The organism is Nocardioides solisilvae (assembly GCF_003194625.1).
In the GTDB taxonomy this organism is placed as follows: Bacteria; Actinomycetota; Actinomycetes; order Propionibacteriales; family Nocardioidaceae; genus Nocardioides; species Nocardioides solisilvae.
This window is the reverse complement of record NZ_QHKX01000003.1, coordinates 392,804-806,538: the sequence shown is the minus strand read 5'-3', so window position 1 is coordinate 806,538 and position 413,735 is coordinate 392,804. Positions and strand designations below refer to the sequence as shown.

At 73.3% G+C, this 413,735-nt stretch carries 394 protein-coding genes, 3 tRNA genes, 5 pseudogenes and 2 riboswitches (1 of these 404 cut by a window edge); of the genes and pseudogenes, 244 read left to right on the top strand and 158 right to left on the bottom strand.

The features are described from left to right. The coding region (locus DNK53_RS18205) for a hypothetical protein (protein ID WP_239456572.1) at positions 1–203 on the bottom strand (203 nt) is incomplete at its 3' end. Here DNK53_RS18205 and DNK53_RS15220 point away from each other — a divergent pair. Then, positions 118–672: a methyl-accepting chemotaxis protein gene (locus DNK53_RS15220; protein ID WP_239456569.1), complete on the top strand. Its 555-nt coding sequence runs from the start codon at positions 118–120 to the stop codon at positions 670–672. The two genes, DNK53_RS18205 and DNK53_RS15220, sit on opposite strands and share 86 nt — an antisense overlap. A 76-nt stretch (positions 673–748) precedes the next feature. Beyond that, the gene (locus DNK53_RS15215; protein WP_239456556.1) at positions 749–3,133 is read left to right on the top strand and encodes a methyl-accepting chemotaxis protein; all 2,385 of its coding nucleotides are present in this window, start codon (positions 749–751) and stop codon (positions 3,131–3,133) included. Positions 3,134–3,210: 77 nt separating this feature from the next. Here DNK53_RS15215 and DNK53_RS15210 read toward each other — a convergent pair whose 3' ends face one another. Then, complete coding sequence (locus DNK53_RS15210; RefSeq protein WP_110183114.1) at positions 3,211–3,852, bottom strand: response regulator; 642 nt, start codon at positions 3,850–3,852, stop codon at positions 3,211–3,213. A 158-nt stretch (positions 3,853–4,010) separates the two neighbouring features. Here DNK53_RS15210 and DNK53_RS15205 point away from each other — a divergent pair, with 158 nt between their 5' ends. Together DNK53_RS15205 and DNK53_RS15200 are read left to right on the top strand one after the other, a co-directional pair. Beyond that, complete coding sequence (locus tag DNK53_RS15205; RefSeq protein WP_239456555.1) at positions 4,011–5,624, top strand: MDR family MFS transporter; 1,614 nt, start codon at positions 4,011–4,013, stop codon at positions 5,622–5,624. Next, positions 5,621–6,082 (top strand): MarR family winged helix-turn-helix transcriptional regulator, encoded by a 462-nt coding sequence (locus DNK53_RS15200; RefSeq protein WP_110183113.1) that lies wholly within the window; start codon positions 5,621–5,623, stop codon positions 6,080–6,082. Before DNK53_RS15205 ends, DNK53_RS15200 begins: the two co-directional genes overlap by 4 nt. Before the next feature lie 18 nt (positions 6,083–6,100). Here the strand turns inward: DNK53_RS15200 and DNK53_RS15195 are convergent, their stop codons facing one another. Together DNK53_RS15195 and DNK53_RS15190 are read right to left on the bottom strand one after the other, a co-directional pair. Continuing rightward, positions 6,101–7,732 carry a glycoside hydrolase family 13 protein gene (locus tag DNK53_RS15195; RefSeq protein WP_110183112.1) on the bottom strand — a complete coding sequence of 544 codons (1,632 nt, stop codon included), beginning with the start codon at positions 7,730–7,732 and terminating at the stop codon, positions 6,101–6,103. Further along, positions 7,729–8,553, bottom strand: a complete 825-nt coding sequence (locus DNK53_RS15190; protein WP_204163944.1) for a hypothetical protein — start codon at positions 8,551–8,553, stop codon at positions 7,729–7,731. The genes DNK53_RS15195 and DNK53_RS15190 overlap by 4 nt, the downstream gene beginning before the upstream one ends. A gap of 46 nt (positions 8,554–8,599) precedes the next feature. Here DNK53_RS15190 and DNK53_RS15185 point away from each other — a divergent pair, with 46 nt between their 5' ends. Together DNK53_RS15185 and DNK53_RS15180 are read left to right on the top strand one after the other, a co-directional pair. Then, a complete protein-coding gene (locus tag DNK53_RS15185) occupies positions 8,600–9,313 on the top strand; it encodes an iron-dependent transcriptional repressor DtxR (protein WP_110183111.1) in 714 nt (237 codons plus the stop codon). Between the two features lie 17 nt (positions 9,314–9,330). Continuing rightward, positions 9,331–9,804 carry a GyrI-like domain-containing protein gene (locus tag DNK53_RS15180; protein ID WP_162599973.1) on the top strand — a complete coding sequence of 158 codons (474 nt, stop codon included), beginning with the start codon at positions 9,331–9,333 and terminating at the stop codon, positions 9,802–9,804. Here DNK53_RS15180 and DNK53_RS15175 read toward each other — a convergent pair. Together DNK53_RS15175 and DNK53_RS15170 are read right to left on the bottom strand one after the other, a co-directional pair. Continuing rightward, complete coding sequence (locus tag DNK53_RS15175) at positions 9,782–10,618, bottom strand: NAD-dependent protein deacetylase (protein WP_110183110.1); 837 nt, start codon at positions 10,616–10,618, stop codon at positions 9,782–9,784. The two genes, DNK53_RS15180 and DNK53_RS15175, sit on opposite strands and share 23 nt — an antisense overlap. Beyond that, the gene (locus tag DNK53_RS15170; protein WP_110183109.1) at positions 10,615–10,884 is read right to left on the bottom strand and encodes a DUF2277 domain-containing protein; all 270 of its coding nucleotides are present in this window, start codon (positions 10,882–10,884) and stop codon (positions 10,615–10,617) included. The genes DNK53_RS15175 and DNK53_RS15170 overlap by 4 nt, the downstream gene beginning before the upstream one ends. Before the next feature lie 69 nt (positions 10,885–10,953). Here DNK53_RS15170 and DNK53_RS15165 point away from each other — a divergent pair. Continuing rightward, a tRNA-Arg gene (locus DNK53_RS15165) sits at positions 10,954–11,029 on the top strand. A 32-nt stretch (positions 11,030–11,061) separates the two neighbouring features. Here the strand turns inward: DNK53_RS15165 and DNK53_RS15160 are convergent. After that, positions 11,062–11,340, bottom strand: coding sequence for a MerR family transcriptional regulator (locus tag DNK53_RS15160; protein WP_110183108.1), 279 nt, complete (start codon positions 11,338–11,340; stop codon positions 11,062–11,064). Positions 11,341–11,451: 111 nt separating this feature from the next. Here DNK53_RS15160 and DNK53_RS15155 point away from each other — a divergent pair, with 111 nt between their 5' ends. Together DNK53_RS15155 and DNK53_RS15150 are read left to right on the top strand one after the other, a co-directional pair. Continuing rightward, complete coding sequence (locus DNK53_RS15155; protein WP_110183107.1) at positions 11,452–11,880, top strand: Hsp20/alpha crystallin family protein; 429 nt, start codon at positions 11,452–11,454, stop codon at positions 11,878–11,880. A gap of 127 nt (positions 11,881–12,007) precedes the next feature. Next, entirely contained in the window at positions 12,008–12,397 is a 390-nt protein-coding gene (locus tag DNK53_RS15150) for a YbaB/EbfC family nucleoid-associated protein (protein WP_110183106.1), read from the top strand. Here the strand turns inward: DNK53_RS15150 and DNK53_RS15145 are convergent. Next, positions 12,387–13,607 (bottom strand): saccharopine dehydrogenase family protein, encoded by a 1,221-nt coding sequence (locus tag DNK53_RS15145; protein WP_110183105.1) that lies wholly within the window; start codon positions 13,605–13,607, stop codon positions 12,387–12,389. The two genes, DNK53_RS15150 and DNK53_RS15145, sit on opposite strands and share 11 nt — an antisense overlap. Positions 13,608–13,809: 202 nt before the next feature. On the opposite strand from DNK53_RS15145, the gene DNK53_RS15140 reads away from it, so the two are divergent. Both DNK53_RS15140 and DNK53_RS15135 read left to right on the top strand, forming a co-directional pair. Then, positions 13,810–15,132 carry an LCP family protein gene (locus DNK53_RS15140; protein ID WP_162599972.1) on the top strand — a complete coding sequence of 441 codons (1,323 nt, stop codon included), beginning with the start codon at positions 13,810–13,812 and terminating at the stop codon, positions 15,130–15,132. Then, positions 15,129–15,389, top strand: coding sequence for a hypothetical protein (locus DNK53_RS15135; protein ID WP_110183103.1), 261 nt, complete (start codon positions 15,129–15,131; stop codon positions 15,387–15,389). The genes DNK53_RS15140 and DNK53_RS15135 overlap by 4 nt, the downstream gene beginning before the upstream one ends. 98 nt (positions 15,390–15,487) lie before the next feature. Here the strand turns inward: DNK53_RS15135 and DNK53_RS15130 are convergent, their stop codons facing one another. The 3 genes from DNK53_RS15130 to DNK53_RS18455 all read right to left on the bottom strand — a co-directional run bounded on the left by DNK53_RS15130 (position 15,488) and on the right by DNK53_RS18455 (position 17,050). Beyond that, positions 15,488–15,859, bottom strand: coding sequence for an MscL family protein (locus DNK53_RS15130; protein WP_110183102.1), 372 nt, complete (start codon positions 15,857–15,859; stop codon positions 15,488–15,490). Positions 15,860–15,929: 70 nt separating this feature from the next. Beyond that, complete coding sequence (cpaB, locus tag DNK53_RS15125; RefSeq protein ID WP_110183101.1) at positions 15,930–16,589, bottom strand: Flp pilus assembly protein CpaB; 660 nt, start codon at positions 16,587–16,589, stop codon at positions 15,930–15,932. Between the two features lie 101 nt (positions 16,590–16,690). Continuing rightward, positions 16,691–17,050, bottom strand: coding sequence for an FmdB family zinc ribbon protein (locus DNK53_RS18455; protein ID WP_110183100.1), 360 nt, complete (start codon positions 17,048–17,050; stop codon positions 16,691–16,693). Positions 17,051–17,105: 55 nt separating this feature from the next. On the opposite strand from DNK53_RS18455, the gene DNK53_RS15115 reads away from it, so the two are divergent. Beyond that, positions 17,106–19,772: a penicillin acylase family protein gene (locus tag DNK53_RS15115; protein ID WP_110183099.1), complete on the top strand. Its 2,667-nt coding sequence runs from the start codon at positions 17,106–17,108 to the stop codon at positions 19,770–19,772. Here DNK53_RS15115 and DNK53_RS15110 read toward each other — a convergent pair. Beyond that, on the bottom strand, positions 19,738–20,385 hold the full coding sequence (locus tag DNK53_RS15110; protein WP_239456554.1) for a 5-formyltetrahydrofolate cyclo-ligase: 648 nt from the start codon (positions 20,383–20,385) through the stop codon (positions 19,738–19,740). The two genes, DNK53_RS15115 and DNK53_RS15110, sit on opposite strands and share 35 nt — an antisense overlap. Before the next feature lie 23 nt (positions 20,386–20,408). Between DNK53_RS15110 and DNK53_RS15105 the strand changes: the two genes are divergently transcribed. The 9 genes from DNK53_RS15105 to DNK53_RS17620 all read left to right on the top strand — a co-directional run bounded on the left by DNK53_RS15105 (position 20,409) and on the right by DNK53_RS17620 (position 26,729). Next, positions 20,409–21,827: a UTP--glucose-1-phosphate uridylyltransferase gene (locus DNK53_RS15105; protein WP_110183097.1), complete on the top strand. Its 1,419-nt coding sequence runs from the start codon at positions 20,409–20,411 to the stop codon at positions 21,825–21,827. Then, a complete protein-coding gene (glp, locus tag DNK53_RS15100; RefSeq protein ID WP_110183096.1) occupies positions 21,820–23,067 on the top strand; it encodes a molybdotransferase-like divisome protein Glp in 1,248 nt (415 codons plus the stop codon). Before DNK53_RS15105 ends, glp begins: the two co-directional genes overlap by 8 nt. A gap of 10 nt (positions 23,068–23,077) precedes the next feature. Further along, positions 23,078–23,545, top strand: a complete 468-nt coding sequence (moaC, locus tag DNK53_RS15095) for a cyclic pyranopterin monophosphate synthase MoaC (RefSeq protein ID WP_275425761.1) — start codon at positions 23,078–23,080, stop codon at positions 23,543–23,545. Then, the gene (locus tag DNK53_RS15090; RefSeq protein WP_110183202.1) at positions 23,542–24,033 is read left to right on the top strand and encodes a MogA/MoaB family molybdenum cofactor biosynthesis protein; all 492 of its coding nucleotides are present in this window, start codon (positions 23,542–23,544) and stop codon (positions 24,031–24,033) included. Before moaC ends, DNK53_RS15090 begins: the two co-directional genes overlap by 4 nt. Further along, the gene (locus tag DNK53_RS15085; RefSeq protein WP_204163943.1) at positions 24,030–24,674 is read left to right on the top strand and encodes a GNAT family N-acetyltransferase; all 645 of its coding nucleotides are present in this window, start codon (positions 24,030–24,032) and stop codon (positions 24,672–24,674) included. Before DNK53_RS15090 ends, DNK53_RS15085 begins: the two co-directional genes overlap by 4 nt. Before the next feature lie 167 nt (positions 24,675–24,841). Further along, on the top strand, positions 24,842–25,681 hold the full coding sequence (sepX, locus tag DNK53_RS15080; RefSeq protein ID WP_110183095.1) for a divisome protein SepX/GlpR: 840 nt from the start codon (positions 24,842–24,844) through the stop codon (positions 25,679–25,681). Between the two features lie 50 nt (positions 25,682–25,731). Then, positions 25,732–25,807: transfer RNA gene (locus tag DNK53_RS15075), tRNA-Ala, on the top strand. Between the two features lie 62 nt (positions 25,808–25,869). Beyond that, positions 25,870–26,463 carry a CueP family metal-binding protein gene (locus DNK53_RS15070; protein WP_110183094.1) on the top strand — a complete coding sequence of 198 codons (594 nt, stop codon included), beginning with the start codon at positions 25,870–25,872 and terminating at the stop codon, positions 26,461–26,463. A gap of 110 nt (positions 26,464–26,573) precedes the next feature. Next, positions 26,574–26,729, top strand: a complete 156-nt coding sequence (locus DNK53_RS17620; RefSeq protein ID WP_162599971.1) for a hypothetical protein — start codon at positions 26,574–26,576, stop codon at positions 26,727–26,729. A gap of 39 nt (positions 26,730–26,768) precedes the next feature. Here the strand turns inward: DNK53_RS17620 and DNK53_RS15065 are convergent, their stop codons facing one another. Together DNK53_RS15065 and DNK53_RS15060 are read right to left on the bottom strand one after the other, a co-directional pair. After that, positions 26,769–27,305 (bottom strand): hypothetical protein, encoded by a 537-nt coding sequence (locus DNK53_RS15065; RefSeq protein ID WP_110183093.1) that lies wholly within the window; start codon positions 27,303–27,305, stop codon positions 26,769–26,771. An 81-nt stretch (positions 27,306–27,386) separates the two neighbouring features. Continuing rightward, entirely contained in the window at positions 27,387–27,701 is a 315-nt protein-coding gene (locus tag DNK53_RS15060) for an ankyrin repeat domain-containing protein (RefSeq protein WP_162599970.1), read from the bottom strand. 137 nt (positions 27,702–27,838) lie between these two features. Here DNK53_RS15060 and DNK53_RS15055 point away from each other — a divergent pair, with 137 nt between their 5' ends. After that, positions 27,839–28,477 (top strand): hypothetical protein, encoded by a 639-nt coding sequence (locus DNK53_RS15055; protein WP_162599969.1) that lies wholly within the window; start codon positions 27,839–27,841, stop codon positions 28,475–28,477. Positions 28,478–28,499: 22 nt separating this feature from the next. Here the strand turns inward: DNK53_RS15055 and DNK53_RS15050 are convergent, their stop codons facing one another. After that, complete coding sequence (locus DNK53_RS15050; protein ID WP_110183090.1) at positions 28,500–30,335, bottom strand: ABC transporter ATP-binding protein; 1,836 nt, start codon at positions 30,333–30,335, stop codon at positions 28,500–28,502. Positions 30,336–30,430: 95 nt separating this feature from the next. Here DNK53_RS15050 and DNK53_RS15045 point away from each other — a divergent pair, with 95 nt between their 5' ends. From DNK53_RS15045 to DNK53_RS15025, 5 genes are all read left to right on the top strand, one after another. Continuing rightward, the gene (locus DNK53_RS15045; RefSeq protein ID WP_110183089.1) at positions 30,431–32,053 is read left to right on the top strand and encodes a glycoside hydrolase family 16 protein; all 1,623 of its coding nucleotides are present in this window, start codon (positions 30,431–30,433) and stop codon (positions 32,051–32,053) included. A gap of 140 nt (positions 32,054–32,193) precedes the next feature. Beyond that, complete coding sequence (locus tag DNK53_RS15040) at positions 32,194–33,297, top strand: glycosyltransferase (RefSeq protein ID WP_204163942.1); 1,104 nt, start codon at positions 32,194–32,196, stop codon at positions 33,295–33,297. Between the two features lie 26 nt (positions 33,298–33,323). After that, a complete protein-coding gene (locus tag DNK53_RS15035) occupies positions 33,324–34,370 on the top strand; it encodes a glycosyltransferase (protein ID WP_204163941.1) in 1,047 nt (348 codons plus the stop codon). Further along, positions 34,367–35,353, top strand: coding sequence for a glycosyltransferase (locus DNK53_RS15030; RefSeq protein WP_110183087.1), 987 nt, complete (start codon positions 34,367–34,369; stop codon positions 35,351–35,353). The genes DNK53_RS15035 and DNK53_RS15030 overlap by 4 nt, the downstream gene beginning before the upstream one ends. Continuing rightward, positions 35,350–36,183 (top strand): glycosyltransferase family 2 protein, encoded by an 834-nt coding sequence (locus tag DNK53_RS15025; protein ID WP_110183086.1) that lies wholly within the window; start codon positions 35,350–35,352, stop codon positions 36,181–36,183. The genes DNK53_RS15030 and DNK53_RS15025 overlap by 4 nt, the downstream gene beginning before the upstream one ends. Before the next feature lie 51 nt (positions 36,184–36,234). Here the strand turns inward: DNK53_RS15025 and DNK53_RS15020 are convergent, their stop codons facing one another. The 3 genes from DNK53_RS15020 to DNK53_RS15010 all read right to left on the bottom strand — a co-directional run bounded on the left by DNK53_RS15020 (position 36,235) and on the right by DNK53_RS15010 (position 38,198). Further along, positions 36,235–36,408, bottom strand: a complete 174-nt coding sequence (locus tag DNK53_RS15020; protein WP_110183085.1) for a CsbD family protein — start codon at positions 36,406–36,408, stop codon at positions 36,235–36,237. Positions 36,409–36,505: 97 nt separating this feature from the next. After that, positions 36,506–37,312, bottom strand: coding sequence for a SigB/SigF/SigG family RNA polymerase sigma factor (locus DNK53_RS15015; RefSeq protein WP_239456553.1), 807 nt, complete (start codon positions 37,310–37,312; stop codon positions 36,506–36,508). Positions 37,313–37,460: 148 nt separating this feature from the next. After that, a complete protein-coding gene (locus DNK53_RS15010; RefSeq protein ID WP_110183084.1) occupies positions 37,461–38,198 on the bottom strand; it encodes an ANTAR domain-containing protein in 738 nt (245 codons plus the stop codon). 152 nt (positions 38,199–38,350) lie between these two features. Here DNK53_RS15010 and DNK53_RS15005 point away from each other — a divergent pair, with 152 nt between their 5' ends. Then, a complete protein-coding gene (locus DNK53_RS15005) occupies positions 38,351–39,895 on the top strand; it encodes an FAD-dependent oxidoreductase (protein WP_110183083.1) in 1,545 nt (514 codons plus the stop codon). A 61-nt stretch (positions 39,896–39,956) separates the two neighbouring features. Here the strand turns inward: DNK53_RS15005 and DNK53_RS15000 are convergent, their stop codons facing one another. Genes DNK53_RS15000 through DNK53_RS14990 form a run of 3 tightly spaced genes read right to left on the bottom strand, consistent with a single transcriptional unit; the run spans position 39,957 to position 42,752 of the window. Then, entirely contained in the window at positions 39,957–40,181 is a 225-nt protein-coding gene (locus tag DNK53_RS15000) for a CDGSH iron-sulfur domain-containing protein (RefSeq protein ID WP_110183197.1), read from the bottom strand. Further along, positions 40,178–41,131 (bottom strand): iron-containing redox enzyme family protein, encoded by a 954-nt coding sequence (locus tag DNK53_RS14995; RefSeq protein WP_110183196.1) that lies wholly within the window; start codon positions 41,129–41,131, stop codon positions 40,178–40,180. Before DNK53_RS14995 ends, DNK53_RS15000 begins: the two co-directional genes overlap by 4 nt. Before the next feature lie 37 nt (positions 41,132–41,168). Beyond that, positions 41,169–42,752, bottom strand: coding sequence for a dolichyl-phosphate-mannose--protein mannosyltransferase (locus DNK53_RS14990; RefSeq protein ID WP_239456552.1), 1,584 nt, complete (start codon positions 42,750–42,752; stop codon positions 41,169–41,171). Positions 42,753–42,904: 152 nt separating this feature from the next. On the opposite strand from DNK53_RS14990, the gene rsmI reads away from it, so the two are divergent. From rsmI to DNK53_RS14955, 7 genes are all read left to right on the top strand, one after another. Next, complete coding sequence (gene rsmI, locus DNK53_RS14985; RefSeq protein ID WP_239456568.1) at positions 42,905–43,729, top strand: 16S rRNA (cytidine(1402)-2'-O)-methyltransferase; 825 nt, start codon at positions 42,905–42,907, stop codon at positions 43,727–43,729. Next, complete coding sequence (locus DNK53_RS14980) at positions 43,726–44,586, top strand: alpha/beta fold hydrolase (protein ID WP_110183080.1); 861 nt, start codon at positions 43,726–43,728, stop codon at positions 44,584–44,586. The genes rsmI and DNK53_RS14980 overlap by 4 nt, the downstream gene beginning before the upstream one ends. Then, complete coding sequence (locus DNK53_RS14975) at positions 44,583–45,470, top strand: TatD family hydrolase (RefSeq protein WP_239456551.1); 888 nt, start codon at positions 44,583–44,585, stop codon at positions 45,468–45,470. The genes DNK53_RS14980 and DNK53_RS14975 overlap by 4 nt, the downstream gene beginning before the upstream one ends. A gap of 259 nt (positions 45,471–45,729) precedes the next feature. Next, the gene (locus DNK53_RS18420; RefSeq protein WP_110183079.1) at positions 45,730–46,851 is read left to right on the top strand and encodes a resuscitation-promoting factor; all 1,122 of its coding nucleotides are present in this window, start codon (positions 45,730–45,732) and stop codon (positions 46,849–46,851) included. A gap of 112 nt (positions 46,852–46,963) precedes the next feature. Beyond that, entirely contained in the window at positions 46,964–47,839 is an 876-nt protein-coding gene (rsmA, locus tag DNK53_RS14965) for a 16S rRNA (adenine(1518)-N(6)/adenine(1519)-N(6))-dimethyltransferase RsmA (RefSeq protein WP_204163940.1), read from the top strand. Next, positions 47,836–48,759, top strand: coding sequence for a 4-(cytidine 5'-diphospho)-2-C-methyl-D-erythritol kinase (locus DNK53_RS14960; RefSeq protein ID WP_239456550.1), 924 nt, complete (start codon positions 47,836–47,838; stop codon positions 48,757–48,759). Before rsmA ends, DNK53_RS14960 begins: the two co-directional genes overlap by 4 nt. Beyond that, on the top strand, positions 48,760–50,619 hold the full coding sequence (locus tag DNK53_RS14955) for an ABC-F family ATP-binding cassette domain-containing protein (RefSeq protein ID WP_110183077.1): 1,860 nt from the start codon (positions 48,760–48,762) through the stop codon (positions 50,617–50,619). It abuts the gene before it with no gap. A 12-nt stretch (positions 50,620–50,631) separates the two neighbouring features. On the opposite strand, the gene DNK53_RS14950 is transcribed toward DNK53_RS14955, so the two are convergent. Beyond that, complete coding sequence (locus DNK53_RS14950; RefSeq protein ID WP_110183076.1) at positions 50,632–51,117, bottom strand: MarR family winged helix-turn-helix transcriptional regulator; 486 nt, start codon at positions 51,115–51,117, stop codon at positions 50,632–50,634. Between the two features lie 64 nt (positions 51,118–51,181). Between DNK53_RS14950 and DNK53_RS14945 the strand changes: the two genes are divergently transcribed. After that, positions 51,182–51,580 (top strand): VOC family protein, encoded by a 399-nt coding sequence (locus DNK53_RS14945; RefSeq protein ID WP_110183075.1) that lies wholly within the window; start codon positions 51,182–51,184, stop codon positions 51,578–51,580. 73 nt (positions 51,581–51,653) lie between these two features. Here the strand turns inward: DNK53_RS14945 and DNK53_RS14940 are convergent, their stop codons facing one another. Continuing rightward, entirely contained in the window at positions 51,654–52,295 is a 642-nt protein-coding gene (locus tag DNK53_RS14940; protein ID WP_110183074.1) for a TetR/AcrR family transcriptional regulator, read from the bottom strand. A 60-nt stretch (positions 52,296–52,355) separates the two neighbouring features. Between DNK53_RS14940 and DNK53_RS14935 the strand changes: the two genes are divergently transcribed. Further along, positions 52,356–53,234, top strand: coding sequence for an aldo/keto reductase (locus DNK53_RS14935; RefSeq protein ID WP_110183073.1), 879 nt, complete (start codon positions 52,356–52,358; stop codon positions 53,232–53,234). 25 nt (positions 53,235–53,259) lie between these two features. Here the strand turns inward: DNK53_RS14935 and DNK53_RS14930 are convergent, their stop codons facing one another. From DNK53_RS14930 to DNK53_RS14915, 4 genes are all read right to left on the bottom strand, one after another. Then, a complete protein-coding gene (locus DNK53_RS14930) occupies positions 53,260–54,114 on the bottom strand; it encodes an amino acid ABC transporter permease (RefSeq protein ID WP_110183072.1) in 855 nt (284 codons plus the stop codon). After that, complete coding sequence (locus DNK53_RS14925) at positions 54,114–54,797, bottom strand: amino acid ABC transporter permease (protein WP_110183071.1); 684 nt, start codon at positions 54,795–54,797, stop codon at positions 54,114–54,116. Before DNK53_RS14925 ends, DNK53_RS14930 begins: the two co-directional genes overlap by 1 nt. A gap of 95 nt (positions 54,798–54,892) precedes the next feature. Beyond that, positions 54,893–55,777 carry a glutamate ABC transporter substrate-binding protein gene (locus tag DNK53_RS14920; RefSeq protein WP_110183070.1) on the bottom strand — a complete coding sequence of 295 codons (885 nt, stop codon included), beginning with the start codon at positions 55,775–55,777 and terminating at the stop codon, positions 54,893–54,895. Positions 55,778–55,850: 73 nt separating this feature from the next. After that, positions 55,851–56,603 carry an amino acid ABC transporter ATP-binding protein gene (locus DNK53_RS14915; RefSeq protein ID WP_110183193.1) on the bottom strand — a complete coding sequence of 251 codons (753 nt, stop codon included), beginning with the start codon at positions 56,601–56,603 and terminating at the stop codon, positions 55,851–55,853. A 164-nt stretch (positions 56,604–56,767) separates the two neighbouring features. Here DNK53_RS14915 and miaB point away from each other — a divergent pair, with 164 nt between their 5' ends. Continuing rightward, positions 56,768–58,294, top strand: coding sequence for a tRNA (N6-isopentenyl adenosine(37)-C2)-methylthiotransferase MiaB (gene miaB / locus DNK53_RS14910; RefSeq protein ID WP_110183069.1), 1,527 nt, complete (start codon positions 56,768–56,770; stop codon positions 58,292–58,294). A 76-nt stretch (positions 58,295–58,370) separates the two neighbouring features. On the opposite strand, the gene DNK53_RS14905 is transcribed toward miaB, so the two are convergent. From DNK53_RS14905 to DNK53_RS17615, 5 genes are all read right to left on the bottom strand, one after another. Continuing rightward, positions 58,371–59,219 (bottom strand): hypothetical protein, encoded by an 849-nt coding sequence (locus DNK53_RS14905; RefSeq protein WP_110183068.1) that lies wholly within the window; start codon positions 59,217–59,219, stop codon positions 58,371–58,373. Between the two features lie 137 nt (positions 59,220–59,356). After that, the gene (locus DNK53_RS14900; protein WP_110183067.1) at positions 59,357–59,695 is read right to left on the bottom strand and encodes a hypothetical protein; all 339 of its coding nucleotides are present in this window, start codon (positions 59,693–59,695) and stop codon (positions 59,357–59,359) included. Then, positions 59,692–59,943, bottom strand: a complete 252-nt coding sequence (locus tag DNK53_RS14895; RefSeq protein ID WP_110183066.1) for a hypothetical protein — start codon at positions 59,941–59,943, stop codon at positions 59,692–59,694. Before DNK53_RS14895 ends, DNK53_RS14900 begins: the two co-directional genes overlap by 4 nt. Positions 59,944–59,958: 15 nt before the next feature. Further along, complete coding sequence (locus tag DNK53_RS14890) at positions 59,959–60,408, bottom strand: NUDIX domain-containing protein (RefSeq protein ID WP_110183065.1); 450 nt, start codon at positions 60,406–60,408, stop codon at positions 59,959–59,961. A gap of 1 nt (position 60,409) precedes the next feature. Next, positions 60,410–60,577: a hypothetical protein gene (locus DNK53_RS17615; RefSeq protein ID WP_162599968.1), complete on the bottom strand. Its 168-nt coding sequence runs from the start codon at positions 60,575–60,577 to the stop codon at positions 60,410–60,412. A gap of 50 nt (positions 60,578–60,627) precedes the next feature. Here DNK53_RS17615 and miaA point away from each other — a divergent pair, with 50 nt between their 5' ends. Beyond that, a complete protein-coding gene (gene miaA, locus DNK53_RS14885) occupies positions 60,628–61,557 on the top strand; it encodes a tRNA (adenosine(37)-N6)-dimethylallyltransferase MiaA (protein ID WP_110183064.1) in 930 nt (309 codons plus the stop codon). On the opposite strand, the gene DNK53_RS14880 is transcribed toward miaA, so the two are convergent. Further along, positions 61,550–62,218 carry a hypothetical protein gene (locus DNK53_RS14880; protein WP_110183063.1) on the bottom strand — a complete coding sequence of 223 codons (669 nt, stop codon included), beginning with the start codon at positions 62,216–62,218 and terminating at the stop codon, positions 61,550–61,552. The genes miaA and DNK53_RS14880 overlap by 8 nt on opposite strands. Positions 62,219–62,389: 171 nt before the next feature. Between DNK53_RS14880 and dapF the strand changes: the two genes are divergently transcribed. The 3 genes from dapF to DNK53_RS14865 all read left to right on the top strand — a co-directional run bounded on the left by dapF (position 62,390) and on the right by DNK53_RS14865 (position 65,870). Beyond that, positions 62,390–63,199: a diaminopimelate epimerase gene (dapF, locus tag DNK53_RS14875; RefSeq protein WP_110183062.1), complete on the top strand. Its 810-nt coding sequence runs from the start codon at positions 62,390–62,392 to the stop codon at positions 63,197–63,199. A gap of 91 nt (positions 63,200–63,290) precedes the next feature. Then, positions 63,291–64,805 (top strand): GTPase HflX, encoded by a 1,515-nt coding sequence (gene hflX / locus DNK53_RS14870; protein WP_110183061.1) that lies wholly within the window; start codon positions 63,291–63,293, stop codon positions 64,803–64,805. Positions 64,806–64,946: 141 nt separating this feature from the next. After that, complete coding sequence (locus DNK53_RS14865) at positions 64,947–65,870, top strand: DUF559 domain-containing protein (RefSeq protein WP_162599967.1); 924 nt, start codon at positions 64,947–64,949, stop codon at positions 65,868–65,870. Between the two features lie 81 nt (positions 65,871–65,951). Here DNK53_RS14865 and DNK53_RS18180 read toward each other — a convergent pair whose 3' ends face one another. Continuing rightward, a complete protein-coding gene (locus tag DNK53_RS18180; protein WP_239456549.1) occupies positions 65,952–66,083 on the bottom strand; it encodes a putative transporter small subunit in 132 nt (43 codons plus the stop codon). 23 nt (positions 66,084–66,106) lie between these two features. Beyond that, a complete protein-coding gene (locus tag DNK53_RS14860; protein WP_204163939.1) occupies positions 66,107–67,807 on the bottom strand; it encodes a sodium:solute symporter family protein in 1,701 nt (566 codons plus the stop codon). 303 nt (positions 67,808–68,110) lie between these two features. Between DNK53_RS14860 and secD the strand changes: the two genes are divergently transcribed. Further along, positions 68,111–70,381: a protein translocase subunit SecD gene (secD, locus tag DNK53_RS14855; RefSeq protein ID WP_110183059.1), complete on the top strand. Its 2,271-nt coding sequence runs from the start codon at positions 68,111–68,113 to the stop codon at positions 70,379–70,381. Positions 70,382–70,456: 75 nt separating this feature from the next. After that, entirely contained in the window at positions 70,457–72,475 is a 2,019-nt protein-coding gene (locus DNK53_RS14850) for an ATP-dependent DNA helicase (protein ID WP_162599966.1), read from the top strand. A gap of 11 nt (positions 72,476–72,486) precedes the next feature. Here the strand turns inward: DNK53_RS14850 and DNK53_RS14845 are convergent, their stop codons facing one another. From DNK53_RS14845 to DNK53_RS14825, 5 genes are all read right to left on the bottom strand, one after another. Continuing rightward, positions 72,487–73,236 (bottom strand): sulfotransferase family protein, encoded by a 750-nt coding sequence (locus DNK53_RS14845; protein ID WP_110183058.1) that lies wholly within the window; start codon positions 73,234–73,236, stop codon positions 72,487–72,489. Between the two features lie 50 nt (positions 73,237–73,286). After that, on the bottom strand, positions 73,287–74,015 hold the full coding sequence (gene lexA, locus DNK53_RS14840) for a transcriptional repressor LexA (protein WP_110183057.1): 729 nt from the start codon (positions 74,013–74,015) through the stop codon (positions 73,287–73,289). A 116-nt stretch (positions 74,016–74,131) separates the two neighbouring features. Further along, positions 74,132–74,926 carry a DEAD/DEAH box helicase family protein gene (locus tag DNK53_RS14835; protein WP_162599965.1) on the bottom strand — a complete coding sequence of 265 codons (795 nt, stop codon included), beginning with the start codon at positions 74,924–74,926 and terminating at the stop codon, positions 74,132–74,134. Between the two features lie 98 nt (positions 74,927–75,024). Further along, entirely contained in the window at positions 75,025–75,561 is a 537-nt protein-coding gene (locus tag DNK53_RS14830; RefSeq protein WP_162599964.1) for a hypothetical protein, read from the bottom strand. Between the two features lie 182 nt (positions 75,562–75,743). Next, positions 75,744–76,316, bottom strand: coding sequence for a DUF6318 family protein (locus DNK53_RS14825; RefSeq protein ID WP_162599963.1), 573 nt, complete (start codon positions 76,314–76,316; stop codon positions 75,744–75,746). Between the two features lie 301 nt (positions 76,317–76,617). Here DNK53_RS14825 and DNK53_RS14820 point away from each other — a divergent pair, with 301 nt between their 5' ends. Further along, a complete protein-coding gene (locus DNK53_RS14820) occupies positions 76,618–77,025 on the top strand; it encodes a LysM peptidoglycan-binding domain-containing protein (RefSeq protein ID WP_204163938.1) in 408 nt (135 codons plus the stop codon). Between the two features lie 234 nt (positions 77,026–77,259). Here DNK53_RS14820 and DNK53_RS18415 read toward each other — a convergent pair whose 3' ends face one another. Next, a complete protein-coding gene (locus tag DNK53_RS18415) occupies positions 77,260–78,078 on the bottom strand; it encodes a phage tail protein (RefSeq protein ID WP_275425760.1) in 819 nt (272 codons plus the stop codon). Positions 78,079–78,135: 57 nt separating this feature from the next. Continuing rightward, positions 78,136–78,579 carry a hypothetical protein gene (locus tag DNK53_RS17610; RefSeq protein ID WP_162599962.1) on the bottom strand — a complete coding sequence of 148 codons (444 nt, stop codon included), beginning with the start codon at positions 78,577–78,579 and terminating at the stop codon, positions 78,136–78,138. 382 nt (positions 78,580–78,961) lie between these two features. Here DNK53_RS17610 and nrdR point away from each other — a divergent pair, with 382 nt between their 5' ends. Together nrdR and DNK53_RS14805 are read left to right on the top strand one after the other, a co-directional pair. Further along, positions 78,962–79,459 (top strand): transcriptional regulator NrdR, encoded by a 498-nt coding sequence (nrdR, locus tag DNK53_RS14810; RefSeq protein ID WP_110183052.1) that lies wholly within the window; start codon positions 78,962–78,964, stop codon positions 79,457–79,459. A gap of 185 nt (positions 79,460–79,644) precedes the next feature. Continuing rightward, positions 79,645–82,545, top strand: coding sequence for a vitamin B12-dependent ribonucleotide reductase (locus tag DNK53_RS14805; RefSeq protein ID WP_110183051.1), 2,901 nt, complete (start codon positions 79,645–79,647; stop codon positions 82,543–82,545). A 129-nt stretch (positions 82,546–82,674) separates the two neighbouring features. Here the strand turns inward: DNK53_RS14805 and DNK53_RS14800 are convergent, their stop codons facing one another. The 5 genes and pseudogenes from DNK53_RS14800 to DNK53_RS14780 form a co-directional block, all read right to left on the bottom strand. Beyond that, positions 82,675–83,280 carry a hypothetical protein gene (locus DNK53_RS14800; protein ID WP_110183050.1) on the bottom strand — a complete coding sequence of 202 codons (606 nt, stop codon included), beginning with the start codon at positions 83,278–83,280 and terminating at the stop codon, positions 82,675–82,677. A gap of 205 nt (positions 83,281–83,485) precedes the next feature. Further along, positions 83,486–86,581, bottom strand: a complete 3,096-nt coding sequence (locus tag DNK53_RS14795; RefSeq protein WP_239456548.1) for a DEAD/DEAH box helicase — start codon at positions 86,579–86,581, stop codon at positions 83,486–83,488. 55 nt (positions 86,582–86,636) lie between these two features. Then, positions 86,637–87,032 carry a (deoxy)nucleoside triphosphate pyrophosphohydrolase gene (locus DNK53_RS14790; RefSeq protein WP_110183049.1) on the bottom strand — a complete coding sequence of 132 codons (396 nt, stop codon included), beginning with the start codon at positions 87,030–87,032 and terminating at the stop codon, positions 86,637–86,639. A 29-nt stretch (positions 87,033–87,061) separates the two neighbouring features. Then, positions 87,062–87,438: pseudogene (locus tag DNK53_RS14785) on the bottom strand (PH domain-containing protein). A 32-nt stretch (positions 87,439–87,470) separates the two neighbouring features. After that, a complete protein-coding gene (locus DNK53_RS14780) occupies positions 87,471–88,796 on the bottom strand; it encodes a hypothetical protein (protein WP_162599961.1) in 1,326 nt (441 codons plus the stop codon). Between the two features lie 85 nt (positions 88,797–88,881). Here DNK53_RS14780 and DNK53_RS14775 point away from each other — a divergent pair, with 85 nt between their 5' ends. From DNK53_RS14775 to DNK53_RS14740, 8 genes are all read left to right on the top strand, one after another. Further along, a complete protein-coding gene (locus tag DNK53_RS14775) occupies positions 88,882–89,592 on the top strand; it encodes a hypothetical protein (RefSeq protein WP_162599960.1) in 711 nt (236 codons plus the stop codon). A gap of 72 nt (positions 89,593–89,664) precedes the next feature. After that, positions 89,665–90,510, top strand: a complete 846-nt coding sequence (locus DNK53_RS14770; protein ID WP_110183046.1) for an ARPP-1 family domain-containing protein — start codon at positions 89,665–89,667, stop codon at positions 90,508–90,510. 11 nt (positions 90,511–90,521) lie between these two features. Then, positions 90,522–90,806 carry a hypothetical protein gene (locus DNK53_RS14765; RefSeq protein WP_110183045.1) on the top strand — a complete coding sequence of 95 codons (285 nt, stop codon included), beginning with the start codon at positions 90,522–90,524 and terminating at the stop codon, positions 90,804–90,806. Further along, positions 90,803–92,314: an ADP-ribosylglycohydrolase family protein gene (locus DNK53_RS14760; protein ID WP_110183044.1), complete on the top strand. Its 1,512-nt coding sequence runs from the start codon at positions 90,803–90,805 to the stop codon at positions 92,312–92,314. Before DNK53_RS14765 ends, DNK53_RS14760 begins: the two co-directional genes overlap by 4 nt. Then, positions 92,289–92,831, top strand: a complete 543-nt coding sequence (locus tag DNK53_RS14755) for a hypothetical protein (RefSeq protein ID WP_110183043.1) — start codon at positions 92,289–92,291, stop codon at positions 92,829–92,831. The genes DNK53_RS14760 and DNK53_RS14755 overlap by 26 nt, the downstream gene beginning before the upstream one ends. 89 nt (positions 92,832–92,920) lie before the next feature. Next, entirely contained in the window at positions 92,921–94,255 is a 1,335-nt protein-coding gene (locus DNK53_RS14750; RefSeq protein ID WP_110183042.1) for a type III secretion system chaperone, read from the top strand. 58 nt (positions 94,256–94,313) lie between these two features. Continuing rightward, positions 94,314–96,002, top strand: a complete 1,689-nt coding sequence (locus DNK53_RS14745) for a nuclease-related domain-containing DEAD/DEAH box helicase (protein WP_110183041.1) — start codon at positions 94,314–94,316, stop codon at positions 96,000–96,002. 105 nt (positions 96,003–96,107) lie between these two features. Then, positions 96,108–96,923 carry a hypothetical protein gene (locus DNK53_RS14740; protein WP_162599959.1) on the top strand — a complete coding sequence of 272 codons (816 nt, stop codon included), beginning with the start codon at positions 96,108–96,110 and terminating at the stop codon, positions 96,921–96,923. A gap of 7 nt (positions 96,924–96,930) precedes the next feature. Here DNK53_RS14740 and DNK53_RS14735 read toward each other — a convergent pair whose 3' ends face one another. Together DNK53_RS14735 and DNK53_RS14730 are read right to left on the bottom strand one after the other, a co-directional pair. Then, positions 96,931–97,893, bottom strand: a complete 963-nt coding sequence (locus tag DNK53_RS14735) for an endonuclease/exonuclease/phosphatase family protein (RefSeq protein ID WP_110183039.1) — start codon at positions 97,891–97,893, stop codon at positions 96,931–96,933. Positions 97,894–97,986: 93 nt separating this feature from the next. Further along, entirely contained in the window at positions 97,987–98,835 is an 849-nt protein-coding gene (locus tag DNK53_RS14730; protein ID WP_110183038.1) for a DICT sensory domain-containing protein, read from the bottom strand. A gap of 99 nt (positions 98,836–98,934) precedes the next feature. On the opposite strand from DNK53_RS14730, the gene DNK53_RS14725 reads away from it, so the two are divergent. Next, complete coding sequence (locus DNK53_RS14725) at positions 98,935–99,135, top strand: hypothetical protein (RefSeq protein WP_110183037.1); 201 nt, start codon at positions 98,935–98,937, stop codon at positions 99,133–99,135. Between the two features lie 13 nt (positions 99,136–99,148). Here the strand turns inward: DNK53_RS14725 and DNK53_RS14720 are convergent, their stop codons facing one another. Then, positions 99,149–99,529 (bottom strand): DUF3054 domain-containing protein, encoded by a 381-nt coding sequence (locus tag DNK53_RS14720; protein WP_204163936.1) that lies wholly within the window; start codon positions 99,527–99,529, stop codon positions 99,149–99,151. A 60-nt stretch (positions 99,530–99,589) separates the two neighbouring features. Here DNK53_RS14720 and DNK53_RS14715 point away from each other — a divergent pair, with 60 nt between their 5' ends. The 3 genes from DNK53_RS14715 to DNK53_RS14705 all read left to right on the top strand — a co-directional run bounded on the left by DNK53_RS14715 (position 99,590) and on the right by DNK53_RS14705 (position 101,735). Then, complete coding sequence (locus DNK53_RS14715) at positions 99,590–100,384, top strand: MBL fold metallo-hydrolase (protein ID WP_110183036.1); 795 nt, start codon at positions 99,590–99,592, stop codon at positions 100,382–100,384. 131 nt (positions 100,385–100,515) lie between these two features. Further along, on the top strand, positions 100,516–101,175 hold the full coding sequence (locus DNK53_RS14710) for a collagen-like protein (RefSeq protein WP_204163935.1): 660 nt from the start codon (positions 100,516–100,518) through the stop codon (positions 101,173–101,175). A 29-nt stretch (positions 101,176–101,204) separates the two neighbouring features. Beyond that, positions 101,205–101,735 carry a hypothetical protein gene (locus tag DNK53_RS14705; RefSeq protein WP_110183035.1) on the top strand — a complete coding sequence of 177 codons (531 nt, stop codon included), beginning with the start codon at positions 101,205–101,207 and terminating at the stop codon, positions 101,733–101,735. A 24-nt stretch (positions 101,736–101,759) separates the two neighbouring features. Here DNK53_RS14705 and DNK53_RS14700 read toward each other — a convergent pair whose 3' ends face one another. Beyond that, on the bottom strand, positions 101,760–103,358 hold the full coding sequence (locus DNK53_RS14700) for a bifunctional NAD(P)/FAD-dependent oxidoreductase/class I SAM-dependent methyltransferase (protein ID WP_110183034.1): 1,599 nt from the start codon (positions 103,356–103,358) through the stop codon (positions 101,760–101,762). Positions 103,359–103,426: 68 nt separating this feature from the next. Between DNK53_RS14700 and DNK53_RS14695 the strand changes: the two genes are divergently transcribed. From DNK53_RS14695 to DNK53_RS18520, 3 genes are all read left to right on the top strand, one after another. Further along, positions 103,427–103,990: a helix-turn-helix domain-containing protein gene (locus DNK53_RS14695; protein ID WP_110183033.1), complete on the top strand. Its 564-nt coding sequence runs from the start codon at positions 103,427–103,429 to the stop codon at positions 103,988–103,990. Positions 103,991–104,113: 123 nt separating this feature from the next. Next, positions 104,114–104,614 carry a Dps family protein gene (locus DNK53_RS14690; protein ID WP_110183032.1) on the top strand — a complete coding sequence of 167 codons (501 nt, stop codon included), beginning with the start codon at positions 104,114–104,116 and terminating at the stop codon, positions 104,612–104,614. Then, a complete protein-coding gene (locus DNK53_RS18520) occupies positions 104,572–104,817 on the top strand; it encodes an HVA1 family protein (protein ID WP_204163967.1) in 246 nt (81 codons plus the stop codon). The genes DNK53_RS14690 and DNK53_RS18520 overlap by 43 nt, the downstream gene beginning before the upstream one ends. Here the strand turns inward: DNK53_RS18520 and DNK53_RS14680 are convergent. Next, positions 104,780–105,826 carry a beta propeller repeat protein gene (locus DNK53_RS14680; protein WP_162599958.1) on the bottom strand — a complete coding sequence of 349 codons (1,047 nt, stop codon included), beginning with the start codon at positions 105,824–105,826 and terminating at the stop codon, positions 104,780–104,782. The two genes, DNK53_RS18520 and DNK53_RS14680, sit on opposite strands and share 38 nt — an antisense overlap. A gap of 136 nt (positions 105,827–105,962) precedes the next feature. Between DNK53_RS14680 and DNK53_RS14675 the strand changes: the two genes are divergently transcribed. The 6 genes from DNK53_RS14675 to DNK53_RS18165 all read left to right on the top strand — a co-directional run bounded on the left by DNK53_RS14675 (position 105,963) and on the right by DNK53_RS18165 (position 114,462). Beyond that, entirely contained in the window at positions 105,963–110,177 is a 4,215-nt protein-coding gene (locus tag DNK53_RS14675) for a lamin tail domain-containing protein (protein ID WP_110183030.1), read from the top strand. A gap of 127 nt (positions 110,178–110,304) precedes the next feature. After that, complete coding sequence (locus DNK53_RS14670; protein WP_204163934.1) at positions 110,305–111,261, top strand: ABC transporter ATP-binding protein; 957 nt, start codon at positions 110,305–110,307, stop codon at positions 111,259–111,261. A 17-nt stretch (positions 111,262–111,278) separates the two neighbouring features. Continuing rightward, positions 111,279–112,454: an ABC transporter permease gene (locus tag DNK53_RS14665; RefSeq protein ID WP_110183029.1), complete on the top strand. Its 1,176-nt coding sequence runs from the start codon at positions 111,279–111,281 to the stop codon at positions 112,452–112,454. Beyond that, positions 112,451–113,638, top strand: coding sequence for an ABC transporter permease (locus DNK53_RS14660; protein ID WP_204163933.1), 1,188 nt, complete (start codon positions 112,451–112,453; stop codon positions 113,636–113,638). The genes DNK53_RS14665 and DNK53_RS14660 overlap by 4 nt, the downstream gene beginning before the upstream one ends. 30 nt (positions 113,639–113,668) lie before the next feature. Further along, positions 113,669–114,145, top strand: coding sequence for a DUF4442 domain-containing protein (locus tag DNK53_RS14655; RefSeq protein WP_162599957.1), 477 nt, complete (start codon positions 113,669–113,671; stop codon positions 114,143–114,145). Beyond that, entirely contained in the window at positions 114,142–114,462 is a 321-nt protein-coding gene (locus tag DNK53_RS18165) for a DUF2804 family protein (protein WP_110183184.1), read from the top strand. Before DNK53_RS14655 ends, DNK53_RS18165 begins: the two co-directional genes overlap by 4 nt. A 7-nt stretch (positions 114,463–114,469) precedes the next feature. On the opposite strand, the gene DNK53_RS14645 is transcribed toward DNK53_RS18165, so the two are convergent. Then, positions 114,470–115,540, bottom strand: coding sequence for a cytochrome P450 (locus tag DNK53_RS14645; protein WP_204163932.1), 1,071 nt, complete (start codon positions 115,538–115,540; stop codon positions 114,470–114,472). Positions 115,541–115,702: 162 nt separating this feature from the next. Between DNK53_RS14645 and DNK53_RS14640 the strand changes: the two genes are divergently transcribed. Beyond that, positions 115,703–118,519, top strand: coding sequence for an ExeM/NucH family extracellular endonuclease (locus DNK53_RS14640; RefSeq protein WP_110183026.1), 2,817 nt, complete (start codon positions 115,703–115,705; stop codon positions 118,517–118,519). A gap of 174 nt (positions 118,520–118,693) precedes the next feature. Here DNK53_RS14640 and DNK53_RS14635 read toward each other — a convergent pair whose 3' ends face one another. Next, a complete protein-coding gene (locus DNK53_RS14635) occupies positions 118,694–119,482 on the bottom strand; it encodes a matrixin family metalloprotease (protein WP_110183025.1) in 789 nt (262 codons plus the stop codon). A 15-nt stretch (positions 119,483–119,497) separates the two neighbouring features. Further along, a complete protein-coding gene (locus DNK53_RS14630; protein WP_110183024.1) occupies positions 119,498–120,268 on the bottom strand; it encodes an endonuclease/exonuclease/phosphatase family protein in 771 nt (256 codons plus the stop codon). 61 nt (positions 120,269–120,329) lie between these two features. On the opposite strand from DNK53_RS14630, the gene DNK53_RS14625 reads away from it, so the two are divergent. Then, positions 120,330–120,887 (top strand): nucleotidyltransferase, encoded by a 558-nt coding sequence (locus DNK53_RS14625; RefSeq protein ID WP_110183183.1) that lies wholly within the window; start codon positions 120,330–120,332, stop codon positions 120,885–120,887. A 110-nt stretch (positions 120,888–120,997) separates the two neighbouring features. After that, positions 120,998–122,335 carry a fibronectin type III domain-containing protein gene (locus DNK53_RS17600; protein WP_162599955.1) on the top strand — a complete coding sequence of 446 codons (1,338 nt, stop codon included), beginning with the start codon at positions 120,998–121,000 and terminating at the stop codon, positions 122,333–122,335. A 31-nt stretch (positions 122,336–122,366) separates the two neighbouring features. Here the strand turns inward: DNK53_RS17600 and DNK53_RS14610 are convergent, their stop codons facing one another. Beyond that, positions 122,367–124,622: an MMPL family transporter gene (locus DNK53_RS14610; protein ID WP_110183023.1), complete on the bottom strand. Its 2,256-nt coding sequence runs from the start codon at positions 124,620–124,622 to the stop codon at positions 122,367–122,369. Between the two features lie 89 nt (positions 124,623–124,711). Between DNK53_RS14610 and DNK53_RS14605 the strand changes: the two genes are divergently transcribed. Then, the gene (locus DNK53_RS14605; RefSeq protein WP_110183022.1) at positions 124,712–126,169 is read left to right on the top strand and encodes a GntP family permease; all 1,458 of its coding nucleotides are present in this window, start codon (positions 124,712–124,714) and stop codon (positions 126,167–126,169) included. Next, on the top strand, positions 126,166–126,684 hold the full coding sequence (locus tag DNK53_RS14600; protein WP_110183021.1) for a gluconokinase: 519 nt from the start codon (positions 126,166–126,168) through the stop codon (positions 126,682–126,684). Before DNK53_RS14605 ends, DNK53_RS14600 begins: the two co-directional genes overlap by 4 nt. 14 nt (positions 126,685–126,698) lie before the next feature. Here DNK53_RS14600 and DNK53_RS14595 read toward each other — a convergent pair whose 3' ends face one another. Then, entirely contained in the window at positions 126,699–127,910 is a 1,212-nt protein-coding gene (locus DNK53_RS14595; RefSeq protein ID WP_110183020.1) for a DUF4032 domain-containing protein, read from the bottom strand. A gap of 69 nt (positions 127,911–127,979) precedes the next feature. Next, positions 127,980–129,812, bottom strand: coding sequence for a glycoside hydrolase family 13 protein (locus DNK53_RS14590; RefSeq protein WP_110183019.1), 1,833 nt, complete (start codon positions 129,810–129,812; stop codon positions 127,980–127,982). 44 nt (positions 129,813–129,856) lie between these two features. Between DNK53_RS14590 and DNK53_RS14585 the strand changes: the two genes are divergently transcribed. After that, a complete protein-coding gene (locus DNK53_RS14585) occupies positions 129,857–131,224 on the top strand; it encodes a TrkH family potassium uptake protein (RefSeq protein ID WP_239456547.1) in 1,368 nt (455 codons plus the stop codon). Then, on the top strand, positions 131,217–131,879 hold the full coding sequence (locus tag DNK53_RS14580) for a potassium channel family protein (RefSeq protein WP_110183018.1): 663 nt from the start codon (positions 131,217–131,219) through the stop codon (positions 131,877–131,879). The genes DNK53_RS14585 and DNK53_RS14580 overlap by 8 nt, the downstream gene beginning before the upstream one ends. A gap of 18 nt (positions 131,880–131,897) precedes the next feature. Here DNK53_RS14580 and DNK53_RS14575 read toward each other — a convergent pair. From DNK53_RS14575 to DNK53_RS14540, 7 genes are all read right to left on the bottom strand, one after another. After that, positions 131,898–131,970 (bottom strand) — tRNA-Thr (locus tag DNK53_RS14575). A gap of 572 nt (positions 131,971–132,542) precedes the next feature. Next, positions 132,543–133,394 (bottom strand): pyridoxal kinase PdxY, encoded by an 852-nt coding sequence (gene pdxY, locus DNK53_RS14565; RefSeq protein WP_110183017.1) that lies wholly within the window; start codon positions 133,392–133,394, stop codon positions 132,543–132,545. A 61-nt stretch (positions 133,395–133,455) separates the two neighbouring features. Then, a complete protein-coding gene (locus DNK53_RS14560; RefSeq protein ID WP_110183016.1) occupies positions 133,456–134,226 on the bottom strand; it encodes a dioxygenase family protein in 771 nt (256 codons plus the stop codon). A gap of 63 nt (positions 134,227–134,289) precedes the next feature. After that, entirely contained in the window at positions 134,290–135,006 is a 717-nt protein-coding gene (locus DNK53_RS14555) for a uracil-DNA glycosylase (protein ID WP_239456546.1), read from the bottom strand. 11 nt (positions 135,007–135,017) lie between these two features. Further along, on the bottom strand, positions 135,018–136,469 hold the full coding sequence (locus DNK53_RS14550) for a pyridoxal phosphate-dependent decarboxylase family protein (RefSeq protein ID WP_110183014.1): 1,452 nt from the start codon (positions 136,467–136,469) through the stop codon (positions 135,018–135,020). Beyond that, positions 136,462–137,847, bottom strand: a complete 1,386-nt coding sequence (locus tag DNK53_RS14545) for an MFS transporter (protein ID WP_110183013.1) — start codon at positions 137,845–137,847, stop codon at positions 136,462–136,464. The genes DNK53_RS14550 and DNK53_RS14545 overlap by 8 nt, the downstream gene beginning before the upstream one ends. Positions 137,848–137,894: 47 nt before the next feature. Then, the gene (locus tag DNK53_RS14540) at positions 137,895–139,040 is read right to left on the bottom strand and encodes an alpha/beta hydrolase (protein WP_204163930.1); all 1,146 of its coding nucleotides are present in this window, start codon (positions 139,038–139,040) and stop codon (positions 137,895–137,897) included. 58 nt (positions 139,041–139,098) lie between these two features. On the opposite strand from DNK53_RS14540, the gene DNK53_RS14535 reads away from it, so the two are divergent. Next, complete coding sequence (locus tag DNK53_RS14535; RefSeq protein ID WP_110183012.1) at positions 139,099–140,643, top strand: FMN-binding glutamate synthase family protein; 1,545 nt, start codon at positions 139,099–139,101, stop codon at positions 140,641–140,643. 46 nt (positions 140,644–140,689) lie between these two features. On the opposite strand, the gene DNK53_RS14530 is transcribed toward DNK53_RS14535, so the two are convergent. Further along, positions 140,690–142,129: an alpha,alpha-trehalose-phosphate synthase (UDP-forming) gene (locus DNK53_RS14530; RefSeq protein WP_110183011.1), complete on the bottom strand. Its 1,440-nt coding sequence runs from the start codon at positions 142,127–142,129 to the stop codon at positions 140,690–140,692. A 110-nt stretch (positions 142,130–142,239) separates the two neighbouring features. On the opposite strand from DNK53_RS14530, the gene DNK53_RS14525 reads away from it, so the two are divergent. The 7 genes from DNK53_RS14525 (at position 142,240) to DNK53_RS14480 (ending at position 148,786) form a co-directional block, all read left to right on the top strand. Beyond that, positions 142,240–142,536: a DUF3263 domain-containing protein gene (locus DNK53_RS14525; RefSeq protein WP_110183010.1), complete on the top strand. Its 297-nt coding sequence runs from the start codon at positions 142,240–142,242 to the stop codon at positions 142,534–142,536. 1 nt (position 142,537) lies between these two features. Next, positions 142,538–143,047: a LytR C-terminal domain-containing protein gene (locus DNK53_RS14520; protein WP_239456545.1), complete on the top strand. Its 510-nt coding sequence runs from the start codon at positions 142,538–142,540 to the stop codon at positions 143,045–143,047. Between the two features lie 72 nt (positions 143,048–143,119). Then, a complete protein-coding gene (otsB, locus tag DNK53_RS14515; RefSeq protein ID WP_110183009.1) occupies positions 143,120–143,977 on the top strand; it encodes a trehalose-phosphatase in 858 nt (285 codons plus the stop codon). A 98-nt stretch (positions 143,978–144,075) separates the two neighbouring features. Then, positions 144,076–144,213: riboswitch (SAM riboswitch) on the top strand. Between the two features lie 12 nt (positions 144,214–144,225). Then, on the top strand, positions 144,226–145,515 hold the full coding sequence (gene thrC, locus DNK53_RS14510) for a threonine synthase (protein WP_110183008.1): 1,290 nt from the start codon (positions 144,226–144,228) through the stop codon (positions 145,513–145,515). Between the two features lie 30 nt (positions 145,516–145,545). Next, complete coding sequence (locus DNK53_RS14505; protein WP_110183007.1) at positions 145,546–145,824, top strand: MoaD/ThiS family protein; 279 nt, start codon at positions 145,546–145,548, stop codon at positions 145,822–145,824. 129 nt (positions 145,825–145,953) lie between these two features. Next, on the top strand, positions 145,954–148,242 hold the full coding sequence (locus DNK53_RS17595; RefSeq protein ID WP_162599954.1) for a hypothetical protein: 2,289 nt from the start codon (positions 145,954–145,956) through the stop codon (positions 148,240–148,242). Between the two features lie 67 nt (positions 148,243–148,309). Next, entirely contained in the window at positions 148,310–148,786 is a 477-nt protein-coding gene (locus DNK53_RS14480) for an OsmC family protein (protein WP_110183002.1), read from the top strand. 72 nt (positions 148,787–148,858) lie between these two features. Here DNK53_RS14480 and DNK53_RS14475 read toward each other — a convergent pair whose 3' ends face one another. Continuing rightward, positions 148,859–149,365, bottom strand: a complete 507-nt coding sequence (locus tag DNK53_RS14475; protein ID WP_110183001.1) for a GDYXXLXY domain-containing protein — start codon at positions 149,363–149,365, stop codon at positions 148,859–148,861. Further along, positions 149,362–150,567, bottom strand: a complete 1,206-nt coding sequence (locus tag DNK53_RS14470; protein WP_110183000.1) for a DUF2157 domain-containing protein — start codon at positions 150,565–150,567, stop codon at positions 149,362–149,364. Before DNK53_RS14470 ends, DNK53_RS14475 begins: the two co-directional genes overlap by 4 nt. A gap of 77 nt (positions 150,568–150,644) precedes the next feature. Between DNK53_RS14470 and DNK53_RS14465 the strand changes: the two genes are divergently transcribed. From DNK53_RS14465 to DNK53_RS14440, 6 genes are all read left to right on the top strand, one after another. Continuing rightward, positions 150,645–151,403 (top strand): class I SAM-dependent methyltransferase, encoded by a 759-nt coding sequence (locus DNK53_RS14465; RefSeq protein ID WP_162599953.1) that lies wholly within the window; start codon positions 150,645–150,647, stop codon positions 151,401–151,403. A gap of 130 nt (positions 151,404–151,533) precedes the next feature. Further along, complete coding sequence (locus DNK53_RS14460) at positions 151,534–151,980, top strand: TadE/TadG family type IV pilus assembly protein (RefSeq protein ID WP_110182998.1); 447 nt, start codon at positions 151,534–151,536, stop codon at positions 151,978–151,980. Continuing rightward, positions 151,977–153,569, top strand: a complete 1,593-nt coding sequence (locus tag DNK53_RS14455) for a pilus assembly protein (RefSeq protein ID WP_110182997.1) — start codon at positions 151,977–151,979, stop codon at positions 153,567–153,569. Before DNK53_RS14460 ends, DNK53_RS14455 begins: the two co-directional genes overlap by 4 nt. Positions 153,570–153,805: 236 nt before the next feature. Continuing rightward, the gene (gene groL / locus DNK53_RS14450) at positions 153,806–155,434 is read left to right on the top strand and encodes a chaperonin GroEL (RefSeq protein WP_110182996.1); all 1,629 of its coding nucleotides are present in this window, start codon (positions 153,806–153,808) and stop codon (positions 155,432–155,434) included. A gap of 217 nt (positions 155,435–155,651) precedes the next feature. After that, entirely contained in the window at positions 155,652–156,890 is a 1,239-nt protein-coding gene (locus DNK53_RS14445; RefSeq protein WP_110182995.1) for an NAD(P)/FAD-dependent oxidoreductase, read from the top strand. 58 nt (positions 156,891–156,948) lie between these two features. Then, positions 156,949–158,040, top strand: a complete 1,092-nt coding sequence (locus tag DNK53_RS14440; RefSeq protein WP_110182994.1) for an alpha/beta hydrolase family protein — start codon at positions 156,949–156,951, stop codon at positions 158,038–158,040. Positions 158,041–158,065: 25 nt separating this feature from the next. Here the strand turns inward: DNK53_RS14440 and DNK53_RS14435 are convergent, their stop codons facing one another. Genes DNK53_RS14435 through DNK53_RS14425 form a run of 3 tightly spaced genes read right to left on the bottom strand, consistent with a single transcriptional unit; the run spans position 158,066 to position 162,643 of the window. Then, positions 158,066–160,738 carry a multicopper oxidase domain-containing protein gene (locus DNK53_RS14435; RefSeq protein ID WP_239456544.1) on the bottom strand — a complete coding sequence of 891 codons (2,673 nt, stop codon included), beginning with the start codon at positions 160,736–160,738 and terminating at the stop codon, positions 158,066–158,068. Beyond that, positions 160,735–161,883 carry a hypothetical protein gene (locus tag DNK53_RS14430; protein ID WP_110182993.1) on the bottom strand — a complete coding sequence of 383 codons (1,149 nt, stop codon included), beginning with the start codon at positions 161,881–161,883 and terminating at the stop codon, positions 160,735–160,737. The genes DNK53_RS14435 and DNK53_RS14430 overlap by 4 nt, the downstream gene beginning before the upstream one ends. 55 nt (positions 161,884–161,938) lie before the next feature. Further along, on the bottom strand, positions 161,939–162,643 hold the full coding sequence (locus DNK53_RS14425; RefSeq protein ID WP_110182992.1) for a helix-turn-helix transcriptional regulator: 705 nt from the start codon (positions 162,641–162,643) through the stop codon (positions 161,939–161,941). Between the two features lie 81 nt (positions 162,644–162,724). Here DNK53_RS14425 and DNK53_RS14420 point away from each other — a divergent pair, with 81 nt between their 5' ends. Further along, positions 162,725–163,498 (top strand): DUF2249 domain-containing protein, encoded by a 774-nt coding sequence (locus DNK53_RS14420; RefSeq protein WP_110183178.1) that lies wholly within the window; start codon positions 162,725–162,727, stop codon positions 163,496–163,498. Between the two features lie 73 nt (positions 163,499–163,571). Here DNK53_RS14420 and DNK53_RS14415 read toward each other — a convergent pair whose 3' ends face one another. Both DNK53_RS14415 and DNK53_RS14410 read right to left on the bottom strand, forming a co-directional pair. Beyond that, positions 163,572–164,972: an MFS transporter gene (locus DNK53_RS14415; protein WP_110182991.1), complete on the bottom strand. Its 1,401-nt coding sequence runs from the start codon at positions 164,970–164,972 to the stop codon at positions 163,572–163,574. Next, a complete protein-coding gene (locus tag DNK53_RS14410; RefSeq protein ID WP_110182990.1) occupies positions 164,969–166,354 on the bottom strand; it encodes an MFS transporter in 1,386 nt (461 codons plus the stop codon). The genes DNK53_RS14415 and DNK53_RS14410 overlap by 4 nt, the downstream gene beginning before the upstream one ends. A 238-nt stretch (positions 166,355–166,592) precedes the next feature. Between DNK53_RS14410 and DNK53_RS17590 the strand changes: the two genes are divergently transcribed. Genes DNK53_RS17590 through narI form a run of 5 tightly spaced genes read left to right on the top strand, consistent with a single transcriptional unit; the run spans position 166,593 to position 174,405 of the window. Continuing rightward, a complete protein-coding gene (locus tag DNK53_RS17590) occupies positions 166,593–167,471 on the top strand; it encodes a helix-turn-helix transcriptional regulator (protein ID WP_162599952.1) in 879 nt (292 codons plus the stop codon). Beyond that, positions 167,468–171,160, top strand: a complete 3,693-nt coding sequence (locus tag DNK53_RS14395) for a nitrate reductase subunit alpha (protein WP_110182988.1) — start codon at positions 167,468–167,470, stop codon at positions 171,158–171,160. The genes DNK53_RS17590 and DNK53_RS14395 overlap by 4 nt, the downstream gene beginning before the upstream one ends. Positions 171,161–171,186: 26 nt before the next feature. Further along, positions 171,187–172,902 (top strand): nitrate reductase subunit beta, encoded by a 1,716-nt coding sequence (gene narH, locus DNK53_RS14390; protein ID WP_110182987.1) that lies wholly within the window; start codon positions 171,187–171,189, stop codon positions 172,900–172,902. After that, positions 172,899–173,672, top strand: coding sequence for a nitrate reductase molybdenum cofactor assembly chaperone (gene narJ, locus DNK53_RS14385; RefSeq protein ID WP_110182986.1), 774 nt, complete (start codon positions 172,899–172,901; stop codon positions 173,670–173,672). The genes narH and narJ overlap by 4 nt, the downstream gene beginning before the upstream one ends. A 1-nt stretch (position 173,673) precedes the next feature. Further along, the gene (narI, locus tag DNK53_RS14380) at positions 173,674–174,405 is read left to right on the top strand and encodes a respiratory nitrate reductase subunit gamma (protein ID WP_110182985.1); all 732 of its coding nucleotides are present in this window, start codon (positions 173,674–173,676) and stop codon (positions 174,403–174,405) included. A gap of 35 nt (positions 174,406–174,440) precedes the next feature. Here narI and DNK53_RS14375 read toward each other — a convergent pair whose 3' ends face one another. Continuing rightward, on the bottom strand, positions 174,441–175,052 hold the full coding sequence (locus tag DNK53_RS14375) for an alpha-ketoglutarate-dependent dioxygenase AlkB (protein ID WP_110182984.1): 612 nt from the start codon (positions 175,050–175,052) through the stop codon (positions 174,441–174,443). Positions 175,053–175,146: 94 nt separating this feature from the next. On the opposite strand from DNK53_RS14375, the gene DNK53_RS14370 reads away from it, so the two are divergent. The 3 genes from DNK53_RS14370 to DNK53_RS14360 all read left to right on the top strand — a co-directional run bounded on the left by DNK53_RS14370 (position 175,147) and on the right by DNK53_RS14360 (position 179,300). Next, positions 175,147–175,935 (top strand): ABC transporter ATP-binding protein, encoded by a 789-nt coding sequence (locus DNK53_RS14370; protein WP_110182983.1) that lies wholly within the window; start codon positions 175,147–175,149, stop codon positions 175,933–175,935. Between the two features lie 15 nt (positions 175,936–175,950). Next, entirely contained in the window at positions 175,951–178,488 is a 2,538-nt protein-coding gene (locus tag DNK53_RS14365) for an ABC transporter permease (protein ID WP_110182982.1), read from the top strand. A gap of 89 nt (positions 178,489–178,577) precedes the next feature. Then, positions 178,578–179,300 carry a GntR family transcriptional regulator gene (locus DNK53_RS14360; protein ID WP_239456543.1) on the top strand — a complete coding sequence of 241 codons (723 nt, stop codon included), beginning with the start codon at positions 178,578–178,580 and terminating at the stop codon, positions 179,298–179,300. Between the two features lie 13 nt (positions 179,301–179,313). Here the strand turns inward: DNK53_RS14360 and DNK53_RS14355 are convergent, their stop codons facing one another. From DNK53_RS14355 to DNK53_RS14345, 3 genes are read right to left on the bottom strand one after another with little or no spacing between them, the layout of a single operon-like run. Next, positions 179,314–180,963 (bottom strand): DNA repair helicase XPB, encoded by a 1,650-nt coding sequence (locus DNK53_RS14355; protein WP_110182981.1) that lies wholly within the window; start codon positions 180,961–180,963, stop codon positions 179,314–179,316. Continuing rightward, complete coding sequence (locus DNK53_RS18155) at positions 180,960–181,490, bottom strand: CGNR zinc finger domain-containing protein (RefSeq protein ID WP_110182980.1); 531 nt, start codon at positions 181,488–181,490, stop codon at positions 180,960–180,962. The genes DNK53_RS14355 and DNK53_RS18155 overlap by 4 nt, the downstream gene beginning before the upstream one ends. Before the next feature lie 10 nt (positions 181,491–181,500). Then, the gene (locus tag DNK53_RS14345; RefSeq protein ID WP_110182979.1) at positions 181,501–183,810 is read right to left on the bottom strand and encodes a helicase C-terminal domain-containing protein; all 2,310 of its coding nucleotides are present in this window, start codon (positions 183,808–183,810) and stop codon (positions 181,501–181,503) included. 82 nt (positions 183,811–183,892) lie between these two features. On the opposite strand from DNK53_RS14345, the gene DNK53_RS14340 reads away from it, so the two are divergent. The 5 genes from DNK53_RS14340 to DNK53_RS18410 are packed head-to-tail and all read left to right on the top strand — an operon-like array spanning position 183,893 to position 189,375. After that, positions 183,893–184,711: a PP2C family protein-serine/threonine phosphatase gene (locus DNK53_RS14340; RefSeq protein WP_110182978.1), complete on the top strand. Its 819-nt coding sequence runs from the start codon at positions 183,893–183,895 to the stop codon at positions 184,709–184,711. Continuing rightward, on the top strand, positions 184,708–186,072 hold the full coding sequence (locus DNK53_RS14335) for an FHA domain-containing protein (RefSeq protein WP_110182977.1): 1,365 nt from the start codon (positions 184,708–184,710) through the stop codon (positions 186,070–186,072). The genes DNK53_RS14340 and DNK53_RS14335 overlap by 4 nt, the downstream gene beginning before the upstream one ends. After that, a complete protein-coding gene (locus DNK53_RS14330; protein ID WP_110182976.1) occupies positions 186,069–187,406 on the top strand; it encodes an RDD family protein in 1,338 nt (445 codons plus the stop codon). Before DNK53_RS14335 ends, DNK53_RS14330 begins: the two co-directional genes overlap by 4 nt. 44 nt (positions 187,407–187,450) lie before the next feature. After that, positions 187,451–188,974, top strand: a complete 1,524-nt coding sequence (gene larE / locus DNK53_RS14325) for an ATP-dependent sacrificial sulfur transferase LarE (RefSeq protein ID WP_204163928.1) — start codon at positions 187,451–187,453, stop codon at positions 188,972–188,974. Positions 188,975–188,979: 5 nt separating this feature from the next. Continuing rightward, positions 188,980–189,375 (top strand): cold-shock protein, encoded by a 396-nt coding sequence (locus DNK53_RS18410; protein ID WP_110182975.1) that lies wholly within the window; start codon positions 188,980–188,982, stop codon positions 189,373–189,375. An 83-nt stretch (positions 189,376–189,458) separates the two neighbouring features. Here DNK53_RS18410 and DNK53_RS14315 read toward each other — a convergent pair whose 3' ends face one another. Next, positions 189,459–190,961 carry an MFS transporter gene (locus DNK53_RS14315; RefSeq protein WP_239456542.1) on the bottom strand — a complete coding sequence of 501 codons (1,503 nt, stop codon included), beginning with the start codon at positions 190,959–190,961 and terminating at the stop codon, positions 189,459–189,461. Positions 190,962–191,054: 93 nt separating this feature from the next. Between DNK53_RS14315 and DNK53_RS14310 the strand changes: the two genes are divergently transcribed. Continuing rightward, complete coding sequence (locus DNK53_RS14310; RefSeq protein WP_239456541.1) at positions 191,055–191,828, top strand: DUF3027 domain-containing protein; 774 nt, start codon at positions 191,055–191,057, stop codon at positions 191,826–191,828. Positions 191,829–191,902: 74 nt separating this feature from the next. Here DNK53_RS14310 and DNK53_RS14305 read toward each other — a convergent pair whose 3' ends face one another. Next, on the bottom strand, positions 191,903–192,217 hold the full coding sequence (locus DNK53_RS14305; RefSeq protein ID WP_239456540.1) for a DUF2530 domain-containing protein: 315 nt from the start codon (positions 192,215–192,217) through the stop codon (positions 191,903–191,905). Positions 192,218–192,295: 78 nt separating this feature from the next. On the opposite strand from DNK53_RS14305, the gene DNK53_RS14300 reads away from it, so the two are divergent. The 8 genes from DNK53_RS14300 to ilvA all read left to right on the top strand — a co-directional run bounded on the left by DNK53_RS14300 (position 192,296) and on the right by ilvA (position 201,501). Continuing rightward, on the top strand, positions 192,296–193,795 hold the full coding sequence (locus tag DNK53_RS14300; RefSeq protein ID WP_239456539.1) for an NCS2 family permease: 1,500 nt from the start codon (positions 192,296–192,298) through the stop codon (positions 193,793–193,795). A gap of 170 nt (positions 193,796–193,965) precedes the next feature. Next, the gene (locus DNK53_RS14295; protein WP_110182972.1) at positions 193,966–194,415 is read left to right on the top strand and encodes a MarR family winged helix-turn-helix transcriptional regulator; all 450 of its coding nucleotides are present in this window, start codon (positions 193,966–193,968) and stop codon (positions 194,413–194,415) included. A gap of 10 nt (positions 194,416–194,425) precedes the next feature. Then, the gene (locus tag DNK53_RS14290) at positions 194,426–195,688 is read left to right on the top strand and encodes an MFS transporter (RefSeq protein WP_110182971.1); all 1,263 of its coding nucleotides are present in this window, start codon (positions 194,426–194,428) and stop codon (positions 195,686–195,688) included. A 161-nt stretch (positions 195,689–195,849) separates the two neighbouring features. Further along, positions 195,850–196,224: a 30S ribosomal protein S12 gene (rpsL, locus tag DNK53_RS14285; RefSeq protein ID WP_011757353.1), complete on the top strand. Its 375-nt coding sequence runs from the start codon at positions 195,850–195,852 to the stop codon at positions 196,222–196,224. Between the two features lies 1 nt (position 196,225). After that, positions 196,226–196,696: a 30S ribosomal protein S7 gene (gene rpsG, locus DNK53_RS14280; protein WP_110182970.1), complete on the top strand. Its 471-nt coding sequence runs from the start codon at positions 196,226–196,228 to the stop codon at positions 196,694–196,696. A gap of 81 nt (positions 196,697–196,777) precedes the next feature. Beyond that, complete coding sequence (gene fusA / locus DNK53_RS14275) at positions 196,778–198,892, top strand: elongation factor G (protein ID WP_110182969.1); 2,115 nt, start codon at positions 196,778–196,780, stop codon at positions 198,890–198,892. 69 nt (positions 198,893–198,961) lie between these two features. Continuing rightward, a complete protein-coding gene (gene tuf, locus DNK53_RS14270) occupies positions 198,962–200,155 on the top strand; it encodes an elongation factor Tu (RefSeq protein WP_110182968.1) in 1,194 nt (397 codons plus the stop codon). 89 nt (positions 200,156–200,244) lie between these two features. Next, positions 200,245–201,501, top strand: coding sequence for a threonine ammonia-lyase IlvA (gene ilvA / locus DNK53_RS14265; RefSeq protein ID WP_110182967.1), 1,257 nt, complete (start codon positions 200,245–200,247; stop codon positions 201,499–201,501). Between the two features lie 33 nt (positions 201,502–201,534). Here ilvA and DNK53_RS14260 read toward each other — a convergent pair whose 3' ends face one another. Beyond that, positions 201,535–201,987 (bottom strand): VOC family protein, encoded by a 453-nt coding sequence (locus tag DNK53_RS14260; protein ID WP_110182966.1) that lies wholly within the window; start codon positions 201,985–201,987, stop codon positions 201,535–201,537. Between the two features lie 9 nt (positions 201,988–201,996). Next, complete coding sequence (locus DNK53_RS14255; protein WP_110182965.1) at positions 201,997–202,452, bottom strand: helix-turn-helix transcriptional regulator; 456 nt, start codon at positions 202,450–202,452, stop codon at positions 201,997–201,999. 36 nt (positions 202,453–202,488) lie between these two features. Here DNK53_RS14255 and trmB point away from each other — a divergent pair, with 36 nt between their 5' ends. The 25 genes and pseudogenes from trmB to map all read left to right on the top strand — a co-directional run bounded on the left by trmB (position 202,489) and on the right by map (position 216,257). After that, positions 202,489–203,241, top strand: coding sequence for a tRNA (guanosine(46)-N7)-methyltransferase TrmB (gene trmB, locus DNK53_RS14250; RefSeq protein WP_239456538.1), 753 nt, complete (start codon positions 202,489–202,491; stop codon positions 203,239–203,241). A 435-nt stretch (positions 203,242–203,676) separates the two neighbouring features. Then, on the top strand, positions 203,677–203,985 hold the full coding sequence (rpsJ, locus tag DNK53_RS14245; protein WP_008360994.1) for a 30S ribosomal protein S10: 309 nt from the start codon (positions 203,677–203,679) through the stop codon (positions 203,983–203,985). An 11-nt stretch (positions 203,986–203,996) separates the two neighbouring features. Further along, positions 203,997–204,668, top strand: coding sequence for a 50S ribosomal protein L3 (gene rplC / locus DNK53_RS14240; protein WP_110182964.1), 672 nt, complete (start codon positions 203,997–203,999; stop codon positions 204,666–204,668). A 5-nt stretch (positions 204,669–204,673) separates the two neighbouring features. Next, positions 204,674–205,285 (top strand): annotated as a pseudogene (gene rplD / locus DNK53_RS14235) (50S ribosomal protein L4); the annotation flags it as partial. Positions 205,286–205,299: 14 nt separating this feature from the next. After that, positions 205,300–205,605: a 50S ribosomal protein L23 gene (rplW, locus tag DNK53_RS14230; RefSeq protein ID WP_110182962.1), complete on the top strand. Its 306-nt coding sequence runs from the start codon at positions 205,300–205,302 to the stop codon at positions 205,603–205,605. A 34-nt stretch (positions 205,606–205,639) separates the two neighbouring features. Then, the gene (rplB, locus tag DNK53_RS14225) at positions 205,640–206,476 is read left to right on the top strand and encodes a 50S ribosomal protein L2 (RefSeq protein ID WP_110182961.1); all 837 of its coding nucleotides are present in this window, start codon (positions 205,640–205,642) and stop codon (positions 206,474–206,476) included. 18 nt (positions 206,477–206,494) lie between these two features. After that, on the top strand, positions 206,495–206,776 hold the full coding sequence (rpsS, locus tag DNK53_RS14220; protein WP_110182960.1) for a 30S ribosomal protein S19: 282 nt from the start codon (positions 206,495–206,497) through the stop codon (positions 206,774–206,776). A 30-nt stretch (positions 206,777–206,806) separates the two neighbouring features. Beyond that, on the top strand, positions 206,807–207,238 hold the full coding sequence (gene rplV / locus DNK53_RS14215) for a 50S ribosomal protein L22 (RefSeq protein ID WP_110182959.1): 432 nt from the start codon (positions 206,807–206,809) through the stop codon (positions 207,236–207,238). After that, on the top strand, positions 207,238–208,068 hold the full coding sequence (gene rpsC, locus DNK53_RS14210; RefSeq protein WP_110182958.1) for a 30S ribosomal protein S3: 831 nt from the start codon (positions 207,238–207,240) through the stop codon (positions 208,066–208,068). Before rplV ends, rpsC begins: the two co-directional genes overlap by 1 nt. A 5-nt stretch (positions 208,069–208,073) precedes the next feature. After that, positions 208,074–208,493 carry a 50S ribosomal protein L16 gene (rplP, locus tag DNK53_RS14205; protein ID WP_110182957.1) on the top strand — a complete coding sequence of 140 codons (420 nt, stop codon included), beginning with the start codon at positions 208,074–208,076 and terminating at the stop codon, positions 208,491–208,493. After that, on the top strand, positions 208,493–208,741 hold the full coding sequence (gene rpmC, locus DNK53_RS14200) for a 50S ribosomal protein L29 (protein ID WP_110182956.1): 249 nt from the start codon (positions 208,493–208,495) through the stop codon (positions 208,739–208,741). Before rplP ends, rpmC begins: the two co-directional genes overlap by 1 nt. Next, positions 208,738–209,019, top strand: coding sequence for a 30S ribosomal protein S17 (gene rpsQ / locus DNK53_RS14195; RefSeq protein WP_110182955.1), 282 nt, complete (start codon positions 208,738–208,740; stop codon positions 209,017–209,019). The genes rpmC and rpsQ overlap by 4 nt, the downstream gene beginning before the upstream one ends. A gap of 97 nt (positions 209,020–209,116) precedes the next feature. Next, a complete protein-coding gene (gene rplN / locus DNK53_RS14190) occupies positions 209,117–209,485 on the top strand; it encodes a 50S ribosomal protein L14 (RefSeq protein WP_110182954.1) in 369 nt (122 codons plus the stop codon). Continuing rightward, entirely contained in the window at positions 209,485–209,850 is a 366-nt protein-coding gene (gene rplX / locus DNK53_RS14185; RefSeq protein ID WP_110182953.1) for a 50S ribosomal protein L24, read from the top strand. Before rplN ends, rplX begins: the two co-directional genes overlap by 1 nt. A 1-nt stretch (position 209,851) precedes the next feature. Then, positions 209,852–210,421 carry a 50S ribosomal protein L5 gene (rplE, locus tag DNK53_RS14180; protein ID WP_110182952.1) on the top strand — a complete coding sequence of 190 codons (570 nt, stop codon included), beginning with the start codon at positions 209,852–209,854 and terminating at the stop codon, positions 210,419–210,421. 1 nt (position 210,422) lies between these two features. Next, positions 210,423–210,608, top strand: coding sequence for a type Z 30S ribosomal protein S14 (locus tag DNK53_RS14175; RefSeq protein WP_011757321.1), 186 nt, complete (start codon positions 210,423–210,425; stop codon positions 210,606–210,608). Positions 210,609–210,702: 94 nt separating this feature from the next. Continuing rightward, positions 210,703–211,110: a 30S ribosomal protein S8 gene (gene rpsH / locus DNK53_RS14170; RefSeq protein ID WP_110182951.1), complete on the top strand. Its 408-nt coding sequence runs from the start codon at positions 210,703–210,705 to the stop codon at positions 211,108–211,110. A 27-nt stretch (positions 211,111–211,137) separates the two neighbouring features. Continuing rightward, positions 211,138–211,680: a 50S ribosomal protein L6 gene (rplF, locus tag DNK53_RS14165; RefSeq protein ID WP_110182950.1), complete on the top strand. Its 543-nt coding sequence runs from the start codon at positions 211,138–211,140 to the stop codon at positions 211,678–211,680. 3 nt (positions 211,681–211,683) lie between these two features. Further along, entirely contained in the window at positions 211,684–212,067 is a 384-nt protein-coding gene (gene rplR / locus DNK53_RS14160; protein WP_110182949.1) for a 50S ribosomal protein L18, read from the top strand. Positions 212,068–212,104: 37 nt separating this feature from the next. Then, the gene (gene rpsE / locus DNK53_RS14155) at positions 212,105–212,707 is read left to right on the top strand and encodes a 30S ribosomal protein S5 (RefSeq protein ID WP_110182948.1); all 603 of its coding nucleotides are present in this window, start codon (positions 212,105–212,107) and stop codon (positions 212,705–212,707) included. Then, on the top strand, positions 212,707–212,889 hold the full coding sequence (rpmD, locus tag DNK53_RS14150) for a 50S ribosomal protein L30 (RefSeq protein WP_101525234.1): 183 nt from the start codon (positions 212,707–212,709) through the stop codon (positions 212,887–212,889). Before rpsE ends, rpmD begins: the two co-directional genes overlap by 1 nt. 1 nt (position 212,890) lies before the next feature. Beyond that, on the top strand, positions 212,891–213,331 hold the full coding sequence (rplO, locus tag DNK53_RS14145) for a 50S ribosomal protein L15 (protein ID WP_110182947.1): 441 nt from the start codon (positions 212,891–212,893) through the stop codon (positions 213,329–213,331). A gap of 213 nt (positions 213,332–213,544) precedes the next feature. Beyond that, positions 213,545–214,840 (top strand): preprotein translocase subunit SecY, encoded by a 1,296-nt coding sequence (gene secY, locus DNK53_RS14140; RefSeq protein ID WP_110182946.1) that lies wholly within the window; start codon positions 213,545–213,547, stop codon positions 214,838–214,840. Further along, positions 214,840–215,415: an adenylate kinase gene (locus tag DNK53_RS14135; RefSeq protein WP_110182945.1), complete on the top strand. Its 576-nt coding sequence runs from the start codon at positions 214,840–214,842 to the stop codon at positions 215,413–215,415. The genes secY and DNK53_RS14135 overlap by 1 nt, the downstream gene beginning before the upstream one ends. A gap of 11 nt (positions 215,416–215,426) precedes the next feature. Next, complete coding sequence (gene map, locus DNK53_RS14130; protein WP_110182944.1) at positions 215,427–216,257, top strand: type I methionyl aminopeptidase; 831 nt, start codon at positions 215,427–215,429, stop codon at positions 216,255–216,257. A 24-nt stretch (positions 216,258–216,281) separates the two neighbouring features. Here the strand turns inward: map and DNK53_RS14125 are convergent, their stop codons facing one another. Together DNK53_RS14125 and DNK53_RS14120 are read right to left on the bottom strand one after the other, a co-directional pair. Continuing rightward, a complete protein-coding gene (locus tag DNK53_RS14125) occupies positions 216,282–217,724 on the bottom strand; it encodes a serine/threonine-protein kinase (protein WP_110182943.1) in 1,443 nt (480 codons plus the stop codon). After that, a complete protein-coding gene (locus DNK53_RS14120; protein WP_110182942.1) occupies positions 217,721–219,055 on the bottom strand; it encodes an FHA domain-containing protein in 1,335 nt (444 codons plus the stop codon). The genes DNK53_RS14125 and DNK53_RS14120 overlap by 4 nt, the downstream gene beginning before the upstream one ends. A 151-nt stretch (positions 219,056–219,206) precedes the next feature. On the opposite strand from DNK53_RS14120, the gene DNK53_RS14115 reads away from it, so the two are divergent. From DNK53_RS14115 to rplQ, 11 genes are all read left to right on the top strand, one after another. After that, positions 219,207–225,470 (top strand): Ig-like domain-containing protein, encoded by a 6,264-nt coding sequence (locus tag DNK53_RS14115; RefSeq protein WP_110182941.1) that lies wholly within the window; start codon positions 219,207–219,209, stop codon positions 225,468–225,470. 79 nt (positions 225,471–225,549) lie between these two features. Next, positions 225,550–226,518: an AAA family ATPase gene (locus DNK53_RS14110; protein ID WP_110182940.1), complete on the top strand. Its 969-nt coding sequence runs from the start codon at positions 225,550–225,552 to the stop codon at positions 226,516–226,518. A 7-nt stretch (positions 226,519–226,525) separates the two neighbouring features. After that, positions 226,526–227,716: a DUF58 domain-containing protein gene (locus tag DNK53_RS14105; protein WP_110182939.1), complete on the top strand. Its 1,191-nt coding sequence runs from the start codon at positions 226,526–226,528 to the stop codon at positions 227,714–227,716. Continuing rightward, positions 227,713–230,199 carry a transglutaminase domain-containing protein gene (locus DNK53_RS14100; RefSeq protein WP_110182938.1) on the top strand — a complete coding sequence of 829 codons (2,487 nt, stop codon included), beginning with the start codon at positions 227,713–227,715 and terminating at the stop codon, positions 230,197–230,199. Before DNK53_RS14105 ends, DNK53_RS14100 begins: the two co-directional genes overlap by 4 nt. A gap of 265 nt (positions 230,200–230,464) precedes the next feature. Further along, a complete protein-coding gene (infA, locus tag DNK53_RS14095) occupies positions 230,465–230,686 on the top strand; it encodes a translation initiation factor IF-1 (RefSeq protein WP_026145687.1) in 222 nt (73 codons plus the stop codon). 28 nt (positions 230,687–230,714) lie between these two features. Then, positions 230,715–230,828 (top strand): 50S ribosomal protein L36, encoded by a 114-nt coding sequence (gene rpmJ, locus DNK53_RS14090; RefSeq protein WP_004008316.1) that lies wholly within the window; start codon positions 230,715–230,717, stop codon positions 230,826–230,828. 224 nt (positions 230,829–231,052) lie between these two features. After that, positions 231,053–231,427 carry a 30S ribosomal protein S13 gene (rpsM, locus tag DNK53_RS14085; protein WP_101525223.1) on the top strand — a complete coding sequence of 125 codons (375 nt, stop codon included), beginning with the start codon at positions 231,053–231,055 and terminating at the stop codon, positions 231,425–231,427. Positions 231,428–231,500: 73 nt separating this feature from the next. Then, positions 231,501–231,896, top strand: a complete 396-nt coding sequence (gene rpsK / locus DNK53_RS14080; RefSeq protein ID WP_110182937.1) for a 30S ribosomal protein S11 — start codon at positions 231,501–231,503, stop codon at positions 231,894–231,896. Between the two features lie 30 nt (positions 231,897–231,926). Beyond that, positions 231,927–232,535 carry a 30S ribosomal protein S4 gene (rpsD, locus tag DNK53_RS14075; RefSeq protein ID WP_110182936.1) on the top strand — a complete coding sequence of 203 codons (609 nt, stop codon included), beginning with the start codon at positions 231,927–231,929 and terminating at the stop codon, positions 232,533–232,535. Positions 232,536–232,676: 141 nt separating this feature from the next. Continuing rightward, on the top strand, positions 232,677–233,693 hold the full coding sequence (locus DNK53_RS14070) for a DNA-directed RNA polymerase subunit alpha (RefSeq protein ID WP_110182935.1): 1,017 nt from the start codon (positions 232,677–232,679) through the stop codon (positions 233,691–233,693). 166 nt (positions 233,694–233,859) lie between these two features. After that, complete coding sequence (gene rplQ, locus DNK53_RS14065; RefSeq protein ID WP_110182934.1) at positions 233,860–234,459, top strand: 50S ribosomal protein L17; 600 nt, start codon at positions 233,860–233,862, stop codon at positions 234,457–234,459. 137 nt (positions 234,460–234,596) lie between these two features. On the opposite strand, the gene DNK53_RS14060 is transcribed toward rplQ, so the two are convergent. After that, positions 234,597–234,977 carry a GntR family transcriptional regulator gene (locus tag DNK53_RS14060; RefSeq protein ID WP_110182933.1) on the bottom strand — a complete coding sequence of 127 codons (381 nt, stop codon included), beginning with the start codon at positions 234,975–234,977 and terminating at the stop codon, positions 234,597–234,599. 55 nt (positions 234,978–235,032) lie between these two features. Here DNK53_RS14060 and DNK53_RS14055 point away from each other — a divergent pair, with 55 nt between their 5' ends. Then, a complete protein-coding gene (locus DNK53_RS14055) occupies positions 235,033–236,037 on the top strand; it encodes a PfkB family carbohydrate kinase (protein ID WP_110182932.1) in 1,005 nt (334 codons plus the stop codon). Between the two features lie 51 nt (positions 236,038–236,088). On the opposite strand, the gene DNK53_RS14050 is transcribed toward DNK53_RS14055, so the two are convergent. The 4 genes from DNK53_RS14050 to DNK53_RS14035 form a co-directional block, all read right to left on the bottom strand. Next, a complete protein-coding gene (locus DNK53_RS14050; RefSeq protein ID WP_204163927.1) occupies positions 236,089–236,844 on the bottom strand; it encodes a DUF2786 domain-containing protein in 756 nt (251 codons plus the stop codon). Positions 236,845–237,041: 197 nt separating this feature from the next. Continuing rightward, positions 237,042–237,620, bottom strand: a complete 579-nt coding sequence (locus DNK53_RS14045) for a maleylpyruvate isomerase family mycothiol-dependent enzyme (RefSeq protein ID WP_110182931.1) — start codon at positions 237,618–237,620, stop codon at positions 237,042–237,044. 1 nt (position 237,621) lies between these two features. After that, entirely contained in the window at positions 237,622–238,146 is a 525-nt protein-coding gene (locus tag DNK53_RS14040) for an SRPBCC family protein (RefSeq protein ID WP_110182930.1), read from the bottom strand. Then, positions 238,143–238,505: an ArsR/SmtB family transcription factor gene (locus DNK53_RS14035; protein ID WP_110182929.1), complete on the bottom strand. Its 363-nt coding sequence runs from the start codon at positions 238,503–238,505 to the stop codon at positions 238,143–238,145. The genes DNK53_RS14040 and DNK53_RS14035 overlap by 4 nt, the downstream gene beginning before the upstream one ends. A gap of 111 nt (positions 238,506–238,616) precedes the next feature. Here DNK53_RS14035 and truA point away from each other — a divergent pair, with 111 nt between their 5' ends. Both truA and DNK53_RS14025 read left to right on the top strand, forming a co-directional pair. Beyond that, positions 238,617–239,447 (top strand): tRNA pseudouridine(38-40) synthase TruA, encoded by an 831-nt coding sequence (gene truA / locus DNK53_RS14030; protein WP_110182928.1) that lies wholly within the window; start codon positions 238,617–238,619, stop codon positions 239,445–239,447. Beyond that, positions 239,444–240,091, top strand: a complete 648-nt coding sequence (locus DNK53_RS14025) for a class I SAM-dependent methyltransferase (protein WP_110182927.1) — start codon at positions 239,444–239,446, stop codon at positions 240,089–240,091. Before truA ends, DNK53_RS14025 begins: the two co-directional genes overlap by 4 nt. A 63-nt stretch (positions 240,092–240,154) precedes the next feature. Here DNK53_RS14025 and DNK53_RS14020 read toward each other — a convergent pair whose 3' ends face one another. Then, positions 240,155–240,880: a class E sortase gene (locus DNK53_RS14020; protein ID WP_110182926.1), complete on the bottom strand. Its 726-nt coding sequence runs from the start codon at positions 240,878–240,880 to the stop codon at positions 240,155–240,157. A gap of 67 nt (positions 240,881–240,947) precedes the next feature. On the opposite strand from DNK53_RS14020, the gene DNK53_RS14015 reads away from it, so the two are divergent. Beyond that, positions 240,948–242,318, top strand: coding sequence for an FAD-dependent oxidoreductase (locus DNK53_RS14015; RefSeq protein ID WP_110182925.1), 1,371 nt, complete (start codon positions 240,948–240,950; stop codon positions 242,316–242,318). A gap of 45 nt (positions 242,319–242,363) precedes the next feature. On the opposite strand, the gene DNK53_RS14010 is transcribed toward DNK53_RS14015, so the two are convergent. Genes DNK53_RS14010 through DNK53_RS13990 form a run of 5 tightly spaced genes read right to left on the bottom strand, consistent with a single transcriptional unit; the run spans position 242,364 to position 247,327 of the window. Continuing rightward, a complete protein-coding gene (locus DNK53_RS14010; protein ID WP_110182924.1) occupies positions 242,364–243,719 on the bottom strand; it encodes an ABC transporter substrate-binding protein in 1,356 nt (451 codons plus the stop codon). After that, positions 243,716–244,906 (bottom strand): branched-chain amino acid ABC transporter permease, encoded by a 1,191-nt coding sequence (locus tag DNK53_RS14005; protein WP_110182923.1) that lies wholly within the window; start codon positions 244,904–244,906, stop codon positions 243,716–243,718. Before DNK53_RS14005 ends, DNK53_RS14010 begins: the two co-directional genes overlap by 4 nt. Further along, positions 244,906–245,784 carry a branched-chain amino acid ABC transporter permease gene (locus DNK53_RS14000; RefSeq protein WP_110182922.1) on the bottom strand — a complete coding sequence of 293 codons (879 nt, stop codon included), beginning with the start codon at positions 245,782–245,784 and terminating at the stop codon, positions 244,906–244,908. The genes DNK53_RS14005 and DNK53_RS14000 overlap by 1 nt, the downstream gene beginning before the upstream one ends. A 29-nt stretch (positions 245,785–245,813) precedes the next feature. Beyond that, positions 245,814–246,524 carry an ABC transporter ATP-binding protein gene (locus DNK53_RS13995; protein WP_110182921.1) on the bottom strand — a complete coding sequence of 237 codons (711 nt, stop codon included), beginning with the start codon at positions 246,522–246,524 and terminating at the stop codon, positions 245,814–245,816. Next, positions 246,524–247,327, bottom strand: coding sequence for an ABC transporter ATP-binding protein (locus DNK53_RS13990; protein ID WP_110182920.1), 804 nt, complete (start codon positions 247,325–247,327; stop codon positions 246,524–246,526). The genes DNK53_RS13995 and DNK53_RS13990 overlap by 1 nt, the downstream gene beginning before the upstream one ends. Before the next feature lie 170 nt (positions 247,328–247,497). Between DNK53_RS13990 and DNK53_RS13985 the strand changes: the two genes are divergently transcribed. Then, positions 247,498–248,730 (top strand): PucR family transcriptional regulator, encoded by a 1,233-nt coding sequence (locus DNK53_RS13985; RefSeq protein ID WP_110182919.1) that lies wholly within the window; start codon positions 247,498–247,500, stop codon positions 248,728–248,730. A 128-nt stretch (positions 248,731–248,858) separates the two neighbouring features. Here DNK53_RS13985 and DNK53_RS13980 read toward each other — a convergent pair whose 3' ends face one another. Continuing rightward, on the bottom strand, positions 248,859–250,187 hold the full coding sequence (locus DNK53_RS13980) for an HNH endonuclease signature motif containing protein (RefSeq protein WP_162599951.1): 1,329 nt from the start codon (positions 250,185–250,187) through the stop codon (positions 248,859–248,861). Positions 250,188–250,412: 225 nt separating this feature from the next. On the opposite strand from DNK53_RS13980, the gene DNK53_RS13975 reads away from it, so the two are divergent. Next, positions 250,413–250,934, top strand: a complete 522-nt coding sequence (locus DNK53_RS13975; protein ID WP_110182917.1) for a VanZ family protein — start codon at positions 250,413–250,415, stop codon at positions 250,932–250,934. Then, positions 250,931–252,586 (top strand): ABC-F family ATP-binding cassette domain-containing protein, encoded by a 1,656-nt coding sequence (locus DNK53_RS13970; protein ID WP_110182916.1) that lies wholly within the window; start codon positions 250,931–250,933, stop codon positions 252,584–252,586. Before DNK53_RS13975 ends, DNK53_RS13970 begins: the two co-directional genes overlap by 4 nt. Positions 252,587–252,612: 26 nt before the next feature. Here the strand turns inward: DNK53_RS13970 and DNK53_RS13965 are convergent, their stop codons facing one another. Beyond that, positions 252,613–252,909 carry a DUF1905 domain-containing protein gene (locus DNK53_RS13965; protein WP_110182915.1) on the bottom strand — a complete coding sequence of 99 codons (297 nt, stop codon included), beginning with the start codon at positions 252,907–252,909 and terminating at the stop codon, positions 252,613–252,615. Between the two features lie 32 nt (positions 252,910–252,941). Further along, complete coding sequence (locus DNK53_RS13960; protein ID WP_110182914.1) at positions 252,942–253,175, bottom strand: hypothetical protein; 234 nt, start codon at positions 253,173–253,175, stop codon at positions 252,942–252,944. 254 nt (positions 253,176–253,429) lie between these two features. On the opposite strand from DNK53_RS13960, the gene DNK53_RS13955 reads away from it, so the two are divergent. The 9 genes from DNK53_RS13955 to DNK53_RS18405 all read left to right on the top strand — a co-directional run bounded on the left by DNK53_RS13955 (position 253,430) and on the right by DNK53_RS18405 (position 262,353). Then, complete coding sequence (locus DNK53_RS13955; protein WP_110182913.1) at positions 253,430–253,633, top strand: cold-shock protein; 204 nt, start codon at positions 253,430–253,432, stop codon at positions 253,631–253,633. 124 nt (positions 253,634–253,757) lie between these two features. Beyond that, complete coding sequence (locus DNK53_RS13950) at positions 253,758–255,077, top strand: glycoside hydrolase family 6 protein (RefSeq protein ID WP_162599950.1); 1,320 nt, start codon at positions 253,758–253,760, stop codon at positions 255,075–255,077. Between the two features lie 85 nt (positions 255,078–255,162). Then, entirely contained in the window at positions 255,163–256,086 is a 924-nt protein-coding gene (locus DNK53_RS13945; protein WP_110182911.1) for an ABC transporter substrate-binding protein, read from the top strand. Next, on the top strand, positions 256,083–256,991 hold the full coding sequence (locus DNK53_RS13940; RefSeq protein ID WP_239456537.1) for an amino acid ABC transporter permease: 909 nt from the start codon (positions 256,083–256,085) through the stop codon (positions 256,989–256,991). The genes DNK53_RS13945 and DNK53_RS13940 overlap by 4 nt, the downstream gene beginning before the upstream one ends. Then, positions 256,988–257,755 (top strand): amino acid ABC transporter ATP-binding protein, encoded by a 768-nt coding sequence (locus DNK53_RS13935; protein ID WP_110182910.1) that lies wholly within the window; start codon positions 256,988–256,990, stop codon positions 257,753–257,755. The genes DNK53_RS13940 and DNK53_RS13935 overlap by 4 nt, the downstream gene beginning before the upstream one ends. A gap of 57 nt (positions 257,756–257,812) precedes the next feature. Further along, positions 257,813–258,184, top strand: a complete 372-nt coding sequence (locus DNK53_RS13930) for a TfoX/Sxy family protein (protein WP_110182909.1) — start codon at positions 257,813–257,815, stop codon at positions 258,182–258,184. After that, the gene (locus DNK53_RS13925) at positions 258,181–259,272 is read left to right on the top strand and encodes a tocopherol cyclase family protein (protein ID WP_204163926.1); all 1,092 of its coding nucleotides are present in this window, start codon (positions 258,181–258,183) and stop codon (positions 259,270–259,272) included. The genes DNK53_RS13930 and DNK53_RS13925 overlap by 4 nt, the downstream gene beginning before the upstream one ends. Before the next feature lie 114 nt (positions 259,273–259,386). Next, complete coding sequence (locus DNK53_RS13920; RefSeq protein WP_110182908.1) at positions 259,387–260,622, top strand: NAD(P)/FAD-dependent oxidoreductase; 1,236 nt, start codon at positions 259,387–259,389, stop codon at positions 260,620–260,622. A 180-nt stretch (positions 260,623–260,802) separates the two neighbouring features. Continuing rightward, the gene (locus tag DNK53_RS18405) at positions 260,803–262,353 is read left to right on the top strand and encodes a collagen-like domain-containing protein (RefSeq protein WP_275425759.1); all 1,551 of its coding nucleotides are present in this window, start codon (positions 260,803–260,805) and stop codon (positions 262,351–262,353) included. 88 nt (positions 262,354–262,441) lie between these two features. On the opposite strand, the gene DNK53_RS13910 is transcribed toward DNK53_RS18405, so the two are convergent. The 4 genes from DNK53_RS13910 to DNK53_RS13895 form a co-directional block, all read right to left on the bottom strand. Next, positions 262,442–262,954: a flavodoxin family protein gene (locus DNK53_RS13910; protein ID WP_110182906.1), complete on the bottom strand. Its 513-nt coding sequence runs from the start codon at positions 262,952–262,954 to the stop codon at positions 262,442–262,444. Next, positions 262,951–264,456 (bottom strand): DUF4389 domain-containing protein, encoded by a 1,506-nt coding sequence (locus tag DNK53_RS13905; RefSeq protein ID WP_110182905.1) that lies wholly within the window; start codon positions 264,454–264,456, stop codon positions 262,951–262,953. Before DNK53_RS13905 ends, DNK53_RS13910 begins: the two co-directional genes overlap by 4 nt. 272 nt (positions 264,457–264,728) lie before the next feature. Further along, a complete protein-coding gene (locus DNK53_RS13900; protein ID WP_110182904.1) occupies positions 264,729–265,412 on the bottom strand; it encodes an alpha/beta hydrolase in 684 nt (227 codons plus the stop codon). Further along, the gene (locus DNK53_RS13895; RefSeq protein WP_110182903.1) at positions 265,412–266,710 is read right to left on the bottom strand and encodes an oxygenase MpaB family protein; all 1,299 of its coding nucleotides are present in this window, start codon (positions 266,708–266,710) and stop codon (positions 265,412–265,414) included. The genes DNK53_RS13900 and DNK53_RS13895 overlap by 1 nt, the downstream gene beginning before the upstream one ends. 163 nt (positions 266,711–266,873) lie before the next feature. Here DNK53_RS13895 and DNK53_RS13890 point away from each other — a divergent pair, with 163 nt between their 5' ends. After that, positions 266,874–267,245 carry a hypothetical protein gene (locus DNK53_RS13890; RefSeq protein ID WP_110182902.1) on the top strand — a complete coding sequence of 124 codons (372 nt, stop codon included), beginning with the start codon at positions 266,874–266,876 and terminating at the stop codon, positions 267,243–267,245. Between the two features lies 1 nt (position 267,246). Here the strand turns inward: DNK53_RS13890 and DNK53_RS17855 are convergent, their stop codons facing one another. Both DNK53_RS17855 and DNK53_RS13880 read right to left on the bottom strand, forming a co-directional pair. After that, positions 267,247–268,071 (bottom strand): DUF2510 domain-containing protein, encoded by an 825-nt coding sequence (locus DNK53_RS17855; protein ID WP_204163925.1) that lies wholly within the window; start codon positions 268,069–268,071, stop codon positions 267,247–267,249. A 117-nt stretch (positions 268,072–268,188) separates the two neighbouring features. Continuing rightward, entirely contained in the window at positions 268,189–269,418 is a 1,230-nt protein-coding gene (locus tag DNK53_RS13880; RefSeq protein ID WP_239456563.1) for a protein NO VEIN domain-containing protein, read from the bottom strand. A 200-nt stretch (positions 269,419–269,618) separates the two neighbouring features. Here DNK53_RS13880 and DNK53_RS13875 point away from each other — a divergent pair, with 200 nt between their 5' ends. The 6 genes and pseudogenes from DNK53_RS13875 (at position 269,619) to DNK53_RS13855 (ending at position 273,768) form a co-directional block, all read left to right on the top strand. Further along, positions 269,619–270,707, top strand: coding sequence for a ScyD/ScyE family protein (locus DNK53_RS13875; RefSeq protein WP_162599949.1), 1,089 nt, complete (start codon positions 269,619–269,621; stop codon positions 270,705–270,707). A 190-nt stretch (positions 270,708–270,897) separates the two neighbouring features. Then, a complete protein-coding gene (locus DNK53_RS13870) occupies positions 270,898–271,371 on the top strand; it encodes an Ltp family lipoprotein (RefSeq protein WP_110182900.1) in 474 nt (157 codons plus the stop codon). A 124-nt stretch (positions 271,372–271,495) separates the two neighbouring features. Continuing rightward, positions 271,496–272,491 (top strand): hypothetical protein, encoded by a 996-nt coding sequence (locus tag DNK53_RS13865; protein ID WP_110182899.1) that lies wholly within the window; start codon positions 271,496–271,498, stop codon positions 272,489–272,491. A 52-nt stretch (positions 272,492–272,543) separates the two neighbouring features. Next, positions 272,544–272,612 (top strand): annotated as a pseudogene (locus DNK53_RS18510) (hypothetical protein); the annotation flags it as partial. Positions 272,613–272,812: 200 nt separating this feature from the next. Beyond that, positions 272,813–273,292: a DinB family protein gene (locus DNK53_RS18505; RefSeq protein ID WP_420846505.1), complete on the top strand. Its 480-nt coding sequence runs from the start codon at positions 272,813–272,815 to the stop codon at positions 273,290–273,292. Positions 273,293–273,342: 50 nt separating this feature from the next. Next, positions 273,343–273,768, top strand: a complete 426-nt coding sequence (locus tag DNK53_RS13855) for a hypothetical protein (protein WP_110182898.1) — start codon at positions 273,343–273,345, stop codon at positions 273,766–273,768. 29 nt (positions 273,769–273,797) lie between these two features. Here DNK53_RS13855 and DNK53_RS13850 read toward each other — a convergent pair whose 3' ends face one another. Then, positions 273,798–274,622 (bottom strand): hypothetical protein, encoded by an 825-nt coding sequence (locus tag DNK53_RS13850; protein WP_162599948.1) that lies wholly within the window; start codon positions 274,620–274,622, stop codon positions 273,798–273,800. A 475-nt stretch (positions 274,623–275,097) separates the two neighbouring features. On the opposite strand from DNK53_RS13850, the gene DNK53_RS13845 reads away from it, so the two are divergent. Beyond that, positions 275,098–275,589, top strand: a complete 492-nt coding sequence (locus DNK53_RS13845; protein ID WP_110182896.1) for a DUF427 domain-containing protein — start codon at positions 275,098–275,100, stop codon at positions 275,587–275,589. Between the two features lie 24 nt (positions 275,590–275,613). Here the strand turns inward: DNK53_RS13845 and DNK53_RS13840 are convergent, their stop codons facing one another. Then, positions 275,614–275,982, bottom strand: a complete 369-nt coding sequence (locus DNK53_RS13840) for an OpgC domain-containing protein (protein WP_110182895.1) — start codon at positions 275,980–275,982, stop codon at positions 275,614–275,616. 155 nt (positions 275,983–276,137) lie between these two features. Here DNK53_RS13840 and DNK53_RS13835 point away from each other — a divergent pair, with 155 nt between their 5' ends. Next, positions 276,138–276,536, top strand: a complete 399-nt coding sequence (locus DNK53_RS13835) for a sigma factor (protein WP_110182894.1) — start codon at positions 276,138–276,140, stop codon at positions 276,534–276,536. Between the two features lie 185 nt (positions 276,537–276,721). After that, on the top strand, positions 276,722–277,729 hold the full coding sequence (locus DNK53_RS13830) for a hypothetical protein (protein ID WP_110182893.1): 1,008 nt from the start codon (positions 276,722–276,724) through the stop codon (positions 277,727–277,729). A 263-nt stretch (positions 277,730–277,992) separates the two neighbouring features. Here the strand turns inward: DNK53_RS13830 and DNK53_RS13825 are convergent, their stop codons facing one another. Genes DNK53_RS13825 through DNK53_RS13800 form a run of 6 tightly spaced genes read right to left on the bottom strand, consistent with a single transcriptional unit; the run spans position 277,993 to position 284,125 of the window. Then, positions 277,993–278,952: an alpha/beta hydrolase gene (locus DNK53_RS13825; RefSeq protein WP_239456536.1), complete on the bottom strand. Its 960-nt coding sequence runs from the start codon at positions 278,950–278,952 to the stop codon at positions 277,993–277,995. Positions 278,953–278,961: 9 nt separating this feature from the next. Then, entirely contained in the window at positions 278,962–280,113 is a 1,152-nt protein-coding gene (locus DNK53_RS13820; RefSeq protein WP_110182892.1) for an acyl-CoA dehydrogenase family protein, read from the bottom strand. Between the two features lie 40 nt (positions 280,114–280,153). After that, positions 280,154–281,422: an acyl-CoA dehydrogenase family protein gene (locus DNK53_RS13815; protein ID WP_110182891.1), complete on the bottom strand. Its 1,269-nt coding sequence runs from the start codon at positions 281,420–281,422 to the stop codon at positions 280,154–280,156. 35 nt (positions 281,423–281,457) lie between these two features. Beyond that, a complete protein-coding gene (locus tag DNK53_RS13810; RefSeq protein WP_239456535.1) occupies positions 281,458–282,546 on the bottom strand; it encodes a phosphotransferase family protein in 1,089 nt (362 codons plus the stop codon). Then, positions 282,543–283,373, bottom strand: a complete 831-nt coding sequence (locus tag DNK53_RS13805; RefSeq protein ID WP_110182890.1) for an SDR family oxidoreductase — start codon at positions 283,371–283,373, stop codon at positions 282,543–282,545. The genes DNK53_RS13810 and DNK53_RS13805 overlap by 4 nt, the downstream gene beginning before the upstream one ends. After that, positions 283,373–284,125 (bottom strand): SDR family oxidoreductase, encoded by a 753-nt coding sequence (locus DNK53_RS13800; protein WP_110182889.1) that lies wholly within the window; start codon positions 284,123–284,125, stop codon positions 283,373–283,375. Before DNK53_RS13800 ends, DNK53_RS13805 begins: the two co-directional genes overlap by 1 nt. A gap of 68 nt (positions 284,126–284,193) precedes the next feature. Between DNK53_RS13800 and DNK53_RS13795 the strand changes: the two genes are divergently transcribed. Continuing rightward, positions 284,194–284,838, top strand: coding sequence for a TetR/AcrR family transcriptional regulator (locus tag DNK53_RS13795; protein ID WP_110182888.1), 645 nt, complete (start codon positions 284,194–284,196; stop codon positions 284,836–284,838). Here DNK53_RS13795 and DNK53_RS13790 read toward each other — a convergent pair. From DNK53_RS13790 to DNK53_RS13780, 3 genes are all read right to left on the bottom strand, one after another. Beyond that, complete coding sequence (locus tag DNK53_RS13790; protein WP_110182887.1) at positions 284,784–285,926, bottom strand: acyl-CoA dehydrogenase family protein; 1,143 nt, start codon at positions 285,924–285,926, stop codon at positions 284,784–284,786. The two genes, DNK53_RS13795 and DNK53_RS13790, sit on opposite strands and share 55 nt — an antisense overlap. A gap of 10 nt (positions 285,927–285,936) precedes the next feature. After that, positions 285,937–287,088: an acyl-CoA dehydrogenase family protein gene (locus DNK53_RS13785; protein ID WP_110182886.1), complete on the bottom strand. Its 1,152-nt coding sequence runs from the start codon at positions 287,086–287,088 to the stop codon at positions 285,937–285,939. Between the two features lie 87 nt (positions 287,089–287,175). Then, positions 287,176–288,462, bottom strand: coding sequence for a cytochrome P450 (locus DNK53_RS13780; RefSeq protein ID WP_239456534.1), 1,287 nt, complete (start codon positions 288,460–288,462; stop codon positions 287,176–287,178). A 156-nt stretch (positions 288,463–288,618) separates the two neighbouring features. Here DNK53_RS13780 and DNK53_RS13775 point away from each other — a divergent pair, with 156 nt between their 5' ends. Then, a complete protein-coding gene (locus tag DNK53_RS13775; RefSeq protein ID WP_110183165.1) occupies positions 288,619–290,316 on the top strand; it encodes an ABC-F family ATP-binding cassette domain-containing protein in 1,698 nt (565 codons plus the stop codon). 64 nt (positions 290,317–290,380) lie between these two features. Here DNK53_RS13775 and DNK53_RS13770 read toward each other — a convergent pair whose 3' ends face one another. Beyond that, positions 290,381–291,724 carry a S1C family serine protease gene (locus DNK53_RS13770; RefSeq protein WP_239456533.1) on the bottom strand — a complete coding sequence of 448 codons (1,344 nt, stop codon included), beginning with the start codon at positions 291,722–291,724 and terminating at the stop codon, positions 290,381–290,383. 137 nt (positions 291,725–291,861) lie between these two features. Continuing rightward, complete coding sequence (locus DNK53_RS13765; protein ID WP_239456532.1) at positions 291,862–293,196, bottom strand: citrate synthase; 1,335 nt, start codon at positions 293,194–293,196, stop codon at positions 291,862–291,864. A 358-nt stretch (positions 293,197–293,554) separates the two neighbouring features. Between DNK53_RS13765 and rplM the strand changes: the two genes are divergently transcribed. The 3 genes from rplM to glmM are packed head-to-tail and all read left to right on the top strand — an operon-like array spanning position 293,555 to position 295,911. Beyond that, a complete protein-coding gene (gene rplM, locus DNK53_RS13760; protein WP_110182885.1) occupies positions 293,555–293,998 on the top strand; it encodes a 50S ribosomal protein L13 in 444 nt (147 codons plus the stop codon). Between the two features lie 26 nt (positions 293,999–294,024). Beyond that, positions 294,025–294,537, top strand: coding sequence for a 30S ribosomal protein S9 (rpsI, locus tag DNK53_RS13755; RefSeq protein ID WP_110182884.1), 513 nt, complete (start codon positions 294,025–294,027; stop codon positions 294,535–294,537). 9 nt (positions 294,538–294,546) lie between these two features. Then, positions 294,547–295,911, top strand: coding sequence for a phosphoglucosamine mutase (gene glmM / locus DNK53_RS13750; RefSeq protein ID WP_110182883.1), 1,365 nt, complete (start codon positions 294,547–294,549; stop codon positions 295,909–295,911). Between the two features lie 106 nt (positions 295,912–296,017). On the opposite strand, the gene DNK53_RS17575 is transcribed toward glmM, so the two are convergent. Next, positions 296,018–296,179 (bottom strand): hypothetical protein, encoded by a 162-nt coding sequence (locus tag DNK53_RS17575; RefSeq protein ID WP_162599947.1) that lies wholly within the window; start codon positions 296,177–296,179, stop codon positions 296,018–296,020. A gap of 175 nt (positions 296,180–296,354) precedes the next feature. Between DNK53_RS17575 and DNK53_RS13745 the strand changes: the two genes are divergently transcribed. Continuing rightward, positions 296,355–296,897 (top strand): hypothetical protein, encoded by a 543-nt coding sequence (locus tag DNK53_RS13745; RefSeq protein WP_110182882.1) that lies wholly within the window; start codon positions 296,355–296,357, stop codon positions 296,895–296,897. On the opposite strand, the gene coaA is transcribed toward DNK53_RS13745, so the two are convergent. After that, positions 296,873–297,826 (bottom strand): type I pantothenate kinase, encoded by a 954-nt coding sequence (gene coaA, locus DNK53_RS13740; protein ID WP_239456531.1) that lies wholly within the window; start codon positions 297,824–297,826, stop codon positions 296,873–296,875. The genes DNK53_RS13745 and coaA overlap by 25 nt on opposite strands. A gap of 44 nt (positions 297,827–297,870) precedes the next feature. Here coaA and glmS point away from each other — a divergent pair, with 44 nt between their 5' ends. From glmS to tsaD, 9 genes are read left to right on the top strand one after another with little or no spacing between them, the layout of a single operon-like run. Then, positions 297,871–299,715: a glutamine--fructose-6-phosphate transaminase (isomerizing) gene (gene glmS / locus DNK53_RS13735; protein WP_110182880.1), complete on the top strand. Its 1,845-nt coding sequence runs from the start codon at positions 297,871–297,873 to the stop codon at positions 299,713–299,715. A 10-nt stretch (positions 299,716–299,725) separates the two neighbouring features. Continuing rightward, positions 299,726–300,079 (top strand): holo-ACP synthase, encoded by a 354-nt coding sequence (locus tag DNK53_RS13730; protein ID WP_110182879.1) that lies wholly within the window; start codon positions 299,726–299,728, stop codon positions 300,077–300,079. A 1-nt stretch (position 300,080) separates the two neighbouring features. Beyond that, complete coding sequence (locus DNK53_RS13725; RefSeq protein WP_204163921.1) at positions 300,081–301,607, top strand: NAD(P)H-hydrate dehydratase; 1,527 nt, start codon at positions 300,081–300,083, stop codon at positions 301,605–301,607. Continuing rightward, on the top strand, positions 301,600–302,772 hold the full coding sequence (gene alr, locus DNK53_RS13720; RefSeq protein WP_110182878.1) for an alanine racemase: 1,173 nt from the start codon (positions 301,600–301,602) through the stop codon (positions 302,770–302,772). The genes DNK53_RS13725 and alr overlap by 8 nt, the downstream gene beginning before the upstream one ends. Further along, positions 302,769–303,842 carry an alpha/beta fold hydrolase gene (locus tag DNK53_RS13715; protein WP_110182877.1) on the top strand — a complete coding sequence of 358 codons (1,074 nt, stop codon included), beginning with the start codon at positions 302,769–302,771 and terminating at the stop codon, positions 303,840–303,842. Before alr ends, DNK53_RS13715 begins: the two co-directional genes overlap by 4 nt. After that, entirely contained in the window at positions 303,839–304,744 is a 906-nt protein-coding gene (gene tsaE / locus DNK53_RS13710; RefSeq protein ID WP_110182876.1) for a tRNA (adenosine(37)-N6)-threonylcarbamoyltransferase complex ATPase subunit type 1 TsaE, read from the top strand. The genes DNK53_RS13715 and tsaE overlap by 4 nt, the downstream gene beginning before the upstream one ends. Positions 304,745–304,753: 9 nt before the next feature. Beyond that, complete coding sequence (tsaB, locus tag DNK53_RS13705) at positions 304,754–305,413, top strand: tRNA (adenosine(37)-N6)-threonylcarbamoyltransferase complex dimerization subunit type 1 TsaB (protein ID WP_338041043.1); 660 nt, start codon at positions 304,754–304,756, stop codon at positions 305,411–305,413. Further along, positions 305,410–305,871, top strand: a complete 462-nt coding sequence (locus tag DNK53_RS13700) for a GNAT family N-acetyltransferase (RefSeq protein WP_162599946.1) — start codon at positions 305,410–305,412, stop codon at positions 305,869–305,871. The genes tsaB and DNK53_RS13700 overlap by 4 nt, the downstream gene beginning before the upstream one ends. Before the next feature lie 14 nt (positions 305,872–305,885). Then, complete coding sequence (gene tsaD / locus DNK53_RS13695; RefSeq protein ID WP_110182873.1) at positions 305,886–306,932, top strand: tRNA (adenosine(37)-N6)-threonylcarbamoyltransferase complex transferase subunit TsaD; 1,047 nt, start codon at positions 305,886–305,888, stop codon at positions 306,930–306,932. 127 nt (positions 306,933–307,059) lie between these two features. On the opposite strand, the gene DNK53_RS13690 is transcribed toward tsaD, so the two are convergent. Together DNK53_RS13690 and DNK53_RS13685 are read right to left on the bottom strand one after the other, a co-directional pair. Beyond that, complete coding sequence (locus DNK53_RS13690) at positions 307,060–308,805, bottom strand: hypothetical protein (RefSeq protein WP_110182872.1); 1,746 nt, start codon at positions 308,803–308,805, stop codon at positions 307,060–307,062. Beyond that, positions 308,805–309,263: a hypothetical protein gene (locus DNK53_RS13685; RefSeq protein WP_110182871.1), complete on the bottom strand. Its 459-nt coding sequence runs from the start codon at positions 309,261–309,263 to the stop codon at positions 308,805–308,807. The genes DNK53_RS13690 and DNK53_RS13685 overlap by 1 nt, the downstream gene beginning before the upstream one ends. Positions 309,264–309,529: 266 nt before the next feature. Here DNK53_RS13685 and DNK53_RS13680 point away from each other — a divergent pair, with 266 nt between their 5' ends. Beyond that, entirely contained in the window at positions 309,530–310,195 is a 666-nt protein-coding gene (locus tag DNK53_RS13680) for a hypothetical protein (protein ID WP_110182870.1), read from the top strand. Between the two features lie 91 nt (positions 310,196–310,286). Here DNK53_RS13680 and DNK53_RS13675 read toward each other — a convergent pair whose 3' ends face one another. Together DNK53_RS13675 and DNK53_RS13670 are read right to left on the bottom strand one after the other, a co-directional pair. Beyond that, complete coding sequence (locus tag DNK53_RS13675) at positions 310,287–311,252, bottom strand: permease prefix domain 1-containing protein (RefSeq protein ID WP_110182869.1); 966 nt, start codon at positions 311,250–311,252, stop codon at positions 310,287–310,289. A 4-nt stretch (positions 311,253–311,256) separates the two neighbouring features. Then, entirely contained in the window at positions 311,257–311,580 is a 324-nt protein-coding gene (locus tag DNK53_RS13670; RefSeq protein ID WP_110182868.1) for a PadR family transcriptional regulator, read from the bottom strand. Positions 311,581–311,777: 197 nt separating this feature from the next. Here DNK53_RS13670 and DNK53_RS13665 point away from each other — a divergent pair, with 197 nt between their 5' ends. Continuing rightward, a complete protein-coding gene (locus DNK53_RS13665; protein ID WP_110182867.1) occupies positions 311,778–312,401 on the top strand; it encodes a hypothetical protein in 624 nt (207 codons plus the stop codon). A gap of 99 nt (positions 312,402–312,500) precedes the next feature. Further along, positions 312,501–314,123, top strand: a complete 1,623-nt coding sequence (locus tag DNK53_RS13660; protein ID WP_110182866.1) for a glycoside hydrolase family 3 N-terminal domain-containing protein — start codon at positions 312,501–312,503, stop codon at positions 314,121–314,123. 22 nt (positions 314,124–314,145) lie between these two features. On the opposite strand, the gene DNK53_RS13655 is transcribed toward DNK53_RS13660, so the two are convergent. Beyond that, the gene (locus DNK53_RS13655) at positions 314,146–315,342 is read right to left on the bottom strand and encodes a class I SAM-dependent methyltransferase (RefSeq protein ID WP_110182865.1); all 1,197 of its coding nucleotides are present in this window, start codon (positions 315,340–315,342) and stop codon (positions 314,146–314,148) included. 202 nt (positions 315,343–315,544) lie between these two features. Between DNK53_RS13655 and groES the strand changes: the two genes are divergently transcribed. From groES to DNK53_RS13640, 3 genes are all read left to right on the top strand, one after another. Continuing rightward, positions 315,545–315,841 (top strand): co-chaperone GroES, encoded by a 297-nt coding sequence (groES, locus tag DNK53_RS13650; RefSeq protein ID WP_110183161.1) that lies wholly within the window; start codon positions 315,545–315,547, stop codon positions 315,839–315,841. A gap of 100 nt (positions 315,842–315,941) precedes the next feature. After that, positions 315,942–317,564 (top strand): chaperonin GroEL, encoded by a 1,623-nt coding sequence (groL, locus tag DNK53_RS13645; protein ID WP_110182864.1) that lies wholly within the window; start codon positions 315,942–315,944, stop codon positions 317,562–317,564. A gap of 98 nt (positions 317,565–317,662) precedes the next feature. Further along, complete coding sequence (locus DNK53_RS13640) at positions 317,663–318,181, top strand: phosphatase domain-containing protein (protein WP_110182863.1); 519 nt, start codon at positions 317,663–317,665, stop codon at positions 318,179–318,181. A gap of 49 nt (positions 318,182–318,230) precedes the next feature. On the opposite strand, the gene DNK53_RS13635 is transcribed toward DNK53_RS13640, so the two are convergent. Then, the gene (locus tag DNK53_RS13635) at positions 318,231–319,724 is read right to left on the bottom strand and encodes a hypothetical protein (RefSeq protein WP_162599945.1); all 1,494 of its coding nucleotides are present in this window, start codon (positions 319,722–319,724) and stop codon (positions 318,231–318,233) included. Positions 319,725–319,799: 75 nt separating this feature from the next. On the opposite strand from DNK53_RS13635, the gene guaB reads away from it, so the two are divergent. The 9 genes from guaB to DNK53_RS13590 all read left to right on the top strand — a co-directional run bounded on the left by guaB (position 319,800) and on the right by DNK53_RS13590 (position 332,986). Then, a complete protein-coding gene (gene guaB, locus DNK53_RS13630) occupies positions 319,800–321,302 on the top strand; it encodes an IMP dehydrogenase (protein ID WP_110182861.1) in 1,503 nt (500 codons plus the stop codon). Between the two features lie 12 nt (positions 321,303–321,314). Next, positions 321,315–322,421: a GuaB3 family IMP dehydrogenase-related protein gene (locus tag DNK53_RS13625; RefSeq protein ID WP_110182860.1), complete on the top strand. Its 1,107-nt coding sequence runs from the start codon at positions 321,315–321,317 to the stop codon at positions 322,419–322,421. A 51-nt stretch (positions 322,422–322,472) separates the two neighbouring features. Then, complete coding sequence (locus tag DNK53_RS13620) at positions 322,473–324,218, top strand: DUF4304 domain-containing protein (RefSeq protein WP_110182859.1); 1,746 nt, start codon at positions 322,473–322,475, stop codon at positions 324,216–324,218. Positions 324,219–324,327: 109 nt separating this feature from the next. Then, entirely contained in the window at positions 324,328–326,025 is a 1,698-nt protein-coding gene (locus DNK53_RS13615; protein ID WP_110183160.1) for a glycerol-3-phosphate dehydrogenase/oxidase, read from the top strand. 115 nt (positions 326,026–326,140) lie between these two features. After that, positions 326,141–327,760 carry a succinic semialdehyde dehydrogenase gene (locus DNK53_RS13610; protein ID WP_110182858.1) on the top strand — a complete coding sequence of 540 codons (1,620 nt, stop codon included), beginning with the start codon at positions 326,141–326,143 and terminating at the stop codon, positions 327,758–327,760. Then, complete coding sequence (locus DNK53_RS13605; RefSeq protein WP_239456529.1) at positions 327,760–329,565, top strand: GMC oxidoreductase; 1,806 nt, start codon at positions 327,760–327,762, stop codon at positions 329,563–329,565. The genes DNK53_RS13610 and DNK53_RS13605 overlap by 1 nt, the downstream gene beginning before the upstream one ends. A gap of 191 nt (positions 329,566–329,756) precedes the next feature. Beyond that, positions 329,757–331,343 carry a glutamine-hydrolyzing GMP synthase gene (guaA, locus tag DNK53_RS13600; RefSeq protein WP_110182857.1) on the top strand — a complete coding sequence of 529 codons (1,587 nt, stop codon included), beginning with the start codon at positions 329,757–329,759 and terminating at the stop codon, positions 331,341–331,343. Beyond that, positions 331,340–331,882 carry a hypothetical protein gene (locus tag DNK53_RS13595; protein ID WP_110182856.1) on the top strand — a complete coding sequence of 181 codons (543 nt, stop codon included), beginning with the start codon at positions 331,340–331,342 and terminating at the stop codon, positions 331,880–331,882. Before guaA ends, DNK53_RS13595 begins: the two co-directional genes overlap by 4 nt. Before the next feature lie 78 nt (positions 331,883–331,960). After that, a complete protein-coding gene (locus DNK53_RS13590) occupies positions 331,961–332,986 on the top strand; it encodes a substrate-binding domain-containing protein (RefSeq protein WP_162599944.1) in 1,026 nt (341 codons plus the stop codon). On the opposite strand, the gene DNK53_RS18140 is transcribed toward DNK53_RS13590, so the two are convergent. The 4 genes and pseudogenes from DNK53_RS18140 to DNK53_RS13580 form a co-directional block, all read right to left on the bottom strand. Beyond that, positions 332,920–333,450, bottom strand: a complete 531-nt coding sequence (locus DNK53_RS18140) for an MMPL family transporter (RefSeq protein ID WP_476739104.1) — start codon at positions 333,448–333,450, stop codon at positions 332,920–332,922. The two genes, DNK53_RS13590 and DNK53_RS18140, sit on opposite strands and share 67 nt — an antisense overlap. 110 nt (positions 333,451–333,560) lie before the next feature. Further along, a pseudogene (locus DNK53_RS18400) lies at positions 333,561–333,725 on the bottom strand (hypothetical protein); the annotation flags it as partial. A 160-nt stretch (positions 333,726–333,885) separates the two neighbouring features. Beyond that, positions 333,886–334,860 (bottom strand): annotated as a pseudogene (locus DNK53_RS18135) (MMPL family transporter); the annotation flags it as partial. Between the two features lie 367 nt (positions 334,861–335,227). After that, on the bottom strand, positions 335,228–337,072 hold the full coding sequence (locus DNK53_RS13580) for an AMP-dependent synthetase/ligase (RefSeq protein ID WP_110182854.1): 1,845 nt from the start codon (positions 337,070–337,072) through the stop codon (positions 335,228–335,230). Between the two features lie 118 nt (positions 337,073–337,190). On the opposite strand from DNK53_RS13580, the gene DNK53_RS13575 reads away from it, so the two are divergent. After that, a complete protein-coding gene (locus DNK53_RS13575; protein ID WP_239456528.1) occupies positions 337,191–337,484 on the top strand; it encodes a hypothetical protein in 294 nt (97 codons plus the stop codon). Between the two features lie 61 nt (positions 337,485–337,545). Here the strand turns inward: DNK53_RS13575 and DNK53_RS13570 are convergent, their stop codons facing one another. The 3 genes from DNK53_RS13570 to DNK53_RS13560 form a co-directional block, all read right to left on the bottom strand. Continuing rightward, positions 337,546–337,932, bottom strand: coding sequence for a hypothetical protein (locus DNK53_RS13570; RefSeq protein ID WP_110182853.1), 387 nt, complete (start codon positions 337,930–337,932; stop codon positions 337,546–337,548). Positions 337,933–338,149: 217 nt separating this feature from the next. Beyond that, on the bottom strand, positions 338,150–339,298 hold the full coding sequence (locus tag DNK53_RS13565; RefSeq protein WP_110182852.1) for an acyl-CoA dehydrogenase family protein: 1,149 nt from the start codon (positions 339,296–339,298) through the stop codon (positions 338,150–338,152). Continuing rightward, positions 339,298–340,338 (bottom strand): LLM class F420-dependent oxidoreductase, encoded by a 1,041-nt coding sequence (locus DNK53_RS13560; protein ID WP_110182851.1) that lies wholly within the window; start codon positions 340,336–340,338, stop codon positions 339,298–339,300. Before DNK53_RS13560 ends, DNK53_RS13565 begins: the two co-directional genes overlap by 1 nt. Before the next feature lie 197 nt (positions 340,339–340,535). On the opposite strand from DNK53_RS13560, the gene DNK53_RS13555 reads away from it, so the two are divergent. From DNK53_RS13555 to DNK53_RS17845, 3 genes are all read left to right on the top strand, one after another. Next, positions 340,536–341,048: a Gmad2 immunoglobulin-like domain-containing protein gene (locus DNK53_RS13555; RefSeq protein WP_162599943.1), complete on the top strand. Its 513-nt coding sequence runs from the start codon at positions 340,536–340,538 to the stop codon at positions 341,046–341,048. Continuing rightward, positions 341,045–341,485 carry an Imm63 family immunity protein gene (locus DNK53_RS13550; protein WP_162599942.1) on the top strand — a complete coding sequence of 147 codons (441 nt, stop codon included), beginning with the start codon at positions 341,045–341,047 and terminating at the stop codon, positions 341,483–341,485. The genes DNK53_RS13555 and DNK53_RS13550 overlap by 4 nt, the downstream gene beginning before the upstream one ends. 173 nt (positions 341,486–341,658) lie before the next feature. Continuing rightward, positions 341,659–341,820 carry a hypothetical protein gene (locus tag DNK53_RS17845; protein ID WP_204163920.1) on the top strand — a complete coding sequence of 54 codons (162 nt, stop codon included), beginning with the start codon at positions 341,659–341,661 and terminating at the stop codon, positions 341,818–341,820. Between the two features lie 25 nt (positions 341,821–341,845). On the opposite strand, the gene DNK53_RS13535 is transcribed toward DNK53_RS17845, so the two are convergent. The 3 genes from DNK53_RS13535 to DNK53_RS13525 are packed head-to-tail and all read right to left on the bottom strand — an operon-like array spanning position 341,846 to position 345,877. After that, complete coding sequence (locus DNK53_RS13535) at positions 341,846–343,603, bottom strand: ABC transporter ATP-binding protein (protein ID WP_110182848.1); 1,758 nt, start codon at positions 343,601–343,603, stop codon at positions 341,846–341,848. After that, entirely contained in the window at positions 343,600–345,330 is a 1,731-nt protein-coding gene (locus tag DNK53_RS13530; RefSeq protein WP_204163919.1) for an ABC transporter ATP-binding protein, read from the bottom strand. Before DNK53_RS13530 ends, DNK53_RS13535 begins: the two co-directional genes overlap by 4 nt. A 37-nt stretch (positions 345,331–345,367) precedes the next feature. Continuing rightward, a complete protein-coding gene (locus tag DNK53_RS13525) occupies positions 345,368–345,877 on the bottom strand; it encodes a DUF6328 family protein (protein ID WP_110183156.1) in 510 nt (169 codons plus the stop codon). Positions 345,878–345,987: 110 nt separating this feature from the next. Between DNK53_RS13525 and DNK53_RS13520 the strand changes: the two genes are divergently transcribed. After that, entirely contained in the window at positions 345,988–347,004 is a 1,017-nt protein-coding gene (locus DNK53_RS13520; RefSeq protein ID WP_110182847.1) for a glycerophosphodiester phosphodiesterase family protein, read from the top strand. A 14-nt stretch (positions 347,005–347,018) separates the two neighbouring features. Here DNK53_RS13520 and DNK53_RS13515 read toward each other — a convergent pair whose 3' ends face one another. After that, positions 347,019–347,258 (bottom strand): hypothetical protein, encoded by a 240-nt coding sequence (locus tag DNK53_RS13515; protein ID WP_110182846.1) that lies wholly within the window; start codon positions 347,256–347,258, stop codon positions 347,019–347,021. Further along, complete coding sequence (locus DNK53_RS13510; protein ID WP_162599941.1) at positions 347,255–348,520, bottom strand: PspC domain-containing protein; 1,266 nt, start codon at positions 348,518–348,520, stop codon at positions 347,255–347,257. Before DNK53_RS13510 ends, DNK53_RS13515 begins: the two co-directional genes overlap by 4 nt. A gap of 123 nt (positions 348,521–348,643) precedes the next feature. On the opposite strand from DNK53_RS13510, the gene DNK53_RS13505 reads away from it, so the two are divergent. From DNK53_RS13505 to pcrA, 6 genes are all read left to right on the top strand, one after another. After that, positions 348,644–349,921 (top strand): ATP-binding protein, encoded by a 1,278-nt coding sequence (locus tag DNK53_RS13505; protein WP_110182844.1) that lies wholly within the window; start codon positions 348,644–348,646, stop codon positions 349,919–349,921. 17 nt (positions 349,922–349,938) lie between these two features. Continuing rightward, positions 349,939–350,604, top strand: a complete 666-nt coding sequence (locus DNK53_RS13500; RefSeq protein ID WP_110182843.1) for a response regulator — start codon at positions 349,939–349,941, stop codon at positions 350,602–350,604. A 55-nt stretch (positions 350,605–350,659) separates the two neighbouring features. Beyond that, positions 350,660–352,069: an APC family permease gene (locus tag DNK53_RS13495; protein ID WP_110182842.1), complete on the top strand. Its 1,410-nt coding sequence runs from the start codon at positions 350,660–350,662 to the stop codon at positions 352,067–352,069. Between the two features lies 1 nt (position 352,070). Further along, positions 352,071–352,541, top strand: a complete 471-nt coding sequence (locus DNK53_RS13490) for a universal stress protein (protein WP_110182841.1) — start codon at positions 352,071–352,073, stop codon at positions 352,539–352,541. Positions 352,542–352,622: 81 nt separating this feature from the next. Beyond that, a complete protein-coding gene (locus DNK53_RS13485) occupies positions 352,623–352,979 on the top strand; it encodes a hypothetical protein (RefSeq protein WP_110182840.1) in 357 nt (118 codons plus the stop codon). A 34-nt stretch (positions 352,980–353,013) separates the two neighbouring features. Then, a complete protein-coding gene (pcrA, locus tag DNK53_RS13480; protein WP_110182839.1) occupies positions 353,014–355,464 on the top strand; it encodes a DNA helicase PcrA in 2,451 nt (816 codons plus the stop codon). A gap of 62 nt (positions 355,465–355,526) precedes the next feature. Here the strand turns inward: pcrA and DNK53_RS17840 are convergent, their stop codons facing one another. After that, positions 355,527–356,624 carry a M23 family metallopeptidase gene (locus DNK53_RS17840; RefSeq protein WP_204163918.1) on the bottom strand — a complete coding sequence of 366 codons (1,098 nt, stop codon included), beginning with the start codon at positions 356,622–356,624 and terminating at the stop codon, positions 355,527–355,529. 302 nt (positions 356,625–356,926) lie between these two features. Beyond that, positions 356,927–358,282 carry a cryptochrome/photolyase family protein gene (locus DNK53_RS13470; RefSeq protein WP_110182838.1) on the bottom strand — a complete coding sequence of 452 codons (1,356 nt, stop codon included), beginning with the start codon at positions 358,280–358,282 and terminating at the stop codon, positions 356,927–356,929. Positions 358,283–358,417: 135 nt separating this feature from the next. On the opposite strand from DNK53_RS13470, the gene sucC reads away from it, so the two are divergent. Both sucC and sucD read left to right on the top strand, forming a co-directional pair. Further along, positions 358,418–359,584: an ADP-forming succinate--CoA ligase subunit beta gene (gene sucC, locus DNK53_RS13465; RefSeq protein WP_110182837.1), complete on the top strand. Its 1,167-nt coding sequence runs from the start codon at positions 358,418–358,420 to the stop codon at positions 359,582–359,584. Positions 359,585–359,602: 18 nt separating this feature from the next. Further along, a complete protein-coding gene (sucD, locus tag DNK53_RS13460; protein WP_110182836.1) occupies positions 359,603–360,484 on the top strand; it encodes a succinate--CoA ligase subunit alpha in 882 nt (293 codons plus the stop codon). 96 nt (positions 360,485–360,580) lie between these two features. Here the strand turns inward: sucD and DNK53_RS13455 are convergent, their stop codons facing one another. Next, the gene (locus tag DNK53_RS13455) at positions 360,581–362,479 is read right to left on the bottom strand and encodes a SigE family RNA polymerase sigma factor (RefSeq protein ID WP_110182835.1); all 1,899 of its coding nucleotides are present in this window, start codon (positions 362,477–362,479) and stop codon (positions 360,581–360,583) included. A 126-nt stretch (positions 362,480–362,605) separates the two neighbouring features. Here DNK53_RS13455 and DNK53_RS13450 point away from each other — a divergent pair, with 126 nt between their 5' ends. From DNK53_RS13450 to DNK53_RS13430, 5 genes are all read left to right on the top strand, one after another. Further along, positions 362,606–363,928: a cell division protein PerM gene (locus DNK53_RS13450; RefSeq protein ID WP_204163917.1), complete on the top strand. Its 1,323-nt coding sequence runs from the start codon at positions 362,606–362,608 to the stop codon at positions 363,926–363,928. A 10-nt stretch (positions 363,929–363,938) separates the two neighbouring features. Beyond that, on the top strand, positions 363,939–364,571 hold the full coding sequence (purN, locus tag DNK53_RS13445) for a phosphoribosylglycinamide formyltransferase (protein WP_110182834.1): 633 nt from the start codon (positions 363,939–363,941) through the stop codon (positions 364,569–364,571). A 2-nt stretch (positions 364,572–364,573) separates the two neighbouring features. Continuing rightward, a riboswitch (ZMP/ZTP riboswitch) is annotated at positions 364,574–364,651 on the top strand. Positions 364,652–364,700: 49 nt separating this feature from the next. Next, positions 364,701–366,308, top strand: a complete 1,608-nt coding sequence (gene purH / locus DNK53_RS13440) for a bifunctional phosphoribosylaminoimidazolecarboxamide formyltransferase/IMP cyclohydrolase (protein ID WP_110182833.1) — start codon at positions 364,701–364,703, stop codon at positions 366,306–366,308. A gap of 50 nt (positions 366,309–366,358) precedes the next feature. Further along, on the top strand, positions 366,359–367,216 hold the full coding sequence (locus DNK53_RS13435) for a bifunctional methylenetetrahydrofolate dehydrogenase/methenyltetrahydrofolate cyclohydrolase (protein ID WP_110182832.1): 858 nt from the start codon (positions 366,359–366,361) through the stop codon (positions 367,214–367,216). Then, the gene (locus tag DNK53_RS13430; RefSeq protein ID WP_162599940.1) at positions 367,213–367,587 is read left to right on the top strand and encodes a DUF3017 domain-containing protein; all 375 of its coding nucleotides are present in this window, start codon (positions 367,213–367,215) and stop codon (positions 367,585–367,587) included. The genes DNK53_RS13435 and DNK53_RS13430 overlap by 4 nt, the downstream gene beginning before the upstream one ends. Positions 367,588–368,296: 709 nt before the next feature. Here the strand turns inward: DNK53_RS13430 and DNK53_RS13425 are convergent. Continuing rightward, complete coding sequence (locus DNK53_RS13425; protein ID WP_110182830.1) at positions 368,297–369,289, bottom strand: malate dehydrogenase; 993 nt, start codon at positions 369,287–369,289, stop codon at positions 368,297–368,299. Positions 369,290–369,395: 106 nt separating this feature from the next. Here DNK53_RS13425 and DNK53_RS13420 point away from each other — a divergent pair, with 106 nt between their 5' ends. Further along, entirely contained in the window at positions 369,396–370,112 is a 717-nt protein-coding gene (locus DNK53_RS13420; protein ID WP_110182829.1) for a hypothetical protein, read from the top strand. A gap of 30 nt (positions 370,113–370,142) precedes the next feature. Here the strand turns inward: DNK53_RS13420 and DNK53_RS18130 are convergent, their stop codons facing one another. Further along, positions 370,143–371,282 (bottom strand): aquaporin, encoded by a 1,140-nt coding sequence (locus DNK53_RS18130; protein WP_162599939.1) that lies wholly within the window; start codon positions 371,280–371,282, stop codon positions 370,143–370,145. A 111-nt stretch (positions 371,283–371,393) separates the two neighbouring features. Here DNK53_RS18130 and DNK53_RS13410 point away from each other — a divergent pair, with 111 nt between their 5' ends. From DNK53_RS13410 to DNK53_RS13400, 3 genes are all read left to right on the top strand, one after another. Next, the gene (locus DNK53_RS13410; protein WP_110182828.1) at positions 371,394–373,607 is read left to right on the top strand and encodes an NADP-dependent isocitrate dehydrogenase; all 2,214 of its coding nucleotides are present in this window, start codon (positions 371,394–371,396) and stop codon (positions 373,605–373,607) included. A 76-nt stretch (positions 373,608–373,683) separates the two neighbouring features. Beyond that, positions 373,684–374,334 (top strand): DUF6498-containing protein, encoded by a 651-nt coding sequence (locus tag DNK53_RS13405; RefSeq protein WP_110182827.1) that lies wholly within the window; start codon positions 373,684–373,686, stop codon positions 374,332–374,334. Between the two features lie 27 nt (positions 374,335–374,361). Next, the gene (locus DNK53_RS13400) at positions 374,362–375,612 is read left to right on the top strand and encodes an MFS transporter (protein ID WP_239456527.1); all 1,251 of its coding nucleotides are present in this window, start codon (positions 374,362–374,364) and stop codon (positions 375,610–375,612) included. On the opposite strand, the gene DNK53_RS13395 is transcribed toward DNK53_RS13400, so the two are convergent. Further along, positions 375,551–376,249: a DUF6498-containing protein gene (locus DNK53_RS13395; RefSeq protein WP_162599937.1), complete on the bottom strand. Its 699-nt coding sequence runs from the start codon at positions 376,247–376,249 to the stop codon at positions 375,551–375,553. The two genes, DNK53_RS13400 and DNK53_RS13395, sit on opposite strands and share 62 nt — an antisense overlap. Further along, a complete protein-coding gene (locus tag DNK53_RS13390; RefSeq protein WP_110182825.1) occupies positions 376,246–376,599 on the bottom strand; it encodes a hypothetical protein in 354 nt (117 codons plus the stop codon). The genes DNK53_RS13395 and DNK53_RS13390 overlap by 4 nt, the downstream gene beginning before the upstream one ends. 100 nt (positions 376,600–376,699) lie before the next feature. Between DNK53_RS13390 and trpS the strand changes: the two genes are divergently transcribed. Then, complete coding sequence (gene trpS / locus DNK53_RS13385) at positions 376,700–377,731, top strand: tryptophan--tRNA ligase (protein WP_110182824.1); 1,032 nt, start codon at positions 376,700–376,702, stop codon at positions 377,729–377,731. 11 nt (positions 377,732–377,742) lie between these two features. Then, positions 377,743–378,258, top strand: a complete 516-nt coding sequence (locus tag DNK53_RS13380) for a 2'-5' RNA ligase family protein (RefSeq protein WP_110182823.1) — start codon at positions 377,743–377,745, stop codon at positions 378,256–378,258. 56 nt (positions 378,259–378,314) lie between these two features. On the opposite strand, the gene DNK53_RS13375 is transcribed toward DNK53_RS13380, so the two are convergent. From DNK53_RS13375 to DNK53_RS13365, 3 genes are read right to left on the bottom strand one after another with little or no spacing between them, the layout of a single operon-like run. Next, on the bottom strand, positions 378,315–379,058 hold the full coding sequence (locus tag DNK53_RS13375; RefSeq protein ID WP_110182822.1) for a succinate dehydrogenase/fumarate reductase iron-sulfur subunit: 744 nt from the start codon (positions 379,056–379,058) through the stop codon (positions 378,315–378,317). Between the two features lie 2 nt (positions 379,059–379,060). Further along, positions 379,061–381,103: a fumarate reductase/succinate dehydrogenase flavoprotein subunit gene (locus DNK53_RS13370; protein ID WP_110182821.1), complete on the bottom strand. Its 2,043-nt coding sequence runs from the start codon at positions 381,101–381,103 to the stop codon at positions 379,061–379,063. Positions 381,104–381,117: 14 nt separating this feature from the next. Continuing rightward, positions 381,118–381,759, bottom strand: a complete 642-nt coding sequence (locus DNK53_RS13365; protein WP_110182820.1) for a succinate dehydrogenase cytochrome b subunit — start codon at positions 381,757–381,759, stop codon at positions 381,118–381,120. Between the two features lie 302 nt (positions 381,760–382,061). On the opposite strand from DNK53_RS13365, the gene DNK53_RS13360 reads away from it, so the two are divergent. The 10 genes from DNK53_RS13360 to DNK53_RS13315 all read left to right on the top strand — a co-directional run bounded on the left by DNK53_RS13360 (position 382,062) and on the right by DNK53_RS13315 (position 395,462). After that, entirely contained in the window at positions 382,062–383,846 is a 1,785-nt protein-coding gene (locus DNK53_RS13360; protein ID WP_110182819.1) for a methylmalonyl-CoA mutase family protein, read from the top strand. Next, positions 383,843–386,020: a methylmalonyl-CoA mutase gene (scpA, locus tag DNK53_RS13355; RefSeq protein WP_110182818.1), complete on the top strand. Its 2,178-nt coding sequence runs from the start codon at positions 383,843–383,845 to the stop codon at positions 386,018–386,020. The genes DNK53_RS13360 and scpA overlap by 4 nt, the downstream gene beginning before the upstream one ends. Continuing rightward, on the top strand, positions 386,017–387,012 hold the full coding sequence (gene meaB, locus DNK53_RS13350) for a methylmalonyl Co-A mutase-associated GTPase MeaB (RefSeq protein WP_110182817.1): 996 nt from the start codon (positions 386,017–386,019) through the stop codon (positions 387,010–387,012). Before scpA ends, meaB begins: the two co-directional genes overlap by 4 nt. 28 nt (positions 387,013–387,040) lie before the next feature. Next, on the top strand, positions 387,041–388,300 hold the full coding sequence (locus tag DNK53_RS13345) for an amidohydrolase (RefSeq protein WP_110182816.1): 1,260 nt from the start codon (positions 387,041–387,043) through the stop codon (positions 388,298–388,300). 110 nt (positions 388,301–388,410) lie between these two features. Then, positions 388,411–389,481, top strand: a complete 1,071-nt coding sequence (locus DNK53_RS13340) for a BMP family lipoprotein (RefSeq protein WP_110182815.1) — start codon at positions 388,411–388,413, stop codon at positions 389,479–389,481. Positions 389,482–389,633: 152 nt separating this feature from the next. Then, positions 389,634–391,175 (top strand): ABC transporter ATP-binding protein, encoded by a 1,542-nt coding sequence (locus tag DNK53_RS13335; RefSeq protein WP_110182814.1) that lies wholly within the window; start codon positions 389,634–389,636, stop codon positions 391,173–391,175. Then, the gene (locus DNK53_RS13330; protein WP_110182813.1) at positions 391,172–392,401 is read left to right on the top strand and encodes an ABC transporter permease; all 1,230 of its coding nucleotides are present in this window, start codon (positions 391,172–391,174) and stop codon (positions 392,399–392,401) included. Before DNK53_RS13335 ends, DNK53_RS13330 begins: the two co-directional genes overlap by 4 nt. Beyond that, positions 392,398–393,699, top strand: a complete 1,302-nt coding sequence (locus DNK53_RS13325) for an ABC transporter permease (protein WP_110183153.1) — start codon at positions 392,398–392,400, stop codon at positions 393,697–393,699. The genes DNK53_RS13330 and DNK53_RS13325 overlap by 4 nt, the downstream gene beginning before the upstream one ends. A gap of 1 nt (position 393,700) precedes the next feature. Then, the gene (locus DNK53_RS13320; protein ID WP_110182812.1) at positions 393,701–394,126 is read left to right on the top strand and encodes a cytidine deaminase; all 426 of its coding nucleotides are present in this window, start codon (positions 393,701–393,703) and stop codon (positions 394,124–394,126) included. Positions 394,127–394,169: 43 nt separating this feature from the next. After that, a complete protein-coding gene (locus DNK53_RS13315) occupies positions 394,170–395,462 on the top strand; it encodes a thymidine phosphorylase (protein WP_204163955.1) in 1,293 nt (430 codons plus the stop codon). A gap of 66 nt (positions 395,463–395,528) precedes the next feature. Here DNK53_RS13315 and DNK53_RS13310 read toward each other — a convergent pair whose 3' ends face one another. Beyond that, the gene (locus DNK53_RS13310; protein WP_110182811.1) at positions 395,529–395,981 is read right to left on the bottom strand and encodes a MaoC family dehydratase; all 453 of its coding nucleotides are present in this window, start codon (positions 395,979–395,981) and stop codon (positions 395,529–395,531) included. A gap of 19 nt (positions 395,982–396,000) precedes the next feature. Here DNK53_RS13310 and DNK53_RS13305 point away from each other — a divergent pair, with 19 nt between their 5' ends. Further along, positions 396,001–397,098 carry an adenosine deaminase gene (locus DNK53_RS13305; RefSeq protein WP_239456526.1) on the top strand — a complete coding sequence of 366 codons (1,098 nt, stop codon included), beginning with the start codon at positions 396,001–396,003 and terminating at the stop codon, positions 397,096–397,098. Here the strand turns inward: DNK53_RS13305 and DNK53_RS13300 are convergent. Both DNK53_RS13300 and DNK53_RS13295 read right to left on the bottom strand, forming a co-directional pair. Further along, a complete protein-coding gene (locus DNK53_RS13300) occupies positions 397,084–397,746 on the bottom strand; it encodes a hypothetical protein (RefSeq protein WP_110182809.1) in 663 nt (220 codons plus the stop codon). The genes DNK53_RS13305 and DNK53_RS13300 overlap by 15 nt on opposite strands. Then, a complete protein-coding gene (locus tag DNK53_RS13295; RefSeq protein WP_239456525.1) occupies positions 397,746–398,405 on the bottom strand; it encodes an ATP-binding protein in 660 nt (219 codons plus the stop codon). Before DNK53_RS13295 ends, DNK53_RS13300 begins: the two co-directional genes overlap by 1 nt. Before the next feature lie 136 nt (positions 398,406–398,541). Here DNK53_RS13295 and DNK53_RS13290 point away from each other — a divergent pair, with 136 nt between their 5' ends. After that, positions 398,542–400,155, top strand: coding sequence for a substrate-binding domain-containing protein (locus DNK53_RS13290; protein WP_162599936.1), 1,614 nt, complete (start codon positions 398,542–398,544; stop codon positions 400,153–400,155). A gap of 163 nt (positions 400,156–400,318) precedes the next feature. On the opposite strand, the gene DNK53_RS13285 is transcribed toward DNK53_RS13290, so the two are convergent. The 4 genes from DNK53_RS13285 to DNK53_RS13270 form a co-directional block, all read right to left on the bottom strand. After that, positions 400,319–401,203, bottom strand: a complete 885-nt coding sequence (locus DNK53_RS13285; RefSeq protein ID WP_110182807.1) for an aldehyde dehydrogenase family protein — start codon at positions 401,201–401,203, stop codon at positions 400,319–400,321. Next, positions 401,200–402,678, bottom strand: a complete 1,479-nt coding sequence (locus DNK53_RS13280; protein WP_110182806.1) for an aldehyde dehydrogenase family protein — start codon at positions 402,676–402,678, stop codon at positions 401,200–401,202. Before DNK53_RS13280 ends, DNK53_RS13285 begins: the two co-directional genes overlap by 4 nt. An 11-nt stretch (positions 402,679–402,689) precedes the next feature. After that, complete coding sequence (gene deoC, locus DNK53_RS13275; protein WP_110182805.1) at positions 402,690–403,691, bottom strand: deoxyribose-phosphate aldolase; 1,002 nt, start codon at positions 403,689–403,691, stop codon at positions 402,690–402,692. A 98-nt stretch (positions 403,692–403,789) separates the two neighbouring features. Continuing rightward, positions 403,790–405,448, bottom strand: coding sequence for a phospho-sugar mutase (locus tag DNK53_RS13270; protein WP_110183150.1), 1,659 nt, complete (start codon positions 405,446–405,448; stop codon positions 403,790–403,792). 31 nt (positions 405,449–405,479) lie between these two features. Between DNK53_RS13270 and DNK53_RS13265 the strand changes: the two genes are divergently transcribed. Then, positions 405,480–405,953: an SRPBCC family protein gene (locus tag DNK53_RS13265; RefSeq protein WP_110182804.1), complete on the top strand. Its 474-nt coding sequence runs from the start codon at positions 405,480–405,482 to the stop codon at positions 405,951–405,953. Here DNK53_RS13265 and tpx read toward each other — a convergent pair. The 3 genes from tpx to DNK53_RS13250 form a co-directional block, all read right to left on the bottom strand. Next, positions 405,923–406,420 (bottom strand): thiol peroxidase, encoded by a 498-nt coding sequence (gene tpx / locus DNK53_RS13260; protein WP_110182803.1) that lies wholly within the window; start codon positions 406,418–406,420, stop codon positions 405,923–405,925. The genes DNK53_RS13265 and tpx overlap by 31 nt on opposite strands. A gap of 231 nt (positions 406,421–406,651) precedes the next feature. Beyond that, the gene (locus DNK53_RS13255; RefSeq protein WP_110182802.1) at positions 406,652–407,449 is read right to left on the bottom strand and encodes an NAD-dependent epimerase/dehydratase family protein; all 798 of its coding nucleotides are present in this window, start codon (positions 407,447–407,449) and stop codon (positions 406,652–406,654) included. Then, positions 407,449–408,261: a purine-nucleoside phosphorylase gene (locus tag DNK53_RS13250; RefSeq protein WP_110182801.1), complete on the bottom strand. Its 813-nt coding sequence runs from the start codon at positions 408,259–408,261 to the stop codon at positions 407,449–407,451. The genes DNK53_RS13255 and DNK53_RS13250 overlap by 1 nt, the downstream gene beginning before the upstream one ends. A gap of 53 nt (positions 408,262–408,314) precedes the next feature. Here DNK53_RS13250 and DNK53_RS13245 point away from each other — a divergent pair, with 53 nt between their 5' ends. Further along, entirely contained in the window at positions 408,315–409,433 is a 1,119-nt protein-coding gene (locus DNK53_RS13245) for an FUSC family protein (RefSeq protein WP_110182800.1), read from the top strand. A gap of 6 nt (positions 409,434–409,439) precedes the next feature. On the opposite strand, the gene DNK53_RS13240 is transcribed toward DNK53_RS13245, so the two are convergent. Beyond that, positions 409,440–409,892: a gamma-glutamylcyclotransferase gene (locus DNK53_RS13240; RefSeq protein ID WP_110182799.1), complete on the bottom strand. Its 453-nt coding sequence runs from the start codon at positions 409,890–409,892 to the stop codon at positions 409,440–409,442. A gap of 68 nt (positions 409,893–409,960) precedes the next feature. On the opposite strand from DNK53_RS13240, the gene lpdA reads away from it, so the two are divergent. Beyond that, on the top strand, positions 409,961–411,367 hold the full coding sequence (gene lpdA / locus DNK53_RS13235) for a dihydrolipoyl dehydrogenase (RefSeq protein ID WP_110183149.1): 1,407 nt from the start codon (positions 409,961–409,963) through the stop codon (positions 411,365–411,367). A 4-nt stretch (positions 411,368–411,371) separates the two neighbouring features. Next, positions 411,372–412,784 carry an NAD(P)H-quinone dehydrogenase gene (locus tag DNK53_RS13230; protein WP_110182798.1) on the top strand — a complete coding sequence of 471 codons (1,413 nt, stop codon included), beginning with the start codon at positions 411,372–411,374 and terminating at the stop codon, positions 412,782–412,784. A gap of 20 nt (positions 412,785–412,804) precedes the next feature. Here the strand turns inward: DNK53_RS13230 and serA are convergent, their stop codons facing one another. Then, positions 412,805–413,735 carry the 3' portion of a phosphoglycerate dehydrogenase gene (serA, locus tag DNK53_RS13225; RefSeq protein WP_110182797.1) on the bottom strand. It continues 260 nt past the right edge of the window, so only the last 931 of its 1,191 coding nucleotides appear in the window; its start codon lies off the right edge, out of view; it ends in the stop codon at positions 412,805–412,807.

Genomic DNA, 413,735 nt, shown 5'->3' with positions numbered 1-413,735 from the left:
TCGGTGCAGGTGTCGGCGTCGATCCAGACGGTGGCGACGGCTGCGGAGGAGATGACGGCGAGCATCCGGGAGATCGCGAAGAATGCGACGGAGGCGGCGACGGTGGCCACGACGGCGGTGGGGGTGGCCTCGTCGGCGCGGGGGACGGTGGCGTCGTTGGGTGAGTCGTCGGCGGAGATCGGGAAGGTGATCAAGGTGATCACCTCGATCGCCCAGCAGACGAACCTGTTGGCGTTGAACGCCACGATCGAGGCGGCTCGGGCCGGTGATGCCGGGAAGGGTTTCGCGGTGGTGGCCAACGAGGTCAAGGAGCTGGCGAAGGAGACGGCGCGGGCCACGGAGGACATCGGTCAGAAGATCGAGGCGATCCAGTCCGACACGCGGGGTGCGGTGACGGCGATCGCGGAGATCACCGACGTGATCAGTCGGATCAACGACATCCAGACCACGATCGCCTCGGCGGTGGAGGAGCAGACCGCCACCACCAACGCCATCGGCCGGAGCGTCGGCGACGCCGCTGCCGGTGCCACCGCCATCTCGGCCGACGTGACCCAGGTCGCGACCGCCGCCGAGGAGACCCGTCAGGGGGCGAGCAACACCATGGCATCGGCCACCGACCTGGCCGCGATCGCCGGCCAGCTGCGCGCCCTCGTCGGGCGCTTCACGGTCTGAGTCCGTTGATGACGGTCGGGACCCCCACGACGCCGCACGCGGCCACGCACACCAGCAGTACTCACGGAGGAACCCGATGACCGACCTTGCCCACCCCGTGCAGCTCAACGGGCACGCCGACCGCGAGCGTGTGCCGGCTGCCGTGCCCGGCTCGACGACCGACGTCACCTCGACGGCCGACCCCGTCGAGGGCGAGGGGCTCGCGCGCGAGCTCGTGGTCCAGGGGACGACGCCAGAGGAGCGCGAGCTCCTCGACGCCATGCCGGCCCGGGTCTTCCTCACCGACCGCAACCGCAGGATCCGGTATGCCAACAAGCTGGCGGTCGACGAGCTCCGTCCGGTCGAGGCATTCATGCCCTACAAGGTCGACGAGCTGATCGGCTCCGACGTGAAGCCGCTCTTCACCTTCATCGGCGATGTCGACGAGGTGGAGTACTACTGGGACAACCCCGAAGAGCTCCCCTTCACCAACCAGCTGATGATCGGCAACGAGTACGCCGAGATGACGGTCAGCGCGACCTATCGCGAGGACGGCGAGTTCAACGGGGTCATGGTGGCCTGGGTCTACATCTCCGACCGGGTCCGCGCCGAGCGCCGGCTGCACCGCGCCAACGCCATGATGGAGAGCTCGCCCCTGCCGCTGATGTATGCCGACCGCAACCGCGTCATCACCTACATGAACCCGGCGGCGTTCGAGACGATGCGCCGGCTCGAGCCCTACATCCCGATCACCGCCGAGGAGATGCTCGGCCTGAGCGTGGACCTGCTCAACACGGGCACCGAGGAGACGCAGAGCGCCGAGGGGCAGGCGCAGGTCGACCAGCTGCTGCCCGAGAACCTGCCGCTGCGCGCCGAGCGCCGGGTCGGCCCGGAGACCCTGGACATCCTCTTCTCCGCCATCCACAACAGCGACGGCGAGTACATCGGGATGATGGTCAACTGCGAGGTCGTCACCGAGAAGCTGCAGGTCGAGAAGGAGGCGCTGCAGGCCGCCTCCGACACCGCCGCGGTCAACCGCGTCCTCGGCGCCCTGGGCGCCGCCGGTTCGTTCGACGACGCGCTGCGGCGCACCCAGCGGGTGGTCTGCGAGGAGTTCGACTGGCAGTACTCCTCGGCCTGGAAGGTCGACGAGGAGGCGCAGCAGCTGCGCTTCGTCAGCGTCACCGGCGAGGTCGGCGAGCGGGTCGAGGCGATCCTGCGCCAGGCCGTCTTCCCGCGCGGTCGTGGGATCCAGGGCCGCACCTGGGCTCGCGAGGACGTCCTGCAGGTCGACTCCTCCGACCTGCCCGAGAGCTTCGTGCAGGAGATGCGGGAGCACGGTGTCCACGTGACCCAGGGGGTCAGCCTGCCCGTGCGCGGCTCGCATGGGGTGGTGGCCACCCTCGACTTCTTCAGCGACGAGCCGACGGACCTCACCCCCCAGCGGGTCGAGACGCTGCGCAACATCGGTGACCTGGTGTCGCAGGCGGTGGCGCGGATCAAGCGGGACGAGGCGGAGCGGGCTGCGGCTGCGGAGCTGGCCTCGAAGGTGGACCTGGTGCTGGGGGTGGTGCGGGCTGCTGGTGAGGGTGACCTGACGCGGGAGATGCCGGTGACCGGTGATGACGCGATCGGTCAGCTGGCGCAGGGTCTGGGTGAGGTGCTGCGGACGTTGCGTGGGTCGTTGGGTGACATCGGGGGGACGGCCGACTCGTTGGCGGTGGCGGCTGAGCAGCTGTCGGCGTTGTCTCAGGGGATGGGTGAGGGTGCGTTGCTGACCTCGGAGCGTGCGGGGTCGGCGTCGGGGGCCTCGGTGCAGGTGTCGGCGTCGATCCAGACGGTGGCGACGGCTGCGGAGGAGATGACGGCGAGCATCCGGGAGATCGCGAAGAATGCGACGGAGGCGGCGACGGTGGCCACGACGGCGGTGGGGGTGGCCTCGTCGGCGCGGGGGACGGTGGCGTCGTTGGGTGAGTCGTCGGCGGAGATCGGGAAGGTGATCAAGGTGATCACCTCGATCGCCCAGCAGACGAACCTGTTGGCGTTGAACGCCACGATCGAGGCGGCTCGGGCCGGTGATGCCGGGAAGGGTTTCGCGGTGGTGGCCAACGAGGTCAAGGAGCTGGCGAAGGAGACGGCGCGGGCCACGGAGGACATCGGTCAGAAGATCGAGGCGATCCAGTCCGACACGCGGGGTGCGGTGACGGCGATCGCGGAGATCACCGACGTGATCAGCCGGATCAACGACATCCAGACCACGATCGCCTCGGCGGTGGAGGAGCAGACCGCCACCACCAACGAGATTGCGCGGAGCGTGACGGACGCGGCCTCGGGGGCGAGCGGCATCTCGGCCGACGTCTCCCAGGTCGCCGCCGCGGCCGAGGACACCCGCCAGGGCGTGGAGGACACGATGCAGGCCGCCCGCGACCTGGCCGCGATGGCCAGCCAGCTCAAGGCCCGGGTGACCACCTTCACGCTGTAGGCGACGGCGGACCGGCCCGCCCCGAGGGGGACGGGCCGGTCGCTGCGTCGGTGGCCGGGCGGCGCCGGCCCGGGTGGTCAGCCGCGGAGGCGGGTGGCCAGCACGGCCGCCTGGGTCCGGCGCTGCACGCCCAGCTTGGCCAGCACGGAGGTGACGTTGTTCTTGATCGTCTTCTCCGACAGGAAGAGGCGCTCGCCGATCTGGCGGTTGGTCAGCCCCTCGCCGATCAGCTGCAGGATCCGCTGCTCCTGCGGGGTGAGCTTGTCGAGGCCGTCGGCCGGCTGGGGGGCGCGCTGCTGGCGCATCCGCTCCATCATCCGCGAGGCCACGGCGGGCGCCACGAGCGACTGACCGGCGGCGACCTTGCGGATCCCCTCCAGCAACGAGTCCGCGGCGATCTCCTTGAGCACGTAGCCCGCGACCCCGGCGGAGAAGGCGCCCGTGAGGGTCTCGTCGTCGTCGTAGCTGCTGAGCATGAGGGTCCGCACCTGCGGGGCCCGGTCGCGCAGGTCCCGGGCGACGTCGACGCCCGAGCGGTCGGGGAGCCGGGCGTCGAGCAGGGCCACGTCGGGCGGCGTGGCGAGCATGCCGGCCAGGCCCTCGCGCGCGGTCCCGGCCTCGCCCACCACGGCGATGTCCTCCTCCGCGGAGAGCAGGTCGCGGAGTCCCCGCCGCACGATCTCGTGGTCGTCGAGCAGGAACACCCGGATCTTCTGCATGCGCCCTTGATACCCGACCGTAGGTCCGCGTGGGGCGGAAGTGCCCAGAACGCGTCGTGACGTCGTCGATTCGGGCGCCGACCGGGGCCGGGAATAAGGTTGACATCGGCAACCTTCTAACGCACGCCCCTCCCGGCAGACCAGAAGCGAGTGATGCAGTGACCGAGTCCCCCCAGATGACGCACCGCCAGGTGCTGGAGGCCCTCACCGGCCTCCTCCTGGCGATGTTCGTCGCCATGCTCTCCAGCACCGTCGTCTCCAACGCCCTCCCGGTGATCGTCGCCGATCTCGAGGGCAGCCAGACGGGCTACACCTGGGTGGTGGTGGCGACCCTGCTGACCATGACGGCGACCACGCCGATCTGGGGCAAGCTGGCCGACCTCTTCGACCAGAAGGTGCTGGTCCAGGTCGCGCTCGTCATCTTCTCGATCGGGTCGCTCGCCGCGGGCCTCGCGCCCTCGATGGAGGTCCTCATCGGGGCGCGCGCCTTCCAGGGCCTCGGCGTCGGCGGCCTCACCGCGCTGGTCCAGGTGGTCATCGCCAGCATGGTGAGTCCCCGGGAGCGGGGCCGGTACGCCGGCTACATCGGCTCGGTCTTCGCCCTCTCGACCGTGAGCGGGCCGCTGATCGGCGGGCTGCTCGTCGACACGCTCGGCTGGCGCTGGTGCTTCTTCGTCGGCCTGCCGGTCGCCCTGGTCGCGTTCGTCGTGCTCCAGAAGACGCTCAGGCTGCCCGCCGTCGTCCGCCGAGAGGTGCACATCGACTACCTGGGCGCCACCCTCATCATGGCCGGCGTCTCGCTCCTGCTCGTCTGGGTCTCCCTCGCGGGCAACCAGTTCGAGTGGGTCTCCGGCGCGACCGCCGGCCTCGTCGGTGCGGGCCTGCTGCTCGTCGCCGCGGCCGTCTGGGTCGAGGTCCGGGTGGCCGAGGAGCCGATCATCCCGATGCGCCTCTTCCGCGACCGCACCACCGCGCTGGCCACCGCCGCCTCCGTCCTGATCGGCGTGGCGATGTTCGGCTCGACCGTCTACCTCAGCCAGTACTTCCAGCTCGCCCGCGGCATGTCCCCGACCCGCGCCGGACTGATGTCCATCGCGATGGTCGGCGGGCTCCTCGTCTCGAGCATCGTCTCCGGCCGGATCATCAGCGACACCGGCCGGTGGAAGAAGTTCCTCGTCGGCGGCATGGTCGGAGTGATCGCCGGCCTCGCGCTGCTCTCCACGATCGACAAGGACACCTCCCTGGTCCTCGTCGGCCTCTACATGGCCGTCCTGGGCGTCGGCCTGGGCGCCACGATGCAGAACCTCGTCCTCTCGGTGCAGAACAACACCGCCATGGCCGACATGGGCGCCGCCTCCTCGCTGGTCGCGTTCTTCCGCTCGATCGGGGGCTCGGCGGGCGTCTCGGCGCTCGGTGCCGTGCTCGCCCACCAGGTGGCCGACGAGGTCGGTGCCGGCCTGGCCCGGCTCGGGGTGCAGGGCGGGGAGGAGTCCAGCCACTCCATCCCCGACCTCGACACCCTGCCCGGCCCCGTCCGGGAGGTCTTCCAGACGGCCTTCGGCGAGGCGTCCGCCCACCTCTTCCTCGTCGCCGTCCCCTTCGCCGTGGTCGCGCTGCTCTGCGTGCTGGCGATCAGGGAGGTCCCGCTGCGCGAGACCGTCCTGCGCGACGACGAGCTGGCGCCGGAGCTGCGCGCCGAGCTCGACGCCGCCGGTGCCCTCTCGGACGAGCCCCTCGAGGGGGCCCCGGAGGCGGAGGGCAGCCGGCGGTGACCGGGCAGCGGCACCCCGTCCGGGACCAGACCCTCGACGGCCTCGAGCGCGAGGTCGCCCGGCTGGTCCGCCGGACCCGCCGGGCGATCGGCGCGCGGGCCCGGCTGGTCCACCCCGACCTGCACCCCGCGGCGTACCTCATGCTGGCGCTCGTCGCCGACCGCGGCCCGCTGCGCCCCTCGGTGATCTCCGAGCTCTTCGAGCTCGACAAGGGGGCGGTGAGCCGCCAGGTGCAGCAGCTCGTCGACCTCGGGCTGGTCCGGCGCGACCCCGATCCCGACGACCGCCGGGCCAGCATCCTCACCGCCACCGAGGCGGCGGTGCAGGGCATGGCGCAGGTGCACGCCAGCCGGCGGGCGCTCCTGCGGGAGCGGCTGGGGGAGTGGGACGACGCGGCGCTGGCCGACTTCGTCGCGCGCCTCGAGAGCTACAACGAGGCGCTCGAGCCCGGCCTCTGACCCGCCCCTGCCGCGGGGTCAGCGCAGCCAGACGGCGGTGTCGGGCGGCAGCAGCCCGGCCTCGAGCGGGCCGGAGGCGACCACCGGCTCCCCGGCGGGCACGGCGACCGGCCCGTCGCCGCAGTTGAGGACCACGGTCAGCGGCCCCCGTCGCAGCGCCAGGACGTCCTCGCCCCACCCGTCGAGCGGGTCGAGCAGCGCGACCTCGTCGCCGGCGTCGAGCGCGTGCTCGCGCCGGACGGCCAGGGCGCGGCGGTAGAACTCCAGCGTCGAGGCCGGGTCGCCCTGCTGCGCCTGCGCCGTCAGGGCGGCCCACCCGGCCGGCTGCGGGATCCACGGGGTGCTGCCGTCGGGGCCGAAGCCGAACGGCGGCTCCGCGCCCGACCACGGCACAGGCACCCGGCAGCCGTCGCGACCGGGCTCCCCGGTGCGGAACCAGGACGGGTCCTGCCGGTGCTCCGGGGCGACGTCGACCTGCTCCAGCCCCAGCTCCTCGCCCTGGTAGAGGTACGACGACCCGGGCAGCGCCAGCATGGTGAGGGTGGCGGCCCGGGCGCGGGCCAGGCCGCGCTCCCCGCCGCCGTACCGGGTGGGGTGGCGGACGACGTCGTGGTTGCTGAGCACCCAGGTCGGGGCGGCGCCGACGGGGGCCACGGCCTCCAGCGTCCCGGTGACCACCTCGGCGAACGCCTTCGCCGACCACGGGGCGAGCAGCCAGGAGAAGTTGAAGGCCTGGTCGAGCTCGTCGGGGCGGACGAACCGGGCCATCGACTCCGGCGTCTGGGTCCAGGCCTCGGCGACGGCCATCCGGTCCTCGCCGTACTCGTCGAGCACCTTCGCCCAGCGGCGGTAGACCTCGTGCACCTCGGGCTGGTCCCACATCGGCTCGTCGGCCAGCGTCAGCTCGACCATCTCGTGCGGGCCTGCCTGCTCCAGCTCCTCGGCGGACCGCTCCTGGTCGCGCAGCGACTCCTCCTTGAAGAGGCCGTGCGCCACGTCGACCCGGAAGCCGTCGACGCCGCGGTCGAGCCAGAACCGCAGCACGTCCTCGAACATGTCGCCCACCTCGGGGTTGCGCCAGTCGAGGTCGGGCTGGGTGGAGTCGAAGAGGTGCAGGTACCACTGGTCGGTCGGGCCGTCGGGGCCCTCGACCCGGGTCCAGGCGGGGCCGCCGAAGACCGACTCCCAGTTGTTGGGCGGCTCGCTCGCGTCCGCCCCGCGGCCGGTGCGGAAGACGTAGCGGGCGCGCTCGGGGGAGCCGGGCGCCGCGGCCAGCGCCTCGACGAACCAGGGGTGCGCGTCGGAGGTGTGGTTGGGGACCAGGTCGACGATCACCCGCAGCCCCAGCGCGTGGGCGCGCGCCAGCAGCGCGTCGGCGTCCTCGAGCCGGCCGAAGAGCGGGTCGACGTCGCGGTAGTCGGAGACGTCGTACCCGTGGTCGCGCTGCGGGGAGCGGTAGAACGGCGTGATCCACACGGCGTCCACGCCCAGGTCGCGCAGGTGCGGCAGGCGCGAGGTGATCCCCGGCAGGTCGCCGACCCCGTCGCCGTCGCTGTCGGCGAAGCTGCGGACGTAGACCTGGTAGACGACCGCCTGCCGCCACCAGGCGGCGTCCGCGGGACGGGCGTCGGGAGTGACGGGCGTGCTCATGCGAAGACCTCCGGGTCGACGGTGACCCAGACGTGCTCGGCCACGGCGACCACCCGCCCGTCGGGGTCGTAGAGGGTGGAGGCCGTCCAGGTCCGGCGGCCCTCGGTGCGGCGGCCCTCGCCGACCACGACGTGCTCCTCGCCGACCACCGGCAGGGCGTCGACCCGCGCGGTCATGGTGCCGAGCACCATCGAGCGGCCCTCCATGCCGGCCCCCCAGGCGCCCGGGCAGTCGAGCGCGGCCCAGGTCGCGGCGAGCCCGGTCCGCTGCGCGCCGTCGACGTAGGCGTGCCAGTCCTCGGCGAGGCTGGGGTGCGGCGTCCAGGTCGCCGCCACCCGGCGGCCCGGGCCCTGGGCGGGGTCGTCGCCGCCCGCCACCGGGCCGGGGAAGATCCGCAGCCCGTCGCCGGGCTCCCGGTCGGGTCCGCAGGTGAAGCAGCGGGGGAACGGATGGTCCGTCAGGCCCTCGTACGCCGTCTCCGCGGCGCGGGCGACCTCCGGCGCGACGGGCGCCACGGCGACGAGCGCGTGGTCGGGCTCGGCCTCGTCGACCAGCACGGCGTCCGCCACCAGCGCGCCCGCGGGGTCGAGCAGCCGGGTGACGAGGACGCCGCCGGCGCCCGCGTCGGCCTCCTCGACGACGGTGAGGACCTGGTCGAGGGGTGGGGGCATCCGCAGCCGGACCCGGATCGGCGGCCAGGCCTCGCTCCGGTCCTCGGGGCAGCCGTGCTCGACGTGGGCCGCCAGCTCTCCGGCGGTCCAGCCGCCGTTGCCGGACCGGGCGGGGCCGCAGAAGCGGTGCGGGACGATCAGCTCGCTCACGGCGCCACCCTGCCACCTCTGGGTGCGATGGGACAGAATGGGGCGGGTGAGCGACCTCATCGACACCACCGAGATGTACCTCCGCACGATCTACGAGCTCGTGGAGGAGGGGATCGTCCCGCTCCGGGCCCGGATCGCGGAGCGGCTGCACCAGAGCGGCCCGACCGTCTCGCAGACGGTGGCCCGGATGGAGCGCGACGGGCTGCTCACCGTCGAGGGCGACCGGCACCTCGAGCTGACCGAGCAGGGGCTGCGGCTCGCGACCCGGGTGATGCGCAAGCACCGCCTCGCGGAGCGGCTGCTGACCGACGTGATCGGCCTCGACTGGGAGCTGGTCCACGCCGAGGCGTGCCGCTGGGAGCACGTGATGTCGGAGACCGTCGAGCGCCGCCTCCTGGAGCTGCTCGACCACCCCACGGAGTCGCCGTACGGCAACCCGATCCCCGGGCTCGAGGAGCTGGGCCAGGAGACCGCGCCCGAGGAGTTCCGCGAGGGCGTGGTGCCGCTGGCCAGGGCCGCCGGGTCGGAGGAGGGCCGGGTGCACGTGCGCCGGATCTCCGAGGAGCTGCAGAAGGACGAGGCGCTGATGAGCGCGCTGCGCCGGGTCGGGGCGCTGCCCGACCGGTCCATCGTGGTGGTCGCGACCACCGAGGGCGTCCTGGTCGGCTCGGGCGGCGAGACCGCCGAGGTCGACCTCGAGGCCGCGGACCACATCTTCGTGACGCCCGTGGAGCGGGCGGCCGACGCACGACCGGTCTGAGCCGGGGAGGGGGAGTCGTGGTCGAGGTGGACGGGGAGCCCGAGATCGTCCTGGTCGAGCCCGTGCCGGTGGCGGTGCTCCGGGAGAGCGTGGCCGTCGAGGAGCTCACGAGCTTCTACGACCGCGCGTTCGACGCGGTCGCCGACGAGCTGGAGCGCCAGCAGGTGGGCCGGGTCGGCCCGGCGCTGGCGGTCTACCGCGGGACGCCCGGGGCGACGGTCGACGTGGCGGCCGGCTTCCCGGTCCAGCGGCCGGTCGACACGGCGGCGGGGATCACCGGGACCGAGCTGCCCGGGGGCATGGTCGTCCAGGCGCTCCACGTCGGCGCCTACGACCGGCTGGGGGAGACCTACGAGCGGCTGCGGGCCTTCGCGGCCGACCAGGGGGTCGAGCTCGCCGACGTGATGTGGGAGAGCTACCTGACCGAGCCCACCCCCGAGGCCGACCCGGCCTCCATGCGCACCCGGGTCAGCTGGCTGCTGCGGGGCTGAGCCGGGCCGCCGCCAGGGCGGTGAGGAAGTCGCTGCACCCGGCGTCCACCGTGAGCGTGGCGAGCGGGTCGCCGCGGGTGGCGCCCCGGTTGACGATCACCACGGGGACGCCGTCGCGCGCCGCCCGCTTGACGAAGCGCAGGCCGCTCATCACCGTGAGCGAGGAGCCGGCGACCAGCAGCGCCCCGCCGGCCGCGGCGAGCGCCTCGACCGCCGCGTAGCAGCGGGCCACGCGGGGCGCGGGGACGTTCTCCCCGAAGAAGACCACGTCGGGCTTGAGCCGCCCGCCGCAGCCGGTGCAGCCGGGGACGACGAACCCCTCGGTGTCGTCGAGCTCCACGTCGCCGTCGGGGTTGTCGGCGACGTCGGCGTGCCGGGCTGCCCAGCCCGGGTTGGCCGCCTCCGTCCGCTCCTGCAGGGCGCTCCGCGAGGAGGTCGCCCGGCAGTCCAGGCAGACCACGTCGGCGATCCGTCCGTGCAGGGCCACCAGCCGTCGTGAGCCGGCCGCCTCGTGGAGCCCGTCGACGTTCTGGGTGATCAGCAGCCCGGGGTCCAGCGCGGCCAGGGCCCGGTGCCCGGCGTTGGGCTCGGCCCCTCGCATCCGGGACCAGCCGAGGTGGCTGCGCGCCCAGTAGCGCCGCCGGGCCTGCGGCGTGGCGACGAACTCCTGGTAGGTCATCGGGGCGCGCGGCCGGGAGCCCGGGCCGCGGTAGTCGGGGATGCCGGAGTCGGTCGAGAGCCCCGCCCCGGTCAGCACGACCAGCGGACGGTCGGCCAGCAGGGCGAGCGCCTCGTCCGTCGTCCGGCCGGTCATCGGGCGTAGCGCAGCTCGGCCCGGGCCCGGGCCTTCGCCGCCTCGGCCTCGCGGTCCTTCGGCGGGGCGCTGGTCACGAGACCGTCGACCAGCTCGCGGGTGATCCGCGCGACCTCGGCGACGGCCCGGTCGAAGACCTCCTGGTTGGCCGCCGACGGGCGGGCCGTCCCGCTGACCTTGCGGACGTACTGCAGCGCAGCCGCGGCCACCTCGTCGTCGGTGGCCGGCGGCGCGAAGTTGTTGAGCGGGCGGATGTTGCGGCACATGCCCTCGAGGGTACGCCGCGCGGGCTCCCCGCGGTCGTGCCAAGATGTTCCCCGGCCCGCGAGGGCCACGCCCCAGTAGCTCAGTGGATAGAGCAGCCGCCTCCTAAGCGAAAGGTCGCAAGTTCGACTCTTGCCTGGGGCACCACCACCGCCACCACCGCGACCGGAGCGGTCGGCTCAGTCGTCCTCGGCCAGCCGGCGGCGGAGGCGGCGTACCTCGGCCTCGAGCTCGAGGACGCGGGCGATGCCGACGAGGTTGAGCCCCTCGGCCAGCAGCTCGCGGATCCGGTGCAGCGTCTCGATGTCCTGCGACGAGTAGAGCCGGGTGCCCCCGGCCGTGCGGCCCGGCGCGACCAGGCCCCGGCGCTCGTAGACCCGCAGGTTCTGGATCTCCATCGAGACCATCGAGGCCGCGACGGAGATGGCGTAGACGCCCGTGGTCGACGACGAGCCCATCGCTCCTCCTGCCGGTCGGGCCGGGTGCTCCCGGCGACTTGAACGACTGTATCGGACGTGCTACAAAATCTATATCCGTTGTTACAGATCCGTGAGGAGGAGGAACCCGCCATGCTGCTCCGCAACACCGACCCCTTCCGTGACTTCGACCGCCTCGCCCAGCAGCTGATGGGCACCACCAACCGGCCGGCCGTCATGCCGATGGACGCCTGGCGCGAGGGCGAGCGGTTCGTCATCGAGTTCGACCTGCCGGGCGTCGCGAAGGACTCGATCGACCTCGACATCGAGCGCAACGTCCTGACCGTCCGGGCCGAGCGCGTCGCCCGCAACGGCGACTGGGAGATGCTCGCCTCCGAGCGGCCGCGCGGCGTCTTCAGCCGGCAGCTCGTGCTCGGCGACAACCTCGACCTCGACCGCATCGAGGCCTCGTACGCCGACGGCGTCCTGCGGCTGCTCGTCCCGGTGGCCGAGCGGGCCAAGCCGCGCAAGATCGAGATCGGCGGCGTGGCCGGCGACAAGCCCGCCGAGCTCGCGGGCTGAGCCCCGACCGGCGCTCCGGCGCTCCCGCGGTGTCCGGACGGTGGGCCCGGTCACCCGTGACCGGGCCCACCGCCGCTTTCCGGCGAAACCGCTCCGCGAGGGGGGTCGAGTGCGTCAGGCTTGGCCCATGACGACCAGGGGGACCCGGGCGGCCGACGTGATCGCCACCATCGAGGCCCAGACCGAGGCCGCGATCGCCCGGCTGCGCCAGGCCTCCGCGCTGCGCGAGGAGCTCGGCGCCGTCCGGGGCACCGGCAGCTGCGAGGGCGTCACCGTCACCGTCAGCTCGACCGGGGTCCTGCTCGACGTCGACCTCGGCCCCGGCCTGGTCGGCGGGGTCGACCTGCGCCGTCGCCTGCTGACCGCGCACCGCGCCGCGCAGCGCGACGTCGCCGACCGCGTCGGCGACCGGACCCGGGCCACGTGGGGGGCCGACGACCCCGTGGTGCTGCGGACGGAGCACGAGACCGCCCGTCGCACCGGCCCCCGCCTGGTCCGCGACGACGTCAGCCGCTGACCACCTCGAACCTGATCCCGACGTCCTGCAGGCGCCGGGTGAGGTGCTCGCCCATCGCCTGGGCGGTGGTGACCTGCCCGCTGGTGGGCGGGTTGTCGTCGAGCAGCAGGGAGAGCGCTGCCTCGGCGAGCATCTTGGCGGTCTCGGTGTAGCCGGGGTCGCCGCCGCTCACCCGGGTGTGCACCCGCTGCGGCTCCGAGCCGTCGACCGGCACCGTCTCGCCGACGAAGTCGACCGTGAACCACGCGCGGTCGCGCCGGGCCGGGTCGGGCCCCACGCCCTGCGGCACGCGGGCCAGCAGCTGGCGGCGCAGCAGCGGGAGCTGGGCCACCGCGGCCAGCGCGCCGACCGCGACGGCCCCGCCGGCGGCGTACCGCAGGGTCTTCGTCCCGGCGAAGTGGGCGTAGCGGAACTTCGGCCCGTACGTCGGCAGCGCGGCGCCGCTGCGCGCCACCACCGCCGCGTCGAGCGTCGGCAGGGGGAGCAGCCAGTAGCCGAGCACGGGGTCCCGGCGCGGGGTGCCGGCGACCGCCCGCGACGTGCGGCCCTCGGGGCGCCGCTCCTGCCGGTGCCGGGCGCTGGCGGCCTGCTTCGACTCCTTGAGCCGGGACATCGCGTTGACCGCCGAGTGGAAGGTGCCGCCGGAGAACGTGCCGCTCGAGCGGACCACGCCGCGCAGCTCGATCGGGACGTCGTCGGGCAGCTGCTGCACCGTGAAGAGCGCGCCCAGGTCGTGCGGCACCGAGTCGAAGCCGCAGGCGTGCACCAGCCGGGCTCCCGAGGCCTCCGCCGTCGCGTGGTGGTCGAGCCAGGTGCGGTCGACGAACTCCGGCTCGCCCGTGAGGTCGACGTAGTCGGTGCCGGCGGCCGCGCACGCGGCGACCAGAGCCTCGCCGTGGTGCAGGTAGGGGCCGACCGTGGTGACGACCAGCCGGGTGGAGGCGGCGAGCCGCGCCATGTCGGCCTCGTCGCCCGAGTCGGCCACCACCAGCGGGAGGTCGACCAGGTGGGGGTGCTCGGCGGCCAGCCGGGCGCGCACGGCCTCCAGCCGCTCGGCGGAGCGCCCCGCCAGCGCCCACCGCAGGTCGCGCGGGGCGTGGGCGGCGAGGTGCTCGGCGGTCAGCCCGCCGGTGAAGCCGGTGGCGCCCATCAGGACGAGGTCCAGGTCGCGGTCGTGGTCGCGGTCGAGGTCGGCGGGGGAAACGTTCATCGCCCCATCGTGGCAGGGCGGACGTGACGCCCGCGACGTGCCGCACCGGCGCGGGGCGGGCCGGGCCGGGAGAGGGCGCGGGTCATTTGCCCCGAGGCACCCGCCCGGGGACACTTGGCAGGCTGAGCAGTGCGCTCTCCTGTAGATTTCGCCGCGCCGACCCGTCCGGTCGGCGCGTCCCCGAGCCCAAGACGAGGTGACCGTGTCCGACGAGAAGTCTCCCGAGGACCCGGTCGGCACCCCTGACGGTCTCGGCGCGCACGCCCCCGGCGACGGGGTGGCCGAGGAGACCGACGAGGGCGGCAAGCGCAAGGGCAAGGTGAAGAAGAAGCACACCGTCGGGACGGTGCTGCTCGCCTCGCTCGTCGTGCTGGGCCTCGTCACCGGCCTGGGCACCGCGTTCGTCTACCGCTCGCTCAACGGCAACATCACCGTCTCCGACGCCTTCGACGAGGTCGACGACCGCCCCGAGGACCTCGGCCCCAAGGGCGCGCTCAACATCCTGGTGCTGGGCTCCGACACCCGGTCGGGCGAGGGCAACAAGCTCGACGAGGAGGCAGGCGGCGGCGTCTCCGACGTGACGATCCTGCTCCACATCTCGGAGGACCGCGAGCGCGCCTACGGCGTCTCGATCCCGCGCGACTCGCTGGTGACCCGTCCCGACTGCGGGGAGGACAACGAGATCCCGGGTGGCGAGGACCAGATGTGGAACGCCGCCTACGCCCTCGGCGGCGAGGCGTGCACGGTCGAGCAGTTCGAGCAGAACACCGGCATCGCCCTCGACGACTTCGTGGTCGTCGACTTCGCGGGCTTCAAGGACATGGTCGACGCCGTGGACGGCGTCCCGGTGTGCATCCCCGAGGACATCAACGACACCGAGCACAACATCTTCATCAAGGGCGGGAAGGACCGCGTCCTCAAGGGCGACGAGGCGCTCGGCTACGTCCGGGTCCGGGCGACGCTGGGCGACGGCTCCGACATCGGCCGGATCAAGCGCCAGCAGAACTTCGTCGCCTCGATGGTCAAGAAGGTCGTCTCCAAGGGCACCCTGGCCCGCCCCGACCGGCTCTACGGCTTCCTGGACGCGGCGACGGAGTCGCTGACGGTCTCGCCCGGCCTCCGCAACCTCACCAAGCTCGGCGGCCTGGGCCTCAGCCTGCAGGACGTCGGCCTCGACCAGGTCCAGTTCCTCACCGTGCCGTGGGAGTACGACCAGCGCGAGGAGTTCCGCGGTCGGGTCGCCTGGAAGGAGCAGGAGGCCAAGAAGCTCTGGAAGAAGATCGGCAAGGACAAGCCGCTCTCGCGCACCCAGCGCGAGGGGGCGATCAGCGCCGCGGCCCCGCCCGGCCAGACCCCGACGGCCACCCCCACGCAGGAGGCCACGCCGACCGAGGAGCCGTCCCCGACCGAGACGCCCACCGAGGAGCCCTCGCCGTCCGTCACGCAGACCCCGTCGCCCAGCGCGACCCAGGGGCCGACCGAGGAAGAGGTCGAGGCCGCCCGCAAGGAAGGCCTCTGCGCGTGACCGGCCCCCAGGAGCCCGGCCCCCAGGAGCCCGACCCCCGGGAGTCCGGCCCGCAGGACGCAGCCACGCGGGAGTCCGGCCCGCAGGACGCAGCCACGCGGGAGTCCGACTGGGAGCGGCAGCGACGCCTCGCGCGCGTCTTCGGCGACGTGCTGCCCGAGACGACCTCCGACGAACGGGACCCGGAGCCGGGCGGTCTGGAGTCCTCCTCCGACGCCTGGCTCCGGGCCCAGGTCCCGCCCCACCACGGCGGCTGACGCCCCACGGCCGACCGAAGACCCGTCGGCGGTGCGCGCCGCCGCCGCGGGGGCGGGGCGGCGGACCGGGGTCGTGCCCCGGTCCGGTGCGGCAGTGGTCAGACGTTGCCCTGGCGCGCCCGCAGCAGGTCGCGGATCTCCTCCAGCAGCGCGACGTCGGCCGGGGTGCCCTCCTCCTCGGGCTTCTTCGGGAAGAAGCGCTCCTGCGCCTTGGTGTACGGCGTCACGATGAGGAAGTAGACGACCGCCGCGAGGATGAGGAACGAGATCAGGGCGGTGAGCCAGGCGCCCACCGAGACGCCGCCCGGGGTCCAGCTGGAGAAGTCGGGCGTGCCCCCGACCTTGCCGATGAGGTCCATGATCAGGGCGACCGTGGCCGTCACGACCGCCGCGAAGGCGGTGGCCATGATGAAGGCGACCGCCAGCTCGACGAGGTTGCCCTTCATGATGAAGTTCTTGAAGCCGGTCATGCGTACTCCTCGGGTCCGAGCTCCCCAGAGGGGAGACAGGTGGGTGTCCGGAGGACCGGACCTCGGCACGCTAGCGCGCGAACGCGGGGGTGAGGAACTCACGCGCCGCCGCTGCGCTGACGGTCCGCACCTGCGCCGGGGTCAGACCCAGCACGACGAGCCGGCCCCCGGTCGGCTGCCCGGCGGCCACCGCGCCCCCGGCGTCGTCGAGCGGGAGCGCGAGGACGGGGGAGCCGCTGGCCACCACCTCCGCCGTCCCGGCCTCGGGGTCGCTGGCCACGAGGTCGATCTCGTCGCCCACCCGGAGCAGCCCGACCGCGGCGGCGTCGGGCAGCCGGACGGGCAGGGCCACGAGGCCCGGGTAGCCGTCGACCAGGGAGGGGGCGGTCAGCCGCACGTCGGTGAGGGGCTCCCCGCGACGCAGCGGCGCTGCCAGGGTGCGCCCCGCCCAGCGCGCCGCCGCCCCGTCGGGCCGGGAGCCGGCGGGCCACCGCGCCCGGACGAGGTCGTCGGAGGTCAGCACCGTGCCGGAGGGGAGGTCCCGGGCGGCGACGAGGACCGGCTCGGTCGCCGGCGGCGGGGGAGCGACGGCCCGCACGCCCGCGGCCACCGCGACGCCGAGGCAGGCGGCGACGAGCAGCCGGCGGTGTGCGAGCACCCGGGTGCGCCAGAACCGCCGCGCCCGGGAGCGGGCGCGGTCGACGGACGAGGGGAGGAGGTCCTCAGGCATGCCGCGACGCTAGGCGCGTCGCGACGCTCCCGACCGCGTCTCCTCCCCAGCCCGGAGGGCGGCCGGCTCATCCACAGGGAGGGGCGCACGAGGAGGCCCGTTCAGCTGGCGGTGGTGGCCTTCGGGGTGCTCGAGGAGCCGGACGACGACGAGCCGGACGTGCTGCTCGAGCCGGAGGACGACGAGTCCGACGAGGACGAGTCCGACGAGGACGAGCCCGACGAGGACGAGCCGGACGTGCTGCCGGACGTGGAGCCCGACGACGAGCCGGACGAGGAGGAGCCGGAGCGGCTGTCGGTCCGGTAGAAGCCGGAGCCCTTGAAGACCACGCCCACCGCGTTGAACACCTTGCGCAGGCGTCCGTCACACTGCGGGCAGTGGGTCAGCGCGTCGTCGCTGAAGCTCTGGAACTGCTCGAAGGCGTGCCCGCACTCGGTGCAGGCGTACTGGTAGGTCGGCACGCCGCACAGTTTACGTCACGGGAAGTGGACCCCGAGGCGGCACAATGGGCGCGCGATGAGCGACGAGAGCACGGCCACCCCCGACCCCGCGGACGACCACGACCACGACGACGACCACCGGACTCCCTGGTGGCGGACCTTCCTCCACTGGCCCCGCTGGGCCCGGGTGACGACCTACACGGCGGTCGCCCTGGTGCTGGTCCTGCTCGCGGGCGTCGCGACGGCGGTGGTGATGGTGCGCCGCCCGCTGCCGCAGACCGACGGCGAGCTGGTCCTGCCCGGCCTGGCCGCCGACGTCGAGGTGCTTCGCGACGAGCACGGCATCCCGCAGCTCTACGCCGACACCGACGAGGACCTGCTCCGGGCCCAGGGCTACGTCCACGCCCAGGAGCGGTTCTTCGAGATGGACGTGCGCCGCCACGTCACCGCCGGCCGCCTGTCGGAGCTCTTCGGCGAGACCGCGCTCGAGACCGACAAGTACATCCGCACGATGGGCTGGCGTCGGGTCGCCGAGCAGGAGCTGACGCTCGTCTCCCCCGAGACACGCGGCGCGCTGGAGGCCTACGCCGCCGGGGTCAACGCCTACCTCGACGAGCACTCGCCCTCCCAGATCGCGGTGGAGTACACGCTGCTGGGCCTCACCGGCCTCAGCTACGCCCCGCAGGACTGGACGGCGGTGGACTCGCTGGCCTGGCTCAAGGCGATGGCGTGGGACCTGCGCGGCAACATGCAGGAGGAGATCGACCGTGTCGTCGCCTCGCTGGACAACGACGCGGAGACCGTCGACCTGCTCCACCCGCCGTACGACGCCGCGCGGCACGCGCCGATCGTCACTGGCGGGGCGGTGGTCGACGGCCGCTTCACCCAGGAGGGCTCGGTCCCGCCCGTGCTCGCCCCGGTGCCCGCCGAACCGGCCGCCGTGGCCGTCCTGGAGGAGGTCGGCAAGGGGCTGGCGGCGCTGCCGCCGATCCTGGGCCGCGGCGACGGCCTCGGCTCCAACTCGTGGGTCGTGTCGGGGGAGCGGTCGGCGACCGGGATGCCGCTGCTCGCCAACGACCCACACCTGGGGGTGAGCCTGCCCGGGATCTGGATGCAGATGGGGCTGCACTGCCGCGAGCGGACCCCTGACTGCACGCTCGACGTCTCGGGCTTCACGTTCTCCGGGCTGCCGGGCGTCGTGATCGGGCACAACGCCGACATCGCGTGGGGCTTCACCAACCTCGGCCCCGACGTCAGCGACCTCTACCTCGAGAAGGTCCGGGGCGACACCTGGACGCGCGCCGGCCGCCAGCTGCCGCTCGAGGTCCGCGAGGAGACGATCCGGGTCCGCGACGGCAAGGACTTCACGCTGCGGGTGCGCCGCACCAAGCACGGGCCGCTCATCTCCGACGTCTCCCAGGAGGCCAGCTCGGTGGGTGCCAACGCGGCGGCGGCCGACCGCCGGTCGGGGCGGGCGACGCCCGCCGAGGGGTACGCCGTGGCGCTGGCCTGGACCGCGCTCGAGCCCAGCACCACCGCCGACGCGATCCTCGAGCTCAACCGGGCCTCGGGCTGGGAGGAGTTCCGCGGGGCCGCCGCGAAGTTCGCCGTCCCCGCGCAGAACCTCGTCTACGCCGACACGCAGGGCAACATCGGCTACCAGGCGCCGGGCCTCGTGCCGGTCCGCCGGCCCGGCCACGACGGCCGGGTCCCCGCGCAGGGGTGGCTGCCCCGCAACGACTGGACCGGCGACCACGTCCCGTTCGACGCGCTGCCGTCGGTGCTCAACCCCGCGGAGGGCTTCGTCGTCACGGCCAACCAGGCCGTCGTGGGGGAGGAGTACCCCTACCGCCTCACCGACGACTGGGACCACGGCTTCCGCTCCGAGCGGATCCGCACCCTCCTGGAGGCCGAGCAGGACGTCACGCTCGAGGAGATGCTCGACATCCAGACCGACGAGCTCAACCCGATGGCCGAGGTGCTCGTGCCCTACCTGCTCGACCTCGACGAGCTGGAGACCCAGTACCAGCGCGACGGGCTCGACCTGCTGGCCGGGTGGGACGGCCAGGACGAGGCCGGCAGCGCGGCGGCGGCGTACTTCAACGTCGTCTGGTCCAACCTGCTCCGGCTGGCCTTCCACGACGACCTGCCCGACCGCATCCACCCGACGGGCGGCGACCGCTGGTTCACCGTGGTGGACCGGCTGCTCGACGAGCCCGCCCACCCGCTGTGGGACGACCGGGAGACCGAGGACGTCCGGGAGGTGCGTGACGACGTGCTGCGGCAGGCGGTGGTCGACGCCCGCGACGAGATGACCCGGCTGAGGTCGGTGCGGCCCTTCGAGTGGACCTGGGGCGACCTGCACCAGCTGGACCTGGAGAACCAGACGCTCGGCACCTCCGGGGTCGGGATCGTCGAGCGGCTCCTCAACCGGACCGGCTACGAGGTCGGCGGCGGCTCGTCGGTGGTCAACGCGACCGGGTGGGACGCCTCCGAGGGCTACACGGTGACCTCGGCGCCGTCGATGCGGATGGTGGTCTCCCTCGCCGACCTCGACCGCTCGCGGTGGATCAACCTCACCGGCGTCTCGGGCCACCCGGCCAGCGGCCACTACGTCGACCAGACCGAGCTCTTCGTCGAGGGCGGGACGCTGCCGTGGCCGTCGAGCCGCGAGGCCGTCGAGGAGGCGGCCGAGGACCGGCTGCTGCTCAGGCCGGACCGCCCGGACGGTGGGGAGGACTGACGCCCAGCAGCCGCACGCCGTCCGGGGTCGCGGCCGCCCGCACGGGGCGGTCGTGAGGCTCGGCCGGCACGGCGAGCCCCACCTCCTCGGCGTGCAGCAGGACGCAGGTCGCGACCCCGAGCGGGACCCGAGCCAGCGCGCGGTCGTAGGAGCCGCCGCCGCGGCCCAGCCGCACCCCCTCCGGCGAGACCGCGAGCCCCGGGACCAGCACCACGTCGGCCCGCGCGACGGCGTCGACGCCGAGCCGCGGCCCGACCGGCTCGAGCAGGCCGAGCCGGGCCGGGGCGAGCGAGGCCGGGCCGGCGTACGCCGCCCAGTCGAGGTCGCCGTCGGCGAGCAGCACCGGCAGCAGCACCCGGGTGCCGGAGGCGGCCAGCGCGTCGAGGAGGGGGCCCGTGCCGGGCTCGCCGCGGGTCGGGACGTACGCCGCCACGACGGCCGCGCGGCGTACCGGCGGCCACGCCGCGAGGTGGGCCCCCAGCCGCTCCCCGTCGCGCGCCGCGTCGGCGGGCGAGCGGCGGCGCCGGGCCGCCAGCACCCGGTCGCGCAGGGCGCCCTTGGCGGCGCGCACGGCGCTCGGGTCCGGAGTTCGGGGGACCTGCTTCTCGCTCACGCACCCCAGCCTACGATCGACCCATGGCTAGCAACCCACAGTCCGAGGGCCTCGTCCTGGCCACCGCGAAGATGCGGGAGGCGGGCGTCGACCAGGTCGCGATCGACACGTTCGCGCACTACCACCGGCTCCTCGAGCACGGTGAGACCGGGATGATCCCGGAGTCGACGATCGAGCCGCTGGAGATGGAGTCGCTGGCCGACGTCGAGGTCGACGAGGAGGCCGCGCGCGAGGCGGTCCGGGCGACGGTCTCGATCAAGCTCAACGGCGGGCTCGGCACCTCGATGGGGATGGACCGCGCCAAGTCGCTGCTCTGCGTGCGGCGCGGGCTGTCGTTCCTCGACATCATCTGCCGCCAGGTCCTCCACCTGCGCGAGCAGCACGACGCGCCGCTGCCTCTCGTCTTCATGAACAGCTTCCGGACCTCCGAGGACACGATGGCGGCGATCGCCCGCTACGACGCCCTCCCGGTCGAGGGGCTCCCCCTGGAGTTCCTGCAGAACAAGGAGCCCAAGCTGCTGGTCGACTCCCTCAAGCCGGTCACCTGGCCGCGGGAGCCCGACCTCGAGTGGTGCCCGCCCGGCCACGGCGACATCTACACCGCGCTGCGCGGCACGGGCCTGCTCCACCAGCTGATCGAGGCGGGCTACCGCTACGCCTTCGTCTCCAACTCCGACAACCTCGGCGCGACCCCCGACCCGCGGGTGGCCGGATGGTTCGCCGGCACCGGCGCGCCCTTCGCCATCGAGGCGGTCCGGCGCACCCCCTCGGACCGCAAGGGCGGCCACTTCGCGCGGCGCCGGTCCGACGGGCGGATCGTGCTGCGCGAGTCGGCGCAGACCCTCCCGGAGGACAAGGACGCGCTGGCCGACCTCGACCGGCACCGCTACACCTCCACCAACAACCTGTGGTTCGACCTGCGGGCGATGCAGGAGGCGTTGGACGCCCGCGACGGGATCCTCGGCCTGCCGCTGATCCGCAACGTCAAGACGGTGGACCCGGCCGACCCGTCCTCGCCCGAGGTGGTGCAGATCGAGACCGCGATGGGGGCCGCCATCGAGGTCTTCGCCGACGCCCGCACGATCGAGGTCGGTCGCGACCGGTTCGTCCCGGTCAAGACGACCAACGACCTGCTGGTGCTCCGCTCCGACATCTACGACCTGGGCGGCGACTTCGCCCTCGACCAGAGCGCCGACCAGGTGCCGTTCGTCGACCTCGACGCCTCCTACTACAAGCTGGTCGACGACTTCGACCGCCGGTTCCCCGAGGGTGCCCCGTCGCTGCGGGGCGCCTCGAGCCTGCGGGTCAACGGCGACTGGACCTTCGGCAAGGGGGTCACCCTGCGCGGCGAGGTCGAGCTCGACGCCGACTCGGCGCAGCGGGTGGAGCCCGGCGCGGTGATCGGCGGCGGGACCGACGAGGGCGCCCGGTCCGATGGCTGAGCCGGGCGGCGCCGGCTCGCTGACCGGGGTGCACGACCTCGTGCAGCGGGTGCTGGCCGGCGTCTCGCCCCTGCCCGACTTCCCGCAGCCGCTGATGGACGCGCTCGGGATGGCGGTCGCCGAGGACGTGCACGCCGAGGTGGCGCTGCCGAGCTTCGACAACTCCGCGATGGACGGGTACGCCGTTCGGCAGGCCGACGTCGCCGGCGCCACCCCCGAGGCCCCGGTGCGGCTGCCCGTGGTGGGCGAGATCGGCGCCGGACAGGCCCGGCTGCTCGCCCTCTCGCCCGGCACTGCGGCCAAGATCATGACCGGCGCCCCCATGCCCGCGGGCGCCGACTCGGTGGTGCCCTACGAGTGGACCGACCGGGGCGTGGCCGAGGTGGTCGTGGAGCGCGAGCCCCAGCTCGGCCAGCACGTGCGGCGGACCGGGGAGGACGTCTCGGTCGGCGACCTCCTGCTGGACCACGGCACGGTGATCGGCCCCCGTCACCTCGGGCTGCTGGCCTCCGTCGGGCGGGCCACGGTCCGCTGCCGGCCGCGGCCCCGGGTGGTGGTGATCTCCACGGGCTCGGAGCTGCGCGACCCCGGCACCGCGCTGGGCCACGACTCCATCTACGACGGCAACTCCTACCTGCTGGCCGCCGCCGCGCGCGCGGCGGGCGCGCTGGCCTACCGGGTCGGGATCGTGCCCGACGACCCCCGCACCTTCACCGACGCGCTGGGCGACCAGCTCGTCCGCGCCGACCTGGTGGTGACCAGCGGCGGCGTCAGCGAGGGCGACTACGACGTGGTCAAGGAGGCGCTTTCCGAGCTGGGCACGGTCTGGTTCGGCAAGGTGGCGATGCAGCCCGGCAAGCCCCAGGGCTTCGGCCACGTCGGGGAGGACCGGATCCCGGTGTTCACCCTGCCGGGCAACCCGGTCTCGGCCTACGTCTCCTTCCAGGTCTTCGTGCTCCCCGCGCTGCGCCGGATGATGGGCCGGCTGCCCTACGAGCGCCCCACCCGCCGCGCCCGCCTGACCCACCCGATCTCGTCGGCCCCGGGTCGGCGCCAGTTCGTCCGCGCGTCGTACGGCACCGACCGCGGCGGCGCCTTCGTCCAGCCCGTCGGCGGCCACGGCTCCCACCTGGTCGGCGACCTCGCGGCGTCCAACGCGCTCGTCGTCGTGCCCGAGGAGGCCACCGCGCTCTCCGCGGGGGAGATGGTCCAGGTGCTGTGCCTGGACGAGGACTTCTGAAGGAGGACCGGTGGACCGGCTGACCCACGTGGACGAGGCGGGCGCCGCCCGGATGGTCGACGTCTCCGCCAAGGAGGTGACCGCGCGCACCGCCGTCGCCTCCGGCCGGGTGCTGGTCAGCCCCGAGGTGGTGGCGCTGCTCCGCGGCGAGGGGGTGCCCAAGGGCGACGCCCTCGCGGTGGCCCGGATCGCCGGGATCATGGGGGCCAAGCAGACCCCCTCGCTGGTCCCGCTGTGCCACCCGCTGCAGGTCTCCTCGGTCACGGTCGACCTCGAGGTCGCCGACGACGCCGTCGAGATCGTGGCGACCGTCTCGACGAACGACCGGACGGGCGTGGAGATGGAGGCGCTGACCTCGGTCTCGGTCGCCGCGCTCACGGTCGTCGACATGGTCAAGGCGGTCGACAAGGGGGCCACCATCACCGACGTGCGCGTGGAGTCCAAGACCGGCGGCAAGTCGGGGGAGTGGCGGCGATGAGCCTGCCCGCCGGCGTCGTGGTCGCCTCCAACCGGGCGGCGGCCGGGGTCTACGCCGACGAGACCGGCCCGGTGATCGTCGACTTCCTGCGCGAGCAGGGGTTCGTCGTCGACGCCCCGGTCGTGGTCCCCGACGGTGAACCGGTCGCCGAGGCGCTCCGTGCGGCCGTCGCGGCCGGCGCCCGGGTGGTGCTCACCACCGGCGGGACGGGGCTGACCCCCACCGACCGCACCCCCGAGGCGACCCGCTCGGTCCTCGACCGCGAGGTCCCCGGGATCGCGGAGGCGATCCGAGCCCACGGCCTGGCCCAGGGGCAGCCCATGGCGATGCTCTCCCGCGGGTTGGCCGGGGTCGCCGGCGACTGCCTGGTGGTCAACCTCCCCGGGTCGCGCGGCGGGGTCCGTGACGGCCTCGCGGTCCTCGGGCCGGTCCTGCGCCACGCGGTGGAGCAGGTCGTCGGCTCCGACCACGACCGCGGCGCCTCGTGAGGCTCCCGGGGCGGCTCGGCTGGCCGACGTGGGTCACCGCCCCGCCGGCTCCCGGATGGCCCGCGCGCCTGCGCGACGGCGACCTCGTCGTGCGCCCCCTGGCGCTGGCCGACGAGCACGACTGGACCCGGGCCCGGCAGCGCAACGCCGACTGGCTGCGCCCGTGGGAGGCCACGGTGCCGCCGCGCGGCGACGTCCGCCCCACGACGTACCGCCAGCTCGTCCAGCGCCTGCACCGCGCCGCCCGGGAGGGCACCTCGATGCCGTTCGCCATCGAGGTCGAGGGCAGGCTGGTGGGCCAGGTGACGGTCAACAACATCGTCCGCGGCTCGGCACTCTTCGCCTCGGTCGGGTACTGGCTCGACCAGGCGGTGGCGGGGCGCGGGATCGTGCCCCGGGCGGTGGCGCTGGTCGTCGACCACTGCTTCGGCGCCGGTGGACTGCACCGGATCGAGGTCTGCGTGCGGCCGGAGAACAGCAACTCGCTGCGGGTGGTGGAGAAGCTGGAGCTGCGGGAGGTGGGCTACGCCCCCCGCTACCTGCACATCGACGGCGACTGGCGCGACCACCGCATCTTCGCCGTCACCGCCGAGGAGGTCCCGCTCGGCCTCCTCGCGCGGCTCCGCGCCTCCGGTGGTTGAGGAGCGAGCGCAGCGAGCGTCTCGAAACCACTTCGCTCGGCTCCGCGCCTCCGGTGGTTGAGGAGCGAGCGCAGCGAGCGTCTCGAAACCACCAGTCACAGGAGTTGTTCTGCGACACACCCTTGACATCCGCCCCAACTCCGGTCGTCGAACCTAACCTCGGACTCGTGGACCTGAGCGCACTCATCTTCGTCGCCCTCGCCGTGGCGTGGGCCGCCTACCTCGTGCCCAAGGCGATCAAGCACCACGACGAGGTGCAGCGGACGCGTTCGGTCGAGCGGTTCTCGCGCACCATGCGGGTGCTCGCGCGCCGCGAGCCGGTCAGCTCCCGCGACTCGCGGCTCGTGGTCACGCCCGGGCGTGCGCCGTCGGTGCCCGTCATCGAGACCAAGGGGCCGGCCCCCACGGTCGTGGTCGTGGCCGCGCGTCGGGCCGCCGCCAACCGCGCCGCCCGGCGCCGCCGCAACGTCCTCAGCGTGATCCTGCTCGGCCTGGTCGTCGTCACCGCGCTCGCCGCGGCGAGCGTCTTCTCGTGGTGGTACGTCGCCGTCCCCGGCGCCGTCCTCGTCGCCTGGCTGGTCGCCTGCCGGCTGATGGTCCGCCAGGAGCGGGGTCTGCCGCTCGCGAAGCCCTCCCGACCGGCCCGGACGACCCCCGCCGCCCCCGGCCGCGTGGTCGCCGTCGAGGACGCCCCGACCACCGACGTCCCCGTGGTGCCGGCCGCCCTCCCCCAGGACGACGAGCACGCGCCCGTCGCCGCCGCCCCCGACGTGGTGGTCCAGGACCCGTCGATGTGGGACATGGTGCCGGTCACCCTCCCGACGTACGTCTCCAAGCCGGCGGCCGCCCGCCGGACCGTGCAGACCATCGACCTCGACTCCACCGGCGTCTGGACCTCGGGCCGCACCGACGAGGACGCGGCGATCGCGCGGGCCGCCGACGAGTCCGCCCGCGAGGAGCAGGGGCGCGGCGACAACGGCGAGCAGCGCCGGGCCGTCGGCTCCTGAAACCCGATTGGAACGCGGCCCGACGCGGGTGCTAACGTTCCGTCTCGCTTGGGGCTGTGGCGCAGTTGGTAGCGCGTCTCGTTCGCAATGAGAAGGTCAGGGGTTCGAATCCCCTCAGCTCCACCAGCACCAGGAACCGCCTCCCCGCCCCGGCGGGGAGGCGGTTCCTTCTTTTCCCGGGAGGATCTGTGACCAGGCTGCTCGCCCTGATGCTTCTCGTCGCCGCCCTGCTCGCGGGCTGCGGCACCGACGAGCCGCAGGACCGGGCCGCCGGCTCGGCCCAGTCCCCGCCCGGCGCCGCGGCCGACGCCCTGCTGGCCGAGCACGGCCTCGACGGCATGGAGGCCGTCGAGATCGTCGACCACCTGGACCGGATGCCGGTGGCAGCACGGCCGACCGACCTGATGGCCTCGGTCCGGCCGGACGTCCTGGTGCTCAGCGCCGACGGCACGGAGGTCGGCATGGAGCTGCCGGAGGACGAGTTCTACCTCTCCTTCGCCCCGTGGGTCGAGGAGACGCACGACTGCTTCCACCACTCGCTCACCACCTGCCGCGGCGAGCTCCGGTCGGAGCAGCTGGAGGTGCGGATCGTCGACGAGACGCACGACGAGGTCCTGGTCGACGAGGTGCTGACCTCGTTCGACAACGGCTTCGTCGGGGTCTGGCTGCCTCGCGACATCGAGGCCACGCTGCGGGTCGACCACGACGGCCGGGTGGGGGAGACGCGGATCTCGACCGACGTCGAGGCGCCCACCTGCCTCACGACGCTGCGGCTGGCCTGAGCCGCCGAGGCGGCTGAGCCTCGGGGCCGCCGGACAGGGTGCCACGCGCGCTGGCGCGACCCCTGGCGCGACCCCTGGCGCGACCCCTGGCGCGCTGGCATGCTGCCGGGATGAGTCAGACGCCGCGGGACTACACCCGGATGCCCCCGTTCCCCCCGCCGGAGGAGCGGGTGGCGCTCCAGCTCGAGGACGACACCGAGCGCTACGGCGGTCCCGGTGGAGGTGGCGTCGAGTCGCCCGGGATCGTCGACGGGGACGGCGACTGAGCGTCCGCGTCCCGCGGGCCTCGCGCGTCCCGGTCGCCCTCAGCCGGCGCTGGGCAGCGGGGGGCTGACGGTGTAGCTGACCATGCTCGTGCCGTCGTCGTTGCCGACGGCCTGGAACGAGACCCGGTGGGCGGGGGTCGAGAGGTCGACGACGACCCGCTCGTCCGTCTCCTCCCGGTCGTCCTCGACGAAGCCGTCGTCGAGCAGCTGGGCGACGGCCGTGCTGACCGTCGCGTCCCGCTCCGCCTCCGACCGGGCGAGCACCAGCCACGTGCCGGCGTCCTGCGTCACCGACATGATCTCGCCGTCGATGACCGAGACCTCGGCGGGGAACTCCTTCGGCAGCCCGGTCGAGGACTGCCCGCCCTTGCCGCCGCCCTTGCCGCCGCCCTTGCCGGCGCCCTTGCCCTTGCCGGCGCCCTTCCCCTGGCCCGTGCCCCCGGCCGGGGTCTCCGCGTCCGTGGCCGCGGGGGTCTCCGCCGTGCCGGTCTCGTCGTCGTCGTCGCTGGAGCAGCCGCCCAGGGCGAGTGCCGCCACCGCGGTCCCGGTCGCGATCGCGCGTGCCAGAGTCCTCATGTCCCCACCTCCCGTGTCCGGCCCGCCCTCCACGGGCCGGGGCAAGGATGGCAGTCCGGCCAGGCCCGGGACGGGGGCGTCTCAGGAGAGGGTCGCGCCCGCCGCCCGCAGGCGGGTGGCGACCTCCGCCATCCCGGGGTCGCCGCTGCGCTGGAGCGCGGCCTCGAGGGGCGTGCACTCGTCGAAGACGGAGCGGAGCACGGGCGAGGCGCCGGAGTCCAGCAGCAGGGTCGCAACGTCGGCGTGCCCGGCGAGGAGGGCGGTGACGAGGGCGGTGGACTGGAACTCCGGGTGCGCGAAGTCGACGTCCACGCCCTGTCCCACGTGGAAGCGGACCAGCTCGAGGTCGCCACGGCGGGCCGCGGCGTACATGTCCTTCCAGTCACCACCCGACACGCGGAGGAGCCTGCCACAGGCGCCCGGTCGCGCGCAGCCGGTCGGCGTACCGAAGAAGGGGGGTGGCGCCCCGGGCGACCGCTCGCCATGCTGGCCGGGACGGTCCGCGGGGGACCGCGGGACGTGAGGGGACGACGATGCGCCTGAGGACTGGACTGGCGGGTGCGGTAGCCCTCGCGGCGGCGCTGGCGACGGTGACGGGCACGCCGGCGGGGGCGGTCCTCGCCCCCGGGGCGGCCGGGGCGGCCGGCCAGCCGCCCTCCCGGGTCGTGGTGGTCGACGGGACCGGGGACGTCTGGCGCGCCGACCGGCGCACCGACGAGTGGTGGGAGGTCGGCGACGTGCCGGAGATCGACCTGCGCCGGACGGTGGTGCGCCACACCGCCGACCGGGTGGTCGTCCAGAGCCGCTTCGTCGACCTCCAGCCGGGGAACCGCACGACCTTCTGGGTCGGGTTCGCCCTCCCGGGGCGGACCTTCGCCTTCTCGCGCATCGTCGCCCGCCGCGGGCAGGCCAGGGGCGGGCACAACCTGCTGCGCGAGCCGGGCGGGGCCAAGATCGACTGCGACGGGCTGGGTCACTTCGTCGACCGCGACCTGGACCTCGTGACGATCGAGGTGCCGCGCTCCTGCCTGGGGGAGCCGGCGTGGGTGCGGGCCAACGTGAGCGCCCAGCTCGTGCGCCGGGGGGCGCCCAACTTCCCCTACGCCGACACCGTCCACAGCGACCGGGCGACCAGCAACCGCGCCACCCCGCGGGTCTGGGCGCCCCGCTGACCCGTCGGCACCCCGGACGTCATCAGGCGGGGTCGTCCGCGCGACCGCCCGTGACGACGTCCTCGAGGGGGGAGCCCGAGGCCTGGTCGCCGGTCTGCACCGCCCACAGCTGCGCGTAGGCGCCCCCGGAGACGACCAGCTCGTCGTGGGTGCCGTGCTCGACCACCCGGCCGGCGTCGAGCACCCAGATGCGGTCGGCGTGCCGGACGGTCGAGAGGCGGTGCGCCACCACCAGCGCCGTGCAGTCGGCCGTGGCCACCCGCAGGGAGCGCTGGATCGCCGCCTCGGTCTCGTTGTCCACGGCGCTGGTCGCCTCGTCGAGCACCAGCACGGCGGGCCGGCGGAGCAGCGCCCGGGCCAGGGCGAGCCGCTGCCGCTGGCCGCCCGAGAGGGTGACGCCGCGCTCGCCGACAGGGGCGTCCAGGCCGCCCGGCAGCGCCTCGACGAACTCCCACGCGGCGGCGGCCTCGGCGGCGGCCCGGACCTCCTCGCGGGTGGCGTCGGGGCGGCCGTAGGCGATGTTCTCCGCGATGGTCCCGGCGAAGAGGTAGACGTCCTGGGCGACGTAGCCGGTGGAGCCGCGCAGCGACTCCCAGTCGAGGTCGCGCACGTCCTGGCCGTCGAGCAGCACGGCGCCGGCCCGCGGGTCGTCGAACCGCATCACGAGGCGCAGCAGGGAGGACTTGCCGGCGCCGGTCGGCCCGACCACGGCGTGGGTCTCCCCGGCGGGGACCACCAGGTCGATCCCGTGCAGCACGTCGGGCCCCTCGCCGTACCCGGCCCGGACGCCGCGCAGCTCGAGGCGGCCGCGGACCGGCTGGGGCAGGGAGGAGCCGCCCGCCGGCACCTGGCTGGTCTCCTCGAGGAGCGCGAGGATCCGCACGGTGGAGGCGCGGCCGCGCTGGTAGAGGTCGAGGACCTCCGCCACCCGGGTCAGCGGCCAGAGCAGGCGCTGCGTCATGAAGACGAGCACCGAGTAGACGCCCAGCTCGAGCCGGCCGTCCAGGGTGGCCCAGCCGCCGAGCAGCAGGGTGGCGGTGAAGCCCGCGAGGATGGCCAGCCGGACCAGCGGCACGAACGCCGCCGAGGAGCGGATGGCGTCCGTGTTGGCGTCGCGGTAGGCGGCCGAGACCGCGCGCACCCGCTCGCGCTCGCGGTCCTCCGCGGTGAACGCCTTGATGGTGGTGATGCCCGCCAGGTTGGCGCTCAGCGTCCCGGAGAGGTCGGCGACCGCCTCGCGGACCCGGGCGTAGAGCGGCTCGAGGCGGCGCTGGAAGACCAGCGAGCCGAGCACGATGAGCGGGATGGGCAGGAACGCCAGCAGCATGAGCTGCCAGGAGGCCGCGGCGAAGATGGCGCCGACGAGGACGACGTTCAGCGCGGTCTGCAGGATCTGCGGCGCCCCGACGTCGAGGAACCGCTCGAGCTGGTTGACGTCGTCGTTGAGGGTGGCCAGCGTCGTCCCCTGCGGCCGGCCCTCGTGCCAGCCGACGTCGAGGTGCTGGGCGTGGTCGTAGGCCTCGACCCGCAGGTCGTGCTCGACCCCCTGGGCCAGACCGCGCCACAGCACGTCGGCGACGTACTGGCTGAGCGACTCCACCAGCCACACCGCCACGTTGACCGCGGCGATCCAGCCGAGCTGGGCGTGCCGGGACTCCACCCCCAGCAGCGTGGCGACGAACGAGGCGTCGCCGCGCACGACGACGTCGACCGCCGCGCCGATGAGGATCTCGGGCATCACGTCGGCGACCTTGTTGACCGTCGAGGTCGCGACCGCGGCGACGAAGCGGCCCCGGTAGGCGCGGTGGCGCTGCCAGAGCGCGCGCAGGGGCCGGTCCTGCGGGGTGGGGGAGGGCATGCGGACGATCCTAGGAAGGGGGTCCTGCGCGTTTGCCTCCCGGGCGCCCAGCCGGTTCAATCGACGACCGACCGCCCTCCACCCCGACAGGACCCATGCTCGACTTCCTCTGGCTCCGCGAGCTCCTGGCCGTGGTGACGACCGTGCTGGGCGGCGCGCTGCCGTCGGCGCCCGTCGTGCCCGCGACGCCGGTGGTGGCGCCGGTCGCGCAGGCCCCGCAGGGGGAGGTCTTCTTCGACGACTTCGCGCCCACGGAGACCGGAGCCCCCGCGGAGCACTGGGAGCACCTCGCCAGCTCGACGCCGGAGCGCACCCCGCTGACCGTGGAGGACGGGCGCACCGTCGTCCGGGTGCGCCCCGAGGGCAACCTGATCAGCCGGGAGCCGGTCCCGCTCACCGTCGGCACCACCTACCGGGTGACCGCCGCCGTGAAGATGCCGCGCCGGACCGGCACGCACCCCGCCTTCTGGCTCCGCGGCCTGCACGCAGACCGGGTCGGCGAGATCGACGTGGTGGAGAGCTGGGGCGGCGAGGGGCGCTGCCGCGTCCAGGTCGCCTTCTACTGGCGCTACTTCCCGCGGACCGGCCCGATGGAGTGCGTCGGCGACCGCTACCCGGCCGACATGTCGGGCTGGCACGAGTACGCCGCCGAGTTCACCTACGCGGGCCCGGGGCTGGACCCCGCGACGGCGGCGGCGACCCCGACCCGCCTCTTCGTCGACGGCCGGGAGACCTGGTCGGCGCCGCACTCCCCGGTGGCGCCGGAGCACCTGCGGCTGCAGCACAAGCGCAACTGCGACGACGCCCTCCAGCCCTCCTGCGGGGTGCCGGAGGGCGACCTCTCGGGTTCGTCGATGTACGTCGACTGGGTCCGGGTCGAGGTGGTGGGGCGCGGCCAGGCGGCCTTCCAGCCCTCCGGCGTCCACGCGGTCCGCCCGGGCGCCACGGGCGCGATGGAGCTGCACGCCCTGGACGCGGAGCAGGGCTTCGGGGGCTTCGCCGCCCAGACCGCGATCCCGCTCTTCGTCCGCGACTGGCGGCTGACCCGCGGCGACCACGACGGCGACCGGGTGGAGGACCTCTACGCCGTGGACCCCTCCGGCACGGTGCACGTCCTGGACGGCGCATCCGGCTTCCAGGGCTTCCTCGCCCACGACGTCGTGGTCGGCGCCGTGGACCTCTCCGCCGCGGCCGGGGCGCGGGTCGCCGCCGGGGACGCCGACGGCGACGGCCGCGCCGACCTCCACGTGCTGACCCGCGACGGCGCCGGCCGGACGGTCGTCACGGTGCTGGGCGCCGCCTCGGGGTTCCACGAGGTGCTGGCCACCCACACCACCCCGCTCGCCGGCCTCGACGACCCGCGCTGGGTCACCGCCCTGGGCGACCACGACGGGGACGGCGTCGCCGACCTGCACGTCGTGGACCTCGCCGGGCCCAGCGGCCAGGTCGAGGTGCACGTGCTGGGCGGGGCCACCGGCTTCGCGACCTACCTGACCCAGACCGCCACCGTCCTGCCCGCGGTGGACCCCGCCACCTGGACCGCCACCCTCGCCGACCACGACGGCGACGGCCGGGTCGACCTGCAGCTCGTCGACCGCGACGACCAGGGCCGCACCGCGGTCCACGTGCTCGGTGCCGCCTCGGGGTTCCAGCAGCTCCTCACCCAGCAGCTCAGCGCGCTGGAGGCGACCCCCGAGGGCGACTGGCTGCTCTTCTGAGCGCCGCGTCACCGCCCCCGCGGGGTCGGTGCGGACCCGTGCGGGCCGGTGCGGGTCCGTTTGCCGGCCCGCCCCCGGGGGTACGTCCGCTGGGCCGCTCAGGAAGTCGGGCGGCGAGGCACCACGTCCAGGAGAGCTGCATGTCGCTGCGCGTGCTGTCGGTCCCGTCGGGTCATGTCTACGTGCGCCACCTGGCGCCGCCGGCGCGAGCCACGGATGCCGGGGCAGGTCCACGTCCGGGCCCGGAGGGCGCGTCGGACGACGTCGTCCGCCTGCCCGACCCACCGGTCCCCGGCGACGTCCCGTCGGCCCAGTGGTGGCCCCCGCCCTCCCTGGACCCCGACTGGGTGCGGGAGCACCGGGACTCCTTCGACCTGGCCCACCTGCACTTCGGCTTCGACGCGCGCTCGCCCGAGGACCTGCGCGCCTGGGTCGAGGCGCTGCGCGAGTGCGGCAAGCCCTTGGTCTACACGGTCCACGACCTGCACAACCCCCACCACCGCGACAGCGCCCTGCACGACGCCCAGCTCGACGTGCTGGTGCCGGCCGCCGACGCCCTGGTCACCCTGACCCGAGGGGCGGCCGCGGAGGTGGCGCGCCGCTGGGGCCGCGAGCCGCTGGTGCTGCCGCACCCTCACGTCGTCCCCGAGGAGATGCTGGGCGCCCCGCGGCCCGAGCACGACGGCTTCGTGGTCGGCGTGCACCTCAAGAGCCTGCGCGCCGGGATGGAGCCGGTGCCGGTCGTCGACACCCTCGTCAAGGTGCTGGCGCCGCTGCCCGACGCGACGCTGCGCGTCGACGTCCACACCGACGTGATGACGCCCGGCTCCCGCAACCACGACCCCGAGGTCGCGGGCCTGCTGACCGCGCTCGCGGCCGACGGGCTGGTCGAGCTGTCGGTGCACGACTTCTACTCCGACGACGAGCTGTGGGACTACCTGCGCGGGCTGGACCTCTCGGTGCTGCCGTACCGCTTCGGCACCCACTCCGGGTGGCTCGAGGCCTGCCACGACCTCGGCACCGCGGTCGCCGCGTCGACCTGCGGGTACTACGCCGACCAGCGCCCCTGCCTCTCCTACCGCCTCGACCGCGACGGCCTCGACGTCGCGAGCCTCGAGACGGCCGTGCTGACGGCGTACGCCGACCGCCCGCGCTGGCAGGCCGACCCGGCGGAGCGTCGTGCGGAGCGGGAGCGGATCGCCGCGGAGCACCACCACCTCTACGCCTCGGTGCTGGGCCGGTGAGGCGCCACGGCCTCACCGTCGCGATCGTGGCGGACTCCCGCTACCCGATCGCCGAGCCCTTCGCCGGCGGCCTGCAGGCGATGACCTGGCACCTCGCGCGGGGACTGGCGGCCCGCGGGGTGGGCGTCCGGGTCTGCGCGGCGCCCGGCAGCGACCCCCAGCTGGGCGTGGAGGAGCTGGCCGTGCGGCCGGCGCGGGTCAGCGCGCTGGCGCGCGCCGACGTCTCGATGCCGCCGGAGGAGTGGCTGGAGCAGCACCACGCCTACCTCCGCCTCATGCTCGACCTCTCACGGCGCGGCGACGTGGGGCTGGTGCACAACAACTCGCTGCACCACCTCCCGGTGGCGATGGCCGACGCCCTGCCGATGCCCATGCTCACGACGCTGCACACCCCGCCCACGCCGTGGCTGGAGCCCGCGATCGACCAGTCGCAGGCGGCGCACAGCCACTTCGTGGCGGTCAGCGACTTCACTGCCCACCAGTGGTCCCACGTGACGCGGGCCGGCGTGGTGCCCAACGGGATCGACACCCGGCTCTGGCCCGAGGGTCCCGGCGGCGACGACCTGGTCTGGTTCGGCCGGGTCGTCCCCGAGAAGGGGCTGCACCTGGCCCTGGACGTGGCCCGGCGCGCGGGACGCCGCCTCGTCGTGGCCGGACCGGTGGTCGACCACGCCTACTGGCGCGACCACGTCGAGCCCCACCTGGGCCGCGACGTGCACTACGCCGGTCACCTGCGCCAGGCCGCGCTGGCCGAGCTGGTGGGACGCAGCGCGGTGGCGCTGGTGACGCCCGACTGGGACGAGCCCTACGGCCTCGTCGCGGCCGAGGCGCTCTCCTGCGGCACGCCCGTGGTCGGCTTCGCCCGGGGCGGGCTCCCCGAGGTGGTGGACGCCGCGAGCGCCCGGCTGGTCGCGGCCGGCGACGTCGAGGCGGCAGCCGCCGCCGTGCCCGAGGCGGCACGGCTCGACCGGGCCGCGGCGCGCCGTCGGGCGGTCACGGCCTGCTCGGTGGAGGCGATGGTCGACCGCTACCTGCGGCTCTACGCCCGGCTGGGGGCGGAGGAGGCGGCGTGATCGGCTGGTACGTCCACCACCACGGCGCCGGCCACCTGCACCGAATGCTCGCCGTCACCGCCCACCTCGACGAGGAGGTCACGGTGCTGAGCTCGCTGCCGCGCCCCGACGACTGGGACGGCGGCTGGGTGCGGCTCGAGCGCGACGACGCCCTCGGGCCGCAGGGGCGCGACGTGACGGCCCGCGGGGCCCTGCACTGGGTGCCCCGCCACGACGCGGGCCTCGCCGCCCGCTCCGCCCAGCTCGCCGCCTGGGTCGCCGAGGCCCGCCCGAGGCTCGTGGTCGTCGACGTCTCGGTCGAGGTGACCCTCCTGGCCCGGCTCTGCGGCGCCCCGGTGGTGGTCGTCGCGATGCCCGGGGACCGGGGCGACCGGCCCCACCGGCTCGGGTACGACGTCGCGGAGCTGCGGGTGGGTGCCTGGCCCCCCGAGGCGACCGAGCTCGTGCCGGGGCCCGTGGAGGGGTCCCGCGCCGCCCCGCTGCACGCCGTGGGGGCGATCAGCCGCTTCGACGGGCGCCCGCCGGCCGGCCCGCGGCGCCCGGGCACGGCGTACCTGCTGTGGGGTAGCGGCGGGGCCCACGACCGCGAGGAGCTGCTGGCCCGCCTGCGGCGCGCCGACCCGCGACGCGAGTGGATCGGGCAGGCCAGCACCGCCGACCCCGACGAGGTCTGGCGTCACCTGTGCACCGCCGAGGTCGTCGTCACGCACGCGGGCCAGAACGCCGTCGCCGAGGTGGCCGCGGCGGCGGCGCCCGCGGTGGTCGTCGCCGACCCCCGCCCCTTCGACGAGCAGGAGCACACGGTGGCCCGGCTGGAGCGGCTCGGGATCGGCGTCCCCCTCGTGGGCTGGCCGGACGACGCGCGGCTGCCCGGGCTGCTGGACCGGGCGGCGGCGGCCGGGGGAGCCGCCTGGGGCCGCTGGCACGACGGCAAGGGCGCCCGGCGCTTCGCCGACCTCCTGGCGGGCTGGACCCCGGCGTGAGGGTCTCCGTCGCGACCGTGGTGGCGGGGCGCCACGAGCACCTGGCCCGGCAGCACGGGTCGCTGCGCCGGGGCGAGCGGGTCCCCGACGAGGTCGTCGTGGTCTCGATGGGCGACCCCGGCGTGGCCGACGTCGTGGCCGACGGCCCGCTCGCCGCGCGCAGCCGGGTGCTCGAGGTGGCGACCGAGGACGGCCGGCTCCCGCTGGCGCGGGCGCGCAACCTCGCGGTCGACGAGGCGTGGCGCCGGGGCGCCGACCTGGTCGTGCTGCTCGACGTCGACTGCCTGGCCGCCCCCCGGATGCTCTCCCGCTACGCCGAGGCCGCGGTCCGGCACGCCGACGCCCCGGCCGTGCTGTGCGGCCCCGTCGCCTACCTCCCGCCGGCGCGCGACCCGGGGGAGGGGTACGCCGCCGACGAGCTCGCCGCGGCCCGGCCGCACGCCGCACGGCCCGCCCCCGCCGAGGGGGAGCTGCTGCCGGTCGAGGACTGGCGGCTCTTCTGGTCGCTCTCCTTCGCCGTCGGACCGGCCGCCTGGCGGGCGCTGGGCGGCTTCGACGAGGCGTACCGGGGCTACGGGGGCGAGGACACCGACCTGGGCCAGCGGGCGCGCGCCGCGGGGCTGCCGGGCTGGTGGGTGGGCGGGGCGCTCGCCCTGCACCAGTGGCACCCCGTCGAGGACCCGCCCGTGCGCCACCTCGACGACATCCTGCGCAACGGCGCCCTCTTCGCCGACCGATGGGGCTGGTGGCCGATGGAGGGCTGGCTCACGGCGTTCGAGGAGCGCGGCCTGGTGCGCCGCACGCAGACGGGCTGGGAGGGCGTGACCTGAGGGTCACGCGCTCCCAGCCCGTGGTCGGACGTCGCCCCGCGGGGCGACGGCTCACTTCTTGAAGGCGTCCTTGACCTTCTCGCCGGCCTGCTTGAGGTCGGCCACCGACTGGTCCGCCTTGCCCTCGGCCTGGAGGTCGCGGTCGTTGGTCGCGTCGCCCGCCGCCTCCTTGCCCTTGCCGGAGAGCTTGTCGGTGGCGTTGGAGATCTTGTCGTCGAGACCCATGGGTCTTCCTCCTCGTGTTGGGGACACCCTGGACGTACCCGAAGGGGCCCGGACCATGCGGTCCGGGCCCCTTCGGGTCACGTCGTGGGCGACGCGGTCAGGCCGCGGAGGCCTCCATCGCCGTCCTGAGCTTCGTCAGGGTGGCGCTGAGGAGCCGGGAGACCTGCATCTGGGTGACGCCGATCTCGGCACCGATCTCTGCCTGGGTCTTGCCGCCGGCGAAGCGCAGCTCGAGGATCCGGCGCTCACGCTCGGTCAGGGTGGCCAGCACCGGCTCGAGGGCGGCACGGGCCTCAGCGGCGTCGAAGCCGAACTCGTCCTCGCCGAGGGAGTTGCCGAGCTCGTTGGCCTCGCCCGGCGTCAGCGGGGCGTCGAGGGAGCTGGGCACGAAGCAGCCGCTCGCCCCCAGGGCCTCCAGCACCAGGTCGAGCTCGACGCCCAGGTGGGCCGCGATCTCGCGGGGACGCGGCGAGCGGCCCAGCTCCTGGACCAGCGCCTCCTCGGCCCCGTTGATGGCCGCCTGCATCTCCTGGATGGAGCGCGGGGGGCGGACCATCCAGCCGCGGTCCCGGAAGTGCCGGCGCAGCTCACCACGGATGGTGGGCACGGCGAAGCTCAGGAAGTCCCGACCCTTGTCGGCCTGGAAGCGGCGCACGGCCTTGACCAGCCCGAGGCAGGCGACCTGCTCGAGGTCGTCGAGGTCGATGCCGCGGTTGCGGTAGCGCCGGGCGACGTCCCGCGCCACCTCGACGTTGAGCTCGACGACGAGCTCCTCGATCTCACGACGCTCGTCGCCCTCCTTGGTGGCCGCCTTCTCGAGCAGCTGCGCGGTGGCAGCACGACGGTCGGCGGGGTCGGGCCAGATGTTCTCGACGCCAGCCTTGCTGGCAAGCTTCTGCAACACGGGTAACCTCCCAGAATTGGGGGTTGACGTGGCAACGACTTCTCGACCACTCGCCCTAGGTAAGCACGCGAAATCCCGCTGTGCAAGGCGAGAAAAGAAGAATAAAAAACTTCTTTCGAAGAGGTTTCAGACCCCCTGGATGGGGGCATCAAACCATGAGGTTCTGGGCCTTGTAGACGAGGGCACGGGCCACCTCGGCGACCCGGACGTTGGTGTCGTTCGACAGCTTGACGAGGACCTTGAAGGCCTCGTCGGGGGTGCAGCCGCGGTCGGCCATCACGAGGCCCTTGGCCTGCTCGATGGTGGCGCGCGAGGTGAGCGCCTCCCGCAGCTGGGAGACCTCCCGCCCGAGGTTGGCGATCCGCTCGACCGCGCGGCCGAAGGCCTCGATCCGCGCCTCGTCGGCGGGCTCGTCGAGGAAGAGGCCTCCACCGGTGGCCTCCCGCACCGCCTGGATGGCGGACAGGGCCTCCGGGGTGGGCGGCTCGACGGGGCGGACCCGGTTGATCACGCCGCGCACGCCCGAGCCGTGGAGCAGGGGCCGGTTCATCGGCAGCCAGTAGCGGGTGAGGAAGCGGCCGCCCTCGCGCGCCCGGTCGGGGATGTCGTAGCGCTGCACGAGCATGTGGTGCAGCCGGCCCTCGCGCAGCACGCGCTCGGCCGAGGCGCGGAGCTCGACGTGGCCGTCGCTCTCCGGCTCCTCGGGGTTGGCCGGGAAGACGTCGAAGAGGCCGAACGAGAGCAGCTCGTCCTCGACCATCCCCGAGAGGGTGAGGTACGCCGGGTTGACGGCGCGGACGACGAGGTCCTCGTCCAGGACGCACAGGGCGTCGGGTGAGGTGAGGAACGCCTCGTCCTTGCGGACTGTCTCGAGCTCGATGGTCATGCCGATTCTCCGTACAGCAGTGGTACCAGAAGCTCGCGGCAGAACCTCTTCTCGCTCATTCAACCACCCGGGCACACATTCGCGCAGCCACGGCAGCCGGGGGAGGGAGCGCCCCGGGTTTCCGGCCCGGCGCCCCGGGGTACGCCGCGCGGGTGAGCGACCCGATCTGGCTCGACGGCCGACGCGCCGTCGCGCACCCTCCGCTGGCCGCCGACACCGAGGCCGACGTGCTGGTGGTGGGGGCCGGGATCACGGGCCTCAGCACCGCCTGGGAGCTCTCCCGGGCCGGCAGCCGCGTGGTGCTGCTGGAGGCGCGCGAGATCGGGACCAGCACCACCGGCGGCTCGACCGCCAAGGTCAGCGCGCTGCAGGGCACGACGTACTCGCAGATCGCCGACCGCGCCGACCTCGCGTCGGCCCGCGCGTACGCCGAGTCCCAGCGGATGGCCGTCGAGCACCTGGCGGGCGTCGTCGCGCGGATCGGGGCCGACGTGGGGCTGCAGCGCCGCACCAGCTGGCTCTTCGCCGAGGACGAGCAGGAGGCGGCCGCGCTGCGGCGCGAGGCCGAGGTCCTGGCCGGGTGCGGGCTCCCGGTGCGCACCGGGAGCGACCCGGGGCTGCCCTTCGACGTCACCGAGACCCTCCGGCTCGAGCACCAGCTGCTCGTCGACCCCGTCGCCTACCTCGACGCGCTGGCCGCCGACTTCGTCCGCGCCGGCGGGGTCCTGCACGAGCAGAGCCGGGTCGTCGAGCTCGACACCGGCGACCCGCACCGGGCCGTCACCCAGCAGGGCTTCACGGTGCGCGCCCCCCACGTGGTGGTGGCCACCCACTTCCCGGCGTTCTCCGAGGGAGTGCTCTTCGCCCGGCTCAAGACCCACCGCGAGCACGTGCTCAGCGGCCCGCTGCCCGCGGGGGCCCAGCTGGGGGACATGTACGTCGGGGTCGGTCCCGACTCGCCCGCGCTGCGCCCCGCCACCGGGTCGGACGGGCCCGAGCTCCTGGTCTCGGGCGCGCCGCACATGCCCGGCAAGGAGAGCGCCGCCGTCCGGCTCAGCGACCTCATGGGGTGGGCCCGCGACCGCCTGCCGGGCTACCGGGTGACGCGGCAGTGGTCGGCGCAGGACCACGACTCGCCCGACCGCATCCCGTTCATCGGCGAGCTGCGACCGGTCACCCGGCCCGGCTCCGGCGTCTGGGGCGCCACCGGGTTCGGCGGCTGGGGGATCGCCAACGGCGTGCTGGCCGGTGTCCTGCTGAGCGACCTCGTGCTCGACCCCGAGCTCTCCCGGGCCGGGGGCCGCGAGCTGGGCTGGCGCGACCTCTTCACCGTCGGCCGGGCCCGCTGGGCGGCCGAGAGCCGGCACCTGGCCCAGCAGGGCGCCGCCTTCGTCGGGCACGCGGTGACCGGACGCCTGGTCGCCGCGGGGAGCAGCGTGCTCCCCGGCTCGGCCGAGGACCTGGCGCCCGGCACCGCCGGACGCTTCCAGCGCGGGGTCGACGTGGTCGCCGCCTACCGGGACCGCGACGGCGTGCTCCACCAGGTCTCGGCCGCGTGCACCCACATGGGCTGCCTGGTCTCCCTCGACGAGACGGCCGAGAAATGGCAGTGCCCCTGCCACGGCTCGCGGTTCGAGCTCGACGGGCAGGTCCTCGAGGGGCCGGCCACCACGCCCCTGCGGCGGATCGAGGGCTGAGCGCCGCCGAGCGGGTCGGGCTGAACGCCCCGGCCGGATCGAGGGCTGAGCGCCCTAGCGGTCAGGGGCGCAGCTTGGGCGGCAGCACCTTGTGGGTGCCGTCGCACCACGGCGCGGTCTCGGTCTTGCCGCACCGGCAGACCGCGCTGACCGGGCGCTGGGTGCGGACCAGGTTGCCCTGGCCGTCGTCGACGAGGTGGTCGCCGCGCAGCAGCATCGGCCCGCCGGGGCAGATGACGACGTCGGCGTGCGCGATCCCCGCGGGCGGTTCCACGGACCGGCTCATGCCGCCGCCTCCCACCGGTCGAGGAAGTGCCGGGCGATCCGCTCCTCCTGGTCGAGGCAGGCGAACGCGCCGAGCACCACGTCGTCGAGCAGCTCGGGCGACTCGGCGACCAGCGCCCCGCAGATGGTCCGCACGGCCAGCTGCTCGTGGACCGCGTCGGCCTCCACGTGCTCGCGGTAGTAGTGCTGCATCGCGTCGGCCAGGTCGAGGCGGTCGAGCCCCTGGGCGATCCGGCGGCTGGGCAGCGAGCTGGTCACCTCGAAGGCGGCCAGGTGGCCGAGCGCGGCGCCGCGGAGCCGGCGGTGCAGCCCGAAGAGGCTCATCACGTTGTTCTGCTCCAGCACCTCGGTGGGCGCCTGCGCCACGTAGGCGCCGTACGTCGGGTCCAGGCCGCAGGCCGCCATCCCCCGGGCGAAGAGGTGGGCGTGCAGCCGGTTGGGGTCGCCGCCGCCGTACTCGTCGTACTGCAGCTCCACGAGCGCGGCCTTGGCGGCGGTGCCCAGCCGCGGGATCGCCCAGGAGACCGGGTCGGACTCCTTGAGGTGGTAGACCGAGCGCGCCCGCAGCAGCTCGAGGAACTGCTCGCGGGTGGCGTGGCGGTGCAGGTACGGCGAGAGCGCGGCGCCCTCGTGCTCGTCGCAGATCCGGAAGATCTCCTCCACCGACTCCGCGGAGGTGCCCGACTTGGCGAAGCGGGTGCGCAGGTCCTGCTCGAGGTCGTCCTCCAGGTGGCGGCGCAGCCCGAGCAGCGTGGCGTCCCACTCCATCCGGTCGTCGACGCCGTCGAAGCCGCGGTAGTGCAGCTCGTAGAGCATCCACAGCGCCAGCGCGGCGTCGTGGTGGTCGTCGGCGACGGGGGAGGGCCGCGAGGCCAGGGGCCGGGTGCTCGACCCGGCGAGGGCGTCTCGGACGCGGTGGCTCAGGGTCCCGCGCGGAGGAGGCAGCTGCATGGTCGCGCCGTACCCCGCGCCCCCCGCGCCCATGCCGTTAGATCCAGCGCTTGAACCACATGCGCTGGAGCCACTCGGCGTGGGTGACCAGCTCGTTGGTCCAGATCGGCCAGAACCACCAGAACGCCACCGCGGCCAGGACGGCGTAGGAGCCGGCCACGACCGCGCCCAGCGTGCGCCGCCGGCTCGGCCGCAGGTCGGGGCCGACCAGACGGGCCAGCCCGAGGACCGTGGCCAGCACCATGAACGGCAGCGTCGCGATCGCGTAGAAGAGGAAGATCGTGCGGTCGTCGTACTGGAACCACGGCAGCCAGGTGGACGCCGCGCCGGCGACCGGGACGCCGAAGCGCCAGTCGCGGGCGCCCACCCACAGCACCAGCGCCGCGACGAGCGCCAGCGTGCCGCCCCACCAGACCACCGGGTTGCCCAGCAGCAGCACCTGGCGCAGGCAGGTGGAGCCAGCCGGGGCGTCGCAGCCCTGCTCGCCGGGCTGGATGTCGAGCTCGGTGGCCACGCCGACGGGGCGGTTGAGCAGCAGCCACCCGCCCGGCTTGGAGGCGTAGGTGTGGGTGGCGTCGTTGAGGAAGGCGGTGTGGAAGGTGTAGACGTCGCGGTGGTAGTAGGCCAGGGAGACCAGCGACTGCTTCACCTCGGCGAGGCCCTCGGCGTCGGGCTCCTCGCGGGTCGGCCACGCCTTGCCGCCGTCGTGGGTGGAGTACTGCGTGTTGGAGAGGGTCCGCTCGTACTCCTCGGCGTGCGCGAGCCAGCCGGTCCAGGAGGCGACGTAGACGACGAAGCCGACCAGCACGAGGTGCGCGAAGGCGGGGACGCCGTCGAGCAGCGCCGAGCGGAGGACCGGCCAGCGCACCCCGCGGGCGCGCCGGGCCCCGGCGCTCCAGCCCCAGACCAGCAGGCCGAAGACGGCCAGGGGGTAGAGGGCGGTCCACTTGGTGCCGATCGCGAGGCCGAAGACGACGCCACCGGCGAGCAGCCACGGCCGGAACCAGACCCGCGGGCCCCAGCCCTTCGTCACCCCGTCGGGGGTCCGCTCCGCGAGCCGGCGGTGGAACCACTGCCGGTCCGCGACCAGGCAGTGCACGGCCAGCAGCAGGAAGAACGCGAGGAAGATGTCGAGCAGCGCGAGCCGCGACAGGACCAGGTGGAGGCCGTCGAGGGCGAGCAGCAGGCCCGCCAGCAGGCCCCAGAGGACCGAGCCGGTCAGCCGCAGCGCGAGCCGGCACATCACCAGCACCATGAGGGAGCCGACCACGGCCGAGGCGATCCGCCAGCCGAAGGGGTCCATCCCGAAGGCCTGCTCGCCGAGCGCGATCAGCCACTTGCCGACCTCGGGGTGGACCACCATCGAGGGGTCGCCGAGCCAGACGTCGTCGGTGCTGCCCGACAGGATCGTCTCGTTGGCCCCCTCGACGTAGCCGCGCGCGTAGCCGTGGTGCAGCAGCGACCAGGCGTCCTTGGCGTAGTAGGTCTCGTCGAAGGAGAACTGGTGGGGCGAGCCGAGGCGGACGACCCGCAGCAGGAAGGTGACGCCCGTGAGCAGCAGGGCCGCGGACCACGCGACGACCGGGTCCTGGAGCCGGGGCCGGCGGCGCGTGGGGATCACGATCGGACACTGTAGACGGACCGCGGGGCAGGATGGGGGCCATGGACCAGGCGCGGGACGACCGGTACGACGGGCTCGACGAGCAGGGCGGTGACGGGGGCGACGACGAGGGCGGTGACCGGACCGGCGGCGGGCGCGGCGACGGCGACGGGGTGCTGGTGCTGGCCGCCACCCCGATCGGGCGGGTCGGCGACGCCCCGCCCCGGCTCGCCCACGAGCTCGCCACCGCCGACGTCGTGGCCGCCGAGGACACCCGGCGGCTGCGTCGGCTCACCTCCGACCTCGGGATCGAGGTCGGAGGGCGGGTGGTCTCCTACTTCGAGGGCAACGAGCAGGCCCGGACCCCGGCGCTGCTCGAGGCGCTGCTGGCCGGTGACCGGGTCGTGCTGGTCACCGACGCGGGGATGCCGAGCGTCTCCGACCCCGGCTACCGCCTGGTCGCCGCCGCGGTGGAGCACGACCTGCGGGTGACCGCCGTGCCCGGGCCCAGCGCCGTCCTCACCGCGCTGGCGGTCTCGGGGCTGCCGGTCGACAGGTTCTGCTTCGAGGGTTTCCTTCCCCGCAAGGCCGGCGAGCGGGCGCGGCGCCTGGACCGGCTCCGCGACGAGGAGCGGACGATGGTCTTCTTCGAGGCGCCCCACCGCACCGCCGCCCTGCTCTCGGCGATGGCCGACGCGCTCGGCGACGACCGGCCGGGCGCCGTCTGCCGCGAGCTCACCAAGACCTACGAGGAGGTGCGCCGCGGCGGGCTCCGGGAGCTGGCTGCCTGGGCGGCCGACGGGGTACGGGGCGAGGTGACGGTGGTGGTCGCCGGAGCCGAGGCCGCGCCGGAGGTGGGCGACGACCCCGAGAGCCTCGCCGCCGCCGTCGCCGACGCGGAGGAGGACGGGATGACGCGCAAGGAGGCGATCGCAGCGGTCGCGAAGCGGGCCGGCGTGCCCAAGCGGGTGGTCTACGACGTGGTGCACGTCCGGTGACGGCCGCGGGAGCGCCGTACGCCGGGGCGCGGGTCGGCGAGTACCGCCGGGGCTCCCTCGTCTTCGACGTCGTCGACGGCGGGCCGCTCGACGGCGAGCGGGTGGTGCTGCTGCACGGCTTTCCCGAGCGGGCGAGCTCGTGGGAGGCGGTCGCGGCGCTGCTGCAGGCCGAGGGGCTGCGGACCCTGGCCCCCGACCAGCGCGGCTACTCCCCGCGCGCCCGGCCGGCGACGCGGTGGTCCTACCGCTTCCCCGAGCTGGTGGCCGACGTCGCCGCCCTCGTCGAACAGGTCGGCGGCCCGGTCCACGTCGTCGGCCACGACTGGGGCGCCGCGGTCGCCTGGGGCCTGGCCGACCGGCGTCCCGACCTGGTCCGCACCCTGACCGCGGTCTCGGTGCCGCACCCCCGCGCGATGCTCCGCGCCAGCCTCCACGGGCCCCAGCTGGCGCGCTCCTGGTACGTGCTGCCGTTCAACGTGCCGGGCCTGCTCGAGACCCTGACCCGGGCGCGGCCCGACTTCTTCGACGTCCCGCTGCGCAAGGGCGGGATGCGCGCCGAGGACGTCGAGCGGGTGCACCGCGAGATCCTGGAGGACGGGGCGCTGCCCGGGGCGCTGGGCTGGTACCGGGGCGCCTTCCTGTCGCCGCCGAGGGTCGGCCGGATCCGGGTGCCGACGACCTACGTCTGGAGCGACCGGGACGTCGCGCTCAGTCGCGAGGCGGCGGAGGCGTGCGGCGACTTCGTGGACGCCGACTACGAGCTGGTGGTGCTGGAGGGGATGAACCACTGGATCCCGCGCCAGGCGCCGGAGGCGCTGACGGCCGCGGTGCTGGCCCGGATACGGTCGGTCGGGTGAGCGAACCGATCCGCACCCGTGCCGCGACCGAGGAGCGGTCCGGCGCCGCCCGCGACCGGGCCCGGCCGCCCGCCCCGGAGCCGCTGCCCCACCCCGTGGTCGACAACCACTGCCACCTCGACATCGCGGACGGCGACTGGCTGGCCACCGCCGACGCGGTCGCCGCGGCCGCCGCGGTCGGCGTCCCCCGGATCGTGCAGATCGGCTGCGACCTGCCGGGCGCGCGCTGGGCGGTGGAGGCGGCCGCCGAGCACGACGCGCTGGTGGCCGGGGTCGCGCTGCACCCCAACGAGGCGCCCCGGCTCGCGGCCGAGGGGCGGCTGGAGGAGGCGCTGGCCGAGATCGAGGCGCTGGCGCAGGCCCACGACAAGGTGCGGGCGGTGGGGGAGACCGGCCTCGACCACTTCCGCACCGGCGAGGAGGGGCGGGCCGCGCAGGAGGAGAGCTTCCGCCGCCACGTCGACCTCGCGAAGCGGCTGGGGAGGACCCTGGTGATCCACGACCGGGACGCCCACGACGACGTGCTGCGGGTGCTGGACTCCGAGGGCGTCCCCGACCGCTGGGTGATGCACTGCTTCTCCGGCGACGCCGCCTTCGCACGGGTGTGCCTGGACCGCGGCGCCCACCTCAGCTTCGCCGGGACCGTGACGTTCAAGAACGCCGGCCCGCTGCGCGAGGCGCTGACCGTCGCCCCCCGGGACCGGGTCCTCGTCGAGACGGACGCGCCGTACCTCACCCCGATGCCCTACCGGGGCCGGCCCAACGCCTCCTACCTCGTCCCGCACACGGTCCGGGCGATGGCCGAGGTCCGCGGCGACGACCTCGGCGAGCTCTGCGCCGCGATCGACGCCAACACCGAGGTGGCGTTCGGCGGGGCCTGGTAGCGCGTCGTGCGCAGGGCCTGGTGGCCCTGTGACGTCAGGCCCCTCGTGGGGCTGGTGGGACGAGAGGCTGGTCACCTCGTCCCCCAGATGAGGCAGTTCGAGTTTGGCCCGTACCCAATTTTCGTTATCGTCCCGTGATTGTTGGCCGGGATCGGAACGATGTTCGACCAGCGCGGAGCCCGTGCCACCGCACCCACCCGGTGCCGGCCGCGTCCCGCGCCGGTCACCGAGGCCCGGGAAGCACGACGCTTGGAGAAGTGTGCGCGACAAGATCGCACAGCTCAGCCGCAGCACCCCGCTGCTCGCCTCGCTGGTGGCCCTCGTGGCCGTGGCCCTCGTGGGCACCACGCTCGGATACTCCGCCCTCACCAAGTCGGTGACCCTGACGCTGGACGGCGAGACCCGCGAGGTCACCGCGATGGGCGACACCGTGGCCGACGTCCTCGCCGCCGAGGGCATCGAAGTGGGTGCGCGCGACGAGGTCGCGCCGTCCCTCGACGCCGAGGTCCGCGACGGCAGCGAGGTCACCGTGGCCTTCGGCCGCCCCCTCGAGCTGGTGGTCGACGGCGAGTCGGAGACCCACTGGGTCACGGCCGCCGACGTGGACGGCGCCCTGGCCCAGATCGGCGCGCGGTTCCGCGGCGCCGACCTCTCGGCCAGCCGCAGCGCCTCGATCCGGCGCGACGGCATGGAGCTGGAGGTCGTCACCCCCAAGCGCGTCGCCGTGGCCGTCGCCGGCCGCAAGGCGAAGCGCCACCAGGTGCCCGCGCTCACCGTGGCCGAGGTGCTCGACGAGCTCGGCATCCGGGTCGACGCCGACGACGTGGTGAAGCCCGCCCCGCGCCGCGCGGTCGAGCCCGGCGACCGGATCACCGTGACCCGCGTGAAGGTCCTCCGCAAGCAGGTCAAGGGCGAGGAGATCGCCTTCCGCACCGTCGAGCGCGAGGACGCCGACCTGTTCGAGGGCGAGGAGGAGACCGTCCGCGAGGGCCGCACCGGCCTGCGCGACGTCACCTACCGCCTGCGCTACGAGAACGGCGAGCTGGTGGACCGCACCGCCGTCGACACCACCGTGCGCCGCAAGCCGGTCGACGCGACCGTCCGGGTGGGCACGAAGTCCTCGGGCGCCAACTTCGCCGACGGCGGCACCGTGTGGGACCGGCTCGCGCAGTGCGAGTCGGGCGGCAACTGGGCGATCAACACCGGCAACGGCTACTACGGGGGCGTGCAGTTCAGCGCCGCCACGTGGCGGTCGGTGGGCGGCAGCGGCCTCCCGCACCAGCACAGCCGCGAGGAGCAGATCAAGCGCGCCTCGATCCTCCAGGCCCGTGCCGGCTGGGGCCAGTGGCCGCACTGCTCGGCGCAGCTGGGCCTGCGCTGACGCGCTCCCGCTCCCTCCCGCCCCTCCCGCTCCCGGGACGTCATACGCCGCGTGCCCACGCTCCTGCGGCTCGTGTGACGTCCCGCGGGGGCGAGGTCATAGGGTGGCGGCCATGACGTCCCGACCGCCGAGCCTGCTGGGACCGGCGGAGGTGCGCCAGCTGGCCGCCGAGCTCGACCTGCGCCCCACCAAGCAGCGGGGCCAGAACTTCGTCATCGACGCCAACACGGTCCGGCGGATCGTCCGCGACGCCGGGCTCACCGCCGACGACGTGGTGGTCGAGGTCGGCCCCGGCCTCGGCTCGCTCACCCTGGCGCTGCTCGAGGCGGCCGGTCGTGTGGTCGCCGTCGAGGTCGACCCGCTGCTCGCCGGACGGCTGCCGCGCACCGTCGCCGAGCGGGCCCCCGACCAGGCCGACCGCTTCGAGGTCGTGCTGGCCGACGCCCTGCGGATCGCCGAGGTCCCCGGCCCGGCGCCCACCGCGCTGGTCGCCAACCTGCCCTACAACGTCTCCGTCCCGGTGCTCCTGCACCTGCTGGCGCTGCTGCCCTCGCTGGAGAAGGGGCTGGTGATGGTGCAGTCCGAGGTCGCCGACCGGCTCGCCGCCGGCCCGGGCTCCAAGGTCTACGGCGTGCCCTCGGTCAAGGCGGCCTGGTACGCCGACGTGCGTCGCGCCGGCGCGGTCGGCCGCAACGTCTTCTGGCCGGCGCCCAACGTCGACTCCGGGCTGGTCGCCTGGACCCGGCGCGAGCCGCCGGCCACCAGCGCCACGCGCGAGCAGGTCTTCGCCGTCGTCGACGCCGCCTTCGCGCAGCGCCGCAAGACCCTGCGCGCCACCCTGCGCCCGATGGCCGGCTCCGCCGAGGCGGCCGAGGCCGCGCTCGTCGCCGCCGGCGTCGACCCGCAGGCCCGCGGCGAGCGGCTGGGGATCGAGGAGTTCGCGCGGATCGCCGAGCAGCTCGCGGCCCGGGCCGAGGTGGCCTCGTGATCCGCCGCCTGGAGGACTCCGAGGCCGGCGTGCTCACCGTGCGCGCCTCGGCCAAGGTCAACCTGCACCTCGGCGTGGGCGCGCCCCGCGAGGACGGCTTCCACCCGCTCGACACCGTCTACCAGGCGGTCAGCCTCTACGACGACGTCTCCGTGGCGGAGTCCTCGGAGTGGGCCGTCGAGACCGTGCTGTCGCCGTACCTCGCCGGCACCGCGCTGCCCGGGCCGGGCGAGAACATCGTCGACCGGGTGGGCGAGCTGCTGGGCGGCGGTGAGCGCGGCGCGTCCGTGCGGATCGGCAAGTCGATCCCGGTGGCCGGCGGCATGGCCGGCGGCTCGGCCGACGCTGCGGCCGCGCTGGTCGCCCTCGACCGGCTCTGGGACCTCGGCACCCCCGACGAGGAGCTGCTCGCCCTCGCGGCCCGGCTGGGCAGCGACGTGCCGTTCGCGCTGATCGGCGGGACCGCGCGCGGGCTGGGCCGCGGCGAGCAGGTGGTGCCGGTGGCCGACCACGGCGACTACGCCTGGGTGGTCGTGCCCGACCCGCGCGGCCTCTCCACACCCGCGGTCTACCGCCGCTACGACGAGCTCTTCCCCGACGCGCCCGCCGAGCCGGCCTCGGCGAGCCGGGTGCTGGAGGCGCTCTCGTACGGCGACCCCGGCCGCCTGGCGCTCGCGCTCCACAACGACCTCGAGCCCGCCGCGATCGACCTGCTCCCCGACCTCGAGGCGCTCCTCGAGCGCGGCGAGGCCGAGGGCGCGCTGCGCGGGATCGTCTCCGGCTCCGGCCCCACCTGCGTCTTCCTCTGCGAGTCGACCGAGGCGGCGCAGGCGGTCGCGGACGGCCTCGGCGCCGTACGCCCCCTGACCCTGCTCGCCGTCGGCCCGGTGGCCGGCGCCCACGTCGTCGAGGTGCTCTGAGTGGCCGTCCGTCCCAACCTGCTCAACCTCGAGCGGGTCTCGAAGTCCTACGGCGTCCGCCCGCTGCTCGACGACGTCTCGCTCGGCATCGGCGCGGGGGAGCGGATCGGCATCGTCGGCCGCAACGGCGACGGCAAGACCACCCTGCTCGAGGTGATGACGGGGATCGAGGAGCCCGACTCCGGCCGGGTCTCGCGCACCGGCGGCCTCGACGTCGGCTACCTGCACCAGGGCGACGAGCTCGTCGACTCCCACACCGTCCGCGAGTCGGTCCTGAGGGGCAAGGCGGACCACGAGTGGGCCGCCGACCCGACCGCGCGGGGCGTCGTGCGCGAGCTGCTCACCGGCATCGACCTCGACCGGTCGGTCGCCGGGCTCTCGGGCGGGGAGCGCCGGCGCTGCGCGCTGGCCGCGCTGCTGCTCGAGCCGCACGACCTCGTCGTCCTCGACGAGCCGACCAACCACCTCGACGTGGAGGCCGTCGCCTGGCTGGCGCGGCACCTGGTCGGCCTGCCGTCGGCGCTGGTCGTGGTGACGCACGACCGGTGGTTCCTCGACGAGGTCTGCCACACCACGTGGGAGGTCCACGACGGCCAGGTCGACTCCTACGAGGGCGGGTACGCCGCCTTCGTGCTGGCCAAGGCCGAGCGGCAGCGGCAGGCCGCGGCCAGCGAGAGCCGGCGGCAGAACCTGGTCCGCAAGGAGCTCGCCTGGCTGCGCCGCGGGGCGCCCGCCCGGACGTCGAAGCCGAAGTTCCGCATCGACGCGGCCAACCAGCTGATCGAGGACGTCCCGCCACCGCGCGACCGGCTCGAGCTGGAGCGGTTCGCCACCCAGCGGCTCGGCAAGGACGTCATCGACGTCGAGGACGTCGACCTCTTCCGCGGGGAGCGCCAGCTGCTCTCGCACGCCACGTGGCGGCTCGGCCCGGGCGACCGGGTGGGCGTCGTCGGCGTCAACGGCGCGGGCAAGACGTCGGTGCTCTCCATGCTCTCGGGCGAGCTGCCTCCCTCCGCCGGGCGGGTCAAGCAGGGGCGGACCGTGGCCCTGCAGCACCTGGGCCAGCAGCTCGACGACCTCGACCCCGAGGCTCGGGTGCTGCCCACGGTCGAGTCGATCCGGAGGGTGACGAAGACCCTCTCGGGGCAGGAGCTGACCGCCACCTCGATGCTGGAGCGGTTCGGCTTCACCGGCGACCGGCTCACCGCGCGGATCGGCGACCTCTCCGGCGGGGAGCGGCGCCGCTTCCAGCTGCTCCGGCTGCTGCTCACCGAGCCCAACGTGCTGCTGCTCGACGAGCCGACCAACGACCTCGACATCGAGACCCTCAACGTGCTCGAGGACTTCCTCGACGGCTGGCCCGGCACGCTCGTGGTGGTCTCCCACGACCGGTACTTCCTCGAGCGGGTCACCGACTCGGTGTGGGCGCTGCTCGGCGACGGCCAGATCTCGATGCTGCCGCGCGGGGTCGACGAGTACCTCGAGCGCCGCGAGGCCATGCTCGCCGCCGCCGGCCCTGCTGCCGCCTCCTCCCCGCGGACGTCATCAGGGGCGGCTGCCGGGGCGACCGCGCGTGACGACGTCCCGGGGCCCGCCGGCGTCGGGACCGGTACGTCGACGGGCGCGCCGAAGGCACGGTCCGGCAGTGCGGAGGAGCGGGCCGCCCGCAAGACGATGGCGCGGATCGACAAGCGGCTCGCCCGGATCGCCGAGCAGGAGGAGGAGCTCAACGCGCAGATCCTCGCCGCGGGCCAGGACTACGAGCGGATGGGGACGCTCAGCGCCTTGCTGCAGGAGCTCGCGGCCGAGCGCGACGACCTCGAGCTGGAGTGGCTGGAGGCCGCCGAGCAGGTCGAGTGACCTCGCGCCGGCTCAGCTGAAGGGCCGGAGCAGCCGGCGCAGCAGCGCGGCGAGCTGTTCGCGGTCGTCGTCGGGAAGGTCGCTCATCAGCCGTCCCTCCGCCTCGAGCAGCGCCTCGAAGGCGCCGTCGACGGCGACCTTGCCCTCGGGGGTGAGCCGGACCAGGACCCCGCGCCGGTCGTGCGGGTCGGGGAGCCGCTCGACCAGGCCGCGCGCGGTGAGCCGGTCGACGCGGTTGGTCATCGTGCCGCTGGTCACGAGGGTCTCGCGGAGCAGGCGGCCGGGGGAGAGCTCGTAGGGCTCGCCGGCCCGGCGCAGCGCCGCCAGCACGTCGAACTCCCACGACTCGATGCCGTGGGAGGTGAAGGCGGAGCGGCGAGCGAGGTCGAGGTGCCGGGCCAGCCGCCCGATCCGGCTGAACACCTCGACGGGGGCGAGGTCGAGGTCGGCGCGCTCCCGCGCCCACGCCTCCACCAGCTCGTCCACCTCGTCGCGCATGGGCCCACACTAACCCACGTCGAGAATCTTGACATCGAGAGAATCGGGCGGCAGGGTGACGCGCATGAGGCTCCACCACGTCCAGGTCTGCTGCCCGCGCGGCGGCGAGGAGACGGCCCGCGCGTTCTGGCGCGACGGCCTCGGCATGGCCGAGGTCGAGAAGCCCGAGGCGCTGCGCGGCCGCGGCGGCGCCTGGTTCCGGGCGTACGACGGCTCCGGCGCCGTCACCTGCGAGGTGCACGTCGGCGTCGAGGAGCCGTTCGCGCCAGCCCGGAAGGCGCACCCCGCCCTCGTGCTCGACTCGGTCGAGGCCCTGGACGCGGCGGGGGAGCGGCTCGCCGCCCTCGGCTTCGACGTCGACCACACCGAGCGGACGACCTTCCCCGGCCACGCCCGGCTGCACGCCTTCGACGGCCACGGCAACCGGGTCGAGCTCCTCGCCGCCCTGCTGCCTCCTCGATAGTCCCCCGCAAGGTGACCACGACACGCCGGGCGGGCGTGGTCAGAACGTGGGGGACTATCGAAAAAGGGGCAGGTCAGGGGGTGGCGGGGGCGTCCCCGGAACCCGGGAGGACGGGGCTGCGCTCCATCCCCGAGAGGCCGTTCCAGGCGAGGTTGACCAGGTGGGCGGCGACGATCTCCTTGGCCGGCCGCCGGGTGTCGAGCCACCACTGGCCGACCATCGCGACCATCCCGACGAGCATCTGGGCATACATCGGGGCGACCTTGGGGTCGAGCTCCTTCTCGGTGAACTTCTGCACGAGGATCCCCTCGACCCGGCTCGCCACGTCGCCGATGATCGACTTGAAGGTCGAGGTCGAGGCGCCCACCGGGCTGTCGCGGACCAGGATGCGGAAGCCGTCGGGGTTGGACTCGATGAAGTCGAGCAGGGCCACCGCCGAGTCGGCGAGCAGCTCGTGGCTGTGGACCGAGGTGAGCGACCCGCGCATCATCGTGAGCAGCTGGGTGACCTCGCGGTCGACCACGACGGCGTACAGCCCCTCCTTGCCGCCGAAGTGCTCGTAGACGACCGGCTTCGAGACGCCCGCCCGGGCCGCGACCTCCTCGACCGCGGTGCCGTCGAAGCCGCGCTCGGCGAAGAGGCTGCGCGCGACCTCGATGAGCTGCTCGCGCCGCTCGGCGCCCGTCATCCGGCTGCGGGGCTTCTTCGTGGCCATGGGAGGAGGGTAGGCGCTCGGGGCCGCTCCCGTCGGGACCCCGTGCCTAGGCTGGCGGGCATGAGCCTTCCGCAGCGACGCCTCGGCGACCTGTCCGTCAGCGCGATCGGGCTCGGCGCGATGCCGCTGTCGGTCCGCGGCGAGGAGGCCGCCGCCCGGGCCACGGCCACCATCCACGCGGCCCTCGACGCCGGCGTGACGCTCATCGACACCGCCGACTGCTACGCCCCCGACGGCACCGGGCTGGGTCACAACGAGCGGCTCGTCGCCGAGGCGCTGGCGACCTGGGACGGCGACTCCGACGCCGTGCTCGTCGCCACCAAGGGCGGCATCCGGCGCGAGGGTGCCGACTGGCCGGTCGACGGGCGTCCGGAGTGGGTCCGCGAGGCCGTCGAGGGGTCGCTGCAGCGGCTGGGCGTCGAGCGGATCGGCCTCTACCAGCACCACCGCCCCGACCCCGCGGTCCCGTACGCCGACACGATCGGCGCCTTCGCCGAGCTCGTGGTGCAGGGCAAGGTCGCCCGGGTCGGCCTCTCCAACGCCGACCCCGCCCAGATCCGGGAGGCCCACGGCATCCTCGGCGACGCGCTGGTCTCGGTGCAGAACCGCTTCTCCCCGAGCTTCCGCAGCTCCCGGCCCGAGCTCGAGCTGTGCGCCGAGCTCGGCCTGGTCTTCCTGCCGTGGAGCCCGCTCGGCGGCATCTCGCACGCCGGCGACCTCGGGGCGTCGTACGCCGACTTCGACGCCGTCGCGCGCAAGCACGACGCCTCCCCGCAGCAGGTCGCCCTGGCCTGGGAGCTCGCGCAGGACGACTGCGTCGTGCCGATCCCGGGGGCGAGCCGCCCGGAGACGATCCTCGCCTCGCTCGAGGCGCTCCGGCTCACCCTGGACGCCGACGACGTCGCCCGGCTCGACGCCTCCTCGGAGGAGTGGGCGTGAGCGAGGCGTCCCGGGGGGAGGGGCGTCAGGCCGTCTTGGTGTCGTCGGGAGCGCCGCCGACCATCGAGACCTGGAGGACCTTCTTCTCCCCGACGAACCGCTTCTGCACCAGCGTGGCCAGCCAGGTGAGGATCAGGTTGATCACGATGTAGAGCATCGCGGTGACGAACATCGTCGGCACCCGGTTGTCGAACTCGAGGTAGATCGAGCGCGAGATGGCGGTGAGACCGGGAGCGGCCACGTACAGGCCGAGGGCGGTGTCCTTGAGCGCGACGACGCACTGGCTGATGATCGCCGGCAGCATGATCTTGACCGCCTGCGGCATCAGGATGATGTTCATGACCTGGGTCTTGCGCATGCCGATCGCGTACGCCGCCTCGGCCTGGCCCTTGGGCACGGCATTGACGCCGGCGCGGAGCACCTCGGCCAGCACCGCGCCGTTGTAGAGCGTCAGCGCGACGACCACGGCCCAGTAGGAGGAGCTGTCGTCGGCGATGCCGAGCGCGTACCAGGTGAAGACCATGAGCAGCAGCACCGGCACGGCGCGGAAGAACTCCACGACCGCCCAGGCGGGCCAGCGCAGCCAGCCGTGGTCGGACATCTTGCCGACGCCCAGGACGAACCCGAGGACGACCGCGCCGGCGACCGCGGTGGCCGCCATCTTGACGGTCTCGAGGACGCCGTCGACGAGGAGGGCCTCGAGGAACCGGGGGGTCACGAAGACCTCCCACTTGTCGCCCTCGAGGTGGCCGGCGTCGTAGAAGCGCTTCACCGCCCAGACCAGGAAGGCCAGGAGGACGACGGCGGCGACGACGCTGTAGACCCGGTGCCGCGCGACGGTGCGGGGGCCCGGGGCGTCGAACAGGACGCTGGCGCTCATCAGGCGATCCTCCAGTGGCGCTCGAGCCGGTTGGCGGCGAAGGAGAAGAGCTCGACGAGCACGATGTAGCCGATCGCGAAGGCGACGAAGATGGCGGTGCGCTCGGAGCTGAAGCTGTTGGTCAGGGTGCGCATCTGGGACACCGCCTCGGCGACGCCGAAGACGGCGGCCACCGAGGTGTTCTTGATCAGCGCGATCTGGACGCTGGCCAGCGGCGGCACCGAGGCCCGGAAGGCCTGGGGCAGCACGACCTGGGTCATCACGCCCGAGAAGGGGAGCCCGATCGCGCGGGCGGCCTCGGCCTGGCCCAGCGGCACGGCGTTGACGCCGGAGCGCAGCGCCTCGCAGACGAAGGCGGAGGTGTAGAGCGAGAGGGAGACGACCGCGGCGCCGAAGAAGGCGGTGAGGTCGAAGTCGCCGAACCGCACCTGCAGCCAGTTGAACTTGATGTCCAGCACCGGCGCGGCGAAGGAGAAGAAGGCGAAGACGATGACCAGGGGCGTGTTGCGCACCATCGTGACGTAGAAGGCGGCCGCCTTGCTGAGCACGGCGATCGGCCCGACCCGGAAGGCGACGAGCAGCGTCCCGAGGACCATCGACAGCACGCCCGAGGCCAGGAAGAGGAAGAGCGTGTAGCCGAAGCCCCTGAAGTAGAGGTCGAGGTTGTCCAGGACTGCGTTCAAGCCCGCTTCCCTTCTCGGTTCTGGCTGGGGCCCGGGGCGGCGCGGGAGGCGCCGCCCCGGGTCATGGGTTCATGCGTGAGGCGTGACCGGGAGGGTCAGACGCACTCGTCCAGCGTGGGCGGCTCGGGGGTCTCGACGCCCGAGGGGCCGAGGGTGGACTCGAAGGCCTCCGCCCACGTGCCGTCCTCGAACGCCTCGGTCAGCGTCTCGTTGATCCACTCGCACATCTCGGGGCTGTCCTGCGAGTAGCCGACGCCGATGTTCTCCTCGGAGAACTCCTCGCCGACGACCTTGAGCTGGCCCTCGTTCTGGGCGGCGAAGCCGGCCAGGATGCTGCCGTCGGTCGACATGCCCTCGACGGTCCCGTCGAGCACCTTCTGGACGCACTCGGAGTAGGAGTCGAAGCCGACGCCCTTGGCGCCCTGCTCGTTGATCCGGTCGATCGAGGTCGAGCCGGTCACGGAGCAGACCTCCTTGCCCTTGAGGTCGTCGATGCTCTCGATGTCGCTGTCGGCCGGGACCAGCAGCTGCTGGCCGGTGACCATGTAGGGACCCGCCTGGCCGACCACCTTGCGGCGGTCCTCGGTGATCGAGTACGACGCCAGCACGAGGTCGACGCGACCCTCCTGGAGGAAGGGCTCGCGGTTGTCGGAGATCGTCTCGACCCAGATGTCGGGGTCGTTGGGGTCGATGCCGAGGTCGGCGACGAGGATCTTGGCGATCTCCACGTCGAAGCCCTTCGGGATGTCGTCGGTCGCGCCCTTGAAGCCGAGGCCGGGTTGGTCGAACTTCACGCCGACGGAGATCTTGCCCGACTCGGCGATCTCCTTCATGCGGGTGCCGTCCTCGAAGTCCTCCGCAGCGTTCTCCGCCACCTCGACGTCCTCGCCCGCGTCGTCCTCGCCCGCGTCGCCGCAGGCGGCGAGGCTCAGCGCCAGCGCGGCGCCCACGGCGAGCGCCTTGCTCCTGGTGAATCGCATGCTCTCTCCCTCGTTCTTCTTCGGTTGATGAGTGGTGCGTCCGGTGTCGTCCGCCCGAGCGGCGCGACGGGGGTCAGTGCTTGAGGATCTTGCCGAGGAAGTCCTTGGCCCGGTCGGAGGTCGGGTTCGTGAAGAACTCCTCGGGGGTGTTCTGCTCGACGATCGCGCCGTCGGCCATGAAGACCACCCGGTCGCCTGCCGTCCGGGCGAAGCCCATCTCGTGGGTCACCACGACCATGGTCATCCCGCGGCGCGCGAGGTCGACCATGACGTCGAGGACCTCCTTGATCATCTCGGGGTCCAGGGCCGAGGTGGGCTCGTCGAACAGCATCACCTTGGGCTCCATCGCCAGCGCCCGGGCGATCGCCACGCGCTGCTGCTGGCCGCCGGAGAGCTGAGCCGGGTACTTCTGCGCCTGGTGGGCGACGCCGACCCGCTCGAGCAGCTCCATGGCCCGCTTCTCGGCCTCGGCCTTGTCCTTGCCGCGGACCTTGACCGGGCCGAGCATGACGTTCTCGAGGATCGTCTTGTGGGCGAAGAGGTTGAAGGACTGGAAGACCATCCCGACCTCGGCGCGCAGGTTGGCGAGCGCCTTCCCCTCCTGGGGGAGCGGCTGCCCGTCGAGCGTGATCGTGCCCTTGTCGATCGTCTCGAGCCGGTTGATCGCCCGGCACAGCGTCGACTTGCCGGAGCCCGAGGGCCCGATCACCACGACGACCTCGCCGCGGTGGATGGTCAGGTCGATGTCCTGCAGCACGTGCAGCTGCCCGAACCACTTGTTCACGCCCTCGAGGACGACGAGCGGCTCGTCGGTCGGCTTCGGCATCGGGGCGTCGGCGGCCGGGGATCCCGCGGGAGTCTCGGTCATAGGGGGCAACCTATCCACCTGCTGTGACACAGGGCACCCCCCGACCCGGCGGGTTGGCCGAATCGTGACCTCGGCCGGAACGATTCGAGCGACCCAGCGCGTCGCCGTACCCTTGACCTGCCATGACTGCCACGCCCAGCACCGACCCGCGCCCGCTCGGCACCGAGACGCACGCCCGCACCTACGAGGTCCGCACCTACGGCTGCCAGATGAACGTCCACGACTCCGAGCGGCTCACGGGCCTGCTGGAGGACGCGGGGTACGCCGCCGCGCCGGCCGGCGAGCAGGCCGACGTGGTCGTCTTCAACACCTGCGCGGTCCGCGAGAACGCCGACAACCGGCTCTACGGCAACCTCGGCCACCTCGCGCCGGTCAAGGCGAAGAAGCCCGGCATGCAGATCGCCGTCGGCGGCTGCATGGCGCAGAAGGACCGCGACACGATCGTCAAGCGGGCCCCGTGGGTCGACGTCGTCTTCGGCACCCACAACATCGGCTCGCTGCCCGCCCTGCTCGACCGCGCCCGGTCGCAGGAGGAGGCGCAGGTCGAGATCCTCGAGTCGCTCTCGGTCTTCCCGTCCACGCTGCCCACCAAGCGCGACTCCGCCTACGCCGCGTGGGTCTCGATCTCGGTCGGCTGCAACAACACCTGCACCTTCTGCATTGTGCCGTCGCTGCGCGGCAAGGAGCAGGACCGGCGCCCCGGCGACATCCTCGCCGAGGTCCGCGCCCTGGTCGCCGAGGGCGTCACCGAGGTGACCCTGCTGGGCCAGAACGTCAACGCCTACGGCGTCGAGTTCGGCGACCGCCAGGCCTTCTCCAAGCTGCTGCGCGCCTGCGGCGAGATCGAGGGCCTGGAGCGGGTTCGCTTCACCTCGCCCCACCCGGCGGAGTTCTCCGACGACGTGATCGAGGCGATGGCCCAGACCCCGAACGTGATGCCCCAGCTGCACATGCCGCTGCAGTCGGGTTCCGACGCGGTGCTGCGGGCGATGCGTCGCTCCTACCGGCAGGCGAAGTTCCTCGGCATCCTCGACCGGGTCCGCGCCGCCATGCCCGACGCCGCGATCTCGACCGACATCATCGTCGGCTTCCCCGGCGAGACGGAGGAGGACTTCCGGGCCACCCTGGAGGTGGTCCGTCGCGCCAGGTTCGCGCAGGCCTACACGTTCCAGTACTCCATCCGCCCCGGCACGCCGGCCGCGACGATGCCCGACCAGGTGCCGCCCGACGTGGTGAAGGACCGCTACCAGCGGCTCGTCGCCCTCGTCGAGGAGGTCGCCTGGGAGGAGAACAAGAAGCGCGTCGGCCAGGTCGTCGAGCTGATGGTGTCGGAGGGGGAGGGGCGCAAGGACGCCGCCACCGCGCGCCTCTCGGGCCGCGGGCCCGACAACCGGCTCGTCCACTTCGAGGCCGACTTCTCCGGCGTCGGCGGCCAGGCCCCCCGCCCCGGCGACATGGTCACGGTCAAGGTCACCTACGCCGCGCCGCACCACCTCGTCGCCGACGGACCCGTGCTCGCGGTGCGCCGGACCCGCGCCGGCGACGCGTGGGAGCGGCGTACGGCGGCCCCCGCGCCCGCCGGCGTCGGGCTCGGCATGCCGTCGGTCGGCGTCCCCGCCCCCCTGCCCCCGGCGCCCGCCTGCGGCTGACCCGCCCTCGCTCGGTTTGTGCTCCCGATGGGTCACTCGGTGGCACATCCGGAGCACAAAGAGCGCTCGAAGGGGCTCAGCAGTCCGGACAGGAGCGGGGCGTCCCCGTCCACCCGCGCGCCGTGAGGAGGGCCGCGACCCGGTCGGCCGTGCGGCAGGGGGTCCCGAAGACCTGGCCCCAGCCGAGGCGGACCGTGACCCGGCCCGTCACGGCGGCGTCGAGGTCGCGTTCGAGGTCGCGGTGCCGGGCTGCTGCGGAGTCGTGGAAGAGGCGTCCGTCGATCTCCACCAGCACGCCCTGGGCCCGGTACTCCACGTCCCGGTAGACCGGCCCGCGCAGCGACTCCCGCACCTGGCGTCCCGCCGACGGCAGGCCGTGCGGCCGCTCGACCCGGTGGACGTAGCCGTGCTCCAGCACCGAGCAGGCCCCGTCGGCCACGTCGTCGAGCACCTGCGCGATGAACCGCCTCCTCGGCAGTCGGTCCAGGTCGGCCCAGCCCGCCCGCAGCACGGCGTACTCGGTGCGCATCCGGGGCGGCGCGAGGTTCCACTGCACCTTCGGCGTCAGGTCGGCCACCCGGTGGAGGCGGAGGCCCGGCGGCAGGTCGAGGTCCCGCTCACGCTCGACGGCGACGTGGATGACGGCCGGGTCGTGCGTGCGTCGACCCGGGCCGTCGGGCACGCGCAGTGCCGAGCCGTCGCAGAGCGCGCCGGGCCACGCGAAGAGGACCCCCGCCCAGGCTCGCTGCACCCAGGTCGGCTCCCCGGTGTGGGCGACGTAGACCCGTGGCAGGAGGCAGGTCAGCTCCCGTCGACGCTCGAGCCTCCGCAGGTCGTGCGGCTGGAGCCCGGCCTCGAGGGCCTGGCGGCGGGAGACGACGCCGCACTGGAGGGCAAGAAGCTCGGCGAAGTGGTCCGTGGGCACGGCCTGAGCCTCGCCGAGACCGGTCGGCCACGCTCGGCGCCCTTGCCGGGGCTGTGGACCAGCACGTCATCCCCAGGGTTTGTGCTCCCGATGGGTCACCTGGTGGCACATCCGGAGCACAAACCCCTGAGTCAGGGTCAGCGGCCCACGTCGTCCGCGTCGGGGGCCTGCTTCGGCGGGATTCCGACCGGCTTCGGCTCCTCGCCCCCTGCGGACTGCTCGGGCGGGGCGTCGGCGGGGTCGACCGGGTGGGGCGCGACGTCGCGCAGGCCGTCGGTCGCCTCCTGGCCGGGGCCGGCGTGCCCGACCCGCTCGCTGCTCAGGCCCATGCCGCCGGCCAGCCGGTCGTCGCCGCCGGCCGAGGGGTTGGAGCCCTGCAGGACCTCCGCGACGTCGGGGTCGACGGCCCCGGGGTCGCGGCCGGGGTTCAGGTCGTCGCCGGGGGGCCGGTCGCCGGTGCGCTCGTCCCCGCTCATGCCGGGGGCTCGTCCTCGGTGGTGTCCTCGCCCGAGACCTTGCCGTCGTCGGGCGCCTGCTCCTTCTCGTCGTCGGGCTCGGAGATCTCGTCGGGGAGCACGTCCTCGACGGCCGCGTTGTCGTCGGGGTCCAGGTCGTGGGGGACCGGGCCGCCCGGCTCGTCGGGGATCACCGCGTCGACGCCGCCCGGGTGGAGCTCGGGCTCCTCCGTCGTGGGTTCGGGTTGCTTGCCGATCTGGGCGTCCATGGGGGTGCTCCTGGTTCAGAATCCGAAGGTCAGGTACTTCACACCCGTTCCCAGATTCGCCAGCGCCAATCGTTCGTGCGGCACCACCGGGTCGGGCAGCGCGTCGACCCGGAACCACTCGAGCCCGGCGCACTTCTCCGGCTCCACGATCCGTGGCTCGCCCGTCCACGACCGGGCGCTGAAGAAGAAGTCGACCCGCTCGTCGATCGGCAGGTCGTGCCGGGTCCGCTGCATCGTGAGCTCCATCCGCAGGTCGACGTCGGTGACGCCGAGCTCCTCGAGCGCCTCGCGGTGCGCCGCGTCGTACGCCGTCTCCCCGCGCTCCACGTGCCCGGCCGCGGCGGCGGCCCAGTGGTCGTCCATGTAGCCGGTCCCGGTCCGCAGCTGGAGGAGGACCTCGGTCGCGCCGTCCCGCTCGCGGAGCAGGAAGATGTAAGACGCGGGGACGACGACGAAGCGGTCCACGTCAGCCGGTGGGGTGCTGGGGATCGGTCGGCGGGCCGGGCTGGGCGAGGCCCTGCCGCTGCACCTGGTCGGGGTCCTGCTCCGGCGTCGTCGCCGGCCGGTCCTGCGTCTGCTCCTCGCCCGCCTGCTCGGGCTGCTGAGCGTCGTCGCGGTCGTCCACGGAACCCATCGTTCCTCCTCGTCCTCGTCGCCTCCGGTCGGGTTGGCACACTAGCCCCCATGCCCAGCGAGGTCCTGCCCGTCGTCGCCGTGGTGGGCGCGACGGCAGCCGGCAAGACCGGCCTCTCCCTCGACCTCGCCGAGCGGCTCGGCGGCGAGGTCGTCAACACCGACGCCATGCAGGTCTACCGGGGCATGGACGTCGGCACGGCCAAGCTGCCGCCCGCCGAGCGGCGCGGGATCCCGCACCACCTGCTCGACCTCATGGGGGTGCGTGAGCGGGCCGACGTGGCGACCTTCCAGGCGCTGGCCCGCCGGACCGTCGCCGAGGTGCGCGCGCGTGGCCGGGTGCCGGTGCTGGTGGGCGGCTCGGCGCTCTACACCCGCGCGGTGCTGGACCGGTTCGAGTTCCCCGGCACCGACGAGGCCGTACGACGCCGGCTCGAGGCCGAGCTCGCCGAGGTCGGGCCGGCGGTGCTGCACGCCCGGCTGGCCGACGTGGACCCGCAGGCGGCGGCCGGGATCCTGGTGGACAACGGGCGCCGCGTCGTCCGGGCGCTGGAGGTCGTGGAGATCACCGGGCGCCCGTTCAGCGCGACCCTGCCGCGGCTGGAGTACGCCGACCCGGCGACCGTGCAGGTGGGCGTCGACATCGACCGGCCCGCCCTGGACGCCAGGATCGCGCAGCGGGTGGCGCAGATGTTCGACGACGGCCTCGTCGAGGAGGTCGAGCGGCTGCTGGTCGAGGGCCTGGAGGAGGGGCTGACCGCCTCCCGCGCGATCGGCTACCGCGAGGTGGCGGCGTACCTGCGGGGCGAACTGACCCGCGACGAGGCGCTCGGGCGCACGGTCGTGGCCACCCGGCGCTTCGCGCGGCGCCAGGAGTCGTGGTTCCGCAAGGACCCGCGGATCCGGTGGGTCGCCTTCGACGACCCCGACCGGGTGGAGCGGGCGGTGGCGGCGGTCCGGGCGGCGGCCGCCGTCAGCTGAGCGGGCCGACGGTGAGCGACAGGGTGTTGTCGCTGCCCGAGAGCAGGTCGGTCATGAGCAGGTCGCGGAAGCCCGGGAGCCCCAGGACGGAGCGGCCGCAGCCGCGGAACGACGGCAGCGCGAAGGTGCCCTCGAGGGTGAACGACTCGAAGAGGTCGAACCGGTCGCCGTGCAGGGCGACGGTGAGGGGCGCGGTGCGGCAGGTCTCGTTGACCACGCTGGTGCCGGAGGCGTCGGGGACGAACGCGGGGACCTCGAGCCGGAAGGTGTGCCGGACGGTCACGGAGCCGTCGTCGGCGAAGACGGTCTCGGTCGGCGCGGTGGCCACCACGCGCACCTCGGCGGTGGCGTCACCGTGGTGGGGGGTGCCGGCGAGACGGACGGGCACGGTCGTCGGGGGGACCAGGAGGTCGCCCGAGAGCGTGAAGTCGGGGTTGAGCTCGCCGTGCAGCCGGGAGCCGGTCGGCAGCGGGACGGAGGCCTCGGCGCGGGCCAGCGAGACCTGCCCGGAGACCGGCAGCGAGAGCGTGTCCTCGCTCGCCAGCGTGTCGAGCGTCGGGGGAGCGGCGGCCGTCGGGGGAGCGCCCCCCGCGAGGAGCGCGCCGACGACGGCGGTCGTGACGGTCGTGACGAGCCGACGGCCCAGGCGTGAGAACGCCATGCTGATGCTCCTCCCACACGAGGCTCGGGTTGTCCTCCCAGACACCGAACCTACGGAGCAGGAACCTACTGAGAGGTAGTTCACAATGCAAGGGGTTTGGTCCATGGGTCCAGACGCCTTGACAGCGGCCGGGGGCCGCGCGGGCGGGTGCTCGGGTGCGAGACTGGACCGGTGACCTATCCGTTCCTCAAGGGCCACGGGACCGAGAACGACTTCGTGCTCCTGCCCGACCACGACGGTACCGTCCACGGCGACCTCAGCCCCGACCGGGTCCGGGCGCTCTGCGACCGGCGGGCCGGCCTCGGCGCCGACGGCGTGCTGCGGGTGCTGCGCACGACCGCGGTCGGTGCGGGCGACCCGGAGTGGTTCATGGACTACCGCAACGCCGACGGGTCGGTCAGCGAGATGTGCGGCAACGGGCTGCGGGTCTTCGTGCGCCACCTGGTCGACGAGGGGCTGGTGCCGGCGGGCGAGCCGGTGCCGGTGGCGACCCGCGACGGGATCAAGGTCTGCACGGTCGACGGCGACCTCGTCACCCTCGACATGGGGGTGCCCGAGGTGCTGGGGGAGACCTGGGTGCAGGTGGGGGACCGGTCGTGGTCGGCGCTGCACGTCGACATGGGCAACCCGCACGCCGTGGCCTTCGTCGACGACCTCGACGACGCCGGCCCGCTGCTGGTCCCGCCGTCCCACGACGGCGCGGTCTACCCGTACGGCGTCAACGTGGAGTTCGTGGTCCGGCGCGAGGGGGCGCACGTGGCGATGCGGGTCCACGAGCGCGGCTCGGGGGAGACCCGCAGCTGCGGCACGGGGGCCTGTGCGGTGATGGTCGCGGCGGCGCGGCAGGACGGCGTCCCGCGCCCCACGACGTACCGGGTGGACGTGCCGGGCGGCACCCTGCACGTCACGTGGACCGAGGACGACCACGTCCTGCTCACCGGCCCCGCGGTGGTCGTCGCGCGCGGCGAGACCGACCTGTGACCCCTCGGGACTAACCGGTGCCGCGCGGGTGTTGTGGGTACGGACAAAACGGGTCGCCACCGGGTCGGCCCGGACCTACCCTGAAGGGCATATGACGAACGCACGCGACTTCTCCCTGGCCGACGAGCTGGCCGCCACCCGCGCCTGGGACGGCGACGACTTCGAGTCGGGCTACGCCGACGACGAGCCCGACGACCAGGCCGGCTACGACGAGCCCGACCTGAGCGGGCCCGACCCCGAGGAGACCACCGGGGCGATGGACCTCGCCGAGCGGCACGCCCTGAAGCGCGTCGCCGGCCTCTCCACCGAGCTCGAGGACATCTCGGAGGTCGAGTACCGTCAGCTGCGCCTCGAGCGCGTCGTGCTGGTCGGGGTCTGGACCGAGGGCTCGGTCGAGGACGCCGAGAACTCGCTCGCCGAGCTCGCGCTGCTCGCCGAGACGGCGGGCGCCGAGGTGCTCGACGCGATCTACCAGCGGCGGCAGAAGCCCGACCCGGCGACGTACGTCGGTCGCGGCAAGGTCGACGGGCTGCGCGAGATCGTGGCGGCCACCGGCGCCGACACGGTGATCTGCGACGGCGAGCTCGCCCCGAGCCAGCTGAGGAACCTCGAGGACCGGCTCAAGGTCAAGGTCGTCGACCGGACCGCGCTGATCCTCGACATCTTCGCCCAGCACGCGAAGTCGCGGGAGGGCAAGGCGCAGGTCGAGCTGGCCCAGCTCACCTACATGAAGCAGCGGCTCCGCGGCTGGGGCGGCAACCTCTCCCGCCAGGCGGGCGGTCGGGTCTCGGGCGGTGAGGGCATCGGCGGCCGTGGCCCCGGTGAGACCAAGATCGAGACCGACCGGCGCCGGATCAACGACAAGATCGCCAAGCTGCGCCGCGACCTCAAGGCGATGAAGGGCACCCGCGAGACCAAGCGGTCCCAGCGGCAGCGCAACCAGATCCCGTCGGTGGCGATCGCGGGCTACACCAACGCCGGCAAGTCGTCGCTGCTCAACCGGCTCACCGACGCCGGGGTGCTGGTCGAGGACGCGCTCTTCGCCACCCTCGACCCGACCACCCGGCGGACGACGACCGCCGACGGCCGCGTCTACACGATGAGCGACACGGTGGGCTTCGTGCGGCACCTGCCCCACCAGCTGGTCGAGGCGTTCCGCTCGACCCTGGAGGAGGTCGCCGACGCCGACCTGATCCTGCACGTGGTCGACGGGTCGCACCCCGACCCCGAGGGCCAGCTCGCCGCGGTGCGCGAGGTCTTCGCCGAGATCAAGGCCGACAAGGTCCCCGAGCTCGTGGTGATCAACAAGGCCGACGCCGCCGACCCGATGGTGGTCGCCCGCCTGCGCCAGCGCGAGCCGCACAGCGTGGTGGTGAGCGCCCGGACGGGCGAGGGGATCGCGGAGGCGCTCGCCACCGTCGAGGCCGAGCTGCCGCGCCCGGCGGTGGAGTTCGAGGCGCTGCTGCCCTACGAGCGGGGCGACCTGCTCAACAAGCTGCACCAGCACGGCGAGATCGACGAGCTGGAGCACACCGGCGACGGCACCCGGGTCCGGGGCCGCGCCCACGAGGAGCTCGCGGGCGAGCTGGCGTCGTACGCCGTCTGAGCGCCGACGCGGGGTCGAAACCGTCCCACGTGCACCCGTGTTGCTGCTGATCGGGAAGAACCGCAGCAACACGGGTGCACGTGCAGGGTTCCTGTGGATGGGTGGCTCGGGAGTGCGTGGCGGGTGGGCAGGCTGGGACCCGTGCACCCGCTCGACGTCCGCCGTCCGTTCACGCGCGCTGAGGCGCTGGCAGCCGGGCTCACCGACGCCCAGTTGCGGGGCCCGCGGTTCCAGCGCCTCTTCACCGGCGTGCACCTGTGCGCCGCGGTGGTGGTCACACCGCGGCTCCGGATCGAGGCGGCTCTGAGGCTCCACCCGCCGGGGTCCTTCGTCAGCCACGCGTCCGCGGCGCGGATCCACGGGCTCGCGGTGCCTGACGACGCGGAGGAGCACGTGACCGTCCGCCAGCGGGGGCATCGACGGCGCACCGCCGGGGTCCGGTGCCACCTCTCGAGCGCCGAGGTGGAGACGGTGACGGTGGGTGGGCTGCTCGTCTCGACCCCGGCCCAGGCGTTCGTCGAGCTCGCCTCGAGCCTGGGACTCGTCGACCTGGTCGTCGTCGGTGACCAGATGGCCCGCCGCGGGCTGCTCTGCCCGGACGGGCTGCGTGCTGCCTGCGCGCGCAGCACCCTGCGCGGTGCCGTCAGCGCGCGCCGGGCGGCGGCGTTCGTGCGCGACCGCGTGGACTCACCGATGGAGTCGCGGCTGCGGATGCTGCTCGTCCTCGCCGGGCTCCCGGAACCCGAGGTGAACGTCGTGGTCCGCGACGTCGACGGCACGCCCCTGCGGCGCTACGACCTCAGCTTCCCGGCAGCCCGGGTCGCCGTGGAGTACGACGGTCGCCACCACGTCGAGCGGATCGAGCAGTGGGAGCGCGACCTCGACCGCCGGGAGGCGCTCGAGGACGACGGCTGGCGGCTGCTGGTGGTCACCTCGTCCGGCGTGTTCCGGCGTCCCGGCGAGACCGTACGCCGGGTCCACCGACTCCTGCGCGCCCGCGGCGTGCCCGGGGTGCCGGTGCGGAGCGGCGACGCGTGGCGTCAGCACTTCCGCGGCCAGGAGTAGGCGCACGTGCACCCGCATGGCTGTCGATCCGGGGCGACCGGCAGCGATTCGGGTGCACGTGCACACGCGGAGTCGGGGGGACTAGATCAGGTCGCGTCCCTCGCGCCGCGCCTCGAGCCACTCGGCGACGAAGGCCCGGCTGAGGACCAGCAGGACCACGCCGACGACGACGGGCCAGACGAGGACGTAGAGGGTCAGTGCGGTGGTGCTCATGGTGGTGCTCCTTCGGTCCGCGCTCAGCGGACCGGGTCGAGGTCGTCGTCGTCGCGGTCGGCCGGCGCCGCCGACGTCACCGGGATCTCCCCGGTGTCGTAGTCGCCGACCCGCTTCTTGACGCTGTCGAAGTCGAACGTCGCCCCGCTGGTCGTCGACATGACCCAGCAGACGAGCGTGCTCACGGCGTACGCGACGAGCGAGCCGCTGAGGGTGGCGTACTCGTGCACCGCGCCCAGGGCGAACGGCGCGGCCACCACGGCCGCGAGGACGGCGACCACCTGGGCGACGCGGAGCCCGAAGAACCCGAAGGCCATGAGGCCCAGCACGACCCCGACCCCGACGATCGCGAGCACGTCCACGACGAGGCCGGTGACGCCGTTCAGGGGCACGAGCGAGAACCGCACGGGCAGGAAGACCGCGAGCGCCGCCAGCACCGAGACGGTGAAGGCCCGGTTGGTGACCTTCTCCCAGTAGAAGCTGGCGATCACGGGGAAGACCAGTGCGCCCCACAGGGCGCCGACGAAGACGAGCAGGTCGAGGATGTCGAGCCGCAGGCTGGCGAAGGCGATGGCGACAGCCGTGGCCACGACCATGGTGGCCCGACCGATCAGCAGCATGGTCCGCGGGTCGGCGCCGTCGCGCCCGGCGACGTTCTGGCCGTAGACGTCGGCCATCACGATCGAGGACAGGGCCGAGAGGTCGGAGTCGGCGGTCGAGGAGAGCGCACCGATGATCATGACGAAGAAGAGCGCCACGAGGAGACCCGGCAGGTAGGAGGTCGCCATCTGCGGGACGATGTTGTTGACGTCGCCGTCCGCGGGCTCGATCCCCAGGTAGAGCGCAAGGACGCCGAGCATGCCGACGCCGATCACCATCGCGCCGTAGCCGACCGTCGCAGTGACGAAGGTCGGCTTGATCAGGTCCTCCCGGACGGCGAAGAGCCGCTGGGCGATCGTCTGGTTGCCGATGGCGTAGGCCAGGACGGCGGCGATGTACGGCGCGCCCTGCTCGAGGAAGGCGGTGCTGGAGAAGAAGCTGCCCTGCTGGGAGGTCAGGTTGCCGGCGCCCGTCTCGAACGCCGCCGGGAAGCCCGCCGCGAAGAAGATGACGGGGACGATCACCGCCACGGCCCCGAGCATCGCGACCACCTGCACGAAGTCGGTCAGCACCGAGGCGCGGAAGCCCGACCAGAGCGTGTAGAGCAGCACGCCGCCGGCGACCATGAAGACGCCCTGGACGAAGGTGAAGGGGGAGAGCAGCGAGATCAGCACGCCGCCGGCGATGAAGTTGGACATCAGGCTGATCAGGCTGCCCACGATGTTGGAGCCGGCGAGCAGCAGCTGGCTGGAGCGGCCGTGGCGCACGTGGAGCACCTCGGCGAGGGTGTGCGCCCTGGGGGCGACGGCCCGGATCCGCTTGCCGAAGGGGTAGATGAACAGGATCATCAGCGCCCCCCACAGCCCGTAGTGGATCGGGCCGGAGATGCCGTAGGTGTAGCCCGAGGTGGCCGAGGCGTACATCGACGACGCCCAGATCCACGTGGCGGTCATGCTGGCCGCGGAGATCCCGAAGCCGATGTCGTGACCGGCGGTCATGTAGCCGTCGGCGCTCTCCTGCTTCTTGCCGATCCTGGCGGAGAGCCAGAAGGTGCCGCCGTAGAAGACGAGCAGCAGGAGCAGCACGGTTCCAGCCCCGAAGGTCACGGTCTCGATCTGGTTCAACTCATCACTCCTCCGCGCCGGAACGCGAGGCTGCGCCCCGCCGCGGGACCAGCCTGGGGAGGTCCGCACGCGGCGGCGTCCGTCCGGCCGGGGGAGGCCGGGACGTCGGGGTGGGTCCCCGGTTGGCGCGCCTCGAGAGCCCGCCCAGGGAAGGTCAGTCCCGGGGGCTCGGCGCCCGGCCAACCGTAACAACCGTCGCGGATCTGTCACCGACCCGGGGGGAACGACGGGTCCCGGGCGCTCGTTGGACCACCGGTCGACCCGAATTGGGCGGCCCTCGTCGGCTAGGGAAAGATGCCTCGCATGTCACGTGGTGCCTGGATCCGCTTCGTCCTCGTGCTCGGCCTGCTGGCCGGGTGCGCTGCGCTCGCGCTCAACAAGGAGCCGAGGCTCGGTCTCGACCTGAGCGGCGGCACCTCGATCACGCTGGAGACCAGCGACTCGCCGTCGGGGGTGAAGGCCAACGCGGAGAACACCGACCGCGCGGTCGAGGTCCTCCGCGGCCGCGTCGACGCGCTCGGCGTCGCGGAGCCGACCCTGGTCCGCTCCGGCGAGAACCGGATCCTTGTGGAGCTGCCCGACGTGCGGGACTCCGAGAAGGCGGTCGAGACGATCGGGCGTACGGCGCAGCTCACCGTCCACCCCGTGGTGGCGGGCAGCCTCCCCTCGGCCGACGGCGAGCCGTCTGAGGAGGGCAACCAGCTCCTCCCGAGCGACCAGGGCGACGTCATCGAGGTCGGCCCGCAGGTGATGGAGGGCAACGACATCACTGGCGCCGACCCGGTGCAGCCGGAGAACCGCACCGACTGGGCGGTCGCCGTCGACTTCTCCGGCACGGGCTCCGACGCCTTCGAGAAGCTCTCGGCCGACGCGGCGTGCGCCCAGGGCGACCAGCGCCGGATCGCGATCGTGCTCGACGGCGAGGTCATCTCCTCCCCGACGGTGCAGGTCAACTGCGGCAGCGCGATCATCGGCAGCACCCAGATCACCGGCGACTTCTCGGCGACCGAGGCCCGCGACCTGGCGATCCTCATCGAGGGCGGCGCGCTGCCGCTGCCCGTCGAGGTCATCTCGGTCAGCGAGGTCGGCCCGTCGCTGGGTGACGCGGCGATCGACGCCTCCTGGAAGGCCGGCGTGATCGGGCTGATCCTCACCGGCCTCTTCATCATCGCCGTCTACCGCTTCGTCGGCTTCCTCGCCACGATCGCGCTCACGTCGTACGCCCTGCTCGCCTACGCGATGCTCGTCGGGCTCGGCTCCACCCTGACCCTGCCCGGCCTCGCCGGCTTCGTGCTCGCCATCGGCATGGCCATCGACGCCAACGTGCTGGTCTTCGAGCGCGCCCGCGAGGAGTACGAGGCCAACCCCGGTGCCGGGCTGCGGCGCGCGCTGATGATCGGCTTCAACAAGGCGTGGAGCGCGATCATCGACTCCAACGTGACCACCTTGCTGGCCGCGGGTCTGCTCTTCTTCCTCGGCTCGGGTCCGATCAAGGGCTTCGGTGTCACCCTGTCGATCGGTGTCGTGGCGTCGATGATCTCGGCGCTGATCATCGCCCGCGTGCTCACCGAGCTGGGCGTGGCCAACCGGTGGGTGTCGAAGCGGCCGAGGTTCACCGGCATCGGCGACATCGGGCGGGTCCGTCGCTGGCTGGAGGAGAAGGACCCCCAGCTCATGGCCCGGCGCGGGCTGTGGCTCGTCATCTCCGGCGTCGTGACCGTCGTGGCTCTCGCCGGCATCGTGGTCAACGGCCTCAACCTCGGCGTCGAGTTCAGCGGCGGCCGGGTCATCCAGTACTCGACGACCGAGACCGTCACCGCCGACGAGGCGCGCGACGCGGTCGAGGAGGCGGGCTTCCCCGAGGCGACCGTGCAGACGGCGGACACCGCCGACATCTCGGTGCGCACCGGCGAGATCACCAACGACGAGGCGCAGTCCATCCAGGACGCGCTCGCGGCCATCGGCGGCGGCGCCGAGGAGGTCTCCGACGAGCGGATCAGCGCCTCGTTCGGCGACGAGCTGCGCAACAAGGCGTTCATCGCCTTCGGCGTCGCCTTCCTCGCCCAGCTGCTCTACCTGGCGATCCGGTTCAAGTGGACGTTCGGCCTCTCGGCGGTCGTCGCGATGTTCCACGACGTCGTCATCGTGGTCGGCCTCTTCGCCTGGCTGGAGAAGCCGATCGACGGCATCTTCCTTGCAGCGGCGATGACGATCATCGGTCTGTCGGTCAACGACACCGTCGTGGTCTTCGACCGCATCAGGGAGCGCTGGCAGGGGTCGAGGCCCGACGACAGCTTCGCCTCGATGGCCAACAAGGCGGCCGTCGAGACGATCCCGCGGACGGTCAACACCGGCCTCGGCACCATGTTCATCCTCGCCGCGCTCGCCGTCCTGGGTGGCGACTCGCTGCAGGACTTCTCCATCGCGCTGCTCGTCGGCCTCGCGGTCGGCACCTACAGCTCGGTCTTCACCGCCACCCCGCTGGTCACCTACCTGCAGGAGAAGTGGCCGATGCCGAAGGAGAAGAAGGTCCGGGTCGAGCGGGCGCCCGACGACTCGGGCGCGGTCGTCTGACCGTCGCGGGCGTGGTCGACGGGTCGCGACGAGGACGACTCGGCCGCTGTCGGCGGTCGGGCTTAGGGTTCTCGAGTGCCTGAGACCGACGTCGCCCCCGCCGCCACCGCCTCGGTGACCGAGGTCCTGGCCGGAGCCGTGGGGGCGCTGGGCGGCCAGGAGCGACCCGGCCAGGTGCAGATGGCCGAGGCGGTCGCCCGGGCGATGACCGACGGCGAGCACCTGCTCGTCCAGGCCGGCACCGGCACGGGCAAGTCGCTGGCCTACCTCGTGCCCAGCCTGCTCCACCGCGAGCGCGTGGTGGTGGCCACGGCCACGCTGGCCCTGCAGCACCAGCTGGTCGAGCGCGACATCCCGCGGCTCGTCGAGGCGGTCGGCGACCGGCTCGACACGTCGTACGCCGTCCTGAAGGGGCGCTCCAACTACGCGTGCCTGCACCGCGTCCGCGAGGGGGTGCCCGACGACCAGGGCGTCCTGGTCGACGTGCCGGCCGGCTCGATGGGGTCGGAGGTGCTCGAGCTGCGCAGCTGGGCCGAGGCGCAGGCCGAGTCGGGCGGCACAGGCGAGCGGGACAACGCCCCGCGCCACACCGACCGCACGTGGCGGCAGGTCAGCGTCAACCACCGCGAGTGCCTGGGCGCTGCTCGCTGCGCCTTCGCGGAGGAGTGCTTCGCCGAGCGGGCCAAGGAGAAGGCCCACCAGTCGCACCTGATCGTCACCAACCACTCGCTGCTCGCGATCGACGCGGTCGAGGGGGTCCCGATGATCCCCGACTACGACGTGGTCGTGATCGACGAGGCCCACGAGCTGGCGGCGCGGGTGACCCAGGCCGCCACCGACGAGCTCTCGGTGGCCGACGTGGAGCGGGCCTCCCGGCGCGCCCAGCGGCACGTCACCGAGTCGACCGGCGCGTCCAACCCGGCCGACGACCTCGCCGACGCCGCCGACGCGCTCGCCGACGCGCTCGCCATGACGCCCGGCGGCCGGATCGACCAGGTGGGGGAGCAGCTGGGCGACGCGCTGGTCCTGGTCCGCGACGCCGCCCGCTCGGTGGTCTCGGCCTTCGGCAAGGAGGAGAAGGGCGGGGATGCCGACGCGGCGCGGACCCAGGCGAAGGGCCTCGCCCAGGAGGTCTTCGTCACCGCGGAGCGGATGGCGGCCGGCAGCGACGCCGACGTGCTCTGGGTCAACGAGGCGCGCGAGCGGATGCCGGCCCGGCTCGCCGTCGCCCCGCTGCAGGTCTGGGCCCAGATGCGGGAGCGGCTGCTCACCGACAAGACCGTGGTCTTCACCTCGGCGACGCTGATGCTCGGCGGCGACTTCAGCGCGGTCGCCGGGAGCCTGGGGCTCAAGCCGTCGGAGCGGATCGACACCGGCGCGCCCGCCGTGACGGCCGAGGGGGCGCTGCCGTGGCGCGGGCTCGACGTGGGCTCGCCGTTCGACTACGGGCGCCAGGGGATCCTCTACCTGGCCCGCCACCTGCCGCCGCCGGGGCGCGACGGGCTGGGCCAGGCCCAGCTCGACGAGATCGTGGAGCTGGTGGACGCCGCCGACGGGCGGGCGCTCGGGCTCTTCTCGTCGCGGCGGGCCGCGGAGGCCGCTGCCGAGGTGGTCCGCGAGCGCCTGCCCCACCTCACCACCCTGGCCCAGGGTGAGGCGCAGCTGCCCGAGCTGGCCAAGCAGTTCGTCGCCGACCCGCACACCTGCCTCTTCGGCACCCTGAGCCTGTGGCAGGGGCTCGACGTGCCCGGGGAGACGTGCCAGCTGGTGCTCATCGACCGGATCCCGTTCCCGCGGCCCGACGACCCGCTGATGTCGGCGCGACAGCGGGCGGCCGACCGCGCGGGCGGCAACGGCTTCATGCAGGTGGCGGCCACCCACGCGGCGCTGCTGCTCGCCCAAGGAGCGGGCCGGCTGATCCGGACCACCTCCGACCGCGGTGTCGTGGCGGTGCTCGACCCGCGGCTGGCCACGGCGCGGTACGGCGGGTTCCTCAAGGCGAGCCTGCCGCCGATGTGGACGACCCACGACCCGCAGGTGGTGCGCAAGGCGCTGGCCCGGCTGGCGGCCGCGGCGGGCGAGGACGGGGCCTGACCCGCCCCGGGTCAGTAGCCGAAGATCTGGTAGTCCCGGCGGTACATCCCCGCCACCAGCTCGCGGAGCTCGTCGGAGACGTCGTCCCGCCGGCCGCCGGGAGCGGTCTGGTTCTGGGGGCGGGTCGGGACGGCGGGGGCACCCACGCGGTCGCACACCTCGGCGAAGTCGCGGTCGAAGCTCTCGAGGCGGCCGACGAAGTCGACGGAGCTGAGGTCGATCAACCGGCTCTGCAGCGCGAGGTGCTGGTCGGTGCCCGGCACCCGGCCGAGGTCGTGCTCGGCGGTCCAGCGCGCGAACTCCTCGACCACCTGCATCCGGGCGTGGGTGGTCTCGTCGAACTTGAAGTAGTTCATGTTGACGACCTTGTCCTGCCACGCGCTGACGAACCGCTCCAGCGGGTCACGGACGAAGGCGAACTTGAGGTAGTCGGAGAAGGCGGCCGTCGGGTAGCGGACCCGCATCGCGTGGTCGGCGTCGAGGGAGACGCCATGGCTGGCGAAGTGGTGCCGGATCGTCCGGGTGGCGACCTTGGCCACCCTGTACCAGACGAAACGGTGGCTGTGGCTGACCGTGAGGTTGTAGCCGAGCGGGGAGACCCATCCGCCGGCGGACGCCTGCTCGGCCAGGAGGCCCAGGGTCTCCTGGGCCTCGACGGTCAGCTTGAACCGGTCGCCCTCGCGGGTGCGGAAGCCCTCGGGGAAGAGGGTCTCGGCGGTCGCCGCGGTCCGCGGGGACGGGGACTCTCGGGACCGGCGCATCGGCCGCGAGTCTACAGACCGCTCGCGGTCGGACGCCGGTCGCCGGCCGCTCACATGCGGCGCAGGACCGCAGTGACCTTGCCGAGGATCGTGGCGTGCGTGCCGTCGATCGGCTCGTAGGCGTCGTTGTGGGGGAGCAGCCAGACCTTGCCGTCCTTGCGCTGGAAGGTCTTGACCGTCGCCTCGCCGTCGATCATCGCTGCCACGATCTCGCCGTTCGAGGCGTCGGGCTGCTGCCGGATGACGACGTAGTCGCCGTTGCAGATCGCGGCGTCGATCATCGAGTCGCCCGAGACCTCGAGCAGGAAGAGGGTGCCGTCGCCGACCAGCTGCTTGGGGAGCGGAAAGACGTCCTCGACGCGCTCCTCGGCCAGGATCGGGCCGCCGGCCGCGATCCGGCCGACGACCGGCACGTACTGGGCCGCGGGGGCCGCGTCGCCCACGTCGGTGGGGTCGAAGGTGGACTCGTCGGCGCTGCTCATCGCGCGCCGGGCGGCCATCACCTCGGGCAGGAAGACCTCGAGGGCGCGGGGCCGGTTGGGGTCGCGCTTGAGGTAGCCCTTCTCCTCGAGCACCTTGAGCTGGTGGGCCACGCTGCTGGAGCTGGTCAGGCCGACCTCTCGGCCGATCTCCCGCATGCTCGGCGGGTAGCCGCGCTGCTCGAACGAGTCCTTGATGGTGGAGAGGATCCGCTGCTGCCGAGGCGTGAGGCCGGTCGCGTCGGGGGGACCGTCGGGCATCGGCACGACCTTGCCGCTCGTCTCGCGCGTGTTGGCCATGCGGTGCCTCCTGGGGTGGTGCGGACTTCGACGTCCCCACCGTAGTGGGCCCCGGGGGTGGAGTTCAAACAGGTGTTCGAACGGGCGTGTCGCGGCGACGGCGCCCACGGCGCGGCTCAGGCCGGCGGCGGCGCCCAGTGCCAGCTGACCAGGTTGAAGCCCGTGCGGAAGCCGAGGTCGACCAGCGCGGCGTAGGTCTCCTCGGTGGAGATCGCCGTGGCGGTGGTGGCGCCGGTCTCGCGGGCGCGGTTCATCATCGTGCCGGTGAGCGCCCGGTCGATGCCGTGCCCGCGGGCGCCCGGGAGCGTGACGATGTTGCCGAACATCACGCTGCTGCCGCGGCGGTGGGCGGTGCTGGCGCCCTGCGGGTCGCCGGTGAAGGAGCTGCGGGCGATGAAGAACTGGTGGTCGGCGGGGTCCATCGTGTCGAGGAAGTCCATGTGCTCCGCGCTGGTCGCGACCGACAGCCCCAGCCCGGCGAAGATGGTCGAGGCGACCGGCTCGGTGTGGTCGGGCCAGGCGACGTCGACGAAGACGTCGTCGGGCGTCTCGGGATCGATGGGCTGGTCGAGCTGGACGTGCATGGCGGCGGCCTCGTGGGCCACGAGCCCGGCCTGGGCGAGCGCCGCCTCGAGGGCCGGCGTCGTCGTGGCGGGGGTGGTCAGCCACTGGAAGGGGAGCCCGCGCTCCAGGTAGGGGGCGAGCAGCTCGGGGACGCGCTGGGCGACGTCGACCGAGGCGATCCGGGCGTTGGCGATCACGTTGCAGACGGCGAGCGGGAGGTGCGACCAGTAGACGGTCGCGTCGGGCTCGTCGCTGGTCTGGAAGACCGGGGACTTCGCCATGGTGACCTGGAGCGCCTCGAAGTCGGCCTCGATGGTCTCCACGGGAGTCGTCAGGAGATCACGCATAGCCGTCACGCTATTGCGGCGGGAATCGCCCCCGCATGCCTAAGACTGATGACAAATCCTTGTGATCGGGCGCACGGGCCCGTCGGCCGTGGCACGCGTCAGGGGACGAGCACCGGTCTGGCCTCCAGGACCGTGAGCCGGGCGGGGGGACCGCTGCGGGTGACCGACCCCGGCACGGTGCCCTGGGAGACCCCGTCGAGGTCCCACGTCGCGGTCCAGGTGGTGTCGACGGAGACCCGGAGGTCGGCCGCTGCCCGGGTGTAGACGTGCCGGACCAAGGCGTCCGCCGGTGCCGTCCGCGACCACACCTGGCCCGGGTGGGTCGTCGTCTGCGTCGTGCCGTCGCCGTGCCGCCAGGTGAAGGAGGACGGGGAGACGTGGAGCGTCACCTGGCGTCCCAGGATCGTGACGGTCCGGTTGAAGGCGGTGGACGGGGTCGAGTAGACGGTGTCCAGGTCGACCAGCGTCTCGCCGCCCGGCGGCTGCACGACCACCTCGGAGGCCGGGAGCGGGATCTCGCGGAACGCCTGTGCCGCCTCGCCCGGGCCAGGTGTGCGCGGCTCGCCCGGCGGCTCCGTGCCGCAGGCGGCGATCCACTGGCGGAGGATCTCGCCCTCCGCATCCCATTCACGCACGAGCATCTTGAGGGAGCCGTCTGGGCAGACCTCCTCCCTCCGGCACAGGGTCGCCGTACCGAACCCGCCAGACGTGGACCTGGTGTCGATCCGGGGGTCCTCGCTCCCCGCGTGGGCCGCTCCCGACAGTGCGACTCCCCCCAGCAGGAGGCATAGCGCTGCGGCCAGCCTGAAGTGCGCCCTCACGAGGAGGTCCACCAGTCGAGCATCATCCAGGTGCCACGTTCGTTGACGACGTCGAAGATCATCACGACGGGACCTCCGGGGACGCTTCCGTCCCAGTTCGTGCCGGTGCCGTCGACCTGCTGGACACTCGACCTCATGCGAGCTCTGACCCGGGTGTCGTAGCCCGGGGGCCCTGCGAGCTGATCGGCGGACAAGCGCAGATCCGAATAGTGGCCTCCCTCGAGGGTGCCGCCCTTCTTGCGGACCCGGTCCACGAAGTCCGCGCCCCCGTCGCAGGAGAGACAGAGACGATGCGCGACGTCGCGGAGTGGACCTGTGTCGAGGGTGTCAAAGGAGTAGTTGATGAGATCGACGTAGTGGCGGACGAACGCCTCGGCGGCCCGCGGTCCTGTGCCTTCCACGTCCGCCGGCAAGGTCGGAGCCTCCATGGGGGGCACACCGGCCGACGCGCTCGGCGACGGGTCGGCGATCCTCACCTCCGGCTCGGCGTCGGCCGAGCAGCCGGTCAGTGAGACGGCCAACGAGACGGCGACCAGCGCGGTCGCCAGAGATGTGTGCGGTGTCCTCACAGACACGACCCCCCGAGTCGGGCGGCGTCCCTCCACGCCGCTGCCGGAAACCCTAGGGGTCCGGGAGGTGGGCGGCAGTGGTCGTCCACAGGAAGGGGGTGCCGCGACACGCGCTCGAACATTTGTTCGCTCAGGTCCTTGATTCGTTCGAACACCTGCTCTAACGTCGCACATGTGTTCGATCGAACGTCTGATCGAGACCCCGCCCGGCCAGTGGCCGATCAGAACTGTCGGAGGTCGCGACTAGACATCAGGTCGACAGAGACCAACAGGCTGACCGCCACTTCCCCAGGAGGTCCCGATGAGCACGATGACCCTCAACCCCCCGCACGACTTCGACACCCGGCGCATCGCCACGGTGCACGAGCTCCGTCCCGCCCCGGCGCGGCGTGAGGTGACGGGTGCGCCCCGGGGAAGCGTGCGCCTGACGCGGCGCGGTCGTGTCGTCGTCCTCGCCGTCGCCCTGCTCTTCGTGCTGGTCGCGGGCATCTTCCTGGGGGGCGGTTCCTTCGCCACGCAGGAGTCGGGCACCCCGGCTCCCACCGAGATCGTGATGGTGCAGGAGGGGGACACGCTCTGGGGCATCGCCGCTGCGATCGCCGAGGACGGTGACGTCCGCGCGGTGATGTCGGAGATCGAGCGTCTCAACGCCTTGGACTCCAGCGTGGTGGAGCTCGGGCAGAAGCTGCGGGTCCCGCTCGCCGAGTGAGGCATCCCGGGTCCGCCCGACGCTGGCCCGACGTGGTTGCCAGCGACGCGATCCCCCAAGACTCCGCCGGTCGACTCGACCCCGGCCGGCGGATCACAACTGAATAGATGTCCGCCGGTCGACTCGACCCCGGTCGGCGGATGGGGAAGAAGAGAGGCAGGGCCCGTGCGGGCCCTGCCTCTCACTCATGAGGGGGGCGTCTTTCGTGCCAAGGCTCCTCGGGCCATGTCGTGATCAGCTCGACGCGGGGTAGATCCCCTCCGTGCAGATCGTGTAGGTCGTGCCGTGGGGGGCGGCCGCCTGGAGGTCCGGAAGGGCGAACGTCGTCCTCCCGTCGCCACCGTGAGTCGTACCGAGCAGGCTGAACAGGGCGGTGTTCTGCGCGATCGAGAGGATCTGCCCCTTGGCCGGGACGCCGTCTCCGCGGGCACCGGCGGTGAGCATCACCGTGCCCATGACGCAGTCAGACCCCCGACCGCTCTGAGCCCATCCCGTGCCCTCGCCGAGCAGGTTGGCTCCCGGACCGGGGGGCCCGGGCGGCCCGGCGGGCCCGGTGGGGCCGGAGGGGCCACGCTCGCCCTGGAGTCCTTGCGGTCCTGCGGGTCCGGGCTCGCCGGTGTCACCCTTGAGACCCGGGTCGCCCTTCTCGCCGGGTGGTCCGGGGACACCCTGCTCGCCCGGGGCGCCGGCGGCGCCTGCCGGACCCTGCTCGCCCGAGGCGCCGGCGGGGCCTGCCGGACCCTGCTCGCCCGCGGCGCCGGCGGGGCCTGCCAGACCCTGCTCGCCGGCCGCTCCGGTGGGGCCGGCCGCGCCCGCCGGACCAGCGGGGCCCTGCTCTCCGACGACGCCGGTGGTGGAGATCCGCGCCAGCTTGGTCCCCTTCGGGCACTTGCCCTTCTTGGCGGCCGAGACGACGACGTCCTTGACGGTCGTGCAGACCTTCACCTGGGCGGGCGAGCTGGCGGAGACGGCGGCGGCGAGGCCGTAGCCGCCGCCGACGAGGACGAGGGACGCGAGGACCGTGGCGGTCGCCCGACTCTTCATGGGGGTCATGGGTCCCAAGCCAACTGAACCAGTCGGGTGGTGCGCCATGGCCTCTTCGGGCCAGATCTAGCGGCGCGCGATGCGTCGACCGCCGGGCTGGCGGGTGGCCCGGGTGGAGGGAGTGGGCGACGGGGGAGGCTGTGACGACTCCGAGGAGGAGGGGGAGGGGGAGGCGCCGGGCGGCTCCGCGGGCGCGGCGACGGTCTCCTCGAGCGCCGTGGCGGCGGCCTCTCGGGAGAGCCCGAGCGCCGCCGTGAGCCGGGAGGCGAGCATGAGTCCGACGAAGAGGCAGGCCATCGCGCCGAAGGCGGCCAGCGCCAGCATCCCCCAGCCTCCGCCGCTGCCCGCGCGGGCCGCGGCGCCGAAGTCGATGGCGGCGTACACGAGGTAGCCCCAGGCGATCACGCAGAGCGTGATGCCGGCGGCGAGCCCCAGGATCGCGGGATTGACCGGCGGCGCCGGACGCGACGGGGCCGCACGCCTCGCACCCGCCCGTTTTCCCGTCGCCACCCGGCCATTGTGTCAGGCCGAGCCAGCCCCGGTACGGCGGTCGCGACACGCCGCAGCGTCGTGCCGGTGGCCGCCACGGAGGGCTCTGACCTGCGGCTTTACCTGACCGTGACCGACTGGTCCGGACGACTTCGAGCAGTTCTCCGGATCGGCTTGCGCGGCTGGGGGACGCGACGTACGGTTACCACTACATCTAGTAGTTACACCGTTGTGGTTTTCCACATGTAGTTCACAAGGGCCGCTCCCCAGCCCACAGCGAAACCCGATTCATCCACAGGAAACAGCCGCTCATCCACAGGCGTTGACCCCTTGAGAGGGGTCTGTCAGTCGCGCCCCGACGGCGGCTGGTCCGACCATGCCACGACCCAGGAGAGGAGACCCCATGCACTGCCCGCACTGCCGGCACACCGACACCCGGGTCCTCGACTCCCGGGTCTCCGAAGACGGCGGCCAGATCCGTCGCCGGCGGACGTGCCAGAGCTGCGGCAAGCGGTTCAGCACCGTCGAGCAGATGCAGCTCCTCGTGCTCAAGCGCTCCGGCGCGACCGAGCCGTTCACCCGCGAGAAGGCGATCCACGGCGTCCGCAAGGCCTGCAAGGGGCGCCCGGTCTCCGAGGACCAGCTCGCCTGCCTCGGCCAGGCCGTCGAGGACGCCCTGCGCAGCGAGGGCGTCGCCGAGGTGCCGGCCCACGAGGTCGGGCTCGCGATCCTGGCCCCGCTGCGCGAGCTCGACGAGGTCGCCTACCTGCGCTTCGCCTCGGTCTACCGCGCGTTCGAGAGCGCGGAGGACTTCGAGGCGGAGATCGCCATGCTGCGCGCCGAGCGGGCCGCGCAGCCCCGGGAGGTCGACGTACCTCCTTCTCCCGTCCCGACGGGATGACCACGATCCGCCCGGCACGTAGTGGGGAAGCTGCGTGCCGGGCGCTCCACCCCAGGAGCAGGAAGCACCCCCTCCCCACCGCACGAGCCGCCGCCAGGTGGCAGCACGACCAGACGCACGACCAGACGCACGACCCACGGCCACAGCCGGACCGACGCAACGACGCCAGGGACTGAGGAGATCCAATGACGAAGACGGTGAACAAGGGGGGCCTGAAGATGCAGCGCATCTTCAGCACCGAAGGCACCCACCCCTACGACGCGATCAACTGGGAGCGCCGCGACGTCGTCCAGACCAACTGGAAGACCGGAGAGGCCGTCTTCGAGCAGCGCGGCGTGGAGTTCCCCGACTTCTGGAGCGTCAACGCCTCCACGATCGTCACCACCAAGTACTTCCGCGGCGCCGTCGGCACCGACGCCCGCGAGTGGAGCCTCAAGCAGCTCATCGACCGGGTCGTGAAGACCTACACCAAGGCCGGCGTCGACCACGGCTACTTCGCGACCGACAAGGACGCGGAGATCTTCGAGCACGAGCTCACCTGGCTGCTGGTCAACCAGTACTTCTCCTTCAACTCGCCCGTCTGGTTCAACGTCGGCACCGCGTCGCCGCAGCAGGTGTCGGCCTGCTTCATCCTCAGCGTCGACGACTCCATGGACTCGATCCTCAACTGGTACAAGGAGGAGGGGTTCATCTTCAAGGGCGGCTCCGGCGCCGGCCTCAACCTCTCCCGCATCCGCTCCTCCAAGGAGCTGCTCAGCAGCGGCGGTACGGCGTCCGGCCCGGTCTCCTTCATGCGCGGCGCCGACGCCTCCGCGGGCACCATCAAGTCGGGCGGCGCCACGCGCCGTGCGGCCAAGATGGTCGTGCTCGACGTCGACCACCCCGACATCGAGGAGTTCGTGCAGACCAAGGCGCGCGAGGAGGACAAGATCCGCGCCCTGCGCGACGCCGGCTTCGACATGGACCTCGGCGGCAAGGACATCACCTCCGTCCAGTACCAGAACGCCAACAACTCCGTCCGCGTCAGCGACGAGTTCATGCGGGCGGTCGAGGAGGGCAAGGAGTTCGGGCTGCGTGCCCGCGACACCGGCGAGGTCATCGAGACCGTCGACGCCCGCGACCTGTTCCGCAAGATCAGCGTCGCCGCGTGGGAGTGCGCCGACCCGGGTCTGCAGTACGACGACACCATCAACGACTGGCACACCAACCCCGAGACCGGCCGGATCACCGCGTCCAACCCGTGCTCGGAGTACATGTCGCTCGACAACTCCTCGTGCAACCTGGCGTCGCTCAACCTGCTGAAGTTCCTCAAGGACGACGACACCTTCGACGCCGACCTCTTCGCCAAGGCGGTCGAGTTCATCATCACCGCGATGGACATCTCGATCTGCTTCGCCGACTTCCCGACCGAGTCGATCGGCCAGACCACGATCGACTACCGCCAGCTCGGCATCGGCTACGCCAACCTCGGCGCCCTGCTGATGGCGATGGGCCTGGGCTACGACTCCGAGGGTGGCCGCAGCATGGCCGCCGCGATCACCAGCCTCATGACCGGCACGTCGTACCGCCGCTCCGCCGAGCTGGCGAAGGTCGTCGGCCCCTACAACGGCTACGCCCGCAACGCCGACGCCCACAAGCGCGTCATGCGCAAGCACCAGGCCGCCAACGACCAGGTGCGCGTGCTGCACACCGAGGACGGCCGCGTGCACAAGCTGGCCACCAAGGCGTGGGCCGACGTGATCAAGCTGGGCGAGAGCAACGGCTTCCGCAACGCGCAGGCCTCCGTGCTCGCGCCGACCGGGACCATCGGCTTCATGATGGACTGCGACACCACCGGCATCGAGCCCGACTTCTCCTTGGTGAAGTTCAAGAAGCTCGTCGGCGGCGGCTCGATGCAGATCGTCAACCAGACCATCCCGCGGTCGCTCAAGAAGCTCGGCTACCAGCCGGAGCAGATCGAGGCGATCGTCGCCTACATCGGCGAGCACGGCCACGTGATCGACGCGCCCGGCCTCAAGCCCGAGCACTACGAGGTCTACGACACCGCGATGGGCGCCCGCGCGCTCGCCCCCATGGGCCACGTGCGGATGATGGCGGCCTGCCAGCCGTTCCTCTCCGGCGCCATCTCCAAGACGGTCAACCTCCCCGAGAGCGCGACGGTCGAGGAGATCGAGGACGTCTATATGCAGTCCTGGAAGCTGGGGCTCAAGGCGACCGCGATCTACCGCGACAACTGCAAGGTCGGCCAGCCGCTCTCCGACGGTGGCGGCAAGGCCAAGAAGGACGCCGCCGACGCGGCGGCCGCCAAGGCCGAGGTCGAGACCAAGGTCGTCGAGAAGGTCGTCTACGCCCCGACCCGCAAGCGGCTCCCCAAGTCGCGCATCTCCCGGACCACGTCGTTCACCGTGGGCGGTGCCGAGGGCTACATGACCTCCGGCGCCCACGACGACGGCGAGCTCGGCGAGGTCTTCCTCAAGCTCGGCAAGCAGGGCTCGACCCTGGCCGGCGTGATGGACGCCTTCTCGATCGCGGTCTCCATCGGCCTGCAGTACGGCGTCCCGCTGGAGACCTACGTCTCGAAGTTCACCAACCTGCGCTTCGAGCCCGCCGGCCTCACCGACGACCCCGACGTCCGGATGGCGCAGTCGATCATGGACTACATCTTCCGCCGCCTCGCCCTGGACTACATGTCCTTCGACGACCGGTCGATGCTCGGCATCTACTCTGCCGAGGAGCGCCAGCGCCACCTCGAGACCGGCTCCTACGAGCCGATCGTCGAGATCAGCGAGGCTGAGTCCCTCAAGACCCACGACGCCGCGTCGGTGGTTGAGGAGGGCGACGCAGGAGCCCGTCTCGAAACCACCTCGCTGGCGGACGTCGAGACCAAGGACACCCACGGCGCCGAGGCGCGCGAGGTGCCCGCGAAGCCGACCACCGGCGAGGCGCACACCTCCGCCGAGCTGTTCGAGAAGCTCACCGGTACGGCGGTCGACTCGCCGCTGTGCATGACCTGCGGGACCAAGATGCGTCCGGCTGGCTCGTGCTACGTGTGCGAGGGGTGTGGCAGCACCTCGGGTTGCAGCTGATCTTCAGCCATCAGTCCGGCCCGGTCTCCCGCGAGGGAGGCCGGGCCGGCCTGCTTTCTGGAGATGACGCTCCAGGGGCGGCGCATCGCGCGGTGAGACGGCGAGTCCCAGGTGGGAGCGCCACTGGTGTCAGCGCAACGGTTGGCCCTTCGTGTAGATGTCGTCCCCGGCGATCTGGGGGTAGGAAGTGCCGCCCCACGTGTACTGACCGTGGACGTTGGCGCCGAAGTTGACGACCTTCGTCCCCTTGGTCAGCGACCCCATGCAGTCCCACGGGATGGTGATCGTGGTCTTGCTGGGTGCGTACTTCACGACGCCGCGGCCGCACTTGGGCTTCTTGCGGCCGGTCTCGAAAGCAGAGAAGAAGACGCCGTCCTTGTAGTTGCTCCAGGTCAGAGCGACGCCGGTGTAGCCGTAGTCCTTGATCTTGCTGGAGAAGGACGCGCGGAAGTCCTGCCTGACGGCGTTCTCCGCGTTGCCGTCGGCGTAGACGCCGCCGGTGCGAATCGTGATCTTCACCGTCTTCTTCGACACCTCGACGACGGCCTTGCGGATGTCGACGGCCTGCGTCAGCTCGGAGCTCAACACGAACTCCGGGGTGTTGGGGGAGGAGGCGGGCACGTCCCCGACCTCGTCGGTGTAGGTGGTGGTGCCCGCGTGCGCGGGGGCGACGGTCAGGGCGAGGGTCGCCACGGCCATGAGGGTCACGGCGCGGGTGTGGAGCGGGATCTTCACGAAGCCTCCGGGTGCAAAGGGTGCGGACGTGCGTCTCGTCGCGCGGTACCTCGCGCACGATAAACGGCGGAGGGGCGTTTGGTCGGTGAAATGCACACGACGCAGATGTGACGGGGTGACGGTTCGCGGCCCTGACCCTGTGACCTCGGACAACCCGCCGCCATTGAGGCCACGTCGCACGTGCCGCTCGCGGACCGGGGAGTGACTACGGGGCCACCGCGGAGGCGTGGTTGTAGAAGTCCATGGGCATCGGAGTCTTGAGTCGCCAGGTGATCGCGATGGGGCGGTCGCCGGTATGGCTGACATAGGTCGCGGGCCCGAGGAACAGGTACGGCGCAGTGCCGAACTCGTCCTTCGGCTCCTGGCGGGCGAAGAGCAGCACGGTGCTCGAGCCGCTGAGGTAGCGCTGCCCCGTCTTCGACTTCACCGACGTCGTGGACTGCGACTCCCAGTGGAACAGGTCCCTTGAGATCGGATAGTCGGCGTACATGGTCGTGGGGGAGTAGTCGGCCTCGGACTTCTTCAAGGTGATGAAGAAGGCGTCCACGTTGAGGTCGGGGAGGTAGAGCACTCCTTCGCGGAAGCTGTTCGGCAGGCGCGGGAAGTCCAGGGCCGCCAGGATCTCTTCCCGCTGGTAGCGAGCGTGCACGTGCAGCGGGACCCTAGCGAGGGCGCCCTCGAGGGGAAGGGGCACGTGCCGCGCCGCCTGGAAACTCAGGTCGACGACCGTCGAGATCTCGGCGCGCGTGGCGACCTCGCGGCGTACGGCGTCGAAGCCTGACTCGACGCTGTCGAAGCCCCCGCCGTCGGACCAGAGCGAGTAGTAGAGCATCCGTGCCAGACGCTGCTCCTTGGGCGAGAGGTCGGCGTACCGGTCGTCGTCCTCGGCGAGGAAGCGGCGGTAGAACGACGCCCGAACCGGGTCGTCGACGTGGGCGAAGGCACGGACGCGTTTGAGCAGCCGCTCCTCCAAAACCGAGCCAGGGAGGCTGGGCAAGCCGGCGTCCTTGCGGAGCTTGGTCCAGGAGTGACTGCCGCGTCGAAGGACGTCGCTGAGGTCGAGCCCCGATCCCTCAAGGAACGCTCCCAGGTTGTCGTCCTTGCGGTGCCGCAGTTGCGAGACGATCTGCGTCCAGCGGTAACCGAGCTGCGACTTGAGGTTCTCCAGCACGACCTGTTGGGTCTGCCGGTCCAGCCGGACCTGGCATCCCGAGGGCAGGAACGGGAAGTCCTCGCGGACTGCGCGTTCGAGTTCCTTGCCGTGCAGACCAGTGAGCGCTGCGAAACGGCTGCCGAAGTCGAACTCCTTGCGGTGATATCCGACGAAGTCGAGCACGGTGAGCACGGCCTTGTCGTGGGTGCGGCGGAGTCCGCGCCCGAGCTGCTGCATGAAGATCGTCGAGCTCTGGGTCGGCCGGAGGAACAGCACCGTGTCGACGTCCGGGATATCGAGGCCCTCGTTGAAGACTTCCACGGTGAAGAGCACGTTGACCCGAGCGTGGCGCAGGTCCTGGAGTGCCTGCGCCCGCTGATCCGACGGAGTCTCCCCGGTCACCGTCCTGGCGGGGATACCCGCGTCGTTGAAGACGCGGGTCATGTACTCCGCGTGTGCGACGCTGACGCAGAAGCCCAGGGCCTTCATGTGCCCGACGTCGCTGATCTTGTCCCGCACGGCGGCGAGGACGATGCGGGCGCGGGCGTCGTTACCGGTGAAGACGTTGTCGAGTTGAGACTCGTCGTACTTGCCCCGAGACCAGGTGATCGCGCGCAGGTCGGTGCCGTCGGCCACGGCGAAGTAGTGGAACGGGCACAGCAGGTCGGCGCCCAACGCGTCCCACAGCCGCAGTTCCGCGGCGGTCCTCCCCTCGAAGAAGGAACGCACGTCGACACCGTCGGCGCGCTCGGGGGTGGCGGTCAGGCCGAGCAGTTCGCGCGGCTCGAGGTGTTCGAGGAGCCGGCGGTAGGTGCGTGCTTCGGCATGGTGGAACTCGTCGATGACGACGACGTCGAAGGCATCCGCGGGGATGTTGGCGACGCCGTACGAGGTGAGGGACTGGACGCTCGCGAAGACGTGCTTCCAGCGCTCGGGTCGTTGCCCTCCGACGTACAGCTCGCCGAAGCTACCGTCGCCCAGGACCTCGCGATAGGTCCGCAGGGACTGCTCCAGGATCTCTCGCCGGTGGGCGACGAAGAGCAGGCTGGGCTGTGTGCCCGCAGCCCGGGCGAGGTTCCGGTAGTCCAACGCCGCGATCACGGTCTTGCCCGTTCCCGTGGCCGCCACGACCAGATTGCGATGACGGTCGTGCAGGACCCGCTCCACTTCGAGGGCGTCGAGCATCTCCTGCTGGTAGGGGTAGGGGCGCACGTCGAGATTGGTGAGCGTGATCGTGACCCGGTCCGACGCCTTGATGCCCTTGGCTTCCAGGAGGGCGTCGTCCAGCCGGTCCCCATCGACGTCGGGGTCGTACGACTCGAACTCGGGACTGTTCCAGTACGAGTCGAACGTCGCCTTGAACTTGGTGAGCAGGCTGGGAGTGGCGGCCGTGCTGAGCCGGACGTTCCACTCGACTCCTTCGAGCATGGCGGAGGTGGTGAGGTTGGACGACCCGACATAGGCGGTGTCGAAGCCGGTACGACGGCCGAACAGCCACGCCTTCGCGTGCAAGCGCGTGCGTCGCGCGTCGTACTGGATCTTCACCTCGGCGCCGAAGTCACGGACGAGACGATCGAGGGCCCGTCGCTCGGTTCCGCCGATGTAGGTGGTGGTGATGACGCGGATGGGGACGCCCGACTGATGGGCCAGCTCAAGCTCCTTCTCGATGAGGCGGAGCCCGTGCCACATGACGAACGCGCACAGCAGGTCGATGGAGTCGGCTGAGCCGATCTCGGCCCGCAGTTCGGACGCAAGGCTCGGTTCGCCGTGCGCGTTGGTGAGGAGAGCCGCGTCGTTCAGCGGAGTCTTGGGGCGCTGCTGCGCGCGAGGCTCGATGCCGGGACCGGCAGGCGGAAGCACGGCGTGCAACTCCTGCACGGGGGCGAGCACCGGATCGGTCTGGATCTCACCGATCGATCGGAGGATCGCGTTGGCGGTGGACAACCGGGCGGTCGGGTCCTTCACCGACGCCAGCTTGCGCAGCAGTGCCGTCGAGACGTGACGAGCCAGGACGTGCGCCTGGTCCCCCTCGTCGACCTTTGCGAGCTCGACGTGCGCGGGCGTGCCGGGCAACCGCGCCTCAAGCTGTTCGGTGAGCAGCGCTTCGTAGAGCCCTGCTGGCAGAGCGTCGTCGGTGTCGTGCGGCACGGCTCAGGAGCTTGCCAGGCACACGTGCTGAGGGTGGTCGAAAGTGCAGAACCTTCTACGCCTGGTGAGACGCGAGCAGGTCCACGGCCGGGATGTCCGCGGGTGCCCAGTCGAGCTGCGCAAGCTCTCCAGTGGGCAGCCACTTCATCGCTGTGTGTTCACTCAGCGTGGGCGTCCCGGAGAGAAGGTCGCAGTGAAACGTCGTGAGGCTGATGGTCGCGAACTCGTAGGGATAGACGGTCGTCGTGACTTTGGCTCGGGCCGCGATGTCACACGACAACTCTTCCCGGATCTCGCGGATCAGAGCGTCGATCGGCTCCTCACCGGGCTCGACCTTCCCGCCGGGAAACTCCCACATGCCGGCCAGAGCGCCGCCAGGACCACGTTGGACGCACAGGATCCTTCCCCCGGACGTGATGACGGCTCCCACCACGTTGATCTGCTTGGCCACGTCTCCCTTTCCTTGCGGCGCTTGATATCTCATCCATTCAGTACGGCGTGGGAGATCAGGTGATCCAGCTTGCGGATGTCGACGCCCTTGTTGAGCTTGATCTTGATGTGCCCTGCGCGGGTCCACAACTCCATCTCGGCGTTGAAGTCCAGCAACTTGCCGGCGTTCTCGGACGACCACATGTTGATCGCGGAGTAGGGCAGCGAGTAGATCTCGACCTTCTTGCCGGTAAGCCCCTGGGCATCGCGGACGATCAGGCGTTGTTCGTGAAGACCGCGGAGTCGCGAAAGGTCTTGTACGCCGCCCATGCCTGTTCCCCGTCAACGAGGATCGGTCCGATGTCCTCGGGAATGGGGCACTCGGAGACGAAGGTCCAAGCGGTGATGGTGGCGGTCGACGAGTCCATGTGTTCCCCCTAGTAGTCATGGATGAACGACGTTATCGCTGCTCCCCCGGATCAGGGGCTGTTCGCGAAAAGCGCCACGCGGTGCGTGGAACTGCGTCTGTCGGCGGTGACACGGGGTCGGCTACGCAGTCGGCCGGCTTGGGGTGAGTCGAGGCCGGGACGACCCGCCCGAGCGGCGCGCCGTCGCCCTCCACCGTGGGCACGACGGCGCGCAGCAGTGTGGACTGCGCGAGGTCGAGGTCTGCCCGCAGCAGGGGGCGCCCCGCCATGAGCACGGGCACCCGGAAGCCCGACGCGCCGACGTACGCCGCGGGGTGGGGGACGTGCTCACCGTTCTCCATGACCACGCGTCCCTCCTCGAGGAGGACGAGGTGGTACCTCCCGACGCTGCGGCCCTCGACGCGGTCCAGCTCGTGCAGTTCGGCGCCGTCGACCATCATCATCACGGCCTCCTCGACGTGGCCGGGGGCGGCGACGAGGGTGACGGGGGTGTGTCCCGCCCTGGTCTCCCCGGTGCACCAGGCTGACGCCAGGTCCGTCATCGTGGCGGCGAGGTGGACCGCCGGCAGGGGCGTGCCGTTCCGCAACACCTTGCCGGGGCAGGCGTTGGACCCGTAGCCGAGCAGGGGCACGCGCTCCGACAGCGGAGTGGCCTCCCGCTCGGCGAGCCAGGCGTCCAGGCAGCGCGCACCGGCGTCGTCCTCGACGCACCACCCGCTCGGCTGTGAGTCGTCGGGCCGCACCGGCCAGCAGAGGCCGTCGGTGTCGATGACGAACGAGCCCGCCGGCCGCTCGCCGGGGTAGGGGGAGGGCGCGTAGCTCGCGGCGGGCTCGCCGGGCACGAGGCGGCGCACCGGGTCGTGCTCGCCGACTGCGGGCGTCCACCCGAGGTGGGACTCCATGAGGTCCTGCACGAGGCCGCGTTCATGCAGCCCCACGGCGAGGGCCAGTCCGTGGTCAGCCCGGTGCCAAGTGGCGGGCCGCTCGGGGGCGCCGTCCCCGTCGGGGCGGAAAAGCAGGGTGCCGTCGACGTCGCGGACGCCGTACTCCCACACTCCCGGTCCGTCGGGGCCCTCCGACGGGGGCTCGGCGTTCGGGTCCCAGCTGACGAGCGGGGCGATGACCAGCCACCGTCCGTCGGTGCCCCGGACCTCGGCGGTCGCGAGCCCGTCACGGTCGCCCAGCTCGGCGGTCGCGCCGTCGGCGCGCACCGCCTGCACGACGGCGACCGCGGCGAGGCGCTGGGCCTCCGCGAGGTCGTGCTCGGCGGTCGCGCGGACCAGCTCGGCCATGCGCTCGAGGTGGGCGTGCTGCATCGTGGCTCCTCTGGCCCGGGGGTGGTCGAAGGGGTCGCTCATGAACCTCTCATCCACGACAAGGGACGCACGACCGGTTCGGGCGAACCCGCCCGTCCTGTCGGCGTCCGCCCCTAACGTCAGCGGCATGGATGAACGTCTCTTCGGCGGCCGGGTGAGCCTCAAGGTCGGTGACACGGTGCGGGGTCAGTGGGCCCTGCCGTCGTGGGAGCCCGTCTCGGCGGGTCGACTGCCCTACGCCGGCCTGCACGTCCCGGAGTCGTGGGTGCCGAGCCGGTTGTGCCGGTTCATCCCCTACGACCGGGGGTGGGTCGTGCAGCTGGGCCGGCCACGGGCCACGGTGGCCAGCCGCTACATCGGCCAGCACACCTTCGGCAGTCGGGCGATGGTGGCGCTGCAGCCGGGGCGGGCGCTGATGACGTTCCCCGAGCTCGACGACCACCTCTACCTCCAGGTCGTGATCGGCGCGGGGGAGGGCGAGGGGTTGCAGGTCCTGCAGGACCAGCCCGAGGTGCGCGGGGAGGAGCCGCGGACGGCGTACGCCGTCGGCCTGGTCGACATCCCCGAGGCGCACCGTCGCATCCTGGCCGTCGCCTACCTGCACCTGCTCACCCGCCAGGCCAAGCCGAAGAACGTCGCTCTGACAGCGGGGCAGCGGCTCGGCAAGAGCGAGCAGGCCGTCAAGAACGTGCTCACCAAGACCCGCGACCACGTCAACCGCGAGCGGTGGCTCGACCTGCGCGACACCGACCACCTCGGGCACTACCTCGTGCGGCTGACCCGCACCATCACGCTCGCCGACCTGCCGCCCGAGGTCCTCGAGGGGTTACCCGGGTAAGCGGGCGAAATCGGCCCTCTTCGGCACAGTCCTCCACGTCGGCCCCACCGGGCCGGGGAGAAGGAGGACGACATGACTCTGCACATCGGCCGCGGTACCACCCGCGGCGCCATGACGGTGTTCCCGCTGTGGAGCGCCGAGGGCGGTCCCGACCGCTACACGCTCGACCCGCGCCACCTGGTGGTCAGCGAGATGCACGACGGCCCCGACGTCGGTCGGCTGATGGTGGGCAACGCCGGCGACAAGGCGGTCCTGGTGCTGGAGGGCCAGCTCTTCGAGGGCGGCTGGCAGCACCGGATGGCGACCCGGCCCGTCATGGTCGGGGCGGGCCAGCGCATCGCCGTCGAGGTCGCCTGCGTGGAGCAGGGTCGCTGGGGCGGCGGGCGCGCGCAGCGCACCGTCGGGCGTCGTGCGACGCCCTACATCCGCGAGGCGGTGCGCGGCCACGCGGACGTCCAGGGTGAGGTGTGGGAGCGCGTCGCCCGGCACACCGCCGGCACCGACAACCCGACCACCTCGTTCGTGCGCCACCTCGACGAGCGGACGGCCAGCGTGGACTGGTCGGACTACCGGCTCCTGCCCGGACAGTCCGGCGTGCTCATCGGTGTCGGCGGTCAGCCCTACGTTGGCGAGGTGTTCTCCAGCCAGCGGCGGCTCCGCGTCCAGCTCGACGCGATCCTGCGCGCCGCGGCCCTCGACGCGTGGCACGCCCCGGGGGTGCCGACGCCGGGTCGCCGCGCGCGCCGCTTCGTCGACCGCTTCGAGGCGGCGGCCCTCGGCGACCGCCGTCCCGCCGGCGAGGCGGAAGAGATCGCCGGACGCACGCCGTACGTCGACGCCTCCACGCTGCGCTGGCAGGGGCGTGACGTGCACAGCCGGATGACCAACGTCCGCCACCCGATGCTGGTGGCGGGATGAGAGGGGGAGCGATGAGCACGGTGCGCGAGCTGCTGCGGCAGGTCAGAGACGGAGAGACGACGGCCGAGGAGGTGGCGCCCCAGATCGCGCGGATCATCCGCGAGGGCAGTGCCCGGCGGGCTGCCGAGACCGAGGGGCTGACCCACGTCGAGGTCATCCACATGAAGATGGAGGGGATGCTCGACGACGACCCCTCCGACACGTTCGTCCCGGTGCAGGCGGCGTACTTCGCCGACGAGCTCACCGACGAGCAGTACGCCGTCATCACCGCCGCCGTCGTGGGGGAGGAGCGTTGAGGTGGGCGTCTGCCCAGGTCGACCGCGGCGTCGGCGCCCTGCTCGCCTCGGCGGCGGGTGACGCGCTGGGAGCCGGCTACGAGTTCGGCTCCGCCGCGTACGACGGGTGGCCCGCGATGATCGGCGGCGGCCTCGGGGGTTTCGCGCCCGGCGAGTGGACCGACGACACCGCGCAGGCCGTGGCGATCGCCCGGGTCGCCGCCACCGGCGCCGACCTGCGCTCCGAGCAGGCGCTCGACGCGATCGCGCAGGGCTTCGCTGACTGGTACGCCGAGGGCCCGCCCGACGTGGGCATCCAGACCGCCCAGGTGCTGCGGGCCGCCGGACGCACCCCCACCGGCGCACAGATGACGGCCGCCGCGCGGGAGCTGCACGAGCGGTCGGGGCGCAGCGCCGGCAACGGGTCCTTGATGCGGACCGCGCCGGTGGCGCTCGCCCACCTCGACGACCCCGTGGCCCTCGTCGAGGCCGCGATGGCGGTCTCGGCGCTGACCCACCACGACCCGCTCGCGGGGCAGGGCGCGGCGCTGTGGTGCCTGATGATCCGCCACGCCGTCCTCACCGGGGAGCTGCCCACGGCCGACGACGTCCTGCCGCACGTGCCCGACCGCGAGCGGTGGGCCGAGGTGCTCGGTGAGGCCGAGGAGCGCGACCCCTCCCACTTCGCGCAGAACGCGTGGGTGGTCGGTGCGCTCCAGGCCGCGTGGTCGGCGATCGTCCACACGCCCGTGCCCGAGGCGATGCCGTGCCGGCACCTCCAGGAGTCGCTCGCCACGGCGATCGGGATCGGCCACGACACCGACACCGTCGCCGCCATCGCCGGTGCCCTCCTCGGAGCCCGCTGGGGAGCCAGCGCGCTGCCGCAGGAGTGGCAGGCGCCGCTGCACGGCTGGGGGGTCCAGGGCCGACGCGGCGCCGCCGAGCTGGTCTCGATGGCGACGCTCACCCTCCACGGTGGGCAGCCGCCGCCGGGGAGCCGGTGGCCGTTGGCCGAGCGGGTGGAGTACGCCGGCTACGTGGGCGCGGACACCTTCGTCCCGCATCCGCTGGTCGACGGGATGTGGATCGGCGGCGCCCTGGCGCTGGACGACCTCCCCGACGAGATCGACGCCGTCGTGAGCCTCTGCCGGGTCGGCACCGCGCAGGTCCCCGACCACGTCGACGGCCACGCCGTCCGCCTGCTCGACACCGTCGCCGACGACAACCCCAACCTCGAGTTCGTCATCGACGACGCCGCCCGCACCGCCCTGCGACTGCGGGACGCCGGGCGCCAGGTCTACCTGCACTGCGTCGCCAGCCACAGCCGCACGCCGACGGTCGCCGCGTGGGTGGGCGTGCTGGCCGGTCACTCGCTGGAGGAGTCCCTCGACGCGGTGCTGGGCGTGTTGCCCGCCGCTCGGCCGCAGGGGTTCCTGGTGGACGCGTTGCGCGCGCTCGACGGTTCGGCTGCGGCGGAGGGTCGCCCCGGCCGACACTCGACGGATGGACGACACGATGAGCACGGGTGAGCTCGTCCCGCCGCGGGAGTGGCGCGGGGCACCGGACGACCTGGTCAGGACCGAAGGAGGCCAACGGCTCCACGTCCCTGCCTGCCCCCATCTGGCGAGCGACGTGCGGACGGCCACCGAGGACGAGCGGGCGGAGATGCCGGTCTGCACGTGGTGCCGGGCCGAGCTGGACGGCAACGGGAGGACCTACCTCAAGGACCTGGCGGACGCGGTGCAGCGGTTCGGTGTGCCGGTGGCCAACCAGGAACGGGTGATGGCTGCGATGCGCGGGGTCGAGCACGACTCCCTGTGGATGCCCAACAGCCGGTCCTACGTGGCTCTCGGCAGGGACGGGCAGGCTCGCGCCTGGTTCGGCAAGACCTACGCGCAGCCGTCCCGGGACGAGGTCGTCGGGTTCCCCGACTACGTGGCTGGAGGTCGGGACGGAAGCCGAGGGGGCGACGCGCTCCGGGGCGACGTCTGCCCGGAGCACTTCATCGAGCGGCCCGTCACCGGGTCCTGCGAGCAGTGTGACTAGCTGACTCCCGGTCCAGACCGGTCCTGCGAGACGCCGAGAATTGTCGGTGGTCGTTCCTACTGTCGGAGGTGAGGGGAAGGGGGTCGGGGATGGGCGAGGAGCTGGTGCGTCGCTGGGACGACGCGGTGGAGACGGCGTGGCGGGAGCTCCGGCAGCGGGTGGCCGACCGACTCGCCGGGATGGACGAGGACATGATCGTCGGGCTCGCGACGTGGGAGGAGCCGGGCGTGGCGACCGGCGAGATCGTGCCGCTCTGCGACGCGACTCTGGCCGGCGACGTGCTGCGCGTCGAGGTCAACAGCAACCACTACCTGCCCGACGACCGACAGCTCGACGACGCCCAGCAGCGGGCCCTGATAGCGCTGGGCTACCACCCGCCGGCGGCCACCGACCCGGCGGAGGGCGAGACCTGCTTCTGGGTCGACCTGGAGCGGCGCGAGGCCGACCGGGCGGCCGTGATGCTCGTCCGGGCGGTGCGCGAGGTCCACGGCCTCCCGCACCCCGTCTACCTCGAGACCATGGGGCTCGAGGAGGACGAGGCCGTGTCCGTGAGCCGCGGTCGGGGCGGCGACGAGGGCCCCGACCTGCACCGGCCGATCTTCCCGCGCGACGTCGACGAGCTGCGCGCCGGCGTCGAGCTGGCGGTGGGGGAGCTCTACGCCGTGATGCCCGACTGGGACGAGGACGGCGACCTCCCGCTCGCCACGGCCCACGGCCGGGTCTGGGTCTTCGTCTCCCCGCAGCGGCCGCGGGTGCTGCTGCACTGCTGGTTGGTCGACGAGGTCGAGGACACGACCCGTGCGCTGCTCGAGGTCAACATGCTCAACGCCCGCGAGGCCGGGCTGACCTTCGCCTTCCGCGAGGGCGGGATCGCGGTCTCCCGCGAGCTGGACCTCACGGCGCTGGTGCCGGCGGTGCTGAAGCAGGAGCTGGAGCGGCTCTTGAGCCAGGTCGACCAGTGGGGCAGCGACCTCGTCGCTCGGCTCGGCGGCCGACGTCTCGACGACGACGTGGTGCAGCCCGCCCCCGCCGGGCCGTCTCGGAGGATCCCTCCCCGGCCGCCGGCGCAGACGTCCCAGTACCGCACGGCGTACGGCGTGATGCTCGAGCTCGAGAAGCAGGAGCGCGGCTCGGTCAGCCCCACGACGATCCTCAGGATCTTCGGGCGGGACCAGGAGATGCTGCTCGAGGCGACCCGGGAGGTCGACGCCCAGGTGCGTCGCTGGAAGCGGCGAAAGCGGACGGCGGTGGAGAAGGGCGACACCGCGGGGGAGTCGCTGGCGGGTGCGCGGATCGCGATGTTCCGCGACCTGCGGCACCGCCTGCGGCAGGCCCTGCGACTGACGGTCGAGACGCCGCAGCGCAAGGTTCCCCACGACCAGCTGGCCCTCTTCGACGAGGACGAGTGCGACCACCCGCGGTGACCCGACGGATTCCGGCGAACCGCCCCCGCCACCTCCCGGTCGCTGGGAGGGTCGAGACATGGTGCGTCTGATTCCCGAGTCACCGACCTTCCAGACCCCGTCGGAGGAGCGGGTCTGGGAACGGCTGCGTGACGTGCTCGGCCCCGACGACGTGCTGCTCGCCAACCTCCGGCTCACCGACGCCGACAAGGACGTCGAGGCCGACCTGGTCGTCCTGATGCCCGGGGTGGGCGTCCTCGTCCTCGAGGTGAAGGGCGGCAGCGTGCAGGTGGAGCCCGACGACGCGGTGGGCCACACGTGGTGGATCCAGCGCCAGGGCCAGCGACGCCGGATCGACCCGGTCGAGCAGGTGCGCGTCGCCAAGCACGCGCTGAAGCGGTACGTCGAGCAGCACCCGCGTGGGGGAGCGCCGCGGCGGGTGACGTGGGGGCACGGCGTCGTCACGCCGTACACGGTCTTCGACCCGGACTTCACGGTCCCCGAGCTGCCGCGCTGGGCGCTGCACGACAAGGACGACCTCGCCGACCTCGGCGACCGGGTCCGCAACAATGCGTGGTGGATGGCGCACGGTCAGCGGCCGCCCACCCACGACGACGTCGAGGTGATCACCGACGTGCTCGCCGGGAGGTTCCCGACGCCCTACGACGTCAACGCGGAGTCCGACGACCGGGCCGACACCTTCGACCGCCTCACCATGGAGCAGTCCACGATCCTGCGTGTCACGCGGCTGCTCCACCGGGTCGAGGTCCGCGGTGGCGCCGGCAGCGGCAAGACGGTGCTCGCCCTGCAGCAGGCCAAGGACCTCACCCGGGGCGGCCATGGCCTGCCCCGCCAACGGGTGGCCCTGCTCTGCTACTCCATCGGCCTCGCCGAGCACCTCAAGCGGCAGGTCGCCTCGTGGGACCGCCGGCACCGCCCGGCTTTCGTCGGCACCTTCCACGAGTTCGGCCGTCAGTGGGGCGCTGACGAGGGGGACCGGACCGACAGCGAGTTCTGGGAGGAACGGCTCCCGGCCCAGATGGCCGAGCTCGCCGCCGCGCTCCCCGACGGCAAGAAGTACGACGCCGTCATCGTCGACGAGGCGCAGGACTTCGCCGACTCCTGGTGGACGCCGGTGCTGGGCTCGCTGCGCGACGAGGAGGAGGGCGGCCTCTTCGTGTACTCCGACGAGAACCAGCGGATCTTCGCCCGTTTCGGCCGGCCGCCGGTCGCGCTGGTCCCACTCGTCCTCGACCACAACCTGCGCAACACCCGGCAGATCCACGAGTCCTTCGGTCCGCTGGCGCCGAGCCGGATGTACTCCCGCGGCGGCGACGGCCCGGCCGTGCGGTTCGTCGAGAGCACCCGCGAGGAGGCGACGAGCGCGGCCGACGACGAGGTGGAGCGGCTGCTCGACGAGGGCTGGGAGCCGCGGCACGTCGCCCTGCTGACCACCGGCCACCGCCACCCCATCCAGGTCGAGCGGACGGCGTTCCACGACCAGGAGGGTTACTGGAGGACCTACTGGGACGACGACGTCTTCTACGGCCACGTCCTCGGCTGCAAGGGGCTCGAGCGTCGCGCGGTCGTGCTCTGCCTCAACGAGGACGGCGCCCGCGACCGCGCCCGGGAGCGCCTCTACGTCGGGATGTCGCGGGCCACAGACGTCCTCGTGGTCGTCGGCGACCCCGAGGTCGTGCGGCGCGTCGGCGGGGAGGACGTCGCCAAGCGGCTCGGCGTCCCGACCGGCCCACCCCCACCCCGTTGACCGCTGCGCGGCCACGGTCCAGAGATTTCGTGGAACCACGGGCGGCCACCGTCCAGCGCTGGGAGGCTCGTGGCCCCGCGTACGCGCACGCACCAGGGGGATCCCTTGCCCGTCATTCGTCCCACCCTCGCGGCGGCGAGCATGCTGCTCGCCCCGTTCCTGCTCGCCTGCGGCGCCGAGGACCCTGCGGGGCAGCCGCTGGCCGAGCCCGCAGGGGGCGAGTCCGCTGCCGGCAGCCCTGCCGCCGGCTCGACCCCCGATCCGACCTCCGGTTCGACCACCGACGCACCCCCCGGCGACCCCGCCGAGAGCGAGGACGGCACCGTCGCGCAGGCCTCCCTCACCGACGAGCAGGCGCAGCTGCACGCCGACGTCCTGCTGTTCGAGGAGGTCGCCGTGGCCGAGGCGGGTGAGGGGTTCGGCGGCAGGTTCGGGAGTCTCACCGACGGCACGGCCGACCACTTCGAGGTGGCGGCTCCCCGGGTCGCCGTCGCCGACCAGTTCGCGATCGAGTGGGCCAACGGCAAGGTCACGACGTACACCCTGTCCACCGACTCGGGCGAGCAGATGACCTGGGAGGGCGGGTCGGTCTTCCTGGAGGTGCCCGTCGACCAGCCGGAGGACGCCGACCTCACCGCGGGGGCGGAGAAGCTCAGGGCGGCGATCGAGGAGTGGATCGCGACCTACGACGAGATCCCGTCCGTGGACTCCGGCTTCGGCGACCTCACCCTGGCACCGGGCATGTTCGACGAGTACGACGCCGAGGAGGTCGAGCTCGAGCTCCCCGACGGCCTCGAGCCGGGCGGCTGGTCCCGGGTGAACGACTCCTACGAGGTCGGGCTCGAGTCGGAGGCCACCGACGAGAGCGCGGTCGTCGACCAGGACGGCGTCCGCTTCTTCCGCACGCACCGGGTCGTCTGACTCCGCCTCACACCGCGAACTCGACCCACAGCGGGTAGTGGTCGCTGATCCGCCAGGAGACCTGCGCCCGGGTCAGGTCGCGCAGGGCGTGCGGCACGAAGTCGAAGCTGCCGCCGTGCCGCGTGTAGCGCAGCCCCTCCAGCAGCGAGGGCAGGTCGGGGTCGGTCGGGTCGCTGAACCACGCGACCTGGTCGTAGAAGTGCTGTCCGGCGTCCTCGGCGAAGATCGTCCGCGGGACGTGGTTGAGCTCGGCCGGCGGCCAGAGCCCGGTGGAGACGAAGGCGTCGAAGAGGGGGTCGTCGATCCGGTCGAGGTTGAAGTCGCCCAGGACGAGGAGGTTGCGGTTCCAGTCCTGCGGCCGCTCGGCCCAGCGGCGCATCCAGCGCGCGAACGCCGTCAGCTCGGCGATCCGGTCGCCCGGCGACTCGCCCCACACCACGTGGACCGTCGTGAGGATGAACTCCGTCTCCCCGCGCACGAACCCCGCGGCGTACGGCGTCCGCGCGAACTGGTCGCTCGGCCCGTCGGCACCGGGCGGCAGGACGATCTCCCCGACCAGCCCCGACGGGGTCACCCGGTCGGCGTCGTAGACGAAGGCGAGCCGCTCCCCGTTGCCGGCGTCGCCCTCCGTGACGTCGGAGGCGATCACCCGGTAGCGCGGCCCGAGCTGGGTGAGCAGCGAGAACAGGGCCCGGGCGTTGCGCCGCGTCTCCTGGACGGCGGTGACGTCGAACCGCTCCACCACGGCCGCGATGCACGTCAGGGCGTGCCAGTCCCGCTTGGGGCTGTCGCGCTCCCCGGCGCGCCACTTGGGGGTCAGGTCGCTGAAGGCCCGCAGGTTCCACGTCCCGATCAGCAGGTTGGCGTCGTCCTTGCCCGGGACCTGCTCGTCGAGGGCTGAGTGCAACCTGTCCAGGTCGTCCGCGAGCTCGGGCGGCGCGGGGGCGGACGGTGGCGCGTAGTGGCTCATCCGGCCCCCTGGGAAGTCGACCGACCAACCCTCACCACGGTAGTCCGCGCCGTGCTTGCCGGACAGCCCTGCGCACGGGCCAAGCCGGGGGAGTCAGCGCTGCGCGTCCACCCGCTCCAGCACCCGCAGCAGCACCCGGTCGGCGTCGACGACCGGCGTCTCGACGGCCACGGACGAACCGAGGAGCTCGTCGACCGCCGGGGGAGGAGTGGCGCCCGCGGACCGGGCCGCCCCGACCAGCACCCGCGCCGCGGCGAGCGCCGGGCCCCGCCGCATCGTGACGACCGACTCGTAGGTCGCCGGCTCGCCGGGTCGCGAGGGCACCTCCCAGGCGGCCAGCACCGCGGCGAAGGTGGGGCTCAGGGCGACGACGGTCCACTCCCGCCGCAGGGCGGAGTCGTCGGCGAGGTGGCAGCGGGCGGGCCGCCCGGCGGGGTCGGCGACCAGGTCGCCGTCGAAGCCGGCCAGCACCGCGGCCCAGGTGGCGGTCCGGGCCAGCTCGTCCCAGCGGTGCTCCGACCGGGCGAACTCGGAGCCGCGCTGGAAGGTCCCGAGCACCAGCGACCGGTCGGCGCGGGCGAGCACCTCGTCCTCGATGGCGTGCGAGGCGGCGATCAGCGTCCCCCGCGACAACCGCCGGGGTCGCAGGTCGGGGAACTCCCGCACCAGTACCGCGTGCACCGACTCCTCCGAGGCCTGCCGCGTGCGTTGCACGACACCCTCGACCGCGAGCTGCAGCGGCACGCCCCGCTCGCGGGCCTCCAGCACCTCGGCGACCAGCGCGGCGTCGGCGTCGGTGAAGCGGCGGTGCCCCGACGCCGTACGCCGCCCGGCGGGGAAGCCGAAGCGGTGCTCCCAGGTGCGCAGCACGTTGGTCGTCACGCCCGTGCGCTGCGCGAGGGTGCCGATGCTGAAGTCGTCGGTCACGCGGGTCTCCGTCATCCGTCGAGAAATCCCTTCGAAGGGTCTGGTCAAGATCGCTACAAAGAGTTATACATGTTTGTAGAGGTTTTGTCCCGGTCCACTCCAAGGAGCACTGTCATGATCACCATGGTTCTCATCAGCTCGGTCGCCATGCTCGTGGGCATCGTCGGCAGCGTCGTCATCTGGCGCTTCGACGCGATGCGCGCCGAGGAGATCGCCCACACCCCGGCGATCATCCCGCTCCCGCTGCGCCAGGTCTCGGCGTCGGCCCCCGCCGCCGCGATCGGCGGCAGCGACGAGCTCCCGCCCGCCGCCTGAGACCGGGGGCCGGTCACTCCTGGGCGCCACGGCGGACCAGCGCGAGCACCGTCCGCCACCCCACCAGCAGGGCGCCCAGCACCCCGGTCGCGACCAGCACGAAGGACCACGCGGTCCCGTCGCCGGTCGCCTGGCGCAGCAGCATCCCGAGGGTCACGGTGACCGGCCAGACGACGACTCCCGCGAGCACGCGGGCGGGCGACTGGTCCCTCAGTGGCGGCGCGAGGGCGAGGAGCAGGTGACCCGCCAGTGCGCCGACCGCGAAGGGCCAGGCGATGTCGAGGACGGCGCTCAGCCCGTCGCCGCTGTCGTGCGAACGGCGACCCGCGGCCGCGAAGGCGAGCACGGCGACGAGGTCGAGCAGCAGGGCGGGCAGCCGGGCGGGGAGTCGCACCCGTTCAGGTTAGGCGCCCGGCCCTCGACGCTGAGGCCGCAGGTCCGACATACTCGCCGGATGCGCGTCCACCACCTCAACTGCGGCTCGATGCGAGCCGGGCGACATCCCCTCGTCGCCCACGTGCTCCTGCTCGAGACGGACGCCGCCGGGCTGGTGCTGGTCGACACGGGCTTCGGGCTCGCCGACGTCGCCGACCCCGCGCGCCGGCTCGGGGCGACCCGGCACCTCCTGCGCCCGGCCCTGGACCCGCAGGAGACGGCGTACCGGCAGGTCGAGGCGCTCGGTCTCGACCCCGCCGACGTCCGGCACGTCGTGCTCACCCACTTCGACCTCGACCACGTCGGCGGGATCAGCGACTTCCCCGACGCCCGCGTGCACGTCACCGCGGAGGAGGCGCAGGGTGCGGTCCATGACCCGAGGGGCCGGGAGCGGACCCGCTACCGCCCGGCGCAGTGGGCCCACGGCCCCCACCTGGTCGAGCACCCCCGGACGGGGGAGGGATGGCGCGGGTTCGAGGCCGCCCGCGAGCTGACCGAGATCGCCTCCGGCGTGGTGCTCGTCCCGATGCCGGGCCACAGCCGGGGCCACGCGGCCGTGGCCGTCGAGACCGACGAGGGGTGGCTGCTGCACGCGGGCGACGCGTTCTTCCACCGCGGCACCCTCGACGGCTCCCGCGTGCCGCGGACGCTCTCCGTCGCCGAGGTCGCGCTGGCCTGGGACCGGCCGCAGGTGCGCGCCAACCACGCTCGCCTCGCCGAGCTCGCGGCGGGCGGGGAGCCGGACCTCGAGATCGTCTGCGCCCACGACCCGGTGCTGCTCGAGCGGCTGCGCCGGGGGTCGTCGATGCCCTAGCCTCCGGAGACCTGTCGTCCCGACCCAGGAGTCCGCATGAAGAAGCCCTCAGCCCGTACGGCGGCCGTGGTCGCCGCGATCGCCCTCGCGCTGGGCTTCGCCGGGCCACCGGTGCGGTCGCAGCTCGGCTGGTGACGACGAAGGACATCAGGGACGGCACGATCAAGAAGGTCGACCTGTCGAAGCCTGTGAAGCGCGCGCTGGACGGGGCCGCAGCGGCCGGTCCCGCCGGACCGCCCGGGCCGGGAGGGCCCGCCGGCGCCGCGGGTGCCGAGGGCGAGACTGGCGCGCCCGGTGCGGCCGGTGTGACCGGTCCCCGGGGCGAGGCCGGCCCAGCGGGGCCGCGCGGTCCCCAGGGCGAGCCCGGGGCAGACGGCAGCCCGTTCGCCGAGGTCCACTCCTGGCAGACGTCCTTCGCCGGCGACGGGGTCAACAACGGCCGAGGCCCCGGAGGTGGCTACGTCCCCCTGCTCACCTCCTCCACGGCGTTCGGGACCCGGACCCTGCTCACCGGGGTCGACGTGCGGGTGTCGGGTGCGATCGAAGGGTGCGAGATCTGGGCTGTCGTGCTCACGCCGACCAAGGACGGCGTGCGGGGAGAGAACGTGCTCCTCGCCTCCAGCACGGGCTCGCAGGCCTTCACTCGGGTCGTGCCGGCCGGCACCCGGCTGGAGGCGACCGGCCACTGTTACGGCTTCCGCGACACCACGATGCAGCCCATCCCGTCCTTCGCCTTGGACGCGACCTTCGCGAGCACGCCCGTGCCCGCGCCGACAGCGACGTTCCGCTGACGTCGGCGGGGTAGGCCAGACTGACGCCCATGACGCAGCCAGCACCCACCGCCAGCTACGCCCAGACCTACCGCATCCTCACCGGCTCCCTGCTGGGTGCCCCGGTGCTCATCGGCCTCGTGCTCCTCTTCGTGGGCGGGACCGACCCCGGCGAGGAGGGGAGCTGGCTGACCGCCACCCCCGACCCGCTCTTCGCCGGGGTCCTCGTGGTCGGTGGCGCGGCGCTCTTCGCCCTGCTGCCGGTCATGGGCTACCGGCTCCAGCCGCTGGAGCCCGGCACCGAGCCGGAGGCCGCGCGCCGCGCCGCGCAGGGCCGCTTCCAGGCGGCCAGCATGCTGCGCTTCGCGCTCGCCGAGGCGCCTGTCCTGGTGGGCATCGCCCTTGCCTTCGTCGACGGCACCTACCTGCTCTTCCTGCTCGGTGCGGTGATCGGCCTGGCGCTGATGGTGCTCCACGTCTGGCCCTCGCGGCGGGTGGTCGAGCGCTCCGCCGAGCCCCTCGAGGCCCGCGGCGTGGACTCCGGGCTGCGCGCCGAGTTCGGGTACGCCGGGCATCCCTGACGCCCTCGTCCGGGTGAGCCTGCCTCACCTGATCCGTCGCGCCCGCAGCACCGCGTCGACGGTCTCCATCTCCTCGCCGGTCTGGGGGTGCGTCTGGGTCCGCGGGCGGGCGTCGCAGGCCTCGACCTCCCACGCGTCGGGTCCGTCGGCCTCGAGCGCCGGCAGCAGCGACTCGGCCGTGTGCAGCGACATGTGGTGGCCGTGCCGCAGCCCGCGCTCGAGGTCGTGCGGGTGGTGGCCGACGACCAGCAGCGTGCCGCCGGGCGCGACGGCCGCGGCGAGCCGGCGTACGACGTCGACCATGCCGCCGTCGGGCAGGTGCACGAACTGCGAGCTGACCAGGTCCCACCGCTCGTCGCCGGCGTCCCACTCCCGGACGTCGACCAGCCGCGTCGCCACGAGGTCGCCCACCCCGGCGTCGGCGGCGTGCTGCTCGGTGCGCCGCAGCGCGGCCTCGGCGAAGTCCGTCGCCGTCACCTGCCAGCCCTGCTGGGTCAGCCAGATCGCGTCCCCGCCCTCGCCGCAGCCCACGTCGAGCGCGCGCCCCGGCGACAGGGTCGCCGCCTCGGCGGCGAGCACCGGGTTGACCCGGCCGCTCCAGACCTTGTCGCTGGAGTAGCGCTCCTCCCATGCGGGCCGCTCGAAGAAGTCGGCGCGGCGCTGGGCGACCGCCCTCGCGGCGTCGGCCGCGGCCAGGTCGGCGTTGACGAAGGCGCCCACCCGGTTGCCGTGGGCCGCGGAGGCCATCAGCGTCATGGAGACGTCGGTGGCGTTGCCGGCCGCGAAGACGCCGGGCACCGCCGTGGCCCCGGTCATCGGATCGACTCTGAGCACCGAGCCCAGCAGGGCCCCGCCCATCTCCACCGGCTCGGGAGCGAGCCCTAGGGGGCTCAGGAAGTCGGCCCGCACCTGCACCCGCGGCGCCACCACGACGGCGTCCCGGGCGAGGAGGGAGCCGTCGGCGAGCCGCAACCCGACCAGGCGGTCGTCCTCGACGACGAGCTCGCGCGGGGTCCCGGGCTCGAACCGCACGCCCATCGCGGCCAACCGCTCGACGTCGTCGCCCGGCAGCTCCACGCCGTCGGCGACGACGACCACCACGTCGTCGGAGAGCTGTCGGAAGAGCAGGCCGTGGTGGCCGGCGACGGGACTGGTCGCGAGGACGGCAATGGCGCGGTCCCGGACCTCCCAGCCGTGGCAGTAGGGGCAGTGCAGCACGTCGGTGCCCCACCGCTCCGCGAGGCCGGGGACGGCGGGGAGCTCGTCGACCACCCCGCCCGTGGCGAGCACGCGCCGCGCCCGCACCTCGCGACCGCCGGCGGTCGTCACCACGAACGCGTCGGTCTCGCCCGTGACCGCGGTGACGCGGTCGTCGAGCAGCTCGACGCCGTACGCCGCCACCTCGGCACGGCCGTCGGCCAGCAGGCGGCGGGGGTCCACGGCCTCGCGGCCCAGGTAGTTGTGCGCGTGTCCGGCCGGGGAGTTGCGCGGCTCGCCTGCGTCGACCACCAGCACCGAGCGGCGCGAGCGCCCCAGCGCCATGGCCGCCCCGAGGCCGGCGGCCCCGCCGCCGACCACCACCACGTCCCACGTGTCGTTGTCGATCTCGTCTGTCGTCGTCATGGCATCGAGCATCTCTCTGCGCCTGCGATGTTGACAAGGCTTGTTGCCAATATGGCAAAGTCGGCGTCATGGGTGACGACGACGAGATCCTGCGGGGAGTCGGGCCGCGGCTGCGGCAGCTGAGGCTCGAACGGGAGGCGACCCTCACCGACCTGGCCGAGGAGACGGGCATCTCGGTCAGCACGCTGTCGCGCCTGGAGTCGGGGCAGCGGAAGCCGACGCTCGAGCTGCTCCTGCCCCTGGCCCGTGCCCACCGCGTCGCGCTCGACGAGCTCGTCGACGCCCCTGAGGCCGGCGACCCGCGTATCAGGCCCAGGCCCGTGGTGCGGCATGGGCGCACCTTCCTCCAGCTGACCCGGCGGCCGGGTGGCCTGCAGTCGTTCAAGATCGTCCTGCCCCCCGAGCCGGGGGTGCGGCCGACGCTGCAGACCCACGAGGGCTACGAGTGGCTCTACGTGCTGAGCGGCCGGGTGCGTCTGCTCCTCGGCACCCGCGACCTCGTCCTCGAGCCGGGTGAGGTGGTCGAGTTCGACACCCGCACACCGCACTGGGTGGGCAATCCCGGGCCGACCGCGGCCGAGGCCTTGGCCGTCTTCGGGCCGCAGGGGGAGCGGATGCACGTGCGCTCCTAGCCCGCGCGTCGCAGGGCAGGCCAGCCTGCCCTTACTGGAATCGTTCCAGAAAAGCAGTCATGATGAGTGGGTACGTGAGCCCCGAGCTCCGCCACCCCCGACTCCACGAGAGAGGACGTCACCATGACGCAGACCCTCGACGCCCGCCAGCCCATCCGCACCTCGTTCCGCGGTTCCGAGCGGCTCGGCCGCCACCTGCAGCAGATGCTGGTCGACCTCACCGACCTGCACCTCCAGGGCAAGCAGCTCCACTGGAACGTGGTCGGCAAGAACTTCCGCGACACCCACCTCGTCCTCGACGAGGTCGTCGACGCCGCGCGGGAGTTCTCCGACACCGTCGCCGAGCGCATGCGCGCCCTCGACCTGCTTCCCGATGCCCGGGTCAGGACCGTCGCGGCCGCCACCACCCTCCCCGAGATCACCTCCGAGGAGATCGACACCGCCGACACGGTGGACGCCATCGTGGCCGCGCTCGACGCGACCGCGGCGACCGCCCGCCGGATCCACGACGAGGTGGACGAGGAGGACCCGACCACCGCCGACATCCTGCACACCGTGCTCGAGCGCCTCGAGCAGCTCGCCTGGATGATCGACGCCGAGAACCGGGTCGCCGGTCGCCGCTGACGGCGCGCGCCCCACGACGGGCCCGGTGGAGCACTCGCTCCGCCGGGCCCGTCCTGCTCTGCCACGGCGACGTCTCGCGGACCACGAAGGGCGAGCAGGTCACCCGTCACGGCAGCGACGACGACCCGGCCTACGTGATCGAGCAGGAGGAGGGCACCGTCGTGCTCAAGCTGGCGAGCGAGGTCTCACGGGCAGCAGGGTGAAGGTCGCGGCGTCGTCGGTCGAGACGTAGACCTGGTCGTCGCGCGTCCGCACCCAGATGACGGGGTCCGGCTCCGCCGAGGCCGCGAGCTGCTGGAACGGCGAATACCCGTCGGTCGCGGCCGGGAGCGGAGGGGTGAAGACGGGTTCGTGCGGCTGGTAGGCGCCCCAGTCGGCCGCGCTGAGCCACAGTCCGTGGTGCCGCGCGCTCGGCCGCCCGGCCCGGTCGTCGCTCCAGGCGTCGAGCAGCGCGAGGAACCGGCCGTCGGAGAGCACGACCTGCCCGGTCGTGTAGGCCGCGAGCTCGCCGCCCCCGCCGAACTCCGCGACCACGGGGTCCCGCCGGTCCTCCAGCCGGGCGACCTGGTCGAACGGGAAGAGGGTCGCGCCGTCCCCGCCTCCGACGAGCGCCTGGACGCCGGGTCGCAGGGAGACGACCGGTTGGATCATCAGCGGGCGGTCGAAGGGGTCGGCGAGCGGCGTCCACGTCGTCCCGCCGTCCGCGGTCCGGGTGATGCCGCCCACCCCCGCGCACAGCGTCACGCCGTCCACGCTCGTGGAGCACCCGGCGAGCCGCGGTGCGCCCGGCGGGCGCGGGGGTGCGAGCTCGCGCGACAGCTGCCCGTAGCCGCCGACCCGATAGGTCGCGGTCTCGAAGCCGTCGTCGCTGCGGGCCAGCACGGTCGGCTCGCAGCCGGAGTGGTCGCAGGAGACGCCCCACAGCGAGGTGACGTCGTACGTCGCCCCCGCGCGCGTGACGCGCACGTCCCGCAGGGCGTCGGCGCCGGCGACCATCGTGGCCGCGTCCTGCGGCGTGGCGGGTGCCGACGAGGCCGGCTCTTCCGTGGTCGTGGCCGAGGGCGTGGGTGTGGGCTCGCCCGGCCGGGACGAGGCCGACGTCCCGGCAGCCGGCGAATCCTGCTCCTCCGCTCCCGTGTAGGCGCCGCACGCGGCCAAGGCGAGCGCGACCGCGAGGGCGGCGGAGGCAGGAGCCAGGCGTGGGGGACGCATGGTCGGAGGCTAGGGCACCGAGCGTTCATCCCGGAGCGGTCCGACCGTCGCCGAGCGGTGGGAACACGTTCCGTCTGCCCTCAGAGGGTCGTCGCAGCCCCGCGCTCCGAGCGGGACACGTCGAAAGGCCCCACCCGTGAGAACGAAGCACCCGACGGCCGCGCTCGCGGCCGCCACCTCGGCCGCCGTGCTGGGCGGACTCCTCGTCGGCGCCGCCCCGGCCGGTGCCGTGTCGTACCCCAACGTCGAGCCCGTCACCGGCGGTCCCGTCCTGATCAGCGAGATCGCCAACGGCGGACCCGGGGCGAGCCCGAACGCCAACCGGGTCAGCAACGACGACTTCATCGAGATCGGCAACTTCGGCAGCACCGCCGTCGACATCTCGGGCTACCGGGTGCTGCGCTGCGGCCAGACCGGTGACCTCTACGGCCCGCAGAAGGTCGTCCCCGCGGGGACCGTGCTCGCCCCCGGCGACACCTACACCGTCGGCTCGGCGACCAGCACGAACAAGGCCGTGGTCAAGCGCGACGCCGACTACGACGACACCGGCGCGACGCTGCACGAGTTCGGCTTCGGGGCCCTGCTCGAGACCCCCGGCAACGAGGTGCTCGACCGGGTCGGGTTCTACCACCCGTCGGTGCTCTCCGACTGCGGGATGAGCGACCGGGCCCTGGCCCGCCCGCTCGACCACCGCCTCGGCCAGAGCCACCAGCGGGTCGCCACCACCGGCGACGTCGCCCGCGACTTCGTGGTCGCCGGCCGCACCCCCGACGCGCCCAACGCCACCGAGCCGGCCCCGACCCCGGTCGTCGACAACGGCGTGCGGATCACCGAGGTCGCCAACGAGTCCTCGACCGCCACGGCCGACCAGTACGTCGAGCTGACGAACACCACAGAGGACCCGGTCGACGTGACGGGCTGGAAGCTCTACCGGTGCGGCGAGAACGGCACGACGTACCTGCAGAACGGCAACCTCGCCGGCACGATCGAGCCCGGCGGCTCCTACCTGGTCGCGCACGCCGGCGGCCGGTACGCCACCGAGGCCGACGCGACCTACCCCAGCGGCATGCACTGGCGCGACTTCGGCGCGATGGTGACGCTGCCGACCGACGAGGTCGTCGACCGCGTCGGCCTCTACGCCAACCGCAACTCGGTCTGCACCTCCGGCTCACCTCAGGACGTCGACGCGAACAGCCTCCAGGACGAGGCCTACCACCGCGTCGCCGACACGGGCGACAACGCGCGTGACTTCCTGCTCGCGACCGAGCGCACACCGCTCGTCGCCTCGACCCGGCAGCAGCTCACGCCCGTCGACCGCTCGGGCTTCGAGCACGGCCCCGTGCGGTTCTCCGAGATCGCCGGCTCCGGTCCGGCGGGCGGCAACGACGAGTTCGTCGAGCTGGCCAACTACGGCGGCCAGCCGGTCAACCTGCAGGGCTGGTCGCTAACCCGCTGCGAGGGCACGGGTCGCGGCAACGCGGGCACCCAGGTCGCCGACCTCGGCGACGTGACCCTGGCCCCGGGCGACGTCTACGTCGCCGCCGACGACAACGCCCCGGCCGCCCTCCGGGAGGCCGCTGACGCGCTGTGGTCCACCGGCCTGGCCGACTACACCCACGGCATGTACCTGCGCGACCCTGAGGGCCGGATGGTCGACGCCGTCGGCGTCTACGAGACCGTCACCTACAGCCCCTGCGTGATCGGCTCGGAGCTGCGCGGCTACGCCAAGCAGGACCTCGGGGAGTCCTACCAGCGGGCGCGCACCACTGGTGACAACGAGGAGGACTTCGTCGTCGCCGAGCGCACGCCGGGCACCCTGGCCGACGTCGCGTACGTCGACCCGACCGTGCCGCTGCCGGGCGAGACCGACGCGGTCGAGCTCGACACGGCGACCAGCCCGGGCACGCCCCGGGCCAGCGCGCGGGTCCGTGGGGGCGCCTACACCGCCTCGGTCGAGGTGACCGACGCCGACGGCGGCGAGCTCGACGTCGTCGTGCGGCGGGCCGCGGCCGCGCCGCTCGACCTCGCGCGGGCGAGGGTCTGGGGCGGCGCGACCACCCGCAAGGTGCCGGCGCGGCTCAGCGTCGCGGGGGAGCGGCGGCTCCGCGACCTCGGCTCGCTCTCGGTGCGGGCCGAGGGGTACGGCTACCCGTTCCTGCGGTTCGCCGTGCCGACGGAGTCGGTGCCGGCAGAGGGGTACGAGTTCACCTTCTCCACCACCACCCGGGCCCGCAACGACGTCCAGCTGCTCGCGTGGGACGGGGCGGCCTGGCAGGTGCTCACGCACGCCGAGGCCGACGCCGACGGCGGCCTGACCCTGGTCGGCGAGCTGGGGGCCGAGCACCTGGTCGCCGGCGAGCTGCACGTGCTCGTGATCGACGGCCCGCGGGTCGCCGGCGGCCTCGTCGACGAGATCGGCGTGACCGACCGGGCGTTCGCCGACCCGGCCGACTACGACTGGGCGTTCAACCACATGACCGACACCCAGTTCCTCTCCGAGGGCTTCCGCGACGTCTTCCGCAAGATGGTCACCTGGGTGGTCGCCAACGCCGACGCCCGCAAGATCGGCTACTCGACCAACACCGGCGACATCATCGAGAACTGGATCAGCGCCAACTCCGACCCGGTCCGCGCCCACAAGGAGTTCACGGCCGCCCGGCGGATCCACGACCTCCTCAACGAGGCGAAGGTCCCCAACGGGGTGCTCCCCGGCAACCACGACAACTTCTGGGGCCGCGACAACACGTTGTACAACGAGTACTTCGGGCCCGAGGTCTACCGCGACGAGGAGTGGTACGGCGCTGCGTGGCGGCCCGGTGACAACTCGGCGCACTACGACTTCGTGACCGAGAGCGGCGTCGACTACCTGATGCTCTCCCTGCCCTACCGGCCCACCCGGGCCCAGCTGGACTGGGCGCGCGAGGTCGCGGCGGCGTACCCGCAGCACAACGTCGTGCTGCTCACCCACAGCTACCTCGACACCCAGGGCGAGATCGAGGACCTGGACAACCGGGTCACGGCCCGGGGCGACCGGGTGTGGTCGGAGGTGGTCGCGCCGAGCGACAACGTCTTCCTCGTGCTCGGCGGCCACTACCACGGGGTCGCCACGAAGTACGGCGACCCGGTGACCGGGGAGCAGTCCGACGCGATCGAGATCGCCGCTGACACGGTGGCGGTCCGCAACGTCGGCGAGACCCACCGCACGGTCGTGCAGATGCTCGCCGACTACCAGGGCTACCGCTCCACCCAGCCGGCGCCGCGCGGAGACACGCTCGACCGCGACACCGGCTTTCAGCGGTTGCTGCAGTTCGACGTGGACGCAGAGCTGATGGCGGCCAACGCCTACTCCCCGCACCTGGACTCGTTCGACGCCTACACCTACGACGAGCCCGGCATGCGCGACCCGTACCGCTACGGGCCGGAGGACGACGAGTTCGTCGCCAAGGTCGACCTGCTGGTCGGCAAGCAGCTCACCGCGACCGACTGGGCCCTGACCGCGGCGTCGTCGGAGGTGTCGTCGGGCCGGGTCGCCGCTGGCACCACGATGCCGGTGACGCTCGAGACCCCGGCCGCCGGCGAGCGCTGGTACGCCCGGGTCGCCGACGGCACGGGTCGCACCGCCACCTCGGTGCCGGTCGAGGTCTCCCTCGACGCGGCACCCGTGGTCGCGACGACCACCACCCTCTCCTCGACCCGGACCAGCCAGGTCTTGGGCGCCGAGGAGCAGGACCGGGCGCTGCTCACCGCGGAGGTCTCGGCCACCGCTCCCGTCTCCGGGACCGTCGAGATGGTCGTGGGCGGCACGGTGCTCGGCACCGTGCCTGTGGTCGACGGGGAGGCCGCGCTGCGGCTCGCGCCCGATCTCGCACCGGGCGTCCACCCGGTGGTGGCCCGGTTCGTCCCTGCCGACGCCGAGGTCCTGGCGCCGTCGGAGTCGCAGCCCGTCACGGTGACGGTGGTCGCCGCCGGCCAGCCCGGGCAGCCGACCACCACGCCGCCGGCCACGCAGCCGACGCCGCCGGTCACGCCGCCCGCCACGACCCCGGCGACGCCGGGGGCCAAGGCGGACGCGCGGGCCCGGGCGGTCCTGGTCAAGCGGCAGGTGCGGGCCGCCCAGCGGGCGCGGCTGCGGGTCCGGGTCGCTGCCGACGTCGCCGCCGACGGCGAGGTCCGGGTGGTCCTCCGCTCGAAGGGCAGGACGCGGCGCGTCTCCGCCGTCCTGGTCGACGGCCGGGCGGTGCTCCGCCTGCCGCGCCTCGCACGGGGCACGTGGCGGGTGCAGGCCACCTACCGCGGCTCCGACACCGTGGCCCGGGCGAAGGCCCGGACGGTGAGGCTGCGGGTGCGCTGACGCGGTCCCCACGACGTCGGGCCCGGTGGAGCACGCCTCCGCCGGGCCCGGCTCGTGCGCCGGCCTGCCGGGACGCGGCGTCGGGAGTGCTGGCACCGCGGCGTCGCGCCCCCCTAGGGTCGTGGACGTGACCACCGTCCCGAGCGCCCACGACGTCCTCGTCGTCGACTCCCTGGTCCGCCGGTTCGGGGACCTCACCGCGGTCGACGGCGTCTCCTTCCGGATCGCCCCGGGGGAGACCTACGGGCTGCTCGGACCCAACGGCGCGGGGAAGACGACGACGATCTCGATGATCGCCGGACTCATCGCGGCGGACTCAGGGACGGTCAAGGTGGCGGGCCAACGGATGACCCCCGCGACCACGGAGCCGAGGCGTCACCTTGGCCTCGTCCCGCAGGAGCTCGCGATCTATCCGGAGCTCTCGGCGCGGGAGAACCTCACCCTCTTCGGCCGGTTGCAGGGGCTCTCCGGGAAGGCGCTCTCGGCCCGCGTCGAGGAGGTGCTGGAGCTGATCGGCCTCGCCGACCGGGCCAAGAGCCTGAGCAAGGAGTACTCCGGCGGGATGAAGCGCCGGCTCAACATCGGGATCGGCCTGCTCCACCAGCCCACCCTGCTGATCCTCGACGAGCCGACCGTCGGGGTCGACCCGCAGTCCCGCAACCAGATCCTGGAGTCGGTCGAGGCGTTGTCGGCCGACGGGATGGCGGTGCTCTACACCACGCACTACATGGAGGAGGCCGAGCGGCTCTGCGACCGGATCGGGATCATCGACACCGGCCGGCTGCAGGCCGAGGGCACCCGCGACGAGCTGATCCGCCTGACCGGCGGCGTGGACACGATCCGGCTGAGCGGCAGCGGTGACCTGGCCGCCGCGGCCGAGCGGCTGCGCGCCCTCGAGGGGGTGGAGCGAGTCGAGGCCGACCGGCGCACCGCGACCCTCACGGTGCGGGACGCGCCGGTCCTGGTGGCGAGCGTGGTCGGCACCGTCGCGGGCTCGGGGGTCACCCTGGCCGACGTCGAGATCTCCCGTCCCGACCTGGAGTCGGTCTTCCTGCACCTGACCGGCAAGGCGCTGAGGGACTGAGGGGGAGGGGACCGACCGTGCGACAGCTCCTCGCCCTCGCCGCCAGCGACCTGCGGATGCGGATCCGCGACCGGTCGGTCCTCATCTTCGCCCTCGTGGTGCCGCTGGCCCTGATGTTCGTCTTCAACCTGGTCTTCGGCAACACCGACGACATCGAGATCGAGCCGGTCACCGTGGCCGTCAGCGCCCCGGCCGGCGACGACCTGGCCGCCGTGGTCGGCGAGGTGCTCCGGAGCCTCGACGGGATGGACGGCCTCGACGTCACGGTGCGCGAGACCACCGCCGACGACGGTCGCCGCCAGGTGGAGGACGGCGACGCGGCCCTGGCCGTGCTCGTCCCCGAGGGCTTCGGCGAAGCCGCCCGGACCGGCGACGCCGTCACCGTGGAGGCCGTCCGGGGCGACGAGGCGGGCCTGGAGGCCGACGTGGTGCTCTCGGCCGTCGACGGGGTTCTCGACCAGCTCGGCACGGGGGCGGTGACGGCCCGCGCCGGGCTGGCGGAGGGGATCCCGCCCGACCAGCTCGCGGCCCTGGCCGAGCAGGCGACGGCCGGCGGGCCGGCGTACGAGCTCCGGCAGGGCGAGGCCTCCGACGAGCAGCTCGACGCCGGGGCCTCGCTCGTGGCCGGTCAGGCGGGGCTCTTCCTGCTCTTCACCGTCAGCTTCGGGGTCACCTCGCTGCTGGTCGACCGGGAGACGGGCACCCTGGCGCGCCTGCGCTCGATGCCGATCCCGGCGTGGACGATCGTGGGCTCCAAGGCGCTGGTCAGCTTCGTGCTGGGCGTGGTCTCGACGAGCGTGCTGCTCCTCGCCGGCAGCTTCTTCTTCGACGCCGACTTCGGCTCGCCGCCCGCGGTGGCGCTCCTGGTGGTGTGCGTCGTCGCCGCCGCCACCTCGGTGATGTTCCTGATCGCCCGCGTGGCCCGCACCAGCGAGCAGGCGGGCATCGCCACCTCGATCGTCGCCGTCGTGCTCGGGATCGGTGGCGGGGCGTTCTTCCCCGTCAGCGCCACGGGGCGGTTCGCGCCGCTCCTCGACCTCAACCCGGTGGCGGCCCTGCTCCGCGGGCTGGGGACGACGTCGGGCGGCGGCGGGGTGGCCGACCTCGGCGTCCCCATCGCGATCATGCTCGGCTTCGCCGCCACGACGTGGGTGCTGTCGCGCCTCGTCCCCGACCGGGGAGCGCTGGCGTGAACGGCGGGGCGGCGGGCGGCCTGCGCAACGCGCTCACCGTCGCGGGCGTGGAGCTGCGGCTCTTCCTCCGCGACCGCTCCAACATCTTCTTCGTCTTCGTCTTCCCGTTGCTGCTGGTGCTGATGATCGGCGCGCAGTTCGGCGACTCCGCCACCGCGGGACGGGTCGCGGTGGCCGGCGCCGACGGGGGCCTGCGGACCCAGCTCGTGGCCGAGCTCGAGGACGAGGACGTGGTCGTGAGCGACCCCGAGTGGGACGCGGCCCTCGAGCTGCTCGCCCGCGGCCGACTCGACGTCGCCGTCCGGGTCTCCGAGGCCGCCAGCGCCGCCCACGACGCCGGCGAGCCCGTCGTCCTGGAGGTGGTGCGCGGCTCCGCGGCCACCGCCCAGGTCGTCGAGCAGCAGGTCCGCACCGCGACCGAGGCGGTCCGCAGCTCCCGCGGGCAGGTCCTCGCCCTCACCGACCGGGGCGTGCCGGCCGACCGGGCGGCGGCCGCGCTGGACACCGCCCGCGAGGGGGTCGAGCCACCCGACCTGGAGGTCACGAACGTCGACGAGCTCAGCCAGCAGTTCGAGGGGCTGGGCCAGTTCGACCTCGGCGCGTCCGGGCAGCTGCTCCTCTTCACCTTCCTCGCCTGCCTCTCCGGCTCCGCGACCCTGATCCAGGCGCGCCGGCTCGGGGTGGTCGCCCGGATGCTCGCCGGGCCCGTCTCGACCGCCCAGCTGATCGCCGGCCAGACGCTCGGCCGGTGGGCCATCGGCCTCTTCCAGGGCGCCTACATCATGGTCGCCACCTCGGTGCTCTTCGGCGTCTCGTGGGGCAACCTGGCGCCGTCGCTGCTCGTGCTCGCCGTCTTCTCGCTCGTCGCTGCCGGGGCCGCGATCCTGCTGGGGACGCTCCTGGGCAACGAGGGCGCCGCCTCGGGAGCGGGGGTCGGGCTGGGACTGGTGCTGGCGGCCCTGGGCGGCTCGATGCTGCCGCGCGAGCTCTTCCCCGACACGATGCGCACGGTCTCGAACGTGACCCCGCACGCCTGGGCCTACGAGGCGTTCGCCGAGATCCAGCGCCGCGGCGGTGGTCTGGTCGACGTGCTGCCCCAGCTGGGCGTGCTCGCCGGGATGGCGACGGTCCTGCTCCTGCTCGGGGCGTGGTCGCTGCGTCGGAGCCTGGCCCGCGCGATGTGACCGCGGGCACCGGGTGGCAGGATCGGCCCGGTGGACGATCCCCGTGACCTGACCCCGGACCAGCTGCGCGAGCACCTCAACCGCTGGCCGACCTTCGCGGCCCAGCGGATCACCGTGGAGGAGATCGCGCCCGACTGGACCCGCGCGGTCGTCCGCGCGGACCTCACGCCCGAGAACGCCAACTTCTTCGGCACCGCCTTCGGCGGCACGCTCTTCTCGATGATCGACCCCTTCGTCGTGATCCTCGCCGCCCAGCAGCTGGGCCCGGCGTACGTCGTGTGGGACAAGGCCGTGGAGATCGACTTCCTGCGCCCCGGCACGGGCCCGGTGACCGCCCGGGTCGAGATGCCGGTCGAGCAGGTCGAGCGGCTGCGGGAGGAGACGGCCGAGGGCAAGCGCGTGCTGCGCGTCTTCCCGGTCGACCTCGTCGCCGACGACGGCACCGTGGTGGCTCGCCAGGAGCGCACCCTCTACGTGCGGCGGCTCGACCCCGGCGCGGAGGCCTGAGGCGTGCCCGCCCGCCCGGTCGTCGAGCGCGAGCTCACCGCGCCCGTCCCGCTCACCTGTCCAAGATCAGCGAGGAGCTGGTCCGGCAGTACGACCGCGACGACCGGTTCGCGCCCTGGCGGGTGCACGGGACGGACGTCGACCTCACGTTCACGCCGTTCCACCTCAAGCGCTCCGTCATCGACCTCAAGGTCTTCGCCTCGCGCACCCACCAGTGCTTCGGGCACTGGTCGGGCAGGGTCCGTGACGACGCGGGCGTCTGGGTGCGGGTGGCGGACGTCGTCGGCTGGGCGGAGGACGTGCACAACCGCTGGTGAGGCCGGCTCAGGGGTGCAGCACCACGCACTCGAGGTCGTCGGGGGTCGGCGCCTGCTCGACCCGGGCGGTGGCGTCGAGGAGCTCCTCGAGCACGACCCGCAGCTCGAGCGCGGCCAGGGGCCGGCCGGGGCACACGTGGGGACCGGTGCCGTAGACCAGGTTGTGTGGGGCGTTCTCGTCGGGCCTGAAGGCGTCGGGGTCGCCGAAGCGGTCGGGGTCCCGGTTGGCGCTCGGCCAGGCGAGCAGCACGCGTTCCCCCGCGGCGATCCGGGCACCGCCGATCGTGGTGTCGCGGGTGGCGACGCGGCGGTTGAAGAGGAAGGGGTCCTCGATCCGCAGCAGCTCGTCGACGGCGCGGTCCAGCGCGGCCGCGTCGTCCCGGTGGGTCCGCAGGTGCCGCTGCACCTCGGGACGCGCGGCGAGGTGGCGCACGACCACGCCGGCGCAGAGCGCCACCGAGGAGATGTCGCCGGCCGTCCAGTTGCGCAGGACCGAGACGACCTCCTCGTCGGTCAGGGCGCGACCCTCCACCCGGGCGCGGACCAGCTCGGAGGTGACGTCGTCGGGCGCGTCGTCGCCGGCCGCGCGACGCGGCTCGGTCAGGGAGCGGATGATCTCGTCGAAGCGCGCGGCCACCGCCGCCGTGCGGCCCGGGTCGCCCGACGCGGTCGCCGCGTGGTTCTCCGCCATCCAGGCCAGCAGGGTGGGCTCGAGTGCGTCGGGCCAGCCGAGCCACGTGCAGGTGGCGCGGACGGCGTAGGGCCGACCGAGGTCCTCGACCGCGTCGACGGGGACGCCGACGGGCAGCGCCGCGACGGCGGCGGCGGCGACCGGGCGCAGCAGCGGCTCGAGCGCCGCCATCCGGTCGGCGGCGAAGAACGAGTCGACCAGGGGGCGGAAGCGGGCGTGCTCCTCGCCGTCCAGCCCGTTGGGGACCTGCAGGTGGCGGGAGACGGCGCTGGAGAAGGTGACCGGGTCCGACGCCGCGGCCACGACGTCGGCGTGCCGGGTCAGGAGCCACCCCGGGTCACCGGTGGGGCCGACGGGGCAGCGGGCTGGAGGTCCGGGCTGGGTCACGAGCCCCATGGTGGCAGCCCGTCACCACCTGACGTCCGCCCCACGGCCACCCGCGCGTCCCGCGGCGGCCACCTCCCGGTCGACCGCGGCCTGTTCCCTTCTGTCGGTGCCCGGGCTTAGGGTCGGGCGCACCATCGACTTCGGGGTCCTGGAGGGTCACCAATGCGTCTGCGTCCGTCCCACTCACGTCCGGCGGCCTGTGCGGTCGCCGCGCTCCTGGCGGCGGCGGTGCTGCCCGCCACGTCCGGCTCCGCCGGGGCGGCGGAGCCCACGGCGCTGCTCCTCACGGAGTACGTCGAGGGATCTTCCAACAACAAGGCGCTGGAGATCTGGAACGGCACCGCTGCGCCGGTCGACCTCGGCGCCGCGGGCTACGACGTCCAGGTCTCCTCCAACGGGGCGGCGACCGCGGGGACGACGGTGGCCCTGAGCGGGACCGTGGCCCCCGGCGACGTCTTCGTGCTGGCGCACTCGTCCGCGGCCGCCGAGGTGCTGGCCGTCGCCGACCAGACCAGCGGCGCGGGCCTGTGGAACGGCGACGACGCGATCACCCTGCGCCGGGGCGGCGCGGTGGTCGACTCCCTCGGCCAGGTCGGCGTCGACCCGGGCTCCGAGTGGGGGAGCGGCGCGACCTCCACCGCCGACAACACGCTGCGCCGCAAGGCGGGCGTGACGGTCGGCGACGTGGACCCGACCGACGCCTTCGACCCCGCCGTGGAGTGGGACGGCTTCGACCGGGACACGTTCTCCGGCCTGGGCGCCCACCCCGGCGAGCCCACCGGTCCTGAGGACCCGGAGGACCCGCCGGTCGACGCGCCGTCGCCGGAGTGCGACGCCGCCTTCACCCGTGTCGGCGCCATCCAGGGGAGCGGCGGGGCGGCGGCGGTGACCGGCCTCGTCGCGACCGAGGGCGTCGTGGTCGGCGACCACGAGGGCCCCTCGCCCCGGCTGCGCGGCTTCTACCTGCAGGACCCCGAGGGTGACGGCGACGCCGCCACCTCCGACGGCATCTTCGTCTTCCACGGCAACGCCGACGAGGTGGCCCTGGGCGACCGTGTCCGGGTCGTCGGGACGGCCGAGGAGTACCAGGGCCAGACCCAGGTCTCCCAGGTCACCAGCGTCGAGGTCTGCGCCTCGGGCCTGACGGTCGCGCCCACCCCGCTCACCTTCCCGCTCGACCAGGCCGACCTCGAGCGCGTCGAGGGCATGCTGGTCAGCGTGCCGGAGACCATGACGGTCACCGAGCACTTCCAGCTGGGCCGGTTCGGGCAGGTCGTGGTCTCCTCGGGCGGCCGGCTGCTCCAGCCCACCGACGTGGTGGCCCCGGGCGACCCCGCCCGCGCGCTGCAGCAGGCCAACGACCGGCGACGGCTCGTGATCGACGACTCCAGCCAGGCGCAGAACCCCGACCCGATCGTGTGGGGCCGCGACGGCCAGCCGCTCTCGGCGACCAACACGCTGCGCGGCGGCGACACCGTCACCGGGGCGGTCGGGGTGCTCACCTACACGTGGGGCGGCAACGCAGCCAGCCCCAACGCCTACCGGCTGCGGCCGCTGGGTGCCCTCGGCGGGCAGGCCCGCTTCGAGGCGGCCAACCCGCGCCCCGAGTCCGCGCCGGCGGTGGGCGGCAGCCTGCGCGTCGCCGGGATGAACGTCCTCAACTACTTCAACACCTTCACCGGGTGCACCCTCGGCGTCGCCGGGGGTGCGACCGACTGCCGGGGTGCCGACGACGCCACCGAGCTCGAGCGCCAGGCGGCGAAGACCGTCGCGGCGCTCAGCGAGATGGACGCCGACGTGGTCGGTGTCGTCGAGATCGAGAACGACGGCTACGGGCCCGGCAGCGCCCTCGCCGACCTCGTCGACCGGCTCGACGCGGTCGAGGGGGAGGGCTCCTGGGCCTACGTCGACGCGGACGCGGGCACGGGTCAGGTCGACGCCCTCGGCACCGACGCGATCAAGGTCGGGCTGCTCTACCGCCCCGCCGCGGTGAGCCCGGTGGGCGAGACCGCGGCGCTGAACACCACGAGCTTCGTCACGGGCGGCGAGGGCGGCGAGGCCCGCAACCGGCCGGCCCTGGCGCAGGCGTTCCGCGAGAAGGCGACGGGCGAGACGTTCACGGCCGTCGTCAACCACCTCAAGAGCAAGGGCAGCGCCTGCGACGTCCCCGACGCGGGTGACGGGCAGGGCAACTGCAACGAGGTGCGGCGCGCCGCCGCGGCCGAGCTCGCCGACTGGCTCGCCGGAGATCCGACGGGCACCGGCGACCCCGACGTCCTCGTCCTCGGCGACCTCAACGCCTACGCCCAGGAGGACCCGGTGCGGGTGCTCGAGGAGGCGGGGTACGTCGACCTGGTCGGTCGGGAGCAGGGCGAGGAGGAGTACAGCTACGTCTTCGACGGCCAGTGGGGCTCCCTCGACCACGCCCTCGGGTCCGCGTCGCTGGCGTCCCAGGTCGCCGGGGCCGCCCCGTGGCACGTCAACGCCGACGAGCCGAGCGTGCTGGACTACAACACCGACTTCAAGACCCCCGCCCAGGTGGAGTCGCTCTTCGCCCCCGACGAGTTCCGCAACTCCGACCACGACCCGGTCGTGGTGGGGCTCGACCTGGCCGGACCGGTGGACGCCGGGTCGGTGCTCGGTGGCGGCTTCGTGACGGGGCCCGACGGCAAGGGTGTCTTCGCCCTCGCTGTCCACGCCCGCGACGGCCAGGCCCGCGGAGTCGTCTCCTACCTGAGCCGGACGGTGCGCCTCTCGAGCGCCGCGGTCGACAGCGTCGCCCTGGCCGACGGACGGGCCCGGATCGCCGGCCGGGCCACGGTGGCCGGGGGTGCCGGGCGCTACGAGGTGGTCGCGACCGACGGCGGCCGACGGGGCGAGGACACGCTGCGCGTCGTCCTGTGGGACGCCACCGGTCGTCAGGTCGCCGACACGGGGGAGCGGGTCGTCACCGGGCAGGTGAACATCAAGGAGAGGTGACCGGTCGGCGGGGTGTGCGGGCGAGTCTCTCAGGCCGATGAGATCCGCATCACATTCCGTCAGCAACCGGTGCGGAAGAGGTGGTTGACGATCTAATCTCTTCCCAGACCCCGCTGGTGACCCGAGACATCAGCGGGGTCCTCCAATTTCTCGGGAAGACTGCCGGTCCCCCGCTCAGCAGGAGACGCCGCCGAGGCGGGCCAGGCCCTCCAGGTCGCCGGGGCCGAAGCGCCCTTGCGTCGCCCCTCGCGGGTGCATGAGCTCGCCGCGGTCGTCGACGTGGTCCAGACCGACGAGGTGCCCCAGCTCGTGGTCCATGATCGCGGCGGCGTGGGCTCGCCCCGAGGGGGAGCCCATGAGCTCGTGGAACGTGTCGCGGTCCAGCGCGACCATCCCGGTGACGAACTCGCGCCGACCCGCGCCACGGGAGACCATCGTGCTTCCCGCGACCCCGGCGACGTCGCCGGCCAGGTCGGGCAGCTCCTCGGGCGTGGCCCACCCGACCAGCACCGGGTCGCTGCGGTCCAGCGCCCGCGCGAGGAAGTTGCGCGACGTCGTCTCGCCGGCGTACTCGAAGACCAGCCCGGTGGCCTCCTCGATCCGCCGCACCGACCCCTGCACCAGCTCGAGGTGGTCGCGCGGCGCGCCCTCGGGGTTCACCACGTAGCGCACCGGACGGCAGGGGCTGTAGGAGACCGGCTCGTCGGAGCCGCGCTGGGTGTGCAGGAACTTGAACGTGCCGGAGCCCGAGCGCACCGGCAGCGGCGCGCTGAGCCGGTCCTGCTCCATCCCGAGGAGCCGACGGAGGTCGTCCCGGTCGGCCCCGGGCGCGAGCAGGAAGACACCGCCGAGCAGCATCGTCACGACCAGCAGACCGCCGAGCAGCGCGCTGCCGGGACGGCGCTCGCCGCCCCTGCGGTGCCCGCCCGGCTCCGGGGCGGGCTGCTCCTCGCCCACGTCCACGGGGTCCAGCCTGCCTCAGGTCCGGTCGAGGAGGTCGACGTGGAGCGCGCGGTGGTCGGAGAGGGCCAGCCGGGTGGCACCCCCGCCGGAGACCCGCCCGACGAGGTCGGGGCTGCCGAGCACGTGGTCGAGCTGCTCGCCGGGCGCGTCGGCCGGGAAGGTGTCGGCGGTGACCAGGGAGCTCAGGCCGGTCAGCCGCTGGGCCCGTTCGGCCCCCATGTTGAGGTCCCCCAGGAGGAGCAACGGCCCCTCGGTCCCGGAGAGGGCGGTGCGCAGGGTGCGCAGCTGGCGGCGCTGCCACCACTCGATGAACGTGAGGTGGGTGTTGGCGACCGTCACGGGCCCGCCGGGCGCCTCGACCGTCGCGACCACGGCCACTCGGGCCTCGTCGCGCACCAGCTCGGGGCGCGGGCTGCCGTCGAAGCGCATCGGCACCCGGAAGGGCACCGGCGCGAGCCGGACCGACTCCCACGACGCGACGGGGTGCCGCGAGAGCAGCGCGACGCCGTACGCCGCCGCGTCGGGCGCGAGGTCGCCGTCGGCGGCCATCCACACGCCCGGGCTGCCGTGCAGCGCCGCGACGAAGAGGTGCTCGCGGGCGCCCATCGCGTCGGCGGCCAGCGCGGTGAGGTCGGCGCCGGCGGAGCGGGCCTGGTGGCGGTCGACCTCCTGCAGCGCCAGCACGTCGGCGTCCAGGCTCGCGATCGCCTCGCCGAACCGGTCGAGGTCGACCTGGTCGTCCTCGAGCGACCTGCCGTGCAGGATGTTGAAGGTGGCCACGCGCATGGCCGCCCCGTGCCCGCTGGCCCCGATGGACAATCGCCCGGCTGGGTACCGTGGCGCCGTGATGCTGGACGAGGAACAGGCCAACCTGCGCGAGGCGCTCAAGCGCGTCGCCGTCGCGCTCAAGCAGAGCGGGCTGCCGTTCGCGCTCGCCGGGGGCTACGCCGTCTGGGCGCGGGGCGGGCCGGAGCCGAGCCACGACGTCGACTTCCTCGTCGCCGAGTCAGACGCCCCCGCGGCGGCCACCGCGCTCGCCGAGCAGGGCATGCAGGTGGTGCAGCCGCCCGAGGACTGGCTCTTCAAGGTCTTCACCGACGACGTGATGGTCGACGTCTTCCACCGCGACGCCACGATCCCGGCGGAGCGCGAGATGCTGGCGGACGCCGACGAGATCGAGGTGATCTCGGTGGTCATGCCGGTGCTCTCGGCGACCCGGCTCATGGTGCACAAGCTGCACGCGATGGACGAGCGGTACTGCGACTTCGGCAAGCTGCTGCCCGTCGCCCGCGCCCTGCGCGAGCAGGTGGACTGGGCCCAGGTGCGCAAGGAGACCGACGACAACGAGTTCGCGGTGGCCTTCCTCTTCCTCCTCGAGCGGCTCCGCATCGTCGAGACGGCCTGACCGTCCGGGAAATCGCGCGATTCGGGTCCGGGGAGCCGCGGCCGCGCCTACGGTACGAGCGCCCCACCCTGCCCTGGGCCGGGGCTGGCCCAGATCCGAAGGGACGTTCCTTGCCTCTCCGCTCGTCCAGGCGTCGCCGCCTGCTGACCTCCGCCCTCCTCGCCCCGCTCCTCGCCGCCCCGCTGGCCGCTGCCCCGTCCTGGGCAGGTCCGGCCGCCGACGGACTGCCGACGGCCCTGGCCCCCGAGGCCGGTGACACGGCGCCTCGCACGGTGGTGGCCACCGCCGGGCTGGAACAGGCGCACGTGACCTGGCAGCCGCCCACCGGCCTGGAGCCCGCCGAGATCGGCGCCTACGTGGTCACGGTGACGCCCGGGCGCAGCCACACCGCACCGAGGAACGCGACCGAGCTCACCCTCCACGGGCTGACGCCGGGCCAGGAGTACCAGGTCACCGTGAGGGCCAGCAGCCAGGCCGGGCTGATGGAGGAGTCGGCGCCGGTGACGGTCACGCCGTACACGACGCCGACCATCGCGCCGACCCTCAGCCTCGTCCAGTCCGACGTCGACACCAGCGTCGTGGTCGGGTGGCAGGCGGCGAACCCGGGCGGCTCGCGGGTGGTCTCCTACGCCGTGATGCACGCGAGCGGCGCGACGATCGCGACCGTCGGACCCGACGCGACGTCCACCCGGCTGACCGGGCTGCCAGTGGGCGACCTCCTCCAGCTGAAGGTGCGCGCCACCATGGCGAGCGGGCTGACCGCCGAGACCTCCGCCTCGGCCCCCTTCGCCGTCGTCGCCGCCCCGACCGCTCCCCAGCACCTGGTCGCCGTCCCGGGTGACGGCTCGGTGCACCTCGGGTGGGGGGACCCGGCTCGCTACAACGGCTCCTACCTGACCGGGTGGCGGGTCACCGTGTCGCCCGGCGGCGCGGTCCACGACGTCGCGGCGGGGACGGCGGAGCTCACCCTGACCGGGCTGGCCAACGGCACCCGGTACGACTTCGCCGTGGCCGCGCGCAACGCGCGCGGCTGGTCCCCGGAGGCCACGGTGTCCGCGACGCCGGCCGCAGCCGTGCAGCCGACGCCGCCGCCCACGGCCACGCCCACCCCGACCCCGACGGGTGGTACGACGCCCACGGACGGCACGACGCCCGAGCCCACGCCGGTGCCTGCGGCGGTCCCCGGCAAGCCGGGCAAGCCGGCGGCGAAGGTGGTGGGGGCGAAGGTCACGCTGACGTGGAAGGCGCCCGCCACCTCGGGGGCGGACCGGGCGACCCGCTACAAGGTGGTCCTCCGCGGTCCCGGGGGCAGGAAGGTCGTCAGGACCTCCACCCGACCTCGTCTGGGCGTCAAGGGCCTGCGTCCGGGCCGCTACCGGGTCACCGTGTCGGCCGGCAACGCCTCGGGCTGGTCGAAGGCGAGCCGGGCGGGCTCGTTCACCCGGTGACCTCCCGCGCCGCCCGACCCGTCCCGACGGGTCAGGCGGCGCGCACGGGGGAGCCGTGCTCGCTGACCCCGAACCGGGCGTGCACGCGCTTCAGCCAGCGCGGGGCCCACCAGTTCCACCGGCCCAGCATGGTCATGGTGGCGGGCACGATGACCATCCGGACGATCGTGGCGTCGATCAGCACGGCGACCGCGAGCGCGAAGCCCGTCTGCTTGATGATGAGCATCTCGCCGGCGGCGAAGCCGGAGAAGACGATCACCATGATGGCGGCGGCGGAGGTGATGATCCGGCCCGAGCGCTGCAGGCCCACCCGCACGGCGGTGTCGTCGTCGTGGCCCTCCTCGTGCAGCTCGATCACCCGCGCCAGCAGGAAGACCTCGTAGTCCATCGAGAGGCCGAACCCGAAGGCCAGCACCATCAACGGGATCACCGACTCGATCCCGCCGACCGACTCGAACCCGAGGGCGCCCTCGAGCGCGCCGTCCTGGAAGGCCCAGACGAGGATGCCGAGGCTGGCTCCCAGCGAGACGACGTTGAGCAGCAGCGCCTTGACGGGGATGACCACGCTGCCGGTCAGCAGGAAGAGCAGGACGAACGTCGCGCCCGCGATCCACAGCGCCGCCCACGGGGCGCGGTCGACCACCGAGTCGCTGAAGTCCTGGAGCGAGGCGGCCTGCCCGGCCGCCCAGGTCGGCACGGGGAAGTCGGCGTCGCGCAGCTCGGCCGCGACGTCGCGGGCCGGCTGGTCCATCGCGCTGCCCTCGGTGTGCACCCCGATCGAGACGAGCTCCTCACCCCCCGGCTCCGCGCCGGGGGCCTCCACGCCCCCGGGCAGCGGCCCGAGCACCCGCGGCTCGTCGACCCGGGTCACCTGCTCGCGCTGCTCCAGGTCGGCGACCAGGGCGGCGGCCTGCTCCGGCGAGGCCTGCGCCACCAGCACGACGGTGGGGCTCGCCGCGACCGGGTAGTCCTCGCCGAGCTCCTCGAAGAAGACGCGCTGCTCGGCGTCGGGCGGGAGCAGCTCGACGCCCGAGGCGGTCAGCCGCAGACCGAGGGCCGGCAGGGCGAGCAGCAGCAGCACGGCCACGCTGGCCAGCGTGGTGAGCACCGGGAAGCGCTGCACCACGCGGGCGAGCCGGCTGAAGACGCCGTGCTCGGGCGCGGCCTCGGCGCCGCGACGCCGTACCAGCCGGGCCGCGCCCCACGAGCAGAGCGCCGGCACGAGCGTGAGCGCGACGAGCAGGGCGACGAGGACGACGGCCACGCCGGCCGCGCCGATCGCGCGCATCACCGGGGCCTCGAAGAGCAGCAGCCCCGACAGCGAGATGCCGACGATGAGGGCGGAGAAGAGCACCGTGCGGCCGGCGGTGGCCACCGCGGCGCCGACGGCCTCCTCCACCTGGGCGCGCGAGGCGCTGCCGCGGTCGGGCCCGACGAGGTGGCCCAGCTCCTCGCGGAACCGGCTCACCAGCAGCAGGCCGTAGTCGATGCAGAGCGCCAGCCCCATGACCGTGACGATGTTGACCACCGTCGCGTCCAGCTCGATGGCGTAGGAGAAGCCGAAGAGGATGGCGAGGGCCCCGGCGATCGAGGCGACCGCCCCCGCGATGGGGAGCCCCGCGGCGACGAAGCCGCCGAAGACGAAGACCATGAGCAGCAGCGAGAGGGGCAGGGCGATGCCCTCGCCGCGGGTCAGGTCCGCCTTGATCTGGTCGATGACGTCGTCGACGAGCAGGCCGGTGCCGCCGACGGTGACCTCGGCCCCGTGCGGCGCGAGCAGCAGGCGGCTGTCGGTCCGCAGCACCCGCAGGACGGCGTCCTGGACCGGCCCGCCGACCTCGCTGCCGACCTCGACGACGACGAGGAACGACGTCGCCTCCGGGTCGTTGTCCTGCACCAGTGCCCAGCCCTCCCGGGCGCGCGGCCAGCCGGGTGTGCTCATCGGGCTGCTCACCCGGCCCACCCCGTCGACCGCCTCGAGGCGGCGGACCAGCTCGCGGACGTCGCGGGTGAGCGTCGGGCTGAGCAGGTCGACGCCGTCCACGCGGGCCGTGACGTTGAGGGCGCCCTCGTCGGTGCTGGTGATGAGGTCGCGGGCGGTCTGGGCCTGCCCCGGGGCGACGATGTCGCCGGTCTCGAGGCGGTCGAAGAGCGAGGCGCCGCCGAGCAGGCCGAGGCTGGTCACGAAGCCGAGGACGACGAGCACGACCCAGGAGACGACGGTGGCCGCCCAGTGCCGCGCGGTGCCGCGCCCGAGCCGGAGCAGGAACGGGTCGGACTTCTTCACGGGGCAGAGCCTCCCACCCGGCTGGTCGACCCGTCCCGTCGGTCCAGGGGGATACGGTGTGACCCACGCCTCTCGGGAGGGAGATCCAGATGGATCCCATGGAACCGGCCTACGGCTCCGCGGCGCTGCTGCTGATCGCGGCCGCCGCGATCGCCGTCCTGCTCGTCCTCATCATCGGCGCGCGGATGCACGCGTTCGTCGCGCTCGTCCTCGTCAGCTTCGGCACCGCGATCGCCGCGGGGGTCCCGATGGCCGACGTGGCGGGGGTCGCGGTGGGGGCCTTCGGGTCCACCCTCGGCACCGTCGCCCTGCTGGTCGGCCTGGGCGCCATGATCGGCCGCCTGCTCGAGGTGACGGGCGGCGCGCAGGTGCTGGCCGACACCCTGATCAACCGGTTCGGGGAGAAACGGGCCCCGTTCGCGCTCGGCGTCGCGGCGCTCCTCTTCGGCCTGCCGATCTTCTTCGACGCCGGCCTCGTGGTCTTCCTGCCGATCATCTTCTCCGTGGCGACCCGGTTCGGCGGCTCGGTCCTGCTCTACGCCCTGCCCGCCGCCGGCGCCTTCGCGGCGATGCACGCGATCGTGCCGCCGCACCCGGGGCCGGTCACCGCCGCCACCGAGATCGGCGCGAGCATCGGGCTCACCACGCTGATCGGCGTGCCGGTGGCGGTGCTGGCGTGGTACGTGGGCGTCCACCTCTTCACGATCGCCTACGCCGGCAAGGTGATGGTCCCGATCGACGACAGCGTCCTCACCGGGCACCGCTCCGGCGGTCACGGGGCGGGTCCCGGTGCTGCCGGCGCGGGCGACGACGGTGCCGACGGTGGCGCCGCTGGCGACGGGGCGGGTACGGCGTCGTCGCGCGCGCCGTCGTTCGGCCACGTCCTCGGGATCCTGCTGCTGCCCCTGGTCCTGATCGGCGCCAACACCGTGCTGACCACGCTGCGCACCTCGGGCTCCCTCGACGAGGAGGGCACGCTGGTCGACGCGGTGATCTTCGTGGGGCAGACCCCGGTGGCCCTGCTGATCACGCTGCTGGTCGCCAGCTACACCCTCGGCACCCGGGGCCGCTCGCGCGCCGACCTGGAGACGATCCTCAACGACGCGCTCGGCCCGATCTGCGCGATCATCCTCATCACCGGCGCGGGCGGCATGTTCGGCGGAGTGCTCCGCTACAGCGGCATCGGCAGCGCCCTGTCGGAGTCGCTGGAGGATCTCGGGCTCCCGCTGATCCTGTCGGCGTTCGTGATCGCCACGATCCTGCGCGTCGCCCAGGGCTCGGCGACCGTCGCCCTGACCACGACCGCGGGCCTGATCTCGGCCGCCGTGGTGGCCGAGGACCCGTCCTCGGTGCAGCTGGTCGCCCTCGTCCTGGCGATCGCGGCGGGCGCCACCGTCCTCTCCCACGTCAACGACTCCGGCTTCTGGCTGGTGAGCCGCTTCTTCGGGATGGACGTGAAGACGACGCTGAAGACCTGGACGGTCATGGAGACGACCCTGGGGCTCTCGATCTTCGTGCTGGCCTGCGGCTTGTGGCTGGTCGGATGAGCCCCGGGGACCGCCCCTGGCACCTGGTCTTCATGGGGGTCTCGGGCTCGGGGAAGAGCACCGCCGCCGAGGCGGTGCGCGAGCGGCTCGGCTGGGAGATGGCCGAGGGGGACGACTTCCACCCGCCGGAGAACATCGCGAAGATGCAGTCGGGTCGGCCGCTCACCGACGACGACCGGTGGGGCTGGCTGGGGACGCTCGCCGACTGGACGCGCGAGCGGGACGAACGGGGGGAGCCCACCCTGGTCAGCTGCTCCGCGCTGCGCCGCGCCTACCGCGACGTGCTGCGCGGGGGCGGGGAGCGCACGTTCTTCGTGCACATGGTCGGCGACAAGGGCCTGCTGCTGCAGCGGATGTCCGACCGTGCCCACTTCATGCCGCCCACCCTGCTGGAGTCCCAGCTCGACACGCTCGAGCCGCTGCAGCCCGACGAGGCCGGGATGACGGTCGACGTGGCCCACCCGCCGGAGCGGATCGCGGCGATGGTGCTGGCCCGGCTCGACCTGGCGGGCTGACCGCCGCGCGCGGCTCAGGCTTCGGCGTCGGCGGCGATCGCCTCCTCGGGCTTCTGCGGCAGGAACTTGTCGATGTAGTCCCGCGCGGTCTCGAAGATGTCGACCTCGTGGCCGGCCTGCTCCGAGAGGTACCAGCGGTGCTCGAGGATCTCGTGGAAGACCTCGGCCGGCTCCAGCTTGCCCCGGGCGTGGGCCGGGATCATCGCCACGATCGGCTCGTAGACGGTGGTCAGCCAGCGGTTGGCCACGGCGTCGCGGTCCTCGCGCCCCAGGTCGTGGTGGGCGGTGTAGGCGGCGAGGTCGTTGAGGAGCCGGCGGGCCTGGTTCTCCTCCACGTTCATCCCGGTGAGCGAGGCGAGCTCGCGGGCGTGGTGGCCCAGGTCGACCACCTTGGGCTGGATGCGCACCCGGTCGCCGTCGTAGTCGGTGATGATGTCGAGCTCGTCGACGTCGAAGCCGAGCTCGTTGAGCCGCTCGATCCGCTGCTCGATCCGCCACATCTCGGTGGTGGAGAACTCCTCCTCGCGGGTCAGCTCGGCCCACAGGGCGGCGTACCGTTCGCGCAGCATCGTGATGATCGCGTGCGGCTCCAGGTCGCCGGCGACCGCGCCGCTGGCCTGCAGGTCGAGCAGCTCGGCGAAGACGTTCTCGCAGCCGATGGTGACGTCGTGCTCGCGCATCCTCCGCCCCACGACGTCGTGCAGCTCCCCGGTCTCGGCGTCGACCAGGTAGGCGGAGAACTCGCCCGCGTTGCGCCGGAAGAGCACGTTGGAGAGCGAGACGTCGCCCCAGAAGAAGCCGGCGAGGTGGAGCCGTACCAGCAGCACGACGAGCGCGTCGATGAGCAGCGGCACGTGCGCCGCGGTGGCGCCGTGCTGGAAGAGGCTGCGGTAGGGCAGCGAGAAGCGCAGGTGCTCGGTGACCAGGGCGGCGGGCAGCTCGCCGTCGGCACCGGTGCGCCCGGCGACCACGCCCTGGGGCACGACGGTCGGCAGGTCGAGCCGGCGCAGGTCGCGCAGGGTCCGGTACTCGCGGAAGGCGATCGGCTCCTGGGTCTCCTTGACGGCGTAGGTGCGCTGCCCGAGGCGGACGATCCGCACGACGTGCCGGGACAGGCCTCGGGGGAGGGGGACGACGAACTCGTCGGTCCACTCCTCCAGCGGCAGGTGCCAGGGCAGCCGGACGATGGCAGGGTCCGGCCGGTTGGCCACGATCCGCAGCGCCATGCGAGGCAGCCTAACCCCTCGGCCGGGCGCCGCAGGGCGCCCGCGGGGCCGCGGCAGGGCCGCCGCGGTTCAGGCGAGGGCGTGGACGGTCAGGACCGGCCCGGCGTGGGCGGCGCCGACCGCCGGGTCGACCGCGTCCTCGGTGGTCAGCAGCAGCGTGCCGTCGGGGAGCCCCTCGCGCAGCGCGTCCAGGACCGGGCCGCCGGCCCGGCGGGCGGTGACCAGCAGGGTGCCGTCGGGGTGCTCGCGCAGGTAGGCGACCTCGTCGACGCCGACGTGGGCCCACCGCAGGCCGCCGCGGCGCAGCGCCGGGTGCTCGCGGCGGAGCCCGGCCAGGGCGGCGTACGTCGCCAGCGTGGCGTGGTCCCACGAGTCGCGGCGGTGCCACGGCATCGGGCGGCGGGCGTCCTCGCCCAGCACCCCCTCGAGACCGATCTCGTCGCCGGCGAAGACCATCGGGACGCCGGGCATCGTGAACTGCAGGCCGGCCGCCACCCGGTGCACCTCGGCCGACCCCACGACGGTGCGGATCCGGGCGCTGTCGTGGGAGCCGAGGATGTTCCAGCCGGCCGCGGTGGCGCGCCAGCCGAGCGAGCCCTGCCAGTCGCGCAGCGCCCGGACGAAGGCGTGGCCGTCGCGACGCGGCACCGGCACCGGCCGGCCGAACGCCCGCGCCGGGGAGGCCGGGTCGCGCAGCCACGACCACAGGGGCCAGGAGAAGCCGGAGTAGTTCATCGCCCCGTGCCAGCCGTCGCCGTCCACGTCGCCCGTGGCGTCGTGGTTGTGCTCGCCGATCACCCACGCGTCCGCGCGCTCGGCGGTGGCCGTGCGGCGTACCGCCCGGGCCACGTCGTGGGCGACGTCGACCGCCCCCAGGCGCCCGGTCATGTTGGCCACGTCGATCCGCCAGCCGTCGAGCTCGAAGGGCGGGCGCATCCAGCGGGCCACCACCGAGTCGGGGCCCTCGACCATCCGGGCGCGCAGGGCGGGGCTGGTGTGGTCGACCTTCGGCAGCGTGTGGTGGCCCATCCAGCACTCGTAGCTGCCGTCGTCGCGGAAGTGGTAGTAGTCGCGCTCCGGCGCCTCGGGGTCGCTCACCGCGGTGCGGAACCACTCGTGGGTGTCGCCGGTGTGGTTGGTGGTGAGGTCGCCGACGAGCCGCCACCCGCGGTCGTGCACGGCGCGGCTGAGCCGGGTGTAGGCCTCGTCGCCGCCGAGCAGGGGGTCGACCCGGTCGAAGGTGGAGGCGTTGTAGCGGTGGTTGCTCTCCCCGGGGAAGACCGGGGTGGTGTAGACGATGTCGGCGCCGACCTCGGCCACGTGGTCGAGGTGGTCGGTCAGGCCGTCCAGGTCGCCGCCGAAGAGCTGGAGCGGGGTGCGCGGGTCGTGGCCCTCGAAGACCACCTCGTCGTCCCACCCCGCCGGCACCGCCCACGCCGGGACGGGCCGCCCGTCGGCCGCCGCGGAGCGGGCGAAGCGGTCGGGGAAGACCTGGTAGACGACTCCGTCACGGGCCCAGTCGGGGGCCTCGGGGTGGGCGGCGACCATGAAGTCGGAGGCGTCGGGGACGTCGTGGTCGACCAGGCCGGAGCCCGTCAGCCACTGCTGCTCGTCGCCGCGGGCCAGCAGGAACCGGTAGTGGGTCACCGGGTTGTGCACCGGGAGGGCGCCGTGCCACCAGCGGGCGTCCTCGCCCTCGCCCAGCGGGCGGGCGACCATCAGGTGGTAGACCGGCTCCGCGTCGTACGTCGTGCGCACCCACATCGCCGTCACCGGGTCGGTCGCGGCGGTCCGGACCCGGACCGTGACCAGGTCGCCCAGGCGGGGCGGCGCGTCAGAGCCGCGGCCCGTGTCGAGGTAGACGCTCGATCCGTCGTGGTGCGGCTGGTCGAGGCACGTCATGCGTCCGACCGTATACGGCGCCCGCGTGGCGTAGCCTCACCCGGGTGAGGGTGCTGCCGCCACGGGCGGATGCCGCGGACCGGCGTCCGCTGCTCCGGCACCCCGCCCAGGTCGTGGTGGCCGCCTTCGCCGTGGCGGTCGCGGTCGGCACGGCGCTGCTGGCGCTACCGATCTCCCGGGCCGGGGAGGGCGGCGCGCCCCTCGTCGTCGCGCTCTTCACCGCCACCAGCGCCACGTGCGTCACCGGGCTCGCCGTGGTGGACACCCCGTCGTACTGGTCGGCGTTCGGGGAGGCCGTGATCCTGGGGCTGATCCAGGTCGGCGGGCTCGGCATCATGACGCTCGCCTCGCTGCTCGGACTCGCGATCTTCCGTCGGCTCGGCCTCCGCTCGCGCCTCACGGCCGCCGCCGAGACGAAGGCGTCCGGCCCGGGGGACGTGCGCTCCGTGGTGACCGGGGTGCTGGCCTTCAGCCTGCTCTTCGAGGCGGTCACGGCCGTGCTGCTCACGCTGCGCTTCGCGTGGGGGTACGGCGAGGAGTGGCCGCGGGCGGCGTACCTCGGGGTCTTCCACGCCGTCTCCGCCTTCAACAACGCCGGCTTCGCGCTCTACCGCGACAACCTGATGGGCTTCGTCTCGGACCCATGGATCTGCCTGCCGATCGCGGGCGCGGTGATCGCGGGCGGCCTCGGGTTCCCGGTCTGGCTCGAGCTGCGCCGGCAGACCGGCCCGTGGCGCCTGCTGAGCGTGCACACGCGGATGACCCTGAGCGCGACGCTGGTGCTGCTCGTGCTCGGCACCGTCTTCGTCACCGCCAACGAGTGGCGCAACCCGGGCACGCTGGGCGCGCTGCCGCCGGCCGACCGCCTGCTGGCCGGCTTCTTCCAGGCGGTGATGCCGCGCACGGCGGGCTTCAACAGCCTCGACTACGGCCAGATGCGCGAGGGGACGCTGCTCGGCACCGAGATCCTCATGTTCATCGGCGGCGGCTCGGGGGGCACGGCGGGCGGCATCAAGGTGACCACCTTCGTCCTCCTCCTCTTCGTGATCGTCGCGGAGGTCCGCGGCGAGGCGGACGTCGAGGCGTTCGGCCGCCGGCTCGACCCCCGCGTCGTCCGGCAGGCGCTGACGGTGGCGCTGCTCTCGGTCGGCGCCGTCGTCGTCTCGACGCTGGTGCTGCTCGAGGTCAGCACGATCGACACCGAGGACGCCCTCTTCGAGGTGGTCTCCGCGCTCGCCACGGTGGGGTTGTCGACGGGCATCACCCCCGACCTCCCCAGCCCCGCCCAGCTCGTCCTCACCGCCCTCATGTTCATCGGCCGGCTCGGCCCGATCACGGTTGCCGCCGCCCTGGCGCTGCGTGAGAAGCCGCACCTGCGCCGTCTCCCGGAAGGAAGGCCTCTCATTGGCTAGGCAGACCCACCACGGCGTCGTCGTCATCGGCCTCGGCCGCTTCGGCCGCTCGCTGGCCCTCGAGCTGGTGAAGGAGGGTGTCGAGGTGCTCGGCATCGACTCCGACCCGATGATCGTGCAGTCCCTCGCGGGTCGGCTCACCCACGTGGTGCAGGCCGACTCGACCAACGCCGACGCCCTCCGCGAGCTCTCCGTGGGCGAGTTCGAACGGGCGGTCGTGGGCATCGGGACCGACCTCGAGGCCAGCATCCTGACCGCCTCGATCGTGCTGGACCTCGGCGTCCCGCTCGTGTGGGCCAAGGCGATCAGCCAGTCGCACGGTCGCATCCTCGAGAAGATCGGGGTCGACCACGTCGTGCGCCCCGAGCACGACACCGGCAAGCGGGTGGCCCACCTCGTGACGGGGCGGATGATCGAGTACATCGAGTTCGACGACGGCTACGCCTTCGCCAAGACCCGCCCGCCGACGTGGATGCTCGGTCGCTCGCTCGGCGGCTACGGCGTCCGCGAGGAGTACGGCATCACCGTGGTCGGGGTGAAGCCGCCCGGGGAGGCGTTCACCTATGCCACCGCCCAGACGGTCCTGCGGGAGGGCTGCGAGATCATCGTCTCCGGACCGAAGGGGAAGGTCGAGCGGTTCAGCGCGCTGACGTGACCTCGCTCGTGGACCCGGAGCCGGTGACAGGATTCGAACCCGCGACATCTTCTTTACAAGAGAAGCGCTCTACCAACTGAGCTACACCGGCGCGCGGCGGCCCACATCGGCCGGCGCCCGCACATCGTAGTCAGCGAGCCGGCGGTGTCGGCGAGGCCGTCTGGTTTCCTCCCATGCTCTTCACGTGCCGTGGTTGTGGTTTGCAGGCGGAGGGTCGGCCGAACAGAGTCTTCTGCAGCAATCGGTGCCAGCGGGCGGTTGAGCGTCGCGAACGTGTCGCCGGGTGGCTCGAGACCGGCGACGCCCCACACGCTGGAACGGCCAAGGGGCACGACATCAGACGTCACATCGGCGAGGAGCAGCAAGGACTGTGTGCCCTCTGCGCTCGTCCAGGGGTGTGGAACGGTCGCCCTCTGGTGCTGGTTCTTGACCACATCGACGGCGACTCCGAAAACAACCGTCTTGAGAACCTACGTCTGGTCTGTCCCCACTGCGACAGCCAGCTCGACACCTTCAAGGCACGCAACCCAGGTCGCGGACGCCATGTCGTCCCGGGAGCGCTACACGCGCGGCGAGTCGTACTGAGGCGCGAGCAAGTGCGGGTCACAGACGTCGGCCGTTGAGTCAGCTCTCGGACTCATCGCCGGACGATTGACCAACCGGTCATCGGACCTGGCGCACCTCGAACTGCATCCGCGGGTGGGCGTAGATCTCCTGGGACTGCACCAGCCGCAGCTCGCGCTCGCCGGAGTCGAGGGTGTTCTGCAGGAGGTCGAAGACGCTGGAGGTGGTGGCGGCGAGCGCCTCGGCGGCCGAGCCCGTCTCGTGCAGGTGGGCGGTGAAGAGCGCCGCGGTGACGTCGCCCGAGCCGTTGGCCTTGAACGGCAGGTGCGGGGTCTGCACGATCCAGGCTCCCTCACGGGTCACGGCGAGCATCTCGATCGTCCCCTCGGGTCGGTCGGGGCGCTCGACGCTGGTGACGAGGACGGTGCTCGGACCCATCGCCATCGCGGCGTCGGCGGAGGCCAGCGTCGACTCCAGGGTGTCGGGCTCGGTGTGGGTGAGGAAACCCAGCTCGAACTGGTTGGGCGTGATGATGTCGGCCACCGGCACGACCCGCTCCCGGATGATCGGGGGGATGTCGGGGTGGACGAAGCAGCCCGACTTCGCGTTGCCCATCACCGGGTCGCAGGTGTAGGTGGCGGCCGGGTTGGCGGCCTTGACCCGCGTGACCGCCGAGACGATCACGTCGGCGATCCCCGCCCCGCCCTGGTAGCCCGACAGGACGGCGTCGACCTGGCCGAGCACGCCGCGGTCCTCGATGCCGGTGATCACGGCGTCGACGTCGGCCGGTGCGATCAGCGGACCGCCCCAGGCGCCGTACCCGGTGTGGTTGGAGAAGTTGACCGTGTGGACGGGCCACACCTCGTGACCCCGGCGCTGGAGCGGGAAGACGGCGGCTGAGTTGCCGACGTGTCCGTAGGCGACGTGGGACTGGACGGAGAGGATCTTCACCCGGCCAGTCTTGCACCCACGGTGGGGCGGTGAGTCCTCACGTCTCCACCGGGGAGGTGGGTCAGGCGACCTGGAGCGAGCGCTTGGAGAGGCCCATCCAGAAGCCGTCGACCCGCTGGTCGCCGGGGGCGTCGGCCTGGGTGGCTGCGCCGAGGGTGACGAAGAGGGGGGTGTAGTGCTCGACGGTGGGGTGCGCGTAGGGCATCCCCGGCGCGTTCGAGCGGTACGACGCGAGCTCGTCGACGTCGCCCCGCGCGAGGGCCTCGGCGGCCCAGGCGTCGAACTCCTTCGACCACCCTGGGGCGGCGGCCTCGATCCGGAACTCCTTGAGGAACGGCAGCCCGTGGGTGAGGAAGCCGGACCCGATGATCAGCACGCCCTCGTCCCGGAGCGGGCGCAGGCGGGCGCCGAGCTGCATGAGGGTGCCGGGGTCGGAGGTCGGGAGCGACATCTGCACGACGGGGATGTCCGCCTCGGGGTACATGATCTTCAGCGGCACCCAGGCGCCGTGGTCGAGACCCCGGGAGACGTGCTGGTGCACCGGCTGGGTGTCGGGCATCATCGCGGCGATCCGGGCGGCGAGCGCGGTGGAGTCGGGGGTGTCGTAGCGCATGTTGTAGTACTTCGGCGCGAAGCCGCCGAAGTCGTAGACCAGCTCGGCGCCGCTCGCCGTGAGGCTCACGGGCGCGGACTCCCAGTGGGCGCTGACGATCAGGATCGCCTTCGGCCGGGGCAGGTCGCGGGACCAGGCCGCCAGCTCGCCGGACCAGACGGGGTCGTCGAGGAGCGGCGGGGCTCCGTGGCCGATGTAGAGGGCAGGCATCCGGTTCATGCCCACCATAATAGTTCAACGTTCAACTTTATTCCAGGGGTCTGGGGAGAGCAGGGCGGAGGGTCAGGCGCGCGGGGCGTCCGGCAGCCGCCAGTCCAGTCTCGTCCCGCCCTGCTCCTCGAGCAACCGGTCGACCCGGCTGAACGGGCGAGACCCGAAGAACCCCCGCGAGGCGGAGAGCGGGGAGGGGTGGACCGACTCCACCCACGGGATGCCGCCCAGCAGCGGCTTGAGCGACTGCGCGTCCCGGCCCCAGAGGATCGCCGCGCAGGGACCGCCCCGCTCCGCGAGGACCCGGATCGCGTGCTCGGTCACCGCCTCCCAGCCCTTGCCCCGGTGGGATCCGGAGTCGCCCGGCCGCACGGTGAGCACCCGGTTGAGCAGCATCACCCCCTGGTCGGCCCACGAGGTGAGGTCGCCGTGCGGGACGGGCGGGTGGCCGAGGTCGTCGTGGAGCTCGCGGTAGATGTTGGCCAGGCTGCGGGGGACCGGCCGGACGTGGGGCGCCACCGCGAAGCTGAGCCCGATCGGGTGACCCGGGGTCGGGTAGGGGTCCTGCCCCACGACGAGCACGCGGACGTCGGCCAGCGGCCGCTGGAAGGCCCGGAAGACCGCCTCCCCCGCGGGCAGGTAGGGGCGGCCCGCCCCGACCTCCTCGCGCAGGAACTGCCCCAGGGCGGTGACCTGCTCCTCGACCGGGGCCATCGCCTCCGCCCAGTCAGGGGCCATGAGCCCTCGCTCGACGAGTGCGGCGAGACCCCGCTCCGTGGCTGCTCCCATGGCCGCTGAACCTAGCGGGGCTCCCGCACCGGCCGCGCGAGCCGGTCGAGGAAGGCCACCAGGAGCGCCTCCCGCATCGCCGGCGCGGCGACGTCGAGCAGGGCGTTGACCTCGGCCATCCGCTCCGGCAGCGCGAGGCCGCCGGAGACACCCTCGGCCGCGGGTCCGACCAGGCCGGAGGCGGCGAGCAGCCCGTCGAAGTCTGCGTCGGTCAGCGCCGCGGGGTCGAGTGCCTCCACGAAGGCGACCACGTCGGGGTCGACGCGCACGGGTCCCGCCGCGACGGCGGCGGCCACGGAGCTGGTCAGCGCCTCCAGCAGCTCGTCGACCAGCGGCAGCGTCGCGGCGCTGACCGACAGGTGCAGGGTCGGCGCGTTCCCGCCCCACGACATCTGCGGCTGGACGTACCAGCCGCGGGCGACCAGCTCGTCGGTGAGCGTGAAGACGTCGCAGCTCTCGTCGGTGGCCAGCGCGAGCAGGGTCGAGTCGGGTGCGACCACGAGCCGTAGCTGCGGGATCGCCCCGACGCCGGCGACGACCCGGTCGACCGCCTCGAGCGCGTCGGCGGCGAGGCGGAGGTACCCCTGGTCGCCAAGGGCGGTCACCACCGCCCACGTCCCGGCGAGCGGCCCGCCCGACTTCGTGGACTGCAGCGTCGAGTTGAGCATCGTGTAGCCGGGCCACGCCGCCGACGCGAAGAGCTGGGGGCGGCGCAGCGCGCTGCTCCGGTGCAGCAGCACCGAGGTCCCCTTGGGGGCGTAGGCGTACTTGTGGGTGTCGACCGAGATCGAGGTGACCCCCTCGACCGCGAAGGTCCACGGCGTCACCGGCCGCCCCAGCCGGGCGGCGTACGGCAGCACCCACCCGCCGATGCAGGCGTCGACGTGGCAGCGGACGCCGCGCGCCGCGGCGGCGGCGGCGATCGCGGGCACGGGGTCGACCACCCCGTGGGCGTAGGAGGGGGCGGAGGCCACGACGAGGACGGTCGTGTCGTCGATCGCGTCGGCGACGGCCGCGGGGTCGGGCCGGAAGTCGGCGCCGACCGGGACCGTGACGGGGCGGACGCCGAAGTAGTGGGCCGCCTTGTGGAACGCCGCGTGCGCCGTCTCGGGGAGCACCATCGAGGGCCGCGCCACGTCGGGACGGGAGTCGCGGGCGCCCTGGACCGCGAGCAGCACCGACTCGGTGCCGCCGGAGGTGACGGTCCCGACCGCGCCCTGGGGGGCGTCGAGCAGGTCCGCGGCGAAGCCGACCAGCTCGTTCTCCATCTGCAGGAGGCTGGGGAAGGCGGTCGGGTCGAGGCCGTTGGAGCCGGCGTACGCCGCCACCGCCTCGCGCCCGAGCCGGTCGACCTCGGCCAGGCCGGAGTCGTAGACGTAGGCCAGCGTGCGCCCGCCGTGGACGGGCAGGTCGGCCTCCTGCCGCTCGCGGAGGAGGGCGAGGACGTCGGGGGTCTCAGGCACGGCTCTCCTCGAGGTCGGGGTCGGAGTCGGGCCCGGGGCCGGGGCCGGGCTCCAGGTCGGCGGCGGTGAGTCGGTAGGCCCGCAGCCACCACAGGCTCAGCAGCACGAGGGCGGCCGGGAGCAGGCTGAAGCCGAGGGTGATGGCCGTCAGGGCCGAGTCGGGCTGGACGGCGGAGCCGTCGGTGGAGGACCGGTAGTCGCCGAGCGCCAGCACGAGGGCGAAGACGCCGGGCCCCAGCGCCAGCCCCAGGGTCTCGCCGGCCGTCCAGACACCGGTGTAGACGCCGACCCGGTTCTCGCCGGTGCGTCGGGTGTCGACCGCCGCGGCGTCGGGCATCATCGCCATCGGGAAGACCTGGCAGCCCGCGTAGCCGACCCCCACCAGCGCGGTCGCCGCGTAGACGACCCCGGCGGGGGCGACCTGCGCCGTCGCGGCCAGCGCGGCGCCCGTGGCCAGCACCAGCGACGAGGCGACGTACCCCTGCTTCTTGCCGACCCGCGCCCCCACCCGCGCCCAGACGGGGGTGAGCACCAGCGCGGGCCCGACGAAGCAGACGAAGAGCAGCGTGGCGGCGCCGGCGTTGCCGAGCACCTCGCCGGCGAGGTAGTCGACACCGGCGAGCATGCTGCCGGTCGCGAGGGCCTGGACGACGAAGGTGGTGAGCAGCAGCCGGAAGTCGCGGGCCCGGGCGACCACGCGGAGCTGGTCGCGGAACGTCCCGGAACCCGCCGCCACGGCTCCGACCGGCGCGCGCCGGGTGCCGACGTAGGAGCAGACCACCCCGACCGCGATCACCAGCGCCATCACCACGCCCATCACGCGGTAGCCGTCGCGGCCGCCCACCCCGTCGCGGATCAGCGGCGCGGTCGCGCCCGCGAGCATGATCGTGAGCGCCAGGATGGCCACCCGCCACGTCATCAACCGGGTGCGCTCGTCGTAGGAGCCGGTGATCTCGGCGGGCATGGAGACGTAGGGGACCTGGAAGAACGCGTACGCCGTCGCGGCGGCCAGGAAGAAGACCAGCACCCACGCGGCCTCGGCCACCCGGGAGCCCATCTCGGGGGCGGCGAAGATGAGGGCGAAGCAGGCCGCCAGCGCGAGGCCGGCCCGCAGCAGCCACGGCCGCCGCGGCCCGCGCGGGTCGGTGGTGCGGTCGCTGACCCGGCCGGCCACCGGGTTGAGCAGCACGTCCCAGGCCTTGGGCAGGAAGACGATCAGCCCCGCCCACAGCGCGGCGATGCCCAGGCTGTCGGTGAGGAACGGCAGGAGCATGAGGCCCGGGACCGTGCCGAACGCCCCGGTCGCCACCGACCCGGAGCCGTAGCCGACCCTGACCCCGGTGGGCAGGGGCGCGGAACCGCTCGGGGGCGTCGTCATGGCGGCACCCTAGTGGTGACCGGCGACACACCCCCCGGACCGTGGGCTCAGCGCGACAGCGAGCGCGAGGCCGCGGAGCGGTGCCGGCGACGGGGGCTGGCGCCGATGGTCGGGGGAGCGGCCTCGCCGCCCGACCACTGGTCGAGCCACTCGTCGAGCACCCGCCACGTCGTGCCCCGGGCCCGGCGCCCGGCGAGCATGCCCAGGTGGCCGCCGGGGACCATCTCGAAGCGCACCTCGGGGGAGCCGCCGAGCAGCGGCACGCCGGCGCGGACCGAGGCCACGGGGGCGATGCCGTCGGTCATGCCGGCGAAGAGCAGCACCGGCGCGGTGACCCGGGCCAGCTCCACGACCCGGCCGCCGACCTCCATGGTCCCGCCGACGAGCCCGTTGGCCCGGATGAACCGGTGGTAGAGCTGGCCGAAGGTCCGGCCCGGGTAGGCGGTCATGTTGCGGGTGAACCGGTCGACCGCCTCGAGCTGGGCGAGGTAGTCCCGGTCGTCGAGGTTGACCGCCATCGCCAGCGGCCGCGTGACGAGCTTCTGCACGCTGGTCAGCTGGAACGCCCAGCGCACCAGCGGCTGCGGGGCGCCGCCGAAGGCCTGGTAGAGGCGGTTGACCGGCCCGCCGCCTTCGGTGAGGTTGAGCAGGGGGCGCACCGGCGCCACGATCGGCACCTTGCGCACGTCGAAGGGGGTCCCGAGCACGGTGAGGGAGGCGATCGGGAGGTCGGGACGGTCGGCGGCGGCCAGCAGCGAGAAGATCCCGCCGAGGCTCCAGCCGACCACGTGGACGGGCCGACCGCCCGCGTCCTGCGAGACCGCCGCGAGCGCCGCGGGCAGCACCTCGGAGACCCAGTGCTCGAGGCCCAGCGCCCGGTCGCGGAAGGCGACGGAGCCGTACTCGACGAGGTACGTCGGCCGGCCGCCGTCGACCAGGTGCTCGACGAGCGAGCAGCCGCGGCGCAGGTCGTAGCAGAGCGCGGGCGCCGCGAGCGGGGTGACCAGCAGGACCGGGTCGCCCTCCTCCGCCCCGTGGGGGCGGGCGCGGTACCGGTACACCTCGCGCAGCTCCCCCTCGTCGATCAACGTCCGGGGCATCGGCCGCAGGTCGGCCAGGCCGCCGTACAGCGCCATGTGCGCGACGTTGCCGGCCGCGGAGACCACCTGACCGGGCTTCGGCACGAGATCCATGCGGTCGAATCTAGCCGCGTCCTCGACAAGGCTTGGGCGACCGGGCTAGACACGGACCATGGGATGGAAGAGCGCGACCGGCATGGCGGCCACGGCGCTGGGCGGGGTCGTGGCCTACGACCTGACCCAGAGGAAGCACGCGATCCTGCGCAACTTCCCGGTGATCGGCCACTTCCGCTACTGGGCGGAGACGGTCGGCCCGGAGCTGCGTCAGTACATCGTCACCAGCAACGACGAGGAGCGCCCCTTCAGCCGGGACCAGCGGCGCTGGATCTACGCCAGCTCCAAGCTGGAGAACAACTACTTCGGCTTCGGCACCGACAACGACGTCGAGCGGGTGCCCGGCTACCCGATCATCAAGCACCGCACCTTCATGGGCGAGGGGGCCGCCACCGCCCCGCACGGCGACGAGGGGGTGCCGATCCCGTCGGCGAAGGTGATGGGCGGGCCGCGGGGCCGGCGGCTGGCCTTCCGCCCCCGCTCGGTGGTCAACATCTCGGGCATGAGCTTCGGCTCGCTCTCGGGTGCCGCGATCGAGGCGCTCAACCGGGGCGCCGCTCGGGCCGGGTGCCTGCAGAACACCGGCGAGGGCGCCCTGTCGCCGCACCACCGCCACGGCGGGGAGATCGTCTTCCAGATCGGCACCGCCTACTTCGGCTGCCGCGACGAGCACGGCCGGTTCGACCTGGGGCGGCTCAAGGACCTCGTCCAGTCCGCGCCCGTCCGCGCGCTGGAGATCAAGCTCTCGCAGGGGGCGAAGCCGGGGCTCGGCGGCATGCTGCCGGGGGAGAAGGTCAGCCCCGAGATCGCCGAGATCCGCGGGATCCCGGTCGGCAAGGACTGCGCCTCGCCGAGCCGGCACTCGGTCTTCGGCGACGTCGACTCCATGCTCGACTTCGTCGAGATGCTCGCCGACGAGACCGGGCTGCCGGTCGGGATCAAGTCGGCGGTCGGCAACCTCGAGTTCTGGGACCAGCTGGTCGAGCAGATGGCGGGGCGCACCCGCGGCGTCGACTTCGTCAACGTCGACGGCGGCGAGGGCGGCACGGGCGCGGCGCCGATGATCTTCGCCGACTCCGTGGCCTACCCGTTCCGGATCGCCTTCAGCGAGGTCTACCGCCGGTTCGCCGGGGCCGGCCTGGCCGACGACGTCACCTTCATCGGGGCGGGCAAGCTGGGCCTGGCCGAGAACGCCCTGGTCGCCTTCGCCCTCGGCGCCGACATGGTCAACGTCGGGCGCGAGGCGATGATGGCGATCGGCTGCATCCAGGCGCAGAAGTGCCACACCGACCACTGCCCGGTGGGGGTGGCCACCCAGAACCCGCGCTACACCCGCGGGCTCGACGTGGGGCTGAAGCAGGAGCGGGCGGCCAACTACGTCGTGTCGCTGCGCCGCGACCTGCTCAAGGTCGCGGAGGCGGTCGGGGTGCCCCACCCCGCCTTCCTCACCCCCGACGACATCGACATCCTCGACGGGCAGCGCAGCGCGGTCCCGCTGCGCGAGCTCTACGGCTACGAGGCCGGCTGGGCGCACCTCCCCCCGGAGCTCGCCGGCCCGCTGCTGGAGGAGATGCACGCCCGGGTCAACGGCGACACCGCCTGACCCGGCGGGCGGGTGCGGGGGCGGGGACCCGCCGTACGCCGGGGCGTCAGGACGGGTGGGCCGGCCGCACGGTCTTGCCGTGGTCGGCGCGGACCTGGCCGAGCTCGTCGAGGAACTCGGCCGCCCAGGTCGTCACGTCGTGGTCGACCACCGTGCGGCGCATCGCCTTCATCCGCCGGGTGCGCTCCTTGTCGCTGGCCCGGTAGGCCTCCAGCAGCGCGCTCTTCATCCCGTTGATGTCGTAGGGGTTGATCAGCCACGCCTGGCGCAGCTCGGCGGCGGCCCCCGCGAACTCGGAGAGGACCAGGGCGCCGTCGGCGTCGTAGCGGCACGCGACGTACTCCTTGGCGACGAGGTTCATCCCGTCGCGCAGCGGCGTCACCACCATGATGTCGGCCGCGCGGTAGAGCGCGGCCATCTCCTCGCGCGGGAAGGAGGAGTGCATGTAGGAGATCGCCGGACGGCCGATCTTGCCGAGGTCGCCGTTGATCCGGCCGACCAGCCGGTCGATCTCGTCGCGCAGGATCCGGTACTGCTCGACGCGCTCCCGCGAGGGGGTGGCGACCTGGACGAAGACGGCGTCCTCGACGTCGAAGTGGCCGTCCTCGAGCAGCTCGCTGTAGGCGCGCAGCCGGGCGTAGATGCCCTTGGTGTAGTCGAGGCGGTCGATGCCCAGGAAGACCTTGCGCGGGTTGCCCAGCGCCTCCCTGATCTCGGCAGCGCGCGCCCGGACCGGCTCCGAGCGGGCGAGCTCCTCGAAGTCGGCGGCGTCGATGGAGATGGGGAAGGCCGCCGCCCGCACGGTGCGACCGTCGGGCAGGTAGACGAGGTCGCGGTGCGTCTTGTGGCCGACCCGCTGCCGGACGAGGCGGATGAAGTTCTGCGCGCCGCCGGGCAGCTGGAAGCCGATGAGGTCGGCCCCCAGCAGGCCCTCGAGGACCTGGCGCCGCCACGGCAGCTGCTGGAAGAGCTCCGTGGGCGGGAAGGGGATGTGCAGGTAGAAGCCGATGCGCAGGTCGGGCCGGAGCTCGCGCAGCATCTGGGGCACCAGCTGCAGCTGGTAGTCGTGCACCCACACGGTCGCGCCGTCGGCGGCGACCTCGGCCGCCTTCTCGGCGAAGCGCCGGTTGACGGTGACGTAGGAGTCCCACCACTCGCGGTGGAACTCCGGCTTGGCCACCACGTCGTGGTAGAGCGGCCAGAGGGTGGCGTTGGAGAAGCCCTCGTAGAACTCCTCGACCTCCTGCGCGCTGAGGTGGACCGGCACCAGGTCGAGGCCGTCCTCGACGAACGGCTCCAGCTCCTCGTCGGTGCCGCCCGGCCAGCCGATCCACGCGCCCTCGTTGGCCCGCAGGACGGGCTCCAGGGCGCTCACCAGGCCTCCGGGCGAGCGACGCCAGCCGAGCGTGCCGTCAGGGAGGGTGTGCCGGTCCACCGGCAGCCGGTTGGCCACGATCACGAGTTCTGCCGAGCCTGGAGTGGTCACGCCGCCCACCCTAGTGGGCCCGCGGGCGACGACTCGCGCGAGTGAATGACATCGTTGTGGTTCGTCACCTACAGTGGACGCCAGCACCGCTACCTGCAGGGGAGACACACATGGACGCCGCGAACGCCCTCCCGGGCCAGGAGCCCGCGCCCGGCGGGAGTCTGAGCGACCGCGACCGCGAGATCCTCGAGTTCGAGCGCCACTGGTGGAAGTACGCCGGTGCCAAGGAGCAGGCGGTGCGGGAGAAGTTCGACATGAGCTCCACCCGCTACTACCAGGTCCTCAACGCCCTCATCGACCGCCAGGAGGCGCTCGAGGAGGACCCGCTGCTGGTCCGTCGGCTGCGTCGCCTGCGCTCGCAGCGCCAGCGCCAGCGCTCGGCCCGGCGGCTCGGGTTCGAGGTCTGACGTGAGCGACCGGGTGCGGCACGGCCGCGACGAGCGCGGGGTGGCCTACCCCTCCCCGCTGGTCATGCTCAGCGTCATCGCGATCGCGATGGCGGGCATCGCCTTCTTCGCGACCAAGGACCAGCCGGAGCAGGAGCGGCGCGTCGAGACGGTCTCCTCCACCGCCGAGGAGACCCCCGCCCCCGCGCCCGAGCCCGAACCGGCCCCCGAGACCGCGCCCCCCACCCCCGAGAAGCCGGCGGTCGAGCGCGGCCAGGTCTACGTCGAGGTCTACAACAACACCGGCATCCGGGGGCTCGCCGCCGAGACGGCCGAGAAGGTCAGCGGCGCCGGCTGGCAGGTCGTCGGGACCGACAACTGGGTCGGCACCATCCCCGCGCCCACGGTCTACTTCCCGGCCCGGCTCAAGCCGGCGGCCGAGCTGCTCGCCCTCGACCTGGGCATCCAGCGCGTCCAGCCCGCCGTCGCGCCGATGAAGCAGGACCGCCTCACCCTCATCCTCACCGGCTGAGGTTCCCGCGCAGCGTCCTCACCAGCCGACACCCCGGCGGACGCCGTCGCAGGGTCTGACAGAGTGGGCCCCATGGAGTTCCCCACCCCCGAGGTGGCCGCCCAGTACGCCGACCTCGTCGCCGCCGCGCCCGACCTCGTGGTCGGCCTCGACTTCGACGGCACCCTCGCGCCGATCGTCGAGGACCCCACGCAGGCTCACATCCACCCCGACGCCCCCGAGCTGCTGCTCGAGCTGGCGCCGCTCGTCCGGGGGATCGCCGTGGTGACCGGGCGGCCGGCCCGACAGGCGCTCGCCCTGGGCGACCTGGACGTCCTGGGCGCGCAGGTGGCCGAGCTCGGCAGGGAGCTGACGGTGCTCGGCCAGTACGGCAACGAGCGCTGGACCTCCACCGAACGCCGGGTCGTCTCGCCGCGCCCGCCGCACGGGCTCGCCTCCTTCGTCCGCGAGGTGCCCACCCTGCTGCGCCGCGCCGGGGCCGCCGACGCCTACGTCGAGCTCAAGGGGCTCGCGGTCGCGCTGCACACGCGACGGCTGGAGGACCCCCGGGGCTCGTTCGCCCGGATGCTCCCGCTGCTCGAGGACGCCGCGCAGCGGCACGGCCTGTCGGTGGAGCCCGGCCGCCTGGTGGTCGAGGTCCGGGCGCCCGGCATGCACAAGGGGCTGGCGGTCCGGGGCCTCGCCGAGCGGCTCGACGCGGGTGCCTTCCTCTTCGCCGGTGACGACCTGGGCGACGTCGAGGCCTTCAACGAGCTGCACGCCATGCGGGAGGAGGGGACCCCGACGCTGGTGGTCTGCTCCGACGGCGGCGACGGTCCAGAGGTGCTGACCGAGCTCGCCGACCTCGTCGTGGAGGGCCCCGACGGGGTCCTGGGCCTGTTGCGCGGCCTCGTCGAGGACATCAAGGCCGGGCCCTCGACCCTCGCCTGAACCGCCCTCCTGCGTCCAGGAACGGCCTCCGCTGAGCGTGCGACGCCAACATGTGGGACGCGTGTGCACATCTTGAGACAGCCGTCGTAGGCTTGCCGCGCTCATCCAGAGGGACTGAGGGAACGGCCCTACGAAGTCCCGGCAACCGCCGCGTGCCTCCTGTCGACGACGTCGACAGTCGCGGAAAAGGTGCTAATTCCGGCCCGCGACGAGGTACGCCGCGGGGCAGATGAGAGAAGGAGACCTTCATGAGCGCCGTCACCACCCTCGAGACCACCGACGTCCGCACGCCCGGACAGCTGCGCCCGGGAGCCTTCGGCCACGCCACCGGCCTCTCCTGTCGCGAGTGCGGCCACGCCATCGACCTCGGCCCCCACTACGCGTGTCCGGAGTGCTTCGGCCCCCTGGAGATCGCCTACGACTTCCCGCAGGTCACCCGCGAGGAGATCGAGGCCGGCCCGTCCAACATCTGGCGCTACAAGGCGCTCCTGCCCGTGCCCTCCGACATCGAGCAGAGCCCCAACATGGAGCCCGGCTTCACCCGGCTCCTCGAGGCCGGCAACCTGGCCCGCGAGCTGGGGCTGCAGAAGCTCTGGGTCAAGGACGACTCGACCAACCCGACCAACTCCTTCAAGGACCGCGTGGTCGCCTGCGCGCTCAGCGCCGCGCGCGAGTTCGGCAGCAAGGTCTTCGCCTGCCCCTCCACCGGCAACCTGGCCAACGCCGTCGCCGCCGCGGGTGCCCGCGCCGGGATCAAGACGGTCGTCTTCATCCCGAGCAACCTCGAGAAGCCCAAGCAGGTCAACTCGGCGGTCTACACCGACTCGCTGGTCGCGGTCGAGGGCAACTACGACGACGTCAACAAGCTCGCCTCCGAGATCGCCGGCGAGGAGGAGGGCTGGGCGTTCGTCAACGTCAACGTCCGCCCCTACTACGCCGAGGGCTCCAAGACGCTCGGCTACGAGATCGCCGAGCAGCTGGGCTGGCGGCTGCCCGACCAGGTCGTCATCCCCGTGGCCTCCGGGTCGCAGCTGACCAAGGTCGACAAGGCGTTCCAGGAGCTGATCCGGCTCGGTCTCGTGGAGGAGAAGCCCTACAAGGTGTACGGCGCCCAGGCCACCGGCTGCTCGCCGGTCAGCGTGGCCTACAAGGCCGGCACCGACGCGATCCGGCCCGTGCGGCCCGACACGATCGCCAAGAGCCTCGCGATCGGCAACCCGGCCGACGGGATCTACGTGCTCGACATCTGCCGCCGCACGGGCGGGGCCGTCGAGGACATCACCGACGAGCAGGTCCGCGAGGGCATCCTGCTGCTCGCCCGGACCGAGGGCATCTTCACCGAGACCGCGGGCGGCACGACCGTCGGCGTCCTGAAGAAGCTCGTCGAGACGGGTCAGCTCGACACCACGCTGGAGACCGTCGTGATCAACACCGGCATGGGGCTCAAGACCCTCGACGCCGTGGCCGACGAGGTGGGTCCCGCGGCGACGATCCCTCCGACGTACTCAGCCTTCGCGGCCACCGGCCTGACCGACTGACGACCCGCCCTCCTCGAGAAAGCCGACACCATGAGCGTCTCCGTCCGCATCCCCACCATCCTGCGCACCTACACCGGCGGCGACTCCGAGGTCACCGCGGAGGGCGCCGACCTGGCCGCCGTGCTCGACGACCTGGACGCCCGCTACGCCGGGATCAAGGGGCGGATCCTGGACGAGGCCGGCCAGCTGCGGCGCTTCGTCAACGTCTACGTCGACAACGACGACGTGCGGTTCCTCGACCACCTGCAGACGCCCACCCCCGACGGCACCCAGGTCTCCGTCATCCCCGCCGTCGCCGGGGGTTGCTGACCCTGTAGTAGAGATCACCTCCCAAAGCAACCCCCAATATTGGGGAAAGGGAGATTTCTCGTCCTCGTTCACGGACCATGAGGAGGACGGGCACGACCAGGGGGCCCGAGGTCGTGGAGAGGTCCACCCGTGCGCGTTCTCGGGTCCGTCGTCGCAGCCGCGCTGCTGGCTGCCTCCACGGTGGTCGTGACGGCCGGCCCGGGCGTCGCCACCGCGACGACCGGCACGAGCCACCTCGCTGACGTCGCGTGGTCCACGGTCGACCACCGCGACGCGTTCCGCGTGGAGCACGCGCGGTTCGACCACAGGATGGACCTGGTGGGCCACCCGCTGGACACCACCTTCGACCGGACGGGGGCGGTCTGGACCCTGGGCGAGTTCACCATGCAGGTCGGTCGCTACGCCCGGGGCGAGGTGCGGCGGCACGCCGTGCCGCTCAAGACCTACCGGGAGGACGGGCGGCTGCTCGGCTGGACCGAGCCCTTCGGCTCCTCCTGGGGCGGGCACGTGCCGGCCAGCGAGCTGGGCGAGGCGGCGGTCGACACCCCCGACGGCGTCTGGGTCAGCCTCGGGGGCCAGCAGGGCGGTGGCCGCTTCAACCACTCCATGCTGGTCCGCTACTCGGTGAGCACCCCGGTGCGGGCGTGCGCGGTCCCGCTGCCCGGGGACAACAACCAGGTGATCGGCCTGACCTACGACAGCCGCCGGGACCGGGTCTGGTTCGCGGCCTCCGAGGGCGACCACACCCGCGACGGCAAGTACTCGACCATCGGGTGGGTCAAGGCGTCGGGCCTGGGGGATCGCTGCCAGAACACGCTCGACTTCGGCGGCGACCCCCGCCTGTCCGCGGAGGAGGACCTCGCGCGGAGGGCCGAGGCCCAGGCGGAGGTGGACGCCCTGGCCTGCACCCCGGAGCAGGAGGGGGACGAGCTCGCCGACTGCGTCCACCACGGCAGCAGCGACCTCCCGCCCGGCGCGACCCACCTCGCCTACGACGCGGACCTCGACACGCTGTGGTTCACCAACTGGGCGTCGTCCCGGCTGAGCCGGTACGACCCCGAGGGCAACCGCCTCGTGGCCACCCACACCCCGCCGCCGTCGGCGTTGGGGAGCTTCGTGGCGGTGGCGTGGCAGATCGCCGTCGACGCCGACGCCGTCTACTTCAACGAGTACGGCGGCAACCGCGTCCTGCGCTTCGACAAGGTCCGCCAGGACTGGTCCGTCGTCGCGATCCCCGTCGGACGGGACCTGCAGACCCACAGCATCGCCGTCGAGGGGCGGACCCTGTGGTTCACCCTGTCGGACGAGGACCACGACTCCGAGGCGCGGATCGGCAGCATCGACCTGGCCGCCTGGGCCGCGGGCGAGGTCGTGCCGGCGGTGCTCTACGACGGCTGGGACGAGCTGCCCCTGGCGGCCGACGCGCCGGCCCGCAACACCCACTCGTTCCGGGGCATCGACGTGCGGAACGGGCGGATCGCCGTGACCGACCACGGGGACATGCAGACCCTCGTGCTGACGCCCCGCGGCGCCGAGCCCGAGCCCACCCCGGAGCCGAGCCCCGAGCCCACCCCCGAGCCCACCCCCGAGCCCAGTCTCGAGCCCAGCCTCGAGCCCACGCCGGAGACCGAGTCGACCGAGGAGCCGAACCCGGAGCTGCCGTTCCCCACCGACGGGGCGACGCCGCCCGTGCTGCCCCCGCTGGACGACTCCGTCGAGCCGGAGACCCAGCAGCAGGAGCCGACTGCCGAGCCGACCGTCGAGCCGACGTCCCAGCCGACACCGGACCCGGGGGAGGGGGAGCCCCCGGTCGTGCCGCTGGTGCCGTTCCCCACGGGGGGTCCCTCGGACGAGCCGGTTCTGCTCCCGTCCGCCCCGCCCCAGCCGGCTCCGACGCCTGCGGGCCCCACCGGTCCGTCGGCCCCCGAGCCGTCCACCGACCCGGCGACCACGGGCGGCGGACAGGCGGCCGAGCAGCCGTCGACGCAGCACGCAGCCCAGGAGACGGCCCAGGAGACGGCTCAGGAGACGGCTCAGAAGACGACTCAGAAGACGACGCCGAAGGACGCGCGCAAGGCAGCCAGGAAGGCGGCCAGGAAGGCCGCCCGCAAGGCGGCCACGAAGGCCGCCGCGAAGGCGGCGGCGAGGGCCGAGCGCCGGGGCGCCGGCCCGGCGGAGGTACGACGGATCGCCAGGGCGGTGGCCAAGCGCGTGGCCCAGCGCGTGACCCGGCGAGTGACCAAGCGCGTGCTCGCACGGCTCGCCCGCGACCAGCACGCGGGCGGCGACCAGGCGCCGCTGCGGCCCGCGCAGCAGGAAGTGGCCCGGCTCCTCGGGACGCAGCTGGGCGCGGGGGTGGCCGAGGTGGCCGGCTCGGCGGTGGACCAGCTCCTGCGCTCCCGGCCTGCCGCGCCCTGAGCCCGCGCCCAGCCCGGGCGGGCGACGTACCCACCCCTGGGGCCCTCCGGCTGGCAGACTCCCGGACATGGGCACGCACACCTACGAGCTCTCGCTGCGCTGGACCGGCAACCGCGGGCCGGGGACCTCGGGCTACCGGGACTACGGCCGCGACGTGGAGGCCCGCTCCCACGCGGGGGAGAAGCCCGCGCTGCTGCTCTCCGCCGACAAGCCGTTCCGGGGCGACCCCGACCGCTGGAACCCCGAGGAGCTGCTGGTCGCGGCGCTCAGCGAGTGCCACCTGCTGTCGTTCCTGCACGTGGCGGTGACCCACGGGGTCACGGTGACGGCGTACGAGGACGCGCCGCTGGGGACGATGGAGCAGGAGGGGATCGGGGGACGGTTCACGCGGGTGCTGCTGCGTCCGACCGTCACCGTGGCCGAGGCCGCGCACGTCGACCTGGTGCCGCGGCTGCACCACGAGGCCGGGCAGGCCTGCTTCATCGCTGCCTCGGTCGCGTTCCCGGTCGAGCACGAGCCGACCACGTTGGTCGCCGGTCCCTGACCGCGCGCACGTGCACCCGTTCGGCTGCTGGACCAGCGGGGGACGCAGCAATATGGGTGCACGTGCACGACGTCAGGGTGCCGCCCGCAGGTCCACGATGGCGGCGTTGCCGCGGTCGTCGACCCGCAGCTCGGCGACCGCGCCGTCCTCGCGGAGCGTCTCCTCCAGGCGCCGCGCCTCGTCCTGGGGCGCGAACCAGCTCTCGATCCCGCAGCGGATCGAGAAGCCCTGGTCCCGGCAGGCGAGGTAGGGGCTGCTGGCGGGACGGGTGCGCGTCCAGTCGGAGGCCACGGTCAGGGCGCCGTCCTGCTCGAGCACGACGTAGATGGTGTTGCCGTCGCCCGGCACGGCGTCGGTGCCGGACTCCCACCCGTCGTCCCGGGGACTGTCGGCCGGCCACAGGTCCGGGTAGTCGAGGCTGACGTAGGCGCCGCGGAAGGGGTCGATCGGGTCCACGGGGGCCACCCGCACCAGGTAGGTGTCCCCGCCGAGCCGGGCCGAGAGCTGCGGGACGACGGCGACCGCCGTCAGGGCCAGCTGGGCGGCCGCGACGCCCGCCACCACGACGTACCTGTTCATCGGAGCTCCTCCTCCTGGTCGAGGCTGGCGGCGAGCCGCCGGCGGGTCCGGTCGAAGCCGATGCCGGTGGCCGCGAGGACGAGGCCCAGCAGCAGGAACAGCCAGGCGCCCTGGACGATCGGCGCGAAGACCGCGAAGCTCTGGAAGGTCGTGAAGACCACGAGCCCCAGGGTGGCCATCAGGGTGAGCAGGGTGGCGTCGCGCAGGGTGCCGACCGCGGCCACCCCGACCGCGAGGACCACGTAGGCCACGACCCCCACCAGTGCGCGCCACACGTCGGCGGCGCTCAGGGCGTCGGGGTCGCCGCCCGGGGTCCAGGCGGCGAGCAGCGCGGCGACGCCGAGCACCGCGACCCCGCCGAGCACCTCCCAGCGCGCCCGGGTCCGCCCGAGGAGCACGGCCGCGACGCTGGCGACGACGGCCAGAGCCACCACGGCGACCGGGAGCCAGTCGTCGAGCAACCACTCCTCGGGCACGGGGAGGCCGGCGACGAAGAGGCCGACCAGGAGCAGCGCGGCACCGACGTGGCGCCACGTGTCGGCGAACGCCGGCCGCCAGCGCTCGTGCAGCGCGGCCGCGGCGAGCGCGGCGGCCCCGGTGCCGGTCACCAGCAGCACCCCGGCGGTGAACGTCGGGTCCGGGACGAGCCCCTCCCACAGGGTCCAGCCGACGGCCCCGGCGACGCCCACGACGAGCGGCCCACGGGCGCCGGTGACGTAGGCGTGCAGCAGGGCGCCGAGACCCCAGACCCCGACGAGCCGGGGCTCGTACGCCGGCACCTGGAGGCTCTGCGCGGCCTGGAAGACGACGGCCCCGGTCCCGAGGGCCGCCAGCGTCCGCACCGCCCCGACCAGCAGCGGCGACGAGCGCCGCCCCTCCAGGACCTCGGCGCCCACGAGCGCGGCGAGCCACAGGACGACCACCGCGACGAAGCGGACGAGCGGGGAGAGCTGGTCGAGGTTGGCCGCGACCAGCCAGATCGTCCCGACGCCGACGAAGCAGGCGCCGAGGCCGAGGAGCAGGCGGGCCAGGGAGAAGCGGCGGGACTCGTGGTAGCGCCCGAGGATCGCGTGGGCGGTGGGGTCGTCGACGAGGCCCTCCAGGCGCCAGTCGACGAGCTGCTCCCGCAGCCAGGCGAGCTGGCCGGGGGTGGCCGGGACGTCGTGCGGCTCCGTGCCCGGGGGTGGGGTGGTCGTCTCCATGCCTCCATCGTCCTCCGAGGACGACCCCCCGCGCCATGACGCGTCCTACTCATCCCGACCCCACTAGGGTGGCCGGCGTGCCGGACGACGCCTCGCCCCAGCCCCCGCTGAAGGAGCGCGACCTCACCGCGCTCGCCGAGCACTTCGGCACCGACAAGTGGGGTGTGCACCGCTACACCCCGCACTACCAGCGATTCCTCGAGCACCTGCGCGACGAGGAGTTCACCCTCCTCGAGATCGGGGTCGGCGGCTATGCCCGCAACCGGCAGGGCGGGGCGTCGCTGAAGGCGTGGAAGTGGTTCTTCCCCCGGGCCAACGTCGTGGGGCTCGACATCGAGGACAAGTCGTTCGTCGACCGCAACCGGATCACCACCTACCGCGGGGACCAGACCGACGAGGCGGTGCTGCGCCGTATCGTCGAGGAGCAGGGCGTCCCGCTGGTCGTTGTCGACGACGGCTCGCACGTGCCGGCCCACGTCCGGCGGACCTTCGAGATCCTCTTCCCGCTGCTGCCCGACGGGGCCGTCTACGCCATCGAGGACACCCAGACGTCGTACTGGCCCGAGTGGGGAGGAGCCGAGGACCGGCACGCGCGCGGCACCACGATGGACTTGGTCAAGGACCTCGTCGACGGGCTCAACCACGAGGAGTACGTCGTGCCGCACGAGCCGTCGTACACCGACCGGTGGGTGAAGGCCGTGCACTGCTTCCACAACCTGGTGATCGTCGAGAAGGGCGACAACCGCGAGGGCACCAACAAGTGGACGGTGCTCGCCGAGCGCTACGGCGGGGGCACCGCCGACGACCAGTCTCCTCCGGCCGGTCGGTCGGACTAGACCGTTCGGGCCATTTTGGGCCGAACCTCTCGCAGCGCTCCGGGGGCGTTCGTACAGTCGACTCGCTGTGCCCTACCCACTGGTAGTCCCGCCGTGGAGCCTGGCCGGCGCGAGGCGCTTGAGGAGACCCATGTCGGTACGTCGTAGGCACCGCGGTGAGCGGGGAGCTTCCGCGGTCGAGTTCGCGCTCATCCTGCCGATCTTCCTGCTCCTGCTCTTCGGCATCATCGACTTCGGCTACGCGATCAACCGCGGGTCGATGATCAACAACGCTGCGCGGGACGCCGCCCGCGAGGCGAGCTTCAACCTCACCAAGGCACAGGTCGAGACCGTGGCGCGCACTGGGACCGCGTCCGTCGGGGACGCCTCCAACGTGTTCATCACCGTCACGTGCCGCAAGCCCCCGCCCTCCCCAGGTGGGGTGGGCGCCGCCTGCGGCAGCTACGACGCCGACAGGGCTCCCGGTGGGGCCGCGGTCGTGACCATCAAGTACCAGCACAAGATGCTGACCCCGGTCGGCATCTTCTTCCCCGGCGGCATCGACCTGACGCGCACCGCAGAGATGAGGTTCGAATGAGCCCCCGCGCCTCCGGCGGGCGTCCTCGCCCCCGCCTGTCCCTGCTGCGCCGCCCACGCGACGAGCGGGGCGCCTACGCCGTGCTGATGTCCATGCTCGTGATCCTCCTCGTGGCGCTGGCGGCCATCGGCGTCGACATCGCCAGCAACGTCGCCGCCAAGCAGGTGCTCCGCGACACGCTCGACCAGTCGGCCCAGGCGGGCGCCTCGGCACTGCCGGACGCAGTGGCGGCCCGCAAGGACGCCCTGGCGGCGGCCCGCCAGGTCGACGGCGCGGCCAACCCGACGATCGATCTCTGGTGCGTCGTGGGCTCCAAGCCCGTGGGTGCCTCTTTCGAGGTGAACGCCTCTCACATCCCCGGAACCTGCGACCCCGGGGCCGGCGCTCCGTACACCGCCGCGAAGTACCCCGGGCTGAAGTGCGACGCCGCCATCTGCGCCATCCCGTGCCCCGACTCGGCCCCCAAGTGCAACACCATCCGGGTGGCCGACTCCGACGTGGTGCCCTACGCGTTCGCCCCGGCGATCGGCTACCAGGAGGGCAGCACGGGCAACCAGGTGGCCACCGCGTGCACGGGGTCGTGCGGGTCCGAGGTGCCGAACCCCATGGACGTCGTCTTCATGGCCGACCGGACGCGATCCATGCAGCCGGCCGACCGGGAGCTCATGAAGGACGCGATCCTCGATTCGCTCAAGACGATGACGCCCTCGCTGCACCACGTGGCCTTCGGGACCCTGCACGCCACGGCCAACAGCCTCTACTCGTGGCAGTGCCAGACGAACGCTTCCGAGGCTTCGAGCGCCGCGGACGGCAAGTGGGTGCCGATCGGCTTTTCCACCGACTACCTGACGTCAGCGGCCACGCCGACGCTCAACACCAACAGTGCCCTGGTGAAGGGGGTCGACTGCCTGCCCGAGTCCCCGAAGCACGGCACCCACCTGGCGGCGGCGCTCAAGGGAGCGGCCCGGTACCTCCTCACCAACGCCACCCGGGGCGGGACCCCCAAGAAGGTGCTGATCTTCGAGACCGACGGGCAGCCGGACGAGACCATGGGCGGGTCCTACACCGGACTGGGGAACGACACCGACTTCGGCGCGGGTGGCAACGGCTACTGCGCCAACAGCTACGGCGACGACTACTACCCCTCCAACTACTCCGACGTCAGCCTGCGCTACTGGTGCAAGAACTACGTCGCGACGTCGGCAGGGCTCGACGGGTGCAAGAACCTGGAGAGGATCGCCGCCGAGGCGAAGGCCCTGAACATCACCGTCATCACGGTCGGTTTCGGGCAGGCCGGGACGGCCGGGTGCACCGTGACCCGCAAGCACAACAGGAACGACCCCGCGATCCCGTGGCAGACCGGTGGGGAAAAGGTCCGCGACTACCTGGCCGCGGCCGCCTCGCCCCACCCCGAGACGAAGCAGCCGAGCACCGCGAGCGACTGCTCCGACCCGACCCAGCGCGGGCTTGAGAACGCCGACGGCGACTTCTTCTTCTGTGCCGCGGCGGGATCCGAGCTGGGACCCATCTTCAAGACCGCGATCGCCCAGGTCTCGAGCGGGATCCGACTGCTCCGACTGCCCATCTGAAGCACGCGCCCGCCCGCCGACGCCGTCCCCCGGACCCCCGGGGGGCGGCGTTTGCACTCTCGGGGGGCGAGTGCTAAACATGACGTTGGCACTCTCACTACGAGAGTGACAGACGCGGACTGGTGACGTTGAGGTCCGAAGCGCCGGCGGGAAGGGTCCGCCGGGCAGCCGGATCGTCCGTCGCGGGCAACCCATCAGGGCCGTTCCCATACTCCCGAAAAGGAATCACAGGAGCTATGCCGAAGCTGATTGCTTTCAACGAGGAGGCCCGTCGTGGTCTCGAGCGTGGCATGAACACGCTCGCCGACGCGGTCAAGGTGACGCTGGGCCCCAAGGGCCGCAACGTCGTCCTCGAGAAGAAGTGGGGCGCGCCCACCATCACCAACGATGGTGTGTCGATCGCCAAGGAGATCGAGCTCGAGGACCCGTACGAGAAGATCGGTGCCGAGCTCGTCAAGGAAGTTGCCAAGAAGACCGACGACGTCGCCGGTGACGGCACGACCACGGCGACCGTGCTCGCCCAGGCGATGGTCCGCGAGGGCCTGCGCAACGTGGCCGCGGGCGCGAACCCGATGGGCCTGAAGCGCGGCATCGAGGCGGCCGTCGAGGCCGTCTCCGAGCAGCTGCTCGGCATGGCCAAGGACGTCGAGACCAAGGAGCAGATCGCGTCCACCGCGACCATCTCCGCGGGCGGCGACACCACCGTCGGCGACGCCATCGCCGAGGCGATGGACAAGGTCGGCAAGGAAGGCGTCATCACCGTCGAGGAGTCGAACACCTTCGGCATCGACCTCGAGCTGACCGAGGGCATGCGGTTCGACAAGGGCTACATCTCGGCCTACTTCGTCACCGACCCCGAGCGCATGGAGACGGTCCTCGAGGACCCCTACATCCTCATCGCCAACTCCAAGGTCTCGTCGGTCAAGGACCTCCTCCCGCTGCTGGAGAAGGTCATGCAGTCCGGCAAGCCGCTGGTCATCATCGCCGAGGACGTCGACGGCGAGGCGCTCTCCACCCTGGTCGTCAACAAGATCAAGGGCACCTTCAAGTCGGTCGCCGTCAAGGCCCCCGGCTTCGGCGACCGCCGCAAGGCCATGCTGCAGGACATCGCGATCCTCACCGGCGGCCAGGTCATCTCCGAGGAGGTCGGCCTCAAGCTGGAGAACGCCGGGATCGAGCTGCTCGGCCAGGCCCGCAAGGTCGTCATCACCAAGGACGAGACCACGATCGTCGAGGGCTCCGGCGACGGCGGCCAGATCGAGGGCCGGGTCAACCAGATCCGTGCCGAGATCGAGAAGTCGGACTCCGACTACGACCGCGAGAAGCTGCAGGAGCGCCTGGCCAAGCTGGCCGGCGGTGTCGCGGTGATCAAGGTCGGCGCGGCCACCGAGGTCGAGCTCAAGGAGCGCAAGCACCGCATCGAGGACGCCGTCCGCAACGCGAAGGCTGCCGTCGAGGAGGGCATCGTCGCCGGTGGTGGCGTCGCCCTGGTGCAGGCCTCCAAGACCGCCTTCGAGAAGCTGGACCTCTCCGGCGACGAGGCGACCGGTGCCGAGATCGTCCGCAAGGCGACCGAGGCCCCGCTCAAGCAGATCGCGATCAACGCCGGCCTCGAGGGCGGCGTCATCGCGGAGAAGGTGCGCAACCTCGAGTCGGGCCACGGCCTGAACGCGGCCACCGGTGACTACGTCGACATGATCGCCGAGGGCATCATCGACCCGGCCAAGGTCACCCGCTCCGCCCTGCAGAACGCCGCCTCCATCGCGGCGCTGTTCCTCACCACCGAGGCCGTCGTGGCCGACAAGCCGGAGAAGGCCGCCCCGATGGGCGACCCGACCGGTGGCATGGGTGGCATGGACTTCTGACCGGAGCAGGGGGCGGTCCGGTCGCCGAGCGCTGACCGTGACCGTCCCTGCGTAGGGAGGAAGTCCCATCGGGACAGACTTCTGAGTTCCACGCACCACCAGCAGGGCCCTCGCTTCGGCGGGGGCCCTGTTGTCGTGCCCGGACTCCCCGAGGGCCTGTGACAGGAACCCGCCGATTCGAGTGGCGTGTGTCACAGAAAAGGGGCATGCTGCCCCCATGGGAGCGCAGAGGCCTGAGCACGTGGCGGTCGTCGGGGCGGGCATGGTCGGGCTGGCGACGGCCTGGTTCCTCCAGGAGCAGGGCGTGCGGGTCACGGTGCTGGACCGGACGGGGGTCGCGGCCGGCTCCTCGTGGGGCAACGCGGGCTGGCTGACCCCGGGCCTCGCCACGCCGCTGCCCGAGCCGGCCGTGCTCAAGTACGGGATCCGCGCGGTGGTCAGCCCGAAGTCCCCGGTCTACGTCCCCCTCTCCACCGACCGCCGGCTGCTGTCGTTCCTCGTCCGCTTCGCCCGCAACTCCACGATGCCCCGGTGGCGGGAGGCGATGCGGGCGCTGGTGCCCGTCAACTCGCTCGCGCTCGACGACTTCGACCGGTTGCGCGAGGGGGGCGTCGAGGCGCCGACGCCCGAGGCCAGGCCGTTCCTCGCGGCGTACCGCACGCCCGCGGAGCGGGCCACCCTGCTCGAGGAGATCGAGCACATCCGCGCCAGCGGGCAGCCGCTCGAGTACGACGTCCTCACCGGCGACGAGGCCAGGGCCCTGGAGCCGGCGCTCTCACCGGCGATCGGGGCCGCCATCCGCCTCGACGGGCAGCGCTACCTCACGCCCAGCACGTACGTCGCCGCGCTGGCCGAGCAGGTCCGGCACCGCGGTGCCCGGATCGTCAGCGGGGTCCAGGTCGACACCGTCAAGCAGCGCGGCGACCAGGTGCAGGTGGCGGGGGAGGCCTACGACGCCGTCGTGATCGCCTCGGGGGCCTGGCTCAACCAGCTGGCCAAGCCCTTCGGCGTGAGCCTGCCTGTGCAGGCCGGGCGCGGCTACTCGTTCACGGTCCCGATCGACCCGGTGCCGGCCGGCCCGGTCTACTTCCCCGCGCAGCGGGTCGCCTGCACGCCCGACGGGGACCGGCTCCGGATCGCGGGGATGATGGAGTTCCGGCCCGCCGACGCCGGGCTCGACACCCGCCGGATCGAGGCCATCGTCGACGCCGCGCGGCCGCTGCTGCGCGGGGCCGAGCTGGGCTCCCGGCGCGACGAGTGGGTGGGGGCCCGGCCGTGCACCCCCGACGGCCTGCCGCTCGTCGGCGCGACGCGGTCGGACCGGGTCTTCGTCGCCGGCGGTCACGGGATGTGGGGCATCACCCTCGGACCGGTCACGGGCCGGCTGCTGGCCGAGCGGATCGTCACCGGGGTGCTGCCCGAGCCGCTGCGGCCCTTCGACCCCCTGCGCAGCTGACGCCGGAGCCCGACGGCAGGCGGCTGACGGGCGCCCGCCGGCTGGCTACCGTGGGGGGATGACCCCGGCCCGCGCCGTCGCCGCGCTCGCGGTCTGCTGCGCGCTCGTCCTGGGCGGCTGCACCGACGACGCCGCGAAGATGCGGCGCACCCCGTCGGAGACCACGCCCGGCACGCCGTCGGCGTCCGCCACGTCGTCGGCGTCCGGCGCCCCCTCGGGGGAGGGTGCGCCGTCGGCCACCCCCTCGGGAGGGGGAGCGCCGGCGGCCGGGCTGCCGTCCGTGCGGTCGCCGTACTCCCTGCCCGCGTTGATGGCCGAGGAGTTCAGCAGCGAAAGACCCCGGCGGCTGCGGGTCTCGGTGGACGACGAGGCCTACACCGAGTGGGAGGTCCGCTACCGCAGCGGCGACCTGCGGGTCTCCGGGGTGCTGCTCCTGCCGAAGGGGAAGGGGCCGTTCCCCGGGGTGGTGCTCAACCACGGCTACATCGAGCCGTCGGTCTACGTCACCGGTCAGGGCCTGAGCCGCGAGCAGGACTTCCTGGCCCGGCAGGGTTTCGCCGTCCTGCACACCGACTACCGCGGCCACGCGGGCTCCGACCCGGCGAGCGACCTGGACCGCGAGACCCGGCTGGGCTACACGCGCGACGCGGTCAACGCCGTCCACGCGCTGGCGGCGGAGCCGAAGGTCGACGGCGACCGGATGGCGATGCTGGGGCGTTCGATGGGCGGCGGGGTCACCATGAACGCGCTCGTCGCCCAGCCCGACCTGGTGGACGCGGCGGTGCTCTACGCCTCGGTGAGCTCGGCCTACCTCGACAACCTGCGCCGCTGGACCATCCCGGAGCGGCCCGAGAACGCCGAGCGGCTCTTCGGCCGGTTCGGGACGCCGGAGCGTCGGCCCGGCTTCTGGGCCGGGCTCTCGCCGCGGACGTTCTTCGACCGGATCGACGTCCCCGTGCTGTCCCACCACGGCACCCTCGATGACTCCTGCCCGCTGCCCTGGGCGCGCACCACGCACCGGCTGATGCGGGAGGCCGGCGTGCGGAGCCGGCTCGAGGTCTACGAGGGCGAGCAGCACGCCTTCGGTCCGCAGTGGACCGCCTCGATGGAGACGACCGTGCGGTTCCTCAGGCGCCACCTGCGGGGCTGAACCCCGTCGCGCGCCGGCGCCCGCCTCAGCGCACCTCGAAGAGGCCGCGCGCCCCCCGCTCGGCGTCGACCATCACGTGGTTGACGAAGGGGTAGTGGCCCGGCTCGGGGAAGGCGAGCTCGACGAAGCCGCCCTGGGAGGCCATCAGGCCGAGCGTCTGGGACCCGGTGTGCCGCGCGGGTGCGCGGGCGTCGCCGAGGCGCCAGTCGCCCTCGCTCCAGACCCGGTCGAACTGCCCGCCGACCACGTGGAAGGCCAGGTCCCGGTTGGGGCCGGCGGAGAGCACCCACACCCGCACGCGCTCGCCGACCCGCGCCGGCAGCGGCCGGTGGACGTACTGGTCGGCGTAGCCGTTGAAGACCACCGCGTCGGGGCGCTCCGCGGCCAGCGCGTCGGCGTCCACCTCCCCGCCCGGGGCGCCGAGGTAGAGCTCGGACTGGACGACCACGTAGGACCGTTCGACCTCGGGCAGGCCGGGCGGCTCGATCACCACGGCGCCGAACATGCCGTTGGCGATGTGGGCCGACATCGGCATCGTGGAGCAGTGGTACATCCACACGCCCGCCCGGGTGGCGGTGAACCGGTAGGTCAGCGACTCCCCGGGGGCGATGGTCCGCATCGGCCGGTCGGGGGCCAGGGCGCCGGCGTGGAAGTCGATCGAGTGGCCGATGCTCCCGTCGTTGACGAGCGTGATGACGAAGACGTCGCCCACCCGGCCGTGCAGCGTCGGGCCGGGGGCCGTGCCGCCGTAGGTCCACAGCGTCTGGGTCACGCCGGGGGCCACTTCGCGCACCGAGTCGGTGACGGTCAGCGTCCGCCGGTGCACCCGGGGCCGGGCCCCGGGCCCGCGGGGAGGCAGCGGCGGCAGGGCCGCGGGCGCGGCCTCGAAGTCGGCGGCCGGGGTCCGGCCCAGGTCGGCGGCGCTGCCGTCGGCGTAGGTGCTCGTCGGCTCGTGGGAGGCGTGGCCGTCGGCATGGCCCGCCGCGGGGGCCCCCGGGGTCGTCGCGTGGTCGCCGGGGGTCCCGGTCACCTCGACGGTGAGCGCCATGCCGCGCTGGTGGTGACCGACGACGGAGCACCAGCCGCCCAGGTCGCGACCCACCACGCCGACGTCGAGCACCTCGCTCTCGCCCGGCGCGAGGCGGGCCGTCCGGGCGCCGGTCTCCAGGACCAGGTCGTGCAGGTCGCCGTCGTCGGCGTTGCGCAGCGTGATGACGAGGCGGTTCCCGGCGGGGACCTCGAGGGTGTCGGGGTGGAACCGCATGTCCTTCGCGACGACCTCGACCTCCGTGGTCGCCCCGGTCGCGGTCACCCCTGCGGCCGCGGAGGCCCGGGGCGCGTCCAGGGCGGTGGGGTCGAGCGCGACGCCCGCCGCGACGGCGACCAGCAGCGTGGCGACGCCGGCGGCGACCAGGCCCGTCCGCTGGCCCTGCGGACGGGCGTCGTCCGGTGCCCCGCGGCGTACGGCGTCGCCCACGGCGTCCCTCGCGGCGTCCCCCGTGGCTCGCGCCCGGCGGGAGGCCCGCATGGCCGCGAAGAGGAGCGGGACGAAGGACGCGAGGGCGGCCACGACCAGCACGGAGACCAGCACCCGGACCGGTCCCGGCACCGGGAGGGCGCAGAGCATGAGGCCGGCGTTGGCCACCACCAGCCGCCAGCCGGCCCCGGAGTCCAGCACCCGGTTGGCCGCGCGCACGGGTCCGGGTCCGCCGCCGAGGACGACGGGGACCAGGTAGGAGGTGGCCCCGAGCAGCACCTGCGCGGCGAAGCCGGCGGCCAGCAGGGGGGTGACCTGGCCGAGGGCGGCGTCGACCTCGAGCCAGTCCGACGCCGTCCCGGCCCGGAGCACCAGCCAGGCCAGGCAGGCCACCAGCCAGCCGAGGGCGGCGAGCACCGACCACGGGGCGAAGTGGGCGGGCGCCTTGGCGCGCACGGTCGCCACCGCCGGGACGGCCAGCACCGCGACGCCGCCGGCGTAGACCGCGAGCCCGGCCACGTAGCCCGGCCGGAGGTCGGCCAGCGCGGTCGCGACCATGAGGAGCAGGCCGCCCACCAGCAGGGGGAGGGCCCGGCGCGCGGCGCGCTCGGCGCCGTCGGCGATCCGGGTGCGCAGCATCGTCGGCCAGAGCGTGACCAGGGTGCCGAGCACGGTGAGCCCGATCCACCCGAAGACGTTGAGGGCGACGTGGGCGGCGCGGGCCTGCTCGTGCAGGGGGGTCGGCAGGTCCCGGGCCAGCCAGGCGCCCAGGCCGGCACCGAAGGGGAGCAGGCAGGCGGCGGCGACGTAGTAGCGCACCGTCGGCGCGAACCGCGCCGCGAGGGCCCGGCGCAGCTGCCGGGCCAGGACCACGCCGTGCCAGCCGACCGCGAGCACGACGGCGGCGGCGCCTGCGGCCGTCGCGGCCCAGGTGCTGGAGAGGACGCCCGCGACGACCGCCACCACGCCCGCGTTGAAGAGGCCGAGGCGCAGGTCCTGGGGGCGGCGGGGCGTCGGCTCGCAGCGCAGCAGGGTGTCGGCGAAGTAGCGGCTCCAGACGAGGATCGCGTGGCCGACGGCGCCGAGCACCAGGAGGTGGACCATCAGCCAGCGAGGGGCGCTGACCCACGGGTGCAGGACCGTGGCGGCGACGGTCGCCAGCAGCCAGGCGACCGTGGGCAGGTCGCGCATCGGCCAGAAGCCGCGGGTCGCCGCGCTCACGCGGGGCTCCCGGCCAGCGCGGGCACCGGGGCCGCGGGGCGGTGCGCCGGAGGCGGCTCCGCCGGGCGTCGCGACGCCGACCACGCCACGCAGCCGAGGAAGCCGAGCACGGCCAGCACGTTGACCACGCCGCCGGCCTGGCGGGCGACCTCGAGCCCGAGGGCGTCGCCGAGCCAGAGCCGGACGACGAGGGAGAGCTGCAGGGCGGCCACCGGCACGTACATCACCGGGTGGAAGGGGACGGGCACGCCGGAGACGGCCGGCAGGATCACCGGGGCGTGGGCGACGACCATCGACATCGTGAAGCCGAGGAAGACCGCGTGGACCAGGGCGTCGTACGCCGGCCCGCTCGTGGTCGGCCCCCCGACGAGCCACAGCGCGGCGGCGACGGCGAGCCACGCCTGGCCGGCGAGCATGCTCAGGCCCATGAAGCGGGCGAGGCCGGTGCCGCGCGCGGCGGTGTGCCGGGCCACGTCGTGGCGGAGCAGCCAGCCGGCGAGCGCGGCGAGCGTCAGCCCGAGGAGGGCGGCGCCCACCCGGGGCCAGAGCAGGCTGGCCGGCACCCCGGCGCAGAAGGCGAGGACCAGGCGGACCAGGAGCGTGGCGCCTGCCGCGGGGACCTGGAGCCGCGCCAGCTCGAGCCGCTCGCCCACGATGGTGAGCACGAGGAAGCCGGCGAGCCACGGGAGCAGCGCAGGCACCGGCACGCCCCCGGCCCCCAGCAGGGTGGCGCCGAGCGCCAGGACCGCGCCCAGCGCCTGGACGAGGACGGCGTCGTCGCGCTGTCGGCGCCACAGCGGCACGTAGGTGGCCACGAGGGCGAGGGCTCCCAGGACCAGGGCGACCCTCGCCGCAGGGGCCGCGGCCGGGTGCAGCTGGCCGAGCGCGCCCGCGGACAGCAGGGCGGGGGCGGCGTAGCCCAGCCGTGGGCCGGCGTTGGCCAGGGCGACGGCCCGCTCGAGGGCGACGAGGGCGCCGACGAAGCCGAGCACCATGAGGATCCCGTGGGAGTCGGCGAGCCGGCCCGCGGTGATCGGGGCCCACGTCCCGAGGAGGTCGAGGCCGGCGTCGAGGCCGAGGAGGAGGGCCACGGCGGCCGGCAGGGCGAGCAGGAGGCGGGGGCGCGGACGCCGGTTCTTTTCCACGGAAAAGAGTGTAAATAAATACTCGGTCGTCGCGCCACCCGCTCACGCCCCGGCGTCAGTGAGACGCGTCTCCCGGCACCGGCGGGACGGTGAGCAGGCAGCTGCCCGGCCGCGCGAACGGCTCGAGGCGGCTCCCCTCGGCGCTCGCCCCGTGCTCGGCCAACGCGCCCTCGACGAGGCCCAGGTGGACCGCGCAGACCACCTCGGGGTGGCGGTGGGCGGCCTCGAGGAGGGGGCATCGCGTCAGGTGGACGTCGGCCGGTCGCCCGGCCTCCTGCTCGGGCGCGAAGCCGAGGTCGTCCAGCAGCTCGACCACCCGGGCGCGGGCATCCTCCGGCGGGGCCGCGGCGGCGCCGCGGCCCTGGGCGAGCTGTCGTCCCCAGGCCACGCCCGCGCGGCGGCCCACCTCCGCCGGGTCGGCGCTGGACTCGGAGACGGCGAGGGCGAGCGCGGCGGCGAGCCCGGCGTACTCGGAGGCGCTCCGGTCGCCGACGGCCTCGTAGAGCCAGGCCGGCCGGCCGCGCCCCGACGAGGGGGCGCGCTCGCGCCGGACCAGCCCGACCCGGAGCAGCCCGTCGAGGTGCTCGCGCAGGGTGTTCTCGTGCTGTCCGGTGGCGCGGACCAGGGCTGCGAGGCTCAGGGGCTCGGGCTGGTCGCGGAGCCGGTCGAGCACGCGCTGGCGGGCGGGGGAGAGGGGCGGTGGCCTGCGTCCGGCCCGCGGGCCGAGGCGGGATGAGGTCTCGGGACCATTATTTTCCACGGAGCAAAGTGTAGTAATACAGGGTCGTGGCCGCCAGTCGACGGCCGGACGACTCGCAGCGAGGAGAGACCAGTGGAGACGATGACGATCGCGGCCAGCCGGGCCGACGCCGAGGCCGCCGAGGCGGTCGAGCAGCACCACGCGGTGATGGCCGGGACGCTGCTGCGGCTCGCGGACGACGTCGCGGCCGCGGCGCGCGCAGGCTCGGCGTTCGAGCCGGCCCGGGACCGCCTGGTCGCCTGGGCGACCGACGAGCTGGTGCCGCACGCGCTGGCCGAGGAGGGGACGCTCTACCGGGTGGCGGGCCAGCGGTCCGACGGCCGGCTCCTCGTGGAGGCGATGCTCGCCGAGCACCAGGCGATCGTGGCCCTCGTCGACCGGCTGGCCGCCGCGGACGACCCGGTCGGGGCGGCGGTCGCCGCCGCGTCGCTGCGCACCCTCTTCGAGGTGCACCTGGCCAAGGAGAACGAGCAGGTGCTGCCGCTCCTGCTCGGCACCCCCGGCGTCTCGGTCGCGGCGCTGCTCGGCGGCATGCACGAGCTGCTGGGTGGGTCCGACGAGCACCCGCGCGAGGGGGCGGCGGAGCCGGCGGCCGGCGGCTGCGCCTGCGGCGGCCACGACGAGGGCGAGCCCGAGCTCGACGTGCGCGTGGTGCCGCACAGCATCCGGCACGCGACGATCTTCGGGGCGCTGGACGCCGTGCTGCCGGGAGGCGCCCTCGTGCTGGTCGCCGACCACGCGCCGGTGCCGCTGCTGGCCCAGCTCGAGCAGCGGGCCCCGGGCGCGTTCGTGGCCAGCTGGGTCGAGGAGGGGCCGGACGTCTGGCGGCTCCGCCTGGCCCGACGCGACGCCTGACCGCACGACGCGCGCACCGGACGACGAAGGCCCCCTCCCGGTCGGGAGGGGGCCTTCTCGCGTCGCGCCGCGGTCAGCTGGGTCGCGGCGCACCCCTCCGCGCGTAGCGCCACCAGGTGATGCCGACGCACATGACGGCCCAGGCGACGCCGATCGCGTAGAAGACCGTCGGGCCCAGCGTGGTCACGCCGACGCCGAAGAAGAAGGGTCCGAAGGCCGCGATGGCGGCCGTCCAGCCGATCACGCCGCCGGCCTGCCGCTTCTCGAAGATCATCGGCATCTGCTTGAAGGTCGAGGCGTTGCCGATGCCGGAGAAGAGGAAGATCGCCAGCATGCCCCAGAGGAACTGGTCGAAGTCGGCGTCCAGCGCGGCCGCCGAGCTGGTGTCGGGGGTGAGCGCCGGGATGGTGAACAGGATCGCGCCGATCAGGCCGATCCCCGAGACCAGCGTCCAGATGGCTCCGCCCATCCGGTCGGTGAGCGGGGCGAAGATGACGCGAGCCGCGGCGCCCACGAGGGGCCCGAGGAAGACGAACTTCACCGGGTCGGGCACGGAGTAGCCGTCGATCAGCAGGGTGGCGGTGGCGCCGGCGCCCTGGACCACGTCGGGGTTGTTGACGCCGTAGAGGTCGGCCATCAACAGGCCGAACTGGGCGGCGAGGCCCGAGAAGGTGCCGAAGGTCATGATGTAGAGCAGCGTCATCAGCCAGGTGTCGACGTTGCCGAAGATGTCGAACTGCTGCTTGACGTTGGCCTTGATCGGCACGGACTTGAGCATCGTCCAGGCGAACGCGGCGGCGATCAGCATGAGCGGGATCCAGAAGAACGCGGCGTTCTGGTACCAGACCTCCTGGGCCTCCTTCCCCGCCACGGTCATGGTCTGGCTGCCGCCGAGGATCCCGAGGAAGCCGAACGCGATGAAGTACGGCGTGAGCAGCTGCACCGCCGAGACGCCGAAGTTGCCGAGCCCGGCCTGGAGCCCCAGCGCGGTGCCCTGCTTGGCCTTGGGGAAGAAGTACGACGTGCTGGGCATGAAGCCCGAGAAGGCGCCGCCGCCGATGCCGGCGAGGAAGGCCAGGACCATCAGCTCCCAGTAGGGGGCGGTGGGGTTCTGCACCCGCACCCCCCAGCCGAGCGTGGAGGCGATGAGCAGCAGGCTGGTCAGCGCGACCATCTTGCGGGTGCCGAGGATCGGCGGGAGGACCATCCACACGAGGCGCAGCAGGCCGGCCGCGAGGCCCGGCATGGCGGCCATCCAGTAGAGCTGGTCGGTGGTGAAGGTGTAGCCCAGCGCGTTCAGCTTGGGGATGATCGCGCTGGGGAGGAACCAGGCCACGAACGCCAGGAACAGGGCAAACGTCGTGATCCAGAGGGTCTTCCAGGCGAGGCGGGAGTCCCAGGTCTCCGCGTTCTCGGGGTCCCAGGAGTCCAGCCACTCACCTCCGCGGCGTTCCTCGGCTCCAGTCTTGGTCATGCCAGTGCCTCCTCGGGCTCGCGGGCATCAGTCGGGCTCTCCAGGTGGCGAGCCAGTTCGGGGGACTCGTGGTGCAGCATGTGGACGACCGTCCAGTGCATCCAGACCGCGCAGGCCGCGGTGAGCAGGAAGAGGACGAAGAAGGTGCTGGTGGGGAAGCCCGACCAGGCCTTGGTGTAGGCGAACAGCGGCGGCAGGAAGAAGCCGCCGAGGCCGCCCAGCATCCCGACCAGCCCGCCCACCGAGCCGACGTTGTCGGGGAAGTACTCCGGGATGTGCTTGAAGACCGCGGCCTTGCCCACGCCCATCGCGCAGCCGAGCAGGAAGACGAGGACCGCGAACGGGACCAGGCCCAGGCTGTAGCCGAGGTGCTCGCTGGTGCTGCCGTCGGCGTGCGCGATCACGATGTGGCCGTTGGGCATCATCAGCACGCCGGTGACCAGGAGCATCGCGCCGAACGTCCAGTACATGACGCGCCGGGCACCGAAGCGGTCGGAGAAGGTGCCGCCGACGGGCCGCAGCAGGGAGGCCGGGAAGATGTAGGTGGCGGTGAGCAGGGCGGCGGTCTGCAGGCTGACGTCGAAGTTGTCCATGTAGTACGTCGGCAGCCAGGCGGCCAGGGCGACGTACGCGCCGAAGACGGCGACGTAGTAGAGGCTGAACCGCCACACCCGCAGCTGGCGCAGGGGCTGCAGCTGCTCGCGCAGCGGCTTGCCCGTGCCGGGCTTGCGATCCTGGCTCGGGGTGCCGAACCAGGTCGCCGCCGCCATGAGGACGAGCAGCACGGCGTAGACCACGGGGACGAGCCGCCAGCCGCCGTCGACGAAGCCGAAGTAGGTCGCGCCCGCCGTGCCGGCGATGATCGGGGGGCCGATGAACTTGGTGACCGAGGCCCCGACGTTGCCGGCGCCGAAGAGGCCGAGGGCGAACCCCTGGTGCTCGCGCGGCTGCCAGGCGGAGTTCCAGGCGATGCCGGAGGAGAAGGCGTTGCCGGCGAAGCCGACGAGGAAGGCGAGCACCACGAGCACGGCGTAGGAGCTCGCCTGGGAGACGAGGTAGGTGGGCACGGCGCTGAGCAGCAGCAGGAACGTCATCACCTTCCGGCCGCCGATGCGGTCGGTGACCATCCCCGCCGGGAGGCGCCACAGGGAGCCGTTGAGGGCCGCGGCCGCGACCAACCAGGAGAGCTGCACCTCGGAGAGCCCGAACTCCTCGCTGATCGGCTTGCCGAGGATCCCGAACATCAGCCACACGGCGAACATCAGCGTGAACGCCGTCGTCGAGAGCCCCAGGACCCGGGTTCGGCCCCGGTCGTCCTGCGCGGTGGGCGACGCCGGGGGCGCCGGGGGGAGTGGTGGGTCGGAGATGCTCGACGACGCCATGCTGCGGCCTCCATTAAAAGGAATGTTGTCCTCTAAAACAGGGTCGACGCTACACCCGCACTCCGTGTCTAGCAGCCCGACGAGGTCAGGTCCACCCATGACCTGCGTCACGTCGGCGTGTCGCGTGGCGCCCTTCTCACGCTGGCGGGACGGCGGTAGGGTGCGGTTACTCCCGTCAGGGGTACCCAATTGTGGTCACCCCTCACGCCCCCCACATAAGAGGACTGGTATCCGCCCAATGCAGACGAGCGAGGACCCCCTCGGCCGGTCGGCGCCCACGCGCCGCTCGACCGGGGAGCGACGGCCGCTGCTGGGCTCGCCGGTGCGGCGCACCATCGTGGACCAGCTCGCCGCCCTCCCGGCACCGGTCGACGGTGCGGCCCCGGGCCTCACGGCGCAGGAGCTGGCCGCGCGCCTCGGACTGCACGTCACGACCGTCCGCTTCCACCTCGACCAGCTGGTCGAGGCGGGGATCCTCGAGACGGAGCAGCGGGGCGGACGGGTCGGGCGACCGCGGAAGGTCTACCGGGTCCGCCCGGGCGGGCTGCTGGGCGAGCCCGCGGGCGACGCGCACGCGGCCCTCACCGAGATCCTCGCGGAGTCCTGGCCGGCCCCGGGCCAGCCGGCCCCGAGCCCGCGCGAGGCGGGCCGGCGCTGGATGCTGCGGCACGCCGAGCCCGCGCCGGACCCGGCCGGCCCCCACGACAGCGCCGCCGTCTGGTTCGGTCGGGTCGGCCGGGTCATCGACCTGCTCGAGAACTGGGGCTACAGCCCCGATCTGCGCACCTCCGAGGGGGGCGAGGTCGTCGAGATGACGCTCGTCGACTGCCCCTTCCTCGCGCTCGCCGCCACCCGCGCCGACGTCGTCTGCGGCGTCCACCAGGGGCTCATCGAGGGTGCGGTGGAGAGCACCGGCGAGCAGGGGGCCGAGGTGCGGCTGATGCCGCTGGTCGGTCCGCGCACCTGCGTCGCCCACCTGCGCCGCGGCCATGCTGCCGCGAGCCCGCCAGGCGACCCAGCCACTCCACCAAGCCCAGCAGCCAGCCCAACGGCCAGCCCATCAGCCAGCCCAGCAGCCAGCCCATCCGCAGCCCGCGCCGACGAGGAGCACCCGTGACCGACACCCGCCCAGGACTCGACGGATCGCTGACCGAGGCGCTCGTCTCCACCCGCCGCTTCTTCACGAAGGCCGAGGTGAGCGACGACAAGAGGTCGTTGCACAAGAAGGGCGGTCGCGAGGCCGACGCGTTCTACCGGGACCGGTGGAGCCACGACAAGGTGGTCCGCTCCACCCACGGCGTCAACTGCACCGGGTCGTGCTCGTGGAAGGTCTACGTCAAGGACGGGATCATCACCTGGGAGACCCAGCAGACCGACTACCCGAGCGCCGGCGCCGACCGGCCGGAGTACGAGCCCCGCGGCTGCCCGCGCGGTGCCGCCTTCTCCTGGTACACCTACAGCCCGACCCGGGTGCGCTACCCCTACGTGCGCGGGGTGCTGCTGGAGATGTTCCGCGCCGCCAAGGCGCAGTACGGCGACCCCGTGGTCGCGTGGGCCTCGATCGTGCAGGACCCCGAGCAGGCGCGCCGCTACAAGTCCGCCCGCGGCAAGGGTGGGCTGGTCCGCGCCACCTGGGACGAGGTGACCGAGATCGTGGCGGCGGCGCACGTCTACACCGTCAAGCGCTGGGGCCCCGACCGGATCGCGGGCTTCTCGCCGATCCCGGCGATGTCCCCGGTCTCCTACACCTCCGGCGCCCGCTTCCTCGAGCTGGTCGGCGCCCCGATGCTCTCCTTCTACGACTGGTACGCCGACCTGCCGAACGCCTCGCCCCAGATGTTCGGCGACCAGACCGACGTGCCGGAGTCCGGCGACTGGTGGGACGCCGGCTACCTCATCATGTGGGGCTCCAACGTCCCGGTCACCCGCACCCCCGACGCACACTGGATGGTGGAGGCGCGCTACCGCGGCCAGAAGGTCCTCGCGGTCGCGCCCGACTACGCCGACAACGTGAAGTTCGCCGACGAGTGGGTCACCACCCAGCCGGGCACCGACGGCGCCCTCGCGATGGGGCTGGGCCACGTCATCCTCAAGGAGTACTTCGCCGACCGGCAGGTGCCCTTCTTCACCGACTACAACAAGCGCTACACCGACCTGCCCTACCTGATCACCCTGGAGCCGTCGGGGACCGACGGCGTCTGGCGCCCCGGCAAGTACCTCGTGGCCGGCGACATCGGACACCCCGAGGGGGGCAGCGAGCACACCATGTGGAAGCCCGCGGTGATCGACGCCGCCACGGGGGAGGTGCGGATCCCGAGGGGTTCGGTCGGCCACCGCTACGGCGACGAGGGCATGGGCCAGTGGAACCTCGACCTCGGCGACATCGACCCCGCCCTCACGATGTACGACGGGGTGCGCGAGGCGGTCGAGGTCGAGCTCCCGCGCTTCGACGGCACCGACGGCAAGGTCGGCCACGAGCGCCGCGGCGTCCCGGTCGCGAAGGTCGGCGACCGCCTGGTCACCACGGTGCTCGACCTGCTGCTCGCCCAGTACGGCGTGGCGCGCGAGGGTCTCCCGGGCGCGTGGCCCGCGTCGTACGAGGACGCCTCGGTGCCCGCCACCCCGGCGTGGCAGGAGCAGCACACCGGCGTGCCGGCCGCCCAGGTCACCCGGCTGGCGCGCGAGTGGGCGCAGAACGCGATCGACACGCAGGGCCGCGGGATGATCCTGCTCGGCGCCGGCGTGAACCACTGGTTCCACTCCGACCAGATCTACCGCGCGATCCTGCTGCTCACCACCATCACCGGCACCCAGGGCCGCAACGGCGGCGGCTGGGCGCACTACGTGGGCCAGGAGAAGGTGCGCCCGATCATGGGCTTCCAGCACATGGCGTTCGCCCTGGACTGGCACCGCCCGCCGCGGCACATGAACCAGACGGCGTACTGGTACGTGAACACCAGCCAGTACCGCTACGACACGTTCTCCGCCGACGACCTCGACGCCGGCACCGGGATCTTCGCCGGCAGGTCGGTGATGGACCTGCTCGCCCAGTCGGCCCGGCTCGGCTGGAGCCCCAGCTACCCGACGTTCGACCGCAGCTCGCTCGCCCTGGCCGACGACGCGGCCGAGGCCGGCATGGAGGTGCCCGACTTCGTCGCCCGCGAGCTGAAGGAGGGCCGGCTCAAGTTCGCCGTCGAGGACCCCGAGGCGGAGGAGAACCACCCGCGCGTGCTCTCGCTGTGGCGCTCCAACCTGCTGGGCTCCTCGGCCAAGGGCAACGAGTACTTCCTGCGGCACCTGCTCGGCACCGACAGCGCGGCGACGGCCGTCGAGGCCCCGGAGCACCAGCGTCCCTCCGGGGTCGCGTGGCCCGAGAAGGCGGGCGAGGGCAAGCTCGACCTGCTGATGACCATCGACTTCCGGATGACCAGCTCGACGATCCTCAGCGACGTGGTGCTCCCGGCGGCGACCTGGTACGAGAAGCACGACCTGTCGACCACCGACATGCACCCCTTCGTCCACTCCTTCAACCCGGCGATCTCCCCGCCGTGGCAGACGAAGTCGGACTGGGACGCGTGGAAGACGATCGCCAAGAAGTTCAGCGAGCTCGCCGTCGACCACCTCGGCACCCGGCGCGACGTCGTGGCCAAGCCGCTGTGGCACGACACCCCCGAGGCGCTGGCCACCGAGCACGGCGTGGTCAAGGACTGGCGGCTGGGCGAGTGCGACCCGGTCCCCGGCAAGACCATGCCGGTGATCGCGGTCGCGGAGCGCGACTACACCGCGATCCACGACAAGATGACGTCCATCGGCCCGCTGATGGAGAAGGTCGGCATGCTGACCAAGGGCGTCGCCTACGACGTGAAGCGCGAGATCGACATCCTGCGCAAGCGCAACGGCGTCACCCGCGGCGGGGCCGGGGACGGCCAGCCCAAGGTCGAGACCGACGTGCAGATGGCCGACGCGATCCTCCACCTGGCTGGCGTCTCCAACGGACACCTCGCCACCCAGGGGTTCCGGTTCCTCGAGCGCCGCACCGGGACCGAGCTGGCCGATCTCTCGGCCGAGCACGAGGGCAAGCAGATCACCTTCGCCGACACGCAGGTCGCGCCGGTGCCGGTGATCACCTCGCCCGAGTGGTCGGGCTCGGAGTCCGGCGGCCGCCGCTACTCGCCGTTCACCATCAACATCGAGCGGCTCAAGCCCTTTCACACCCTCACCGGCCGCCAGCAGTTCTACGTGGACCACGACTGGTTCCTCGGGATGGGGGAGATGCTGCCGGTCTACCGCCCGCCGCTGAACATGAGCCGGCTCTTCGGCGAGCCCGAGCTCGGCTCCACCGGCGAGCTCGGCGTGGCCGTGCGCTACCTGACGCCCCACAACAAGTGGTCGATCCACTCCGAGTACCAGGACAACCTCTTCATGCTCTCGCTCTCGCGCGGCGGCCAGTCGGTGTGGATCTCCGACCGCGACGCCGTCAAGGTCGGGATCAAGGACAACGACTGGATCGAGATGGTCAACCGCAACGGCGTCGTGGCGGCCCGGGCGATCGTGAGCCACCGGATGCCCGAGGGCACGGTCTACATGCACCACGCCCAGGACCGGCTGATCGACGTGCCGCTCACCGAGCGGGACGGCAAGCGCGGCGGGATCCACAACTCGCTGACCCGGATCCTCATGAAGCCCAACCACATCGTCGGCGGGTACGCCCAGCTGGCCTACTTCTTCAACTACATCGGACCCATCGGCAACAACCGCGACGAGGTCACCACCATCCGCAAGCGCACGGCTCCGGTCGAGTACTGAGACCCGGACCAGGAGAGGACGTCGACATGCGAGTCATGGCACAGATGGCCATGGTCATGAACCTCGACAAGTGCATCGGGTGCCACACCTGCTCGGTGACCTGCAAGCAGGCGTGGACCAACCGCGCCGGCACCGAGTACGTGTGGTTCAACAACGTCGAGACCCGCCCGGGTCTCGGCTACCCGCGCCGCTACGAGGACCAGGAGGAGTGGAAGGGCGGTTGGACGCTGAACAAGCGCGGCCGCCTGGCGCTCAAGGGGGGCGGGCGGCTGCGCAAGCTGGCCACGATCTTCTCCAACCCCAAGATGCCGTCGATCCAGGACTACTACGAGCCCTGGACCTACGACTACGAGACGCTGACCAGCTCGCCGGCCACCGACAACTTCCCGGTGGCGCGGCCCAAGTCTCTGCTCACCGGCAAGAACATGACCATCAAGTGGTCGGCCAACTGGGACGACAACCTCGGTGGCTCCCGCGAGCACGCCAGCCGCGACCTCATGCTCAAGGGCATCGAGGAGAAGGTGAAGATGGAGTTCGAGGAGACCTTCATGTTCTACCTCCCGCGCATCTGCGAGCACTGCCTCAACCCCTCGTGCGCGGCCTCCTGCCCCAGCGGCGCCATCTACAAGCGGGCCGAGGACGGCATCGTCCTCGTCGACCAGGACCGCTGCCGCGGCTGGCGGATGTGCGTGTCGGGCTGCCCCTACAAGAAGGTCTACTTCAACCACCGCACCGGCAAGGCCGAGAAGTGCACGTTCTGCTACCCGCGCCTCGAGGTCGGCCTGCCGACCGTGTGCTCCGAGACCTGCGTGGGCCGGCTGCGCTACATCGGGCTGGTGCTCTACGACGCCGACAAGGTGCTCGAGCAGGCCTCGATCGAGGACGAGAAGGCGCTGTACGCCGCCCAGCGGGCCTGCTTCCTCGACCCCGACGACCCGGAGGTCCAGCGGGCCGCCGAGGCCGCGGGGATCCCGGCCGACTGGATGGAGGCGGCGCGCCGCTCGCCCGTCTGGGCCCTGATCAACCGCTACGAGGTGGCGCTCCCGCTCCACCCGGAGTACCGCACGATGCCGATGGTCTGGTACATCCCGCCGCTCTCCCCGGTGGTCGACGTCATCAAGGACACGGGCTTCGACGCCGAGGACCGGGGCAACCTCTTCGCCGCCATCGAGGCGCTGCGGATCCCGGTCGAGTACCTCGCCAACCTCTTCACGGCCGGCGACGTCCCGACGGTGGAGGGCGTGCTGCGCAAGCTCGCGGCGATGCGCTCCTACATGCGCGACATCAACCTCGGGCGCGACCCCGACGAGTCGATCCCGGCCGCGGTCGGGATGGACGGCGAGACGATGTACGACATGTTCCGGCTGCTGGCCATCGCCAAGTACGAGGACCGCTACGTCATCCCGTCGGCCCACGCCGAGCAGGCGCACGCGCTGGAGGAGCTCGCGACGGAGTGCTCCCTCGAGTTCGACGGCGGCCCGGGGATGTACGACTCCGGTCCGTTCGGCGAGGGCTCCGGCCGCCCGGTCCCGGTCGCGGTCGAGAACTTCCAGATGCTCAAGGACCGCCAGACCTCCGACACGCTGGCCGCGCCCGACGACAAGGCCACCCGGGTCAACCTCCTCAACTGGGACGGCAAGGGCGTGCCCAGCGGGCTCTTCCCGCCGCGGCCCGACGCCACCCCCGACCGTCCGGACGCGGGGCTGACCGGCGGCACCGGAGGACGGGGGAGCGGCGCATGAGCCCGTTGCTCCGGTCGCGCCCGCGCCCGCGCCCGCGCCCCGCTGCGCGGCTCGACGACGACGCCGTCCGGGCGACCTGGCAGGTCGCCTCGCTGCTCATCGACTACCCCGACGAGGACCAGCGGCTCGACCTGGTCGAGGCGGTGCTGCCCGGGCTGCCCGACGAGCTGCGCGAGCCGCTGGCCCGCTTCGTGGCGCACCGGAGGACGGCCCCGCTGGGCGAGCTCCAGGCCGAGTACGTCGAGACCTTCGACACCCGGCGCCGGTGCGCGCTCTTCCTCACCTACTTCCTGCACGGCGACACCCGCAAGCGGGGGATGGCCCTGCTGCGCTTCAAGCAGACCTACATGGCGGCGGGGCTCGAGCTCGGGGACCGGGAGCTCCCGGACCACCTCGCCGTCGTGCTCGAGTTCGGCGCCAGCGCCGACCTCGACGCCGCGCGTCGGCTGCTGCTCGACCACCGGGCGGGCCTGGAGCTGCTGCGGCTCTCGCTCACCGACCTCGGCTCGCCCTGGGCCGACGTCGTCGTCCCCGTCTGCGCCACGCTCCCGCCGCTGGACGGCGAGGGGATGGAGCTGGTCCGCCGGATCGCCGAGCAGGGGCCGCCCGACGAGGAGGTCGGGATGACGCCCTACGGCACGCCCGGCTTCGACGCCGCGCTCACCGACCCGACGTACCGGCGACCCGGAGCGTCCGGCTCCGTCGACCTCGGTCTGCCGACCTTCCCCGGCCGGCACAGCCCCTCCCACCTCGAAGGACAAGGAGCCTGACGTGGACCAGTTCCTGTGGGTCGTCGTGCCCTACCTCTGCCTGGCGACCTTCGTGGTGGGCCACTTCTGGCGCTACCGCTACGACAAGTTCGGCTGGACCACCCGCTCCTCGCAGCTCTACGAGGACAAGCTCCTGCGGCTGGGCTCGCCGCTCTTCCACTTCGGGATGCTCGGCGTCGTCGGCGGCCACGTGATCGGGCTGCTGGTCCCGCGGTCGTGGACCGACGCCATCGGCATCGACGACCACCTGTACCACTACGTCGCCGTCGGCGGCGGGCTCGCCGCCGGGGTCGCGGCGGTGGCCGGGATGGTCATCCTCATCTACCGCCGCCGCACCGTCGGACCCGTCTTCTCCGCCACCACGGCGATGGACAAGGTGATGTACCTCTTCCTCGCCGTGGTCATCTTCCTCGGCATGTGGAACACGATCGCCGGGTCGATCTTCACCCTCGGCGGGGAGTACAACTACCGGGAGGGCGTCTCGGTCTGGTACCGCTCGTTCCTGGCCTTCCAGCCCGACGCCTCGCTCATGGCCGACGCGCCGATCGGCTTCCAGCTGCACGCGCTGACGGCGTTCGCCCTCTTCGCGCTCTGGCCGTTCACCCGGCTGGTGCACGTCTTCTCCGCCCCGGTGGGCTACCTGACCCGGCCCTACATCGTCTACCGGTCGCGCGAAACCACCCTGAGCAGCCACCGGCCGCGGCAGGGCTGGGACGAGCCCGCCAACCGCTGAGCCCAGTCCCGGGTCGCCGGCTGGCGACCCGGGACTCAGAGCACCCCGCGGGGCCGGAACTGCACCGAGAGCCGCGGCCCGGCCTGCGCCTGCTTGGGGACCGCGTGGTCCCAGGTGCGCTGGCAGGAGCCTCCCATCACGACGAGGTCGCCGTGGCCGAGCGTGACCGAGAGCGAGGGCCCGCCGCCCCGGGGCCGCAGCGCGAGGCGCCGCGTGTCGCCCAGCGAGACGATGGCGACCATCGTGTCCCGGGTGCGGCTGCGCCCGATGCGGTCGCCGTGCCAGGCCACCGAGTCGCGCCCGTCGCGGTAGTAGCAGCAGCCTGCGGTGACGAACGGCTCCCCGAGCTCGGGCAGGTAGTGTGCGCTGAGCGCCTCTCGGGCGGCGACCAGGGCCGGGTGGGGGAGCGCCGCGCCCGCGCCGTAGTGGTGGAGCAGGCGGGGGACGTCGACCACCTGCTCGTACATCTCCCGCCGCTCCGCCCGCCACGGCACCTCGGCGACCATCGTCGCGAAGACGTCGTCGGCGTCGCCGAGCCAGGCGGACTGGACGTCCACCCAGGCACCGCGGCCGAGCTGGCGACGCTCCGGGTGCAGCTCGCCCGGGCCGGGGTCGGTCGTGGCGAAGAGGGTCGACTGCAGCTCCATGCCGCCCGATGCTATCGAACGGGTGTTCGACGCGCCACGTCCAATTCTCCGATACCGGTGGCGCCCGGCTTGACCGGCACGGGAGGCTAGGCCCATGACCGCACTCGCCGAGGGCTCCGCCACCCGTCTGGGCGACGGCGGCGTGCCGGCGGCGCGGGTGCGCAACCTGCGCAAGACCTACGGCACCGGGCAGGCGCAGGTACAGGCCCTCGCGGGCGTCGACCTGGACCTCGTCGCCGGGCAGTTCACCGCGGTGATGGGCCCCAGCGGCTCCGGCAAGTCCACCCTCATGCACTGCTGCGCCGCCCTGGACACGGGCACCTCGGGCGAGGTGTGGATCGGCGACAAGGAGCTGAGCAAGCTCTCCGACGCCCAGCTCACCGCGCTGCGCCGCGACGAGATCGGCTTCGTCTTCCAGTCCTTCAACCTGGTCCCGACGCTCACCGCCGAGGAGAACATCCTCCTCCCGCTCTCGATCGCCGGACGCAAGCCCGACCGTCGGTGGTACGACGTGGTGATCAACACCGTCGGCCTGCGCAAGCGGCTGGACCACAAGCCCAGCGAGCTCTCCGGTGGCCAGCAGCAGCGGGTGGCCGTCGCGCGGGCCCTGGCCAGCCGGCCGCGCATCGTCTTCGCCGACGAGCCGACCGGCAACCTCGACTCGCACTCGGGGGCCGAGGTCCTGGAGCTGCTGCGCCGCAGCGTCGACGACTACGGGCAGACCATCGTGATGGTCACCCACGACGCCGTGGCCGCGGCCTACACCGACCGGGTGCTCTTCCTGGCCGACGGCCGGCTGGTCAGCGAGCTCCACGACCCCGACCGCGAGCAGGTGCTCTCGGTGATGACCCGGATGACGGCGCCCGGCGCCGGTCCGCGCTGACCCGACGGACCACCCGTGCTCCGCGCTGCGATCAAGAGCCTGCTGGGGCGCAAGGTGCGCCTGCTCATGAGCACGTTCGCGATCGTGCTCGGCGTGGCCTTCGTCGCCGGGACCCTGATCTTCACCGACACGCTCAACCGCAGCTTCACCGCCCTCTTCGCCTCCACGGTCGGGGACGTCGTGGTCGGTCCGGCGGGTGAGGGCGGGGCCGGCGGCTCCACCCGCACCGTCCCGGCCAGCCTCGTGCGCAAGCTCGAGCGGGTGGAGGGCGCGGCGCGGGCCGACGGCAACGTCAACGACGCCTCGGTGATGGTGCTGGACAAGAACGGCAAGGCGCTCGGCGGGCTCGGGGCGCCGGGGCTGGCGGGCAACTTCACCGGTGCCCCGGCCGGCCAGGGGCTCGCGGGCCTCACCGTCGTGCAGGGCCGGGCGCCGGAGGGCCCCGGCGAGGTGGTGCTCGACGCCGCCTCGGCCCGCCGGGCGCAGCTCTTCGTGGGCCAGGAGATCCAGCTCGTCACGAGCCTGGAGAAGGGCCTGCTCACGCCGACCCTCGTGGGGATCGTCGACTTCCCCGACGGGGGGTCGCTCAACGGCGCCTCCTGGGTCGGCTTCGAGACCCGGGTCGCCCAGCGGCTCTTCCTCGACGGTCGGCGCAAGTTCCACGACGTCTGGGTGACGGCCGAGCCGGGCGTCTCCCAGGCACAGCTGCGGGACCGGGTGGCCGAGGTGCTGCCCGGCCGCCTCCAGGCCCGCACGGGCGACGAGGTCGCCGACGCCAGCGCCAGCGAGCTGCTCAAGGCGGTCAGCTTCCTCACCACCTTCCTGCTGATCTTCGCCGGCATCGCCCTCGTGGTGGGGGCGTTCCTCATCGTCAACACCTTCTCGATCCTCGTCGCCCAGCGCAGCCGCGAGCTGGCGCTCTTCCGCGCGCTCGGCGCTTCGAAGCGGCAGGTCACCGGGTCGGTGCTGGCCGAGGCTGCGGTGCTCGGTGCGCTCGGGGCCACCCTGGGCATCGGCCTGGGGGTCCTCATGGCCATGGCGATCCGCACGCTCTTCGCCGGCGTGGGCCTCGACCTGTCGGGGCAGCCCCTCGTCTTCCGCCCGCGGACCTTCGTGGCGGCGTACGTCGTCGGGGTCGTCGTGACCATGGCCGCGGCGTGGCTGCCGGCCCGGCGGACCGCCCGGATCGCCCCCGTGCAGGCGCTGCGCGACGACGTGGCCATGCCGGAGGGGTCGCTGCGCAAGCGCTTCGGCCTGGGGATGGCGCTGCTGGTGGTCGGCGGGACCTCCCTGGCGATCGGCCTCTTCGCCGTCGACGTCGAGCAGGACGGCTGGTACGTCGGGGCGGGGGTGCTGGGCATCCTCTTCGGCGTGGTCTCCGCGAGCCCGGTGATCAGCCACCCGTTCCTCGCGGGCGCACGCGCGCTGCTCGCCGCGGTCTTCGGCACCGTCGGCAACCTCGCGGGCCAGAACTCGCTGCGCAACCCGCGCCGGACCACCGCCACCGCCTCGGCGCTGATGATCGGCCTGGCCCTGGCGGGCACGATGTCGATCCTGGGCGACTCCGCGAAGGCCAGCGTGGACCGCAGCATCGAGGAGAACTTCCGCGGCGACTACATCGTCAGCAACATGGCGGGCCAGCCCTTCTCCCCGGCGATCGCCCGCCGCATGAAGCGGGTCGAGGGCGTCGAGCGGGTCGTCGCGCAGCGCTTCGTGAGGGCCGAGGTCGACGGCGAGACCCGGGGCCTCGCCGCCGCCGACGCCGACGCGCTCGCCGGCCCGCTCGGGATGCGGGTGGAGCAGGGCCGGCTCGCCGACCTGGGCCGGGGCGCCGTCGTGGTGGACCGCGGCTTCGCCGACGACCGCGGGGTCGGGGTCGGCGACGAGGTGGTCGTGACGATGAACGGCACCGACCGGCCGCTGCGCGTGGTGGGGGTCTTCACCGACAACCCGGTCCTGGGGGCGTCGCTGGTCACCACCAAGCAGACCCTGCTCGGGGCCGGCTACCCGGACCGCGACAACTTCCTGGTGATCGACGTGCGGGAGGGCAGCGCCGTCGCCCGGACCCGGATCGAGGAGGTGGTCGAGGACCTGGTCACCGTCACCGTCAAGGACCAGGCGGCGTTCGCCGAGGAGCAGCGCCGGCCCATCGACCAGCTGGTCCTCATGATCTTCGCGCTGCTCGGGCTGGCTCTCCTCATCGCCGTCCTCGGAATCGTCAACACGCTCGCCCTCTCCGTCATCGAGCGCACCCGGGAGGTGGGCCTGCTGCGCGCGATCGGCCTCGGCCGGCCGCAGCTGCGCCGGATGATCACGCTGGAGTCGGTCGTGATCGCCGCGCTGGGGTCCCTCCTGGGGGTGGTCCTCGGCGTGGGCTTCGGGGCGGCGCTGATGCGCACGCTGCGGGACGAGGGGCTGGAGGTGCTCTCGATCCCGTGGGACCAGCTGCTGGTCTTCCTCGTCGTCGCGGTCGTGGTCGGCGTGCTGGCGGCCGTCCTGCCGGCCCGGCGCGCGGCGGGACTCGACGTGCTCAAGGCCATCGCGACCGACTGACGCCGACGGGACGCGACCCCCGGGCCGGGGGGTCCCGGCTTCCTGCATTCGCCGGACGCAGCGGGTCGGCTCCACCTATCGTTCCGCTCGTGGAACAGGCCGTCGAGATGGTGCAGCGCGAGCTTAAGCACGTGGTCGTGCGCGAGCACGTGCGCAGCCTGCTCGACGGCGCCGAGCCCGGCACCCCCGCGCCGTCGGAGCGGGAGCTGGTCTCCCAGTTCAAGGTCGCCCGGATGACGGTCCGCCAGGCGCTCGACGCGCTCGTCGCCGAGGGGCTGCTGGAGCGGATGCCCGGTCGCGGCACCTTCGTGGCCCGGCCCCGTCGTCGTCCCGCCCAGCTGACCAGCTTCACCGAGGACATGCGCCGGCGCGGGCTCACCGCCGACTCCAGGACCCTGCTCGCCCGGATCGAGAAGGCCGGCCCGGGCGTCGCCCGGGCGCTCGAGGTCGAGCCCAACTCGCCGGTGGTGCACTGGAAGCGGCTGCGCCGCGCGGGCGGGGCGACGATGTGCCTCGAGGACGCCTACCTCAACGAGGCGCTGCTGCCGGGCTTCCTGGCGTCCGGCCTGCCCTCCAGCCTGTACGACGCGCTGCAGGGCCGGCGGCTCCGCCCGACCTGGGCGGAGGACGCGATCCAGGCCGACGTGGCCAGCGTCGAGGAGGCCGACCTGCTCGGCCTCGAGCCGGGCCAGCCCGTGCTCCGGCTCGCCCGCCGCGCGCTGTGCGGTGACCGGGTCGTCCAGGTCTCCCGGTCGACCTACCGCAGCGACCGGTTCACCCTGCACGTGCAGCTGGGCGAGGCGACCGCCTGAGCCCGACGAGGCCTCAGGCCCCCACGTCGTGGGAGTCGACGATCCGGTAGGCGTAGCCCTGCTCGGCGAGGAACCGCTGCCGGTTCTGCGCGAAGTCGGCGTCGACGGTGTCGCGGGAGACCAGGGTGTAGAAGTGCGCGCTGCGGCCGTCCCCCTTCGGGCGGAGCAGCCGCCCGAGCCGCTGCGCCTCCTCCTGGCGCGAGCCGAAGGAGCCGGAGACCTGGACGGCCACCTCGGCCGAGGGCAGGTCGATGGAGAAGTTCGCCACCTTGCTGACCACCAGCAGCCCCAGCTCGCCGGCACGGAAGGCGTCGAAGAGGCGCTGCCGCTCGCGCACCGGGGTGTCGCCCTTGATCACCGGGGCGCCCAGGGTCTCGGCGAGCTCGTCGAGCTGGTCGAGGTACTGCCCGATGACCAGCGTCGGCTGCCCGGCGTGCTGCGCCACCAGGCGGCGGACGACGTCGGTCTTGCCCGGGGTGCAGGCCGCCAGCCGGTAGCGCTCCTCGGGCTCGGCGGTGGCGTAGGCGAGCCGCTCGGCGTCGGTGAGGGTGACCCGCACCTCCACGCAGTCGGCCGGCGCGATCCAGCCCTGCGCCTCGATGTCCTTCCACGGGGCGTCGTAGCGCTTGGGGCCGATGAGGGAGAAGACGTCGCCCTCGCGGCCGTCCTCGCGGACCAGGGTGGCGGTCAGGCCGATCCGCCGGCGCGCCTGCAGGTCGGCGGTCATCCGGAAGATCGGGGCGGGCAGCAGGTGGACCTCGTCGTAGACGATCAGGCCCCAGTCGCGCGCGTCGAGCAGCTCGAGGTGGGGGTAGACGCCCTTCCGCCGGGTCGTCATCACCTGGTAGGTCGCGATGGTGACGGGACGGACCTCCTTGACGGAGCCGCTGTACTCCCCGATCTCGTCCTCGGTCAGCGTGGTGCGGCGCAGCAGCTCGTCCTTCCACTGCCGGGCCGAGACGGTGTTGGTGACCAGGATCAGCGTGGTCGCCCGGGCGTGCGCCATCGCGCTGGCCCCGACGATCGTCTTGCCCGCCCCGCACGGCAGGACCACCACGCCCGAGCCGCCGTGCCAGAACGACTCCGCGGCGTCGCGCTGGTAGTCGCGCAGCGCCCAGCCCTCCTCGACCAGCTCGATCGGGTGGGCCTCGCCGTCGACGTAGCCGGCGTGGTCCTCGGCCGGCCAGCCGAGCTTGAGCAGGGCCTGCTTGAGGTTGCCGCGCTCGCTGGGGTGGACCAGCACGGTGTCGCCGTCGGGGCCGCCGACCCGTTCGCCCAGCATCCCCTTGATCCGCTTCGCCCGGAGCACCTCCTCCAGCACCGGCCGGTCGGTGCTGACCAGCACCAGGCCGTGGACGGGGTGCTTCTCCAGGCGCAGCCGCCCGTAGCGGGCCATCGTCTCGGCGACGTCGACGAGCAGCGCGTGCGGGACGGCGTACCGGCTGAAGGTGAGCAGCGTGTCGACCACCTGCTCGGCGTCGTGCCCGGCGGCGCGCGCGTTCCACAGGCCCAGCGGGGTCAGCCGGTAGGTGTGGACGTGCTCGGGGGAGCGCTCGAGCTCGGCGAAGGGCGCGATCGCGCGCCGGCACTCCTGGGCGCGCTCGTGGTCGACCTCCAGGAGCAGCGTCTTGTCGGACTGGACGATGAGCGGGCCGTCGTTCACGCGGGGCCCCCGACGGCCGCCCGGCGCCGGGCGCGGAACGCCGCCACGTTGGCCCGGGAGGAGCAGCGCTCGGAGCAGTAGCGGCGCGAGGCGTTGGGCGAGGTGTCGACGTAGACCCGTCGGCAGGGGGCGGCGCTGCAGACCCCCAGGCGCGTGGGCCCCAGGTCGCAGACCAGCGTCGCCAGACCCATGAGGGCCTCCCCGACGAGGAGGTCGGCCACCGACGCCGAGCGGTCCGCGACGTGCAGGTGGAGGACGCCGTCGTGGTCGCTGATCACCGGGGTGACCGGGTGCTCCACGAGCAGCTCGTTGAGGCCGGCCACGACGTCGGCGACCCGACGCTCCTCCGACGCCTCGAAGACCGCCCGCAGCCGGCCGCAGAAGGCCCGCAGGGCCCGGACGTCGCGCGGGGTCACCTGCTCGTGGAGCCACTCCCGGTCGGCCAGGTGGGCGATCAGGGCCTCGGGGTCCGCGGGCTCGGCGTTGACCAGCGCCGCGGCCTGGTCGGCGTACCGGAGGAAGTCCACGGCGCCGAGTCTACGGACCGGCCGCGGGCCCGCCGACCGACGTGATCCGGTGGACCGAGAAGGTGCGGACGTCGTCGCTGCGGTGGTCGTGGGCGGTGAGCTGGCCGCCCTCCAGGCGGAGCGGGTCGACCAGCCGCTCGGTGCTCGCCCCGTGGTTGTCGACGTAGCCGATCACGACGCTGCTGCCCGCCTCGATCGCCTCGCGGAGGGCCGCCAGCGCCGTTGTCGGGGTGGTGGCCACCTGCGGCCGGGCGGGCGCCGCCGCGACCGCCCGGTCGCCCGCGCGCACGGCGGTCACGGCCGCCTGCAGCCGGGCGGCCTCGCGGGCCCGGGCCACCCCGTCGGCCGGCCGCGGGCGTGGGCTGCGGGCGCGCTGCAGGTCGGGGCGGGCCACCCGCACCGTCCCGTCGGGGGCCTCGACCACCGGCGCGGCGCCCAGCTCGCGCAGCCGCGGCAGCAGGAGGTCGACCGGGAGGGCGGAGACCAGCACGGTGGGGGCGAGCCGGCGCAGCTCCAGCGACGCGGCCCGCGGGTCGGCCAGGAGGGCGCTGAGCGCCGCCTCGTCGTCGGCCCGCAGGAACGCGCCCGCGGTGCCGACCCGCAGGGTGCCGAAGGTCCGCACGACGTCGTTGACGAGATAGGTGAGCGGCTGCGGGACGGGGGTGCGGGAGGTGCGGGCGAGGAAGTCGTGGACCTCCGCGCCGGACCACCCGGCGTCCAGCGCCCGGCGCAGCGAGCCGGCGGTGAACCGGTAGACCGTGGCGCCACCGCGCGACTCCACGTCGGCGAGCAGGTGCAGGTCGCGGGCCAGCGCCGGCTCCAGCGGTCCCGGGGCGACGGCGGTCAGATCGGCCTGGACGAGCACGTGGTCCACCGGCGCCGGCAGCAGCGGCGCCAGGAGCTCGGCGGCCCGGTCGCCGGCCCCCGCGTCAGGGGCCAGCAGAGCCCGACCGTGGCCGGCCAGCCCCCCGAGGCCGGTCAGCCCCAGCACGCCCGCCTCCTCGACCGCCCACGCCACCATGTCGGCCCGGGCAGCGGGGCGCCGGGGCCGCAGCCACTCGGCACGCGCCACCAGGGAGGGGACCCCCGTCCCGGTGGCGAGCACCTCGTCCTCGGGGAGGGTGGCGAGGAGCTCCAGCGCGGTGGTCCGGGCCTCCACGGCGAAGGCACTGGAGAGGTCGGGGGCCAGCGCGTTGCGGGTCTTGCCGGCGCTGTCGCGGGTGCCGACGAGGCCGCTCAGCCGCGGGGAGGCGAGCCACGCCCGGACCAGGTCCAGCCACCGGTGCGCCGCGGGGGCGGCCGTCCACGTGTCGAAGGCGTGGGTCGGCAGCCAGGCCGCCACGCCGTCGGCGTCCGGCCCCTCGGCGAGCAGCCCCGCCGCCGCGGCGACCTCGACGAGCAGCGCGGCGACCGGCTCGGTGACGTGCAGCTCGGTGGCGGCCGCCTTCAGGTCGCGGACGCCGAGCCCCCCGCTGCGCAGCACGCCGGGTGGGTGGGTGCCCCACTGGTCCAGCAGCAGCTCCACCCGGCGTACCGCCTCGAACGCCGCGCCCGCGGCGGTGCGGTCGACCAGCACCCGGTCGCGCGGGCTGGTGACCAGCTCGGGCACGTCGTCGACCGGGGCGGCCGTGGTCCGGCCGCCGCGGACGGCGATCCCGACCTGCCCCGGCAGCAGCAGCACGGCGCCGGCCCGGCCGTCGACCGGCTGCGGGACCAGCAGCCCGTGCGCCAGCGCCTCCTCGACCGGGCTGGTGGCCTCCTCCGGGGAGGCCGGGACGCGCACCCGCTCGCTGGTCCCCTCGCCGCCGTGGTCGGCCAGGTGCTCCAGGAGCGCGCGGGCGGCGGGGGAGAGGCGGGCCACCCGCTCGACCGCCTGCGCGGGCGGGAGCCCGTGGGGGGTGACGGGGCGCAGGCCGCTGGTCCGGGAGTGGACGTCGCCGCGCAGCGCGTCCGCCACCCCCGTGAGGGGCCGCAGGCCGTCGCCGGCCTCCCAGACCAGGGCGCGGTCGACGAGCACCTCCAGGGCGGTGCGGACGGCCGCGGGGTCGGCGTGGACCACCGCGACCACGTCCTCGGGTCGGCCGCCGCCCAGGATGACGAGCGCGTCGAGGACCAGCAGCTCCAGGCGGGTCAGGCCGTCCAGGGCGCGCAGGACCGAGGAGCGGGTCGCCGCCCGCGACGCGACCTGGGCGGAGTCGCTGGGGGCCGGGGAGGCCAGGTCGGGCCGGGCGGCGAGCAGCCGGGCGAGGCGCTCGTCCGGCCAGCCCCGCAGCTGGTCGGCGAGCGTCCTGGGGGGCTCCCCCTGCACCGGTCGTGACATCCCTCCTACGCTACTCGCCAGCCCCGGCGTCCGGGGGCGGCGACCGGCCGCCCCGGCGTGGGCCCGAACCAGGAGGACGCGGATGGCGGCGGTCGACCTGCACCACGGCGCGGCGACGGACGTGGGACACGTCCGCGAGGCCAACGAGGACGCCTTCCTGGTCGCCCCCGACGTCTTCGCCGTGGCCGACGGGATGGGCGGCCACGCCGGCGGCGAGGTGGCCAGCGCCTACGCGGTGCAGGAGCTGGGCCGCCTGACCGGTCGCCGGCTCGGCTCGCGCGCCGGCGTCGAGGCGGTGCTGGAGTCGCTGGTCCGCTGCCAGGTGCGGCTGCGGGCGTACGCCGAGGGGCAGGCCGGGAGCGGCGGTCCCGCGCCCCACAGCGGCACCACCGCCGCGGTCGCGATGCTGGTCCACGACGAGGACCCGCGGTGGCTGCTGGCCAACGTGGGCGACTCGCGGATCTACCGGCTCACCGACGCCGGGCTCGACCAGGTGAGCACCGACCACTCGGTGGTCCAGGAGCTGCTCGACGCCGGCCGGATCACCGCCGAGGAGGCGGCCGAGCACCCCGAGCGCCACGTGATCACCCGGGCCCTGAGCGCGGCCGAGGCGCCGGAGCCCGACTTCTTCTCCCTGCCGCTCGCCGCCGCCGAGCGCCTGCTGCTGTGCACCGACGGGGTCAGCGGGATGATCGACGACGCCACGATCGAGGCGCTGCTCACCCGTCACGAGGACCCGCGGGACGCCGCCGAGCAGCTGGTCGCGGCCGCCCTGGCGGCCGGTGGACGCGACAACGCGACGGCCGTGGTGGTGGATGTGGTGGGATTGGCGAAGGAGCACGCCTACGACGCCCAGCAGCAGAAGCTGAGCCTCGAGACGAAACTGGGGGCCTTGCCGTGAACGACGTGAAGAACCGCTCGAGCTCGACCGGCACGTGGCTGGCGGTGCTCGGACCCGAGCTGACCGTCCTGCTGCCCGGCCGCGAGAAGGCTCGCGCCGCCGCGCTGTGGGCCACCGTGGACGACGGGGCGCGCTTCGAGGTGGTCCTCGACCAGCTCCTCGCCGACGGTCTGCAGGCCGTGCCCGACTTCGTGCTGGTAGCCGCGGCCGGACGCTCCGCCCGGGTGCTGGTCCGCGGGTCGGCGGCCCTCTCGGTCCGCTCCGAGGACGGCGCGAACGAGGTCGTGGCCGGCGACCGGGTCTGGACGGAGCGCACCTTCAGCGGCGTCGAGTCCCTCGTGGCCACGCTGCCGGACGCCGGCGAGCGGGGCCTGCCGGCGCCCGTGGGCCCCGGTCTGTTGCGCGTGGGGTCGCTGGTCTGGGGTGCCGACGACGTCGCAGCCGACGTCGCGGCCGACTCCGCGGCCGACGTCGCAGCCGACTCCACGGCCGACTCCGCCGCCGACGCCGCAGCCGGGGAGGCGGCCGTCCCGGTGTCCGAGCCGGAGCCCGAGCCGGAGCCCGAGCCGGTCGTCGAGCCGGAGCCCGAGCCGGAGCCCGAGCCGGTCGTCGAGCCGGACCCCGAGCCCGAGCCGTTCGACGACCACGAGCCCACCCTCGACCCGACCCTGGACGGTCCGGCACAGCCCGACCCCGAGCGCGCCGGGCCCGACCTGCCCACCCCCCACCAGCCCGCCCCCGACCAGCCCGCGTCCGCCGGGGCCCCGGGAGCCCCTGGCGTCGCGGGCGTCGTCCCGACCCCGGTGCCGGGGATGCCCACGGTGCCCCCGCTGCCCACGGTGCCGCCCGTCTCCGTGCCCCGGGTGGGCGACCAGGCGCCGCCGACCGGGGCGCAGCCCGCGGTCGGTCGCGGCCCCGAGCACGACGGCCTGACCCAGCTCGGCCAGCCCGTCGAGCAGCCGCCGTCCGGCATCCCGGGCCAGCCGCAGGCCCCGAAGGTCACCGCACGCCCCGTGGCTCGCCTCGTCTTCTCGCACGGCACCACGACCGACGTCGACCGCGCCGTCCTCATCGGGCGGGCGCCGGAGGCCCGCCGGTTCGCCCCGGGCGACCAGCCCCAGCTCGTCACCGTCCCCAGCCCGCACCAGGAGGTCTCCTCGACCCACCTGGAGATCCGTCCCGGCTCGGGGGTGGACCACGGCACGGCGGTCGCCACCGACCTGGGCTCCACCAACGGCACGCTGCTGGTCCAGCCGGGCCTGCCGCCCGAGGACCTCCAGCCGGGCATCGCCGTCCAGCTGATCCCCGGTGCCATCATCGACCTCGGGGACGGAGTCACCATCCAGGTCACCCAGCCGTGACGCAGCAGCCCTCCCGGCCGGCCGGACCGGCGCCCGGCCTCGCGCCGCACGCCCCCGCGGACCCGCCCACCTTCCCGGTGGCGGACCTCGAGCGACGGTTCATGGCGCTCGCGCTCGACCGGGCGACCAGCTGGACGCTGTACGCCGTCGTCGGCGTCGTGGGCTGGCTCGTGTGGGGCCGCGACGGCCTGTGGCTGACCCTGGGGCTGGTCCTGGGCCTCGCCCTCCTCGTGGTCCTGGTCAACGGGGTCGTCACCGGGACCAGCGGGGCGACGCCGGGGAAGCGGGCCACCAGCCTGCGCGTCGTGCACCACGGCACGGGCCTGCCGATCGGCGCCGGCCCCGGGATCCTGCGCTCCCTCGTGCTGGGGCTCTCGGCCCTGCCGACCTTCGGCTTCGGCCTCGCCGCGCTCGCCTGGACCGCGCTGGCCGACCCGCGGGGCCAGCGACGTGGCTGGCACGACCAGCTGGCGGGCTCCGTGGTGGTCGACCTGCGACCCGAGGACGCCGGCGTCGAGGAGGCCGACCAGGGCCCCCGGCACGTCGTCAACCTCACCGCGATGCGCCTCGTGCCGGCGGCGGCGCAGCCCCCGCCCGTCGTCGAGCGCCCCGCCCGGCCCGCCGCCCAGCCGGGCGTCGGAGGCGCGCCCGCCGCCCCGTCGTACGCGAATGCCGCGGGCCCGCCCCCGGGCGTCGGGTCGTACGCCCCTCCGGCAGGTCCGCCCCCGGGCGTCGGGTCGTACGCCCCTCCCGCGGGCCCGGCGCCGGTCGCCCCGTCCCCCGCCGCCCCGCCGGCCGCTCCCTCGTGGGCCCCGCCCGGCGGCGCGCCCCGCCAGCCCGCCCCCGCGGCTGCGTCCACCCCGGCGCCGCCCGCCACACCCGGCCCGCCCGCGGCGTCGCCGACCCCGACCCCCGGTCGGGCGCCGTCCTCCACGCCCCCCGCCGCCGACCCGGGGCGCACGGTGGCGCGCCGCCCGGCGACGCCGGCCGCGCCCACCGGCCCGCGGTGGCGGGTCGCCTTCGACACGGGGGAGGCGTTCGTGGTCGAGGGGCTGGCCCTGGTCGGCCGCCGGCCCGAGCCGCGGGCCGGCGAGCAGGTCCGGCACCTCGTGCCGCTCACCTCGACCGACATGTCGCTCTCCAAGACCCACGCGCAGTTCGGCCCGGCGCCCGACGGCAGCCTGGTCGTGATGGACCGCGGCTCGACCAACGGTTCGCTCGTGCTGCGCCAGGGCGTGGCGCGCGAGCTGCACGCCGGGAAGCCCACGACGCTGCTGCCGGGCGACCGGGTGCGCTTCGGGGACCGCGAGATGTCGGTGGAGCGCGAGGCCTGAGCCGGGCTCGGCGGGCCGACCGGGCCCGACCTAGGCTGGCGGGCATGTCGGAGCCGCGCGTCCCCCCTCTGGTGGTCGGCTTCGACCTCGACATGACCCTGATCGACACGCTCCCCGGCTTCACCGCCACGCTCGCGGCGCTGGCCGAGGAGCACGACGTCGTCCTCGACGCCCGGGAGATCGGCTCCCGGCTCGGACCGCCGCTGGTGCAGCTGCTCGAGGGCCACCTGCCCGACGACGCCCTTGAGGCGGCCGTCGACCGCTTCCGTGCGCTCTACCCCGACCTGGCGATCGGCCCCGTGCCCACCCTGGCCGGGGCCGTGGAGGCGCTCGCCGCCGTCCGGTCGCACGGCGGACGCCTGGTCGTCGTCACCGGGAAGTACGCCGCCAACGCGCGGCTGCACCTCGACCACCTGGCCCTCGACGTCGACCACCTCGCGGGCGACGTGTGGGGCGCGGGCAAGGGGGCCGCCCTGCGCGAGCACGGGGTCGGGGTCTACGTGGGCGACCACGTCCACGACGTCGAGGGCGCGCGCGCCGGCGGGGCGCTCAGCGTCTCGGTCCTCACCGGCGGCTGCACCCGCGAGGAGCTGGAGGCCGCCGGCACCGACGTCGTCCTCGAGGACCTCACCGCGTTCCCCGGCTGGCTCGACGAGCACGTCCTGGACCTGCGGCTCGAGGCGCTGCGTGCCGACCTCGAGGCGCGGGGATCGGTCCTGGTCGCCTACAGCGGCGGCGCGGACAGCGCCCTGCTGCTCGCCGCCGCCGTCCGGGCGCTCGGGCCGGAACGGGTCGCCGCGGCGACCGGCTACTCCCACTCCCTCCCGCAGGTCGAGCGCGACCCGGCCCGCCGGTTCGCCGAGGAGCTCGGCGTGCGGCTGCTCACCCCCACCACCCACGAGCTGGAGCGCGAGGGCTACCGGACCAACTCCGGGCAGCGCTGCTACTTCTGCAAGGCCGAGCTGGTCGAGGTGCTGCAGGAGCTCGCCGCCACGCACGGTCTCGCCCACGTCGCGACCGGGACCAACGCCGACGACGCCGTCGCCGGCTTCCGGCCCGGCATCCGGGCCGCCGCCGAGCGCGGGGCGATCACCCCGCTGCTCGACGCGGGGCTGAGCAAGGCCCAGGTCCGGGCCGCGTCCCGGCGCTGGGGGCTGCCGACCTGGGACAAGCCCGCCGCCGCCTGCCTCTCCAGCCGGGTCGCCCACGGCATCGAGATCTCTCCGCACCGGCTCGCCCGGGTGGAGCGCGCCGAGGCCGCGGTGCGGGAGGCCTGCGCGCACGCCGAGGTCCCGCTGCGCGACCTGCGGGTTCGCGACCTCGGCGAGGAGGCGAGCGTCGAGGTGGACGCCGCCCTGCTCACGGGCCCGCTCGCCGACGGCACGCCGCTGGCCGAGCGGGTGCTCGCGGTCGTCCGCGAGGCCGGCTTCCCGGCGGCCGCGATCGACCCGCGCGGCTTCCGCTCGGGCTCGATGAACGAGCGCACGGCCGGGTGGCGGGCCTCCGTGTCGGCCGCCTATCCTTCACAGCGCCGCGGCGAGGGCCGCGCGCGTGCCGAGGAGACGTGAGCGCTGTGCCGACTGGCAAGGTCAAGTGGTTCGACACCGAGAAGGGGTTCGGCTTCCTGTCCCGCGAGGACGGGCCGGACGTCTACGTGCACGCCGACGCCCTGCCCGAGGGGGTCACCTCGCTGCGCAACGGCGCCCGGGTGGAGTTCGGCATCGCCCAGGGCCGACGGGGTGAGCAGGCGCTGCAGGTGCGGCTGCTCGACGCGCCGACCTCGGTGCGCCGCAACCAGCGGCAGGCGCAGCGCAAGCGGCCCGAGGAGATGGTGACCATCGTCGAGGACCTGATCCGGCTCCTCGACGACCTGGGGGAGGGGTACCGGCACGGCCGGCACCCCGACCCGCGCACGGCCCGGCCCACCGCCAAGCTGCTGCGGGCGCTCGCCGACGAGCTCGAGCTCTGAGCCGAGCCCACTGGATCCACCCCCGGGACGTCATCACCTCCGGTCGTCCGCGCGACCATCCCTGATGACGTCCGCGGGCCCGGTCAGGCCCGGACGGTGGCGCGGGGTCGTCCCGCGCCCGACCGGCTGACCAGCACGAAGAGGGCCCAGGCCGCCAGCACCGCCGCCGCGACCCCGAGGCCCAGGCGGGGCATCAGGGGCAGGGCGATGCCGACGAAGCCGCCGATCACCCAGGCGAGCTGGAGCGAGGTGTCGCTGCGGGCGAAGGCGCTGCTCTGCATCCGCTCGGGGACGTCGCGCTGGATCGTGGAGTCGAGCGAGAGCTTGGCCAGCGACTGGGCCAGCCCCGCCGTGAGGCCGAGCAGCGCGAGGGTGACCACGCCGTAGAAGGCGGCCGTCAGCGCGGCGAGCACGCAGTCGGCGAGCAGCGCCACCACCACGGTGGTCCGCGGGTCGATCCGGCGGGTCAGCGACGCCACCGCGATGCCGAGGGTGTTGCCGAGGCCGGCGGCGCCGATCACCAGGCCCAGCAGCACCTCGGGTCGCCAGCCGTCGATCGGGTTCTCCCGCAGCAGGAACGCCATGAACATCGTGAGGAACCCCGACAGCCACCGGGGGCCGCAGTTGGCCCGCAGGGCGAAGGCCACGGCGGGCGGGATCCGCAGCCGCGGGCGTCGTCCCGCGGGGGTCACCACGTGGTCGTCCACGGCGTCGCCGTCGGAGAGGAGCACGAGCGTGCCCTCGCCGACGCTGGAGTCGACCCGGGCCGGCAGGAGGATCGCCCAGACGGTGGCCGCGACGAAGACGAGGAACCCGTAGCGCAGCGACCACTCAGGCCCCGCCCACGAGGCGAGCCCGGCCAGCGGCGCGGAGACCCCGGCGCCGACGACGCCGGCGAGCGAGATCCGGCCGTTGGCCCGGACCAGGGTCAGGTCGCGGGGGAGGAGGCGGGGGACGGAGGCGGCGCGCGTCACGCCGTACGCCTTGGACGCCACCAGCACGCCGAGCGCGGCCGGGAACATCCAGCGCGACTCGGTGACCACCGCGGTGGCCAGCACCCAGCAGAGGAAGCCGCGCACCGCCATCGTCGTCCCGATCGCCCACCGGCGGCCGTGGCTGAAGCGGTCCAGGAACGGGCCGATCAGGGGCGCGACGATCGCGAAGGGGAGCATCGTGAGCCCGAGGAAGAGGGCGACCTGGCCGCGGGCCTCGCCCGTCGGGACCTGGAAGAAGAGGGTGCCGGCCAGCGAGATCGCCACGGCCGCGTCGCCGGCGGCGTTGAAGGCGTGCAGCTCGATGAGCCGGGAGAGGCCGGAGTCGCCGGCGCCCTCGGCCCGACTGGCGCGCCGGGCCTGCCACGCGGTGTAGCGGCCGGCGCGGCCGGTCGCGCGCGCCGCGGCGGCGGCGCCGCGGCCCGAGGCCCGGGCCGCGACCGCCACGGCGCCCGCCACGCGGGAGGCGACCCCCGGTCGGGTGGCCCCGGGTCCCGCGTGCCCGGGTCCCGCCTCGCGGGGCGGGTCCTCGCGGGCCGGCTCCTCGTACCCGGGCTCCTCGGGGTCCGGCGGCTCGGGAGGCGTCGTGGTCACGGATCCATCCTGCCGCGTCCCCGCGGTGGCCGGGCGCGGGGTCCGGCCGGCTCGCCTTGGGGTCGCCCGACGCCGCGTGCGATGATCGCCCGCGTGAACGCCGTCGCTCCCGCCTCGCCCGATCCCGTCCTGGTGGACGCCGTCGCGACGGCCCGGGCCGCCCTCCTGGAGGAGGCGCCCGCGGACCAGGTCGGCGAGCACCTGCACGCCCGCGCCGAGGACGAGCACACCGTCAGCCACCTCTTCGCCTGCAGCCACCCCGGGTACGCCGGCTGGTTCTGGTCCGTGACCGTCTCGCGCGCGCCGGAGCAGGAGCGGGTGACCGTCGACGAGGTGGTGCTGCTCCCCGGTGACGAGGCCATCGTCGCCCCGGGCTGGGTGCCCTACAAGGAGCGCCTGCAGCCCGGCGACCTCTCGCCCGGCGACCTGCTCCCCGTGGAGGACGAGGACCCGCGCCTCGTCCCGACGTACCTCGCCGGCGACGACCCGCTCGAGGGCGACGAGCGTGGCCAGGCCCGCCGCGTCGTCGAGGAGCTCTACGCCGGCCGGGTCCGCACCCTGTCGGTCGAGGGACGCGACATGGCCGCCCAGCGGTGGCACGACGGCGACGGCGGTCCCGACTCCCCGCTGGCGAAGTCGGCGCCCCAGCCGTGCGCGACCTGCGGCTTCGTCGTCCGCCTCGCGGGCCCCCTCTCCGAGATGTTCGGCGTCTGCGCCAACGGCAACGCCAACGACGACGGTCGGGTCGTGACCTTCGACCACGGCTGCGGAGCCCACTCCGAGGTCAAGCTGGCGCGCAAGCAGCAGCCGCAGCCCGTGCCCGAGCACGCGCACGACACCCTCGAGCAGGACCTCGAGACCTTCTGACCGACTGACCGACTGGCCGGCTGGCCGGCTGACCGACCGACTGGCGGCGTCACCGGTCGCCGGCGGGCCGCCGCTCAGCGGCGGCGTCGGCCGCCCGGGGACGCCTCGGGGGCGGGGCCGCCGCGGGAGTCGCGGCGACGGCGGCAGTACTCGATCCCGAAGAGGCCGAGCCCCAGCCCGGCGGTGCAGGTCCACAGCCACCACAGCCGGCCCGCCTCGGCGAGGGGCGAGTAGAACGGCAGCAGGGCGAGGAAGCCCACCAGCCACAGGGCCGTGCCGACCTCGACGGTGCGCACGCCGTCGACGTCGAGGGGCGGGACGTCGGCGACCAGGTAGGTCCGGCGGCCGATCGTGTGGCTGCGGGGCTGCTCGTCGTCACGGGGTTCCACGGCGGCCAACCTACTACCGCCGTCCGCCGCACGCAGCCCCGTGCGGGGTGCCGTCGGAGGTCTGCCAAGATGCCGCCCGTGAGCAATCAGCGTGTGGACCGCGACGCGGACGAGAAGCCCTCCGGCAACGCCGGCGGACTGGACGGTTTCTTCCGGATCAGCGAGCGCGGCTCGTCCGTGGGGCAGGAGCTCCGCGGCGGTCTCGTGACCTTCCTGACGATGGCCTACATCATCGTCCTCAACCCCCTGATCCTCGGCTTCGTGCCCGACTCCGAGGGGATGTACCTGGGCGGCGGCACCGAGCCCGGGAGCGGCATCCCCGCGATCGCCGCCGCCACGGCGCTGATCGCGGGCCTCCTGACGATCGCGATGGGCGCGGCGGCCAACTTCCCGCTCGCCCTCGCCGCCGGCCTGGGCCTCAACGCCTTCGTCGCCAACTCGATCGCGCGCCAGTCGACCTGGTCCGACGCGATGGGCCTGGTCGTCCTCGAGGGCATCGTGATCCTCCTGCTCGTCCTCACCGGCTTCCGCAAGGCCGTCTTCCACGCCGTCCCGCAGCAGCTGAAGGTCGCGATCTCCGTCGGGATCGGCCTCTTCATCGCGCTGATCGGCTTCGTCGACGCCCGCGTCGTCACCCGGATCCCCGACGACTTCCAGACCACCGTTCCGGTCCAGCTGGGCGTCGGCGGCCAGCTGACCGGCTGGCCGGTCCTGGTCTTCTGCCTCGGCCTCCTGCTGATGATCGCCCTGTGGGTGCGGAAGGTGCGTGGGGCGATCCTCATCGCGATCGCGGTCACCACCGTGCTCGCCGTCGTCGTGGAGGCGATCGGCGACCTCGGCCCCGCGAGCGCGGAGAACCCCGACGGCTGGGCACTGAGCATCCCGACCGTCAGCGGCGACGTGGTCGGGCTGCCCGAGTTCGACACGCTGTTCCAGTTCGACCTCTTCGGCGCCTTCAGCAGCGTCGAGGGCGGCGTCCTCGCCGCGGTGCTGCTGGTCTTCTCGCTCATGCTGGCCGACTTCTTCGACACCATGGGCACGATGACGGCGATCGGCGCCGAGGCCGGCCTCAACGACGCCGAGGGCGTGCCGCCGCACAGCCAGCGGATCCTCGTCGTCGACTCGATCGCCGCCATCGCCGGCGGCGCGGGCGGCGTCTCGTCCAACACCTCCTACATCGAGTCCGCCTCCGGCGTGGGCGAGGGCGCCCGCACGGGCCTGGCCTCGATCGCCACCGGCGTGCTCTTCCTCCTCGCGACCTTCTTCACGCCCCTGGTCGCGGCGATCCCGTCGGAGGCGGCCGTCCCGGCGCTCGTCCTCGTGGGCTTCCTGATGATGCAGCAGGTGACCGAGGTCGACTGGCGCGACCCCGAGCTCGCGATCCCCGCCTTCCTCACGATCGTCCTGATGCCGTTCGCCTACTCGATCTCCGTCGGCATCGGCGCGGGCTTCGTGGTCTACGTGCTGATCAAGCTCGTGGTGGGCAAGGTGCGCGAGGTGCACCCGCTCATGTGGCTGGTCGCGGCGCTCTTCGTCGTCTACTTCGCCATCAGCCCCATCACCAACTGGCTCACCTGACCGACCCGGCTCCGCCCGTTCCTCCTGATAGTCCCCCGCGTTTTGACCACCCCGCCCCGGCGTGTCGTGGTCAGGACGCGGGGGACTTTCGATCTCCGGGGTGGGGAGGTCACGGGCGGAGGAGCCGTCGGGCATGTGATTAGCGAAGGTAATGACCTAGACTAAGGATCATGCCCACCGTCGAGAAGGTCACCCGCAGCGACGCAGGGCTCGCCTCCGAGCTCCGGTTCGGCGTGATGCGGCTCCGGCGCCGGCTGGCCCTGGAGCGGCACCCCGACAACCCGCTCAGCCTCGGCTCCATGTCGGTGCTCGGCTGCCTCTTCCGCGGCGGCGACCGCACCGTCGGCGAGCTGGCCGTCTTCGAGGGTGTCCAGCCCCCGTCGATGACGCGGACCGTGACGGCCCTCGAGCAGGCGGGGTACGTCGTCCGCCGCCCGCACGAGAGCGACGGCCGCGCGGTCGTCGTCCAGCTCACCGAGCAGGGCCGCGACGCCGTCCGCGCCGACCGCGACCGCCGTGACGCCTGGCTCGCCCGGCGTCTCACCGGCCTCTCCGACGGAGACCGCGCGGTGCTGCGTCGCGCCGCCGTGCTCCTCCACCAGCTCGCACAGGAAGACTGATCGCCACACCTTGAGCCCCACGTTCCGCTCGCTGCACAACGCCAACTACCGCCTGTACGCCGCCGGCGGGGTGGTCTCCAACACCGGCACCTGGATGCAGCGCGTCGCCCAGGACTGGCTGGTCCTGCTGCTCAGCGGCAGCAGCGGCGTCGCGCTCGGCATCACCACGGGCCTGCAGTTCCTGCCCACCCTCCTGCTGGCCCCGTTCGCCGGCCTGGTCGCCGACCGGGTCCCCAAGCAACGCCTGCTGCAGGCCACCAACCTCGGGATGGCGGCCCCGGCGCTCGTGCTCGGCCTGCTCGCCGTCACCGGCACGGCCGAGATCTGGCACGTCTACGTGCTGGCCACCGTGCTGGGCGTCAGCTCCGCCTTCGACGCCCCCGCCCGCCAGTCGTTCGTCTCCGAGATGGTCGACCCGGCCGACCTGAGCAACGCGGTCGGGCTCAACTCGGCCTCGTTCAACGCCGCCCGCCTGGTCGGGCCCGGCCTCGCCGGCGTGCTGATCGCCGCGCTGGGCGGGGGAGTGGTCGCCACCGGCTGGGTGATCCTCGCCAACGCGCTCTCGTACGCCGCCCCGATCGCCGCGCTGCGCCGCCTCGACCCCAGCCGGCTGGACACGCCCGAGCCGACCGGACGTCGTCCGGGCGCGGTCCTCGAGGGGGTCCGCTACGTCAGGGGACGCCCCGACCTGCTGCTCATCCTGGCCATCGTCTTCGTCGCCGGCACGTTCGGTCTCAACTTCCAGCTGACCTCCGCCCTCATGGCCACCGAGGTCTTCGGCAAGGGCGCCACCGAGTACGGCGCCCTCGGCACCTTCCTGGCCGTCGGCTCGCTGGCGGGCGCCCTCCTGGCGGCCCGCCGGGAGCGGGTGCGGCACCGTCTCGTCGTGGGGGCGGCGCTGCTCTTCGGCGCCGTCGAGGTGGTGGCGGGCCTGGCTCCGTCCTACCTGGTCTTCGCGCTCCTCGCCCCCGTGCTGGGGCTCACCTCGCTGACGATGATCACCGCGGCCAACACCTACATGCAGATGAGCACGACGGCCGGGATGCGCGGGCGGGTGATGGCGCTCTACCTCATGGTCTTCATGGGCGGCACCCCGCTCGGGGCCCCCGTCGTGGGCTGGATCGGGGAGGCCCTCGGGGCCCGCTGGACCCTGGTCCTGGGAGGCGGGGCGACCGTCGCCGGGGTGGCGCTGGCCGCCGCCCTCTTCCTCGCCGCGACCCGCCGCGGGACCGTCGCCGCTCCCGTTTTGACCCTCGCCCACGCGGGCAAGTAGCCTGATCCCTCGTGTCTGGAACGTCCCAGACCCATGCGCGTGCCCGGACGCCTCCAAGGCCGCCCCTCCCGCGCTGATCGACAGGCACACAGCAACGAGCAACACCCCGAGTCCGGCAGGTCGCCGGGCCGTGACGAGCAAACAAGAAGGGGAACCACCCGGTGCCCACCATTCAGCAGTTGGTCCGCAAGGGCCGCCAGGACAAGGTGTCCAAGAACAAGACGCCTGCGCTCAAGGGCTCGCCCCAGCGCCGGGGCGTCTGCACCCGCGTCTACACCACCACCCCCAAGAAGCCGAACTCCGCCCTCCGGAAGGTCGCCCGCGTGCGCCTGTCCAGCGGCGTCGAGGTCACGGCGTACATCCCGGGCGTGGGCCACAACCTGCAGGAGCACTCGATCGTGCTCGTCCGCGGCGGCCGTGTGAAGGACCTTCCCGGTGTCCGCTACAAGATCATCCGCGGCACGCTCGACACCCAGGGCGTGAAGAACCGTAAGCAGGCCCGCAGCCGCTACGGCGCGAAGAAGGAGAAGAGCTGACATGCCGCGCAAGGGTCCCGCACCGAAGCGTCCGCTCGACGTCGACCCCGTCTACGGGTCGCAGATCGTCACCCAGCTGGTGAGCAAGGTCCTCCAGGACGGCAAGAAGCAGGTTGCCCAGAGGATCGTCTACTCGGCCCTCGAGGGCTGCCGCGAGAAGACCGGCACCGACCCGGTCCTCACGCTCAAGCGCGCGCTGGACAACGTGAAGCCCGCGATCGAGGTCAAGTCCCGCCGCGTCGGCGGTGCGACCTACCAGGTCCCGATCGAGGTCAAGCCCAACCGCAGCACCACGCTGGCGCTGCGCTGGCTCGTCGGCTACGCCCAGGACCGTCGCGAGAAGACGATGTCCGAGCGGCTGATGAACGAGATCCTCGACGCGAGCAACGGCCTCGGCGCCGCTGTGAAGAAGCGCGAGGACACCCACAAGATGGCCGAGTCCAACAAGGCCTTCGCCCACTACCGCTGGTGACCTCGTCGGGCGTACGCCGCCCGCGCGGCGTACGCCCGACACCACCCGCACCCTCGATCTCGTAAGGAACTGTGACTTTCAGTGGCCGTTGACATCACCACGGACCTCAACAAGGTCCGCAACATCGGCATCATGGCGCACATCGACGCCGGCAAGACCACCACGACCGAGCGCATCCTCTTCTACACCGGCATCACCTACAAGATCGGTGAGGTCCACGACGGTGGCGCCACGATGGACTGGATGGAGCAGGAGCAGGAGCGGGGGATCACCATCACCTCCGCCGCCACCACCTGCTGGTGGAAGCAGCACCAGATCAACATCATCGACACCCCGGGCCACGTCGACTTCACGGTCGAGGTCGAGCGCTCGCTGCGCGTCCTCGACGGCGCCGTCGCCGTCTTCGACGGTGTCGCGGGCGTCGAGCCCCAGTCGATGACCGTGTGGCGCCAGGCCAACAAGTACGCCGTGCCGCGCATGTGCTTCGTCAACAAGCTCGACCGCACCGGTGCCGACTTCTACCGCGTCGTCGACACCATCGTTTCGAAGCTCAACGCGACCCCGCTGGTCCTCCAGATCCCGATCGGTGCCGAGTCCGACTTCGTCGGCGTCGTCGACCTGGTCGAGATGAACGCCAAGCTCTGGCGCGGCGAGACCCAGCAGGGCGAGGACTACGTCGTCGAGGAGATTCCCGCCGACCTCGCCGACAAGGCCGCCGAGTACCGCGAGAAGCTCGTCGAGACCCTCGCCGAGGCCGACGACGAGATCATGGAGGTCTACCTCGAGGACGGTGACGTCTTCGACGTGCCCACCCTCAAGGCCGCCATCCGTCGCGCGACCCTGGGCGACAAGGTCAACCCCGTCCTCACCGGCACCGCGTTCAAGAACAAGGGCGTCCAGCCCCTGCTCGACGCGATCGTCGACTACCTCCCCTCGCCGCTCGACGTCGAGGCGATCGTGGGCCACAAGCCCAACAAGGAGGACGAGGAGGTCCTGCGCAAGCCGGCCGACGACGAGCCGCTCTCCGCGCTGGCGTTCAAGATCGCCGCCGACCCGCACCTGGGCCGCCTCACCTTCGTCCGCGTCTACTCGGGCAAGCTCGAGGCCGGCGGCACCGTGGTCAACTCGACCAACGGCCGCAAGGAGCGGATCGGCAAGGTCTACCAGATGCACGCCAACAAGCGTGAGGAGATCGCGTCGGTCGGCGCCGGCCAGATCGTGGCCGTCATGGGCCTCAAGGACACGAAGACCGGTCACACGCTCTCCGACCCGTCCAACCAGGTCGTCCTCGAGTCGATGACGTTCCCGGCCCCGGTGATCGAGGTCGCCATCGAGCCGAAGACGAAGTCCGACCAGGAGAAGCTGGGCACCGCGATCCAGCGCCTCTCCGAGGAGGACCCGACCTTCACCGTCAAGACCGACGAGGAGACGGGCCAGACCATCATCGCCGGCATGGGCGAGCTCCACCTGGAGATCCTGGTCGACCGGATGAAGCGCGAGTTCCGCGTCGAGGCCACCGTCGGCAAGCCGCAGGTCGCCTACCGCGAGACCATCCGCCGCAAGGTGGAGAACCACAGCTACACCCACAAGAAGCAGACCGGTGGCTCGGGCCAGTTCGCCAAGATCGTCATGTCGATCGAGCCGAACATCGACCCCGAGACCGGCCTGGGTGCCGGCTACGAGTTCGTCAACAACGTCTCCGGTGGCCGTGTGCCGAAGGAGTACATCCCCTCGGTGGACCAGGGCGCCCAGGAGGCCATGCAGTTCGGCGTCAAGGCCGGCTTCCCCATGGTCGACGTGAAGGTCTCGCTCGAGGACGGCGCCTACCACGACGTCGACTCGTCCGAGCTGGCGTTCAAGATCGCCGGTCTGCAGGGCTTCAAGGAGGCCGCGCAGCGGGCTCAGGCCGTCCTGCTCGAGCCCATGTTCGCGGTCGAGGTCACGACCCCCGAGTCGTTCCTCGGCACGGTGATCGGCGACATCAACAGCCGCCGTGGGCAGATCCGCGCGCAGGAGGAGCGGCACGGCGACCTGGTCGTCTCCGCCCTCGTGCCGCTGTCAGAGATGTTCGGGTACGTTGGCGACCTGAGGTCCAAGACCTCCGGGCAGGCGTCGTACTCGATGGAGTTCGACTCGTACGCCGAGGTTCCTTCGAACATCGCCGACGAGATCACCAAGAAGGTCCGCGGCGAGTGACCTCGCCCGGATCCTCGGCTGCACCACACCACTCACGAGTCAAGAAACAACCAACAGGAGGAGCCCACAGTGGCTAAGGCGAAGTTCGAGCGGACCAAGCCGCACGTCAACATCGGTACGATCGGTCACATCGACCACGGGAAGACCACTCTGACCGCGGCGATCACCAAGGTCCTGCACGACAAGCACCCGGACCTGAACGAGGCCTCGGCCTTCGACCAGATCGACAAGGCTCCCGAGGAGCGGCAGCGCGGCATCACGATCTCGATCGCGCACGTCGAGTACCAGACCGAGGGCCGCCACTACGCGCACGTCGACTGCCCCGGTCACGCGGACTACATCAAGAACATGATCACCGGTGCCGCGCAGATGGACGGCGCGATCCTGGTCGTGGCCGCCACCGACGGCCCGATGCCGCAGACCCGCGAGCACGTGCTGCTCGCCCGCCAGGTCGGCGTGCCCGCCCTGGTCGTGGCGCTCAACAAGTGCGACATGGTCGACGACGAGGAGCTCATCGAGCTCGTCGAGATGGAGGTGCGCGAGCTCCTCTCCGAGTACGAGTACCCGGGCGACGACATCCCCGTGGTCCGCGTGGCGGCCTTCCCGGCGCTGCAGGGCGACGCCAAGTGGGGCGACTCGATCGCCGAGCTCATGCAGGCGGTCGACGACTACATCCCGACCCCCGAGCGTGAGGTCGACAAGCCGTTCCTCATGCCCGTCGAGGACGTCTTCACCATCACCGGTCGCGGCACGGTCATCACCGGCCGCATCGAGCGGGGCATCGTGAAGGTCAACGAGGAGGTCGAGATCGTCGGCATCCGCGAGGGCTCGCAGAAGACCACCGTCACCGGTGTCGAGATGTTCCGCAAGCTGCTCGACGAGGGCCAGGCCGGTGAGAACGTCGGTCTGCTCCTCCGTGGCACCAAGCGCGAGGACGTCGAGCGCGGCATGGTCGTCATCAAGCCGGGCACCACGACCCCGCACACCAACTTCGAGGCCTCGGTCTACATCCTCTCGAAGGAGGAGGGCGGCCGTCACACGCCGTTCTTCAACAACTACCGTCCCCAGTTCTACTTCCGCACCACGGACGTGACTGGCGTCGTGACCCTCCCCGAGGGCACCGAGATGGTGATGCCGGGTGACAACACCGAGATGTCGGTCGAGCTCATCCAGCCCATCGCCATGGACGAGGGCCTGAAGTTCGCGATCCGCGAGGGTGGCCGCACCGTCGGCGCCGGCCGGGTCACCAAGATCACCAAGTGATCGCCGCTGGTCGCCAGACCAGCTGATCCACCAGGACGGCCCCGGACCTCACGGTCCGGGGCCGTTCTGCGTCCCCGTAGGCTGCCCGGGTGACCCGACCTGACCTTGACGCCGCCGGGGTGGAGGCGGCCGCCGCCCTGCTGGCGCCCGTCGTACGCCGGACCGAGCTCGAGCTGAGCCCCCGGCTCTCCGACGTCGTCGGCGCCCAGGTGCACCTCAAGCGGGAGAACCGCCAGATCACCCGGTCCTACAAGGTCCGCGGAGCCTTCCACCTCATCGACGGGCTGACGCAGGCCGAGCGGCGTCGCGGCGTGGTCTGCGCGAGCGCCGGCAACCACGGCCAGGGGGTGGCGTGGAGCTGCGCGCGGCTCGGCATCGAGGGGCGCGTCTACGTCCCCGGCAACACCCCGCGACAGAAGCGGCAGCGGATCGTGGCGCTGGGGGAGGGGCGCGTCGAGCTGGTGGTGGCCGGGAGCACGTACGACGTCGCGGGCGCCGCGGCGCGCGAGGACGCCGAGCGGACCGGGGCGGTCTTCGTCCACCCCTTCGACGACGCGCGGACGATCCTGGGCCAGGGGACCGTCGCCCCCGAGGTCGTGTCCCAGCTCGACCGCCCGCTGCACACCCTGCTCGCCCCCGTGGGCGGCGGGGGCCTCGTGGCCGGGATGGCCCTGTGGCTGCGCGAGCGTCACCCCCGGGTCCGGATCGTGGGGGTCGAGCCGAGCGGTGCCGCCAGCATGACCGCGGCGCTCGCCGCAGGAGGCCCCGTCGCCCTCGACCACGTGGACACGTTCGTCGACGGCGCGGCCGTGGGCCGGGTCGGGGAACTGACCTACCCGGTGGTGCGGGACCTCGTCGACGAGGTGGTCCGCGTGGACGCCGGCGCGGTCTGCACCGAGATGCTCGAGCTCTACCAGGTCGACGGGATCATCGCGGAGCCTGCCGGCGCGCTGGCCAGCACCGCGGCGCGGGAGCTCGCCGGGCGGGTGCCGGCCGACCAGGCGGTGGTCTGCCTCGTCTCCGGCGGCAACAACGACGTCAGCCGGTACGGCGAGATCCTGGAGCGGTCGCTCATCCACCAGGGCCTGCGCCACTACTTCCTCGTCTCCTTCCCCCAGGAGCCGGGGGCCCTGCGGCACTTCCTCGAGGACGTGCTGGGGGAGGGCGACGACATCGTGGTCTTCGACTACGTGAAGAAGAACAACCGCGAGACCGGGCCGGCGCTCGTCGGGATCGAGCTGGAGCGGGCCGACGACCTCGGCGCCCTGCTCGGCCGAATGCACCGCAGCCCGCTCACCATCGAGCAGGTCTCCCCGGGCTCGCCGCTCTTCACCTTCCTCATGTGAGCGGCCCGGCGCCCAGGGCGCCGCGACCGCGGCTCAGGACATGTCGACGCCCTCGAAGTCCTCGGGCGTGAACTCGCGCGGCTGGACCAGCACCATCCAGTTGCCGGAGTTGTCCCGCATGAGCGCCTCCACGCCGTACGGGCGGTCCTCGGGCTCCTGCAGGAACTCCACGCCCTTGGCGCTGAGCTCCTCGAAGACCCGGCGGCAGTCCTCGACGTGCAGCCCGACGCCGGGCAGCCCGCCCTCGGCCTGGGCGCGCTGCATGGCCTCGATCAGGTAGTCGGGCAGCGGGCCGCTGGGGGTGGTGAGGTGCAGGTGCAGCTCGGGCTGGCGCGGGTGGAAGACGGTGCACCAGCGGAAGTCGGGACCGAGGGTGAGGTCGTCGCCGACCTCGAACCCCAGGACGTCGGTGTAGAAGGCCTTGGACTCGTCGATGTCCTTCACCCAGACGGAGACGAGGGAGACGTTGGTGATCTGCGTGGTCATGCCCCGACCCTAGGGAGACCCGGGCCCGTCCGGCTTCTCCGCAGTTGCGCTCCTGCGCTCCAGCAGGCCGGCCATGAAGAGGTGGCAGCCGGGGATCCGCGGCGCGCCGGTGACGGCGTACCGCCGGGCGAAGGCGCTCGGCGTCTCGCCGGTGACCTCGGTGAAGCGGCTGGAGAAGGAGCCGAGGCTGCTGTAGCCGACCGCGTGGCAGACCTCGGTCACGGTGAGGTTCGTCGCGCGCAGCAGGTCCTGCGCCCGCTCGATCCGGCGCTCGGCCAGGTAGGCCGCCGGGGTGATCCGGTACGTCGCCGCGAAGAGCCGCAGGAAGTGGTACTTGCTCAGCCCCGCCACCGCCGCCACCCGGTCGAGGTCGAGCTCCTCGGCGAAGTGCCGGTCCATGTGGTCCCGGGCGCGCCGCAGGTGGACGAGCACGTCGCCGGGCACGCGACGCGGGGCGGAGGCCATGCACGCGATCCTAGGGCGGCCGGGGAGAATGGACCGGTGACCGAGCAGCCCCACGCCCCCGAGACCGTCCGACCCGCGCGCCCGCACCTCAAGCTGACCGAGGACGGCCGCCGGATGCGCGAGGTGCTCTCCTACTCGCGCCGGGGGAGCCGGTTCACCCCGCGCCAGGCGGAGGGGTGGGCGGCGCACCAGGCCGACTGGGTGATCCCCGACGAGGCGGTGGACCGGCCGGGCTTCGACCTGGACGCCCGGTTCGGCCGCAGCGCCCCGCTGGTCGTGGAGATCGGGTCCGGGGTGGGGGAGGCCACCGCCGTCCTGGCGGCGGCCCGGCCGGAGTGCAACGTGCTGGCGCTGGAGGTCTGGCGGCCCGGCGTGGCCGACGGCCTGTGGCGTGCGGCGGAGGCCGGCGCGGACAACGTCCGGTTCTGCTCGGTCGACGCCGCCTGGTTCCTCGAGCACGTCCTGGCGCCCGGCTCCGTCACCGAGCTCTGGACCTTCTTCCCGGACCCGTGGCACAAGAAGAAGCACAACAAGCGGCGCCTGGTCTCCCCGGCGTTCGCCTCGGTCGCCGCCTCGCGGCTCGCGCCCGGCGCACTCTGGCGGCTGGCGACCGACTGGGCCGACTACGCCGAGCAGATGGTCGAGGTGCTCGACGCCGAGCCGCTGCTGACCGGGGGAGCGGTGCCGCGCTGGGCGGAGCGGCCCGTCACCAAGTTCGAGCGCAAGGGGCTGGACAAGGGCCGGGAGATCACCGACCTGACCTACCGCCGGGCAGCGGCGACGGACTGAACACCCTCACCGGCAGGCCCGTGCGCCTTCCGGACACCTCGATTTGGTCGATGCCGTGGCGGTCTGCCAAGATAGTCCGGTTGCTCCGGCGGGTCGCCGGGGTGCGTCTCACCTTGACTACTGAATCGCGTCTCCCGGTGGCTCCGGCCACCGTGTGCCCTGGCTCGGTGGTCCCTGCGTGGGAAGCACCATCTGAAGAGTCTTCAGGCCGAGACCCGATCGGCCCGGCGAACCGCCGGGCACCAAGGAACGACACCGCAGGACTCCGGTGCTGTGGTCAGGTCGCGTCGCAAGGAAAAATGGCGACACGCCCGACCGCGGGGGTCGGCGGTGAAGGTGAGGACAGGCGGTGCGGCTCCACCCGGGGGCCGTGTCGAGAGAACAAGACCGTGACGCGGCACCTCCCGGGGTGCGAGAGAAGGACGAGAGAGACCTATGGCGGGACAGAAGATCCGCATCAGGCTCAAGGCCTATGACCACGAGGTGATCGACACCTCGGCGCGCAAGATCGTGGACACCGTCACCCGCACGGGTGCCAAGGTCGCCGGCCCCGTGCCGCTGCCGACCGAGAAGAACGTGTACTGCGTCATTCGCTCGCCCCACAAGTACAAGGACTCCCGCGAGCACTTCGAGATGCGCACGCACAAGCGCCTCATCGACATCATCGACCCGACTCCGAAGACGGTCGACTCGCTGATGCGCCTCGATCTGCCTGCCGGTGTCGACATCGAGATCAAGCTCTGAGGTCTGACGAGATGACTTTCGAACGAAACGTGAAGGGGCTGCTGGGCACCAAGCTCGGCATGACCCAGCTGTGGGACGAGAACAACCGCGTCGTCCCCGTGACCGTGATCGCGGCCGCGACCAACGTCGTGACCCAGGTCCGCCAGCCCGAGACCGACGGCTACAACGCCGTCCAGGTCGGCTTCGGCGAGATCGAGGCGCGCAAGGTCAACAAGCCCGAGGCGGGTCACTTTGCCAAGGCGGGGACCACCCCCCGTCGCCACCTGGTCGAGATCCGGACCGCGGACGCCGCCAGCTACACCGTCGGCCAGGAGCTCAGCCCCGAGCTGTTCTCCGCCGGCGAGCAGGTCGACGTCACCGGCACCAGCAAGGGCAAGGGCTTCGCCGGCACGATGAAGCGTCACGGCTTCGCCGGCGTCTCCGCCTCGCACGGTGCCCACCGCAACCACCGCAAGCCCGGCTCGATCGGCGCCTGCGCCACCCCGGGCCGCGTCTTCAAGGGCACCCGGATGTCGGGCCGGATGGGCAACGACACCGTCACCACCCAGAACGTCACCGTGCACGCCGTGGACGCCGCGAAGGGCCTGATCCTGCTCAAGGGTGCCGTCCCCGGCCCCAAGGGCGGTCTCGTGGTGCTGCGCTCGGCCGCCAAGAGCGTCGCCACTGCTGGCAAGGAGGCCTGATCCACATGGCTACCAAGACCGTCAAGGTCGATCTCCCCGCCGAGATCTTCGACGTCGAGGTCAACGTCCCCCTGATCCACCAGGTGGTCGTGGCCCAGCAGGCCGCTGCCCGCCAGGGCACGCACGCCACCAAGACCCGCGGCGAGGTCCGCGGCGGTGGCCGCAAGCCCTACAAGCAGAAGGGCACCGGCCGCGCCCGTCAGGGCTCGACCCGCGCGCCGCAGTTCGCCGGCGGTGGCACCGTGCACGGCCCGCAGCCGCGCAGCTACGACCAGCGCACCCCCAAGAAGATGAAGGCCGCCGCCCTGCGCGGTGCCCTCTCCGACCGGGCCCGCAACGGTCGCGTCCACGTGGTCGACGGCCTCGTGGAGGGCGAGAAGCCCTCCACCAAGGCTGCCCTGGCCGCGCTCTCCGGTCTCACCGACCGGGCCCGCTACCTGCTGGTCCTGGAGCGCAGCGACGCCCTGACCTGGCTCTCGCTGCGCAACGCGCCGCAGGTGCACATCGTGGCGGTCGACCAGCTCAACACCTACGACGTGCTGGCCTCGGACGACGTGGTCTTCACCAAGGGTGCGTACGACGCGTTCGTCGCCGCCCGGGCCACGTCCACGAAGGCCGGGGAGGACCAGAAGTGAGCACCCTGCACAAGGACCACCGCGACATCCTGCTCGCGCCGGTCGTCTCCGAGAAGAGCTACGGCCTGCTCGACGCCAACAAGTACACCTTCCTCGTCCACCCGGACGCGAACAAGACCGAGATCAAGATCGCGGTCGAGAAGGTGTTCGGCGTCAAGGTGACGTCGGTCAACACCCTCAACCGCCAGGGCAAGACCCGTCGCACCCGCAACGGTCTGGGCAAGCGCAAGGACACCAAGCGCGCCATCGTCAGCCTCGCCGAGGGTCACCGCATCGACATCTTCGGGGGTCCGGTCGGCTGACCGGGCACACGAAGGCGAAGAATTAGGACTGAGAATGGCTATCCGCAAGTACAAGCCGACCACCCCGGGCCGTCGTGGCTCCTCGGTGGCCGACTTCGTCGAGATCACCCGGACCACGCCGGAGAAGTCGCTGACCCGTCCGCTGCCCAAGAAGGGCGGCCGCAACAACCAGGGACGCATCACCACGCGTCACCAGGGTGGCGGCCACAAGCGGGCCTACCGGATCATCGACTTCCGTCGCTACGACAAGGACGGCGTGCCGGCCAAGGTCGCTCACATCGAGTACGACCCCAACCGCACCGCGCGCATCGCGCTGCTGCACTACGCCGACGGCGAGAAGCGCTACATCATCGCGCCGAAGGACCTGGCGCAGGGCACCCCGGTCGAGAGCGGCGTCAACGCCGACATCAAGCCCGGCAACAACCTGCCGCTGCGCAACATCCCGGTCGGCACGACCATCCACTGCGTGGAGCTGCGCCCCGGCGGCGGCGCGAAGATCGCCCGGTCCGCCGGCATCTCCGCCCAGCTGGTCGCCAAGGAGGGCTCCCGCGCCACGCTGCGGATGCCCTCGGGCGAGATGCGGTTCGTCGACGTGCGCTGCCGCGCCACGATCGGTGAGGTCGGCAACGCCGAGCAGTCGAACATCAACTGGGGCAAGGCCGGCCGGATGCGCTGGAAGGGCCGTCGTCCCACCGTCCGCGGTGTCGTCATGAACCCGGTCGACCACCCGCACGGTGGTGGAGAGGGCAAGACCTCGGGTGGTCGTCACCCGGTGTCCCCCTGGGGCAAGCCCGAGGGCCGCACGCGCAAGCGCAAGGCGTCGGACTCCCAGATCATCCGCCGCCGCAAGTCCGGCAAGAACAAGCGCTGAGGATAGGACGAGAGACAGATGCCTCGCAGCCTGAAGAAGGGCCCCTTCGTCGACGACCACCTGATGAAGAAGGTGGACGCCGAGAACGACAAGGGCAGCCACAACGTCATCAAGACCTGGTCCCGGCGCTCCATGATCGTCCCCGCGATGATCGGCCACACGATCGCCGTGCACGACGGTCGCAAGCACGTTCCCGTCTTCGTGACCGACTCGATGGTCGGCCACAAGCTCGGTGAGTTTGCCCCCACCCGCACCTACCGCGGGCACGTGAAGGAAGACCGGAAGGGTCGCCGCCGCTGACGCGGGGCGAGCCATAGGAGATAAGCAGCCATGAGCGTTACTGAGCGCAGGCGCACGAGCGCCCGTCGCGAGTCGCTGCTCGGCGACCAGCCGGGCGCCTTCGCGAGCGCGCGTTACGTACGAATCACCCCCATGAAGGCTCGCCGTGTCGTCGACATGGTCCGCGGCCTTCCCGTCGACGAGGCCCTGGCGCTCCTGCAGTTCGCGCCGCAGGCCGCCTCGGAGACCGTCTACAAGGTGCTGGAGAGCGCCATCGCCAACGCGGGCGCCGAGGGCCTCGCCACCGGCGACCTGGTCGTCTCCGTGGCCATGGTCGACGAGGGTCCCACCATGAAGCGCTGGCGCCCGCGTGCGCAGGGTCGTGCGACCCGGATCAACAAGCGCACCAGCCACATCACCCTGGCCGTCCAGCCGGTCGATGTCGTCGACGCCTCCAAGGCACGGAAGGGCGGTTCCAAGTAATGGGCCAGAAGATCAACCCCAACGGCTTCCGCCTCGGCATCTCCACGGACCACAAGTCCCGCTGGTACGCCGACAAGCTGTACAAGTCCTACGTCGGCGAGGACGTCGCGATCCGCAAGCTGCTCTCCAAGGGCATGGAGCGGGCCGGGATCTCCAAGGTCGAGATCGAGCGCACCCGTGACCGGGTCCGGGTGGACATCCACACGGCCCGCCCGGGCATCGTCATCGGCCGCCGCGGCGCCGAGGCCGACCGCATCCGCGGCGAGCTCGAGAAGCTCACCGGCAAGCAGGTCCAGCTGAACATCCTCGAGGTGAAGAGCCCCGAGGTCGACGCGCAGCTGGTCGCCCAGGGCGTCGCCGAGCAGCTCTCGGGCCGCGTGCAGTTCCGTCGCGCCATGCGCAAGGCGATGCAGACCTCGATGCGCTCCGGTGCCAAGGGCATCCGGATCCAGTGCTCCGGCCGCCTCAACGGCGCCGAGATGTCGCGCACCGAGTTCTACCGCGAGGGCCGCGTGCCGCTGCACACCCTGCGCGCCGACATCGACTACGGCTTCTACGAGGCCCGCACGACCTTCGGCCGGATCGGCGTGAAGGTCTGGATCTACAAGGGCGAGGTCTCCGGCAGTCGTGCCGAGCGCCAGGCCCAGCAGGCCGCCCGCGCCGGTGCCCCCGGTCGCGGTGGCCGTCCCGCCCGTGGCGGCGACCGCCCGAGCCGTGGCTCGCGCGGCGACCGCGCCCCCCGCACCGACGCGCCCGCGACCGAGGCCGCTGCTCCGGCAGCCGCCGAGGCGCCGGCGGCCGAGGTCGCAGCTACCGGACAGGAGGGCTGAGCATCATGTTGATGCCCCGTCGTGTCAAGCACCGCAAGCAGCACCACCCCAAGAGGACCGGTGCGGCGAAGGGTGGCACGAAGCTCGCCTTCGGCGACTTCGGCATCCAGGCGGTCGAGGGCCACTACGTGACGAACCGTCAGATCGAGTCCGCTCGTATCGCCATGACCCGTCACATCAAGCGTGGCGGAAAGGTCTGGATCAACATCTACCCGGACCGCCCGCTGACCAAGAAGCCTGCTGAGACCCGCATGGGTTCCGGCAAGGGCTCCCCCGAGTGGTGGGTGGCGAACGTCAAGCCCGGCCGCGTCATGTTCGAACTGTCCGGTGTCACCGAGGACGTCGCCCGCGAGGCCATGCGCCGCGCGATGCACAAGCTCCCGATGAAGTGCCGGTTCATCTCCCGCGAGGCTGGTGAATTCTGATGAGCAACAAGCTGAGCGCCACCGCGCTCGACGACCTGAGCGCGTCCGACCTCGAGGGTCGGCTGCGGGAGGCCAAGGAGGAGCTGTTCAACCTCCGCTTCCAGGCTGCCACCGGGCAGCTGGAGAGCCACGGCCGTCTGCGCACGGTCAAGAAGGACATCGCCCGGATCTACACCGTGGTGCGTGAGCGCGAGCTCGGCATCCGGACCGCGCCGGGCGCCGAGAGCAAGGAAGAGGCAGGCGCATGAGCCAGAAGGACACCGCGGTCGAGGCTGCACGCAACGCCCGCAAGGTCCGTGAGGGCCTGGTCGTGAGCGACAAGATGGAGAAGACCGTCGTCGTCTCCGTCGAGGACCGCGTCAAGCACGCCCTCTACGGCAAGGTCATGCGCAAGACCTCGAAGCTCAAGGCGCACGACGAGGCCAACGAGTGCGGCATCGGCGACCGGGTCCTCATCATGGAGACCCGTCCGCTGTCGGCGACCAAGCGCTGGCGCGTGATCCAGGTCGTCGAGAAGGCCAAGTGACCTTTCGCCTCCGGCGAACCACGATTTCCAACCAACAGTTCGGCCAGGCTCGTCGCCCCAGGGGGACGAGAACCAGCTCGACAACCAGGAGAAACCAATGATCCAGCAGGAGTCGCGGCTCAAGGTCGCCGACAACACCGGTGCGAAGGAGATCCTCTGCATCCGTGTTCTCGGCGGCTCGGGTCGTCGCTACGCCGGCATCGGCGACACCATCGTCGCCACCGTCAAGGACGCGATCCCCGGTGGCAACGTGAAGAAGGGTGACGTCGTGAAGGCCGTCGTCGTGCGCACCGTCAAGGAGCGCCGTCGCGCCGACGGCTCGTACATCCGCTTCGACGAGAACGCGGCCGTCATCCTCAAGAACGACGGTGAGCCGCGCGGCACCCGCATCTTCGGCCCCGTGGGCCGCGAGCTGCGCGAGAAGAAGTTCATGAAGATCATCTCGCTCGCCCCGGAGGTGCTGTGATGGCCAAGAAGTCGCCGAGCGTGAACATCAAGAAGGGCGACACCGTCAAGGTCATCGCCGGCAAGGACAAGGGTGCCCAGGGCAAGGTCATCCGCGTGCTCCGCGAGGAGCGTCGGGTCATCGTCGAGGGCGTCAACCGCATCAAGCGGCACACCAAGGTCGTCAACTCCGGCTCCGGCAACACCGGCGGCATCATCACCGCCGAGGCGCCGATCCACGTCTCCAACGTGATGCTGGTCGAGGGTGACGGCGTCACCCGCGTCGGCTTCCGCCGCGACGAGGTCACCAAGCGTCGCGCCGACGGCTCGACCTACACGGCCGAGCGCAGCGTCCGCGTGTCCCGCAAGTCCGGGAAGGAGATCTGACATGACCCAGACCGCCCCTGAGAGCGCCGCCCCGCGCTTCAAGACGCGCTACCGCGAGGAGATCCTCCCCGCGCTGCAGTCCGAGTTCGACATCAAGAACGTCATGCAGGTGCCCGGCCTGACCAAGATCGTGGTCAACATGGGCGTCGGCGAGGCGGCTCGCGACTCGAAGCTGATCGAGGGTGCCATCAAGGACCTCACCGCCATCACCGGCCAGAAGCCGATGGTGACGAAGGCCCGCAAGTCCATCGCCCAGTTCAAGCTGCGCGAGGGCATGCCGATCGGCGCCCACGTGACGCTCCGCGGCGACCGGATGTGGGAGTTCCTGGACCGCCTGCTGTCCCTGGCGCTGCCCCGCATCCGCGACTTCCGCGGCCTCTCGCCCCAGCAGTTCGACGGTCGTGGCAACTACACGTTCGGTCTCACCGAGCAGGTGATGTTCCACGAGATCGACCAGGACAAGATCGACCGGTCTCGCGGGATGGACATCACCGTGGTGACCACGGCCACCAACGACGACGAGGGTCGGGCGCTGCTCAAGCACCTCGGCTTCCCGTTCAAGGAGAACTGACATGGCGAAGACTGCTCTGAAGGTGAAGGCGGCCCGCAAGCCGAAGTTCGCCGTCCGTGGCTACACCCGCTGCCAGCGCTGCGGCCGTCCCAAGGCCGTCTACCGCAAGTTCGGCCTGTGCCGGATCTGCCTGCGGGAGATGGCGCACCGCGGCGAGCTGCCCGGTGTGACCAAGTCCTCCTGGTGACGACGACCTCCACTGCCAACAACCAACCGCTGAAGGTCGGCCCCCCTGCACGGGAACCGGGCCGAAACCACAGAGAGAAAGGGCCTGACCGGCCATGACGATGACTGACCCGATCGCAGACATGCTCACGCGTCTGCGCAACGCCAACCAGGCGTACCACGACGCGGTGTCGATGCCTTACAGCAAGCTGAAGGCCGGCGTCGCGGAGATCCTCCAGCAGGAGGGCTACATCACCTCGTTCGACGTGAAGGAGCCGACCGAGGGCGAGGTGGGCAAGACGCTCCACATCACCCTCAAGTACGGCCGCAACCGTGAGCGCTCCATCGCGGGCGTCCGGCGCATCAGCAAGCCCGGTCTCCGGGTCTACGCCAAGTCCACGGGTCTCCCGAAGGTGCTCGGCGGGCTGGGTGTCGCGATCATCTCCACGAGCCAAGGCCTGCTGACCGACCGACAGGCCAACCAGAAGGGCGTGGGTGGGGAAGTCCTCGCCTACGTCTGGTGACGACGAGACCGAAGGAGGACGAAAACAATGTCACGCATTGGCAAGCTCCCGATCACGGTCCCGTCCGGCGTGGACGTGCAGATCGATGACACCCTGGTGACCGTCAAGGGCCCCAAGGGCACCCTGACCCACCACGTCGCCCGGCCGATCACGGTCGACAAGGGCGAGGACGGTGTGCTCGAGGTCAAGCGCCCCGACGACCACCGCGACAGCCGTTCGCTGCACGGCCTGACCCGCACCCTGATCAACAACATGGTCGTCGGTGTCACCGAGGGCTACGAGAAGAAGCTCGAGATCGTGGGCGTCGGCTACCGGGTCCTGCCCAAGGGCCCGACGCAGCTCGAGTTCCAGCTCGGTTTCTCCCACCCGGTGGTCGTGGACGCCCCCGAGGGCATCACCTTCACCGTCGAGGGGCCCACCAAGTTCGGCGTGGTGGGCATCGACAAGCAGCTGGTCGGCGAGACCGCTGCCAACATCCGCAAGATCCGCAAGCCCGAGCCCTACAAGGGCAAGGGCGTGCGCTACGCCGGCGAGCAGATCCGCCGCAAGGTCGGAAAGGCTGGTAAGTGAGTCATGGCTATCTCGCTGTCGAACAACAAGCACACCGCCGGTCGGGTCCGCTCGCGCCTGCGTCGCCAGATGCGTGGTCGCAAGCGCATCTCGGGCACGCCTGAGCGTCCCCGCCTGGTCGTGACCCGGTCCGCCAAGCACATCAGCGTGCAGGTGGTCGACGACCTCGTGGGCCGCACCCTCGCGTACGCCTCGACCATGGAGGCCGACGTGCGCTCCGTGCAGGGCGACAAGACCGCGAAGGCGAAGAAGGTCGGCGAGCTGGTGGCCCAGCGCGCCAAGGCCGCCGGTGTCGAGGGCGTGGTCTTCGACCGCGCCGGCAACAAGTACCACGGCCGCGTCGCGGCCCTGGCGGACGCCGCCCGTGAGGGCGGCCTGGCCTTCTGATCGCACGGACAAGCAAGAGAGAGAAGAGGAAAGTCTCATGAGCGGAGCCCAGCGCGGACAGCGCGGTGGCGAGCGCCAGTCCGGAGGCCGCAATCGTGACGGCCGCCGCGACCAGAGCGCTGACAAGACCGCCTACATCGAGCGCGTCGTTGCGATCAACCGTGTCGCCAAGGTCGTGAAGGGTGGTCGTCGCTTCAGCTTCACCGCCCTCGTGATCGTCGGCGACGGTGAGGGTCTGGTCGGCGTCGGCTACGGCAAGGCGAAGGAAGTTCCCGCGGCCATCGCCAAGGGTGTCGAGGAGGCCAAGAAGCACTTCTTCAAGGTCCCCCGCATCCAGGGCACGATCCCGCACCCGGTCCAGGGCGAGAAGGCGGCCGGTGTCGTGCTGCTGCGTCCGGCGGCCCCCGGTACCGGTGTCATCGCCGGTGGTCCGGTGCGTGCGGTGCTCGAGTGCGCCGGGATCCACGACGTCCTCAGCAAGTCGCTGGGGTCGTCGAACCAGATCAACATCGTGCACGCGACCGTCGAGGCGCTGCGGATGCTCGAGGAGCCCGAGGCCGTGGCCGCACGTCGTGGCCTCACCGTCGAGCAGGTCACGCCCGCCGCGATCCTGAAGGCACGGGCGGAGGTGGCCTCCTGATGGCTCAGCTCAAGGTCCAGCAGAAGCGCGGCCTCGTCGGCCTCAAGGCCAACCAGCGCGAGACCCTGCGCACGCTCGGTCTCAAGCGGATCGGCGACGTCGTGGTCAAGGAGGACCGTCCCGAGATCCGGGGCATGGTCAACACTGTCCGTCACCTGGTGACGGTTGAGGAGGTGGAGTGAGATGACGCTCAAGCTGCACCACCTGCGTCCGGCTCCCGGCGCCAAGACGGCCAAGACCCGCGTGGGTCGCGGTGAGGCCTCGAAGGGCAAGACCGCGGGTCGCGGTACCAAGGGAACCAAGGCCCGCTACCAGGTCCCGGTCGCCTTCGAGGGTGGCCAGATGCCGATCCACATGCGGCTCCCCAAGCTGAAGGGGTTCAAGAACCCCTTCAAGGTGGAGTTCCAGGTCGTCAACCTCGACAAGCTCGGCGAGCTGTTCCCCGAGGGGGGCGCCGTGACGGTCGAGGACCTGGTCGCCAAGGGTGCGGTCCGCAAGGGCCACCCGGTCAAGGTCCTGGGCCAGGGCGAGATCTCGGTCAAGGTCCAGGTGACCGCGAACGCGTTCTCCGGCTCGGCCAAGGAGAAGATCGAGGCTGCCGGCGGCAGCACCACGGTCGCCTGACCTGCGCACGACCCAGCACGGGGCTCGTCCCGGCCGTCCACGGACGGCGGTGACGGGCCCCGTGCTTCGTGCAGGAGGACCTGCCGCTCCTGTTAGGCTCTCCCGGGTCCTCGTGACGCGTGCCTCGAGCTCTGCTCGGACGCCGCTCGCCTGGCCCACGTCCCGGGTGCCGGGCCAGTCCCGCACCCAGACCCAGCTGAGAAAGAGGAACCAGTGCTAGGCGCGTTCGCCAACGCTTTCCGGACGCCGGACCTGCGGCGCAAGCTGCTGTTCGTCCTGCTGATCCTGACGCTCTTCCGGCTCGGCTCCCAGGTCCCGGCCCCCGGGGTCAACGTCGCCAACGTGCAGTCGTGCCTGGCCGCCGTGGAGGACCAGGGGATCTACAACCTGATCAACATGTTCTCCGGTGGCGCGCTGCTCCAGCTGACGATCTTCGCGTTGGGGATCATGCCGTACATCACCGCCAGCATCATCCTGCAGCTGCTCGTCGTGGTGATCCCACGGCTCGAGGCGCTGAAGAAGGAAGGCCAGGCGGGGCAGACCAAGATCACCCAGTACACCCGGTACCTCACCCTGGGCCTGGCGCTGCTGCAGGCCACCGGCATCGTCGCGCTCGCTCGCTCGGGCAACCTGATCCAGGGCTGCACCGAGCCGCTCCTGCACAGCGACGGCACCAGCACGTTCCTCATCATGGTGATCACCATGACCGCGGGCACCGCGGTCATCATGTGGCTCGGCGAGCTGATCACCGACCGCGGCGTCGGCAACGGCATGTCGCTGCTGATCTTCGCCCAGGTGGTCGCGACCTTCCCCAGCTCCATGTGGCAGGTGCAGGTCACCAAGGGCTGGGTGACCTTCGGGATCGTCATGGTGATCGGTCTGGTCATCGTCGCGGGCGTCATCTTCATCGAGCAGGCGCAGCGCCGGATCCCGGTGCAGTACGCCCGGCGGATGGTGGGTCGCAAGATGTTCGGCGGCTCCTCGACGTACATCCCGCTCAAGGTCAACCAGGCCGGCATCATCCCGGTCATCTTCGCGTCGTCGCTGCTCTACCTGCCCGCCATGGCGGTGCAGTTCAACGACAGCACGAGCAACCCGGTGCTGCGGTTCGTCAACCGCTACTTCGTCTCCGGCGACCACCCGCTCTACATGGCCACCTACTTCCTGCTGATCATCTTCTTCACGTACTTCTACGTGTCGATCACGTTCAACCCGCAGGAAGTGGCCGACAACATGAAGAAGTACGGCGGCTTCATCCCCGGGATCCGGGCTGGCAAGCCGACCGAGTCGTACCTGTCGTACGTCCTGTCCCGGATCACCTTCCCGGGCGCCCTCTACCTGGGCCTCATCTCGCTGATCCCGTTGGTCGCGCTGGCGCTGATCGGCGCCAACCAGAACTTCCCCTTCGGCGGCACCTCCATCCTGATCATGGTGGGCGTCGCCCTGGACACGGTGAAGCAGATCGAGAGCCAGCTCCAGCAGCGCAACTACGAAGGGTTCCTCAGCTGATGCGTCTGATCATCATGGGACCGCCCGGGGCCGGCAAGGGCACCCAGGCCAGGTTCATCGCCGAGCACTACGGCATCCCCGCGATCTCGACCGGCGACATCTTCCGGGCCAACGTCTCGGAGGGCACCCCGCTCGGGGTGGAGGCCAAGCGGTTCATGGACGCGGGGGAGTACGTCCCTGACACCGTCACCAACGCCATGGTGCGCGACCGCCTCGCGGAAGCCGACTGCGAGCCGGGCTTCCTGCTCGACGGCTACCCCCGCACGGTGGCGCAGGTCCAGGAGCTGGACGGCATGCTGACGGAGCGGGGCTGCGAGCTCCAGGCCGTCGTCGTCCTCACCGTCGACGGCGAGGAGATCGTCCAGCGGCTGCTGCAGCGCGCCGTCGTCGAGGGGCGCGCCGACGACACCGAGGACGTGATCCGGCGTCGGCAGGAGGTCTACGCCAAGGAGACCGCCCCGCTGATCGACGTCTACCGCGAGCGCGGGCTGCTCCTCGAGGTGGACGGCATGGGCGAGGTCGCGGAGGTCACCTCGCGGGTCTTCGCCGCGCTCGACGCCCTGCCCGGGGCCTGACGCAGGTCGACGTGGGCTTCCGCGACCGCGGGGTGGAGATCAAGACCCCCGAGCAGATCGAGCGCATGCGCGTCGCGGGGCTCCTGGTGGGCCGGACGCTGGAGCTGCTGCGCGCGTCGGTGCGGCCCGGCGTCAGCACCGCCGAGCTCGACGCCGTCGCGGAGGACCACATCCGCTCCCACGGCGGCATCCCGTCGTTCAAGGGCTACAGCCACCCGCCGTTCCCGGCGACGATCTGTGCCTCCGTCAACGAGCAGGTGGTCCACGGGATCCCCGGCGGGCGGGTCCTGGCCGAGGGCGACGTCGTCTCCATCGACTGCGGCGCCATCGTCGACGGCTGGCACGGCGACGCGGCCGTCACGATCGCGGTGGGCGCCGTCCCCGACGAGGTGGCCCGGCTCCTCGAGGTCACCGAGGAGAGCCTGTGGCGGGGGATCGCGGCTGCGCGCCTGGGCGGTCGGGTCACCGACATCTCCCACGCGATCGAGTCCCACGTGCGCTCGTGCGGCGACTACGGGATCCTCGAGGACTACACGGGCCACGGCATCGGCACCCAGATGCACCAGCCGCCCAACGTCCCCAACTACGGCCGTCCCGGGCGTGGACCCAAGCTCGTCCGGGGGCTCGCGCTCGCGGTCGAGCCGATGGTCACCCTCGGGACGAAGGAGACCGAGCTCGAGGACGACGAGTGGACGGTCGTGACCGCCGACGGGTCCTGGTCCGCGCACTTCGAGCACACCTTCACGCTCACGCCCGAGGGGGCCTGGGTGCTGACCGACCTCGACGGCGGGGAGCAGCGGCTGGGCGAGCTGGGCGTCCCCTTCGGCGGACGAGCCGACTGAGCCCGACCCGCGGCGGCCCAGCGGTCAGCCGCACTCGCGGCCGGGCGGCGAGGCCTGGTCGCCGCGCTCCAGCGTCACGGTGAGGCAGGACCGCTCCGGCGTGCGGAGCAGCAGGCTCGTCTTGCGCATCGTGCGGTACTCGTCGCGCTCGACCAGGTAGAGCCGCCAGCGGTCCCCACGGCTCGGCCCGCCGGGGACGCTCCAGGAGAACGTGACGCCCTCGGGGCCACGCTCCGCGCGCACCGTCGGCTGGTCGAGCCCGACCAGCAGCGTCGGGGGCGGCGGCGGGGGCAGCGGGTCGTCCCGCTCCGGCTCGTCGCGCAGCAGGAGGCCGGCGACCACCCCGACGAGCAGCAGCACGGCGACCACCGCCCCCACCGTCGCCGCCGGACCGCGGCGTTCCTGCTGCTCCTCGTCGGCGTCCGGCTCGTCGTGCGGAGTGGTGGCGCGCCGCGGCTCGCTGGGCCGGGGGCCGGCGGTCAGCACCGTGACAGGCTTCATCACCGTGTGGTCCTCGTCCGCCGCCCCCGCCGGCGGGGGGGTGGACCCGGGCAGGTCGGGCGCCACCGGGGCGGGCCGGGGGAGCGAGACCGCCTCGTCGGACCGGTCGCCCTCGACGGCGACCGGGGTCCGGCTGAAGCCCGCGTCGGCCTCGATCCGCTGGAGCGCCCGGGCCAGGTCGAGGGCGGTGCGGGGGCGGTGGTCGGGGTTCTTCGCGAGGCACTGCTGGAGCAGGCGGTCCAGGGCGGGCGGCACGTCGGGACGCTGCGTCGCGGGGGGCGCCGCGTGCAGGATCCGGGCGCTCAGGGCGCGGGTGGAGTTGTCTCCGTTGGGCACCGAGAACGGCGACCGGCCGACCAGGAGGTGCCAGATGGTGGCGCCGAGGGAGTAGACGTCGGAGGCGACGGAGCCGTTGGACCGGCCGTCGAGCATCTCGGGCGGCGACCAGGGGTAGGAGATCCGGACGTCGTTGTCCCCCTCGACGTCCTGGATGTGGCCGGCGATGCCGAAGTCGGTGAGGGCGGGCTCGTGGTAGGTCGTCACCAGCACGTTGCTCGGCTTGATGTCCCGGTGCAGGATCCCGGAGCGGTGCGCCGTCTCGATGGCGCTCGCCAGCTTGATGCCGGTGGCGATCGCCTCGGCGGGCGCCATCGGGTTGGCTCGCACCCGCACCCCGAGGTCGGGCGGCGGGCAGTAGCGCATCACCAGGAACGGGCGGCCGCCCTCCTCGGTGATGCCGGCCGTGATCACCGAGACGATGTAGGGGTGGTCGGCCAGCCGCGCCATCGCGTTGGCCTCCGCGGCGAAGAGCGACTTCTCCCGGTCGGTCAGCGGGACGTCGGGGCGCACGACCTTCACGGCGACGCGCTGGCGCGGCCACTCCTGCTCGTAGAGGAAGACGTCGGCGAAGCCGCCGGATCCGAGGTGCTCGACGAAGGTGAACCCGGGGAGGTGGGGAGCGCTCACGACGCTGGGCCACCCCCGTCGCCGGACGCGCCGCTCGCACCGGCGTCGGGCCCGACCTCGTAGCGGACCTCGTAGGTGTCGGCGAGGTCCAGCACGTGACCGGGCTCGAGCGCGTAGGGACGCTCGGGGACCATCCTCACGGGCTCCTGGCCGGGCACCTTGAGCGTCGTCCCCCCGCGGGACCCGAGGTCGCGGGCGACGACCTGCCAACCCTCGACGGTGAGGTGGAGGTGCATCCGGGAGACGAAGCCGTGATCCGACGGGACGGTCACCAGGTGGGGCCACTCGCCCGGCGCGGGCAGGGGCTGCGGGCGGCGGCCGAGCACCACGGCGCGGTCGAGCGGGACGACCTCGCCGGTCGCCAGGCGCAGGCCGCCCAGCACCGGGCGGGGCACCCGCTGCGGGTGCTGCGGCGCGACCTGGGCACGGCAGATCCGGCACAGGGGCTGGTGCGGCGGCGTGAGGTGGCCGGCGGGGCACCACACGGCGTCCACCGACTCGACCATCCCGGTCGCCACGAGGTGGTCGGGGCGGAAGACGGTGCTCCCGTCGTGGTCGGCCGCACCCGCGGGCGCCGGCTCCGGGGCGGGGGACGTCCCGGTGGGGGAGGGCTCGTCGGGGGAGGCCGCGCCGACCTGGGCAGCGGCCTCGGGAGCGGGCCCGGCCACGGGCTCGTCGACGCGCGCGGGCGCTGCGGGCTCCGCAAGCGCTGCGGACTCCGGTGGCGCCGCGGGCGCGATGACTGAAGGGACGGCCGTGATGGCCCCCGCGTGCAGCTCCACGAGGGAGGGGTCGGGCTCGGTGGTCTCCCGCGAGGTGGAGTCGGCCGGGTCGTGCCGCCGCACCACGGGGCGTCGCGGCGGCGGGCCCTCCGGCCCCCGGGCCAGCAGGATGTCGGTGGGGATCCCGTCGATCAGCCCGCCGCTCGCGGGCGCGGCCGCGGCCGCGCGGCCGGCCGGCCGCACCACGGCCGCGTCGGCCGCCACCACGCCGCCGAGCAGGAGCCGTCCGGCGTCGGGCGCGGGCCTGCCGCCGAGGCCGAGGGCCCAGCCGCCGTCGTGGGCCTCGACGGTGCCCGTGCCCCGGGACAGCTCGCGCGGGCCACCGGGACCGGCGCCCGGGCCCACGTCGACCAGCGCGAGCCCCGGCACCTCGCCGGAGAAGGCGCGCTCGGCCACGGCGAGCACCTGGGCGAGGGGGTCGCGGGAGGAGAGGGCCTCCCAGAGGTCGTCCACCACCGCGTCGTCGTGGGGGTCGGTCAGCAGGAGCCAGTGGTCGCCGAAGCCCATCAACAGGCCGCTCCCCGCGGCGTACCTGGTCTCCGCGACCACACGTCCCCCCTCCCGATGTCCGGCCGTCATTGTGACGGACCGCCCGAGGGCGGCCCGCTGTGCGTCCATCATCGCACCGGCCCTCGACCCATCACGTAGTCTCACCCCTCGAAGTGCGTGGCGGCACCAGAACCAGGGGGAAGAGTTCGAGATGCGCGGGTTCCTGCGTCGGCACAGGGCGGCCATCGCCTCGCACACGGCGCTCGTCGTGGCGGCGGGTGCCGTGCTGGCGTACGCGATCTCCGCCGACGGCTACCAGTCGCACCGCACCGAGCTCAACGACGGCGGCATCTGGGTCACCAAGAGCGACAAGGGCTACTTCGGCCGGCTCAACAAGCCGATCAACCGGCTCGACGGCGCCGTCCCCCTGGAGCAGGACGCCGACCTCGACGTCCACCAGGACGGCGCCTCCGTCGTCGGGGTCAACGGCCGTGCCGGCCGGCTCGTGCCCCTCGACCCCGCCACCCTGCGCGCCAACGACGGCGCCAGTGCCTCCCTGGCCCCGGGCGGCACCGTGGCGATGGTCGGCGGGACGCTCGCCGCGGTGGACCCGGAGACGGGCAGCACCTGGGCGGTCCGGTACGACGAGCAGACCGGCGCCCCGCTGGTCGCCGCGCTCGACCAGCAGGCCGAGCCGCTGGCCAAGGTCGGGGCCGGTGCCGCGATGACGGTCACCCGGGGCGGTGCCGTGGTCGTCGTCTCCGCCGGCAAGGAGCGCGTCGCCACGTGGCAGCCCGACCCGGCGCAGCCCGACCTGCAGGAGCCCACGACCGAGGAGCTCCCCGAGGCAGCGGGCAGCCCCGACGCGATGACCTCCGTCGGCGAGGTCGCGGTCACGCTCGACCGGGAGGGCGGGACGCTGTGGACCACCGCCGGCGGGGCCGCCACGGTGGAGCCCGGGGCGCTGCTGCAGCAGCCCGGCCCGGCGGCCGACACCGTCCTCGTCGCGCACGGGGCGGGCCTCTCGGAGGTCGACCTCGGCTCCGGCCGCGTCTCGACCCTGGTCGGCGACGTCTCCGGCACCCCGACCGCCCCGGTGCGGCTCGGCCCCTGCGTCTTCGCCGCCTGGTCGGGCGGCGAGGGGACGCTGGCCACAGCCTGCGGCGACGAGGCCCCGCAGGTGCAGTCGCTCGGCGCGCGGGGCACGGCCTCCGACCTCGTCTTCCGGGTCAACCGCGGCGACATCGTCCTCAACGACGCCGACAGCGGCACGGTCTGGGAGGTCGACACCGACCGCCCCCTCAAGATCGACAACTGGGAGGCCTTCACCGACACCAAGAAGGTCGAGAAGGAGCAGCCCGAGGACGAGCAGCAGACGACCGGCGACCGTCGTCCGCCGCAGGCCGAGCCCGACGACTTCGGCGCCCGCGCCGGCCGGACCAGCGTGCTCTACCCGCTGGACAACGACGCCGCCCCCGAGGGCCGGCTGCTGGCCATCCAGGGCGTCGACCAGCCCAACATCCCGGGTGCCCGCGTCGCCATCAGCCCCGACCGCCAGACCCTCCAGCTGACGCTTCCCCAGAACGCCCGCGGCCAGGCGAGCTTCGACTACTACATCGACGACGGCCGCAACCTCAAGGACCAGGCGACGGTCACCGTCGCGGTGCGCGGCGGGCAGGAGAACGCCGCGCCGCGGCTGCGCGACAACTACGAGCCGCGCCAGTGGCGGATGCCCGCCGGCGGCACGCTCGAGCTGCCGGTGCTCCCCGACTGGCGCGACCCCACCGACAGCGACCCGCTGATGCTCGAGTCCTCCCGCGTCGTCGGCGGCCTGCAGGACGTGGTCACCCGGACCACGACGAGCGGCCGGCTGCGGGTGAAGGCGCCGGCCACCGGCGGCGAGGTCCAGCTCGAGTACGCCGTCTCCGACGGCCTCTCCGAGCCGGTGCGGCAGGTCCTCAACGTGACCGTCCAGGAGAAGTTCGAGCAGACGACCTACCCGGCCGTCGCGGAGCCCGACGTGGTCAGCGGCGAGGTGGGCAAGCCGATCATCGTCCGCCCGCTCGCCAACGACCTGCCCGGCTCCGACCCGGGGACCCCCAACGCCCAGCTGGAGCTGGGCGGCCGGATCCCCGACCAGGCCGGCGCCAAGGTGCGCACCGACGTCAACTCCGGCGTCGTCCGGGTGGACGCGGTCAAGGCCGGCACCTACCTGCTCGACTACCAGACGGCGTACGGCAACGCGCGGCTCGCCCGCGGCAAGATCCGGGTCGACGTGCGTCCGCCGCCGAAGAATCCGCAGGACCCCGTCGCCAGCCCCGACACGCTCACCCTCTACGGCCAGTCGGCCGCCACGGTCGACGTGCTGGCCAACGACGTCGACCCCGCGGGCGGCATCCTCGTCGTCCAGGACGCCCGGCCCGACCGCGAGGGGCAGGTCGACGTCGCGGTCGTCGAGGGCCGCTGGCTGCGGATCTCCGCGCGCCAGGGCGTGCTCAACCCGTCGGCCCAGGTGGTCCGCTACACGATCAGCAACGGCTCGGTCTCCGGCGTCAGCGGCGAGGTGCTCGTCACCCAGCGGCCGGTGCCCGAGGACAACACGCCGGTGACCGGGCCCGACCGGGTCGTCGTGCGCGCCGGCCAGGTGGTCGCCCACCCCGTCCTCGACAACGACTTCAGCCCGTCGGGCGACCGGCTCGACCTCGCGCCCGACAGCGCCACCGAGCGCTCCGGCGAGCTGGAGGTCGTGGCGCGGCAGGACTACGTCGGCGAGGCCGGCACCGCCTACGTCTCGGGCCGGCTGGTCCGCTACGTCGCGCCCGTGGACCTCGAGGAGCGCGAGACGTTCCGGGTGCCCTACGTCGCGCGCAACACGACCGGCGAGACCGCCCCGGGCGAGCTCGCGGTCGTGGTGGTGCCCGACGACGGGCCCAACACCGCCCCCGAGCCGCCCGCCCTCGAGGGCCGGGTCGTCGCGGGGGAGCCGCTCAGGCTGAAGCTCCCCGGCAGCGAGGTCGACCCCGACGGCGACCCCGTGGTGGTCACGGGGATCGCGTCGGCACCCCGCCTGGGCCGCCTGCTCGAGCACGGCGCCAACTACCTGCAGTACCAGTCCTACCCAGGCGTCTCGGGCACCGACGAGTTCACCTACACGATCACCGACGCCCGGGGCGCCGAGGCGACCGGGGTGGCCCGGGTCGCCGTGGTGCCGGCGGGGCTCCCGCAGGCCCCGGTCGCGGTCGCCGACGAGATCACCGTCGCCCCCGGTGCCACCGCGCGCGTCGACGTGCTGGCCAACGACGAGATCGGCTCCGCCAAGCGGGTCACGCTCGACCTGGTGGACCCGCCGCGCGGCGTGCGCCTGGACTCCGAGATCGGCCCGGTCCTGGTGGACGCACCGGCCGACCCCGACGCCGAGACCGTCGAGGTGGTCTACTCGCTCGACAACGGCCTGCAGAGCTCGCTGGCCACGCTGCGCGTGGAGACGGCCGAGGGGTTCAACAACCCTCCGGTGGTCCAGGACGCCTTCGGGGCGGCCGACGCCGGTGACGCCGTCAAGGTCGACCTGCTGGCGGCGGACGAGGACCGACCGGCGGCGTACGACCCCGACGGCAGCGTGGACGACCTGCGCGTCACGCAGGTCTACGCGGAGGAGGGGACCTACGAGCTGGTCGGCAACACCGTCACCGTGACCCGCGGCGAGGCGCCGCGCGTGGTGCCGTTCCGCGTCGAGGACGCCCAGGGCGGCGCGGCCAGCGCGTCGCTCTACGTCCCGCCCGCCGCGGGTGGACGCCCCTACCTGAAGGCCGGCTCCCTGATCGAGGTGGGTTCAGGAGCCTCCAAGCGGTTCAAGCTGGACAAGTACGTCGCCAACCCGGGCGGCGGGAGCCTCACCCTGACCGGCTCGCAGCAGGTCTGGGGGTCGCCCCGCAGCGCCGTCAGCGCCCGGGGCACCTCCGACACGGAGGTCGAGCTCTCCGCCCGCGACGACTTCCGGGGCCCGGCCGCGGTGATGGTCGAGGTGGTCGGCGGGACCGGTGGCGAGGACGGCGGGAGCGGCTCCGCGCCGACGGTGATCTCGATCCCCGTCCAGGTCGGCGACGACCGCCCCGAGATCGACTGCACCGACACCCCCATCGACGTGGCCGCGTCCGACGCCGTGGTGATCGACGTGCCGAGCGTGTGCACCGTCGTGGGCCCGACGCTCGAGCCGGGCCAGGAGTACGCGCTCGGCTACTCGGCCGCCTGGAGCCAGGAGGTGCCGGGCGTGGAGCTCGCCGCCGACGGGGGGCCGCTGCTCAACGTGTCGGTCGACGGCGGCACCCGTGCCGGCTCGGTCGCCGAGCTGACGGTCCGGGCCGGCGACAGCGACCCCGACACCATCCGGGTCCGGGTCACCCGCGCCCCCTCGCCGTCGCTGCTCTCGATCTCGGTGCCCGACATGAAGCCGGGCGCCAGCAAGGAGATCGACCTCGCCCGCTACCTGCGCGCGGGCGTCCGCGACCCCCGGCCCACCATCCTCTCCGTGCGGCGGGTCTCGGGGAACTCGGTGAACCCGTCCTCGTCGGGCTCGACGCTGCGGCTCCAGGCGCCGCGCGGCGCCGGCGGACGGACCGAGCTGCAGGTGGAGATGTCCGACGTCTCGAGCGACGACCCGGGTCCCGAACGGCGGGTGAGCGGCCGGATCTCCGTCGAGGTGCAGGACGTGCCGACGGCACCCGGCGCCCCCTTCTCCAACGAGATCCGGGACCGGTCGGTCGACCTCAGCTGGGCGCCCTCGGACCCGCGCGGCTCCCGCATCGACTTCTACGAGGTCGCCCTCGTCGACGGCTCGCGCAGCCAGCGGTTCCGCAGCAACCGCGGCACCTTCCGCGTCCCCGACAACGGCAAGCGCTACGCGTTCAAGGTCCGCGCCCACAACAAGGTCGGCTTCTCCGAGTGGAGCGGCCGCTCGCGCTCGGCCGTGATCGACCGCCAGCCGGGCGTCGTGCCGTGGATCCGGGCCGACGAGATCGGCGACGGCACCCTCACGCTCCGCTGGGGCAAGGCGCCGACGCGGGCCTCCGACATCCAGATGTACTACATCTCCTGGCGCGACGGGGCCCAGGAGGTGGTCGGCACCAAGCGCAGCACCCAGATCCCCGGGCTGGACAACAACCAGCAGTACACGTTCTCGGTCCGCGCGCGGAACGCGACCGGAACCTCCGAGCCCCGGGTCTCCGACCCCTTCCAGACGATCGGGACGCCGGCCAGCCCCAAGGGGCTGACCATGCAGGACCTGCAGTCGGGGGCCGGGTCGACGACGGTGCGGCTGGACTGGGCGGGGACCCTCCCCGAGGGCCCGGCCCCCACGCTCTACTCGGTGCGGGCGACGGTCAACGGCAGGGGAGAGACCCTGCCGGGCTGCCGACGGATCACCGCGACGACCTGCCGGCACGAGGGCGTCCCCTACGACGGCCGCGTCTGGACCTACACGGTGCAGGCCCACAACGAGCGGAACACGTCCCCGGCCAGCACGCCGCAGACCTTCGCCGCGGTCGGCACGCCGGAGCCGTGGGGCGGCTGGAGCTGGGACGCGACCGGCCAGGACAACCAGGTGCGGGTCAACTACCAGGTGCCGCCCTCCCGGGGCGCCCAGAGCAACGTCACGGTGCTGGTCAACGGGGTCCCCGGACGGACCGCCAGCCAGACCGGTCAGCAGGCGCAGGTCGTCGGGCTGCCCAACAACCTTCAGCCACACTCGGTGCGCCTGCGGGTCTGCAACGAGCAGAGCAAGTGCAGCGAGAGCTCGGTGCAGGACGCGCAGAGCTACGGCCCGCTCAACGACCAGATGGTGCGGGCGCGCGCCGAGGTGGCCGGGTCCAGGGTGACGTGGGTGGTCGAGGGCAACAACAACGGCAACCCGGGCAAGCTGCTCGTCCGCACCCTCGACGTCAGCCAGCGGGGCGCGCCCGTGCTGCTCGGCGAGCAGACGGTCGACCTCGGGGGCTACGGGCCCGGCACCTTCACCTACCCGATGCAGCCCGTCGAGCTGGGCTGGCGCTCCACCACCCGCGTGGAGGTCACGCTCTACGACGACGCGCCGGGCAACCGGGGTGCCGGCAACGCGGCCGCGGAGGCCGGCACCGGCGACCCGCCGGCCCCGGTGGCGACCCTCACGAAGGTCCCGTGCAACGACGGCGGCAACGCCAACAACCCCTGCAGCCCGCCGGAGACCGACCCGGGGGACCGCTGCTACAGCTCCAGCTGCGGCTTCGTGTCGTTCCGGGTGACCGGGTTCCTCTCCGCCTACGGGTGCAGCGTGGTGCGGACCGGCATCACCTCGGAGACCATCCACTCGTTCCAGGACGCCAACGGGGACGTCGCCGTGACGCTGCCCAACTACTACTGGAACGGGACGCTCAGCATCGACTGCACCACCGCGGACCAGGGCGACAAGAAACGGCAGAACGCGAGCGCCGTCAAGGGGTGGTGAGCGCGCCGCCCCTCGTCTCCACCCACCCTCCATCCCTCTGTCCCCCGCGCGGGGGAGCCGGACGAACGGAAGACAACGCATGACGATCTCCCACGAGCAGGCCGAGTGGTTCCGCAAGACCTTCGACCAGCTGACGGACAACATCGAGAAGGCCGTGCTCGGCAAGCGGCACGTCGTCCGGCTCGCCCTGACCTGCCTGCTCTCGGAGGGGCACATCCTCCTCGAGGACGTCCCCGGCACCGGCAAGACGATGCTCGCCCGGGCGCTGGCCAACACCGTGCAGGGCAGCCACGCGCGGATCCAGTTCACCCCCGACCTGCTGCCCTCCGACGTCACCGGCGTCACGGTCTACGACCAGCACAAGGGCTCCTTCGAGTTCCACGCCGGCCCGATCTTCCACACGATCGTGCTGGCCGACGAGATCAACCGCGCGTCGCCCAAGACCCAGTCCGCCCTGCTCGAGGTGATGGAGGAGGGCCAGGTCACCGTCGACGGCGTGGCGCACCCGGTCGGGCGGCCGTTCCTGGTCATCGCCACCCAGAACCCGATCGAGCAGGCCGGCACCTACCGCCTCCCGGAGGCGCAGCTCGACCGCTTCCTCATGAAGACGTCGGTCGGCTACCCCGACCGCCAGGCGACCGTCGAGCTCTTGGTCAACGCCAAGGTGCGCGACCGCGCCGGCCTGGTCCAGCCGGTCATCACCGCCCAGACGATCGCGCAGATGAGCGAGCTCGCCGACGAGGTGTACGTCGACCCGGCGGTGGTGGGGTACGTCGCGGAGCTGGCCGAGGAGTCGCGGCGCCAGCCGCACGTGCGCCTCGGGCTCTCCCCGCGCGGCTGCCTGGCCTACGTGCGGGTGGCCAAGACGTGGGCGGCCGCCGACGGCCGCGACCACGTCGTGCCCGACGACATCCGCGAGCTGGCGGAGCCGGTCCTGAGCCACCGGCTGCTCCTCGACGCCGAGGCGCAGTTCAGCGGCGTCTCGGTGGAGACGGTGATCGGTCGCCTCCTCGACTCCGTCGCGACCCCGACCGACCGGGTGGCCTGAGGCGTCGATGGAGGTCGTGCTGCGCGGGGCCCGCCAGGTCGCCGAGGTCGTCAAGCCGATCGGCTGGGTCGTCCTCGCGCTCGGTGTCGCCTCGCTCGTGCTCGCCCGGCTCACCGGGTGGCTCGAGCTCGGGGTGCTGGCGGCGGCGTGCCTGCTGCTGCTGCTCCTGGCGACCCCGTTCCTCGCGGGACGGACCAACGTCCGTGTCGACCTGCGGCTGGAGCCCGAGCGCGTCGTGGCGGGGGAGTCCGTCGCGGCCGGCGTGGTGGTGACCAACACGTCGGGGCGCCGGATGATGCCGCTCACCCTCGAGGTGCCCGTCGGGGCGACGGTGCACCGCTACGCCGTCGGGGCGCTCGCGGCCGACGCCAGCGACGAGGAGTCCTTCACGATCCGGACCGAGCGGCGCGGCGTGATCCCCGTGGGACCCGCGACCACGCTGCGCGGCGACCCGCTGGGCCTGGTGAGCCGCGACATGGTCTGGACGCCGCTGCGCGAGGTCCTCGTGCGGCCGCCGGTGCTGCCGCTGGAGTCCCTGGGCGCGGGCCTGCTGCGCGACCTCGAGGGCGTCTCCACAGACGCGGTGAGCCAGAGCGACCTCGCCTTCCACGCCCTGCGCGAGTACGTCCCCGGCGACGACCTGCGCCACGTCCACTGGCGCTCCTCGGCCAAGGTGATGGCGTCGACGGGGGAGAACGCCCTGCTGGTGCGCCAGTACCTCGACACCCGGCGCAGCCACGCCACCATCGTCGTGGACGACCGGGCGCGATCGTGGCACGACGAGGACGCCTTCGAGACCGCCATGACCGTGGCCGCCTCGATCGCGGTCCGGGCGGTCACCGACGAGTTCGACGTCTCCTTCGTCTGCGGCGAGCACGCCTCCACCGGCAGCGACGGCCACCAGGCGCTCGACGCCGTCTGCCGCGCCGAGCTCGGCTCGACCGGGCTGGTGGAGACCGCGCGGCGCGCAGTGAACGTCGCCCCCGAGACCAGCATCGCCTTCTTCGTGACCGGCTCGCGGGCCGCCTTCTCCGACGTGCAGCGGGCCTCCGCCGCGTTCCCCACCGAGGTGCGCGGCTTCGCGATCCTGGTCGAGCCCTCGGGGAACAGCCGGGTCTCGGACGCCGCCGGCCTCCCGGTCATGCACCTCGTCGCCAAGGAGGACCTCGGGTCCCTGCTGCGCTGGAGCGTGGGATGAGCGCGCCCCGCACCGCCACCACCGGGTCCGGGCCCGCGCCCGCGAACGCGGCGACCGGCACGAGGACCCGGACCCGGTCCGGACGTCGCTGGCCGCGGCCCGAGCAGTGGGTCGACCTCGGCGTGCTCGTCGTCCTGGTCGGCGTCGCCCTCTCGGGGCTCGCGGCGTCGTTCACCGGCTGGCAGTTCCTCGTCGTCGGCGTCGTCGGCACCCTGCTCGGGGTCGGTGCCGTGGTGCTCTGCCGCGCCCTCCACCTGCCGGCCGTCACGGCGGTGCTCCTGGCGATGGTCGCCTTCGTCCTGCTCGGCGGCCCGCTCACGCTGCGGTCCGAGGGCAACGCGGCGCTGCTGCCCGGACCGGGCACGCTCTCCACCCTGGTCGACCAGCTGTTGCACGGGTGGAAGGACCTGCTCACCACCCTGCCTCCCGTCGAGGGCGACGGACCCCTGCTGGTGCTGCCCTGGGTCCTCGGCCTGGTCGCGGGCCTGCTCGGGGCGGCCGCGGTGCTGCGCGACGGCCGGCGTGCCTGGCTGGCGGCGCTGCTGCCCGTCCTGGTGGCCGCGACGGTGCTGGCCGCGACGATCCTGATCGGCGTCTCGCACCCGCACTCCCTCCTGGTCCAGGGCGGCGTCTTCACCGGGCTGGCGCTCGGCTGGCTCGCCGTGCGCGGACGCCGGGCGACGGCCGGCGTGCGCGTGGGCCGCCCCGGCCCGGTGCGGGTGGCCGCGGGGGCGGGCCTGCTGGCGGTCGCCGCGGGCGTCGCGGTGCCCGTGGCCCTGGCGGTGATGGACGACGACCCCGACCGCCTGGTCCTGCGCGAGCACGTCGAGCCGCCGTTCGACATCGGGCAGTACCCGTCCCCGCTGGCGGCCTTCCGCAACTACGTCGACCTCGGGAAGCGCGCCCAGGGCGACGCCCGGGGCGGCAACGTCTACGCCGAGGAGATGTTCGTGGTCTCGGGTGCCCCCGCCGGCACCCGGCTGCGGCTGGCCACCCTCGACCACTGGGACGGGATGGTCTACGGCGCCACCAACGACCCCCTGAGCCAGGAGACGGGCGACGCCTTCCAGCGGGTCTCCTCGGTGATCGACAACCCCGTCGACGGCCGCGAGGTGGAGGTCCGGGTCCGGGTCTCCAGCGGCTACTCGGGGGTCTGGCTCCCGACGGTGGGGGCGCTGCAGGGGATGGAGTTCGAGTCCGGCGACCCCCGGACCAAGGCGGAGAGCTTCCGCTACAACCTGGCCACCTCGACCGCGGTCGTGCCGAGCGGCCTGCACCCGGGCGACGTCTACTCGTTCGAGGCCGTCGTCCCCGACGACTCGCTCTCCCCCGAGGTCGGCGCCTCGCCCCTGCCGGGCGCGCTCAACGCCGACACCGGCTTCCTGGACCAGGCCCGGGACAAGTGGACCGAGAACGCGAGCACGCCCATGGAGCGGGTCTTCGCCGCGGCCGACCACCTCAAGCAGAAGGGTCGCTACTCCGACGGCGTGCGGCGGGCCGAGCGGGGCTACCACCCGGGCCACGGCCACAAGCGGCTCTCCGACGAGTTCGTGAACGCCGAGCCGATGGTCGGCAACGACGAGCAGTACGCCGCCGTCATGGCGCTGATGGCCAACAAGCTGGGGGTGCCGGCGCGCGTCGTGCTGGGCGCCGTGGTCCCGGAGGACGGCGTGGTCCGCGGCGAGCACGTCGAGGCCTGGGTCGAGCTGCGGGTCGAGGACGGCACGTGGCGCACCCTGCCCACCGACCGCTTCATGTCGCGCAAGCCGCCTGCGGAGCGGCAGCCCGAGACGCAGGAGCCGATGACGGGCACCGTCGTCCCGCCGCCGGCGCCGATCCCGCCGCCGTCCGAGCTGGGGGAGTCCTCCGACTCCGAGCTGCGCACCCGGATGCAGCAGGAGGAGGCCGAGGAGGAGGACGAGGAGGAGGCCGCGGGCGGCCTGCCCGCCTGGGTCGGCACGGCCGCCAAGGTCGTCGGCGTCCCGCTGCTGCTGGTGGCCCTCCTGGCCGGGGCCGTCGTCGGCGCCAAGGCCTACCGCCGCCGGCGTCGCCGGACCGCGGCCAGCGTCTCGGCCCGGTTCGTGGGCGGCTGGCGCGAGCTGGTCGACCACGCGCGGGACCTGGGCCAGCCCGTGCCGGCGGGCCCGACCGTGACCCGGCGGCAGCAGTCCGCCCGGATCAGCTCGGTGGGCTCGCTCGGCCTGGCCCGGCGTGCCGACAGCCACGTCTTCGGACCGCGTCCCCCCGCCCCCGAGGAGGCGGAGAGCTACTGGCGTGCCGTCGAGGAGGAGCGGCGCACGATGCTGGCGGGTCTCACCCGTTGGCAGCGGCTGCGGGCGGCGCTCAGCCTGGCGAGCTTCCGCTCCTCGTCGCGGCCCCGTCGCGGCCGGCAGGGCGCCGGGTCGCCGCGCGGCGGCTCGCGGGCCCCCCGAGGGCTCCGGGGCAGCCTCGGGCGCCGGACGTCCACGGTCCCGGCTGATTAGGGATTTGGTGGGCGCTGCCGATAGACTGATGCGTCGGCCCAACGTGGGCATGCTCGCTGGCGCCTCGCGGCTGCCGTGACACATCGTCCGGGACCTCCTCTGGAGCGACCGGACCGTGCACGGGAATGAGGCTCCAACGGCTGCTGCACGAGGTCCACCCGCTCCGGCGGGAGGTTCCCGGGCCACCCGGGCGGCACCCGCCGTCCGGTGCGGAACACGGTAGGCAAGACGGTTCCAGACGGTTCAGCAACAGATTGTGGAGGACATGCCGAAGAAAGAAGGCGTGATCGAGCTCGAGGGCACCATCACGGAGGCCCTGCCCAACGCGATGTTCCGGGTCGAGCTGAGCAACGGACACAAGGTGCTCGCCCACATCAGCGGCAAGATGCGCCAGCACTACATCCGGATCCTCCCCGAGGACCGCGTGGTGGTGGAGCTCTCGCCGTACGACCTGACCCGTGGACGCATCGTCTACCGCTACAAGTAACCAGCCGATCTGAGAAAGGCCCTCCGAAGTGAAGGTCAACCCGAGCGTCAAGCCGATCTGCGACAAGTGCAAGGTCATCCGTCGCCACGGCCGCGTCATGGTCATCTGCGAGAACCCGCGCCACAAGCAGCGTCAGGGCTGATGGCCCGGCGGTCCGCCGCCGGCTCTCGACAACTGAAGAACACCACTCAACGTGCTCGCTAGCCGGGCCACCCGCAGACGGTCCCCAGGGGCCGGGGTGACCGGCGAACACACCTCCGGAGCAGCGGCCGGAGCCCGGTGGCACAGGTCCCAGGACCTGTGCGAGGCGCCGGGGCGCGACACGGACGAAACCGCCGCGAACTACCCGAAGGGAACGCCAGACACATGGCTCGCCTCGTTGGTGTCGACCTCCCGCGCGACAAGCGCATCGAGATCGCACTCACCTACATCTACGGCATCGGCCGTACCCGCGCCCAGCAGCTCCTCGCGACGACCGGGGTCGACCCGAACGCTCGCGTGCACACGCTGGGGGACGAGGAGCTGGTCAAGCTCCGCGACGAGATCGAAGCGAACTTCAAGATCGAGGGTGACCTCCGTCGCGAGGTCCAGGCCGACATCCGTCGCAAGATCGAGATCGGCAGCTACCAGGGTCGCCGCCACCGCATGGGCCTCCCGGTCCGCGGTCAGCGCACCAAGACCAACGCCCGGACCCGCAAGGGCCCGAAGCGCACCGTCGCCGGCAAGAAGAAGGCCAAGTGACCCTCGGCTGACGCCGGGTCACTCGCCGATTCCTCGAACTTCCACGCTTACCAGCAACCTCAGGAGATACTGAATGCCTCCCAAGAGCCGCACCACCAAGGTGCGCCGCAAGGAGAAGAAGAACGTCGCGCAGGGCGAAGCCCACATCAAGAGCACGTTCAACAACACCATCGTCACGATCACCGACCCGACCGGTGCGGTGATCTCGTGGGCCTCCGCCGGCACCGTCGGCTTCAAGGGCTCCCGCAAGTCCACGCCGTTCGCCGCCCAGATGGCCGCCGAGGCCGCCGGGCGTCGTGCGATGGAGCACGGCATGAAGAAGATCGACGTCTTCGTGAAGGGCCCGGGCTCGGGCCGCGAGACCGCGATCCGTTCCCTGGGTGCCATCGGCCTCGAGGTCGGCACCATCCAGGACGTCACGCCCGCCCCGCACAACGGCTGCCGCCCGCCCAAGCGCCGGCGCGTCTGAGCCCCAGAGACTTCAAGGAGACTGTGAACCATGGCCCGTTACACCGGCCCCATGACCAAGAAGTCGCGCCGTCTCGGCGTCGACCTCGTCGGTGGTGACGCTGCTTTCGAGCGTCGTCCCTACCCGCCCGGCCAGCACGGCAAGGGGCGCATCAAGGAGAGCGAGTACCTGCTCCAGCTGCGCGAGAAGCAGAAGGCGCGCTTCTCCTACGGCATCCTCGAGAAGCAGTTCTACCGGTACTACGTGGAGGCCTCGCGCCGCCAGGGCAAGACCGGCGACAACCTGCTGCAGCTGCTCGAGTGCCGCCTCGACAACGTCGTCTACCGCGCCGGCTTCGCCCGGACCCGCCGCCACGCCCGCCAGCTCGTGGTGCACGGCCACTTCAAGGTGAACGGCAAGAAGGTCGACATCCCGTCGTTCCAGGTCAGCGCCCACGACGTCATCGACGTGCGGGAGAAGTCCCTGGAGATGACGCCGTTCATCGTGGCTCGCGAGACCCACGGCGAGCGCGTCGTCCCGGCGTGGCTCGAGGCCATCCCGTCGCGGATGCGGATCCTCGTGCACCAGCTGCCGACCCGCGCGCAGATCGACCTGCCCGTGCAGGAGCAGCTCATCGTCGAGTTCTACTCGAAGAAGTAGTCACCACGGGGGCCCCGCCCCCGTCCCCCTCCGTCCGGGCCGCCGTCGCGGCCCGGACGGGGGAACACCCCTCAACTTCATCCTCGTCGCCGAAGTTCGGGCCCGTCATATGGTGGGTGGGTCCGGAAAGGAAAGAATTCAGTGCTTATCGCTCAGCGCCCGACCCTGTCGGAAGAGACCGTTGACGAGTTCCGCTCCCGGTTCGTGATCGAGCCGCTCGAGCCCGGCTTCGGTTACACGCTCGGCAACTCGCTGCGCCGCACCCTGCTCTCCTCCATCCCGGGAGCCGCGGTCACCAGCATCAAGATCGACTCCGTCCTGCACGAGTTCTCGACGATCGAGGGCGTCACCGAGGACGTCACCGAGATCATCCTGAACCTCAAGGGCCTGGTCGTCTCCTCCGAGCACGACGAGCCGGTCACCATGTACCTGCGCAAGTCGGGTGCCGGTGACGTCACCGCCGCGGACATCACCCCGCCGGCCGGCGTCGAGGTGCACAACCCCGACCTCAAGATCGCGACCCTCTCCGACAGCGGCAAGCTGGAGATGGAGCTCGTCGTCGAGCGCGGCCGCGGCTACGTCTCCGCCGTGCAGAACAAGGGCGCCGACAACGAGATCGGCCGGATGCCCGTCGACTCGATCTACAGCCCCGTGCTGAAGGTGACCTACAAGGTCGAGGCCACCCGTGTCGAGCAGCGCACCGACTTCGACAAGCTGGTCATCGACGTCGAGACCAAGCCGTCGATCCGTCCCCGCGACGCCATCGCCTCGGCCGGCAAGACGCTGGTGGAGCTCTTCGGCCTGGCCCGTGAGCTCAACGTCGAGGCCGAGGGCATCGACATCGGCCCGTCGCCCGTCGACGAGCAACTCGCCGCCGACCTCGCCCTGCCCGTCGAGGACCTGCAGCTGACGGTCCGGTCCTACAACTGCCTCAAGCGCGAGGGCATCCACACCGTGGGTGAGCTCATCTCCCGCTCCGAGCAGGACCTCCTCGACATCCGCAACTTCGGCGCCAAGTCGATCGACGAGGTCAAGGCCAAGCTGGTCGAGATGGGTCTCTCCCTCAAGGACAGCGCCCCCGGCTTCGACCCGCACGCCGCCCTCGCCGCCTACAGCGACGACGACGACGACGCCTTCGTCGAAGACGAGCAGTACTGACACAGCGTCGAGGACGAGCAGTACTGACACAGCGTCGAGGACGAGCAGTACTGAGCCGTTCGGGGCCCGGCCCCGGACGCTCGCAGCACCCCCGATGATCCCGGCCGACCGGCCGGGACCGACTACCCCGGTACCTGGTACGGCCGGGGAGGAATGAGAAGAAGCGATGCCCACCCCCAAGAAGGGTCGCCGGCTCGGCGGCAGCCCCGCCCACCAGCGCCTGATCCTCTCGAACCTGGCCACCAGCCTGTTCGAGCACGGCCGGATCACCACCACCGAGGCCAAGGCCCGGCTGCTGCGTCCCTACGCGGAGAAGCTGATCACCAAGGCCAAGAAAGGCGACCTGCACAACCGTCGCGAGGTGCTGAAGGTCGTCCGCGACAAGTCGGTCGTGCACACCCTCTTCACCGAGATCGCGCCGACGTTCTCGGAGCGCCCGGGCGGCTACACCCGGATCACCAAGATCGGTCCCCGCAAGGGTGACAACGCGCCCATGGCCGTGATCGAGCTCGTCACCGAGGCCTACTCGCCGAAGGCTCCGTCGTCCAAGAAGACCCGGGCGGCCGCCGCCCCGGTCGAGGCTCCCGCCGAGGAGACCACGGACGAGACCGCCGCCGACGAGGATGCCGCGGCCGAGAGCGCCGAGGGCGCCCCCGCCGAGGTCGTCGCCGAGGGTGTCGACGGCGAGGACGAGGTCGTCGCCGTGCAGCCCGACGCCGAGAGCGCCGAGGCCCAGTCGACCGACGAGGCCGACGTCAAGGAGTGACCCCCGCCGCGGAGTGATCCACTCCCGGCAGCGCAGAGGCCCGCCCCCCAGTGACCGGGGGGCGGGCCTCCTGCGTCCGTGCGCGGGTCGCGCTCCGTCACCGGGGCGGGACTCATGCATCCGAGCAGGGGTCGCGGTCAGCGTCCCCAGTGCTCCTCGAGGAGCCGGACGGCCTCGGCGCGGCCCAGCCCGAGTCGGCGGCAGGCCACGACGAACTCCTCCGTCGCCCTCCGGGCCGCCGCGGACGTGTCGGGACCGTCGTGCCCGTCCGTGCTGCGGACGACCGTCCCGTTCCGGCCGCGGGTCTCGACGAGCCCGTCGGCCTCGAGCTCCTTGTAGACCCGGGCCACGGTGTTGACGGCGAGACCGAGCTCCTCGGCCAGCGCGCGGACGGGGGGCAGCCGGGTCCCGGCGGCCAGGTCGCCCGCGGCGATCCCCGCGGCGAGCTGGGTCCGCACCTGCTCGAAGGGCGGCTCCGGGGCCTCGCGGTCGACACGGAGGACCGGGTGCTCGTTCATGGCCGCAGTATGCCGCCTGCTGGACGAGGCGGGCCCGACCGGCGACGCTGGCCCCATGGACGGAGAGCAGGACGAGGTGCCGGTCGACGAGGTGCCGGTCGACGAGGTGCCGGTCGACGAGGTGCCGGACGACGAGGTGCTGGTCGTGGGGGAGGCGCTGGTCGACGTGGTGCGGACGCCGCAGGGACCCGAGCGTGAGCTCCCGGGCGGGAGCGCCGCCAACGCGGCGGTGGCGCTGGCCCGGCTGGGCGTCCCCGTCCGCCTGCTCACCGCGCTCGGACCCGACGCGCGGGGGGACCTGCTCGTCGCCCACCTCGAGGCGGAGGGGGTGGGCTGGGCCGCCGACCCCCGGGTGCTGGCGCGGACCGGCACCGCCCGGGCGACCCTGCGCGAGGACGGGTCGGCCGCCTACGACTTCGACATCTCGTGGCGTCTGTCGGACCGGCCGTCCGGCCTCGGCGAGCCCTCCCCGGCCGCCCTGGTCGTCAGCTCGCTGGCACCCGTCCTGGCGCCGGGCGCCGCGCAGGTCCTGGCCCTGGTCGCGGCTCTCGGGCGACGGGCCGCGGTCGTCTACGACGTCAACGCCCGGCCGGCGGTGACGGGCGGCGGCCCCGGCCTCGTGGCGGCCGCCCGGTCGACGGCGGCGCTGTCCGACCTGGTCAAGGCCTCCGACGAGGACCTCGACGTGCTGGCGCCGGGGGAGGACCCGGTGGCGGCGGCGCAACGGCTGCTGGGCGAGGGAGCCGGGGCCGTCGTCGTCACCCGTGGCTCCGAGGGGGCGACGTGGGTGGACCACGAGCGGGTCGTCGACGTCCCGGGGCGGCCGGCGCGGGTGGTGGACACCATCGGCGCAGGGGACACCTTCGGGGCCGCGCTCACGAGGTGGTTGCTCGCCGGCGGCGCCCTGTCGGGCAGACGACCCGGAGCGCCGGGGGACCGCTGGGACCTCACCGACGCAGCAGTGCGGGAGGCGCTGGAATGGGCTGCCGCGGCCGCCGCCGTCACGGTCGGCCGCGCCGGAGCCGACCCGCCCCGCCTGGCCGACCTCGCCCGACTGTGAGGTCTCCCGTCGCAGCCTGACCGAGCTCGCCCGCCCCCTTGCCGCAGCGACCTACCGGCCGAGCGCCGGCGCCCCTCCGCGGAGGCGGGTCGTGCCCAGGTCGACCTGCTCGCCGGCGAGGTAGCCGTCGCGCAGTCCCGACCCCGACAGCGACCGGGGCCGGGCTTGACGGGTCATCGGGTAGGCGTCGCGCAGGGCCCGGTCGACCTCGTGCGCGCGGTCGGCCAGCACCAGGCCGGTCGAGCGCCCGCTGGTCGAGGTGCGCTCCGCCGCCGCGGTCTCGGCCCGGGCCTCCGCCTCGGCGAGCCGCCGGGCCACGGACATCCGGAACCCCGCCTGCCACGAGCGGCGGAACGCCGCCTTGTGCTCCCGGGGCGGGACGGGGGTCCGGGCCAGCCGCTGCCCCGCCTGCATGAGCAGGCTCGTGAAGAGGAGCTCGGCGCGGGCCAGGTCGGACTCGTGGCCGAAGAGGTGCACCGAGTGCTCGGTCGGCCCGCCCGCTGCCGGACGGGTGCGGAGCACCGCACGGCAGCGCAGCTGGACGGCCACGTCGCAGAGAAGGTGGGCCTTGTCGCGGGCCCAGGGCGCGTCGAGGTCGACGACCCGGTCGGCCACCCGGTCGCTGCCCGGGTCGTCGGCCGAGAGCAGGGCCGCGTCGATCCCGTGCTCGGCGATCAGCTGGGCGGCCTTGGCCGTGTAGGTCTCCGACTCCTCGGGACTCGCCGCCGGGTCCTCGGCCTTGGCCAGGAGCTTGCGGACCTTCGCGAGCATCTGGGTGGAGCGGTCCTGCGAGGGGGCGGTGGGCACGGCGACTCCGGTGGGCTGCTGGTGGGCTGCTGCTGGGCGGTGGGCGGACTGCTGGGACCCGCTGGTGGGCGGGACGCCCGCGAGCGGGCACGGCCCACCCTGCCAGCGCCCGCCGACAGCGTCGGCCGCCGCTCCCCAGGGTGTCGCGGCAGACCCGCCGGCGGCCGTCCGTCCACAGCGGGCGGCGGCGTACCGGCTCAGTCGCCCGGTGGGCGCCAGCCGGGATCACGTCCGATGAAGGCGACCAGCCGGTCCTGCGGTCCGGCGTCGTCGGCGACGGGCTGGCGCTCGCCGAACTGGCCGGAGGAGCGGATGACGTCCTCCATCGCCTCCATCCCGGCCAGCGTCGCCGCGCACTCCTCGGCGTCCAGGGTGTCGTCCTGCCCGGTGGCGCGGGCGAGGTCCCAGGAGTGCATGAAGACGTCGGCGGTCCAGAAGCGCGTGAGCGCCGAGGCCAGGTCCTGGGGCGGCACGTGGGGGTGCCGGAAGGGCGAGGCGGCCGCCTCCGGGTCGTCCAGCAGCCCCTGGACGCCGGCGACGTGCGCCTCCCACGCAGCCACCGGGTCCTCGGCCACGGGCGGACCCGCCTGCCAGCCGCGGTCGGTGCCCCCGGCGAGGAAGCCGGGCAGCCAGGTGACGAGGTGGTCGACGACGTCCAGCGCCGTCCACCCCTCGACCGGTGCGGGGGCCGACCAGTCGGTGGTCCCGCGCACCAGTCCGGTGAAGCGGTCGGCCACGACGCGGTGCCTCGCGGCCGGGTCGGTGGGCAGGGCCACCTCAGGCCACTCCCGCCGCGAGGAGGCGCTCGAGCTTGGCGTAGCCGTCGTTCACTCCCACCTCCATGCCGGAGGCGAGCATGCCGTCACGGCCCTCGAAGGAGTCGCAGAGCGAGAAGGCGTGGAGCCGCGTGCGGCCGTCGCCGAGGTCGGTGAGGGTCAGCGTCTCCAGGGCGATCGCCTCGGGCATCCCCTCGTAGCAGAAGGTCTGGACGATCCGGTGCTCGCCCACCTCGGCGAAGGTGCCGCGGAAGGCGTACTCCTCGTCGCCCCCGTCCACTGGGACGTTGACGAACCGGTAGGCGCCGAGCGTGCGGCAGTCCCAGTGGTCGATCCGGGTGGTGAGGGAGTCTGGCCCGACCCACTGCGCGAAGAGCTCGGGGTCGGTGTGCGCGCGCATCACCCGGTCGGGGGTGGCGTCGAAGTCGCGCCAGATGTGGATGGCCGGCACGGTCGGGTCGGCCTCGATGGCGGCCTGGTCGTAGCGCGAGGCGGCGGCCCGGTCGGTGGAGTTGGTCGTGGTCATGATGCTGCTCCTTCCCGGGAGCCCGCGGCCCCCGGCTCGTCTTCCTGCATGCGCGCCAGGACGGCGTCCAGGCGCTGGTAGCGCTCGTCGGCCTGCCGGCGGTAGCGCTCGATCCACTTCGTCATGAGGTCGAACACCTCGGCCTCGAGGTGGACCGGCCGACGCTGCGCCTCCCGGCTGCGGCTGACCAGTCCGGCCTCCTCGAGCACCTTCACGTGCTTCGAGACGGCCTGCACGCTCACGTCGTACGGCTCCGCGAGCTCGCCGACCGTGGCGTCGGCGACCGTGAGGCGGGCGACCATGTCGCGCCGGGTCGGGTCGGCCAGCGCCGCGAAGACGCGGGAGAGCGGGTCGCTCACGGGACCTCCTTCTGCAACTTCCAGGTTGACCACGACCGTAGGAACGCAGCCCGTCATTTGTCAACCATTCGGTTGATTACGGTGGCCCGAGGCGTCTGGGAGGATGGGCCGGTGCGCCTCCGGATCGACCTCGCCTACGACGGCACCGACTTCTCCGGGTGGGCCGCACAACCCGGGCTCCGCACGGTGCAGGGCACCCTCGAGGCGGCCCTGGCGACCGCGCTGCGGGTACCCGACGTCCGGGTCGTCGTGGCCGGTCGCACCGACGCCGGCGTGCACGCCCGCGGCCAGGTGGCCCACGTCGACGTGGAGCCCGAGGTGCTGGTCGCCTCGGCCGGGCGGTCGACGGAGCCGCCCGTCGACGCGCTCGTCCGCCGGCTCAACGGGATCCTCCCCGCCGACCTGCGGGTACGCCGCGTGCGCGAGGCCCCGCCCGGCTTCGACGCCCGCTTCTCCGCGACGTGGCGGCGGTACGCCTACCGGGTGGCCGACCACCCCGACCTCGTCGACCCGCTGCACCGCCACCACGTCCTCGCGTGGTCGCGCCCGCTCGACCTGGACGCGATGAACGAGGCGGCCTCGGGCCTCCTGGGGCTGCGCGACTTCGCGGCGTTCTGCAAGCGCCGCGAGGGCGCCACGACCGTCCGCACCCTGCTCGAGCTCGAGTGGCGACGCGACCCCGCCGGGGTGGCGGTGGCCCGGGTGGTCGCCGACGCCTTCTGCCACAGCATGGTCCGCGCCCTGGTGGGCTGCCTCCTCGCCGTCGGCGAGGGACGTCGGCCCCCCGGCTGGGCCGTCGAGCTGATGACCGCGCGGGAGCGCAACCCCGCGCTGACCGTCGTGCACGCGCACGGCCTCACCCTGGAGGAGGTCGGCTACCCGGCCGACGACCAGCTGGAGGCGCAGGCCACCCGTGCCCGAGCCAGGAGGGACCCCGCATGACCGAGCAGCCCCAGCAGCCCGAGCAGGCCCAGCAGGCCCAGGAGCAGCCGCAGGAGCACTACTTCAGCGCCGACCCCGACGTCCCGTTCACGCGGGAGCGCTTCACCTGCGAGGTGTGGGGCCACGAGCTGGAGCTGGTCAGTGGGGCCGGCGTCTTCAGCCGCGGCCACCTCGACCACGCCACGGCGGTGCTGCTGCGCGAGACCGAGCCGCCGGCGCAGGGCCAGTTCCTCGACCTCGGGTGCGGCTACGGCGCGATCGGCCTGGCGATCGCCAAGGCCGTCCCGCTCGCCCGGGTGATCGGCGTCGACGTCAACGAGCGGGCGATCGCGCTCGCCAACGAGAACGCGGAGGCGCTGGGCGTGGCGGGCACCTTCGTCGCGTGCCGTCCCGACCAGGTGCCGAGCGGCTACGCCTTCGACGAGATCTGGTCCAACCCGCCGATCCGGATCGGGAAGGCGGCCCTGCACGAGCTGCTGCTCACCTGGCTCCCGCGGCTCGCCCCGGGCGGCCGGATGGTCAGCGTCGTCGGCAAGAACCTCGGCGCCGACTCACTCCAGCGCTGGCTGGGGGAGCAGGGGTGGCCGACGACCCGGCTGGCCAGCGCCAAGGGGTTCCGGGTCCTGGAGACGCGCCGCGCCTGAAGCCCCGCCTGAGACCCCCGCCCGAAGACCGCGCCCGACGCCCCGCCGTCCGGGAGGGGCGGCTCAGGCGGGACGGCTCGACACCAGCACGGCGATCTTGTCGATCCGGTGCTCGGGGTTGTCGAACTCGTCGGCCCAGTAGTTGCCGGCCGCGTGGTCCTCGGGCGTCGCGCAGGTCGAGAGGGTGAGCATCGGGCGCGTCGCCACGCGCCCCGGGCGTCCGGGCACCGGGGCCCGCTGCGCGGCCAGGGAGGCGGGGCGTCGGAAGGACGTCCACCGCGTCCGGCGCACCTCGTAGGTGTGGACCGTGCCCCCGCTCCGCACCAGGATCCGGTCGCCCCGGCGCAGCTCGGGGGAGCGCCGCAGCGGTGCGGCCCCGGTCAGCCGGTGGCCCGTGACGAGGAAGTTGCCGACCTCGCCCGGTCCCACGCCACCTCGCGGCCCGCGCGGCGAGGCCATCTCGCCGGCGTCCTGGAGCCGGGTGCCGGGTCCGTCGTCGGGGGAGCCGCGGTAGCGGACGACGGGGAAGTCGCGCAGGCCGATCGCCGGGACCGTCACGAAGCTGCGGCGGGGCTCCGGAGCAGCCTGTGCCTCCGTCGGTGCCTCCGTCGGTGCCGGGTCGGCGGGCTCTGTGGTCGGCTGGGTCGGCTGGGTCGGCTGGGTCGGGGCCTGCGGGGCCTGGCTGGGCGCCCCGGACTGCCGGTCCGCCGCCCTGGGGTCGGGCGGGCGCTCGGCGCCGCACGCGCCGAGCAGCAGCGCCGCCGTGCCGACGGCCAACCAGGTCCGCATCCCTCCACGGTAGGCCCGCCCACCCAAGGGGCAGGGCCGGTTCGGCGGGCGTGCGAGGCTGGCCTGCATGAGCGAGCACGTGGTTGTCGTCGGGGCCGACGCGGCGGGGATGTCCGCCGCCCACCAGATGCTCCGCACCGCGGGGCGGACGGGCCGGGAGCTGGCGGTGACGGTGCTCGAGCAGGGCATCCACACGTCGTACTCGGCCTGCGGCATCCCCTACTGGATGGCCGGCGACGTCGACTCGGCCGACGAGCTCGTCGCCCGCACCGCCGAGCAGCACCGCGACGCCGGCATCGACCTGCGCTTCGGCGCCCGGGTGGCCGGCGTCGACCTGACCGCCCGCGAGGTCGCCCTCGAGGGCGGGGAGCGGGTCGGTTTCGACCAGCTCGTGGTGGCCACCGGCGCGCACCCGATCGTGCCGGGCTGGGCCCTGGGCGCGGACGGCGAGCTGCCGGCCGGCGTGCGCCCCGTCAAGACGCTGGACGACGGGCAGTGGTGGATCGACCGGTTCGCCGAGGCCGGCCCCGGCGCCCACGTGGTAGTGGTCGGTGGCGGCTACATCGGCCTCGAGGTCGCGGAGGCGGCGCTGCGCCGCGGGCACGGCGTCACGCTGGTCACCCGCTCGCGGGTGATGAGCTCGCTGGAGCCCGAGCTGTCGGAGCGGGTGGCGCTCGCGCTCTGCGACGCCGGCGTCGAGGTGGTCCTGGACGCCGACGTGACCGGCCTCGTGGTCGGCCCGGACGGCGCCGTGACCGGCGTCCGCTGGGACGGCGGGGCGCGCGACTGCGACCTGCTCGTGCTGGCGCTGGGGGTGGTGCCGGCCACCGAGTTCCTGGACGGCTGCGAGCTCTCCCGGGGCGAGAAAGGGGCGCTGCGGCCCGACCCGCACGGCCGGGTCGCGGAGGGCGTCTGGGCGGCGGGGGACTGCTGCGCGGTCTACCGGCGGCTGGCCGCCGACTCGGTCTTCCGGCCGCTCGGCACCCACGCCAACAAGATGGGCCGCGCCCTGGGCGACTCGCTCGCCGGCGGGAGCCTGGCCTTCGAGGGGGTGCTGGAGACCGCGATCACCCGGTTCGCCGCTGGGGGGCAGCACGTGGAGGTGGCGCGGACCGGGCTCTCCCGCGAGGACGCGGTGGCGGCCGGCTACGACCCGGTCGCGGTGGTCACCGAGGGGTCCACCGCGAGCGGCTACATGGACGAGGCGGACCCGGTGGCCATCTGGGTGATGGCCGACCGGTCCTCGCGCCGTCTGCTGGGTGTGCAGGTGGTCGGGGGCCGCGGTGCCGGGAAGCGGATCGACACCGCGGCCGCGGTGCTCTGGATGGAGGGGACGGTGGACGACCTGGCCTGGATGGACCTGTCCTACTCGCCGCCCTTCAGCACGACCTGGGAGGTGCTGGGCGTCGCCGCGCGCCGCACGGCAGAACGGATGTGACCGACACGGTCGGCGACGCCCAGCGATCTCCCGCTCAGCGGGTCGTCACTCGGGGATCCCGCTCTCCGGCGGGGCGTCGTCGGCCTGCCCGGAGCTGTCCTCGGTGATCTCGGCGTCGCCGATGTCGGTGACGAGCACCGGGGTGAGCGGCTCGGTGGTGTCGCCCTTGATCTCGGCCAGACGCATGCCGGCGATCCCCATGTGGCTGTCGGCGCTGTAGCGGAACGGCGCCAGCTGCGGACCCTCGAGCCCCTCGCCGTTCTCCTCGAGCCACTCGACCAGGCCCTCGCGGGTGAGGTCCTCGCCGACGCCCTGGAGCGCCTGGACGAACGCGTAGGCGTGGGACATGCCGTAGATCCGGTAGTTGGTCAGCTCGCCCTTGGCGCCGTGCTCGTCCCAGACCTTCTGCCACAGCTGGACCCACGGGTCGTCGGTCTGGTCGGTGCCGGGGATGTACTCCGAGGTCATCACGCCCTCGAGCGCGCTGGCACCGTCCTTGATCGCACCCTCCGAGAACTGCGAGAGCAGCGACCCGACGAGGTTGGGGTCGGAGCCGATGCTCGCGACGAACCACTTCGGCTTGTAGCCGAGCTTCATCGAGACCAGCTGGGCCAGGGCCGTGTAGGACGGGGTGTTGAAGGAGAGCACCAGGTCGGCGCCGGCGCCCTGCAGGCCCGCGATCTGCGGCCCGACGTCGGTGTTGCCGGAGGTGTAGCGCTCCACCGCGACGATTTCCTCGTCGAGGAACTGGCGCACGCCCTTCTCGGCGTCCTCGCCGAGGTCGTCGTCCTGGAGGAAGAGGCCGACCTTGGCGTCGGGCATGTTCTCGGCGACGTACTGGCCGATGATCTTGCCCTCCGACTCGTAGTCGGGCTGCCAGCCGAAGGTCATCGGCCGCGCCTCGACGTCGTCGCCCCACATGAGGGAGCCGGAGGAGACGAAGAGGTCGGGAACGCCCTCGGCGTTGAGCTGGTCCACGACCGCGCTGTGGGTGGGGGTGCCGAGCCCGCCGACCATCGCGAAGATCTCGTCCTGGAGCAGCAGCTCGTCGGTGACCTTGCTCGTGTTGGTGGGGTTGTAGCCGTCGTCCTTGACGATGTACTCGATCTTCCGCCCGTGGATCCCGCCGTTGGCGTTGACGTAGTCGAAGTAGGCCTTCGCGCCGGTCGGGATCTCGCTGTATCCCGGCGCCGCGACGCCCGTGAGCGGGAAGTGGCCGCCGATGGTGACCGAGTCCTCGGTGACCCCGACGTCGGAGGCGCCGCCGCCGTTCCCGTCGCCGTCCCCGTCGTCGTCCCGCCCGCCCGCACCGCAGGCGGTGAGGACCAGGGTGGTCGCGACCAGGCCGGCGAGCCCGGTCAGGCCGGCCGAGCGCGGCGACCTCGTGTTCCTGCGTGTCATGGCTGTGCTCCCTCTCTGGTGGTGGTGGTGCTGTCCCGGGTGGCTGGGTCCGAGTCGGTGGGGCCGGCGCTGCCGTCGGTGGGGGCGCCGGTGGAGGCGCGTCCGTCCGCGGCGCGGGCGGCCAGGGCGCGGCGGGTACGCCGGGTCACGACGGCGCGGTGGGCGGTCCCGAAGAGGCCCGCGGGGGCCAGGAGGATCACCAGCACCATGACGACGCCGTAGACCAGCGGCGCGAGCTCTGCGGCGGCGATGTCGTCGAGGCCGGCCTCGCGCCCCAGGTCGGTGACGACCTGCGGGAGGAAGGTCAGGAGCGCCGCGCCCGTCAGGGCCCCGGTCAGGCTGCCGAGCCCGCCCAGCACCACGGCCGCCAGCAGCGTGAGGCTGAGGTTGAGCGTGAACGAGCTGGGGGCGGCCAGGCGGACAGCGATGGCCAGCACCGCTCCGGCCGCGCCCGCCGCCGCGGCGCTCACCATGAACGCCGACACCCGGGACCGGGCGAGGTCGATCCCGGCGAGCTGCGCGGCGACCTCGTCGTCGCGGACGGCGCGCCAGCGCCGCCCCACCCGGCTGCGGGAGAGGTTGGCGAGCAGGAAGTAGGTGACGACGAGGGTCAGCCAGGCGACGAACGCGATCCAGCCGCGCGGGGTGAGGTCCTGGCCGGTGACGAAGAACGTCGCGTCGTCGGCCCAGGTCGGGGCCTCGGGCACGATGATCCGCAGCCCCTGCTCGCCGCCGAGCGTCTCCTTGAAGTAGAGCGCGATGCCCGGGACGGCGACGGCGAGGGCGAGGGTGGCGCCGGCCAGGTAGGGGCCGTGCAGCCGGGCGGCGGCCACTCCCACGAGGGCGCCGACGACCACGGTCACCGCGACCGCGGCCAGCAGCACGACGACGAGCGGGACGCCGTCACGGTCGGGCAGCAGGAGGGCGGTCGTGTAGGCGCCGAAGGCCATGAGGGCGCCGTGGCCCAGCGAGAGCTGGCCGTTGAGCCCGGTGAGGACGGTCAGCCCACCGGCGGCGATGCCGAGGTAGGCCATCTCGGCGAGCTGGACCCGCCGGAAGTCGTCCACGGCGCTGAGGACCAGCACGACGAGGAGCAGCCCCAGGGCGGCACCGACCAGGTGGCGGAGCAGGGTGACCTCGGAGAGCGCGGTGCGCAGGCGCGCGGTGCGGGCGGCGGCGGCAGCCATCAGACCCTCCTGGCGGTGGTGGAGGAGAAGAGGCCGCCGGGCTTGAGCATCAGCACCAGCATGAGGATCAGCAGCGCGGCGAGCGCGACCAGCTGGGACCCGACGTACCCGCTGACGAAGCTCAGCGAGAGGCCCAGGACCAGGCCGCCCACCACCGCGCCGGCGGGGCTGTCGAGCCCGCCGAGGACGGCGGCGACGAAGCCGTAGACCACGATCGAGTCCATGTAGCCGGGGTGGACCAGGCTGCCCCCGGCGATCAGCAGGCCGGCGAGCGAGCCGACCAGGGAGGCGAGCGCCCAGCCGAGCGTCTTCATCCGGCCGACCTGGACGCCCAGCAGGCGGGCCACCTCGGCGTTGAAGGCGGAGGCGCGCATCTTGAGGCCGAGGTCGGTGAAGCGGAAGAGGAGGACCAGGAGGCCCATCACGACCAGCACCGCGACGAGGGTGAAGACGCCGAAGCCGGTCAGCGCGATGGTGCGGTCGCCGACCTCGAAGCCGCGGATGCCGAACGGGGCGGGGAAGGAGCGGTACTCGTTGCCGAAGACCACGGCCGCCAGCGAGTGCAGCACGATGAAGAGGCCCAGGGTGAGGATGACGGCGTTGATCTCGGCCTTGCCGTCGACGTGGCGCACGACCAGCCGCTCGAGCAGGGCGCCGAGGAGCAGGCCCGAGACGAGCGCGGCGGCGAAGCCCAGCCAGTAGGAGTAGCCGGCGTCGATCACCACCAGCGCGATGAACGTGGTCACCATCGCCATCGGGGCCTGGGCGAAGTTGACCACGCGGGTCGAGCGCCAGATCAGCACCAGGGCGAGGGCGAAGGCCGCGTAGACCGCCCCCAGCGTCAGGCCGCCGAGTGCGGTGTTGAGGAGCTGTTGCACGGGTGGGTTCCTCTCCTTCCGGGTCCGGGTCAGAACCCGAGGTAGGCGTGGCGGAGCTGGTCGTCGGCGGCCAGCGCGGAGGCGTCGGAGTCGGCGACCACGCGGCCGAGGTCGAGGACGACGCCGTGGTCGGCCACCGAGAGGGCGCTGCGGGCGTTCTGCTCGACGAGCAGCACCGAGAGGCCCCGGTCGGCGACGAGGTCGCGGAGCAGGGCGAAGATCTGCGCGACGATCCGCGGGGCCAGCCCGAGCGACGGCTCGTCGAGGAGCAGCAGCTGGGGCCGGGCCATCAGCGCGCGACCGATCACGAGCATCTGGCGCTCGCCGCCCGAGAGCGTCCCGGCCTGCTGCGCCCGTCGGTCGGCCAGCACCGGGAAGAGGTCGTAGGCGACCTGCAGGTCGGCGTCGGTGACCTTGCCGCCCTGGGGGCGGCCGAGGCCGCCGAGGCGGAGGTTCTCCTCGACGCTGAGCTCGGTGATGACGCCGCGCCCCTCGGGGACGTGGGCCATGCCGAGCGCAGGCATCCGCTCCGCGGCGACCGAGCCGATCGGCTCGTCGCCCAGCGTGATGGTGCCGCTGTCGGCGCGGTGCAGCCCGGAGAGCGTGCGCAGCAGGGTGGTCTTGCCGGCGCCGTTGGCGCCGAGCACAGCGGTGATCTCACCGCGCGCCGCGGTGAACGAGACCCCGTGCAGCGCGGTGATGGGGCCGTAGGAGACGGTCAGCCGGTCGACGGTGAGCATCAGACCTCCTCGCCCAGGTAGGCGGCCAGGACGGCGGGGTCGTGGCGGACCTCGTCGGGGGAGCCGTGGGCGATGACGCGACCGAAGTCGAGGACCGTGATCTCGTCGCAGATCCGCATCACGAGGTCCATGTGGTGCTCGACCAGGAGGACTGACATCCGGTCGGTGAGCCCCGCGACCAGGTCGCCGAGCTCCTCCATCTCGTCGGCCGACAGGCCGCTGGCGGGCTCGTCGAGCAGCAGCAGCTCCGGCTCGGCGACCAGCGCCCGGGCCAGGGCGACGCGCTTGCGGACGGGGTAGGGGAGGCTCGCCGGGTAGAGCCCCGCGACGTGGGCGATGCCGAGGGAGTCCAGGGCGGCCATCGCCCGCTCGCGCAGCGCCCGCTCCTCGCGCCACGAGCCCGGCAGCGCGAGCATCGCGCCCAGGAACCCTGTGCGGGCGTGCCGGTCGGCGCCGGTGACGACGTTCTCCAGGACCGTGACCCGGTCGAAGAGCCCGAGCCCCTGGAGGGTGCGGGCGATGCCGTGGCCGGCCAGCTGGTGCGGACGGAGCCGTCCGAGCTCCTCGCCGCGCCGGCGGAGGGTGCCCTCGTCGGGGACGACGAAGCCGCAGGCCACGTTGAAGAGCGTGGTCTTGCCCGCGCCGTTGGGCCCGATCACGCCGTGCACAGTCCGCGGACGGACCGAGAGCGACGCGTCGGAGAGCGCCACGAGCCCGCCGAAGCGGACCGTGACGTGGGACAGCTCGAGGTCCGGCGCCCCCTGCTCGGGGCGGACCGCGGACCGGTCGAGGTCGGTGCTCACTGAGCCTCCTGTGAGTGCTGCCACCGCCGGTTGGGCAGTGTGACCTGCACCACCTTGGTAGGCACGCACATCGAGGTCATTGGGCTAGTTGCCCAAAACTCGTTGGACGAGCGGCCCCAATTCGCCTGAGGGGCTGGTCAGGATTGTGCAGGGAGTGCGACGGTGCTGGCATGCGTGCCACCGCCGTCACCCCGGCCCAAGAGGCGCTCCACGACGCCTGGGCGCTCCTGCTCGATCAGTCCGACGCCATCGCGGACAGCATCACGCTCACCCTCTTCGAGCGGGACCAGGAGCTGTGGGAGCGGATTGGCCCGGAGTTCCGGGCCGACGTGCGCTCCAGCACCCGACAGCACATCCGCCGTGGGCTGCGGATCCTGTCCGCCTCCCACGACCCCGACCACGACCAGCCGGGCCACCAGGAGAACGCCGTCGAGCTCTGGCGCGACACCGGCCGGCGCCGCGCCCGGCAGGGGGTGCCCCTGGAACTGGTGCTCAACGCCTACACGCTGGGGGCGCGCATCCTCTGGGAGGCGCTGGTCAGCCGCGTCTCGGCCGACCCGTCGATCGAGGTCGACGACCAGGTGCTGCTGATGGCGGCCCGGACGGTCTGGACCAACCTCGACGTGCAGAACTCGGTCCTCATCGACGCCTACCGACGGGAGAGCTCGCGGATCCAGCGGCAGGACCTGCAGCGCGAGCAGAGCCTGCTCGACGGGCTGATCGAGGGGCGCGGCGCCGACCCGCTCTTCGCCGACGAGGCCAGGACCGCGCTGGAGATCGAGCCCGACGACGAGGTCGCCTGCGTCGTCGCGATCCACGACGGTGGCGACGCCAGCGACACCCTCGGCCCGGCCGAGGACCGGCTCGACCGGCTCGGGATCACGGCTCGCTGGCACGTGCGCTCGGGGGTCTACTACGGCCTGCTGTCGGGTCGGCTCCCCGGCGAGGCCGGCCTGGTCGAGCTCTTCGAGCCGCACGCCCCCGGACGGATGGGGGTGGCGGTGAGCACCGACGGGATCGCCGGCTTCGCGACCGCGTTCCAGCTGGCTCACCGGGCCGCTGAGACGGTGCCCCGGGACGCGCGCCGGGTCGTCTCGGTCTCCGACCGGCTCCCAGAGGTGCTCCTGGCGGGGAGCCCCCAGGTGGCCCCGCGGCTGCTCGCCGAGACCCTCGGCCCGATCCTGGCCCAGCCGCGGGTGCAGGCCCAGACCCTGCTCGACACGCTCGCGGCCCTGCTCAAGCACGACGGTTCGCCCACCCATGCCGCCGCGGACCTCTACTGCCACCGCAACACCGTCATCTACCGGATGAAGCAGATCGAGCAGCTGACCGGCCGCACCCTCACCGACCCCCGCGACAAGATGCTCCTCGGGCTCGCGCTCATGGCGCGGGGGCGCGCCTGATCGACTCGCGCAGGATCGCGCCGCCCGACAGACCCGCGCCGCCCAGCGCCGCCACGCCGCCCGGCAGAGCAGCGCCGCCCGGCAGAGCCGCGCCGCCCGGCGGTCCCATCTGCGCACGCGCCGTCGGTCTACGTCCTGCGGTGGAACCTGACGTCGCCGTTCGCGTGCTTGTGGGTGGTGTAGCCGGGGTCGTGGGCCTTGTGGTGGTGGAAGGGGCACAGGAGGACCAGCTCGTCGAGGTCGGTGTTGCCGCCGCCGACCCAGGGGTTCTCACCCCCGTGGTGGGCTTCGCACCACTGGGCCGGGACCGAGCAGCCGACGGTCTGGCAGGTCTGGTGGGTGAGCATGTGGGCGTCGCGTTGCCAGATCTTGAAGAACCGGCTCGTGCGGCCCATCGCCAACGGCACCCCGTCGCTGTCGAGGACGACGGGGATGATCTCGGCCTGGCAGGCCATCCGCCGCACGGTGTGGGCGGTGACCTCGGTGAGGTCCTCGCCGTTGGTGAGGATCCACCCCGTGCCGAGCTGGTCGCGCAGCTTCTCGTAGTCGATGGTGACCAGGATCTTCGTGGCAGCACCCCCGTGCGCCGGGATCCGGGCGGGGTCGGCGGCCTCGAGGAACGCGCAGAACGCCAACCCCTGCAACCGCTCCTGGGGGAGCCGTTCCCCGGTGGCGGGATCAATGTGATTGAACGACCCGAGCGAGGTGGCGGCACCGGCGGCCTTGCCGTCGTCCTGCTTGGGTGAGGTCCACGCCTCGAGGATGGTCTTGAGTCGGGCCGCGGCGTGGTCGGGGACCCGGCCGTGGATGTCGGTGGACCCGTCGCCGCGCTTGCGAATCGTCAGCCTCGTGGCGGCGTTCGCCCGTCGCTCGGCGCGTTCGAGGAGCTTGCGCTCGTGCTCCTCGCAGGTGTCCGGGGCGACGGTCTGGAGGATCTTGGCCCCGAGGGTCTCCAGCTGGTGGGGGTTGAACTTCGCACACTCCGCCACCAGGTGCGCCTCCGCTCGGGCGAGCACCTCGGCGGGCACTTCCTCCCCGGGCAGCGGGTCGACCACGAGGTTGTCCAGGGCCTTCACGATCACCCGCGCCTGCGGCAGGTTCACCGCCCCCGACACGAGCCCTTCGGCGACCAGGTGCCAGCGGGAGGCGAGCGCTTCGCCGAGCTTCTCCGCGGCGCGGCCGGCGGCGTACCCGGTCCGCGCCCTGGCGTCGAGCCACCCCGCGACGCTCCGGGCTCCGTCGGTCTCGGCGACCCCACCCGGCGCGCCCACGGCACCCATGACTCGCATCCGCAGCGACTCGACCCCGTCGACGGCCCGGGTCAGATTCAGGAGCGCCTCCCGCTGCGCCTGGGCGGACAGGTACATCGGATCCGCAGACGCCGCGAAGTCGAGCGCGGCGTCGATCATCGCCACCGCGCGGGTGATCGGGTGCTCACCACCCGCCTGCTCCCACATCCGAGACCCCCGTCCCCGACGCCGTACCGACGCCCGTGGCAGACCCCCGATGAACCTGCCGACACCCCCACTCAACCAGCGGCCACCGACAAGACGGGCGCCAGGAACGGCCCGAGTCCAGCCTTTGGACGGATGTTCGAAAAAAGTCGAGGAGAGCAGGTTGGATGGGTCGCGGTTCCCCGCCTCGCCTAGCCTTGCGCCCATGACGACCTGCGTGGCCGCCCGGTGATCACCACGATCCTGGTGGAGCACCCCTGGATGTCCCCGGCGGCGCTCGTCGCCCTCGTCCTGCTCGGCCCGCCGGTCGTCCGCTGGCTCGCGACTCGTCCGACGCTGGCTCGCGTGGCCACCGCCGTCTCGCTGCTGCCGGTCGCGGCCCTCACCCTCGTCCCGGTGGACCGCGAGCTCTTCGAGCGCTGCGAGGTCGCCTGGACGCTGCCGACGCCGGGCCGGGTCGAGCTGGCCGCCAACGTCATCCTCCTCGCCGCCCCCGCCGTGCTGGCGGTCGCGGCGACGCGACGTCCGTGGGTCGTGGTGCTGGCGGGCAGCGGGCTCTCGGCGACGATCGAGCTGCTGCAGGCGCTGGTCCCGGCGCTGGGGCGCTCGTGCTCGACCAACGACTGGCTGTCCAACACGATCGGCGCCCTCCTGGGTGCCGCCGTGGGCGCGGTCGGGCTCGCCTGGGCCCGCCGCAGCCAGCGACGCCGCGACGGCGACGACGACCGAGCACCCGAGCCGGTCCGATGAGCGGCACCCTGGTCGCCAAGGGCCTCTCCGGTGGGCACGGCCACCGCGTGCTCTTCGAGGAGCTCGACCTCACGGTCGCCCCGGGCGACGTCGTCGGGGTCGTGGGGGCCAACGGGGCGGGCAAGTCGACGCTCCTCCAGCTCCTCGCCGGCCGACTGACGCCGGTGGCCGGCATAGTCAGCATCGCGCCGTCGGACGCGTTCGTCGGCTGGCTCCCGCAGGAGCACGAGCGGGTGCCGGGCGAGACGATCGCGGCGTACGTCGCCCGGCGTACCGGCGCCGCCGCCGCGACCGCCGCGATGGAGGAGACCGCCGCCCTGCTCGGCAGCGACACGCCCGGCGCGGACGACGCGTACGCCGTCGCGCTCGACCACTGGCTGGCCTGTGGCGCCGCCGACCTCGAGGACCGGCTCCCGGCGACCCTCGCCGAGCTCGGGCTCGACGTCGGGCCCGACGCCCTGATGACCGCGCTGTCGGGCGGGCAGGCGGCCCGGGTCGCGCTGGCCGCGCTGCTGCTGAGCTGGTTCGACGTCGTGCTGCTCGACGAGCCGACCAACGACCTCGACCTCGACGGCCTGGCCCGGCTGGAGGCGTTCGTCCGCGGGCTGCGGGCCGGTGTCGTGCTGGTCTCCCACGACCGTGAGTTCCTGGCCCGCTGCGTCACCCGGGTCGTCGAGCTCGACCTCGCCCAGCACCAGGTGGCGGTCTACGACGGCGGGTACGACGCCTACCTCGAGGAGCGCGCCGTCGCGCGGCGGCACGCGCGCGAGGCCTACGAGGAGTTCGCCGACAAGAAGGCCGACCTCGTCGCCCGCGCGCGGACGCAGCGCGAGTGGAGCAGCCAGGGCGTGCGCAATGCGATGAGGAAGTCGCCCGACAACGACAAGATCCGCCGTCGTGCACAGTCCGAGTCGAGCGAGAAGCAGGCGCAGAAGGTCCGGCAGATGGAGTCGCGGATCGCGCGGCTCGAGGAGGTCGAGGAGCCCCGCAAGGAGTGGGTGCTCCAGTTCGAGATCGCCGCCGCGCCCCGGGGATCGACGGTCGTGGCCACGCTCGACGGCGCGGTGGTGCGTCACACGGGTGACCCGCCCGCGGAGCCCTTCGTGCTCGGTCCGGTCTCGTTGCAGGTCAGCGCCGGCGACCGGGTCGGCATCACCGGTCCCAACGGGGCGGGCAAGACCACGCTGCTGCGGCTGCTGCTGGGGCATCGCGAGCCCGACGAGGGGCGGGCCTCGCTCGGCGCCAGCGTCGCCGTCGGCGAGATCGACCAGGCGCGCTCCGGGCTGGACGAGGCGCTGCCGCTGGGCGACGCCTTCGAGGCGCTCGTGCCCGCGATGACCTCGGCAGAGGTGCGCACGCTGCTGGCGAAGTTCGGGCTCAAGGCCGACCAGGTCGGCAGCCTGGTGGGGCGCCTGTCGCCGGGGGAGCGGACCCGCGCGGCCTTGGCCCTGCTCCAGGCGCGGGGGGTCAACCTGCTCGTGCTCGACGAGCCGACCAACCACCTCGACCTGCCCGCGATCGAGCAGCTCGAGCAGGCGCTGGACTCCTACGACGGCACCCTGCTGCTCGTCTCCCACGACCGGCGGCTGCTGGAGAACGTCCGGCTCGACCAGCGGTGGCACGTCGAGGCGGGTCGCGTCACCGTCGGCTGAGCGACGCGGGACGCGTCACCGTCGGCTCATCGTCGGCCCACCCGGAGCGTCGCGGTGAGCACGTCGCCGAGCGCGATCGCCTCCGCCCGGCGTACGGCGTCCTTCAGCGGCAGCAGGTAGCGCCCGTCCTTCGGGAACAGCCCGGTGGTGAACTCCGTGTCGCCGATCCGGACCACCACCGGCACCTGCCCCCAGTACTCCAGCCCCTTGGCCGCGACCTTGATGTCGTCGCTCTCGTCCTCCCCGACCGCGAGGAAGTAGTAGGGCGCCGGTCCGCGCCACTCGACGACCGGTCCCTCGACCTCGTGCTCCGCGCCACCCACCGAGGCAGTATCGGTCGACTCCTGCCCGGCGGCTACCCCCGAGGGTCGAAGCGCGCGACGTCGAGCCCCCAGCCCAGGCGCTCACGCCCTCCCCGCAGGTGGTCGAACGAGTAGGCGGCCGGTTGCCGGCTCTCCCACCGCTCGAGGGCCCTGTCGTGCGCGACCTCGGCGTCGACCCGCGGCCACGAGGCGAGGCCCAGCAGGAGGAGGGCGCCGGCGGCGACGGGGAGGAGGAGCCACGGAGACCGCGCGCTGAAGGAGGGCACGCGGGTACGACGTCGCGCGGGGTCGCCGGGTTCCGCGAACGCCGGCGGGGCGGCGAAGCACGACTTCCACGCGGCATGGGCTACGGTGGACGAAGTTGAAGGGAGAGCTGCAGTCAGGCACTCCTTGCCGCACACGACGCGCGGCTTGTATCTCGTACTCCTGGTTTTCGGTTCGCTGGACATCAGCACGGATGTGGATGTCTTCAGCGCCGCGGAGGGCACAGTGCCCCTCGCACCGAACAAAGGAACAGATCATGGCTCAGGGCACCGTCAAGTGGTTCAACGCTGACAAGGGCTTCGGCTTCATCGCGCAGGACGGCGGCGGCGAGGACGTGTTCGTCCACTTCTCCGCGATCCAGACGCAGGGCTACAAGTCCCTCGACGACAACCAGAAGGTCGAGTTCGACCTCGCCCAGGGCCCCAAGGGTCCCCAGGCCGAGAACGTCCGCGCCATCTGACGCACGCTTCTCACGGAAGGGCCTCGACCGCTGCGGCGGTCGGGGCCCTTTCTGCGTGGGCCGCCCTGCGTCGCCGTTCGTACGTCGGGGGGACAGCGGCCTGCGCCATGGCTACGCTGCCGTGGTGCCTTTTCGCCCGCTGACCCGTGACCGCAAGCTGCGTCGCCGCCTCGCCGCGCTGGCGCTGTCGGTGGTGACGGCTGCGGCGAGCGCCCCGGCGCCGGGACTCTCGCCGGCGCTCGTCCACGCGACCGACTCGCTCGCGTCGCAGGCTCCTGCCAGCCGCGCGGGTGGCTCCGGAGGCTCCGCGTCCGCGTCGGTGTCCGGCGGGGTCGGGGGCGACATCCTCGCGCGGGTGGTCCGCAAGGCTGCCCGCAAGGCGGCGAAGAAGGCCGCCAAGAGGGCCGCGGCCGAGAAGGCCAGGAAGCAGGCGGCGAAGAGGAAGAAGCGGAAGGCCGCTCTGGCGACCGCCGCGGCCGCGAACCCGCTGGCCGGTCACCCGATGGGCGTCTACAAGGGGCCCGGCGACCAGGCGTGGCCGCCGTACGAGCGGTCGTCGGGGGAGACCCGCGAGCTGCTCGCCAAGATCGCGCTGCGCCCCAAGGCGAAGTGGTTCGGGGCGTGGATCCCCGACGGCCGGATCCGCAGTACGGTCCAGGACTACGTGGCCAACAGCACCGGCGGCGACCCCGACGTGCTGGTGCAGATGGCGGTCTTCCGGATGGTGCCGTGGGAGCACGAGGCGTGCCGACGGCTGCCGACGCCCGCGGAGCAGGCAAGCTACAAGTTCTGGATCGACGAGTTCGCCGCCGGGGTCGGCAGCGCGCACGCGGCGATCGTCCTTCAGCCCGACGGCCCGTTCGCCCTCTGCGCGCCGGGCGGGTCCCGGCTGCCGTCCGAGCTCATCAAGTACGCCGCCACGCGGTTCGCGGCGCTGCCGAACACGAGCGTCTACATCGATGCCGGCGCCGCCGACTGGCCCAAGGACGACCCGGCCCAGGCGGCCGAGATCCTCGTGCGCGCCGGGGTGGACCGGGTCCGCGGCTTCGCCCTGAACTCCACCCACTACGTCGCGCTGGCCGACGACGTCGCCTTCGGGACGCAGGTCGTCGCCGAGCTGGCGCGCCGCGGGATCCCGGGCAAGCACTTCGTAGTCAACACCTCCTCCAACGGGCGTGGCTTCGAGTTCAACCTCGGCCGGGGCAACCACCCCGACAACGCGAACGTCTGCCGGACCCCCGAGGAGCGCGTCTGCGTGACCCTCGGCATCCCGCCGACGACCGACGTCGCCAACCCCCGGTGGGGGCTGGGCCCGGAGCTCACCGCGGCGGCCGCCGAGCACGTCGACGCCTACCTGTGGTTCGGGCGGCCGTGGCTCAACATGCAGAACGACCCGTTCGTCATGGACCGGGCCCTTGCCATGGCGCGCACCACGCCCTGGTAGGTCGCTCACCGCCCCTCGTCCCGCCGGATGGTTGAGATGTGAACCAGGCGGTAATCGGCGGGATGCCACGGCTTACGATTCGCCCATGCGTCCCCGCCTCGCCCTGCGCCCCGTCACCCGTCCCGCCGTACGCCGCCTCGGCGCGGCCGTCGCCGTCCCACTGCTCCTCGTGGGCGCCGCCTGCGCCCCCACCGAGGACGCCGACGACACCGCCACCGAGGCCGACCCGAGCGCGTCGGCCGACGCCGCCGCCGACCCGGCCGCCTGCGCCGCGGACGCGGTGATGGAGCCCGGCACCCTGACGATCGGCACCGACTCCCCGGCCTACGAGCCGTGGTTCACCGACAACGACCCCACCACGGGTGAGGGCTTCGAGTCCGCGCTGGCCTACGAGGTGGCCGACCGTCTCGGCTTCGCCGAGGACGCCGTCAGCTGGGTGAAGGTCCCCTTCAACACCTCCTACAAGCCGGGGCCCAAGGAGTTCGACTTCGACATCAACCAGATCTCGATCACCCCCGAGCGGGCCGAGCGGGTCGACTTCTCCTCCGGCTACTACTCCGCCGCCCAGGCCGTCATCGCGCTCGACGGCAACCCGGCCGCCGAGGCCACCAGCATCGAGGACCTCAAGGGCCTGCGGCTGGGCGCCCAGACCGGCACCACCTCGCTCACCGCGATCCGCGACGTGATCCAGCCCGACGGCGAGACGGCCGTCTTCGAGGACACCAACGCCGCCAAGCAGGCGATGATGAACGACCAGATCGACGCCCTCCTGGCCGACCTCCCGACCGCCTTCTACATCACCGCCGTGGAGATCCCGAAGGCCTCGATCATCGGGCAGTTCCAGCCCGAGACCGGTGACCAGGAGGAGTTCGGGATGCTCTTCGAGAAGGGCTCCCCGCTCGTCGCCTGCGTCGACGCGGCGCTGGCGGAGATGACCGAGGACGGCACCCTCGCCGACCTCGAGCAGGAGTGGCTCTCCGACACGGTCGGCGTCCCCGAGCTCCGGTGAGCCCGACCGCTTCCCTGACACCGGGCGGTGCCGCCGGCGGTGACGCCGGCGGCCTGCCGGAGGCCTGGCAGCCCAGCGAGCGCGAGCTCGAGCGGCGCCGGGTCCGCCGGGCGATGCACCGCCGCTCCCTGGCCGTCGCGACGCTGACGACCGTCGTCGTCTTCGGCGTGCTCGGGGCCGGCCTGGTCTCCTCGCCGGGCTGGGAGACGTTCCAGGAGTACTTCTTCGACCCCGACCACGCGCGCGACTCGTTCCCCGCGATCTGGGCCGGCTTCTGGCTCAACGTCAAGATGTTCCTCATCGCCGAGCCGCTGATCCTCGTGCTCGGCCTGGCCCTCGCGCTGGCCCGGCAGGCGCGCGCCGCGTGGCTCACCCCGCTGCGGCTGCTCGCCGTGCTCTACACCGACCTCTTCCGGGGCATCCCCACGATCCTGCTCGTGGTGCTGCTCGCCTTCGGCGTGCCCGCGCTGCAGCTGCAGGGCGTGACCAACGACCGGTTCTTCTGGGCGCTGGTGGCGCTCGTGCTCTCGTACGGCGCCTACGTCGCGGAGGTCTTCCGGGCGGGCATCGAGTCGGTCCACCCCTCCCAGCTGGCCAGCGCCGAGACGCTCGGGCTGACCCGGGCCCAGACCATGCGCCACGTCGTGGTGCCGCAGGCGGTGCGTCGCGTCGTACCGCCCCTGCTCAACGACTTCGTCTCCCTGCAGAAGGACACCGCCCTGGTCTCGACCGTCGGCATCTTCGACGCCGTCTTCGCCGCCCGCGACTACGGCAGCTACAACTTCAACGACACCCCGCTGGTCGTGGTGGCGCTCTTCTTCGTGGCCATCACGATCCCGCTGGCGCGGCTCACCGACCACCTGCAGAAGCGGGTCGCCGAGCGGGAGCGGGCGGGAGCGCGATGACCGGCGAGACAACCGGGGGAGCGAGCGCGCTGCTGCGGGTCCGCGGCCTGCGCAAGGCCTACGGCGACCGCGTCGTGCTGCACGACATCGACCTCGACGTGGCGGCCGGCGACGTGGTCTGCCTGATCGGCTCCTCGGGGTCGGGCAAGTCGACGCTCCTGCGCTGCCTCAACCTGCTCGAGGAGGTCGACGACGGGCTGGTCGAGCTCGACGGCGTCGACATCTCCGACCCGCGCACCGACCGCCGCGCGGTGCGCGCCCGGATGGGGATGGTCTTCCAGGCCTACAACCTCTTCCCGCACCTGAGCGTGGTCGACAACGTCACCCTGGCTCCGCGCAAGGTGCACGGCGTCGGTCGCGGGGAGGCCGAGGCCCGCGCCCGCGAGCTGCTCGACCGCTTCGGGCTGGCCGACAAGGCCGACGCCCACCCCGACCGGCTCTCGGGCGGCCAACAGCAGCGGGTCGCGCTGGTCCGCGCGCTGGCGCCGAGGCCGGCGCTGCTGCTCCTCGACGAGATCACGGCGGCGCTCGACCCCGAGCTCGTCGGCGACGTCCTGGGCGCCGTGCGCAGCCTCGCCGAGGAGGGGACGACGCTGGTGCTGGCGACCCACGAGATGTCGTTCGCCCGCGACGTGGCCACGAACGTCTGCTTCCTCGACGGCGGCCGGATCCTCGAGCAGGGCCCGCCCGAGGAGATCTTCAGTCACCCGCGGGAGGCGCGGACGCGGCAGTTCCTGGAGCGGGTGCTGACAGAGCGCGCCTGAGGCCGCCATGATCGGGTCGGCGTCCACCGGCGCCGGGCACACGACCAGGGGGCCACCATGGCGTACGACGAGGGGCTCGCGGCGCGGATCCGCGAGGCCGTGGAGCGGGCGACCGAGGCCGCCGCGGCTTCCGCCACCGGCGGGGTCGAGGGCCGCGAGATCAAGATGTTCGGCGGGCTCTGCTGGACCGTGAACACCCACATGGCGGTCGGCGCCGGGGGGCAGGACCTCATGGTCCACGTCGGTACCGACGGCGTCGCCGCCGCGCTCGAGCAGGGTGCGCGCCCCGCGACGATGGGGGAGCGGACCATGGGCGGGGTGGTGCTCGTCGCCGCCGAGGACCTCCCCGACGCCGCCGCCCTCGACGCCTGGGTGCGGCCCGCCGTCGAGCGGGCGCTGGCCCGTCCGCCGAAGGGGGAGCGGTCGTGACCGGCCCGTTCGCCCGCGCGTCGGCGGCCCTCGCCCACGCCGTCGACCCCGTGCGCCGCGCCTACCGCGCCAGCGGGGCCGACCGCCCCTTCGGCGACCCGCTGCCCGCGCACGGGGTGGCGATGGAGGGCTACTTCTGGCGCTTCACCGACCCCGCGACGGGCCGGGTGGTGATCGCGCTCGACGGGATCAACCGCGAGCACCACGGCGAGGGCGGGACGTGGTCGACCCTCGGCCTGGCCGCGCACCCCCACGGCTTCCTCCGCACCGTCGAGCACCCGGTCGGCCACGCCGACCCCGACCGGCTCGGCGTCACGTCGGGGACGGCGTTCCGCGGGACCGCCGACACCCTGCGGGTCGACCTCGGCCCCGACGCCCGCCTCGACGTCGAGGTGCGGCAGCCCGTGCCGTGGCCGCGCCGCAGCTTCGGCGGGTCGAGCGTCTTCCAGGCGGTGCCGGGGCTCAACCAGTACTGGCACCCGTGGCTGCTGGGCGGCGCCGCGCACGGCCGCGCCACCGTCGGCGACGAGACGTGGGAGCTCGACGGCTGGTCGGTCTACACGGAGAAGAACTGGGGCAAGGGCGGCTTCCCCGACTCCTGGTGGTGGGGGCAGGCGCAGGGGTTCGCGGAGCCGGCGGCGTGCGTCGCCTTCGCCGGGGGCGAGGTGTACGCCGGCCCGTTGCGCACCACGGTGACCGCCCTGGTCGTGCTCCTGCCCGACGGCCGGGTGCTGCGCCTCGGCGACCCCCTGGTCACGCCGGTGCACGCCGAGGTCGGCGACGAGCGGTGGGTGCTGCGTGGCCGCAGCCTCCGCTGGCAGGTCGACGTCGAGGGCACCGGCGACCTCCAGCACGCCCACGTGCTGCCGGTCCCGCTGCCCTTCGAGCGACGCAACGTGCCCGGCGCGATCGAGCACCTCGGTGCCTCGATGACCGTCTCCGTCCGCGAGCGGGGGCGGCTGGTCTGGGAGGGCCGCTCCGAGGTCGCCGCCCTCGAGCACGGCGGCATCGACCGGGCCCGCGCCGAGGTGGCCCGTCGCGGGCACGGCCCCGACGCCGTCGACGCGCCCCCGCGCTCGCGCTCCTGAAGCCTCCGGGGCGCTGCTCCGAGGAGGCCCCCCGTCAGCGGCGGCCCCGCCCACGGCCGGGCTACGTTCGACGGACAGGCCCGGCTCGGCGGGCCCCGGGCGGGAGGAACGCGCATGCAGCACCCTCAGGAGCACCCCAGGGAGCACCCCACGGATCGGCCCGGCGACCACCACGACGTGCTGGTCGTGGGCGGCGGCAACGCCGGGATCTCGCTCGCGGCGCGGCTGCTGCGCGACGGCGCCGGCGACGTCGCGGTGGTCGAGTCTGAGGCGGTGCACCGCTACCGCCCGCTGCTCAGCTATGTGGCCGCGGGCGAGGCGACCATGGCCGACCTGGAGCGGCCCGCCGCCGACGTGATGCCTGGCGGCGTCACCTGGATCCCGGAGCGGGTGGCCGCGGTCGACCCCGAGGGGGCCGACGGTCCGGTCCTCACCACCGCCTCCGGGCGCCGGATCTCCTGCACCACCCTCGTGCTCTGCCCCGGTCTGGAGGAGGACTGGGAGGCCACCCCCGGACTGCGGGAGGCCTACGCCGCCGGGTGGGCGGGCTCCTCGTTCGTCGTCGAGACCGCGCCGCGGGTCTGGCCGGCGCTGCGCGACCTCACCTCCGGCCGCGTCCTCTTCACCGTCCCGCCCGAGCCCGCGCCCTGCGGGGCCACGGCGCTCAAGCCGCTGCTCATGGCGTGCGACCACTGGCAGCGGGCCGGCGTGCTCGGCGACCTCGACGTCGTCCTGGTCCTGCCCGGCTCCTCGCCGCTGGTGCTGGCCGAGGCCGACGCCGAGCTCGACCGGGTGCTCGACTCCTACGGCGTGCGGGTGCTGCGCGAGGCCCGGGTCACCGGGCTCGAGGGGCGCGCGGTGCGGGTGGCGACCGCCGCCGGGGAGCAGGTCGTCGACGACGTCGCGTTCGCCCACGTCGTCCCGCACTACCGGGCCGCGGCCTGGGTCGCCGAGGCGGGACTGTCGGGCAAGGACCCCGCCGGACGGGTCGAGGTCGACCCCAGCACCCTGCGCCACCCGCGGTACCCGCAGGTCTGGGCCCTCGGCGACGCGGCCGACCTCGGCATCCGGCCCTCGGGCGGGGCGCTGCGCAAGCAGGTCGCCGTCCTGGCCCCCAACATCCGGGCGGTGAGTCGCGGTGGTGCGCTCGAGCGGTACGACGGCTACACGGTGATGCCGGTGACCACCGGGCGGCGACGGCTCATGTTCGTCGAGGTCGACCGCGCCGGTCGTCGGGAGCCGACGGTGCGGTTCCCCGACCTCGTCCGCCCTCGACGCACGTCGTGGTGGGTCGACCGCCACGCCCTGCCGCAGACCTACTTCCGGAGGATCCTCCGCGGCAAGGTGTAGCCGTCCCCGATCTGGCGAAAACGCCGCGGGAGGCCCCCGTGGCTCATTAGCATGCGTGGCACCGTCGCACGAGTGACCGTTTCCAGGGGGAGGTCGGGACTCGCCCCACCCCCGACGGCGCAGGCGGCTGCCCGACGGAGGGCACGCGCCTGCCCTCCGACGAAAAGGATCGTCAACCCCGTGAGAACGCTCAAGTCCAAGGCCGTGCGGACGGGCCTCGTCGCCGTCGCGCTCGCCGCGACGGTCGCCGGCACTGCCACCGCCGCCACCCAGCTCGACCGCAAGCCCACCCGGCAGACGATCACCGTCTGCGTCGGCTCCCAGCTCAACCACCTCCGTCTCGTGCCCAACGGCACGACGAAGTGCGGCAAGGGCGAGCAGCTGCTCACCTGGCAGACGACCGGGAAGAAGGGCAACCCCGGCAAGCGGGGCGACGACGGCTCCAGCGCCTACGAGCTGGCCGTCGAGCGTGGCTTCGGCGGCACCCAGGAGCAGTGGCTGGCCTCGCTGCGCGGTCAGGACGGCGCCACCGGCGCCCAGGGACCCGCTGGCAAGGACGGCGCCACCGGCAAGGACGGCGCCACCGGCAAGGACGGCGCCACCGGCAAGGACGGTGCAGTCGGTCGTGACGGCGCGGCCGGCCGGGACGGTGTCGACGGCCAGAACGGCGTCGACGGTCAGAACGGTGTGGACGGGCGCGACGGCGTCGACGGCCGGGACGGCGTCGACGGTCGGGACGGCGTGGACGGGCGCGACGGCGTCGACGGCCAGGACGGCGCCACGGGCGCCACGGGCGCGACGGGCCTCACCGGTGCCACGGGCGCGGCCGGGGCGACGGCGTACGAGATCGCGGTCTCCTACGGCTTCCCGGGCGACGAGGCGGCGTGGCTCGACTCGCTCGTGGGCGCCCCTGGCGCCGACGGCCGGGACGGCCTGAGTGCCTACGACATCGCCGTCACCCAGGGCTTCGTCGGCACCGAGGCGCTCTGGCTCGCCTCGCTCAAGGGCGCGGACGGCCAGGACGGCGTCGACGGGATCAACGGCACCAACGGCACCAACGGGCTGAACGGCATCGACGGCATCGACGGCATCGACGGCATCGACGGCACCAACGGTCAGGACGGCGCCCAGGGTCCCGCGGGGCCCGCAGGTCCCCAGGGTCCGCAGGGACCGCGCGGCGAGACGGGTCCCGCGGGTCCCCAGGGGGAGACCGGTCCCGCCGGCGCCACCGGTCAGACCGGCCAGACCGGCCCGATCGGCCCGATGGGTCCTGCGGGCGCGGGGAGCTACACGGTCCGCGACGGGCAGGGTCGGGCGCTGGGCAGCACGGTCTCCCTCGGCCAGTACGGCGCCACGGTCATGACGTCGACCGGGCACCTGATCGACGTGGGCTGGGACGGGTCGCTCTACCCGTCGCAGACCTGGTACTCGGGTGCCAGCTGCACGGGTACGCCGTTGCTGAACGCAGGCGGACCCGACGGCGGCGCGATCTACGCCAAGCTGGTCGTCTACCTCGGGACGCCCAACACGCTGGCGGTCCCGGACGTGGCCGCCGGGGCGGTCTCGGCGGACCCGACGTCGTTCGGCGTCGGGTCGATCGACAACCCCACCTGCGGTCCCGCGAGCGGGACCATGCACGGGTGGCGTCTGAAGGCGACCACCACCGCAGCGGTCGGCCTGCCGCCGCTGGCCGGCGCCGGCCGGTTCGCGACGCCGCTCTCGGTGTCGTGACCCACGCCTGAGGGCACAGCACGACGACGGGCCCGTGGCCCCGCCTCCCGGCGGGACCGCGGGCCCGTCCGTCCCTCGTCGCCCGCGCTCAGTGCGGAGCGAGGTGCTCGGCCAGCGAGGCGCCCCAGGCGCGGGCCCGGTCGAGCTCGCCCTCGAGCAGCGGGCCGGCCATGTCGTCGACCCAGAAGCTCTCGACGTCGACGAGCCGGCCGAGGTGGTGGCGCCGTACCTCCTTGGCGGCGGCCTTGGCCGCCGACCCGGGGAACCGCCGTACCTTGGCCACCCGGGTGTCGAAGGTGGCGACCGCGAGGCGGTCGTGGCTCGGCAGCGCGTCGAGCCACTCCCGCAGGCCGCGCGCCTCGTGGCCCGGCTCGGCGCCCTTGGTGACGGCGTCCCGGCGGGTCGAGGCCCGCGACATCGAGAAGGCGTGCGTCGGGCCGCCCGCCACCAGCAGGTCGACCCCGTGGGGGAGCGGGCTGGGGGCCCGGGCGACGTCGAGCACCTCGACGTCGCCCACCCGCTCCCGCAGTCCCTCGGCGACCGCCTCGGCGACCGCGCGGGTGTTGCACCACATCGACTCGTGGACCACCAGCGTGCTCATGACAGCTCTCCTTCCTGCGCGTTCTCCCGGGAGGCGGCCCGGACGGGCACCGCCACGAGCAGCCCGCCGACCAGGAGCATCAGCGCGGCCGTGACGAGCAGGACCGCCACCACGGTGGCGATCCCCGGCAGCTCGGCGCCGACCGCCACGTCGGCGGCCACGCCGGCGGAGCCGTCGGCGTCCATCACGACGACGGTCCAGTCGCCGTCCTCGAGCGGCCAGGTCACCCGGACGTCGTCGACGCCCGATCCCTGGGCGACCCAGAACCCGCGCCCGGCGGGCGCGGCGGGGGCGCCGCCCTCGGTGCTGCGGTAGACGGGGTCGCCGTCGCGCAGCTCCAGCAGGGTGTCGTGGCGTACGCCGTCGAGGAAGCGCGCCGCGTCGGCGGCCGGGGCGACCCCGACGAAGAGCGGCTCGCCGTCGAGGCTGTCGACGGTCAGCCGGACGTCACCGACCAGCCGGTCCGGCAGGAACGCCGCCGGCCCGTCGAAGCCGTCGCTGTGGACCTCCAGGTCCTCCGAGGCGATCGCGAAGGCGCCCGTGGTGAGCTCCTGCGCGGGGCTCATGAGGAAGCCGTCGGAGTCCCGCGCGATCTGGTCGGCCACGGCCAGGGCGGCGCCGGTGCCCGCGGTCCCGAGGGCACCGAGGACCAGCAGCGAGCCGAGGACGAGCGAGACCACCCGGCCGGCTGTCCACCCGGAGCGTGGCGCGCCGAGGGGGGCGGCCGGTGCGGTGCCCGGTCCCGTGACCGGTGCCGTGACCGGCGGCGCGACGGAGGCGGCGTCCGGCGGAGCGGCCGGTCCCGTGCCGCTCGGCGGCCCGGTGCGGACGGCACCCTCGTGCCCGCCCTGGTCGAGGCTGAACGGCGGGTAGCGGTCGGTCATCAGGGCGACGTAGCCCGCGACCCGGAGGACCCAGCGGTTCAGCCCCAGGACGAGGTCGAAGAGCCGCTGCGGGTAGCGCCCGGTGAAGAGGAGCGTCACGCCCGCCACCAGGACCAGGATCCCGATCAGGCTGAAGGTCAGCCGGGGGTCGTCGTCGGCCCCCTCGACGCCGTACCCGACGCCCCCGACGAGGAGCGCCAGCACGAGGTAGTGGGGGATCGCCAGCAGCCACCACTTGACCAGCACCAGGCCGCGGGAGAGCCGCTCGGGGCGGTCGACGCTCAGGTGGGCGGGGTAGTCGGGCACCTCGGCGAGCGTGAAGGGCGGGTAGCGGTCGGTGCCGAGCGCGCCGTACGCGTAGTAGGCGACGCGCCAGGTCCAGCGCAGCACCCCGACGTTGAAGTCGAAGAGCGCGCGCGGGTAGCGACCGGTGAACAGGATGCTGAAGAACGCGAGGAGGCTCGCGACCGCGAAGGCGGGCCACAGGAAGGCCAGCACCAGGTAGTGGGGGATCGCGAGCAACCACTTGACGAGCCAGAGGCCACGACTCAGGCCTGGGTCGAGCTCCGCCTCGACGTGGACGGGGTAGACGGTCGGTGCCGTCGTGGGGGTGTTCATGTCCTTTCTCCTGACCGACTGGGCCCGCGACCCGTCGGCGACGGGTCAGGGGTGGGTGTCGGGGGGAGGACCGGGCGCTCGGCGACGTTCCCGGACCGGACCCGGCGAGGGCCGGCCCGGCTGTCGCATGGCCGTGCGTGCACGGCAGGCCGTGGAGGTCGTCTCCCCTCACCTCCCATGCTCCTCCGCTGGGCCGGGACCGCAAGGGTCCAAGGGCAGGAGAGGGCGTCTGCTCGGTCACAGCCACGACGACAGCCGTGACCGAACCCGCCTCACGCGCGTCGGGCGGTCCCGTCCGCGATCTCGACGACGACCTCGACGAGCTCGTCGAGGACCGGCTGCCGGTCGGGGGTCCGGTCGGTCACGCCCGGCGGCGGGTCGTCCATGAAGGCGAAGTGGCCCGCGCCGTCGGCGACCCTCAGCTCCACGGGCACGTGTGCCCGCAACGCCTCGGCGAGCCGGGTGACCCCGTCGGCCGGGGTGACGTCGTCCTCGGCGGCGGCCCACACGAGCGCGGGCACGCTGACGCGGTCGAGCGCGCCCGGGGCCCGGAAGAAGCCGGTGGCCGGAGTCAGCAGCACCAGGTGGTCGAGCGCGGGCAGCAAGGCGACCTTCACCCGGTCCTTCTGACCCAGCCAGAGCTCCCCACCGGCGAGGGCGAGCAGGGTGGTGGCGCCGATCGAGTGGCCGACGCCGACGACGGGAAGGTCCTCGCGCCCCGCCTCGGCGAGCGTGCCCGTCAGGGCGTCGGCCAGCCGCCGGGCCCGCGCCGAGAGCTCGTCGGCGGTGGGGAAGGAGGAGGCGAGCCGCTCCGACGGCGGTGCCACGACGAGCAGGCCGGCGGCCGCCAGCCGCTCCAGGGTGGGCGCGTGCCGTCCCGGGTCTCCCGCGGCGCCGACCGCGAAGAGGACGACGGCCCGGGGCTCGCCCTCGGGGCGCATCAGCAGCGTCCCCATCAGGCGACCTCGCGGGCGACGTACTCCGGGTGGCCGTAGCCGCGCAGCCGGCGGCGCAGCGTCGCGACGACGTAGCGGTCGACGACGGGCGCCAGGGCCCGCACCTTCGAGAGGCGGCGCACCAGCAGCACCCGGCCCAGCAGGAGGGGCAGCATCGGGGTGGCGCGCAGCCGGTCGGCTCGCGTGATCCGGACGCCCATCCGGGCGGCGCGCGCCTCGTCACCCTGCAGGAACGCGCGGACGAAGGTGATGGTGGAGAAGGAGCGCTCGAAGCGCTCCACCGTCCGGCCCCAGCGGCCGGCGTCGGGGTGCAGCCGGGCAGCAAGCGTCGAGCGGACCAGGGCGCCGCAGGTCTCGTCGTCGAAGGCGCTGCGCAGGGTGGCGGCACGTGCCTTGAAGACGCGGACGACGCCGTGCGGGTCCTGCGGCAGCAGCTCGGGCGGGAGACCCAGCAGGAAGCAGCGGTAGCGGGCCAGCTCGATCATCGCCCGCTCGCGCTCGTCGAACTCGTCGCGGCCGTCGCGGATCGCGGCGACCGAGATGAGGAAGCTGTTGATCAGCCCGGCCGGCATCTGGTCGACCTGGGGGATCGGCGGGCCGTGGGTGTCGTGGTTCCACCTGCCGGAGCGGACGGCGTGCACCCGCACCGCCGAGTGCATGAGCCGCACCATCGCGGCGGCCTCGAAGCCGGGGCCGTGGCGTCGCGTCCCGCCGGGCAGCACGGTGGCGGCGAAGAACGACGCGGTCTCCTTCACCCGGCGCGCCGACGTCTCGCCGGTCAGCGCCCCGGTGAGCGCCATCGGGAGGGCGGCGTAGGCGTTGAGGAACGTCGCGAGGAACGCGCCGCGGATGACGAACGGCGTGAGCAGCGCGGCGTCGATCCGCTCCCAGCGGGCGCCCTCCTCGACGAGCGCGAGGTCGACCCAGTCGGGCGTCTCCTCCAACGAGGCGAGGAAGGCGCGCAGCTCCGCGGGCGCGTCGGGGACGGCGTCGATCCCCCTCCGGCAGGCGGCGCGGAGCATCGCCACGACCTGGGTCATCCCGAGGTCGCGGACCCGCATCGCGTAGGAGTCGGCCACCACGTCGCCCAGCCGCGTCGCCGTCACCATGAGGTCGACCAGCGCGGTGTCGGCGAGCAGCTCGGCGCGGTCGGCCCCCTTGACGTCGTCGAGGTCGCTGGGGTCGTCCATCGTGAGCGCGAGCCGCTCGGGGAGGTGCTCGGGGTGGACGGCGGCGTACAGGTCGGGCAGCAGCTCCCGCTGCCGCAGGACCCGCTCGGCCAGTGCCTGGTGACCCATCGGGGCTCCTTCTCGCGCGGTTGTCCCCAGCCTAGGCGGAGGGGTGGCGCACGTCACCGCGCGGAAGCCTCAACCCGGGGCCCGCGGGACCGATGGAGGCTTGTCGCACCGTTGCGACGCCCGCTCGATCGTTCCGCCCGCACCTGCCCAGAAGGCCCCGCCCGTGTCCCCGCTCGTGCTCCTCGGAGCTGTCGCCACCCTCCTCTCCACCGTCACCCTCCTCCCGCACCTCGTCCACGCGGTCCGCGCCGGCCGCCCCGGTGGCTCCACCTCGGGCTGGACCCTCGGCTTCCTCGCCTCGCTCGCGTGGTTCGTGTACGGCGTCTGGGTCGGCGACCTCGTCGTCGCCGCGCCCGGCTTGGTCACCCTGCCCGTGGGCGCGGCGCTCGCCGTGTGGTGCTTCGTCGCCTCGCGCCGGTCGGCGGCGTGCCCCGAGCCGTTGCCGCTGGCCGCCGCGCTCGCCCCCGCGCTGGTCTCGGTGCCGGCGCCGCGCGTCGAGCTGGGGGACACTCTCGAGCTCCCGCGGATCGCCTGACTCAGCGGTCGGCGATCACGAGGCCGCGCTCACGGAGCAGCGTCGCGTGCACCTCGGGCACTGGACCGTAGAGGACCGCGTCCTCGACCTGCGTGAACCGGCCCAGGGTCTCCCGGGCCAGCACCACACCTGCCGCGACGTCGGCGGGAAGGTCGCAGATGCTCTGCAGCTGCTCCTGCGTCGCCGTGTTGAGGTCGAGCAGGCCGCCGTCGTCGTAGACGTGCCTCGACTGCGGCTGGCCGATCCCGAGCTCGCGGGCCATCAGCGGGTCGCGCTCGGCGAGCCGACGTGCCTCGGCGCGCTTGCGCCGCGCCTCCAGCACGGTGCCCTTGGCCTGCACGTTCGGGCTCAGGGTCGGTTGCACCCCGCCGGGCCGGTACACCGCGCGCCGGAGCCCCACGAGCAGGACGGTCGAGACGACCATGACGCCGAGCAGCAGGACTCCGCCCACGTCGGAGAGGAAGCCGGTCGGGGAGCCGGTGGCGTCCTCGGGGGAGAGGATGATCAGGGCTGCGCCGAGCAGGCTCGTGGCCGCGACCCCGGCGCCGATCCGGCGCAGGTCGGGCCGCCCGAGCCGGGAGGCCGCGTGGAAGAAGGGGACGGCCGCGAACAGGCCCATCGTCAGGAGCGGCACGAGGATGTACCACCGACCTGAGCCCGAGGCCGGCGACTCGACGGGTGGAGGCGGCGGACGGTACGACGGCGGTGGCGGCGCGCCGTACGACGGTGGCGCCGGTGCCTGGGCGCCCCACGCCTGACCGTCCCAGTAGCGCTGCTTCGAGCCGTCGTGCGGATCCGGGTACCACCCGGCGGGCTGCGCGTTCATCTGATCCCCCGTCGCGAGCCTGCGGTTGACCGCCCGCAGGTGGCCTGACCCTACAGACGTCGGCGCTCGGCACGGGGGGTGGTCGGTGGGCAGGTGGACCGAGCTCCTTCTGACGATCTAGTCGAACTCCTCTGCCGGGATGTTCACTCGGAAGATCGTGGGCGTGGCGTAGTGGATCGCGACACTTGGATCGACGTCGTGCAAGGTTGGCGCGTCGAGAGCGCTGGTCACGATCACCAGTCGCCAGGCGGGATCCTCTTCCGCGGCCCGCAGCTCGTTGGCCGTGACGAAGCACTGAGTCAGGGTGCCTGAGACCCCCTTCACCTCGAGGTGGTGGATCTCGGAGCCACGGGTTGCGGTCAGGTCCCAGCCGATCTTCTGGGTGGAGACGTCCTCGACGTCCCACCCCTCGCGCTCGTACGCCTCCTCGACGTGGCGCACGGCTGCGGTCTCCACACGCTTGTTCTGCTCGGCGGATCCGAACCCCGCCCCCACGGGTCGTCCCCGGTTGTCAAGGGTGATGGTCACCTCCGCCTCGTCGATCGACGAAGCCGATCGGCCGGTCTCAGGTGTCGGGTCTTCGCCCTGTTCGTGTCGAGCGCTGTGCCTGTTCCAGACCTGCTGCAGCAGGTCACCTGAAGCACCGGTGACCTCGCGGCCTGAGAAGTAGACCTGCTTCCACGGGAACTCTGGCACTTCCTGCTCCAGCACGTCGGTCGTGAGCATGTCGTCCATCCGGACAGCCCGGTCCCACGCCACGTCCACGTATTGCGCGACGGCGCCCGGATCCCTCCAGTGCTCCCCGGGGACTGGTGAACCCAGGATCGTTCCGGATGCGAGGACTCCCGTGCCGTGCGTGCCTTGTCGCAGCAGGTAGGCGACATCCCCCTCGCGGATTCCGTGGCGTCGACGGCCCACGGACCAGCGGCCCTCCACCGGTCTGCGCGACACGTCTGCGACGAAGTCGTCCCACTGACGGGGCGTGTACTGGGCGTCGTTGTCCCGCCCCGGGTTCCAGGTGAGGAGGACGTGCTTCGTGGCTACCTCGTCCTCCTTGATGTTGGGCTCACGCAACAACCGGAAGGTTCGCGTCCCGAGCCGCTCCGCCCAGCCCTCGGCCTCGAGAAGCTCGTGCACTTGGCTGCGCAACGCGTCATTCGCCGGAAGCGTGACCCCGGACTCTGCCGGCGTGCCTGCGAGTTCGGCGATGAGCCACTTCAGTGCCTCCTCGCCGCTCGACACGTAGAGGCGGGTCCCGTCTTCGTCCCCGGATGCCGCATGCCACATCAGGAAGTAGACCTCGTCGAAGTCCAGCTCGTAGCCATGGGAAGTGAGAAGTGGCGGCATGGCGGCCACGGTAGTGAAGGATCCGGGACGAGGTCGGCGCTTCGAGGAAGAGGAGCCACGGGGACAGTCGCTGCGGGCTGGCGAACCCTCGGACCCCCGGCCCATCCCCCTTTTGGGCGATGGACGGACGACCCGACGGCGAGGATCGTGCCCCGGAAGGCCGGTCTCGCGGGGAGCCGGCACGACCTGAAGGGGGAGCCATGTCCCGACATGGAGCCATCGCCTCATCGTTCGCACTCGCTCTGCTGGCCGCGGGCCTCACCGTCGCGCCCGCGCAGGCGGACGACGGGGACCGCGCGGCCGCGCCCAAGGCGACCACCCTGGCGAAGGGGCTGCTGAGCCCGCTGAGCCTGGCGGTCTCCGAGGACGGCACCGTCTACGCCGCGCAGAACTTCGCCGGCATGCTCATGAAGATCGCGTCGGGCGGCAAGTCCGTGCCGGTCTACCAGGCGAAGAAGAAGGGCACCGAGGTCGGCGCCGTCTCCGAGCACCGCGGCTCCCTCCGCTTCGCCACGACCAAGGGCCGCAAGGCACTCCTGTGGGGCGTCGGGGGCAGCGGCAAGGCCGTGAAGCTGGCCGACCTGGGCGCCTTCGAGAAGAAGAAGAACCCCGACGCCGACGTGGCCTACGGCTTCCAGGGCCTCGACCCCGCGTGCGCGGCGCAGATCCCCGAGGAGATCCCGGCGGCCTACACCGGCATCGTGGAGTCCCACCCCTACGCCACGGCGATGCGCCGCGGGACGACGTACGTCGCCGACGCGGCCGGCAACGACATCGTCGAGGTCACGCCGAAGGGCAAGGTCAAGGCGCTCGCGGTGCTCCCCGCCGTCCCGGTCGTGGTCACCGCCGAGATCGCGGCGGGATCCCAGATGCCCGCCTGCGTGGTCGGCAAGACCTACAACTTCGAGTCGGTGCCGACCGACGTCGAGCTCGGCCCCGACGGCAAGCTCTACGTCTCCACCCTCACCGGTGGTCCGGAGGACGGCAGCACCGGCGCGCAGTCGAAGGTCTACCGGATCAACCGGAAGACGGGGGCGACCAAGCTCGTCGCCGAGGGCCTGATGAGCGCCGTCGGCCTCGCCGTCGCCCGCAACGGGGACCTCTACGTCTCCCAGCTCTTCCCCGGCCAGGTGTCGCGGATCAAGAAGGGCTCCTCGGTCGCCAAGCCGTGGTTCTCGGCCAAGATGACCGGGGACGTCGAGTGGTCGCGCCGCGGCCTCCACCTCACCACCGACGTGCTGCCGCCCGAGAAGGGCAAGCCCAACGGCAAGGTCGTCCACCTGAGGTAGTCGTCCGGCCGGAGGGGGCGAACGGGCGTGTGGCCCGTTCGCCCCCTCTTTCCGTCGGCACACCTCGATCGAGCAGGCGCGCCTGAGGTCGGTCGAGCACAAATGGGGGAAGGTCCCTCGTTCGGTGAACAGGACAGGTCCTGCCCGTCACCATCGAGGGGAAGGCACCATCCACTCTTCGGGGGAAAGCATGAAGAAGATCGCTCACGCATTGGCCGCCGCTTCACTCGTCGTCGTTGCTCTGACGGGGTGCGAGATCGAGGAGGACGGCTCCACCGCCGCCGACCGCGCGGAGGTGAACAACAAGTCCGCTGGGCAGACGGCCAAGGGGCAGAAGCCGGAGAAGAAGTCGAAGAAGCCTCAGGGGCCTCAGGAGAACGTGGCCCAGGAGAGCGCTCGGCGCTCTGCAGAGAACTACCTGGACACAGCGCCGTTCTCCCGCCAGGGGTTGGTCGACCAGCTGAAGTTCGAGGGCTTCTCCCAGAAGGACGCGGAGTACGGGGTGGATGCGCAGAAGGCTGACTGGAACAAGCAGGCGGCAGCCTCGGCAGAGAACTACTTGGACATGAGCGGGTTCTCCCGTCAGGGCCTGATCGACCAGCTCAAGTTCGAGGGTTACACGCAGGCGCAGGCCGAGCACGGGGTGAACGCCGTCGGTCTCTAGCGGCCACGAGCCTGCGGACGTCCGGTTTTGCCTGACTGCTCCGTGACGAGTCGGGCAAACTGCGTCCACATCACAGCCGCGGGGTAGTGCCGCGCGGGGTGGCCGCACGACCGGGGGAGGGCCGATGACGAGCACGACCACGGGGGCGGGCCGCACCCTGACGATCACCCGCGACCGCCACCGGCGGCTCCGGCGCGACGCGGTGCTGCAGGTGCTCGCGGGGCAGCCCGGCCGTCGCCGCCTCCTGCTCGTCGGGCTGGCGGCGGGGCTCGTCGGGATCGTGCTCGAGGGGTGGCTGCTCGCCGCCGTCCTGCTGGTGGCCGCGCTGCTCGCGCAGGTGCTGTGGTGGCGGCATGTCATGACCGTCTCGCTGCGCCGGGGGCTCGACGTCGGCCAGTCGGTCGAGGTCGCTCCCGGTCCCGACGGCGGGGTGCTGCTCACCGACGAGGTCGACGAGCCGCTCCTGCTGGGGCCCGGGTCGGCCCAGGTCGCGCGCTTCCGCAGCCTGCTCACGGTCTTCGTGGCCCACGGGGCGACCTTCATGCTGCCCGTCGAGCTGCTGACCGCCGACGAGATTGCGGCCCTGGAGGGCCGGCACCTGCGACCCGGCCACGGGGGAGGGGGAGCGGAGGGGCCCCGGCTGGCGCGCGAGAGCGTCGTGACCCCCGAGGTCCAGCAGGGGCTGGTCGCGGCGACCACCCACGCGATCGTGGCCTCCGCCGACTTCCTGGTCACCTGGCTGCTGGCGCCGTTCCCGGTGCTGCTCGCGGTGTGGTTCGCGACCCCCGGCACCGCGGTGGTCGTCGGACTCGCGCTGACCGCGCTGCTGCTGGGTCCCAGCCTCCTCGCGGTCCGGCGTTCGCGCGCGGCCGTGCGGGCGGCGTACCCCGTCGGGGCGGTCGTGGAGGCGGCCGTCACGGGCGACGCGCTGCTGGTCGGGATGCCGCTCGGGACGCTGACCCTCCCGTGGCGCGGCTACGCCCGCGCCCGCGTCCGCGGGCAGGCCGTGGTGCTGACGCTGCGTGGCCGGACCATGCGTCCCGACCACCTCGACGTCCTTCCGCTCGTGCTCCTCGGTGACGAGGCCGTCGTCGCTCTGGCCCGGGTGGGGGGCCGCTGAGCCTCGCCGGTAGGGGGTGTCGCGGCGGCCCGCGCGACGCCATGATGGGTCGATGACGACCGACTCCGGCGACGACCTCGAGGGCGCCACCTTCGTGCGGGCGAGCCTCAAGGGCGCGACCTTCCGCTTCTCCGACGTCAGCGGCGTGACGATGCGCGGCGTCGACTGCGGCGGCCTCGACATCGACAGCCACGACCTGGCCTTCGGCACCCTGGTGGTCAACGGGGTCGACGTGGTGCCGCTCGTCGAGGCCGAGCTCGACCGTCGGTTCCCGGGCCGGGAGCTGCAGCGCTCCCAGACGCCCGAGGGGCTGCGCGAGGGGTGGGTGGCGGTGCAGGTGGCGTGGGCCGAGACGGTCGCTGGTACGCCGCCCGAGCTGGTCGACGCCCACGTCGAGGACGAGTGGTCCCTGGTGCAGACGCTGCGCCACCTCGTGCTGGCCACCGACGCGTGGCTGGGCAGCTGCATCCTGCGGGAGGAACAGCCCTTCCACGAGGTCGGCCTGCTCTTCACCGGCGCCGAGCGGATGGGCGTCGACACCTCCCCCTTCCGCAAGGACGAGCCGCCGTACGACGAGGCCTCGCCGCGCGCGCCGACCGCCAGCAGAAGGTGACCGACTTCCTGGCCACTGCCACTGCGGAGGTGCTCGCCGAGGAGCGGGACGACCCCTGGGACTCCGGGTCCGACTGGCACCCGACCGTGGGCGACTGCGTGCGGGTGATCCTCGAGGAGGAGTGGGCGCACCTGCGCTACGTCCGCCGCGACCTGGCGTTGCTCGCCGGGCCGGCCGACCCCGCCTGACCGGACCGTCGGGCGCGTCCGGACGTCGCGCATGGGCCAGGATGGCGTCCATGCGCGTGGTGGAGGTCGACGAGCGGGACAGCGCCTGGGAGGACGACGGCCCCCGGTTCCGGGTCTACCTGCACAGCAGCGGGGAGGACGCCACCTTCGGGTCCACAGCCACCTACGACGTGACGGGCGCCGACGTGCTGCAGGTGGTCGACTGGGCGCAGCGGGTCGCGGGTGAGGACCTCACGTACGCCGTGGCGCTGGTGCGCGACGAGCCGAGGACGTACGAGGCGCCCGGGACGCCCCCCAGGCGTGGGCTGGTCTGGCTCGTCGGGAGGGACGGGAACGACGTCACCGACGACGATCCGGTCTGTGCCGACGCCCAGCGGCGGATGCTGCTGCGGCGACGCGACCCCGTCGTCGTACCCGAGGCCGACCGGGCGCCGGACGGCGTGCGCATCCCCGGGCTGCCCGGGTTCCGGACCTAGCAGTCGAGACCGGTCCTGGGATTCGGGTGCTACCGCTCGATGCGGGACAACAGCGGGATCAGCGCCGCGTTCTCCTCGCTCAAGGCAGCGACCCCCTCGCTCGCCGTTCGTGCCGTCCAGTCGCCGTAGACGTTGCTCCCGAACAAGACGCCGTCGGCCAGCGCGAACTGGTACAGCACACCAAACGGGTGTGATTCCTTGCTCGCGGTGTAGCCGAAGGTGAACGTCGTCGCCCCGGCCTGGGAGTTCGCCTCGTCGATCGCCCCGTACACCTCTGCGGAGTAGGCCACCGCGTCCGAGTACGCATCGTCGAAGACGGCGCAGCTCGCCACCGCGTCACGCAGCTCTCGGAAGGTGGATCGCGCGGCGTCGACGCTCGCGTAGCCCAAGATCTCGCGCGTGCGACTGGCCCTGTTGGTGCTGACGTGGGTGGACAGCTTGTCCTCGTACCCGGACGCGAAGAGCAAGTCCTCGTGGCAGTGCCCCTCCGGCATGGAGATGCCACCAGCCCCGGAGCTCGGTCCGTCGATGAAGCTCCTGCCGTAGGTCTCCGCCCACCCCTGGTCGAGTGGGAACCGTTCGAACCGGATGGCGTCACCGCCGTCCGTCACCCCGGTTGCCGGCGGCTCCTCCGTCGGGGAGGACGCCTCGGCGGCCGGCGTGTTCTCAGCGGCAGCGGCGGAGGTCGGTTCGACGTCGTCCTCGGACCCCGCGTGGACCGCCAGTGGGATCGCGACCGCGGCGATCACGGCAACCGCGGCGATCGCCAACCGTCCTGCGAGGTGCACGAACGGCCTGCGGCCGGTACGTCGGCCCCGGCCGCTCCCGGCCGTGCCGTCGGGGCGTGACTCCATGCTGGCCCTCGGATCCTCTGGTCAGTTCGCTGTCCCCCACTAGCCCGAGCCCCATCAGCTCCGGTGCGACGCAGCCTACGGAGGCCCGTCGTCTCCGTACAGGGTCTCCTCCGGGCGGGTCGCCCTCGCCGGGATGGGTCGAGATCGGGCACGCAGGCGTTCGGACGGTCGTGCGGCGTCGGGCGCCGGCTGTCAGAGACGACGACAGGATGGCACCGCGGTCCGTCGCAGGGAAGGCTCCCGATGGGGGATCGAGTCACCCCACTCTGGGTCTTGAACGCGTCCACGTGGCGCGGGACCGTGAGTCATGACTGACGAGAACTGTGACCACGTCTGGCAGGACCGGCTCGTTCTGGCCCGCACGGAAGGAGGGGGGACCGTGACCGTGAAGGACGGGCGCGAGTGCACGAAGTGCGGGAAGGTGGAGAGGTAGGCGCCCGGGGTCGGCGTTGCGTGGCCGCGCCATGATGGAGCGATGAGCGACGACCCCGTGCAGCGTGAGACCGAGTCGGTCTGGGACTACCCCCGCCCTCCGCTCGTCGTGCCGTCCGAGGAGCACGTGATGGTCGAGCTCGACGGGGAGGTCGTCGTGGACACGCGGCGCTCGCTGCGCGTCCTGGAGACCAGCCACCCGCCGGTCTACTACGTGCCGGCGGACGACGTCGCCGACGGCCTGCTGCGACCGGTGGCCGGCACGACGTGGTGCGAGTTCAAGGGGAGCGCGTCGTACTTCGACGTGGTCGGCCCGAGCGGCCGGGTGCTGCCGCGGGCGGCTTGGCACTACCCCCAACCCACCGCCGGTTTCGAGGCGCTCGCGGGGCATGTCGCCCTCTATGCGGGGCGCATGGACCGGTGCAGCGTCGACGGCGAGACCGTTGTCGCCCAGGAGGGCGATTTCTACGGCGGGTGGATCACGAGCCGGGTGACCGGGCCGTTCAAGGGAGCTCCGGGGACGCGCGGCTGGTGAGCGGGCCTCGTGCTCCGAGGCGTGTCAGGACCCCAGAGCCACGAGCAGCGAGCACCCTGCCAGCACGGCGCAGGCGGGCGTCATGACGGCGCGCTCGGACCGGCTCCGCGACACCGCGTTCATGACGATCCCGAGCGCGAAGTAGCCGACGAGCACCCACGTCAGGATGGTGAGCGCACCCTCCCGGCCGGTGGCCCGTGCGACGAGCACGAACGCCATGGCGGCGTAGAGCGCGACGGAGACCGCGCTGCCGAGACGCAGCCCGCGGGGGAGCACCTCGTGCTGTCCGCCCCACACGAAGCGGCCCACGGGCCGCCCTGCCGCTGCGGCGACCTGCACGACGGCGATCGCCGCCAGGACGAGGGTGGCGAGGGCAGCTGCCGCGGTGGTCACGACAGGGAGTGTCGCAGGCGGGCGCCGCTCGACCGCAGGTCGACGCGTCCTGCGCCGCACCAGAACCAACCCCTCGCGACACGCAACCTTCTGCCGACACCCGGAGTCTGGAGGGGTGAGACAGCACCGCAGGGGTGCAGGGTGAGGAGGTGGGCATGTTCTCGGCGACCGCCACGCAGTCACCCTCGTTCGAGGAGTACGTCGTCGCGTCCTGGTCGATGCTCTACCGGACCGCCTACCTGCTGGCAGGCAACCACGCGGACGCCGAGGACCTGGCCCAGCAGACCTTGATCAAGGTGCACGGCGCCTGGTCGAAGGTGAGCGCCTCGGACTCGGCGCACGCCTACGTCCGGAGGATCCTCACCAACACCTTCCTCTCCTCCAGGCGGCCCCGAGGGCGCCGGCTCGAGCTGCTGACCGACGACGTCCCGGAGTGGGGGCGTGCGCCCGGGACGACCGGGAGCGCGGCAGGAGAGCCGGGGGCGTCCGACGAGCGGATGGCGCTGTGGCCGCACGTCCGGCAGCTGCCGCCGCAGCAGCGCGCGGCACCGTGAAGTCCACGGCTCACCGGGCCCTCAAGAGCCTGAAGGCCGCACTCGAAGCGACCGAGGCCCAGACCAGGGCGACGCCCGACGGGAAGGAGGCCTGACATGTACGAGGACGTCGAGAGCACCCTGACGCGCGAGCTGCGCCAGGTCGCCGACGGCTTGGAGGTCCCACCGTTGCCCCTCCTCGCGCGGTGGTGCTGATCGTGCTCGTCACGCCGCGGGGCCTCCTGCGCGACCGGACCGGCTCGCCCCAACCCGGCCCGCAGCCGACCCAGGGGATCACCGATGACGCGACGGAGTCGGTGCCGCGGGACGTGCCAAGGGAGCCGCCGACGGTGCCCTACCTCCTCGACCGGGTCGTGCACGTGGGCGAGAAGTCGTTCCCCGGCTATGACTGGGTGGACGGTGGACCGCGAGGCTGGGTCGGGATGAAGCCCCCCTTCGTGTGGGACTGGAGCAACGGCGGAGCGCCCGATCGACTCGACGTCGCCGTCGAGCAACCGCCCGTCGTGTCGTCCAACGGCGAGTACCTCGCCTACATCTCGACCGAGGGCGAGATGAACGGGTTCGAGACGGCTCCGGACGGTGAAGGGATGGGACTGCCCGTCAAGGTCCCGGTGCGCGACGAGGACGGCGTGGGCACCCGCATCGGAGCAGTCACCGACGACGGCTGGGTGATCGCCAGTGGCAGAGGGATCGGAGTCCTGTGGCGCCCCTTCGACGGTGCCGACCCGGTCGACCTGACCCGGACAGCCCCCGGCCAGCTGGTGTGGCAGGCGACGCGGGCGGGCCTGGTGGTCGTCGACGGCAGCGGCGACGCCCGAGACCCGAGCGGCGACAACCGAGACGAGGGCGACGGCCGGGTCTACCTCGCCGACCTGACACCCGAGGGCGAGAGGGTCCCCATCGCGGACCTGCCCCACTTCGGGATCGCCGACGTCTCCGGGGAGTGGGTGGCGTGGGTGCCTGCAGAGCAGATCGCGGGTGACGTGCGGGAGTACGACGAGATCCGGGTCCGTCGCCTCGACGGCCAGGCCGAGGACGTGCTCTTGCCGCCGGCGGGATGGCGTTTCTCGAACACGCAGTTCACCTTCGAGGACACCCAGTTCCTCGTCGCCCGGGTGACCGACGGGCAGCAGCAGCGGATGGTGCGCTGCAGCCCGGCACTGCTGGAGTGCGTGCTGCTCGAGACACCGTGACGCCGCCCAAGGACGCGAGGTCGATCCGCAGCCGCTCCCCGACAGGGCGGCGACCTTGGTTCAGGGGGTCTGCCCCGAGGACAGCAGTTGGCGATTCCGGCGAACGCTGCCGGAACGACTACTACACCAGCATCCTGATCCGGGCTGATAGGACCGTACAGCGCTTCGGGCCCGGCTGACGCCGCGTGGTGGAGACTCGCTCATCGGCGGATGCGCGCATCCGGCTCGCGGCGGTATGCCGCGCCCGATGAGTGGTCAGGCATTCACCCTCCGTGCAACACGCTCCTGAACATCGCGCACGTCTGCTCCACGGCCGCCTGCGCGGCAGGGGAGTGGCGGCCCATGTCGACGAACCCGTGGATCATCCCGGAGAAGGTCTCGACCTGCACGGGGACGCCGGCGGCGGCGAGCGCGTCGGCGTACGCGGTGCCCTCGTCGCGCAGGGGGTCGAACTGGGCGACCACGACGACGGCTGGGGCTACCCCGGCGACGTCGCCGCGCAGCGGGGAGAGGCGCGGGTCGGCGGGGTCGGGGAAGTCGCCGAGGTAGTGCTGGGCGAACCAGGTCATGGTCGGCATGTCGAGGAAGTAGCCCTCGGCGTTCTCGGTGCGCGACGGCAGGTCCGCGAGCATGTCGACCCCGGGGTAGACGAGCAGCTGCCCACCCAGCTCGCGGCCCTCGTCGCGGAAGGCCTGCGCGACCACGGCCGACAGGTTGCCGCCGGCCGAGTCGCCGGCCACGGCGAGCACATCGTTGCCGCCCAGGTCGGCCAGGTGGTCGGAGGCCCAGCGCGCAGAAGCCAGCGCGTCGTCCACGGCGGCGGGGAAGGGGTGCTCCGGCGCGAGCCGGTAGTCGACCGAGACCACGACGGCGTCGCAGAGGGTGGCGATCGTGCGGCAGGTGAGGTCGTGGGTGTCCAGGTCGCCGATCACCCAGCCGCCGCCGTGGAAGAAAACGACGGTCGGCAGCTCGCCGGCGCGCGGACGGTAGAGGCGGGCGGCCAGGTCGCCCGCCCCGCCGGGCACGGTGATCTCCTCGACCTGCTCGACCGCGGGCACGCTGGCCGGGTCGCGCAGGTCGACGGTGAGGACGCGGAACATCCGGCGCGCCTCCTCGGGGGAGACCTGGTGCATCTTGGTGCCGCCAGCGTCCATCAGGGCGAGCAGCCCCGCGAGCTGCGGGTCGAGGTCGGGGTGGCGCTCAGGAGCGGTGGAGTCGGTCACGGTCTCTCCTCAGGTGAAGGCGTTGATGCCGGTCTCGGCCCGGCCGATGAGCAGCTTCTGGATCTGGCTGGTCCCCTCGTAGAGGGTCATCACGCGCGCGTCGCGCAGGTACTTCGCGGGCGGGAACTCGTCGACGTACCCCGCCCCGCCGTGCACCTGCAGCGCGTGGTTGGCGGCCCTCACGGCCGCCTCGGAGGCGTAGAGCTTGGCCTTCGACGCCGCCACCGAGAAGGGCTCGCCGCGGTCGATCAGATCGGCGCAGCGCCACACCAGCAGCCGCGCGGCGTCGGCCTCCACCGAGATGTCGGCGATCATGTCCTGCACCAGCTGGAAGGCCGCGATCGGCTTCCCGAACTGGGTGCGCGAGGTGGCGTAGTCGACCGCCGACTCCAGGCAGCCCTGGACGATCCCGACGCAGCCCGCCGCGACCGAGACCCGCCCCTTGTCGAGCGTGGTCATGGCGATCGTGAAGCCCTGCCCCTCCTCGCCGAGCAGCGCGTCGGCCGGCACCCGCACCTCGGAGAGGAAGAGCTCGGCGGTCGCCTGGCCGCGCAGCCCGAGCTTTCCCTTCACCTCGCGGGCCTCGAAGCCGGGGGTGTCGGTCGGCACGAGGAAGGCGCTGACGCCCTTGGGGCCGGGCCCGCCAGTGCGGGCGAAGACCAGCGCGACGTCGGCCCAGGTGCCGTTGGTGATGAAGAGCTTCTGCCCGTCGATCACCCACTCGTCGCCGTCGCGGCGGGCGCGGGAGGTGAGGTTGCCGGCGTCCGACCCCGTGTCGGGCTCGGTCAGCCCGAAGCAGCCGAGCAGCTCGCCGCGGGCGATCCCGGGCAGCCACCGCTGCTTCTGCTCCTCGCTGCCGAAGCCGAGGATCGACTTGCCCACCAGCCCGTTGGAGACCGAGACGATGCCGCGCAGCGCCGAGTCGGCCCGGCCCAGCTCCTCCATCATCAGCACGTAGGTGAGGTAGTCGCCGCCGAGGCCGCCGTACTCCTCGGGGATGGTCAGCCCGAAGAAGCCGAGCTCGCCCATCTTGCCGATGATCGCGGTGTCGACCGACTCGTCCCGGTCCCACTGGACGCGGTGCGGCACCGCCTCGCGGTCCAGGAACTCCCGGGCCAGGGCCCGGAAGCCCTCGTGCTCCTCGCTCAGCGACAGGTCCACGGTCTCACCCTCTCCTCATCGGTACGGCGTCAGCGCGACGTCACCGGCCGCCGAGCGCGGCCACCCGCGCCATCTCGGCCTTGGCCAGCGAGTTCTTGTGCACCTCGTCGGGCCCGTCGGCGAACCGCAGCGTGCGGATCCCGGCGAACGACGCGGCGAGCGGGAAGTCCTGCGAGAGGCCGCCGGCGCCGTGCACCTGCATCGCCCGGTCGAGGATCTCCTGGACCACCTTGGGGGTGGCGATCTTGATCGCCTGGATCTCGGTGTGGGCGCCGCGGTTGCCGACGGTGTCCATTAGCCACGCGGTCTTGAGCACCAGCAGCCGCAGCTGCTCCACCGCCACCCGCGACTCGGCGATCCACTCCCGGATCACGCCCTGCTGGGAGAGCGGGCGGCCGAAGGCGGTCCGCGACTCCGCGCGCTGGCACATCAGCTCGATCGCCCGCTCGGCCACGCCGATCGAGCGCATGCAGTGGTGGATCCGGCCCGGGCCCAGCCGCGCCTGGGCGATGGCGAAGCCCGCGCCCTCCTCGCCGACCAGGTGTTCCGCGGGGACGCGGACGTCGGTGAAGCGCAGCTCGGCGTGGCCGCCGTGCTGGTGGTCGTCGTACCCCAGCACGTGCATCGGCCGGACCACCTCGAGCCCGGGGGTGTCGCGGGGGACCAGCACCATCGACTGCTGCCGGTGCCGCGACGCGCCGGGGTCGGTCTTGCCCATCACGATGAAGACCTCGCAGTCGGGGTTCATCGCGCCGGTGATCCACCACTTGCGGCCGTTGATCACGTACTCGTCGCCGTCGCGCACGATCGAGCACTCGATGTTGGTGGCGTCGGAGGAGGCGACGTCGGGCTCGGTCATCGCGAACGCCGAGCGGATCCGGCCGTCGAGCAGCGGCTCCAGCCAGCGCTCCTGCTGGGCCGGGGTGCCGAACATGTGCAGCACCTCCATGTTGCCGGTGTCGGGCGCCGCGCAGTTCATCGCCGCGGGGGCGAGGTGGCCGCTGCGGCCGCTGATCTCGGCGAGCGGGGCGTACTGCAGGTTGGTCAGCCCGCCGCCGCGGCCGTGGCGCCGTCCTGAGCCTGTCGAAGGGTCGTCGGCGGAGACCGGCAGGAAGAGGTTCCACAGCCCGCGGCGCCGCGCCTCCTCCCGCAGCTCGGCCAGCACCGGCACGCGGCTCCAGGCGAAGGGGTCGTCGAGCTCGGCCAGCTCGGCCTCGAAGCGGTGCTCGGCGGGGTGGACGTGGGAGTCCATGAAGGTCAGCAGCTCGGCCTGGAGCTCCTTGGTGCGGTCGTCGAAGGTGAAGTCCACGGGGTTCCTTCTCTCTCGGAGGTCTCGGGAGTCGCTCAGGTGGGGGTGCCGGCGCGGCCGGTCGCGGCGGCGAGGCCGGCGGCCAGCAGGGGCTCGACGGCGTCGCCGATGGTGTCGAAGCCGCCGCCGACCGTCTGGCCGGCCTGGAAGCGGTGGTGGATCCCCTCGAGGATCACCGCGAGCTTGAGGTGGGCGAGCCCCAGGTGGAAGCCCATGTCGCCGCCGGGCCCGGCGGCCTCGCGGCCACCCGCGGCGACGTACGCCGTGAGCTGCTCCTCGGCGCTCGGGTAGCCGGGCGCGGTGCTCGCGTCGGCCACCGGCACGCCGCCGATCAGCCGCGGGAGGTTGTCGTAGACCAGCAGCAGCGCGAGGTCGGTGAGCGGGTCGCCCAGGGTCGCCATCTCCCAGTCGACGACCGCCTTGACGGGCTGGGCGTCCTCGGCGACCGCGAGCAGGTTGTCGAGCCGGTAGTCGCCGTGCACGATCCCCGCCGCACCCTCCTCGGGGACGTGCGCGGCCAGGTGGGCCAGCAACCGGTCGGCGTCGGGCAGGTCGCGGGTGCGCGACCCCTCGAGCTGCTTGCCCCAGCGGCGGACCTGCCGCTCGAGGAAGCCCTGCGGCCGCCCGAAGTCGGCCAGCCCGACCTCGGCCGGGTCGACGGCGTGCAGCGCGGCCAGCACCTCGATCATCGACCGGGCCAGGTGGGCGGTGCGCTCCTCGCCGAGCTCGCGCAGCTGCGCGGCGGTGCGGTACGGCGTCCCGGCGACGCGCTCCATCACGTAGAACTGCGCGCCCAGCACGGCGTCGTCGGAGCAGAGCGCGTAGGTCGCCGGCACCGGCACGTCGGTCTCGGCCAGCGCCGTCATCACCGTGTGCTCGCGGCCCATGTCGTGGGCGGTGGCCTGGACGTGGCCCAGCGGCGGGCGGCGCACGATCCACCACGCCTCGCCGTCGGTGACCTCGTAGGTGAGGTTGGACTTGCCGCCCGCGATGAGCCGGCCGGTCAGCTCGCCGACGCGGTCGCCCGCCAGCTGGTCGGGGCGCTGGGCGGCGAACCAGGCGCCGAACGACGCCAGGTCGAGCCCGGGGATCTCGTCGCGGCGCAGCTCCTCGCCCCCGCTCACGACGTCGCCCCCGTCGCCCCCGTCGCTGCGGTTGCCTCGTCGAGGCCCGCCTGCAGGCGGCGCATGCCGCGCAGCCAGCGCTCGTTCTGGGTGGCCCGGGCGGCGTAGTAGCCGGCCACCTCGGGGTGGGGGAGGACCAGGAAGCGGTCGTCCTCGAGGGAGGCCACCCACGCGCCGGCGACCTGGTCGGGGGTGAGCGCCTGGTCGGCGGAGAGCAGGTCCTTGAGCGGGCCCGACTCCTCCAGCATCCGGGTCTGGACGCCCTGGGGGCAGATCGCCTGGACCGTGACGCCGCGGTGGCCGTAGGTCGCCGAGAGCCACTCGGCGAAGCCGACCGCGGCGTGCTTGGTGACCGAGTACGGCGCGCTGCCGAGCATGGTGAGCAGGCCCGCCGCCGAGGCGGTGACGACGAACCGGCCGCCGCGACCGTCGGCCAGCCAGCCGGGCACCAGCGCGCGGGCGGCCCGCACGTGGGCCATCGTGTTGACCTGGATCATCCGCTCCCAGATCGCCTCGTCGGCCTGCAGGCTGTCGAGGCCGGTCTCGGCGGAGGAGTCGATGCCGGCGTTGGCCATGAAGACGTCGATCCGTCCCAGCGCCTCCAGCGAGCGGCGGACCAGGTGCTCGACGCCCTCGACCGAGGCGCAGTCGCCCGGCACCGCCGTGCCGCCGATCTCGTCGGCCACCCCCTGGGCGGCGTCGGCGTCGAGGTCGTTGACCACCACGCGGGCGCCCTCGGCGGCGAGCCGCCGGGCCAGCGCCCGGCCGATGCCGTGGCCGGCCCCGGTGACGACGACGCCGGCGTCGCGCAGCGCCTCGGCGCCCATCAGACGCCGCCGGTCAGGGTCAGGCCGCCGTCGACGACGACGGTCTGGCCGGTCAGCCAGCCGGCCTCGTCGGCGAGCAGGAAGGCGACGACGCTGCCGATGTCGTCGGGGACGCCGAGCCGCTTGAGCGGGTAGGCGGCGGCGACCTCCTCCTCGCGGCCCTCGTAGAGGGCGCTGGCGAAGCGGGTCTTGACGACCGCCGGGGCGACCGCGTTGACGCGGATCGCGGGGCCCAGCTCGACGGCCAGCGACTCGGTGAGGCTGATCAGCGTGGCCTTGCTGGCGCCGTACATCGAGATGCCGGGGGCCGGCTTGGTGCCGGCGACCGAGGCGATGTTGACGACCGCGCCGCCGTGCTCGCCCATCCAGGCCCGGTGGGCCTCCTGCACCCAGCCGAGCGCGGAGACGACGTTGGTGTCGAGGATCTTGCGGGCGACGTCGAGGTCGAGCTCGACGAGCGGCCCGTACGCCGGGTTGATGCCGGTGTTGTTGACCAGCAGGTCGAGGCTGCCGAAGGTCTCGACGGTCCGCGCCACGGCCTCGGCCCGGTGGGCCGGGTCGGCGGCGTTGCCCGCCACGGCGATCGCCTTGTCGGGCCCGCCGAGGGCCGCGACGGCCTCCTCGAGGGCCTCGGGCTTGCGGGCGGTCACGCAGACCCGGGCGCCCTCGGCGACGAGCCGCTCGGCGACTCCCAGCCCGATGCCCCGGCTCGCCCCGGTGACGATGGCGACCTTGCCGTCCAGTCCGTGCACGTCATTCTCCTGCTCGTTTCGGGTCAGGCGATTGCCACCTGACTAAGCGCTTGCTTACTCTCTCTCGCATGGCAGACGACGTCAACAGCCCGGGCCCCGATCCTGCGGGCGATCCCGCGGGGGAGCGGGTCAAGGACGCCCGGACCCGGCTGCTCGAGGCTGCCGTCCAGGCGTTCGCGGCCAAGGGGTTCCACGGCACGACGACCCGCGACATCGCCACCGCGGCGGGGATGAGCCCGGCCGCGCTCTACGTGCACCACCGCTCCAAGGAGGAGCTGCTCCACGAGATCTCGCTGGCCGGCCACCGCACCGCGCTGCGGATCTGCGAGGAGGCCATGGGGGTCGACGACGACCCGCGCGCCCAGCTGGAGCAGCTGGTGCGCGACTTCGTCCGCCACCACGCGGTCAACCACACGGTGGGGCGGATCGTGAACCACGAGCTGGCCGCCCTCGCGCCCGCGCACCGCGCCGAGATCGACGGGTACCGGCACGCGATGGACCAGCTGGTGCGCGACCTGGTCGGGCGCGGGGTGGCGGCCGGCGTCTTCCACACCGACGAGCCGGTGGTGACCGGCGCCGCCCTGCTCTCGCTCGGCATCGACGTGGCGCGGTGGTTCCGCGCCGACGCCGGGCTGAGCCCCGACCAGGTCGCGGACCACTACTGCGTGCTGGCGCTGCGCATGGTCGGGGCCAGCGGGTCCAGCCCGGGGTAGCCGTCGACGGCCCCGGCCAGCTCGGCCAGGTGCTGCTGCCCGTCGCCGAGCAGGTGGTCCAGCGCCGTGAGGTGGCTGGTGATGTTGCCGACCAGGTACTCCGCCGTCATCGCGATCCCGCCGTGCAGCTGGATCGCCTCCTGGCCGACGTGCCGGCCCGCCCGGCTCACCTGGAGCGCGGCGCGCAGCACGGCCTCGTGGGCCAGCCCGGCGTCGCTCTCGGCGACCATCATCGTCGCCCAGGCCACGATGCTGCGGGTCAGCTCGAGGGAGACGTACATGTCCGCCGCCCGGAAGTTGAGCGCCTGGAAGGTGTTGAGCGGCACGCCGAACTGCTTGCGGCTCTTGAGGTAGGCGGTGGTGGCCTGCAGGGCCACCTCCATCCCGCCGAGCGCCTCGTGGCAGGCGGCGAGCCGGCCCAGGTCGAGCACCCGCGCCAGGGCGGCGGACGCGTCGGCGCCCGGCTCGCCCAGCGGGGTGGCCGCCGTGCCCGAGAGCACCACCCGGCTGACCCGGGAGCCGTCGAACGCCGGCCCCGTGGCGCGCTCGCACGCCTCGCCGTCGACGACGAAGAGGCCCGTGCCGCCGCCAGGCAGCGCGGCGCTCACGACCAGCGTCTCGGCGTCGCCGCCCAGCACCGGCTCCTTGGCGCCGGTCAGCATCCAGCCGCCGTCGGCCTCCGCGGCGGTGACCGGGGTGGCCCCGTCGGTGTGGGCCAGCGCCAGCCGCCGCTCGCCGGCGGCCAGGGCCCCCAGCAGCTCGGCCTTCTGCTCGTCGGTGCCCGCCGCGGCGACCGCGCCGCCGCCGAGCACCACCGCGGCCAGGAACGGCTCGGGGGCCAGGACCCGGCCCACCTCGCTCGCCACCAGCCCGACCTCGACCGGCCCGGCGCCCATGCCGCCGTGCTCCTCGTCGAAGGGGAGCCCGAGGACCCCCATCTCGGCCAGCTGCTTCCAGACCGTCTCGTCGAAGCCGAGCTCGCCGCGCGCCGTGCGGCGGCGCTCCTCGAAGTCGGCGTACTTCCTGCCGAGCAGTCCCCGCACCGCGTCCCGCAGCGCGACCTGCTCCTCGTCGTGGGTGAAGTCCATCAGGTGCTCCCTACAGTCCCAGGATCGTGCGGGCGATGATCTGGCGCTGGATCTCGTTGGACCCGCCGTAGATCGACGCCTTGCGGTAGTTGAGGTAGACGGGCGCGGAGCGCCGCGCCCAGTCGGGTGCGTCGGCCTGCTCCAGCGAGCCGGGCACCAGGGCGGCGGGGCCGGCCAGGTCGACCGCGAGCTCGCTCACGGCCTGCTGCAGCTCGGTGCCGCGGAGCTTGAGCACCGAGCTGGCCGGGTGCGGCTCGCCGTCGGCGGAGTGGGCGACCACGCGCAGCGCGGTCAGCTCCAGCGCCAGCAGCTGGTTCTCCAGCTCGGCGATCCGGGCGCGGGTCAGCGGGTCGTCGAGCCGGTCGCCCGCGCGCTCCTTGGCGCTGGCCAGCATCCGCTTGACCAGGGCGACCGGGGCGACGCCGACCCGCTCGTTGCCGAGCAGGAACTTCGCCATGGTCCACCCCTGGTTGACCTCGCCGACGAGGTTCTCGCCCGGCACCCGGACGTCGGTGAACCAGACCTCGTTGACCTCGTGGCCGCCGTCGATGAGCTCGATCGGCCGGACCTCGACGCCGGGGGTGGTCATGTCGATGAGCAGCATCGAGATGCCGAGCTGCTTCTTGGCCTCGGGGTCGGTGCGGACCAGCGTGAAGATCCAGTCGCCGTACTGGCCCAGGGTCGTCCACGTCTTCTGCCCGTTGACCACCCAGTCCTCGCCGTCGCGCACCGCGGTGGTGCGCAGCCCGGCGAGGTCGGAGCCGGCGTCGGGCTCGGAGAAGCCCTGCGACCACCAGATGTCGAGGTTGGCGGTGGCCGGCAGGAAGCGCTCCTTCATCTCCTGCGAGGCGAACTGCGCGAGCACCGGCCCGATCATCGAGGTGTTGAACGGCAGCGGGGAGGGGACGCCGGCGCGGACCATCTCCTCGTGCCACAGGTGGCGCTGCAGCTCGGTCCAGCCGCGCCCGCCCCACTCGACCGGCCAGTGCGGCACGGCCAGCCCCTCGGCGTTGAGCGCCTTCTGGCTCGTGCGGATCATCTCCGCCGTCACCTCCTGGCCCTCCAGCACGGCGGTCCGGATCTCCTCCGGCACCACCCTGGTGAAGGACGCAGCCATCTCCTCGCGGAAGGCCTGGTCCTCCGCGGACAGCTCGAGCCGCATGCGCGAACCCCTCTCGTGTCGTGGAGTCTCATCATGACTGGGCACCCCACACACGACCATGGGCAGGGCGCCCAATCACCGCTGCGGTCAGCCGAGGTGGACCGGCAGCCGCTCGACGCCGTACACGATCGAGAGCTCGGAGAACCGCAGCTCGTCGGGCCCGGCCGTCACCCGCATCCGCGGGAAGCGACGGGTCAGCGCGACCAGCCCGGTGCGCATCTCCATCCGCGCCAGCTCGGCGCCGACGCAGCGGTGCAGGCCGTGGCCGAACGCCAGCTGGCCGCCGGGCGGGGCCAGCGGGTCGAAGTGCTCGGCGCCCGGGCGGAACGCCGGGTCGCGGCCGGCGCCGGAGAGCGAGACGACCACGAGGTCGCCCTCGGCCATCCGCACCCCGCCGACGGTCACTGGCCGCCGCACGAAGCGGGGGAAGGCCAGCTGCACCGGGCAGATGTAGCGCAGCAGCTCCTCGACGACGGCGTCGACCTGGGCGGGCGTCCCGGTGCGGACCAGCTCGTGGGCGACCGGGTCGCGGGCCAGCACGTAGGCGCCGAGCGAGAGCATGCTGGCGCTGGTCTCGTAGCCGCCGATGAAGACGCCGTCGGCCAGCCCGCCGATCTCGACGTCGTCCAGCTCGTCGCCGTGCTCGGCGACGATCGAGGCCAGCAGGCCGTCGGGCAGGAACGGCTCGCGCCGCTGCCGCGCGACGGTGTCGATGAGGAACTGCCGGGTGCCGGCGGCCGCGTCGAAGGAGCCGGCGCCCCCGCCGGCGAGGTCGAAGCGGGCGCTGCCGCGGCGCCGGAACTCGGCGCGGTCGACCTCGGGCAGCCCGAGCAGCTCGCAGATCACCCGGAAGGGGACGGCGAAGCCGAACCGGGAGACGAGGTCGACCTCGGGGCCGTGGGCGGCCAGGTCGTCGAGGCAGTCCTCGACCACCCGGCTGACCGCCTCGTCGAGGCGGGCCAGCCGGCGCCGCGTGAACTCGGGGGTGAGCACCTTGCGCAGCCTCGTGTGCTCGGGGGCGTCGGTCATCCCGAGCCCGCCGATCTGCTCGGCCGGCCCCTTGCCCTGGCGGCCGAAGAGGTGGCGCACGTCGTTGCCGAACGAGTGGGCGTCGGCGAGGACGGTCCGGGCCGCCTCGTGGCCGGTGACCAGCCAGACGTCGGTGCCGAGCAGCCGGGTCAGCCGGGTGACCGGCCCCTGGTCCCGGGCGGCGATGAGCGCCGGCACGGGGTCCAGCCCCTCGCGGAGCAGGGGGAACCGCCAGGCCGCGGGCACGCGCCGCAGCGACGACATGTCCAGGCCGCCCGAGCGCCGCGCCACGAGGCGGACCGCGGTGCGACGGACCCGGGAGCGCATCGACGGCAGGACGGTCATGGGCGCAAGTCCAGCGCATCTCGCGCCCCCGGCGCCTCGGGTGGTCCCCTGGTGGACACCCGGGCTCGTCCCCGAGGCTCCCGACGGGGTCCCGGCCGGGTCCCGGGGCGGAAACCCGGTGGCTCGCGGGGGCGGCGTGGAGGGATGATCACCCGCATGGGTCATGTCGACGTCGCCGGCGTCCGCTACGAGCTCCCCGACGGCCGGGTGCTGCTCGACGACGTCTCGTTCCGGGTGGGCGACGGCGCCAAGGTGGCGCTGGTCGGCGCCAACGGCGCCGGCAAGACGACGCTGCTGCGGATCGTCACCGGCGAGCTGGCCCCGCACGCCGGCAGCGTGACCCGCAGCGGCGGGCTGGGCGTGATGCGGCAGTTCGTCGGCCACGGGGGAGCGGACGAGACGGTCGCCGACCTCCTGCTCTCCGTCGCGCCCGAGCCGGTACGCCGCGCCGCGGCCGCCGTCGACGCCTGCGAGCTGCGGCTGATGGACGTCGACGACGAGGCGACGCAGATGCGCTACGCCACGGCGCTGGCCGAGTACGCCGACGTCGGCGGCTACGACCAGGAGGTCGTCTGGGACGTCTGCACCGTCCGGGCGCTGGGGCTGCCCTTCGACCGCGCCCGGCACCGGCGGCTCAGCACCCTCTCGGGCGGGGAGCAGAAGCGGCTGGTGCTGGAGTACCTGCTGGCCGGCCCCGACCAGGTGCTGCTCCTCGACGAGCCCGACAACTACCTCGACGTGCCGGGCAAGACCTGGCTGGAGGAGCGGATCCGCACCTCGCCCAAGACGATCCTCTACGTCAGCCACGACCGTGAGCTGCTCGCCAACACCGCCACCCGGGTGGTCACCGTCGAGCTCGGCGGCGCAGGCAACCTCGTGTGGACCCACCCGGGCGGCTTCGCGACCTACCACCGGGCGCGCGAGGAGCGCTTCGAGCGGTTCGAGGAGCTGCGCAAGCGCTGGGACGAGGAGCACGCCAAGCTGCGCGCGCAGATGCTCATGTACAAGCAGAAGGCGGCGTACAACTCCGACATGGCGAGCCGCTACCAGGCCGCCCAGACCCGGCTGCGCCGGTTCGAGGACGCCGGTCCGCCGACCGAGCAGCCGCGCGAGCAGCAGGTCGTCATGCGGCTGCGCGGCGGCCGCACGGGCAAGCGCTCCGTGGTCTGCGAGCAGCTCGGCCTGACCGGCCTGATGGACCCCTTCGACCTCGAGGTCTGGTACGGCGAGCGGGTCGCCGTGCTCGGCAGCAACGGCTCGGGCAAGTCGCACTTCCTGCGTCTGCTCGCCGCGGGCGGCTCGGACCCCGACGTCGGCCACCAGCCGGTGGGGGAGGTGCGCCCCGCGCCCGTGGCGCACACCGGGCGGGCCCGGCTCGGCGCGCGGGTGCGGCCGGGATGGTTCGTCCAGACCCACGACCACCCCGAGCTCGTGGGCCGGACCCTGCTGGAGGTGCTGCACCGCGGCGAGGTCGGGCCCGACGGCACCGGCCGCCAGGGGATGGGCCGGGAGCAGGCCAGCCGGGTGCTCGACCGCTACGAGCTGGCCGGCGCCGCCGAGCAGCGCTTCGAGCAGCTCAGCGGCGGCCAGCAGGCCCGCTTCCAGATCCTGCTGCTCGAGCTCTCGGGGGCGACCCTGCTCCTGCTCGACGAGCCCACCGACAACCTCGACGTGCAGTCGGCCGAGGCGCTCGAGACCGGGCTGGAGGCCTTCGACGGCACCGTGCTCGCCGTCACCCACGACCGCTGGTTCGCCCGCGGGTTCGACCGGTTCCTGGTCTTCGGCGCCGACGGGGAGGTCTACGAGTCGCCCGAGCCGGTCTGGGACGAGGGCCGGGTGGCCCGCGCGCGCTGAGCGCGGGCCACCCCAACCGGTCAGTCGGCGGTCAGTCGGCGGTCAGTCGGCTGGCAGCCGGCGGTCAGTCCTGGTCGGAGTCGAGCACCAGCGTGGCGGTCTGCTCCTCGCCGTCGCGCACGTAGGTGACCTCGACCTCGTCGCCGGGGCGGTAGGTGCGCACGGTCGCGACCAGGTCGTCGCTGCCGTCGATCATCTCGTCGTCGACGCGGGTGATCACGTCGCCCTCCTCCAGCCCGGCCACGTCGGCGCTGGACCGGGGGACCACCTCGCTGACCAGCGCGCCCATGGACGCGGGGCCCTGGCCGTCGGTGGCGTCGCCGACCGAGACCCCCATCCGGGCGTGGGTCGGCGTCTCGCCGGCGGCCATCTGCTCCACGATCGGCATGATCTCGTCGATCGGGATCGCGAAGCCGAGGCCGATCGAGCCGGCCTGGCCGCCGAGCCCCGACGAGGAGCTGCGGATGGAGGAGTTGATCCCCACCACGCTGCCGGTCAGGTCGACCAGGGGGCCGCCGCTGTTGCCGGGGTTGATCGCCGCGTCGGTCTGGATCGCCGGGTAGGTGGTGGAGTTGCCGGCCTGGTCGGAGCGCACGTTGACGGGACGGTCGAGCGCGCTCACGATCCCGCTGGTGACGGTGGCGTCCAGCCCGAACGGGGAGCCGATCGCGACCACCGACTGCCCGACCCGCAGGTTGTCGGACTGCCCGATCGTGGCGGTGGGCCGGTCGGAGACGTCCTGGGCCTGGATCACCGCGGTGTCGGTGAGCGGGTCGGCGCCGAGCACCTCGGCCTCGGTGCGGGTGCCGTCGGCGAACGAGACGGTGATGCTGCCGCCGTCGGTCGCCGCGGAGACGACGTGCTCGTTGGTGAGGATCTGCCCGTCCTCGGTCAGCACGATGCCGCTGCCCGAGCCGGCCTCGCCGCCGCCGGCCACGTCGATGCGCACGACGGCGGGCAGCACCTGCGCGGCCACGGCCTCGACGGAGCCGCTGCCGGCCTCGGGGCTCCCCTGGTCGATCACCGGGGCCGTCACGGCCCCGTTGCGCGTGGTCGCCGCCTCGTCGTCGGAGAACCACTCCTCGTGGGCGGCGGCGCCCCCGAGGCCGGCCAGCCCGCCCAGCAGCAGCGACCCGGCCAGGACGCCCGCGACCAGCGGGGCGGTGCGCCGCGTCCTGCCGGGTTCGCGGGGCGGGGGCGCGCCGTGGGGCCCGGGCCCGGCGGCCGGACCGGCACCCGGCCCCGCGCCGTACATCGGGGGGAGCGGGCGGGTGTCGTGGGGACGGGGCGGCTCGGCCGCGCCGTAGGGAGAGTGCGCCGGCTGCGGCTGCGCCTTCGGGTGCTCCTCGGGCCGGTCCGGGTCTGGGCCGGCGGAGCCGTAGAAGTGGGGAGGCGGTGTGTCGCTCATGCGTCCCACTCTGCCAAGCCACCCTGAGACGTCGGCCAAGCCGTCCTGAAATGCCGCTGAGACCGGACCGGGCGGACGAGGGGACCCCTCGTCACGCCCCGTCCGGCCTCGTCAGGCGGCCGTGCGGGCGGCTGGGCTCAGGCCCAGCGCTCGGAGGTCGGCACGTAGGTCAGGCCGCGGTCGCCCGTGTAGATCTGCTTGGGGCGCGCGATCTTCTGCTCCTTGTCCTGGACCAGCTCGAGCCACTGGGCCAGCCAGCCCGGCGTCCGGCCGATCGCGAAGAGGACGGTGAACATCTCCGGCGGGAACTGGAAGGCCTCGTAGATCAGGCCGGAGTAGAAGTCCACGTTGGGGTAGAGCTTGCGCTTGACGAAGTACTCGTCCTCCAGCGCGATCTTCTCCAGCTCGAGCGCGATGTCGAGCAGCGGGTTGGTGCCCGTGACCTCGAAGACGTCCTCGGCGGACTTCTTGATGATCTTGGCGCGGGGGTCGTAGTTCTTGTAGACCCGGTGGCCGAAGCCCATCAGCTTCTCGTCGCCGTTCTTCACGCCCGCGATGAAGTCGGCGATGTTCTCCTTCTTGCCGATCCGGCGCAGCATCCGCAGCACCGCCTCGTTGGCGCCGCCGTGCAGCGGGCCGAAGAGGGCGCCCACGCCCGCGGAGACCGCGGAGTAGGGGTCGACCTGGGTGGAGCCCACCGAGCGGACCGCGTTGGTCGAGGCGTTCTGCTCGTGGTCGGCGTGCAGGATGAAGAGCGTGTCGAGGGCCTTCACCAGGCGCTCGTCGGCCGCGAAGCTCTTCTCGCTCATCTTGAAGAGCATCGAGAGGAAGTTGGCCGTGTAGCTGAGCTCGTTGTCGGGGTAGATGAACGGCTTGCCCTGCGCGTGCCGGAAGGACCAGGCGCCGAGCGTCGGCATCTTCGCGATCATCCGGACGATCTGCATGTGCCGGTTGTCGGCGTCGGTGATGTTGCGCGCGTCGGGGTAGAACGTGGAGAGCGCCCCCACGGAGGCCATCAGCATGCCCATCGGGTGGGCGTCGTAGCGGAAGCCCTCCATGAAGGTCTTGACGTTCTCGTGCACGAACGTGTGGTACGTGATGTCGTGCACCCAGCTGTCGTGCTGGTCCCTGGTCGGCAGCTCGCCGTGGATGAGCAGGTAGGCGACCTCGAGGAAGCTGGACTTCTCGGCCAGCTGCTCGATCGGGTAGCCCCGGTACTCCAGGATCCCCTTCTCGCCGTCGATGAAGGTCACCGCGCTGCGGGTCGAGGCGGTGTTGACGAAGCCGGGGTCGTAGGTCGCGAGCCCCGGCTGGTCGTCGCCCGCCCGGATCTGCCCCAGGTCGGCGGCGCGGATGGTGTTGTCGGTGATCGCGAGTTCGTACTCCGCACCGGTGCGGTTGTCACGCACGGTGAGGGACTCGTTGGATGCGCCGGCGGTGGCCGGGGCATCGGTGGCCGGTGCGTCGGTCACGTCGGCTCCTTAGCACGTCTTGTTCACGTCGTAGGTCCTGTCCAACCTAGTCCGGGGGACCACGCGCCGGTAAGCCGGGGGTCCGCCCGCTGGGCGCCCGGGCGGTGTACGGGTGTTGCTACCCGTCGGTAGCCTGGGTGGGCCGGTCCGGCGGAGGATTTGGTCGCGGGTCCGCGGGCTGCGTAGACTGGCTCGTCGCGACTCCTGCCGCGTCCGGACCCTCGGGTCGGGATGCAGACCCGGACGCCCCGCCGATGCTCCACCCGGCGGCGAGCCGGGCAGTGTTCGTCAGAGGTCGTGGTTCCACCACCGGTCAGGACACCTCCTGCCCGGCCCTACGAACGAGAAGGTTCTCGCCGTGCGTACGTACAGCCCGAAGCCCGCTGACATCCAGCGCGAGTGGCTCGTGATCGATGCCGCTGACGTGGTCCTCGGACGCCTCGCCGTCCAGACCGCCAACCTCCTGCGGGGCAAGCACAAGCCCACCTTCGCGCCGCACATGGACATGGGTGACTTCGTCATCATCGTCAACGCGGACAAGGTTGCCCTGTCCGGCAACAAGAAGGTCACCAAGATGGCCTACCGCCACTCCGGCTACCCGGGCGGTCTCTCCGCCACGCCGTTCGGCGAGCTGCTGGAGAAGGACGCCCGCAAGGCGATCGAGAAGGCCGTCTGGGGCATGCTCCCCAAGAACCGGCTCGGCCGTCAGATGCTGAAGAAGCTGAAGGTCTACGCGGGTCCCGACCACCCGCACGTGGCCCAGAAGGCCAAGCCGTTCGAGATCTCCCAGGTCTCCCAGTAATTTTCAAGGACGAGTGAGGAATTACCGTGGCTGAGACCACCGAGAACACCCAGACCGAGGTCGAGGAGACCTACGAGACCAACGAGCAGGGCGTCGCCTACAGCTCCGAGTCCGCCCCGTCGGCCGACGCGCCGCTGCGCCCGGCGACCATCGCCCCCGCCGCGGCCACCGGCCGCCGCAAGGAGGCCGTGGCCCGCGTCCGCATCGTGCCCGGCACCGGCCAGTGGACCGTCAACGGCCGCACGCTGGACTCGTACTTCCCCAACAAGCTGCACCAGCAGGTCGTGAACGAGCCGTTCGCCAACCTGCAGCTCGAGGGCCGCTTCGACGTCATCGCCCGCATCCACGGCGGCGGCATCACCGGGCAGGCCGGCGCGCTGCGCCTCGGCGTGGCCCGCTGCCTCAACGCCGTCGACGTCGAGGCCAACCGCCCGTCGCTCAAGAAGGCCGGGCTGCTGACCCGCGACGCCCGCGTCATCGAGCGCAAGAAGGCCGGTCTCAAGAAGGCGCGCAAGGCGCCGCAGTTCAGCAAGCGCTGATCCTGCACCGTGGAGTCCTCCAAGCGACTCTTCGGCACCGACGGGGTCCGGGGCCTGGCCAACGGTCATCTGACCGCTGAGCTGGCCCTGGACCTCTCGGTGTCCGCGGCCCACGTCCTCGTCGAGCTGAAGCAGTTCGAGGGCGACGACTCGACGCGCCCGCTGGCCGTCGTGGGTCGCGACACGCGCATCTCGGGTCAGTTCCTCGAGGCGGCCGTCGTAGCCGGCCTCGCCTCCGCCGGGGTCGACGTGCTGCTCCTCGGCGTGCTGCCGACCCCTGGCGTCGCGCACCTCACCGACGCCCTCGGCGCCGACCTCGGCGTGATGCTGTCGGCCTCGCACAACCCGATGCCCGACAACGGGATCAAGTTCCTCGCGCGCGGCGGGCACAAGCTCGACGACGCGATCGAGGTCGCCATCGAGGAGCGGATGGGCGAGGCCTGGACGCGTCCCACCGGCGCGGGGGTCGGCCGGGTCTCCGTCCACCCGACCGCCGTGGAGGAGTACGCCGCCCACCTGGTCGCCACGATCGCCACCCCGCTCGACGGCCTCACGGTCGTGCTCGACTGCGCCGCGGGCGCGGCGTACGAGGCCGGCCCCCGGGCCCTGGAGGCCGCCGGCGCCAAGGTCGTGGCGATCCACGCCGAGCCCGACGGCACCAACATCAACGACCGCTGCGGCTCGACCCACCTCGAGTCGCTGCAGGCGGCCGTGCTCCAGCACCGGGCCGACGCCGGCTTCGGCCTCGACGGCGACTCCGACCGGTGCCTGGCGGTCGACCACGAGGGCAACGTCGTCGACGGCGACCAGATCCTCGCGATCCTGGCCCTGGGGATGAAGGAGTCCGGCCGGCTGGCCCGCGACACCGTCGTCGCCACCGTGATGAGCAACCTGGGCTTCGTCCAGGCGATGCGCGAGCACGGCGTGGGGGTGCGCCAGACCAAGGTCGGCGACCGCTACGTGCTGGAGGCGATGAAGGTCTCCGGCTACACGCTGGGCGGCGAGCAGTCGGGCCACGTGATCCTCAGCGACCACGCCACCACCGGCGACGGCGTCCTCACCGCGCTGCACGTGATGGAGCGGATGGCCGCGACCGGCCGCTCGCTCGCCGACCTCGCCTCGGTGATGGTGCGGCTGCCGCAGGTGCTCGTCAACGTCCCCGACGTCGACAAGGCCCGCGCCGACGACGACGCCGTCCTCGCTGCCGCGGTGGCCGAGGAGGAGGCGGCGCTGGGCGACCGGGGCCGGATCCTGCTGCGCCCCTCCGGCACCGAGCCGCTGGTCCGGGTGATGGTGGAGGCCCCGACGAGCGACGAGGCCGACGCGGTCGCCCACCGCCTCGCCGAGGTCGTGCGCCAGCGCCTCGCGCTCTGACGCATCCCGCCCACCCGGCTTGCCCGCTCGCCCGCTCGCTCGCTCGCGGGACGTCATCAGGGCCGGTCGCCCGGGCGACCCCGCGTGACGACGTCCCGAACGGGTCTCAGTCGAGGAAGTCCTGGGCGCTGGTGGCGTGGTCGACCCCCGTGGCGTTGCCCCCGCGCCCCTTGGACGGGGACCGGCGCTCCAGGGCGACGACGTAGAACCCGAAGGCGGCCAGCGCCAGCAGGACGAGGACGAACGCGATCAGCCTGGGAACGTCCACGGGGTCTCCTCGTCGCGCAGCGGAACGGAGCCGCAGTATGGCACCGCCCTGGCCCCGGCGGAACGTCATCGGGGCCGGTCGCCCAGGCGGCCCGGCGTGATGACGTCCGGGGCGATGGGGGAGTGAGTACGGCGGCGGATGCGGCGGCGGCCCGACGGCCGCGAGGCTGGGGCGCATGAGCCAGCCCGAGCCCCCTCCCGGCACGCCCGGCACGCCGGCCACGCCCGCCACTCCCGGCACGCCGGCCGCGCCCACCGACTCCGCCGCACCCGGGGTCCACGACCCCACCCGGCGGGGCGCCCCGGGGGGCACCGGCCGGGCCGAGGGCTGGTTCCCGGTGCTCTGCGCCGGCGCGGGGGCGGGGTTCTTCGTGCTCGCCGGCTGGGTGGTCGACGCGTGGTTGCTGGAGGACACCACCGAGACCTTCGGCTACGCCTTCGGCGCCTTCATGCTCGCCTGGTTCGTCGGCCTGCCGGTGCTGGCCGTGGTGGTCGTGCTCGCGGTGGCCGCCTCCCTGGCCCCGGACGGCACGGCCCGTCGGGTGCTGGTGCACGCCGGGGGCGCGATGACCGCGCTGACCGCGCTCGCCGTCGTCGGCGTCGCCGGGGTCAACGCGGCGAGCGGCATCGACGGGGGAGTCGCGTTCGCCCTGGCGGCGGTGCCGACGGTGGTCGTCCTGGTGTGGCCGCTGGTTCAGAGCTTGCGGAGCCGCACGTAGCGCACCGAGTGGTCGACGTCCTTGCGCATCACCAGGGTCGCGCGGCTGCGGGTGGGGAGCACGTTCTGCTGCAGGTTGGGCCCGTTGATGGTGTCCCAGATCCGGCCGGCCTCCTCGACGGCCTCGTCGTGGGAGAGCCCGGCGTACTTGCTGAAGTAGGAGCCGGGGTCGCGGAACGCCGTCTCGCGCAGCCGCAGGAACCGCTCGACGTACCAGCGCCGGATGTCGGAGGTCGCGGCGTCGACGTAGACGCTGAAGTCGAAGAAGTCGCTGACCGCCAGACCGGGCCGGCCGTCGTCGAGCGCCCGGGCCGGCTGGAGCACGTTGAGCCCCTCGACGATCACGATGTCGGGGCGCCGGACCACCACCTTCTCGTCCCGGACCACGTCGTAGACCAGGTGGGAGTAGGTCGGCGCCTCGACCTCGTCGCGACCCGACTTGATGTCGACGACGAACTTGAGCAGCGCCCGCCGGTCGTAGGACTCGGGGAAGCCCTTGCGCTGCAGCAGGCCGCGGCGCTCCAGCTCGGCGTTGGGCAGCAGGAAGCCGTCGGTGGTGACGAGCTCGACGTGCGGGTGCTCGGGCCAGTGCGCCAGCATCTGCTGCAGCACCCGGGCGGTGGTCGACTTGCCCACCGCGACCGAGCCGGCGATGCCGATGACGAACGGGGTGCGCGGGGGGTGGCGGCGGTGCAGGAAGGCCTCCTGCTTGCGGTGCAGCCGGCCGGCGCTCTCGACGTACATCGAGAGCAGGCGGGAGAGCGGCAGGTAGACCTGCTCGACCTCGCCCAGGTCCAGGGAGTCGCCCAGGCCTCGGAGCCGGTCGATCTCGTCGGCGGAGAGCGGGTTGTCGGTCGCCGGGGCCAGGGAGGCCCACGCGTCGCGGTCGAGCTCGACGTACGGCGAGGACTCGTCGCCGGCAACAGACATGTCGGGCATTCTTGCAAAGCGGGGCGCGACTAGACTCATCGCCCATGTGCGGAATCGTGGGCTACGTCGGGAGCAAGCAGGCGCAGGGCGTCGTGGTGGAGGGCCTGCGACGGCTGGAGTACCGCGGCTACGACTCGGCGGGCGTGGCCCTGGCGCACGACGGCACGGTCGCCTGGAACAAGCGCGCCGGCAAGCTCGCCAACCTCGAGAAGGCGGTCGAGGAGACCCCGCTGCCGGAGTCGACCACCGGCATCGGCCACACCCGGTGGGCGACCCACGGGGCGCCCAACGACGTCAACGCCCACCCCCACCTCGGTCGCGCCGGACGCCTCGCCGTGGTGCACAACGGCATCATCGAGAACTTCGCCCAGCTGCGCGCCGAGCTGGAGGCCGCCGGCCACGAGCTGCTCTCGGAGACCGACACCGAGGTCGCCGCCCACCTGCTCGAGCAGGAGGTCGCCGCGGGCACCGACCTCACCACCGCGATGCAGCGCGTCTGCCGGCGGCTCGAGGGCGCCTTCACCCTGGTCGCCCTCGACGGCCAGGACCCCGAGCGGGTGGTGGCGGCCCGCCGCAACTCCCCGCTGGTCGTCGGCCTGGGGGAGGGGGAGAACTTCCTCGGCTCCGACGTGGCCGCCTTCATCGAGCACACCCGCGAGGCCCTCGAGCTGGGCCAGGACCAGGTCGTGACGATCACCCGCGAGGGCGTCGAGGTGACCGGCTTCGACGGCACCCCGGCCGAGGGTGTCCGCTACCACGTCGACTGGGACCTCACCGCCGCCGAGAAGGACGGCCACGACTGGTTCATGCGCAAGGAGATCCTCGAGCAGCCGCGGGCGGTGGCCGACTCGCTGCTCGGGCGCCGCGACGCCTCCGGGCTCCTCCAGCTCGACGAGATGCGGCTCTCCGACGGCGAGCTGCGCGAGATCGACAAGATCATCATCATCGCGGCCGGCACCTCCTTCTACGCCGGCATGGTCGCCAAGTACGCCATCGAGCACTGGACCCGGGTGCCGGTCGAGGTCGAGCTGGCCAGCGAGTTCCGCTACCGCGACCCGATCCTCACCCACTCCACCCTCGTCGTGGCGATCAGCCAGTCGGGGGAGACGGCCGACACCCTGCAGGCGATCCGGCACGCCCGGGTGCAGCGCTCCAAGGTCCTGGCGATCTGCAACACCAACGGGTCGACGATCCCGCGCGAGTCCGACGGCGTCATCTACACCCACGCCGGCCCCGAGATCGGGGTCGCCTCGACGAAGGGGTACCTCACCCAGCTGGTGGCCTGCTACCTGTTGGCGCTCTACCTGGCGCAGGTCAAGGGCACCCGCTTCGGCGACGAGATCGGCGAGGTGCTGGACCAGCTCGACGAGATGCCCGCCCACATCCAGACCGTGCTGGACGCCCGCGAGCAGGTCCACGCGCTGGCCCGCCAGCACCTCGGCACCCGGTCGGTCCTCTTCCTGGGCCGGCACGCGGGCTACCCGGTCGCCCTGGAGGGTGCGCTCAAGCTCAAGGAGCTGGCCTACATCCACGCCGAGGGGTTCGCGGCCGGCGAGCTCAAGCACGGGCCGATCGCGCTGATCGAGGAGGGGCTCCCGGTGCTGTGCATCGTGCCGCCCCGGGGCCGCGACCAGCTCCACGACAAGATGCTCAGCGGCATCCAGGAGGTGCGGGCCCGCGGGGCGCGCACCATCTGCCTGGCCGAGGAGGGCGACGACTCGATCGAGCCCTACGCCGACGAGCTGATCCGGCTGCCCCGGGTCCCGGTGCTGCTGCAGCCGCTGGTCGCCGTGGTCCCGCTGCAGCTCTTCGCCTGCGAGCTGGCCACCGCGATGGGTCACGACGTCGACCAGCCGCGCAACCTCGCCAAGTCCGTCACGGTCGAGTAGGAGGCGGCGCGTGGCGGTGATCGGGGTGGGGATCGACGTCGCCGACGTCGCGCGGTTCGAGACCTCGCTGTCGCGCACCCCCGGGCTGCGGGAGAGGCTCTTCACTCCCGCCGAGGCATCCCGGCCCCCGGCCTCCCTGGCGGCTCGCTTCGCCGCCAAGGAGGCGCTGGCCAAGGCCCTCGGCGCCCCCGTCGGGATGGCCTGGCACGACGCCGAGATCGTCTCGGAGGAGACCGGCCGCCCGCGGTTCGACCTGCGCGGCACGGTCGCGGCCCGCGCGGCCGAGCTGGGGGTCGACCGCGTCCACGTCTCGCTCTCCCACGACGCCGGGATCGCCTCCGCGGTCGTCGTCCTGGAGGGCTGACGTGCGCGGGGCGCACCCGGTCGCCGAGGTCCGGGCCGCCGAGGCCGTGCTGCTGGCGCGGCTGCCCGAGGGTGCCCTGATGGCGCGTGCGGCCGCGGGGCTGGCCGCCGCCGTCGTGGGCTTCCTGGGCGGTGCCCGCGGACGGCGGGTCCTGCTCCTGGTCGGACCGGGCGACAACGGCGGCGACGCGCTGTGGGCCGGGGCGAGCCTGGCCCGCCGCGGGGCCGCGGTGTGGGCGGTCCCGGCGGCCGGGCGGCTGCACCCGGCCGGGCTGGCTGCGCTGCGCCGGGCCGGCGGGCGCGTGGTGGAGCCCGACGACGTTGGGGCCGCGCTGACGGGGCTCCGCGACCGCGGCCTGTCGCTCGACGTGGTGGTCGACGGGGTCGTCGGCATCGGCGGGCGGCCCGGCCTCGACCCCGGGGTGGTCCGGCTGCTGGCCCTGCTGGAGGGCGTCCCGGTGGTCGCGGTGGACGTGCCCTCGGGGGTCGACGTCGACACCGGGGAGACCCCCGGGCCCCACGTGCGGGCCGACCTGACGGTCACGTTCGGCACCCACAAGCCCGCGCACCTCGTCGACCCGGCCGCGGCGGCCTGCGGCGCCGTCCACCTGGTCGACCTGGGCCTGGCGCTGCCGGAGCCGGCCCTCACGTCGTACTGCGCGGCCGACGTCGCGGCGCTGCTCCCGGTCCCGGCCCCGGACGCCCACAAGTACACGCGCGGCGTGGTCGGCGTCCGCGCCGGGTCGCCGCAGTACCCCGGGGCCGCCCTGCTCTGCGTCGCCGGCGCGGCCTCGGGGCTGGCCGGCATGGTCCGGTACGTCGGGCCAGACGCGGTCGCCGACCGCGTGCGGACCGCGTTCCCCGAGGTCGTGGGGGCCGGGCGGGTGCAGGCCTGGTGCGTGGGTGCCGGCGGCGGCGAGGGGGCGCGCGACGCGCTCGCCGCCACCCTGGCCGACGCGGTCGCCGACGCGGTCGCCGACGCCGACGCCGACGCCGACGCCGACCCCGACGCCGGAGCCGGGGACCCGGTCCCGGTGGTGGTCGACGCGGACGCCCTCGCCCACCTCGCCGACCAGGATCCCGGTCACCTGGCCGCGCTGGCGGGTCGGCTCGTGCTCACGCCCCACGCGGGCGAGCTGGCCCGGCTGCTCGGCACCGACCGCCAGGCCGTGGAGTCGGCGCCCCTGCGGCACGTGCGGGAGGCCGCCCGCCGCCTCGACGCCGTCGTGCTGCTCAAGGGCCGACGCACCCTCGTGGCGGACCCCGGGGGTCGGGTCCGCAGCAACCCGACGGGCACGCCGTGGCTGGCCACGGCGGGGGCCGGCGACGTCCTCACCGGGCTCGTCGCCGCGCTGCTGGCCGCCCGGCTGGAGCCCTTCGACGCCGCCGCGGTCGGGGCCTGGCTGCACGGCGCCGCGGCCGGCACCGCCTCCGCGGGCGGGCCGCTGGTGGCAGGTGACGTGGCTCACGCCCTGCCGAGCGTCGTGCGGGACCTCCGGTCCGAGGTGGGAGGATCGACGCATGACTGAGCCGACGGCCCCGGCGCGCGCCGAGATAGTCGTCGACCTGGACGCCGTGCGCCACAACGTCGCGCTGCTGCGCCGCCACGTCGCCCCCGCGGCGTTCATGGCCGTGGTGAAGGCCGACGGCTACGGCCACGGCATGGTCGAGGTCGCCCGGGCGGCGCGCGAGGCCGGGGCCGACTGGCTGGGCGTCGCGACCCTCGACGAGGCCCGGGCGCTGCGGACCGCCGGCGACCGGGGCCGGCTGCTGTGCTGGCTGGCGGTCCCCGGCGAGCGGTACGACGACCTCGTGGCCGCCGACGTCGACGTCTCCGCCTACTCCGTGGCCCAGCTGGAGGAGGTCGCCGCCGCCGGCGACCGGGTCGGGCGTGCCGCGCGGGTCCAGCTCAAGATCGACACCGGGCTCGCCCGGGGCGGGGCGACCCCCGCCGACTGGAGCGGGCTGGTCGCCGCCGCCCGCGGGCACGAGCGCGCCGGGCGCGTCCGGGTGACCGGCCTCTGGTCGCACCTCGTGGCCAGCGACGACCCCGACCACCCCGCCAACGCCGCGCAGGAGGCGGTCTTCGCCGAGGCGCTGGCCGTCGCCGAGGAGGCGGGGCTCGAGCCCGAGGTGCGTCATCTGGCCAACTCCGCGGCGGCCCTGCTCCGGCCCGCCGCCCGGCACGACCTGGTCCGCTGCGGCCTCGCCGTCTACGGTCTCGACCCCGCGCCCGGCCACACCGCCCGGCTGCTCCCCGACCTCGGCCTCGTGCCGGCCATGACCGTCCAGGGGCGCCTCGCGATGGTCAAGGAGGTGGCGGCCGGCTCCAGCGTCTCCTACGGCCACGCGTGGGTGGCCGACCGCGACACCACCCTCGGGCTGGTCCCGGTGGGGTACGCCGAGGGCGTGCCGCGGGCGGCCAGCCCGGGCGCCGAGGTCTGGGTCGCCGGACGACGCCGCCCGCTGCGCGGCCGGATCTGCATGGACCAGCTGATGGTGGACCTCGACGGGGACCGGCCCGCCGCGGGGGAGCCCTTCGTGCTGCTGGGGCCCGGCAGCTCCGGCGAGCCGACCGCCCAGGAGTGGGCCGAGGCCGTCGGCACCATCAGCTACGAGGTGGTGACCCGGGTGGGCGGGCGGCTCGTCCGCCGCCACGTGGGCGGCTCCGTCGACGGGGCGGGTGCACGATGAGTCTCGGACGCAAGGCGTGGGGGATCGCCGCGGGCGCCCTCGGCATGGCCGCCGCCGGCGGGGCGGCGCGGATGGTGCAGCAGCAGCGGATGATCGCGCGCCGCGGGGCCGGCGACGAGGTGCCCCTGGGGTCGCTGCGCTCGCCGGGGCTGCGCGTCGTCGCCGACGACGGCGTCGACCTGCACGTCGAGGTCGACGAGCCGGCCAGCCACGTCGAGCCCGACCTCACGGTCGTCTTCGCGCACGGCTACACCCTCAACCTCGACTCGTGGCACTTCCAGCGGGCCGCCTACCGTGGCCTGGTCCGCACGGTCTTCTACGACCAGCGCTCGCACGGCCGCTCGGGCCGGTCGGCGGGGGAGAACTGCACCCTCGAGCAGCTGGGCCGGGACCTGCGTCGCGTGGTGGAGACCACCGCGCCGGGGCCGGTGGTGGTCGTCGGCCACTCGATGGGCGGGATGAGCCTCATCTCCTTCGCCCAGCAGTTCCCCGAGCTCTTCGGCGACAAGGTGGTGGGCAGCGCCCTGATCGCCACGACGGCCGGCGGACTGGACCCGGGGCGGATCCTCTTCCCGATGGTCCCGCTCGGGCTCGGCGGCCGGGCCGTCAGCCGTGCCGTGCGGGTCCTGGACCGGGGCCACCTCGTCGTCGACCGGCTCCGCAGCGCGGGCCACCGCGTCGCCCAGGTGGTCGCCGACGCCTACTCCTTCGGCGAGGACGTCCCGCGCAGCTACGTCGACTTCGTCTACCGGATGATCGACAGCACGCCCTTCGAGGTGGTCGCCGACTTCTACCCCGCCTTCGCGACCCTCGACCACTTCGACCACCTCGAGGCGCTGACCCGCGCGCCGTGCTCGATCATCTGCGGCACTGAGGACAAGATGACCCGGCTCGGCCACAGCCGCAAGCTCCACTCCCGGATCCACGGCTCCGACCTCTTCGAGGCGGTCGGGGCCGGTCACATGGTGATTCTCGAGCGCCACGACGACGTCAACAAGGAGCTGGACCAGCTCTTCAGCCGGGCCGCGCAGCTGGCCCAGGAGCGCGAGCAGCAGGAGCCGGGGTCGTGACCCGTGCGGAGCCGGGCCCCGTCGTCGAGCGCGTGGGTGCCGAGGCCGTCGACGAGGTGCTCGACGTGGTGCGGGCCGCGTTCGCGGCGCGTCCCGCGCTCGATCCTCCTGCCGACGCCCTGCTGGAGGACAGGGACGCGCTGGCCGCGCGGCTCGGACGGCGGCGCGGCGTGCTCGCCCGCCTCGACGGCCGTCCCGTGGGCGCGCTGGTCCTCGAGCCCCGCGACGAGGTGCTCTACCTGCGCCGGTTCGGGGTCGTGCCCGGGGCCCAGGGGCGCGGCGTGGCCGCGGCGCTGCTGCGGGAGGCCCGCGCGGCGGGCGCGGCCCAGCAGCAGCTCGCCGTGCTGGCGCGCGCCGAGCTGCCCGGGACGGTCGCCTTCTGGCAGGCCCACGGCCTGGCCGTGCACGCCGAGCACCCGCCGTACCTCGAGCTGCGGGCCGACCTGCCCGCCCGCCACACCGTGCCCGACGGCGAGGCCATGCAGGGGCTCGGCCGCGCGGTGGGGTCGCTCCTCGAGGCCGGCGACGTGCTGGTGCTGACCGGCGGGCTCGGTGCGGGCAAGACCACCTTCACCCAGGGGCTGGCCGAGGGGCTCGGGGTGCGCGGCGGCGTCACGTCCCCGACGTTCGTGATCGCCCGGGTGCACCCCTCCCTGGCCGACGGCCCCGACCTCGTGCACGTCGACGCCTACCGCCTCCACGACGGGGCCGAGCTGGACGACCTCGACCTCGACGCGTCCCTCGACCGGGCGGTCACCGTGGTCGAGTGGGGCGAGGGGCTGGCGGAGGTGCTGGCCGAGCGCCGGCTCGAGGTGCGGATCAAGCGGGCGGAGGCCGACGAGGCCCCGGGCCCCGACGAGCCGGACCCGCGCGTCGTCGAGCTGCGCTGGGTCCGCTCCTGAGGGGTACCGGTGGCCACGGGTAGCCTCGGGGGCGTGCTGCTCGCCTTCGACACCGCGACCCCTCTGGTCACCGTGGCCCTGCACGACGGCGAGCGCGTCGTCGCCGAGCGCCTCTCCGAGCGTCCGATGAAGCACGGCGAGCAGCTCGCCCCGCTGGTCGAGGCGGTGCTGGCCGACGCGGGCGCCGTCCGCCAGGACGTCACCGCCGTGGCCGTGGGCGCCGGGCCGGGGCCGTTCACGGGCCTGCGGGTCGGCCTCGTCACCGCCCGTACGCTGGGGCTCGTCCTGGAGGTGCCGGTCTACGCCGTCTGCACCCTCGACGTGCTGGCAGTCGAGGCGGTGGAGACCGGCGCGGTCGCCGGCCGCTTCCTGGTGGCCACCGACGCCCGCCGCAAGGAGGTCTACCTCGCCTCGTACGACGACGGGGTGCGGGTCGAGGGACCCGTCGTGACCAAGCCCGCCGAGGTCGCCAGCGACCTGCCGGTCGTGGGGGAGGGGCCCGCGCTCTACCCCGAGGCGTTCCCGCGTCCCGGGGGCCCGACGCGGCCGAGCGCCGGGTGGCTGGCCCGGGTGGTGGTCGAGGAGCGGGCCGAGCTGCTCGACCCCGAGCCGCTCTACCTCCGGCGGCCCGACGCGGTCGCCCAGCACGCCCCCAAGCCCGTCTCGTGACTGGCGCGCCCACGACGCGCCCCTGGGCCCTCGGCGACCTCGAGCAGGTCGTCGCCCTCGAGGCGGCGCTCTTCGGTGCCGAGGCGTGGGGAGCCGAGGCGTGGACCGCCCTCGTGGACGGGCCCGGCCGTCGCGCGAGCGTGGCGGTCCTCGACGGCGACGTCGTGGGGCACGCGCTGACCGGCGGAATGGGCGACTTCGCCGAGCTCCTGCGCCTCGGCGTCCGGCCCGACCACCAGCGGCGCGGGGTCGCCTCCCTGCTGCTGTCCTCCGCGCTCGCCGACGTCCGCGCCGACGGTGCCGAGCGGGTGCTGCTCGAGGTGAGCGCGGTCAACGCGCCGGCGGTGGTCTTCTACGCCCGCCACGGCTTCGAGCGGATCGACGTGCGCCCCCGCTACTACCGCGACGGGTCGGACGCCTGGGTGCTGCAGCGGCACCTGGCCGGGGAGGACCGATGAAGGAGGATGGACCCATGAGCGACGGACCCCTGGTGCTGGGCATCGAGACCTCCTGCGACGAGACGGGGATCGGGATCGTCCGCGGCCACACCCTGCTCGTCGACGAGGTGGCGAGCAGCGTCGAGGAGCACGCCCGCTTCGGCGGCGTGGTGCCCGAGGTGGCCAGCCGCGCCCACCTCGAGGCGATGGTGCCGACGCTGGAGCGCGCCTGCGAGAAGGCCGGCGTCCGGCTCTCCGACGTCGACGCGGTGGCGGTCACCAGCGGCCCCGGGCTGGCCGGTGCGCTCCTCGTGGGGGTCGCGGCCGCGAAGGCGCTCGCGCTGGGCCTGGGCAAGCCGCTGTACGGCGTCAACCACCTCGCCGCGCACGTCGCCGTCGACCAGCTCGAGCACGGGCCGCTGCCCGAGCCCTGCCTGGCCATGCTGGTCTCCGGAGGCCACTCGAGCCTGCTGCGCGTCGAGGACGTGACCACGGGCGTGGAGCCGCTGGGCGCCACGATCGACGACGCGGCGGGGGAGGCGTTCGACAAGGTCGCCCGCCTGCTCGGCCTGCCGTTCCCCGGCGGCCCGCACATCGACCGCGCCGCCCGGAGCGGCAACAGCGTGGCCATCGACTTCCCCCGGGGCCTCACCGCGCGCCGCGACCTCGAGCGGCACCGGTTCGACTTCTCCTTCTCGGGGCTCAAGACCGCCGTGGCCCGTTGGGTGGAGGCCCGCGAGCGCGCGGGTGAGACGGTCGACGTCTCCGACGTGGCGGCCTCCTTCCAGGAGGCGGTCTGCGACGTCCTCACCCGCAAGGCGATCGACGCCGCCGTGACCCAGGGGATCGACGACATCCTGATCGGCGGTGGCGTCGCGGCCAACTCGCGCCTGCGAGCCATGGCCGAGGAGCGGGCCGCCGCGAAGGGGATCCGGGTGCGGGTGCCGCGACCCGGGCTGTGCACAGACAACGGGGCCATGGTGGCGGCGCTCGGGGCCGAGCTGGTGGCCCGGGGGCGCACACCGTCGGCGCTGGACCTGCCCGCCGACTCGAGCCAGCCGATCACCACCGTCGTGGCCTGACCGACGCCCGCGTCCGCGCCGCGACGCACGACGCCCCGGGCCCGTCGGGGCCCGGGGCGTCGTGCTGCTCTCGTCGGTGAGCGAGGCCGCGTCGGTCGAGGACGCTGGGTCAGTCCAGGACGCTGCGTCAGTCCAGGACGCTGGGCGCCACGCCCTCGTCGTCGAGCCAGTCCTGCTCGGTGAGCAGGTGGTCGCGCTCCGCGGCGTCCTTCTTGCCGCCGCGCTGGCTGCCACCGCTCCCGGCCGCGCCACCTGCAGCGCCCTGGCGCCCGGCCGCGCCGGTGGCACCGGCGGCGCCGGGACGTCCGGCCGACCCGCCCGCGCGCCCTGCGGCACCCGCGGCTCCTGCCCGTCCCGCTGCGCCCGTCGCACCTGCGCGCCCGCCGGCGCCCGTCGCACCTGCGCGCCCGCCGGCGCCCGTCGCACCCGCGCGCCCGCCGGCGCCCGTCGCACCTGCGCGCCCGCCGGCGCCCGTCGCACCTGCGCGCCCGCCGGCGCCCGTCGCACCCGCGCGCCCGCCGGCGCCCGTCGCACCTGCGCGCCCGCCGGCGCCCGTGGCACCTGCGCGCCCTCCGGCCCCGGCCCGGGAGGCGCCGGCAGCACCCGCCCGTCCGCTGGCGCCGGCAGCACCCGCCCGACCGCTGGCGCCGGCCGCCGCACCGCGTGCGCCGCCGGCCGCTCCGCCGCGCGCGGTCGAGGCGGCACCCGCCGCAGCGCCCCGAGGGGCACCTGCGGCGCCCCCACGGGCCGACGTGGAGCCGACCGAGCCGGCCCGTCCGAGCGTGCCGCCGGCCGCAGCCCGCGTGGTGGATCCGATCGGCCGCACGTTGCCGGCCGCGCCGCCCCGCGCTCCGGCGCCGGCAGCCCCACCTGCGCCGCCGGCTCCGCCGCCCATGGGTCCGACGAGCGGGGCCATGCCCGCGCCGCCGGCGGGCGCACCGGCACCGGGCGAGGGCACCGCGCCGCCGCCGAACCCGGGGCCCGCGGTGATCGGTCCTCCGGGACCCGCCTCTCCGCCGCCCACGCCCGGTCCGCCGGGGGTGGGGGTGGGGGTGGTCCACCCGCCGCCGTTGTTGTTGCCGCCGCCGCCGTTGTTGTTCTCGCCCCCGCCGCCGTTGTTGTTCTCCCCGCCGCCGCCGTTGTTGTTCTCGCCCCCGCCGCCGCCGTTGTTGTTCTCGCCCCCGCCGCCGTTGTTGTTGTTGTTGCCCCCGCCGTTGTTGTTGTTGCCGGGGTTGTTGTTCTCGCCGCCGCCGCCGCCACCGTTGCCGCCGCCGCTGCCGCCCGGTCCGGTCGGCACGTAGGGCGTCGTCGGCTGGCTGGGAGCGGAGGGACCCTCGGGCGTGGGGTCGGGCTCGCCGTGGATGCTCTTCATCACTTGGGCGGACGCGTTGAGCTCGGTGGTGAGCGCCTCCACGGCCTCGCGGGCTGCCTCCTCCTGGGCCGCCTCGGCGGCCTGGAAGTCGGAGACCGCCTTGTTGTGGTCGCCCTCCTTCGCGATCCGCGTCTCGTCGTCCCACTCCGGGTTGGCGACGAAGTCGCCGGGCGCCGTCGGGGCGTTCCCGGCCAGGGAGCTGTGCTTGCTCTCGGCCTTCCAGAGCGCTTCCCGGGCGGCCTCGAGGGCCTCCTTGCCCTGCTGGAGGATCTCGGCACGGCTGGTCATGTCCTGCGACGTCTCGAGGAAGGCGGTCTTCACGGCCGCACCCGTCTTGACCATCGGCAGGGCCTCCATCTGGGGGCCGAACTTGGCGAGGGACTCCGCCACCTCGGCCATCACCTGGGCCTTCTTCCCCCAGTCCGTCGCAGCGGCGCTGAGCTTGCCCCGCTTGGCCCCCTGGACGGCGGTCTCGAGCCGCGAACGCTGGTAGCGGGACATCAGCGGTCCTCCCCGGGCAGGCACTGGTTGTCGAGGTTGCGGCCGGAGTCGGAGGTGAAGTCCTCCGCGACGCACGACGTCATCGAGTTGATGGCGACGAACGGCTGGGCGACGGTGTCGTCGGTGTCCTGCCAGTCCTTCGCGCTCGCGATCAGGTCCTCCTTGTACTGGGCGAGGCCCGCGGAGAGCTGGTCGAGCTGCTGGATGACGTTCTGCTGCGCCTTCTGCGCGTGCGTGCCGAGGTTCGTGCCGGCCCACGACGCACCGAAGTCGTTGACCCCGACCTCGGCCATCCCGGCCGCCTTGAGGTCGTCGGAGGCCCGCTCGAGCTCGGCCATCACGGCGTCGACCGTCGCCACGGCCTGGGCCAGCCCGGCGGCCGCGCCGATGGCCACTCCGACGGGACCCAGCCCCACGCTCGCAGCCACGGTCTGTGCGAGCACCTGTTCCTGCGTCATGTCCTACCTTTCCCCCACGAGACGACTCCTGCGGGCCGTCATTCCCCGCTTCGTGGGGATCTACACCTCCTGGCCGCAGGAAGTCGAAAAAATCCGGTACGCCGCGACGTTACCCGCGGCGCGTCACCCCGTGCACGTCGGCGGGACGGCCAGCGCCGCGCGTCGGGACGGTTCGGCCGGAGTCGCTATCGTCGTCCGCGTCGACGCACCGGCGTCGACGCCGACGGGCGCGCTCGCGCCCGGCGAGGCGGCGGGAGGCGGAGAACGTGCGGTCGAGGCTCGGGCGGAAGGCGCTGGCTGCGCTGGTGGGGGCGGTGCTGGCCTCCCTGGTGCTGGTCGGGTGCGGGGACGACGCGGACGGGGGCGGCTCGGCCGACGAGCCCACGGTGAGCGCGTCGGACGGGGCGAGCGAGTCGCCGTCGGACGGGTCGGGCCAGGAGGACGACGCGGAGGACGGGTCGGGGACCGACGCGGGGCTGCCGGGTGCGGACCTCGGCGTGGAGCCGGCCTCTGGCAAGTACCTGACCACCGAGCTGGCCCGGCTCCGGGGGCCGAAGGGGTGGCGCTACGACACCGAGCTGGACTTCCTGCAGCTCGCCGCGCACCGGCGGCAGCCGACGTCCGTCTCGCTGGCCACCCGGGTCGACACCTACGGTCAGCTGAACGGGCCGATGACGCCCGACGAGCTCGCCCAGAACGCGATCAGCGTGCGCCCGGAGCCCGGGAAGGTGAAGGCCCTCGACAACGTCGTGCTCGACGGCGTGGAGTTCTACCACATCTCCGGACCCAACGGCGCCAACTGGCGCGAGCAGCTCGGGGTCAGCCACGAGGGGATGGACGTGACGATCCGGTTCGACTTCGCCAAGGACGCGGCGCCGCGGGAGCGCGAGGAGCTGATGGCCTCGGTACTGCCCACCTTCGAGTGGCGCTGAGGTCGTAGGCCGCGGGGCCGGGGCCGCGACCCGCGGCCACGGCCTCCGAGCACGCACCGCGCACCGCACGCACCGCGCACCGACGGTCGTCTCAGGCCGAGCGCGCCCGGCGCCATCCCTCGACCGAGTCCCACACCCAGATCCCCACCGCGGCGAGGAGCACCACGGTGTGGACGGTGCCGGGGTCGAAGCCGGACCAGCCCTCCTGGATCTCAGCGACGGCGGTCGGGTTCAGCAGCCGCCCCTCGGCCGCGAGGAGCACGACCGGAGCGGCGAAGAGCGCCCCCAGGGCCGTGTTGGCCGCGGCGAAACCGCGGGTCCAGCCGCGACCCGCGGCGTGCTTGACCACCTCGAAGGCCGCCTCGACGACGAGCAGCACCAGCACCAGCGGGAGCCAGAAGCTCCACAGGTCGGGGTCGAGCACCGGGACCCGCTCGCCGTCGCGCCACAGCGGGGAGGAGAGGTGCTGCCAGCCGATCGCGGCGGCGAGCAGGCCGAGCCACACGACGTTGAAGACGGCCTCGCCCAGGGAGGCCCGGTCCGCCGGCACTGCGGGGAGGCTGTCGGGGTCCCACTCCCCGACGCCGAGGCCCTCGGCCTGCCGGGCGGGTGCGTCGCTGCGCTCGACGACGGCGAAGGCGAGGGTGACCCAGAAGGCGATCTGCACCGTGAGGGTGAACGCCATCCAGGCGGCACGCCCCAGGACTCCGCCCCAGCCGGCGCCGTCCAGCGCCTCGATCACCGCGAGAGCCGCGGTGGCGGTGGGCACCGCGACCACGGTGACGCCCTTGAGGGTGCGGACGTAGGCCGGGTAGAGCGCGGGTCCGACCAGGTGCAGCGGGGAGCCGGCGTACCCGGCGGCGAGCCGGTCGGGGTCGCCGAGCTCCACCAGCGCACGGCGCTCCGCCTCGGTCGGTCCGAGGTCGGGCCGCTCGGCCAGGACTGCGTCGACCCGGTCGGCGATGCCGGCCTCCAGCTCGCGCGCCACGTCGGCGCGCTGCTCCTCGGGGAGGGTGCGGGTGGCCGCATGGACGTAGCGGTCGGTCAAGGAGTGCATGCGATCACCTGAGCTTTCCGATGGACGTGTGGAGGGTCTGCCACTCGTCGAGCAGGGCCTCGAGCAGGGCGGCGCCGTCGGCAGTGACGGAGTAGAACTTGCGCGGTCGCGCCTCCTCGGTGTTCCACTCGCTGGTGAGCACCCCCTGCTTCTCGAGGCGCCGGAGCAGCGGGTAGAGCGTGTTGGCGTCGACGGGGAACCCCGCCTCCGCGAGCCGCTCGAGCAGGGCGTAGCCGTAGGTGGGGCGACGCAGCGTGGCCAGGGCGGCGACCACCACCGTGCCGCGTCGCAGCTCCTGCAGGTGGCCGCCCAGGAGGTCGTCGTCCATGCATCACACAATGGTGTGTCACACACACTATTGTCAACCACATATCCGTCCGCGAAGGGTGGGTGGGCGGAGAGTGTGAGCGGCGTCTCCCGGGGGATCGCCGCGGTCTACTACTTGACGTAGTAGTTATCTACTACTCTCCGTAGTAGTTGATGATCCGGAGTGGGCCGGACATCCGAACAAGAAGGAGCAAGACGATGCGTGCCACTCTCGACAAGGTCCTCTCCGGGATCGGCCTCCTGCTGGCCCTGGTACTGCTCGTGGCCGGCGGACTGCTGACCTGGGCCAACATGTTCATCGGCGACCAGGTGGAGGAGCAGTTTTCCGCGCAGGACATCACCATGCCGACCCAGGAGGCGATCGACGGCCAGGTCGCCGGCGGCGCCATCAGCGAGGCGGACGGCAAGGCGCTGGAGGAGTTCGCGGGGGAGACCCTCGACAACGGTCCCGCCGCCAAGGCGTACTCCGACCACTACATCCTCGCGCACATGAACGGCCAGGGCGCCGCGCTCAACGACGGCGACCCCGTCACCTACGAGCAGGCCTCCAGCATCGGCCGCGAGAAGATGGCCGCCGTCGCGGAGAACCCCGACGCCACCGAGGAGGAGACCGCCGACGCCCAGGCCTGGATGGACCTGCGCGAGTCGCTCTTCATGGGCAACACCCTGCGTGGCCTGCTCCTCTACGGATACGCCTTCGCCACGATCGGCACCATCGCCGGCTACGCCGCGATCGCCGCCTTCGTTGGAGCCGCACTGTTCCTGGTCCTGGGCCTGCTCGGTCTCGCCCACTCGCGCAAGGTCGCCCGCGCGGAGGCCTGAGTGGTCCGGAAAGGTCGGCCCGCCCCTCAGGGGGCGGGCCGATCTGCGCGTGCGGACGCCGTTCGGCGCCCCTCCCGGACGCCCCTAGACTCGCTCCCCATGCGCGCGCTCCGGGTCCTCGCGACGTACGCCGTGGCCGCCGCGCTGGCCGCGTGCAGCGGAGCCGCGCCCGACGGCGCGACGGACGCCGGCCCGACCGCACCGCCGTCCGCCCTCGCTCCCTCCGACCCGACCGCCGCTGATCCTGCCGACCCCGCCTCCGCCCTGGGCCTGGTCGAGGGGTGGGGCCCCTCGGCGGGGGAGCTCGACGCGGCGGCCACCCTCGTGGCCGGGCTCACGCTGCGCGAGCTGGCCGGCCAGGTCATCGTCGCCCCGTGGTCGGGCACCCGGGCGCCGACCGGGCTGGTCGGCCGCCACCACCTCGGGGGCGTCATCTGGTTCGGCGACAACGTCGTCTCGCCCGCCCAGGTGCGGCGCACCAACCGGGCGCTGCGCCGGGCGACGGCCGACCGGGGCTGGCCGCTCCTGGTCGGCGTGGACCAGGAGGGCGGTGCCGTCGCCCGGCTCGACCGCGGGGTCACCCGCCTGCCGAGCTTCATGACCTCCGGGGCCGCGCGCACCCCACGGCTCACCCGGGACGTCGCGCGGGCGAGCGGCCGCGAGCTGAGGGCCCTGGGGTTCACCGCCGTCTTCGCCCCGGTCGCCGACGTCACGATCGGGCCCGCCGACCCCACGATCGGGGCCCGCTCGGCGTCCTCCTCACCGGCGCAGGCGGCCGTCCAGGCGCTGGCCGCGTCGCGCGGCCTCGCGGACGCCGGCCTGGTCTCCCCGCTCAAGCACTTCCCGGGCCACGGCTCCGTGCGTGCCGACAGCCACCACACCCTGCCCCGGCAGACGGTCCCGCTGCCACGTCTGCGGGAACGGGACCTGCGCCCCTTCTCCGAGGCGGTCGCCGGCGGCGCCTCCGCGGTGATGCTGGGCCACCTCGACGTCCGCGCCGTCGACCCCGGCGTGCCCTCGTCGTTGTCGCGCCGCGTGGTCGACGGACTCCTGCGCCGCGACCTCGGCTTCCAGGGCCTCGTGGTCACCGACTCGCTCGCCATGGGCGCGGTCGCCCGCCAGCCCGCCGACCGGGTGGCGGTGCGGGCGCTGCGCGCGGGCGCCGACGTCCTGCTCATGCCCGAGGACGTGTCGCGCGCCCACGCCGGGGTGGTGCGCGCGGTCCGCGCCGGGGTGCTGCCGCGCCGGCGGCTCGAGCAGGCCGCCGCCCGCCAGGTCGCCCTGCTGCTGCACCACCGCGCGGCGCGGGGTGCCCCGCCGGGGACGGCGCGGCGCGCGGCCGCCGCGTGGTCGCGGGCGGCGGTCACCGTGGCGACCGGACCGTGCAGCGGCCGCCTCGTCGGGCGTCGGGTGACCCCGGCCGGGGACGCCCGGGCGGTCCGCGCCTTCGTGCCGGCGGCGCGCGCGGCGGGCCTGCGGGTGGGCCGCGGCGGCACCCGGGTGGCCTTCCTCCGCCCCGGCGGCCGCGCCGTGCCGGCCGCCGTGACGGTCGCCGTCGAGGCGCCCTGGGTGCTCGCCCGCTCGCGCTCGCGCGTCGAGCTCGCGGCGTACGGCGACACCCCGCTTGCGATGCGGGCGGTGGTCCGGGTGCTGGTCGGTCGCGACCGGGCGCCCGGCCGGCTCCCGGTGCGCGTGCCGGGCGTGGCCCGGCGCGGCTGCTGAGCGGCCGGCTCCCGCCCGGCCCTCAGAAGGGACGGACCAGCAGTGCCCGGCCGACGCCGTCGACCCGGGTGAGCACCACGGTCGCCTCCTCGTCGCCGGTCAGGGCCAGCCGCTTGCGCAGCTGCTCGGGGACGACGTCGACGCCTCGCTTCTTGATGGTGATCGGCCCGACGTTGCGCTCGACGAGCGCCGCTCGCAGCTGCTTCTCGCGGAAGGGGAGCTCGTCGACGACGTAGTAGGCACGCATGAAGGGGCTGCGGAAGGACTTGTCGGAGGTGACGTAGGCGATGTGCGGGTCGAGCAGCCCGCCCTCCACCCCGGCGGCCACCGCCGTCACCAGGCCGGCTCGGATCACCGCACCGTCGGGCTCGTAGAGGTGCTGGCCGAGCGGCCGGACGGGCCGCTCGAGGCCGTCGTACGGGTCGTCCTCGGCGGTGAGCGAGGCGAGCCCGCCGCCGGAGATCACGGTGGCCCGCCGCTGGGTCGTGGCCAGGGACGACGACCACAGGGCCGCCTCCTTGACCTCCCCGTCGTCGCTCACCCACTCCGCCTCGACGCCCTCGGGGACCAGGTCGTGGGGGATGCCCGGCGCCACCTTGACCACGGCGGCGGCGGCGCGGCCACCCGTCAGCAGCTCCTCGACGAACGACCACGGCGGGGTCCACCCGTCCTGGTCGAAGACCCGGCCCCGGGCCCCCCGGCGCGCGGGGTCGGCGAAGACCGCGCCGAAGGCGCCGAGGTCGAGCTCGGTGGCGTCGGTGGACATCACGGCGCCGGCCAGCCCCAGGGCGGCGAGGTTGGCCTCCGCCATGGCGGCGCGGACCGGGTCGAGGTCGACGCCCGCGCTGACCAGCCCGGCGCGCGAGAACGCCGCGAGGTCGCCGCCGATGCCGCAGCCGAGGTCGACCACGGAGGCGGGGCGGGCGGCGGCGAGCCGGGCCGCCCGGTGGTCGGCCACCCGGCGTCGGGTGGCCTGCTCGAGCGCGTCGGGGGTGAAGTACATCCGCACCGCGTCCTCGCCCATCTTGGGCACCGCGCGCACCCGCAGCTGCACGGTGGTCAGCGCGGCGGCAGCGCGGTCGGCGTCGGGCTCGGTGCGCCGCACGGCGGCGGTGGCGCGCAGCGGGTCGCCCTCGGCGTCGGCGTACGCGTGGGTGGCCCGGTCGAGAAGCCGCTGGCCGTCGTCGGTCAGCAGCCAGCGAAAGGTCTCCAGGTCCACGGGCGCCAGTGTGGCAGGGGAGGAGGGCGCTGGCACTCGATCAGGGGGAGTGCTAACGTTTCCACTGGCACTCTCGACCCGAGGGTGCCAACACTCGTGATCGGCCCGCGACCCCCGCGACGGCGTTGGTCGGCAGCGAGGTCCCAGACAGTCCGCGCCCCCTGCGGGCGCCCGCTACGTGGAGAAAGTGGAGGTCGACATCGTGTCGGTCAACATCAAGCCCCTCGAGGACCGCATCGTCGTCAAGCCCCTCGACGCCGAGCAGACCACGGCTTCCGGCCTGGTCATCCCGGACACCGCCAAGGAGAAGCCCCAGGAGGGCGAGGTCGTGGCCGTGGGCCCCGGCCGCTTCGGCGACGCCGGCAGCGAGCGCATCCCCATGGACATCTCCGTGGGCGACAAGGTGATCTACAGCAAGTACGGCGGCACCGAGGTCAAGTACTCGGGCGGGGAGTACCTCATCCTCTCCAGCCGCGACGTGCTGGCCATCGTCTCCTGAACCTCCTTCCGCCCGGTCGTCATGACGAGCGGTCGCCCCGGCGACCTGCTCCGATGACGCCCGGGCGGAACCCTTTCCCGGCCACCGCATAGGAGTCCACATGCCCAAGATCCTGGAGTTCGACGAAAACGCCCGTCGTGCCCTCGAGCGCGGAGTCGACGCGCTCGCCAACACCGTCAAGGTGACCCTCGGCCCCAAGGGCCGCTACGTCGTCCTCGACAAGAAGTGGGGCGCCCCCACCATCACCAACGACGGCGTGACCGTCGCCCGCGAGGTCGAGCTCGACGACCCGTTCGAGAACCTCGGCGCCCAGCTCACCAAGGAGGTCGCCACCAAGACGAACGACGTCGCCGGTGACGGCACCACGACCGCCACGGTCCTGGCCCAGGCGATGGTCCACGAGGGCCTGCGCGCCGTCGCGGCCGGGGCCAACCCGATGGGCCTCAAGCGGGGCATGGACGCCGCGGCCGAGGCCGTCGGCGACGCGCTGCGCGAGGCGGCCCGCGAGGTGGAGTCCAAGGAGGACATGGCGTCGGTCGCCACCATCTCCAGCCGCGACGCCCACATCGGCGAGCTGCTCGCCGAGGCGTTCGACAAGGTCGGCAAGGACGGCGTGATCACCGTCGAGGAGTCCAACACCATGGGCACCGAGCTGGAGTTCACCGAGGGCATGCAGTTCGACAAGGGCTACATCTCGGCCTACTTCGTCTCCGACCCCGAGCGGATGGAGGCCGTCCTCGACGACCCCTACATCCTCCTGCACCAGGGCAAGATCTCCTCGGTCTCCGAGATGCTCCCCCTGCTGGAGAAGGTCATCGCCGCCGGCAAGCCGCTCTTCATCCTCGCCGAGGACGTCGAGGGCGAGGCGCTCTCGACCCTGGTGGTCAACAAGATCCGCGGCACCTTCAACGCGGTCGCGGTCAAGAGCCCGGCGTTCGGCGACCGCCGCAAGGCGATGATGCAGGACATCGCGACCCTGACCGGCGGCCAGGTCGTGGCCCCCGAGGTCGGCCTCAAGCTCGACCAGGTCGGGCTCGAGGTGCTGGGTCAGGCCCGGCGCGTGGTGATCACCAAGGACAACACCACCATCGTCGACGGCGCCGGCGAGGCGTCCGAGGTCGAGGCCCGGGTCAACCAGATCAAGGCCGAGATCGAGAACACCGACTCCGACTGGGACCGCGAGAAGCTGCAGGAGCGCCTGGCCAAGCTGGCCGGTGGCGTCTGCGTGATCAAGGTCGGCGCCGCCACCGAGGTGGAGCTGAAGGAGAAGAAGCACCGGATCGAGGACGCCGTCTCCGCGACGCGCGCCGCGATCGAGGAGGGCATCGTCCCCGGCGGCGGCTCCGCCCTGGTGCACGCCGTCTCCGTGCTGGAGGACGGCCTCGGCCTCACCGGCGACGAGGCGGTCGGCGTCCGGATCGTCCGCAAGTCGGCCGACGAGCCGCTGCGCTGGATCGCCGAGAACGGCGGCGTCAACGGCTACGTCGTGACCACCAAGGTCCGCGAGCTCGGCGTCGGCAACGGCTACAACGCCGCGACCGAGGAGTACGGCGACCTGGTCGCCCAGGGCGTGCTCGACCCGGTCAAGGTGACCCGCTCGGCGCTGGTCAACGCGACCTCGATCGCCGGCATGCTGCTCACCACCGAGACCCTCGTGGTGGACAAGCCCGCCGACGAGGACGACGCCCCCGCGGCCGGCCACGGCCACGGTCACGGTCACTGAGCGCCCGCACGACCCAGCAGCACCCAGCAACACCGCAGCACCGCAGCGGCCCGTCACCCCGACCGGGGTGGCGGGCCGCTGCGCCGTACGGTGGGCGCGTGCCCGCCCCCCGCCAGCAGCCCGCCCCCGGCCGCCAGGTCGCCGTCGTCGACATCGACGGCGTCCTCGCCGACGTCCGGCACCGGCTGCACCACGTCCGGGAGTCGCCCAAGGACTGGGGCGCCTTCTTCGCGGCCGCCCGGCACGACCCGCCGCTGGCCGAGGGCCTGGAGGTGGTCCGGCGGCTGGCCGAGGTCTACGGGATCGTCTACCTGTCGGGCCGGCCGGAGCAGTGCCGGCGCGACACCGAGGAGTGGTTCCGCCGCCACGGCCTGCCCGAGGGCGAGCTGCGGCTGCGGCCCGCCCGGGACCGCCGGCCGGCCCGGGTGCTCAAGGTGGCCGAGCTGCGGCGGATCGCCCGGGACGCCGAGGTCGTCGTCCACGTCGACGACGACCCCGAGGTGGTGGCCGCCTCCCGCGCGGCGGGTTTCGACGTGCTGCCCGCGACCTGGATGCCCGAGGACCGCGACGACGCGGTCGCGCTGCGCCGGGCCCAGGAGGAGGACGGCCGCAGCTGAGCCGGTCGGCAGCCCGTCTGCAGCCCGTCAGCAGCCCGTCAGCAGCCCGTCAGCAGCGCGGCCGCGGCTCGGCCCGGTCGGCGGTGGAGAGGTGCCAGATCCGCTGCGCCATCCCGCACCCCGGCACGGTCACGTCGTACCGCGCCTCGACGGCGTCCCGCAGGCGGGCGCCGGCGGGCCTGTTCCAGACCTCGAAGTGCGCCACCTCCACCAGCCAGGTCGGCGCGTCGGGGCCCTCGACCAGGGCGAGGAGCTCCTCGAGGTCGGGGTCGAGGGTGCGCATCGGCAGGCTCCACAGGTGCCGGTACGGCGACGGCAGGCCGCTGGTCGCCTGGACGTCCGCGCGCCCTCCGAAGACCGTGAGGGTGTCGCCGGGCTCGGCCACCTCGGCGATCGCCTGCCCGGTGTCGTCCTCCTTGGCGCTGCCCATCCAGCCCGGGTCGGCGGCCACCCAGATCGTGGCGCAGACCAGGCTGGAGGCGGTGATGGCCAGGATCGGCACCGGCACGAGCAGGGCTCCCCGCTCCAGCGCCCCGCAGGCCCCGGCCACCGCCAGCGCGGTCGCCGGCACCAGCGCGAAGAGGTAGTCCCGCCAGAAGCTGCCGCTGGCGGTGATCACCCACAGCTCCCAGGCGACCATGCCCGCGATGGCGGCCGTGAGGGCCGGGTTGGACCGCCAGAGCCGGGGGAGCACGGCGACGAAGCAGGCGAGGACGACCGCGACGCCGGAGAAGACCGCCACGAGGGCCAGGACCAGCGCCCGCCACTCGTTGGCCGACGAGGGCCTGGCCTCGAGCACGGCGTTGGCGTCGGCGCGGAACCCCAGGACGGCGTACGAGAGGGTGTCGAGCTCGACGCCCGCCCACAGCGCCCACCCGACGGTCGCCAGCGGGTGCAGCACCGCGCCGACCAGCCCGGCCGTCGCCAGCCGGGCGAACGAGGACCACCCGAGACGCCCGGTGGCCAGCGAGGCGACCAGCAGCACCCCGGCGAAGACCAGGGCCCCGACCATGCTCTGCTTGAGGCCGGCGGCCAGCGAGCCCGTCACCCCGGCGAGCAGCGCCAGCAGCCACGCCCGGCGGCCGGTCTCGCGGCGCAGCGCGAGCAGCGAGAGCCAGCAGCTGCCCATCAGCAGGGGGAGACCGAGCACCTCGCCCTTGACGTCCACGGGGTCGATCAGGGGGTTGGCCAGGATGGCGGCCGTGCACAGGGCGACCCAGCGGGGCGCCCGCCCGCCCGCCACGGTCCGCGCGGCCCCGGCCGCCAGCAGCACGGTCAGCGCGCAGCCCAGCGCGCCGGCGAGCCGCACCGCGGTGGTGCCGTCGACCGCGCCCAGCACCTTGAGCACGAGCAGCAGGAACGGCGGACGGTCCACGAAGTAGTGGCCGTAGACGGAGTCCGGCGCGGGGTCCCAGCTCTGGGCGACCAGCATGAAGCCCGCCTCGTCGGCGCCTGGCGACTGGCCGAGGCCGAGCAGCCGGAGCAGGACCACGGCGAGTGCGCAGGCGCCGACCACCCAGCGGTGGTGCTGCGGTACCTGCATCGTCCCCCCGAAGCGTGTGCGACCGGGGGTCAGCATGGTGGTCGGGCGGTCGGCCGGTCAAAGTAGGATGCAGGGGTGGAGATCCCTGAGAAGTTCGCCAGCCTCGGCCTCACCTACGACGACGTGCTGCTGCTCCCGGGGGAGTCCGACCTGGCTCCCTCCGAGATCGACACCACGACTCGCCTGACCCGGGAGATCTCCCTGAAGGTGCCGCTGGTCAGCGCGGCGATGGACACCGTGACCGAGTCGCGGATGGCGATCGCAATGGCCCGCGAGGGCGGGATGGGCGTCCTGCACCGCAACCTCTCCATCGAGGACCAGGCCTACCAGGTCGACCTGGTGAAGCGGACCCAGACCGGGATCATCTCCAACCCCGTCACCATCGGCCCCGACGCGACGCTGGAGGACCTCGACCGGATCTGCGGCGAGTACCGCGTCTCCGGGCTCCCGGTGGTCGACGAGGGCCACGAGCTGATCGGCATCATCACCAACCGCGACCTGCGGTTCACCCCGGTCGCCGAGTGGGCGACCACCAAGGTCGACGAGGTGATGACCCCGATGCCGCTGATCACCGGCCACGCCGGGATCAGCCGCGAGGAGGCCACCGCCCTGCTGCGGGCGCACAAGCGCGAGCGGCTGCCGCTGGTCGACGACGACGGCCGGCTCACCGGCCTCATCACCGTCAAGGACTTCGTCAAGGGCGAGCAGTTCCCGCACGCCTCGCACGACGCCGACGGCCGGCTGCTGGTCGGCGCGGCGATCGGCTACTTCGGCGACGCGTGGGTCCGGGCGACCACCCTGGTCGAGGCGGGCGTCGACGTGCTGGTCGCCGACACGGCGCACGGCCACGTCCACCTGCTGCTCGACATGGTGCGGCGCCTCAAGGCCGACCCCGCGACCCGCCACGTCCAGGTGATCGGTGGCAACGTCGCGACCCGGGCCGGCGCCCAGGCGTTCGTCGACGCGGGTGCCGACGCGGTCAAGGTGGGGGTGGGCCCCGGCTCGATCTGCACCACCCGCGTGGTCACCGGCGTGGGCGTGCCGCAGGTGACCGCCATCTACGAGGCCTCGCTGGCGGCGCGGCCCGCCGGCGTCCCGGTGATCGCCGACGGCGGCATGAAGCACTCGGGCGAGATCGCCAAGGCCCTGGTCGCCGGGGCCGACTCCGTGATGCTCGGCTCGTTGCTGGCGGGCTGCGAGGAGTCGCCCGGAGACCTGGTCTTCGTCAACGGCAAGCAGTTCAAGGCCTACCGCGGCATGGGCTCGCTCGGCGCGATGTCGAGCCGCGGCAAGAAGTCCTACTCCAAGGACCGCTACTTCCAGGCCGAGGTCGCCAGCGACGACAAGATCGTCCCCGAGGGCATCGAGGGTCAGGTCGCCTACCGCGGCCCGCTGGGCGCGGTCGCCCACCAGCTCATCGGCGGGCTCAACCAGTCGATGTTCTACGTCGGCGCCCGCACCGTGCCCGAGCTGCAGGAGAAGGGTCGCTTCGTGCGGATCACGTCCGCCTCGCTCAAGGAGAGCCACCCCCACGGCGTGCAGATGACCGTCGAGGCCCCCAACTACACCGGCATCTGAGAGGGTCCACCAGTGACCGAGATCGAGATCGGCAAGAACAAGCGCGCGCGTCGCGCCTACGCCTTCGACGACGTGGCGATCGTGCCCTCCCGGCGCACCCGCGACCCCGAGGAGGTGAGCGTGGCGTGGCAGATCGACGCCTACCGGTTCGACCTCCCCGTGCTGGCCGCGCCGATGGACTCGGTGATGTCGCCCGAGACCGCGATCCAGCTCGGCCGCCTCGGCGGCCTGGGCGTGCTCAACCTCGAGGGCCTGTGGACCCGCTACGAGGACCCGACCTCGCTGCTGGAGGAGGTCGCCTCGCTGCGCGGGGTCGACGCCACCGCGCGGATGCAGGAGATCTACACCGAGCCGGTGAAGGCCGAGCTGATCACCGAGCGGCTGCGCCACATGCGTGACTCCGGGGTCACCGTCGCGGGCTCGCTCTCGCCGCAGCGGACCAAGGAGTTCGCCAAGACGGTCGTCGACGCGGGCGTCGACATGTTCGTGATCCGCGGGACGACGGTCTCGGCCGAGCACGTCTCCAGCCAGGCCGAGCCGCTCAACCTCAAGGAGTTCATCTACGAGCTCGACGTGCCGGTGGTCGTCGGCGGCTGCGCGACCTACCAGGCCGCGCTCCACCTGATGCGGACCGGCGCGGCCGGCGTGCTGGTCGGCTTCGGCGGGGGAGCGGCGCACACGACCCGCACCGTCCTGGGCGTCGCCGTCCCGATGGCGAGCGCGGTGGCCGACGTCGCCGCCGCCCGCCGCGACTACCTCGACGAGTCGGGCGGCCGCTACGTCCACGTCATCGCCGACGGCTCGATCGGCAGGTCGGGCGACGTGGCGAAGGCCATCGCCTGCGGCGCCGACGCGGTGATGGTCGGCTCGCCGCTCGCGCGCGCCAAGGAGGCGCCGGGTCGTGGCTTCCACTGGGGTACCGAGGCCCACCACGCCGACCTGCCGCGCGGCCAGCGCGTCGAGTTCGAGCCCGTGGGCTCCCTGGAGGAGATCCTCTTCGGTCCCTCCCACGTCGCCGACGGCACGATGAACCTGATCGGCGCCCTGAAGCGCTCCATGGCCACCACCGGCTACACCGAGCTCAAGGAGTTCCAGCGCGTCGAGGTCGTCGTCGGCTGACCTGCTCCAAACCCGCGGCGGGCGGCCCGACGCTCGGAGATACTCGTCCGGGTGAGGGACCTGGATGCCGCGCGCGACGTCGTCGACCAGGCGCTGGCGGCCTCCGGTCACGGGTGGGACGCCTGGCCGGAGGTGGCCGCCACGGCGGGCTGGACGTCCCGCGACCGGCTGGCCGCGCTGCTCCTCCTGCTCTCCGTGCCCGAGCACGTCGTGCACCGGCCCGACGTCGGTGACGACGTCAACCAGGTCCTGGGGACCGCCGCCGACGGGGTGATCGACCGGTTGCGCCGCGGCGCGCTCCCGTGGGACGCCGCGACTGTCCGCCTCGGGCTGGCCGCGGTCTCACGGCGGACGTTCGACGATCGTGGGGCCGGCGTCGTGCTGGCGGCCGCGCAGGAGGTGGGTGCCGCCGGTGGCGCCGACGCCGCGATGGTCGACGCGCTCCGACGCTTCGACGCGTGGCTGCACGCCGTGCCCCACCGCCACGGGCTGCACGCTGCCCGCCGGGCCGCCGCCCGGGCCCTCTCTGCCACCACCCCGCCCGACCTGCTGGACCTCTCGCTGGTCCAGCCCGGGGACGGGTGGGGCCCCTTGGCGCGCGAGGCCGCGCGCGTCGCCCCGGTGGAGGCGGTCGGGCCGCTCGTGCGGGCGCTGGGCGGGCTCGGCCATCGCTCCCCGTCGCAGCGCTGGCTGCGCGAGGTCGGGGCCGCCCTGGCTGTCGCCGAGGCGCGAGGCCTGCTGCGGGCGTGGCTCGAGGAGGCGGCCGTGACCGAGCCCGGAAGGGCGACCGACCGCGACGACGGGGAGACGCAGCGGCTCCTCGCCCCCGGCAACGAGGACGTGGTGCGTGCCGCGGTCCTGGCGACGCGCACCCTTCCGGACGAGGAGGAGTGGGTCCCTCGGGTGCTCGGCTTCCTGGCCCGGCGCGGAGCCGCGCCGAGCGGCCCCGGTGCCACGACGGCCCTGGCGCTCAAGGTGGCCGGGGCGGCGGTCGACACCCTCGTCGTGCGCGGCGGTGCGGGGGAGGTGGCAGTGCTGACGGAGCTCTTCCAGGACCTCACCCGGCGCGACCTCGTCCGCAAGGTCGGCGCTGCGCTCGCGGCCCGCCGGGAGGCCGAGGTGACTCCGGCCGCCGTGGGATGTCGGGACGACGAGCTGCGGCGGTCGAAGGCGGCGCAGGTGCGACGGAGGGCGGACCCCGCGCCCGCGCGTGCGCGGGCCGCGGTGGATGCGTTGCTCCGCAGCCACCTGCTGCCGACGCTGCGAGCGGCCGGCTTCGAGGGCGGCGGCCGGACCTGGCGACGACCCCACGACGACCGGGTCGACCTGGTGCACCTGGGCTCGTCGCGGGACGCCCTCAGCCTGGTCTACGGGGTCCGGTTCGACGCCGCGCACCCGTCGGACCGCCCGCGGGGCGTGGACCGCTCCCGCATCCTCGCCCACCACCTGGACGTCAGCCTCGACGAACGCTGGACGGCGGCGCCCGACGACCTGGACCGGTGCGCCGACCACCTCCGCCGCCGCGTGCTGCCCTTCCTGGACACGTTCGCCGTGCACGCCCTGGCCCAGGACCACCTGCTCACCGGAGCCGGGACCCCGCCGGGCGCCCGGCAGCGTGGCGCCCCGGGCGGTCCGGCGCGGCGCGCCGTCGTGGGGCTGCTGGCGCTGGAAGCGCGGGACCGGACGTCGGCCGTCGAGCACCTCGCCGCGCAGGTGGCCCGGGCCGAGGGCGGGCCCGACGAGCGGGCCTTCTGGCAGCGCCGGCTCGACGAGGCGGAGGCGCTGCCCGGAGCCTGAGGACCCCGACGGCCGCGGTTCGTCCGCGGCGACCAGCGACTGGGACACTGGAGGGGTGAGCACCCCCATCGCCCTGAATCCGGACTCCCGCGCGGCCGCCCTCTCGGCGATGATCGAGGGAGAGCTCGACGTCCTGGTGGTCGGCGGCGGCATCGTGGGGGTGGGGGCTGCCCTCGACGCCGTGACCCGGGGCCTCAGCACCGGGCTCGTGGAGCAGCGCGACCTGGCCAGCGGCACCAGCAGCCGCAGCTCCAAGCTGGTCCACGGCGGCCTGCGCTACCTCGAGATGCTGGACTTCGCGCTGGTCAAGGAGGCGCTGGAGGAGCGCGGGCTGCTGCTCACCCGCCTGGCCCCGCACCTGGTCCGACCGGTCCCGTTCCTCTACCCCCTCGAGCACGCCTGGGAGCGCCCCTACGTCGGGGCCGGTGTCGCGCTCTACGACTCGATGGCGATGGCCGGGAAGTACGACATGGGGGTGCCGAAGCACAAGCACCTCTTCCGCAGGCAGCTCGCCCGGATGGCGCCGGACCTGCGCACCGACGACCTGCACGGGGCGATCCGCTACTACGACTGCCAGGTCGACGACGCCCGGCTCGTGATGACGGTCGCCCGCACCGCGGCCAACAACGGGGCCCACGTCGCGACCCGCACCAAGGTGACCGGCTTCCTCCGCGAGCCGGCCACCGGACCAGGACAGGGGCCGGGCCGGGTCGTCGGCGTCACCGCGCGGGACCTGGAGAACGGCGTCGACCTCGAGATCCGGGCGCGCCGGGTGATCAACGCCGCCGGCGTCTGGACCGACCAGATCCAGGAGATGATGGGCGGCGAGGGGTCGCTCGACGTCGACGCGTCCAAGGGGATCCACGTGGTGGTGCCCCGCGACCGGATCCGCTCGGAGTGCGGGTTCATCACCAAGACCGAGAAGTCGGTGCTCTTCGTGATCCCGTGGGGAGCCTTCTGGATCATCGGCACGACCGACACCCCGTGGGACCTCGACCTGGCCCACCCCGCAGCCAGCCGCACCGACATCACCTACTTGCTCGACCAGCTCAACGGGCTGCTCAAGGTGCCGCTCGACCTGCAGGACGTGGTCGGCGTCTACGCCGGGCTGCGGCCGCTGCTCAAGCCGATGCGGAAGGCGGGGGCGGAGGCCGAGACGACCAAGCTCTCGCGCGAGCACACCACGATCAGCCCCGTGCCCGGCCTCGTGCTGATCGCCGGCGGCAAGCTCACGACGTACCGGGTGATGGCTCGCGACGCCGTCGACGTCGCCTTCGACGGCGTCGAGGGCGTGATGCCCAGCATCACCGACCGGGTTCCCCTGATGGGCGCCTACGGCTACGAGACCCGGACCAACCAGCGGGTCGCGCTGGCGCGTGCCTCCGGCCTCGACGTCGGCCGCGTCGACCACCTGCTCGGTCGGTACGGCGGCCTGGTCGACGAGGTGCTCGCCCTGGTGGAGTCGCGACCCGAGCTCGGTGAGCCCCTGCGCCACGCCCCCGGCTACCTGGCCGCGGAGGTCGTCTACGCCGTCACCCACGAGGGCGCCCGACACCTCGACGACGTCCTCACCCGGCGTACCCGGATCTCGATCGAGACCTTCGACCGCGGCACGCGCGCCGCTCGGCAGGTGGCCGAGCTGATGGCCGGCGAGCTCGGCTGGGACGAGGCGACGGTCGCCAACGAGGTCGACCACTACCTGCGCCGGGTCGAGGCCGAGCGTCAGAGCCAGCTGAAGGCGACGGACCAGGAGGCCGACGAGGCACGGGTCCAGGCCCCCGAGATCGTCAGCGGGGGCTCCGCCTGAGCCGGTGGGTCCGTCCAACCCCGCCCGGGGCCCGGGTGGATCCACCACCCGATCCGCCTGCCGGAGCGTTACCGAGGGGTAGCCGCCGGAGACGTGGGTCACATACCCTCAGTACATGACTGCGAGCTCGCCCCGAGGCCCCCTGACCGACGGCCCGCGCGACCCCGAGCACGACCCGCGCGCCAGCTGGGCGCTGGAGCCCGACTACGTGGGACGCCTGACGGGCCGAGTCGTGGCCACGCCGGGGGCCCAGCCCACCCACGAGGTCCGCTCACCTCTCGACGAGGCGCCCCTGGCGCACGTGCCGCAGAGCACTCCCCAGGACGTGGAGCGGGCCCTGGCCCGGGCCCGCCGGGTCCAGGAGGCGTGGTCCCGGACGTCGGTGGCCGAGCGCTCCCGGATGATGCTGCGCTTCCACGACCTCGTCCTCGACCGGCAGGACGAGATCACCGAGCTGGTCTGCCTGGAGTCGGGCAAGGCCCGCAAGGACGCCTTCCTCGAGGTCGCCCACGTGGCGATGACGGCGCGGTACTACGCCCGCACCAGCGCCTCCCACCTGGCCACCCGTCGCGTCCCCGGGATGTTCCCCGGGCTCACCCGGGTCGACGTCAACCGGATCCCCAAGGGCGTGGTCGGGATCATCTCGCCCTGGAACTACCCCTTCACCCTGGCGCTCTGCGACGGCCTGCCGGCCCTGATGGCCGGCAACGCCGTGGTGGCGAAGCCCGACTCCCAGACCACGCTGACGGCGCTCCTGGGCGCCCAGCTGCTCGAGGAGGCCGGCTTCCCGGCCGACCTGTGGCAGGTCGTGGCGGGCCAGGGCGCGGAGGTCGGCACCCCGCTGATCGCGGGGATCGACTACCTCTGCTTCACCGGCTCCACCGCCACCGGCAAGGTGATCGCGCAGCAGTGCGCCGAGCGGCTGATCGGCTGCTCGCTGGAGCTGGGCGGCAAGAACCCCATGCTCGTGCTGCGCGACGCCCCGGTCGAGCGGGCCGCCGAGGGGGCGGTCCGCGGCGCCTTCTCCAACTCCGGCCAGCTCTGCATCTCGATGGAGCGGATGTACGTCGCCGACCAGGTCTACGACCGCTTCGTCGACCGCTTCGTGGCGCGCACCCAGGCCCTGGCGCTCGGCGCCAGCACCGACTGGGAGGTCGACATGGGCACCCTGATCAGCGCCCGCCAGCTCGAGGCCGTGACCGCCCACGTCGAGGACGCCGTCGCCAAGGGCGCGCGGGTGCTCACCGGCGGCAAGGCCCGGCCCGACCTCGGCCCCTACTACTACGAGCCGACGGTGCTCGAGGGCGTCACGCCCGACATGGCCTGCTTCGGCACCGAGACCTTCGGCCCGGTGGTCTCGCTCTACCGGTTCCACGACGAGGCCGACGCCGTCGCGCGGGCCAACCAGGGCAGCTACGGCCTCAACGCGTCGGTCTACACCTCCGACGGCACCCGCGGCCGCGAGCTGGCCCGCCAGCTGAAGGCCGGCACCGTCAACGTCAACGAGCCGTACGGCGCCGCGTTCGGCACGCTCGCGGCCCCGATGGGCGGGATGCGCGAGTCCGGGCTCGGCCGCCGGCAGGGCCAGGAGGGGATCCTGCGCTACACCGAGACCCAGTCGGTCGGCACCCAGCGGGGCCTGCCGATCCGGCCGCCCGCCGGGATGTCGGAGGAGGCCTACGCCAAGATGATGACGGTCAGCCTCCGCCTGCTCAACAAGCTGGGTCGCGCCTGATGGCCCGTCCCGGTGCCCGCACCCCGATGCACTACGACGTCCTGGTCATCGGGTCGGGCTTCGGCGGCTCGGTGAGCGCGCTGCGGCTCTCGGAGAAGGGCTACCGGGTCGGCGTGCTCGAGGCCGGGGCCCGGTTCACCGACGCCGACTTCGCCTCCACGTCGTTCGACCTCAAGCGCTACCTCTACATGCCGGCCGCCGGCCTCTACGGCATCCAGCGGATCGACGTGCTGCGCAACTGCCTGATCCTGGCCGGCGCGGGGGTGGGCGGCGGCTCCCTGGTCTACGCCAACACGCTCTACGAGCCGCTCGACGCCTTCTACCGCGACCCGTCGTGGTCGCACATCACCGACTGGAAGGCCGAGCTGGCGCCGTACTACGACCAGGCCAAGCGGATGCTCGGCGTGGTCGAGAACCCGCTGCGCACCCCGTCGGACGACGTGATGCAGCGGGTCGCCGAGGAGATGGGGGTGGGCGACACCTTCCACCCGACCCCGGTCGGGGTCTTCTTCGGCGGGCCCGGGCAGGAACCGGGGGAGGAGTCCGCCGATCCCTACTTCGGCGGGGCCGGTCCGGCGCGGAACGCCTGCCTCGGCTGCGGCGAGTGCATGACCGGGTGCCGGCACAACGCCAAGAACACGCTGGTGAAGAACTACCTGCACCTCGCCGAGCAGCTGGGCGCCGTCGTCCACCCGCTCACTACCGTCACCCGGGTCCGCCCGCGGCCGGGCGGGGGCTACACGGTCCAGGCGCGCTGGACCAAGGCGAAGCTCTCGCGGCGCAGCGCCGTCAAGGAGTTCACCTGCGACCAGGTGGTCTTCTCCGCCGCCGCGCTCGGCACCCAGAAGCTGCTGCACCAGCTCAAGGCCACCGGCGACCTCCCGCACGTCTCAGACCGGCTCGGCGTGCTGGCGCGGACCAACTCCGAGGCGATCCTCGGAGCGCTGGCGCCCGACCTCTCCACCGACTACAGCCGCGGCGTGGCGATCACCTCCTCGTTCCACCCCGACGATCACACCCACGTGGAGCCGGTGCGCTACGGCCGGGGCAGCAACGTGATGGCCCTCATGCAGACCGTGCTCGCCGACCCGGTGCCGGGGGAGTCGCGGGTCCGGACCTGGCTGCGGGAGATGTGGCGGGAGCGGGCCAACGCGCTCGACCTCTACGACCTCAAGCACTGGTCGGAGCGCTCGGTGATCGCGCTGGTCATGCAGACGCTCGACAACTCCATCACCACCATCCGGGTGCGGACGCCCCTCGGCTGGCGGATGTCGAGCAGGCAGGGCCACGGCGAGCCCAACCCGACCTACATCCCGCAGGCCTACGAGGCGGCCCGGCTGATGGCCAAGGCCATCGGCGGGACTCCCGGCGGCAACATCGGCGAGCCCTTCGAGCGCCCGCTGACCGCCCACTTCATCGGCGGCTGCACGATCGGCGACTCGCCCGAGACCGGCGTCATCGACCCCTACCAGCGGCTCTACGGCCACGAGGGCGTGCACGTCGTCGACGGGTCGGCGATCTCGGCGAACCTCGGGGTGAACCCGTCGCTGACCATCACGGCGCAGGCCGAGCGCGCCATGGCGCTGTGGCCCAACAAGGGCGAGGTCGACCCCCGGCCGGCCCTGGGTGAGGGGTACCGACCCGTGGAGCCCGTGCGGCCGCTCCGGCCGGCGGTGCCCGAGCACGCGCCCGCGGCGCTGCGGCTGCCCGTGGTCGCCGTCACGTCGGGAGGTCGGCCCCTCGCGGCGGGGCAGCGCGCGGGGCAGGGCGCGGCGCAGGGCAGCGAGAGGCTCGCGCAGAAATAGTCGAATCCCGGCGTAACTTTGCGCGGTGGTGCATCGTTGTCACCAGTGCAGGCCCGGCACTCCCTCCCATAGCTGCCGGGTCTTCGTCCAGGGCGTCCCGAGCGGCGTGGACGATCAGGGCTCGACCAACCTCCCTCCCCGGTCGGGCCCTGGTGCATTTCCGGGTGCGGGAGGCTCGCTAGAGTGCGACCATGACTGCGCCTGCTGCCGCTGAGCACGACCTGGTCCTGGTGGTCGACTTCGGGGCGCAGTACGCGCAGCTGATCGCCCGCCGCGTCCGCGAGGCCCGGGTCTACTCCGAGATCGTGCCGCACACCATGCCGGTCGCCGAGATGCTCGCCCGCAAGCCGGCCGCGATCATCCTCTCCGGCGGCCCGTCCAGCGTGTACGCCGAGGGCGCGCCCTCGCTGGACACCTCCCTCTTCGACGCCGGGGTCCCGACCTTCGGCATGTGCTACGGCTTCCAGCTGATGGCCCAGGGCCTCGGCGGCGAGGTCGCCCACACCGGCGCCCGGGAGTACGGCCGGACCCCGGTCCGGGTCGTCGAGCCGGGCACGCTGCTGGCCGAGCTCCCCGAGGAGCACAAGGTGTGGATGTCGCACGGCGACTCGGTGCAGTCGGCGCCCGAGGGCTTCACCGTGCTCGCCGCCACCGACGTCACCCCCGTCGCGGCCTTCGAGGACACCTCGCGCCGCCTCGCGGGCGTGCAGTGGCACCCCGAGGTGCTCCACTCCGAGCACGGCCAGCGGGTGCTCGAGCACTTCCTGCACGAGATCGCGGGCTGCCGGCCGACCTGGACGATGGTCAACATCGTGGAGGAGCAGATCGAGCGGATCCGCGAGCAGGTCGGTGACACCGGCCGCGCGATCTGCGGGTTGTCGGGCGGTGTCGACTCCGCCGTCGCCGCCGCGCTCGTGCAGCGCGCGATCGGGGACCGCCTCGACTGCGTCTTCGTCGACCACGGCCTGCTCCGCAAGGGCGAGGCCGAGCAGGTCGAGCGCGACTTCGTGGCCGCCACCGGCGTCAACCTGCACGTCGTCGACGCCGAGGAGCGGTTCATGTCGGCCCTCGCCGGGGTCACCGACCCCGAGGAGAAGCGCAAGGTCATCGGCCGCGAGTTCATCCGGGTCTTCGAGGCGGCCGAGGCCGACGTGCTGGCGAAGAACGCCGCCGAGGAGGGCGCCAAGGTCGCCTTCCTGGTCCAGGGCACGCTTTACCCCGACGTCGTGGAGTCCGGCGGCGGTGCCGGCACCTCCAACATCAAGTCCCACCACAACGTGGGCGGGCTCCCCGACGACCTCGAGTTCGAGCTCGTCGAGCCGCTGCGCACCCTCTTCAAGGACGAGGTCCGCCAGGTCGGGGAGCAGCTCGGCCTGCCGTCGGAGATCGTCTGGCGCCAGCCCTTCCCGGGCCCGGGCCTCGGGATCCGGATCATCGGCGAGGTGACCCGCGAGCGGCTCGACCTGCTCCGCGAGGCCGACGCCATCGCCCGCGAGGAGCTGACCCGGGCCGGCCTGGACCGCGACATCTGGCAGATGCCGGTGGTGCTGCTCGCCGACGTCCGCTCGGTCGGCGTCCAGGGCGACGGCCGCACCTACGGCCACCCGGTCGTGCTGCGCCCGGTCACCTCCGAGGACGCCATGACCGCCGACTGGGCCCGCCTGCCCTACGAGGTGATGGAGCGGATCTCCACCCGGATCACCAACGAGGTGGCCGAGGTCAACAGGGTCACCGTCGACATCACCTCGAAGCCCCCGGGCACGATCGAGTGGGAGTGAGGACCACGGTGCGGGGCCTGCGGGGGATCCGGCGCTGTCGTGCCGCCGCGGCGGCGGTCGTGCTGTCGGCCGGGCTGGTCGGGTGCAGCGGGTCGGGGGACGCGACGGAGGCGGGCGACGCGGGGACCGTCGAGGTCTCCTGCCAGCTCGAGGGGTCTGGACCAGGCACGGCGACGGTGGTGGCGACCGAGGACGACCTCACGGTGACGTGGGAGGGCCACGAGGTCCCGGCGTCCGACCAGTTCGACTTCGGCGTCCAGGTCGCCGACGACGAGGGGGTGGCGCAGGCGCAGCTCAACCTGGTCTTCCGCGACGGCGAGCAGGTGGGCCAGCTGGTCACCGTGTTCGAGGACTACGCCCAGGTGCAGCTGGACCTCGAGGCCGAGGTCGACGGCGACCGGGTCACGGCGGTCTTCCCCCGCGACGAGGGTCCGCTCGCCGGTCTCGAGATCGGGCGGTGGGGAGCGTTCGCCTCGAGCCGCGACCTCCAGGTCGGGGGGACCTGTCCCGAGGGCGACGGGTTCCTCCCGTTCGAGTGACACCGCCGGGTGCGCGGCGGCGCGGGCTGCGCTAGCGTCCCGGGCGACCCGTCCGCCCGCGCCGAGAGGAGCCCCGCCGTGCCCACGCCCAGGAGGCTGCTCGCGCTGGGGTTGTGCCTCGCCCTGTGCGCCGCGCTCTCGGCGTGCGTGAAGCCGGACCGCGCGGTGGTCGCCTTCCTGCTCGCCTCGACCCAGGCGGACCGCTGGGAGCTGGTGGACGAGCCCGTCTTCCGCGAGCACGTCGAGGAGACGTGCCGGGGCTGCGACTACCTCACCTTCAACGCCGAGCAGGACGCGGCCCGCCAGGAGGCGCAGCTGGAGGAGGCGCTCGAGGCCGGGGCCGACGTCGTGGTGCTCAACGCCGTGGACTCCGAGGCGGGCGAGCGGATGGTGCTGGCCACCGGGGACGTCCCGGTGGTCGCCTACGACCGGTACGTCGCCGGGGCGGACTGGTTCGTCTCCGTCGACCCGGGCGAGATCGGTCGGCAGATGGGCGAGTCGGTGGTCGACGCGGTCGGGCGTCGGGCCCGGGTCGTGGTGGTCGACGGCGCGCGGGGCGACGCCAACGCCGGGGCGATCCGCTCGGCGCTCGACGAGGTGCTGTCGGCGGCCGACGTGCGGGTGGTGGACGACCTCGCCCCCGACACGTGGGGCGAGCAGGAGGCGCGGGAGTTCGTGGAGGGCCTGGGCCGGCGCGGGCTCCGGGACGTGGACGCGGTCGTGGCCGCCAACGACACGCAGGCCGGGGGCGTGGCCGCGGCCTTCGCGTCGCTCGGCCTCGGGCGGGACGCGCCGTTCCTCACCGGCCAGGACGCGCAGCTCGACGCCGTCCACCGGATCGTGGCTGGCGAGCAGGGGATGACGGTCTACAAGCCCCTGCCCGACCTGGCCCGCCGGGCGGCCGAGGTCGCGGTGGACCTGATGTCGGGCGCCGAGGTCTCCGGTGCGGTCGACTACGAGGGAGTCCCCGCGTTCCTGCTCCAGCCGGTCCCGGTGACGGGCGCGACGCTCGCGCGCACCGTCGTCCATGACGGCGTCTACGGGCTCGACGAGGTCTGCCCCGCCGAGCTCACGGCGCCCTGCGAGGCGCTCGCGCTGCGCTGAGCCGGCGGCGTACGGCGTCCGTCCGCCGGGTCCTGCGGCTCCCGCGACCGGTCGAGCCGGCTGGGCCACCAGATGCGTGCGCCGAGGTCGAGGTTGATCGCCGTGACCAGCACCGAGCGCACGACCATCGTGTCGAGGACGACCCCGAGCGCCACCGCGAAGCCGAGCTCAGCGAGGAAGACGACCGGGATCGTGCCGAGGACCAGGAACGTCGCCGCCAGCACGAGGCCGGCCGAGGTGATGACGCCGCCGGTCGAGGTGAGCGCGACCAGGGAGCCCGTGCGGGTGTCGGAGGCGAGCGTCTCCTCGCGGACCCGGGTCATCAGGAAGATGTTGTAGTCGATGCCGAGCGCGACCAGGAAGACGAAGGCGAAGAGCGGGAACGAGGGGTCGGAGCCGGCGAAGCCGAAGACCTGCTCGAAGACCACGGCCGAGATCCCCATGGCCGCCCCGAAGGAGAGCACCACCGTCGCGACCAGGACCAGCGGCGAGAGCAGCGCCCGGAGCAGCAGCCGAGGATCACGAAGACCACCGCCAGGATGGTCGGGATGATCACGCGGTTGTCCCGGGCCGACGCCTCCTTGGTGTCGAGGTAGAACGCCGAGCCCCCGCCGACCAGGGCGTCGGCCCCCGGCACGGCGTGCGTCGCCGCCCGCACGTCCTCCACGACGGCGAACGCCTCGGGGGAGGAGACGTCGTGGGTGACGACCGCCTCGACGAACGCGACGCCGTCGCGCACCACGGGCTCCGCGGGCTCCTCGAGCCCGCTGGCCGGTGATCGAGCTGAACTCCTCGGTGTAGGAGTCCTCGGTGGACAGGCCGGAGGTGTCGAGCCGGAAGAGCCCGAGGCAGGCCACGCCCAGCAGCAGGGTCGTGACGGCCCAGACCCGGCGCGGCCGCGGCTGGATCGCCCGGCCGACCCGCGCCCAGATCCCGGTCCTCGTCGGCTCGGGCGAGCCGAAAGTGGGGACCTTCGGCCAGAAGACCCAGCGCCCGCAGACCACCAGCAGGGCGGGGAGCAGCGTGACCTGGACCAGGAAGGTGACGGCGATGCCGATCGCGGCCACGGGTCCCAGCCCGGCGGTCGAGTTCATCTCGGCCACCACGAGGCAGATCTCGAGGGTGACCGTCCCGGCGCTGGCGAGGATCGCGGGGGCGGCCCGGTGCAGCGCGAACGCCATCGCCTCGTGCCGGTCGGCGTGCCGGCGCAGCTCCTCCCGGTAGCGCGCGACGAGGAGCAGGGCGTAGTCGGTCCCCGCGCCGATCACGAGGATGGTGAGGATCGCGTAGCTCTGCCCGTTGACGGTGAGGTCGGCGTAGCGCGCCAGGAAGTAGATGAGGGCCTGCGCGCCGAAGAGCGCCACCCCGGCGCAGACGATCGGCAGCACCCACAGGACGGGGCTGCGGTAGGTGAGCAGCAGGATCACGACGACCACCGAGAGGGTGGCCAGGAGCAGGGTGGTGTCGATGCCGCCGAACGCCTCGGCCGAGTCCGCGGCCTGGCCGCCGGGTCCGGCGACGTGGACGTCCACCCCGTCGATCGCCGCGATCTCGCGCAGGTCGTTGGCGACGTCGGGCATGAGGTTCCACCCCTCGGGGCCGACGTTGACGGTGAGGACCGTCTGCATCGCCGCGCCGTCCTCCGAGGGGATCGGGCCGACCACCTCGCCCTCGACCGCGGCCAGCCGGGCGATCTCCTCGACCTGCGCCGTCGCCGCGGCCACGTCCGCCCCGGTGAGGCCCTCGGCCCGCTCGTAGACCAGCACCGTCGGGATGGCGTCGGGATCCTGGAAGGCGGTGAGCTCCTCGAGCGCGCGGGTCGACTCCGCGCTCTCCGGGAGCCACGAGCTGGCCTGGTTGTCCTGCTCGTCCACCAGCTTGGCGGCGAAGGCCGAGGAGCCGACGGTGAGCCCCAGCTAGAGGGCGACCACGAGCCACTTCGTCACGGGGCCGGTGAGCCGGCCGGCGAGCTGTCGGTGCATCCCGCCAGTGGAGCACCGTGTTGACGAGAGCGCATCAGGGTTTACCCCGAGCCCCGAACGCCCACGCTCGGCCGCCCGGACGATTTACCTCCACGGCGACGGGAGCGCCGCTCCTGCGCGGGGCGGGGGCTGCCCCGGGGTCCTGCTCCACGCTGCTCCTCCTGTTCCTGGGTCGTCCGTGCGGTGCGCGCCCCCGAGACGCACAAGCACCGGACCAGAGTAGATCGCTCGGATTACTCTGGTCCGGTGCTGGGGTGGGTCAGGCGTAGAGGCGGTCGACCAGGTCGGAGTACTTGCGGTTCACCACGCGCCGCTTGAGCTTGAGCGTCGGGGTGAGCTCCTCGGACTCCGCGGTCCACTCGGTGCCCAGGAGCTCGAACGCCTTGACCTGCTCGGGGCGCGAGAGCCGCTCGTTGGCCTTGTCGACGGCCTGCTGGGCCATCGCCCGGATCTCCGGCCTCGACGCGAGGTCGGCGAGGTCGGTGAACTCCAGGCCCATCTGCTGGGCCACCACGGGGGCGACCTCGCCGTCCAGGGTCAGCACCGCCACGACGTAGGGCCGACCGTCGCCGATGGCCATCGCGTGGCCGATGATCGGGGACTCCTTGAGGTAGTTCTCGATGTTGGAGGGCGCGATGTTCTTGCCCTGCGAGGTGATGATCAGCTCCTTCTTGCGGTCCACGATCGAGACGAAGCCGTCCTCGTCGATGGTCCCGATGTCGCCCGTGTGCAGCCAGCCGTCCTCGTCGATCAGCGCACGGGTCGCGTCGTCCTGCTTGTGGTAGCCCGGCGTGTTGACCGGTCCGCGCACCAGCACCTCGCCGTCGTCGCCGAGCGTCACCTCCATGCCGGGGGTGGCGCGACCCACCGTGCCCATCCGGAAGCCGCCCGGCCCGTTGGCGGTGACCGCGCCGCAGGTCTCGGTCATCCCGTAGACGTCGTACACCTTGAGCCCCAGGCCTGCCATGAAGCGGGTCGTCTCCACCGGCATGGGGGCCGACGCCGAGCCGGCCCAGCGGACCTGGTCGAGGCCCAGCAGCAGCTTGAGGAAGCCCAGGATCGCCTCGTCGGCCTTGCGGTAGGCCTCCTCGATCTCGGGGGTCATCGTGCCGCCGACCTCCTGGGCCTCCACCCAGGCCAGTCCGGCGGCCATCGACTCCTGGACCATCTTGACGTTGTCGGGGTTCGGGTCGGCCGCGAGCTTGGCCGAGATGCCGGTCTGGATCTTCTCCCAGACCCGCGGGACGCCGAAGAAGGCCGTCGGGTGCACCTCGCCCAGCGTCGCCAGCAGCAGCGAGGGGTCGGCGATGCAGTACTGGTGGCTGCCCTGCATCTGCGGGCCGTAGACGCCGAGGATCCGCTCGGCGATGTGGGCCAGCGGCAGGTAGCTGATCTGCTTCTGGCGCTCCTCGAGCAGCCCCGCGGCCTCCAGCGTGCTCACCGCCTCGAACTGCACGTTGTGGTGGGTGAGGACGACGCCCTTGGGGTTGCCGGTGGTGCCGGAGGTGTAGAGGATCGTGGCCGGGCTCTCGGGGGTGAGGGCCTGGTGGCGCTCCTCGAGCTCGCCGGGGTTCTCGGCGCGGCGGGCGCGGCCGGCCGCGACCAGCTCGTCCCAGGTCGAGAAGCGGTCGCCACCGGGGGAGGGGGCGTCGATCAGCACGACCCGGATGTCGGCGTCGGCGTCGAGGGCGGACTTCCACCGGCCGAGGTGGTCGTCGGTCTCGAGGATCGCGACCTTGGTGCCCGAGTGCTGGGCGACGAAGGAGACCTGCTCGGGGGAGAGGGTCTGGTAGATCGACATCGGGACGGCCGCGGCGTGGACCGCGCCCATGTCGGCGACGGCGTGCTCGATCCGGTTGCTCGCCATCACGGCGACCGGGTCGCCCGGCTGGACGCCCATCGCGGCAAGTCCCTCGGCGACGTCGAGGGCGAGCTCGCGGGTCTCCCGCCAGGTCAGCGTGCGCCAGCCCTCCTCGACGCGGTTGCGGTCCGAGTACGCCGGCTCGTCGCCGAAGCGCTCGACCGTGTCGGCCAGTGAGTCGATGAGGGTGCGGCCCGCTACCTGCTTCTCGATGCGGTCGCGCTCGGCCAGGACGTCGGTCATGTTGCTCCTCCGGGGGATCGGGTGTGACGTGAGTCTCACCTGCCCCGGGTATGTCCGCAAGCGCTTCGGCGTACCCGACAAGGGTTTGTGGGCGCTCCGCGCAAGGTACGGGGCTGCCATGAGCGAGCAGACCCCGTCAGACGACGCCCGGCACGACTCCGAGCAGGCCGGCTCGGCCCGGCCCGACGTGGACCCGCACGACGTGGACCCGCACGACGTGGACCAGCGCGACGTGGACCAGCGCGCCGAGCTCCTGCCCGAGGAGCAGGCGGTGGGCAGCGAGGACCCCGAGGCCCAGGCCCGGGTGATCCTCGAGGAGTCCGCCGAGCGGACCGACGACCCCTCCGGGACGCGCGCGGAGTCGACCCAGACCCTCGGCGAGGACGCCCCCGGGACCGAACCGCGGCCCTGACCCCCCGCCGTCCCCTCGCCGCCCCCGCCGCCCCCCAGCGCGTTGCTCGGGGTGGGACGGGCTACTCGCCCTGGTAGCCGATCCAGACCTCCTCGTCGGAGTCCAAGGTCGCGGTGATCTCGATGGGCCCGTCCAGGAAGCCGAGGTCCCACTTCGCCTTGCCCTCGCAGACGAGGATCACCGCTCGGTCGTCGCCCTCGTCCGGGACCTCCACCTCGTCGCGGTGGTCGGTGGTCATCTCGAGGTCCTCGACCTCGCGCAGCTCGGCCTTCCAGGAACCCTCGGTGGACTCCTTCTCCTCTGCCGACATGGCGAGCGCCTCCTGCTCGAGGTCCTCGCAGGTCAGACCGGAGCCCGGTGGGCCTGCCAGGGCGTCGAGCGCGAAGCCGCACGACGAGAGCGCGGCCGCCGCGGTCGCGGTGAGGACGGCGTCCCGGGCGAACGGCACGAATCGGGACGGGCGGCGTGGCGTACGCCGACTCGGAAGGCGAGTCGAACAGCTGGACGGACGGCTGGGCAGGCGAGTGGACACGGTTCCCCCCGGACGGGCGCGCCCCCTGCGCGCCGGCTCGGACGAGGCTAGGGGTCCGCACTCGCGCCCTCCGGCGCGTCTCGCCCCCGGCGCCCGCCGCCCGAGTCCGTCCCGCGTCGGGCGGGCGGCGGACTCAGATGCCGAGGCTCCGGCCGATGATCTCCTTCTGGATCTCGGTCGTGCCGCCGTAGATCGTGGAGATCCGGCTGTCCAGGTACGCCCGGGCGATCGGGTACTCCATCATGTAGCCGTAGCCGCCGTGGAGCTGCACGCCCTGGTTGACCAGCTTGTTCTGCAGCTCGGTCGCCCACCACTTGATCATCGCGGCGTCGACGGTGGTGAGCTCCTTGGCCAGGTGCTTGCGCAGGCAGTCGTCGAGGAAGGCCCGCGCCACCCGTGCCTCGGTGGCCATCTCGGCCAGCAGGAACCGGTTGTGCTGGAACTTCCCGATCGGCCGGCCGAAGGCCTCCCGCTCCTTGGCGTAGTCGAGGCAGAGGCCCACGACGTACTCCGCCGCCGCCACCGCCTGGGCGCCGATGATCAGACGCTCCTGGGGGAGGTTCATCATCAGGTAGACGAAGCCCTGGCCGGCCTCGCCGAGCAGGTTCTCCTTGGGCACCCGGACGTCGGTGAAGGAGAGCTCGGCGGTGTCCTGCGCGTGCAGCCCGATCTTCTCCAGGTTGCGGCCGCGCTCGAAGCCCTCCATCCCGCGCTCGACGACGAGCAGGCTGATCCCCTGGTGGCCGGCGTCGGGGTCGGTGCGGGCGACGACGATCACCAGGTCGGCGTTGATGCCGTTGGAGATGAAGGTCTTGGAGCCGTTGAGCACGTAGTGGTCGCCCGCGTCGACCGCGGTGCTGCGGATCCCCTGGAGGTCGGAGCCGGCGCCCGGCTCGGTCATCGCGATGGCGGTGATGATCTCGCCGGAGACGCACCCGGGCAGCCAGCGCTGCTTCTGCTCCTCGGTCCCGAGGGCGACGAGGTAGGGGACGATGATGTCGGTGTGCACCGAGAAGCCGGGGCCGCTCGCGCCGACCCTGGTGGCCTCCTCGGAGACGATCACGTTGAACCGGAAGTCGTCGATCCCGGGGCCGCCGTACTCCTCGGGCACGTCGAAGCAGAGCAGCCCGGCGTCGCCGGCCTTGCGCCACAGCTCGCGCGGCACGATCCCGGCAGCGTCCCACTCGGCGTGGTGGGGGACGACCTCCTTCTCCATGAAGGCCCGGGCGGTCTGCCGGAAGTCCTCGTGCTCGGCCTCGAAGACCGTGCTGGTCGTGGCCATCAGGAGATCATTTCCTTCACCTGCGCCATGGTGGCGGTGGGGTCGTCGCTGACAGGGGTGATGTTGAGGTGGGTGACGCCGGCCTCCTCGAAGGCCGCGATCCGCTCCTTGACGTACGACGCGGGGCCCACGAGGTTGGCCGCCTCGAGCCAGTCGGTGGGGATCAGCGCCTCCGCCTCCTTCTTCTTGCCCGAGAGGTAGAGGTCCTGGATCTCCTCGGCCTCCTTCTCGTAGCCGTAGGACTTGGCGACGTCGTTGTAGAAGTTCTTCCCCTTGGCGCCCATGCCGCCGACGTAGAGGGCGAAGAGGGGGCGGGCGAAGTCGAGGAGCGCCTTGGTGTCGGGGCCCTCGCCGATCGCGACCATGCCGCCGGCGGTGATCTGCAGCGGGTCGAGGCCCGGCAGCCGCTTGGCCTTGCCGGCCTCGAGCGCGTCGCCCCAGACCAGGTGGGCCTTCTCGGGGTGGAAGAGGTGGGGGATCCAGCCGTCGGCGATCTCGGCGGTCTGCTCGACGCTCTTGGCGCCGAGGGCGGCGATCCAGATCGGGATGGTGTCGCGCTGCGGGTGGGTGAGGATCTTCAGCGGCTTGCCCAGCCCCGTGACGGCGCCGTGCTCCTTGTCGAGGGGGAGGTGGAAGATGCCGTCGTGGGTGAGCGGCTCGCGCTTGAGGCCCCGGCGCACGAGGTCGATGATCTCGCCGGTGCGACCCAGCGGCTTGCTGTAGGGGACGCCGTGGAAGCCCTCGATGACCTGCGGGCCCGAGGCGCCGAGGCCGAGGATGGCGCGCCCGCCCGAGACGTTGTCGAGGCCGGCCGCGGTCTGCAGCAGGGCCCCCGGGGTGCGCGAGTAGATGTTGAGGATGGCCGAGCCGATCTGCACCGTCTCGGTCTTGGCGGCGAGGTACCCCATGAGGGTGGGGGAGTCGAAGCCGTAGGCCTCGGCCACCCACACGACGTCGAGGCCGGCCTTCTCCCAGCCGGCCACCGTGTCGGCCGTGGCACGGGGGTTGCCGTCGTACATCAGCTGGGTCGCGAGCTTCATCGCCGTTCCTTCTCTGTCGTGGTCCCGGCGGCGGCCCGGGGTGGGCGCGTGCGGGCCGATGGGGTAGTCCGTGGTGATTGTGACAGGAACACTGTCACAGTACGACGGGCCGGTGAAGCCCTATGCTCGGACGAGTCGCGCGGCTCGGGGCCGCCGGGGTGGTGCACACGGGGTCGTGCACCGGTGAGGGGAGCACGATGGCGCTGGTGACGGACGTGCGGGTGCGGCAGCCGAAGGCCGACGACCTGGTGGCGGACGGCTTCGTGGTGGCCGGGATCGGCCACGGCTTCGAGGGGACGATCGGCATCCGCGTGCTGGGCGGCAACGGCCGGGTGCTCGGCACCGGCTCGGCCCAGTCCAGCGGCGGGATGGCGGGGGTCGGCGACTTCGCCACCACCGTCCGGCTCGACCAGGTGCCACGGCCCGGGACGCGGGTGACCGTGCAGGTCTTCGGGGACAACCCGGGCCTGCCGGGGGAGGGCCCCGACCCCGGGTTCGACCTGCGCGAGGTCGAGGTGATCGTCTTCGGCTCGATGGCCGGCTTCCTGCTCCACCGCGTCGAGCGCGGCGACACGCTCACCTCGATCCTGCGCACGCACCGGGCGCTCACGAGGGCGACGGTCAAGCAGGTCGTCGCGGCCAACCCGAGGATCACCGACCCCGACAAGATCAAGGTGGGCTGGCGGCTGCGGATCCCGGTCCTCGGGTGAGCGACGGCGCGGACGGCTCGCGGGCGACCTTCACGCGCGAGCAGGTGGAGCGCGCGGTCGCCGAGGTGGCGGCGCGCCTGCCGGGCGTGCGCCCCACCGACCTGCCCGACTTCGTGAACCGGGACGCCGGGTACCCGTTCCTCCGGATCGAGGGCGAGAAGCTGCTGCTGCTCGCGCACGAGCGGGGGCGGGAGTGCTTCCGCCAGGAGGCCACCGAGCTCGACGAGCTCCTGTACCTCTGCTTCGAGAAGGTCACCAAGCAGGTCGCCCAGCGCGAGGAGCTGGCGCGGCGCCGGCTCTGGTCGCGGCGGGACTCCCGGCGCAGGTGGTTCCCCCGCTGGGTCGAGCTGATGGCGGGCCTGGACCCCGCGTGGGGCGCGCGCACCCGGGCCCACGTCGACCAGGTCCTCGCCGGATACCCCTACCGGGGCCGCTGACCTGGTCACCACCCCCTTGACACCACCCTTGCCCTGGAGTGCGCTCCCGGCATGCCGGTCCGCGACGTGCGACGGTACGCCGCCCTCGTGCGGTCCGGCTCCGGCAACGAGGCGGAGCGCCTCGAGCTGCTGCGCCGGCACCGGCTCGCGGTGCTGGCCCCGGGACCGCCCTCGTGCCGATCCCCGGGACGAAGCGGGTCCGCTACCTCGAGGAGAACGTCGCCGCCCTGGAGGTGACGCTGGGCGACGCCGAGCTCGCCGCCCTGGCGGAGGCCGTCCCGGTCGACGCGGTCGTCGGCGACCGCTACGGGGACATGGGCACGATCGACGCCTGAGCCGACGCCGGTCGCCCCGGACGCCTCAGTCGCGCCCGTGCCAGGAGTCCCAGAGCGCGGCGTAGGAGCCGCCCGCCGCGACCAGCTCGTCGTGGGAGCCCAGCTCGGTGATCCGCCCCTCCTCCACCACGGCCACCCGGTCGGCGTCGTGGGCGCTGAAGAGGCGGTGGGCGATGGCCACCACCGTGCGGCCCTCGAGCACCGCGGCGAGCGACCGCTCGAGGTGGCGGGCCGCCCGGGGGTCGATGAGCGAGGTGGCCTCGTCCAGCACCAGCGTGTGCGGGTCGGCCAGGACCAGCCGCGCCAGCGCGAGCTGCTGCGCCTGCGGCGGGGTGAGCGCCACGCCGCCCGAGCCGACCTCGGTGTCCAGCCCGGCGGGGAGCGCGAGCGCCCACTCCAGCGCGTCGACGGCGTCCAGGGCGGCCAGGACGTCGGCATCGGTGGCCACCCGGCCGGTCGGCACCGCCAGCGCGAGGTTCTCGCGCAGGGTGCCGACGAAGACGTGGTGCTCCTGGGTCACCAGCGCGACGTGGCCGCGCAGGTCGTCGAGGGGCAGCGCGGTCAGCGGGACCCCGCCCACCGTCACCGAGCCGGAGTCCGGCGGGTGGATCCCGGCCAGCAGCCGGCCGAGCGTCGACTTGCCCGCCCCCGAGGGCCCCACCATCGCGATCCGCTCCCCGACCCCGACGTCGAGCGAGACGTCGTGCAGCACCGGCCGGTCCGGCACGTAGGAGAACCGCACGGTGTCGGCCTCGAGCCGCTCGTCGGCCGGCCGGGCGTCGCCCGCCACCCGGTCCTCCGGCACCTGGGCGACGCCGAGCAGCCGGGCCAGGGAGGCGGCCCCCATCTGCAGCTCGTCGAGGATCGCCACCATCCGGTCGACCGGGTCGATGAGCATCTGCACGTAGAGCGTCGCCGCCGTGACCTCTCCGAGCCCGACCCGCCCCTCGGCGTACAGCCACCCGCCGAGCAGCAGCGTGGCGACCGTCGGCAGCAGGTAGGAGATCTCCATGCTGGGGAAGAACCGGGTCCGCAGCGAGAGCGTGTAGCGCTCCGCCTCGAAGGAGTCGCGGCAGTCGTCGTCGATCCGGCGCACCCGCTCGTCGGCGAGGCCGAGCGCCTCGACGGTGCGGGCGCCCTCGACGGTCTCGGTGAGCGTGGCGTTGATCCGGGAGTACGTCGCCGACTCGCGCAGGTAGCCGTCCTTGGCGCGGGCGAGGTACCAGCGCAGCCCGACGACGAGCGGCGGCAGGGCCAGCAGGCAGGGGAGCGCCACCCACCAGCCGACGCTGATCGCCGCGCCGAGCGTGAGCGTCGCGGTGATCACCGCGGTGGTCCACTCGGGCAGCGCCCACCGGACCGACCAGCCCAGCTGCTCCACGTCGCGGCTGGTGCGGGTCAGCAGGTCGCCCGACCCGGCGGCCTCGACGGTGCCGATCGGCAGGGCGAGCGCGTGGTCGACGAAGTCCTCGCGGAGCTCGGCGAGGACCTCCTCGCCCAGCACCTGCCCGACCAGCCGGGCGTAGCGCGTGAGCACGGTCTGCAGCAGGAGGAAGCCGGCCAGCAGCAGCACGACGCGGTCCACGTGGCCCGCCGTCGTGCCGCCCTCCACCGCCTCGACCAGCTCGCCCAGCAGGCGCGGGGCGGCGAGGGCAGCGACCGCGGCCAGCGCGTGCAGCACGAGGACGCCGACCAGCAGCCGGGGGTGCCGGCGCGCGACGGCGACGGCGTACCGGCCCACCGCACGGCCGCGGGCCACCGGGAGGGTCGTGGGCGCGCTCATCCGACGGCCTCCGCGACCTCGCGGGTCACGACGGCCCGGTACGCCGGGCACGTCTCGAGCAGCTCCGCGTGCGTGCCGCTGGCGCAGACCTCGCCCCCGTCGAGCAGGACCACCTCGTCGGCGGCGTCGAGCAGCAGCGGGCTGGTGGTCACGACCACCGTGCTCCGGTCGGGACGCGCGACCCGGTGCCGGCGGAAGCGGGCGGCGATCCGGGCCTCGGTGTGCGCGTCGATGGCCGACGTGGGCTCCACCAGGACCAGCACCTCGGGGTCGGCGGCCAGCACCCGCGCCAGGACGAGGCGCTGCCGCTGCCCGCCCGAGAAGCTGCGGCCGCGCTCGGCGACCTCGGTGTCGAGGCCCTCGGGCAGCGCCTCGAGGACGTCCTCGGCGCTGGCGGTGGCCAGCGCCTCCCGGACGGCCTGCTCGCCCCGGCCGGAGAGGTCGAGCCCGTCGCCCAGCCGGCCGGAGAAGAGGGCGGAGCCCGTGTCGGAGACGACGACGCGACGCCGTACCTCGGCGCGGCGCAGCGCCGTCAGCGGGACGCCGCCCAGCGTGACCTCGTCGTCCAGCTCGGCCGCGGCCATCCCCAGCCGGTCGGCGAGCAGGGCGGACTCGTCGGGGCGGTCGCAGGCCACGGCGACGAGCCGGCCCGGCCGGACCCGCAGCCCCGAGCGGGCGTCGCGCAGCTCGGCCCCCGGCGGCGGCGACGGGGCCGGGGCCGCCGGGTCGGTGTGGTCGGGGCGCAGGGCCAGGACGGTGCAGACGCGGCGGGCCGAGACCCGCGCGCGGATGAACTTGTTGGCGAACTCGGTGACGGTGCGCAGCGGGATCACCAGGAAGGCGGCGTACCCGTAGAACGCGACCAGCTCGCCGGCCGTGAGGCTCCCCGCGGCCGCCGCCCGGGCGCCCAGCCAGACGACGAGCACCACGAAGAAGCCGGGCAGGAAGACCTGCAGGGCGTCGAGCACCGACTGCACCCGGGCCACCCGGACCCCGGCCTGCCGGGTGGTCTGGGACTGCCGTCGGTAGCGGTCGAGGAAGACCTGCTCGCCGCCGATCCCGCGCAGCACCCGCAGGCCGCTGACGATGTCGGTCGCCGAGTTGGCGAGGTCGCCCATCAGCTGCCGCTGGTGGGCGCTGCGCCGGTTGAGGGGACGCAGCAGCGGGCCGATCAGCAGCATCATCAGCGGGACGCCGACGAGGACCACGAGGCCGAGCGGGACCGAGGTCGAGAGCAGGATGACCGAGACCAGGAAGAAGGAGACGACCGCGCCGCTGAACCGGGCGCTCACGTCCATCACCTGGCCCAGGTGGGAGAGGTCGCTGGTGCCGATGGCGACCACCTCGCCGGTCGAGACCTTGCGGGGCAGGGTGCCGCCGAGGTGGACGGCCTGCCGCCCCACGAGCTGCACGGTCCGGTAGGCGGCGACGAGCCAGTTGGTCACCGCGAACCGGTGCCGCATGATCCCGCTACCGGCCTGCACCAGCCCGAGGCCGAGCATCACCGCGGCCCACAGCAGCAGCTGGTCGCCGTCGCGGGCGGCCACGCCGCGGTCGATCGCCCGGCCGAGCACGGCGGGCATCACGGCCTGCGCGCCCATCCAGACGATGCCGAAGGCCATCCCGCCCGCGAGCGTCCGCGCCTGCCCCCTCGCCATCCACCAGAGGAACCGACCGGGGGAGGAGTGGTCCGGGGTCCCGGGGTCGGTCAGGGGGAGGTTGCGCACTGGGGCAACTTTACGACTCGGCCGCCCCGCCGACGAATCATTTCCTGTCGGGCGCGCCCTCTGCCGGAGAGGTCGCGTCCCGCGCGAGCCGGGAGGGGACGAGCACCATCAGCACGAGCACCAGCGCCACGATCCCGGCGCCGGCGACCACCGCGGGCGTGCGACCCACCGCGATGTCGATGATGAGCACCACCATCCCGACGACGAGGGCCGACAGCAGCCCCAGGACCACGGAGACCACGCGGTGCGCGGCCAGGACGAGCCGCTCCTTGACGTGCTCCCCGGAGAGCCGCCGGTGGGTGGCGACGGGGGTGAGGACGAGCACCGTGATGAGGCCGGCCAGCAGCACCAGGCAGAGGTAGACGCCCCGCTGCCACCGGTCGAGGTCGCCGAAGGCCGGGGTGAAGGGCAGGGTGAGCAGGAAGCCGGCGGTGAGCTGGGCGCCGGTCTGCATCACCCTCAGCTCCTGGAGGAGCTCGCCCCACTGTCGGTCGACTCGCTCGCCCGGCGTCTCGTCGCGGTACTCGTGCCCCGGCTCGTGCTGCATGGACAGACGGTAGGCCAGGCGGGGCCGCGCCACCCACGGTTCACCTGACCGTCACCGCGCCGACGCGGCGCGACCCCCGCGGCGTCGTCGTCGCCCAGCAGCCTCGGAGCATGCGCAGCCTCGTGGTGACCCCGGCGGTGGTGGCCCACCGCGGCGCCAGCGGACACCGGCCCGAGCACACCCTCTCCGCCTACCGCGCGGCGATCCGGGCGGGGGTCGACGACATCGAGCTCGACCTGGTGCTCACCCGCGACGGCGCCCTGGTCGCCCGTCACGAGAACGAGCTCTCCCTCACCACCGACGTGGCCGACCACCCCGGGCTCGCGCACCTGCGGACCACCCGGGTGGTCGACGGCCGGCGCCTCTCCGGCTGGTTCGCCGAGGACCTCACGCTGGCCCAGGTCAAGCGGCTGGCCGCCCGGGAGCGGTCTCCGCACCTGCGCCCCGGGAGCGCCGTCCACGACGGCTGCGACGGCGTCCCGGCCCTGACCGAGGTGCTCGCCATGGTGCAGGCCGAGTCGGTGCGCCGGGGCAGCACGGTCGGCGTGATGCTCGAGCTCAAGCACGCCGCGCACCTCGCCGCGCGTGGCCTCCCGGTCGTCGAGCCGCTCCTGGCCGACCTCGCCCGGCACGGGCTGGACCACCCCCGCTCCCGGGTGACCCTGATGTCGTTCGAGACCGGGGTCCTGCGCGAGCTCGCGGCGCGCAGCCGCGCGCAGGTCGTCCAGCTGGTCGACCGCGGGGCCGGAGGACCGCCCGACCACGCCGTCGCCGGCGACCCGCGGACGTGGCGGGACCTGCTCACCCCCGAGGGGCTCGCCGAGGTCGGGGAGTACGCCGACGGCCTGGGCGTGGCGAAGGAGCTCGTGCTGCCGCCGGGTCCGGGCGGACGGCTCGGGTCGCCGTCCGGCCTCGTCGCGGCCGCCCACCGGGAGCTGCTCACCGTCCACGTGTGGACGCTGCGGGCCGAGAACCACCACCTGCCCGCCGACCTGGCGGGCCCCGGGGGGCCCGCCGCCCACGGCGACCTCGGACGCGAGGCGCAGGCGTTCCTCGACGCCGGGGTCGACGGGCTGATCACCGACCACCCCGAGCTCGTCCTGCCCCTGGTGCGGGCGACCGTCTGACGGGTCGCCCCGCCTCACTCCTCGCGGGACCGACGGCCCCGGAAGGTGAGGGCCAGCAGGCCGCCCAGGCCGGCCAGCACCCACGGCACCGGCAGCAGCCACCGCAGGTCGTCGACGTGGACCAGGTCGCTGGTGACCGCCGCCCAGACGGCGACGAAGCCGAGGAAGGCGATGCCCATCACGAGGTGGGTGACCTCGAGAGGGTGACGTCCGGAGCGGAGCCCGGAGTCGTGGGTGTGCTCGTGCTGGTTCATCGGTCGTCTCCTCCGGGGGTGGTCACGAGGACCTCGCCGACCCCGAGCTCGAGGTCGAGGTCGAGGACGGGCAGGTCGCCGTCGTCGCGGACGGACGCCTCGGCGCCGGTCGCGACGCCGCCGCGGTCGACGGAGTCGAAGAGGGTGACCCGCCCGGGGCCCCCGACGTCCGCCCGGACGACGGCCCCGAGCTCCTCGGGGAGGAGGACCTCGATCCGGCCGACCCCGCCCGAGACGTGGACCCGCCGGCCGTCGAGCGCGTCGAGGTCGGCCACCTCGCGCAGGTCGAGCACCAGCTCCCCGGCCCCCATCTCGTAGTCGGCCTGCACCTGCGCCGCGGTGTCGGGCACCACGGCGAGGTGCTCGCCGCGGAACTCCTCGGTCGCGAGGCTCCCCGCCATCACCGCGGAGGCCAGCAGGCCGAGGGCGACCAGGCCCCCGGCGCGACCCCAGAAGGCCCCGACGACCAGCAGCACGGCGACGATCCCGAGGGCGAGTGCGGGGTAGGCGCTGTCCGTGACGGGCGCTCCCGCCAGGTCCACCGTCCCGAGCACGCCGAGGGCCAGCACCACCAGTGCGCAGGTGAACCAGAAGAGGCGGGGGCCGCGCCTGCGCGGGTCCCGGGGGCGGGTGAGCGGCGGGCGGGGCGGCAGCGGGGTGCGGACGTAGGTCGCGGCGTACGAGCCGGGGGGCGCGACCGGAGCGGCCTCCGCGCGGCCGGCGGGGTCGACGGGGTCGACGGACGTGGAGCCGGCGTACGTCGGGGGCGCGGGCGGGACCGGGGCGTTGCCGGCGCCGTCGCGGAAGAAGAAGAACCAGACCGCCAGGGCGAGCAGCGCGAGCGGCCACGGGAACCAGTAGAGGTTCCAGGAGTCGCCCAGCAGCAGGAGGGCGGCCAGCACGCCCGCCCCGACCACCGCGAGCCCACGGCTGCGCTCGTCGAGGTGGAGCGGCGCCCGGTCGGCGCCGTCCTCGGGCAGCAGCAGCCACAGCGCGCCGTACAGCACGAGCCCGGCGCCGCCGAAGAAGGCCAGGACCACGAAGGCGATCCGGAGCACCAGGGGGTCGACGTCGAGGTGGCGGGCGAGGCCGGCGGCGACGCCGGCCACCTGGCGGTCGTGCGGCCGGCGCAGGCGCCCCACGTCGCGCAGCTCGTCGCGCCCCACCCGGGGGCCGGGCGACGGGGCGGCGCCGGGGGTGCCGGGGCCGCCGGGGGAGCCGGGGCCGCCGGGGGCACCGGGGAGGTCGGTCGTGTCGTTCATGCCTCCAGCCTGCTGCCCTGCGAGCGCCCGCGCCATCGGGGGAGACCCCGGTCCTGTCCCGGGGTCGCACCGGGGTCCGACCCCGTGGCCCCGGGGGTCGCCACCTGCGACGATTGGCGGGTCATGAGCACCGACCTGCACCCGCCCGTCCTCGACGGCTGGACCCCCCGCCGCGCCACCCGGGACTCCGAGAACCTCGTCCTGGGGGGCGTCGCCGCGGGCCTGGCACGCCACCTCGGCCTGCCCGTGCTCTGGGTCCGGGCGGCCTTCGTGGTCGCCACGGCGGTCGGCGGTCTGGGCGTCGTCCTGTACGCCGCCTGGTGGCTCTTCCTGCCCTCCGACGCGCGCTTCGAGGTCGCCGCCCCCGGGCTCGAGGGGGCGACCCGCACAGGGAAGCGCCCCGGACCCGTCCGCCGCATCTCCGACGTCGGCCCCGCGATCGCGCTCGGTGCGCTGGGGTTCGGCCTGCTGCTGGTGCTCCAGGCGTTCGTCGGCGCGGGTGGCTTCCTGTGGCCGCTGGTCCTGGCCGGGGTCGGGGTGGCGCTGCTGTGGCGGCAGGCCGACGAGGCGCAGCGGGAGCGGTGGCGCGACACGACGGGCCGGCTGGGCCCGGTGCGCGCGGGCTTCGGCACCGGCACCTGGGCGTCCTGGCTGCGGGTCGTGGCGGGGGCGTTGCTGGTCGCCACCGCCATCACCCTCTTCGCCGTGCGCGACGAGGGACTGGCCGTCGCCCGCGACGTCGGCGTGGCCGCCCTGCTGGGGGTGCTCGGGCTCGGTGTCGTGCTCGGCCCGTGGGTGCTGCGCCTCGCCGCCGACCTGGGCGCCGAGCGCGCCGAGCGGATCCGCAGCCAGGAGCGGGCCGACGTGGCCGCACACCTGCACGACTCGGTGCTGCAGACCCTGGCCCTCATCCAGCGCAACGCCGACGACGGTCCGACCGTGGCCCGGCTGGCGCGGGCGCAGGAGCGCGACCTGCGGGCCTGGCTGTACGCGGGGGAGGAGCAGGGCGGCGGGACCGTGGCCGCGGCGCTGCGCGAGGCGGCTGCCCGGGTCGAGGACGAGCACGGGGTCACCGTCGACGTGGTGAGCGTGGGGGACGCCGAGCTCGCCCCGCGGTTGCGCCCCCTCGTCCTCGCGGCACGGGAGGCGGTGCTGAACGCGGCCCGGCACGCCGGCACCGGCCGCGTCGACGTCTACGCCGAGGCGGGGCCGACGGCGGTCGAGGTCTTCGTCCGGGACCGCGGCGCCGGCTTCGACCTCGCGACCGTCCCCGACGACAGGATGGGGGTGCGGGGGAGCATCATGGACCGGATGGAGCGGCACGGCGGCACGGCCGAGGTGCGCACCGCTCCGGGCTCGGGGACAGAGGTGCGGCTGCGGATGCCGCTGGACGAGGCGTGAGGAGAGACGGGGATGACGTGCAGGTGACCAGGGTGCTGGTGGTCGACGACCACGCGATGTTCCGGGCCGGGGTGCGCGCGGAGCTGGCGACCGCCGGCGCCGGGGTCGTGGAGGTGGTGGCCGAGGCCGGGGACGTCGACGAGGCGGTCCGCGCCGTCGCCGAGCACCGGCCCGACGTGGTGCTCCTCGACGTCCACCTGCCCGGGGGCGGCGGTGTCGAGGTGATGCGCCGGGTGGCCGCGCGGCCGACCGGTGGCGCGGAACCGCCGCGCTTCCTCGCGCTCAGCGTCAGCGACGCCGCCGAGGACGTGATCGGGACGATCCGCGGCGGCGCCCGCGGGTACGTGACGAAGACGATCACCGGGGCCGAGCTGGTCGACGCCGTCCGCCGCGTCGCCGACGGGGACGCCGTCTTCTCGCCGCGGCTGGCCGGCTTCGTGCTCGACGCCTTCGCGGGGACCATCGAGGTCTCCGCGGTCGACGAGGACCTCGACCGGCTGACCGAGCGGGAGCGCGAGGTGATGCGCCTCATCGCCCGCGGCTACGCCTACAAGGAGGTCGCCCGCGAGCTCTTCATCTCGATCAAGACCGTGGAGACCCACATGTCGTCGGTGCTCCGCAAGCTCCAGCTCTCCTCCCGCCACGAGCTGGCCCGGTGGGCCTCGGAGCGTCGCCTGCTCTGACCCGTCGCCGCGAGGGTGACGTTTCACGCCCGGGGGGAGGGGGAACCGCAGCGGGGTGAACGACTCCGCGACGGCGAGCACGGCTCCTGCCGGGCAGGAGACCGACGACTCCGAGCTCAAGCGATCCATCAGCGGCCGCCTCCTCTTCTTCTACGTCCTCGGCGACGTCCTCGGCTCCGGGATCTACGTCCTCATCGGTGCGGTGGCCGGCGTGGTCGGCGGGGCGTTCTGGATCGCCTTCGGCGTCGGTGTCTCGGTGGCCGCGATCACCGGCCTGGCCTACGCCGAGCTGGCGACGAAGTACCCCCGGGCCGCGGGGGCGGCGCTCTACGTCAACCAGGCGTTCGGCAACCGCGCGCTCACCTTCCTGGTGACCGTCAGCTTCCTGGCCGCCAGCTTTGCCGCCGCCGGATCGCTGGCGACGGGGTTCGCGCGCTACTTCGGCGAGCTCGAGCTCTTCGACTCGCCCGCGCTGGTGATCGCGATCGTCTTCCTGCTGGTGCTCACGCTCGTCAACTTCCTCGGGATCACCGAGTCGGTGGTCGCCAACCTGGTGATGACCTGGGTGGAGGTGGCGGGTCTGGTCATCATCGTCGCCATCGGCATCTGGCACGTCGCCCAGGGCGGGGTCGACTTCGGGGTGCTGACCGAGTTCGAGACCGCGGAGGGCGAGAACGCGATCTTCGCGATCATCGCCGGCGTGGCGCTGGCGTTCTTCTCCATGACCGGCTTCGAGAACGCCGTCAACGTCGCCGAGGAGACCAAGGAGCCGGAGAAGGCGTTCCCCCGCGCGCTGATCGGCGGCATGGTGGTCGCCGGCATCATCTACGTGCTGGTCTCGGTGACCGCCGCCCTCACCGTCGGGGTGGACACCCTCAAGGAGTCCGAGGTGGCCCTGCTCGAGGTGGTCAAGGCCGACCTCGTCCCGGTCCCGCTCGGCTTCCTCACCATCCTCTTCACGGTCATCGCCTGCGTGGCGATCACCAACACCACCCTGGTCGCCGTGGTCACCCAGCCCCGGATCCTCTACGGCATGGCCCGGGAGGACGTCGTCCCGCGGGTCTTCGGCCGCATCCACCCCGGTCGGCGCAGCCCGTGGGTGGGCCTCCTCTTCTCGGCGCTGGTCCTCCTCCTGCTGCTGGTGATCGGCACCTGGGTCACCGAGGCCACCGACGGCAGCCTGGACCTGGTCGCCCGCCTCGCCACGGTCACGGTCGTCTTCCTGCTCTTCATCTACGCGCTGGTCATCACGGCCGCGCTCAAGCTGGGCGACCAGGACGCGCACGAGCACACCTTCCGGGCCAGCCGCCCCCTGCTCGGCGTCGGACTGGTGGGCAACCTGGTGCTGCTGGGGTACGTCGTGTGGGACGACCCGTCGTCCCTGCTGTGGTGCGCGGCCCTCGTGGCGGTGGGCCTCGTCCTCTACGTGGTGCAGTATGTGGTCAGTCGGAGAAAGGCAGCCTGAGATGCACGTCGTCGTCGCGACCGACGGGTCGAAGCAGTCGTTGGCCGCAGCCCGTCACCTGAAGGCCTTCGCCGACCCGGCGAAGGTCACCACCGTCACCGTGGTGGCGGTGGTGCGTCCTCTCGCCGCGGTGCCCTTCGCCGACGACCTCCCGTCAGGGGGAGCGAAGGCCTCGGACACCGCCTCCTTCCGCTCCGCCGCCGAGAGCGCAGTCGCCAAGGTCGCCGAGGCGTTCGAGGGCTGGGGCCCCAAGGTGCAACGGCGGATCCGGAGCGGGTCGCCGGCCAACGAGATCCTCAAGCTGGCCAAGCAGGTCGAGGCCGGTCTGGTCGTGGTGGCGAGCGGCAGCCGGGGGATCAGCGACACGGTGCTGCTGGGCAGCACGGCGCAGCGGGTCCAGCAGTACGCGCCCTGCCCCGTCCTGGTAGTCCGGCCGGCGCCGCGGTCGCGGCGTCCCTCGAAGAAGGGCTGAGCCGAGAAGGTCGAGCGGAGAAGGGCCGAGCGAGGCAGGGCTGAGGGCGGCGGGCCCGAGGCCGACGGCTACCCTTCGGCCATGGATCTCCTGCGGCTCGTCCTGCTCTTCATCCACGTCCTCGGCTTCGCCGCCCTCCTCGGTGGCCTGCTCGTGCAGCTCTCCGCCTCCGAGCGGAGCGTCAACTCGCTGATGCGCGACGGGGCCGGCACCGCGTTCCTCGCGGGCCTGCTGCTGGTCGGCGTCCTGGAGTCGGTGGGCGACCCGGACCACGCCAAGATCGGCGTGAAGTTCGCGATCGGGCTCGTCATCCTCGTCCTGGTGATGGCCAACCTGCGCAAGCCGCGCATCCCCGACGGCCTCTACTACGGCCTGCTCGCGCTCACCGTCGTCAACATCGCGGTCGCCGTCTTCTGGAGCCCCGCGCACGCGGCATGAGCCGTCGGTGCCGCCGCGTAGGGTGGAGCCTGCGATGAGCAGCCCCTTCACCCTCCCCGGTCTCGAGCACCTCCAGGCCCCCCAGCAGCCCTCCGCCCCAGGCGGCGCCCCCGGTCGCGGAACCGGTCGCGGACCGACCCCCGAGCAGCTGCTCGAGGGCCTCAACGAGCCCCAGCGCCAGGCCGTCGTCCACGAGGGTGCGCCCCTCCTGGTGGTCGCGGGCGCCGGCTCGGGCAAGACCCGGGTGCTGACCCGGCGCATCGCGTGGCTGGTCGCCCAGCGGCAGGCCCACCCCGGCTCCATCCTGGCCATCACCTTCACCAACAAGGCCGCGGCCGAGATGAAGGAGCGCGTCGAGCAGCTGGTCGGCAAGCGGGCCCGCCTGATGTGGGTCTCCACCTTCCACTCCGCCTGCGTGCGGATCCTGCGCAAGGAGATCGACCGGCTGGGCTACAAGTCCGGCTTCTCCATCTACGACGCGGCCGACTCCAAGCGGCTCGTGACGCTGGTGCTGCGCGACCTCGAGCTCGACCCCAAGCGCTACCAGCCCGGCGCGGTCCTCAACTGGATCTCCGACCAGAAGAACGAGCTGCGCGACCCCGACGACGCCGCGAAGGACACCCGCAACGGGTTCGAGGAGGCCTACGCCAAGGTCTACTCGGTGTACCAGCAGCGCCTGCGCGAGGCCAGCGCGCTGGACTTCGACGACATCATCATGCACACGGTCCACCTCTTCCAAGCCTTCCCCGAGGTCCGCGAGGCCTACCGGCGCCGCTTCCGGCACGTCCTGGTCGACGAGTACCAGGACACCAACCACGCGCAGTACGCGCTGGTCCACCAGCTCTGCGCCCACGACCCCGAGGAGATCGGCAGCGCCCCGGCCGGGGAGCGGGTCGACCCTGCCGAGCTGATGGTCGTCGGCGACGCCGACCAGTCGATCTACGCCTTCCGCGGCGCCAACATCCGCAACATCCTCGACTTCGAGCAGGACTTCCCCGACGCCACCTCGATCCTGCTCGAGCAGAACTACCGCTCGACCCAGACGATCCTCACCACCGCCAACGCGGTCATCGGCAACAACAAGGGCCGCAAGCCGAAGCGGCTGTGGACCGACGCCGGCGAGGGGGAGCGGATCGTCGGGTACGTCGCCGACGACGAGCACGACGAGGCGCGCTTCGTCTCCGACGAGATCGACAAGCTCGTCGACACCGGGCTGCGCGCGGCCGACGTGGCGGTCTTCTACCGCACCAACGCGCAGTCGCGGGTCTTCGAGGAGGTCTTCATCCGGACCGGCCAGCCCTACAAGGTCGTCGGCGGGGTCCGGTTCTACGAGCGCAAGGAGGTGCGCGACGCCCTCGCCTACCTCCGGGTCCTGGTCAACCCCGACGACGAGATCTCGCTGCGCCGGATCCTCAACACGCCCAAGCGCGGGATCGGGGAGCGCGCCGAGGCGTGCGTCGCGGCGCTCGCCCAGCGCGACGGCACCACCTTCTGGGACGCGCTCGTCCGGGCCGAGGAGGCCCCCGGGCTGGCGACCCGGTCGCTGCGCAGCATCGCCTCCTTCGTGGCCGTGGTGCAGGAGCTGATGTCGATGGTGGCCGCAAGCGAGCGCGCCGACGTCGTCCTCGAGTCGGTGCTGGAGCGCTCGGGCTACCTCGCGGAGCTCGAGGCCTCCGACGACCCGCAGGACGGCACCCGGGTGGAGAACCTGGCCGAGCTGGTGGCCGTGGCCCGCGAGTTCTCCGAGGACCCGGTCGCCGCCCCGTCGGCCGACCCGGCCGACGTCGACGCCGGGACCGTGGCGCCGGGGCTGGCCGACTTCCTCGAGCGGGTCGCGCTCGTCGCTGACAGCGACCAGATCCCCGACAGCCCCGAGGAGCAGGACCAGGGCGTCGTCACGCTGATGACCCTGCACACTGCCAAGGGGCTGGAGTTCCCGGTCGTCTTCCTCACCGGGCTCGAGGACGGCGTCTTCCCCCACATGCGCTCGCTGGGCGACCAGACCGAGCTCGAGGAGGAGCGGCGCCTCGCCTACGTCGGCATCACCCGGGCCCGGGAGCGGCTCTACATCTCCCGCGCGGTGGTCCGCTCCGCCTGGGGAGCCCCCTCGCACAACCCGGCCTCACGCTTCCTCGACGAGCTCCCGGTCGACCTCGTCGACTGGCGTCGCACCGAGGCCGCGCAGACCCGGTGGTCGCGCCCCGACCTGTCGGCGGGCTCCCGGGCGGGTCTCGGCTCCCCGACCGCGGCCGGGCGACGGAACTTCTCCTCCGCCGCCCTCCGCGCCGACGCCGCCGCCAAGGCCCGGCCGTCGCGGCCGATCCCCTCGCTGTCGCCGGGCGACCGGGTGGTCCACGACTCCTTCGGCCTGGGCACGGTCGTGACCCTCGAGGGCGAGGCCGAGAAGTCGGTGGCGTCCATCGACTTCGGCTCCGAGGGTGTCAAGCGGCTGCTGCTGCGCTACGCCCCCGTCGAGAAGCTGTAGGCCTGCGAGGCCGGGCAGGGCGCAGCGGCAGGGCCCGGCGGGTGAGGCTCAGCGGGTGAGGCTCAGGGGGTGAGGCCGTGCTCCATGAGGCTCGCGTAGGGATCCACCGGGCCGCCGCCACCGGGGCGGATCTCGAGGTGGAGGTGCGGACCGGTGGAGTTGCCGGTGCTGCCGACCGTGCCGATGACGTCGCCGCCGGCGACCTGGTCGCCGACGCTCACGTGCATGCTCGCCTGGTGGCAGTACCAGAGCTCGGTGCCGTCCTCGAGGGTCAGCACGGTCTTGTTGCCGTAGGAGCCGTCGTAGCCGACCTCGGTGATGGTCCCGTTGGCGACCGCGCGGAGCGGGGTGCCGGACGGCGCGGCGAAGTCGAGCCCGGTGTGCACGGTGGACCAGAGGCTGCTCGACATGCCGAAGGTGGCCGAGAGGCGGTAGCCCTCGACCGGCATCACCCACTGGTTGGCCTCGATCTTGGCGGCCTGCTTGTCGGCCTGGACGGTGAGCGTCTCGAGCGTCCTCGAACGCTGGGCCGCGGCCTTCTCGGCCTTGGCGACGAGCTTGGCCTCGACGCGCTCCTCGGCCGCGAGGCGGCTCGAGTCGCGGCTCACGACCCCGGTGCGTTCCTCGAGGATCTGCTCGGCGGCGCCGGTGTCGGAGACCGCCGCGGCGGCGGTGATGCCCGAGGTCGCGGAGTGCGAGGTGTCGGCGGCGGTGGGGCCGGCGACCGTGAGCGCGCCCCCGGCGGAGACGGCCAGCGCGGCGACACCCGCGAGGATCGGGCCGGAGGGGAGCGCCTTGAGGAAGGCGCCGCGGTCGGCCGACGGCGTCCGTGCGGCGCGACGGCGACCGGTGGCCGGGGTGAGGATCTCGGTGGTCGCCGAGGGCGAGGAGACGCGGAGGGGGCCGGGGTGCGACGTCGCGGGAGCGGGGGTGCGCTCGACCTCGACGCGGGAGACGCGGGCGGGGCGGGCCTTCGGCGCGGAGAGGGACCGGGCGGGGCGCGCAGCGCGCTTGGGCTCCGGGCGGGCGGCGCGCTTGCCCGGGCGGTTGGCCGGGGCCGCGTGGGCCGCGGCGGCCGGCTGGCTCGCCGGGAGGGAGGGGGCGACCTCGCGGACGACGGCGTCGGGGCGGACGGCCGCGGGGACGGCGGCACCCTCCACGGGGGCGGTGGCGGATCGCCGGGTGACCAGGGGCTTGCGCGCAGCGCGAACCTCCGAGGTTGCGCGGCGGGAGCCGCGCTCAGCTCGGTGGTTTCCCATAGAGGTTTACCTCGCAAGTGTCGGGGGTACGACGGGCCAGCAGGCCGGACAACTCGGGCGACTGTACCGGATGCGCTCGCGCCTCCGGAATGCCCGTCTTCCCAGTGTGGAACAACGGGCGACCCCGCGTGGCAAAACCGCAGGACGGGCCCGTGCTCCCGGTCCAGACACGCGGGCCGAGTGGGCAGGATCACACGGACGGGTCAGCGCACCTGCTCGTAGCGGCGCAGTGCCTCGCGCCGTTCCTCCGCGTGGTCGACGACCCGCTCCGGGTAGCCGTGCGCGTAGCCCTGGGGGTGTCGCCAGGGCTCGTGGGCAGCCGCCCCGGGGAGGTGCGCGAGCTCCGGCACCCACCGTCGGACGTAGTCGCCGTCGGGGTCGAACCGCAGGCCCTGCCCGACCGGGTTGAAGACGCGGAAGTAGGGGGAGGCGTCCGTCCCCGTCCCTGCCACCCACTGCCAGCCGTGGTTGTTGGAGGCCAGGTCGGCGTCGACGAGGTGGTCCAGGAACCACCGCGCGCCCAGCGGCCACCACACGTGCAGGTCCTTGGTGAGGAAGCTGGCGGTGACCATCCGCAGCCGGTTGTGCATCCAGCCCTCCGCCAGCATCTGGCGCATCCCGGCGTCGACGTAGGGGAAGCCCGTGCGGCCCTCCTGCCACGCGGCGACCGCCTCGGGGTCGTGGGAGTAGTCGAGTCCGTCGAGCGCGGGTCGCAGGTCGGCCCAGGCGGAGTCGGGACGGTGGTGGAGCACGTCGGCGTAGAACTCCCGCCAGCCGAGCTCGGTGACGAACCGGTCGACACCCGCTCCGCGCCGCCCGGCCAGGTCGGCCAGGAGCGAGCGGGGGTGCAGCACCCCGAGGCTGAGCCAGGGCGAGAGCCGGGAGGTGCCGTCCCGGTCGGGTCGGTCGCGGCCCTCGTCGTAGCCGTCGAGCAGGTCGTCGCGGAAGTGGCGCCACCGGCGCCACGCGGCTTCCTCTCCCGCGCCCGGCAGGGAGGCGGGAGCGGCCGCGCGGGCCTCGTCGAGGAGCGCGACGGCGTCGGGGTCCGAGCCGCCTGCCAGCAGGTCGGGGGAGCGGGGGGTGCGGGCCGGGGCGGGCCACCCCTCCTCGCGCCACGCGCGCGCCCAGGGGGTGAACACGCGGTAGGGCTGCCCGGAGCCGTTGCGCACCCGGCCCGGCCCGACGGCGTACGGCGATCCCGTCGCCACCCAGCCGGCCAGGCCCTGCTCCGTCAGCGCCGCCTGCACGGCGCGGTCGCGCCCGGCGCCGTACGGCGTGGTCTCCGCCGAGACGTGCACGGAGCCGGCGCCCACCTCGGCGACCACGCGGGGCACCACCTCGACCGGGTCGCCCGCCCGCACCACGAGCCGGCCCCCCAGGCGCTCGTCGAGGGCGCGCAGGGTGAGCGCCAGCCACGAGCGGCGCACCGGGGAGGCCCGGGCCAGCAGGCGCGGGTCCAGGACGAAGAGCGCGAGCGACGGTCCCTGCTCCAGGGCGGCCAGCAGCGCCGGGTGGTCGCGGGTCCGCAGGTCCCGGCGGAACCACGTCACGGCGGTCATCCCGCCACGCTACTCACCGGTCGGGAATCGGGGCCGCGTCCACCGCGGACCCCGGACTCGGGAACCGTCGGGGGCCGGGTCTAGGGTGCCCTGAGGAATCCCCGGACTGTCAATGAGAAAAAAAGGACTGGGTGGATGTCAGACCTGATGGAGTACCAGGCGAAGGAGCTCTTCGCCAAGCACGGCGTCACGACGACCCTCGGCAAGGTCGTGGAGACCGCCGAGGAGGCGCGCGCCGCTGCGGAGGAGATGGGCGGCGTCACCGTCGTCAAGGCCCAGGTCAAGGCCGGCGGCCGTGGCAAGGCTGGCGGCGTGAAGCTCGCGAAGACCGCGGACGAGGCCTTCGAGCACGCCTCCAACATCCTCGGCATGGAGATCAAGGGGCTGCGCGTCAACCGGGTCCTCGTGACCCCGGCGACGCCTCCGGTGGAGGAGTACTACTTCTCCTTCCTGCTGGACCGCGCGAACCGCTCGCACCTGTGCATCGCCTCGGTCGAGGGTGGTGTGGAGATCGAGGAGGTCGCCAAGACCAACCCCGAGGCCGTCCGCAAGATCAACGTCGACGCCCTCGAGGGCGTGACGCCCGAGAAGGCCGCCGCGATCGTCGACGAGGCGAAGTTCCCCGCCGAGCTGCGCGACCAGGCCATCGAGATGGTCCAGGCGCTGTGGAAGGTCTACACCGAGGAGGACGCGACCCTCGTCGAGGTGAACCCGCTGGCCCGCCTCGAGGGCGACAAGCTCGAGGCGCTCGACGGCAAGGTCTCGCTCGACGAGAACGCCGAGTTCCGCCAGGCCCACCACGCCGACTTCGTCATCCGTGACGAGGAGGACCCGCTGGAGGCCAAGGCCAAGGACAAGGGCCTCAACTACGTCAAGCTCGACGGCCAGGTCGGCATCATCGGCAACGGCGCGGGCCTGGTCATGTCGACCCTGGACGTCGTCGCCTACGCCGGCGAGGCGCACGGTGGGGTGACCCCCGCCAACTTCCTCGACATCGGTGGCGGCGCCAACGCGCAGGTCATGGCGGACGGCCTCGACGTCATCCTCCACGACCCGCAGGTCAAGAGCGTCTTCGTCAACGTCTTCGGCGGCATCACCGCCTGCGACGAGGTCGCCAACGGCATCGTGGGCGCGCTCGGCATCCTCGGCGACGAGGCCACCAAGCCGCTGGTCGTCCGCCTCGACGGCAACAACGTCGAGGAGGGCCGCCGCATCCTCACCGAGGCGAACCACCCGCTGGTCACCCTCGTGGACACCATGGACGGAGCGGCCGACAAGGCCGCCGAGCTGGCGAACGCCTGAGACGGAGCAGCGACAAGCATGAGCATCTACCTGAACAAGGACTCGAAGATCATCGTCCAGGGCATGACGGGTGGGATGGGCTCCAAGCACACCACCCTCATGGTCGAGGCGGGGTCCAACATCGTGGGCGGCGTCAACGCCCGCAAGGCCGGTACGTCGGTCGAACTCGGCGGCAAGGAGCTGCCGGTCTTCGGCAGCGTCGCCGAGGCCATGAAGGAGACCGGGGCCGACGTCTCTGTCGTCTTCGTCCCGCCGGCCTTCACCAAGGACGCCTGCATCGAGGCGATCGACGCCGGCATCGGCCTGCTCGTCGTCATCACCGAGGGCGTCCCGGTCCAGGACACCGCGGAGGTCTTCGCCTACCTCGACGGCAAGTCCACCCGGATGATCGGTCCCAACTGCCCGGGCATCATCACGCCCGAGGAGTCGCTGGCCGGCATCACGCCGCACACCATCGCGGGCAAGGGCCCGGTCGGCCTGGTCTCCAAGTCCGGCACGCTGACCTACCAGATGATGTACGAGCTGAAGGACTACGGCTTCACCACCGCCATCGGTATCGGCGGCGACCCGATCATCGGCACCACGCACATCGACGCCCTCGAGGCCTTCGAGAACGACCCGGAGACCAAGGCGATCGTGATGATCGGCGAGATCGGCGGCGACGCCGAGGAGCGGGCCGCGGCCTACATCAAGGAGCACGTCACCAAGCCGGTCGTCGGCTACGTGGCGGGCTTCACGGCTCCCGAGGGCAAGACCATGGGCCACGCCGGCGCCATCGTCTCGGGCTCCTCGGGCACCGCCCAGGCGAAGAAGGAGGCCCTCGAGGCTGCCGGTGTCAAGGTCGGCAAGACGCCGTCCGAGACCGCCGCCCTGATGCGGGAGATCCTCGAGAAGCTCTGAGCCCAGGCTCACCGGACGCCCCGACCGCCGCCAGGTGGTCGGGGCGTTCGTCGTCCGTGCCGCTTGCCGTGCCCGTCCCCGTGCCCGCCCTCCGGATCAGGGGGCGAAGCGGGGCAGGCGCTCCACCGCGCGGCGGGAGAGCCACACGAAGTCGTCGCGCCCCATCGTGCGTCCCTGGGTCGGGGTGAAGGTCGCCTGCGCGACCTTGTCGCCGTGGCGCATGATCGCCATGAGGAACTCCAGGGAGCTCTCGTCGGGCAGCGCCAGCTCGAGGCGCCAGACCGAGAGGTCGACCTTCTTCTCGGTCCGGTGGAAGAGCCGCGAGACCTCGGTGCCGAAGCCCTCCTGCGCGCACTGGGCCAGCCGGGAGCGGACCTGCTCGACGAACCCACGGCCGACCTTCGGCGTCCGCGCGACGGCGGCGGACTGGGTGAGCCCGAACTCGTCGGCCCGCTTGCCCTGGAGGAAGAGGAACGTGCGGGTCCGGCTGTCCCGCAGCCCCTTGGCCTGGAAGGTGGTCCGGTCGCAGCGGGTCTGCGCGGTGTTGGTGCGCGCCGGCTTGGGGGCGGTGCCGACCCAGGGGCCGATCGCGCCGGCCACCGGCGGCAGGTCGAGCTCGGTCAGCATGCCGGGGGCGGCCTCGGCGACCGGGACGGCGACGGGACGGGGGCGCGGAGGCGTGGCGCAGGAGCCGGCGCCGGGGGTGCCGCAGGACGCGTTGACCGCCGCCGCGAGGAGCTGTCCGGCCGGCTTGGGCGCGGGACGCAGACCGGGGACCCGGCTGGACGTGACGGTCACGTGCTGGCCGGAACGGGCGACGCCGAGGTGGACGGTCCGGGTGGGTCCCTGCCAGCTGCGGAGCGTGTAGAGGCGCGCCTCGTCGCCCACCCCGCGCAGCTCGTGCGCGGCCAGCAGCTGCAGCCGGGGGGCGGTGCAGTCGGCGACCCAGTCCTGGACCGTGCGGAACGCCGTCGCCGCGGCCTCGGGGGAGGCGGAGAGCTCGGTGAGCTGGATCGCGTCCGCGCGCACCTCGGGCGGGGCCGCTCGGCGGGCGCGCCGCTGCTTGCCGCCGTCGCCGTCGCCGCGGCCGCCGGACGGGGCGGTCTCGGGCCGGGTGCTGCCCTCGAAGAAGCGGACGAGCGTGCCGAGGCCCTCCGGGTCGGCGTACCGGGTCGCCTGGCAGGGCAGCACCAGGCCGTCGCCGCCGGCGTTGTCGTGGGTGTCGGCCTCGGCCCACTCCAGGCCGCGGCCCAGGCGACGGGCCTGCGTGGCCTGCAGCAGCGAGTCCTCGCTGAGGGTGGGCACGACCTCCTCGGGCTCGACCTGGGTGGCCCGGCGCTCGAAGCCCTGCTCGCCGAGGCTCGCGTCGACGGTCTCGCCCTGGGCCACGACCATGCCGCTGAGCACGACCGCCGCGGCAGTGCCGACGACGCCGAGCAGCGTGTGGGTACGCCGCCGGGCGGTGCCGGCGCGGCGCAGGATCGTGCTGCGCGGCCAGCGACCCCCGGCGGTGGTGGCCCGGAGCTCCTCGAAGAGCGCCCCCACCTCGGCCTCGGGGACCTCGCGGGCGGCGGCGAGCGCCGCCGTGCCGGCACGGACCAGCTCGCGGGCGGTGGTCTCGGGGACGCCCACCTCGCGGGCGATGCCCGGCGTGGGCAGGGCCGGCAGGTGGGTGAGGACGAGCGCCTTGCGCTGGTTGCCCGACAGCCCGGCGAGAGCGTCGAGCGTCGCCGCCACGCCCGCCGGCACGTCCTTCTCCTTGTGCCACGGGCGGGCCGTGTGGCGGTGCCGGGCGCGGCTCCAGACGAGCGGGCGCAGCCACCCGACCTGGTCCCGGCGGTGCCGCACCTTGTGCCAGTGGTGCCAGGCGACGGCGAGGGCGTCGCGGACCGCCGTCCGGGAGACGTGCAGGTCGCCCGTGAGGGCGTACGCCTCGGCCAGGAGGGGGTCGCGCACGGCCTTGTAGAGGTCGTCGAAGTCGTCCGCGTGCGTCATGGCACGTCCACGGTACGGGAGCGCCCCTCGCGCCCGCAGCGGAGTCCGGGATTCCCGGGCGGCGCCCCGACGGGGTCGGCGTGCCTGCGCCGGGAGGCTCCGCGACGGGGTGATGATGACGAGGTCATGACCTCGCTGCTGCCCTCGACCGCGTCCGCGGGACGGGCGACCCCCGACGAGCCCACGGCCGGGCCGAGGCGTCGCCCGGTGCTGCTGCTGGCCTCGTCCGCCGGCGTCCTGGCGGCCGGGCTGTCGCTGCTGGTCTGCGTCCTGCTGGCATTGCTCGGCTGGTTCCTCAGCGACCTCGGGGTGCACGGGGAGCCCCGCTCGGCGCTCGCCGCCGGGGCCGGTGGGTGGCTCGTGGGCCACGGGTCGGGGATCGTCGTGCGCGGCGCCCCCGTCACGCTCGTGCCCCTCGGGCTCACCCTGCTCGCGGCCTGGTGCACCTGGCGGGTGGCCCGCGGGCTGGGGGAGCGGCTCTGGGCCCACGGGCCCGACGCCCACGACCTGGCCGACGGTGCTCGTGACTGGACGGTCCCCGTCGGCGTCGCCGGCTTCGGGGCGGGGTACGCCGCGGTGGCGCTGGCGCTCGGCTCGGCCCTCGGAGAGACGTTCCCCTCCGCCGGCGGGTCGGTCCTGCTGCGCGTCCTGGCGCTCACGCTGCTCGTCGCCGGGCCCGCCGTCGCGACCGGCTCGGGCCGCGCGTCGGTGTGGGCGACCGGGCTGCCGCCCTGGGCGCGGCACGCCGCGAGCACGGCCCGGCACGCCGTGCTGCTCCACCTGCTGCTCGCGACCGTGCTGCTGCTCGGCGCCCTGCTGCTCGACCTCGACGAGGCGGCCAACCTCGTCGAGCGGCTGCACACCTCGCCGGGCGAGACGGTGCTGCTCGTCCTGGTCTCGCTCGCCCTCCTGCCCAACGCCGTGCTCTGCGCCGGCGCCTTCCTGGCGGGCCCGGGCTTCGCGGTCGGCGGCGCGACGCTGGTCTCGCCGGGCTCGGTGGTGCTCGGCCCGCTCCCGGTGCTGCCCCTGCTGGCCGCCCTGCCCGACGAGGGCGCGCCCCTGGCGTGGCCGTGGCTGGTCATGCTGGTGCCCGGCACCGTCGCGGCCGTCGCCGCCGTCCGCACCCAGCGCCGCCGCCCGACCCTGCGCTGGGACCACGGGGCGCTGCGGGGCTGCGTCGGGGGAGTGGGTGCGGGGCTCGTGCTCACCGCCCTGACCGCGCTCGCCGGGGGCGCGGCCGGGCCCGGCCGGATGCGCTTCGTGGGGCCGCTGACCGGCGACGTGCTCGTCCACCTGGTCACCGCCATGGGGATCGGCGGCCTGCTCGGCGGCCTGGCCGTCACCTGGTGGCAGCGGCACACCTCCGAGCCGGCCGACGAGCCGGTCGACGAGCCGGCCGAGCCGGCCGCGCCGGTGGACGGCGACGGCCCCACCCCCGACGGTCACTAGACTTCCCGGCGTGTCGACGCCCCCCACCCCCGCCCGTCTGGTCGTGCTCGTCTCCGGTGCGGGGACCAACCTGCAGGCCCTGCTCGACGCCTGCGAGGACCCCGCCTACGGGGCCCGCGTCGTCGGCGTCGGCTCCGACCGCCCGGGCGTGGAGGGGCTGGCCCGGGCCGAGCGCCACGGGGTCCCCACCTTCGTCAAGCAGCTGGGGCAGTTCGACACGCGCGACCACTGGGACCTCGCGATGCGCCGGGCCGTCGCCGGCTTCGAGCCCGACCTCGTGGTGCTGGCCGGCTTCATGAAGCTGGTGAGCGAGGAGTTCCTCGCTGAGTTCCCGGGCCGGGTGGTCAACACCCACCCCGCGCTCTCGCCGTCCTTCCCCGGCACCCGCGGGCCCGCCGACGCCCTCGAGCACGGGGTCAAGGTCACCGGCGCGACCCTCTTCGTGGTCGACGGCGGGGTCGACACCGGGCCCATCGTGGCGCAGGTCGCGGTGCCGGTGGCCGACGACGACGACGTCGACTCGCTGCACGAGCGGATCAAGGCGGCGGAGCGCGCCATGCTGGTCGACGCGGTGGGCCGGATCGCCCGCGAGGGCCTGTCCGTCGAGGGGCGCAAGGTGCGCTTCGGCGCCCCCACGACGTAGGCTTGCGAGCACACGACTGGCGCAGGTGGGCCACCACCGGGGAGTGAAGTCGAGCGGCATCGAACGCCTGGGTGCCCTCACGTCCGCGATGTCGGCAGCCCCCGCCGACGCCCTGCCGAGGAGACGCCCGTGTCCGAGCCCGCCCACTCCGCTCCCGCCCACCAGCCCGACCGGATCCGGATCCGCCGGGCCCTGGTGTCGGTCTACGACAAGACCGGGCTCGAGGAGCTCGTCCGCGGCCTGCACGAGGCCGGCGTCGCCCTCGTCTCGACCGGCGGCTCGGCCGCCCTGATCGAGGGCCTCGGCCTCCCGGTGACCCGGGTGGAGGAGCTCACCGGCTTCCCCGAGTGCCTCGACGGCCGGGTGAAGACCCTGCACCCGCGGGTGCACGCCGGGATCCTCGCCGACCGCCGGTTGGAGAGCCACGTCGCCCAGCTCGAGGAGCTCGAGGTCGAGCCCTTCGACCTGGTCGTGTGCAACCTCTACCCGTTCACCCAGACGGTCGCCTCCGGCGCGGCGCCCGACGAGTGCGTCGAGCAGATCGACATCGGCGGCCCCTCGATGGTCCGCGCCGCGGCGAAGAACCACCCGTCCGTCGCGGTCGTCACGTCGCCCGCCCGGTACGCCGCCGTCCTGGCCGCCGCGGCCGGCGAGGGGTTCACCCTGGCCGAGCGGCAGTCCCTGGCGGCGGAGGCGTTCGTCCACACGGCGTCGTACGACGTGGCCGTCGCCTCGTGGATGGGCAACGTGCTGGTCGACACCGGCGAGGGCAGCGGCTTCCCGGCGTGGATGGGCGCCACCTGGGAGAAGCAGGCCGTGCTGCGCTACGGCGAGAACCCGCACCAGGCGGCCGCCCTCTACACCGCCGGCCACGTGCCGGAGCCCGGGCTGGCGCAGGCCGTCCAGCTCCACGGCAAGGAGATGTCCTACAACAACTACGTCGACGCCGACGCCGCGCGCCGGGCGGCGTACGACTTCGCCGAGCCCGCGGTCGCGATCATCAAGCACGCCAACCCGTGCGGCCTCGCCGTGGGTGCCGACGTCGCCGAGGCCCACCGCAAGGCGCACGCCTGTGACCCCGTGTCGGCCTTCGGCGGCGTGATCGCCACCAACGTGCCCGTCTCGGTCGAGATGGCCCGCCAGGTCGCCGACGTCTTCACCGAGGTCGTCGTCGCGCCCGGCTACGAGGAGGGCGCCGTCGAGGTGCTGACCGCCAAGAAGAACATCCGGCTGCTCGAGTGCGCCCCCGGCGGCGGTGCGGCGGTCGAGATGCGGCCCGTCTCCGGCGGCCTGCTGCTCCAGCGGCGCGACGCTGTGGACGCCGTCGTCGACGGCGGCGGGGACGACCCGTCGGCGTGGCGGCTCGTCGCCGGCGAGCCCGCGACCGACGAGGTGCTCGCCGACCTCGCCTTCGCCTGGCGGGCCTGCCGGTCGGTGAAGTCCAACGCCATCCTGTTGGCCGCCGACCGCGCCTCGGTGGGCGTCGGCATGGGCCAGGTCAACCGGGTCGACTCCTGCCGGCTCGCGGTGGAGCGGGCGGGGGAGCGGGCCGCGGGGTCGGTGGCCGCCTCCGACGCCTTCTTCCCCTTCGCCGACGGCCCGCAGATCCTCGTCGACGCCGGGGTGCGCGCGATCGTCGCCCCCGGCGGCTCGGTGCGCGACGCCGAGGTCGTGGAGGCGCTCGCGGCGGCCGGCGTGACGACGTACTTCACCGGCACCCGGCACTTCTTCCACTGACCGCCTCGGCCGGCCACGGGCCCGGACGACGAGATCCCTAGGATGCAGACGTGACAGCACAGCGCCTCGACGGCACCGCCACCGCGGCGGCGATCAAGCAGGAGCTCACGGCGCGGGTCGCCGCGCTCAAGGAGCGCGGCCTGCACCCGGGCCTCGGCACGGTCCTCGTCGGTGACGACCCCGGCTCCCGCTGGTACGTCAACGGCAAGCACAAGGACTGCGCCGAGGTCGGGATCGAGTCGATCCGCGTCGACCTCCCCGAGACCGCCTCGCAGGAGGAGATCGAGGAGGCGGTGGCGGGCCTCAACGCCGACCCCGCGTGCACCGGCTACATCGTCCAGCTCCCGCTGCCGCGGGGCCGCGACGAGAACCGGGTCCTCGGGATGATCGACCCCGCCAAGGACGCCGACGGGCTGCACCCGACCAACCTCGGGTGGCTCGTGCTCGGCAAGGAGGCGCCGCTGCCGTGCACGCCGTTCGGCATCGTCGAGCTGCTGCGCCGCCACGACGTGCCGATCAACGGGGCCGAGGTCGTCGTGGTGGGGCGCGGGGTGACCGTCGGCCGGCCCCTGGGCCTGCTGCTGACCCGGCGCTCGGAGAACGCGACCGTGACGCTCTGCCACACCGGCACCGTCGACCTGGCCGCCCACGTCCGCGAGGCCGACATCGTGGTGGCCGCCGCGGGGGTGCCCGGCATCATCACCGGCGACATGGTGAAGCCCGGCGCGGCCGTCCTCGACGTCGGGGTCTCCCGTGTCGACGGCAAGATCGCCGGTGACGTCGCCGAGGACGTCTGGGAGAAGGCCGCCTGGGTCTCGCCCAACCCCGGCGGCGTCGGCCCGATGACCCGCGCCATGCTGCTCTCCAACATCGTGACCCTGGCCGAGAAGCAGGCGCAGCGCGCGTGACCGACGGCGAGATCCGACCCCCCGAGGACGTCCCGCCGGTCTCGGCGGAGTCGCTCGTCGACGGCGAGCTGCGCGACGGCGAGGCGGTCGAGGAGCGGAGCTACCCCTCGACCATCGGGGGCGCGTTCTACCTGCTCTTCCTCGCGGTCGTGGTGGTGGCCCTCGTCGTCGTGGTCCTGGGCTCGTGGCGGACCGGGATCCGCGTCTTCGGCGGGGTGCTCGTCGTGGCCGCCGCCGTGCGGCTGGTCCTCGGCCCCCGGGACGCCGGGATGCTCGCCGTCCGCAGCAAGGCCGTCGATGCCGGGCTCCTCGCCTCCGTCGGCACCGCCCTCGTCGTGCTCGCCAGCTCCATCCCCGACCAGCCCGACTGACCCCGCCCCCGCCTGGCGCACCGGGACGGGGGCCAGGTCGGGGGAGGGCGCGGTCAGCGGGTCCGGAGACGTGCTTGCCGGGCGGGCTCCATGGAAGCGGCGAACCGGACCATGTGCTCGGGAAGGTTGATCCCGAAGCGGCGGAAGTCTGCTCCACCTCCCGCTCGCGCTGGCGCTCGGGCCAGACGACCTCCTCCAGGTCCGTGGCCGTGCCTCCGTGCTCCCGGAGCCGGAACTTGATGCGCCCGTCGATCTCGAAGAAGTGCGTGTGCAGTCGCAGGTCGCACCACGCGACGCCGTGGCGGAGGCGCACGGGGAACTGGGTCTGCGGCGCGCCGTGCCCGAGCGAGGCCACGAGCAGCCGCACGCGCTCGTCCCCACGAGGGCTCCGTGCTCGCGAGCCAGGTCGACCGCCGTGCGGGCCACCCCAGGAGCGGGACGTCGCCGAGATGGGCGAGCTCGTCGGGGGAGACGCCGGCGAGCGCGATCTGTTCGCGGGTGACGAGCTCTTTCACCGCGGCGGAGCAGGGCCTGCAGCTGGTGGTCCATGCCACGGAGCCTGTCGCGGGCTCGCCGCCCCCGCGCGGCGTCGTACGGCATCCCTGTGGACGACGACCCCCGCCGCCCCCGCTGTGGACGTGGGGCGGGGGGGTACGACGACGGCGCCGGCCCCCGAGGGGACCGGCGCCGCGCGCTGTGCTGGTGGGGCTCAGATGAGGCCGAGCTCGGTGACTGCCTTGCGCTCGTCCTCCAGCTCGGCGACCGAGGCGTCGATCCTGCCGCGGGAGAAGTCGTTGACCTCGAGGCCCTGGACGATTTCCCAGTTGCCGTCCTTGGTGGTGACGGGGAAGGAGGAGATGAGGCCCTCGGGCACGCCGTACGAGCCGTCGGAGGCGACCGCCATCGAGACCCAGTCGCCCTCGGCGCTGCCGAGCAGCCAGTCGCGGGCGGCGTCGATGGTGGCCGACGCGGCGGAGGCGGCCGACGAGGAGCCGCGCGCCTCGATGATGGCCGCGCCGCGCTTGGCGACGGTCGGGATGAAGGTGTTCTCCAGCCAGTCCTGGTCGTCCACCGCGGCGGCGGCGTTCTGACCGTTGACCTCGGCGTTGAAGAGGTCGGGGTACTGGGTGGCCGAGTGGTTGCCCCAGATCGTCATCTTCTTGATGTCGGTGACGGCCGCGCCGGTCCTGGCCGCGAGCTGCGAGATCGCGCGGTTGTGGTCCAGGCGGGTGAGGGCCGAGAAGCGGTCGCGGGGGATGTCGGGCGCGTTGGTCATCGCGATCAGCGCGTTGGTGTTGGCCGGGTTGCCGGTCACGCCGATCCGGACGTCGTCGGCGGCGACGGCGTTGAGGGCCTTGCCCTGCGCGGTGAAGATCGCGCCGTTGGCCGAGAGCAGGTCGCCGCGCTCCATGCCGGGGCCGCGGGGGCGGGCGCCGACGAGCAGGGCCAGGTTGACGCCGTCGAAGATCTTCTCCGGGTCGGCGCCGATCTCGACGCCGGCCAGCGTCGGGAACGCGCAGTCGTCGAGCTCCATGACGACGCCCTCGAGGGCCTTGAGCGCGGGCTCGATCTCGAGGAGCTGCAGCTGGATCGGGCGGTCGGGCCCGAGGAGCGAGCCGCTGGCGAGACGGAAGAGCAGGCTGTAGCCGATCTGACCGGCGGCACCGGTCACGGCCACCTTGAGCGGGGCGCTGGTTGACACGAGGACTCCTGGAATGGTGACTCGACGAAAAGGATGAGCGGTTCGACTCTAGTCCTGTGCGGGCGCCGGGCCGGCGCGGGGTCGCACGCTGGCATCATGGCCTGCCATGACGGCCTCCAGGACGCGCGTCCCCGCCCGGTACGCCGCCCCGGCGGCCGCCGCCGTCGTCCTCGCGCTCGCGGCGGGCTGCGGCTCCGCCCCGCCGCCGAGCCCGCCCTCGGGGGTGGACGAGCTGGTGGTCCCGACCCCCTCCCCGGACCCCGCCGACTTCGTCGACGAGGTGGACAACCCGTGGCTGCCCCTCACCGCGGGGTCGGTGTGGACGCGCCGGGTGACGTCGGCCGACGGGGTCCGCACGGAGGAGGCGCGGGTGACCGGCACCCGCAGCGTGGCAGGGGTGACGGCGACCGAGGTGCGCACCGCGCGGGCCGGCGGGGCGGGCCCGGCCGACCTCCGCGTCGAGTGGTTCGCCCAGGACCGCGGCGGCAACGTCTGGCTGCTCGGCGAGCAGGGGGTCTGGGAGGCGGGGGAGGACGGTGCGGAGGCGGGCCTGGCGATGCCGGCCGACCCGCGCCGCGGCGACGGCTTCGCCCGCTGGGCGCAGGAGCAGGAGGTCCGGGCGGTGGTCCTGGTGGGCGAGCGCGAAGCCTCCGCGACGCTGCCGGCCGGCCGGTTCACCGACCTGCTGGAGACCACGTGGTCGGAGAGGTCCGACGGCGCCGACGAGGAGTGGACGGTCTGGTCGGCGAGCGGCGTCGGCGAGGTGCTCCGCCAGGGGCCTGAGGGCCGGGTCGAGCTCGTGGAGCACCAGTCGGGGGAGTGACCCCCCGGCGTCAGCGCCTGCCGGAGTCGCTCAGCCGCCGGGGCGGATCTGGGTGCGACCGTCCTCCTCGTCGGGGGGCGGGGGCGCACCCCAGCCCTGCTGGGGCTGCTGCGGGGGCGCGCCCCACTGGCCGGGCTGCTGGGCCGGCGGCTGCTGCGGGGGCGGCGGGTAGCCCTGCTCCTGGTAGGGCTGGCGCGTCTGGGTGGGCGCGGCCTGGCCCCACTGCGGGTCGGGGGCACCCCACTGGCCGGTCGGGGCCGGGGCCTGCGGGGGTGCTCCCCACTGGCCGGGCTGCGGCTGGCCGGGATGGGGCTGGCCGGCGACGCCCGCCCAGGCGGCACCCGGCGCGGGCTGCCCGTAGCCGGGGAGCTGCTGCGCCTTCGGCGCCTTGGGGCGCGAGGAGAAGGAGAGGCCCGAGCCGGGGACGGCGGCCGCGCCCTGGCCGAAGAGGAGGGGGTACGTCGTGCCGGCGATCGCGGCGCCGAGCAGCGGAGCCAGCACGAAGAGCCACAGCTGGGCCATCGCGTCGGTGTCGACGAAGAGGGCCACGCCGATGGAGCGGGCCGGGTTCACCGACGTGCCGGTGGCGCTCATCGACGCGAAGTGGATGCCGGCCAGCGCGAGGCCGATGGCGATCGGGGCGAGCGCCGCGAGCGTGGAGTTGCGGGCGTCGGTGACGCCGAGCACGACGAGGACGAAGAGCATCGTCATGAGCAGCTCGAGCAGCAGGGCGGCCCACCACGCGTAGTCGCGCAGGGTCTGGTCGCCGAAGGCGTTCTGACCGAGGTTGTCGCCCGCGGAGAAGTCGGAGAAGCCGAGCATCAGGCCGAGCAGGCAGGCGCCGGCCAGGATCGCGCCGAGCAGCTGGGCACCCATGTAGACGGGTGTGTCCCGCCAGGCCAGCCGCCCGCCCAGGGCGGCGCCCAGGGTGACGGCCGGGTTGAAGTGGCCCCCCGAGATGCGCCCGAAGGCGGCCACCATGACGAGCACGGCGAGGCCGAAGGAGAGCCCGGTGGTGACGTAGTCACCGCTCATCACGGCTGCGCCGCAGCCGAAGAGCACGAGCACGAAGGTGCCCAGCACCTCGGCCGCGATCTTCTGGGCGGTGGTCGGCGCGTCGGCCGTCTCGTCGGGCGTGCGGGTCGTCTCTGCTGCGGTTCCCCCAGTCATGGGCCCTAGCCTCCCATGCCGTCGGGTGCGAGGCTAGGAGCGCCCCGCCCGTCGGGTATCTTGACGTCAAGCAATCCATCCGGACCCTTTCCGACAAGGAGTCGCTGCCCCATGGCGAAGATCATCTACACCCACACCGACGAGGCGCCGCTGCTCGCGACGTACTCGTTCCTCCCGGTCATCTCGGCGTACGCCAGGACGGCCGGCGTCGAGGTGGAGACCCGCGACATCTCGCTCGCCGGGCGGATCATCTCCCAGTTCCCGGAGCGCCTCACCGAGGAGCAGCGCCTCGACGACGCCCTCGCCGAGCTCGGCGAGCTGGCCACGAAGCCCGAGGCCAACATCATCAAGCTGCCCAACATCTCCGCCTCCATCCCGCAGCTCAAGGCCGCGGTCAAGGAGCTGCGCGAGCAGGGCTACGACCTCCCCGACTACCCGGAGAACCCGCAGACCGACGAGGAGCGGGAGGTCCGCGCCAAGTACGACAAGGTCAAGGGCTCCGCGGTCAACCCCGTGCTGCGCGAAGGCAACTCCGACCGCCGCGCCCCCGCCTCGGTGAAGAACTACGCCAAGACCCACCCGCACCGGATGGGCGCCTGGAGCAGCGACTCGCGGACCAACGTCGCGACCATGGGCAAGGACGACTTCCGCGACAACGAGAAGTCCGTCGTCCTCCCCGCCGACGACACCCTGAAGATCCAGCTGGTCGCCGCCGACGGCTCGACCACCGTGCTCAAGGAGTCGGTGCCGGTCCTGGCCGGCGAGGTCGTCGACGGCACCTTCATGAGCGTCTCGGCGCTGCGCACCTTCCTGGCCGCCCAGGTGGAGCGGGCCGAGAAGGAGGGCGTCCTCTTCTCCGCCCACCTCAAGGCCACGATGATGAAGGTCTCCGACCCGATCATCTTCGGCCACGTGGTGGAGGTCTTCTTCGCCGACGTCTTCGACAAGTACGGCGAGCAGCTCGCCGCCGCGGGCCTCTCGGCCAACGACGGGCTCGGCGGGATCCTCTCGGGCCTCGACCAGGTCGAGGGCGGGGCCGAGATCAAGGCCGCGTTCGAGGCGGCCCTGCAGCAGGGTCCGGCCCTGGCCATGGTCGACTCCGACCGCGGCATCACCAACCTGCACGTGCCCTCCGACGTCATCATCGACGCCTCCATGCCGGCGATGATCCGCACCTCGGGCCACATGTGGAACGCCGCGGGCGAGGAGCAGGACACCCTCGCGGTGATCCCGGACTCCTCCTACGCCGGCGTCTACCAGACGGTGATCGACGACTGCCGCGCGCACGGCGCCTTCGACCCCGCCACCATGGGCTCGGTGCCCAACGTGGGCCTCATGGCCAAGGCGGCCGAGGAGTACGGCTCCCACGACAAGACCTTCGAGGTGCCCGCCGACGGCACCGTGCAGGTCGTGAACGGCGCGGGCGAGGTGCTGATCGAGCACCAGGTCTCGGCGGGCGACGTCTGGCGGGCCTGCCAGACCAAGGACGCCCCCATCCGCGACTGGGTCAAGCTGGCGGTCACCCGCGCCCGGGCCACTGGTTCGCCGGCCGTCTTCTGGCTGGACCGCGAGCGCGCCCACGACGCCAACCTCATCGCCAAGGTGGAGGAGTACCTCGCCGAGCACGACACCGAGGGGCTGACGCTGGAGATCATGTCGCCCGCCGAGGCGACGGCGTACTCCCTGGAGCGGATCCGCCGCGGCGAGGACACCATCTCGGTGACCGGCAACGTGCTGCGCGACTACAACACCGACCTCTTCCCGATCCTGGAGCTCGGCACCAGCGCGAAGATGCTCTCCGTGGTCCCGCTGATGAACGGCGGCGGCCTCTTCGAGACCGGTGCCGGCGGCTCGGCGCCCAAGCACGTGCAGCAGCTGGTCAAGGAGAACTACCTGCGCTGGGACAGCCTGGGCGAGTTCTTCGCCCTGGCCGCGAGCCTGGAGCACCTCGCCCAGCGCACCGACAACGCCCGCGCCCAGGTGCTGGCCGACACCCTCGACCGCGCCACCGGCACGTTCCTCGACGAGGACCGGTCGCCGGGCCGCAAGCTCGGCACGATCGACAACCGCGGCTCGCACTTCTACCTCGCGCTCTACTGGGCCGAGGAGCTGGCGAAGCAGAGCGAGGACGCCGAGCTGGCCCAGGCCTTCTCCGCCCTCGCCGCGACCCTGCGCGAGCAGGAGTCGACCATCGTCGAGGAGCTCGGCGCGGTGCAGGGGCAGCCCGCCGACATCGGGGGCTACTTCCGCCCCGACCCGGCCAAGGCGGAGGCCGTCATGCGGCCCTCGCAGACCTTCAACGAGGCGCTCGCCTCGCTGGGCTGAGTGAGCCTCCGCCCGGACCGCCGCGGCGCCGTCGACCCCGGGTCGGCGGCGCCGCTGCTGTCCTCCTTCGCCCTTGGTGGTGGTCAACCTGCTGCCGCTGGCCGGGGTCGCGGCGGGCTGGCTCTCCCTGGGCGACGTCTTCGTCGTCTACTGGATGGAGAACGTCGCGGTCTGGCTGGTCACCGTCGTCAAGGTGGCGACCTCCCGGGCGCCGGAGCCGACGGACTCGAGCCTCACGCTCAACGGCAGGCCGGCGCACCTCGTGCCGCGGGCGGCGCTCGCGGGCTTCTTCGCCCTGCACTACGGCATCTTCACGCTGGTCCACGGTGCCTTCGCCTTCGTGATGGCGTTCGTCGCCGACGGCGAGCTGCACGCGCGCTACTGGTTCCTCACCGGGCTCGCGTTCGTGGTCAGCCACCTGGTCTCGCTCGCGGTCAACTGGTTCGGCGAGGACGAGCGCTCCGAGGTGCCCGCGAGCCGGGCGATGTGGCAGCCGTACCCGCGGATGCTGGTGCTGCACGTCGCCATCCTCGGGGGCTTCGGCCTGGTGCTGAAGGACCAGGCCGGGTCGGCCTTCCCCGACCCCTCCGCGGCCGCGCCGCTGCTGCCCGTGGCCCTGCTGTGCGGGCTCAAGACCGTCGTCGACCTCTGGTTCCACCTGCGCGAGCGGCGGCGTGCCCGCGAGGCGCCGCCGTCGCCCGGTCCGGTGGCCGGGGCGGCGGAATAGCGTGGCGCGTCCCGACGCTGCACTCCCGTGAGCGAGACGACGACCGTGCCCGACCCCGCTGCCGCGCCGCACCGCCCGCACACCGCCCTGGCGGTCGGCGCCCTGGCGATGGGCGGCTTCGCGATCGGCACGACCGAGTTCGTCTCGATGGGGCTGCTCCCGCAGATGGCACGCGGGGTCGGCGCGACGATCCCGGCGACGGGCCACGCCATCTCCGCCTACGCCCTGGGCGTGGTGGTCGGCGCCCCGCTGGTCGCCTTCCTCGGCTCGGGGTGGCCGCGGCGCGCGCTGCTGGTGGGCCTGATGGCGCTCTTCGCCGTGGGCAACGTCGCCACCGCGCTGGTCTCGTCGTACGACGCCCTGCTGGTCGCGCGGTTCGTCTCCGGGCTGCCGCACGGGGCGTTCTTCGGCGTCGCCTCGCTCGTCGCCGCGGGGCTGGCTCGCCCGGGGCGCCAGGGCCGTGCGGTCGCCATGGTGATGCTGGGGCTGTCGGTGGCCAACGTGCTCGGCGTGCCGGCCGCGACCTGGCTGGGCCAGGAGCTCGGCTACCGCGCGGCGTACTGGCTGGTGGGGGCCCTGGGCCTGGTCACGCTGGCCCTGGTGCTCGCCTTCGTGCCGTCGCTGCCCGGCGACAGCGACGCCCACTGGCGCCGCGAGCTCGGTGCGCTGGCAAAGCCCCAGGTCCTGCTGACGGTACTGACGGGTGCCGTGGGCTTCGGCGGCATGTTCGCGGTCTACACCTACATCGTGCCCACCCTCACCGAGGTCGGTGGGCTGCCGGAGTCCGCGGCGCCGGTCTTCCTCCTGGCCTTCGGCCTCGGCATGGTCGTCGGCACCTGGCTGGCCGGGGAGCTCGCCGCCTGGTCGGTCTTCCGGTCCCTCTTCATCGGCGGCGGCGGCCAGGGGCTGCTGCTGCTCGCCTTCTCCCTCCTCGCCCCCACCGGGTGGTGGACGCTGCCGGTCGTCTTCGGGATCACGGCCACGGGGTCGATCCTCGTGGTGAACCTGCAGCTGCGCCTCATGGAGGTCGCCGGAGACGCCCAGACCATCGGCGCCACGATGAACCACGTCGCGCTCAACATCGCCAACGCGCTCGGCGCCTGGCTGGGCGGTCTCGTCGTGGCGGCCGGCTGGGGCTACCGCGCGCCGGGCCTGGTCGGCTTCGGCCTCTCCGTGCTCGGCCTCTCGGTCCTGGTGCTGTCGGCGCGCCTGCACCTCAGCGAGCGCGACGAGCGCCCTGCAGCGCCGCTCGGCGAGCCGCCATCGCGACCTCGTTGAAGGTCTTGAAGAGGACGAAGATCGCGGTGCCGAGCACCTCGGGCTCGAGGCTGTTGCCCAGCACCCAGGTGTTGACCCGCAGGCCGGCGCCGTCGAGGAGGTAGTCGCCGAGCGACGACGGCTCCCAGCCGACGGCGCGCAGCAGGACCAGGTCCTGCATGTAGGGGACGGCGACCAGGGAGCCCACGAAGACCACCGCTAGCTGCCACGCCCAGGTGAGGAGCCAGCGCTTGCCGTCGAGATCTCCGGTCCGTCGGGCGGCTCGCACCCCGACGAGGAAGAGCAGCACGGTGACGCCGAGGACCAGCAACGCGCTCGCGTCCCACCGGACGGCTCCGATCGCCGTGGCCCCGAAGATGACCAGGACCAGCGCGAAGACGAGCTGGCCCACGAACAGCTGGCCGCGGCCGGGTTCTTCGGTCCGCCCCCGCCGACCCGGTCCCTGCGCCGGGCGCAGGGTGACGAGCACCGCCTCCACCAGGTAGCAGACCACCAGGAGGGCCAGGTCCAGCGAACCCTGGAGGACCAGCACGAGCGGCAGCAGGTTGGTGACAGCGAGGATCGCGACGCCGACCCACGGGCTGCGGGCGGTCGGCGCGTCCAGGTGCACGGGAGCCCGCCGTGCCGACGCGCTCACCGCAGCACCCGGGCCTCGACGAGGTCGAACCGGGCCTCGGTGTCGGTGGAGCGGTCGCGGACCCGACAGCGCACGCGCAGCGACTCGCCGTCCTCGAGCGTCGCGTCGACGTCGAAGGTGCCGGGAGCGACGTGGACCGGTTCGCCCACCGGCCACCGCACCCGCGCCGCCTCGGGGAGGGAGTCCGCCGCCTCGTTGGCGCAGGCGTAGGGGACGTCGCGCAGGGCCGTCGCGGCGCGGTCGGTGGCGCCCCCGGCGGAGAGCAGCACGAACACCACGGCGACGTCGACCACGACCAGGACGGCTACGGTCCAGGAGGCGGAGGAGGTGAAGGCAGCGCGTCGTCCCACGCGGGCAGCATAGGGGGACGGCGTCGGCGCGGTGCCCGCGTGGGCCGGGCGTGGGCCGGGGGTCGAGCCGGTTCGGTCGGCGGGCCGGTCGCCTGTGACAATGGGAGCCATGTCCGCACCCACCGCCCGCCCCCGTGTGCTCTCCGGCATCCAGCCGACCGCCGACTCGTTCCACTTCGGCAACTACCTCGGTGCGCTGCGGCAGTGGGTGGACCTGCAGGACGACTACGAGCCCTTCTTCTTCATCGCCGACCAGCACGCGATCACGGTCGAGCAGGAGCCCAAGGTGCTGCGGGAGCGCACCCTGCGCGCCGGCGCCCAGCTGATCGCCGCCGGCATCGACCCGGAGCGGTCCGCGATCTTCGTGCAGAGCCACGTCCCGGCCCACGCCCAGCTCGGCTGGGTCCTGCAGTGCCTGACCGGCTTCGGCGAGGCCCGGCGGATGACGCAGTTCAAGGACAAGTCCGCCAAGCACGGGGAGGGGGCCGCGAGCGTCGGCCTCTTCACCTACCCCACGCTGATGGCCGCCGACATCCTCCTCTACCGCCCGCAGTACGTCCCGGTGGGCGAGGACCAGCGCCAGCACCTCGAGCTGACCCGCGACCTCGCGCAGCGGTTCAACCACCGCTACAAGAAGACCTTCCGGTTGCCGGAGCCGTTCATCCTCAAGGAGACGGCCCGGATCGCGGACCTCCAGGACCCGACGTCGAAGATGTCGAAGTCGGCCTCCTCGCCGAGCGGGATCATCGAGATGCTGGACGAGCCGAAGGTGAGCGCGAAGAAGATCCGCTCGGCCGTCACCGACTCCGGCTCCGAGATCCGCTTCGACGCCGAGGAGAAGCCCGGCGTGAGCAACCTGCTCACCATCCACTCGGCGCTCTCGGGGACCTCGGTCGCCGAGCTGGAGGAGCGCTTCGCCGGGCGGGGCTACGGTGACCTCAAGAAGGAGGTGGCCGAGGTGGTGGTGGAGTTCGTGACGCCGTTCCGCGACCGGACGCTGGCGCTGCTGGAGGACCGGACCCATCTCGACCGGGTGCTGACCGCCGGCGCCGAGAAGGCCGCGGCCGTCGCCGAGGCGACGCTGCGCGACGTCTACGAGCGGGTGGGCTTCGTCCCGCCGGCCGCGCGGTAGGTCGGGACGCCGTGCAGACCATCGGGGTCGCGATCGCCATACCGGAGCCCTGGGGCACCCGCCTGCAGGACTACCGGACGGCGCTCGGCGACGACTCCGCCGCGCTCATCCCCACCCACATCACCCTCGTCCCGCCGACGACGCTGGCGGGGGAGGGGGACCTCGAGCGGGTCGAGCAGCACCTCGGCGAGGTGGCGCAGCGGCACGCCGGCTTCGAGATCCACCTGCGCGGGACCGGCACGTTCCGACCCGTCTCGCCCGTGGTCTTCGTGACCGTCGCGGTCGGGATCTCCCAGTGCGAGCGGCTGGCCGAGGACGTCCGTACCGGCCCGCTCGCGGTGGACCTGACCTTCCCCTACCACCCGCACGTCACCGTGGCCCACGACCTGGCGGACGACCGGCTGGACCGAGCCTTCGACGAGCTGGCCGACTTCGAGTGCCGCTTCAGCGCCGCGGAGTTCCACCTGTACCGCCACTCCGAGGCGGACGGCTGGGTCCCCACGCGGGCGTTCCCGCTCCAGCCCTGACGCACGGAACCCCGGCCGCGAGGCGACCGGGGTTCCGCGACGAGTGGCGGAGTGCGTCAGTGGCCGTGCTTCATGGCCGTGCGCAGGTCCTTGTTGAGCTGGGAGATCACGTCGAGCGGGATCTCCTTCGGGCAGGCCGCGGTGCACTCGCCGATGTTGGTGCACCCCCCGAAGCCCTCGTGGTCGTGCTGGCCGACCATGCCGACGACCCGGCTGTCCCGCTCCGGCTGGCCCTGGGGGAGCTCGCCGAGGTGGGTGATCTTGGCGCCCACGAAGAGCGACGCGGAGCCGTTGGGGCAGGCCGCCACGCAGGCACCGCAGCCGATGCACGTGGCCACGTTGAACGCGCGCATCGCCTTGTCGCGGGGGGCCGGCACCGAGTTGGCCTCGGGGGCCGAGCCGGTGTTGGCGGAGATGAAGCCGCCGGACTGGATGATCCGGTCGAAGGCGCCGCGGTCGACGACGAGGTCCTTGACCACCGGGAAGGCGTCGGCCCGCCACGGCTCGACCGTGATCGTGTCGCCGTCCTTGAAGGAGCGCATGTGCAGCTGGCAGGTGGTGGTGACCTCGGGGCCGTGGGCCTGGCCGTTGATCATCATCCCGCACATCCCGCAGATGCCCTCGCGGCAGTCGGAGTCGAACGCGACGGGCTCCTCGCCCTTCTCGTTCAGCTGCTCGTTGAGGGTGTCGAGCATCTCGAGGAAGCTCATGTCGGGGGAGATGCCCTCGACCTGGTAGGTGTGCATGGCACCCGGCGCGGAGGTGTCCGGCTGGCGCCAGATCTTCAGGGTCAGGTTCATGCTCACTTGTAGCTCCGCTGCTTCATCTCGATGGCCGTGTAGATCAGGTCTTCCTTGTGCAGGACCGGCTGACCGCCCTCGCCGCCCCACTCCCAGGCCGCGACGTAGGCGAACTCCTCGTCCTGGCGGAGCGCCTCGCCGTCCTCGGTCTGGGACTCCGCGCGGAAGTGGCCGCCGCAGGACTCGCGCCGGTTGAGGGCGTCGATGCACATCAGCTCGCCGAGCTCGATGAAGTCGGCCACCCGACCGGCCTTCTCGAGGCTCTGGTTGAGGCTGTCGGCCGTGCCGAGGACCTTGAGGTTGGTCCAGAAGTCGGCCTTGAGCTCGCGGATCATGTCGATCGCCTTGCGCAGGCCGGCCTCGGTCCGCTCCATGCCGCAGTACTCCCACATGATGTTGCCGAGGGCCTTGTGGTAGCTGTCGGCGCTGCGGGTGCCGTTGATCGAGAGGAACTTCGCGATCCGGCCCTCGACGTCCTGGCGGGCGGCCTGGACCTCGGGGTGGGAGTCGTCGATCTTCTCGAAGGGCGCGTCCGCGAGGTAGTCGCGGATGGTGTTGGGCAGGACGAAGTAGCCGTCCGCGAGGCCCTGCATCAGCGCCGAGGCGCCGAGGCGGTTGGCGCCGTGGTCGGAGAAGTTCGCCTCGCCGGCCACGAAGAGACCCGGGATGTTGGACTGCAGGTGGTAGTCCACCCACAGGCCGCCCATCACGTAGTGCACGGCCGGGTAGATGCGCATCGGCACCTGGTAGGGGTTCTCGCCCGTGATCCGCTCGTACATGTCGAAGAGGTTGTCGTACTTCTCCCGGACGGCGTCCTCGCCCAGGCGGCCGATCGCGTCGGCGAAGTCGAGGTAGACGCCGCGGCGCACCATGACCTCGTTGCCGTCCTTGTCGACCTCCTTGACGGCGGGGCCGACGCCGCGGCCCTCGTCGCACATGTACTTCGCGGCCCGGGAGGCGATGTCGCGGGGGACCAGGTTGCCGAACGCCGGGTAGATCCGCTCCAGGTAGTAGTCGCGGTCCTCCTCGGGGATGTCCCGCGGGTCCTTGTCGCAGTCCTCGACCTTCTTGGGCACCCAGATCCGGCCGTCGTTGCGCAGCGACTCCGACATCAGGGTCAGCTTCGACTGGTGGTCGCCGGAGACCGGGATGCAGGTGGGGTGGATCTGCGTGTAGCAGGGGTTGGCCATGTAGGCGCCCTTGCGGTGCGCGCGCCACGTCGCCGTGACGTTGGACCCCATCGCGTTGGTGGAGAGGAAGAAGACGTTGCCGTAGCCGCCGGAGGCGAGGACGACGGCGTCGGCGAGGTGCGTCTCGACCTTGCCGGTGACCAGGTCGCGCGCCACGATGCCGCGGGCCTTGCCGTCGACGAGGACGAGCTCCAGCATCTCGTGGCGGGTGAACTGCTCCACCGTGCCGGCCGCGACCTGCCGCTCCATCGCCTGGTAGGCGCCGATCAGCAGCTGCTGGCCGGTCTGGCCGCGGGCGTAGAACGTGCGGGAGACCTGCACGCCGCCGAAGGAGCGGTTGTCGAGCAGGCCGCCGTACTCGCGGGCGAAGGGGACGCCCTGTGCGACGCACTGGTCGATGATGTTGGCGCTGACCTCGGCCAGCCGGTAGACGTTGGACTCCCGCGCGCGGTAGTCGCCGCCCTTGACCGTGTCGTAGAAGAGGCGGTGCGTGGAGTCGCCGTCCTCCTTGTAGTTCTTCGCCGCGTTGATGCCGCCCTGCGCCGCGATCGAGTGGGCCCGGCGCGGGGAGTCCTGGTAGCAGAAGGACTTCACGTGGTACCCGGCCTCGCCCAGGGTGGCGGCGGCCGCGCCGCCGGCCAGGCCGGTGCCGACGATGATGATGCTCATCTTGCGCCGGTTGGCCGGGTTGACCAGGCGGTTCTCGAACTTGCGGTTGGTCCAGCGGTCCTTGATCGGGCCGGTGGGGGCGACCGGGTCGACGAGCGGCTCGCCGAGCGTGTAGTAGCCGCGGGCGTCGTCGGAGACCTGCACCGGAGGCTTGGTGACTTGGGTGGTTCCGTCCAGGAAAGCCATGGGGTGAGTGGTCCTTACTTCGAGACGATGCCGGTGAGCACGGAGAGCGGGACGAGCGCGAAGCCGCCGGCGATGACGATCGCCACGACCCAGCCGGCCGTCTTGGCGCGGGCCCGGGCGCGGGCCGTGCCGGTGAGGCCGAGGGTCTGCATGGCGCTCCACGTGCCGTGGTGCAGGTGCATCCCGAGGGCGAACATCGCGAGCAGGTAGATGATCGACATCCACCAGAGCTCGAACGACTCGACCAGCAGGTTGTACGGGTCGGCGGTGCCGGTGCCGTCGGGGTTCGGGTTGACCTTGCCCACGGTGAAGTGGAGCAGGTGCCAGATCGCGAAGACCAGGATCGTGAGGCCGCCCCAGCGCATCGTCCGCGAGGAGAGCGAGGAGGCGAGGTTCTTCTTCACGACGTACTTGCTGGTGCGGGCGTTGCGGGCCCGCGCCGTGAGCACGACGGCCGCGTAGACGTGCGTGACCAGGGCGACGATCAGCAGGACGCGCACGATCCACAGCAGCCCGTTCTCGGGGAGCATCGGCTCCCCGAAGACCCGCAGGTGGTGGGCGTACTCGTTGAACGAGTCGTGCCCGGCGAACACCTTGAGGTTGCCGTACATGTGGAGGACCAGGTAGCCGAGGAAGACGAGGCCGCTCACGGCCATCGTGATCTTCAGGGCGACCGTCGAGCGCGTGGAGCGTGATCCCTTGACCAGGGTCCGCGTAGGAGTATGGGTTGCCACAAGACGACAAGGTACCGCGCCGTGAGCCGCCTGAGGACCGCGGGTACGCGGTGCGGATGTGAGAAAGGTCCGGTTACCGGCGGGTCACCCCGACGTGACACGCGGGTGACGTCCGGGTGGCGCCCGGGAGGGGCCCCCGAGAGTCCGGGGGACCGGACCGGCGAGCGGGTCTGGCATGCGGCCACGCGTCGGTGGTGTCGGGGGCTCCGCCTATCCTGCGCAGCATGACTGCACCTGACGACCGGCTGGCGCTGGCCTCGGAGGAGGACGCCGCCACGGCCGCGGACTGGGAGCGCGCGACCGCCGCCGTGCTCCGCAAGTCCCGGCGGCTGCGCGACGACGACCCCGACGACCTGGTCTGGCAGAGGCTCGCCCGGACCACGCTCGACGGCATCGCGGTCGCCCCCATCGGCACCCCTGCCTCCCTCGAGGGCCTCACCACCGCGGGCCGTCCGGCCCGCGCCGGCGCCTGGGACGTGCGCACCCCGCTGGCCGGCGCCGACGCGGCGGCGCTCAACGAGGCCGCCCTGGTCGACCTCGAGAACGGCGCCACCTCGCTGCTGCTCCAGCTCGAGCCGGGCGAGGGCGGCACGCCGGTCGACCTCGAGGCCGTGCTCCGCGGGGTCCTGCTCGACCTGGCCCCGGTCGCGCTCGAGCGGCCCACCGCCGCGCAGGCCGCCGCGCTGGCCGACGTGCTCGAGGCGTACGACGGCCCCGTCGCCGCCGGTGCCAACCTCTCCTTCGACCCGCAGACCCTCGAGGTCTTCGGGGCGGACGCCGACGACACGGGCGACCCGTGGTCCGAGCTGGTCCCGCTGGCCCGGCGCGCCTGGCAGCTCGGCGTGCTCGGCCTCGTGGTCGACGGCACCGCCCTGCACGACAAGGGGGCGAGCGACGCCCAGGAGCTCGGGTGGACGATCGCGGTCGGCGTCCACTACCTCCGCCTGCTCACCGAGGCCGGGATGCCGGTCGACGAGGCGGCCAAGGTCATCGAGTTCCGCTACGCCGCGACCGACGAGCAGTTCCCGACCATCGCCAAGCTGCGAGCCGCGCGCCGGCTCTGGGCCCGCGTCCTCGAGGCGTCGGGCTCTGCGGGTGTCCCGCAGCGCCAGCACGTCGTCACCAGCCGGCCGATGATGACCCGGTTCGACCCCTGGGTGAACATGCTGCGCACCACCGTGGCGGCGTTCGCCGCGGGGGTCGGCGGCGCCGACGTGGTCACCGTGGTGCCGTTCGACGAACCCCTCGGCACCCCCGACGGCTTCGGTCGGCGGATCGCCCGCAACACCTCGTCGCTCCTGATCGAGGAGTCCCACCTCGCGGTCGTCGCCGACCCGGCCGGCGGCTCCTACGCCGTGGAGCGGCTCACCGACGACCTCGCGGTCGCCGGCTGGGCCGAGCTGGGCCGGATCGAGTCCGCGGGCGGGGCGGCCGCGCAGGAGGCCCGGCAGGGCGTCGCCGACCGCGTCGTCGCCACGGCCGCCGAGCGGGACGCGCAGGTCGCCGACCGCTCCCGGCCGATCACCGGTCTCTCGGAGTTCCCCCACCTGGCCGAGACGCTGCCGGTGCGGGAGCCCTCCCGGCGGCCCCGCGTGCGCTCCTACGGCTGGGCCTTCGAGGCGCTGCGCGAGGAGCCGGCCGCCACGCCCGTCTTCCTCGCCACCATGGGCCCGATCGCGGCGCACACCGCGCGCGCCACCTTCGCGGCCAACCTGCTCGCCGCGGGCGGGGTCGCGGTCGAGGCCGCCGGCCCGACCGACGGGGTCGAGCAGGTCCTCGCCGCCTACGCCGGCCAGCCGGTCGTCTGCCTCGCCGGCACCGACGCGGCGTACGCCGAGTGGGGCGCCGACCTGGTGGCCGCCCTGCGCGACGCCGGGGCGTCGTACGTCGTCCTCGCCGGCAAGCCCGGCGAGCGCACCAACATCTCCGAGGACTCGGTGGACGACTCCGCCGCGATGGGCGTGGATGCGCTCGGGTTCCTCACCCGGATCCGGGAGGCACTGGCATGACCGTTCCCAGCAACTTCGCCGAGGTCGGCCTCGCAGCCACGGGCGAGCGGTCCGAGACGCCGCGCACCGACGGCGACGGCTGGCTCAGCCCCGAGGGCGTGCCGGTCCTGCCCGTCTACGGTCCCGAGCACCTCGAGGGCCTCGACGCGCTCGACACCTGGCCCGGGCTGAGCCCGTTCCTGCGCGGCCCCTACCCGACGATGTACACCACCCAGCCGTGGACCGTGCGCCAGTACGCCGGGTTCTCGACCGCCGAGGAGTCCAACGCCTTCTACCGCCGCAACCTGGCGGCCGGGCAGAAGGGCCTCAGCGTCGCCTTCGACCTCGCCACCCACCGCGGCTACGACTCCGACCACCCGCGGGTGCGCGGCGACGTCGGCATGGCGGGCGTCGCGATCGACTCGATCTACGACACGCGGACCCTCTTCGACGGCATCCCGCTCGACCAGATGTCGGTGTCGATGACGATGAACGGCGCGGTGCTGCCCGTCCTCGCGCTCTACATCGTGGCGGCCGAGGAGCAGGGGGTGAAGCCGGAGCAGCTCACGGGGACCATCCAGAACGACATCCTCAAGGAGTTCATGGTCCGCAACACCTACATCTACCCGCCGCAGCCGAGCATGCGGATCATCAGCGACATCTTCGCCTTCACCAGCCAGCGGATGCCGCGGTTCAACTCGATCTCGATCTCGGGATACCACATGCAGGAGGCCGGGGCGACGGCCGACCTCGAGCTGGCCTACACCCTCGCCGACGGCGTGGAGTACATCCGCGCCGGGCTGGAGGCGGGGCTGGACATCGACCACTTCGCCCCCCGGCTCTCGTTCTTCTGGGCGATCGGGATGAACTTCTTCATGGAGGTCGCCAAGATGCGCGCGGCCCGGGCCCTGTGGGCCCGGCTGGTGCGCCAGTTCGACCCGAAGAACCCCAAGTCGCTCTCGCTGCGCACCCACAGCCAGACCAGTGGCTGGTCGCTCACCGCCCAGGACGTCTTCAACAACGTCCAGCGGACCGCGATCGAGGCGATGGCCGCCACCCAGGGCCACACGCAGTCGCTGCACACCAACGCCCTCGACGAGGCGATCGCCCTGCCGACCGACTTCTCGGCGCGGATCGCGCGCAACACCCAGCTGCTCCTGCAGCAGGAGTCGCGCACGACCGAGGTGATCGACCCGTGGGGCGGCTCCTACTACGTGGAGCGGCTCACCCACGACCTCGCCGAGCGGGCCTGGGCCCACATCCAGGAGGCCGAGGCCGCCGGCGGGATGGCGAAGGCGATCGAGCAGGGCATCCCCAAGATGCGGATCGAGGAGGCGGCCGCCCGCACCCAGGCGCGGATCGACTCCGGCGCCCAGAAGGTGATCGGCGTCAACACCTTCCGCCTCGCCGACGAGGACCCGCTGGACGTCCTCAAGGTCGACAACGACGAGGTCTACAAGCAGCAGGTCGCCAAGCTGGAGCGGCTCCGGGCGGAGCGCGACGACGCCGAGGTCCGCCGGACGCTCGACGCGCTCACCGCGTCGGCCGAGCGCGGCACTGAGTCGACAGGAGGAGGCGGCGGCTCGCTCGACGGCAACCTGCTCGCCCTCGCCGTGGACGCGGCCCGGGCGAAGGCCACCGTCGGCGAGATCTCCGACGCCCTGGAGAAGGTCTACGGCCGCCACCAGGCCGTGATCCGTACGATCAGCGGCGTGTACCGCGAAGAGGCAGCCACCGGCGAGGACTCCCGGGTCGAGCAGGTGCTCGCCGCGACCGCCGAGTTCGAGGAGGAGGAGGGGCGCCGTCCGCGCATCCTCGTGGCCAAGATGGGCCAGGACGGGCACGACCGCGGGCAGAAGGTCGTGGTCACGGCCTTCGCCGACCTCGGCTTCGACGTCGACGTGGGGCCCCTCTTCTCCACGCCGGAGGAGGTCGCCCAGCAGGCGGTCGACGCCGACGTCCACATCGTCGGCGTCTCGTCGCTGGCGGCGGGCCACCTCACGCTGCTGCCGGCGCTCAAGCAGGCGCTGGCCGACCTGGGCCGTCCCGACGTCATGGTGGTGATCGGCGGGGTCATCCCGCCCGACGACGTGCCCACGCTCAAGGAGATGGGGGCGGCCGAGGTCTTCCTGCCCGGCACCGTCATCGCCGAGAGCGCGCTGGGCCTGCTGGCCAGGCTCCGCGAGCAGCAGTGAGCCCGGCCCGGCCGGTCGACGTCGCCGGGCTCGTGGCCGGCGTCCGCGAAGGACGCCGCGCCGCGGTCTCGCGCGCCATCACCCTGGTCGAGTCGTCGCGGCCCGACCACCGCACCGCCGCGCGCGAGCTGCTGGCCGAGCTCACGCCGGAGGCCGGCACGGGCTCGCCCGCGGTCCGGGTCGGCATCTCAGGGGTGCCGGGGGTAGGCAAGTCCACCTTCATCGAGGCGCTGGGCACCCACCTCACGGGGCAGGGGAAGCGCGTCGGCGTGCTCGCCGTCGACCCCTCCAGCGTCCGGACCGGCGGCTCGGTGCTGGGCGACAAGACCCGGATGGCGCGGCTCGCGGTCGACCCCCGGGCCTACATCCGGCCCTCGCCGTCGGCGGGCACCCTGGGCGGCGTCGCCCGGGCGACCAGCCAGGCGATGACGGTGCTGGAGGCCGCCGGCCACGACGTCGTCCTCGTCGAGACCGTCGGGGTGGGACAGTCGGAGATCACCGTCGCCCGGATGGTCGACACCTTCCTCTTCCTCACGATCGCCCGCACCGGCGACCAGCTGCAGGGGATCAAGAAGGGCATCCTCGAGATCGCCGACGTCGTCGCGGTCAACAAGGCCGACGAGGACCACGAGGGCGAGGCTCGCGTCGCCGCCCGCGAGCTGGCCGGGGCGCTTCGCCTCGTCCGCGGCCACAAGGAGTGGGCCCCTCCGGTGGTGACCTGCTCGGGGCTCACCGGCACCGGGGTCGCCGACGTCTGGGAGCGGGTGCTGGGCCACCGCGAGCACCTCGCCGCGGAGGGGCTGGCCGCCAAGCGGGCCGGCCAGCAGCTGGAGTTCACGTGGGCCCTGGTGCTCGAGGAGCTCGAGCACCGGCTGCGCCGCTCGCCCGCGGTCGCGGCGGTGCGCGAGGAGGTGCGGGCCGAGGTGCTCGCCGGCCGGATGGCCGCGCCCGAGGCGGCCGACCGCGTCCTCGCGGCCTACGACGGGGCCTGAGCCCGCGGGCAACTACTCTGGGGGGACCATGTCTCCCGACTCCTCCGAGCCTCCCGCACCCGCCCGGCCCGCCGCCTCCGTCGTCACCGAGGTGGTGGCGAAGTTCCACGACCAGCTCGTCGAGCTGCGTCGGGACCTGCACGCCCACCCCGAGCTCTCCTGGGCGGAGACGCGGACCACCGACCTGGTCGTCGGCCTGCTCGACGGCACCGGCTGGCAGGTCCGTCGGGTGGCCGGCGGCGGCGTCGTCGCCGACATCGGGGCGCGGGGCGACCGGGCGCGGGGCGAGGGGGCGCGCCGGGTGGCGCTGCGCGCCGACCTGGACGCCCTCCCGGTCGAGGACCTCACGAAGGACCCGTGGAGCAGCACCGTCCCGGGCGTCGCCCACGCGTGCGGCCACGACGTGCACGTCGCGGGCCTGGTCGGGGCCGCGCTCGCGCTCGACGAGGTGCACGCCCGCGGGCTGCTGCCCGGCGCGGTGCGGCTGGTCTTCCAGCCGGCCGAGGAGGTGATGCCGGGCGGCGCGCTCCACCTCCTCGAGACCGGCGCGCTGGACGAGGTCGACGAGATCTTCGGCCTGCACTGCGACCCGAGCCTCGACGTGGGCCGGGTGGGGCTGCGGGTCGGGCCGCTCACCGGCGCCGCCGACGCGCTCAGCGTCCGGCTCGCGGGCAAGGGCGGGCACACCTCCCGGCCCCACCTCACCGAGGACCTCACCTTCGCCCTCGGCAAGCTGCTCACCGAGCTGCCGGCGATCCTCTCCCGACGCCTGGACCCCCGGGCCGGCGCGAGCGTGGTCTGGGGCCGGGTGCACGCCGGGTCGGCCCACAACGTCATCCCCGGCGTCGGCGAGGTCGCCGGCACGGTCCGGATGCTCGACGCCGTCGCCTGGGCCGACGCCGAGCACCTGGTGCGCACGCTGGTGAGCCAGATCGTGGCGCCGTACGGCGTCACCGCCGAGGTCTCCTACCAGCGCGGCGTGCCGCCCGTGGTCAACGGCGCCGACTCGACCCGGGTGCTGGGCACCGCGGTCGAGTCGGTGCTCGGCAGCCACGGCCACGTGCCGACCAGCCAGAGCCTCGGGGGCGAGGACTTCGGCTGGTACCTCGACCGGGTGCCCGGCGCGATGGGCCGGCTCGGCACCCGCGCGCCCGGTGGGCCGACGTACGACCTGCACCAGGGCAACCTGCGGGTCGACGACGGAGCCGTGCCGATCGCGGCGCGGGTGCTCGCCCAGGCGGCCGTCGAGGCGCTGGCGCAGGACGGCGCGGGGGAGCGGCCGCGCTAGGTCACCCTCCGGTAACGAACGGCGTCGGAGGGCTTCCGGCGGGGCCGGCCGGTATTACTGTGACTCCGAAATGCGCCCCGAGCGCCAGGAACCACAGATCAGGAGGCGCCGTGAAGAAGACGGCCCGTATCGCCGCAGTGGTCAGCATCGCTGCACTCACCCTCGCCGCGTGTGGCGAGCGTTCCAACGACGAGGCGGACGACGCCAGCAGCACCCCGTCTGCCTCCTCGAGCGCGCCCGCCCCGGCCGAGCAGGTCGACTTCAAGGCGTGCATGGTCTCCGACTCGGGCGGCTTCGACGACAAGTCCTTCAACCAGACCTCGCACGACGGCATGGAGAACGCCGCCACCAACCTGGGCGTCCAGACCGGCGAGGTCGAGTCCCAGTCAGACAGCGAGTACGGCGACAACATCGAGGCGCTCGTCTCGCAGGGCTGCAACTCCATCACCACGGTCGGCTTCCTGCTCGGTGACGCGACCCTGGCCGCGGCCAAGAAGCACAAGGACGTCGACTTCTCCATCGTCGACTTCGCCTACGAGAAGGCGCCCAAGAACGTCAAGGGCCTCACCTTCAACACCAACGAGAACTCCTTCCTTGCCGGCTACCTGGCCGCCGCGACCTCCGAGTCCGGCACCGTCGGCACGCTGGGCGGCATGAACATCCCGACCGTGACCATCTTCATGGAGGGCTTCCGCCAGGGCGTCGAGAAGTACAACGAGGACGAGGGCGCCGACGTCCAGCTCCTCGGCTGGGACGGCAAGTCCGGCTCCTTCACCGACGACTTCGAGGACAAGACCAAGGGCCAGGCGATCGCCGAGCAGATGATCGGCCAGGGTGCGGACGTCGTCTTCCCCGTCGCCGGTCCCGCCGGTCTCGGCGCCCTGCAGGCCGCCAAGGACGCCGACGTCGACGCGATCTGGGTCGACACCGACGGCTGCGTCTCGGCCGCCGAGTACTGCGACGTGCTCCTGACCTCCGTGGTCAAGGCCATGGACGTGGCCGTCGAGGAGGCCATCGCGGCCTCGCTCAACGACGAGTTCAGCAACGAGGTCTACGTCGGCACCCTGGAGAACGGCGGCGTCAGCCTGGCCGACCTCTCCGACGACGTCGACTCCGAGGTCGCGGACAAGATCGAGGAGCTCAAGGAGCAGATCATCTCGGGCGAGCTCGAGGTCAAGTGACCCGCTGACCCAGCGGTTACGACCAGCACCAACCACCGACGTCCGGGGCGGGGCCCAGTCCCCGCCCCGGACGTGGGCGTGAGACGGTCGGTCCGTGGCCCCTTCGGCGGGGCCCGGCCGGCACGATCGACCACGTCGTCGAGAGGATTCCAGTGAGGCTCGAGATCAAGGGGCTGACCAAGCGGTTCGGCTCCTTCACGGCCAACGACAGCATCGACCTGACCATCGAGCCCGGTGAGATCCACTGCCTGCTCGGCGAGAACGGCGCGGGCAAGTCGACGCTCATGAACATGCTCTACGGGCTGCTGGACCCCACGGAGGGCCAGATCGTCGTGGACGGCGAGCCGGTCACCTTCGCCTCGCCGAGGGACGCGATCGCCGCCGGCATCGGCATGGTCCACCAGCACTTCATGCTCGTCCCGGTCTTCAGCGTCGCCGAGAACGTGATGCTCGGCCGCGAGCACACCCGCGGGCTCGGCGTCCTCAACCGACGGAAGGCGGCCGAGACCGTCCGCGAGCTCTCCAGCCGCTACAACCTGGCCGTCGACCCCGACGCCCTGATCGAGGACCTCCCCGTCGGCGTGCAGCAGCGGGTCGAGATCATCAAGGCGCTCTCCCACGACGCGAAGGTGCTCATCCTCGACGAGCCCACGGCGGTGCTCACGCCGCAGGAGATCGACGAGCTCATGGAGATCATGCGCGAGCTCAAGCGCCAGGGCACCTCGATCATCTTCATCACCCACAAGCTCCGCGAGGTCAAGGCGGTCGGCGACAAGATCAGCGTGATCCGCCGGGGCAAGGTCGTCGGCACCGCCCCGCCGACCGCGTCGGAGACCGAGCTCGCCGAGATGATGGTCGGCCGCGCCGTCCAGCTCGTCGTCGACAAGGAGCCCGCGAACGTCGGCGAGGAGGTGCTCTCGGTCGAGAACCTCACCGTCGTCGACCCCCGCGGCCACCAGGTCCTCAAGGACGTCACCCTGGCCGCCCGCGGCGGCGAGGTCCTCGGCATCGCCGGCGTCCAGGGCAACGGCCAGACCGAGCTCGTCAAGGCGCTGCTCGGGCTGGTCCGACCCGACGCCGGCACGATCCGCCTCGACGGGGAGGACATCACCCGGCACGGCCCCCGGGAGAGCCTCGACGCCGGGATCGGCTACGTCCCGGAGGACCGTTCGCACGACGGGTACGTCGGCGACTTCAGCGTCCGGGAGAACCTCATCCTCGACCTCTACCGCACCGACGGGTTCTCCCGCGGCCTCGCCCTGCGGCTCGACGCGATCGAGCAGAACGCCGACGCCCGGATCAAGGAGTTCGACATCCGCACGGAGAGCCCGGAGACGCCGGTGCGCTCCCTCTCCGGCGGCAACCAGCAGAAGGTCGTGGTGGCCCGCGAGTTCTCCCGGCCGCTGAAGGTGCTCGTCGCCGCCCAGCCCACCCGCGGGGTGGACGTGGGCTCGATCGAGTTCATCCACAAGCGGATCGTCGCGGAGCGGGACCGCGGCACTGCGGTCGTCATCGTCTCCACCGAGCTGGACGAGATCTACGCGCTCGCCGACCGGATCGCGGTCATGTACGACGGCCGGGTCGTCGGGGTCGTGGGCCCCGAGACGCCCCGGGAGGAGATCGGCCTGCTGATGGCCGGCGCGGGCGCCGGCACGACCGCCGCGACCGGCACGGACACCGAGGTGGAGGCATGAGTCCCGAGACCCCCGAGCAGGCCCCCGCTCCCGAGGAGCAGGCCACCGGCACCGACCCCAAGCCCGAGGAGGCCCAGGTCGAGCGGGCCGACCCGCGCAACCCCGTGAGCTGGTTGCCCACCCTGGTCGAGACCGCGGTCGCGATCGCGGTGGCCCTGGTCATCGGCGCGCTGCTGGTGGTCCTGAGCGACCAGGACGCCCTCGAGGCGCTGGCCTATCTGTTCACCTACCCGGCCGACTTCTTCAACGCGGCCTGGGACGCCATCTGGTCGTCGTACTCCGCGCTCGTCCGCGGCTCCGTCGGCAGCGGCGACCGGCTCGCCACGACGCTCGAGCGCGCCGCCCCGCTCATCTGCGCCGGGCTCGGCGTCTCCCTGGCCTTCCGCGCCGGCCTCTTCAACATCGGCGCCACCGGCCAGATGGTCTTCGGCTTCCTCGCCGCCGGCTACGTCGGCTTCACCTGGGACCTGCCGCCGGTCCTGCACATGCTGGTCGCCCTGGTCGCCGGCGTGGTCGCCGGCGCGCTGTACGGCGGGCTGGTCGGCCTGCTCAAGGCCCGCACCGGCGCGCACGAGGTCATCACGACCATCATGTTCAACTACCTGGCCGCGTCGATCCTGCTCTACGCGCTGAGCAAGGACGCCTTCCAGCGGCCCGGCAGCGACAACACCCAGTCGCCCCCGGTCGCCGACTCCGCGACCTTCGGGTCGGTCGCCGACGTGCACCTCGGCGTCGTCCTGGCCTTCCTCGCGGCGGGCGGCGTCTGGTGGCTGCTGGAGCGCAGCACGCTCGGCTTCGAGCTGCGCGCGGTGGGCTCCAACCCGGACGCCTCGCGGACCGCGGGCATGAACGTCTCCAAGGTCTTCACCGTCGGGATGCTGCTGGCCGGGGCCCTCGCGGGCCTCGCCTCCACCATGCAGGTCCTCGGCGACCAGTCCTCGCTGAGCCCGACGCTGGCCGGCAACATCGGCTTCGACGCCATCACGGTGGCGCTGCTGGGCCGGGCCACGCCGCTCGGGACGGTCCTGGCGGGCCTGCTCTTCGGGGCGCTCAGCGTGGGCGGCGTGGCGATGCAGGCCTCCGCCGGCACCCCCAAGGAGCTGGCCCAGGTGCTGCAGGCACTGATCGTGTTGTTCGTCGCGGCACCGGCGCTGGTCCGCGGCCTGACCCGGATGCGGAGCAGCGCGTCGGGGTCCACCGTGCAGGCGAAGGGATGGGGCGGATGAGCGCCGCGACAGCAGTGAGCAGCACCGGCGCGGTGGCGGTGCGCGACCGCGCCGACGTGCAACGCCAGGTCAAGCTGGCGGTGGTCTACGGGCTGGTGCTGGTGACCCTCCTGGCGTTCGCGCTCACCACCTCCGACTCGACGGTCTGGTACACCCTCGAGGAGCGGGTCAACCGCAAGGAGAGCCCGCCGGTCGAGGCGAACGGCGCCCTGGTGCTGTGGCCCGCCGTCGCGGTCGCCGCGGTCGCGGTGGCGCTCGCCGCCCTCAACCGGGTGCCGCGCAGCTGGGTGGGCGTGGTCGTGCACGGCCTCGTGGGCGTGGCCTTCTTCGCCGGCTTCCTCGTCTGGGTCTACGCCGACCAGGCGAACGCGGGGGCCATCGTCATGACCAACCCGCTGCCCGGCACGATCCGGCTGGCCACCCCGCTCATCTTCGGTGCGCTCGCGGGCGTGCTGTGCGAGCGGGCCGGCGTCATCAACATCGCCATCGAGGGTCAGTTCCTCATGGGCGCGTTCTTCGCCGCGGTCGCCTCCTCGCTCGCCTACAGCGCCGAGATGGGCCTGGTCGGCGGCGTCCTCGCCGGTATCGGGATGGGCGCCCTGCTCGGCGTCTTCGCGATGCGCTACCTGGTCAACCAGGTGGTCCTGGGCGTCGTGCTGATCGCCCTGGCCACGGGCCTGTCCAGCTTCCTGCTGAGCCAGATCCCCAACGACCCCGACGTCAAGCAGTACCTCAACGAGCCCCTGATCCTGCCGCGGATCGAGGTGCCGGTGCTCAGCGACATCCCCGTGCTCGGGCCGACGCTGTTCAACCAGACGCTGCTGGTCTACCTCATGTACCTCTGCGTGGTGCTGGTGAGCTGGCTGCTCTTCCAGACCAGGTGGGGCCTGCGGGTCCGGTCGGTGGGGGAGCACCCCAAGGCCGCCGACACCGTCGGGATCAAGGTCAACCGGATCCGCTGGCAGGCCGTGCTGCTCGGCGGCGCGCTCGCCGGCCTCGGTGGCGCCTACTTCACGGTCGGCTCCACGGGCTCCTTCGACAACGGCGCCTCGGCCGGCAACGGCTTCATCGCCCTCGCCGCGGTCATCATGGGGCGCTGGCACCCCGTCTTCGCCTCCCTGGCCGCGCTCTTCTTCGGCTTCATGTGGACGCTGCAGGCGCAGCTCGCCTTCCTGGACAAGATCCCCGGGGAGCTGCTGCGTGCCTCGCCCTACCTGGCGACCGTCATCGCGGTCGCCGGGTTCGTCGGCCGGGTCCGGGCGCCCGCCGCCGACGGCGAGCCGTACGTGAAGAGCTGACGTGGCCGACGAGCAGGTCTGGGGCCAGTCGGACTGGGACGCGCTCCGGGCGGCCGCGACCGAGGTCGCCGGCCGCGCGTACGCGCCGTACAGCCGCTACCGCGTCGGCGCGGCCGCCAGGGCGGTCGGCGACGACGGCGCCAGCCGGGTGCTGGTGGGGTGCAACGTCGAGAACGCCGGGTACGGCGTGACGCTCTGCGCCGAGTGCGGCCTGGTCTCCCAGCTGCACGCCACCGGCGGGGGGAGGCTGACCCACTTCGTCTGCGTCAACGGGGCCGGCGAGGTGATCATGCCGTGCGGCCGCTGCCGTCAGCTGCTGCACGAGCACGGCGGCAGGGAGCTGCTGCTCCTGACCGTCTCCGGCGTCCGCCGGATGGACGAGGTGCTGCCCGACGCCTTCGGGCCCGAGGACCTCGAGCACGCATGAGGACGAGCGCGCAGACGAGCGCGAAGACAAGGATGTGGTGAGGTTGTCCGCCCAGCAGGCCCGGCACGACGCCGTCGAGGTGATCACGGCCAAGCGCGAGCGCCAGGAGCTCTCCGACAGCCAGATCGACTGGGTGATCGACGCCTACACCCGCGGCGACGTGGCCGACGAGCAGATGTCGGCGCTCGCCATGGCCATCCTGCTCAACGGGATGGAGCGGCGCGAGATCTCGCGCTGGACCAGCGCGATGATCGCCTCCGGCGAGCGGATGGACTTCTCCGGCCTCTCCCGCCCGACCGCCGACAAGCACTCGACCGGCGGGGTGGGGGACAAGATCACCCTCCCGCTGGCCCCGCTGGTGGCCGCCTGCGGCGTCGCCGTGCCGCAGCTCTCGGGCCGGGGCCTGGGCCACACCGGCGGGACGCTCGACAAGCTCGAGTCGATCCCGGGCTGGCGGGCCGCGCTGAGCAACGACGAGATGATGGCGCAGCTGGAGTCGGTCGGCGCGGTCATCTGCGCCGCGGGCGACGGCCTGGCCCCGGCCGACAAGAAGCTCTACGCGCTGCGCGACGTCACCGGCACCGTCGAGGCGATCCCGCTGATCGCCTCCTCGATCATGAGCAAGAAGATCGCGGAGGGGACCGGCGCGCTGGTCCTCGACGTGAAGGTCGGCACCGGCGCCTTCATGAAGGACGTGGCCCGGGCCCGCGAGCTCGCCGACACCATGGTGGCGCTGGGCAAGGACGCCGGGGTCCACACGGTCGCCCTGCTCACCGACATGTCCACGCCGCTCGGCCTGACCGCCGGCAACGCGCTGGAGGTCGCGGAGTCGGTGGAGGTGCTCGCCGGCGGCGGCCCCGCCGACGTCGTCGAGCTGACCCTCGCGCTCGCGCGGGAGATGCTGCTGGGCGCCGGGGTGGACGACGTCGACCCCGCCGACAGGCTGGCCGACGGCTCCGCCATGGACGTGTGGCGCGAGATGGTCCGCGCCCAGGACGGCGACCCCGACGCGGCGCTGCCGACCGCCCGGGAGACCCACGTGGTCACCGCCCCCTCCAGCGGGGTGCTGACCCGGCTGGACGCGATGGCCGTCGGGCTCGCGGCCTGGCGCCTCGGCGCCGGCCGGGCGCGCAAGGAGGACCCGGTGCAGGCCGGGGCGGGCGTGGTGTGGCACGCGCGGCCGGGGGACCGGGTCGCCGAGGGCGCGCCGCTGCTCACGCTGCACACCGACGAGCCCGAGCGGTTCGAGCGGGCGCTGGCCTCCCTCGAGGGGGGCTACGACGTCGAGGAGACGGCGTACACCCCCCGCGACCTGGTCATCGACCGGATCGGCTGAGTCTCCCGGGCGGCCCGGTCGGGAGGGCGGTCGCGAGGGCCGGCCGGGTCGGCCGGCCCCGCGAGCTCAGGGCAGCAGCAGGACGACGGTCTCGGCCACGCAGGCGGGCTTCGGCTCGTCCTCGATCTCGACCGTGTGCTGGAGCGTCATCTGCAGCCCGGCGGGCAGCTCGGTGCACTCGCCCACCGTGATGTGCGAGCGGATCCGCTTGCCGACCCGCAGCGGGGTGGGGAAGCGGACCTTGTTGACGCCGTAGTTGAGCTTGGCGCCGGGGGTCTCGAGACTGAAGATGCCGGCGCCGAGCACCGGCAGCAGGGACAGGGTGAGGTAGCCGTGGGCGATCGTGCCGCCGAAGGGGCTGTCGGCCGCACGGTCGACGTCGACGTGGATCCACTGGTGGTCCCCGGTGGCGTCGGCGAACTGGTCGACCCGCTCCTGGTCGACGGTGAACCAGTCGCTGGTCCCGAGCTGCTCCCCGGTGGCGGCGGCGACTTCCTCGAGCGTGGTGAAGGTGCGCATGGATGACAGGATAGGGAGCGTGACGACGCCGACGAGAGACCAGGTCCACCGCGCCCCCAAGGTCGTGCTCCACGACCACCTCGACGGTGGTCTGCGCCCAAGTACGGTGCTGGAGCTGGCCGGGGAGATCGGGCACGAGCTGCCCGCCGACGACGCCGCCGCCCTGGGGGAGTGGTTCCGCGCCTCCGCCGACTCCGGGAGCCTCGAGCGCTACCTCGAGACCTTCGACCACACCGTCGCCGTCATGCAGACCGCTCCCGCCCTGCGCCGCGTCGCGGCGGAGTTCGTCGAGGACCTCGTCGCCGACGGCGTCGTCTACGCCGAGGTCCGCTACGCGCCCGAGCAGCACGTGCGCGGCGGCCTCTCGCTCGACGAGGTCGTGGCGGCCGTGCAGGAGGGGTTCGACGCGGCGGTGGCCGCCTCGGGTGACCGGGTCGTCGTCCGCCAGCTCCTCACCGCGATGCGCCACCAGGCCCGCTCCCGCGAGATCGCCGAGCTGGCGGTCGCCTGGCGCGACCGGGGCGTCGCCGGTTTCGACATCGCGGGCGCCGAGGCCGGCTACCCGCCCACCCGGCACCTCGACGCCTTCGAGTACCTCCAGCGCGAGAACAGCCACTTCACCATCCACGCGGGCGAGGCGTTCGGCCTGCCCTCCATCTGGCAGGCGATCCAGTGGTGCGGCGCCGACCGGCTCGGCCACGGGGTGCGGATCGTCGACGACATCGAGGTCGGGGCCGACGGCTCCGTCCACCTGGGGCGGCTCGCCGCCTACGTGCGCGACAGCCGGATCCCGCTGGAGATGTGCCCGAGCTCCAACGTGCAGACGGGCGCCGCCGCCTCGATCGCCGAGCACCCGATCGGCCTGCTGACCCGGCTGCGGTTCCGGGTCACCGTCAACACCGACAACCGGCTGATGAGCGGCACCTCCATGACCGAGGAGATGATGAAGCTCGTCGAAGCCTTCGGCTACGGGCTCGACGACCTGCGCTGGTTCACGATCAACGCGATGAAGTCGGCGTTCCTGCCCTTCGACGAGCGGCTCGCGATCATCGACGACGTCGTCAAGCCGGGGTACGCCGCCCTCGCGGCCGAGGCGGCAGGGTCAGCGGAGGCCTGAGCCCGCGCCCGGCGCCCGTGCGGTCGCCGGCAGCACGACGAACCACGGCCGGGGCCACCCCGTGCCGAGCGCGCCGTCGCGGAACCGGTCGGCCGGGAACGCCCGCTGGCCGCCGGTCGCCGGGTCGTGCACCCGGACGGAGTCCGCGGTGGCCCTGGGCCGAGGAGCGAGCGGTCCGTCGGCGGTGCCGTCCCGGGGGGCGCGGGCCGGGACCAGCGCGAGCAGGACGTGCCGGGGGAGCGCCCGGCTGCCGACGTACACCGGGACGGGGCGCCCCTCCTCGAGGGCGGCCACCAGGCCCTCCCAGGCGCGGCGCCGGCCGCGGCGACCCCGCGCCCAGCGCACGGTGTGCCGCACCCCCGTGCGGGCGGTGAGCTGGCGGGCGACCGCCCACGGCGGCGTCCCGAGCGACCGCGGCCACGGAGGCTGCAGGCGGCCCGCGACGTCGACGGGGCCGGTCACCCGCCGATGCATCGCCAGGGTCTCGCCGGCGACCCGCTCGGCGCCGCCGACGATCAGCCACCGGGCGTAGCGGGGGTTGGCCAGGGCCTCGGCGACCACCAGCACCGCGGCTCCGCAGGAGCGCCGGTCCGGCTGGGCGAGCCGCAGCGCGAGCAGCTCCCGCCCCCAGGCGCCCGGCGCGACCATCAGCGACCGGCCGGCTCGGGGGCGGCCATCAGCGCCCGGATCTCGCGGTGGGCCTCGTCGCCGGTGACCGGGCGGCAGCCCAGGGCGACGGCGTGCGCCACCACCCGTCGCTGCGCCCGCATGAGCGAGAGGCCGCGGCGCACCAGCACCAGCGGGGGCTTGCGCCGCTCGCGCAGGTCGCGCACCAGACGGCGCCAGAAGGTGAGCACCCGGTGCTGGCGCACGCAGTAGGCACCGGCCAGCAGGCCCGCCTCGGCGCAGGCGGGCACGACGTCGGCGGCGAAGATCCCCTCGGCGACGAAGAAGCGGTGCTCCCCGAGGTCGAGGGGGCGGTGGCCCTCCACGGCGCTGTGGGGGATGGAGTAGACGGGGACGTCCGCGCTGCCCTCGGTGCACAGCTCGTGCAGTGCGGCGAGCGCCGCGTCGTGGTGCCAGCTGCCCGGGTGGTCCCAGTCGACCAGGCCCGCGTTCGCGCCCTCGGTGATCCGCGGGAGGTCGGGTTCGGAGGCGTCTCGGTAGAAGTCGTCCAGCCGCAGGACGGGGAGGCCGAGCCGTTCGGCGAGCCGGGACTTGCCGGCCCCCGAGGGGCCGGCGAGGACGAGGACTCGCGCGCGCACCCGTCCATTGTGCCCGACGTACTCGTTGTGCCCGACGTCCACGCACGGCATGATGCCCAGCGGACGTCTGCCGTCTGGGTCACAATTGCCGCATTCGCGTCCCGCCCGGGGGAGGTCGGACGTATCGTCGCCCGGTCGGACAGGACCGAGGAAACACCGACCCTGGGGAGGGGGAGACATGGGACGCCATGCGCTGGACAAGGACGGCAAGGGGCTCTCGCCCCTCCTGCTGGTCCTGGCTCTCGTCGCGGTGATCGGTGGGGTCGGCTGGCTCACCATGGGCGGCGCCCTCGAGGAGGACGCCGCGGTCGCCGACACCTGCCAGGACCCCTTCGAGGTCCGGCTCGCCACCGTCCCGGCCATGCGCCCCCTGGTCGAGCAAGCCGTGACCGCCACGGCCCAGCGCAACCGGTGCGCCGCCGTCGAGGTCGTCGAGGAGACCCCCGACCAGACCTCCGCCGCCTTCGCCCGCAACGAGAGCCCCGACCTGTGGGTCGCCGACTCGTCGTTGCGGATGCAGCGGCTCGCCAGCTCGGGCGTCAGCACGGCCCTGCTCGAGGAGACGCTCGCCGCCTCGCCCGTCGGCCTGGTGACCGGGCCGACCGGGGCCGGCGTCGGCTCCTGGCGGGAGGCTCTCGTCTCGGGCCGCACGGTCCTCAACGACCCGGCGTCCGACGCCGCCTCGGCCCTGGCCCTCACCGCCTCGATGGGCGAGGCGCTCAGCGGCGGGACCGACCCCGTCGAGGCCCAGCTCTCGATGATCCCCCTCGCGCAGAAGTTCGGGGAGCGGACCGTCGACGGTCCCGCCGAGCCGATCGACCTGGGCTCCATCGGCAACGGCTCGACGCAGCTGCTGCCGATCTCCGAGCACGACTTCCTCAAGGCCCGTGCGGCCAACGCCGCGCTCACGCTCGTGAAGCCCGCGACCGGGTCGCCGGTGCTCGACTTCCCGCTCGCCGCGGCGTGGGACAGCGACAACACCCTGCGCGAGTACGGCCAGGAGCTGGGCAGCTGGTTCCGGACCGACGAGGGCGCCCGTGCCCTCGACGCCGCGGGGCTGCGGCGCAGCACCGTCGAGCCGCTGTCCAGCGGCGGCGGGATGGGCCAGGTCGAGGCGCTCGAGACCCCCTCCGACGACCTCGTGCTCCGGACGCTGGGCGGCTGGCAGGTGCTCAGCGTCCCGTCGAGCATCCTCGCGGTCTTCGACGCGTCGGGGTCGATGGACTTCCCGGCCGGCGCCGGCTCCACCCGCATGGAGCTCGCCGCCGACGCGGCCGGCCAGGCACTGAGCCTCTTCCCCCGGCACGCCAAGGTCGGCACCTGGGCCTTCTCGATCGACCAGGGCGGGCCCGGCCAGGACTGGCGCCAGCTCGCCCCGATCAAGCGGCTCAACGAGCGCACCGCCGGGATCGACCACGAGCGCTACCTCCGCCAGCAGCTGACCAAGCTCCTCTCGATCACCCAGGGCGGCACGGGTCTCTACGACACCACGTTGGCGGCGTACCGCCAAGGGCTGCGCAGCTACGACAAGAACTACTTCAACGCCGTCATCCTGATCAGCGACGGGGCCAACGACGACCCGGGCTCGCTGTCGCTGCCCGACCTGCTCGACAAGCTCAAGGAGTCCGCCGACCCGGCCCGGCCGGTCCGGATCATCTCGGTCGGCATCAGCGAGGACGCCGACATGCCGTCGCTGCGCCGGATCTCCGAGGCCACCGGCGGCCAGGCGTTCCTCGCCAAGGACCCGCGCGACATGCTCGACGTCTTCGCGCAGGCCCTCCTCTCCCGCTGACGCCGGGCCGCCGGGTCGCACCAAGCTCGGGCCCCCCGCCGTACCCGGGGCCCATGAATCCCCGCCTGAGCGGGGTTCGGTGAGGTTGTCGCGGCTTGCACGCCCCGCCAACCCGCAGAACCCCCGCCTGAGCGGGGGTTCTCGGGGCGCGTGGGACGACGGGTCAGAGGCCGATCGGGTGCCAGACGGTCTTGGTCTCGAGGAACGCGGTCATCCGGTCGATGCCGGGGTCGGCCTCCCAGTCGGGCTCGGCGGCGGGGGCACGCAGGACGCGCTTGAGGTTCTCCGCGGCCGAGGCCTCGAGGGCGGCCGCTGCCTCGTCGTCCCCGGCGAGCCCGGTGAGGTCGAGGGCGTTGACGTCCATGTGCTCGGCCAGCCACGGGGCGGTGGCCGCCGGGGGACCGGTGAGGACGTTGACGACCCCGCCCGGGACGTCGGAGGTGGCCAGCACCTCGGCGAAGGTGATCGCCGGGAGGGGCCGCTCCTCCGAGGCCAGCACCACGGTCGTGTTGCCGGTGACGATCGCGGGGGCGACGACCGAGACCAGCCCGAGCAGCGACGAGCGCTGCGGGGCGACCACGGCGACGACGCCGGTGGGCTCGGGCGAGGAGAGGTTGAAGTAGGGGCCGGCGACCGGGTTGGCGGAGCCGACGACCTGAGTGATCTTGTCGGCCCACCCGGCGTACCAGACGAGGCGGTCGACGGCGTCGTCGACGACCTGCGTCGCCTGCCGGGACCCCAGGCCCTCGGACTGTCGCACCGCGTCGAGGAACTGCGGGCGGCGGTCCTCCATCACCTCGGCGACGCGGTAGAGGATCTGGGCGCGGTTGTACGCCGTCTTCGACGACCAGCCGCCGAACGCCTTGCGGGCGGCCTGGACGGCGTCGCGGGCGTCCTTGCGCGACGCCATGGCGGCGTTGGCCACGAACTGTCCCTTCGCGTCGTTGACGACGTAGGAGTAGCCCGACTCCGAGCGCGGGAAGGCGCCGCCGATGTAGAGCTTCCAGGTCTTGCGCACGCTGGCGCGCGCGGGGGTCGTGGGGCTCACTTGAGGTATCCCTCCAGTCCGTGGCGGCCGCCCTCGCGGCCGTAGCCCGACTCCTTGTAGCCACCGAACGGCGACGTGGGGTCGAACTTGTTGAACGTGTTGGCCCAGACCACGCCGGCGCGCAGCTGGTTGGCCATCCAGAGGATCCGGGAGCCCTTCTCGGTCCAGACCCCGGCGGAGAGGCCGAAGGGGGTGTTGTTGGCCTTCTCGACCGCCTCGGTGGCGGTGCGGAAGGTCAGCACCGAGAGCACCGGGCCGAAGATCTCCTCGCGGGCGATCCGGTGGGCCTGGGAGACGCCGGTGAAGACGGTCGGCGGGAACCAGAAGCCGCGCTCGGGCAGGTCGCAAGGCGGCGACCAGCGGCCGGCGCCGCCGGTGGTGCCGACCTCGTCCTCGCCGACGCGGGCGAGCTCGGTGATCCGGGCGAGCTGCTCGGCGGAGTTGATGGCGCCGACGTCGGTGTTCTTGTCCAGCGGGTCGCCGACGCGCAGGGTGGCCATGCGGCGCTTGAGCCGGTCGAGCACCTCCTCGGCGACGCTCTCCTGGACCAGCAGCCGCGACCCGGCGCAGCAGACGTGGCCCTGGTTGAAGAAGATGCCGGTGACGATGCCCTCGACGGCCTGGTCGACCGGCGCGTCCTCGAAGACGATGTTGGCGGCCTTGCCGCCGAGCTCGAGGGTGACCTTCTTGTCGGTGCCGGCGACGGTGCGGGCGATCCGGCGGCCGACCTCGGTGGAGCCGGTGAACGCGACCTTGTCCACGTCGGGGTGGGCGACGAGTGCCTGTCCGGTCGCGCCGGCGCCGGTGACGATGTTGACGACGCCGGGCGGCAGGTCGGCCTGCTGGCAGATCTCGGCGAAGAGCAGCGCGGTCAGGGGGGTCGTCTCGGCGGGCTTGAGGACCACCGTGTTGCCGGCGGCCAGGGCCGGGGCGATCTTCCACGCGAGCATGAGCAGCGGGAAGTTCCACGGGATGACCTGGCCGGCGACGCCGAGCGACTGCGGGGCGCCGTTGCCGGGGACGGCGTACTCGAGCTTGTCGGCCCAGCCCGCGTAGTAGAAGAAGTGCGCCGCGGCGGTCGGGACGTCGACGTCCCGGCTCTCCTTGATCGGCTTGCCGTTGTCGAGCGTCTCCAGGACGGCGATCTCGCGGGCGCGCTCCTGGATGATCCGCGCGATCCGGTAGAGGTACTTGGCGCGCTCGCGCCCGCTCATCCGCCCCCAGACGCGGCTGTGGGCGCGGCGGGCGGCCTTGACGGCGGCGTCGACGTCGGCGTCGGAGGCCTCCGCGACCTCGGAGAGCACCTCCTCGGTGGCCGGGTTGACCGTCTTGAAGGAGGAACCCTGCCCGTCGACGAACTCGCCGTCGACGAAGAGCCCGTAGGAGGAGCGGATGTCGACGATCGCGCGCGACTCGGGGGCCGGCGCGTAGTCGAAGAGCGGCGCGGATGCTGCCGTCTCGGGAACCTTGACCATGCTGTGCTTCCTCAGTCCAGGGTGAAGTAGTCGGGGCCGGAGTAGCGGCCCGTGGTCATCTTGGTGCGCTGCATCAGCAGGTCGTTGAGCAGCGTGGAGGCGCCGAAGCGGAACCAGTCGGGGTCGAGCCAGTCCTGCCCCACGACCTCGTTGACCATCACGAGGTACTTGATCGCGTCCTTGGCGGTGCGGATCCCGCCGGCGGGCTTGACGCCGACCATCCGGCCGGTCTGCGCGCGGAAGTCGCGGACCGCCTCGAGCATCACCAGGGTGACGGGGAGGGTGGCGGCCGGCTGCACCTTGCCGGTGGAGGTCTTGATGAAGTCGCCGCCGGCCATCATCGCCAGCCAGCTGGCGCGGCGGACGTTGTCGTAGGTCTGCAGCTCGCCGGTCTCGAAGATCACCTTGAGGTGGGCGGCGGTGCCGTCGGGGCGGGCGCAGGCCTCGCGCACGGCGACGATCTCCTCGAAGACCTGCAGGTAGCGCCCCGTGAGGAAGGCGCCGCGGTCGATGACCATGTCGATCTCGTCGGCGCCGGCCTCGACGGCGTCGCGGGTGTCGGCGAGCTTGATGTCCAGCGCCGCACGACCGCTGGGGAACGCCGTCGCCACCGCGGCGACGTGGACGCCGGAGTCGCCCAGCGCGTCCTTCGCCGTCGCCACCATGTCGGGGTAGACGCAGACGGCCGCGGCCGCGGGACAGGTCGGGTCGGCGGGGTCGGGGCGCATCGCCTTGGAGGCCAGCGCCCGCACCTTGCCGGGGGTGTCCATGCCCTCGAGGGTGGTCAGGTCGACCATCCGGATCGCCAGGTCGAGGGCCTGGGCCTTGGCGGTGGTCTTGATCGACCGGGTGCCGAGGCCGGCGGCGCGGGCCTCGCAGCCGACCTGGTCGACCCCGGGCAGCCCGTGGAGGAAGCGGCGCAGGGAGGCGTCGGAGGCGGTCACGTCGGCGAACTGCGCGACGTCGACCCCGGCCGGGCCTGCACTCGTCGTCGAGGCAGAGGTGGCTGTCACTCCGACAGCATAGGCGGGGCGCGCCGCCGGACGGCAACCGACGACGACGCCGCCGGGGCGTCGCCGCGGACGCCGGTACGACGCCCCGGCGCCGCCGCTCAGAGGCCCGCCGCGGCCTTCACGTCGTTCTTGAGGGCGTCGAGGCGGCCGGCCGCGGAGATCCGGGCGGCGTCGACGCCGTCCTCCTCCGAGACCGGGACGACGACCTCGAGGTAGCACTTCACCTTGGGCTCGGTCCCGGACGGGCGGACGATCACCCGGGCGCCCTCCGCGAGGGTGTAGCGCAGGCCGTCGGTGGGGGGCAGCGCCTCGGAGCCCTCGGCGAGGTCCTCGACCCGGATCACCGGCAGGCCGCCGAGCAGCTCGGGGGGCGTGCTGCGCAGCCGCTCCATCGCCGCGTCGATGCCCGCGAGGTCGGCGAACCGCACCGAGAGCTGGTCGGTCGCGTGCAGCCCGTGGCGCAGGGCGAGGTCGTCGAGCAGGTCGGTGAGCCCGCGCCCCTCGGCCTTGGCCCGGGCCGCGACCTCGCAGAGCAGGAGCAGCGCGGAGACGCCGTCCTTGTCCCGCACGTGCTCGGGGTCGACGCAGTAGCCCAGCGCCTCCTCGTAGCCGAAGGCCAGGCCGTCGAGCCGGCCGATCCACTTGAAGCCGGTGAGGGTCTCGGCGTACTCCTGCCCGGCGGCCCGGGCCATCTTGCCGAGCAGCGAGGAGGAGACGATCGAGGTCGCCCAGACACCGGTCCGACCGCGCTCCAGGAGGTGGGCGGCGAGCAGTGCGCCCACCTCGTCGCCGCGCAGCATCCGCCAGCCGTGGGGGCCGGGGACCGCGGCGGCGCAGCGGTCGGCGTCGGGGTCGTTGGCCACCACGAGGTCGGCACCGGTCTCGGCGGCGAGCGCCAGCGCGAGGTCCATCGCGCCCGGCTCCTCGGGGTTGGGGAACGCCACGGTGGGGAAGTCGGCGTCGGGCTGCTCCTGCTGCTCCACCACCCGGACGGAGGAGAAGCCGGCGGTCTCCAGGACCTGGGCGACCGAGGTGCCGCCGACGCCGTGCAGGGGGGTGTAGACGACGTCGAGGTCGCGCGGGCCGTCCTCGACCAGGCCGGCGGTGGTGTCGAGGTAGCGGTCGACCAGCTCCTCGCCGACCGCCGTGCCGGCGTGACCGCGCGGCACGGAGGCCAGCGGGCCCACGGCGGCGATCCGCTCGGCGATGAGGGCGTCGGCGGGCGGCACGATCTGGCTGCCGTCGCCCAGGTAGACCTTGTAGCCGTTGTCCTGGGGCGGGTTGTGGCTGGCGGTGACCATCACGCCCGCGACGCAGCCGAGCTCGCGGATCGCGTAGGCCAGCAGTGGGGTGGGCAGGGGACGGGGCATGACGAGCGCCTTGAAGCCGGCGCCGGTCATCACCTCGGCGGTGTCGCGGGCGAAGACGTCGCTGTTGTGCCGGGCGTCGTAGCCGATGACCACGGAGGCCTCTCCGGTGACGCCCTGGTCGCGCAGGTACGCCGCCAGGCCGGCGGCGGCGCGGACGACGACGACGCGGTTCATCCGGTTGGGCCCGGCTCCCAGCGCGCCGCGGAGCCCGGCCGTGCCGAACTCGAGGGTGCCGCGGAAGCGGTCGGCGAGGTCGGCGGGGTCGCTGCCCGCCTCGACCTCGGCCACGACGGCCTCCAGCTCGGCCCGGGTGGCCTCGTCCGGGTCCTCGGCGGCCCAGGCGCGGGCGCGGTCGAGCAGGTCGGCGGTGGCGGCGTCAGCGGTCATGGCCAGACGGTAGCGCGGCAGGATGGGGTGCATGGCTCCCACCTTCGTCTTCTCGGGCCGCTGGCGGGTGCCGGCGACCGTCGCGGAGGTGGCCGGCGTGCTGGTCGACCTCGAGCACTACCCGCGGTGGTGGCCGGAGGTGCGCGCGGTGGCGCGGCTCGACGACGACACCGCCCGGGTGCTGTGCCGCTCGATCCTGCCCTACACCCTCGACCTGGTGCTGCGGGCCGAGCGGCGGGAGCCGCCCGTGCTGAGGGTCGGGGTGGACGGCGACCTCGCGGGGACGGTGGCCTTCGAGCTGGTGCCGGCGGGCGCGGGCACCGAGGTGCGGCTCAGCCAGGAGGTCGTGCTGGCCCACCGGTCGCTGGCGGTGGTGGCGGGTCCGGCGGGACCGCTGCTGCGCTGGAACCACCGGCGGATGATGGCCGGCTTCGCCCGGGGCCTGGTGGACCGCCTGGGCGAAGCCGGACCGGGTCAGCCCAGGGCGGCGATGGCCGCGTCGTAGTCGGGCTCGGTGGTGATCTCGTCGACCAGCTGGGTGTGGATCACGGTGCCGTCGGCGTCGAGCACCACGACGGCGCGGCCCAGGAGGCCGGCCATCGGGCCGTCGGTGAGGGTCACGCCGAAGTCCTCGCCGAAGGAGGAGCGGAAGGCGGAGCCGACCTTGACCTTGTCGATGCCCTCGGCGCCGCAGAAGCGCGCCTGGGCGAAGGGGAGGTCCTTGGAGACGTTGACGACGGTGGTGTTCTCCAGGTCGGCGGCGCGGGAGTTGAACTCCCGGACGCTGTTGGCGCAGATGCCGGTGTCGACGCTCGGGAAGATGTTGAGCACCACGCGGGTGCCCTCCGAGTCGGCCTGGGTCAGCTGGGAGAGGCCCTCGCCGACCAGGTCCCAGCCTGGGGCCTTGGTGCCGACGGCCGGCAGCTCGCCGACGGTGTGGACGGGGTTGCCCTTGAGTGCAGTGGTAGCCATGGCCACATTCCTACACCGCCGCGGCAACCGCCCCGCCGCCGCGTCTCAGCGGCGCGGGTCGACGTCCGAAGGCGCCGAGGGCGTGTGAGGTCGTGGAGTTCCGCGTGAGGCGCTGATCCCACCCGTCACAAGAATCCCCGCTCAGGTGGGGATCCATGAGCTTCGTGGGGTTTGCACGCCCCACGAAGTTCAGCGATCCCCGCCTGAGCGGGGATCCACGGAAGACGCCCGTCAGGGGCGAGGGAGGGCGGGGCGCCAGAACTCCTCGCCGGCGAAGGGACCGCCGACGTGGGCGGCCTCGGCGGGGTCCTCGGGGCGCGGGTGGATGGAGTCGGCGTACGACGCCGCGTCGTCCTGCGGCTCGTAGCCGAGCACCCGGCCGGGCTCGAGGTCCCACCAGGCGTCGGTGTTGGCCGAGATGCCGTACAGCACGGCGAAGCCGGGGGCCCGGGTGGTGAGCGCGGCCTCGACCATCCGCACGCAGTCGTCGTGGGAGAGCCACGTCGACAGGTGCCGGGCGGTCGTCGGGCGGGGCAGGAACGAGCCGATCCGGCAGGCGACGGCGTCGAGGCCGTAGCGGTCGGCGTACAGGCTCATCACCGCCTCGGCGGCCACCTTGCCGACGCCGTAGAAGGTGTCGGGCCGCGGGCGGGCGTCCACCCCCACGCAGTCGGTGCGCGGGGTGCGGCCGACGGCGTGGTTGCTCGAGGCGTAGACGAAGCGCCCGACCCGGTGCGCGACGCACGAGTCGAGCAGCGCGGCGGTGGTGACCACGTGGGAGGTCAGCGACCCCGGCAGGTCGAGCTCGTCGGGGTGGCCGGCTAGGTGGACGACGGCGTCGAGCGGCTGCGCGGCGAAGACGGCGTCGACCGCGTCGGGGTCGGTGCAGTCCCCGGTGTGCCAGGCGACGTCGACGCCCTCGGGGGCCGGGACCAGGTCGAGGCCGACGACCTCGTGGCCGGCCGCCGCGAGGCCGGGCAGGAGCACCTGACCGATCGAGCCGGCGGCGCCGGTGACCAGGACGCGCATCAGATCCGGGGGACCAGGTCGCCGAGCAGGGCGCCCATCCGGCTGGCCGCCGAGCGGCCGGCCTCGAGGACCTCCTCGTGGTTGAGGGGCTCGCCGCTGATCCCGGCGGCGGCGTTGGTGACCAGGCTGATCCCCAGCACCTCCATGCCGGCCTCGCGGGCCGCGATCGCCTCGAGGGTGGTGCTCATCCCGACCAGGTCGCCGCCGATCGCGCGGACCATCCGGATCTCGGCGGGCGTCTCGTAGTGGGGCCCGGGGAACTGGACGTAGACGCCCTCGTCGAGCGTGGGGTCGACCTCCTTGCACAGCGCCCGCAGCCGGCTGGAGTAGAGGTCGGTGAGGTCGACGAAGTTGGCCCCCTCGATCGGGGAGGTCGCCGTGAGGTTGACGTGGTCGCTGATCAGCACCGGGGTGCCGGGCGCCCACGTCTCGCGCAGCCCGCCGCAGCCGTTGGTCAGCACGATGGTGCGGCAGCCGGCGGCCGCGGCCGTCCGCACCGGGTGGACGACGGCGCGCACGCCCTTGCCCTCGTAGAAGTGGGTCCGCGAGAGGAAGACCAGCACGTGGCGCCCGGCCACCTCGATGCTGCGGATCCGCCCCGCGTGGCCGGCCACCCCGGCGGCGTGGAAGCCGGGCAGGTCGGTGGTGGCGATCTCGGCGGTCGGCTCGCCGAGGGCGTCGACGGCGGGCAGCCAGCCGGAGCCCAGGACCAGGGCGACGTCGTGGGTCTCGACCCCGGTCAGCCGGCGCAGCGCGTCGGCCGCCTCGGCGGCGAGGGTCTTCGGGGCGGTGTCAGCAGTCGTCTCGGGCACCCTGAGACTCTAGACGCCCCGGCGCGGGGGGCGCGGCAGGGCATGATCGAGGGGTGCCGACCGGACGACGCGTGCTCGAGGTGGCCTCCACGCTGCCGCGGATGACGCTGCCCGAGCGCCTCCGAGCGGTACGCCGCCGCTGGCGGCAGCTGGTCCGGCTCGCCGCCGCGACCACGGCGGCCTACGCCGTCTCCACCCACCTGCTCGGCCACGAGCAGGCGTTCTTCGCCCCCGTCGCGGCGGTGATCGTCCTGGTCGCCGGCGTGGGCCTGCGCCGGCCGATGGTGCTCGAGCTCGTGCTCGGGGTGGCCCTGGGCGTGCTGGTGGGCGAGCTGCTGATCCTCGGCATCGGCCGCGGCGCCTGGCAGCTGGGCCTCGTCGTCGTCATCACCTTCGCCCTCGCCGTCTTCGCCGGGATGAAGGGGGTGGCGCTCACCCAGGCGGCGAACTCCGGGGTGCTGCTGGCCGCCGTCGTCCCGGTGGCCGGCGCGGCCGACCCGGCGGTGACCCGGTTCCTCGACGCCCTGGTCGGCGGGCTCTGCGGCTTCGCGATGGTGCTGCTGCTGCCCCGCAACGCGGTGCGCGACCTGACCCGCGAGGTGCGCCCGCTGCTGGCCGAGCTCGAGGAGATCCTCACCCGGCTCTCGCGGGCGATGCGCTCCGGCGACGCCGCGCTCGCGGAGCAGGCGCTGTCCGACGCCCGGAGCATGCAGGGCCGGGTGGACACCGCCACGACGACGGCGGCCAACGTGGCGGAGGTGGCGAGCATGTCCCCGGTGCGCTGGCGGCAGCGTGGGGAGGTGGCCCGCTACGCCTCGGTGCTGGTCGACGTCGACAACGCCATCCGGGACGCCCGGGTGCTGGCCCGGCGGGTGGCCACCATGCTGCGGATGGGGGAGCCGTGCTCGGCCCAGATGGCCGCCTCGGTCGAGGCCCTGGCCCTGGGGGTGCGGATCTTCGAGTCGGGCCTGACCGGGGGCGAGGCGTCGCCGGAGGTGCACGAGGCCCGCGAGGAGCTCGTGGAGTCGGTGCGGCTCGCGGTCGCCTCGCTGACAGACCGGATGACCCTCAACACCGCCGCGGTCGCCTCGCAGGTGCGCTCGCTCGCCGCCGACGTGCTCTTCGCCAGCGGGATGACCCGGGACGAGCTCGACGTCCGGCTGAACTTCTAGGAGGCGTCAGAGGCCGGAGGAGCGGCAGGCCCGCTGGCGCAGCGCGAGGACGTAGTCGTCAGGCGCGGCGGCCGCCTCCGCGGCGTCGGCCAGCACCCCGAGGTAGGAGGCGCTCGGCAGGCCGCCCTCGTAGGCGTCGAGGACGTAGGCCCAGGCGGTCACCTCGCCGGTGAGCAGCGAGACCCGGACCCGGGTCTTGCGGTAGAGGCCGGTGTCGGCCGACTCCCAGCCGTCGAGCGCCGACTCGTCCTCGCCGCCGATGTCGTAGACCGCCACGAAGACCTGCTCGGTCGGGTCCTGCACGATGGTGAGCAGCGCGCCGTCCCAGCCGTGCTCCTCGCCGCCGAAGGTGAGCCGCCAGCCCGTCAGCCAGCCCGTACCGCGCAGCGGGGAGTGGGGACAGCGCTCGCCCATCCGGCCGGGGTCGAGGTTGGTGCCGTAGGCGGCGTACAGCGTCACGGGAGGCAGGCTATCGCGCCACCGAGCCGGGTTACGCCCGCCACCGGGGGCAGCCTAGGGTGGGGGACGTGACTGACTCCGCACACTTCGACGTCGTTGTCCTCGGTGCCGGCCCCGGTGGGTACGTCGCCGCCATCCGCGCCTCCCAGCTCGGCAAGTCCGTGGCGGTCGTGGAGAAGCAGTACTGGGGCGGGGTGTGCCTCAACGTGGGCTGCATCCCCTCCAAGGCGCTGCTGAAGAACGCCGAGCTCGCCCACACGCTGACCCACGACAAGGCGAAGTTCGGCATCGAGGGCGACGTCACGATGTCCTTCGGCCCGACCCACAAGCGCTCCCGCCAGGTCAGCGCCGGGATCGTCAAGGGCGTCCACTTCCTCATGAAGAAGAACAAGATCACCGAGGTCGACGGCTGGGGCACCCTGACGTCGCCGACCTCGATGGACGTCGCGCTCAACGACGGGTCCAGCCAGTCGCTCACGTTCGACGACCTGATCATCGCCACGGGCGCCCAGGTGCGGATGCTGCCGGGCATGGAGGTCAGCAAGAACGTCGTCACCTACGAGGAGCAGATCCTCGACGAGGAGCTGCCCGGCTCGATCATCATCGGCGGCTCGGGCGCGATCGGCGTCGAGTTCGCCTACGTGATGAAGAACTTCGGCGTCGACGTCACGATCGTCGAGTTCCTCGACCGGATGGTGCCCACCGAGGACTCCGACGTCTCCAAGGAGCTGCTCAAGCAGTACAAGAAGCTCGGGGTCAAGGTCATGCTCTCCACCAAGGTGGAGAACGTCGAGGACACCGGCTCCGGCGTCCGGGTCACCGTGAGCCCCGCCGACGGCGGCGACTCCCAGGTGCTCGAGGCCGACAAGATGCTGGCCGCCTTCGGCTTCGCGCCCCGCCTCGAGGGCTACGGCCTGGAGAACACCGGCGTCGAGACCACCGAGCGCGGCGCCATCGCCATCGACGCGCGCGGCCGCACCAACGTGGAGCACGTCTACGCGATCGGCGACGTCACCGGCAAGCTCATGCTCGCCCACGTCGCGGAGGCGATGGGCATCGTGGCCGCCGAGACGATCGCCGGCGCGGAGACGATGGAGATCGACTTCGACATGATCCCGCGGGCCACCTACTGCCAGCCCCAGATCGGCTCCTTCGGATACTCCGAGCAGCAGGCCAAGGACAAGGGGTACGACGTCAAGACGGCCACCTTCCCGTTCAGCGCCAACGGCAAGGCCGCCGGGCTCGGCGAGACGGTCGGGTTCGTCAAGGTGGTCGCCGACGCGAAGTACAACGAGATCCTCGGCGCCCACATGATCGGGCCCGACGTGACCGAGCAGCTGCCGGTGCTGACGCTGGCGCAGCAGTGGGACCTCACCGCCGACGAGGTCTCGCGCAACGTCTTCGCCCACCCGACGCTGTCGGAGGCCGTCAAGGAAGCCGTCCACGGCATCGCCGGCCACATGATCAACTTCTGACGCCATGGCCACCCGCAACCCGTCCACCGACCGGGTCGTCATCATCGGGGGAGGCCCCGGCGGCTACGAGGCCGCGCACGTCGCCGCCCAGCTGGGGGCGACCGTCACGGTCGTCGACTCCGACGGCATCGGCGGCTCGGCCGTGATCACCGACTGCGTCCCCTCCAAGACGCTGATCGCCACGGCCGAGGTGATGACCGAGCTGACCACGGCCGCCGAGCTCGGGGTCAGCTTCGTCGACCCCGAGGGCGACTCCGCCGCCCGGGTGGTCGTCGACCTGGGCCGGGTCAACGCCCGGGTCAAGGCCCTGGCGGCCCAGCAGTCCGCCGACATCCAGCGCCGGCTCGAGCGCGACGGCGTCCGCGTCGTGCGTGGCCGTGGGCGGCTCGACGGGCCCGGCCGGGTGCACGTCGACCTGGCCGACGGCGGGACCGAGACGGTCGAGGGCGACGCGATCCTCGTCGCCACCGGGGCCGCACCGCGCACCCTCCCGACCGCCCAGCCCGACGGGGAGCGGATCCTCACCTGGGAGCAGGTCTACGACCTCACCGAAGTGCCCGAGAGCCTGGTCGTGGTGGGGTCCGGGGTGACCGGCGCGGAGTTCGCCTCGGCGTACCTCGCCCTGGGCATCCCCGTCACGCTCGTCTCCTCCCGCGACCGGGTGCTGCCCGGAGAGGACGCCGACGCCTCCGCCGTGCTGGAGGAGGTCGCCGTGCGCCGCGGCATGAACGTGCTCTCGAAGTCGCGGATGGAGTCGGTCACCCGCGACGGCGACAAGGTGACCGTCACCCTCACCGACGGCCGCACCGTCGAGGCGTCCCACTGCGTGCTGGCGCTCGGCTCGGTGCCCAAGACCGCCGACCTCGGGCTCGAGGAGGCCGGCGTGCGGCTCGACGAGGGCGGCTTCATCCGGGTCGACCGGGTCAGCCGGACGGCGGCCCGCGGCGTCTACGCGGCGGGCGACTGCACCGGCGTGCTGATGCTCGCCTCGGTGGCGGCCATGCAGGGCCGGATCGCGATGTGGCACTTCCTGGGCGACGCGGTGGCGCCGCTGGACCTCAAGAAGGTCTCCTCCAACGTCTTCACCGCCCCCGAGATCGCGACCGTCGGCTGGTCCCAGCAGGCCGTCGACAACGGCGCGATCGATGCCGAGGTGGTGATGCTCCCGCTGGCTGGCAACGCCCGCGCCAAGATGCAGGGCGTCAAGGACGGCTTCGTCAAGCTCTTCTGCCGCCCCGGCACCGGCATCGTCGTCGGGGGCGTCGTGGTGGGCCCCCGCGCCAGCGAGCTGATCCACCCGGTCTCGCTGGCGGTGGCCGAGTCGCTCACCGCTGACCAGCTGGCCCAGGCGTTCACCGTCTACCCGTCGATGAGCGGGTCGCTGGCCGAGGCCGCCCGTCGTCTGCACCGCGTCTGACAGACGGCCTCAGCCGCGCTTCACCAGGTGCGGACCCAGAGGGTGTGCTCGGAGGCCCGCAGCTGCTCGAGCGACTCGGCGGACAGGTCGTTGGTCGCGTCGGTGACGACGTAGCCCAGGGCGCCGGCGGTGGCCAGCTGCTGGCGCGTGATGTTGTCGCCCTCGGCCGCCAGCAGCGTGTTGAAGCCGGCCAGCACGCCCGGGACGTTGTGGTGCAGGATCCCGATCCGCGGCCCGTCGTGGGGCGGGGGCTGCACCTGGGGCAGGTTGACCGACAGGGTCGTGCTGCCCTCCGAGACGAAGCCGACCAGCTTGCCCGCCACGAACCAGCCGATCTCCTCCTGGGCCTCCTGGGTGGAGCCGCCCACGTGGGGCGTGAGGATCACGTTGTCCAGCCCGCGCAGCACCGACTCGAACTCGTCGCCCTGCGCCTTCGGCTCGACCGGGAAGACGTCGAGCGCCGCCCCGGCGATGTGGCCCGAGAGCAGGTGGTCCCGGAGCGCGACGTCGTCGACGACCATGCCGCGCGAGGCGTTGACGAAGAGGGAGCGGGGCTTCATCTTCGAGAACTGCTCGGCCCCGAAGAGGCCGACGTTGCCGGGCCGGCCGTCGATGTGGAGGCTGACGACGTCGGCGACGGCGAGCAGGTCGTCGAGCGAGTCCATCCGCTGGGCGTTGCCGTGGGCCGGCCGGTCGGCGGTGTCGTAGAAGACGACGCGCAGGCCCATGGCTTCGGCGAGGTTGGATAGCTGGGTGCCGATGTTGCCGTAGCCGACGATGCCGAGCACCCGGCCCCGCACCTCGTGGCTGCCGCGGGCCGACTTGTCCCAGATGCCGTCGTGCATCCGCTGGATCTTCTCGGGGAGGCGACGGGCCAGCGCGATGATCTCGCCGATCACCAGCTCGACCACGCTGCGGGTGTTGGAGTAGGGGGCGTTGAAGACGCCCACG

Coding starts and splice junctions, on each gene's coding strand:
- DNK53_RS15215 (WP_239456556.1), top strand. CDS start 749: ATGACCGACCTTGCCCACCCCGTGCAGCTCAACGGGCACGCCGACCGC.
- DNK53_RS15210 (WP_110183114.1), bottom strand. CDS start 3,852: ATGCAGAAGATCCGGGTGTTCCTGCTCGACGACCACGAGATCGTGCGG.
- DNK53_RS15195 (WP_110183112.1), bottom strand. CDS start 7,732: ATGAGCACGCCCGTCACTCCCGACGCCCGTCCCGCGGACGCCGCCTGG.
- DNK53_RS15175 (WP_110183110.1), bottom strand. CDS start 10,618: ATGACCGGCCGGACGACGGACGAGGCGCTCGCCCTGCTGGCCGACCGT.
- DNK53_RS15170 (WP_110183109.1), bottom strand. CDS start 10,884: ATGTGCCGCAACATCCGCCCGCTCAACAACTTCGCGCCGCCGGCCACC.
- DNK53_RS15160 (WP_110183108.1), bottom strand. CDS start 11,340: ATGGGCTCGTCGTCGACCACGGGCGTCTACGCCATCTCCGTCGCGGCC.
- DNK53_RS15155 (WP_110183107.1), top strand. CDS start 11,452: ATGCTGCTCCGCAACACCGACCCCTTCCGTGACTTCGACCGCCTCGCC.
- DNK53_RS15150 (WP_110183106.1), top strand. CDS start 12,008: ATGACGACCAGGGGGACCCGGGCGGCCGACGTGATCGCCACCATCGAG.
- DNK53_RS15145 (WP_110183105.1), bottom strand. CDS start 13,607: ATGAACGTTTCCCCCGCCGACCTCGACCGCGACCACGACCGCGACCTG.
- DNK53_RS15130 (WP_110183102.1), bottom strand. CDS start 15,859: ATGACCGGCTTCAAGAACTTCATCATGAAGGGCAACCTCGTCGAGCTG.
- cpaB (WP_110183101.1), bottom strand. CDS start 16,589: ATGCCTGAGGACCTCCTCCCCTCGTCCGTCGACCGCGCCCGCTCCCGG.
- DNK53_RS15115 (WP_110183099.1), top strand. CDS start 17,106: ATGAGCGACGAGAGCACGGCCACCCCCGACCCCGCGGACGACCACGAC.
- DNK53_RS15105 (WP_110183097.1), top strand. CDS start 20,409: ATGGCTAGCAACCCACAGTCCGAGGGCCTCGTCCTGGCCACCGCGAAG.
- glp (WP_110183096.1), top strand. CDS start 21,820: ATGGCTGAGCCGGGCGGCGCCGGCTCGCTGACCGGGGTGCACGACCTC.
- DNK53_RS15090 (WP_110183202.1), top strand. CDS start 23,542: ATGAGCCTGCCCGCCGGCGTCGTGGTCGCCTCCAACCGGGCGGCGGCC.
- DNK53_RS17620 (WP_162599971.1), top strand. CDS start 26,574: ATGAGTCAGACGCCGCGGGACTACACCCGGATGCCCCCGTTCCCCCCG.
- DNK53_RS15065 (WP_110183093.1), bottom strand. CDS start 27,305: ATGAGGACTCTGGCACGCGCGATCGCGACCGGGACCGCGGTGGCGGCA.
- DNK53_RS15055 (WP_162599969.1), top strand. CDS start 27,839: ATGCGCCTGAGGACTGGACTGGCGGGTGCGGTAGCCCTCGCGGCGGCG.
- DNK53_RS15050 (WP_110183090.1), bottom strand. CDS start 30,335: ATGCCCTCCCCCACCCCGCAGGACCGGCCCCTGCGCGCGCTCTGGCAG.
- DNK53_RS15045 (WP_110183089.1), top strand. CDS start 30,431: ATGCTCGACTTCCTCTGGCTCCGCGAGCTCCTGGCCGTGGTGACGACC.
- DNK53_RS15040 (WP_204163942.1), top strand. CDS start 32,194: ATGTCGCTGCGCGTGCTGTCGGTCCCGTCGGGTCATGTCTACGTGCGC.
- DNK53_RS15020 (WP_110183085.1), bottom strand. CDS start 36,408: ATGGGTCTCGACGACAAGATCTCCAACGCCACCGACAAGCTCTCCGGC.
- DNK53_RS15010 (WP_110183084.1), bottom strand. CDS start 38,198: ATGACCATCGAGCTCGAGACAGTCCGCAAGGACGAGGCGTTCCTCACC.
- DNK53_RS15000 (WP_110183197.1), bottom strand. CDS start 40,181: ATGAGCCGGTCCGTGGAACCGCCCGCGGGGATCGCGCACGCCGACGTC.
- DNK53_RS14995 (WP_110183196.1), bottom strand. CDS start 41,131: ATGCAGCTGCCTCCTCCGCGCGGGACCCTGAGCCACCGCGTCCGAGAC.
- rsmA (WP_204163940.1), top strand. CDS start 46,964: ATGACGTCCCGACCGCCGAGCCTGCTGGGACCGGCGGAGGTGCGCCAG.
- DNK53_RS14950 (WP_110183076.1), bottom strand. CDS start 51,117: ATGCGCGACGAGGTGGACGAGCTGGTGGAGGCGTGGGCGCGGGAGCGC.
- DNK53_RS14945 (WP_110183075.1), top strand. CDS start 51,182: ATGAGGCTCCACCACGTCCAGGTCTGCTGCCCGCGCGGCGGCGAGGAG.
- DNK53_RS14940 (WP_110183074.1), bottom strand. CDS start 52,295: ATGGCCACGAAGAAGCCCCGCAGCCGGATGACGGGCGCCGAGCGGCGC.
- DNK53_RS14935 (WP_110183073.1), top strand. CDS start 52,356: ATGAGCCTTCCGCAGCGACGCCTCGGCGACCTGTCCGTCAGCGCGATC.
- DNK53_RS14930 (WP_110183072.1), bottom strand. CDS start 54,114: ATGAGCGCCAGCGTCCTGTTCGACGCCCCGGGCCCCCGCACCGTCGCG.
- DNK53_RS14920 (WP_110183070.1), bottom strand. CDS start 55,777: ATGCGATTCACCAGGAGCAAGGCGCTCGCCGTGGGCGCCGCGCTGGCG.
- DNK53_RS14915 (WP_110183193.1), bottom strand. CDS start 56,603: ATGCCGAAGCCGACCGACGAGCCGCTCGTCGTCCTCGAGGGCGTGAAC.
- miaB (WP_110183069.1), top strand. CDS start 56,768: ATGACTGCCACGCCCAGCACCGACCCGCGCCCGCTCGGCACCGAGACG.
- DNK53_RS14900 (WP_110183067.1), bottom strand. CDS start 59,695: ATGAGCGGGGACGAGCGCACCGGCGACCGGCCCCCCGGCGACGACCTG.
- DNK53_RS14895 (WP_110183066.1), bottom strand. CDS start 59,943: ATGGACGCCCAGATCGGCAAGCAACCCGAACCCACGACGGAGGAGCCC.
- DNK53_RS17615 (WP_162599968.1), bottom strand. CDS start 60,577: ATGGGTTCCGTGGACGACCGCGACGACGCTCAGCAGCCCGAGCAGGCG.
- miaA (WP_110183064.1), top strand. CDS start 60,628: ATGCCCAGCGAGGTCCTGCCCGTCGTCGCCGTGGTGGGCGCGACGGCA.
- DNK53_RS14880 (WP_110183063.1), bottom strand. CDS start 62,218: ATGGCGTTCTCACGCCTGGGCCGTCGGCTCGTCACGACCGTCACGACC.
- hflX (WP_110183061.1), top strand. CDS start 63,291: ATGACGAACGCACGCGACTTCTCCCTGGCCGACGAGCTGGCCGCCACC.
- DNK53_RS18180 (WP_239456549.1), bottom strand. CDS start 66,083: ATGAGCACCACCGCACTGACCCTCTACGTCCTCGTCTGGCCCGTCGTC.
- secD (WP_110183059.1), top strand. CDS start 68,111: ATGTCACGTGGTGCCTGGATCCGCTTCGTCCTCGTGCTCGGCCTGCTG.
- DNK53_RS14845 (WP_110183058.1), bottom strand. CDS start 73,236: ATGCGCCGGTCCCGAGAGTCCCCGTCCCCGCGGACCGCGGCGACCGCC.
- lexA (WP_110183057.1), bottom strand. CDS start 74,015: ATGGCCAACACGCGCGAGACGAGCGGCAAGGTCGTGCCGATGCCCGAC.
- DNK53_RS14835 (WP_162599965.1), bottom strand. CDS start 74,926: ATGCGTGATCTCCTGACGACTCCCGTGGAGACCATCGAGGCCGACTTC.
- DNK53_RS14820 (WP_204163938.1), top strand. CDS start 76,618: ATGAGCACGATGACCCTCAACCCCCCGCACGACTTCGACACCCGGCGC.
- DNK53_RS18415 (WP_275425760.1), bottom strand. CDS start 78,078: ATGACCCCCATGAAGAGTCGGGCGACCGCCACGGTCCTCGCGTCCCTC.
- nrdR (WP_110183052.1), top strand. CDS start 78,962: ATGCACTGCCCGCACTGCCGGCACACCGACACCCGGGTCCTCGACTCC.
- DNK53_RS14805 (WP_110183051.1), top strand. CDS start 79,645: ATGACGAAGACGGTGAACAAGGGGGGCCTGAAGATGCAGCGCATCTTC.
- DNK53_RS14780 (WP_162599961.1), bottom strand. CDS start 88,796: ATGAGCGACCCCTTCGACCACCCCCGGGCCAGAGGAGCCACGATGCAG.
- DNK53_RS14775 (WP_162599960.1), top strand. CDS start 88,882: ATGGATGAACGTCTCTTCGGCGGCCGGGTGAGCCTCAAGGTCGGTGAC.
- DNK53_RS14770 (WP_110183046.1), top strand. CDS start 89,665: ATGACTCTGCACATCGGCCGCGGTACCACCCGCGGCGCCATGACGGTG.
- DNK53_RS14765 (WP_110183045.1), top strand. CDS start 90,522: ATGAGCACGGTGCGCGAGCTGCTGCGGCAGGTCAGAGACGGAGAGACG.
- DNK53_RS14755 (WP_110183043.1), top strand. CDS start 92,289: ATGGACGACACGATGAGCACGGGTGAGCTCGTCCCGCCGCGGGAGTGG.
- DNK53_RS14750 (WP_110183042.1), top strand. CDS start 92,921: ATGGGCGAGGAGCTGGTGCGTCGCTGGGACGACGCGGTGGAGACGGCG.
- DNK53_RS14745 (WP_110183041.1), top strand. CDS start 94,314: ATGGTGCGTCTGATTCCCGAGTCACCGACCTTCCAGACCCCGTCGGAG.
- DNK53_RS14735 (WP_110183039.1), bottom strand. CDS start 97,893: ATGAGCCACTACGCGCCACCGTCCGCCCCCGCGCCGCCCGAGCTCGCG.
- DNK53_RS14730 (WP_110183038.1), bottom strand. CDS start 98,835: ATGACGGAGACCCGCGTGACCGACGACTTCAGCATCGGCACCCTCGCG.
- DNK53_RS14725 (WP_110183037.1), top strand. CDS start 98,935: ATGATCACCATGGTTCTCATCAGCTCGGTCGCCATGCTCGTGGGCATC.
- DNK53_RS14715 (WP_110183036.1), top strand. CDS start 99,590: ATGCGCGTCCACCACCTCAACTGCGGCTCGATGCGAGCCGGGCGACAT.
- DNK53_RS14705 (WP_110183035.1), top strand. CDS start 101,205: ATGACGCAGCCAGCACCCACCGCCAGCTACGCCCAGACCTACCGCATC.
- DNK53_RS14700 (WP_110183034.1), bottom strand. CDS start 103,358: ATGACGACGACAGACGAGATCGACAACGACACGTGGGACGTGGTGGTG.
- DNK53_RS14695 (WP_110183033.1), top strand. CDS start 103,427: ATGGGTGACGACGACGAGATCCTGCGGGGAGTCGGGCCGCGGCTGCGG.
- DNK53_RS14690 (WP_110183032.1), top strand. CDS start 104,114: ATGACGCAGACCCTCGACGCCCGCCAGCCCATCCGCACCTCGTTCCGC.
- DNK53_RS14680 (WP_162599958.1), bottom strand. CDS start 105,826: ATGCGTCCCCCACGCCTGGCTCCTGCCTCCGCCGCCCTCGCGGTCGCG.
- DNK53_RS14640 (WP_110183026.1), top strand. CDS start 115,703: ATGCGTCTGCGTCCGTCCCACTCACGTCCGGCGGCCTGTGCGGTCGCC.
- DNK53_RS14630 (WP_110183024.1), bottom strand. CDS start 120,268: ATGCGCGTGGCCACCTTCAACATCCTGCACGGCAGGTCGCTCGAGGAC.
- DNK53_RS14625 (WP_110183183.1), top strand. CDS start 120,330: ATGCTGGACGAGGAACAGGCCAACCTGCGCGAGGCGCTCAAGCGCGTC.
- DNK53_RS14605 (WP_110183022.1), top strand. CDS start 124,712: ATGGATCCCATGGAACCGGCCTACGGCTCCGCGGCGCTGCTGCTGATC.
- DNK53_RS14600 (WP_110183021.1), top strand. CDS start 126,166: ATGAGCCCCGGGGACCGCCCCTGGCACCTGGTCTTCATGGGGGTCTCG.
- DNK53_RS14595 (WP_110183020.1), bottom strand. CDS start 127,910: ATGGCGCTGCGGATCGTGGCCAACCGGCCGGACCCTGCCATCGTCCGG.
- DNK53_RS14590 (WP_110183019.1), bottom strand. CDS start 129,812: ATGACGTGCCTCGACCAGCCGCACCACGACGGATCGAGCGTCTACCTC.
- DNK53_RS14560 (WP_110183016.1), bottom strand. CDS start 134,226: ATGAACCGGATGCCTGCCCTCTACATCGGCCACGGAGCCCCGCCGCTC.
- DNK53_RS14555 (WP_239456546.1), bottom strand. CDS start 135,006: ATGGGAGCAGCCACGGAGCGGGGTCTCGCCGCACTCGTCGAGCGAGGG.
- DNK53_RS14545 (WP_110183013.1), bottom strand. CDS start 137,847: ATGACGACGCCCCCGAGCGGTTCCGCGCCCCTGCCCACCGGGGTCAGG.
- DNK53_RS14540 (WP_204163930.1), bottom strand. CDS start 139,040: ATGGATCTCGTGCCGAAGCCCGGTCAGGTGGTCTCCGCGGCCGGCAAC.
- DNK53_RS14535 (WP_110183012.1), top strand. CDS start 139,099: ATGGGATGGAAGAGCGCGACCGGCATGGCGGCCACGGCGCTGGGCGGG.
- DNK53_RS14525 (WP_110183010.1), top strand. CDS start 142,240: ATGGACGCCGCGAACGCCCTCCCGGGCCAGGAGCCCGCGCCCGGCGGG.
- otsB (WP_110183009.1), top strand. CDS start 143,120: ATGGAGTTCCCCACCCCCGAGGTGGCCGCCCAGTACGCCGACCTCGTC.
- thrC (WP_110183008.1), top strand. CDS start 144,226: ATGAGCGCCGTCACCACCCTCGAGACCACCGACGTCCGCACGCCCGGA.
- DNK53_RS14505 (WP_110183007.1), top strand. CDS start 145,546: ATGAGCGTCTCCGTCCGCATCCCCACCATCCTGCGCACCTACACCGGC.
- DNK53_RS14480 (WP_110183002.1), top strand. CDS start 148,310: ATGGGCACGCACACCTACGAGCTCTCGCTGCGCTGGACCGGCAACCGC.
- DNK53_RS14475 (WP_110183001.1), bottom strand. CDS start 149,365: ATGAACAGGTACGTCGTGGTGGCGGGCGTCGCGGCCGCCCAGCTGGCC.
- DNK53_RS14470 (WP_110183000.1), bottom strand. CDS start 150,567: ATGGAGACGACCACCCCACCCCCGGGCACGGAGCCGCACGACGTCCCG.
- DNK53_RS14460 (WP_110182998.1), top strand. CDS start 151,534: ATGTCGGTACGTCGTAGGCACCGCGGTGAGCGGGGAGCTTCCGCGGTC.
- DNK53_RS14455 (WP_110182997.1), top strand. CDS start 151,977: ATGAGCCCCCGCGCCTCCGGCGGGCGTCCTCGCCCCCGCCTGTCCCTG.
- groL (WP_110182996.1), top strand. CDS start 153,806: ATGCCGAAGCTGATTGCTTTCAACGAGGAGGCCCGTCGTGGTCTCGAG.
- DNK53_RS14445 (WP_110182995.1), top strand. CDS start 155,652: ATGGGAGCGCAGAGGCCTGAGCACGTGGCGGTCGTCGGGGCGGGCATG.
- DNK53_RS14440 (WP_110182994.1), top strand. CDS start 156,949: ATGACCCCGGCCCGCGCCGTCGCCGCGCTCGCGGTCTGCTGCGCGCTC.
- DNK53_RS14420 (WP_110183178.1), top strand. CDS start 162,725: ATGACGATCGCGGCCAGCCGGGCCGACGCCGAGGCCGCCGAGGCGGTC.
- DNK53_RS14415 (WP_110182991.1), bottom strand. CDS start 164,972: ATGACCAAGACTGGAGCCGAGGAACGCCGCGGAGGTGAGTGGCTGGAC.
- DNK53_RS14410 (WP_110182990.1), bottom strand. CDS start 166,354: ATGGCGTCGTCGAGCATCTCCGACCCACCACTCCCCCCGGCGCCCCCG.
- DNK53_RS17590 (WP_162599952.1), top strand. CDS start 166,593: ATGCAGACGAGCGAGGACCCCCTCGGCCGGTCGGCGCCCACGCGCCGC.
- narH (WP_110182987.1), top strand. CDS start 171,187: ATGCGAGTCATGGCACAGATGGCCATGGTCATGAACCTCGACAAGTGC.
- narJ (WP_110182986.1), top strand. CDS start 172,899: ATGAGCCCGTTGCTCCGGTCGCGCCCGCGCCCGCGCCCGCGCCCCGCT.
- DNK53_RS14375 (WP_110182984.1), bottom strand. CDS start 175,052: ATGGAGCTGCAGTCGACCCTCTTCGCCACGACCGACCCCGGCCCGGGC.
- DNK53_RS14370 (WP_110182983.1), top strand. CDS start 175,147: ATGACCGCACTCGCCGAGGGCTCCGCCACCCGTCTGGGCGACGGCGGC.
- DNK53_RS14345 (WP_110182979.1), bottom strand. CDS start 183,810: ATGTCACGACCGGTGCAGGGGGAGCCCCCCAGGACGCTCGCCGACCAG.
- DNK53_RS14340 (WP_110182978.1), top strand. CDS start 183,893: ATGGCGGCGGTCGACCTGCACCACGGCGCGGCGACGGACGTGGGACAC.
- larE (WP_204163928.1), top strand. CDS start 187,451: ATGTCGGAGCCGCGCGTCCCCCCTCTGGTGGTCGGCTTCGACCTCGAC.
- DNK53_RS14295 (WP_110182972.1), top strand. CDS start 193,966: ATGCCCACCGTCGAGAAGGTCACCCGCAGCGACGCAGGGCTCGCCTCC.
- rpsG (WP_110182970.1), top strand. CDS start 196,226: ATGCCGCGCAAGGGTCCCGCACCGAAGCGTCCGCTCGACGTCGACCCC.
- DNK53_RS14260 (WP_110182966.1), bottom strand. CDS start 201,987: ATGACCACGCAGATCACCAACGTCTCCCTCGTCTCCGTCTGGGTGAAG.
- DNK53_RS14255 (WP_110182965.1), bottom strand. CDS start 202,452: ATGGCCTCCGCCCCGCGTCGCGTGCCCGGCGACGTGCTCGTCCACCTG.
- rpsJ (WP_008360994.1), top strand. CDS start 203,677: ATGGCGGGACAGAAGATCCGCATCAGGCTCAAGGCCTATGACCACGAG.
- rplC (WP_110182964.1), top strand. CDS start 203,997: ATGACTTTCGAACGAAACGTGAAGGGGCTGCTGGGCACCAAGCTCGGC.
- rplB (WP_110182961.1), top strand. CDS start 205,640: ATGGCTATCCGCAAGTACAAGCCGACCACCCCGGGCCGTCGTGGCTCC.
- rpsS (WP_110182960.1), top strand. CDS start 206,495: ATGCCTCGCAGCCTGAAGAAGGGCCCCTTCGTCGACGACCACCTGATG.
- rplV (WP_110182959.1), top strand. CDS start 206,807: ATGAGCGTTACTGAGCGCAGGCGCACGAGCGCCCGTCGCGAGTCGCTG.
- rpsC (WP_110182958.1), top strand. CDS start 207,238: ATGGGCCAGAAGATCAACCCCAACGGCTTCCGCCTCGGCATCTCCACG.
- rplP (WP_110182957.1), top strand. CDS start 208,074: ATGTTGATGCCCCGTCGTGTCAAGCACCGCAAGCAGCACCACCCCAAG.
- rpmC (WP_110182956.1), top strand. CDS start 208,493: ATGAGCAACAAGCTGAGCGCCACCGCGCTCGACGACCTGAGCGCGTCC.
- rpsQ (WP_110182955.1), top strand. CDS start 208,738: ATGAGCCAGAAGGACACCGCGGTCGAGGCTGCACGCAACGCCCGCAAG.
- rplN (WP_110182954.1), top strand. CDS start 209,117: ATGATCCAGCAGGAGTCGCGGCTCAAGGTCGCCGACAACACCGGTGCG.
- rplX (WP_110182953.1), top strand. CDS start 209,485: ATGGCCAAGAAGTCGCCGAGCGTGAACATCAAGAAGGGCGACACCGTC.
- rplE (WP_110182952.1), top strand. CDS start 209,852: ATGACCCAGACCGCCCCTGAGAGCGCCGCCCCGCGCTTCAAGACGCGC.
- DNK53_RS14175 (WP_011757321.1), top strand. CDS start 210,423: ATGGCGAAGACTGCTCTGAAGGTGAAGGCGGCCCGCAAGCCGAAGTTC.
- rpsH (WP_110182951.1), top strand. CDS start 210,703: ATGACGATGACTGACCCGATCGCAGACATGCTCACGCGTCTGCGCAAC.
- rplF (WP_110182950.1), top strand. CDS start 211,138: ATGTCACGCATTGGCAAGCTCCCGATCACGGTCCCGTCCGGCGTGGAC.
- rplR (WP_110182949.1), top strand. CDS start 211,684: ATGGCTATCTCGCTGTCGAACAACAAGCACACCGCCGGTCGGGTCCGC.
- rpsE (WP_110182948.1), top strand. CDS start 212,105: ATGAGCGGAGCCCAGCGCGGACAGCGCGGTGGCGAGCGCCAGTCCGGA.
- rpmD (WP_101525234.1), top strand. CDS start 212,707: ATGGCTCAGCTCAAGGTCCAGCAGAAGCGCGGCCTCGTCGGCCTCAAG.
- rplO (WP_110182947.1), top strand. CDS start 212,891: ATGACGCTCAAGCTGCACCACCTGCGTCCGGCTCCCGGCGCCAAGACG.
- DNK53_RS14135 (WP_110182945.1), top strand. CDS start 214,840: ATGCGTCTGATCATCATGGGACCGCCCGGGGCCGGCAAGGGCACCCAG.
- DNK53_RS14115 (WP_110182941.1), top strand. CDS start 219,207: ATGCGCGGGTTCCTGCGTCGGCACAGGGCGGCCATCGCCTCGCACACG.
- DNK53_RS14110 (WP_110182940.1), top strand. CDS start 225,550: ATGACGATCTCCCACGAGCAGGCCGAGTGGTTCCGCAAGACCTTCGAC.
- DNK53_RS14105 (WP_110182939.1), top strand. CDS start 226,526: ATGGAGGTCGTGCTGCGCGGGGCCCGCCAGGTCGCCGAGGTCGTCAAG.
- DNK53_RS14100 (WP_110182938.1), top strand. CDS start 227,713: ATGAGCGCGCCCCGCACCGCCACCACCGGGTCCGGGCCCGCGCCCGCG.
- infA (WP_026145687.1), top strand. CDS start 230,465: ATGCCGAAGAAAGAAGGCGTGATCGAGCTCGAGGGCACCATCACGGAG.
- rpsM (WP_101525223.1), top strand. CDS start 231,053: ATGGCTCGCCTCGTTGGTGTCGACCTCCCGCGCGACAAGCGCATCGAG.
- rpsK (WP_110182937.1), top strand. CDS start 231,501: ATGCCTCCCAAGAGCCGCACCACCAAGGTGCGCCGCAAGGAGAAGAAG.
- rpsD (WP_110182936.1), top strand. CDS start 231,927: ATGGCCCGTTACACCGGCCCCATGACCAAGAAGTCGCGCCGTCTCGGC.
- rplQ (WP_110182934.1), top strand. CDS start 233,860: ATGCCCACCCCCAAGAAGGGTCGCCGGCTCGGCGGCAGCCCCGCCCAC.
- DNK53_RS14060 (WP_110182933.1), bottom strand. CDS start 234,977: ATGAACGAGCACCCGGTCCTCCGTGTCGACCGCGAGGCCCCGGAGCCG.
- DNK53_RS14055 (WP_110182932.1), top strand. CDS start 235,033: ATGGACGGAGAGCAGGACGAGGTGCCGGTCGACGAGGTGCCGGTCGAC.
- DNK53_RS14040 (WP_110182930.1), bottom strand. CDS start 238,146: ATGACCACGACCAACTCCACCGACCGGGCCGCCGCCTCGCGCTACGAC.
- DNK53_RS14025 (WP_110182927.1), top strand. CDS start 239,444: ATGACCGAGCAGCCCCAGCAGCCCGAGCAGGCCCAGCAGGCCCAGGAG.
- DNK53_RS14020 (WP_110182926.1), bottom strand. CDS start 240,880: ATGCGGACCTGGTTGGCCGTCGGCACGGCGGCGCTGCTGCTCGGCGCG.
- DNK53_RS14015 (WP_110182925.1), top strand. CDS start 240,948: ATGAGCGAGCACGTGGTTGTCGTCGGGGCCGACGCGGCGGGGATGTCC.
- DNK53_RS14010 (WP_110182924.1), bottom strand. CDS start 243,719: ATGACACGCAGGAACACGAGGTCGCCGCGCTCGGCCGGCCTGACCGGG.
- DNK53_RS14005 (WP_110182923.1), bottom strand. CDS start 244,906: ATGGCTGCCGCCGCCGCCCGCACCGCGCGCCTGCGCACCGCGCTCTCC.
- DNK53_RS13995 (WP_110182921.1), bottom strand. CDS start 246,524: ATGCTCACCGTCGACCGGCTGACCGTCTCCTACGGCCCCATCACCGCG.
- DNK53_RS13985 (WP_110182919.1), top strand. CDS start 247,498: ATGCGTGCCACCGCCGTCACCCCGGCCCAAGAGGCGCTCCACGACGCC.
- DNK53_RS13980 (WP_162599951.1), bottom strand. CDS start 250,187: ATGTGGGAGCAGGCGGGTGGTGAGCACCCGATCACCCGCGCGGTGGCG.
- DNK53_RS13970 (WP_110182916.1), top strand. CDS start 250,931: ATGAGCGGCACCCTGGTCGCCAAGGGCCTCTCCGGTGGGCACGGCCAC.
- DNK53_RS13955 (WP_110182913.1), top strand. CDS start 253,430: ATGGCTCAGGGCACCGTCAAGTGGTTCAACGCTGACAAGGGCTTCGGC.
- DNK53_RS13945 (WP_110182911.1), top strand. CDS start 255,163: ATGCGTCCCCGCCTCGCCCTGCGCCCCGTCACCCGTCCCGCCGTACGC.
- DNK53_RS13935 (WP_110182910.1), top strand. CDS start 256,988: ATGACCGGCGAGACAACCGGGGGAGCGAGCGCGCTGCTGCGGGTCCGC.
- DNK53_RS13930 (WP_110182909.1), top strand. CDS start 257,813: ATGGCGTACGACGAGGGGCTCGCGGCGCGGATCCGCGAGGCCGTGGAG.
- DNK53_RS13920 (WP_110182908.1), top strand. CDS start 259,387: ATGCAGCACCCTCAGGAGCACCCCAGGGAGCACCCCACGGATCGGCCC.
- DNK53_RS13910 (WP_110182906.1), bottom strand. CDS start 262,954: ATGAGCACGCTGGTGGTCCACGAGTCGATGTGGTGCAACACCCGCGCG.
- DNK53_RS13905 (WP_110182905.1), bottom strand. CDS start 264,456: ATGAACACCCCCACGACGGCACCGACCGTCTACCCCGTCCACGTCGAG.
- DNK53_RS13900 (WP_110182904.1), bottom strand. CDS start 265,412: ATGGGGACGCTGCTGATGCGCCCCGAGGGCGAGCCCCGGGCCGTCGTC.
- DNK53_RS13895 (WP_110182903.1), bottom strand. CDS start 266,710: ATGGGTCACCAGGCACTGGCCGAGCGGGTCCTGCGGCAGCGGGAGCTG.
- DNK53_RS17855 (WP_204163925.1), bottom strand. CDS start 268,071: ATGAACGCGCAGCCCGCCGGGTGGTACCCGGATCCGCACGACGGCTCG.
- DNK53_RS13880 (WP_239456563.1), bottom strand. CDS start 269,418: ATGCCGCCACTTCTCACTTCCCATGGCTACGAGCTGGACTTCGACGAG.
- DNK53_RS13875 (WP_162599949.1), top strand. CDS start 269,619: ATGTCCCGACATGGAGCCATCGCCTCATCGTTCGCACTCGCTCTGCTG.
- DNK53_RS13870 (WP_110182900.1), top strand. CDS start 270,898: ATGAAGAAGATCGCTCACGCATTGGCCGCCGCTTCACTCGTCGTCGTT.
- DNK53_RS13865 (WP_110182899.1), top strand. CDS start 271,496: ATGACGAGCACGACCACGGGGGCGGGCCGCACCCTGACGATCACCCGC.
- DNK53_RS13855 (WP_110182898.1), top strand. CDS start 273,343: ATGCGCGTGGTGGAGGTCGACGAGCGGGACAGCGCCTGGGAGGACGAC.
- DNK53_RS13850 (WP_162599948.1), bottom strand. CDS start 274,622: ATGGAGTCACGCCCCGACGGCACGGCCGGGAGCGGCCGGGGCCGACGT.
- DNK53_RS13845 (WP_110182896.1), top strand. CDS start 275,098: ATGAGCGACGACCCCGTGCAGCGTGAGACCGAGTCGGTCTGGGACTAC.
- DNK53_RS13835 (WP_110182894.1), top strand. CDS start 276,138: ATGTTCTCGGCGACCGCCACGCAGTCACCCTCGTTCGAGGAGTACGTC.
- DNK53_RS13805 (WP_110182890.1), bottom strand. CDS start 283,373: ATGGGCGCCGAGGCGCTGCGCGACGCCGGCGTCGTCGTCACCGGGGCC.
- DNK53_RS13795 (WP_110182888.1), top strand. CDS start 284,194: ATGGCAGACGACGTCAACAGCCCGGGCCCCGATCCTGCGGGCGATCCC.
- DNK53_RS13790 (WP_110182887.1), bottom strand. CDS start 285,926: ATGGACTTCACCCACGACGAGGAGCAGGTCGCGCTGCGGGACGCGGTG.
- DNK53_RS13785 (WP_110182886.1), bottom strand. CDS start 287,088: ATGCGGCTCGAGCTGTCCGCGGAGGACCAGGCCTTCCGCGAGGAGATG.
- DNK53_RS13780 (WP_239456534.1), bottom strand. CDS start 288,462: ATGACCGTCCTGCCGTCGATGCGCTCCCGGGTCCGTCGCACCGCGGTC.
- DNK53_RS13775 (WP_110183165.1), top strand. CDS start 288,619: ATGGGTCATGTCGACGTCGCCGGCGTCCGCTACGAGCTCCCCGACGGC.
- DNK53_RS13770 (WP_239456533.1), bottom strand. CDS start 291,724: ATGAGCGACACACCGCCTCCCCACTTCTACGGCTCCGCCGGCCCAGAC.
- DNK53_RS13745 (WP_110182882.1), top strand. CDS start 296,355: ATGAGCCAGCCCGAGCCCCCTCCCGGCACGCCCGGCACGCCGGCCACG.
- coaA (WP_239456531.1), bottom strand. CDS start 297,826: ATGTCTGTTGCCGGCGACGAGTCCTCGCCGTACGTCGAGCTCGACCGC.
- glmS (WP_110182880.1), top strand. CDS start 297,871: ATGTGCGGAATCGTGGGCTACGTCGGGAGCAAGCAGGCGCAGGGCGTC.
- alr (WP_110182878.1), top strand. CDS start 301,600: ATGACTGAGCCGACGGCCCCGGCGCGCGCCGAGATAGTCGTCGACCTG.
- DNK53_RS13715 (WP_110182877.1), top strand. CDS start 302,769: ATGAGTCTCGGACGCAAGGCGTGGGGGATCGCCGCGGGCGCCCTCGGC.
- tsaD (WP_110182873.1), top strand. CDS start 305,886: ATGAGCGACGGACCCCTGGTGCTGGGCATCGAGACCTCCTGCGACGAG.
- DNK53_RS13690 (WP_110182872.1), bottom strand. CDS start 308,805: ATGTCCCGCTACCAGCGTTCGCGGCTCGAGACCGCCGTCCAGGGGGCC.
- DNK53_RS13685 (WP_110182871.1), bottom strand. CDS start 309,263: ATGACGCAGGAACAGGTGCTCGCACAGACCGTGGCTGCGAGCGTGGGG.
- DNK53_RS13675 (WP_110182869.1), bottom strand. CDS start 311,252: ATGCACTCCTTGACCGACCGCTACGTCCATGCGGCCACCCGCACCCTC.
- DNK53_RS13670 (WP_110182868.1), bottom strand. CDS start 311,580: ATGGACGACGACCTCCTGGGCGGCCACCTGCAGGAGCTGCGACGCGGC.
- DNK53_RS13665 (WP_110182867.1), top strand. CDS start 311,778: ATGCGTGCCACTCTCGACAAGGTCCTCTCCGGGATCGGCCTCCTGCTG.
- DNK53_RS13660 (WP_110182866.1), top strand. CDS start 312,501: ATGCGCGCGCTCCGGGTCCTCGCGACGTACGCCGTGGCCGCCGCGCTG.
- groL (WP_110182864.1), top strand. CDS start 315,942: ATGCCCAAGATCCTGGAGTTCGACGAAAACGCCCGTCGTGCCCTCGAG.
- DNK53_RS13635 (WP_162599945.1), bottom strand. CDS start 319,724: ATGCAGGTACCGCAGCACCACCGCTGGGTGGTCGGCGCCTGCGCACTC.
- DNK53_RS13615 (WP_110183160.1), top strand. CDS start 324,328: ATGATCGAGGGAGAGCTCGACGTCCTGGTGGTCGGCGGCGGCATCGTG.
- DNK53_RS13610 (WP_110182858.1), top strand. CDS start 326,141: ATGACTGCGAGCTCGCCCCGAGGCCCCCTGACCGACGGCCCGCGCGAC.
- DNK53_RS13605 (WP_239456529.1), top strand. CDS start 327,760: ATGGCCCGTCCCGGTGCCCGCACCCCGATGCACTACGACGTCCTGGTC.
- guaA (WP_110182857.1), top strand. CDS start 329,757: ATGACTGCGCCTGCTGCCGCTGAGCACGACCTGGTCCTGGTGGTCGAC.
- DNK53_RS13580 (WP_110182854.1), bottom strand. CDS start 337,072: ATGACCGACGTCCTGGCCGAGCGCGACCGCATCGAGAAGCAGGTAGCG.
- DNK53_RS13575 (WP_239456528.1), top strand. CDS start 337,191: ATGAGCGAGCAGACCCCGTCAGACGACGCCCGGCACGACTCCGAGCAG.
- DNK53_RS13565 (WP_110182852.1), bottom strand. CDS start 339,298: ATGGCCACGACCAGCACGGTCTTCGAGGCCGAGCACGAGGACTTCCGG.
- DNK53_RS13560 (WP_110182851.1), bottom strand. CDS start 340,338: ATGAAGCTCGCGACCCAGCTGATGTACGACGGCAACCCCCGTGCCACG.
- DNK53_RS13555 (WP_162599943.1), top strand. CDS start 340,536: ATGGCGCTGGTGACGGACGTGCGGGTGCGGCAGCCGAAGGCCGACGAC.
- DNK53_RS13535 (WP_110182848.1), bottom strand. CDS start 343,603: ATGAGCGCGCCCACGACCCTCCCGGTGGCCCGCGGCCGTGCGGTGGGC.
- DNK53_RS13525 (WP_110183156.1), bottom strand. CDS start 345,877: ATGCAGCACGAGCCGGGGCACGAGTACCGCGACGAGACGCCGGGCGAG.
- DNK53_RS13520 (WP_110182847.1), top strand. CDS start 345,988: ATGCGCAGCCTCGTGGTGACCCCGGCGGTGGTGGCCCACCGCGGCGCC.
- DNK53_RS13515 (WP_110182846.1), bottom strand. CDS start 347,258: ATGAACCAGCACGAGCACACCCACGACTCCGGGCTCCGCTCCGGACGT.
- DNK53_RS13510 (WP_162599941.1), bottom strand. CDS start 348,520: ATGAACGACACGACCGACCTCCCCGGTGCCCCCGGCGGCCCCGGCTCC.
- DNK53_RS13505 (WP_110182844.1), top strand. CDS start 348,644: ATGAGCACCGACCTGCACCCGCCCGTCCTCGACGGCTGGACCCCCCGC.
- DNK53_RS13490 (WP_110182841.1), top strand. CDS start 352,071: ATGCACGTCGTCGTCGCGACCGACGGGTCGAAGCAGTCGTTGGCCGCA.
- DNK53_RS13485 (WP_110182840.1), top strand. CDS start 352,623: ATGGATCTCCTGCGGCTCGTCCTGCTCTTCATCCACGTCCTCGGCTTC.
- pcrA (WP_110182839.1), top strand. CDS start 353,014: ATGAGCAGCCCCTTCACCCTCCCCGGTCTCGAGCACCTCCAGGCCCCC.
- DNK53_RS13470 (WP_110182838.1), bottom strand. CDS start 358,282: ATGACCGCCGTGACGTGGTTCCGCCGGGACCTGCGGACCCGCGACCAC.
- sucC (WP_110182837.1), top strand. CDS start 358,418: ATGTCAGACCTGATGGAGTACCAGGCGAAGGAGCTCTTCGCCAAGCAC.
- sucD (WP_110182836.1), top strand. CDS start 359,603: ATGAGCATCTACCTGAACAAGGACTCGAAGATCATCGTCCAGGGCATG.
- DNK53_RS13455 (WP_110182835.1), bottom strand. CDS start 362,479: ATGACGCACGCGGACGACTTCGACGACCTCTACAAGGCCGTGCGCGAC.
- DNK53_RS13450 (WP_204163917.1), top strand. CDS start 362,606: ATGACCTCGCTGCTGCCCTCGACCGCGTCCGCGGGACGGGCGACCCCC.
- DNK53_RS13420 (WP_110182829.1), top strand. CDS start 369,396: ATGACGGCCTCCAGGACGCGCGTCCCCGCCCGGTACGCCGCCCCGGCG.
- DNK53_RS18130 (WP_162599939.1), bottom strand. CDS start 371,282: ATGACTGGGGGAACCGCAGCAGAGACGACCCGCACGCCCGACGAGACG.
- DNK53_RS13410 (WP_110182828.1), top strand. CDS start 371,394: ATGGCGAAGATCATCTACACCCACACCGACGAGGCGCCGCTGCTCGCG.
- trpS (WP_110182824.1), top strand. CDS start 376,700: ATGGGAGCCATGTCCGCACCCACCGCCCGCCCCCGTGTGCTCTCCGGC.
- DNK53_RS13375 (WP_110182822.1), bottom strand. CDS start 379,058: ATGAACCTGACCCTGAAGATCTGGCGCCAGCCGGACACCTCCGCGCCG.
- DNK53_RS13370 (WP_110182821.1), bottom strand. CDS start 381,103: ATGGCTTTCCTGGACGGAACCACCCAAGTCACCAAGCCTCCGGTGCAG.
- DNK53_RS13365 (WP_110182820.1), bottom strand. CDS start 381,759: ATGGCCGTGAGCGGCCTCGTCTTCCTCGGCTACCTGGTCCTCCACATG.
- DNK53_RS13360 (WP_110182819.1), top strand. CDS start 382,062: ATGACTGCACCTGACGACCGGCTGGCGCTGGCCTCGGAGGAGGACGCC.
- scpA (WP_110182818.1), top strand. CDS start 383,843: ATGACCGTTCCCAGCAACTTCGCCGAGGTCGGCCTCGCAGCCACGGGC.
- DNK53_RS13345 (WP_110182816.1), top strand. CDS start 387,041: ATGTCTCCCGACTCCTCCGAGCCTCCCGCACCCGCCCGGCCCGCCGCC.
- DNK53_RS13330 (WP_110182813.1), top strand. CDS start 391,172: ATGAGTCCCGAGACCCCCGAGCAGGCCCCCGCTCCCGAGGAGCAGGCC.
- DNK53_RS13325 (WP_110183153.1), top strand. CDS start 392,398: ATGAGCGCCGCGACAGCAGTGAGCAGCACCGGCGCGGTGGCGGTGCGC.
- DNK53_RS13310 (WP_110182811.1), bottom strand. CDS start 395,981: ATGCGCACCTTCACCACGCTCGAGGAAGTCGCCGCCGCCACCGGGGAG.
- DNK53_RS13300 (WP_110182809.1), bottom strand. CDS start 397,746: ATGGTCGCGCCGGGCGCCTGGGGGCGGGAGCTGCTCGCGCTGCGGCTC.
- DNK53_RS13290 (WP_162599936.1), top strand. CDS start 398,542: ATGGGACGCCATGCGCTGGACAAGGACGGCAAGGGGCTCTCGCCCCTC.
- DNK53_RS13280 (WP_110182806.1), bottom strand. CDS start 402,678: ATGGTCAAGGTTCCCGAGACGGCAGCATCCGCGCCGCTCTTCGACTAC.
- DNK53_RS13270 (WP_110183150.1), bottom strand. CDS start 405,448: ATGACCGCTGACGCCGCCACCGCCGACCTGCTCGACCGCGCCCGCGCC.
- DNK53_RS13265 (WP_110182804.1), top strand. CDS start 405,480: ATGGCTCCCACCTTCGTCTTCTCGGGCCGCTGGCGGGTGCCGGCGACC.
- tpx (WP_110182803.1), bottom strand. CDS start 406,420: ATGGCTACCACTGCACTCAAGGGCAACCCCGTCCACACCGTCGGCGAG.
- DNK53_RS13255 (WP_110182802.1), bottom strand. CDS start 407,449: ATGCGCGTCCTGGTCACCGGCGCCGCCGGCTCGATCGGTCAGGTGCTC.
- DNK53_RS13230 (WP_110182798.1), top strand. CDS start 411,372: ATGGCCACCCGCAACCCGTCCACCGACCGGGTCGTCATCATCGGGGGA.